Genomic DNA, 461,373 nt, shown 5'->3' with positions numbered 1-461,373 from the left:
CTTCTTCAACTTCAACTTCCGGCTCTGCTTTTGCTGCAGGCGCAGCAGGTGCCGCTGAAACTTGAATTGGTGGTGGTGGGAAAGTAACTTCACCATCTTTAACCACTGTCATATTGCGAAGTACCACGTCATCAAAATCGATATCGATGTTACCGTCTTTTTCTTTACACAATAACTTCATTAGATTGACAAGATTATTTGCATAAAGTTGTGACGATTGATTCGGTAAGCGAGAAACGAAATCGGTATAACCAATAATTTTAACTTGGTTAACTTCGTTAATTTCACCAGGTACCGTTAATTCACAGTTACCGCCGCCTGGCGCTGCTAAATCAACAACAATTGAACCTGGCTTCATGGCATTAACCATTTCTTCAGTAATAAGTTTTGGTGCAGGGCGACCCGGGATCATCGCTGTAGTAATAATAATATCAACTTCTTTGGCTTGTTCTAGGAACAGCGCCATCTCAGCATCGATAAAGGCTTTACTCATTTCTTTTGCGTAGCCATCACCGCTGCCAGTATCTTCTTCTTCCTCGTAATCAAGCTCAAGGAACTCAGCACCCATAGATTCAATTTGTTCTTTTACTTCTGGACGAGTATCGAATGCGCGTACAATCGCACCTAAGCTACCTGCGGTACCAATTGCGGCAAGACCAGCAACACCAGCACCAATAATCATTACCTTCGCCGGTGGGATCTTACCAGCAGCAGTAATTTGCCCGGTTAAAAAACGACCAAAATGATTAGTAGCTTCAATAACAGCACGGTAGCCAGCAATGTTTGCCATTGAACTAAGGGCATCCATTGATTGTGAACGAGTCATTCGAGGAACCATTTCCATCGCTAACGTATTAACGTTTTTTGCACTTAATTTAGCCAGCATCTCTTCGTTTTGAGCTGGGGCAATAAAGCTAACAAGGTTCGATCCTTCTTTAAGAAGATCAACCTCAGCATCATTTGGTTGGTTTACTTTTAACACTAGATCAGACTGCCAAGCCTGCTCAGTTGTTACGATACTCGCGCCAGCTTGCTGATATACATCATCATTAAAGCTTGCTTTGTCACCTGCACCACTCTCCACAGATACTTCAAAGCCAAGCTTAATTAGCGCTTGAATAGAAGCAGGAGAAGCAGAAACTCTATTTTCACCCGAAAGAGTTTCCTTAGGTATACCGATTTGCATAGAATCTACCTTTTCATCATATAGTTAATTGTTATTAAGATTAGTACAATTTTACAATTTTGTAGCCACATCTTATCTAATGAATCTGTTTTAATCTGTTAACTACCCGTAGTTAATAGTAATATTAGATCTACCTGATTTATAACGTATATTGGAAGTATTTTACATTCTTAAAACAAAATCAGATTAACAGAAATGTAACGATTTTTATGCATTTTATTTACAGCGAATAAAATTAATTAGCAATAAGTTATAAAAATACGTTATCTTAGGGGCTGACCATCAACAATAATATTGATTAGTCCCTTTACAGCACCAGCCATATTGTGACTTGGGAAGTAGATATTTAAATGTTTACTTTGTGCTAACGGATGCGACATAAGCAGGGTATGAATAAATTTTTTTTGTTGCTGTTGGTTTATTTTTCTGTGGCTATCAATGCCGCAGCTGTAGACGTTCTAGAAGAAGAACGAATAAATCAAATAGCACAACAGTTCGTTGACTTTCATAAAACAGAGACTCAGTCTTTGTTACAGCCGATCCTATCTGAAAATCTAACAGTAACAGTAACCCAAGGCTCAAATGGCTATGGCTTTATTCTCAATTACAATAAAAGCGAATACATAGAATATTTAAGCGAAGGACATAAAAGCCGCACTAGAGTTGGCACCGATGTGTCGTTTATTTCCTCTGAGATTCTAGGCAACAAAGAAGCTAAAGTAATTTTACGTTATCGCTCCAAAAAGTTAGGTAAGTATGTGTGGGTTGAAGCCATTATTCGCATTGAAGCAGGTATTGCACTGATTACTGAAGTAGAAGAATACACCTAATCGCAAGTAATAATTACTATCTCTCTATTTGGCATAAAATAAAAAACGGGAAAGTATCTAAAGATTACTTTCCCGTTTACGTTTCTAAGTTGGCAAGTTAAATAAACATCGTGACTTATAAACTAAAGTTAACTAATCATAATGGTATTATTTCAATTTTAAGCTTTAAGTTTCTCCCGAACTGTTTGCACCATCACATAACAAACAGGAATAATAACTGTACCGATTACTAATGCGACTAACATTCCGCCAAATACTGTTAAGCCTAATGATTTCTGGCTAAACATGCCTGCCCCGGTTGCGAGCACCAGCGGAATGATACCAGCGATAAATGATACCCCTGTCATACAAACCGCTCGAAAACGTAAATCTGCAGCGGTTTTCGCGGCTTCCAATATCGACTTGCCCTCTTCTTCTCTTAAATTACGAGCAAACTCAACAATCAATATTGCGTTCTTAGCAGCCATACCAATGAGCAGTATCAAGCCTACTTGGGCAAATAAATTAAGCGCAAAACCAACCAAGTTCAATGCTAATAATGCCCCTGCCATAGCTAACGGTACAACTAAAATAATGGCTAATGGTATTGACCAACTTTCATATTGGCCAACTAAAAATAAGTACACAAAAATCAAAGCCAATGCATAGGCGTATATCGCCATATTGCCAGCTTCAATTTCTTGATAAGTCATGCCTGTCCACTCATATTGAAAACTTGTAGGTAATACATTGGCAGCAACTTCTTCTAAAGCGGCAATTCCTTCACCACTACTATAACCTGGCGCGGGGTTTGCTCTTACACTCATCGAATTAAATAAGTTGTAGGCCTCACTAATGTCAGGGCCATGAATCGCTTTAATATCAGCAACGTTTGACAGCGGGATCATAGAGCCATGTTTATTGCGCACATATAAAGCCTGTAAATCGCTAATATTTCGTCGATATTCAGACTTAGCTTGCATGATCACACGATATGACTGACCAAACTTGGTGAAATCATTAATATATACACTACCTAATTGAGCTTGCAGCGTACTATAAACATCACTGATGTTGAGCCCTAATGTCTTAACTTTCTTGCGATCAACATCGACTAAATATTGTGGCACATTGGCACGGAACGTACTGTAAACGCCTGTTAATGCCGGGTGTTGATTGGCTTCTACAATAAACTCATTAAGAATACTTGCCATTTCTGTCGGCGAGCTAGCAAGTTTATCTTGTAATATAAACTCTAAGCCACCTACTGCGCCCATACCAGGTACCGCTGGCGGTGCGATTGCAAATACTTGTGCTTCAGGAATTTCCATAAAGGCTAAATAATTCACTTTTTGGGTGATAGCAAATACGATATCTTGTCGCTCGACACGCTCATCCCAATGTTTTAAGACGATAAACATTGAACCGGCATTACTTTGAGCACTTCCACTTAAAATACTATAACCTGCCACTTCAGTAATACTTTCAATGCGCGAATCTGAATTGAGCTGTGCAGATAGTTTAGTTATCACATCTTGAGTTCTCGCAAGTGAGCTAGCGTCTGGTAATTGAATACTGACAATAAATATACCTTTATCTTCTGGTGGTACGAAGCCACCAGGGGTATTCGAGAAACCATAACCTAGCAATGCAAACACCATAGCAAGAGCAATTGCCACAGCAACAGTTTTGCGGATCAGCGTTGCGACCAACACCCCGTACTTATTTTTAATAAAGTTAAAACCAATATTAAATTTACTAAACCAAGCAGCCTGGGTTGTTTGGCGCTTAAGCAATAAACGCGATAAGGCTGGAGATAAGGTTAAGGCATTTAACGAACTAAATAATACCGCCACACAAATGGTCACCGCGAATTGCTGATACATAATGCCAGTAAGGCCAGGTAACATAGCAACAGGTATAAATACCGCTAATAGCACTAAGGTGGTAGCAATAATTGGACCGGTAACCTCTTCCATCGTTTTAGTGACGGCTTGTTCTGTGGTTATCGATTGGTCCTCTTCTAAATGCCGCTCGGTGTTTTCCACCACGAGAATTGCATCATCAACAACGATACCTATGGCTAATATGAGGCCGAATAAGGTCACCGTATTTATTGACATTCCAGCAATTAGCAACACTGAAAATGACGCGATTAACGAGACCGGAATCGCTACTGTTGGCACTAATGCAGCACGCCAACTTCCCAAGAAAATAAAGGTAATAACAATAACTAAAGCAACCGCTTCAATTAAGGACACGACAACTTTGGAAATCGATGTGCCGACGTAACGAGTTGTATCATAACCAATTGAATAATCGATGCCTTTCGGAAAGCTAGGAGCAACATCAGCCATCAATTCTTTAACACGAGCACCTGTTTCAAGGGCATTAGCACCAGGTAACAAATACAGCGCAATAGTACTTGAGTCGTTACCATCAACTTTGGTGATAATCGAGTAGTCTGCTTGCCCTAATTCAATATCGGCAACATCGCTCAATAAGATCATTGAACCATTGTCGTTAGAGCGAACAATGATTTCTTCAAACTCTTTAACAGTGGTTAGCTTGCCCTGGGCTTGCAACGTGTATTGAGTTTGTATTTTGTCGTCATAGGGAGGCGCACCAACTTTACCAGCGGCAACTTGAATGTTCTGCTCTTGTAACGCATTCTTCACATCACTTGGAGTGACTTTTAATGCTGCCATGTGTCTTGGATCTAACCAAATTCGCATTGAATAAGCGGCTTCACCCATAATCATGGCTTCAGAAATACCATCGATTCGCTTTAATGCATTCAACAAATTTATTTTTGCATAATTGGAAATAAATACTCGATCAAATTTTTCATCGGTCGCCACTAAGTTAACGAGAAATAGCATATCTGGAGATTGCTTTTTAATTAGCATGCCCGATTGACGAATTTCAGTCGGCAATTTCGGCTCCGCCATCGCAACCAAATTCTGCACACGTACCAAAGCCAAATCTGGATCTGTACCAACAGCGAATGTAACGGTTAATTTATAACTACCATCGTTTGCACTTTTAGAAGACATGTAAATCATACCTTCTACACCGTTAACCGCTTCTTCTATAGGTAAACCAACACTCTCTTTAACTACAGATGATGACGCACCGGAGTAATTAGCTGATACCACGACTTGTGGTGGCGCAACACTTGGGTATTCAGATACCGGCAAATTTATTGCTGAAATAGTCCCTATAAGGGTTAAGACTAAAGCAATAACTAATGCAAGCTTAGGCCGAGTAATAAAAGTTTTACTGATCATTTTAAGCTACCTATTATTCGCCGAGGCTAGAATTAGTTGAGGTGTTACTTCTAGAGCTATTTGATGTACTGCTGGTGACGATACTTGCGGCAGGTTTATTTTGCTTAACTTTTACCTGCTGCCCTTCTCTAATTTTTTGCACACCACTGATGACCAAAATTTGATCAATCGTTAAACCATCTAAAACAATAACATTAGTCCCGACGCGTTCGCCTAGTTTAATATTGTTCCGAACAACAGTGGTATTATCGACGATGGTCATCGCAAAGTCGCCTTGCTGATCACTTTGCACGGCGCTTTGTGGGATCATAATTGTATCAATAGCTTTTGGTGATTTTAAAATCACCGATACATATTGTCCGGGTTTTAGGATTCCATCTGGATTAGGTACTACTGCTCGAACTTCCATAGAACCTGTTTCCGGATCGACGCGATTTGACACGAACGAGATCATACCTTGGTGTTCATATATATCATCGGGACCAAAGGCAATTTCTACATCGGGTTTATTATCTTCGCCTATACCACCTTGTTTTTGAAATTTACGGGCCATCTTCCAATAGAGCTTTTCACTCACTTGGAATGGCACTTCCATGGTATTTACCGCCACGATAGTTGTAAGTTCTCCGCTTTGCGGGCTGACCACATCGCCAACACTAAATTTACTGCGATCTATAGTTCCATCTAAAGGTGCTTGTATTGTTGTATAAGCTAAATTAACCGCTGCTGTTTCTTGCTTAGCTTGAACAGACTTTAATTGTGACTTAGCTTCGTCATATTTACCTTCTAAGGTGTCAATTTCTGACTTTGAGATGAAGTCGTCGGCAATTAATTCTTTACCGCGATTATAGTTTTTTAATGCGATATTTAACGCCGACTGTGCTTTAGATACTTCTGCTTGCGCTTGTTTGTATTGTGCTTGCAACTCGCTATCGTCTAATTCAAACAATACATCTCCAGCATTAACTTTTGCGCCTTGTTTAAAGTTAACAGCCAATATTTTTGCTTTTACACGAGCTTCAATTTCCACATCATTTGCAGCAGTCAAGTGACCCACAAAGGTATTGCGAGTTTGATATGGGAATTGTTCGATATTGGAAACAACCACTTCAACTTGTGGTTTGGCTCTTTGTGGTTTTTCACACCCTAGTAACGCCACTGCTGCAATTACCAGCAACGATGATTTAATGAATGAAGAATTTGACTGAGTTAATAAAGACATGTTCGGCTCTCGGTTGTATGTAAAAGCTAATTAAAAAGCATGGATTAACAATATTTTAACGTTAATAATAAGCTTATACTAATATCAAAAATGTACACTATGTTAATGATTCGTTATAAAGACCGGAAGATTAAGTAAAAACTGTTCACATTACTGTAAACTTTTGAGAGTACTTTGTAACTTATCGTAAACCTAGCCCATATATACTCTTTTCACTGTCTATTTTGTCTCACTTCCTACACTTCAGAAATATATAGAAACATTTGCAACATGTTAATTGATTGTTAACAAGCCTATAATGCTTTTCATGGAAAATAGCGGAGCTAAAAACAATGCTAATACAGTTCCAATCAATAAAGATGCAATCAAATAACACCACAAAAATGAAAAAATGGTTGTTTAAAGAGATATTTATCAATGAATTTAACTCGTAGCTCATTAAAAAACCCAGCGGCGATATTAGTGATCGTAGCACTAATTTTTGTTTTTGGAGCGATCAGTATTGCCAAGTTACCAATTCAATTAACACCGGATATTGAACAACCTCAAATCACTATATCAACAGGTTGGCGCAGTGCATCTCCACAAGAAATGGAGTCGGTGATCATTGAACCTCAAGAAAATGTCGTTAAGAATACTCGCGGCGTTACTGATGTGACCACAAATATTAATAGCGGCTTTGGTAATATCACTTTGACTTTTGATGTTGGCAGTAATATGCAGCAAGCAATGTTGGATGTGATCAATAACCTTAATCAAGCTCCTCCTCTACCATTAGATGCAATGGAACCGGTGGTTGCTGCTGGCGGCGGTCGCGGCGGTCCTAATGCGGCTTCACTATTAGTTAAAATTCTCGACAGCAACCCAAACAAAGATATTGCCAGCTACCAAAAACTAATCGAAGACGTAATAGAACCTCGACTGTCTAGAATTGAAGGTATCGGCCAAGTAAATTTAAACTCAAGAAGGCCAAAAGAGTTACGTATTAGCTTTGACCCATACAGTGCAGCAGCAATGGGAATTCAAGTAGGTAATATCGCTAATAAAATTCGCCGTAGTGCTGATATTTCTGGCGGTTTTGCCGAAGTAGGACGACGCCAATATACAGTGCGATTTATCGGTCAATATGACGTTGCAAGTTTTTCCGACATGATCATTGGATATCAGCATCAACGACCGATTTATTTGAAAGATATTGCTACCATTGAAGAAACCTTAGTCGATAAGTTTGGTTTAACTTTGCGCAGTGGCGCGCCAGCGTATTACATTACAGTGACTCGAAATTCCGATGCTAATACCGTTGAACTACTTGACGATATTAATCAGGTTATTCATGATTTAAATAGCGGTATTTTAGCCGACAATGGGCTTACCATAGATTTAAGTTTCGACTCTTCGGTACATATTCGAAATGCCCTTACGTTAGTAAAAAGTAACTTAGGCTTAGGTGTATTGCTTGCCTTTGGTATTCTATGGCTATTCTTACGAGGATTAAAACCCACCTTAATCATTGCAACAATAATTCCTATCTCGCTAATGGTGGCATTTTTAGGTTTAAGTTTGTTTAATCGTAGTTTAAACGTAATTTCATTAGCCGGTTTAGCCTTTGCAGTTGGTTTAGTATTAGATGCAGCAATTATCGTGCAAGAGAATATCGTGCGATTAAAAGCCAATGGCGTTGCCGATCATAAAGCGGTTATCCAGGGGGCAACACAAGTGACTGGGGCTTTGTTTGCATCGACCGCTACCAGTGTTGCCATATTCTTACCGATCTTATTTATGGAAGGTATTGAAGGGCAACTGTTCTCAGATTTAGCACTAACATTATCTATTGCAGTAATCGCTTCGTTAGTCACCGCTATTACCGTGTTACCTATTGCAAGCAGATATTGGCTTAAAACATTGCCTGATGCTGATCCATTCGATCACTATTGGGAAAAGCTCACTAATTTAGTGATGCATCTAACCAGTTCTACCAGTAAGCGCTTTACCTGGATTGCGCTACTGCTTGGTGGTTCAATTGCCATCAGCGCCATGCTTATTCCAAAAACAGACTTTATGCCTCGCGCCCCAATCGACGGATTCTTCTTTAATATTATGATGCCACCGGGTGGCAATTTAGATTTTGTCGAACAAGAAATGGCATTACTGGTAAAAAATCGTATTGCGCCTTACCTCTCAGGCGAGAAACAACCTAAAATAAAGAGCTATAACTTTTCATCATATGGCGCGAACTTTAGTGGTGGGTTTATATATTCTGACGACCCAAGCCGAGTCGAAGAACTGATGGCTGTAGTTCAAAATGAAGTGCTAGCGGGTTTGCCAGATACCAGTGTATTTTTATTTCGCGGGTCAATGATAAATGTCAGCGGTGGTGGTAATGGCCGCTCAATTAACATCGATATTCAAGGCTCTAATCTAGATGAATTAATGCAAACAGCGCAAACCGGGCTTGGCGCTATCAACAAGCATATGCCAGGTGTAGGTGCCCGTCCTATTCCAGGTTTATCTATGGCTCAGCCCGAATTACGCTTAATCCCAAATGATCGTCGCATTGTACAGGCAGGACTTAATCGTGGTGATGTTGCCAATGCGGTAAGAGCATTTACCGATGGCTTATTTGTCAGCGAATTCTTTGACGGTAACGATCGTATGAACGTTATATTACGTGGTTCTAGGTGGGCTACGCCTGACGAATTAGCTGCACTGCCAATATATACCCCCCTTGCTGGTGTGCAAACATTAGGTGAATTAACACAAATCGTTCGAACCGTAGGCCCTACACAATTGCGCCGTGTTGACGGTAAGAGAACCATTAGCCTTACGGTCTCACCGCCAGAAAATATGTCTATGGAAGAAGCACTAGCGACATTAGATGAAAAAGTGATGGCAGAAATGAATGCTGTATTAGCTAACGATGCCAGCATTAAATTAAGTGGTAATGCCAATAAAATGGCGAGTGCTATAAACGATATGTTGTTAAATTTCGTCCTAGCATTAATCATATTATTTCTATTAATGACCGCCCTATTTAGATCTGCTAAAGACAGTATTTTAGTACTGTTAGTCATGCCGATGGCGGTTGCAGGTGGAGTTACTTCATTGTGGTTACTGAATATGGTGAGTTTTCAATCACTTGATTTACTAACCATGATCGGCTTTATCATTTTGCTTGGTCTTGTGGTAAACAATGCAATTTTACTTGTTGACCAAACTCGTACCGCTGAAGCCGAAGGTAAAAGCAGAAGAGATGCAGTGAAGCAAGCAATTCGCATTAGAGCCAGACCTGTCTACATGAGTACATTAACCAGTATCTTTGGCATGCTGCCATTAATGGCGATGCCAGGTGTTGGCGCTGAAATCTATCGAGGATTGGCAACAGTTATTGTTGGCGGTATGGCAATTAGCGCTATTTTCACTCTTATTTTATTGCCAAGTTTATTGCGTATTGGCGAACAGCGAAGCGCAGTAACAGCTAACTCAAATACTATGCAAGGGCAATTAAGCCCTGCAAGCGAGTAAAACATGAATATTAAAAAATCGATCAATTCAACATTATTGGCCCGTTCACTTATTGTTGCTAGTGCATTATTTGTGACTAGTTATGCAACAGCCCAGGCAGCACGACCTGCAAGCCCAGTAAAGGTTGAAGTAGTAAAACAAACCAAATTATCACCAAGTGTTAATTTACTGGGCACAGTATACAGCCACTCTAACATCGCCATTACTGCGGGTGTAAATGGACAATTACTTAACGTTGTTGAGCCGGGCACATTTGTCGAAAGTGGCGACATCTTAGTGACAATGGACACGTTGCCATTAGAGTTGATGCAACTTGAAAAACAAGCACAAATTAAACGAGAAAAGATTAATTTAAGCTATTTAAAACGAGAACTTGCGCGTTTAGAAACGTTAAAAATGCAAAATAACACCGCAGAGTTTCAACTCGACCAAACTAAGTCTAAGTATGAATTAGCGCAAGCAGACTTAGAAATTGCGCAACTCAAATTAAAGCAAATTAATGATCAACTCGATCGAGCAACCATCAAAGCGCCATTTTCAGGGGTAATTACTGAACGTATTGAACGTGAAGGCACTGACGTAAATCGCTCACAAGTGTTGCTGCGAATGTTAGATACAGAAAACTTACGAGTGCATTTATTTGTGCCAATACGGTACATGGCGTTTATCCAAAAAAATGAAGCCTTAAGTGTGTTTAATGATCACTTTCAAACCACTGCACAAATTAGCGCAGTCATTCCTGCCGCCGATCAACGTTCACAAACATTCGAATTACGACTGGATTTAGATGCTAATACTGTTGGCAAATGGACCACAGGTGAATTAGTGAAAGTTGAAGTGCCGGTGCAAGCTGACATTGAAACGATTGCGATTCATCGCGACGCATTGATACTTAGAAGTAATGAAACCTATGTCATGATCATCGATGACAATAACACCGCCCATAAAAAAACAGTAACTGTGGGCACAGGGCAAGGCGATTGGGTTTCTGTTGAAGGTGAGCTATCCGCTGGAGACAACGTAGCAATACGCGGCGCAGAAACGTTACGTGAAGGACAAAAAGTGAGTGTTCAAAAGAAATCCTAATACCTCACACTAACGTTATTTTCTAGCGTAAGCCTAGGTAAAAATAACGAAAGCCGACATAAAAAAAACCGAACTGACGTTCGGTTTTTTATTGGTCAAATTGCTAGTCTTTATACTACTCTTCGATTTTGCTTCTATCTAAAAATAAGTATGGACCAGTAAAGTCATGTGTTTTGCCATCAATGGTGACACTATGCGCCTCGCTGTCATCAACTTTTTGTTTAGCGTTAAATACAAGTACGATATCGGTACCATTTTTAAAGCCTACATTGATAATATCTAAGTCACCTTCTTTGGTATGGATAAGCTTTGATAATTTACTGTGACTATTGGTGGTAAACTCTTTCGACGGATTGTATTCGCCATGCAGCTCTAACACGCTAACAAAATCATGATTCTGGGCATTTTCAACTCGAGTAATAAACGCTTTATCTTCGACTAAATTAAAGTTTGGATCATTAGCGCCAGTGCGGGTAAATATAATGTTCGAACCTTTAGTATTAATAAAGTTATAGCTATAGAAACGATTTTTATTTAGCCAAGTAATTTTACCTAAATCATTCTGCTCTTGACCTTTTGCAGCTAACCATAGATGTTGGTAACCATTCTTTTCACCTAATGCCGATAGTGACTTAGTCGCAGTATTAAGCTCAAAAGACGTATCCATTAAGTGACCGTTAAAATGCACTGGTAAATCATACTGATGCTTATCATCAGCAACCACCGACAATACATCGATTACAAATGGACGTGACACCGAAGGAATATCAACTAATGCTTGAGTACGGGTAAATTCTACGCCATCGTATGTTTTTTCGATATTAGCGCTTGAAACTCTGATATTGCTCGCTTCATCGAAAAATAATAATTCAGGATGATTTGCATTACCGGTATCTAATTCACCGTTAAAATGACTGGTCTCATCAACTACTAAGGTATTGTGAGAAATCGTTTGCTTAGCATAGGTGTTATTTTCTTTAAGATAGTGACCGCCATATTTTGCTTCAACATTTAAAAAACGTGCAGCACCATAATCGTTAATTATCTCTTCACCATTGTCATAAAATAGCCAGTTTAGCTTATCAAAATGACCATGGTTCATACCTTGTGAAGTCGCTTTTAATACCAGTGCTTGGTTACCACGCTCTGGGCTGGTACGCATAATTGCTAGACCGCCTTCATCGCCTTTTGTTCCATCACGAAACACAAGTGATTTGTATTGATAAGGTTGCGTAAGAGCAGCATCAAGTCCGCGAGCGACCTTAAGGCCGTCGCCAGTCAATACAATAGTATCTTGAACTCTTGCAATATCTAGCAAGGTATCGTCGTTATTCAAACCATAAGCGATAGTGACGCCGTAAACCAATTCTATGGTATCGATACCCTTGTCTTTAATGGCATCATTGATCGGGAAAAATAACTTGTTATAACTTAGCTGAATCGTAGCTTCGATTGCTTTTAATATTATGCCGTCGCGATATTCAAATATTTTTCGCTCTGGTTGGTTCACTTCAATCGCTTTGGCAAATAATACGAACGGCATTAATGCATAGCGTTGATAATAAGGACCTTCGTTATAATAACCATCCGGTGAGAATAACTCGTCGAGTTGTCTTAAAAAACCGCCTTTACCCGACTTTTCTAGATCGTATAACGCTTTTTCAACCCATTCGTTTTCACCAAGGACAAAACCGGCCATACCAACCGCAGCGGTTGCCCATGTACCATGGTTATGAACACGGTTAAACGTTTGTGGTGACTCTTCAGAAATATAACTAACGAGATTTCTAAACAGGTTATTTTCAATGTGTTGGCGTTGTTCTTTAGTTAATGTATCGGCAATTGAGTCGTAACCTTGAATTGAATATACCAACCACACAGCTTCGTTCAAGCTTTGCCAAAATAGCTTGCCTGGCGATTGTTCTTTGCGTTTAGGGTGAATCGGCAACGTTGGATACATATCCGCATATTTGCTCAATATTGCACTAACGCGCTCTGCATATTGAATTTCACCGGTAAGCTGATACATCATGCCGGCATTGTAAATTAAACGTTGGTTGCTTTTGTGTTTTTCATGGGTATAACCACCACCCGCGTCTTTTGGCATTGGGACAACAATTGGTTGTTGCATCTCTGCATCAACACTTGCTTTAACAGCCAAAAACTCATCTTGAAATGCTCCTGGACTATTAATCGCATTTTTCATTTGCACAATATCATTTGGATTATTTACCAGCGATGGATGCTCTCCAGACAATGATTTGGCATTAGCGCCAACGGTAATCACAGTGTAGAGAATAGCTGTGCTAATTATTTTTAAACAGAAATTCATTCTATTTCTCCAATGATTTAAAAATCAGTATTTTTGAAAGCAATTTTATGAAACTTTTTTAAAGAAAAAAGCTTATAGATGATTAAGATAACCAAATATAAGCCTTTCAGTTATGTTCTAAAATAGCACCTATTTAACGGTTAAATAGGTGCTTAAGTTTTAGAATTTAGCGCGTACACCAATGGTATAACGTCTATCTGCTTCCGTATATTTCCAGTTATTTCCTAACTCGTCTTTGAATATAGATGCTTCACCAGTCAAGTTAGTCGCGTTAGCTACTACCGTAAAGTGTTCATTAATATTCCAGCTAGCTGAAGCGTCCAATTGACCTCGATCATCACGATAGTTGTTACCGGCAATTGAGTCTTCTGGGACTGGGTTATTTGCACCACCATCAATCGCTATAACACGCTTCTCATTTTCTGTATCTAAGAAACCATCTCGATAGTTGTATGCTAAGCGAGCTGCTAAGCCTTCATATTCCCAGAATAATTGTAGGTTATAAGTATTCTCAGAAATATCTAATAGTGGGTTACCATTTGGTTGTTCACTGTCTGCGTATGTATAGTTTGCACTGATACCTAACCCAGAAAATGCACCTGGTAAGAAGTCAAAAATTTGTTGATAGCCGACTTCAAAACCTTCTATCGTACCGTTTTCGCCATTTGTATCTTTGGCAGTATCGACACCTGTTAGGTTATTTTGACGTAATAAATCAACCGCAGCAAAACCTTGAGCGTCGGTAAGACCGTCAGCAGTGCTTAGGAAAACCATATCTTGATTATCTTCACCTACTGCATCAAGAATACAAACACTTTGCCACTCAGTTACGTTTTGGTTGGCTGCAACACTTGCATCGGCTCGACAGGTATTTGTGTTATTCAGGAATGACTCAACATCTTTGTAGAATACTGCAAATGAAACTAGGTTACCTGCTCCGAAGTAGTGTTCAATTGACAAGTCAAACTGAGTTGCTCGATAAGGGTCTAAATCAATTGAGCCTTGGGTAGCTTTTACATAAGAGTTATCAATATCAAAAGCTGGGCTTAACTGACCAAAGTCAGCTCTGCGCATAACTTTTGCAGCGGCAAAGCGTACAAGTGTATTATCGGTTGCATTGTAGGTTACATTCAAACTTGGTAGGAAGTCATCATACTCATGTTTACCAGTTATTTTCTCATCATTAAGGAAAACACTCGACTCTAAATCGGTTTCAATATAGCGACCACCAACTACGGCAGTTACACTATCGAAGTCTAAGTATGCAGATAGATAAACTGCTCGTGTATCTTCTGTAATATCTCTATAAGACCCTAAACTTTCTTCTAGATTATCTGCTAGGCTGCCAGTAGTAGCAAGGCTAGTTCCAGCTAATAGTTGTTGAAGTTCACTATAAACATTTTGCGCATTATCTAAACCATTATACGCTTGATATTTTAATAAATCGTTTTGACCTGATTTTCCAAGCTGATCGAATGCATGTTCATGGCTCAATACTGAGAAGCTTCCAGGAAATGCTGAGTTGTAATCATCAATCCAAACTGTCGCTAATGAATCGTCTGGATTTTTTGCATTCTTATAAATATCTTTGATTTCTTCTTTATATTGACGATAGCTATATTCGCGTTCGGTAACGCGAACGCCTGACTTCAAAGATGATAACCAATCAAAGCCAAGTGGATCAGCAATATCAATATCGAATCGTATTGCTGTCTCTTCATTATCTGTCAATTTTTCTTCATACTTGAATGTACGTAGGGCTAGGTCTTGTTCGCTAGTATATGCATCTGGAACAGAGTGAATAATACTAGGAAGTTTATCGCCTGATTGAGAGAACTCACCAGTGTATACATTATTTGTTAATGAATCTGACGTCCCATCAAAAAGAGATTTTTGGATTGGACGTAAGGTAAACTCAGCATCAGGTCTATAACTTTCTGAAGACGCTACTGCTACTTCGCCTGAAATTTTAACATCATCTGTAAGAGTCCATTCACCACCTAACGCATGTGAATAAGCTTCAGTTTCACGGAAGTCACTATAAGTTTTAGGAATTGCAAAATCATTATCTAAAGAGAAGTTGTTTAATGCGCCACTACCGTTTTGAGTTATGCCTGTATCGGTAGCATCTAAACCGCCACCAACAGCAAGAACTGAACTACCAGCCTGTGAGCCTTCACGTTCAGTAGTATTTAAGTCTAGATAAACCATCCCATCACCAGACTGCGGAGCCCATTGAAGTGATAAATTGACTGCTGTACGCTCGCGTTGCTCTAGGTACTGCTCTACTGTATGTTGATCTCGTAATGTATAATTTTTACTTGAAGTATTACCACCTCCAACAGCCAAGTCACCCGCTGGTCCAGGAATCGGCGAAACACGGCTCATAAACTGATCTTGACGGATTTCACGGTCTTGATATGAAAGCATAACTAACGCACCAAAAGTACCGGCATCACCTAAGTCCCAATTATTACCAATTGAACCACTAAATATCGGCGCCCAGTTTTCTGTTTTATCGGCATACTCACCATCAAGTGAAAATGCTCCAGTTAAACCATCTAACTCCAATGGTCGAACTGTTTGCAAGCTGACTGTACCACCCAAAGCACCTTCAATCATATCTGCTGTTGGTGATTTAACAACTTCAACAGCTTTTAGGAAACTAGAAGGGAAATCTTGAAGGCTAATACCACCACGAGAATCGCCTATTGTAGAACGACCATTTAACTCCACGCGATTTTGAGGTAAGCCTCGAATCGAAACACTATCACCTACACCAAAGTCGGTGTTTATCGAAACACCTGTAATACGTTGTAGGGCTTCAGCAATGTTATTGTCTGGCAGTTTACCAATATCTTCTGCCACAATACCATCGGAAATTCGGCTATCAGTGCGCTTTCGAAGTGCCGCAGCTTTCATACTTCCTAACATACCAGTGACTTCGATTACTTCGATGTCTTCATCGACTGAAGTTGGCGCTTGTTCTTCTGCTGCTAATGCTGCCGTTGATAACATTGCTGTTAATGCAGTACCAAAAAGCATTGTATTCTTATTAGCATATTTAGTTACGCTAAATAGTGAACTTATTTTATTAAGTTTCATTTTATTTCCCCGTGAGACCTGATTGATTATTGTAATTTCAGTTTATTTTTTAAGTCGTCATTAGATTGACATGTCGATACCCTTATCAATATGTCAGATGATTTTATATTACAACCTCTTACAATTTACAATACTTATTTTAACAATGCATTCTCAATTGGTTAACCAATAGATAATTTTCAGACACCACCAAAACAAGCAATACCCAGTCACAACAAAGCCTTCAAGGCCACCTGAATTGGTTAACAAGAATGCAAATACAAATCAAAAAATAAACAACAAAGATAAAAATAAAATTACGGAATGGTAAAATAGAACATAAATTATTCGGATATAAGACTCAAAATAAGAAACAAGAAGTGTTAAGCAACAAAATTGGTTAACCAATTTATTGTTACTGTTAATCCCTATGTTTGAGGCATTAAACGTTGGGAAAATAATAAAGTTCGATAACGTTTGTTCAGTTTTGAATTTGAATATACTTGACGACATGAATTGGCCGCCATTAGCATTAGAGTCTATCGGGTTAATAACGTAAGCTGCGACACAAAATGTTAGGTTAATTATTTAAACTGAAGTGTTATGCAGTTAAGGCCATTGTTCTGGCTTATTCAGGAACCTGATACAGGTATAAAAAAGCCCTAGCAACATTTTGCTAGGGCTTTTTAGTTATCTCGGGGAAGATAAATTTTTAAATTACCACTTACGCATTTTATGGCCTTTGACCGCATAAAATAGAATAAACAGGTAACATGGGAACATCACCATATAACCACCTTGCTGACCAAGAGAAGTTAATGAACTGGTTATACCCCAAAATAATGGGCCAAATGCACCACCCGCAATACCCATAACCAATAACGCTGAACCAGTACTGGTTAACTTACCCATACCTGATAGGGCTAATGGCCATACCGCCGGCCAAACAATCGCATTGGCTAAGCCTAAAAATGCAATCATTAATAATGTATCTGGTAATGCAGTACCACCAAATGGCACTAATAACGTATTGGCAATGGCGTAAGAGTCGTTATCACCGATAACAATTAGTACCGTCAGAATTAAACCTAAGATAGCGGAGATCATTAACGCTGTAGGTTGCGAAATAAACCGTGGAATGGTGATAATACCAAGTGTATAACCTAGTACCATACATACCATGGTATAAGAGGTCATAACACCATAGCTTTCAACACCTAAGGATAAAGCAAAGGTACCTATGGTATCGCCGGCGATTACCTCAACGGCAACATAGAAGAATAATGCAACTACACCTAGCGCCAAGTTAGGATGCGATAATGCCGCTTTAATGTGACCTTTTTCTTTAGTTTCGTTGTCGTCTTCTTCGCTTTCCAACTCTGGTAACGGAGACTTTTTAACGAGCACAGCTAAAATACCAATGAAAATAGCCATACCTAAATAAGGCATAATAAGACCATTGGCCATTTCATCAATTTGTAGCTGAGTTAACTCAGTGCCAACTCGATCCTTGAAGCTATCTAAAATTAGTGCGGTGAATACAATAGGAGCTACAACACCAGCGCCTTTGTTTAGAATCCCCATAACACTAACACGTGCTGCCGCAGACTCTTCTGGACCAATGCGAACGACATAAGGGTTAACCGCAGTTTGCAGTAATGTTTGGCCCGCGCCCATCACTAGTTGTGCAAATAAGAATAATGCAAATACTTGAGTTTTAGCCGCAGGAATGAAAAGTAATCCTGCAAGCATCATTACCCCCATACCGAGTGCCATGCCGGTTTTATAACCGACCTTTCGAATAACCCAGGCAGAAGGCAGAGCAGTAAAAGTTACCGCAATATAAAACGAGAACAAAATTAATGAAGCTTGAAATGGTGTCAGTTGCAAAATTTGTTTTAAATACGGCATTAAAGAGCCGTTTAACCAGGTTGCAAACCCGAGAATAAAAAATAGACCGGCGACAATCGCCATTGGAACAAAACTGCTGGTTCCTTTCGATTGAGACTCTATTGATGTTGTCATAATTTTGCCTTTTACTTGCTGTAATAAATTTATATTTGTTTTTATTTTTTGTTTTGCTTGGTTTTGCTTTTGTTTTTTATTCTAGCTAAATAGGGAGATGAACACCTGCTCGCTATTAAATTATTTCATTTATGGTTTATATGTTAGTTTATTTACTGCTGTATTTATTGCTTTAGTAAACTTGCTTACCGCTAATCCATGTTTGCTGGACATTTAGCTCGCTATCTAATAAAACAAAATCGGCTTGCGCACCAACAGATAACTGCCCTATCGAGCGTTCAAGTTGTAAAAATTGTGCGGGATATAATGCCGCCATTCTTAGCGCTTCTTCTAAATCAACACCGACATACTCAACCGTATTTTTAACGGCTGCAGCCATATCTAAACATGAACCGGCTAATTCACCAGTTAACGCATTTAATCTATCTCCAGTTCTAATAACTTTGGAACCGAAAAATGGAAAGCTCTGATCTTCAGTGCCAACAGGTGGCATAGCATCTGTCACTAGCATTATCTTACCGGTTTGTTTCGCTCGTATAGCAATTTTACAGGCGTTGTAATCGACATGATAACCATCAACAATTAAACCACACCAACTATTATCATCAAGCAATGCAGCACCAACCATACCTAATTCCCGAGACTGCATTGCAGACATAGCATTAAATAGATGGGTAAAACCGGTTGCGCCGGCTTTAAGAGCGTTATTTACGGTCTCAAAATCGGCATTTGAATGGCCTAAGCAAACGCGAACACCAGCATCAACTAAGGTTTTAATATCGGTCACATTAACGTTTTCAGGTGCTAGTGTAACCGCTACTTTACCTAAGTCTTGACGAGTAAAAACCGCCATCTCAGCGTCGCTAATTGCACGAATAAATTCAGTACTGTGAACACCTTTTTTAGGTACCGACAAATGCGGCCCTTCAAAATGTACACCTAAGACACCTGGCTCTTGTTGCTTTATTGCAATACTTACCGCGTCAGCAGCTTTCTGCATCACTTCAACATTGTCAGTGATCAAGGTTGGCAAAAAGCCAGTTGTACCAAATTTTGCGTGGGCAAGACCGATAGTGTTAATTGCTTCAACACTTGGATCACTATTAAACAAAGCACCGCCGCCACCATTTACTTGCACATCAATAAATCCAGGAACCATGGTTCCAGCGATTAATTCTTTCTCCGCTGATGGCTCAATTGCTGTAATTTTAGATTCATTAAAGGTTACGGCAACATTGTGATGCATAGTTTCGCCATCAAACAATGCTTCTAGGTGCAGCGTTTCTTGATGCAGTGCTTTGCTCATACTATAAAGTCCTAGTTACTTTCTTTAAGCCTTGTGGTTCATCAGGATTAAATCCTTTGGCAAGTGCTACTTTCTCAACGTCTAAATAAAAACGTTGTAATACTAACAAAGGAGCAAGGCGTGGGTGAACATCTGTTACAACTTGTTGTAAATGGATAAGATCGGCACCACGAGACTTAACTTCTTCTACTTGCGCTCTATGAGCCTGATCAGATTCATCAATTACGTGGCAATCAACAATGGTCAATTTCTGTGCAACTAACGTAACTGGGCCATGTAAAAACTCGGCACTTGAAAATGCTTCCGCATGAATCGAACAAACTTCTTTAAGTTTTAACGCTATCTCTTTTGATACTGCAAAACCTAAACCTCTGCCTAATACCACTAAGTTTCGCTCATTTCCTAAGCCTTCGGCGGTTAGTTGAGCTGGCGCTTCGATAGCGCTCGATAGTGCAGCAGGTAATGTATCTAATGCACTGATAAGCTCTTGGTTTTTAGTCCAGTATGCTGTTAATTGTAACAATGCAGAAAGTGTTGCTAAGTAACTCTTAGTCGCCGCTACTGAATTTTCTGGACCAGCCTTTAATGGCAATACATCATCAACAAGCTCTGCTAGTGGTGATGTTTCATCGTTAACAAGTGCAACAACATAGGCGCCCGCATCTTTAGCCATTTGAGCTTGCGATAGAATGTCAGGGCTACGGCCTGATTGCGAAATAACAATCACGAACGCACCTGATAATTTAAGAGTTTTACCATAAACAGAAGCCACTGATGGAGCAGCTGCAAACGTTGGTACGCCTGTTTCTATTTCAAATAAATACTTTCCAAAAACACCAGCGTGATCAGATGAACCACGACCAATAATCATCACCATTTTCGGGTCATTTTCGATTAGCTTATTACCGATTTTTGATGCCACTTCAGCATTTGATTTGATTTGCTCAGCGATCACTTGTGGTGTTTGCTTAGCTTCTTGTTCCATTAATGTGGTCATAGTGTTACCTGAACGAATAAATTTAAATTAAAAAATAAGTACTTTGTGTTTTTCTATTGCGATTAATTACAAACCGCTTTGCTGCCTAGCAAATAATACCGCGCCTACTTCTGGCGGATTTTGAGGTTCTTGGATCTGCTTGGCAATATCGCTGTTTAACCACTCCATTAAGCGTGGTTTTAATCCACCGATCAGAGATAAAGGCACATCGCCTTTGGCTTTAAGCTTTTTATAAACAGCGGAAAAGTATTGGCAACCTTGATTAATAATATCGATTGCTACCGCATCACCATTGTCAGCAGCATCAAAAACACTAATAGCCAGTTTTGCGTAATAGGTTGCATTATTACCCGCAATAGTTTCTATAAGAGTGCTGGCATCATGACAATCAAGCAGAGTTAATATCTTATTGGTTAATACTGTTGGCTCAATAACACCATCAAGACTCAATAAAACATGCTCAACGGCCTTAAAACCCAACCAAGCACCACTGCAAATATCACCATGTGGAAAGCCATGACCGCCAATAATTAGCTGTTCACCGTTAACCGTCACATAACCGCACGAACCAGTACCGGTGATCATAATCGCACCATCGTTACCACCATGGGCACCTAAACAAGCAATATGAAGATCTGTCGCTAAATGCATAGATTTAAATGGATGTTGCCATGCATTCATTAAGGCAAAATATTTCGGTAAGTTAACACCAGCTAAACCAACGCCAGCAATTAAACTCTTTTTAGTGGCAATGTCTAAACCAGCATTTTCTAGAGCTAATTCTGCAGCATTTTCAACTGAACGTTGAGCTCTTTCTAAATTATGAAATGGATTAGCAGCGCCTGAGATCCCCTCTCCTAGCACTTGCATATCTGCATTCATGATAATAGCTTTACACTTGCTGCCACCACCATCAATACCTAAATAGAGCTGATTATTGTTGCTTTCCATTATTGCCTCTTGTCAAAAATCAGAAACGTGTCAGTCGAGTATGACTTGGCGTTTATATTTTTATATGTTCATTAAATACTACACACTAATGACAGCGCTGTCATTAGCTTTTGTTATATTTTTTTAAATTATATTATCACTTCATTAACAAGCCTTTAAAAATATAGTCTAGAGCTTAGAAATGATATTTTGTATTGGTTAATATTTTGTCAATATTAGCCATTTTTTTCATAAAAACTGTTACTTTTCGTTAGCTAAATCTATTTAATTGCTACAAATTTAACTTCCAGTTCACGGCCAGCCCTTGTTAAATCTTTACTTCTTGCACGGACTAACACATCTGTAGTAACAGTTACTGGTTGAGTCCATGATGTCCATTTACTTTCCGCTGTTTTGTATTCCAAGGCTAAGCCTGGCAACGTCGAGTTAATGTACAATTTACCGTCAATTATCTTCCCGCCTACTGTAGGAATTCGATAGAAAATGTTGGCACGATCTAGTTTGTTCAGCTCTTTATTGGTGATTACATTGGCAAACTCTGCCCAATTTTGATCACGTTGCTGACGTTTTTCGTCAGTAAAGTTACTCGTTTCTTGGCTATATTTCTTACCTTTATAAGGGTATGGAACCGACCAGTTCGGTAAGTGCCATGCTCTTTCTGCCAAAGCAAATAATCTAGGAAATATTTTGTATTCTGCTAAATCGTCATTGCGAGTATTTTCACTCCATAGTTGTCCTTGAATGCCCACGAACTTCTTCCCTACTTTCATCGGTGCAGAAGATATTTCGCCTTTATCGCCGATCACTAAGCTGTCATCCGTTTGATACGGTTTGTCTTCTCTATCTAGCCAAAATTCAGCGTGCACCGGCAAGTTATCAGGCATAAATTGAAATAGTTTTTCGGTATTAGAGTGACGCGATGCCCAGTAATACCCATGCTCTTTAGGGTCGGCTTCATATGGAAAATCAAAATACGTTGCATCCGGACTCGATACTACGATTTCCCAGTTTTGGTTAGCTAATTTATGTGCTGCTTGATGTCCTTGCCAATAAGTTAATCCCCAAGAGTTTGCTTGCACAACGTCTGGCATATTTTCTGGATTCGTATGCATCATGCCATCATTCCAACCAGCGGTTTCAATGCCACGTTCCGTTAAAATTTTCGCCACGCGCTCAATAAAGTAACTGCCAACCTGCTCCGGCTTAGTTACACCGGCGTCATTGTTAGCGATAAAGGCTTTACAGATTGGCGATTCAACCCAAGCGCCTGCTGTTTCATCAGCACCAATGTGATAACGGCTCAGCGGTTGACCTGCCTGCTCGTGCAGCGATTTTACTTCATCCATAACTTTGCCAATAAAATCATACGATGATTCCATACAACCATTGATGGTGTTGTCATTGTAGTACTGCACCGACGAATATACAGTCGTGTCGTTTTCGTCGTGCAAAAGGTATTGTTTAGCGCCCTGTTCGTCACCCGCTGCCATCAAGCGCTTGTATCTCGCTTTCATCGCCACAATAGATGAGCGCGAATGGCCTGGCATATCAAGTGATGGGATCACTTGAATATGTCGCTCGGATGCATATTTAAGAATGTCGATATAGTCTTGTTTTGAGTAATAACCGTTTACGCTACTGCTGCTATCAACACCTGCACCGAGTTGCGGTAATAAACAAGTCTGCTCTGATAAATCGAAACAACGTTTTGAGCTGATATCGGTTAGCTCTGGCAAGCCATCAATTTCAAGTCTCCAACCTTCATCATCACCTAAGTGTAAATGTAATTTATTCAGTTTATAGGCGGCCATTTGATCGAGTAAATCGAGGACAAATTGTTTTGAATGGAAGTTACGAGCAACATCAACCATCATGCCACGAAATTGATAATGTGGTTCATCGTCAATATGGACAAAAGGAATCGAAAGATCATCGACTGCAACTAACGCGGCAATAGATTGCAAGCCGTAGTACAAGCCACTAATATCGTTGGCGCTAATAGCGATGCCAGTATCACCAGATACTAGCTGGTAGCTGCCCAGCACGTTGTTTGATTTTTCAATCGCTAACGACACATTTACGCCATTTTTCGATTGCTTTATACCTAATGTTTCTAATCGTTGTAATGCACTGTTCAACGGCGCTTTGTCCGCATTAAATTCAATACTAATACCTTTACTTAAATCAATCGTACCAGAGCTCACTTTGATAGATTTAGGTGTTGGAATTAGTTGTTCCTTAATATTTTTAGTGGCCATTTCCTTAGCAGCATTACGTTCAAAGAGAAGTTCTGCAGTTGCCCACTTAGTTTGCTCTGTTGCTGTGCGATTAAATTGCTTTTCAACACTGGTATAGTTTTCAACGAATGGATATTTTTCTAGACCGGTTTCAGGGTTGATTACAGTTTGCGTGCTTTTAATTACCTGAGCATCAAGTTCTGGCGCATGGACAATATAGTTTGGCAGTGCATCAGTTTCACTTAGCGACCAAAAATCAACTCGATATTGCATGCTGTATTTCTGGCCCGCTTTAAAGCCAGTAAATTTATCTGTTGCGGTAATTTTGTGTAGGTCGCCGTTAACATGTTCAATGGTAAATATGTCACTATCAACACTTTGTACAGGGTTGATTTGCGAAAAATAAATCGCCCAACCTTTACCGTAAAAATCTTGTTTTGCAGTAAAGCTCATCTCTACTACAAAACAATTCCCATCACCTCGATTTTCATCGCATTGCTCGGTTGGAATATTAGTAACCAGTTGATACTTCACATCCACCGAATCGGCAAACTGGTTTAAACTCTCTTGGCTAATAATGCTTTGTTGACTATCTATACTAGTGCCCGGTTGAGGCGTTTTGTTGTCGAAACAAGCACTAATAATAAGCGATGTAGCTAAGGTTAAAGCAAATGATTTTTTCACGTTTTCAATACCTATTTACTATTTAAAATTTGTTTATTCTGTTGATATCTGTGCTTAGCTCTATTGCTTGCCAATATGGTTTAACCCGGCGTAATCCACTTAAGTTTGAACAGAGCTAATTAGAACTTGTTATACTTTACTCAGGCCATACTTTTTCACTTTTTCAATTAGAGCTCTATGCTCTGGCAATTGAGTAACAAGTGATTTACTGTGTTGATCAAGTTGATTAAAGAATGCTACTGCTTTAACAGTTTCATTTAACTTATGTTTGATACGGTCAATGATGTATTTACTTTCGATGACTGAGGTTTGGATTTGTATGCTGGCGTGGCTATATAGCTTGATTAGATATAACGCACTTACCCATCTGGATGAACTACCATCAACGATTGTGATGGATTTTACAATGTGATTTTTCATAAAGCCTCATAAAGAGCGGCAGCGCTTTAATCGCCACCGCTATTCAATTTAGCTTAATGCTGCTTTCTTCGTTACTAAACGATTGATTTGATGCATTGAGTTTAAGTGGGCATAAATTGGACCAATTAAACCACGCTTGCGAAGATCTAAATAATCTTCATCAGAAAGTTCATTAAGCTTCTTTTCATCAACAAGGTATAAACCATTAATTTGGATTTTTTCTTCTTTAACGGTAATTTCCAAATTTTGCTGAACCAATAAATCTTTTTCTACTAAAACTTCAGTGAACATTTTAGTCATATGTGTGTGCTCTAAGTACTTACCTAGCGCTTCTTTGCGTCTAGCTAAAAACTCTGTTTCATCACCGTTATCATCAAACAGTGCGGCACCGTCTTCTTCATTTACTACTTCGTTTTCAGTGGCAATTACCACCATAAACTTATCTTCTTCTTTGCCATCAGCCACTAATGCTAATGGAAAGTGAGTTACTACAGCAGGAACGTAAGTACCTTCCCAACGTTCAGTCTCGGTATATGCGTTTTCACCAGGCTTCACACCAAATAGTGCTACTGGTTGAAAACTACCTGAATCTGAGTTTTTAACAAAACATACAGGAAATTCTGATCCGGCTCTTGAAAACTCGTGTACTACTACCGGAGCTAAATGCTGACCTTTAATATGTGCAAAGTTGCTTTGTTGTTTAATTTTGATTTTGCCGTGAATATTTTTATTCAATGGCTGAATGTTTTGTTGGCTCATTTTACTACTCCCAAAATGTAGACCTTTTTTTAAATGTGAACGTAAGACTAAACCGAGGGATTAAACCAATACAAGTGATATTTACAATTTAGATAAAAAAAGGGGAGAAAAACTCCCCTTTTTACTACTTTTAGTCCAAATTAGAACGTTAAGTTTACACCAGCAACAAAACGTCGGCCGTTTTGATAAACTGACATTAATCGCGCTGGATCAGTATTATACTCAATCACTTCTTCGTCGCTAATATTTACCGCTTCAAAACTTAAACTTACGTTCTCAGTTAGTTTATATGAAGAGCTGAAATCTAACTGACCATATTCATCATTCCATACTTCATCACCCGAAAAGTGCAGACCTTTGTACCATTCAGTTCTGAAGTTATACATTAAACGAGCACCAAATGTATCGTTCTCATAGTATGCTGTTACGTTATACATATGCTCAGAAGCACCTTCAACCAAGCCAGAACCAGCAACCATTTCATCACGAGTTTGGTCTGTATCAGCATTCGTATAAGTATAGTTAGCTGATAAACCGAAATTACCGAATGCTTGTTGGTAACCTAATTCGATACCGTCAGTCGAACCACCTAAACCGTTATCCGGTCGAGTAAGTGTTACATCAACCAATTGGTCATTTTCTTGATCATAGAAAGGTTTAACTGTTGTGCCGCTGGTACGGTAACTTTGAATGTCTTTGTAGAAATAAGTTACTGACAATAATGCAGATTCATCAAAGTACCATTCCCAAGCCATATCAAATTGATCGGCAATTTGTGGATCTAAGTTAGGGTTACCTGCTGTGCCTGTAGGAAACTCAACATTAAGTGCACCCGTTGTTTCAATTGGGGCTAAGTCTGAGAAGTTAGGGCGAGCCATAACTCGTGCAGCGCCAAATCGAACGATTTGATCTTCGGTAACATCGAATGCGATATTAAAGCTTGGTAAAATTTCAGTGTAGTCGCGATCTTCTGTAACCCATTCCATATATGTTGGTGTTAACCATTCTCTATCAACGGTATGGAATCCCCAAGAGTCTTGGCTGAAATTATAACTAGACGATTCTTGTTCTGTTTGAACAACACGGATACCTAAGTTACCGCGGAATCCGTCACCAGAGAAGTTACCCTGAGCATAAAGAGCTAAAATGGATTCATTGATATCCCAAATTTCACTTAATACATTACTTACGGCATAATCTGCTGGAACGTCACCGTAGCCATCAAATGCAAGAGTCATAAATTGCGAACGAGAACCTTTTAATTGCTCTACAACGTTGCCGTTAACAACATCGTCAGCTACCTTATGACTACCAGTTGATTGCCCACAATCTGCAAGTGTAGGACATTGTTCAAAGATCCATTCCATATAATTTCCCTCAACGCCTTCAGGAAGCGTTTCAGGACCATGCCAACTATAGGCTTGACGACCTTGACTTCTATCATGATCGCGATATTTAATACCTGTTTTAATTTCATAAAAAGCACCGTAATCAACATCAAATGTTAAATCTAACTGTGCGTATGTTTCTTCGTCAGTCGTTGGTTTGTTACCACCCCAAGTCCAGTTTTGTCCCCATTGTGAACCGTCTAAAGGATCAACACCGATATCGATTGAAGGCGTGCCTGATAAATCAAATGCATAGGTTTTATTTGCATCATCAACGTTAGGAACAAAAGACCATGAGGCTTCGTTATATGTGCCACCTTCAGCTTCAGTTGTACCGACCTGTGCATGGATGCTGTATCCGTCACCACTGTAGTTCATTTCTAAGTCATATGACGATGTTTCAGTGCTAGATTCACGGTTAATGAAATCCCACTCGTAAGAGCCTGCAGCTGTTACTTCACCAGCGTAAATATTGTTACCGTTTGACTTGGTATTTACTAACGTATCTAAGTTGTTCTGTGGACGGATTAATAAATTCACATTTGCGTTATTGGCATCCATCGATGAATCAAGAATATTTAGCGTAAAATCAAGGTTGTCACTTGGCGCATATTGAATCGATGCAAAAATAGTTTCACGTTCACGGTCTTGAATAAAAATTGGGTTACCAATGTCTTTCGGTGCTTTCATGCCGTTGGCATCAGCAGGTGTCCAACCTAGCACTTCAACGCCTTCACGTTGAACTGTACGATCTTGTTTTGTAACCGAGACTAAAACACCGAAGTTTTCTGCTTCGTTTTTCCAAGAATATAAGGCGTCAATTTGCGGGTCAGTTTCTTCAGATGTTTCAGAGTATTGACCTTGTAAGCCTATGCTTATATGGTTAGCGTCTAACTCAAGTGGTTTACGAGTATTCATAACCACAGTACCACCGATTGAACCTTCATCGATACTTGCTTCAGGTGTTTTGTATACTTCTAGTCCTTTTACCAATGAAGACGGTAACAATGTAAAGTTAAAACCACGTGAAGGGTTATCAAGAATAAACCAATCCGCAGTAGCGACATTTTGGCCGTTTAGTAGAGTTCTATTTTTGGTCGGGCCTGCACCACGTATAGTGATTTTTTCACCTTCACCATACTCACGACTTACCCCCACACCAGTGATGCGAGATAACGATTCGGCAACATTTTTGTCAGGAAACTTACCAATATCTTCAGAGGTAATTACATCAACAACTGAATCTGAAAAACGTTTAGCATTGATATTTTCTTTCATGCTGCCGCGAATACCACGAACTTCTATAACTTCAACATCTGATGCAGCTTCTTCAGCCGCTAAGACAGGTGCACTAGCACCGGTAATCACCATGGCAACAGTAGTTGCTAGGATGTTTTTTTGGAATTTGAATGATGACATGTTTTCTTACCCTTAAGATTTTATTAATTATTGTCACTACTACTCAGCGTTATCGGATGTTTAATCAAATACAGTTAACTTGGTATCTCTTCAACCCGATCTGACAGCGCTGTCATTTATTTTTGACAGCGCTGTCAAATGCTTGATAAAAACCATAACACAGAAAAAAACAATTTGGCTACAATAAATTTACATTTTGTTGCATATTCATACAATTTACCTGTGTAAAAACATCACAAAGATAATTTTTATTCGTTATTTTTCAATGCCTTGAGGTATTTATAAAAAGTTCCAAAAACAACAAAAAAAAATGTAATCAAGATACGTTTTTTGGTGTTTTATACTTTTTTACATAGGAAAAAGGAAATTTTTTAGTGATATCTTTAAGTTTTTCAGGCGCTTTTCAATAAAGTCGACTAAATTTGAGGAAGATGTATTATTTTTTAAATATCGACTATTAAATTACTATCTAGAACAAATAAAAATTTAATAATCAATGTTTTACATCATGTTTAAAAATGAAACTTGGTGTTTCATTATTAAACAGCTCACTTTTATTTAATAAATAAAAATAAACATAGGAATATAAGTATGACTTTAACAAATAAATTGGCCGCTGAGTTTTTCGGTACATTTTGGCTAGTATTAGGTGGTTGTGGTAGTGCGGTATTAGCCGCCAACGTCGATTTAGGCATTGGTTACGTAGGTGTTTCTTTGGCCTTTGGTTTAACCGTTATGACCATGGCTTATGCAATTGGTCATGTTTCTGGTTGTCATTTAAACCCTGCGGTATCGTTTGGTTTATGGTCGGGTGGACGTTTTCCTGCTAATGAATTGCTGCCTTATATAGGTGCACAAGTAATTGGCGGTATAGCAGGGGCAGCTGTTTTATATAGCATAGCCTCAGGCGCCCCTGGATTTGATGTTGCTGGTGGTTTTGCCTCAAATGGTTACGGTGCGCATTCGCCAGAGAGTTATTCAATGGTAGCCGTGTTAATTGCTGAAGTTGTGATGACCTTTATGTTCTTGATGGTTATTTTAGGTGCGACAGATAAACGAGCTCCAGCAGGTTTTGCACCTATTGCGATTGGTTTATGTTTAACCTTAATCCATTTAATTACTATCCCTGTAAGTAACACATCAGTAAATCCGGCTCGTAGTACCGGTGTCGCGGTATTTGTTGGTGACTGGGCAACTGCGCAGCTTTGGTTGTTCTGGGTTGCACCGATTGTTGGCGCGCTTCTAGCGGGTAAAGTTTATAGCTGGGTTTCTGCAGAGAAATAAGCTACCGATATAGATATTCTATATTTAAAACATTAAGTTAAAAACATTAAGTTAAAAACATTAAAAAGGGTGAAGCTAAGCTCCACCCTTTTTGTTTATCTATCGAGCCAAAATAACTTATGCTTAGCTAGCTAAAGCTTTATAATGCTTAATTAGGTTGGCGGTAGAGCCATCATGATCAGCACAGCTACTGTCAGAATTTAATTCATCTTCAATATTAGCGGCAAGCCCTTTACCTAATTCAACGCCCCACTGATCAAACGAACAGATTTGCAGTAAAATCCCTTGGCTAAATATCTTATGTTCATACAAAGCAATAAGTTGACCAATGGTATGAGGCGTGATTTTACTCATTAATAAAGTGTTCGTAGGTCGATTACCTTCGTGCACTTTGTGCGGCGCAATTTTATCAATAACTTGCTGTACTCGCCCTTTCGCCTTTAAATCTTGCCTTACTTGTTGTTCATTAACGCCGGTCATTAGTGCCTGCGTTTGCGCAAAGAAGTTAGCCATCAAGGTGGTGTGATGATGTTTTAGACCTGATACCGGCTCTATCGAGCCGATAAAATCCGCCGGCACAACATTATTACTTTGATGCAAGTATTGATAAAACGCATGCTGCCCGTTTATACCTAACTCACCCCAGATAGATGCCACTGTCGCGTATGGCACTTGCTCACCATGCCAGTTTACCGATTTACCGTTACTTTCCATTTCTGCTTGCTGCAAATAAGCGCTAAGCATGTGTAAACTTTGATCGTAGGGTAAAATTGCTTGTGATTTAAAACCAAGGAAGGTGCAATTAAACAAACTGATCAATGCCAATAACACCGGCGCATTTTGATCAAAAGGCGCATGTTTAAAGTGCTCATCCATTTCATGGGCACCTTCAAGTAACTGGATGAATTTTTCAAAACCGATATCAAGGGCAATAGGCAACCCAATGGCTGACCATAGTGAAAATCTACCGCCTACCCAATCCCACATCGAAAAGATGGAATCGCCGTCAATACCAAACTTCATCGCATTTTCCTTATTCGCAGTCACGGCAACAAAGTGCTTAGCAATCGAGGCTTTATCCTGACTTTTATTTAACAACCAAGCCACAGCAGTATTGGCATTGGTGATTGTTTCTGTTGTGGTAAATGTTTTGCTGGAAATTATGAACAATACTTTTTCAGGATTTAGCGGTGCCAATACTTCGCTGATTTGTGTGCCATCAACATTTGAAACGTAATGCACATTCACACTTTGGTCACTTTCATGCTTAAGCGCTTCAGTCACCATTTGTGGTCCAAGGTTTGAACCACCTACACCAATATTAACGATGTCCGTAATTCGTTTATTCGAATAACCTAACCAACTGCCCTGTCGCACCTGTTGCACAAAGCCTTTCATTTTTTCAAGTTGAGCTTCGACTTGCTCAGTAACGTTTTCACCGTCAAGCATAATTGGAGATAGCGAGCGATTTCGTAATGCGGTATGCAGTACTGCACGGTTTTCCGTTAGGTTAATACGCTCGGCATTAAACATCTTTTCACGCCAATGGGATAATTGAACGTCATTCGCCAGCTCAATTAGGGTATCTAAGATTTCTTGGTTGATAAGGTTTTTTGAGTAATCAAATAACATGTTGTCTAACTTTAAAGAAAAGTTATCAAAACGATCTGGGTTTTGCTCAAACAATTGATTCAAGTGGGTACTTTTGATGTCTTCGGCTAAAGACTGTAGTTTTTTCCAACTGTTTAATTGTGTGCGTGAAGTCATAGAAATTGCCTATAGAACGATTAATTTGCAAAATTGAAACTATAAACTAGAGTTAAATGACAGCGCTGTCAATTCATTTTCACTTAATGTAGAATAAAAGTTAACGGCCGATTAACAACAGTAACGATCAAAATTCATAAACATTTGCAATGTTTTGGTATATAGTCCTGCTATACATTAACTGAATTGCAGATACAGAGAACAATAATAATAAGGCGAATAAATGAAAGTAACGATTAACGATGTTGCTAAATTATCAGGAGTGTCAATTAAGACTGTCTCCCGCGTTATCAATAAAGAAGCTTCAGTTAGACAAGCAACGCGGGAAAAAGTACTCGCAGCAGTATCTGAATTAAATTACCAACCCAACTTAGCTGCTAGAAGCCTTGCTGGCACTAGCTCTTATACGATCGCTTACATTTACGACAACCCAAATGCCTATTACATCATTGATATGCAAAACGGTATTTTGAATGAATGTCGTAAGCAAGATTTCGAACTTGTCATTCACCCTTGTAACTCGAAGTCAGGCGATATTGTCGACGAAATTTCCAATATGATCAGGCATTCTCGTATCGCAGGTGTTGTGCTCACCCCACCGTTTTCAGAAATGGAAGATGTGATCCAGAAGCTACATGATATGGGTGTTAAATTTGTTCGTATTTTTTCTGGTAATAAATCAAAAGATAATTTATCTAGCTGTATTATGGTGAATGACTTTGATGCGTCTTATGAATTAACCAAACATTTGATTGAACTGAAGCACAAAGACATCGGTTTTATTTGTGGTGGAAAAGAGCATAAATCAACTGACGAGCGACTTAATGGTTATAAAGCCGCCCTTACTGATCATGATATTGCCATTAATAATGACTATATCGTCGATGGTGAATACAGCTTTGAATCAGGTGTAAAAGGCAGTGAAGCGTTGCTTCAATTAAAGAATAAACCGACTGCGATTTTCGGCTGTAATGATGAAATCGCCGCTGGCGCACTATTTGGTTCACGTTTACAAAATATCAAAATACCAGATCAGCTCGCCGTAGTTGGTTTTGAGAATTCGCCGTTCTCACGTCAGACTTGGCCTCAAATCACTACCGCTGATCAGCCAAACCAAACGATTGCAGAAAATGCGACATCGATGTTAATCAGTGATATTCGTGGTACCAACAAAGAATTAGTGTGCGAACAGTTTGTCCCTAAACTGGTTGTTCGTGGTTCTTCGAATAAAGAAGAATAATAACTTATCGGCTATTGGTAGCCATAGCCCCGCAAAAATAAGCTAACAGTATTTTCCAGATACTCTGTGATCTGCTGTTGGCTCAATTGAAGTTCAGTATTATATTCATTACGCATGACCGACTCGCCTTTAACAATCGCGAGAAATTGAATGGCCGCTTGGTGACTATCAGTAATATCGAGTGTGCCGTTTTTGCGATAACCTTCTAACAATGCTGATAACTCTTTAATAACAGGCTCAGGACCTGCGGCAAAAAATAGGCGCGATATCTCTGGGTTAGATTTAGATTCTGCGATACATGTTCGATGTATCGCCATGCCCTCTTTTGACAATAACAGTGCGACGAATTCATGAGCAAATTCCAGTAAGGTTATTTTAGGATCATCAATATTAGTTCGTTCACTTATGGCTAATTTAAATGCCTCACAACGATTGGCAATAGCAGCCTGAAACAGCTCATCTTTACTACCAAAATGGCTATAAACGGTTTGTTTAGACACGTTGGCCATTTTAGCAATACCAGCCATCGACGAAGCAAGAAAACCTTTGTCGCAAAAACACTCGGTCGCTGCCGTTAAGATCAGTTGCCTTTTAGAATCACTTTTACTGCGAACTTTAATTTTATTCAATTTCTCTAACTCTGTTTTTAAATCAACATTTTACACAGAAGGTATATCACAACTGTAACCAATCTTATGACTATTTGTTATAAACTGCAACAAAATAGACTGGACAGTCTAGTTTGATCATACTAAACTAGACCGAACAGTCCAGTTTAACAACTCGATTGTACGACTAATTCTTCAAAATGATTAAGTGACCAGTTCGATGATATTTAAGTTAAACAATTTTCCGCTCAGCAATAGAAAGACTTCTTTTATTGTCACCTTTATATTTTTGGCCGTGCTATTGCTAATAGCTGGCTGCGGCGAAGATCCGACAAAGAGCAGTAGCAAGATTATCGATTCATCTCAGCCTTTCTATCATCAAGTACAAAGTGAAGCTTTGGTTAAACAATCGAGTTACTTAGTCAATCGAAAGTTTGCCGGCACTGTGGTTAGCAAGCAAACCGCAAGTTTAAATTTTGAAATCCAAGGTCGCGTTGACCAAGTACTCGTAGATGAAGGCGCTAAGGTTGAACAAGGTCAATTACTTGCGCAACTTGATAGTGAATTATTGTCAATCGAGTTAAAGCAACTCAAGGCGCAGTTAATGCAAGTCAGCGCCGATATGGATTTAGTGAAAGCAAACTTAACTCGCAACAATTCTTTATTAGAGCAAGGCTATACGTCTGCACAAAGACTCGATGAACTCAATGCCCAGCAAAATGTATTATTGGCTAATGAACAGCAATTAAATGCCAGTATAGAAGCAAAACAATATCAAATTAACCACAGTCAAATACGCGCGCCATTTGCCGGAACGGTTAACAAACGAATGATCAATAACGGTGAAGTGGTTAACCAACAAATTATTGCCTTTGAAATTCAACGCCGTGGAAACAATGAGTTAAAAGTGGGCGTACCTAAATCCTTAATTCCATACGTTAAAGACCAAAAACAGTACCACTTAAGCATTAACGAACAAGATTATATTGTTGATAATCTAGCGATAAATTCGAATATCAACTTGCAATCAAGAACCGTGCAATTACGTTTCGAACTTGTTGATAATATTGAGGTTTTTAACAACCAAATTGCCTATTTCAAGTTTCAACAAGAGCACCAAGAACAAGGGTTTTGGGTACCATTAGCGGCACTCACTGATGGTATTCGTGGTACTTGGAACATTTATATATTAAAGCCTCTAGAAAATGATCCAGAGCTGTTTGAAATTAAAAGCCACAGCATAGTGCTACTGCATAGCGAACAAGACAAAGCATTTATTCAAGTTGACCTACCTTCGGGCACCGAAATATTAAAATCAGGCATTCAGCGCTTTGTTCCAGGTCAGAAAGTTAGAAAAAGCAAAACGGTTATCAATACCGCGTTAGCACATTAATTAGGGCCTTTTATTATGATTGAATTATTCGTAAAAAATGGCCGCTTGATGGTGCTGATGATTGCCATCATTATTGTCGCCGGCTTAGCATCACTTAGTGTCTTGCCACGCGCTGAAGATCCAACGATGGTAAATCGCGCCGCCAGTGTTATCACGCCTTTTCCAGGGGCGAGTGCTGAGCGTGTTGAAGCGTTAGTTACTGAAAAAATAGAACAAAAATTAAGACGCCTTGCGGAGATAGATTACTTAGAATCAACTTCACGACCTGGTATCTCAGTTATTCAGGTAAAACTCAAAGGCGAAGTTTCCGATTCTGATCCGGTTTTCTCTCGTATTCGAGACTTACTAAATGATGTTGACCACGAACTTCCGCAATCCGCAATGTCGCCTATTTTGGAAGATGAACGAAGTTTTGCTTATACGCAATTGGTCGCGGTTAAATGGGCCGATGATAGCCCGGTTAATCAGATAATTTTAGGTCGTTACGCCACAGAATTAAAATCTCAACTTAGGCTAGTAAGTAACACTGATATTGTTGAAATTCATGGCCAAAATGATGAAGAAATACTGGTTGAGCTAAACCAGCAATTAGCAGCGCAATCTAGCATTTCATTGCAACAAGTGAGTAACGCGATTGCTCGAGCCGATGTCAAAGTGCCGGCAGGCAAACTGGTTAATGATTACAACCAAATGCAAATTGAGCTCACCGGTGCTTTAATATCACTTGATCGCATTAGAAACATCCCGATTTATTCAGACAGTAATAGCTCTTTGTTAGTTGGTGATGTTGCCAATATAAAACGCCAAATTATTAGTCCCCATGACGAAGCTGCGATTATTAATGGAAGACCTGCAATCGTTGTCGGTACGCGCATGTTAACCGGAGTACGTATTGATCAATGGTCAATTAAAGTTGCTGAAAAAATCGCGGAATTTGAACAGTCGCTGCCAGAAAATATTGAATTGGAAGTACTGTTTGATCAAAACACATACACCAGTGTGCGCCTATCTGATCTGGTTAATAACATCTTTATTGGCTTTGGCATAATAGCAGCTGTGTTATTAGTCAGTTTGGGTTTTCGCTCTGCTTTGATTGTTGTTGCCTCACTACCCCTTACTGTTTTCTTTACGTTGTCAGTAATGAACTTTTATGGCCTGCCTATTCACCAAATGTCGGTCACTGGTTTGGTCGTTGCCTTAGGCATAATGGTCGACAATGCGATTGTAATGACCGACACAATACAGCAAAAGAAGATGAAAGGTATTCGCGGTTTACAAGCGGTACTAGAGTCGGTAAAACATTTGTGGATGCCACTAATGGGCTCAACATTGACCACGGTTTTAGCGTTCATGCCAATCGTATTAATGCCTGGTGATGCTGGAGAATTTGTCGGTGGTATAGCGTTAAGTGTTATTTTTGCGCTAATTGGTTCGTATATAATTTCTCATACGATTGTCGCAGGACTATCAGGGCGATTTATTAAAATTGATAACAGTAAAACAGGTTGGCTATACCAAGGTATTACCTTGCCTAAGTTGCATGTTTTATTTGAAAAGAGTTTAGCGAAATCTTTGCATAAGCCTAAGCTAACCATTGCTATTGTGCTATTACTGCCAATAGCAGGTTTTTTCAGTGCGTCACAATTACATGAGCAATTCTTCCCGGCATCCGACAGAGACATGTTTCAAATAGAGTTGTATATGCCAGCGCAAACGAGCATTAATGCGACGACCACAATGACTCAGCAAATATCAGAATACTTAAATCAGTATAACGAAATAAAGGCATTAAACTGGTTTATCGGTAAATCTGCACCATCGTTTTATTACAATTTAATGAGCTCCAAAGATGGTATGCAAAACTATGCGCAGGCTATGGTTAGCGCCGCTGATTTTGAAGTTGCAAATAAATTGATACCGCAGTTGCAATTTGATTTAGACAATCATTTTCCAGAAGCACAAATATTGGTACGCAAGCTTGAACAAGGCCCTCCTTTTAATGCACCAATTGAGATCCGGCTATTTGGTCCGAACTTAGATATATTGCAAAGCAAAGGTAATGAGATCCGTAAAGTATTCTCTGAAACTGATCATATCATTCACTCGCGCGCCACATTAATGCCGGGAACCCCAAAGGTTTGGCTTGAAGCTGATGAAGAAACGGTGAATCGTTTAGGACTTAATTTGGCCGATATTGCTAATCAGTTGAACTTGGCATTAGATGGCAGTAAACAGGGTTCGGTCATTGAAGCAACGGAGTCTATCAACGTTCGCGTAAAAATTGCCGATAGCGAACATCAAAGTATTAATGATTTAGCCAACTTCCCGATTGTTAATAATAAGGACGGCAGTAGTTTTCCATTATCCGCGGTAAGTAAATCTGTCGTTAGTCCAAGTCGCGGTGCTATTCCACATCGAGACGGTATGCGCGTGAACGTTATTGAAGGTTATGTTAGAACTGGTGTATTACCGTCGATGGTACTGGCTGAAATACAGCAAAAACTTGAGCAACAAGATTTTAACCTACCAAACGGTTACAGCATACAAATAGGCGGTGAAAGTGGCGCTCGTGATGAGGCCGTTGGTAAATTAATGAGTAGCGTCGGCATTATTGCCATACTACTTATTACGGTTGTTGTGCTGTCGTTTAACTCTTTTAGAATTTCGAGCATTATTTTTATTTCAGGTTTTATGTCAACGGGCTTAGGGTTATTAAGTGTGTATATGTTTAACCATCCGTTTGGTTTTACCGTGATCATTGGCTTACTTGGCCTTATGGGGCTAGCCATTAACTCTGCCATTGTAATATTGGCAGAGCTCAAGGCAGACAGCAAAGCAATCAGTGGAGATAACAATGCCATCATACATGCGGTATTAAGTTGTACTCGTCATATTAGCTCGACAACCATCACCACTGTCGGCGGTTTTTTACCACTGATACTTGCCGGAGGTGGGTTTTGGCCACCGTTTGCGATTGCGATAGCTGGCGGTACGGTGTTAACTACCCTACTTTCATTCTATTTTGTGCCGGCAATATTTTGTCTGATGAGTAAATCAAAACCTTTTGAACAAACAAATACTGTCATGGCTTAAACAGCGTAAAATTGCAATTTTATGTTACCAAACCGCGGTAATCGTGATCAGAAATAACACAAATTGATGACTCTTTAAGCAATCGGGCAAAAAGTAGCATTTATTTGAAAAAAACAGTTGACGGCGGCAAGGCAGATTTGCATAATACGCCGCACTTGTTTGAGGCAACTTAAATAAGTAATGTTATGGCTACATAGCTCAGTTGGTTAGAGCACATCACTCATAATGATGGGGTCCCAGGTTCGAGTCCCGGTGTAGCCACCATAACATTAACATTGCGGACGTGGCGGAATTGGTAGACGCGCTGGATTTAGGTTCCAGTATCTTGCGATGTGAGAGTTCAAGTCTCTCCGTCCGCACCATTTACTATTAAGCGAAATAGTAAATCCATTGGATTTAGGTTCTCCTAATACCATTGGCAATGTGAGTGTCAAAACTCTCAATCGCACCATTTACTTTCATTGAAGGTAAATTGCCAGAATACATTGTAGGGGTATAGCCAAGCGGTAAGGCAGCGGGTTTTGATCCCGTCATTCAGAGGTTCAAATCCTCTTACCCCTGCCACTTCTTTTCGAAAGATTGTGGCGGAACAAACAATGTAAGAAAGCAGAAAACACTGCAGGGGTATAGCCAAGCGGTAAGGCAGCGGGTTTTGATCCCGTCATTCAGAGGTTCAAATCCTCTTACCCCTGCCACTTTTCTTATTAAGTAAAGTGGCAACAAAATAAAGCTGTTATCAGCTTTTTTTTTGCTCTAAAGAAAAGTAAAAATTTGTATGGCTACATAGCTCAGTTGGTTAGAGCACATCACTCATAATGATGGGGTCCCAGGTTCGAGTCCCGGTGTAGCCACCATACAAATTAAATTGCGAAGTAACTTAAGTATTAGCGGTAGACGCGCTTATGTTATTGAAGTGATAAAAATCAAATTGCGGACGTGGCATGGGTATTAGCGGTAGACGCGCTTGTGTTATTGAAGTAATAAAAATCAAATTGCGGACGTGGCGGAATTGGTAGACGCGCTGGATTTAGGTTCCAGTATCTTGCGATGTGAGAGTTCAAGTCTCTCCGTCCGCACCATTTGATATCTATATAGAAAAACTCCGAAGATATTTTCCTATCGAATCTTTCTCCGGAGTTTTTTTATGCCTAGAGTTAGCTGAATAGCTGAACTATAAATCCATTGGATTTAGGTTCCTCTAGCACCATTGGCGATGTGAGAGTTCAAGTATCGAAGTCCGCACCATTTGATATCTATATAGAAAAACTCCGAAGATATTTTCCTATCGAATCTTTCTCCGGAGTTTTTTTATGCCTAGAGTTAGCTGAATAGCTGAACTATAAATCCATTGGATTTAGGTTCCTCTAGCACCATTGGCGATGTGAGAGTTCAAGTATCGAAGTCCGCACCATTTGATATCTATATAGAAAAACTCCGAAGATATTTTCCTATCGAATCTTTCTCCGGAGTTTTTTTATGCCTAAAATAAAATTAATAAATAAACCATTAACTTGCTTTTAATCACAATAAAAATCGACTTTCCCTTGCGGTTTACATTGTTTTGGAAAACCATTGTTTTGCCAATATTTCAACACATTACTTTTCTTGATAAAAGAGTGGAATTGTGGCGATTGTCGATAGTTATATAACGACTTATCCCACATAGACAAAGTAAAAGGTAAAGCATCATAGTCTCCGATATACAATAAAATCATTCTTAAATAAGTCGGTTCTGATACTCTATTACTTTCACTAAAACGCTTTATGTCAGTAATTAACTCAGTATAAATCTCCCCTGGATTTCTATAAGCATCATACAATTCATCATGTCGTCGCCAGCCGAATAAAACCGTTTGTAAATTGGTCACAGATTTAAATACAAGCTCTTTATTTAATCGGGCGAGTAATGGCAGGAAATAACTCGCTTGATCAAGTTTCACAAGGCCTGAATCTAATGCATCAAGAAACGCTTTTACTGCTTCGTCGTCAGTGCCCATATAACCAAGCATCACCATTTGATTATCAACACACGGCGTATAATAAGGCTCATATTCAATACACTGTTTAAAACTTTTCAATGCCTCATCTAATTCGCCAACCGACAAATAAGACAATCCTTGCCAATTTAATGCTGAAGCACTGGTTGGCTCGATTGAAAGTGCTTTTTCATATAATTCAAAAATCTCTTCCCAATTATATTGCGTTCTAAGATCAACGTTACTGTTGTACATCATTAATCCCATGGCGGCGAAGGCAGTCGCACTATTAGGATTCAAACCAATTGCTGTTTTGGCATATTCAACTGTCAACCTATCTACGTTATCAATTGAATTGTCACTATATCCATATTCAACCATTAATGACTGTAATGCAGATCTTATTCCCCATGCCTTTGAAAAATTAGCGTCTTTATCGATAGCTTGAACCAATAGTTGATCTGCGATATCTAAATCGATTCGAGCATGAAATAGTGTCCTTGCTTTTAAATATAATTCGTATGCATCTAAATTATTAGTCGATTTATCTACTTTAACGGCGATTTGATTGGTACCAAGAACATCGCTTAATGCCTGAACAATTGAACCCGCAATTTCATCTTGGATTACGAATACATTCTCTATATTTAAAGGTCTATCGTAGGTGTCTGACCATAAGTGTTTGTCATTAGTTGAATCAATTAACTGAGCCGTTACACGGATATTGTCTCCAGCTTTTCGAACCGATCCTTCTACGACGTAACGTACTTTTAACTCTTTTGCGATAGCAGGGATCCCTATATCTCGACCTTTAAATTGAAATGATGATGTGCGTGAAGACACATCCAATCCCGGGACCTTTACCAATACATTTAATATTTCCTCTGAAATCCCATCAGAGAAAAAGCTTTGCTCTTTATCTGAAGACATATTTTCAAATGCCAAAACGGCAATAGAAATAACTTTAGAGATTGATGCTGGTGTATGCTCCGCAGCGACTTCTGGCTGCGTTAAAGTATCAGTCTCAAATCGACTTTCCCATACGAAATACAGTAAGGCGACTGATAATAATGCAATAATCGTGTAATCAAGATAACGGCCGGTTTGAGGAGCAATAGATTGACTGCGATCCACATCCGCCTCGCGCTTAATACCATCTGGTGTGATTTCAAAGGCCCAGGCGAAAAATAAAGCAAAAGGAAAGCCTATAAGACCAAAATAGAATACTAAAGAATTTACCCAATCAGGTAAATGTAACGCAGGAACTGCAATACTCGTTACTTGTATAACTATCCAAGCAAGTACCAAATAGCTGACACCTACTCTAAATACATTACGTCTTTTTAATTCTTCAAATAGCGATGCAGACAATTGGGGCCCTGTTTTAATTATTATTCCATCATCAAAATATAGTGTTGAAACAGTAATTTAGCAAAGCGCGAGGAGGATAAAGAATAAACAGCTGTTGTATTTTTTAGGCAACAATTCGATAAAACGAAATTGTTTTGAAATAAAATATTAAAAATAATTAAAAAATGCTTGCGCTTTTACTAACGATCCCTATAATTCACCTCGGATTGCGGACGTGGCGGAATTGGTAGACGCGCTGGATTTAGGTTCCAGTATCTTGCGATGTGAGAGTTCAAGTCTCTCCGTCCGCACCATTTAAACTCCTAAGTGAATTTACTCAAATTTGCTTAGGAGTTTTTTATGCATGAAAGAAAGTATGTCTACCTTCGGGGAATTTAAACCTATGTTCGGGTTAGGTATTGTCACAAATTTGACGTTAACTATGTGAAAAGGTTAAGGTCGTATAAGAGCGAAAAGCGGACAGAGAAACACATTATGAAATCTAAGATATTAACAATATTAATTACATCATTCACGTTATTTGCATGTGATGGTGATAACGGTTCAACAGGTACCGCAGGAGCTTCAGGGGAACAGGGACCTCAAGGAGTAATGGGAGAGCAAGGTGTTCAAGGGGAGTCTGGAATAAACTGTTGGGATTTAAATCTTAATCGAGTTAATGAAGCAGATGAAGATGTTAATAAAGATGGAGCTTGGAATGCTTTCGACTGTACAGCGAATGTAACTTCAAGTCAGACCTCCGAAGTAATGTATAGTCATCAGCAGTTTTGTGAAGCATTTGCTAATTTAGGCCAGTATCCTGAAGGTTGTCCTTCTGATACTCATACAATGCCTACAGGTACGATCACAGAAATGAATTCAGCTCAATTCTTTGAAGATGAAATGGGTAACTATAATAGCTGTAGCGCTTCTCCAGAAGATGGCCTACTAACCATTAAACACCGCGAATCAACAAATGCTGATGGTACGCCATCACGCCAGGCTTGGTTCGAAGTTAAAGGCGCGTATATCGCAAAAGAACAAATTGTATCAATCTTTGATGAAATTAACTCTTCTGCATGTAAAACTATTTGTGAAAATGATAGTAAGTGCGTAGCTGCGAATGCAAGTAAAAGTACAGATGAAGCATTTTCTTGTAGAATTTTTTACCATTCAGATACTGTTGATAAATATGAAAAAATTTGTGGTGTAGATACCGATTTTGCAAATGCTGCGGAGCTTTGTATTCTTTCTCTAGGTGGTTCACAACGATGGGCTTCTATGTGTCAATAGAGCTATAGTCTGAAGCACTTTTAAAGATAACACTAATATAGCTGTGCAAACGCATAGCTGTTTAGTGGCTTCCTCATAAATTATCACTTTATTCAAAACAACTTCCGTCTCTGATTGGCACAAAATTGCCGTTCATAGTCACCTTAAAACTGGAGAAGATTCCACCCAAAATCACGGTGGAATGACGTGGCTAATTGTTTCTACTTTTGCTTAAGGTAGCTGGCGGATAATGGCACAAAACCACCATACAAGATTAAGATACTTCTTATTTTAATCTAGTAATCAGTCGCCAGCATGGTGGTGGATGAAATCAATTGCGTGTTTATTAAATTCCGCCGGTTTTTCAACATTACATACATGACCGCAATCTTGAATTTTTATCAGTTTGCTATTTTCATGGTGAGTCACCATGTCGATTACCGGTGTGATAAACATATAATCATTGGCTCCCATCAAATATAAAACAGGCTTGGTCAATTCATTTTTTTTGTAATGCTGCATTAAAGGGTTGACCCCATTGGCTAGTTTAAACCAACGTTTAAACTCTTTTTGACAAAGCTTTTTGGCATCTTTAATAAATAGGCTTCGAGCTTCAACTTGGCCTTTTTGGGGCATTAAAATATAGGCAAACAATCGATACAACCACATATAGGGAATTACATCTTTAAATAGATTTCCCAGTTTTACTAGTGCTAAAGAGCGAACATCAAAGCGTGTAATTGCTCCGCCCAATATCATAACGTCTACTCTACTTGGGGCGATTTCGGCAAGTTTATGGATTAGGATAGTTCCTAAGGATATACCGACAAAATGTGCTTTAGTGATTGAAAGGTGGTCTAGTATTTGAATAATGTCTAAAGAGACGTCATTAAAAGAGTATCCTCTTCTATTACTGGCTTTCGCGGTAAAAGAGGCCGAACGGCCATGACCGCGCAAGTCGATTAGCAATAAATTAAAATGCTTCTTAAACTCTTTGATTTGTTTAAACCAAATACTTGAACTTCCACCAGCACCGTGGACCAATACAATCCATTCCTTGCTTTTAGATTGCAAATACGTCTTATGGTATAACAGCGATGTAGTCATAATATTGCCAGATAATTGTTTATAAACCGCAAGCGTATTTCAGCGCTTTTTGCTTCAACAATGGTACTCGATGAGCTGCGAACATTCCGATATTACGTAGCAGTTTTATTGGCGTAGACGGGTTATTAAAGGTCGCATAAATAGCATCCATTGCGCCTTGCATTACTAAATTATCCGGTTTACGTTTTTGTTGGTAACGTTGTAATACTTTCGCATCATCAAAGTTTTCACCATCACCAATCGCTTTGGCAATAACACTTTGCAATGCCGCAACGTCTTTAAAACCAAGATTAACGCCCTGTCCTGCTAATGGGTTTATAGTATGGGCACTATCCCCTAACAATACCACTCTGTTTTCAACGTATTGGTTGGCGTGACGACGTGTAAGAGGAAACGCTCCTTTATCCTTAACCACTATGCTGCCTAGCTTGACAGGAAAGTGCGCAGCTATTTCATCTTGAAGTTGTTCGTTAGTGAGTTTAACTAAGCGATTAATTTCATCACGAGAGTCGTACCAAACCAACGAGCCGTTATTGCCAGGCATCGGCAAAAATGCCACTGGTGCTCCATTGATAAATTGCTGCCACGTTATATCTTGTTGTGGGAGTTGCGTTTCAACATTGATTAACATGGCACTTTGCTTATAGTCCCAGCCTGTCGTGCCAATGTTTGCTAGTTGCCGTACTTTTGAGTTTGCACCATCGGCGCCGATAAGAAGTTTACTCGTGATATTTTCATTATTAAGCTCAACGGTAATTGATTCTGCAGTCTGTTCAAAACCAACGAGTGTCTGAGGGCAATATAAATGGATGTTTGCTCGAGTCTCAATTTGCTGCCAAATTGATAATTGGATCAGACGATTCTCAATGATATGGCCTAAATGACTTTGGCCAATCTCATCGCTATTAAATTCTGCATAAGCGATATCGTCTTCAAAAACCCCAAGACGTTTATAGGGACAGGTGCGCCATTCACTGATTTGTTGCCAAGCTTGTAACTGCTCAAGTAGTTGCTCTGAGGCGACTGAGATTGCAGAAACCCGTAAATCAAAGTCCTGTTCGCGATCAAATGATTTTGGCGTATGTGCTTCAACAATCGCGACACTTAATCCAAGATCAGAAAGTGCTAATGCTGTCGCACCACCAACCATTCCACCGCCAACGATCACACAATCGAAAGATTTCACTGATTCATTACTCATAATATTGCAGGTTTTTATCAATTCTAACTAAGCCACAGATGAATACCAAGCGATTATCTCGCTCGACTAAAAATAATTCTTTATTGAAAAATAAACCCACAACCAACATAAACCATTGTTTTTAATGTTTTTTAATGTCATTTTTTGACCTTGTCGACGAACTACATGAAATCAGCGATAAAGTGCAATTTGTAAAATGAATGTAACAAAAGTTCACGAAACACGGTTGTTGAAACATATTCTTACATCCATTTTGCAACGTTTTTTCCAGTTGCTGTATCTTAATAGGTAACACATTGCAGAGCAGAAAGAAGTCGCTTAGCAAAATAGATTTACAATACATATATTAGGAAATCACTATGAACATTTTAACTAAATCATTAATCGCTATATCACTTGTTTCTTCGTCTACTTTTGCTCTTGCAAATACAGCGGACCCTCAAATGCCAGTATTTGAAGTTACTTACGTTGAAAATGTTGACGTGGTAAAACAACAAACACGTCATTTATTACAACAAATGGACTATAAACTAACACTAGACATCAGCCGTCAAGCTCGCAATAGCATTGAAACTGAAATACTAAACCTAGCGCAAGAATCAAACTTATATGCGATTTCTGCAAAGGCTCAAACAACTAAGTTATACAGTGAATAAGGTTGAGCTATAACAACCGCTTCACCAAAAAAGAAAGTCACTACCTTAGCCCATTCATATAAAAAATTAAGATGATTGGGCTTTTTCTTTATTCATTCCGCTATTTCTTCGCTTATTTAGGCGAATTAACGACAAAATTACAAATTAAAACACCGCTTTTGCTAGCACCAAATGTGAAGAAAGAGTAAAATACGCCCCCTTTTGTGCATTTAGGCACAAAATCGATTTATGTTTAAGCAAGATTTGGTGGGCAATCAAACAATGAGTAAAAAACTTTATATTAAAACCTGGGGCTGTCAGATGAACGAGTATGACTCGCAGAAGATGGCTGATTTATTAGATTCCACTCACGGCTTCATAGAAGTTAAAGAGCCGGAAGAAGCAGACGTATTATTATTGAATACCTGTTCTATCCGTGAAAAAGCCCAGGAAAAAGTTTTTCATCAGCTAGGTCGCTGGAAAAACATGAAAAATGATAATCCAGAATTAATCATTGGTGTTGGTGGTTGTGTTGCATCTCAAGAAGGTGATGCAATTCGTCAACGTGCACCATTTGTAGACATTGTTTTTGGTCCGCAAACCTTGCACCGCTTACCTGAAATGATTAACCAAGTAAATGGTGAACATACCTCAGTTGTCGATGTAAGCTTCCCTGAAATTGAAAAGTTTGATCGTTTACCAGAACCAAAAGCTGAAGGCCCAACAGCGTTTGTTTCAATTATGGAAGGTTGTTCTAAGTACTGTACTTTCTGTGTTGTTCCATATACTCGTGGAGAAGAAGTTAGCCGCCCGCTAGACGACGTACTTTATGAAATTGCTCAACTTGCAGAGCAAGGTGTGCGTGAAGTTAACCTACTAGGCCAAAACGTAAATGCTTACCGTGGTGATACTCATGATGGTGATATTTGTCGTTTTTCTGATTTGTTACGCCTAGTTGCAACGATTGATGGTATTGACCGTATTCGTTACACCACATCACACCCTGTAGAGTTTACCAACGACATAATCGAAGCGTATAACGATATTCCAGAACTTGTAGATCATTTACATCTACCAGTTCAAAGTGGTTCAGATCGTATTTTGAATATGATGAAGCGTAACCACACTGCAATTGAATACAAATCTAAAATCCGCGCCCTTAAAAAGGTACGTCCAGAATTATGTATGTCTTCTGATTTCATCATCGGTTACCCAGGTGAAACAGATGCAGATTTTGAAGCGACAATGAACTTAATCAAAGCCATCGATTTTGATTTAAGTTTTAGCTTTATCTACAGTGCCCGCCCAGGTACTCCAGCGGCTGATGCGATTGATGACGTAAGTGAAGAAACCAAAAAACAACGTTTGCAAATCTTACAAGACCGAATCACTCAACAAGCATTATCAATTGCTCGTCGTATGTTAGGCACAGAGCAACGTATCCTAGTTGAAGGTCCTTCGAAAAAGAACCCGATGGAATTACGTGGCCGTACCGAAAATAACCGTATAGTTAACTTCGAAGCGCCACATACTGTAATTGGTCAATTTGTCGATGTTGAAATTACTGATGTCTATTCAAATTCATTGCGTGGTAAGTTAGTACGTACTGAAGATGAAATGGGCTTGCGTATTGCGCACTCTCCAGCGGACATCCTTGCTAACCAACATCACGGTAAGCCAAATTATGAAACTGATGATTTAGGTGTTGCGACATTTACGCCATAATCTAATTAATACCTTAATTAACAATGTAGAACGTTGATTTAACAATTAAAAATAGAGATACGATTGAGTAAAGATAATCAAAGCCACGAAGTATTACTTGAGCCATTAGATAATAATCGACTGGCCAACCTTTGCGGACCACTAGATGATAACCTGCGTAAAATTGAGCGCCGTTTAGGTGTTGAAATTGGCTATCGTGGCAACAAATTTAAGATACATGGCAAAGAGCAAGTGTGTGTTGCTGTTGTTAAACTACTTAAAGATCTCTATGTTCAAACTGCGCCAGTAAAAGGCAAAGTCGGCACAGTTTCAGCAGAAGAGCTGCACTTAGCTCTGACTGAACTAAACATGCTTGAACAAGAAACCGCAGAAACCGCTGCAGAGTTTGATCAAATGGTTACCATTCGCACCAAGCGCGGCGTGATCAAACCTCGTAACGAGAACCAAGGCGAATATGTTCAAAATGTTTTAACAAACGATATCAGCTTTGGTGTTGGTGTCGCTGGTACTGGTAAAACATACCTTGCAGTAGCCTGCGCCGTTGATGCATTAGAGCGTCAAGAAGTTCGACGCATACTATTGACTCGTCCAGCCGTTGAAGCTGGCGAAAAGCTTGGATTCTTACCAGGTGATTTATCTCAAAAAGTTGATCCTTATCTACGCCCTCTTTATGACGCATTATTTGAAATGCTTGGCTTTGAAAAAGTAGAAAAACTGATTGAGCGTAACGTAATCGAAGTTGCACCACTTGCTTATATGCGTGGCCGCACATTAAACGATGCCTTTATTATTCTTGATGAAAGCCAAAATACCACTGTAGAACAAATGAAAATGTTCTTAACTCGTATTGGTTTTAATTCAAAGGCTGTCGTCACCGGAGATATCACTCAGGTAGATTTACCTAGAGGCCAACGTTCGGGTCTGCGTCATGCAATTGAAGTGTTAACTGACATTAAGGGGGTGAGCTTTAATTACTTCCAATCTAAAGACGTCGTTCGTCATCCAGTGGTTGGTCGCATAGTAGAAGCGTACGAGCGTCACGAAAGTGTCAATACACCTAACGCTGAGTACAAACGTTAATGGCAACCATTACCCTTGATATCCAACGTCCGTATCAAACTGAAAACCTACCATCAGATGAACAATTTCAGCAATGGGCTGACATTGCGCTATTGCCGTATAATAAAGATTTTGAACTAACAATCCGCGTTGTAAACAACGATGAATCCCAGCAACTTAACAAACAATACCGTGATAAAGACAAACCGACTAATGTATTGTCTTTTCCCTTTGAAGTTCCTGATGGGATCGAACTTGATCTATTAGGCGATCTAGTAGTTGCAGCTGACGTAGTTTCAACCGAAGCTATTGATCAGAATAAACAAATTCATGCTCATTGGGCGCATATGATCATTCACGGATGCTTGCATTTGTTGGGTTATGATCATATAACACAAGATGAAGCAGAAGAAATGGAAGCAATAGAAATACGATTGATGGCCGAACTTGGTCATAATAATCCGTATATTGCCTCTTAATATTAATTAATACAGGAATTAAAAAAGCTCTATGAGCGACGACAACCCCCATTCTGGAAACGGTTCTTCGAAAACATTAATGGAAAAGATTGTACAAGTCTTTACCGGAGAGCCGAAAAACAAAGAAGAACTAGTTGAAGTGCTAAATGATGCACAAGACCGAGATTTAATAAAACCCGCTACTAAGCAAATGCTTGAAGGCGTTTTAGAAGTTAGTGATATGCGCGTTCGCGATATCATGATCCCTCGCTCACACATGGTAACTATTGATATTGAGCAGTCAGTATCAGAATTTCTGCCAACAGTTTTAGAATCTGCACACTCACGTTTTCCGGTGATAAATGATGACATTGATCATATCGAAGGTGTATTGCTGGCTAAAGATCTATTGGCCTATGGTTTTAATGCCGATGCCGCAGAGGTTTCTTTAAAGGATATTATTCGTCCAGCGATTATTATTCCAGAAAGTAAAAAGGTTGAACCTTTATTAAAAGAATTTAGACAACAGCGCTACCACATGGCTGTTGTTGTTGACGAATATGGTGGAGTTTCAGGTCTAGTTACCATCGAAGATATTCTAGAGTTGATTGTTGGTGAAATCGAAGACGAACATGATGACATGTTAGAGCGCGAAATTCGTCACTTAAGCGGTAATGTGTATCAAGTTAAAGCACTAACTGAAATTGATAACTTTAATGAATATTTCAATGCTGGCTTTAATGAAGAAGAAGCCGATACCATTGGTGGTATTGTTATTCATCAGTTTGGTCACATGCCAAATCGAGGCGAAAGCATAAATATTCTTGGCTTTGAATTTAAAGTTGTATCAGCCGATAAACGACGTATACAACAACTTCAAGTGGCAGTGCCAAAAGATCACGAAGTAAATGGCAAACTTGCTGACGATCGTTAGTAAAAAGTGTCATCGATATTAATAAAGTTTAATATTGATGACACTCAGAAAATAAGTACAAACAAAAACTAGGCCATATGAATAATAAAACCAGCCTGTTATCAATCGAACACTCCTTATGGAAACGTTACGTCCCTAATTTTTTATTAGGGGCTATTATGGTGTTTTCCTATGCGCCCTTCTCTTTGTGGTTTGTCAGTATTGCCGCACTATCAATATGGATATATTTACTCAACGAGCAAGATAAAAAACAAGCGTTCAGATCAGCGTTTGCGTTTGGTTTGGGCTTTTTTGGAGTAGGTATTAGTTGGGTTCATGTTTCTATTGAACAATTTGGTGGTTTACCACTTATTGTTTCTATCTTGTTGATGGTACTACTGTGTGCTTATTTGGCTTTGTTCACCGGCTTGGCCGCTTATTTAGCCGCCCGTTTTAACCAAAATAAAGTAAGTCTAGTATACCTGCCATTTACCTGGCTAATTGCTGAAACGCTTCGCGGGGTTGTGCTTACGGGGTTCTCATGGTTATCAATCGGTTATAGTCAAATTGATGGCCCATTTGCCGCTTTAGCACCAATAATTGGTGAAATAGGCATTAGCTTCATTGTGATTTTAATTGCTTGTTTATTAGTTTCCATAGTCAACAAACAGCGCCTGAAACTCAATTCAGCCATACTTGCTTCGGTAGTCATCGTTACCATAATTGCCTCACAACTTAGCTTTGTTGAAAAAACAGGGAAAGTGATTAATACCGCCTTAGTGCAAGGCAACATCAAACAAGAGTTGCGCTGGGATAAACAAGCAGAACAAAACATCATCGATTTATATATCGATCAAACCACAGAATTATATAAAAACAACGATTTAATCATATGGCCAGAGGCCGCAATACCAAGACTTGAGCCATTGTCGCAAGATATTCTTAGTAAACTGAACCATGAAGCGGCACAAGCCAATACAGCATTAATTACCGGCATTATTAATTATGAGCCAGATAGTAGCGCGTTTTTCAATCGTTTAATCGTACTCGGCAATAAAAACGTTGATGATAATGAGGGCGACTATTATTGGCGCAACAGCAATCACTATGACAAACATCACCTTTTACCCATTGGCGAATTTATTCCATTTCAGGAATTACTAAGGCCGATTGCCCCACTATTCAATTTACCGATGTCTTCGTTCAGTCGCGGTGATTATGTACAAAAGAATTTAATTGCAAACGGTATTCAAATTGCGCCACTGATTTGTTTTGAAGTAGTATTTTCAAAACAACTAGCGGCTAATTTTGATAATGACACTGAAATATTATTAACGGTCAGTAATGACGCTTGGTTTGGCGCTTCACATGGCCCTGATCAACATTTAGAAATTGCTCGTATGCGAGCGCTAGAATATGCTAGGCCGATGCTTAGAGCGACCAACAATGGCTTAACCGCTGTGATTGACCATAATGGTCGAATATCCGCAGATATCGAACAATTTACCTTAAGTACATTGCAAACAAAAGTTGATGTCGTGACCGGAACAACGTTTTATTCAGATTATGGAATTCATTTAGACAAGTTGCTGTTCGTGGTATTTGCTTTAATGCTGATTATTCGTCGCTATCGCAACTAGAACCACCAACTAAAACAATTAGGGCCCCCTTAACTTATCTCTATGTAGAGAAACTTGTTAATAATCAAGCTCTACTGCGCTAGTATAAATAGACTTAAATTGACCATTTAATGCTGATAGTAAAATAATAAAATAAAGTGATAATAATATGAATAAATACTTAGCGCCCATTCTCGTTTTCGCTTTACTATTGACCTCTCCTAGCAGCCTCGCTAAAACTAAAATAATCTACAACGTCAACGGTTATACGTTAACCGGTAATGCGCAAGATAATAGTGGCGAATTGACCAAGTTTCATGCTTTGCAGATTAACAATGATATTATTGAAAAGATCTATAGTCATGGTGAGAAGCTGCCAAACGATAGCAAAATTGAGCGCGTTGACGGTCATGGCAATACAATGTTGCCGGGACTAATTGATGCCCACGGCCATGTTAAAAGTTATGGTTTAAGCCTCATGCAGGTAAAGCTTGAACAAACTATTAGCGAGCAAGATGCAGTAGAAAAAGCCAAACAATATCAATTAGAAAACCCAACATTAACTTGGATAGAGGGCCGAGGCTGGAACCAAGTAAACTGGCCAGATAAGCAATTTCCAAGTAAACAATTGTTAGATAAATACTTTCCCGATACGCCAGTGCTATTGCGCCGTGTTGATGGTCATGCGATTTGGGTAAATAGTAAAGCAATGGAGATCGCTGGTGTAAACAGAAGCACAGCAGATCTGCCGGGCGGACAAATATTAAAAGATGACCAAGGTGAACCAACCGGTGTCTTTATAGATAATGCCATGTCACTAATTTATAAAGCCAAACCCAAACTAAATCAGGATGAGTTAGAACATGTGTTGTTTACCGCGATGACATCATTGGCGAGTAAAGGTTTAACCAGTGTTCATGATGCAGGTATTGATTTGGCCAATATTACTGCTTACCAAGCGCTAGTCAAACAAAATAGAATGCCGATCCGCGTCAATGCAATGGTCGATGTAAAAGATAAAAATTGGCTAAATACTTTGGCCAAAGGTCCTTATAAAAGCGCTGACAACATGTTAGCCATAAATAGCGTTAAAATTTCTGTCGATGGTGCCCTTGGCTCTCGCGGTGCGGCGCTTGTGGAGGATTACTCTGATTTACCACACCATAAAGGCTTGTTGCTATATAGTCCAGAGCAGTTAACCTCGGTGATGAAAACGGCAATGGAATTTGGTTTCCAAGTGAATACCCATGCGATAGGCGATAATGCCAACAAGCAAGCCTTAGATAACTACCAAACATTAATCGAACAAACCAATAGTAAACATTTACGTCACCGTATCGAACATGCGCAAGTATTATTACCAGCAGATATTGTGCGCTTCAAACAGATGAATATCATTGCTTCTATGCAAGCAACACACGCAACCAGTGATAAAAACATGGCAGAAGACAGAATAGGCCAGCATAGAATAAAAAGCGCTTATGCTTGGCGGACTCTTCTCGACAACAAAATTATGATTGCAGCAGGTTCCGATTTCCCTGTAGAGTATCCAAATCCATTTTTTGGCCTGCACGCCTCAGTAACTCGTCAAGATAAAGACAATCAACCTAACGGTGGCTGGTACGGCGAACAACGAATGAACCTTCAAGAAGCGTTGCAAAGCTTTACCTTAAACGCTGCATATGCGGGACATCAAGAACACATCATTGGCAGTTTAGAAGTTGGTAAGAAAGCTGACTTCATTCTCATCAAAGATGATATATTTAACATTGAGCCATCAACAATATGGCAAATACCTGTCGAGCAAACATGGGTTAATGGCGAGACAGTAAGAATCAAATAATGTAAACAGATTAATAAATACGACTGCGACAATTAACCTTTGATTTAACTGGTTTTATAACTAATTTTAAAATTAAACTTTACACTCTATTTTATAAACTACTTTAAGAAGCTAACATGAAAAAACTATTATCTTTAACTATCGCTGCAGCCATGTGTTGTTCTACTCTCGCATTCGCTGAGGAAGTCACTGAATCAACCGGTTTAGTGGTTGCAGGTGGGAAACCGATCACTTTAATAGGGAAGCAAGTATACAAAGGCAACACGGCACCAAACTTTAAGGTAGTTGATGAAAGGTTTACCAAAGTTAAGTTGTCTGATTTTGCAGGAAAGACTGTTGTTGTATCTGTGGTACCTAGCCTAGATACAGGTGTTTGTTCATTGCAAACAAAACGTTTTAATGAAGAAGTTGCTAACCTTCCCGATAATATTGTGATGCTTACTATCAGTAACGATTTACCATTTGCTCAAAAGCGCTTTTGTAAAACAGAAGGTGTTGAAAGCATTAAAGTACTTTCAGATTCAGTGTGGCGTGACTTTGGTCACAAATACGGTTTATTGATAAAAGATATGGGGCTATTATCGCGCTCAATTTTTGTCATCGATAAATCAGGAAAGATCTTTTATAAAGAATTAGTTGCTGATATTTCGACTCACCCAGATTACGATGCAGCTTTAGTTGCAGCTAAAGAAGCAAATAGCCTGTAAATATCGACGATATAACTATAACTTAATAAGCCGTTATCAGCTTGTGTGTTGCGCACTAGAGTGCACTAACTGACGAGCTGATATCGGTTTTTAACTTTTGGACTGGCCAAAATTTACGCCGGTCTTTAAGAATTCCAACTCTTCTTTAATTGACTCCCTTCCAAGAACCTCATTTCGATAGGGAAAGCGGCCAAATTGTTCAATAATTTCTAAGTGTTTCTTAGCAAATTCAAGGCCATTTCGGATAAACAATTGCTGCTTCTCGCCATTATAAACTTGCTGTAGTCGTTGAAATTCAGTTACACAAAGTTGTTGTAACTCTATGTCCTCGGCATGCTCTAATGGGTGGTAGAAAAAGCAACGTTGAACCAGCGGCAATAGCTTGTCATAACCCTTATTTAAACCCAATAAACAATAGTCTAACGCTAAATGATCGCTTGCAAATGCCTGGGCGCTGCCTCGGTACATATTGCGCGGCATTTGATCGAGTAAAATAATTAATGCCATGCAACCTTGCGCAGTATCTAGCCACGATGTTAACTGCCCAGAAAAAGCTTGCTCGTAAAGATGTTCAAACTCATTACGTATATTTTCATCCATTTCATTGGTTGATTGGTACCAAAGAATAGTTTGTTTATCATCGGAAAGCTGATCGTTAATTTCACCAAACCAAAAATCGAGTACTTTACTTATATTTCCGTTCATTGCGCTTCCTTGATTCTTCCTTCTTGCCCTTAAAGATAGAAAGTTTTTAATTAATTGCAAATAAAGATAAAAAAACCAAAAACAGTAAGTCATTGATATTATTATCTTAAAATTAACTTTCTTGGTTTTATTTTATTTTCAATTAATAATTTTTTCATTAATCCCTTGAAAAATAATTATTCGTTCCTATCTATTTATTGTAGTCGCCATAACGGGTCTACAACCGGCAAGTCCGAATGGATTGCCAAATTCACCAAGCACTTGTCTTGGTATTAATCGCCTGTTCATTATGAAAGGCACACAAACTTAATATTGCTATATATAGGATATAATTATGCGTACAATTTCAAAAGATTTTAGCCCACTTTATCGTTCATTCATCGGTGCAGAACACTTAGCATCTCTTATGGAAAAAGCTTCTCGAGCTGAGAAACAGCCTGCTTACCCACCATATAACATAGAATCAATTGCCGACGATAAATACCGAATTACTATGGCTGTTGCTGGCTTCGTCGAAGCAGAGTTAGATATTGAATCAGAAGAAAACTCTCTTACAGTAACGGGTATCAAAGCACCTCAAGATGGTGATGAAAATAGAACGTTTGTTTACCAAGGTATCGCAGAGCGCAACTTTGAGCGTAAGTTTCAAATTGCCGATCATGTAAAAGTTATTGCCGCTCACATGGAAAATGGTTTGTTACATATCGACCTTGAGCGAGAAATACCAGAAGCGTTAAAGCCTCGTAAGATTGCTATACATAGCAAATCATTACTTGAAGGCGATACCAAATAAGGATTGATATAGAACGTATTGAGTAGCATTCTCTCCCCCTGATTTGTCGAATCATGTTGCTACTCAATTATCCTTTTTACCTATGAGTTTCGAATACTCACAACAAACACTCCCTATTCGTTTTGACCCGCTTTGCGGGTCTTTTTTTGCCTTACAGGATGTAAGACCGCTCTTTCACGTCCATGTGACCTCGGCATTTGTATGTCCTATACATCGTATGCAAAAAATACATGGATGTTTAATTTTTTGACGCCTTACAGGATGTAAGACCGCTCTTTCACGTCCATGTGACCGCGGCATTCGTATGTCCTATACATGGTATGCAAAAAATACATGGATGTTTAATTTTTTGACGCCTTACAGGATGTAAGCTTTGAAAAATATATGGACGTTTTGTTTAACTTCTTTCGATAGTTATAACATATAGCAATTTTTTATATTTCAAAAATCCTCCTATAAACGGTTGTAAAATAGATACTTCTCACTCTAAACCTTTACAGAGCAGCCAAATTGGACCTCTGAACAGAATAAAAGGGATGTCTTATTTTCAGTACTAGTGGCATACTCCGCCGCCATCAACATTATTTTAACAAAACAGTCTTTAATGGGAGTTATGGCGCTAGTAATAGTTGCCATTAAGAAGTATCTAAAATGAAGGCGAAAATCCGTATACCAAGCTTTTTTAAAAAATTTTATAAAGTCATGACTTTGTGTGCCCTTTATAGCATCACGTTTGCAATTTTTTATTTAGCCATTTCGACTCAAACAGTCGCAAGCGAGCAGATGAACTTAGTTCGCATAGTGTTGTTTATGTTGTTGCTACCATTATTAATCAAATATATTACTCAACTGGTCGCGCTTTGTTTTTATCCAAGAATAAATAACAAACACAATATTGATGAACAAAATTTGCCGTCTGTATCCATTCTTGTGCCAGCATATAATGAAGAAGTTGGCATTACAAAAACGTTAAGGTCGGTAGTTAATACTCACTATAATAAATTACAAATCATCGTCATTAATGACGGCTCTACGGATAATACCGATGACATTATTAGTGAGTTTCAACGCCAGCACCAACAAAGCGATTCTTTGATAGAATTTATTTACCTATCAATTACAAATGCAGGTAAAGCGAACGCGCTTAATCATGCTTTGAAGAGTGCGACTGGCGATATTATCATGACTATTGACGGTGATTGCCTAATAGATAAAGACGCTGTCATCAATACGGTTAAACATTTCCATCAAGAAAACGTTGCTGCTGTGGCTGGCAATGTGGTGATTGGAAACAAGCGTAGGTCAATCGAAATCATGCAGCAACTTGAATACTTATTTGGTTTCTTTCTTAGAAGAGCTGACTCAGTATTTAATGCCGTATTTATCATCGGCGGTGCTGCCGCAGCATATCGACACAGTGTCCTGAAAAAGCTTGGCGGTTTTAATCACGACATTGTTACTGAAGACATTGAAATGTCATTGCGCATTTTGAACGCCGGCTATCGGACTCGTTACGCTGCCGATGCAATTACGTACACTGAAGGCCCTTCGGATTGGCGAGGTTTGTTTAACCAACGTTTACGTTGGAAATTCGGTCGCTTTCAAACATTATTAAAATTTAAAAATATGTTTTTCAGTGTTGATACAAAACACAGTGTTTATTTAACTTGGTTAGTATTACCGCTGGCTATTTATGGTGAAGTTATTTTGATGCTAGAAGCCGTCATAATAAGCTTGTTTTATGGTTATAGTGTCTACTATAACGATTACTTACCAATACTCACAATGATAGGGTTTATAAGCGTATTACTTTGCCTGCAAGTGTTTCTCGATAGCAAACCTAAATATCATCGAAATCTAATTATGCTAGCGCCTGTTGCTTGGCTTATATTTTATATAGTCGACATTGTAGAGCTACAAGCACTGTATCGCTCGCTAAAACGCCTACTACGCAAGCAAAGTTTAACCTGGCAAAAGTGGATTCGCGTTGGTCTATAGAATTGACCTTTAAGCTGCTTTGCTGAAAATTAGGCAAGCGCGCTAGAAATTATCACCGCCACGTATTGCATTATTAATGATACTTGCGACTTGCTCAGCATGGCTAATTGGTGCCATATGCCCTGCGTCAATTTCATATTCAATCACATTGCTAAAACTATTGGCTAAACGATCAATAATTTCTCGGCTAATATCGGGGCTTTGACTACCATGAATAAGAGTAACAGGACACGTTACAATTTGACACTCTTGCAAGCCATATTTTTCTGATATTAAGCCAATAAAATCAAGATTTACTTTCGCAATATCATCACTCATTAACGTTTGCATTTTCCTCGGTAAGCTATCGAAAAAACCTTTTGAGTTCCACATATCAGTAAAGTGACGCGCCGCGCTTTCAGCATCTAAACGGGCAACCGTGTTCGCAAAGTCTATAACCCTAGCCCTAACATCCGTGCCTTCTTCTAACAAATGAAATGCTACTGGCTCATATAAACTCAGAGATAAGATGCGCTTAGGATTTTCAACCGCGATTTTCAACGCATTAGCACCACCAAATGAATGACCAACTAAATGAAACGGGTGGTTACCTATAATATGCTCTAACGCATTAAATATCCTGTTCAATTCAGTTGCTAAGCTATAATTATCCGGATTGCTAACTTGTGGCGCACGACCATAACCGAGTAAATCTACATTAATGCAACGAAAACTATCACTAAGAACACTGATTAACGGTTGCCATTGTTTAGAAGAGCTTAACGAGCTATGAAGAAATAGCACAGCAGGACCGTCACCTGTTACTTTTATACCCGGTAATATTTTCTCTTTCATCATTTGGTTCCATTTAGAATATCACTTACAGTGTATAACAGGGTGGCTTAAAGAGCAGCACCGTTGTTACTAGTTTATTGGCATTGTAAGCTCAAAAAAGCAGGAGTATACTTTTATTCAAGACAGTTCACTCCCTAGAACAATTTATGGCTAAACCTAATAAGAAACTTCCGCAAAAATCGGTAGATATTCAGTGTTCAAGCTGCAAAGCTAGGCTGTTTAAATACAAAAAAGGCGGTAAAGGAGCACTGATAAAGTGTTTTAAAGAACGCATAGTCAAAGATTACACCGTGACTCCCTGTACATGTCCTAATTGCCAATCAGTATTTGCTAGAGAAACATTGGTTAGAGGTACCCCTGCATACAAAATTGTTGGTAACAAAGTAAGCTATAAATAAGTGTTATTAGTATTTTAAAGTAAATAACAATTCAGCTAAATCTGGCTGCCATTGAAATTGTCCTAGTTTAATTCGACCATTAATAACCACTACATCTTCACTTTGTAACAGTCCTTTTTGTTTTTCAAAATGCTCTGAGCCAATAGGAAATGAAATCTTGCCTTGAGAGTTAATAACTCTATGCCAAGGTACCTCCATCGTACTCGGCGCATCCCCTAGTGCCCGACCAACCATACGGGCACGACCAGGTAAGCCTGCCAAGTCTGCAACTTGTCCGTAGCAGGCAATTTTACCTACTGGGATCAGGCGGACCGTTTGCCAGATTTTTTCATAATCGGGATTAGCCATTTTGTTAAAATTACCTATTACTTAGCTTCAACAATAAGTAAGCGATTCTGTTTTGATTCTCCATCTTCACTACCGTAACGGATAATCATTTCATCACGACCGTCATAATCAAGATCATCAGTGATTAGCAGCACACCATTAGTTGGAAGTCGAATATCAAGTTGCTGATAATCGCGGCCCACTAATCCGGTTTTTCGATTGCCAGGATATATGCTTAGTTCGTCATCATCTGATGACAATATTAAATCTTTTACACCATCGCCATTTAAATCTGCTAATGCGACGACCGGTGACCCACTTTTTCCTGATGACAAACTAAATTTCAATTGTACCTGTTTACTCACTCGCTCTTTATAGGTTTGGTTTTTGTCTAACGAGAAAATCAATACATCTTGATCAACACTACCCGACAATAAAGCGCCAATGATTTGTGACACTGAAATATCAAAAGACGACAGCACAATCTCCTGTTGTTTGTCATTATTTAAGTCAACAATGTTTAGCCCAGCTAAAGTCCCTTCAGACTTAATCGTTGTATGAGCTTTATTGGTGTAAACCAGTTGCTTGTTCTGTTCTTTACCCAAATATATTTCATAATCATTTTGACGTTCAAGCACGCCACTACTTTGGGTATATCGAACCACTAAATCAACAATACCATCACCGTTAATATCCTCAATTCGCTCTACCATACGATGTTTCAAATCACTTTGATCTAAACTATTACCGTCCGCACCACGATCATCCCACCAATTAACACCGCTAATAGGTTGCTTTAGGTCGATGTATATAGGGCCTGTTTCAAAACTATTATTGTCTTGCTGATAAACAACTAGCTGGTTATTCTCAACCAATAATATATCTAACTTTTGATCAAAATTAGCATCCGCTAAAAAGTAGCGTTGTTCAGTGTAAGTTATACCATTGGAGAATATTTCGACCGTAGGAAACACCGGTAAAGAATTGCGAACAAAGCCTCCAATATCTTGATTAATAAATACATTTATCGTTCTAAAATCAGGTAATATTATATCATCTAAGCCATCTGCATTGATGTCTTCAAGAAAGCTTAAGCGTCTTAAGTACGGAGTTTGTTGATTGATATAAATAGATTCTACGTCAGCAACATCGGTGAATACTTGCTCATTATTTGGTGTAAACTGTACAACAGAATCACTACTTAAAAAGTATAAATGCTGCAATGGTAAATCCGCTTGTTTTTCACTTTCTAAGTGACTGTCATGGTAATCATAAGCAAATAACGTTTTTGGCAAATCGACGTTAACCTGCAATTGATAACTTTGCTCTGCCTCATCAAACGCAAACAACGCTAACTTCGCTTGACCATCTTTGTCACCAATAACGATAATTTCCTTGCCCTTATTAGTAAGTAAATTTACTCGAATAGGTTCTTGAGAAATATTGAATGGCGCGTTGACTTGAAAATGATTGAAGTTTATTTGTGCAGTCGCCATTGGCGCAAGCAATAGCGAGCCCAGTAATGTGCTTAGCAACAATGTAAACTTACCGAAGTAGGGCATAATTTCTATCCTGTTAACCAATCAAATTGGTATTTAAATGTATCGTTAGGGTTTTATTTTTATTTGTGAGCATTTTTTAAAAGCCACGAGTTTGGTAAATAGTGAACACATAGCTTAATATTCCATGAGTTTACCAAGGTAATGCTTGTCCATTTGAATGGAAGAACTCACCACTATTTTCAAGTGAAAGCTTATCCATCAATTTAATTAACCCAGTTGCTGATTGTTTTGTTGTGATTTCACCTCTTTGCCCAGTCATATCAGTTTGCACATAACCTGGGTGAAAAATACCGATAGCGATGTTATTCGGAGCTAAATCTTTCGCTAGCGAAACTGCCGCAATATTTAGTGCCGCTTTTGACATTCTATATCCATACCTTCCACCAGAGCCATTATCGCTGATAGAGCCCATACGAGAGGTTATAAACGCTACTTTACTGCCATCAAACAAGTTATTTAATAAAGCTTGAGTTAACTTTAGTGGTGCTAATGCATTTACTAAAAATTGCTCAGTGATAGTCTGACTATTTAAATCGCTTAAGGTTTCATTCTTTAATATACCGGCGTTATTAATTAAAAGATCAATACATCGCCCTTTTAATTTTTCACTGACCATATCCAGAGATTGTTGATTGGTTAATTCGACATTGGTGATCACTTCTATATTTAGTGCTGCTAACGCCTCAGAGCTTTCTCTACAGAGCGCGACAACATTATCGCCATTGGCAACAAATTGTGTCGCCATAGCCAAACCAATACCTCGATTAGCTCCAGTAATTACGATTGTTCTTGCTTGTTCAGACATGTTGATTCCACGATTGAATTTAATAGATTGTAAAGTGACTATAAATTTATGTGTTTATCGCCTCGATAGCAAATACCCAACTAAAGTATTTATGTAAGTAATTGTGTAGGTATTTGTTTAGGTACTTGTTTAGGTACTGATATAAGTATTGGTATAAATACTTTGGAAACAGAATGGTTGCTAATCGATGACCGCTGATCATACACAGGGTGCAACAATTAACTTATTAAAAATAACGATGAATAAGCATGATTGAGTTACCAACTTTAGAAACATCTAGTTTAATCTTAAGGCCAGTATCGAGTGAGGACTGGCCGGTTGTACTTGAAATTCAAAGCAATAAAGAATTACAGCGACATGTCAAAGAAATACTCGATTTAGAAGCGATAAAAGCAATGTATAACGAGTTGCTAGAACCTTGGCAGGCCGAAGATAATCAATGGACAATGTTTGTTGCTGTTGAGAAAGCAACAGATCAGCCAATTGGCGCTTTTTCATTGCGTATCGTCAGTAAATATCATGGCAATGCAGAAATGGGTTATATCATTTTAACAAACCATCAACGCAAAGGCTTTGCCAGTGAAGGCGCATTAGCGGTAAAGGATTATATCTTTAATCATCTCAATGTACGTCGTATTGAAGCAATTTGTAATGTCGATAACATTGCGAGTTGGAAAATAATGGAAAAGATAGGATTGCAACGAGAGGCACTACAACGCTCAAATTATCGCATTTATGACACTTGGTATGATAGTTATATTTATGCCGCTCTTAATCCTAGTTTAAAACTAACATAAAACTCTCTTATTCACTTGTTTAAGCATTTTATGAACTAATAAAAAAAGCTGTCCGAAGACAGCTTTTTAGTACAGATTATCAGCAAAGTGAATAATTTAAACTGATCTAAAATATATTCGCATTCTGCTTGTTTTCTCTAGTGTTAGAATCTTAGTTTTTCACTTTCAGCATATATTCCGCTACCGCAAGACGAGTTTCCACATCTAAGTAATCTTGTGGTGGCATTTCAGGGTAATCTTCACGTTTTTTCGTTGGCTTAGCAATGAAATCAGCGATGCCTTGTGGATTATCCATATATAGTGCCTGAATAATATTTACAGGAGGACCAATCATACGGTCTGTGTATGTATGACAACCTGCACAAATACCAAGATAAGCGATTTTACCACGTTCTGTAGGATCAATTACACGTGGTGGTACTGGCTTGTCTAATAAGTAAGTTTTAATATTATTGGTATTGGTAAAGTCACATTCTTTCCAATCACTTACACCGGCTGTAGTATAACGATGGCGATTGATAATACAGCTATCTACACCAGGGCCTACTCGAATGATATCGGCTTTATCAGTGCCTTTAAATTCAGCTAACAATAATGCTTTAACTTCATCGATAGAATCATAACCGTTATTAACCATAAAGTTATCCAGGATCATAGTACGATCTGGGTTTGGCTCTGAATCAGGGTCGTTTGAACCTGTACCAAATGAATTATGGTCGGCAATAATGATACCACCAGTTTTGTTGTTGGTGATGATGTTACCTTCAACAATAACGTCATCTGCCGCCCAAATAATGATACCTGAACCCGCTGGGATCATTGAAACCGTAGAGCCTGGGATAGCAAAGTTTTTATGGTTATTATTAACAACAAAGTTATTACGGATAATGACATCATAAGTCGTTTTAATTGGTAGACCTGGAGTAATAAAGGCTAAAATACCACCGGTATTATCATGTACGTAGTTGTTTTCAACAATTGCATGACGAGAGTTTTCTATTTCAATACCTGCAACCGAATCAAACACTTCGTTGTGAGCAACTTGAATATTATCACTCATACCAACATAAATCGCAGCATCTTCAATGCCTGAAATAATGTTATGATTAACGATACCGTTTTTGCCAAGTTGTGGGAAAATACCATAAACACCGGTATCAACAATAAGGTTATTGCGAATGATAAAGTTGTTACCGGCCTGGCCCATAATACCATTACCTTTATAACCAGTGATTTTCATATTCTCTACAACAAAGTTGTTGCCAGAATATAAAATTGCGTCATTTAATACGCCCTTACCATCAAGCGTGGCACGTTCGCCGGCTTTAATGACACCGCGAATCGTTATGTTTTCTTTATCAATGTAAACCGTCTCATGATAGCTACCTGGCATTACTTGTATGGTATCACCCGGATTTGCAGCTTTAACTGCTGCCATAATTGATTCGCCTTCATTAACGATTCGTGTTTCACCAGCAATCGGTGTTATCACTTGTGCATCAACTGATGAGTCTTGTGATTTATCGTAACCACCTTGGAAGCTTGCGCCACCAGAAGCAGTGATCACAGGATCAGAATTGATCCCTCCATAATAATTACCGACTGCAAATGCGCCAGCAACTAGTACTAATGACAATATTTTGCCTTTACTCATTTTATTCTCCACCCATTACTTGCTGTTGTTTATGGTTTTCTGGTTTATTTTTTTGTTGTTGTATTGGTTGTTTTTGCTGTTGTTTTAGCTGTGCAATTTTGGCATCAATAACCGGTAGACCTGACGGTACTCTATCAGGTGTCGCAGGCATTAATGACTCATCATTAAGTGTATGTAGAAACTCAACAATAAGGTCTATTTCTTCATCTTGCAAATTCGGTTCCCAAATATGCCAATGAATAATTAACTCTTCTCCTTCCGGAATACCGTGGCCACGCCCCTTGTTATAAAACTCTGTCGCTTCTCTTAATGTTTTATAACCGCCTGAATGCATATAAGGCGCAGTTTTCGCGATATTTCTAAGCGTAGGTACCTTAAAGCCACCACGGTTAGATTTGTTATTAAAGGTTTTTTCAGCACCGACATCAAAAGGCATACCTTCTGGATCTTCAGTACCAATCACGGCGATTTGGTTATTGGTAAACAATGGCGGTTGATGACATTCGGCGCAGCGTGCTACAAACGAACGGAATATATTCAGACCTTTAATTTCATTTTCCGTCAACGCTTGATGATAGCCATGCGCATATCTATCGTAGCGCGAATTAAGCGAAATCAATGTTGATTGAAATGCAGCAAGAGCAGCACTTATATTTTCAACACTGATCTGTTTATCTTCAAATGCAGTGGCAAACATTTGTTGGTATGTATCAATTGACGATAACGACGTTATTAAATGCTCTGGAGTATTGCCCATTTCTTTAGGGTCAAACAAAGGTCCAATTGCTTGTGCTTCTAGCGTATCAGAACGACCATCCCAGAAAAATTTATCAAGAAAGGCGACATTCCATAGTGTTGGTGCACTGCGAGCAACTTTTTCACCGGTAATACCGACACTACGATCTAAGTCATCACTAAAGCCTTTGTCAGGTTGGTGACAACTAGCACAACTAATGCTGCCATCTTTCGATAACGCTGGATCAAAAAATAAGAATCGGCCTAGATCTATCTGCTCCGGCGTAAAACCGTCACGGTGATCTGGTAAAGATGTTTGTGTGCCGCCTAAACCACGTCCTTGTACCGAATCGTAGAATTGATACATGTTTAGCAGTTTACATACGCCCTGCTCGGTTAGCTCAAAGCTTGGTGGGCAATTACTGCTTAGTTCAAATTCACCATCGTTTGCATAGCTATTAACACTCGCTAATGACATTAACAATACTGACAAATAGAATATAAAAGACTTCATACTAAGCAACTCATATTAATCGACTATTCAATGGCTAATTTAACGATTATTTTAAAGACTTAATGTAAGCAACGATGTCGTTTAAATCTTTATCGTTAGTCACAGTATTGGCCATCATTTTCATTTGACGACCGTATTTGTCATCCTGATGAAAGCCGCGTAAATCTTTTTGAAAGCTTTTCATTTGTTGAGTTAAATATTTCGCCGATAACATACTTAGATTTGGTGCATTTAAGCTAACATTACCTTTTGCATCTGGGCCGTGACATGCCCCGCATTGAGCGTTATATTTATTATCACCTTTGGCTGCGTCGCCAGCAACGGCCTCTACCTTAGTGACAACAGGCAAACTGGCTAAATAAGCGCTAACGTTTTCAATATCCGCTTCACTTAATATCGTCGACATTGCCGACATTTGTTGGCCAATTACATCATCTGGTTTACTGCCACGAACGCCTGTCTTATAAAATGTAAGTTGGCGCTTTAAATACCACTCATATTGACCGGCTAATGCAGCACCATTTAAGTCGTCAACACCTTGTCCTTGATCGCCATGACAAGCAACACAAGATTGGTATAATTTTTTACCTTCTTCGGTATCTGCTGCTTTGGCGCTTACTGAAAAAACAGACATCAAGGTTAAGGTAATAAATACAAAAACACGCTTGCAAATAGTAGACATAATTTTTAATCCTCAATGACTGGTTTTATATAATTTATGATTATAGTTTTTGATTTAGTCGCTGGTTTTAATTGCTGGTTTCATCAGCTAATCAGTAAGTGTATTCACTAAATACCATCTAAACAAAATCAAGCGTTCTACTAAAATCGATTTCTAACAGTTAGATTACCGATTTATTTTAAAAAAGGCTTACGTAATTCTAAAAACATCTGACGGAACATTAAAAAAAGCTGACTCATTCCTAAAAAGTCCCACCTAAACCAAAGTAATGCCTTAGTTTTTACGGTATTCGCTGGGGGTCATAGCAAATGTCTCTTTAAAGGCTTTATTGAACGAACTGAGACTGCGAAAACCACTTTCCAGTGCAATAGACAAAATTGGCGTACCGATATAGTCATCATGTTTTAACTTTTTACTCACTTCTTGAACCCGGTAATGGTTCAAAAAGTCATTAAAATTTCGATAACCTAGCTCGCCATTTATTAACGCTCTTAATTTGTATTCTTGTATATTAACCAGTCGTGAATAGTCATGAATGGTTAAACGTTCTTGGCGATAATATTTATCTTCAAGCATACTTGATTCAAGTAATTCTATTTGCTTTTTCGATTCTCTAATAATCTGCGTATTTTCGTTTCCTGGCGGTTCAAATAATGCCGGAATATCCGCTTTAAATAAAAACAAATTTAAACCGGTGATCAGAAAAGCTAACAGGCCCAATTCAAAACTCTCTATCCAGCCCCATTGCACTTTAATTATTTGCCCAACAAAGATCACTAAAATGATATAAACCGCGGTTAAACTTATGACAGCGCCGCGTATAATTCGACGTTTATTTACTAAGTCATCGCGCCAATATTTAGTCGCAAAATACAAGGCATACATAACTAAAGCGATATCTAGAATCAACGCACAACTGGTGATTACTGTAAATAACCATCCGCCGTCCAAACTTGCTTGCACATCAGCTAAGTTTAGCAAACGAAGAACAAATAACAGTAAAGCTGCTGACACGGCCAGTAAATATTGCCAAGGTTTAATGCGATTATGATCACTAAACACACTTAAACTGGTGAGATAAAAGATCCCCGGCAGTAGATTTTCGGCAAAGAAAATAATATAACCAAGGATAGCAATATCCTTGGCATCAATGATCACATTTGGCAGCAAATAAAAAATTGCGCTTATCATCAATAAACAGTACAAACCGACCTGTGTGCTTTGTTGCGCATTTCGGCCTAGCAATAACAGGGCAAAAAGCAGTTGAGATATAGTGAAAATTGCAAAGAATTGGCTGATTTCTATCATTGAATAAGACTTTGTCGCGTTATAAGAACTAATCAACAGATTAGCACTTGGTTCCATCTATTTCTAGCATTGAAAACGTTAGAAATTGTACAAACTAAAAGAAAAACGCCAGTCTGTGACCGGCGTTTAAATATCAATCAATTCAGTAATAATGTCTGTTCATTACTGATGATTTGGTTTGGCATATTAGAATGAGTACTTAACATCAACGCCCGCTTCTATACCGCGATTAACGCGACCAAATGCTGTACCAAAGAACTCAACAGTTCGACCACCTGCGCTTTCTACATAGCGGTTATCTAGAAGATTCTTACCCCAAATGCCGACCTCAAGATTATCACTCTCATTTACCCAAGAAGCACGAGCGTTTAAATCTTGACGATCATCTAAGTAGTTAGGAAGGTTCTTTTCCCATTCAGGTGTTCCTACCTCAAACTTACGACCATTTTCAACAAATACATAGTCCATATGCAATTTAGTATTACCTAGACCAATATCAGGTAACCAATCGAACGTCACTGTATAAGATGTTAACGACTCACCTGTAGTCGAAGTTTCCGGGATTAGTTCACCAATAGAATTATAGTAAGATGCTGTTTCTGTATCGCTTTCACGATAATCGGTTACGATTCCAGCAGTGATTGTATCTGTCGCTTCCCAAATTAAACTTAATTCAATACCATCAATCGTTACGTCTTGGTTAACAACCGTTGGCAGTGGTGCAACTTGCCCTGGTGGCATTGACTCACGAGACGTTTGCATATCATCCAAAATCGTATGGTAAAGAGCTACTGTTGTTCTTAATGAATCAAACAATATACCCTTATAGCCTAACTCTAAGTTTTGTGACTCTTCCGGGTCAAACGATACATCGCGCACTTCACCGGTTGCAGGATCAATGATTAACTCACCTGCGGTTGGGCTAAATGGATTATTATCATGCGGAGAATTTAATGAGTCAAAACCACCGGCTTTATAGCCAGTTGCAAATGAAGCGAAGACCATATGATCATCATTGATAATATAACCCGTACCAATACGACCAGTTACTTTGTCCCAAGTTTTTGAGGTCGTGTATTTTTCACGTGGCGGGAAGAATAAATTTGAAACGCCTTGTACTTGCTCTGCAAATGGTGTTTGTGTTACTTCCCAAGAAAACTCTTTTTCATCTTCCGAGTAACGTAAACCACCGAATACATTCCATTTATCAGTAATTTGATAGTCTAAATCCGCATAAACACCATATGAAGTAAATTCACCAGTGTTGTAAAAGTTTTCAGACCAGAACTCACCTGCATAGCTAGGACCGAAAACCAAAGGTTCATTAAAAACTAAGGGACTTGCAGCTAATTTATATGAGGTATCTCCCCAAGCGAATACTTCTGGTGGAAAGCCTAGAATCGTCATTGTATGTTGCCACTCATCGGCATTCCATATATGATCCATTTCCATCCCCAGCGCTTCAAACGTTTCTTCACCTACCATTGCTTTGATACCGGAATTAAGATCACCAGTCACTAAACGCGCAACAGTGTCCGTGGTAAAATTAATCTCAGTTTCTTGCCAAACTTCTTCTTTTGAATAAGTAATACCACCAACAAAATTAATTTTGTCAGAGTTGTAGTTCACTTGCAGTTCATTGTAATGAATATTTGAATCTTCATTATTCGAGGTATCTAAATAACGTGTTGGATCGGCAGTACCGTCTTCATCTTCACGGTTGATGGTATCCCAATCACGAAAAGATGACACAAACATCATTGACCATTGGTCATTAAATTCATGGTTCAACTTCAATGTCACGGCGTACATGTCACGACTTTCGACACCATGGCGTACATCATTTTCTTGTTTATCACCAAATGGGTCTTGACCCATTTTGTATGCCCATTCACTGTACCCAACAGCCATAGGTGGTGCTTGTTCTAAATCATCAACATCGTATGACAATTGAAGATTAGTGCGATCACTGATATCCCATTTAATTGCGATACGAGCTGCGTTATGATCTTGCGCACCTAAATCCCAAACTTTAGTACCTTCGTTCCATTCGGCTCTTGTAATGTTGTCAATATAACCATCGCGTGTATTAGTTAATAAATTCGCGCGTAAATAAACGTTATCCGTTAATGAAAAATTGATCATACCTTCAATACGTTGAAGGTTGTCAGTACCCACAGTACCTTTTACAAATCCTTCAAAATCTTCGTTTGGCGCGTTCGGTACCATAGATACCACACCCATTGCCGCGTTTTTACCAAATAGTGTCCCTTGCGGACCTTTTAGCACTTCAACACGTTGCATATCTGAAAATAATACATTTTGAGCGGCACGAGGCATATAAACACCATCAAAAAATGTCGCTGAAGAAGGATCACCACCTACGGTAATACCTGGACTTGATACACCACGAATAGTAACACCGGCTTGAGTCATATTACCGTCGCTAAAATCAAAGCCTGGAATAAACTTATCTATCTCACTTAATAAGATAGAGCCAGATTCTTTAATGGTTTCGGCCGAAACTGTATCTACAGTTACTGGCGTTTTCATTACATTCTGCTCGCGTTTTTGCGCCGTTACGACGATAACGTCATCTATATCGGCTTGTTCATCGGAGACTTCTTGTTCTGCAGCAATTGCAGAATATGACGAAAGAGTTATCGCTGCTGCGATCGTTTGTGCAAGTACACTGTGTTTAAAGTGCGTGCGAGATTGGTTTCTATGAAATGTCACGTTTCTTCCCCAGACAAAGATATTTATTAATTTTTATTATTGATATATCCGTATAGATTTTTTTATTTTTTATTGTTTTTTTAAAATCTTACTTATTGATAGACATCCTTGGTCTGACCTCTATAATCACCTTATGTGAAATATATGTAAAGCATTTTTTGAAATAGCACAATGATCAAATATTCAAAACAGTTCAAACACGTGTTTAAGTTACCGTTGCTACTAATGTCATTGCTTGTAGCCTTCACTAGTATTGGTTGTTCAGACATTCAGGTAAAGCCATTAAGCTATCAAGCTAAGATCCTAGCTTTTGGCGATAGTTTAACATTTGGTAAAGGCAGTACTAAAAACAATAGCTATCCTGATGTACTGTCGAGGCTTACAGGTTTAGAAGTTATTAACGCCGGAATTTCAGGCGAACTTAGCGGTCAAGGCGCAGCTCGATTACCTTCTGTTATCAACGATGACAGAATTGAATTAATGATTTTATTACACGGCGGCAACGATATATTGCGTAATAAGTCGATGACTAAAACCAAACAATCATTAGCCACTATGATTGAGTATGCACAACATCGTAATATTCAAGTGGTACTTATTGGTGTTCCAGAAAAACGATTGTTTGCTGGTACCGCAGATATTTATGATCAATTAGCACAAGAGTACCAATTAGTTTATGCCGACGATATAGTCACAGATCTGATCAAACAAAGAGAAATGAAATCGGATACCGTGCACTTTAATGATCGCGGTTATCAATTTTTAGCTGAGCACATTTTTGAAGTGCTACAGCAACATCAAATACTGTAGCTTAGATACATTACACACGATCTCTGCACGAGACGAGATTAAACGAATGAATAAACAATTTCCATTTTTAGTAAGCTATCGTCGATAAGACTGCGCAATTCTATGCACTTGTACAATTTCGAACAATTTAATTTTTCAATTTAATCTACGAAAAAACTCTTAGATGATAACGACTTAGTGTTTTAAGCCGTAAAAACCCACAACTGTTCATTTTTCATACCATTGAAAAGCTCGCAACATTTCATTAACCTGTGCGCAATTATCCCATTTCAAAAGGCCCCGCAGACGTTGGGACCGCAAAATGCTGAGAGGTAGTATGAGCTTAGTTTGTCATAATCGTCGTCAATTTTTTCGTAAAGTCGGAGGTGCTGTAGCACTTGGCGCTAGCGCACCATTACTTATTAATAATGCGCATGCATCGATGAATATGGATACATCAGTCAAACGTTTAGCATTATATAACCGCCATACAGGTGAACGAGCTGAAGGCGTATTTTGGGCAAATGGCACTTATCAAAATGATGTGATTAAATCATTTGAAAAAAACCTTCGAGATCATCGTCAAAATGAAGTTGCCGCCATGGATAGACGTTTATTTCAGTTTCTTCATAAGATCCAACAACGTTTAGTGACAGACAAGGAGATACACATTATCTCTGGTTATCGTTCGCCTAAGACGAATGCCATGCTTGCAGGTCGTTCAAACGGTGTCGCAAAGAAAAGCTTTCACATGAAAGGTCAGGCAATTGATTTTGCCATTCCAGGTATCGACCTTGCCTTGATCCGCGATACGGCAAAATCGTTAAAACTTGGCGGTGTCGGTTATTACCCTAATTCAGGATTTGTTCATATTGATACTGCATGGGTTCGTAGTTGGTAACTCAACAAGATTATTTTTGATAAATAAACTTTGGGTATTATGATTTGGAATACCAACTGACTTGAAAATGTGGGTAATTGAGAGTTGCAGCTGGGATTAGATAACAAAGTAAATTTTATATAGATAGTTATTCATATCTTTTAAAATTTACAGCCGTTATATGATTTCAGATGAACTCCCGAAGGGAAATAATTAATTTCCTTCTTAGTGCACTTCAATATTGATAATCAGTATTATTTCTCAATACTCAGATTTTTAAGTCATTTGGTATACTGTCGGATTTTCGCGAGAAAGTTCGACTTTTTTGTTTTAAGATAATGGAAACTTCACCAGTATTAGACAGAAAATGATTTTAGATCCCGCTACCTGCCAACAAGCTCGACTATCAAGAGACCCGAGATTTGATGGTAAATTTTATACAGCGGTATTAACCACGGGGATCTATTGTCGACCAACCTGTCCTGCCGGCCCGGCAAAAGAAGAAAACGTACGATATTATCAAAACGCCGTACAAGCCGAATTTTATGGTTACCAGCCTTGTAAACGTTGTAAACCAGAACTCTCACCGAATATGCCGTTACCAACTTTGTTAGAGCAAGCAGTAGAAATTTTATCAATTCAGCCAACCATAAGCGTTAATGATTTAGCCACTAAACTTGATATTAGTGAGCGCCAATTACAGCGTTATTTTGAGCAGCATTTAGGCATGTTGCCAAAAGCATTCATCAATCAAAAACGTCAAATTAATGCACGAAACCTGCTGTTAACAACAACATTATCAATGCCGCATATAGCCAGTATTAGTGGCTTTACCAGCTTACGTAGTTTTAATGACAACATTAAGGCTCAATATAAGCAAACACCAAGTCAAATTAGAACTGGCTCTAAACGTTCGAAAAGTGATTATTTGTCGGTAAAATTACGTTATAGCCAAGACTTAGACTTTGCCCTTATGTTGTCATTTTTTAGAGCTCGTTTAATACCTGGGGTCGAACATATAGAGGACACCTATCAACGTACCATTGAGTTAGATGGGTGTTCAGGCTGGATAGAAGTTAGCTGCCCTGCGAAGTTTAAGCAAGTTAAAGACAGAAATGCGAAGAACAACAGTGATAGGAACAATGCGGCGGATCAAAATTCACTGTTAAATCGCGAGCAGTTCTTACAACTGGATTTGCACTTAGATCAATATACCGCTTTACCTAAGATTATTGCCCGTGTGCGTAAAATGTTTGATTTAGATTGCGAACTCGATGTCATTACAAGCACAATTGGAACTCACGACAAAATTAAACAAGCAATAACTGCATTTCCAGGGTTAAGGCTGCCAGGCTGTTGGCATCACTTTGAATTTTCGATTCGAGCGATTTTAGGCCAACAAATTTCGGTAAAAGCCGCAACGACTTTAGCCAGTAGAATTGCCACACGTTATGGTAAACCACCTTGTAATAAAGACATCGAGTATCCTCAACAATTAACCTTAGTGTTTCCATCGGTTAGTGCCCTTTCAGACGCTGAGTTTGATAACTTAGGGATCACCAATACCCGTATGCGGACATTAAAAACATGGGTTGAGTTCTATGGAAGTAATGAGTCTCTTTTTGACAATGCGATAGACAGTGAAGTATTTGAACAACAGCTTTGTCAACTTAAGGGCATAGGTCCATGGACTGCTAATTACCTAGCGATGCGTGGACTAAGTTTACCTGATGCTTTTCCTGCTGCAGACTTAGGCATTATTAAAGCACTTTCAACCGAACAGCAAAAAGTTACGCCGAAACAAATTCTCAACATTGCTGAGCAATGGCGACCATGGCGAGCTTACGCTGCTATTTATTTATGGCATTCATTATCGCTTTCTAATGAATAGTCGTACGACAGCTCCACCAGACCTGCCAAAGTCAAACTTAAGAATAAAGCTGAGAATAAAGCTAAGTATAAAATTAGGGAAAACAAATGGATAAATATTACAACATTCTGTCATCTGATTATGGTGATATTGCAATTATCGCTAGCAATGACGGACTAATTGAAGTCGCTTTTCAACAAGGTAAAGCAGCCGCTTGCTTGGATAATTGTACCCTAGTTAGCAACACAACAAATTTTAGCTCTGGCTCAAATACTGGAGCCGAATTTGTCGCTATTGCCAAACAACAACTCGAGCAATATTTTGCCGGTGAGCGTCGAGTGTTTGATTTACCATTAGCGCAACAAGGCACGAACTTTCAAAAAACAGTTTGGCATGCATTAACAACTATTGAGATGGGGCAAACCAAAAGTTATGGTGATTTAGCCAATATCATTAACAACCCAAAAGCAGTTAGAGCCGTAGGAACGGCAAATGGCTCAAACAAAATTGCTATTATTGTTCCTTGTCATAGGGTCATCGGCAAAGACAAGAAGCTAACGGGTTATGCCGGTGGCATCGGCATCAAGGCAAAATTACTGATGCACGAAAAAGCATATTTTAAAGTGTAATTATTAGATTAAATTGTTATTCTGCCGATCCCATTTATTGTTTAATAATTTGTATTAGTTTTATTTATGACTGAAATCATCATGCTTAGTATCGCCAGCCTCATCCTTGTTTGGATGGCTTGGAAGTTATGGCAGGCAAAGCGCTTTAATCGTTTTATCGACTGGCTCAACAATAGCATCGCACCATTACTCATTGATCAATTAAAACAAGAATTTGAACAAAGTAGAAATGAGCAATACCCGAATAAACCTTGTCATGTAGAACTCTCAATAGCATTCTATAAAAAGTACCCGGTACGCATATTTGAAGCGGCGGTTGAAAGAGAAATTATTGAACCGGTTTGGTTTGATAACAACGCCAACAAACGCTTTGCCGCACACTTATTATTTATTCAGGGACAGTATCGTTTACAAAAATCACTGTGTTAAAGTGGGTTTCTTACAGCTGCCTTGAACAAATACAGTTAATTAGGGTAAGGTCTCTAAAGAGCGAACTACAGATACTTGCTATTGGTGGTAAGTATAAGCAATTCCCCAAACTGGCTATTAGATTTTAAACCCAACGAGATTATAAAATTATGTTACTTGATCCTGAACATATGACCCCTTTAAATAGAAATAGTAAAGAATATGTCGCTAATGGCATATATATGTATAAAGATAGTAAGTACATGACAATATACGCTTATCGATTGGAAAATAATTTTGGTGAAGGCACCTCTGAAATAAATTCTAGGCTAGCCAATGTAATACAAGCTTCCAATATGTGGATTCCAACTGAGCCTGATTTTGGTCCTTTTAGAATCATTAAGGGCTATCCTGAAATGCTTTTGTCACTTCAGCTACACGAAAAACTATATGCTCTGTATGAAGTTGGCAATGATAGAGAATCGATTGATAGATTGTTTTATGAGTGGGGAGAAAAAATGGAAGTTCAGGGCTAAATTCTGAAACATAAATCCCTAAATAGTTGCCAATCATTTAGCTTTCATATAGTAAAGTTACCTTTTTCAACTTAAGTACCGTTTTGGCGCATTTGCATCATAGATAAATATAACGCAATTTAAATTAAAAGCCTAGCGGCAGAAAAGAGCGATTATGAGACATACGCTATCGAATAAGTATCTGCACTTTACACAGCAAATGCAGGTGTTCTCTTCTTAATAAAGCTGTTATGTATCTAAGGAAGGATTTGGTGAAACCTGACTATCAATCTTATACACTCGAAGAGTTATATGATGTAGAAGTAAATATCGATAAGGAAGCATATCCTGAAAGGTATAAAGATTTACTACATGAATTAAAGCTAAGAGAGGAAGAAGAGTCAGAAGTTGAAGTTAAAGAAGATACTAAAAAGCCTAAACGTAAACGCACTAATAAAGAAAAAATTATCACATCTTCTTTTATTCTAATTGCCGCAGCAGCCTGTCTCTATTATGGGAATATACCTGGGAAACATGGTGGTTTATCTATGGAAGAAGATCCTTATTTCTTTTGGGGTACTTTACTTTTTTGTGTTGGAATGACTGTAAATCAATTGCTGACACTAGAATCTAATAAGAAGCAATGTGATGGCGATACATAACACATATGAGCCTTTTCCTGTCAAATAAGCACTAGAAATTCTGTGGTTGCGTAGCAGCCACCTCTTATATCAATTAGCAAAAACGTCTGCTTCGTTCTGTCGCTTTGCAATTAAATCATCGTTTACTGCAAACACATATTGAGGCTCTCTTAATGTGATCTCATCACTGCCTATCATTCCATCCTCCTTGGTGAAAATAGGGGCACTAGACATTCTTCGGTTAACCTTTGACTAGCACTATTCAAGCAAAGTGATTCAAACGTTCAGTTAGTTTCAGGCTTAGCTAAGGTGTAAACGATTTTGCTTATTGTTTGTATGCGCACCAATGGCGTGTCTAATCAAGCAATATGGGCTTGGACAACTTGGCATAATCATCATCAAATAGTGATTAAACGACGATGATAGTTCATGCTCTTAACCAGCGAGTTAGGCTTTAGGCTCACGCCATTGTGCGACTTAACCTTTTAAAAATTTATCTTCATCAAATACCGTTTTGTTTTTCAGCATGTAATACACACAACGACCTATTTTATGCGCTAACGCAGAGAGTGCTTTGCCTTTGCTCATGCGTTTTTGCAGTTTGCTTAGATGGTTTTTCGCTCTATCGTTACCGCGCAGATACAGAACCGCGGCTTCGCTAAATGCCCACTTTAGATAGCCATTTCCAATCTTATTGCCGCTAGTACCATAAATTTTACCTGCTGACTCGGCTTTACACTTTACGAGTCGACTATAAGAGGCAAAGTTTTGAACGGATTCAAATCGGCAAATCTCACCAATTTCATAAAGAATGGTTAACCCAAGAATTTGTCCGATACCAGGAAAGGTGCGTATTAATGATAAATAACAACCGTGGTGCTCTTTCGCTTGTTTTTCGATAAACCATTCTACTTTCTTTAACTCTTTTGCATAGCAATCAAGTAACACCATATCCAGCTCGATGGTTCGCTGAATAACAGGGTCCTCGTAATGGTGTTTTAAGCCTTCTCTGGCTGATATATTTTTCAGATTGAGTGCTTGAGACGGTAAATTATATTGGCTGTCGGTATTAACGACATGTGCTTTTAAATCAGCACCGTGCCTAACAACATGAGTTCGTCGTCTGAGTAAGTCGCGAGTTGCACGCATTCTTGAAGGGTAAACGTAAGCAAGAGGGAAGTTACCGCCACGCATTAAACAGGCAATTTTATAAGAATCTATTTTGTCGTTTTTGGCTTTCCCACCATGAATAGCTTTCATATAAAGTGCATGGCCTAGAATAAAATCAATACTATATTCTTCACACCAATCACTAACCCAATACCAGCAATGCATACATTCAACACCAACAACGACATGGCCAATGTAAGGTTTTAGTAAATTTAATAGTTGTTGCTTATCTGCTTTAATCTGTTGATGTAAAACAGTTTTTCCTTCATTATCAATAATGCACACGTACAAAATACGTGAATGAAGATCGATCCCACAATAAAAAGGGTGAGAATTAGTATAGAATTTCATTGAGTGTTCTCCTTTTGGTTTGGTCGCCTTGAAGTCTAGTTTATCGCTAGACTTCGGGGAGAAGGCTCAATAAGTATCAAGTCATTGCAGCAGGACAAATAACAGTTGGCTTTTGCTCCTGCGTCGCGATTTTAGCCAACAATTATTTGCCTCTGAATGAGGCGTTAGCAGTCTTTATGAACAAAGGAGCAATAATGAAAATTATCGGAATATTTATTACCTTTATCTCAAGCTTTTCATTTGCTGATACGATTAAGGGGCCGGACGAAGCTAAAGTTTTATCCGAAAAAATGATAGCGCATTTCACGAGAAAAGAGTTTCAGCAGGGCTTGGCATTAGCAAAGCCTTACTGGCCAATGCCTTCAGTTGAAATTGATGGATTGGCCAGCCAAATATCAACTCAGTGGCCAATTGTTGACCAACGGTTCGGGGGAAAGCAAAGGCAAAGAATTCGTCCGTGAAGAACGCATTGCAAATTCATTTCTTCGTTATTACTACCTCCATAAATTTCAAAATCATGCTATTTACTGGACTGTCACATTTTACAAGTCGCCAAACGGATGGGTTTTCAATGGTGTTACATTTCTTGACAACCTAGAAGTTCTCTTTGTAAGCTGCTAATAAGTTAAGCTCCGAGAAATCGGATGGATATCAAGGGCTATAGATGGGCCTACACTTCTGACGTCCAGAAACCGCAAACCTGAATCGTTAAAAAAGCTGGCCATAGGAATATATATTATGAGAATTTTAGTTTGCTTCTTATCTCTTTTGTTAATGTTCAATACCACTGTATCCGCAGAGTTAAGAGATCGTTATCCAATTCTTCCAGACTATTTTAACAAAATTAGTAATGGCAATACTGAAAACTTATGTCTTATTCTACTCGAAGGTCCAGGTTCTGTTCAATATACGATAACGATAGATAAAATAAAAAAATATCATGGCGATGTTCGAGACTTCTTCTATAAGTATGTTATGAGTTTAAGATGTAAAGACCCAGCAGTTACCTTTGCGGACTATCTATTAAAGAAGTCTTTATTAAATACTGCGTTCAGTGTTGTTTTTAAACGACATGACGGTGTTGATCCAAATACGTTTGTAATTATTAAAAGAGAGGGACTAATTTTCGAAGGCCCAATGCACGTTGTTTTTTCTCATCTTGAAAAACACTTTAAACACTCACCAGAATGGTCGTCTGTTTATCGAGGTGTCTCAAAAAGATTAACAGTTAAGAAGTTTGTTAATGGAACACCAAAGAGTTGTAAGGAGTTACAAAAAGAGAATCCTAAGATGCCTTGTGTGCTACCGATGCCAAGAGGAACTTAATTGTGCAGAAGGTATTTCTAATGGCTGTTTTCGCTCCGCTCAATTTTATAGCCAACTATATTTCCAGCCTCTTAATGAGCTTTATCGACTGACGGCAAATGGCACTTTTTAGCCGGTCACAGCAGAACCAAAACAGATCCTGAAACAAGTTCAGGAAGTCGAACTTATACTCTCATTGCGCTTGAGGAGGTTGTGGCCTTCGCCACAATGACGTTGTACTTTTTCTTATTGTGTGCGGGCTTCTTTGGTGCTCTTTTTCTGATATTGTGACTGTCTCTGAATGACACAAAGCAGAAATAGCATGCACAAAAAAGAGGATTATGACTATCATAATCCTCTTTCATTTTTCTTTTAGGCTGATGTTTAGCCAAACTGCCTATGTTTAGCGACGCTTTCTCGTACGTTGCTGCTTTTGTCCTTGGCGTTGTTGCTGTTGCGACTGGCCTTGACGTTGTTGATGTTTTTTCACTTGGTTACGGATCTTACGACTCTTAGTGTTATCAATGCGTTTTTCATCGACTTTCACTTTCGATTGAGTTTCCGCAGATAACTGTACTAACTTACGGTAATAGTTAACATCTTTAAGATTTAACTCAACCCAGCCACCAAGTGGTAGTCTGCGCTCCATGGTCATATCACCATAGCGAACACGGATAAGACGACTTACTAAGACATCTTGTGATTCCCATAAACGTCTTACTTCTCGGTTTCTACCTTCCGTTAGAACAACGTGGAACCAATGATTACGACCTTCACCACCTTTGTAGGTAATTTTGTCGAACTTGGCCATACCGTCTTCAAGCTTAACGCCATGACGAAGGCGTTGTAACATCGCTTCATCAATTTCACCGAAAACACGGACGGCATATTCACGTTCAACTTCGTGAGATGGGTGCATTAAGCGATTGGCTAATTCACCATCATTGGTGAAAATAAGCATACCTGATGTATTGATATCCAAACGACCAACGGCAACCCAACGACTACCTTCGATACGTGGAAGTCGGTCAAAAACGGTTGGTCTACCTTCAGGATCTTTACGAGTACACATTTCGCCTTCAGGTTTGTTGTAAACCAAAACGCGACAAGGTTGTTCATCAACGTTAACTATTTTAACTTGATGTCCATCAATGCGAATTTGTTCGTTACCTTCAACGCGATCACCAAGATAAGCAACCTTACCATTAACACTTACGCGTCCTTGACTGATAACGCCTTCCATTTCGCGTCGTGAGCCTTTACCTGCTCTAGCTAATACTTTCTGTAATTTTTCAGACATAATATCTCTTAATTTTGCGTTGCCTTCTCGGCAAGTGATGCTTGCTCAACATCGTTGTCGATGTCGAGCTCATTTACTGACATGAGCTCAGGGAGCTGTGCCAGAGATTTCAGAGAAAAGTAATCAAGAAATGCTTTGGTTGTGGCAAACAGCGCCGGCTTACCCGGTACTTCTTTATGGCCGACAACGCAGATCCAATCTCTTTCCTGTAATGTTTTAATTATATAGCTACTTACCGCAACGCCTCGAATATCTTCAATTTCGCCACGAGTAATAGGTTGACGATAGGCGATAAGTGACAATGTTTCCAGTAAAGCACGTGAATATCTTGGTGCTTTTTCTTTAAATAACAAGGCTATATAGTCGCTATATTGGTCTCTCGCCTGAAAACGATAGCCTGTCGCGACTTCAACTAATTCAATTCCGCGCTGATCATAATCATTTTTAAGCTGTTGTAAAATGTTTATCACCGCTTTTTTCGATATTTTAACTTCTTCCGATAATGTTTGATGTAAATATTTTACTGATAGCGGCGTTACTGACACTAATAACATCGCCTCAATTAAGTTTTGTAATTCATTTTCGGGTAATTTTTTCATCGTTAATTTTGCTTTTTATTTTTGTTATTACTAGTACTTTGGTTATGACTACTTTAGTGCTCTTTTAATTTTAGCTGAATTTGACCAAACACTTGCGCTTGCACACATTCAATTAACGACTCTTTCAGTAATTCAAGAATCGCTAAAAATGTCACGACAACACCTGAACGCCCTTCTTCTACCGAAAACAGTTCACTAAACTCAAAATATTGTTTCGATTTTAGTTTAGATAATATCTGAGTCATACGTTCACGAGTTGACAAGTTTTCTCGCTGAATATGATGGTGTTCAAACGCTTCAACTCTTTTTAATACGCCCTGTAAAGCAAAGACTAACTCTTGTAGGTCAACATCAGCTGAGACGAATTTAGGCTTGTAACTTTCTGGCAATTGCACCGTTAACTCGAAATTATCTCGTTCTAAGCGAGGTATTTCGTCGAGATTTTCAGCCGCATTTTTAATGACTTCATATTCTTGAAGACGTCTGATTAGCTCGGCTCGAGGATCACTTTCGTCATCTTCGACATCGGTTTTTGGCAACAATAATCGAGATTTAATTTCCGCTAGAATCGCAGCCATTACTAGGTACTCAGCGGCAAGTTCTAATTTTAAGTCTTTCATTACATCGACATATACCATGTATTGGCGGGTAATTTCGGCGATTGGCAATTCAACGATATCAAATTTTTGTTTGCGAATAAGGTAGAGTAATAAATCAAGCGGTCCTTCGAACGCTTCAAGAATTACTTCTAGCGCATCAGGTGGTATAAAAAGATCTTGTGGCTTTTCAACAACGGCTTCACCGTGAACCAATGCTAATGGCAGCACTTGCTGCACCATTTCACCACTATTGGCTAATGCGTTTTTAGCAACTGCTTTGTTTTCTTCCATCGCTGTATGATTAGTCTCTGCCATTATTCACGCTATTAATTAAATGGTTCAGGATCGCCCTCTCCGGTACGTATCACTTGTGGATAATCGTCGGTGAAATCCACAACGGTAGTAGGCTTTTCGCCGAGGTAGCCGCCATTGAGAATTAAATCTACTTGATGTTCCAGGTTATCTCTTATTTCTTCAGGATCAAACTCGGCACTGTCATTGCCAGGTAAAATTAATGTTGTCGACATTAACGGTTCACCGAGCGCTTCTAACAACGCCATAGCAATATTATTTTCCGGAATTCGAATACCTATGGTTTTACGTTTGCTATTTAATAACCGCTTTGGTACTTCTTTGGTGCCTTTAAAAATAAAGGTGTAAGCGCCCGGTGTATTGTTTTTTAGCAGGCGAAAATAGGCGTTATCAACACGAGCATATTCAGACAATTCACTCAAGTCTCGACAGACCAAAGTAAAGTTATGCTCTCTATCAATGTCCCTAATACGACAAATGCGCTCTAACGCTTTTTTGTCGCCAATATGACACCCTAATGCATAACCAGAATCCGTTGGATAAACGATTACACCACCTCTATGCACGATCTCTACTGCCTGCTTTATCAGCCTTGCCTGTGGATTGTCCGGATGCATATAAAAAAACTGACTCATGGTAACAACTCCTTATTGCCAATGTTGCCAAACAACGTCGACATCGTCTGGTAGCGTTAAATTCTTGCCTAAGTCACTCCACCTTGACGGAAAGTGAAAATCTGATCCAACCGAGCCTTGTAATTGATACTCGACTAACAATTGTCGCAAAAACAAACGTTGTTGCTCATTCATTTGTGGTGACGCAACCTCCATCGCATCACCGCCAGCATCGCTAAAATCAACAATTAAACGGCGCAACCATTTGTTCGATAAATCATACTTCATCGGGTGGGCAATCACTGACTTACCACCAGCTTGATGAATGACCAAAATTGCTTGTTCTATTGAACACCATTGTGGTTTTACATATGCACGTTTACCCTTGCCGATATACTTATCAAACGCTTTTTGCATGGTGCTAACCACGCCGCGGTTGTGCAATACCCGCGCAAAGTGAGCTCTGGTGATTGTGCCTTGATGAGCTAACAATTTCGCATCTTCATAGCAGTTTTCAAAACCGGCTTTAGTGAGTTTTTCGGCCATCAATTGCGCCCGCTGTTCTCGGGCATTTTGTTGCTGTTCAATTAGCGTCGTTAAGGCTGGGTGCTCAGTATCAATATTCAAACCAACAATATGTATTTCGAAATTTTCCCACATGGTTGAAATTTCAATACCTGAAATTAATCTCAGTTTAAAATTTTGCTCGTCGATATGTTGTTGGGCAATTGAAAAAGCATCAACGGTATCGTGATCGGTAATAGCAAATTGTTCGATTTGATAGTTTTCCGCACGACTCACTAACTCTTGCGGCGACAAATGACCATCCGAACATGTCGTATGACTATGCAAGTCAATTCTTAAAGAATTGTAATTATTTGTTTTATTTTCATCGCTTAACGTTGACATCAGAGTGTAATTGCGGTTTTATGTATCATATTAATAGTTTACTTAGATAGTGACTAAATAGATAGTAGCTAAATACATAGCTCTCTAACAGGTTTCGATAGCATCAACATATGCTAATCAATAAAGAAGAAAAAATAGCATGAACGCAATAAATAAATCAGTAATTTGGTGGTGGCATGACCTTACATAGTGGGTTATGAAATTGCGTGCAGCAAAAATATTTCAGAAAACCCGCTTTATGGCGGGTTTTTTCGTTTTTAGCGCCTAATATTTAGAAGCAAAACAAGCGCTAAAAAAACTTGAGAACATAATTTTATAAATTAGTAATAAAGATACCTTAGGTATTGTTGGTAAAGGAAAATATGAGCAAACATACGACACCGATTGAACAAGCGAAACATGGACAAGTTTTTACCACTGTTAGCAGTGCCGACTACGTGCAAGATCCATTAGCTCTGTTTAAGCAACTAACCGCAGAGCAAAGTAACTGTTTGTTATTAGAATCGGCTGAAATCATCGATAAAAAGGCATTAAAGAGTTTATTACTAATTGATAGCGCTTTAAAAATCATTTGTGATCAGCAGTCAGTGAGGCTCACGGCTCTTTCAAATAATGGCGAAGCGGTTATTACTTACCTACAACAAGTTTTTAGCGAGCAACAATATCAAAATCTAGTCGTCATTGAAGAGTCTAGCTCTAGCAAGCTAATCATTAAATTCATAAAAAATGATGTTCAGCAAGATGAGCTTTCACGTTTACTCAGTGTCAACCCGATGCAAGTGCTTAGAGAATTACAACATATGGAAAGCGATAGTGATCATCCCTTCTCTATTTTTGTTGGTGGTACCTTTGCCTTTGATTTAATTGAGCTGGCCGAGCAATTGCCTAGCGTAGATAACAGTGAAAATAGTTGCTCTGATTATGTCTACTACTTAGCAGAAACGTTAGTGATCATTGACCATCAGCAGCAGCAAACGCAATTAATTGCTAATACCTTTGGCGGCAACAATTCGAGTAGTAACCAACAGCGACTAAATCAACGTTTAGTTGCCTTGCAAGAGCAATGCAAAAACGTAGTGCCAATGTCTGCAGTAAATCTATCGCAACAAAGCGAGCAAGCTGTCAACGTTAACATTAGTGATGACGAGTTCTGCCAGCAAGTTGAAACACTCAAACATCATATTAGAGCAGGTGATATTTTTCAGGTTGTCCCTTCAAGAACATTTAGTCTCGATTGCAATAATGCCATCAATGCTTATCAAGTGTTAAAACAGACAAACCCAAGCCCTTATATGTTTTTCGTCAAAGATGAAAACTTCGCTTTATTTGGCGCCTCTCCAGAGTCGGCACTGAAATACACCGAAGAAAGTCGCCAAGTCGAGCTTTATCCTATCGCCGGCACACGTCCGCGAGGATTTCGCAGTGATGGCAGTTACAGCGCCGATTTGGATGGCCGAATTGAACTTGAATTGCGTAATGATGAAAAAGAAAAAGCGGAGCACTTAATGCTCGTTGATTTAGCACGTAACGATATTGCCAGAGTCAGTAAAGGCGGAACACGTTATGTCGCCGAACTTCTTAAAGTAGACCGCTATTCTCACGTAATGCATTTAGTTTCTCGAGTTGTTGGTACCCTTAGCGAAAAACTTGATGCGCTGCACGCCTATCAAGCGTGTATGAACATGGGCACCCTTTCCGGCGCTCCAAAAGTAAAAGCAACGTCACTAATCCGCTCTATCGAAGGCAAACGCCGTGGCAGCTATGGCGGCGCGGTTGGTTATATAAATGGTCACGGCGATATGGATACTTGTATTGTTATTCGCAGTGCTTTTGTTAAAAACAATAAAGCCTATATTCAAGCAGGTGCTGGTGTGGTTTATGATTCAGTGGCGCAAGCCGAAGCCGATGAGACCAGGCAAAAAGCACAAGCGGTAATAAAAGCAGTGCAAATAGCAAATGCTGCTAAGCAATCCTCTTCTTTAGCTAATAAAAATTCTAGCCATGCTAGTCAAAGTAAGGAAGCGTAACAATGACTAAATTATATATGCTCGACAACCTAGACTCGTTCACATACAACTTAGTTGATGAATTTAAAACCTTAGGGTTTGAGCCAATAATCTATCGTAATACTGTCGATGCTGAATTTATTTACAATAAGATGTGCGCACATTCAGAGCCAGTGATCTTAGTATTATCACCAGGTCCTGGCGATCCAAAAGGCGCAGGAAGCTTAATGGATTTACTTGCACTTTGTACGGGTAAATTCCCAATTCTTGGTATTTGCTTAGGACACCAAGCGATTGTTGAACACTATGGTGGAAAAGTAGAGCGCGCAGGTGAAATTGTTCATGGTAAAGCTTCTAATGTAGAACATAATGGTATTGGACCATTTGCCGGTCTACCGTCACCATTGCCAGTTGCACGATACCATTCGTTAATTGGTACTGATATGCCCGATAGTTTAGAAACCATCGCGCAGTACAATGATTTGCCAATGGCGATTTTGAATGCAAACGACAAAGTACTCGGCTTTCAATTTCACCCAGAGTCTTTGCTGACTTCTAAAGGTAGCGTGTTGATAACACAAAGTTTCGATTATTTATTAGCGACAAATTCAATGAACGATGAATCAACAATGAGTCAAGTAAGTCAAAGCGCTAGTAGTAACAGCAAAACAAGGAATGCTTAAGATGAGTGATATTTTACAACAGTTAATTGATGGCAAAGACTTAAGTCAACAGCAAGCCGAAGCGTTTTTCACTGAAGTGGTAAACGGCAATGTTGAGCCTGCACTGATGGCAAGTGTGTTGACTGCGTTAAAAATTAAAGGTGAAACAGCAACTGAAATCGCCGGTGCGGCAATTGCAATCCGAGCCGCTGCAACGCCGTTTCCAGAAAATGACCTTCGTCTTGTTGATTGCGTCGGTACGGGAGGTGATGGTCATAGCACCATTAATATATCTACCACAGCAGCAATTGTTGCCGGTGCTTGCGGCCTCAACGTTGCAAAACATGGTAACCGCAGCGTTTCAAGTCAATCTGGATCAGCGGATTTATTAGAAAGCTTTGGTGTTAACTTAACTCTTTCACCAGAAAAAGCTCTCGAATCGATAAAAACTAGTGGTTGCAGCTTTCTTTTTGCACCAAATTACCACTCCGGCTTTAGACATGCCGCCCCTGTTCGCGCAGCAATGGGCGTTAGAACTTTATTTAATATACTTGGTCCATTGGTAAATCCGGCAAGTCCAAAAGTAATGCTATTAGGTGTCTACACACCAGAATTACTTAAACCTATGGCAAAAGCATTACAACTAACTGGTGTTGAGCGTGCTTGGGTGGTTCACGGCAGTGGCCTCGATGAAGTGGCCATTCATGGTGAAACCCAAGTTATCGAAATTGATGGCGACCAACTCATCGAAAAATCGGTAATACCAAGTGACTTTGGTTTAGAAACGCACACTTTAGAATCGATTAAAGGTGGATTACCCGCTGACAACGCACGTTATTCAATGGCTGTACTCAGTGGCAATGGCGAACAAGCTCATATTGATGCTGTTATCATTAACGCTGCCGCACTAATTTACCTTGCTGGTAAATCAGACAACTTGCGCGGCGCTGCAAGTATCGTAAAAGACACATTAAAACAAGGCTCTGCCGTTAAAACATTACAAAGCATGATAGAGGTCAGCAATGTCTGAGCAAAACACACAAGCAACAAATAGCAAACAAGCTAATATTTTAGAAAAAATTGTTGCCGACAAACGTATTGAAGTTGAACAACTAAAAGCTAGCAGGCCGCTTGCTAGTTTCATTGATGATTTGCAACCAAGTACTAAAGATATGTACGCGTCATTAGCACAAGAGAATGCAGGTTTTATTCTAGAATGTAAAAAGGCCTCACCTTCAAAAGGCTTAATACGCGAGCATTTCGATGTATTAGATATTGCTCTGACCTACCAAAAATATGCGGCAGCAATCTCAGTGCTAACTGACTATAAGTATTTCCAAGGTACTCACGAGTACTTAAAAATGGTTACCGACAAAGTAAGTTGTCCAGTACTAAATAAAGACTTTTTTATAGACGAATACCAAATATGCCTTGGTCGTTATTACGGCGCAGACGCTATTTTATTAATGCTGAGCGTCCTATCAGATGATGAATACAAACATCTAGCTAGCGTTGCCCTGCGCTATAACATGGCGATCTTAACCGAGGTTTCAAATGCAGAAGAAACCACTCGAGCGATAAAACTTGGTGCGAAATTAATTGGCATCAACAATCGCAACCTTAGAGACCTATCAACGAATCTAACCACTACGTTTGAATTAGCGCCGATGATCCCTGATGGCACATTGATTATTTCTGAATCGGGTATCTATACCAATAAACAAGTACGCGAATTAGCCCCAGCTGTTAACGGCTTTTTAGTCGGTAGCTCGGTTATGGCAAAAGATGATATTGATTTGGCCTGCCGCGAATTAATTTTCGGCGACAATAAAGTCTGTGGCTTAACATCAACGGCCGATGTGAGTGCAGTGATACAAGCCGGCGCAGTGTATGCTGGTTTTATCTTTACCGAGCAATCCACTCGTCACGTTAGTTTTGAACAAGCGCGTAGAATTATCGAAGAGCTTGCTGAAGCAAGTATGGCTAGCATTAATTATGTTGGTGTGTTTAAAGATCAAAGTGTTGATGAAGTCAGCAACTTTGCCAACCACCTAAATTTAGATGCGGTGCAGTTACATGGCAATGAAGATGATCAGTTTATTGACGCGTTGCGTATACATCTAAATAGCCATTGCAAAATCGTTAAAGCTATCAGCGTAATGCAGCAACTACCAAAGTTAAACTATGGTGCAGATAGTTACTTACTCGACGCTCAACAAGGTGGAAGCGGTCAAGCGTTTAACTGGCAACTGTTAGCAAATTCACAGCAAGATTTTAGCAATTGCATGCTCGCTGGTGGCCTGAATATAGACAACATCCGCAGCGCATTAGAACTTTGCGCTGAACAAGAATTAGTAGGTTTAGATATTAACTCGGGTATTGAAGTAAGCCCAGGTGTCAAAGACCACAACAAATTAAAAAAAGCTTTTGAGCTTATAAGAAATTATTAATAGGCAGTATTAACATGACAGATCCAAAACAACAAAATGATGACGCCTTATCACCATATTTTGGTGAATTTGGCGGTATGTACGTAAGTGAATTACTGGTTCCTGCATTAGAACAGTTAGAAGCGGCATTCATAGACTCACAAAACGATGAAGAATTTCAAAACGAGTTTAACCATTTACTAAACTCTTTTGCTGGTCGCCCTACACCACTTACCCTTTGTCGCAACTTAGTGAAAAATCCGTTGGCAAAGATATACCTTAAACGTGAAGACTTACTTCACGGCGGCGCTCACAAAACCAACCAGGTACTTGGTCAGGCTTTGCTTGCTAAGAAAATGGGCAAAACAGAAATCATCGCTGAAACTGGAGCCGGACAACATGGTGTTGCAACGGCTATCGCTTGTTCATTACTTGGCTTAAAGTGCCGAGTTTATATGGGTAAAGTAGATTGTGACCGTCAGCAACCAAATGTTTTTAGAATGGAGCTTATGGGCGCAGAAGTTATCCCGGTAACTGCAGGCTCAGGCACATTAAAAGATGCGGTTAATGAAGCATTAAGAGACTGGTCAGCCAATTATGACAATGCCCATTACTTGTTAGGTACCGCGGCAGGTCCTCACCCATTTCCAACCATTGTTCGTGAATTTCAAAAAATGATTGGCATTGAAGCAAAGCAGCAAATCTTGAAAGAACAAGGTCGCTTACCTGACTATGTCGTAGCTTGTGTTGGAGGTGGCTCTAATGCCATCGGCATGTTCCATGATTTTATCGACGAAACAGAGGTTAAGTTAGTTGGCGTGGAAGCCGGTGGTAAAGGGATCGATACCCCCCAACATGGCGCAACTTTAGTGGCTGGCAGTAAAGGTATGCTACATGGCGCGTACACCTATATTATGCAAGATAAATACGGTCAAATTGAAGAATCTTATTCGGTATCAGCAGGCTTAGATTACCCAGGAGTGGGGCCGCAACATTCTTTACTAAAAGATATTGGCAGAGCTGAATATGTTCCGATTAACGATGATGAAGCACTCAATGCATTTCAAGCCTTATCTCGAAATGAAGGTATTATTCCTGCGTTAGAATCTTCCCATGCCTTGGCTCATGCGGTGAAATTAGCAGATGCTGCAACTGAAGAAACTGTGATTTTAGTTAATTTATCGGGTCGTGGTGATAAAGATTTAGCTCATGTTAGTAGTATTTTAGGTGGTGAAAATTATCGTGAAAAACGAGAACAAGCCTCAAAAGAGAAAGCTAAGGGAGGAGAATTATAATGACTAACATTAAAACAGGTCAGCGTTATCAACAGTGTTTTGCAAACTTAGCGAGCAAACAGCAAGGGGCGTTTATTCCTTTTGTTATGATTGGCGACCCACATAAACAACAATCTATTGAGATCATAAAAACGTTAATTGATAACGGTGCTGATGCGCTCGAATTAGGTATTCCGTTTTCAGATCCTAGTGCCGATGGTTTAACTATTCAGATGGCAGCAAAGCGAGCGTTAAACGCGAAAATCAATACTGATGTTTGTATCGACATATTAACTGAAATTAGAGCTTATGCGCCTGATATTCCTATCGGGTTATTGCTCTATGCTAATTTAGTGTTTGCCCGTGGTATCGATAAGTTTTATAACGACATGAAAAATGCTGGTGTGGATTCTGTGCTTATCGCTGATGTACCAATGCGTGAAAGCAAACGTTTTGAACAAGCGGCTCTTGCTCATGATATAGCGCCTATTTTTATTGCACCACCAAACGCCGATGAAGATACTTTGAAAAAGGTCGCTGCACATGGACAAGGCTATACTTATGTTTTAAGTCGCGCTGGCGTTACTGGCACTGAAGTAAAAGCGAATATGCCGGGCAAGGAGTTAATTGCAACGCTAGATGGTTACCATGCTCCAGAGCCAGTATTAGGGTTTGGTATTTCATCCCCTGAGCAAGTTAAAGAAGCGATAGATAGCGGTGCTAAAGGTGCGATAAGTGGTAGTGCTGTCGTTAACATTATTGCCAATAACATTGATGACGAACAACAAATGTTAGCGAGCTTAGCGACGTTTATTCAATCGATGAAAGCAGCAAGTTAAACATAGCGACAAATTGAAATTCAGGATGAATTAATGTCGTAATGCCATGGAAGGCAACTAATATACGACAATCGCCATATAAAATGCATCATTAAACACGTCGCTAAACTAAGCCAAACTAAGCCAAACTAAGCCAAACTAAGGGATATTAAATGAGCACAGCAACCTGGATTATTATCGCAGTAATAGGATTTATAATTAGTGGTATCTACTTCATCTATAAAAGTGCACAAAAATTTAATCTTAGTAAAGAGCAGTTAGCTAAAATCAATCAACGCAATAAAGAGCTTGAGCAACAAGAAAAAGAAAACGACTAGCGCGGTTAACTACCAGTGCATGCTTTCAAGTGATTCGACTAGATTAGATGTATTAGTGCAGACTAGGTCCGATATAACGTTTTTATGATGTGATAACCAAAACGTGTTTTAACGATAGTTGGCGTAAGTATTTCTCCACTAAATACAAACTTATCAAACTGCGGTACCATTTGGCCTTGCCTGAACTCACCTAAGTCACCACCTTTCTTACCTGATGGGCAACTCGAATATTTTTTCGCTAATGTTTGAAATTTACTACCTTTTTGTATCTGCTTTAAAATATCTTTCGCTTGCTCTTGGTGTTTAACCAATATGTGCAAAGCATGTGCAGTTCTTGCCATAACTATTTTGTCCTTTTGCTCTCTATTACTCTATGCGCTAATTCGAAAAAATATCAGTGTCTATTTTGTTTAAGCCGCATTTTATCACGTCATTGAGGTCGATACCAAGCCAAGATAATTGCTGATTGATCGTATTAAATTATTTTAATCGACAAAACGCCTTTACTTAGTCGTTGTTTTTTTTGACAATAACTAAAAGCAATCGAGGTAAACTTTACTATGGCTTCATTAACACACCTATTCCAAAATAATAAAGATTGGGCTGAAGAAATCAAAAAGCAAACGCCAGACTTTTTTGACAATTTGGCCAACCAGCAATCACCAGAATACCTATGGATAGGTTGCAGTGACTCTCGAGTACCGGCCAATCAATTATTAGGCTTAGCCCCGGGCGAAATATTTGTTCATCGTAACATTGCCAATCAAGTAGTTCATACAGACCTTAACTGCCTCTCAGTGATACAGTACGCCGTCGATGTACTAAAAGTTAAGCATATCATTGTTTGTGGTCATTATGGCTGTGGTGGGGTTGCTGCTTCGTTAACGAACGACCAATTTGGCTTAATCGACAACTGGCTAAGACATATCAGTGATGTTTATCGCTTTAATAAGGAAGAATTAGCAAAACTTGAAGGTAACGACTTAACCAATAGACTTTGTGAACTTAATGTTGTTGAACAAGTTGCTAATGTTGCAAACACGACAATTATGATAAATGCATGGGATGCTAATCAAGATGTCACTGTTCATGGTTTTATATACAATGTTGCCGATGGTGTTTTAAAGGATTTGAACGTGAGTATTGATAAAAAGCTTTAACAATTAACTGATTCATTAAACAAAAAATCCCGAAACTTGATTCAAGTATCGGGATTTTTTGTTTCCAGAGCAATCTATTGGTTGATTAGTTACCGATAAAGCCCATATTGTAATTAACCTTTAAGTAAAACTGTCGATCATTGGTAAAATCACGGGGAATCGTATTATCTTTTTCACGTTCAAATTTAAAGCCTGTTAATAACGATAAATTTTTCGTGACGTAACGTGTATGGGTTAATTCTATTTCAACCTCGCGCTCATAAGACTTTTCTGAAGGATCACGCCAGCGATTAAGATCACGCTCAGTTTCATCCCATTTTACTAGGAAACGCACGACTCTATCATCACTTGGTCTCCAATTTACCGTGAACGTTGTGAAATCTTCGCCGTAGAGTTTTTCATCTTCAAAATCATAATCTCTAAAAGTGTGCTGTAGATCGATATTAAAATCACCTATTTGGTAACGAACTCGAGGTTTAAACTCTGCCATATCACCAAGTACGATATTATCAGCATCAGCAATTTCACCATATCGTCCATCTAAATTAAATGTCCAATCTGTAACGGGGGCAGTCTCAAAATACCACTGAATATAGCTCTCATCAAATCTAGGAGCATTCCCTTTGAGCTCTAATGAGTTTTGATTTAATCGATTTACTCGTCTTTCAATAGTTCTAATACCCGGACGAAATACAGTTTGATAAGAGCCTCTAAATTCAGCCCAAATATCGTACATGGTTGCTATCTTAGCACCAGCTTGGTTTTCAATTTGCGTCGCTGACAAATATAAACGTGCTCGCGACTTTCCTTCATCACCACTAAACGTTTCAAAATACCAGTTACGACCGTAAAGGGCATTGATTAAACGATAATCAGCTTTAGTCATGTACCCTAAGTCACCACGAAAATCTTCACTGATATCGTAATAATTTAGTGTAATAAAAGACTTAGGCGCAGTATGACGATATTTAATTTGCGCCGCATATCCTTCTAGCGTTTCGTCCGCAGATGCTCTTAATACTTCACTCGTTGTGCCACAGTTTCCTAATTCACAATAGACATCTTCAGGAATATCTAAGCAATCATCTTCTTCACAGATATCATCACCAAACTCCTCAATGTATTCAGTATTGGAAAAAGCGATTTGATAACGTAATTTATCATCAATCCCTAAATTTAATAATCCGTCATGTGAAACTACGGAGTTCTTATAATCTCCTGCCGTACGTTGGGTCACCATCGCACCATAGGCACTACCGCCCGCAGCAGTCACATATCGAGCAGCTACAGACTGACTATCTAAGTCATCAAGCTCAACTTTATCACTACCTAAATTATCAGGAATAATGACAGTTGTTTCTTCATCGTTAGACCAAAAAAAACCGGTAGAATATTCTTTAGTTTCATGGGATACACTTAAGCCTAGGTCGGGATCTATAATATTGCGGGTGTAAACTAGTGACATTAATGTTGAATACAAATCCATGTCTTGTTGGAAAAATCGACGTTTCTCAGGTTGGAATACGTTGAATTGGTTGTTAATTGAATCACGAGCAATATCAGCTTCAACATCAGTAAAATTAGGATTAACTGTTGCAGCAATTGTCGTTGCACTATTAATGGTTAACTTAATGTCCATACCCGCATCGAACTCTTCTATTTCTTCACGCTGTTCGAACGGCTGTTGGTACTTACGCTTTTCGCTAGAATGATAAATACCATAAGGGTATATTTCTAAATTTTTAGTAGCATTTTCAAAGGTAATTTCGCCGCCTTCAGAAGATGCTATACGCTGACTCGAAACCGGGTTTGGTGGATATATGATGTAAATCCCGCCCATTGTTCTATCTATTTTTCTAGGATAAGAACGTTTTAATATTAGCGCCCACATATTTCGCTCTTCACCTTCCGCTTTGGGAGACTTTAGAGAATCAATCGGAATCGCCATTTCTACTAAATAACCGGTTTCAGTTATTTTTGCTGTTGCTTCCCATTCAGTGTCCCAGTCGTATATGTACCGGTCACTCACCGTATTTTGTAATACGTCTGCTTTTGAGCCACTTGGATTAACTCGAAACTCGTATTTCTTTCTTAAATTACCGGTAGGGTCAATAACGACTGATACGTAATCATCTTCTTTAACACCGTCATTTTCTCTTATTGCCGTTCTGAGCTGTGATGTATCTGGGTCGTAGGCATTAAAAGCAAAATATACGTGAGTCTTAGTCATGCCTATTAACGCATCTGTATCGACAACTGATTTATCAAAACGCGTAGGGTACATCTCCAAGTCGATGCTTAGTATGCTCGAAGAGGCCCAAAATCTATCGGTCAAGTCGCCATCAATAACTGGTGGTTCATCTAACACTTCAAGCTCAAGTTGCTGAATATCTGCCATTGAAAACTCGCTAGAGGCATCGTCAACTTCAGCGACATCTTCAGAAGGTTTTTCTTCAAGATCAACAGCGAGAACGGAGAAGGAAAAAAGGTAGAGGAAAAATAAGCCAATCGAAGAAGATCTTTTCATAGTATACCCTGAATTTATGAAATTATATTTTTGTTATTATTTATCATAGCTGTTTTAATGAAATTTTGTAGTCTTTTTTCTTCACTAACATGTCAAATCAACAGACTAACTGATTAATTTAAAAAGACTTTCAAAATTGTGGTTAATAAAACATCGGAAGTATTGCTAAAGCCAAAAGCCAATAAGCGATTAATAACTGGATTGTGCTATTTATAATGCAATTAAAAGTTGAATAATTTAGGCAAAAAAAAACCAGCCGTTAGGCTGGTTTTTGATAACTTAAAACGTCGAACTAAATGCTTTTCTTCTTACGCTCTGCAGTATCTTTAATATAAGATGCCCAAGCGCGAGCTGCTTTCTTAGTTTTCGGATCTTCCTGCGCTTTCTTTATCGCAGCATAAGCTTGTTTGAATTTTTCTTGGTAGAAATATGCTTCTGCCATTGTCATCCATACTCGACCTGGGTTTTCAATACCTAGATCAATAGCTTTTTGTAATACCGCAGCTGCGGCATCATATTTTTCCGATTGCTGTAAAAGCATACCTTGACGACGATAATGTCTTGGATCGTTAGACAGCTTAGCTGTTTCACCAAAATACTTCGCTGCTAAAGCAATTTCTTGAGCCGCATGGAATGAGTTTGCCATTGCGAACAAATTAGTATCCGTTCGAGCTACTAAACCACTGTCAATGTGCTTCTCAAGTAATTTCGCTGACTTATAAGGGTTATCATTAGTCGCAAACAAGTTTGCTAACATTTTGATTTCAGATTCCTTTTCAAGGAATCCTTGTTTATAAGCAAGATTTAAAGTGTATAACGCTCTATCGTAATCTTCTATTAACATGTAGAAGCTACCTAGTTGTGTCCACCAAATCTTGTTTTCAGGGAAAATTACCACTACTTCTTCAAGCACTTTCACTGCGTTAGTATATTGCTTACGCTCGTAATATGACGTTAATTTTAATACATAAGGGTTTTGATTAGGCTTCTTATATAAAGCGATTGCTCTATCTGAAGGTTCAATCATCTTATCTAGATTTTTTAACTCATAATTAGCTTGTGCAATTTTAACGTAAGTATCAGCGTCTTCTTTACCAGTAAACTTCATCCACTTTTCGTAGTTGGCTAATGCCTTTTCATACTGCTTCTCTTGCATCTGCAAGTCAGCTAGTAATTTAAGTGCTTCAGCGTGCTCACCTTCGTTAAGTGCGTTATCTTTCGTTGCAGCTTCTAAGCGGACTAGTGCTTTTGCAATGTTCGCGTCACCACCTTTTGTTGCATACATGCTCGCAATAAAGCGATCTAAGTAAGCACGGTCATAGGTTTTTGACGTTTCTATATCTAGCAAAATCTCTAGTGCGTCATCGATACGATCTTCAGAGTAGGCTTCAAACGCCTTCTGAACTTTCTTACCAACAGACGGACCAACAATCTTAGTCGACTTTTTCTTCTTTTTCTGGGTTTTCTTAGTATCTTCGGCAGCAAATGCTGTCGATGATACTGGCATTGTAGTTGTTGCTACAAACGCAACCAACAATGAAGAAGTGATTAGTTTTTTAAACATAGTAATGCTCCTTCCTATTGACCCATTGAAAAGTCTAACTGTACAGTTAAACCAACTTGTTTAAGCGGCTTACCATCAACGATTTTTGGTTTGTACTTCCATTTCTTAAGAGCTCGTTTCGCTTCTTTATCGAAAATACGTTTAGGTTGTGCAGCGATGACTTTTACGTCTTCAACACCACCAACTTCGTTAATAGTAAAGCTAAGTTGTACCCAACCTTCTTTGCCATCTCGTGCTGCTTGAATAGGATACTTAGGCTCGATTCGAACAATAGGAGTTGCCTCACCATCACGACCGAATCCTGCACCAGGTGCGTCCATACCAGCTGACGCTCCCGAGATCTCTACACCAGGAACATTAAATTGCAAGCCTGAGTTATCATTACTTTGTTCAGGTTCTGGCGCTTGCGGCTTAGGCGGCGTTTTAGGCGGCGGCGGCGGCGGCGGCGGAACTCGTCTACGTTGCTGTACTTTAGATTCAGGTGGTGTAGATACGATGTCGATAACTACGCTATCACCCGCATCTGCATAACGCTTTGCGCCACCTGAAATCAAGTAAGCCATAAAGACAAACAAGCCAAAGGTTACAACAACGCCCAATAGTATTGATACTAAAAAGCGAACCATAGTTAACCACCCGACGCTGCAGCAATAGAAATCTTATCGATTCCTGCATCCTTGATTGCATCCATAACTTTAACAACTACGCCATGTTTTGCGCCTTTGTCAGCTTGAATAATTACAATATCAGTAGGTTGTTCAGCTAGTAGTTTTTCGATGTTTGCAGAAACACGCTCTACATCAACTACACGCTTGTCCATCCAAATTTCACCATTCTCTCGAACTGCAATGAAAATGTTCGCTGATGGTTTTTTACTTGCATTAGCCGCTTTAGGCTTTTGCACATCGATACCAGCTTCTTTAACAAATGAAGTGGTTACGATGAAGAATATAAGCATGATAAATACGATATCAAGCATCGGCGTCATATCGATTGCCGCTTCTTCTTCTTCACGAATACGTTTACGTGCCATGTGAAAATCTCTCTAGTGATGAGGTAAGCTATCAACTAGCTTAGCCTTCGCCATTTTTACTTTCGCGTCTAATCTAGAGCTAAAGAAAACTCCAGATAATGCCGCAACCATTCCCGCCATTGTAGGGATTGTTGCCATTGATATACCTGACGCCATTAGACGAGGGTTACCAGTACCTTGAGTGGCCATGGTTTCAAAAACCATTATCATACCGGTAACCGTACCGAATAAACCAATCAAAGGACACATTGCTACTAACGTTTTAATTGTTAGCATACGCGCGTTTAATACTTCTGCTGCTTCAGAAATCCATGCATCTCTAATTTTATGTGCATACCAAGATGTAGTATCAGTTCGAGCATCCCACTTAGCGACAATGTCGCTTTTCATTTTTGGGTAAACAGCTGCTAAGAACCAATACTTCTCAATCATCAATATCCACATTAAGAAGAGTGCGAAGGCGACGAAATATAATACGAAGCCACCTGTCGCAAGAAATTCCCTGACAGTCTCCCAGAGCTCTATCAGGTATAACATTACTGTTTCTCCTTCTCGGCGATTGAAGCTACGATACCCGCACTTTGCTCGTCAAGAATGTGGAAAATAGACTTACCACGTGCCGCTACAATTGAGTGCACAAGGATAAGAGGTAATGCTGCAATTAGACCCATAGCAGTAGTTACAAGTGCCATAGAGATATCACCCGCCATAATCTTCGGATCACCAGTACCATATAGTGTGATTGATTGGAATGTACCGATCATACCAACAACTGTACCTAATAGACCAAGTAATGGAGCGATAGCTGCGAAAATCTTAATGATGTTAATACCACGTTCAATCTTCGGTGTTTCACGCAAGATAGCTTCGTCTAATTTAAGCTCAAGTGACTCTGCATCGATGTTTTTGTTTTCGTTATAAACATTTAACATACGGCCTAGAGGGTTGTTTGCGCTTGGTGATGAAGTATCTTTAAGTTGAGATTTAACTTTTGCACCGATAGAGCCTAGGAATACTAGACGTTCGATTGCAATTAAGAAACCTAGGATAAGAACAACAGTGATTACATAACCAACTGCACCACCTTGGTGGAAACGCTCTTCCATTGTAGCTTTCTGAGTTTCTAAGTTAAGGATTTGACCTTTTGATGGATCAAGATATAAAGGAGAGTAACCTGAAGTGCTCGCCAAGAATGGAGAAACTTCACTTACGATACCGCCTGCAGGTTGTTTACCTAGAGGTTGAATTAAACCTTGGTCATCATTGTAGTTTAAGTAACCTTGGTCTGACACTAAGTTAAATGAACCAACACGAACAACTTGAGCTGAACTCTTAGAACCGTCTAATTGAGTAATTTCTGCTTCAAATGCTGCAATTTTACCTGATTCAGTCATTTCAGTTTGCATTGCAAACCAAAGTTCTTCTAGTTCAGATAAAACAGGGATTTCTTTAGCGTTAGCTAAGCTTTCTAGAACAGCTTCACGACCTGGGTATTGTGCACTTACAATTGAAGTAGCAATACGACCGTATGCGTTACCAGATGCACGACGAACAACACCAAACATTTCACCTAAGTCACCTTTAGCTGCTTCTAGCTCGGCTTCTTTAGTAGTCAACATTGTTTCGTTGTCTGCAAATTGTTTAGTTAAACGTGCGTTACGCGCTTGCTCAGCTTTAAGATCAGCTTTTGCTTTGTTTAACAATGATTGCTTGTCTGCACGAGCAGATAAGAACTCTTGCTCACGCTTTTTATCAAGTTTTGCAACTGATACGCGATCCGCTTTAACTTGCTTTAATAAGTCATCTAATTGGTTAGCTGCTGCATTTGTAGAAATACCGGCAGTTAACACTAGTGTTGCAGCAATCGCTGCACTTTTCATAAACTGTTTCATTATTCACCAGCCCCCGCTGCATATACTGGTAATTTGATAAGGTCAGGTGCAGTTTGCTTACGCGCCATACGAATAGTCTTAGTAATTGGGTTTAGGTACTCATCACCTAATGCTTTCCAACTACGTGAACTTTGTTCCCAAATCCATGCATTTTTTAAATCTAAAGACTGTGCTACTAATACTGTACGTCCCATGTGTACGAAATCTACAGTGATGTTTTTACCATCAAACTCTAAATCACCTTGGTACGCAGAGAACATTGAACCGTAATCAGTTTCAATTTCGTATGCTTCTAATACTAAACGGAATTGCTCAGCTACTGAGATACCTTGACGTTGCATAACATCTTTAAGACGCTCTACACGTTCAGTACGGTCAACAAGGTTAACTGGAATATCTGAAGCAATAAATTGCTCTAATGAATCAATCATTTTGTACATTAACGGAACAACACCTTTCTTGGTATCTTCGATAGTGCCAATTTGACGAACTAAAGAATCAATACCTGCTTGTTGATCGTTAACTAAACGTTGAACGTGATCGTTGTACACTTTCAAGTTTTCAGTTTCATCAACAACATTACGGTACTCAGCTAAAAGCTCTTGAGTTTGCTCGTAGATGTTAGTGATTTTAGTTTGTGATTTAGCTGAAGCTTTAACTATTGTAGCTTCGCCCTTTTGAAGTTCATTTAGGCTTGCAGCTGAAGCGACATTACTTCCTGCGATTGCCAATGCGCCAATAATCGTCGAAGCGATTAGGCTTTTCTTGCTTATTTTGGACATAGTTCCCAACCAATTGCTATTTTAACTTTTCCAATGAAACCCGAAAAGGTTTCAAGATTTGAACCTTAGATTTAAAAAACCTTAAGTTCTATATTTTAAGTTGTATTTGTATAGTCTCTGAATAATACACTCAAGTTATTTTCATAACCCATCTGTATTTTCGGATACCTACCTGTTTCTTAAAAGACAGCCTCATATAAGACAATAGCTGTCCTCTAATGTCAAACTTTTTGATTTGTTTGAGCAGATTTTGTACAAAAAAATCACTAAATTCGTGATATTCAACACTCTAACACAAAAATACGGCTTTATGCACTTCCGTTACAAATTCTTATCATAAAAGACAGAAGCCTTATTAATAATAGCTAAATATTAATAAAAGGCAGGTAAAAAATCTAACAACGACAAATATAAAAACCAAACATCTATTACCACAATCCATTTGCAAGCTAGTGACATAGACAATTACCTACAATGCGTTTTACTTGTTAGTTCGACGTTGACTGATAATCTTTAGTATTTTCTACAGCGGTCTAAATTCACTAGTCTGGTCATTTAAATATAAGATAAGACTGTGATATTACTTGTAAGTTGAACGGTGAATGGTTATCTGTCGATTATTAAATAGAGAGGGCTAAATGTAAAAGTAACAGCCATTCTTCAGTGTTACTAATATTTCTTTGAAAGTGACGTTTTACAGGCAATTTTTCCGCGACCAAATCTTAAAGATGTTATCTGAATGGACATAACCAGATTTTTGTTATTTCTTATTCGAATTAGTACAACATAACAGACATAAAAAAGGCCGCTCGAAAGCGACCTTTTTGCCATATCTAAAAAGACTATTAGAACTTGAATGTCAAGCTTGCTTGATAGTATGGACCAGTTACATCATATGCTTCTGAAACTGTGTTTATACCTGTACCACCATTCCAACTAGATTGGTTAGCCACTGGAGGCTCTTCATCAAGGATGTTACGAGCGTTAAAGGTAACATTCGCATTTTCCATGAAGTACCAAGTTGCAGCGATATCGTGATAAACAACAGCATCAAATGTGTTGAACTTTTCTAAAGGAGCAAAGTTAGTGAAGTTATAGTTATTACCAGTAACAGAATCTTCTGATTCTGACCAGTAACGCATACGCCATGCGAAAGACCAATCGTCAAGCGCATAACCTAAGTTAAAGTTAGCACGATCGTCTGGAGTTAATACTTCTCCAACATAATCGGTAGATTCACCGCTTTCGATGCTTGTAATGACATATTCGTTAGTGTGGTTCCAAATAACGTCAGCTGTGAACGTACCAGGGCCAAACTCAACAGAGTATGAAACTTCTAGGTCGATACCAGATGTTTCATAGTCATTTTCGTTTGAAGTACCTGAATTAACATCTGTTAGGGCACCATTAGCATCACGAATTGCACCTATTTGACCAGAAGCGTCAGTACAAGACGCATCAAATTCACCAGGAGCAACATCGAAACAACGAGAAAGAACAGTTGAGCGACTAGTTGTTGCAATTGCATCTTCAACAGTAATGTCGTAGTAATCGACAGTCATTGATAAGCCATCAGTAACTTGCCATACAAAACCAGCACTAAATGTATCAGCAGTTTCTTCTTTAACTGTCGCACTACCACCTATCGTACCACCAGTACTTTGAGTCTCAACTTGGGTCAATGCAAATTCACCAGCTCCAGCAACTCGAGTAGCTATTTCAGGAATAGACAAACAATTCGCTGCGATATCAGCATTCGCTACACCTGTTCCATCGGCTTGTAAACCATTACACGGGTCGGTAACAGTTCTAAATGTTTCACCACGACCACCATAAAGATCTGCAACGTTTGGAGTACGAATCGCCGTTGCCGCTGAGGCACGAACCATGAAGCTTTCGAATGGGGTAAACTGAACACCAGCGTTCCATGTAGTTTGTCCGCCTACGACTTCATGATCTGAATAACGAGCAGCTAAGTCAACTTCTACCGTATCAAGAACCGGTAATACAACTTCTGCAAAATAATCATTAGTGTAAAATGAACCATCTGTTGCAGCAGATCTATTCGTTGAAGACGCACCAGTTTGCGCTAAATCGCCAGGATTATGAGTGCCTTTTTCAAGGCGATGTTCATAACCTACAGCGACCCCGATATTACCACCTGGAAGCTCTAGTCCAAGCTCACCAACAGCAGATAGGGAAAATACAAACTGTTCCGCTTTCCCTGTAACTTTAGCTGGTACACCTACATAATCAATAGCATCTTGAGTTATAGTACCTTCACCAAATAAGTTAAGTGGTACACAACCTTGTAATACAGCTAGATCGTCAGCACATTTAAGGCCGCCCATGCCATCGGCAACTACATCAAATGCTTTTGCGGTACGCTCAACATTTACTTGACCACCATTTTCTTGAATTTGATCTGTTTGTCCCCAAGAGACGTACGAATTTAACATCCACGAGTCGTTCAGTTCCCAATCCACCCCTGTTGCAATACGTATAGTTGAACGCTCAACATCCGTAGCACGAGGCCCAAACTCTAACATTCGGCGAACCAAACCTGGTAATGCAGCATCTGGAGCAAAACCGTCATTAATTAAATTGTCACGCAGTAACTGCGGAACCATTGGGTTGTCTATAGTTAAACCTACAGTACCACCTCGAGATGGTAAATAAACATCACCAATCGCATCAAATGGTGTAGGTTCGATTGTTGAATCGTTCGTTTTCGACGAGTTCCAATTTACTTCTGCAAAATACTCTACAGAATCAGTAACTTCTTGCTTAATATTAAGGGCAGCGTATTTACGTTCAATTGGGGTTACTAATTGTCGATAGGCAGCTCGATTAAAGCGAGTATCAAAAGCCGTACCGTCACCATTATAGTTTGCACCTGTACCCGTTGCAGGATCAAACCAACTTACTCGCCCTTGAGGAGGGTAAGATGAATACAAATCACCTACAACTTCATTGCCGTTTTCATCTAAGAAAATAGCTTGGTCTGTATCTGAAAAACTGCGGTCTGATGACTTTAAACCTTTGTCTTCATCGTAGCCAATCGCAACTGTTACACTACCAGTATCCCATGAATTACCAGCAGTAATATTTAAGGTATATTTCTCACGATCTGATTCTGAAGAAATACCAGACTGAGCATTCACTTCAATACCTTCTAAGTTATTACGAGTGATGATGTTAACAACACCAGCTACCGCATCAGAACCATAAATGGCTGATGATGCACTTTTCAGGATTTCAATGCGTTCAATCATTGATGTTGGGATTGCGTTCAAATCAACTGCGTAACCAACTGATGGTGATACACCAGATACGAAACGACGACCGTTTACAAGTACTAATGTACGTGATTGGCCTAGGTTACGAAGTGCTGTAGTGTTCAGACCTACTGAGCTTGTTGTAAATGCTGAATTTGATTGATCACTAGATGCGATAGCAACTGGAGACTGGTTTAAAACGTCTGCAACGTTTAATGCACCCATTTCAAGCATATCGGCACGACCGATAACTGTTACTGGTACCGGTGTTTCCATATCAGTACGTTTGATACGAGAACCTGTTACTTCAATACGCTCTACATCTTCTGCTGCAGTTTCTTCTTCTGCTGCAATTGCGTTGGCTGAGATGCCAGCGGTAGCTGTTGCACCAAACACTAGTGCTAAGCGAACGGCTTTAGCAAGTTTATTATTGCTATACATGTTTACTCCCTGGACCACTTTAAAGTGATTCGATTGTTTTAAAATTCAAAGCTATATTGCTTTGTTATTTTGATTTTGATTGGCCGTAAGACCTGATCTGTCGTCAATGATAATAAAACGATTATTGTAAACAGGTCAACTACATAAATTACAATCCATTAATATTTTTTAACACTTTTTGACAAAATGACACACAAACCTGCACCCCCTAGCGCATAAACAATGATTTTATGCGGATATTTATTCATTAATATTTTCTAAAGCCTGAACTAACTATAACCAAAAGAAATAGCTTATAACTAAAGAAGAACCCCGTAATATCAATCACTACAAAAGAGCACAACCAGTTTGTAAAAATGTAAAATTATCAGTAAGGTTAATTTTTCAACGTCGAAAAACAAGTTACTACAGAAGAATTTTGTGAATGTATTTGCAAAAACAAATAAAGTTCAAAAATATTAAAAAAAAATGTAACAGGCATAATAAATCCACATTTTCGCATTAAAAACAGAGAAATACGGTCATTTTTTAACCATTACGTATCATATTTTGTAACAAAATCTTCATATGTAATTGTCTAGTTACATTTAGGCGCTGTTGATATTTGGACACTAGAAAGAAAACACCACTATATATAAAGAGCATTATAAGATTTGTATGGCGGTGAACATCAAAGGTGCATATTTAAATAAACTTATTTCGACAAAGAAAGGGTAAATCTAACCTAGTAGTCAATAAACTGTGATAGATTAGCAATTAATAATGCTCAGTAAACTTTCAGAGGCAGTGCAATGAAACAATCGTTATTGCGTTTGCAGCAGCTATTAATGCAATTGGCTGATGACGCAAAGCAGGCAGATCTAGCTAACAAAAACAACAAAGCCCATTATTACTTGCATGATCAGCCGTTATTCGATGAAAAACTATTTCCAATCGCTAGTTCTTCATACAATGTCTATGTTAGCTATACACAAAAACGTCTTGCTCATTTGCAAAAATTGCTAAATTCCAATAAAGCTGAAGTCGCTAATATGATGTTTCAGGGTTTAGAAGAACAAGTAATGGCGCTGATCAACGCCATTAAATCAAATGATAACCGTCACCACGATGGAGATTATCGATTAGATAGAAGAAACCGTTTAAATAAACTAAAAGACAAACATAAGCAGCCATCGGCCGCTCATCGAAAAGCCGCAACTAAGATTATTTTACCAAGTCAGCAACTATACCAAAAGCTTTCTGAGTATCATGGATTCGAAAGAAGACTTTTAGATATGGTGCAAGAGAAGCAGGATAACTTAAACCGTTGTAAGGCGGACAGTCAAAACAGCAAAGATATTCAGCAGCAATTACTGGCGCTGCATCAAAGATTGGGTCGTTGCAGAAAAGCTATTTCGGAAGTTGAAAAACAAATTGAAGATAGTGAAACGTCACGATAACGAAGCCTAAGTGCCTATCAATCCCTTAAATCCAAGAAGCTTGCATTCTGTCTTTAGCAAAGAATTGGCGAACAAGCTTTTCATATAAGACTATAAGAAATTTAAAGTAATAAGTGTCCTATACCCAGCAGGTTATATAAAGATACAAAAAGAAAATTACGTTAAATGATTTAGGGGAGTTTGGGTGGTCCCTCTCTCAGCCACATCCCGGCACATGAGTCGTCTGCTGCGGTTGCTTCCTTCCGGACCTGGCCGAGTTCACAGAGTATCATTGCGGGAGGACCAAGAGAGGTACCATAATGGCTAGAGAATTTAGATAAATAAATACTCTAGCGACGCGCATTATGGCCAATTGTTTGCGCTTGTGCAAGAGTTAGAGAGCGAATAATTTAACAATTATTATGGACTTTAAAATTTTTGCGGAAATTTTGCCCATTTACTATCGAATAAGGCTTTAAATGCTTCAAGTTCGCCATCAATATCATCACTGATTTTTCGAGCACTAAAGAACACAACCTGTTTATTAGTAAAATCTAGTGCAACGGGAACAACATCCACATTTGCTTGATTAGCAACGGTCAAAAACCCTGTTTTCCATTCGCTTACTTTCGACCGAGTGCCTTCAGGCGCAAGAGCTAAAACTAAGGTTTCTTTGCTGTTAAAATACTCGACCAATTGACCAACAACACCTGAAGACTTACGTCGATCAATTGGAATGCCACCTATCGCTTTTAACCATAAACTAAATGGCCAGAAAAATATCGAGTGTTTTCCTAAAAAGTTAAGCTTTAGGTTCAATGCCATTTTAACAACAACGCCAATGACAAAGTCCCAATTTGAGGTGTGCGGTGCCACCGCCAATATCATCTTTTTTTTGTTGGGAAAGTTACCGGTGATTTTCCAACCAAACAATGACATCAATTTTAATCCAAACCAACGAGAAATATTACCACCGGTACGCGGAATGCTATTTGGTAGCTCAGGTACTCTCGACTCAATAATGTCTTTATCCACTAATTAACCCGCTTGTGCTTGCTTATTTAATTGATTTTCAAGTTCCAGTGCGATTGCTTTTAATTGCAATAAGTTTTCTTTACCCATTCTTAATAAAAACTTTTCTGCATCGCTCAACTGTTCAATATTTTCTTGTTGGTATTGATAATAGTGTTCAGGTTTTTGCAGCTTAGTTTCAACATCGATCATTTGAGTCTCTAAAATCTGATCAAGCAGAGTCTTTACAGCTTGGCGGAATTCTTCCTGATAACCTAATTCTTCGTATGCTTGCTGAAACAAAGGCTCATATTGTAAATAACTCGCAACTAATTGCTCCGGCTCAAAAGAGTGCATTAATTCTATATAACTTAAATAGCGTGAGTAATTACTCATATTAATGACATAAGAGTCGCTATCAACAACGTCTGTTTGAAATGATTGTTCAAGCGGTTTTAGCGGAATATGTGTGTAAGCAACTTCACCTCGAACAAAGTTATCGGTAAATACGACAATACGGCGGATCAAATCATCGGTTAGCATCAATGATAACAGCTGTTTGTTCCACGAAAGTGTCGATAAATGCTGCTTAAGTTCATCATCACTTTCATTTAATTCGGGTAACTCTATAACAATGACGTCTTCTTCGATAATTTCTGACTCTACTGGCTCAGCTATTTCGACTTCAACCTCAGGCTCGATTTGCGGCTCTACTGGTTCAGTCACCGGTTGAACTTCTTCAACTAAGTTAGATTCTAGTTTTTCGTCGTTTTTTTGTTGCCAAATTAAAGCAAACACGACGACTAAAGCAACAACAATCGTTATCAAAACGACAACATTCATCGCACCTTTTTGGCGAAAGCTTAGTTTATTGTCTCTATTAGTAAAAAGCATATTTATTACATCAATGAGAATTAAAAAGGACTAATTAAAAGATAGTGCTGCAAATAATAAAAAGCCAGAGTTTTTCTCTGGCTTTAGTCATATAAAATTAATTTGTTTAAGTGGCATCTGCTTGGTTTTCAGGCAAAGCGTCAATAAATGCCTGAAGTTTCTGGCAGTTCGCTTCGATCTTATTGATGATCGGAAATTCTGTCATATCAACATTAAAACGTTTGGCATTATAAATTTGCGGGATCAAACAAAGATCTGCAATGGTTACAGAGTCGCCAAAACAAAATACGCCAGCGGTTTTGCTTAACTGTTTTTCTAGAGCAGTAAATCCAACTGTAATCCAATGATGATACCAAGCCGTTTTTTGATCAGCACTAACACCTAGGTTTTTATCTAAGTATTGTAAGATTCTAAGATTATTTAATGGATGTACATCACACGCAATATCAAATGCTAATGCTTTAACAACTGATTTTTCTTTTATATTTTCTGGATATAAAGGTAATTGCGGATGAGTATCTTCAAGATAGTCAATGATTGCTAATGATTGATTTAAGGTAAAATCACCATCAACTAGCGTTGGCACTAAATGAGTAGGGTTCATCTCTACATAACTTGGTTGATGCTGCTGACCACCGTCTTTTACTAAATGAACCGAAATTAATTGATGTTCAATGTTTTTAAGATTAAGCGCGACTCTTACTCGGTACGCAGCAGAAGAACGCCAATAGCCGTATAGTTTGATCATTATTTTTCCAAATTTGTTTTATTAAATTTTTACGGTTTTCTTATTGATATTATACTCGCGTAGTTTATTTGCGATCGCGGTATGACTTAAACCAAGCTTTTTCGCCAACTGACGCGTACTTGGGTATGCAGGATAAAGTTTGCGTAATAAGTTAGCTTCAAAGCCTTTAACAGCATCATCCAATGTGCCACTAAATTCCTGCTCTAAATACCCTTGGTCACTGGTATATGTTGGCAATTGTAAATGCGCAACTTTCAACGTTTCGTCGTCCAACAATGACACAGCTCTTAATATCACGTTTTCCAATTGACGGACGTTTCCAGGCCATGGATAACTTTCAATAAAATCTAGGCAATCTTTATCAAAGTTGACGCTGTGTTTTTGATTTATATTTGCAGCTTTATTCATAAAGGTTTGTGCTAAAGGTGCAATATCTTGACGCCTATCCCTTAGTGCAGGGATTGTTAAGCCTAATACATTGAGTCTGTAATATAAGTCTTCACGAAATTCGCCCTGCTCCACTAAACTCAACAAATCTTTACTTGTGGCACTGATAACTCGGATATTAACCTTAACTTCTTCTTCTTCGTCGACTCGTCTAAAACTGCTATCTTCGAGAACACGAAGAAGTTTCGATTGAAGTTTCGGCGACATTTCTGCCACTTCATCAAGAAATATTGTACCTCCGTCGGCAAGTTCAAAAATTCCCTTTTTAAGTTGACCATTAACTTGTTTACCGAACAACTCTGATTCACAAGCAGAGTCTGGCATCGACGCACAATTTAGAACTAAGAAAGGATGTTCATTGCGATCAGAAGCACTGTGACATGAACGTGCTAATAGTTCCTTACCTACACCAGTTTCACCAACGATTAAAATCGATGATTCAATAACCGCCATTTTTCTTGCTTCTCGGATAACTTTACGCATCCCAGAAGAGCTTGCTTGAATACCTGAAAAATCGCCTGTTTTGGGGTGTTTAAAGGCAATAATTTGTTGCCCGAGACGCGCTTCCGATTTTAACATTAATATTGCGCCAGCAAGTATTTTCTGTTTGTTTTCACTCGGTACTGTTACCGGCAATATATCAGCAACAAAATCTTCTTCCTGAAATTTAATCTTTCTAGTTTGAGCTAATATTTCATCGCCTTCGAGAAACCTAGTGATATTAAAACCTTTGATCCAATTACTTACAGGAGCATTCACTATTTCGCTACGTTCTAGGCCAATTTTATGTTTTGCTACCTGGTTTAATCCATAAACATTACCCTTTACATCAATAAGTATTAAAGGATCGGGTAAAGTGCGAACGATAGTATCTAATACATTACGTTCACGTTCAGACGGCATATAGGAGTTAGTTTTTACATCGACAACACCGTCAATCAAACGAAGTTGCGGCATAAAGTCTTGTAATTGTGAAAAATCTAGATCGGGAGTGTGAATAAAAATTTGCCCTGACTCTGTCTGAGCATCAATGCCTCTTATGTTAATTTCTCTTTCTACAAAGACTGCCAATACTTGTTGAGCAATCCCCACTCTATCCTGACAAGTGATTTCTATACGCACATTATTTTCCAATTAAACGGTTGACAAAAGTAGCAGTAAAAGCGCCCAAAATTGCACAAGTCACACTACTGATAACAAACACATAGCTAAACAAAACATCGTAAACTTTATTTTACAACAAAAAAGGCGACTAATACCAATAGATATTAATCGCCTTTGAAAGTTTTTAACTGCAGTTACAAAAACTAGTATTATTTCAGCTAAGAGTTGTTGAAAATAACTGCAGTTTAATAAACTCTTTTATAAAATGCTGTCAGTACGAGTCTTCGACAGAAACTGACGCATCTACCTTATAACATGCTGTCAGTATGAGTCTTCGACAGAAACTGACGCATCTACCTTATAACATGCTGTCAGTTTGAGTCTTCGACAGAAACTGACATATCTACCTTATAATATGCTGTCAGTATGAGTCTTCGACAGAAACTGACACATCTACCTTATAATATGCTGTCAGTATGAGTCTTCGACAGAAACTGACACATCTACCTTATAATATGCTGTCAGTATGAGTCTTCGACAGAAACTGACACATCTACCTTATAATATGCTGTCAGTATGAGTCTTCGACAGAAACTGACGCATCTACCTTATAACATGCTGTCAGTATGAGTCTTCGACAGAAACTGACGCATCTACCTTATAACATGCTGTCAGTTTTAGCGGCGCAAATAAAGTCATTACGGTGTAAACCACCAATCGCATGAGTCCACCATGTAACGGTTACCTTGCCCCATTCAAGCAAAATAGACGGATGATGAAATTCAGCTTCTGCAAGTTCTGAGACTTTATTACTAAAAGCCCATGCTAATTTGTAATTTTTGAACTTATATTCACGCTCAAGCATCATAACGCCGTCACGTACTTGCGGTACCCAATCAGGGATCTCTTTTATTAAATCAGCTAGCTCTTGATCAGAAACCTTTGGTGCATCTGCGTGGCATGCTTCACATTGTTGTTTTGCTAATGTCATTTTTTAAATATCCCTTAACTGGCTATTTTGATGTTTTTTGGTTGAAATAATGGTGTGTGTAAACCAAGCTCTTTAGCTTGTTCAACAAGAGCCATTAAATCGGTTTTTCGAATTGTATCCAAATCATTGATGCTGTTTAGCATGTAATAAATTGGTTGCATAATATCAATACGGTATGGTGTTCTAAATACGTCAACGATATCCAGTGGCTTGCGCAGCGCTTTAGGATCATTCATTGCGTATAACGTTTCACCTGGTGATGATAAAATCCCGCCGCCATAGATACGCAAGCCATCATCAGTATCTAATAAACCAAACTCTACAGTAAACCAGTATAGTCTAGCTAAAAATACTCTATCTTCTTTGCTTGCTGCTAAACCTAGTTCACCGTACATTTGAGTAAAGTCGGCAAACGCTTTATTGGTTAATAAAGGACAATGACCAAATATTTCATGAAATATGTCGGGTTCTTGCAGATAGTCAAACTCTTCTTCACTGCGAATAAAAGTCGCAACAGGGAATTTGCGTTCACTCAACAATCGAAAAAACTCGCCGAAACCAATTAAAGCAGGCACTTGATGACACTGCCAACCAGTCTTTGCCATTAAAATTTGTGATACATCATCTAGTTGAGGAATTTTATCTTCAGGTAAACCTAACGTTTTTAAACCATCGAGAAATTCGTCACAGGCTTTACCTTCGATGCATGCCATTTGACGTTTAAATAGCTTTTGCCAAATATCGTTCTCTTCAGCCGTCCAAGTTATAAAGCCATTATCATCGCCAATTTTAGAAACATAAGACGTTTCTTTAGCCATAATTACTTTCCTTTGTGACTTAAACAGTTTTATTTTTGCTTACTCTCTGCTTCGTTATAACAACTGTTTCGTATTAACAACAATGGTTAGGCAGCGAATCGCAGATGATGTACTCATTGAAATCACTGTTATAGCTGAACCAGTGGCTGATTTAACGAATAAGAGAGTTCTTTTAAAACCATTTAATTAGTATATTTAGTTGGACTAATACTATGAGAAGACGTTGCTAATTTAAAATTTTTATCGAACTTTACTAGATCGCTCTCTGTAAAGATTGTGTTACGCCGCGATTACACTGCTTTTACGCCTATTTACCTTCTAGGCAAAAACAAAAAACCAGCATAATTGCTGGTTTCTTAATTTCTGCGCTAGCCTTTGACTTAAGCCTTTGATTTATGCTGTTTGTTTATGTACTGCTCGATGAACTAAGTAATCCTTTCACTTGGCTAATTACTTGCTTACGCACTTTGGCAATACCAGGGGCATTGTCAGTAAATGGTATCGGGCGACAAAGGTTTATGGTTTTGATGCCAAGTTTAGCGGTTAACATGCCAGCGCCAAGGCCTTGTGCTGCTCGAGTTGATAATTTACCAAGGGTTTCCATTCCTAACATTTGTACACCAACATCTGCAATTATTTCACTAGCCCCAGCATATACCATATTGGTGAACACCTGACGAATGAGTTTAATTCGGCTCCAGTAACCTAAACGAATGCCGTAAAGACCGGCAATTTTGTCAATCATCCTTAGGTTACGCCACATTAAAACCATCATATCGATAATTGCTACCGGGCTAACCGCAACGAGTACTACCGCTTCTGTCGAGAACTTAGCAATTTGACTAAGTGCTTGCTCGTCAACCTTTGACAGTACTTGGGTAGAATATAAAGTGACAATTTCTTGCTCGCTTAAATCATCGGTTAAATGTTCGAAAAAGGCATTATGTTGTTCATTAATGCTATCACTTGGCAGTTTGTCACCAATGTTTTGACAAAATTGAGCCGCATCAAAATTCAATTCTCTCGCTAACAATTTACTTGCTTTATGCTGACTGTGTTGTTGTCTGCGGTATTGTCTTAAACCTAGCAACTCTTTAACTAAGGATAACGACGCTATCGCCACAACACTGCCAAATAACAAAGCATAAACAGCAGCAATTACTGGCGACTGAGCAAAGCTAGATAGAAGAAAGTCAATCAACTCATAAATGACAATCACACTAAAGCTGACACCGGCAATGCGCCATAACCAACGTGGTTTTTCAACTTTTGCATCAACAACATCATCAATAGGTGTTTCTACAACCGGAATAAAAGCCTCTTCAGGCAAAATAACCTGCTGTTCCGGCAACTGCTTTTCGCCATTCGTTTCAACTTTTAATTCGGCACTTTCATCAAAAAGCACTTGTTGTTGTAGCGGTTCTTTTTCCTCACTCACTTTAGTTTATCTCCTAATAAAAACTGCAGTACTTGATCGATACGAATATGCGGTAATGATTGATGTTCACTGATTGCATGCATAGGTTTAAACGCCAAAAAATTAAACCCTTTTTGCTGCCAATAGTCTTGTTCAGGCAATTTTCCTGGCACACTGCCAGGAAATATGGTGATTGCTTTATCATTATCAGCACGCTTACCTTTCAATACGGTAATCGGCTTACCTTGATATTCACTCTTTCCTTGTTCAGTAGTTTTGACCGAGGCAATGGCAAGTGTTTTCATCTTAATGGCATCAAAGCTTAAAGATTTTTTCGCTTTATGTACTAATTGTTCAAGCAATGCGGTTAAATTATGATGTTGATCCGAAGTCACATGATCAGCCTTAGTCGCAGCAAATAATAGCTTGTCTATTTTTGGCGAAAACAATCGGCTAATGATGTTCGATTTACCATAGGCAAAGCTTTCCATAATTAAGCTTATCGCTTGCTGTAAGTCTTTAAATGCGTAGGCACCGCTATTAAGTGGCGTTAAACAATCTGCCAACACGATTTGACGATCAAAATTAACAAAATACTTTTTATAGAACTCGCGAACTATTCGCTCTCTATATTCAAGATATCTTGCTCTTAACATACCGATGAACGTATCTTGTTCTGCCATTTGGTAGTGTTCTTCGTCAATATTATCCAAAAACGGGTAAGGTACAAACTGCAAAATCGGCGCACCAGCGTGCTCGCCTGGCAAGATAAAACGACCTGGCTGTATCACAGATAAGCCCAAATCTTCTCTAAAGTTTTTTAATAACTGAGTATATTCGTCAGCAAGCTCAGCTAACTCGTTTTCATTTGCAGGGCTTAGCGGGTCAATTTGTTGTAACTTTTCTAGAAAATCTGCTGCTACACTAGCTCGTGGCTCTTGCAGTAACAGCTCCCCCATATATTCAGACCATTGTTCAAACGTTTGATTTAACATTGGTAAATCGAGTAACCATTCACCCGGATAATCGGTTATATCAATGTGTAACGTCGCCATGTCACGAGTATACTTAAGTAAAGACTGATCAGGGTAATACCGTAGAGCTAAGCGTATTTCACTAATGCTTTTGGTCGGCTCCGGCCATATTGGCGGTTCTTGGCTCAGTTTTTCCATCGCACCGTCATAATCAAAGCGACTAATGTGCAAATTATGTTGCGGCACTCGTTTTGCGGCAATAAAGCGTCCCTGTTGGACCACATTGAAAAAATTCAAAGGACGGGTACTGCCTTCATTGACCAATTGATTGACCAATGACGTAATAAATGCTGTTTTACCAGCCTGTGACAACCCTGTAACTGCGATATTTACGTGTTGGTCTAAGCCACGATTAATTACCTCTGACGTCGAGCTCAGTATGCGTTTTTTTAATCTTTTTAGTTTTTTACTGTTTATCAGCGCCATAAAAACACTTAACCACTTTATTTTCTACTAAATGAGAATCTTTGATCTTAATGTAAATCAATTAGTCCTCAGGAACAATTGTTTGTATCGAACAAAAATAAAAGGCTGCAAATGCAGCCTTTAAATTCAATTAGTTATTGCCTAGCTAAAGTTTATTAATCTCGCGAGAAACAGTAAACTCTGGTGATGTCACATGACGTTCCATACTGCGCAACTGTTGCTCTAATGATTTAAACTTGAAGCTAATATCTCTAAACGCTTGTCTAGGTGGCTCGCCTGCTTGCCAAATTCTCGATTTAACTTTAATCGATTCATTAACGACTTCTTCTTCATGAAGCTTTGCTTTAAAACGTTTCGCAGTTTCACTCGGTGAAAATGATTGTGGTTTTTTATCTAAAATAAACCAACCAGCGATATATAAGATAACAAACCATCCCATTCCTAACAGCACACCAGAAACAACTAATATGCGAACTAACCAAGCTTCCCAACCAAAGTATTGAGCAAGACCAGCACAAACTCCGGCAATCTTTCCTTTTACTGGGTCTCGAAACAACTCACCTTTTAACTTACTCATGATTTGTTTCTCCAATCAGGAGTTTCCGCATCTAAAATAGCTTCTAATGTTTTTATGCGATCTGACATTTTGTCAGCTAACTCAGCTAACTCACTTAACTTATGATAATCATCTTCACTTAAACCTTGGTTTATTTGACGCTTTGATTTGTAATGCAATATTAACCAAATCGGTGCAACAATAACCATGAAGACGATAATTGGTGCCATTAATAATCCTTCCACAGGAACTCTCCTTAACTGTGCAATTTAATACTTTTTTATTAGCGTAATACTATTTATTTTTTTGCTGCTTTTTTAGTAGTAGCGGCTTTCGTTGTTTTAGTTGTTTTAGCTGGCTTGTTCATTTTTGCTTTCATTGCCGCTAATTCGTCATCGATGCCATCTTCAGTTTCTAATTCAGCAATTTCATCTGCTAATGACTTTTTACCTAAGTCGTAAGATTCAACTTGCGCTTCTAAATCATCAATTTTACTTTCGTAACGATCAAAACGACTTAATGCATCATCTACTTTCGAACTATCCAGTTTGCTTTTCACTTTCAACCGTGACGTCGCAGTTTTGCCACGGATGATAATTGCTTTTTGACGAGCTTTAGCGTCCGCGAGTTTTTCTTGTAACTGGGCAATCTCATCTTGAAGCTTAGCAATATGTTCATCAAAATGAGTTAACTCATCTTCCATTGCTGTCGCTGCTTCTTCACATTTATTCTTTTCAACTAATGCAGCTCGCGCTAGATCTTCACGACCTTTGCTTAACGCTAACTCGGCTTTTTCTTGCCAAGTCTTACCATTATTTTGCATGCGGGTAAGCTGACGGTTCAAGTCTTTTTTATCTGCCAAAGTTCTTGCTGACGAAGAACGAACTTCTACTAGCGTGTCTTCCATTTCTTGAATGATTAAACGCACCATTTTTTCTGGATCTTCAGCCTTGTCTAAAATACTATTAATATTAGAATTAATAATGTCTGTAAATCTTGAAAAAATACCCATATTGACATCCTCTTTTACTTCAATTTTATGAATTTATTAATTTATCACTTTCACTAATACATTCATTTTTAATGCCAACTTTAAAAATGACAGTAAGCCGTTGTTTTAAATAGGTAAATTTATTTTGAAAAAATACTTCTCAGTTAGCCGTTAATGAAATACACTATTTGTTAGTGAAAAAAACTAATAATTAGGTCAACCTATGGCCCGCTTTAAGCAACAAGATAATCTTATCGGACAATCCAATAGCTTTTTGGAAGTATTGGAACATATATCTCAGATAGCACCGTTGTCAAAACCAGTGCTACTGATTGGCGAACGGGGTACCGGTAAAGAACTTGTCGCCGCTCGACTTCATTACCTATCTAAACGATGGGATCAAAACTATTTAAAACTCAACTGTGCCGCGCTAAACGAAAACCTTCTAGAGAGTGAACTGTTTGGTCATGAAGGCGGTGCGTTTACTGGTGCATCAAAACGCCATGAAGGTCGATTTGAACGCGCTAGTGGTGGTACTTTATTTCTTGATGAACTAGCCAATACCTCGGGATTAATTCAAGAAAAGCTATTAAGAGTGGTTGAGTATGGTGAATTTGAACGAGTTGGTGGCTCGCGAACAGTTAAAACAGATGTGCGACTTATCGCTGCCACAAACGAAGATCTGCCAACACTTGCTGATAAAGGTGAGTTTAGAGCCGATTTACTCGACCGTTTAGCTTTCGATGTTATTACATTGCCGCCATTGAGAGAGCGCGTAGAAGATATACCTATATTAGCTGAACATTTCGCTATCAATATGGCTCGAGAGCTTGAGTTTGAATTGTTTAGTGGATTTACCTCAAAAGTAAAAAAAGCCATGCTTGCTTACCATTGGCCAGGTAATATTCGTGAACTTAAAAACGTAATTGAGCGCAGTGTATATCGCCATAACAGTCCACATTTGCCGGTAAATGAATTGATAATCGATCCATTTGAATCGCCATATCGTCCAACTAAAGCCGTTAAGACTTTAGATCGCAGACCAGCAACTAAAGATTCTGTCGCTGATACAGAAGCGACTACTCAACAAACAGTAATAAATTCTAACGCGCCACTGGAGTACCCTGTTTCACTAAAAACATTATCGCAAGATTATGAAATTAACATGCTAAAAGATGCACTTGCTGCTTGCCAATTTAATCAAAAGAAAACGGCAGATGCATTAAAATTGACCTACCATCAATTGAGAGGGTATTTGAAAAAATACAACTTGTTAGATTCAAGCGATGGTGAACATGAAAAATAAGATGATTTTGGTGCCGAAAATTATACCTGGCGCATTATTATCATTTGCGGTTTTACTTTTAGCGAGCTGCTCAAAAGTCGAAGATGCGTCAATATTACAATCAGGCATAGTATACTGCTCTGAAGGCGCACCTACGTCATTTAACCCACAACTAATTACCTCTGGTACAGACGTCGATGTTACCTCAAATCAAATATATAGCCGTTTAATTGATTTTGACTCTACTACCTACGAACAAGTTCCTGCCCTAGCAAGTTCTTGGCACGTAACAAGTAACGGTAAGATGATCACCTTTTACTTACGTAAAGACGTAAAATTTCATCAAACTCCATACTTTACGCCAACTCGAAACTTAAACGCTGATGATGTAATTTTTAGCTTCGATCGTATTCTCAATAAAGAGAACCCTTTTTATCAATCAGTAAATGGTAGTTTTCCTTTTTTCCAAAGTGTTAAGTTTTCAGAAATGGTTGAGTCGATTGAAAAAATCGACGATCACACGGTTCGCTTTCGTTTATTGCGACCACAAAGTACATTTTTAGCTAATATTGCAGCTCCCTTCTCAGTGATACTTTCAAAAGAATATGCCGATCAGCTTTTAACAACAGAAGAATCATTAACTAACCTTGATTCACAACCTATTGGAACTGGTCCATTTAAGTTTCAAAGTTATCAAAATGGTGTATTGGTGCGTTTTCAACGCCATGACGATTACTGGCGTAGTGAAGTACAAATAGAGAAACTGTTATATAACATCAGTCCAAGCAACACCGGCCGATTAACCAAGTTATTCACTCACGAGTGCGATGTCATTGCCTACCCAATCGCCATGGAAGAGATTAAGTCTCGTGAGGATTTAGAATTAGAACAAGTAACCTCATTCAATGTGGCATTTCTAGCATTCAATGTTCAAAAACCACCGTTTGATAACCCATTAGTTCGTAAAGCAATTGCTCATGCAATCGATAAAAAGGCATTAATAAATGCCGTTTATTATGACCAAGCCGAGATTGCCGATTCATTGTTGCCGAAAGCTTCATGGGCTTACTCTGATCAAGTAAGTACAGTTGAACACTCGAAAGAAATCGCTAAATCATTATTAGTTGATGCTGGATTGGGTGACGGATTTAGTATCGATGTTTGGGCAATACCGGTGCAACGCTCATACAATCCTAACGCGATGAAGATGGCGAAGTTAATTCAAGCAGATTTGGCTCAAATTGATATCAACGTCAATATCATCACCTTTGAATGGTCGACGTTTTTAAAAAAACTTGCCAGTGGCGAACATCAATCGGTGCTTATTGGTTGGTCTGCTGATCACCCTGATCCTGATAACTTTTTCTCGCCGTTATTAAGCTGTGCCGCGGTAGAGTCTGGCGGTAATCGTGCAAATTGGTGTAACCCAAACTTTGACCAACTATTGCAGCAAGCATTGTCATCAAATGATGATCTGATCCGCAAAGATCTTTACTTTAAAGCACAACAGATACTGGCAAACGAAGTGCCGCTTATTCCACTTGCCAACGGCAAACGTTCACAAGCTCGTGTTGCCGGCATAGAAGGCAACATACTGTATTCATTTGGCGGCATCAGTTTTGAAAATGTCAGCAGAAAAGCAGAGGAGGATTAATGTTAATCTTTACTCTGAGAAGACTAAATTTACTATTTTTCACCTTATTAATTTTATCCATTGTAAGTTTTAGCTTAAGTTATTTCTTTCCAGGTGACGCACTAGTTAACTTAACAGGCGTTGCTAACAACGATGAAAAACAACTCGCTGATTTAGCACAAATCTATAAGATGGACCAATCTATATTCCATCAATACTTTGCTTATATCGAGCAGATATTTAGCGGTAATTTTGGTGTATCGATGGCGTCAGGTGAGCCGGTGAGCAAAGAGTTACTACGGTATTTACCGGCAACAATAGAACTTTGCTTAGTGAGTTTGTTTATCGCCATGATATTTGGCTTTCCATTAGGCTTCGTTGCAGCAATTTTTCACAAAAAAACAATTGATAAAGCCATTCTGTCATTTGCCATGCTTGGTTACTCTATTCCTGTATTTTGGTTAGCGCTGATCTTTATTCTGATATTTTCAATTACTCTTTCATGGTTTCCTTCTTCAGGACAGCTTAATTTGCTATTTGAAATTGAGTCAGTCACCGGTTTTCTTTTTATTGATATTTTACTTAGTGATACACCATATAAATATCAAGCATTCCAAGATGCTTTAATGCACATTATTTTACCCTCGATTACGGTCGCTATGGCACCGATGACAATATTTATTCGATTAGCACGCACCTCAATGCTTGAAGTGTTAGAGTCAAATTATATTAAAGCGGCGAAAGCAAAGGGGTTAAGTCAAGCGCATATTATTTTGCATCATGGTATTCGTAATTCATTAGTATCGATTGTAAGACAAATTGGCTTACATTTCGCAAACTTAGTGACTATGGCTATGATAGCTGAAGTAATTTTTGATTGGCACGGTGCAGGAAGTTGGTTGATCGAAAGTATCTTCCAACGCGACTATACTGCGATACAAGGTGGGCTCATTGCATTAGCAACTTTTACCTTTATTATTAATATTTTGGCTGATTTTATATACGTCGCAATCAACCCGTTACAGAGGCATAAAAAACATGGCTCGTGAAACAATATACGTTGAAGAGGAGTTTCCATCTCCAATGAAGCAATTATGGCTGACGTTTCGTAAAACGCCTATCGCCATGATTGGATTTAGTGGTTATATATTTTTAGTGATCATTGCTATATTTGGCCAATTTATCACACCACATGATGTGCTTGAAAATGATTTGGATAAATTATTACTCCCGCCTTCTTGGAATGATGACGGTGATATTAGTTACTTATTAGGTACCGATGATTTAGGCCGAGATATGTTATCTCGACTGATTCATGGTGCCTCTTTAACGTTTGGATTAAGCTTTATTGTGGTTATCTTTGCCATGGTAATTGGTGTGTTCTTTGGTTCTTTTTCGGCGTTAACTCGAGGGTTACGCTCGAGCTTTCTAAACCATTTTCTCGATGTAATATTGTCGATACCTTCCTTGTTATTAGCAATTATCATTGTTGCCATTCTAGGCCCTGGCCTTGAAAACGTCATATGGGCTATCGCGTTAGTTTCGATCCCACAATTTGTTCACGTAACACGAGATGCCATTAAAGAAGAGCAACAAAAGGGTTACGTCCTAATCCCAATATTAGATGGTGCAAGTGAGATACGAGTACTAATTACCTCAATATTTCCTAATATTATCGATAAAATAATCATCCAGGCGACTCTCTCTCAATCCGTTGCGATTTTAGAAATCGCCGCCCTTGGTTATCTTGGATTAGGCGCCCCACTACCAATGCCGGAATGGGGCTCGATGCTGAAGAACTCATTAGATTTATTTTATATTGCTCCTTGGACCTCATATTTACCGGGTCTAGCAATACTATTTACTGTAATTTCTACTAACTTAGTTGGTGAAGGATTACGTCACGCCCTTAAGACACAGAAAGAAAGCTAATGAATTTACTAGATATTAAAAACTTAAGTATTGAATTAGTCGGCCAAAAAGAAAACATTCTGGCTGTAGACAGGGTTTCATTGGCGCTAAAGGAAGGCGAATTTCGAGGCTTAGTTGGCGAATCTGGATCAGGAAAATCTATTCTGGCGCAAGCACTGATTGGTGTTTTAGATGATAAATGGCAAGTAAATGCTGATCGTTTTCATTGGCAAGGCATCGACTTATTAAGATTGCCGATTGAAGAGCGAAAACAAATTATCACTCAAGATGTGGCAATGATCTTTCAAGAGCCGATTAGTTGTCTAGATCCGACCAATAGTATCGGTGACCAAATCGAAGAGTCTTTAGACAGCAAACAATTCAGTGGTTTTTTTTGGCAGCGAGCGCAACAAAGAAAAGAAGCGGCTATTAAATTACTCCACAAAGTAGGTATAAAAAAACATGAAGCGTGTCGTAAAAGTTATCCTCATCAATTAACTTCGGCGTTAGGCCAACGTGTAATGATTGCTATCGCCTTAGCAAAACAGCCTAAGTTATTGATCGCCGATGAACCTACGGCATCGATGGAGTCCACTAACCAAACACAAATATTCCGCCTTTTGGCGAGTTTAAACCAGTTAAAAAACATGTCTATTCTGTTGATCAGTCACGAATTAGAAAAGATCAGTCATTGGACAGAAAATTTGACAGTAATGTATTCCGGTCAGTTTGTTGAAGCAGGCAGTACAGAGCAAATATTCAATACGCCGTTCCACCCTTATACTAAAGCTTTAATTGCCAGTACGCCGAAAACAGGCGAAACCTTTGCTAAAAAGTCAGAACTCGTTGCTTTGCCAGGTAGCATACCGTCATTACAGCATTTACCGGCGGGTTGTCGATTAGGACCACGATGTCCAAATGCACAAAGAAAGTGTGTTATCGCGCCACAAATTGAAACCTTTCATGGCCATCAATTTAGTTGTCACTTTTCCCACAAGGGAGACTATAAATAATGACGACATTAATAGAGGTTAAAAATCTCAGTAAAGACTATAAAGTTAAATCCGGCTGGTTTGGTAAGAAAGCGATAACGGTTTTACATCCATTATCGTTTAAACTTGAAGCAAATGAGACCTTGGCTGTTATTGGCGATGTTGGCTCTGGCAAGTCGACATTAGCAAAGTTATTAGTCGGAGCTGCTCGCCCTACTCATGGCGAAATACTGCTCAATGGCCAACATCTTCAAACCGGTAACTTTAAACAGCGTTGTCAGCATGTGCGAATGATTTTCCAAAACGCGGTAAATACGTTAAACCCAAGTCTAACAATTCGTCAGCAATTGGAAGAACCGCTGCTACTCAATACCAATATGGTTGAAGAGCAGCGCTATGAAATGATCCGAGCAACACTAAAAAAAGTCGGTCTATTACCAGATCATATGCATTATTACCCTCACATGTTTTCTGGTGGTCAAAAACAGCGTATATCACTTGCTAGAGCCATTATATTACAACCACAGCTAGTAATTCTCGATGAAGCTTTAGCGGCCTTAGATTTGTCATTAAGAGCTCAAATGATTAATCTTTTACTAGAATTACAAAAGAATATGGGACTTGCTTATATTTTAGTATCACACGATATCGACGTAGTAGAGCATTTCAGTGATAAGTTAATGGTATTACGAGATGGAAAAGTTGTTGAATACGGACAAACTAGCGAAGTACTTAAAAACCCAAAAGACAAGTACACGCGTAAGCTAATACTCAATCAAAGACGATTAAGAATTTAACTTACGCCAAATCAATTGAGACTAACTCAATTAAGCCTAAATTAATTAAACTTACCATATATTCAAAAAAAGTAAGGCTGCTATTAGCGGCCTTACTTTTATATGTTATACAGAGGTCTATCCTGCTGTGTTAGCGACCCATTAAAAAATCGGTGCGCTATTTGCTGGCAAATTACGAGTAATTTCAGCAGTAGACTTTAAGTTAGCAATGTAACTTGCAAACGCAGACTGTGCCAAAATGGATGCTTGTTGTTGTTCGATATTAGCATCTGCTTCACTAGCAACACCTTCGCTAACAGATAAAACTTCAACAACCGCATAATCACCATTTAACATCAACGTTGCCGCTGCTGATACTTGACCATCAACCGGATGAGCTAATAAAAATGCTTGTTGTGCGATGTTATTCTCTACAACACCACCACGACGAGTAACATTTTCTACAGTCTCGAAAGTTGTTGTAGTTTGCTCGGCAGCAATCACTTGTGCAAGTAATGCATCTGCAGCTTGCTGAGCTTGCTCACTCGCTTTCGTATTTACTAACTGAGTTTTGATTTGCTCTGATACTTCGCTAAGGTCTTTTGTTGCTGCAGGCTTGTGTTCTAAAACGCGAACAACCATAGCTAACTGATCAGTTTCAACTTCGATAACATCCGAGTTCATTGCATCAAGTAAAACAACATCAGAAAATGCTGCATCAATTACAGATGCATTATTAAATGGCGCCATGTTACCTGAACGGCCAATAAATTCACTTGTTTGAACTGTTGCGCCAATAACGCTAGCAGCTTCATCTAAAGAATCAGGTGATTCAAAAGCAGTTTCAGCCATTTGAGTTTGTAAGTCGTAAAAACGCTCTAATGCTTGGTCGTTGGCAAGCTGTTCAGTGATTTCCGCTTGTACTTCAGCGAATGGCTGTACTGTAGCCGCTTCGATATCTGTTAATTTGATGATATGGAAACCAAATTCAGATTGGACAACCTTTGAAACGTTATTTTCCATGGTTAATGCAAATACAGCTTCATCGAATGCAGGATCCATTGTGCCTTGTTCAAACCAGTCTAAATCACCGCCATTTTCACCAGAAAAAGTATCTGCTGAATCAGTCTTAGCTAATTCGGCAAAGTCTTCACCGCCGTTAATTTTAGCAAGTATTTCTTCTGCTTTCGCTTGCGCTGCAGATTCATCATCACCAGTTTCAATCAAGATATGAGATGCACGACGACGTTCGATCGTAGAGTAACTATCTGAGTTATTATCATAGTATGATTGAGCATCACTTTCGCTAACAGACACATCCTTCGCTAATGAAGCAATATCAAGAGAAATGTATTCCAATTTAACTTGTTCTTGAGTTGCAAAACGAGCTTGATTCGCTTGATAGTACTCATTTATTTCTTCATCAGTGACTACAACAGTTGCTTTAAATTGTTCAGCGCCAATAGTCGAATAACGAATATTACGAGTTTGGTTGTTTAATTTAATTGCTAATTCGTTTTGGTAAGGCAAGCTAAATTCTGTCGCCATGATACTTTGCATCAATTGACGACGAGCCATATCTGTGCGTAAGTAATCACGAAATGCTGAAGCTTGGTAAAATCCCGCTTGGCTTATAACCATTTGATAGCGGTTTTGGTCAAACTTACCATCTACCTGAAATTCAGGCATGTTTAAGATTGTATCTTTGATTTGTTGATCACTAACAACCATCGACAATGCCTTCGCATTTTGGTCAATTAACTCTTCGTTTATTAATTGCTCTAGCACACTAGTACGCATGTTTTGCATGTAAACTTCGTTACCTGCAAGTTGTGCAAACATTTCACCGTATTGCTGTTCCATACGTGCACGTTGGTTTTTGTACGCTTGCTCAAAATCAGCTTGGCTAATTTTTTGCTCATTAACCGTCGCAGCTGAGGTATCTACAGAGTTGTTATAGGTACCTACTCCAGCGAATACAAATGTCGCAATCACTAAGCCTAAAATAACCTTAGCTGTAATTCCCGTAGAGCCTTCTCTAATTCTTTCTAACATGTTTGTCTCGCTAACATCATGACATAAATTTTAATAGTGCAAGATTGTATCAAAGGTATGACTTACCTTGAAGTGTTAATTTGCATTAATCACCAAAATTCATTTCACTAAAATTTGGGCAAAAAAAAAGCTGGCATCAGCCAGCTTTTTCAGAATAAGAAATTTTTCTTAGTTCACTGCATCTTTAAGAGCTTTACCTGCTTTGAAAGCTGGGATTTTAGCTGCTGCGATTTGGATAGTTGCACCAGTTTGTGGGTTACGACCAGTACGTGCAGCACGGTCACGTACAGAGAAAGTACCGAAACCAACTAGAGCTACTTGCTCACCAGATTTTAACTCATCAGATACCGCGTCGATAAATGAATCTAATGCACGACCTGCAGCCGCTTTAGAGATATCAGCACCAGCTGCGATTTTTTCGATTAGTTGAGACTTATTCACAATGTTTCCCCTTTAATTGTTATTATTTGAAACTTCTCAAAAAGTGTTCGTTAATTTGTTGGTCAAACACTTTCATTAACAAGAAGCTTCAGATTGCAAAAATAAGATTAATAATTTTATTTTATTTAGTTCTTATGCAAACCCTTGCTAAGCCTAAGCTAGAGCGGTGATTTGCTTAACTTCGATATCTACACTACCACAGTATTTTGAATTAGAAACCCCTAAATTGAAATTTTTTTCATTTATTTCAGTTATTTCGTCTATTTTTTAACCAAAAACACTGTGAGTGCCTGATTTTAACTAGCAACAGACCACTTTTCAGGCGATTCTAACAATGCTAATTCAAGTACTTCGTCGATCCATTTTACTGGGTGAATTGATAAATCAGCCTTCACATTATCCGGAATTTCTTTCAAATCACGCTCATTATCTTTCGGAATAACGACTGTTTTAATGCCACCGCGGTGTGCCGCAAGAAGCTTTTCTTTTAAGCCACCAATGGCTAAAACTTCACCACGAAGAGTAATTTCACCTGTCATTGCCACATCGGCTTTAACAGGATTACCCGTTAAACTAGACACTAAGGCTGTACACATGCCGATACCAGCACTAGGTCCATCTTTTGGTGTTGCACCTTCAGGAACATGAACATGAATATCGCGTTTTTCATTAAAATCGCTATTGATACGCAAACCTTCAGTACGAGAACGAACAACCGTCATTGCCGCTTGAATAGATTCTTGCATCACTTCACCTAACGAGCCGGTAAAACTTAATTTACCTTTACCAGGTACTGAAGCTGCTTCAATGGTTAGTAATTCACCACCGACTTCTGTCCAAGCAAGTCCAGTGACTTGACCAATGCGATTCTCATCTTCAGCCTTACCATAGTCAAAACGCTGTACACCAAGGTACTTTTCAAGGTTTTCTTGGCTAATGGTAACTTTCTTGATGTCATCATTAAGTAAAATTTCTTTCACTGCTTTACGACATAACTTAGAAATTTCACGCTCAAGGGAGCGCACACCCGCTTCACGAGTGTAATATCGAATGATGCCAATGATTGCGCTATCTTCAATTTCAATTTCTTTTTCTTTCAAGCCATTGCGTTTAATTTGCTTATTCAACAAATGACGAGTGGCAATATTAAGTTTTTCATCTTCGGTATAACCCGATAGACGAATTACTTCCATTCTGTCTAATAATGGACCTGGAATGTTCATACTATTCGACGTTGCCACAAACATAACATCAGACAAGTCGTAATCAACTTCCAGGTAGTGGTCGTTAAACGCGCTATTTTGTTCTGGATCTAATACTTCTAATAATGCTGATGCAGGGTCGCCGCGCATATCAGATGCCATTTTATCAATTTCATCCAATAGGAATAACGGGTTTTTCACTTCCGCTTTTGCCATTTTTTGAACTAATTTACCAGGCATAGAACCAATATAGGTACGACGATGGCCACGAATTTCCGCTTCATCACGCACACCACCAAGAGCCATACGAACATATTTACGACCAGTCGCTTTAGCAATTGATTGTCCAAGAGACGTTTTACCAACACCTGGAGGACCAACTAAACAAAGAATTGGGCCTTTCAATTGAGTAACACGTTGTTGCACCGCTAGATATTCAATAATACGTTCTTTGACTTTTTCTAAGCCATAGTGATCTTGCTCAAGCACGTCTTCAGCAAGTTTTAAATTGCGTTTAAGCTTGCTACGTTTTTTCCACGGTACTGAAATCATCCAATCGATGTAGCTGCGCACTACGGTAGCTTCAGCTGACATCGGAGACATCATTTTTAATTTTTGCAGTTCTGCTTGAGTTTTTTCTTTCGCTTCAGCAGGCATTTGAGCTTCTTCAATTTTCTTAACTAATTGCTCTGCTTCATCTGGAACGTCATCCATATCACCAAGCTCTTTTTGAATTGCTTTCATTTGCTCATTCAAATAGTACTCGCGTTGGCTTTTTTCCATTTGTTTTTTGACACGGCCACGGATCTTCTTCTCAACTTGCAATACGTCTATTTCACCTTCCATCAATGCCATTAAATATTCTAAACGCTGTCCAACATTAGTGATCTCTAATACATGTTGCTTGTCTGCCAGCTTAAGTGGCATATGTGCTGCCATAGTATCGGCAAGCTGCTCTGCATTATCAATACCAGACACAGAAGTTAATACTTCCGGAGGGATTTTTTTGTTTAGTTTTACATAACCTTCAAACTGAGAAACTGCGCTGCGAACTAACACTTCGTAGTTATCATCCTCTTCTTGTTCGGCTTGCAAGTACTCGATATTTGCAATGAAGTATTCTTCAGTTTCTGTAAATTCTTTTACACTTGCTCGCTGCATACCTTCAACCAACACTTTAACTGTGCCGTCCGGTAATTTGAGCATTTGTAAAATTGTAGCCACAGTACCTACTTCAAATAAGTCTTCTGCTTGCGGCTCATCAATGCCCGCATCTTTTTGCGCAACCAAGAAAACGCGTTTATCGTTTTCCATTGCACGATCTAAACAACGAATAGATTTTTCTCTACCAACAAATAACGGAATAACCATTTGTGGATAGACCACAACATCTCGCAGTGCTAACACTGGGGTTTCAAATTGTCCTGTATGCTCTGTAGTCATAGGAAGTTCTCTTGGAAAATGGTGAGTAACAACCAAACTCTGAGTTCTAATTATTCTTAGTTATCAGCAGTTCAGTTATCAAAAAAATAAGTGCTTAATTGAGTATATGGGGATATCAGTTTGATATTCAATATCTAATTGTAAATATTCTTTAGGAAAAGTAATTTTTCAGTGCAATTAGCTTTCAACAAAAAATATTGCAGTCGACAAATAAAAAGACCAGCGTTTAAGCTGGTCTTTAGCAAGGGTTATGAATCTACTTTTCGTTAACTTTCTTATCTTCTGGTGATTCGAAGATAATAATTGGTTTAGATTCACCTTTAATCACAGCTTCATCAACAACCACTTTACAGGCATCCGTTAATGACGGTAATTCGTACATAGTATCAAGCAATACACCTTCAACGATCGAACGTAAACCACGAGCTCCTGTCTTACGAACCATGGCTTTATTGGCAATCGCTTTAAGGGCATCTTCTCTAAACTCTAACTCAACACCTTCCATATCGAATAATGCGGTAAACTGCTTAGTTAACGCATTTTTCGGTTCTTGCAATATTTGGATAAGTGCGTCTTCATCAAGTTCTGTTAATGTCGCAACAACAGGTAATCGACCAATAAACTCTGGTATTAAACCATATTTCACTAAATCTTCTGGTTCAACATTTTGGAAGTTTTCAGTCAAAGACTTCTTCGCATCGCTGTCTTTTACTTTTTGTCCAAAACCAATACCAGTGCCGGTGATCATTCGTTGTTCAACCACTTTATCAAGTCCAGCAAACGCTCCACCACAGATAAATAAAATCTTAGAAGTATCAACTTGCAAAAACTCTTGCTGTGGATGTTTACGGCCACCTTGTGGCGGCACAGATGCTATTGTACCTTCAACTAACTTCAGTAATGCTTGTTGTACGCCTTCACCAGAAACATCTCGAGTAATCGAAGGGTTGTCTGACTTGCGAGAGATCTTATCGATCTCATCGATGTAAACGATACCACGCTGCGCTTTCTCTACATCGTAATCACATTTTTGTAGAAGTTTTTGAATAATATTTTCAACATCTTCACCAACATAACCGGCTTCGGTTAATGTAGTCGCATCAGCCATTGTGTACGGCACATCCAACATACGAGCCATAGTTTCAGCTAATAATGTTTTACCTGAACCTGTTGGTCCAATTAACAAGATGTTTGACTTACCTAGTTCAACACCATTATGGCTATCACCATTGCGTAAACGCTTATAGTGATTGTAAACCGCTACCGCGAGCACTTTCTTGGCGTGGGTTTGGCCGATAACGTAATCTTCTAAATTATCGCGAATTTCTTTAGGTGTCGGTAGCTCATCTGCTTCCGCTTTCGGCGAAATATCTTTAATCTCTTCGCGAATAATATCATTGCAAAGCTCAACACACTCATCACATACATAAACAGAAGGACCCGCAATCAGTTTTCTAACTTCATGTTGGCTCTTTCCACAAAACGAGCAATACAATAACTTTTCGTTATCACCGCTACCTTTTATATCGTCGGTCATACGGTTTTTACCTCAATCTAAACAGTTTGCCTGCTGGCAAAAAATAAAACTTCTAATACTAAGTATTTCACAAATTACGCATTTCACAATAAAGATAACAAAGCCAAGGCTTCTTGGCTTAGCTGTTCAATGGTAATCGTTACTACTATCTATTAGTTAATATGGAGTCAACTAATCCATAATCAACCGCTTCTTGTGCACTTAAGAAGTTATCGCGATCGGTATCTTTAGCTACTTTCTTATAATCTTGACCAGTATGCTCTGCCATTAATCGATTTAACTTCTCTTTAATAGACAGGATTTCTTTCGCATGAATTTCAAAATCAGATGCTTGACCTTGGAATCCACCTAAAGGCTGGTGAATCATTACACGTGCATTTGGTAAACAAAAACGTTTACCCTTTTCGCCAGCAGATAACAGGAAAGCGCCCATACTTGCCGCTTGGCCCATACATACAGTACTAACGTTTGGTTTAATAAAACGCATGGTATCGTATATCGCCATGCCTGCGGTAACGCTACCACCTGGCGAGTTGATATATAGGAAAATATCTTTTTCTGGAGATTCCGACTCAAGGAACAATAATTGCGCAACAATTAAGTTGGCCATGTGCTCTTCTACTTGACCACACAAAAAGATCACTCGCTCTTTCAACAAACGAGAATAAATATCATATGAGCGTTCGCCCTTCGCTGTTTGTTCAACAACCATAGGTACTAACGCATTTTCGATCGGAGAATTGTTATTAGAATTAAACAAAGAATTTACCCTTAAAAAATAAAAATGGCTTATATGTATTCATATAAGCCATTTAAGCTATTGCTAGAGACAATGTCAATGCAAAAGACGTTTAAAGCTGTTATTTATACTAAGCAGCGCAAATATTTAAAGTTTTACGCTGAAAGGCATTAATTAACCTTGTGGGTTCATGATGTCTTTAAATTTAGTCTTTTTGTTTTTAACAGTCGCTTTTTCAAGAACTAATTCAATCGCTTGCTCTTCAAGTGCAACATTTTGCATTTGTTGAAGCATTTCTTGGTTACCCATGTAGTAATCTACAACTTCTTGAGGATCTTCATATGCAGATGCAGCTGTTTCGATTAGAGACTTAACTTTCGCGTCATCAACTTTAAGTTCGTTAGTTTTAATAACTTCACCTAATAACAAGCCAACTTTAACACGACGTTCAGCTTGTTCTTGGAACATTTCAGCTGGAAGTTGTGGCATGTTCTTCGGGTCCATTTGACCACCGAAACGTTGCATTGCTTGTTGACGTAAAACATCAATTTCTTGAGAAACTAGCGCTTGCGGAGCGTGTACTTCGTTAGCAGCAACTAATCCTTCAAGAACTTGTTCTTTAACCTTAGCTTTAACAGCTTGCTCTAATTCGCGTTCCATGTTCTTTTGAACTTCAACACGTAAAGCTTCAACACCGCCTTCTTCTACACCAAACTTAGTTGCGAATTCGTCATCAATTTCAGGAACAATTGGACCTTCAGTTTTGTGAACAACGATATCGAACTCAGCATCTTTACCTTTAAGGTTTTCTGCATGGTAATCTTCAGGGAAAGTCACAGTGATTGTTTTCTCTTCACCAACTTTCATACCTGTGATTTCTTTTTCGAAACCTGGGATCATGCGACCTGAACCAAGTTCAAGTTCGAAAGCTTCCGCTTTACCACCTTCAAATTCTTCACCGTCAACACGGCCATTGAAATCGATAGTTAGCTTGTCGCCTTTCTTAGTTTTACGCTTGTTTTCTTTCCAAGTTTTGTGTTGGTTTTGTAACGTAACAAACATCTCATCAAGATCTTTCTCAGTTACTTCAACCGCTGGCTTTTCAACTTTAATTGTTTCAAGACCGGCTAATTCAACTTCTGGGTAGATTTCAAACGTTGCGCTGAACGCTAATTCTTTACCTTCTTCATTGCTAGTAGCAACGAACGCTGGACGACCTGCAGGGTTTAATTTCTCAGCCATGATAGCTTCAACGAAATGACGTTGCATTAATTCACCAGCAACTTCTTGACGTACAGATGCGCCGTGAAGTTTTTTGATATGAGAAATTGGTGCTTTACCTGGACGGAAGCCATTGATTCTCTGTGTTTTTGCGATTTGACGCAGACGGTTTCTTACTTCTACATCTACTGTTTCGGCTGGAACAGTAATAGAAACTTTACGTTCTAAGCCTTGAGTAGTCTCAACTGAAACTTGCATTTTTATACCTCAAATTACGGCGTTTTACGCCTATTAATGCATCTCTATTTTCACTAGTAAACTGATGCTTACCGTCGTTGTAAAACAAACTAAATTTGTCTTACGTAGAAAAAGCTATAAAAACTCTTTCTTAAAAAGATGTTCTAACGTCTATAAAATATAGACTTGATTAAAATGTGACGCGGAATTATAGCGGTGCAATGCGATGCTGTAAACACCTATCTAATAAGTAATGACTTTACTTTAATATCAAACGACTCGTTTAAGCCAAAGCCCTACTATCAACAGTCTTCGTAGACTTATCTACAGTGACAATTGATATCATTTATATACAATCACTTAGCAAACTATATTCGCTTTCAGCGATAGATATATGGACGCTTATTCAAAAAACAAGCGTAAAGCTAATAAATATTAATTATTTTGTAACGCTGAACATTGGATTTAAAGAAATACCAAGATGAGAACTAACTTTACTGAAAAAAGAATTGAATCTGTTCGTGATGCAAGATGTATTCAGGAAGATTTTTAGATATAGGAAAAACAAAGAGAAAAGTGGTCGCTAATTCAATATGCCAAGATGAGAACTAATTTTGTTGAAAAATGAATTGAATCTGTTCGTGATGCAAGATGTATTCAGGAAGATTTTTAGATATAGGATAAAAAAAGAAAAGTGGTCGGTGATGCAAGATGTATTCAGTACATCCTGTACTTCACCCTTCGGGCGCACTACGTGCGTGAAAAATTGTTCCATACAATTTTTTTAAACTTGCTTCGCAAGTTCGAATAATGAAATAAGTAATTTAGGAAGATTTTTAGATATAGGAAAAACAAAGAAAAGTGGTCGGTGATGCAAGATTCGAACTTGCGACCCCTTGGACCCAAACCAAGTGCGCTACCAAGCTGCGCTAATCACCGATACATGACCAATTCTTCAGGAAGAAGAAGTGGGGTGGCTAATGGGATTTGAACCCACGACAACCGGAATCACAATCCGGGGCTCTACCAACTGAGCTATAGCCACCACTGTCTACTTAACACTTAAGAGGTACGAATTTAACTCCGCTCCTTCAAGTGGTGCGTATATTAATGATGTGCTGTTTACCTGTCAACACTAAGCAGGTAATTAATTGTAATAAACTTAAATAAATTTGCTGTTTGCCTATTTTGTGTCCAAGACTTGCTTTATTCGATGATAATTTGCGGCAATTAAGAGCAAAAAAAACCAGTAAGCTAAGCTTACTGGTTTTTCACACTATCAAAGTTTACTTATAAAGCAGAATTTGTCCTACTGATTTATCTTTGCTTTGCGATGTTACTCTTATTTTTAAGCCATAACTTGTTAAAGCTCGTCCTGCATCAGGAATATCACTACTGATAAACGAAGCGCTATCATCAAATACGGGATTACGTTTGGTGAAATTATCACGTAAAGTGAAACCGTAATCAGATAAATCTAGAAACATCTTTTCAGACTTATCTAAACCAAATGCTGCATCGTGAATTTGGTAACGTGTAGACGCTACACCTTTATCACTCCATATATTGGAATGACGATCTGCATCAACTACACCTAAGAAACCATCACCTGGGTGAACACCAACCCAGTTGTCTGTATAATTGTCGTCCACATACCATATTAATAATCCTTCATCATACTTCATGTTTTCGCCAGCGATATTGATATTACTAAGCCCTCTATCAATACCTTGATGTGTTCTCCACTCAGCTAAATAATAGTGAGAGGTGTAACTCATACCACTATCAACGTTAAAACCATCAAAAGCAAAAAAGTTCTCATCAACGTCTGCATTAGCCATTGCCAATGTACCTAGGTCTGACTCAACGACAAAATCGTCTACATAAAGGCCAGGGTTAGACACATAACCATCAGTTTCATACAAAAAAATTAACGTCACTGAAGAAGCGCCAGCATACGTTGTTAGCTCAATTTCAACGTCAACCCAACCGTTTGAATTTCCGGTAATGCCGTTACCTCTATTTTGTGCGTTAGGATTGTCATTTGTCGATACAGATGTTGGTAACATCCCAACGAAACCGCCATTAACAAATGCGTAAACATAGGCATAATCCCAATCGGTTTCGATATCATACCAAGCTTTAAATTTAGCCGTTGCAGTGTTTGTACCCGTTAAGTCTGCGGTTCCGATCATACGATTAAACAAACTATCGCCAGAACCACTAAAGTAAGCATACTCACCACTGGTTGGTACTGCGATGACTTTTTCTTTTGGCGGCAAATCAATGCGCACTGCATCGTTGTTCTTACCTTTACTAACTGCTTGGTCAATTAATGCTGTAACACCTTCGCTATCAATATCATCAATATGAATGGTTGCACCATGCATCCAGTTTCCACCTAAGCTTGCTTGTAACTCTTGTTTTGCCCATGCACTAAAACCAGTTGGCTCAGTACCACCGAGACGTCCAGCCCACGTACCTGATGCCATAAGAGACCAACTTGAAACAGGCTCTCCTCGCCCAGAATATTCAGTATCGTACTCATCCGGTAAACCTAAATCATGACCATATTCATGACTGATAACGCCTACCGCACTATCAGCTGGATTTACTGTATAGTCAAACGCACCCATAGCGCCTAATTGTAAAGGATCTGCTTCAGGTGTTGTGCCAGCAATTGCAAAAGGAGCGCCTAAATTCCAACGGTGAGCCCAAATAGCATCCTCACCTAATTGACCGCCCCCAGCTTCTTCACCAACACTAGAATGGAAAACCATAACATGATCAACCAATCCATCCGGTTCCCAATAGTTACCGTCATTATCCAAGTCATATCTATCTTCAATATCAAAATCTTCAAGAGTAACGCTAGGATCCGCAGCTGCAGCCATTAATGCCTCTTTAACCAAAGATTGAATATCTCCATCGACATTGTTGCCATAAAACGCGGCTGGTTTTGATGCCATATACCAACCCGCTACTGAACCTTCAACAGAATAACTGTCACCAGATTGCTTTTCATAATACATTTTCATTGAATTGGCTAAGTGGCCGTTTGGCGCTGTCCAGCCGTTTTCACTAAATAATATTTCAGCATAATGAGCTGGATTATAATCCTCATAGTACATACCCGTTTCGCCAGGTGTTATCGAGTTGTGCGGAAAATCAGGGAACTCCATTAAGATAGCGAGTATTTTGGCAGTACGTTTATCACCGTCGTACTCTTCTAGCACAACATTTTTTGGGGCTTTTTTCTTGGCTTGACCCAATTTATTTCCTTTGCCATTTTGCAAACTACGATTAACCGATGAGTTTTTCGATTTCATCTTACTTGCAAAAGAAAAATCTACATTGCCAGCTCTTTTACGCTCCGTTTGTTGGCGCTCTTTTAAATAGCTTTTCAATGCATTTTCAGCATCATTTATTGAAGCATCTTTTGAAATTTTGCCAGAATCACGCAGCATTTCTATTAATTTAAATTCATTCGCCACAGCTAAGTCAAAAGCGCCATGTTGTTCTTGCGGAGAGTGTTTTGCAGCAAAAGCGCTGCACGAAAGACCTACTAGCGTGAGCGCCAGTAACTTTTGTTTCAACATATTAAACCTCTTTGAATTGTTATTTATTTATTTTTATTTACCTAAATTGGGACTTAGGATTTTAAGGAACAAAAGCGAGTGTAGAGGAGGATTTTTAGTCTTTCAAATAACGCATTTTTTTACATTTCTGGCAAAAAAACTGACTTAATTATTTAATTACAATTACTTAAAACACTTAATTGTACAGCTGTAAAATTACAATTAACTGCAACATTATTGTAACGATAGCTTTACAAAAATATTACAAGACATATATAAATAGCTGATTAGTAAGTATTTAATTTTTTTAACTTAGAACTAGAATAAATTTTATTTTTTTGAAATAGAGCTAGAACAAATTTAATTTTTTAAATTAATTTCGTTCGATGTTTAATTTTGAATTGAATATGAGTTTTGCTTAACGCAATGTAAATCAAGGAAAAGGAAATGGCACGCCCTAAAGGATTCGAACCTTTGACCCACGCCTTAGAAGGGCGTTGCTCTATCCAGCTGAGCTAAGGGCGCAAAATTACCTTAATCAGGCTATCCTAACTTTAACCAAAATTAAAGTTAAAATTTAAGAAAGTAAGAATTGATTTGAGAAATCAACTTGTATTTAACTTTCTAAGTATTAAGAAGTGGTCGGTGATGCAAGATTAAAACTTGCGACCCGTTTGAATGTTAGTACCCAAACCATTGGTTTGATTGTTCAGCATTCAACACTCTTAATTTATATTTAAATATCAAGAAGTGGTCGGTGATGCAAGATTTAAATTTGCGACCCGATTGAATGTAAGTACCCAAACCATTGGTTTGATTGTTCAGCATTCAACACTCTTAATTTATATTTAAATATCAAGAAGTGGTCGGTGATGCAAGATTCGAACTTGCGACCCCTTGGACCCAAACCAAGTGCGCTACCAAGCTGCGCTAATCACCGATACATTCCTAATTATTGAAACACTATGTGCGTCAACGGAAGCGCATATTACCTATGTGCTGATGTGCCGTCAAACACTTTTTCAAAAATAATATGCGTTCGCTTATTTTTAAAGCGATTTAGTCATTCTAATTTTGAAATTAATCGTTATTTCAACTTTATAACTATAGAGACAATTTACAAAATATGACAAAATAGCGGCACTTTTTTATCGGAAGAATTTTAACTACCATGACTGCACAATTAATTGATGGCAAAGCCATCGCCCAACAAATACGAAACAATGTAAAAGAAAAGGTTGCTAAGCGCCTAAGTGAAGGCAAACGCGCACCAGGTTTAGCTGTTGTTTTAGTGGGTCAAGATGCAGCTTCTCAGGTATACGTTGGTAGTAAGCGCAAAGCATGTGAAGAAGTTGGTTTTGTTTCTAAGTCTTATGATATGCCTGCGGATACTACACAACAGCAATTATTCGACCTAATCGACCAGCTAAATAACGATAATGAAATCGATGGTATTTTAGTACAATTACCTTTACCTGAAGGTTTAGATGCTAACTTAATTATCGAACACATTAATCCACTTAAAGATGTTGATGGCTTCCACCCTTTTAATGTTGGTAAATTAACACTGCGCCAACCAGGCCTTCGCCCATGTACACCAAAAGGTATTATGACCTTAATTGAATCTACCGGTGTAAAGCCTCATGGCTTAGAAGCAGTAATTGTTGGCGCTTCAAATATTGTCGGTCGCCCAATGACGTTAGAGCTTTTATTGGCCGGTTGTACGACAACCACCACGCATCGCTTTACTAAAGATTTAGAATCTCGCATTCGCCAAGCTGACCTTGTTGTTGTTGCAGTCGGTAAACCGGCGTTTATACCTGGCGATTGGATTAAGCCTGGTGCAATTGTGATCGATGTTGGTATTAATCGATTAGACACCGGTAAACTAGTGGGTGACGTTGAATTTGATGTAGCAAAAGAAAGAGCATCATTTATTACTCCTGTACCAGGTGGTGTTGGCCCGATGACGGTCGCAAGCTTAATTGAAAATACCTTAATTGCTTGTGAAGACTTCCACGATTATTAATCGCTAATTGACCTGTGATAAGCCGTAAGTTCATTACCATAATCAATATAATTTAGAGGCGCTTTCGGGCGCCTTTTATGTTATTAAAATACACATTTATCGAGCAAATATTTTGCCTCTACTTAAAAAAATACAATTAAGTAATATTAAATAATAAAAAGCACTTTCGAGTATTAACTCTATATGTTAGTTTATTGTTAACTAAACCCTTAATTACTCGCCAATTAAAGAGACTTCGCTATGGCCCAAACATCGCTTCACAAAGATAAAATAAAAATATTGCTACTTGAAGGTGTGCATCAATCTGCCCTTGAAGTACTTAAATCAAATGGCTATAGCAATATTGAATACCTTACCGGTTCAATTTCGGATGACGAATTGAAAGTAAAAATTGCCAACGTACACTTTGTCGGTATTCGTTCAAGAACTCAATTAACTGAAGATGTATTAAAGCATGCGAATAAATTGGCAGCGATAGGTTGCTTTTGTATTGGTACTAACCAAGTTGATTTAGACCAAGCTCAAATCCGTGGTATTCCAGTATTTAACGCGCCATTTTCAAATACTCGCTCTGTTGCAGAATTAGTATTAGGTGAAATCTTATTGTTATTACGTGGCATTCCTGAGAAAAGTGCGAAAGCTCACCGAGGTGTATGGTTAAAGTCTGCCGCAGGCTCAGTTGAAGCTCGTGGTAAAACATTAGGTATTATCGGTTATGGTCATATAGGTATGCAGCTAGGTATTATGGCTGAACATATTGGCATGACAGTTAATTTCTATGACATTGAAACTAAGCTACCCCTAGGAAATGCCAACCAAGTAAACAGTCTAACTGAATTACTTGCCACTTCTGATGTGGTATCACTGCATGTACCTGAGACTGTAGAAACACAAAACATGATCGCTAAAGCTGAATTTGATGCCATTAAAAAAGGTGCCATATTTATCAATGCATCGCGCGGAACAGTGGTTGATATTGACGCTTTAGCAAACGCTCTTGAAAATAAAACCGTTGCTGGTGCAGCGATCGATGTGTTCCCGGTTGAGCCAAAAACCAACGACGATGAATTCATTTCACCGCTAAGAGGTTTTGATAATGTGATACTGACACCACACATTGGTGGCAGCACAAAAGAAGCACAAGAAAATATTGGCCGTGAAGTTGCAGGAAAAATTGCAAAATACTCTGATAATGGCTCGACATTATCTGCCGTGAACTTCCCTGAAGTGTCATTGCCAGCACATACCAATCGCAGTCGTTTATTGCATATTCATAAAAACTTACCGGGTATTTTGACGCAAATTAACCAAACCTTTGCTGAGCGACAAATAAACATCGCAGCGCAATATCTTCAAACCAAAGGCGATGTTGGTTTTGTGGTGATTGACGTCGAAGCAAATGATAGTGAAGCAGCACTTAGACATTTAAAAGAGATTGATGGTACGATTAGAGCTCGTTTAATTCACTAGTATAAATATTGTAGATGAATGGATTCCCACTACTTGTTTTAACAAGCTATAAAGCAAAAAATACGATGTTCGGGTTGTTGGTTGCATGTTTATCAATTATAAACTTTGCAACACAACCCGTTTTTGCTGAAATGGTCTCCACAGATAACTCACTTATTACCAGCCAGCAAATCGACAGTTTATTACTAAAAGCCCATAAACTGCGTAGTGTTAACGCTGTCACATATAAAAATTTAGTAGACAATCTTACCGAACTAAAACCGCAGTTTAATCAAAACCAATTAAATAGCTATCAACACTTACTGGCAATTCAAAGAGCGGTAGAGGGCAAGTATCAACAAGCGATTCAATTACTATTAGAAGCTCAACAATCAGAAGTCACCGCCATCCGATTTGAGGCCACAAGAACCCTAGTCAGCGTTCATTCATTGTTAGGTGAATTTAAAAACGCGGGGCTTAATGTTAGTAAATTAATTGCTGAAATAGACGAGATTGAATCACAGTCAGCCAAAAATGACGCCTATGACGATATAGCTAACTTCTATCAACGAATCGGTGAAGATCAAATTGCACTATCGTATTTACAGTTAACAGATACGACAGACTCGTCACTAAGATCGCGCTGTAATATAAGAGGTAAATCACTTCAAATTAAAAGTCAGCTAAGAGATTACCAGCTAAGTTTTGAAGACTTAGAACAGATAATAAAAGACTGTGATACAGATGAGAAACAAACTCATATACTTTACGATATCATTTTGTTTTCTGAAAAAATGCTAGGCGCAGATCAAAATCAGCAAATCATAGATTATGGTGAAAAATACTTACCTAGGGTAAAACAAGTTAATCACCCTAATTTATCTGTTATTTATTATTCGGTGCTTGCCGAAGCCTATTTAGCGATACGTGCAACTGACAAAGCAAAAACATATGCTGAGGCCGCTCTAGCGTTGCCGCTATCAAGTAAGTTTCACAGAAGTTTAACTAATGTATACCGAGTTTTGTCAGAAGTTGAATATAGCGAAATGAATTACCCACAATCACTAGCTTATTTAAATGAATATCAAATTCGGTTAGAACATCTATTTGAACTCGATCAGCTCAAAGAAGTTGCTCGAGAACAAATAAACCATATCAACATCAATCAGCAAAACCAAAAGCAAAAGTTAGAGAATTTGTTGCAATCTAATATAGAGCAAAGAATTCGAACAGCGAAAAGTAATTTACAAAAACAACAGGAGGTTGAACAGGGTGAACTAGTCTATGCTGCTTTGTTTGGCATAATCGTTATTGCTGTTGCCGTTATTTTCTATTTGCGTCATCGTCAAATGTTGACACATAATAAGCAATTTCATGATCCGTTAACAAAGTTAAAAAATCGCAGCAAAACCATGGAAGTACTTGCGACAACCATATATCAAGCTCAGCATCAGAATTCGGTACTCAGTTTAATGATTATAAAACTACATAATGCCGGCAGATTTCATCACAAATATGGTTTTGCAGTTGGTGATGAAGTACTGAAAAACATCGCTAATATATTAGCTGAAGAAACCAAAGAACTTGCAGAAGTTGGTCAAATTGGTGCCAATGAATTTGCTCTAATCTTTTATCAGAAAAATAGCCAACAGGTTATCCACCATGCACGCTCTATTAGCACTAAAACTGAAGACATGGTTAGAGCATTAAAAATTGACGTAACAGATTTAAAATTGGATATTGGCATCAGTGATTCAATGCTAAGTAGCTTATCACCTAAAGTATTAATGCGTGATAGCAGTAATGCTCTAATGCAAGCGAAAAACACAACTAAAGCTACGCAAGCAAGTAATATCGTTATTTATTCGAAGCACAATGAAACTCAGCCACAGCCTGAAAATGAACAGTTGAAGTACTCATATGACGAGTAATTTTTTAAGACGATTATTGATGACTTTATATTGGGTTTTAAAATTAACTTTATGGCCAACACTTGCGCTAAAACTAGCGCTACGACGAAAAGTTATAATCACTTTAGGTATGCTTTGTATCACAGCACAAAGTTCATTGGCGGCCCAAGATAATCAAATATTTAGTACTCGTGAAAATCAGCAGTTAATAGATAAAGCGATTACTCTTAAAAGTTCTGATTTAGCACAATCCTCGCAAATTATTAGTATCTTAAAATCGAGAACGAGCCGTTTATCAAAAGTACAGAATCAACAGTTAAACTATCTGATCGCCTATCAATATTCAATGAAGGGGCAATACGATAATGCAATTTTATACCATCGAAAAAACCTCAATTCAATCGACCCTAGCATCCGTATAAAAGCCAACAATAACATATTATTTATTGAGGCATTACTCGGAAATTATGACCAAAGCATTGCGTATCTCGAGCCAATTTTTCAAATATTGAATAATGAAACATTAAATACCCGTGATCTTTACGAAACATATAACACGCTGGCGTACTTCTATTTAAATATTGATGCACCGGCGGAGGCTTTAACTAAGTTAAATGATATTGAACTATTAGATCTTGCCTCTATATCAAATCGAGATCTATGTTTCACTTATACGCAAAAAGCCAACGCGCTATTGGCTCTAGAAAAACTATCAACAACAGATCCTTTAATCGCAAAAGGGTTAAAGCATTGCGGCTTAAGTAACGAAAGCAACCTTTACTTACAACTAATCGTAGCCATTGCAGAAAAGCATATCTTGGACCAACAATATAAACAGGCTGAAGTGCTTTTGTTAGACCATATTCAAATGGTAGACGAGCTAAGTTATCCTTTAGACAAATTAATTTTTTATGCAAAGCTTGCTAATGCGCAGCAGTCTTTAAACAAACTTAACAAAGCTAAATCTTCTATCACTAAAGCGTTAAGTTATAAAGATGATTCGGGTTCACCTCGTGAGCTTTTAATTGCCTATGAAATTGCTCATAAAATTGCTCAGCAGCAAAATGACACATTAGAAACAATAAATGCATTGCGTCAGAAATTAACTTTGGTAAAAATTCATAACCAGAACATTCGACTAAAAACCGTCGCTTATAATAAAATGCAATCAAAAATTTCATCACTTGAGGTTGAATTACAAGAAACGCAACAATTCATAAACCAAGAAGTAAAACGACAACAACACCAACAAATGATGACGCAAAAGTTTGAATCATTCATTATCGGGGGAGTTATTTATATTAGCTTTTTGGTGATATTTATCGTGATTCTAATTAAAGTAATTTATGACAGCATTAGAAAAATCCAAGCCATTGAGCAAGAAATAAAATTTGATAGCAATACCAAACTATTATTACGACCGTACTTCTTAAATTTATGCCAAGAAAACATTGATAAACTAACCGCTGAACAAGGTAGTTACGCTCTGTTGGTTTTCAATATTGACGATTTACGAAGATTAAATGAGACACACGGAGATGACCGCTGTAATCGATTAATCGAAACTATACTTTCCACAAGCGAACTTCACTTTCCAAAAGGTACTATCACAGGCAACTTAAATGGCGGCGAATATGCCCTGTTTGTACCTTATGTTTACACCCAGAAAGTAGAAGAAAACTTGGCAGGTTATCAGCAAGAAATTGTCGAGATTGGCAAAAAGCAAATCAACAGTTTATACACGCTTACGATCAGTTTTGGTATTGCTGACAATGTTGTTGAAAACACAATAAACATCGAACGACTAGTTAAGCAAGCGGAGTTGGCTCTTGGAAAGCAAAAACAAGAAAAAAAAGAAAATCGTATATCCTAAAATTAGTAACGCTAACCTTCGAGTAAAACTACGAAAAAAAACCAGCAAAAAAAGCTGCAATCAAAGTTGATAACAGGCAACAATTGGCTATAGTTATTTATTACAATTTAAATAGTCGCATAAAGTAGCTTTGGATAGCTTTAACTAGCAGTAGCAGATAACCTATTAGTAAATAAATTAATATGCAATGCTCTGGCTAAATGGCGGCAATAAACCAGATTACCTATGGGAAATAGTTTTAACATGGATCGTTTTCTTCAGTGAGACATCAGCATAATTTAAAACGTGTTATGCATTTAATCACATTGCTAATATCATTTGCGATGCACTGCGCTTTTGCCGAAGAAACTGTGCCATCGACTAAAGATATTGCATTAAAAACAACGAATAGTTTTACTAAAAATCTGCCTACGCGAATAATAAGCAGCAATAAACTAGACAATAAACTAGACAGTAAAACAATAGATGAACTTCTAGCAATGGCCTTTCAACCTATCTCCAATGGAGTAGAAGGCGAAAATATTCAACTTATTGAACTTGAACGTTACCTAGAGCCCCATAAAACACAATTTACTGCGCTTCAGAATGATAAATTTGAATATCTAGTTGGTATAAATTTGTTTTATAAAAACTCTTTTGAACGAGCAAAAAAAAGTTTAATCATTACCAAACAATCTAAAGATATCGAAACACGTTTTTATGCGAATTTAGCCATTGTTCGTTTATCCGCTATTTACCATGACTATGATTCACTACTTGTTTCAATTGACGATCTATTAGCGGAGTTTGATCAAGTCACATCTATAGATTTAAAAAACTCAGCACTTAATGTCATTGCCAACTTTTACCAAAACATTGGTGAAGATGAACTCGCGTTAACTTTTCTGTCGCTGCGCAATAATAGCCAGACAAATGCAATTGATCTATGCCTATATCACAGTCAAAAATTTCAAATTGATATTAACATTTTTCCAAATCAGGTAGATAGCCAAGGATTTAAAAGGGTCATCGACGAATGTAGCGATGTCAATCAACATCTCGCCATACTGTATACCGTCGGTGAGTATTCAACACATTTAATCAACAATTCAGATGCACAAGGCGCTATAGACTTATTGACTCAATATTTTAAACAAGTAGAGTCACTTAATCAGACAACATTAGACATTATATTCCATTCAAATTTAGCTAAAGCAAACTATCAAATCGGTCATTATGCAAAGGCAAAATATTTTTCAGACGAAGCAATTAACACCCCTATCAACATAGTCACTAATCGTTGGATGCTCAGTGTTTATGACATTTTGTCTAAATTATCTTATGACCAAGGCGATAAGACAGGTGCCCTATCCTATTTAAAAATGTATCATCAAAATATGCTTTCTCAAGCACAACTTTCGAGTCGAGAAAACATCGCCAGAGCACAAATAAAACATGCAAATATTGGCCAGCAAAAACAAAAACTACAAATGGCTAATTTACTCAATGAAAAAGTAAATACTCGTATACAAAACTATGGCGAAAATCACCATTATCAGCATCTAATACAGATAGATAGTTACATCTATGGCTCACTCATATTAATCATTCTTTTATTGGTTGCGCTGATATTTTATGTCCGTCACTTGCAGGTTATTTCTGGCTTAAAAAAACAGCTCGATCCAATCACAAAACTCAACAATAGAACACGAACCATGGATTTATTTTCATCCATAATCTACAAAGCACAGAAGCAGCACTCACTGGTAAGTATGGTGATTATAGATATTGATCATTTTAGAGCGATAAACAAAAAATACGGTATTAAAACTGGTGATATGCTGCTGTACAAAACAGCACAAATGATAGAAGAACTAGCTTCGTCGGGATGTTGTATTGGTAGAATTGGCGCCAATGAATTCGCTGTTATTTATAATCAAAAGACAAAACACAAAATTGAACAATTAAGTGATGACATTCGCAAGCAAAGCAAATTAATTGCAAGTAGCTTACTTATTAAGGAAACGGATTTTAACGTGAGTATTGGGTTTACTGACTCATCAACTAGCAACCTTACTCTTAAAAGCTTATTGACTGATAGTTCTCTAGCACTGCGCTGTGCTAAATCATCGAAAACTCAAAAGGTTGTTAATTTTGATAAATCGATGCAACTAAAATCAAAAGATATAATTGATAAATCGTCATTAAAGTATGTCTATGAATAATATTAAATCACTGATAATAAAATTTAAATTATGCTCTTTGACGCTAGCTTTTGGCGTTATGTTTTATACAGTATCATTAACTGCTCATGCGCAAAGTAGTTCATTATCGTCGAGCGAACTGATTGAATACGCTCATAAGATAAAAAGCAGTAACTTACATGAGTCGCAGCAAATCATTAGCATTCTGAAATCAAGATTGACACGTTTATCGACTTCGCAAAGAGAACAATTGAATTATTTAATTGGTTATAATTCTGCTCTGAACGGAGACTTTATTAAGGCAATATATCACCACAACAAAAACACTACGTCTAGAAACATAAATTACAACATTGTCGCCTTGAACAATATTTTATATCTAGAAACCAAACTGGAAAACTATCGAAAAAGTAGTAATTATATCGAGCCGATAATGTCATTACTTAACAATGAATTACTCGAACAAAAAGTTAAGTATGATACCTTGTCTACCCTTGCCTGGTATTATAATCAGCTAGGCGATTATCCGCAGGCGTTGCAAAATTTAAACGAACTCGACACTATCGATAGAAATTCATTATCTTCCAGAGATTTGTGTTTCACCATATCGCAAAAATTAAATACATTGTTCGCCCTAAACGAAATTAGTATTAAAAGCTCATTTGTCGAAGAAGCAAAAAACTATTGCCTGAAAAGTGGCGAACAGATAATACACAGCCAAATCATTATTGATGTAGCAACAGAGTTAATCGAACTAGAAAAATTTTCACAAGCAAATAAACTGTTATTGGATCATCAACAACAACTAGAGACGACCAACTTTTCTCTAAATAATTTGAAATTTTATAGTGCTCTAGCGACGACTTTTTATCACCTCGGCGATCTCTCCACTGCCACTGTATATGTTGATAAAGCTATACTTAATAAAGAGCAACACCCGAACAATGCTGCGCTATTAAACGCGTATCGTATTGCCCATAACATTGCCAATAAATTTGACAATACTGAAGCAAAGATAAGTACCCTGCGTCAGCAAATATTATTAGAGCATAAAATAACAAATATTTGGCGTGAAAAGTCTGTAGCCCTTAATAAAATCAAATTCAAATTGAACACCCTGGAAAATGAATTAAGAGAATATCAACAATCAATCGTTCAAGAAAATAAGCATTCGAAGTTTCAACAAAACATTTCGCAAAAATTAGAAAACTTTGTTGTCGGCGGCCGTATATACCAAGGATTACTGACGCTATGTATATTATTTTTATTAAAAATGCTCTATAACAATTGGCGCCTAAAACGCTCTATTGAAGAACAATTATGCTTTGACGATGCCACTAAAGTGATGCAACGAAATCATTTCTTAGAATGCTGTCAAAAAGAGATTGCAAGAGGTCAAATAATAGCGACGAACTACGCATTAGTCATATTGAATATTGATAATTTAAGAAATGTCAATGAGCTGCAAGGAAACGACCGCTGTGACCGGTTAATCAGGCTTATTATTGATTTAAGTAATGAACATTTGCCAATCGATGTAATTAAAGGACGTTTAGGTGGCGATGAATTTGGCTTTCTAATCCCCAATAAAGATATTAAAAGAACGATGAATCTTGTCGAAAACTACCGTTATGCAATTAACGTATTAGACACTAAAAATATTAGCTACCAATTTGATGTTTCAGCCAGTTTTGGGGTTAGTGATACTACAACCAGTGGCTATGATATTAAACAGTTGTTCAATGACTCTGAACAAGCACTAGTGACAGCCAAACAGCAGAATAAAAATTGCGTCATTCGATACCAGACAAAGCTTCAATTAGTATAAAGTGTAGGAGATTATTTGCGCTTTAGCGCTATTCAGCCATATAACTTTGCAGGATGATAACAGCCGATTGGCAATCAATATTATCCTTTTGTAGGTTTCGATAACCGCCTCGCTCAAACAATTCAGCTTTAGCGTCGGCGGTGGTTAACCGCTCATCTTGCATATCTACATGAATAGAAAATTTAGCAGACATTCGATTGCCAAATTTACGAGCACGCTTAGTTAGCAACTGCTCACTACCATCCATATTAAGCGGTAAACCTACCACTAATAAGTCGGGTTCCCACTCTCTAATTATGGTTTCAATATTATCCCAATTTGGGACTCCATCTTTTGCTTTTACTGACCTCACCGGGGACGCACTTCCGGTTATTTCTTGACCAACAGCTACGCCAATGTATTTGGTGCCAAAATCAAACCCTAATATAGTACGCATCCCTTTGTCTTTTGACGATTTGGCCATGTTTATATCTGTATCCCTATACCGTAATCAAGTAGATTTTTTATATTAATTAAGTAAAGTTAAGCGTGGCCAACATCACTAGACAAATGACCTAAATCAATACCTAGTTTTTCTGCCGCTTTTTGCCAACGCAGTTCAATCGGTGTATTGAATAATATATCTGCGTCAGCCTCAGTGTGTAACCATGAATTTTGACCAATCTCGTGTTCAAGTTGGCCAGCACCCCAGCCTGCATACCCTAATGTTACCAAAAACTGGTTTGGCGCTTTTTCGGTGCCCATTGATTCAAGAATATCTCGGCTTGTAGTGATCATTATGTCACTGCTCAATGCTAATGAGCTATCCCAGCCCTTTTGAGTGTTATGTAATACAAACCCCCTATCAGCAGACACAGGTCCACCTGCAAGCACTCGTTGATTGAGAGTATCTGTATTATTCTTATCTGCATCTATTTGGGCCAGCAATTCGTTTAATGTAATGCGCACTGGGACGTTGATGATCAACCCCATCGCACCTTCATTATTATGCTCACAAATGTAGGTAACCGTTTTTTGAAAATACGGGTCATTCAAATTCGGCATTGCGATCAATAACTGGTTTTCTAAACTATCCATAAACAACCCCCATATAAAGCCCTAATAAGTAATTCCAAATATGCATTGTAGTAAGTACTAATAAGACTTATTTCTTTGTCTTATATTATCAGACCGGTAAACAGCCCATATAATAACAATGGGATCAATTTCGCTATTTATCAAATCTAGTATTTACTATTTATTTAGCAATATTACTTTCAATAGCATCCATCAATTTGCCGCTGATATTAATTGAATATGCTGCTTCAATTTCTCTGATACAGGTTGGGCTGGTAACGTTGATTTCAGTTACTTTATCACCGATAACATCAAGACCGACGAAGTAAAGGCCACGTTTGACTAGCTCCGGAGCAATAGTCTCGGCAATTAATCGATCGCTTGCCGATAAAGGTCGAGCTTCGCCACGGCCTCCGGCAGCTAAGTTACCACGAGTTTCGCCTTGTGCAGGTATTCTCGCTAAGCAATATGGCATTGGTTCACCATTAACTATCAGGATACGTTTGTCACCATCTAGAATTTCAGGCATATACTCTTGAACCATGGCATACATTTGCCCATGATTGGTCAAGGTTTCAATAATAACGCCAACATTTACTTCATCAGGTCCCATTCTAAAAATAGAAGATCCCCCCATACCATCAAGAGGTTTGATGATGATATCTTTATTTTCGCTGTGAAAGTCCCGGATCCGTTTAGCACTTCGAGTGACCAGTGTTTTTGGGGTTAAATCTGGAAACCAGGCAGTGAATAATTTTTCATTACAATCGCGTAAACTCTGAGGTTTATTTACAATAAGAGTGCCTAATTGTTCTGCTCGCTCGAGCATATAAGTTGCGTAGATATACTCAGTATCAAATGGAGGATCTTTGCGCATAAGAACGGCATCTAAATCAGCAACAGCAATATTTTCACCGTCTGCTAATTCATACCATTTATTTTTATCATCAAACACTTTTACTTTTGCAGCATCAGCTCGACATTCACCTTGATCAAGGTAAAGGTCTTGCATTTCCATATAATAAATTTCCCAACCTCGGTTTTGTGCTTCGAGCATCATTGCCATACTCGAATCTTTAACCACGTTTACGGTTGAAATAGGATCCATCACGATACCTAGCTTTATAGTCATTTGTATTCCTAAAGTATTGTTGTTTAACCAGCGCTTAGCGCCAGGGAAATATAATTTAAGCTAAATCACCAAACTTACATTGTAAGATAGTAATTGCTGTTAATGCTGCTGTTTCGGTGCGTAATACACGCGGACCAAGTAAGACTTCAGTATAGTCGGCGTTTGAGGCAATTTCGATTTCATCATCTGATAGCCCACCTTCTGGGCCTATCAATAAACGAACTCTATCTGCGCTTACTGGCAAGCTCATAATTGAGTGCTTTGCTCTTGGATGCAAGTTAATTTTAACCGCGCTAGTTTCTTGTTCTAACCAATCATTGAGATATTGCGGGGTTAACACCGTTGGTACGGACGCGCGGCCAGATTGCTCACAGGCACTAATGACAATTTTCTGCCATTGTTGTACTTTTTTATCTAAGCGCTCGCCAGACAGTTTAACGCCACAACGTTCAGTAAACAGCGGTGTTATTGTATTTACGCCCAGCTCAACTGATTTTTGTAGGGTGAAATCCATTCGATCGCCACGAGAAATTCCTTGGCCTAAATGAATATTAACTGGTGACTCATTGGCGACAAATTGTTTGTCGACTATTTCTGCGAAAGCTTTTTTCTTACTTACGTCGACAAGTCGAGCGGAATAATCATGACCGTCACCATTAAAAAAGGTGACTGTAGCGTCATTACCTAGACGTAATACTCTGATCAAGTGACCAAAGGCATCATCAGATAACTGACAAGTTTCGCCTACGGTAAAGTTATCTTGTTGATAAATTCTTGGATTCGACACACTAACTCAATAGTTAATTTAGTAATGATTACAAGATAGGGTCATGAGGGGTAAAAAACAAGGGCAATTGTATATAAAGCAGATATTTAGATACAAAAAAGGCCAGAAAATATCTGGCCTTTAGTAAAATAATTATTGTCGCTTATAAACCGGCAGCAGCTCTTAGTGCATCTGCTTTGTCGGTTTTTTCCCAACTAAATGCAGTAAAGGTATCTTCACCCACTGTCATTTCATATGGGTCACGACCAAAGTGACCATAAGCCGCTGTTTGTTGATACATAGGGTGCAACAAATCAAGCATTTTAGTAATGCCGTATGGGCGAAGGTCAAAATGTTGACGAACTAAATCGATTAACGTTGCTTCGTCAACTTTACCTGTACCGAACGTTTCAATTGATATTGACGTTGGCTCGGCAACACCGATAGCGTAAGACACTTGGATCTCACAACGGTCTGCAAGTCCAGCAGCAACAATATTTTTTGCCACGTAACGACCTGCATAAGCGGCACTGCGGTCAACCTTCGAAGGATCTTTACCACTAAATGCACCACCACCATGACGTGCCATACCACCATAAGTATCAACGATAATCTTACGACCAGTAAGACCACAATCGCCTACAGGACCACCAATAACAAAACGACCTGTTGGATTGATGAAGTATTTAGTATCTTCGTTTAACAACTCAGCTGGTAAAACATGCTTGATAATGTTTTCCATTACCGCATCTTTTAAATCTTCCTGACTGATTTCAGGATTATGTTGTGTTGATAAAACAACAGCATCAATAGCTACTGGTTTATTATCTTCGTAGATAAAAGTGACTTGCGATTTTGCATCAGGACGCAACCAAGGCAAAACACCTGATTTACGCATTTCAGCTTGACGCTCAACTAAGCGATGAGAAAAATACAACGGCGCAGGCATCAATGAAGGTGTTTCGTTTGTTGCATAACCAAACATTAACCCCTGGTCACCAGCACCTTGGTCTTCAGGCTTGCTGCGGTCAACACCTTGGGCAATCTCAGGCGATTGTTGACCAATTAAGTTCATAATGCCACATGTGTCACCATCAAAACCCACATCAGAAGAGGTGTAGCCGATATCGCTAATCACTTGACGAGTGATTTTCTCTAAATCAACCCAAGCTTCCGTGGTTACTTCACCAGAAATTATTGCAACACCGGTTTTCACCATAGTTTCACAGGCCACACGTGCATGTTTATCTTTTGCAATAATTGCATCTAATACCGCATCAGAAATTTGATCGGCAATTTTATCCGGATGACCTTCAGATACAGACTCTGAAGTAAAGTAATGTTTAGCCATGACGCCTCTTACACTTAATTGTTATCTATTTAATTGAAAACCTTTATACGAATTAAATGGTTAAAAAGATTAGAAATCTTTAATTTAAATAGAAGTGATTCAAAAATATGGGCGAATTCTAACGCGGAATCAGATTTAAATCCACTTTTTTACGTCTAGACGTCTAAACTTTTACTTTTTGATTTGTTTGGATACGCAAATTAACACTAAAACAACAGTCAAATAACAATTCAAAGCAAGCAAATAGGTTTTACATTAAAATACTCTAGTTTTTATTTGCTATTATAGAAAAACCCCAACTAGATTCGCTTCTAATTGGGGTTTAAAATTTTTATCGGGCTAGGTATCAGAAGATATTAATCACCGTCTAACGTTGCACCTTTTAAGCCACCAATACCGCCTTGATCGCCACCACGTAATTTAATCATTAAGCGTAAATCATTTGGTGAGTCAGCATGATGCAGTGCATCGGTATAACTAATATCACCGGCTTCATATAAATCAAATAACGCCTGATCAAATGTTTGCATGCCCAGCTCTCTCGATTTCGACATGACTTCTTTAATGTCACCTACTTCGCCTTTTTTAATTAGCTCAGATATATATGGTGAGTTCAATAAAACCTCAATAGCAGCTCTGCGACCATGACCATCACGAGTAGGTACAAGTTGCTGAGCCACAATACCACGCAAATTCAAGGCTAAATCGAACTGTAGCTTCTCATGTTGCTCTGGCGGTACAAGGTGCATAATACGGTCAATGGCTTGGTTAGCATTGTTTGCATGCAGTGTCGCAATACATAAATGACCTGTTTCGGCAAAACTTAAGGCGTGTTCCATAATCTCTTGCGAGCGGATCTCACCAATAAGAATAACGTCAGGCGCTTGTCGTAAAGAACTCTTAAGCGCCGCATCAAACGATTCGGTATCCATGCCAACTTCACGTTGGGTGATCATCGACTTACTATGTTCATGAACAAATTCAACTGGATCTTCAATGGTAAGAATATGCCCTCGAGCATTACGGTTACGATAACCAATCAATGATGCCATCGATGTTGATTTACCGGTACCAGTACCACCAACGAATAATACTAACCCACGTTTAGACATAACAATGTCTTTTAATACCGCAGGTAAACCTAGCGCATCAACATCAGGAATATCAGTCACGATTCGACGAATTACCATACCTGGCATTTCACGCTGCCAAAACGCAGAGATACGAAAACGACCAATACCATCAACTGCAATCGCATAGTTACACTCTTTGGTTTCGTCATATTCTTGACGCTGCTTTTCTTTCATCGAGCTATGTACTAACTCTAATGCCGTATCATAATCTAATACCGAATCATCAATTGGTTGCAGCTCGCCGTTAATTTTGGCGCTTGCAGGAAGGTTTACGGTGATAAATAAATCCGATGCATCTTCCTTGGTCATTTTTTCAAGTAGTTGATTTAAGTCCATAACTAAACCCTATTAATAAACCTGGAATTGGTTTTTATCAGCAGCTTTAGATAGTGCGTCTTCACGTGTGATCATGCCGCGGCTTAATAAGTTTTGTAAACATTGATCCATAGTTTGCATACCGTGTGACATACCTGTTTGAATGGCTGAATACATTTGTGCAATCTTATCTTCACGAATAAGGTTACGTATCGCCGGAACACCAATCATGATTTCATGAGCAGCAACTCGACCGCCACCAACTTTCTTGATGAGGGTTTGTGAGATAACAGCTCGTAATGATTCTGACAACATAGAACGAACCATGTCTTTTTCTTCACCAGGGAATACATCAACAATACGGTCTATAGTTTTTGGCGCTGAAGTTGTATGCAATGTACCAAATACTAAGTGACCTGTTTCTGCAGCAGTCATCGCTAAGCGTATTGTTTCTAAGTCACGCATCTCACCAACAAGTATCACATCTGGATCTTCACGTAGTGCTGAACGTAATGCCGCACTAAAACTTAGCGTATCGCGGTGAACCTCACGCTGGTTAATTAAACACTGTTTATTATCGTGAACAAATTCAATTGGATCTTCGATGGTAAGGATGTGGTCACGCTTTGACTCATTAATGTAATCAACCATAGCGGCAAGAGTTGTTGATTTACCAGAACCTGTAGGACCGGTTACTAAAACTAATCCTCGAGGGTTTTCAGAAATTGTTCTGAAAATGTCAGGGCAACCTAAATCATCAAGCGATAATATTTTACTTGGGATAGTACGGAAAACCGCTGCAGGCCCCCTGTTTTGGTTAAATGCATTTACCCTGAAGCGGGCTAAATTCGGAACTTCAAAAGAAAAATCCACTTCTAGGTTTTCTTCGTATTCTTTACGTTGACGATCGGTCATAATATCGTAAACTAATGCGTTAACGTCTTTGTCTTCTAATGGTGGGATGTTAACCTTACGTATATCACCATCAACTCGAATTGCTGGTGGCATACCAGTAGATAAATGTAAATCGGATGCATCGTGCTCGACACTAAATGCCAAAAGTTCAGTAATATCCATAGAATTCCTGTTTTATTATTGTTTTATTAATGCTTTTTTTATTCAAAATTCAGACGCTAAATTATGACAACTATCGCTGACAATTTAACTCAAGTTCAACAACAAATGTTGGCTGCTTGCAACAGTGCAAAGAGACCGATTTCTGACATTGAGTTATTAGCTGTAAGTAAAACCAAACCTATTGATTCTTTACAGTTAGCCTATGATGCCGGACAACGCCATTTTGGCGAGAATTATGTTCAAGAAATGGTCGACAAAGTCGAACAACTTAAACATCTAACCGACATTACGTGGCACTTTATCGGTCCATTACAAAGTAATAAGACTCGACAAATCGCTAACAATGTTGATTGGGTCCACTCGGTAGACCGAATAAAAGTAGCAAAACGTCTTAATGAACAACGTAGCAATAACATTACCCCGCTAAACGTTTGTTTACAAGTGAATATTAGTGCAGAAGCGAGTAAATCTGGGGTCAGCGTAGAAGAAATTGATGAGTTAGCTGAATTTATCAGCAATTGTGAAAACTTATCATTGCGAGGGCTTATGGCCATCCCTGCGAAAGGCAGCGCAGAACAGGTAAAAAAAAGCTTTGAAAATATGCAAAGTTTGTATCAAGCGTTGCAACAAAAATACAGTACAGTAGATACCCTTTCAATGGGAATGAGCGGTGATATGAATATTGCTATAGAATGCGGTTCGACTATGATTCGCGTCGGAACGGCGATATTTGGCAAACGAGAATAGCAGCCAAATAACAGAGCTAATGACAAACTCAAAATTAAACAAAAGTTGATAACTCTGATTTATCAATACACATAGACGAATAAATACATACAAAAACACCACATTAAGTTGTTTTTGTATCGAGGAAATAAAATGAAGAAAGTAGCATTTATCGGCGCCGGCAACATGAATCGCGCAATTTTGATCGGCCTGGTCAACAATGGTTATGACGCCAAAGCTGTTATTGTTAGTAACCCTAGCCCAGAAAAACGAGAAGCATTAGCGAGCGACTTCGGCGTTTGTCAAACACCAAGCAATATTGAGGCTGCCAATCAGGCGGATGTCATTGTTCTTGGCGTTAAACCACACTTTATAAAAGCGGTTTGTAAAGAAATTGCCGACAATATGGACATTACTAATAAGTGCTTTATCTCAGTTGCCGCTGGTGTTTCAATTGCTCAAATGCAATCAGTCCTTGGTAACAACGCCAATATTATTCGTTGCATGCCAAATACTCCATCGCAATTAGGCCTTGGCATGAGTGGTATGTTGGCGGCGAAAAACGTAGCGCAAAGTGATATTGATTTTGCTGATAGTTTATTGAAAAGCGTTGGCAAGGTGCAATGGCTAGCGAATGAAGATGAAATGGATAACCTTATTACTGTTTCAGGTTCAGGACCGGCGTACTTCTTTGCTTTTATGGAAGCAATGCAAAAACAAGCCTTAGCATTTGGCTTTAGTGAGCAAACAGCCCGTGACTTAGTACAACAAACGGCGCTAGGTGCGGCGCAGATGGTGGTGCAAAATAATGAAAGCATCGCAACATTAAGAGAAAACGTAACCTCAAAAGGTGGTACAACCTATGCTGCTCTTTCGGTATTAGCCGAAAACAACCTCGACCAGATTGTAAGTGACGCAATGCAAGCGTGCAAAGCAAGAGCAATTGAGATGACTGAAGCTAACGACAGCTAGTAACGACTCTTAGCAACGACTTAGAGCAACGACTTAGAGCAACGACTAGCTCGTTCACTATTTGCAAATAGTAACAATAAGTTAATAGCACTTTCTTAATCGCAGAATAGTTCTTACAATATAGAAAGAACAATAAATTAAACCAATTTAAAAACGGAAAAATAATGGAAGCATTAATATACTTGCTCAATTTTGTCTTCGATGCCTTTATCATGCTGCTTATATTGCGAGTTTGGATGCAATTAGTTAGAGCGGATTTTTATAATCCTTTCAGTCAATTTGTGGTGAAAGCGACAAGTCCTCTCGTGGTACCATTTAGACGTGTCATTCCAGGTTTTGCAGGGATAGACCTTGCGACATTGTTAATCGCCTACGCTGTTGCATGTCTAAAAATATACGTTTTTTTCCTACTCGGTATTTATGCAATGGATCCTGTAGCAAGCTTTCTGATCGGCCTGATTTTACTTGCTAAGACCATGGGCGCGGTTCTTATGTACGTGATGATCGCTATGGCGTTAATGAGTTGGGTTGTACAAGGCGGCAGTCCTATTCAATTAGTATTCCATCAACTCACTGAACCTGTATTGCGCCCGATCCGTAGAATAATGCCTGATTTAGGCGGAATCGATTTATCGGTTGCCATCGCAATATTTGTCTTAATATTTTTAAGTAAATTAATTAGCGGGGCTATCCCATATTGGGCTATTTTATAAGTAGAAATTACGTTGATAAACTACGCTGATATAGCGCAATCTCCTATACTTAGATAAATGACAGCTTTGCGCAAGCGAAGAACAAAAGGCCATAAAATGATGAATTACTTTCAAAAAACAATATTTTTGATGCTGATTTCATTGGTATTCAATGCAAATGCTAGCAATGAAAACATGCAAATGTTTGATGAACTCGAAGTCCACTACATCGGCTTACCAACAATGATGCTACAACCGCAAATTGCCAAGACCTACGGCATTGAACGAAGTAGATACAAGGGTTTCATAAATATTGCGATATTGGATGCTAGCGTTGAATCGAAACCAGCTATAAGCGTTGGTTTATCTGGCGTTTCGACAAACTTAGCAGGCCAACGCATCAATTTAGATTTTGATAAAGTGACTGAAGGTAAAGCAATCTATTACATTGCTCAGGTGTCATATAGCGATGAAGAGATTATCAAATTTGATATTTTAATTAATAACAATGGCAAACAGCACTCGCTTAAATTCCAACAAAAGTTTTACGTAGAACAATAGGCGCCTAATTGCGCAGGTTTTATTTAGTTAATGAAAACCCCCCTACAAGTGCGCTAAAATAGCGCACTTTCTATTTATCAGTCTTTCAACAAAGGTTTAGCAATGAACAAAATCGTGTTAGCAACAGGCAACAAAGGTAAAGTAAAAGAGCTTAGTGAATTACTTTCAGAACAAAACATTGAGATCGTTCCGCAAAGCGATTTTAACGTGCCTGATGTGCCAGAAACTGGAACGACATTTGTTGAGAATGCAATTATTAAGGCGCGTCACGCCGCAAAAATCACGGGCTTACCAGCAATTGCCGACGATTCAGGGTTAGAAGTAGATTATTTAAACGGAGCCCCAGGGATCTACTCTGCGCGATATGCCGGAGAGCAAGGCAATGATGACGCTAATAATAGCAAATTACTGACTGAGCTTAACGGTGTTGACCTACAAAAGCGAAGTGCACGCTTTCAGTGTGTTTTAGTGTATATGCGTCACGCCGATGATCCAACTCCAATCATTTGCCAAGGTACTTGGGACGGCAGCATAACAACAGAAAAACACGGTGTTCAAGGCTTCGGTTACGACCCTTTGTTTTGGGTAGCTGAGCATAATATGACTTCAGCGCAATTGCCTCGAGATATTAAAAATGCAATGAGTCACCGCGGTAAAGCATTAATGCATTTAGTTAAGCATTTTAAATAACCAATTTAAGCTCTCAATATAAAGGCCTGCACTGTGCTAGTTCAACCACCACTATCTTTGTATATCCATATTCCATGGTGTGTTCAAAAATGTCCTTATTGTGATTTTAATTCTCACGCGTTAAAAGCAGATATAGACGAAGCGAATTATATTCGCCATCTGTTGCTCGATCTCGACAAAGATATAAAACGATTCAACATCGACAGACCTTTATATTCGATATTCATTGGCGGTGGTACGCCGAGTTTATTCTCAGCAAATGCTATCAATACATTATTAGCTGAAGTATTTAAACGTTTTCCCAAACACCCAGATGAAAACTTTAAGGTGGAAGTAACTATGGAAGCCAACCCAGGGACGGTGGAAGCGGACAAGTTTAAAGGATTTAAAGAAGCTGGGGTAAATAGGCTGTCTATTGGCGTGCAAAGTTTCGAATCAGATAAGCTGATAAAATTGGGTCGTATCCATGATAATAAACAAGCCATAAGAGCGGCTGAAATCGCAAAAGAATGTGGCATAGATAGCTTTAACCTTGATTTAATGCATGGCCTTGAGCAACAAAGCATTGAAGGTGCTTTAGATGATTTACGCCAAGCAATAGCACTAAAGCCTAATCATTTATCTTGGTACCAATTAACGATTGAGCCAAATACTTCATTCTATTCGAAACCACCTACTCTTCCAGAAGATGAGGTGTTGTGGGATATTCAAGAGCAAGGGTTTGAACTACTGAAAAGCTCGGGCTATCAGCAATATGAGATTTCGGCTTACAGCAATGGCGAGAAATACCAATGCCGTCACAATTTAAACTATTGGCAGAATGGCGATTATCTCGGCATTGGCTGTGGTGCCCATGGCAAAATAACCGATCAAGGCACGATTTATCGAACCGTAAAAGTGAAACACCCTAAGGGCTATATGGATGACGAACGTGAGCATTTAGATCACGCTCATGAAGTTGCTACGACTGAGCGCCCTTTCGAATATATGATGAATCGTTTGCGCTTATTTAAACCTTTTACACTGAACGATTATCAACAAGCGACAGGCTTACCAGCGGAGACCGTAGAGCCGGCATTGAACACAGCAAAAAACAAGCAACTGGTTAGTCAAACCGGTGAACAATGGCAAGTGACAGCTACGGGCCATCGTTATTTAAACGATCTATTAAGCCTGTTTTTATAATCGCTTGTATAAGCGCTTAGAGATCGTCTATTTCTGACTTCAAATCATAACCTTTATCGGTGACGATTTTTTCCAATATTTCGATGCGCTTCTTAAGTTGTTCGATTTCTTGTTCGGTTTCACTGTGTTGTTTTTCTGTCGTAGCCGACGATGCCTTTATTGATTTTCGTTGTTTAAGTAATTCAAAAATACTGTAACAGATGAAAAATAATAAAATAAACTGAAATACATTCATAAACTTTCCTTTAACTTTACTGTTGTAATTATTTAAATTTCGCTAAACTAAGCATTGATGTTTTATTCACTAGTCTAGCGATTTGCTAATTTAGTGGTAACTAACATAAAGAAAAGCAAGAACTAGACCAAACTTAAAACTCTTTATAAACAGATAGATAAGACAAGCTAATAAAATGTAATCTTGTGAAAACATTACATTTTGGGCAATTTAACCAAAGCTTAGGGCGAAATATTTTTGAATAGTAGCACCACTCCAATTGAATCACCGATGCTAGAACTTGATCAACAATTTATGCAGCAAGCGATTGCCCAAGCAGAATTAGCTGAACAACATGGAGAGATTCCTGTTGGCGCAGTTTTAGTTAGTAATGGCGAAGTGATTGCCAGTGGATTTAATCAATCAATCATGAACCACGACCCTTCAGCTCATGCCGAAATGATTGCCATTAGAAATGCTGGTGCAAAATTAGAAAATTACCGAATGCTCGATTGTACTTTGTATGTGACGTTAGAGCCTTGCCCTATGTGTGCAGGTTTATTAGTACATAGTAGAATAAAAAGAGTGGTTTATGGGGCGAAAGATTTAAAAACGGGGGCCTGTAGAAGTGTCTTCAACTTAACGCAGTCAGATAAATTAAATCACCAATTAGAGGTGACAGAAGGCGTACTTGCAGAACAATGCGGTACCATGCTCTCGGCATTTTTTAAGCGTAGACGTGACGAAAAAAAAGCACTGAAAAAACAACTAAAACCACACTTAAAAGAACAACTATAACAAGCAAATCTCATGCTAGCAGTTGTTTAGATATTAACGCCTAGTTTTTCTCAGCGTTTTGCAAAACGGTTCTAAAATATGCACGATGGCGACTATTCATCTTGCGAACATTTGATTTTAATGTTCTACGGCGTTGGTTATTTCTACTACGATTTTTCATCATGTTCCTCTTTAATTCATTACCACAAGCTTAACCTGCGTAAATGACATTTTGATGACAGTTATTTTTATTCTTGTTGCTCATCGAGAAATACCAAGGTGTCGTAATACGCTCTTATGTTTTCAACATAACGAACTGGTTCATCACCACGGGCATAACCGTATTTAGTATTTTTATAATATTTACGCTGTTTTAGCAACGGCAGAGATTCTTTCACATCAACCCAACGGTCAGGATCGCCACCCAAACGCTCTGTTAATCTGCGAGCATCTTCCATATGCCCCCACCCTACGTTATAGGCAGCAAGGGCAAACCATTTACGGTCAGGATTTTTTATTCTGTCGGGAATTCGATTGATTAATTGTTGAAGATATTTAGCGCCACCACGTATTGCTTGTTCGGCATCGAGGCGAGACTTCACCCCCATCTGTTTTGCCGTTGGTAAGGTCAACATCATCATTCCACGAACGCCAGTATATGAGCGTGCATGAGGATCCCAATGTGACTCTTGATAGCTTATTGCAGCAAGAAAACGCCAATCCATTTCACTACCATAGCGTTCGAATAATTTTTGATATTTCGGTAGTTTGGTTTCAACAGATTCAATGAATGTCACGGTATTGACGTAGTTAAATTCTTGAATATGGCCGTAGTATTTATCTTCAAGTGTCAATAGAGTGCCATCATGGTGCACTTCACCAAAGAATTCTACTAATGAAGATAATAGCCCCTGGTCGACATCTTTACTCAGCATCCAAGCCAGTGGACGTTCATCTTGGACAGTTACTGCGATGCTAATCTGCGGGTAATAACGGCGATTAATCGCTAAAGTATTACTGTCTGCGACAGTAAAATCGATGCGCTCTTCAAGCACTTCTTGCAACAGTTCATCGGCGTCGAACTCATCGGTAACGGTCCACGATAAATTAGGATATTTTTCTTTTAATCGGGTTAATGTTTCTGCATGACTAGAGTTATCTACAACGACTAAATTGCCTTGCACGTCTTCAAGGTTTCTTGGCCACTCTTTACCTTGCTTAAACACTAATTTTTGACTTATCTCAGTGTAACTAGGGGCAAATCGATATTTTTCAAGGCGGTCATCGGTCACTTCTAGGCCAGCGGCGAGCACATCAACTTCACCGTTTTCTATCTTTGGAAATAACTCGTTCAAACTATAGCTAGGGTTGATCTCAAGCTCTACGCCGAGGTGGTCAGCAAACTTTTTGGCAAGTTCATATTCGAAGCCTTTTTTACCTTCCGAATCAATGTAGTAGCTGTTCGGTCCGTATAAAGTGCCCACTTTTAGAGTGCCACGCTTTACAATTTTCTGTAATTCGCTTGGTTTATTATCACCAGTACAGGCCGAAAGTAACAACATCAGAGCTACAAAAAAAACTGTCGAGTTCGACGTTATAGTTTTAAATTTATTGAAGATTTTTATCATATAAAATTCATTGTGAAGTCATTAATAGGTTTTTAACAGTTTTTTTTTCAATTTGTTTGTAAACAAACTGTTTTGCTCTTACTTAATGGACAGTTTTCTTTTATAATGCGCGCGCATAGTAAATGCAAAAAACTAAACAAAAAACTGTGCGCAAAAATATGCAAAAGTTATCGATGAAATCTAACTAATAAGTTATCTGATTTTAAACGTTAATAAAACAACTATTTAGTAATAATTCCATTGCATTTAATTATTTTATTTTACTTCGTAAATTTAATGGAATTGATATTAATCTAACTATGGTGACTATAATTATGGAAATCCTACGCGGCGCTCCAGCGCTATCCGATTTCAGAATTAACAAGCTTCTAAAGCAATGTGCGCAATTAAATCTTCCGGTAACAGAGATTTACGCTGAATTTACGCATTTTTCTCATAACTCTGCAGAATTAACTGCGGATGAGTTAGCTAAACTTGCGAAACTTTTAACTTATGGTCCAACAATAGAAGAACATGAGCCTGAAGGTACATTTCTTTTAGTAACGCCTCGTCCTGGTACTATTTCACCTTGGTCTTCAAAAGCAACTGACATCGCTCACAACTGTGGTTTAGATAAAATCATTCGTTTAGAACGTGGTCTTGCGTACTACATTCATACTTCAGCTGAATTGACTAACGAACAATCATTGCAACTAGCGGGCTTATTACATGACCGCATGATGGAAGTTATCTTCACTGATTTTAACGACGCAAATAGCTTATTTGCTACCGCAGAACCTGGTGTTATGTCATCGGTTGATATTCTATCTGGCGGTCGCGAAGCATTAGCAAAAGCTAACATCGAAATGGGCTTTGCCTTAGCCGATGATGAAATTGATTACTTAGTAGAAAACTTTACTAAATTGGGTCGTAACCCAAATGACATTGAATTATTCATGTTTGCGCAAGCAAATTCTGAACATTGTCGTCACAAAATATTCAACGCTGATTGGACTATCGATGGTCAAAAGCAACCAAAATCATTATTCAAAATGATCCGTAATACCCACGAATTAAATTCTGATTTTGTGTTAAGTGCGTACAGTGATAATGCGGCAGTTATGGTTGGCTCTGAAGCGGGTCGTTTCTTCCCAGATCCAAAAACGAAAGAATACGCTTACAATCAGGAAGACATTCAAATCCTGATGAAAGTTGAAACACATAACCACCCTACTGCTATCTCTCCTTACCCAGGTGCCGCAACAGGTTCTGGTGGTGAGATCCGTGATGAAGGTGCAACGGGTGTTGGTTCTAAGCCAAAAGCAGGTTTAGTTGGTTTCACCGTATCAAACTTAAACATTCCAGGTTTTGAACAACCTTGGGAAGGTAATTACGGTAAGCCTGGTCGTATCGTTTCAGCATTAGATATTATGGTTGAAGGTCCTTTAGGTGGCGCTGCATTTAACAATGAGTTTGGTCGTCCAAACATTTTAGGTTACTTCCGTACATATGAAGAGCAAGTTAACTCGTTTAATGGCTCAGAGGTTCGTGGTTACCACAAGCCAATTATGATCGCTGGTGGTTTAGGTAACATTCGTGACGAGCATGTACAAAAAGGTGAAATCGTTGTTGGCGCGGCACTTATCGCTTTAGGTGGACCAGCAATGAACATCGGCCTTGGTGGCGGTGCAGCTTCGAGTATGGCGTCTGGCCAATCTTCAGAAGATTTAGATTTCGCATCGGTTCAACGTGAAAATCCAGAAATGGAACGTCGTTGTCAGGAAGTGATCGACCGTTGTTGGCAGCTTGGCGAAGATAACCCAATTTTATTCATCCACGATGTAGGTGCTGGTGGTTTATCAAATGCTTTCCCTGAGCTAGTGTCAGATGGTGGCCGTGGTGGTAACTTTGAACTGCGTAACGTACCAAATGATGAGCGTAGCATGGCACCACACGAAATCTGGTGTAATGAATCTCAAGAACGTTATGTTATGGCAGTAGCGCCAGAGCGTTTAGAAGAATTTAAAGCATTATGTGAACGCGAACGCGCACCATTTGCTGTTGTTGGTTATGCTACTGAAGAAGAGCATTTAACACTAACAGATAGCCATCACGATAATACGCCAATTGATTTACCACTTGATGTTTTATTAGGTAAAGCACCTAAAATGCACCGTGAAGTTGAATCAAGAACAGAGACTGGTAAAGAATTAGATTTATCATCTGTTGAATTAGCAGATGCTGCGGATCGTATTTTACGTCTTCCAACAATTGCAGAGAAAACATTCTTAATCACCATCGGTGACCGCTCGGTTACAGGTATGGTTGCACGAGACCAAATGGTTGGTCCTTGGCAAGTGCCAGTTGCCGATTGTGCGGTAACTGCAGCAGCACTTGATACTTACCACGGTGAAGCAATGTCTATGGGTGAAAGAACACCTGTTGCCCTACTTAACTACGGTGCATCAGCTCGATTAGCAGTAGCTGAATCATTAACAAACATTGCTTGTTCTGATATTGGCGATTTAAACCGTATTAAACTTTCAGCGAACTGGATGTGTGCCGCAGGCCACCCTGGTGAAGACGCAGGTTTATACGAAGCAGTTAAAGCAGTTGGTGAAGAACTGTGTCCAGCGCTTGGTTTAACTATCCCTGTTGGTAAAGACTCAATGAGTATGAAAACTAAATGGGAAGATAACGGCGAAGACAAAGCAGTAACTGCACCAATGTCTCTTATTATTACAGCCTTTGGTGTTGTACAAGATATCCGCAAAACAGTAACGCCACAGCTTCGCACTGACAAAGGTGATACTCGTATCGTAGCTATCGATTTATCGAAAGGCAAAAACCGTTTAGGTGGTTCTTGTTTAGCTCAGGTTTACAAGCAACTTGGTACAACGACACCAGATGTTGATAGCGCTGAAGACTTAAAAGAATTCTTCAACTTTATCCAACGCTTAGTGCGTGAAGAAAAGCTTCTTGCTTACCATGACCGCAGTGACGGTGGTTTATTTACCACAATTACTGAAATGGCATTTGCTGGTCACACTGGTGTTGATATCGATTTATCAAACCTTAAAGGCGACAACTTAAGTGCATTATTTAACGAAGAGTTAGGTGCAGTTATCCAAATTCGTGAATCTGATGTTGACGCTATCCATGCAATGCTTGACGAAAGCAACCTTGGTGAATGTTTTACTGACATTGGTCGCATTAACAATGAAGACGTTATCCGCTTTAGCCGTGACGGTGAAGAAGTACTAGCAAACTCTCGTACTTACTACCGTACAGTTTGGGCAGAAACAACATTCAAGATGCAGTCAATGCGTGATAACCCAGAGTGTGCAGAACAAGAGCATGCACTGAAATTTGATACTGAAGATCCAGGTTTAAACGTGAACCTAACATTCGATATCAATGAAGATATTGTTGCAAGTCACATTGCTGCCGATGCCGTTGAAGAAACAAATCCAAAAGTTGCTATTTTACGTGAGCAAGGTGTTAACTCGCACGTTGAAATGGCAGCAGCATTTGACCGTGCTGGCTTTATCACTACCGACGTTCACATGTCAGACGTATTAGCTGGTCGTATTGACTTAAACGACTTTAAAGGCTTAGTCGCTTGTGGTGGTTTCTCTTACGGTGACGTATTAGGCGCTGGTGAAGGTTGGGCAAAATCAATCTTATTCAACGACAATGCACGTGAAATGTTCCGTGAATTCTTCCACCGCGAAGACACCTTCTCATTAGGTGTTTGTAACGGTTGTCAGATGTTATCTAACCTGAAAGAAATCATTCCAGGTACTGATACATGGCCACACTTTGTACAGAATAAATCAGAGCGTTTTGAAGCACGTTTCTCAACCGTAGAAATTCAAGAATCTCCATCTATCTTCTTTAAAGGTATGGAAGGCTCTCGTATGCCAATCGCTGTATCTCACGGTGAAGGTCGCGCTGAGTTTAAGTCTGAAGAAGCAATCGGCGCAGCAAATGATTCAGGTACTGTATCTATGCGTTACGTTGATAACTACGGTCAAGTAACAGAAACTTACCCACTTAACCCGAATGGCTCGCCAGACGGTATCACAGCGTTAACGACTAACGATGGTCGTGTAACAATTATGATGCCTCATCCTGAGCGTGTTTTCAGAACAGTTGCTAACTCATGGCATCCTGAAGAATGGCTAGAAGATTCTCCTTGGGTGAGAATGTTCCGTAACGCGCGTAAGTTTGTTGGTTAAAAATAACTAAACAGACTTATACTAAAAATACTTTAAAGGCACCTACTAGGTGCCTTTTTGTTATTCAAAGCAAGCAAACTCATGGCGCTATCCCAAGAGCAGAGTGGCTAGAAGATTCTCCTTGGGTGAGAATGTTCCGTAACGCGCGTAAGTTTGTTGGTTAAAAATAACTAAACAGACTTATACTAAAAATACTTTAAAGGCACCTACTAGGTGCCTTTTTGTTATTCAAAGCAAGCAAACTCATGGCGCTATCCCAAGAGCAGAGTGGCTAGAAGATTCTCCATGGGTGAGAATGTTCCGTAACGCGCGTAAGTTTGTTGGTTAAAAATAACTAAACAGACTTATACTAAAAATACTTTAAAGGCACCTACTAGGTGCCTTTTTGTTATTCAAAGCAAGCAAACTCATGGCGCTTTCCCAAGAGTAGAGTGGTTTGAATGTTCTCCGTGGGTGAGAATGATCCGTAACGCTCGTAAGTTTGTTGGTTAAAGATAACTAAACATAAATGGAACCGAGGTACCAACTTATTAATGACATGATTTACCGTGTTTTTCCAAACGCCAATAATTATAAGGCCAAGGAGTTATGAATCCCATAAACAATGCAATTGGTATCACCCACCATGTCAGAATCGCGCCACCAGTAAGTGCATAATCAGTTAAATTCATCGCAGCTTCCATTGCCAGCATAGAAATAAAACTCATGCCTAAGGCAGTTTTAAAAGCTTCTCTAACACTAAATTTATTTTTAATTAAAATGAACATTTCTAATAATACACTAGTAATTAGTCCATTCATCATTGCCAGCATCATTACTGTTGCTGTTGATAGGCTGTGTTCGGTATATTGAAAATAGCCAATGGTACCAAAGTCCCCTATTGCACAACCTATTAAACACCATTTGGTGTTATGCGCACTTTTAATCCAATTTTTTCTGTTAGTCCACGTAATACTCATTGATATAACCCTAGTAATTAATCATTGAGCGTATTCTAGGGGAATAAGCAGTTAACCGTGTTATATCGTAATATTTATTTTTTATATAATTTACAGTTTATCCAGAGATGTTCTCATTTTTTGACTTCTCAGAGCTCTAAAGTAACTTGGTGTTAAACCTGTAATTTTTTTAAACTGACCACTTAAATGTGCAACACTGCTAAAACCTAATTGAAAAGCCACTTCTCCAAGACTCATTTCGCCATAAATTAATAACTCTTTAACCTTCTCTATTCGCAATTGAATAAAGTGCTGTTCAATGGTTATGCCTTCAGTAGCAGAAAATAAATTGCTGAGATAGTTATATTCGCGGCTTACTGAGTGGCTTAGATATTCTGATAAAACGTTACTATTTAAAGGATCATATTGCTGAATATAATCAAGACAGGATCTTTTGATACTTTCTATTAACTTGCTTTTTGTATCATTAAGTATGGAGAAACCAACAGTATTCAAATCGTCTGCAAGAGAGGATATTATATCGATATCTAACTTGTTGCCGTGATAATCGCCAAAGTCTATCTCACCAAGCATTATTGACGCATATTTTAAGTTTCTATCATCTAGAATCTTTTTCACCACTAAGCAGCACCTATCGCAGACCATATTCTTAATATATATTTTCATACTATATTGCCGCCCACTTAACCATTAAATTAATAACATCAACACTTTTCGCTTACCGAAAATTAATCTTAGGCAGTCCCAGAAGGTTTATTTTTCTGCTTCAAACTCAACGATTTAGTGCAGTAGATTATTTTAGTATAGTGTAAGTTATACTTTTTTAGTCGCCGTTTTTGTATTCACTATCAAATACAAACTTGGTAAAACAAGCAAACAGATTAGCGTCGTAAATAAAATACCAAAACCTAAAGACACCGCCATAGGAACCACAAATTGAGCTTGTCTTGATGTTTCAAAAACCATAGGCGCTAGACCACAAAACGTTGTGATTGTGGTGAGCAATATTGGTCGTATTCGTCTTCTACAGGCTTCAATAATTGCTTCTAAAACAGCTTCACCTTGTTGCACTTTTTTATTGGCATATTCTACTAAAATCAAGCTATCGTTAACTACCACACCGGCAAGCGCTAGCATGCCCATTAAGCTCACCACACTTAAACCAAACCCTAATGCCATATGCCCAAGTATTGCACCGACCGCACCAAACGGAATAATCGCCATAATAATTAGCGGCTGGGCGTAACTTCTAAACGCAATTGCTAGCAAAATGTATATTCCCGCTAACGCAAACCAAGTGCCTAATTCTAGTCTTGAAACACTATTGGCGATTTCCTCTTGATTGCCGCCAAATACAACTTTCAAGCCTGGGTAGCGACCTTCAAGTTCTGGGACCAAATAGTTTTCCACCATTCGAGTAACCGCCGGTATATTTTCTTCAGGTAATATTTCAGCGCCAACCTTTTCAACTCGTTGACCTTTGCGCCTTATGATATAGGCAGGTGCAAGAACTTTATTTATTGTTGCTACACTGCCTAATGGCGCATAGCCTCCACCTTTAGTTCTTACCAACATAGACTCTATTTTGTTAACATCTGCTCGCTCATCCTTAGGTAAACGCACAAGAGTCGTTACTTCATTGCGCAATCTATGCTGTCTTTGTGCTCTTGCTCCATATAATGAAGCTCGTAATTGGTCAGAAAGATCTACAGCACTTAACCCTAACGAACGACCATTTTCATTCAGTACAAGTTTCCATTGTGGTTTACCTTCTTCCATCGAATTGACCGTCGCCACGACGTCTTCACTGGACTCTAAGAAATCAACGGTATCTTGTGCGGCTAACGCAAGGATGCTGCTATCACTGTGTCTTAATTCAACTGTCAACGAAGCCGTTGCTAACGCGCTAGAACCGCGCCTTGCGCCACTAAATCTTAATTTCCCATACTGATAAAGATGTCTCGCGTGTTCACGCCAAAAATGCCTTACCTGTTCAGTTGAATATTCTCGCTCTTCACTTTCAACGAGTAACAGCGCAACTTCAACACTATTATCTCTGATAATACTGCGAACACTGACAACGCTGCTTTGTAAGTCAAATTCTTCAATTAATGAATCTGCGCTTTCTTCTAATCTCTTGCGCATTACTATGGCTTGGTCTTCCGTAGTGGTTTCGGATATTTCATAGTTTGCTTTTACCCATCGTCCATCGAGTTTTGGATACAAACTAAAGCCCATTTTGCCACTCATCGCATAAGCAATAACCACGCAAAATATTAAAACGGCTATACCTAAAACCAAACTTGGCCAATTCAAACATTTATGTAAAAACGGCAGATACTTTTCTTCAATAAAGTAATTAAGTTTTGAGTTACAAGTACCTTGTAACTTTTTAAACCGTCTTTCTAATTTCCCTGGCTGTTTATCATTAATACCAGCCAAATGTGACGGCAAAATAAATAGTGCTTCGACCCAAGACACAGCAAAACAAATGACAACCACAATCGGAATTGCGCCAAATAATAACTTCATACTGCCAGGCAATAATAACAAAGGAAGGAACGCAACTATGTTAGTTAAAATTGCATAAGTAAGCGGTTTAGCGACTTCGTTAGCACCTTTTATCGCGGCCTGTTCAAATGACATTCCTTCTTGCATGTGAGCATAAATATTTTCTCCTGCAATAATGGCGTCATCCACAACAATCCCAAGGGCAACAATAAAACCGAACATCGATACCATATTGATCGACACATCAAAGGCAGGCAAAAACAGTATCGCACCTAAAAATGCACTCGGTATACCGGCAACTACCCAAAACGCAAGCCTAAACTGCAAGAATAAGCTCATAATAATTAAGATAAGCAACAATCCAATAAAGGCGTTACTTAATAATAAACTAAGGCGTTTTTGATAATTTTTTGCATCATCATCAACAACCGCAATACCGGAATTAGCTGGCAGCATAGCAATTAATTCAGGCCACATTTTTTCGATAGCAGCGGCAATTTCAGATGGCGTTTGCTCGCCCATGCGATAAATATTTAACTGCGATGATAATTGCCCATTAAAGGTTACAATATTGCGCTCATCGGCAAAGCCTTCAGTAACTTTAGCAATTTCCCCTAACCTTAGTTGATCACCTGACGAATCAGAGATTAGTGGTACATTGGCTAAGTCTTCAGCCCAAAATTCTCTTTGGTCAACCGATACCAGTATGTCGCCATTATCGGCTTTTATCTTGCCTGCAGATTTTTCGACGACATTTTTTTTCAACATTGATGCGACTTGAGTTAAGGTCAAATCATAGGCTTGTAAATCGGCTTGAGTTATTTCAACGTGAATTTCTTCTTTGGGAAAACCATCTAAAGATACTTGTGAAATATACGGCGACTGTATAATCCGATCTCTAATTTGTTCAGTTAATCGCTTTAACGCAAAACGATCTAAATCGGCATAGACGATTAACTCCATTACATCGGCGATTCGAGTGTCTAATTTAACGTAAGGCTTTTCCATACCAGCGGGAAATGATGATATTCGATTGACCGCTTGCTGAGCATCTTGATAGATTTTTTGCGGTATTGCACCTGCTTCTATCTCTGCTTTTACTCTAAGCCAACCGGTACCAATAAAGGTATCAATCTTGCCAACACCATCGATACTGTGAATTGCAGCTTCAACTGGCGCGGCAATACCCGATTCAATTTCACTTGGCGTGGCCCCAGGGTATGACACTCGAACCGAAACAGTATCTCTAGATGTTTCTGGCATGTATTCTTTGCGAATGAAAAAGGACATCACTAAGCCGCCGAAAATCAATGCAAGCATTAGTAAATGAGGAGCTACTTTATGCTGAATCATCCATGAAATAGGATTCAATAAACTGGTCTGTTTATCCTGCATGTTTTAATCCCTTTAACCCTTTGCCTTTTTTAGCCTCTCTATTTGCTTCAGAGTTTTGGCTTTCTAGTTTATCTTTACTATTGGCTTTCGCTCTATCTTTACGAGTCAATACCGGCATACCAACACTTACAATGCCAGGTTTCTCTGCTAACGCTCTGTCATCTTCTAATATATCGGCATTCACATAGACAACGTCTCGGCCCTTAAACAGGACCTCTACCGCTCTTTTTTGTAGTGTTCTATTTTTATCTACCACCCAAATTGTATTATCCGCTTGTAAGGTAGAATGTTTAATAGTCCAAGCGTCATTAATAGGTTTACCTTTTAAGTTAACGGTCAAAAAGTCATTAATAAATACCTGTGGTGTATTCGAGTCATTAGTGAGCGGCTCGTCAATTGCAAGTAACAGTTTCACTTGTCTGTCTTTACTGTCTAAATCGGGCAACACCGAAACAAAGCGAGCTTGTCGAATCTTACCTTCGCCCCACAATCGAGCATTAGAAATATCGACAGGTTGAGTTTTATCCAACAAACTTAAAAACTTATGAGGAATTTTGACTTCTAGCCAATAGGTATTGGTATTGACGACAGAAAACAATACCGTACTTACCGATACTTTGCTTCCCTGACCTACCGTTTTAGTGACCACTTTGCCATCAAAGGGCATAAGCACTTCAGTGCGTTCTAAGTTTAACTTAGCCTTGTCTAAGTTATTTTGAGCGACTGATATTTTAGCCTTGGCGACGGTTAATTGTGGCTTTCTTAGTACTAAGGATTCATCGATATTCAAATCAGCACTGCTGTTAATCAATTCGAGCTCTTCTTGCGCTAATACTTGGTTCGCTTTTTCAAGTTCATAACTTGCTTGCGCTTGCTCAAGTTGAGCTTGCATAGATTTATATGCCAGTTTTAAGTCTACGGTTTCAAGTGTCGCTAACACTTGTCCTTTGGTTAAAATACCACCTGGAAGTGCCAAAGGGTTTATCGATGAAATATTCCCCGCGACTCGTGCATACACTTTAACCGACTCAGCGGGACTGACAAACCCAGACGTAGTCCACGACGGTATGACCGAACCTTTCGTCAACGGCTCTGTTTGAACCGTTCGTACACGCTTTGATTTTTTACTTATATAGTGTTCAGGTTTTTGATTGCCTGATTGCAAAATATAATAGCCAAGCAAACCACCGATAATAACCAAAAAAATAGGCAATAATTTCTTTTTATTTTGCATGCCACCCATTATGACTGTGTCCCTTTTATTCTTTTTGCTCTGCTGATATTTACATTTGTAACATCATTCTTCTCTGCATCATCGACTACGATAAAATAACCGTGGCTCAATTCTCGATACAATAAAACACGATTAGTCGCTAACCGCTTATTCGCATCAATCACCTGTTGTTCAATTGATAAAATGCTTTCTTGTGCTTTAAGTAGTTCGATATAATCGGCTTTACCATTAAGGTATTTGATCATCGTCAGTTTTTCAGTACGCTTAGCCAAATCCAACTGAGAAATCAGATTTTTAGATACTTTCACTAATTGCGCTTCATTAATAAGTACTTGATCAACGCTTGCTATCGCTTCTAACCATACTCGTTGATAGTCAAAAATAAGCGCTTGTAACTCCAGTTTTCGTTGCTTAACCACATTTTTAGTGGTGCCAGAATCAAATAGAGGCATCGCCAATGAAGCAATTAAATTGCCTTTCCAATCGTCAAATAAGTCTTGAGCATTGTTCTTCGAGGTTGAATAATTTGCACCTAAAGTAATACGAGGGTATTGAGCGGATATCGCAACTGACAAGTTTTCATTAGCCGCTTTAATTTTTGCTAATGCTTGTTCAATATCAGGTCTGTATTTAAGGGCTTCTGCTGGAACGCCCATCTCAGGCGTTTCCGGTAAAGTGGGTAATAAGTGAAAATCAATGGACTCTAATTTTGAGGTTGGTATGCCCAACCAAAGAGCTAACGTTTGTTGATTTAAGCTTAGTTCGGTAAGGTTTTTCGCTTGCTGAACCTCAATCGATTTTAATAATTTCTGCTGTTGCCAGATATTTGTTACTGAGCTTTTGCCTAAGGCAAACCGTCTAGAAATCGCAATTAATGCATCTTGAGTTCGTTGATACTGAGTTGCTAATACTTGTTTCTTTTCTTGCGCTGAAACAATACCAAACCATGCGTTAGTGATATTTCCTGCAACTAGATTTGCTCGTGCTCTATGCAGAGCTTGTTGACCTTGGTATTGCCAATATGCTTTCTCTTCATTTGCCGCAAGTCGTCCCCAAAGGTCGATTTCCCAACTTGAGCTGATCCCTACAGAAGCACTTTTAATTGTGCCAAGATCATCGGTCGGAGCGCTAGCATTAGCAAATAGTCTGAGGTCGGGGTTTAGATCTGCACCAGCAATTTGAGCATCAATACTGCTGCTTTTTAAACGTAAGTCACTGGCTTTTAAAGATAGGTTATCTCTTAAACCTTGTTCTACCAATAGCGTTAATTGGTCATTATTGAAACTGTGCCACCAGTTACTATCAATTGCGGCGTTTCCTTGCTCAACAAAAGAGTTTGCTAGCTGCAGTTCTTCGACTTCTACTTCTTGTCGTTGAGAACAAGCAGTTAACATTAAAAGAAAGCAAATTGTTAAAAGTTTCATATCCAGGTAGTAATCACGCATTTGTCGTGTATCGAACCAAGCATAACTGGGTACCATCTATTAGAGAGATATTAAAGCGCAGCACTTGGGTCAATTTTATTATTTTAGTCCATTAAAGTAAGTTAAATAACACCATACATCAACAATACTTACAATCCTTTACACTGAATAATTTGCAGTTAACTTACACTTTAACGTGCTTATCAATATTGACCCACTGGCAGGCAATTAAAGAGCATAATGCAAATCCCGCGCCAGCAAAAAATACTAAAGTAGAACTATATAACCATAATATGCCGAATATTGCAGGAATGACTACTGCGGCTATATGATTAATAGTAAAACTAACACCGGCATTACCAGCAATATCTTTAGGGTCTGCGATTTTCTGAAAATATGTTTTAATGGCGATTGCCATAGCAAAAAACAGGTGGTCAATAATGTATAATGCGGCGGCAATATTTTCATTTTCGACCAAGGCATAGCCACTAAAGACTAATATCAGACCGATATATTCAACGGTTAATGCCTTGCGCTCTCCTACTCGGCCAATCCAACTGCCAATTTTAGGGGCAATATAAATATTAAGTAGGTGGTTTATCATATACAGCACACTAATCTGCGCCACAGAATAACCAAATTTTTCAACCATTAAGAAGCCAGCAAAAACGACAAATATTTGGCGGCGAGCTCCACTTAAAAACGTCAATAAGTAATACAATGAATAACGTTTTTTAAGGATTATCTTTTTGTGTTGCACAACCTTTTCTGGAAAATGCGGCATTGCTAGAGCTAAATAAACCGTGATCACTAAACCTAGGCCGCCGAGAACTAAATACGCAGTTTTGTATTCGATAGCGTAGAAGCTAAACGCTACATAAACAAAGCCATAAACTAACAATGCAGCTATCGATTTTATCGAAAGTAACTTACCAAGTTTTTCTGGCGCTTCGTCTTTATTAAACCATTGCAAACTAAGTGATTGATTAACCGTTTCATAGTAATGAAAGCCTATCGACATAATGACGGTTGTTGCATACAAGCCATATTCAAATGGAAAGTACCCCGTTACTGCAACACCGATAGTGAGCAGTGCCAATGAAACGATGGCAAACGTTTGCTCTTTCATCGCAAGCAAAACAAAGATTGCAGTAAATGCTAAAAAGCCAGGCACTTCCCTTAATGATTGTAAAATACCAATTTCTCTGCCGCTAAATTGAGCCACTTCAATGGTGAAGTTGTTTAACATTGCCATCCACCCAGAAAACGCTAACGTCATCACTAATGATGATAAAGCTAAGAATACAAACGGCGTTTTCCATGAAGCGTGATTTACTTTAACGTCTGACATAATGTTTTGAGGGAATAGAATTAGATAGCCTTAGATTAACAAATTTTTTACTTGAATAATATCAATTAGGCTAGTTATGCTAGGGCAACAAAAAACTAACGAGAAGTAAACCTAATGAAAGATCATGATAACTCACCTCTAAGCGATTACATTGAATATCCAAAAGATGAAATGCTTGCTCGTTCAGAAGATTTCTTAAACAACATCAAACGTCGTCACTCAGTTCGAAGCTTTAGTGATAGAGAAGTTGATAGAGCAATTATCGAGAATTGTATAAAAGCAGCTGGTACAGCACCAAGTGGCGCTAATCATCAGCCTTGGCATTTTGTTGCAATTCACTCTACCGACATGAAAAAGCAAATACGTGAACAAGCAGAAATGCATGAACGTGGTTTTTATGAAGGACGCGCCGGTGAAGAGTGGCTAGATGCTCTAAAAGATTTAGGTACCGATGCCGACAAACCCTATTTAGAAACCGCGCCTTGGTTAATTGCGATATTTAGCCAAAAGAAAGGTGGTTTAGATATTAATGATAGAAACACTAACTACTATGTTCATGAATCTGTTGGCATTGCCACCGGTATATTGATCACTGCTTTGCATAATGCGGGTTTGGTAACGTTAACCCACACACCTAAGCCAATGTCATTTTTGAGTAAGATTTGTCAGCGTGGCGATAACGAGCGCGCTTATATGTTACTTATTGCAGGTTACCCTGCCGAAGATGCCACAGTGCCTAAACATGCGCAAATTAAAAAACCTTTGGATGACATCGCAACATTTGTTTGATGCTCTATTGTATATAACCGCATTAGCAAAAACAAAGCTAAAAAAACGGGATAAAGTTAAACTTTATCCCGTTTTTTTATATAGCTTGGATGTCTTTAGCTTTATTAATCTTTGTATTGCTTTAGGTACTGAGACAAACCGTAACGCCAATTGCGCATCGCCAACACTACTGTCACACCATTACGCTGTTCAAAATCTAACGCAGAGTCCTCTTGGTTAATTACCTCAAACTCTCGTGCGACTCGTTGCAATCGACGTTGAAACTCGCCGTTACTTTGAACTGATAACATGCCATTAAGCACCAACAAGCATTCATCGTCATGATTGAAATGGCTATTAAAATACTCTTGGCCAATAGTGCGTTGGAAAAACTGTAAAATTGGTCCGTTTTCTAACCAGCCAAAATTGGCATCCACTAGTAATTTAATGCGATTACCCGGCAGCAACTCGATGATCTTAAGTCTATCTAGCTTTGCGAGTTTGCTGATACATTCGGTTTCTGCGATATTGTAATTGTCTAATATTTCTTCCATTGTCCACTTGTTGAGAACGCTTACAGCAATTAACAGCAACAATACATCGTCAGTTAACTCTTTCTCTTGTTCAACACTAAGATTTTGCAACTGCCCCTTTTGTTCAGTCATCTTATTAACTAAGTCAGATATTTCCATATTCATCATTTGGCAAATTTGATCTAACCGACTTAACGAAATATTTTCTTCAGAAAACAGTCGTTTAATGCTAGCTTGGGATAACTCTAGCTCTTTGGCAACATCCTCATAAGTTAGCCCTTCAGCTTTTAATGATTTTTTTAAGGCATAAAGCAGTGTACTGGTTTGTGACATGGAACAACCTTTTTTTAATTTAACATCCTAGTAAAAGTAATTTAGTATCGTTAAGTAATACCATTAAAATAATATAACTGAAGATATACATTATTGGTACTAATTGTACAGAATCACAAAATCATACATAAAACGAAGCAATTTAACAGTAGGGAAACAATGAAAACGTTATTTGGATTTAAAGGATTTTTCGCTTACATAGCAATGGTATTTATCAATGCATTTGTTGATTTAGGTCATAAGATCATCGTTCAAAATACTGTGTTCAAAATCTATGACGGTGATATTCAAGTTGTCTTAACCGCTGTCCTTAATGCATTGATCTTACTTCCTTTTATTTTTCTATTTTCCCCATCAGGTTTTATCGCTGATAAACACCCAAAACCCAAGATAATGCGCATCAGTGCCATCGTAGCGATATGTGCGACAGTGCTTATCACCTTGTGTTATTACCAAGGTTGGTTTTTGGCAGCTTTCGCGCTAACTCTGGTCATGGGGATCCAATCAGCAATCTATTCACCAGCTAAATATGGCTATTTAAAAGAGCTCATCGGCGTTGAGAACTTAGCTCAAGGTAATGCTATGGTACAAGCGGTCACAATTGTTGCGATTTTGTCGGGTACTTTTGTGTTTTCAGCCCTATTTGAATTGTTATTAGTTGATGTTTCATTAGATAGTCCATCAGTGATCATGCAGTCGATTGTCGTCATCGGTTGGATATTTGTTTGCCTTTCGCTTATTGAATGGTATTTTGCCTGTCAGCTTAAAAACACCAAACAGCGTGATGACAGCATGGTCTTTACTGTAAAAGAGTTCATCAAAGGCGATTATTTAAGAACTAATCTAAAAATTATTTTTTCCAATAAAGTTATATGGTTATCGATTATCGGTTTATCGATGTTTTGGTCGGTATCACAAGTGATGTTAGCAACCTTTCCTGCATTTGCTAAAGAGGTTTTATTAGAAAATAACACCATCATTATTCAAGGGATTTTAGGCTGTACAGGTATTGGTATTGTCATCGGTTCATTATTAGCAGCGAAAATTTCTCGTAATCATATTGAGTTAGGGTTAATTCCTATTTCAGCGCTAGTTTTCGCCTGTTTAATTGGTGGAGTGGCTGAACTAGAGTCTCTAATTTCAATGGCACTAGCCTTTTTATCACTCGGTATTAGCGGTGGTCTTTTTATCGTTCCACTAAATTCGTTAATTCAATACCATGCCAAAGAGCGAGAACTAGGCACCGTACTAGCGGGTAATAACTGGGTGCAAAATGTGGCAATGTTAACTGCCTTGATTGCCACTATTGTCTTGGTATCAATAGGCTTTTCAAGTATCAATATTTTCTATTTGTTAATGTTTATTGCCTTTGTTGGTGCTCTTTACACTATCGTAAAACTGCCACATTCACTGATCAGAATGTGTGCGACGTTTATCATGCGACGTCGTTATAAACTCGATATCCTTGGTTTCGAAAACGTACCGGCTGAAGGCGGCTTATTGTTACTTGGTAATCACATCAGTTGGATTGATGGCATATTAGTTCAAATGGCGTGTCCAAGAAGAGTTCGCTTTGTCATGCTAAGACGTATATATGAATTGTGGTATTTAAAACCAATTATGCAGTTCTTTGGTTGTATTCCCATTAGTGCCGGAAATTCAAAAGAATCCTTAGCCCTTGTAAATCAAGCACTAAAAAATGGTGACGTCGTCTGTTTATTCCCGGAAGGTGCCATAAGCAGAACAGGCTCTCTCGGGGTGTTTAGAACGGGTTATGAGCGAGTTGTCGATGGCGTCGATGGCATTATATTACCTTTTTACTTACATGGATTATGGGGTAGTCGCTTATCACGAGCTAAGAGTGAAAAGCTGCGTCAAAATACTCGTAAAAGTTTTCGTCGTGACGTATCCATTACCTTTGGTAAAGCCTTAGCAATGCAAACCCCTGCTCGCGAATTAAAACAAAAAGTATTCGAACTGTCTCAAGACGCCTGGGAGCACCATGTAAATAAGGCCAGCCCTTTACCATTGGCATGGATTGACAGTGCATTTCAAAACAATAAAAAAATTGCGGTAAAAGATAGTCGCGGCAAAGGCTATAGTAATCGACAACTTGTTGCAGTAACTTCAGCAGTTGCACATAAACTTCGCTCAATCGATAATCAACAAAACATTGGCTTGTTGCTGCCAGCAAGCAGCGGCGCTGTTATAGCGAATCTTGCCGTGTTATTAAATGGGCAGACAACGGTTAATATCAATCATTCATTGGAATTATCTGCTGTTCAAACAAGCATTAAAAACGCCGCCGTTAAAACCATTATTAGCTCAGAGACATTTTTACAACAACTTAGCGCAAGTGGGATAGATACCGAAGCGATGCTTAATGGCGTTACTGTTGTGGATATTGAAAACTTGCTAAGTCAGCGCTCTAAATTATTCAGTTTCTTTGCCGATCTTAGCACTTACCTTTTAAGCGCTAAATTGTATTATCGAGCGTTTGCTAAGAAAACTGAGCTTAACGCACCGGCGGCAATTTTATTTTCAAATGGCAACGACTGTGCGCTTAAAGGTGTAGTACTTAGTCATAAAAACTTTATTGCCAATATTCGCCAAATTAGCGACCTGCTGATCACTCGCGAAAATGATGTTGTGATAGGTTGTTTACCGCCATATCAATCGCTCGGTCTAACTGTTACAACCTTATTACCTTTAATCGAGGGGATAAAGCTTGTTTGTCATCCCGATCCGTCAGATGTATTAAACATCAGTAAGACTATCGTTAAAAGTCAGGCTACGGTTTTATGTACCGCTGCGGAATTTATGCCGCTCTACAATCAAAATAAAAAAGTACAACCGCTAATGCTAGAAAGTCTGCGTGGCGTAGTTTCTGGAGCTGGGATGTTATCTCAAGAAGTACGCCAAGAATTTAAAGATAAGTTTAATAAAGACATTTATGAAGGCTACGGCTCTAATGAAACAACGCCAGTGGCCAGCGTTAATATTCCAGACCAATTAGACCCTAATGATTTTTCGCTGCAGACAGGTGCTAAGCATGGCAGTGTTGGAATGCCAGTACCGGGTTGCAGTTTCAGAATTGTCGACCCCGATACATTAAAACAAGTTGATGCCGAACATAACGGTCTAATTCTGATTTCGGGTAGTCAAGTGATGCTTGGTTACCTTAATGATGAAGCAAAAACCAATGAGGCTATTATCGAACTAGACAATCGACGTTGGTTTAAAACCGGTGATATAGGCTTTGTCGATAAAGATGGTTTTTTAACTTTAGTTCAAAGTTATTTTTAGCTTGCGCAAGAAAGTATAATTAAAAAAATACATACCCGTGTTTTATGGGGGAAATAGAAAAGCTACTTCATTTCTGAAGTAGCTTTTTATTAGATTCGATAAAAACTCAGTAACTCATTATACCCATTAGGTATTTCTGATTGCTATTACTGGCCTTTAATTTCGCTGCGACCGTTAAATACCGCTTTATCACCTAAGAATTCTTCAATACGAAGAAGTTGGTTGTACTTAGAAACACGGTCTGAACGACATAATGAACCAGTCTTAATTTGACCTGCAGCAGTACCAACAGCTAAATCAGCAATTGTTGCATCTTCTGTTTCACCACTACGGTGTGAGATAACAGCAGTAAAACCAGCGTCTTTCGCCATTTTAATTGCATTTAACGTTTCAGTTAGTGAACCGATTTGGTTAAATTTGATAAGAATTGAGTTACCAATACCGTTTTCAATACCACGTTTTAAGATCTTAGTATTAGTCACGAATAAGTCATCACCAACGATTTGAACGCTATCGCCAATTAAATCAGTTTGGTATTTGAAACCATCCCAGTCAGATTCGTCTAAACCATCTTCAATTGAAACAATAGGGTATTGCTTACAAAGTTCAGCTAAGAAATCTGAGAATTGGTTAGATGTAAATTGCTTACCTTCACCTTTAAGATCGTAGATACCTTTGTCAGCATCATAAAATTCTGATGCCGCACAATCTAGCGCTAAAGTAATATCTTTATCTAATTCGTAACCTGCAGCGGCAACTGCAACTTTAATTACAGCTAGAGCTTCTTCGTTTGACTCTAAGTTAGGAGCAAAACCACCTTCATCACCAACAGCAGTGCTTAGGCCACGTTCTGAAAGAACTTTCTTAAGTGCGTGGAATACTTCTGCGCCCATGCGTAACGCTTCTTTAAAGTTTTTAGCGCCAACAGGTTGGATCATAAATTCTTGAATATCAACGTTGTTATCTGCATGCTCACCACCATTGATGATATTCATCATTGGTACAGGCAAGCTGTAAACGCCTGGAGTGCCATTGATTTCTGCGATGTGTTCGTATAATTCAACACCTTTATCAGCAGCAGCAGCCTTAGCTACAGCAAGTGATACCGCTAAAATAGCATTAGCACCAAACTTTTCTTTGTTTTCAGTTCCATCTAAATCAATCATGATTTGATCAACAACAGACTGTTCAGCAGCTACTTGACCAATGATTGCAGGCGCTATGTCATTGTTTACAGCAGCTACAGCTTTTAAAACACCTTTACCTAAGTAACGTGCTTTGTCGCCATCACGTAATTCTAATGCTTCGCGAGAACCTGTAGAAGCACCTGATGGTGCACAAGCACGACCAAACGCGCCAGACTCTAAACGAACATCAGCTTCAACTGTAGGGTTACCACGTGAGTCCATTATTTCACGAGCGATAACTTTTACTATTTTAGACATATTTACCTCAATGAATATTAAATTTTAAGATTGTTTTTAAACTGTTTTTTAAACTATTTTTAAACTGGGCTTTTAATAAAGCTCTTACGTTTGAATTCTTTAAATATTTGCACTCATGCTAACATTATCGTTAGCAAAAAATAAGCCGCTACTTATAACAGTGCGGCTTATCAAATATTATTTAGCAATTAATTTTTGGTGCTCGAAAGATGCAGCAATGAAACTTTCAAACAATGGGTGACCGTCTCGAGGAGTCGAATTAAACTCCGGATGGAACTGACCAGCAACAAACCAAATGTGATTTGGTAATTCGATCATTTCTACTAATTTCTTATCTGCAGATAAACCAGAGAAAATTAAACCAGCCTTTTCAATTTGTTCACGATAGTTGTTGTTTACTTCATAACGATGACGGTGACGTTCAAACACGCTTTCACCACCGTATATTTCAGCAGCTTTCGTACCAGCAACTAAATGACACTCTTGTGAACCAAGGCGCATAGTACCACCTAGATCAGAGTTTTCATCACGAAGTTCGACTTGCCCTGCTTCGTCTAACCACTCTTCAATTAGACCGACAACTGGGTATTCAGTATCAGCTTTAAACTCTGTTGAGTGAGCATTTTTCATGCCGGCAACATTACGAGCGTATTCAATTAATGCAACTTGCATACCTAGACAGATACCAAAGTATGGAACGTTATTTTCACGTGCATACTTGGCGGTAAATATTTTACCTTCAACACCACGCTCACCAAAACCGCCAGGTACTAACAATGCGTCAACACCTTGCAGTGCTTCTTCGCCTTTGGCTTCAACGCTTTGTGAGTCAATGTATTTGATGTTTACCGTTAATTGGTTTTTCAAACCAGCGTGCTTCAATGCTTCGTTTACTGACTTGTATGCATCCGGTAATTCAATGTACTTACCAACCATACCAATTGTAACTTCACCCTTAGGGTTTGCTTCTTGGAATAATACTTGTTCCCACTCGTGGAGATCAGCTTCTGGAGCTTCAATACCAAAACGCTTACATACTAATTCATCAATGCCTTGCGCTTTCAACATCGCTGGGATTTTGTAAATACTGTCAACATCGCGCATTGATACAACTGCACGTTCTTCAACGTTTGTGAACAATGCTATTTTCGCACGCTCGTTCGCAGGGATTGGGCCTTCACTACGACATACTAAAATATCTGCAAAAATACCAATTGAACGTAATTCTTTAACCGAGTGTTGAGTCGGTTTTGTTTTTATCTCACCAGAAGCAGCTAGGTATGGCACAAGCGTTAAATGCATGTACATTGCACGTTCACGGCCAACTTCTACGCCAAGTTGGCGAATTGCTTCTAAAAATGGTTGTGATTCGATATCACCAACAGTACCGCCAATTTCAACCATAGCAACATCGTAACCTTCCGCACCTTCAATTACACGACGTTTAATATCGTTAGTAATATGTGGGATAACTTGAATAGTTGCGCCAAGGTATTCGCCTCTACGTTCACGTTCTAAAACGCCACGATAGATTCGACCGGTAGTAAAGTTGTTTTTCTTAGTCATCTTGGTACGAATAAAACGTTCGTAATGACCGAGATCTAAATCAGTTTCAGCACCATCATTAGTAACGAATACTTCACCATGTTGAATTGGGCTCATAGTACCAGGATCGACATTGATATAAGGATCAAGTTTAAGCATGGTTACTTTTAAGCCACGGGCTTCTAAAATAGCAGCCATAGATGCTGCAGCAATGCCTTTACCAAGGGATGAAACAACCCCGCCAGTTACAAAAATATATCTAGTTGTCATGTGGTACTCAAAACTAAGGAATAAGATGGTTTTTTATGTTGCTACTAGTGTAGCAGGACGGGGCGATATTGTAGCAAAACCTCTGACCAACAACAATAGCGAGAAGCGATCTTTGTGTAACAGTTTTGATCATTTATTGTGCAATTAGAGTGAAATCGATTAGCAAGACCAAATAGATTGTATTTGAGATAGTTAAATAGTGGAAATTTTTAGTTTATTTGATCTAAGCTAAGACAAAGTCCTTAGCAAAAAGAAAGTACCAATGTGGCTGCAAACTCAGTTTAATATACCCGCAAAATCTCGTGGATTTCATTTAATAACAGACCAAGTTATTAATAATATTCCGCAACTTAAAAACATTGAGGTTGGTATCTTACATTTATTTTTACAGCATACCAGTGCTTCGTTGACGATTAACGAAAATGCAGATCCAACCGTCCGTGCAGATTTAGAGCAGCATTTTAATCACTTTGTCCCTGAAAACCAGTCATACTACCAACACGATTATGAAGGAAGCGATGACATGCCCGCCCATATAAAATCTTCTATCAATGGTTGCCAATTAACCATTCCTATCACCAATGGGCAACTTGCCCTTGGTACCTGGCAAGGAATTTACTTAGGCGAGCATAGAAACCATGGTGGTAGCAGAAGAGTTATTGCTACTCTTAATGGTCAGAATAATTAATTGTCGATCGACTTCTTTTTTGACTCTTGCCACTGCATAATCAAAGTAACAATAGTACCACCACCAAGAATAAAAACCGCGGCATAAAGTTGATCCAACACAATCAATGTGATGCCGACAATCCACACGAAAAAACCTAATATTTGAAATGCTTTCATAAAAACCTCAAAACCTTTTATCTCTAAGTTTTATATAAAATAAATATATTGCAAGAATCCTTATAAATGAAAGCGATCGCTATTAATCAGAATAACCCCACGGCGCTGATGGTGGTGTGATTGCTTTGGTCAAATCAAAATCTACGCGAAACTCGCGCCCTTCCCTTACCATTCTGTAGGTAAATTTCTTTGGGTAGATATACATTTGCCAAGTATTGCCCATTGATTGCGGAATGCCTAATTCAACAAACAAGTCCTTTGAAAATTGATCAGCAGGAAATGATTGCACTTGCGGATAGCCCCCGTCAGCAGTATGACCACCGTACATGGTAGATTTATCTGAGCTGCCGTCTTTATGTCGATGATCATGCTTTAGCGATAAACCACTGCCGGTTTTGGTAATTAACCAAGTTCTTGAAGCATCATCGCCTACATGAAAAGGCACCTGCAATTGCTGTTCAGAACACTTTCTCACGTGCATAATCATTGTTTTATTACTAAATGCATCTGATGGTGCATTATCAACGGTTACTTTACCTTGAAAAGCTTTTCCACAGAGCTTTTTGATATTATCGAAAAATTGCTGCTGACTTTGTAATACAGGGACAGTATTGGTTGCTGGAACCGCTTTGGCGAACGAATTTGGAGTTGCTAATAATACTGCCGATATAATGATAAAATTCAATTTTTGCATTGTGTATCCTTGTTGAGGCGTTGTTTTATTATGTACTTTATTGAGCCTTAGCCTGTTGCCAAAGCTGCTCTAAATAGTCGAGTGTAGAAGCTTTTATATCGAGATCATTGTCAGTGTGATGCTGTTCGATAAACTGGAAACGTTTGGTAAATTTACGATTGGCTTGTCTGAGCGTTTGTTCGGGGTCAATTTTTACATGTCGGGCTAAGTTTACTACGGCAAATAGCAAGTCGCCAATTTCTTCACTCAGGTTATCCTGTGGCACCGGCGTTTGCGCCAGCTCATGCTCGACTTCATCAAGCTCTTCTTTAATTTTGTCGACTACATCACTGATATTGTCCCAATCAAATCCAACATGAGCACAACGCTTTTGAATCTTATTTGCCTGTGATAACGCCGGCAAAGATTTAGGAATATCGGTTAAAATCGACGTTTGTTGGTTTTTAACATGACGTTCTTTCGCTTTTTCATCTTCCCAGTTTCGCTTTATTTCTTCATCATTAGCAAATTCTTGATCAGCAAACACATGAGGGTGACGACGGATCAACTTTTCGCAAATAGCACTAACAACCTTGCTAAAATCAAACCGTTGCTCTTCTTCACCTAAGCGTGCATAAAACACCACCTGAAATAATAAATCTCCAAGCTCTTTTTCCAACTCATCAAAATCTTCATTCTCGATAGCTTCTGCCACTTCAAACGCTTCTTCCAATGTATAAGGTACGATTGAAGAATAGTCTTGTTTTAAATCCCATGGGCACCCCTTATTAGGGTCGCGCAATTGGCTCATAATCCAAACAAGCTTTTCAATTGATGCTGGTGCTTGCAACATTTTTGCTTCGTCCTTTCGTTAACTTCTAATACGTTTTATCGAACCGATATCATCAAGTTGATCTATTTTATTAAACAACCTATCGAGTACTTCAGCATTGGCTAACTCAATTTTAAAATTGATAATACTGCTACTATTTTTGTAGTCATTGCGTGAAGACATATCAAGCACATTGACTTTTTCATTGGCGATTATGGTGGTAATATCGCGCAATAATCCTTGACGGTCACCAGCAACAATTTGTATTGAAACCTGATATTTACTGCGTTGGTCTTCGCCCCATTGCACATCGACATAGCGCTCCGGAGTTTGCTTTAAAGCGTTTTGTAATTGTTCACAATCACTACGATGAACCGATATACCTCGCCCCTGAGTAATAAAGCCTTTAATTTGATCACCTGGCACTGGTTGGCAACATTTAGCCATATGAGTCATTAAATTTCCGACACCGGAAACGGTAATGCCGTTTTGATCAGACTTTTGATTTTCCGTTTGTTGGCGAATCACCATCTTAGGATCAACGTCACTTGCTGGCTTATTCTTATCCAATAAAAACTGGATTTGATTTACAATCTGCATCACTCGAGCATGACCGCTGCCAATCGCTGCATATAAATCATCAACGGTTTTTACGTTAAAGCGTTTAAATATTGGTTGTAGATCGACATCCTGCATTTCTTGGCGGGCAAGTTCTGCATCAAGCAACTCTTTACCGGCAATAGTGTTTTTCTCTCTATCTAACAGCCTAAAAAATGCCTGCACTTTAGAGCGAGCTCTAGCGGTATGAATATAACCTAACGACGGATTTAACCAATCTCGGCTCGGGCTCGGTTGTTTGGTCGTTAAAATCTCTAGCTGCTCACCAGTTTTCAATTTATAGGTAAATGGAACGATCCTGCCTGATACTTTTGCACCGATACAACGGTGACCGACATTGGAATGAATGTAGTAAGCAAAATCTAATGGTGTTGAACCATTTGGTAAGTCGATAACATCACCGTTTGGGGTAAACACGTAGATACGATCTTCAAACACTTCATTGCGCAACTCATCCACCAACTCGTCAGAGTTAGATACGTCCTCTTGCCATTGCAGTAACTTTCTTAACCAATTAATCTTTTCATCAAAACCACCTGATTTGCCAGACGCACTGCCTTCTTTATAGCGCCAGTGTGCAGCGACGCCCAACTCAGCATCATCGTGCATTTGCTGGGTACGTATTTGAATTTCGACTGCTTTGCCATCAGGGCCGAGAACTACGGTGTGAATCGATTGATAACCATTAGGTTTAGGTGTAGCTACATAATCATCAAATTCGCTTGGTAAATGTTTCCAATTGGTATGCACAATACCTAAAGCGCTGTAACAATCTTGGAGTTTATCAACCACAATGCGCATCGCTCTGACGTCGAAAAGTTGATCAAACTCTAATGATTTTTTCTGCATCTTTTTCCAGATGCTATAGATATGCTTTGGTCTACCGTAGACCTGTCCTTTAATATTTAAAGCATCAAGTTCACGTTGAATACTGCCGACAAAATCAACCATGTATTGCTCTCGATCGAGGCGTTTTTCATCAAGTAACTTGGCAATTTTTTTATAAGTATCAGGGTGTAAATAGCGGAATGAAATATCTTCGAGTTCCCACTTTAACTGACCTATTCCTAGACGGTTTGCAAGTGGTGCATAGATGGTTGCAGTTTCCTTCGCCGCAAGTACTCTGGTTTCTTCGTCACTATCTTTTACATACCTTAGATTACACACCCGCTCGGCAAGTTTGATAACGACGGCGCGCACATCGGCAACCATGGATAACAACATACGACGTAAATTATCTATTTGACCAGAGGCAAATTTAGTACCTGTCGGTTGTTGTAAAGTGCGAATCGCGTCCATTTGGCTGACGCCATGAACTAATGTATGGATGGCTTTACCATAGTGTTCTTCAATCGCGTCTAACTCGAGTTGTTGATGTTCCACTAATGGCACTAGCATGGCTGCAAGCAATGAATCTTTGTCCATATTTAATCCGGCCAAAATTTCCACCATTTCAAGTGCTTTTTGTTGGCAGGTTAAATGCTGATTAAATAATGCCTGCTGCTCTGACCATAATGATTCTAATGCTAATTTTTTAGTTTCATCTAGGCTTAATTGTGTTAACCAAGATTCAAAATTCTCGGTTGTCATCTGGTGAGACTTTCTCACGGATACCATAACTGTTCCTACAAAACGGTAATTTTATTCAACTGCGAATATCGCAGTGTTATCTAACGGCTTAATACAAGCTTTTTCGTTTAGTAATGCCGACATTTTATTGCGGCTAATCTAATTTTGGCTAACTTACTTTCGAATAACTTAATTTCGAATAAATAGTGCCATAGTTTCTACATGACGGGTCTGACTAAACATATCCATCAAAGATAATTTTTCGAGTTTATAGCCATGCTCAAATAAGATTTTTGCATCTCGAGTCATTGTCGCTGGATCACATGAAATATAGAGTATTAAATTCACATTTAGTTCGACAATATTTTTCACCGCATTAAACGCACCTGCGCGCGCGGGGTCAAGTAATACTTTGTCAATATCGCTATTTAACCAATCAAATCGGTCTTTCTCAACATTTAGATCAGCTTGCAAAAATTCACAATTACTCAATTGATTTAGTTGTGCATTGCTTTGTGCTCTATCAACCATGGCTTGCACACCTTCAACACCAATAACCTTGTTGACCATTTTTGCCATCGGTATAGAAAAATTTCCAAGGCCACAAAATAGATCTAATACCGTATCACTTGCTTCAAGTTGCAAATAATCAATCGCTTGTTCAACCATGGCAATATTTAAATGGCTGTTAACTTGGACAAAATCTGATTCGCTAAACTGCAATTGACTACCACAGATGTCATAGCTAAATAACCCTGGCTTTTGTTTGTTCAAGTCAACTATCGCGTTATCGGTTTGCAATAACAATTGATAGTCTTTACTCGTTGAAAATTTCTCTAACAACGCTAAGTCATGGGCAGTTAATTTAGCAACTTGCCTAAAAATAACGGCAGGTCTTTCAGCATCGATTATTTCAATATGAGATATTGCTCTATGACTGGTAAAATTATCTAAAAGTTCGTGAAAAGCCGAAAATTCGTCGGCAAATATCGACGGTAATAAATGGCATGATTTAACCGGCGTAAGAACGTTTGAGCCCTTTTGACGAAACCCAATGGTTGTCTGGTTAAGTTTATTATACTGCACACCAATTCGAGCTTTTCGACGATAATTCCATTGCTCGCTAATTAGCGGAGCCTGCCATGGCAAATCATTTAAGTCGGCGTTGCGACTAAACAATGTCGCTACTTTTTTTTGTTTATAGGCGATTTGTGCGTCTGAACTCATATGCTGTAAATCACAGCCACCGCACTGATAGAAGTGACGACATTTTGGTTCGACTCTTTGCTCAGATTGTTGGTATATTTTAATGGCTCGGGCACGCAGGTATTTTGACTTTTCTTCGGAGACTTTCGCTTCAACTTTTTCACCAGGCAAAGCACCGCTAATAAACACCGGCTTTTTACCAATACGTGAAACACCATCGCCGTTGATATCCAGCGAGTTTATCTCGACTGTTATCAGACGATTTTGTTGCTTTTTAACCGCTTTCGGTTTATAAAAATTTACCATTATAATTCAAATACTTTTATTAAAAATAAGGCCATATTTGCATAGCGCTACTAAATTGCATATAGATGTGCCATCATTAGATAACATCAATCAAGAATTTTAACACGAATTAGACCTATTATATGATCAAAATAACTATCAAGGACTGGGTTATTTTACTTGCTGTACTACCTACTTTGGTGATCGGCTCGGTATTGGGTGCCTATTTTGCTAATACGCGTATAAATGAACTTGACCAAACTTTGCATTTACAAGCAAAAGCCATTGCCGATCCACTTGCTATTGCTAGTGCTCACCGAATGGAAAACCACGAGTATTTTACCCTAAAAAAACTCATCCAATACGTTCATGTCAGTAACTCTGATTTTATTAAAACGATTTTGCTATTCGATAAAGATAATCGAAACTTACTTAATTCTAGTCCTAAAATTAATCCTCAGGATTACATCTTAAATAATGATGTGCTTCCGGCGAAGGACATTATTATTGACGATAGGCTCAACTACTACGTCATGTACTACCCGATTGAGCTGGAAGTATTAAAAGATAATGGTCTACCAACTGAAAAACTCTACTTTGGTTATTTCGCTCTCGAAGTCGATAAAAGCTTAAACTTATTTAACAAACAGATTGTCATTGTAATCGCTCTAACCACCATATTTTTGGGTGTATTGATCTCCGCATTTTTTGCCAACAAACTTGTGTATATCATTTCGCAACCAGTGAAAGAGATGAACGATATTGTTCTGCAAATTCGTCAAGGGGTTTTGGATTCTCGTATCGACAAGCCATTTGAAGGTGAGCTGGATAATTTGCGTATTGGTATTAACAATATGGCGCAAGCAATCGAAGATTATCAAAAAGACTTAGAAGCAAACATCGATCAAGCGACGTTAGATTTGCGTGAAGCATTAGAACAATTTGAAATTCAAAACGTGCAGCTAAATCTAGCTAAGCGCAAAGCACAAGATGCCAACAGAGTTAAATCTGAGTTTTTAGCTAACATGTCACACGAATTGAGAACCCCACTTAATGGCGTTATTGGTTTTACCCGTCAAGTGCTAAAAACGCCTCTTTCTGAGACTCAACGTGAATATCTCTCTACCATTGATAATTCAGCCAATAATTTATTGGCGATCATCAACGATATTCTCGATTTCTCTAAGCTTGAATCTGGTCATATGACAATCGAACATATCCCTTTTGGTTTCCGTGGTTGTATTGATGAAACCATTACGTTGCTGGCACCTACTGCACACAATAAAAACTTAGAGTTATCTATCAATATTGCACCAAACTTACCGAATTCATTGATTGGTGATTCATTAAGAATTAAGCAAGTGCTACTAAATTTAGTTGGCAACGCAATTAAGTTTACTGACCAAGGTAACATTACTATCGACGTCGATTACGAAGACAAAGGCGATAGTAAAATAGAGGTGATGTTTAATATTACAGATACTGGTATCGGTATTAGTAATGAGCAAAAAGAAAACTTGTTCGAAGCATTCTCTCAAGCAGATAAGTCAATTACGCGATTATACGGCGGTACTGGTTTAGGCCTAGTTATCTGTAAACGTTTAGCACAAGAAATGGATGGTGACATCACTTACACCAGTAAGGTACATCAAGGCACCAGCTTTAACTTTAGTTTTAACGTCGAAATTAATCAGCTGCCCGTAGACAACGTGTCTGAGCCATTTGAACTGGAACACAAACGCATTCTTTATTTAGAGCCAAATGTTCACGCCCGTGATTCTATAGTTGCTCTGTTAGAGCATTGGAACATGAAGGTTACCGTTGCAGGTAACATTGAACAGTTAGTCAAAAGCAAGGATCTGCACAAGTTTGATTTTGCTTTAATTGGTCAAAAAGTAACGACAACCAACATCAATGATATCAAAAATTTAATTAGCTCGTTAAGCGAAAGTGCGAAACGTATCATCGTTGCGATAAACTCGAATTCGTTATCATTACAACAAACGTTTGTTGCTTCTGGTGCAAGAAATTGCATTAGCAAGCCGCTTACTCAAAGCAATTTAACGGAAGCGTTATTAAGTAAAAACCTACAACTAGATGCGCCGAAAGAAAGAGCGACAATCGAGTCACATCGATTACCAATATCGGTTTTAATTGTCGATGACAATGAAGCGAATTTAAAACTGCTTTTCACTTTGATTAGTCAAAAAGTTGAAACCGTAGTACAAGCTACAAATGGTCGTGATGCCCTTAACCTGTGTCATGAACAAAAGTTTGATTTAATTCTTATGGATATCCAGATGCCAGTGATGGATGGTATCACTGCGATGAAACAAATTAATAGCAATAGCCTCAATATCGACACTAAGATTATTGCCGTCACTGCACATGCATTAGCGGGTGAGAAAGAGAAATTGATCAAATCCGGCTTTAACGGTTATATGGCAAAGCCAATTGATGAGTCTATTCTTGAACATATTATTTATGAACATGCCGGCGTTGAACATATTGCCAGCAAAAACGAATTAGTTACGCCTCAAAAAGAACATTCATTTAATGGTATTTTTGATTGGCAATTAGCGATGCAACGTAGTGGAAATAACCAAGGTTTAGCGTTTGAAATGTTAGGAATGCTAATTCGCACGCTGCCAGAAACAGCGGAATCTTTGGCCCATGACATTAAACAAAGTGATGCAGCGACAGTTGCAAGTATTTTACATAAACTCAATGGCGCATGCTGCTATGTTGGAGTACCTCGACTCGAAAAAATCGCATTTTCACTAGAAACACAATTAAAACAAGGCGAGTTATTAGACGCCTTAGAGCCTGAGTTTTTTGAACTATTTGATGAAATAGACACGGTATTAAATAGCGTTGAAGATTTTATGAGTGAAGTAAGAACTGTGTCAGTTTAGGTTTAGCTTCAAATAGATAAAGCTGGTTTATTTCAATATCGATTATGCCGACAGCACCACAAAAGCTAACGCATAATGCTTTTCGTCAGACAAACTTAAATGAAAATATTTCGCGCCAAGCTGCTTGGCAATTTCCAAAGCCCTACCCGTCAACAATAATTCAGGTTTACCTGACGCTAAATTTTTAATCTCAAAATGTTGAAACGATACGCCATCAGCGATGCCAGTACCTAATGCTTTTGACGCTGCTTCTTTTGCAGCCCATCGTTTCGCTAGAAAACTATGCTGTTGTTTAATCGATTGATAGCGTTTCATTTCACTTTCACATAGCACTCGTTTTGCTAGGCGAGCAAGCGCGCCATCACTCATATTGGCAATGCGGCTTATTTCAACAATATCGTTTCCAATTCCAACAACAGACATAGTTCAATACTTCCTTAATAACTAGCCTTGACGAGCTTCGATCATCAGACGTTTCATATCGCGTACCGCCTTGTCTAAACCGTCAATCGCCGCACGAGCGATAATAGAATGACCAATATTTAATTCGATGATCTCCTTTATCGCAGCGATAGGCTTAACGTTAAAATAATTTAGCCCATGACCAGCATTTACTTTTAAACCGATTGAGTGCGCGTATTTAATACCTTGGGTTAATCGTTCGAGCTCAGCAAGCTGTTCGGATTCATTTTCTGCATCCGCGTAACATCCTGTGTGAATTTCGATATAAGGCGCGCCCGTTTTTTTCGCAGCATCAATCTGAGTGATATCAGCATCAATAAACAAGCTAACTTGAATATTATTTTCTGCTAATTGACTAACAGCTGCGCTAATTTTGTCTACTTGACCAGCAACATCAAGGCCACCTTCAGTAGTTAACTCTTCGCGTTTTTCAGGTACTAAACAACAAAATACAGGTTTAATACGACAAGCGATTGCCAGCATTTCATCGGTTACCGCCATCTCAAGATTCATTCTCGATTGAATGGTATGGGCCATCACTTCAACGTCTCTATCATTGATGTGACGGCGGTCTTCGCGTAAGTGTATGGTAATACCGTCAGCACCGGCATGCTCAGCAACACTAGCAGCATGGGCAGGATCAGGAAATGTCGTGCCACGGGCTTGGCGAATAGTGGCAATGTGGTCAACATTAACACCTAGTAAAATATCACTCATAATTGTTCCAGTTCTCGATAAAAGATAAACATGTTAGTTATTTTTAAATTTATTACTAAAAAGCTTACGACTATTTAGCGGCTTATTCCCTAAGTAACCTTGTAAGACTTGGCGCATTAATCGCTTAAACGTTAATAATACGTCTGCCTGATAAAAATTACCATCTCCAATCATGCGCAAATGCTCGGTATTATAAGCTGGCGTTTTACCAGCAAAATTAGCTAATACAAAGCCTTGTTCCGGTAGATAGTAATGACAATCAAAATGCGGCTCGCGTATATCATAGGTATTGGGATTTTGATTTTGTTGTAGATCTAAAATGGAAAAGTCTAACGATAATCCAAGTTCGGTTAACAAGGTTAATTCGAATTGTCTTAAGATGGGTTCTATTTGTTCTTTGTTAGCGAGCTGATTGATTGAGGTTTGATAGAACTCAAATAAGGATTCCAACTCGATGTTTTCAGGTAACAACCGAACCATCAGCTCATTAAGGTAAAATCCACTAAACAAATAGTCACTTTCTAAAGGCAGAGATTTTTCAGCATTTTCAACTTTTGATAAATTTTTGAGAGCACCATTACCTTTAAGTTCAACATCAAGTTTTGCAAACGGTTGTAATAGGCCTTTTTTATTTGCCGACTTACCTTTACTGCCGCCTTTACCAACATACACCACGGCGCTTACATGGCCATTTTCTTCAGTGAGTAAATTAACCAATAAGCGATTATCTCGATAAGGCCTTGAATGGAGTAAATAGGCCTTTTGCAGGTTAAGTTCAGATGTTATTGCCATAAATTGAATAAGCTATATTGAATGAGCGATTAAACAGCTTAGCCGGAATAATCATCTCCATAGCCTAACGACCGCAATGCACGTTCATCATCAGCCCAGCCCGACTTAACTTTAACCCAAGTTTCTAAAAAAACTTGGCGTTCAAATAACTCTTCTAAATCTCGTCGCGCTTCGCGTCCTATGACTTTTAGCTTTTCACCTTTATTGCCAATAATCATGCGTTTTTGCGAATTACGTTCGACTAAAATCAAAGCATTGATATGAATAATGCCCTTTTGGTCAGATTTAAACTGTTCAATTTCAACTGTTGTTGAATAAGGTAATTCATCGCCAGTAAAGCGAATTAATTTCTCACGAACAATCTCAGCCGCCATAAAGCGTGATGAACGATCAGTAATATGATCCTCAGGAAACCAAAAATCACTTTCAGGGAGGTTTTGCAAACATATCTCGCGTATCTTATCGACTTTATCGCCTTTAGTTGCACTAATAGGCACAATCTCTTTGAAGTCGTGCATAGCAGCAATTTTTTGCAAATGCGGTAGTAACTGTTCTTTATCTTGAACATTATCAATTTTGTTAACACACAAAATTGCCGGTCGACCTGAGTTCTTAATTTTATTCAACACCATCTCATCATCACTAGTCCAATTTGTTCCTTCGACGATAAAGATAATTAGCTCAACTTCAGCAATAGAACTACTAGCAGCACGATTCATCAATCGGTTGATTGCGCGCTTTTCTTCCTGATGTAGACCAGGAGTATCAACCAAAACCGCTTGGCGATTTTCTTCAGTTAAAATACCTAAAATACGATGGCGTGTTGTTTGTGGCTTACGGGAGGTGATTGATATTTTCTGACCAAGCAAAGCGTTCAACAATGTTGATTTACCAACATTAGGACGACCAACTAAAGCCACCAAACCACAGTAATTATTTGACATTAAGTAACTCCAATGCTTTTTCAGCAGCCGCTTGCTCAGCTTTACGGCGAGAGGTTCCATTAGTAATAATAGGTTCTTTAAGCGAGTCTACTACACAACTAACGGTGAATTCTTGATTATGAGCTTGCCCTGTTGTGTTGACCACGTCGTACATCGGCAATGGCTTTTTTCTACCTTGCAGGTATTCTTGTAAACGAGTTTTAGGATCTTTTTGAGAGTGACCGGGCTGAATCTTTTTGATACGACTTTCAAACCAAGAGAGTACTTTCTTACGGGTACAAATCATATCTGAATCAAGGAAAATAGCGCCAATAATAGCTTCTACTGCATCTTCTAAGATTGAATCACGATGATAGCCACCGCTTTTTAACTCCCCAGGACCAAGAATTAAATAATCACTTAAATTAAATTCACGACCAATTTCTGCAAGTGTCACGCCACGAACTAAAGTCGAACGCATACGTGTTAATTCGCCTTCACTCGATTTCGGAAATTTTTCGAACAATGCACGAGCGATCACATAACCAAGAATGGAATCTCCTAGAAATTCCAAGCGTTCATAATTATCGCCCTTTGCACTTCGGTGTGTTAACGCTTGCGTTAATAATTTTTGATTAACGAATTGATAACCAAGCTGTTTCTGTAATCTCGTCAAGTTACTATTAGGCAATTAATGGATCCCACCAATTCGATTAAAACGTATACCCGTTGGCACCCATTTAGGTAGAAAAGATTGTTCATCTCTCTCGAATTCAAAACTCATCCAAATTGCAACCGCTTCACCAACTAAATGATCTTCAGGAACAAATCCCCAAAAACGACTATCAAGACTACTATCGCGATTATCGCCCATCATCATGTATTGACCTTCAGGTACCAACCATTCACCGTTTGTCATGCCAGGCTGTTTAAAGAAACGATTCGACTGTGAATATTGTTGTTGGTTAATTAATATCGGATGCTTTTTACCTAACATATCGGCGGTATATTTTGTTAATGGCATACCGCGAGAAGTATCCTCACCCAAGACTTCAAACTTGGTCAAAATCTGTTGTCTCTTCGGACAAGTTTCCTTGGTGTCGATACATGCAGGCTGAATATATAGCGTTTTGTTGTGATAAGTAATTCGGTCACCAGGTAATCCGACAACTCGCTTAATATAATCTTGTTGAGGATTTTCTGGGTACTTAAAGACCACGACATCACCACGTTCCGGAGAACCATTTTCCCAAAACTTGTTACGTGCTACAGGCTCACGCAAACCATAATTAAACTTATTCACCAAAATAAAATCGCCATCATACAATGTCGGCATCATCGAACCTGATGGGATTTGAAACGGTTCCCATAAAAATGAACGCAGAATTAAAACAAAGGCAATTACCGGAAATATTTGTACCGCAGTATCAACCGCAGCACTCGGCGTCATAATTTTTTCGATGGCATTTTGCTCAAGAGGCTGTGAACATTGAGCTTGTGTCGCTTCCAAGTTTGCTCGGCGCACCGGCGCCCATTTAAACTTATCAATGAAGTACACGATGCCAGTGACAAAGGTAACAACAACTAAAATTATCGAGAAATAAGTAGCCATAGATTAATATTATTTTCCTAGTTTTAAAACTGCTAAAAACGCTTCTTGAGGTACTTCAACATTACCTACTTGTTTCATGCGTTTTTTACCTTCTTTTTGTTTTTGTAATAGTTTCTTCTTACGAGAAATATCACCACCATAACATTTTGCGATAACGTTCTTGCGAAGCTGCTTAACCGTTGTACGAGCAATAACGTTGTTACCAATCGCTGCTTGAATCGCCACGTCAAACATTTGACGGTGGATAAGCTCTTTCAATTTGTCAACCAGTTGACGGCCACGAGAAACTGAATTTGCGCGGTGAGTGATCATCGCTAACGCGTCGACTCTATCACCATTAATTAGTACATCAACTCGAACCATGTCAGATTGCTCGAAACGGACAAAGTTATAATCTAATGACGCGTAACCACGACTTGTCGATTTAAGTTTGTCAAAAAAGTCCATTACCACTTCGGCCATCGGTAGTTCATATTTAACCGCTACTTGCTTGCCGTGATAGGTCAAACTCTTTTGTACTCCACGCTTTTCAATACATAAAGTAATAACATTACCTAAATGTTCCTGTGGTACTAAGATGTTTGCTTCGACAATTGGTTCCCTAATTTCTTCAATTTCATTAACAGCAGGCAACTCACCAGGGTTATCAATGCTTAATAAAGTTCCGTTTGTACATAAAATCTCATAGTTAACAGTTGGCGCTGTCGCAATTAAATCGAGGTCATATTCTCGAGCTAAACGCTCTTGAATAATTTCCATGTGCAACATACCTAGGAAACCACAACGGAAACCAAAACCTAATGCACCAGAGCTTTCTGGCTCGAAAAATAATGAGGCATCATTTAAAGATAATTTGTTCAACGCATCTCGGAAGTTTTCAAAATCATCAGAACTGATTGGAAAAATACCAGCATAAACCTGTGGTTTAACGGTTTGAAATCCTGGCAATTGTTCAGTAGCAGGGTCTTTAGTAAGCGTCAATGTATCACCAACTGGCGCACCATGAATTTCTTTAATGCCGGCAATAATGAAACCAACTTCGCCAGTTTTTAACACACCAGTGTCTGTTTGTTTCGGAGTGAAAATACCAACTTTATCGATGATGTGAGTTTGTCCTGTAGACATAACTGTCATCTTGTCGCCTTTTCGAATTTCACCGTGCATAACTCGCACTAATGAAACAACGCCTTGATAATTATCAAACCATGAATCGATAATTAGCGCTTGTAACTTGTCGTCTTTATTACCAACTGGCGGTGGAACATTAGCAACGATGCTTTCTAAAACATCTTCAATGCCAATACCGGTTTTCGCTGAACATTGCACAGCATCAGTAGCATCGATTCCGATAATGTCTTCAATCTCTTCTGCAACACGATCAGGATCAGCCTGCGGTAAATCAATTTTGTTTAAAATTGGTACCACTTCTAGATCCATTTCGATGGCGGTATAACAGTTTGCTAATGTTTGTGCTTCAACACCTTGACCTGCATCTACCACCAATAAAGCCCCTTCACAGGCAGCAAGAGAACGTGATACTTCATAAGAAAAGTCAACATGACCAGGAGTGTCGATAAAATTTAACTGATAAGTTTCGCCATCTTTTGCGGTGTAATCAAGCGTCACACTTTGAGCTTTGATGGTAATACCACGTTCACGTTCGATATCCATTGAATCGAGAACTTGGGCTTCCATTTCGCGGGCTTGAAGACCGCCACAATGTTGAATTAATCGATCTGACAGCGTTGATTTACCATGGTCGATGTGGGCGATAATTGAGAAATTTCGAATGTGCTTCATATAAGGAGCTTTCACTGATAAAAAATTAAATAAAATATTGCGCTGATTTTAGCTAATTTAGCGCCGTTTTCCTATCTATTTAGTAAGTTTATCAATGATAAAAGAGGAATTAATGTAACAATGAATGTTTTCGTTGCTTTAAATAGCTTATAAAACTTCGGTAATTGAGATCTGATTGTCACATTTACGAATTAAGGCTGGCTGTAATTGACGTTGGCGTCCGCTGCTATTTTGGCGCTTTTTAGCAACTAAAAAGCCAATCACTGCAGCAAACATAGCAAAGATAATGGCATATACCTCACTCCAGCCTAATTGTTCCACCAAATACAGCTGAGCAAAACTTGCCGCGATTAACATCGCAATAAGCGGTAACATATAGACTTCAAAGGCTGCTGTGAGTAGATCTTTATCTTGCACACCAATCACCACTTCATCGCCAATCGCTAGTTTAATATCGGTGGTAATCTCTGTGGTTAATCTTTTTTGTGGAAAGGCTTTTGCCACTTGACCACTGCCACAATCGTCCTGTTGAGAACAACTATGGCAAGTAGATTTCAATTGGCTTTGCAAGGTAACTTGTGAACCATTAATGGCGACTACCCTGGCGGTTTCTTCTATCATGTGCGTGTAACAGGCCTTAACTTAAGGATTCGTAAATACGACTGACTCAGCTATTGTCATCGCTGTATTTGCGGGGATTTTACCAACAACGGTAATTTCAAATCCACCTTTTAGCATCGATAATAACACAGTAGCGCCTGTTTGATTTAAATGTGGCTGCCTTGGTGCTTCATTACTTGCATTTACATAAATTGAAACATCAACTAATCCATCGTTAAACAATAAAGATTCTGTTGGTATTGCCGTGCCACCAATGATTTGTCTATTGGCAGTAATTTGTTCAAAGCCCTGAGGCAACCAATTTACTTTCCAATTTAACGCCGGTTGCTGCTCAACGTCTGTTAATGGCATAGGCACATTTGCACCAACCAATTGAGTTAAGACTTCATTTGGTTGCTCACTGATTTGAAGATCAGTAAATTGAATTTGTTCTAAAATTTCACCTTTTCGCGAAATAATAGCAATTTTTAAAAGCAAACCACTTTCAATATCGAGCCATAACCAATAACCATGGCGTTGTTTATCTTTAGACTGTAAACGAATCAGTGTAGCAGGACGACCTAGAATTCTGTTTTTTCCCACTTGTACAAAATCATAGCTCAAGCTCAATTTTTCGATATCGCCAAATAATGCAGGAGGAATTGGTCCACTAATGTGCTCACTTGTGACCGAAAAAGGAGGTTTATTCGGTTCCAAGTAACTGACTTTATTATTTACTCGTATTGCTTCGTTGCGAGGACCGTTCAATAGCGTGATTAATTCAAGCTCTTGTTCTTCAATATTGCCATGCACCCAACGATAAGGTTCGGCTCGATTATTACGGACAACAACGAAAGAAGTATTAAAGTTTAATGTTCTCATTGCATGAGAAAGTCTCATTAACCATTGCTTCTCGGTTGCTTTAACTGCAGGAGTATCTAATTGCGGTTGAGTATTTTCTTCCGCAGAAGATAAAAAAGATACTGACAATAACGAAATTATCAGTATCACAGAGAGGATTTTATTGTTCATTCGGTTGCTTAATTTGCTCAGCTTTGCCTTTTGCTTTTAGTTTAATTTGCATTTCATGGTCAGCTAATAGACTTTGCATGCGTTGCTGGCGCTCAATCATCACTTTACGTGAATCAGATTCACTTTGTTGAGGGAAGTTATAACTAACAGGGTCAGCAAAACCGGCCACTGGTAGAGGTTGCCATACTTGTGATGGTACCATTTGTTCACCATCATCTGTATTAGCTTGCTGTACACCTAAAACCATTAATCCAGCAGCAGAAGCAGCAATTGCCATTTGCCCTACAGGCTTAACAAAATTTACGACCTTAGCCTTAACTCGATTAACAACTGAATTACTCATTTTAGGAGCAAATACGGTTGGTTCTTGCGCAATAGCTTCGGCTATATTTACGCTTAAATCTATATTAGCGAAATCACTGCGTTCATCACGCATTATATCGCCAATTAGATGATATCGACCATAAGCATCACTAAGTTCATCGTTTTGCTTTACATCTTTCAACAAAGCGACATTATGATCTTGATCATCAACTAATGACGATAGTTGTTCGAACTTCTTTTCATTCATATTTGTTACTCACACAACGAGATTATTCTGCTGTTATTATTAAAATTATACATTTACCAATTTATACCCGGCCTTTTACTACTTCTGTAAAAGAGGCCTTATTTTCTTATCTACGGCATCTCGCGCTCTAAAAATACGCGATCTTACCGTACCTACAGGGCAGTCCATTACCGTAGCAATTTCTTCATAACTCAAGCCTTCTAGTTCCCTCAGGTTAATTGCCGTACGCAATTCTTGGGGTAACTGTTCGATTGTATCGAAGACCATTTGACGAATTTCGTCGGTTAATAATAATCGTTCTGGTGATGCGTTTTCACGCAACGCCTCTCCGCTATCATAAAACTCTGCATCTTCAACTTCAATATCACTACCGGGTGGCTTCCTTGAGCTCGCCATTAAATGATTTTTTGCGGTATTTACCGCGATTCGATACAGCCAGGTATAGAACGCACTGTCACCTCTAAAATTAGCAAGAGCCCGATACGCTTTAATAAACGCTTCTTGAGTGACATCTGCAACATCTGCTTGGTTTTTGACATAGCGCGATACTAAATTCATTACTTTTTGCTGATACTTTTTTACTAACAGGTTAAAGGCTTCTTTATCACCCTTTTGCACCTGTTCCACCAACATCTGATCAACATTTTGCTTGCTCATTCGAGCCGATACTCCTAGACAAAAACTTTATTTTTTTCAAACAACTCAGGGCAAACACATAAGATAGGACTAGGCATTATCTAAAAAGTTCGCGAAAAGCTAAAAAAAATAAAAATAACTTAAAAAATAGCAATATTTATCAACAAACCACTTACTCAAAGTAGTAAAACTATAGTCTATATAATAGTTTAGTGACTCTACATTGGTATTCACCTAAAAGTAAGTTAAAATTCTCATATTATCGAACTATGTGATTTACAGATGTTCACTAACTATTCAAAGATTAACTGAGTTTCTACCTCTTATGAAGAAGCAACATAATTGTGATGTAATGATTGTTGGTAGTGGTGCGGCGGGTTTAACGTTAGCATTAAAGCTAGCAAATTATGCCGATGTTATCATCCTTAGCAAGGCATCAATCAATGAAGGCTCTACCTATTATGCGCAAGGCGGTATTGCCGCAGTATTTGATGAAAATGATTCAATCGATGCTCATGTTGAGGACACTTTAGTTGCTGGCAATGGCCTTTGCGATGAAGATGTTGTGCGTTTCACCGCCGAAAATGCCAAAGAGTCGATGCAATGGTTGATTTCTCAAGGCGTTAACTTTGATCAAGAGACAGATAATCAAGGTGAAACAAAGTTTCACTTAACCCGCGAAGGCGGGCACAGTCATCGTCGCATATTGCACGCCGCCGATGCTACCGGACGAGCTGTGCAAACAACACTTGCACAACGGGTAAAACAGCACAGTCGTATACGAGTATTTGAACGCTTTAATGTTATCGACTTAATTAAGTCAACTGATCAAAGCAACGAGCGCTGTATCGGCGCTTATGTTTGGAATCGAAACAGCGAAAAAGTTGAAGCCGTCCATGCCAAGAAAACAATACTTGCCACAGGCGGAGCCAGTAAAGTTTATCAATATACTTCTAATCCAGATATTGCTAGTGGCGACGGCATTGCAATGGCGTGGCGTGCCGGTTGTCGCGTGGCGAACATGGAGTTCAACCAATTTCATCCTACTTGCCTTTTCCATCCTCAAGCTGGTACGTTTTTATTAACCGAAGCGTTACGTGGTGAAGGTGCGATATTACGCCGTCCTGATGGCAGTCGATTTATGCCCGAATTTGATGAACGAGCTGAACTAGCACCTCGCGACGTTGTCGCTCGCGCTATCGATTTTGAGATGAAACGATTGGGTGCCGACTGTATGTTTCTTGATATTAGCCACAAAGATGCAGACTTTATCAAACAACATTTCCCGACCATTTATGAAAAAACGAGTAAGCTTGGCATTGATATGACCAAGGAGCCTTTACCGGTTGTGCCTGCCGCACATTATACTTGTGGCGGTGTTATGGTTAGTGAAAATGGAGAAACCGACCTTGCTAATTTATATGCCATAGGTGAAGTAAGTTACACTGGTCTACATGGTGCGAACCGTATGGCAAGTAACTCATTGCTGGAATGTTTTGTTTATGCTCGCTCGGCAGCGAAACACATCATTGACACGATAGACAGCAAACAAAAAATTATCCGCATTCCAAATTGGGATGAATCACGAGTAACCGATTCAGATGAAGAAGTTGTCATTCAACATAACTGGCACGAATTAAGATTATTTATGTGGGATTATGTTGGCATTGTTAGAACCACTAAACGTTTGCAAAGAGCACTTAATCGAGTTCATTTATTGCAGTCCGAAATACAAGAATATTACAGACACTTTAAAGTCAGTAATAACTTATTAGAGCTACGTAATTTAGTGCAAGTCGCTGAGCTTATCATTCTTAGTGCCCTTGAGCGAAAAGAAAGTCGAGGTTTACATTACACCCTTGATTACCCTGAACAGCTTGAAAAAACCAAGCCAACCATACTCATTAAGCCTGAGCATAATGAGAAGTCATAAGTAAATAATAACGATTAGAAATAATAGTGGTTAAAAAGAATAGCTAATTGATTCCTACCTCTTAGCTGTTACGCCCCTCTTTGAGTCGAACTAATTATACGACAAAGCCGCCGAAAATTTTGTTCAGATAGCGAATCTTTAAAGATAAATTTAATCACTCTTTCACTCTTCACCGGTTCTGCAGAAACACAGTTTGCAGCAATAGCGATATCATTGACCGCGGTTAAATCAAGTCGACATACAAACGGCATCACTTGCGAACTAGGCAATAACTTATAGTGTCGAACGCTCGCCAAACTTAACACTCCTGCCGATGAGAGCAGTATCGCCTTGTCACTGAACTGCCTCCCTGTTAAATCAAATTGTAAACACAACAAATAAATCGCCGAAGCGCTAATAATGGCAATTGCCAATAGTTTAAAATAGGATAGGTCTAAACTGAGATTAAAAAAGATTAGGATAAAAGCAAAGAAACTGAGCCCCGAAAGTATTAACGGAACTCTGTTGGCATCTAACGATTTGGTTAAACGAAGGTTATACTTTAACTCGGTTGAGTATAAGCTGCACCATAGTGTTGAGTTCTTCATCCTTGCATTCCTCATGCCCCATAAACCAAGCAAAAAGTTCAGGATCGTCACCTTCTAGTAATCTCTCGAAAATTGCTTTTTGTTTGTCAGTTAAACTATCCCATACTTCATCAACAAATGGCATAAATAACACATCGAGTTCGAGCATACCGCGACGACAAGCCCAACGTATTCTTGCTTTATAATTAGAAACCGACATTAATCTTCCAATAGAGTTATTAAAAAACGTTATTGTAACCGTTCAAATCCTTGCTGACTAGCAAGTTTATTAGCAACTTTGCACTGTAGTTTTATTACTGTTCAAGAAATTTAGGGCGACAAATACAATAACTAATACTTCATTTTTAAGGCTGCTATTAACTTCCATACGAATCACGATTTAATAGTGAAATATATTTAAGCTTGGCACTTGATCTTTTAGCAGTTCGCCCCTACTTATTGTTTATAGCTAAAATCATATGCCTAACACCGTATATTCAAACACGCATACTAAAACATAGTAGAATAATATGAATCTTAAAAGTGCCTTACCAAATGCTGTCAATCTGCCACAAAGCTACGCTATTAAAGTAGATAATATTTCTGCTATTAGTGTGGTAGGTGAAGAACAAGACTCTTACCTGCAAGGTCAATTAACCTGTGACCTTGAGCAGTTAAAAGTTAAACCATTACTTAACGGTAGTCATTGTGATGCTAAGGGAAAGCTGTTTTCATCATTTCGTTTAATACGTCACAATAATGCTAATTTATTAATTTCGGCAACGGATGCGATGCAAGCTTCAATGAAAGAACTGCAAAAATTTGGAGTCTTCGCCAAAGTTGAAATCACAGCGGCTGAAGTGAGCTTTTTAGCATTAACGGGCAGTGAATCAGAAGATACTTTAAAACAACGATACCAGGCTTTACCTGACTCGTTTACACCTGTAGTAAGTCAAGGAGGTGTTTCAATTGCCTATATCTCTGGTGTTAAAGATTTTTATCTTGTTATCGCCAGCGATGAGGAAATTGAAGAACTGTCATCGTCTCTTACGTTAGATATATACACAAGCGAGGTTTGGGTCCTTAATGAAATACAATCAGGTTTTCCACACTTAGGCGAAAATAGCATTCGCGAATACGTACCGCAAATGTTAAATATGCAACACTTGAATGGCATCAGCTTTACTAAAGGCTGTTACCTCGGGCAAGAAACAGTTGCTCGAATGAAATACTTAGGTAAAAACAAGAAAGCGCTGTTTGCGTTAAAATCGAACACCAACGAAACCCCTAACAGTTTGTCTACACTAGAAAAGCAAGTCGGAGAAAATTGGCGCCGCGGCGGTGAAATAATTTGTCATTACGTAAGCGATGACGGTGAAGTTTATCTTCAAGCAGTACTTGCAAATGACACCGAAGAAGACGCAGTGCTGCGTCTAAAAGATAATCCAGATATTGAATTTAATTTGCTATCATTACCTTATTCTCTTGAAGCAGAGTAAAACATTTTAACTACCTCTTGGAAAATATATGAATATTGAAAATAACAAAGTTGTCGTAATGCACTACGCCGTAATGGACAGCGAAGAAAACCTAATCGACAGCTCTTACGATCACAAGCCACTTGCGTTTATCCATGGCAATGGTTTCTTGATCCCTGGATTAGAAAGCGAATTAAATGGTAAAAAAGTGGGCGATAAATTTGTCGCTGACGTTGCTGCAGCAGACGGTTACGGCGAACGACACGACGGCTTTGTACAAACTGTTCCAAAAGAAATGTTTCAAGGTATTGAAGACTTAGATGTTGGCATGCAATTGCGTGCTCAAACAGATGAAGGTGAACAAACAGTGATCGTTATAGGTGTTGATGAAGATGAAATTACTGTTGATGGTAATCATCCTTTAGCGGGTATCGATTTAAAATTTGAAGTTGAAATCTTAGAAGTGCGTGATGCGACCGAAGAAGAGATTCAACACGGCCATGTGCACGGTGAAGGCGGATGTGGTCATAACCACTAATATCTAAATATCTTTCTATTATAATAAGCACATAACATTTTTGTTATGTGCTTTTTTTCGCTGATTATTGCCTCAATAAATCCAGTTTAATTATTCTCAGCCGCTATGTTAGACGGTGGCGACTATGTCATATTGGCGAAGCTTCATCGCAATTTTATTATGAGATACCTGCAAACGTTGAGCTAACTTTCTCGTCGATGGGTACAAAGGATACAAACTGCGTAATAGCGTTTGCTCAAATTGTTGCTGCGCTTGTTGCCAGTTTAAGCCATCAATCGAGTTCAGCTCATTATTCTGAAAGTCAATAATGGCTTTATCATCAAATTCCACTTCTTCCGCTGAAATTTCGTCAGTTTGTGCCAATGCTACGACGCGAAAAAGAATGTTTTGTAACTGCCTAACATTACCGGGCCATGCATAATCAATAATTTTCTGTAACGCCTCTGGTGACAAGTTTACATGCTGCAAATTTACCTGTTTCGCTGCATTGGAAATAAAGTGGGCCGTCAGCAACGGGATGTCTTCTTTGCGGTGTTTTAATGATGGCAACTGCAAATTTAATACGTTTAACCGATAATATAGATCTTCTCGAAAAAGCTTTGCCTGTACTTTTTCAACGAGCGGTTGATGGGTTGCACTAATAATTCTTATATCGACTTTTCTATCGGTAAGTCCGCCTAAACGGCGCAATTTATAATCTTCGAGAAAGCGAAGTAATTTTGCCTGCAAATACACTGGCATTTCAGCAATCTCATCTAAGAATATTGTACCGCCATCAGCAAGCTCAAATAAGCCTGGCTTACCGGCACTGCGAGCACCGGTAAATGCACCAGATTCATAACCAAATAATTCAGACTCGAGTAAATGCTCTGGTAACGATGCACAATTAATTGCTAAGAAAGGTTTGCCCGAACGATTACCATTATCATGCAAGGCTTGTGCTAAAAGCTCCTTCCCGGTCCCTGTCTCACCAGTAATAAGTACGGGTAGCTCTAAACTAGCGAAACGTTTCGTTTGTTGCTTAAGCTGTTCAATGGCTGGTGATGTTCCAATGATAGAATCGAACCCGTGAGAATGCCCAGTTTGATAATGTGACAAATGTCGCCCAACATTTTCTAAGCTACGTAGTACGATAATCGCGCCGTTTATAGCCCCGTCATTAGCGCCTACAGATTTTATCGGGGTAATGTCAGCGTAATATTGCTTGCTAGCGAAAGTGACTTCTTGCGTTGCGGCTTGACCACTTAAGTAAATACGCAATCGTTGCTTAATAAAATGATTTAACGGTTTCCCTATAACCTCGTTTGCATCCATATTTAATGCATCACAGGCGGTTAGGTTAGCAGTAAGAATAAAGCCATTTTTATCTATATCTATGATCGGCTCTGGTATCTTAGCCAAAAGAACTTCGAGCTGTTGAGATTTGCGCTCACCTGGAAGCAACTCAATAACCTTTATCGCTTCAACACCACTCACTGAGTTTAGCTTAGTGGCGATTTCAGATACTTCGATTTGTTTATTTGGTAGCTGCAGGTATACATGATATTGACTCACCTCCATCGCTGAAATATCCCAGCGATGATGAGCAAAGACCGCAAGAATTTCTTGTGTCATTCCAACCCTATCTTGTGTCGAAATTTCGAGTCTCATTACTTTTCCTATTAAAGGCTATTAGTAAATAGCACATCATACACCGTAATATATTTTGTACATCGTAATATATTTATTACACCAAGTAAAATAACACGACTTTAATGGCAACTAGTATTTTTTATTCGCATTTTTAATCATTCGACACTCAATACGTAATAAAAATATTACACAACAATTAGAGGAAAAAGATTAAGTTATTGATAAATAACAACTTAATAGATGGCAAGAGACTTGCTTATTATTCAGTAATTACTCACCGAATAAAATTAATTAATAAAGAGTCTACTATGAAAGATAACAGCCACATCGACACTCAGGCAATTCATGCAGGTCGTATTAACGACGAGCAATTTGGTTCGCTAGCAACGCCGCTATATCAAACATCGACGTTTATATTCGATAATGCGAAACAAGGAGCAGATAGGTTTTCTGGTGATCAAGAAGGATATATATATACCCGTTTAGGTAACCCAACGACCCGCCAACTTGAACAACGAATGGCAGCTTTAGAAGGTATGGAAGATGCAGCAGCCACTGCGACAGGTATGGCAGCAGTGTCGGCCGCCTTAATGGCAAACTTGTCAGCGGGTGATCATTTAATCGCATCGAAAGCCGTTTATGGTTGTTCATATGCCTTAATGGCCCATCAATTAACACGGTTTGGTGTTGAAGTAAGTTTTGTCGACATGAGTGATATTAAAAATATTGAAGCAGCGCTGCAAGCAAATACAAAAGTGATTTTTCTCGAAACGCCAATAAACCCTAATTTAGTCGTCATTGATTTGGAAATGATAGGTAAAATAAGTAAAGAACATAACCTTATTTCAATTGTCGATAATACCTTTTTAACACCAATTCTGCAGCGACCAGTAGAGTTTGATATCGATATTGTCATTCATAGTGCGACTAAATATTTAAATGGCCATGGTGACGTTGTTGCAGGCATTGTTTGTGGTAGCGCAGAGATGATCAATCACATAAAACTCACGGTATTAAAAGACATCGGTGCAACCATAAGCCCACATGACGCTTGGTTAATATTACGAGGTATGAAAACATTGCCAATTCGCATGGAACGACACTGTCAAAGCGCACAAGTTGTTGCAGAGTATTTGCAAAGCCATGCACTTGTAAGCCAGGTATTCTACCCTGGTTTAAAAACTCATAGCGGCTACAAGTATATCGGCAAACAAATGCGCGACGCTGGTGGCGTCATTGCATTTGAAATTAAGGGAGATATTAATGATGGCGCTAAACTGATTAACCAAATGAAATTATTTAGTATCGCCGTGAGCTTAGGCGACGCTGAGTCACTTATTCAGCACCCTGCTTCAATGACGCATTCACCTTATAGCCAAGAAGAACGATTAGACGCAGGCATTAGCGATGGCCTTATTCGAATTTCCGTTGGATTAGAAAATGTAAATGACATTATTAGTGATTTAGAGCAGGCGCTTAATTCAATCAGGTCTGTCAATCGCCCTGCCTCGCAATCCAATAAGGTGGTGAATTTTAGTTAATGTTAGCGTCATCAAGTTGTAAGCAAAATTGCTCTGGTAAGCGATAAGATATCGGTTCAGAGCTATTTTCACTCGGTACGGTTAAGTTGATTGCACATAACTGTAGATCTTTTTCTTCATCGTTATCGGCGATGCCATGCAAACGGTCACCAACAATGGGAAAGTCGATTGCAGCAAGGTGTTTTCGGATTTGGTGTTTTCTGCCAGTGTCTATTTTCACTTCAACTAAAGAACAATTGGCGTTCATATCAAAACTAATCAGGCGCACATGGCTAACGGCTTTCTTGCTATCAATATCCAAGTCAATCGTTAACGGGTTTTCGCTGTGCTCAAATTTACCATGAACAATAGCTTGATAGTATTTTTCAGTCTGACGCTGCTCGAACGCTTGCGCTAAAAAACGCGCTTTGTGTTTACTATGGGCAATTACCATAACACCGGTAGTTGCTCTATCTAATCTGTGCACTAAAAACGCCGGACGCTGCGGTTTTAAGTTGGTTCCAACGAATCGATTAATGGTTGTATGATCGCTCCATTTTGAACCTTGGCACAACATACCATAAGGCTTATACCAGACGCTGTAATCGCCCTCGTCTTTCAATAATTGCGCCGCTTGAACAGACTGATTTAAAATATCGGGGTTATGATACATATGGATTTCATCACCGATATTTAGCGCCTTTTTACTTCGACGCAAACGTTGTGTGTGTTTGTTGCGTGTATGCCAAACACAGCCTTTTTGCATCGCTTGCTTGATCTCTTGATGAGATAATTTAGCAGCGTCACTCAACAAAGCCACGACATTTTTATCGCCATCAGTAATGTTTAGGTGAATTTCTCGCACTGTCTGGGGTTCGTCCATATTCTCGTTTGAGGGAACATTGAGTTAATGATAGAACTTTAGCAAGGATTAAGGTTTTAACCAACGCTTGATTTTATCTCGGCGTAAATACAGTAAAAATGCGCTTACAATAATGTAAATTGATGGCTCGATAATCTCAGACTTAACCGACCAATAGAAGTGAATGCATACCAAAACCACAAGTATGTAATTGAAGTTATGTAACTTCTGCCAGTTACGTTTCATTTTACGTTGCACTATTTTCGGAGAAGTAAGGGCGAGCAATAAAATGATCACAAACGCAGCCATGCCCACAGTGATATAAGGCCGCTCTATGATTTCAGCAACCAACAAGGAAAAATCAAACTGTAATTCAAAGAAAATAAAGTTAGCTAAATGACACAGTGCATAAACAAACGCGTATAACCCTAATAAACGTCGACACTGCATTAACCAAGATTGTTTCAACCGTTTCGCAACAGGCGATACAAGCAAGGTAATTAACAGTAAATTCAAGGCACCAATACCGGTAAAGTGAATTATCGCTTCTACTGGGTCTCCACCAAGTTGATCGATTATCGCCAAATAGTAATAAACACTTAAAAAACCAAGTGCTAAACAATGAATCAATGTTTTACACAGAATTACTATATCAGATTGGGTAAGTTTCATATATGTAGCTTTGTTAAATTCTTAGTAATTTTTAACTAAATTCATCCCCTGATACATATCAGCAACTTGTTCGCCATAACCATTGAATAGCTTAGTATCAATACGATTACGTGAAAATAAGCCACCACCAGTAAGTCGGCGCTCACTTGCTTGGGACCAACGAGGATGATCAACTTCAGGATTCACATTAGCATAGAAACCATATTCATTCGGTGCCAATATATTCCAAGTAGTATCTGGCATGCGTTCGACCAATTTAATTTCAACAATAGACTTTATGCTTTTGAAGCCATATTTCCATGGTACAACAAGACGAACCGGTGCACCGTTTTGTCCTGCTAATGTTTTACCATAAAGACCTACAGACATCAGTGTTAATGGATTCATTGCTTCATCAATACGCAAACCTTCGACGTAAGGGTATTTAATACCTCCGCCTAGATAGCGACTCTTTTGTCCTGGCATGCGTTTTGGATCGTATAGGGTTTTAAATGCTACATACTTAGCTTTAGAAGTTGGCATTGCTTTCTTAATTAAATTGGCTAATTCAAAGCCTTGCCACGGTATAACCATTGACCACGCTTCTACACAGCGCAATCGGTAAATTCGTTCTTCAATGTCAAAACTGGTGAATAAATCCTGATAATCTAAGGTATACGGTTTTTCACACTCTCCACTTATCTTTAATTGCCAAGGATCAGGGTTAAAGTCCTTTGCAAGTTTGGCAGGTTGATCTTTTTGAGATCCAAATTCATAAAAATTATTATGAGTAATAACCTTATTCTCAGGGGTGAGCTTATCTAAACTTTTATTCGCTGAGGCTGAATAGGTAATTGGTTTTCGATTATATTCGTCAGCGGATCTAGCATGAGCGATTTTAGCGGCTAAAAGATCAGAGCTTAATAAAGCACCTGCGCCAACAAAGCCCATTTGTTTAATAAACTGACGTCGATTATTGTATACCGACTCATCGGTAACTTGGTTTTCGCTTAAATCATAACTGCGCTTTATCTTAATCATAACTTTCCTTTAGCACTAATAGCCAATAGTGACTTTTCTATGTTGCTGCTATAAATAATAGACAGAAGATCCAGCAAATAAATTTCTATTTTATTTTTTGATAGATATACAACGTCAAACTTACCTAAATTAACTCACAAAAAAAACCGAATAATGACATTATTCGGTTTTTGTAAATCTTCAAAAGTTGTTGATTCTAGGCAGGATTAGCAACTTGATTTAAGTAGGCAACAATCTCTTTAGATTCGTACATCCACTTGCTAGAGCCATCTTCTTGTTCAATGCGAAGGCATGGTACAGTGCGTTTTCCACCATGCTCAACTAACTCATCTAAGTTAGTTTGTTGTTTAATATTGCGTAGTTCAATATTTAAGTTTTCCCGTTTAATGGTTCTGCGAACTTTGACGCAAAACGGGCATGCTGGTAATTGATACAAGCTAAACTTAGCCGTTGTTAAGTCAATACTTTGTTGAGCTTCAACATTGCGTTTTACTGATCTTGGCATCGTTAAAAAGTTAATCAATAAGATGATTTGACCAAGGATAAATCTAATTATGAACATTTGTGCTTCCGAATATAAATAAATTAAAATAGGACGATAATTACACGCTATTACGGCGTAATTATGACCTCCATAAACATTTTTTGTAAATACCAATCAAAATGAGCAGATATTTATGCTGGTTAGTGGTTGGTATTACCACATTAAGTCATCAGGGATCTGATAATCTGCATAAGGATCATCTTCATCAATTTGCTCATCAACCACTTTGTCGTTACTTAATAAAACAGCGCTAGCATCTAATGTTTCGATTTTTTCAGCTGTTTCGTTAGTTACTAGATAACTCGTACCATCGATGGCACAAATAGCAAGAATACCATTAATCAATGCACGTTGAGTTTTCGCATCGATAAAAAGCTTTTTCACAGTGCCATTATCGGTGTACTTATATTCAATATCACCATCGGTGTTTTTAATATGATGATGAGTAAGGATTTGTACGATACGATTATGTAATTCTTTTGCCGCAAGTTGCTGTTTCTTTTCTTCGTTTAAAGCTTTATCTTTTGCCGCTTTTTCAGCTTGTTGCGCTGCTAAATCTTGTTTTACTACTTCTTGCAATGATGCTTCAACTTTTACACCGCTGCGCTTTTGTTTGTTCTTTCGACGTTTATCACTATTGGCTTGACGTGCCTTTTGTTTTGTCGATAAACCAGCTTTTAATAACTGATCTTGTAATGAAGACATGAAACTTGGTCCTAATTGTGAGTAATTGACGGTATTTTAACAGAAAAGATTGACAGTTTTTAGCCTGCCCCATACATTTAGTCATAGAATTTTATAAAGCCAACAATTTAGCCCTAGTCATTGTCTCAAAGACGACATAGTCGAGTTAATAATCCCGGAGAAAAATGTGAAAGATAGTCTTGATTTAAATGTTATTCGTCAGCAAATTACCGATCTCGATCAAGAATTACTAAGCCTTTTTGCACAGCGTCGTTCTTTGACTCTAAATGTTGCTAAAAGTAAGGCACATCAGGTGCGACCGGTTCGTGACCAACAAAGAGAACAAGAGCTACTAGTTCGTCTCATCAGTATTGGCAAAGAAAAAGGCCTAGATGCGCATTACGTTACTAATATTTTTCAAACCATTATTGAAGACTCGGTTTTAAATCAACAGGCTTATTTGCAGCAACTTAAAAACCCAAACATTAAAACACCAACGGTCAGCGTAGCGTTTTTAGGAGATAAAGGTTCATATAGTTACTTAGCAAGTTATCGCTATTTCTCTCGACGTGCCGAAGAAATCATTGAATTTGGCTGTGATAGTTTTGCTGAAATTTTACAGCAGGTAGAATCAGGCACCGTAGATTACGGCATGCTACCGATAGAAAATACAAGTTCAGGTAGTATCAATGAAGTCTATGACCTCTTGCAAAATACCAACTTATCAATCGTGGGCGAGTTATCGCAACCAATTGATCATTGTTTACTTACAGCAGTGAATACCAAACTTGAAGATATTGATACCATTTTTGCCCATGCACAGCCGGTTCAACAATGCAGTAACTTCTTAAATAAACAAGATGGCATTCGCATTGAATACTGTGATTCTAGCGCACAAGCAATGCATAAAGCACTTGAACTTCAATCAGCCAATGTTGCGGTAATAGGTTCCGAAGAAGGCGGTAAACTCTACGATCTACTACCTTTAACGAAAAGTATTGCTAATCAAGCAGAGAATCACAGCCGCTTTATTTTGGTTGCGCGAAAGCCTGTCGATGTCGCAGTGCAAATTCCAGCTAAAACCACTTTAATTTTGGCAACAGGACAAACACCAGGCGCATTAGTGGAATGTTTAGTGATTTTAAAAGATTACGGCATAAACATGACTAAATTGGAATCTCGACCGATCCAAGGACGCCCTTGGGAAGAAATGTTTTATATTGATTTAGAAGCCAACCTCAAATCAGCGGAAATGCAAGAATGTCTTAGCAAATTAACCGAGCTGACGCGCTTTATAAAAGTGCTTGGTTGTTATGCAACAGAACAAATCAAGCCAACGAATGTACCCGTGAAATAGTAGTTATTAAGTATACACAACGCTTTGTTATGAGGCGGGACTAAGCTTGGCTATACTTGTGTGCAAAGTGAGATGAGCCAAACCCGAAGAGTCAAGCTTTAAACGTATCACTTAAAGTGTTGTTAGTAGCATATTTCAATATTAATCACTGAGCGCTTCCATATGCTGTACACCTTGCTCACCTATTTCGTCCCAGTTAGCTTTTGAGCCGACCCAAATGTGATGAGCAACTTTTAAGTTTTCATTCTCATCTGGCAGACTACCAGCGGGGATATACATTCTAGAATCATCATTTTTACCTGGTAAATTAGACCCACAATTAGTACAAAAACTTGTTTCCCAGTCATGATTGGGTTTTATCCACGTTTTAATATATTTTTCACCTTTAATCCAGCGAAAACTTTCATTGTCAGTGACTACCACCGCAATACCATTCGCTCCTGTATTTCTCCGGCAAATTGAACAGTGACAATAATAAACATTTTTAATTGGGTTTGTGATTTCAAATGCTACTTCCCCACAATTACACATTCCTACAGTCATCAATACCTCTAAAATAGTCGATATAAGCTTGGCAGCTAATGCCTCATGAAGAGGCTAAAAATAGTTAGCTCAAATAATGAGGCACGAACAAAAGCTAACTGTTTTCGTCCTGCTTAAATGGCTTCTTATAAGACTATATTAAGCCAAACAAAATAAGCAAAGCAACTGTAACACCAACAGATATTAAACCAGTTACTATACACAAAGTTTCATTGTCGCGATTAGGTTGCGGGTACTTACCAAGGGTGATTATTTTAAGTGTGACATAACCATAGCCATGTAAAAAAGTCTCGACAAATGCATCAACCAAAATCCATTTTACAACCCGAAAAAAAGCCTTTCCGAACCCTTCAACTATTTCTTCCATTTAATATATTATTCCTAGTATTATAACGCCCGCATAAGGGACTGATAAAAGCTTGCTAAAATGTGAAACGAAACGGAACTGAGCCAACCGTTACGAGTCCAACTTAAGCAACTTGATACTTATTGAGCCTTCTCCCCGAAGTCTAGCGATAAACTAGACTTCAAGGCGACCAAACCAAAAGGAGAACACTCAATGAAATTCTATACTAATTCTCACCCTTTTTATTGTGGGATCGATCTTCATTCACGTATTTTGTACGTGTGCATTATTGATAATGAAGGAAAAACTGTTTTACATCAACAGATTAAAGCAGATAAGCAACAACTATTAAATTTACTAAAACCTTACATTGGCCATGTCGTTGTTGGTGTTGAATGTATGCATTGCTGGTATTGGGTTAGTGATTGGTGTGAAGAATATAGTATTGATTTTATTCTAGGCCATGCACTTTATATGAAAGCTATTCATGGTGGGAAAGCCAAAAACGACAAAATAGATTCTTATAAAATTGCCTGTTTAATGCGTGGCGGTAACTTCCCTCTTGCTTACGTTTACCCTTCAAGAATGCGTGCAACTCGCGACTTACTCAGACGACGAACTCATGTTGTTAGGCACGGTGCTGATTTAAAAGCACATGTCGTTAATACCGACAGCCAATATAATTTACCGTCTCAAGCACTCAATCTGAAAAATATATCAGCCAGAGAAGGCTTAAAACACCATTACGAGGACCCTGTTATTCAGCGAACCATCGAGCTGGATATGGTGTTACTTGATTGCTATGCAAAAGAGTTAAAGAAAGTAGAATGGTTTATCGAAAAACAAGCGAAAGAGCACCACGGTTGTTATTTATCATTAATACGCACCTTTCCTGGTATCGGACAAATTCTTGGGTTAACCATTCTTTATGAAATTGGTGAGATTTGCCGATTTGAATCCGTTCAAAACTTTGCCTCTTATAGTCGACTCGTAAAGTGTAAAGCCGAGTCAGCAGGTAAAATTTATGGTACTAGCGGCAATAAGATTGGAAATGGCTATCTAAAGTGGGCATTTAGCGAAGCCGCGGTTCTGTATCTGCGCGGTAACGATAGAGCGAAAAACCATCTAAGCAAACTGCAAAAACGCATGAGCAAAGGCAAAGCACTCTCTGCGTTAGCGCATAAAATAGGTCGTTGTGTGTATTACATGCTGAAAAACAAAACGGTATTTGATGAAGATAAATTTTTAAAAGGTTAAGTCGCACAATGGCGTGAGCCTAAAGCCTAACTCGCTGGTTAAGAGCATGAACTATCATCGTCGTTTAATCACTATTTGATGATGATTATGCCAAGTTGTCCAAGCCCATATTGCTTGATTAGACACGCCATTGGTGCGCATACAAACAATAAGCAAAATCGTTTACACCTTAGCTAAGCCTGAAACTAACTGAACGTTTGAATCACTTTGCTTGAATAGTGCTAGTCAAAGGTTAACCGAAGAATGTCTAGTGCCCCTATTTTCACCAAGGAGGATGGAATGATAGGCAGTGATGAGATCACATTAAGAGAGCCTCAATATGTGTTTGCAGTAAACGATGATTTAATTGCAAAGCGACAGAACGAAGCAGACGTTTTTGCTAATTGATATAAGAGGTGGCTGCTACGCAACCACAGAATTTCTAGTGCTTATTTGACAGGAAAAGGCTCATATGTGTTATGTTTATTTTACATGAATAGTCCAAGTTCTAGATACTTCTTCTAATCCATCTATAAACTTAAACGACAACTCCCAATCTATGTTAATTTTTGGCGTATCATCATTAGAGCTAGGCATATCCTTAGGGATTTCAAATTCAAAACTTAATGTTGTAGTACCACAAACAAACTCTGAATCAATGGGGATATTTTTCTCAAAAAGAACATGCGGCAGCACTGTACCACCAGACGTAGAATATTTAGTGTACAAACATTTTAATTGAACATTTTTGATACGGTTAAAGTTGCTTTGATTTACAAATATTGAAGCGTGTTGTTTTACGCCTTTTGGAATTAGAGAGGCGCTAACAGTTAAAGGTGTTTTTCCTAAGCGATTAAACTTTTTGTTGAGAAAGTATCCTATTAAATAAATAACCAGACAGAAAAGCAAAAAGGGTATAAATATAAAGGCAGGTTTTACCTCACCGTTAAGTAAAGAGTTGCATATTGAAATTAGAATTAATATTGATAAAACATAGGAAATATAGCAAAAAATATTTCCAGTCCCTTTTTCGTTGCTTGTTAATGAAGTCAAATCAACCCTTTAAAAAATATATGCATAGTTTGAATTAAACATAACGCCTAGCTAAGAGGCGAAAAATACTTGGCTAAAATTAGTGAGGCACGAACGCAAGCCAAGTGTTTTGCGTCCTGCTTGAGCGCCTTGTTATGTGTTTTTACACTATTCTCATTTACGCTTAATTGGTAGTCTGCCATTTAATGTAACGTAGCCAGATAGATAAACCCAAACAATAAAAGCCATTAAACTTAAAGCACCAGAAAAAAGAAAAATAAGCTCAAAGCCTGAACTAATTATTAATTTATAATGAACAGATGCAACTAAATATAAGCCGTATAAACCAAATAAGAATAAGGCTCCTGTAATAATACGAAATAAAGGTCTTATCTGATTTTGATTACTATTTTCTGACATTTGATTCCATTCTAAAGAAATACATAACAGCTTATTAAAACGCTTTTTCCGTCATCTCTATTTGCAGTTAAACGTTTAGTTTTTAAATTTATTTCAATAAGTTAACATTAATTCGATGCAAAACAAAATGCTATGTGTGTAGATACATTTGTCCGATTTTTTGTTGCTACGTTTGTTTGCGCAAATACGGGATTTTATCTTAGTAAACAAATAAAAAAACACTAGATAATCTAGTGTTTTTTATTAGCTTTGCGTTAAGCAATTAAATTGCCGCAAATACAGCAATTTAAATTTCGATGCTTGATATCTATTTAATGTCAGCTTCAACTTGTTTGGCAATAAAATCTGGTGACTTTGTTCCGCGACATAACCAGTAATATGCGCCAGGTACAACAAACAAGGTAAACAATGTTGCCAAGGCTACTCCAGAAACAATAACTACACCAATAACCATTCGGCTCTCAGCACCTGGTCCAATAGCAATAACTAACGGCACAGCACTAAATATGGTAGTGAATGAAGTCATTACAATTGGACGTAAACGTTGTTGTGCGCCCTTAATAATTGCATCGCTAAAGCTTTCACCTGCATCTCGTAACTGGTTAGCAAACTCAACGATTAAGATACCGTTTTTAGCCGCTAAACCAATCAACATTACAATACCAATTTGACTATAAATATTAAGACTCATATTCATAATATAGAGGCCTGCCAATGCACCAACTAATGCCAGCGGTACAGTAAGCATGATCACAAATGGGTGAATAAAACTTTCAAACTGCGCAGCTAGTACCAAATATGTGATTAATAACGCTAAGCCAAATACCAACAGCATCGAGCTTCCGCTTTCCTGCAGTTTCTCCGATTGGCCTTTATAATCGACATTGGCCTCTACTGGTAGCTCTTCTTTTACCACATTATTCAAAAACTCAAGTGCTTCACCTAAAGTGTAATTTTCACTGACGTTACCATTTAGAGTAATACTGCGCAGTCGATTATAGCGACTCAATTGAGTTGCACGAGCCCCCTCTTCAAAATTTATTAAATTTGATAAAGGTATTAATTCGTTAGTGGCTTTTGAACGCACATAAATATTATCAATACTACTTGGACTTCGATAATCTTCTTCATTACCTTCTAGAATTACGTCGTATTCTTCACCGTTATCGATGTAAGTGGTAACTCTGCGATTACCTAGCATTGTTTCTAAGGTTAACCCAATATCACCAACCGATACACCCAGGTCTGATGCTCGGGCACGATCAATATTAACCATCAATTGCGGAGAGGTTTCCAAGTAATCCGCCTCTAAACCAATGATGTCTGGATTTTCTGCAGCTTTTGCTAAAACGATATCACGCCATTGTGCTAGTTCTTCATAAGTATTTCCTTGTAATACGAATGAAATTGGTCGCCCACCACCACTGCGACCACCTAAACCACCACGGCTCATCACAAATGCCCGAGCGTCTGTTACTGAACCAAGTTCACGATTAAAGCCGTTGATAAAGTCTTGGGTTGAAGTTTCTCGTTGGTCCCAAGGCGGTAAGCCTATGATTGCAATACCACCTGTACCTCTAAACCCTGGTACACGCACAAGTACTCGTTCTAACGTTCCGTCTTCATAATGATTAAGTAATTTTTCTTCGATCTGTAGCATCGACTTTGCATTACTTTCATAACTTGCACCTTCAGCACCACTCATAATTAAGAAAGCACCGCCTCGATCTTCTTTAGGGGCAAATTCATTCGGCAATTTATCAAATATGGTTACGATACAAGCGATTGATAGAAGCATAACAACGACTAACATGAGTGGCTGTTTTATTACCGACGATAAGGTATTTTTATAGGACTCTTCTAAGCGAGCAAAATTACGATCTAAAAGCTGGCCAAACGATGAACTACGTTTACGATGTTTCAGTAACTTTGAACACATCATTGGCGTCAAACTTAACGCCGTTACACTTGAAAATATAACCGCAGCAGCAATGGCAAGTGCAAATTCAGTAAACAGTCGGCCAACATCACCTTCCATAAAGATAAGTGGCACAAACACTGATACCAACACAACAGTCGTTGCAATAACGGCAAACGCTACTTCTCTACCGCCGTTATAAGCGGCAGCAAGTGGTTTTTCACCATTTTCTATTCGACGATAAATATTTTCCAATACAACTATTGAGTCATCTACCACCAAGCCGATGGCTAAAACCAAGGCTAATAACGTTAATAAGTTAATTGAAAAGCCTAACGCACTTAACGCAATCATCGAGCCGATCAGTGCAACCGGTACCGTAACCGCTGGAATAATGGTCGCTTTGATATTTCCTAAAAATAGGTATATCACTAGGACTACCATCAACATAGCAACACCTAAGGTTCGGTATACTTCATCAATAGAGTCTTTGATAAATACAGAAGAATCATAACTTGGAATAATAGTGGTACCGGCAGGTAATGCACTTTTGATTTCTTCCATTTCTTGTTGCGCGGCTTTTACCACATCAATAGTATTGGCTGTTGATTGCTTGATGATACCTAAGCCAACCATATTTCGACCGTAACCACGAAACATGCTTTCATCATCTTTTGCAGTTACTGACACATCGGCAATATCGGATAGTCGCACTAATGAGTTATTTTCTCCTCGAGCTATTACCATTGCGCCAAAATCATGCTCTGTCTTATAACTGCGTGCCACCCGAACACTAAAGTCACGAGTCACTGACTCGATTTCACCTGCAGGCAATTCCACATTTTCCGCACGTAAGGTATTTTCAATATCGGTAACAGTGATGCCACGAGCAGCCATCGCTTGACGATTCAATACGATTTTCATTGCATATTCTCGCCCACCGCCGACCATAACTTCGGCAACACCGTTTACAACAGCGAAGCGGTCTGTAATATAACGATTTGCATAATCGGTAAGTTCAAGTGTATTAAAAACTTCGCTTTGTAAGGTAAACCAAACAATAACATCACCATCATCGTTAGCTTTTTGGATTTCTGGTGGTGTTGCTTGTTCTGGCAATCGACGCATTTCAGAAGATATTTTTTCTCTTACATCATTCGCTGCAGCATCAATATCACGGCCCATTTCGAATTCGATAGAAATTCTAGAACGACCATCTCGTGAGGTTGAATCAATACTCTTAACACCTTCAATACCACTGATTTTATCTTCGAGAAGCTTAGTTATTTTCGACTCTACAATCGCAGATGATGCACCGGGGTATGAAGTCGAAACAGTGATAACAGGTTTATCTGTATCTGGGTATTCACGTAAAGGCAACAATAAGAACGCAACAATACCGAAGGTTACTATGAGTAAATTTAATACCGTCGCAAAAACCGGTCTTTTTACTGATAAGTCCGATAAAATCATTATGATTTACCTTTCGTTTGGTCATCTTGGCTAGCAGTATTTGAACCAATTATAGATACCGCAGAACCTTCTCTAAGCTTCAGAGCGCCTTCAATAACAACCGGAGTACCTTCTAAAACGCCTGATTTAACTTCAACCAAACCTGGCTTTCTGCGACCAATCACAACATCCACTCGCTTGGCTACACCATCCTCAACAACAAACACAAAATGTCGGTCTTCAAAAGGAATAATGCCACTTTCTGGTAACTGCAATGTTTCTTCAACATTACGCTGCAATAAAATGCTCATTAACATACCAGGGCGAAGGTATTTGTCAGCATTATTAATCTTAGCTCTTACTTGAATGGTACGAGTATTAGCGTCTATTCGAGTAGCAATACTGGTAATTTCACCAATAAACTGTTTTCCAGGATAGGCAACATTCGTGGCACTAACTTTCTGCCCTTTTGTCACGGTCGTAATAAAACGTTCAGGAATAGCAAAATCAACTTTCACTACAGATATATCATCTAAGATAGTAATTTCCTCACCGTTATTGACAAACTCGCCAACACTCACTTGGCGAAAACCAAGTTGACCATCAAAAGGGGCTCTAATGGTTAAATTATCGAGAACAGCTTGTGCACTCATTAATTGAGCGCGAATTGAGCGAACCTTGGCTTGTTGCTCTTCAGTTTGTGCTATAGAACCAACTTTTTGGTTTGACAGCTCTTTCAAACGTTTAAGTTGAGTAACCGAAACTTCCAAATTTGCTTCAAGTTCATTCACTTTTGCCTGTTCTTGCGCCTTTGCAAATTCAACTAATATATCGCCTTTTTTAACCGTATCACCATCATCAAAAGATAACGTTTCAACTATATCGCTATATTGAGCGGTAATGGTTACTTGTTCATTTGCAGTCGTGGTACCTAAAGCTTCAAATTCATCACTAAACTCGGCAAATTTAACCGCTGCTACTTTGACTGAAACGACACGAGCCTGTCGTTGATAATTTGATTGTTCTTGAGGCCAATTTAAATAGGCTAATAATGCTATTAGAACTGCTGAAAGCAAAATTAAAGGTAAGCGAGAGCTTTTACTGTTTTCCATGAAATCACAACTTGAGAATATAATGGCGCATAATATAGCGTATTTCGCCTTTTAAAACGAATAACTTTTCGTTGAACAACCATTTTTACGAGATAAAACTTTTGAAAAAATACTGTATACTAAACAAGGCTATATATTGACCCAAGAAAAGGAATAAAAATGAATAAACTTGCCATTTTCGCTGCTGGATTGCTGTTATTTTTCGGAGCCATGTTATGGTTCTTAGCATCAGCTGACTGGAACGGATTCATTCGTACACAGATAGAAATCCAAGGCTCGAAAGTAACCTCTAGAACAGTAAAAGTTGAAAAGGTTGATATGAAATTGAGCGAAGGATTTGGCGGTATTTACGGTCTTAGCATTAGTAACCCAGTTAAGTATGAACATATCAATGCAATGTATCTAGGAGAAGTTTCATTAGGCATTGATATTCAATCACTATCGAGTTCGCCTATTGTGATTAAGTCAATAAAATCGATTAAACCACAAGTCTTTGTTGAGTTTGATAAAGATGGAAACAACAATATCAGTGACATCTTAGCGGCTATAAAGGCAAATACTCAAAGTGACAATGTACAGCCTATAGAGCCGCCAAAAAAGAAGAAAAAGGAATCTAAGCCTGAAACAAAAATTGCCATTCATGAGTTTGTATTATCGGGGGTTGCCTTAACGTTGGATTTGACCAAAGTGAATGGAAAAACTTTAGACCTTGAATTGCCGACTGTGGCGTTAGATAGCCTGGGTGGTGCTGAAGGAATTGAAGCTAGCAAGTTAGGAGCGACCATTGCTAAAGAAATACTATCGGAAATTTCAAAGCAAGCAAAAGAGCAATATCAAGCAGCTTTAAAAGACAAAGCAAAACAAAAACTGGACGAAAAAAAGAAAAAATTATTAGACAAGCTTAAAGGTTAAAAATAAACACCTATGACAGCAATGAAAAATTACAGTATAAAGCATCAAATAAAAAATAATCTGATCGCCATTATCAGTATTTTCATTGCTGTTATTTCATTGAGTTACAATACTTGGCGTAATGAGCAAACGGAATTTAATCGCAACGTTCGAACCGCATCATTTGAAGTCTTAATGTCTTTAGCTGAGCTTCAACAAGTAGTCGATAACAGCTATTACGGTGATTCTGCAGAAAAAGGCGATCCAATAAAAGGTTGGAGCTATGTTATATATATTCAAGATTTATCTGTGAGCGTTTCGCCCAACGCACAAAGCAACGCAAAACATTTGCATAGCACTTGGCAGGATAACTGGCATTTAATGAAGTCTGATGAGCAAGCGGTTGATAACATAACATCGGCTATTAAAAACCAGCGTCAAATTGTATTAAAAGCGCTGCAAAATCTGAACTAATAGTGCCATTCAATAGCTTATTAAATTGTACATATTGCGACAATACAAAAAGCTATATTGGCGTTATTATTCACCACGTGCGGCAGAGTTAGCATTACCTACAAAAACGCTGATATCTTCGGCTATTGTCGCTTCCGGATGTTCAACGATACGACCAACTTCTTGGCCATCGACAAGAACTACAATTGTTGGCGTGTACTTTACTTTATACGTTTTTTCTAATCCTGACTCATGGCTTTTTTGATGATCAAGTGAGTACAGTTTAATGATATCTGACTTGCTTTGAAATGACTTTAACAAACGCGGTACTTCACGTTTACTGTCGTGACACCAAGTGCCAAAAAACACTTTTATTTCAACATTATCAGGTAAACTAGCAACAAACTCTAACTCTTCTTCACTTACCTTATAATCGTCGAAGCCTTCTTTAAACACGTCATATTCAGCAAATAATGACTGCTGATTATAATCTGGCTTAACCTGTTCCGAAAAAGCATTCGCTTCCCTGATGAATAATAAAACTGCCGTTGCCAACCAAAAAACCAAAGCTAAAAACATAAATGTCTTTTTGTGTTTCTTTAAAAATGTTTTCTTTTCGCTGTTATCGTTCACGGGTTTTTTCCAATAATGATTTAGATTCTTGTAAGAAGGTATTGGCATCATCACCAAACCAATTGGCAACTTGATTAAATTGTTCAATAAAGCTTACTTTATCACCTCGCTCCACATTTTCTAATAAATTTGAAAAACGTTCGATAAAACGTCTCATCATTACGACATTATCAGGATTAGAAAAAATTATATCTGCATAAAGTTCCGGAGCTTGTGCAAATAAGCGACCCACCATAATCAACTCTAAGCGATAAATAGGAGAGCTCATCGCTAGCAACTGATCAAGATCGACATCTTCTTGCATCAAATGATAGCCATAACTGACTGTCGAAAAGTGACGCATTACTTGAACCATTGCCATTGCATCATCATGTTGTGTTGCTTCAACATGATAATTCAATGCTCCCCAAATCTTAAACTGCTCGAGTAACCATTGATATTGCTCTGCTTTGCGGCCTTCACAAACAATAATAGTTTGTTTGATCATGCCAGTAACATCAGGGCCGAACATTGGGTGTAGTCCAACAACAGGGCCTCGATGAACATCAAGCATTTGAGTTAATGGTTTATCTTTAATACTGGTTATATCAGCTAAAATACAATCTTCAGGTAAATTTTTGAGCGTCGATATTACCATTTCAGTCAGATTAATTGGCACTGCAACAATGACCAATGCCGCTTTTGCAAGCATTGCATCTGTGTGCTCTGGAGTGTCCCAATCATGCTTTTCGATAATATCAACGATGTATCCGGTACGCTCGAACAAGTCGACAAACACTTGACCAAGTTGTCCTTTACCACCAATAACAACGATATTACCAGCATCAGGGTTTACACATAGGTAGCCTTGTTCATCTTGTGAGCTGTATGAGTCGCGCATTATGCGGCGAAATACATCTTCAATCAAAGAAGGTGATAAGTCATCACTAGCGCCTTGAGCCTTTAATCTATTAAGTAATGCTTGTTCGCGACTGGGATCGAATATGGGCATACCTTTATTTGATTTTAGTTCGCCCACTTTCGCCGTCACTAAACGTCGTTTAGCGATTAGAGTAAGCAGTTGCTCATCAATGCTATCGATTTCGTTTCGACATTGATTCAGTTGCTGTTCAAAATAACTCATCGTTATGCCACGCTATTGGTTGCAAGTCTTGCGGGTAGCGCCGTTTTTAATTTAGTAGCTGCTTTAGCCATCAACTCTTCGGTTGATTGCCAATCAATACAAGCATCCGTTACAGAAACGCCATAAGCGAGTTCTTCTTTTGGTAAATTTGAGCTTTGGTTACCAGCATTTAAGTTACTTTCTAACATTATGCCAATAATCGACTTATTGCCTTCACAAATTTGGTTCATAACATTCTCAGCTACTAATGGTTGACGGTTATGATCTTTGCTCGAATTGGCATGAGAGCAATCAATTACTAACGCTTGTGCCAGATTAGCAGCACTAAGTTGTTGATCACACACAGCTACATTGACCGAATCATAGTTTGGTTGTTTACCGCCTCGCAAAATAACGTGGCCATCAGGGTTACCGGAAGTTTTAAGTAAAGCCACTTGCCCTTCTTTGTTTATGCCCATGAACCGATGTGATGAAGCAGCAGATTGCATCGCATTGATTGCCACATCCAACGAACCATTTGTGCCATTTTTAAAGCCAATAGGCATAGATAAACCGCTCGCCATTTCCCTGTGTGTTTGTGACTCTGTCGTTCGAGCACCAATTGCTGACCAACTAAACAGCTCTGCCAAATACTGAGGTGAAATAGGATCTAATGCCTCTGTCGCTAGCGGTAATCCGAGCTCAGTAAGGTACAACAATAACTCACGAGCAGTTTCTAAACCTTTTTCAACATCGAAACTACCATCCATGTGAGGGTCGTTAATTAGCCCTTTCCAGCCCACTGTTGTTCTTGGCTTTTCAAAGTAGACTCGCATAACAATGTAAAGCGTATCTTTATATTGCTCATGAAGTTGCTTTAATCTTCGGCCATACTCTTTTGCCGCTTCCACATCGTGAACAGAACATGGTCCAGAAATAACCAATAAGCGGCTATCTTTTTTATGAATAATATTGGCTATCGTTTCTCTTGCCTGTAGTACATACTGACGACCAGATTCCGATAACGGAAGCTTTTGTTTTAGTAGGTTCGGAGTTATAAGAATTTCTTCCGAATTTACATGAATATCATTAAGTCTTGTTGTTGACATAAGCACACCAAATTTTTAAATTAGAACGATTAAAAGGCTACTGACTAAGCGCAGTAAAACAGGATATTAGTATTTGTTGCAGTACTATTTTTAGTTGTAATATCGAAAATGGACTAGTTGGTAATGCATGGCGCAAGGACACCTATCAAATTTAATTAAATGGATGATAAGTTGTATCAGCTTTTACTTCTGTAACGCAAGCCCTTATTGATATTAGCGTTATTTTTTTACTAAATTATTTAAAACTCACTGACAATCGCAAACTTCATCATAAAAACAGGCATAAAAAAACAGAGGCTAGCCTCTGTTTGTAAGTCTTTAGGTGAAACGGAAAATGCTTATTCGCCTAGACGATTTTTCACCAAGTCATCAACGACACTTGGATCTGCTAAAGTTGAGGTATCACCTAAACTATCCACTTCATTCTCAGCAATTTTACGTAATATTCGACGCATAATTTTACCAGAACGAGTTTTCGGTAATGCTGGTGCATATTGAATTAAGTCAGGTTTAGCAAAACTTCCCATTTCGCTAGTGACCATTTTTTTCAAGTCAACTAACAGCTCGTCATCACCTTCAACACCACTCATTAGTGTCACATAAGCGTATACGCCTTGACCTTTAATATCGTGAGGATAACCAACAACAGCGGCTTCCGATACTTTAGGGTGAAGCACTAAAGCACTTTCAATTTCTGCAGTACCTAATCTATGGCCTGACACATTTAATACATCATCAATACGGCCTGTGATCCAATAGTAACCGTCACTGTCGCGCTTCGCGCCATCACCGGCAAAATAATTACCCTTGTGTTGGCTAAAGTAAGTTAGATAGAAACGTTCTTGGTTTCCGTAAACTGTGCGCATTTGTCCTGGCCAGCTTCCTTGAATAATTAATTGACCACTACATTCGCCAGTCAGTTCATTTGATTCACCATCGACAATGGCAGGCTTAACACCGAAAAATGGCAAGCCTGCAGCTCCTGGCTTCATACCAGCAGAGCCAGGTAAAGAGGTAATTAAAATACCACCTGTTTCTGTTTGCCACCATGTATCAACAACAGGACAACGACTTTCACCAACAATTTCATAGTACCAGTGCCATGCTTCAGGATTAATTGGCTCACCTACTGAGCCTAATATACGCAGCGAAGAGCGGTCACTAGCATGAACTAAGTCATCTCCTAATGCCATTAACGCTCTGATAGCTGTTGGCGCGGTATAAAACACATTAACTTTATGCTTTTCCACTATCTGCCAGCAACGACCAGCATCAGGGTATGTTGGTACGCCTTCAAACATTAATGTGGTTGCACCGTTTGCTAACGGACCGTAGAAAATATAGCTGTGGCCAGTGACCCAACCAGCATCAGCAGTACACCAGTAAATTTCACCATCGCGGTAATCAAACACATATTTATGGGTCATCGCCGCATACAATAGATAACCACCACAAGTGTGTAACACCCCTTTTGGCGTTCCTGTTGAACCTGAGGTATAAAGAATAAATAGCGGATCTTCAGCGTCCATGATTTCTGGTTCACATTCGCTACTTACTTGGCTTTTAGCTTTTTGATAATGAACATCAACAGCGTCGTTCCACTGCACTTGTGCACCAGTATGTTCAACAACAATAACCGTGCTTACATTCGGACAATCAGCAACTGCGGCATCAACATTAGCTTTTAGTGGAATGGTTTTCCCACCACGAACACCTTGGTCTGCAGTGACAACCACTTTACAATCGGCATCAATGATTCGACTTCGAATTGATTCTGAAGAGAAGCCACCAAAAACAACAGAATGCACTGCGCCTATGCGAGCACAAGCAAGCATCGCATAACCGACTTCCGGTATCATCGGCATATAAATACAAACGCGGTCGCCTTTCTTAACGCCTCTAGATTTTAGAACATTAGCAAATTTACACACTTCGCTATGCAATTCGTTATAGCTGATATGACGCGAATCAGTTGGTTCATCACCTTCGAAAATAATGGCTGTTTGCTCACCGCGCTCGGCTAAATGGCGATCGATACAATTGTAACTAACATTTAACTGCCCGCCTTTAAACCATTCTATTTCGGCTTTATTAAAATCAACATCACTCACTTGCTCAAAAGGTTTGTGCCAATCGAGAAATTCGTTGGCTTGCGTCGCCCAAAATTCATCAGGCTGTTCAATCGATTGACGGTACATTTGCTGATACTGCTGCTCAGTTAAATGAGTATGTTGTTTTGCTTTTTCAGAAACTGGATAGAATTTTTTTAATGGTTGCATAATCTGCCTAAACCTATTTTCTTAACTTATTTTTGTGATTTATCGTCAGTGATAATTGCTTTCTGCTATTACTAAAACACAAAATGACAGCGCTGTCACTCTTCTTTTAATGTTAATGTAATGTTTATTTTATGTTAGCCGCATTTGATCACTTGGAATAAATATAGAACGAGCGATCATAAATGCAATGTACGCAATTAGAATATTTTTTCTGTTTTGCATCGCAAATTACGATAACATGTTATAAGTTTAATTAAAGACATACATTTTTGAACAGAGAAAAATATGAGAATAATTATTAGCTTAAGCTTAGCTGCTATCGTTTTAAGCGGATGCCAATCGCAAGCGAACTTTAAAAGTGCAAATGTAATAAAGCCGCATCTTGATGCTGCAATTATTGATGAAGCGCCAGCAGAAGAAACGGTAGAAGTAACTTTACAACCGTTTGTATACTTTGACTTTAATTCAGATGTACTTAGTGAGGAAAGCAAACAAGTTTTAGATACTCATATAAATGCGATGAAAGCAGTGGACTCAGGTCAAATTGTACTGCAAGGACATACCGATCAAGTAGGTGGTGAAGAGTTTAACCATAACTTAGCAAAACGCCGTGCTAACGCTGTTTATGTATATTTAGCAAATGCAGGAATCAATCAAGAGCGCTTAACCGCGACTAGCATGGGTAAAGGCGATCCAAATCGCAAAGGTATAAACCCTTCAACCGATCGTCATGTAAAATTAATTTACTAATAAGATCGAATGAAAGTCGGTAACCAAGGTCAGTATTAATACTGGCCTTTTTTATGATAACTGAAGTTTTAGTGATGAATTATACCAATTGAGATAAATAGGTATTAAATGTATGAAAGAATTTAAGGCGAAACCTTACCAATTCCCTCAAGGTGTTTACCTTTATCTATCACTGATTATGATAGTTGTTGTGGTTGGTTGCTTTGTTGCTGGTATTTTAATGTTTATCAATATCGTTCAGTTACTCTGTTTGATATTGTTTTTTATGGTTTGGTCTACTCGAAATTGGCCTTCCTTAGTTGTTACAGATAGCGAGCTTGTGAGCAGAAATAATCATAAAGTTTATTGGCACTTTCCAATACAAAACTTTGCTGCGATTAAACACCTGCAAGACACATCACTTTTAATCGATATTGACGGCAATCAATACCCTTTGCAAACAAGTACTTTCTCTGCAACGCGCTGGCACGAAATCGAAGATGAACTTGTCAAAATTAAGTAAACTAATCGCAGGTTCTATTTCGATTAAATATGCAGGCGAAACTGTTTAACATATTCAGAAACAACTAGAACATTCCCATCACGTCCATCTCTATTTTATAAACTTTAGTTTGAGCTGTAATAAATAAGATGTTATTTGAAATGTTAACAGGATTGTTCATCTAAAAAAACATCTTAAACCGATTTTGACAACGTTATCAAAGTGTAAGTAATATATAGCATATTAGCTACATAAAAATAACTACCTTCGGACCCATTACTATGAAATTTACTCCTTACCTATTGCCATTATGCCTAATAGGTGCACTAGTTAATAGCGCTCAAGCGTTAAGCAAAGATTTAAAAAATGAAACTCACGACCGACCTAATATTATTTTTATTGCCGCTGACGACTTAACTGCTAAATATGTTGGAGCTTTTGGCGCAAAACACATACAAACACCGAATATAGATGCCTTGGCGAAAAAAGGGGTTAAGTTTAATAACTCAGTGGTCCAAGGAACAATGTGCGGCCCGTCACGAAACTCAATGCTCACTGGTCAGTATCCCCATAACCTAGGGTTTTACATCAATGGCACGTTAAAAAATGTACCTGTCGATGGTTGGAATTTACCGAACACATTGCAACAAAATGGTTACGCGACATCTTGGATAGGAAAATCCCATATTCGTACACCGAATGTTGGCTTAGAAAAAGACACTCCTTATAGAGGCAATGTTAGCCTAATACAAGATATAGGCTTTGATGAGGCAACGTCATCACATGGTCGTGCAGTTTTATCGAGCAGCGCCAAAAAAATGGCTAAAGATCCAGGTATGAAATGGCAATATGGCCATGATATGTATGCCGACTACATATACAAAAAAGGTCTATTTCCAACATTCGTTAAAGACTTAGGTAAAATAAGTACTTTACCTGTAAACGATTACCTTGATGGTAATATTGCCAACCGAGCGGTTAATTGGATTGAAGGTTATAAAAGAGAGCAACCTTTTTTCCTTTGGGTTAACTTTTCAGGCCCACACGGCCCGTATGATGCGCCAGGCATGGTTAAGTACACACCAGAACAAATGCCACCTGTAATTATCGATAAAGACCACAGCGATATTCCAGGATTAATGCGTACCCAACTTTTTAAAGGTAATGAATCTGTTGCATTAGAGAAGCGTACAGCTTATGCGGGCATGATCACGTTTTTAGATCAGCAAGTGGGTCGTATATTACAAGCGATTGATGACAAAGGTGTGCGAGATAATACACTCATTGTGTTTTACTCTGATCACGGCATCATGGAAGGTGACCATGGCTTAAATCATAAGTATACGTTTTATAAAGAAGTACTCAATGCTAGCTTAATAATAGATTTACCTGGCGGCCAAGAAGGTAAAGCAATTAATCGTCCAGTAGAGTTACTTGACGTTGTACAAACAGCATTAGATGTTGCAGAAGTACCAGTTAAACAGCGTACCGCAGCCAAAGGATACAGCTTAAAACCAATACTTGATGGCAGTGGTGATATCGCAAGAACTGCAGCATATGCGGAAATTTATAATGGCATAGCTATGGTAACCGAAAATTATAAGTATATTGAAACAGCACAAGGCAATGTATTATTTGACGTTAGGAATGACCCTAATGAGCGTGTTAATGCAATTAAGTCATTACCCGAAGTAGCTAAGAATATGGCTGCAGGCATGGAAAAGTGGCGCAACACTGAAGCTGGTGAATTTAAATGGTTAGAGCAAAAAACGATTGATAAAATCGAAGGAATTGTCGCGGTTAAATCAGGGAAAGTTAAAAAGGTCAAAAACAAAGATAAAAAGAAAAATAAGAACAAAAAAAACAAAGATAAAAAGAACAAAGACAAAGCGATATAGTCTGAACTAATACATATTAGTTGTTTAACTACATCCTTGTGCGGCTAATCAGTAAATTACCTTATTGCTGATTAGTTAAAAATATTTGTTGCTGATGCTGTTCAAGCATAAAGCATTGGCAACAAATCCCACGACTATCTCCTATTATACTAATAGCCATCATAAGCGTATCTAAAATTAATCATTGCAATATTTTATTGCAAATTATGGCCAACTTTTCTCATTAAACTCTGCTTACAAGCTAATTTTTTAATAGTTTATTGTTTTGACTTTAGCATCACCTTATTTGTATCCGCACTATAGGGTAAATTATGCTTTGTTTTTATTGAGGCATAGTAAGACTTATCAGCTAAGAGATATTCTTATGGACTTAATGATTGCTTTAAAAATAGCTTAGCGTTTGACATTCAATTAATGGATAGATTTTTGAGCAAGGACTAGTTCAATATGCCCGAAATTGAATAATTTCCATGCGCCATTAACTAAGATTTAATAACGAAACTAGCAGGGTTAATACAGAGTCGATATAAAAAGCGGCTCATAAGAGCCGCTTAATTGGTTGTTCAAAGTAATGTAGAAAGAGCATTAACTTTTATTCTTTTTATCTTTCTTTTTCTTATTTTTATTTTTGTTTTTATCTTTATTTTTGCCAATTGACTTACCATTTATAACCTGAAGTTCTTTTTGATAAGAGTTCTTTGCGGCAGAAGAGAATAATTCAGTCTTATCTTCCCATTTCACGTTACGATTAAAAATAGTGCCATATTGTGGGTAGTTATTATAATTTAATGATTCAGCTTGCCACTTTTCAACCTCTGCATCGTATACTTTACGCATCAACTCTAACTGCTTTTTATACTCAGGGTTTTGCGCCAAATTATTCATTTCTAAACTATCATTAGAGACATGGTAAAGCTCCTCTTGAGCTTTCATTTTACCTTCTTCATAGGGCCAGAAAATGTACTTAAAATCACCTGAAACAACCGCTAATGTGTGTGTTGGGGCACTACCATATAGTTGCATTAACGTTACAGACTCTCTTACTTGTTCTGGCGAATTTTCTGCAAGTAATGGTAAAAGACTTACACCGTCAATATCCTTTGGGGCTTCTACACTTGCTAAAGCAAGTATGGTAGCCGTTAAGTCTACCCCCGCAGTTAACGCTGAGTGACGCTTACCATTGGCTTTGTTTCTAGGATCAAAAATAATTAAAGGAGCTCGTGATGCTTCTTCGTACGGTAATGTCTTGCCAGATAAACCATGAGCCCCCTGCGAGTAGCCATTATCTGAGGTAAAAATAATCACAGTATTATCAGCTACACCTTGTTCTTCAAGAGATGCTCTAATTTTGCCTAAGGCAACGTCGACGCCGTAAATTAATTGGTAATATTTGCGGGTTACTTCATTGTAATTATCAAAATAACCATATTTTTTATAGTATGAAATATACTGACGACCTAACTTAGCTTGGTCTGCGAGATGCTCTCCATGCTCTTTACCGAAATTTTCAGCAGGCGTAAAAGTGATACCTTTAAAAACATCATCAAAGGCAGGATCTGGCTTACTAGGTAAGTGTGGTGCCTTAAAATACACTGACATATTAAAGGGCTTTTTGCTGGCTTTGGCTTTTATAATGAAATCTTCAGCCCAAGCCGCATACGCTTGTGTAGAATGCGGATGTTCTTCTGCATATTGAGCTAAATATTTATTCTTTTTAGTCTCATATTCAGTTTGTGATAGCCCGCCAGCCCAGTCGTCAAACTCATTAACAGGTAATTTATCGTAGCTATTATGGTTTGTACTTGTTGTTACTATTTCGGTAACTGGAAAGCCGAATTTCCCTGCAAAGCCGGTGTAGTAACCTGATGACTTTAATAAAACGGGGTAAGCCCCTGAAAATGTTTCTTTGGTCATAGAGCCATGTTGAAAATTGGCTCCGTGCTTATATTCATACTTCCCCGTCATTAAGGACGCACGGCTTGCCATACAAATAGGTGTATTGTTGTAATGACGATCGAAAATAACGCCGTCATTAGCTAACTGATCCATATTAGGTGTTTTTATTTCTGTATTACCCATTGCCCCCATGGCTGTATATGACTGGTCATCGGTAAAAATAACAACAATATTGGGTTTTTCTGCAGCAAAAGCGCTCGGTAATATAACAGCTAAGCTAAGTGCTAGAGCTTTGAAATTAAGTGATTTCATATTTTTCCTGATAAATGTTTTATTAGCTAATGTTAATTTGATACAACAATTAAAAACAAAAGACAGGCTTCCTTTTATAGGAAAGCCTGAAAATTATTTGTTATCTTGCTTAGACTTTTTGTTCTTATTTTTGTCTTTTTTAGATTTTTTATCTTTTTTGGACTTTTTATCTTTATTCTTACTTTTTTTGCTTTTCTTAGACAACTTGTTCAGAGCAACTTTGAAAACATCGACTTCGGTGTCGTTCAATAACTTTTCACCTTCAGTCGTTCTGCCACGATTCACATAGGCTACCAATAGTTCTGTTAATTGCTTTACTTTCTCAGGGTACTTTGCCTGTAAATTATTATCTTCGCCAAGATCTTCTTTCATATTATATAACTGAACTTTTGGCAAAGCTTGAGCCTCCGCATCGTCATCATGAGGGCGTGACCACCCGCCTGAAGAAGGTGCTAAAATCAATTTCCAATCGCCACTTCGAATAGCAAAACGACCATGAATAGAATGATGAATAATACCCTGTCTAGCGTTTTCAATTGGCTGTTTGGCAAACGCAGGCAAAAAGCTAAAACTATCTTCTGCTTGGTTTTTAGGTATATCTACGTCAATAATATCGGCTACAGTGCGAATAAAGTCAGCAAGCGTAATAGTTTGAGCGGAGATACTTCCAGGTGAAATACCACCTTTGGGCCAACTTACAATGAAAGGTACGCGATGCCCACCTTCCCAGATATCTGCCTTTGCCCCTCTTAAGTCTGCACTTGGAAAATGCCCCTGCTTAATCAAGCCTTTAATATCTGCTTTAGGCGAGGTACCGTTGTCAGTACTAAAAATAACTAAAGTGTTATCTAGAATACCGTTATCTTTCAAGCTCGCCATCACCGCGCCAATACTTGCATCCGTTTGCATAACAAAATCACCATAATCTCCCATACCACTTTTACCAATCCATTCTTTACTTGGCACAATTGGTGTATGCGGTGAGTTTAAAGCAAAATACAAAAAAAACGGCTTGTCCGATTTAGCTTGTTCTTTGATAAACGAGGTCGCTCTATCGGTTATTCTTGGTAACATCTCGCTGGTTTGAATTTCTTCCACAATTTTGTTGTCAATGACCAACGAACTCATTTCCCTTGCATGATGGAAGCCATAAAAACTATCAAAACCGCGAGTTATAGGGCCATCAGGTATTATCGTCCCAACCGGAGCTATCGATGGCAAAAAAAGCTCATTCTTCTTGTTTGTCTTTTGCGGAGTAAAGTCACCTTCATAGTTGTAGTTTAAATGCCATTTACCAATGATACTTGTAGTATAACCATTGGTTTGAAGCATTGATGCGACAGTCATTCTGTCTTCACTGATCAAAGGTTCATCATTACCTTTAACCACACCGTTTTGTAACTTTGTTCGCCAGTTATAACGACCTGTTAAAAGTGAATACCTTGAAGGTGTACAAACCGATGACGTTGTATGGGCGTCAGTAAACACCATTCCTTGTTGTGCCATTTGATTCAAGTTTGGTGTAGGAATTTTACCGCGTGTCGGGTTTAAAGCTTGTACTTCACCGTAGCCCATATCGTCGGCAAGAATGAAAATAATATTAGGCTTTTTACTTGTTTGAGAAGCTAACGCGTTAGTAAAGACAGTAGTTGCTAATAAAGAAGCAAGTAAAGCGCTAGTTTTAATAATTGAAGATTTCATTTTTATCTCTTGTTGTTACACTAATATATATAATTCGGATTAATAATTGGCGTTGGTGCATCCACACTAATTTTCCATTGAGCTAATTTCTTTTTAAGCTGCTCCGCTTTTTCAGGCATTTCTTTAATCAAGTCTGTCGTTTCATTTTCATCATCAACTAAGTTGTAAAGCTCATACTCGTTGCTATCTATATATTCAATCAATTTATAACCTTGAGAAATGATCATATTGCGCCATTCATCTTTCCATTTTTTTTGTTTCTTATTAAATCGAGCCCATTTAGGGTAAAACCAAAACATATCTCTGGCAGCCATTTTCTCTTTTTGACCGGTTAAAACTGGCGAAATACTAATGCCGTCTAGAACATGTTCTTTTGCTACATCAATACCTGTAAGCCCCATCAATGTCGGAAAAATATCAATTCCCATAACTGCTTGCTTGGTGTTCTCTAGAGCGGGGATTTTTCCTGGCCAATTAAAGATGTAAGGTACCCGTATTCCTCCTTCATATAACTGCCCTTTCGACTCTCTTAATTCACCATTTAGTAAATTATTATTCATTTTGTATCCGCCATTATCAGAGGTAAAAACAATTAGCGTGTTTTCATCGATTCCTCTGGCTTTAAGCGCTTGTATTAGCCTACCTACGTTGTCATCAAGACTTTTAGCCATTGCAGCAACGGTTTTATCTGTTTGGTTATAGCTATCGCCACCCTTTTTTTCAAAATAAGCTAAATCATCTGGTTTAGCCTCCCAAGGTTTGTGGATTAAGTAATAAGGAAGAAATAAGAAAAAAGGTTTGTTATTTTTTACTGAGTCATCAATAAAATTTATGGCATGCTTGGTAAAGACATCACCAATATAGTCATCGTCTTTTAATTCAATACTAGGTACAGTTTTAGCATTAAAGTGCGTATTATTACTTTCAATGACAACGTCAAAACCATGGTTTTCAGGGCTGGTATCATTAGCCCCTAAATGCCACTTGCCAAACATCGCCGTTTGATAGCCCGCTTCTTTAAATTTATCAGCAATACTAATCGTTGATACCGCTAAGTTCCGAGTATCAAATGGCACGTGATACTTAATTTTTTCTTCATTACCAATATGCTTTTCTGAAACACGATAAATATGATTTCTTGGCCCATATTGACCAGATAATATTGCCGCTCTTGAGGGTTTGCACGTAGGGTAATTCGAGTACCCCTTTTTGAAGTACATCCCCGAACTCGCTAACGCGTCAATATGTGGAGTTTCAAAGAAAGGATTACCATCTCGCGATAAAGTTTGACTACCGACATCATCGGCTAAAATAAAAAGTACGTTGGCTTGCTGCGATACTTTTTCAGCATGTGCATTAAAGCTGCCTATAGATAGTAATAAAACTACTTGTACAGCATGTCGAATTGAAGTTAAGCGATTCATGGCAATTCTTCTAATTTTTTAAGTCGTATTTACTCGAGTGATTGTTTATTTATTTTTGTTAGGCTTTTTCTTTCTCTTTTTCTTTGCTTTTTTAACTAAAGGAAACTCTTCACTAGCCAATGCTTTTGGCAAACCTAGACCTTCACGGCTTTGCCAATCAGTTAACGGTGATTCATAGATATCTTTATTTAATACGTAAACGTAATTAGCCGATGACTCTTTGCCTTTTTCGACAATAAAACCGGCATCTAATTGATAAACACCAGGGTTAAGAGTTGCATTGAACGTTACTTCTTTAGCATTATCTTCGAATGACTGTGTTAATTTATGATCACCCATTTGAAAATATGCTTGCTTACTTTTATAGACCGCACCATTTAAGTGGCTATCAGTAATTGCTTTGTCAAATTCAGCAGGCCAACGTCTTATCGAAAACTGATATTCACCTTTCGCAACTACTTCAATTTGCCATGAGCCTTTTCTATTCATTTTCCAAACAATACCTTGTTGGGCATAGTTAGGAGACCTTAATAGGTCATGCGATGTTAATGTCACTGGATTTTGTTGCTTAGAGCCAATCTTAATTGCCGACGTAATATGGTGCTCTTTTTTCAGATCTTGCCAGATCGCATCGTATTGTTGATTAAGATTATTAACCACTTCAGGATATTGCTTACTTAGATCTTTTTTCTGGGCACGATCTTTCTTGATATCGTAAAGCGCTTCGCCATTGAGTAATCGCCATTGTTCTGTCATCAACACACTATTACGCCATTTTTCAGGAGTAAAAACACGCTGGCTTTCAACTAATAAAGTTCGATCTCTTAATGATTCTTTATCACCATATAATAATCCCTTAATTGTTGTACCATCGGCCTTAAGCATGTTTTTAGGGGCCGATAATGAAAGTAAATCAATAAAGGTTGGCAAGATGTCTAGGTGCGCGGTTAACTGGTCAACCTCACCTTTAGCAATTTTGCCATTAGGCCAATTGATCAAAAATGGAACACGGTGACCACCGTCAGAATTAGAGTTTTTACCGCCTCTTAGGCCGGCATTATAATATCTCGAACCGCCTGCAGAACCATTATCTGTAGTAAAAATTAAGATAGTGTTTTTATCTAACCCTTCTTTTTCTAAAAAGGTGCGCAAACGCTTAAAATTATCATCTATATTGGTGATCATGCCGTAAAAGTTAGCTAGATCTTTATTATTTAAGCTTTCATAAAGTGCACTGTACTCTTTCGGCGCACGTTTAGGCGAGTGCGGAGCATTAGTTGAAATATAGGTAAAGAACGGTTTATTTTGCTGTTTACTTTCACGCATAAAAGTCAATGCTTCGTCAAAGAAAACATCGGTTACATAACCTTTATATTGTTGGTAGGCACCATTTTCAAAACCTTTCACATTTGGTTTTACGGTTAAATAGGTATCATCAAAGTAGTCGTTACCCCAGAAATCAGGAGTTTGTGGTATACCACCACCACCGTGCATCACAACAGTAGAGAATCCTCTATCTTGTGGGCGATACGGATACGCATCACCTAAATGCCATTTCCCGAATAGTCCGGTATTATATCCACTATTTTGAAAGACATCAGCCATTGTTACTTCACGTTCACGTAACATGTTGCGACCCATAATAGTATGCCAAACACCTACACGCCCTGAGTATCGCCCCGTCATTAAAGCTGCACGGGTAGGTGCACAAGTAGGATCTACATGGTAGTTAGTTAGTAATGTACTTTGCTCGGCAAACTCGTCAAGATTGGGAGTGAAAATATTTTCATTACCAGTAAAGCCTAAATCTCCGTATCCTTGATCATCGGTAATAACGATGACTACATTCGGTTTCAAATTACCTGCATAACTAAACATAGATACACTTGTCAAAACAATAAAAAATATAAATTTCATAAATAATTCCAGAGATAAAGATAGTAATGCCATTTAGTTTTTATATATAAATAAACATCTTTGTTGTAATTTATTATTAATAGCACTTTTTGTACAGGTTGATAGATGTAAATTAATGTAAATTATCTACTTTACCGGTGATGATAAACAAACCAGCTAGGCTGGTAATTAGTTTGTAAACTATTCGGTTACTCAAGTAGATAACTTAATTCAGACTAAATATTCTCTTTTTCATTGTGCTAAAAAAAGGAAAGTCATACATAGACTTTCCTTTCGAATAGGTTATTTAGATAAATTACTTTTTACTAAACAATCTGCGGCTAATCGACCCGCACAACAGCATAAACAAACCGAAATACAAGCTACCACCGCGACTATCAGGTTCAGATTCACCATCGACAGTAACTAGTAATGTTTGCGTAAACTTACTTGAGTTTCCTGCGCTATCTTCTGCACTCCACTCGATAGAATAAGTTCCAGCCACTAGATTTGAGCCGTCAAAGTCAGTTGTTGCAGTAATGTTACCATCAACAAGATCGCTAGCAACTAGAGCTGCTGGTGTGTACGTAGAATTGCCATCGACAATCTCAAAGTTTAATTGCGTGTCCGCCATAAACTTAGGTGCAGTTGTATCTTTCACTGTTACAGATTGCGTTACTTCTTCTACGTTGCCTTCTGAGTCTTCTATTGTCCAGGTAACAATAGTAGTTCCAACCGGAAATCCAGCCGGAGCATCATTAGCAATTGAGACCGTTGTTGCGCTCACTTCTGAATGCTCTACAGTTGGCACAAGTTCAACAGTGGTTAGATTGCTAGTAGCCTCTACTTTAATGTCATTTAGACCTGTAATGGTCATTTCATTAGGTGGCGTAGCGATAATCGTCACTGTACGTGTTGCTGTACCTGTATGGTTATCAGAATCTGTTGCACTGTAGGTAATTGTGAAAACATCCCCTATCGTTGAAGAATCTATACCCGGCACTGATTCTTCATTTAGTGTATAAGTAATGGTAGCCGTAAGACCTGTATCGATATCATCTGTAACTACTGCACCAAGTTCTTCATATGTTGCATTTTGAAACAAAACAATATTCTTAGCGCCGTTTAGGATAACAAGTGGAATTTCAGTTTGCTCTGGCACTTCAAAGAAATCCAAAATACCGTTGTCATTTAAATCGTCAGTATCTGCGTAGCCATCTTGATCAATATCCGGTGCGCTAAAATCACCAAAATCATTCGTTACGTTTACATCTTCACCGTCAAGTAAGCCGTCGTTATCATCATCTTTATCTGAATAGTCTTCAATACCATCATCATCGCTATCAGTTACAAATGAAGCGATAACATCAGCCAACTCATCCTTTGTATTATTATAAATAACAAAACCATCAACATCGATATCTATATGACCACCAGATGCTTGGTTTACTATTTGAAACTTTAATTTCGTTTGGTCTAATAAAGCAATATTTTCTGGAGTAAGTGTTTTTTCAACTTCAAAATATGTCCATTCATTTACAATATTTGTTGAAGTTAACGCATCGGCAGGAATTCCAATAGACGAAATAGGGGCATTTTCATCACCTGCTTTAAGTTTTAATTCGAGCATGTTTGACTTACCGTCTTTCACTGTAAAAGCACTTGTATCTGTACCTGAAGGTATTTTAGCCCAAAAGCCCATATAAATATTTTCAGTTATGGTGCCAACAAAAGCATTTGAATAACTTGAACCATCACCGGTATTAATCGTCGTCGAACTATCACCAATTTTGGCAACGTCATTATTAACTGAAAAATCACCAAATTGACCTATCTCAATCCTATCAACCAAAATATGAGAAAGAGTCTCTTGTCCATCGCCCCAACCGTTATTATTACTATCTATATGTTCATCTGGATTGTAAGGCAAGGCATCATGATTAATTAGAATACCTTTATCATTAACTTCAAAATTAGCAACACCATCACCATCAAAATCTTTTGCTAAGTTATCTTCTAACTCAGCAAAATAAGCTTGTGTTGGATGTGGATCAGAGATATCAATTAAGCCGTCTTCGTCCCCATTCGGCGGTACTAACATTGATTGTTTGTCTATATCTGTATACGCAACCACATCATCGATGCTGACATCATCACCTATGGCTTGACCTTGAATAACTACTTTAAATGCCAATGTTTCAGGGTTGTACAGTACTTCTTCTAATACTTTGTTTCTATGTGGGTAATCAGGATCTGGCGCTGTACCATTAACGCTTTTTTCATTCCACTCTGCGGTTACCTCTGCGTTAACATCATTTATGTCATACGTAACGGAATGCGTTGTCCACTCGGTATCGGTGATATAATAAATAGGGAAGGTTCCATTTGAACCATCGGCTCGTAATGCAACAATTTTCGCTCTGATACCTGCAGGCTCACCTGCTAATAATGCAGCAGCAGGCTGCTCATTTAATACATTTACTTTTGCTCGAAAACCTAAAGTGAATTTAGTGAAAGAGCCGGTAGCATATAAACCACCTTCCTCTGTTGACGATTTAGTTTGGATATTTTTACCTTCTTTTACTAAAACCATATTTACATATGTTGAGCTGTTATAGCTATCAGTTGTAGTTAAAGTTGTTATAATATTTTTTGTATTTGAAAAGTTCCATTCATTTGAATCGCTTTCAAAATCACCGTTAACCACGCGGTTGATTGTAATTTCCGACAATTCAATGTCATTGGGAGCAGCATCAAACAAATCATCAACATCGTCACCGTCAGTATCGACAGCAAACGCTGCAGAACTCATTGATAGAGTTCCCGCTACTAATAGAGTTCTCAACGATTTTCCAGTAAGTGCTTGTTGTACTGCAGTTGTAAGTATTACTTTTTTGCTAATGCCCATCCTAAACCTCGTGTCTTTTATATATTATGATACTCTATACTATTATCACTGTATGATATCGATGTCAAACCCATAAGTGTGAAAAAATGTCAATTCTCGAACCTATAGCTATTAAATACAACTTCACAAATTTCATATCTACACCACAAATTCCAACAGCAGGTAAAACAGAGAAACAAACAACCTATGAATCCTTTATATTTACTGTTTATTCCAGTAAAATTGCACCCCCCCACTGGAGTTTAGCTAGCCAACATTAACGGTATATCAATCAAGCGAACACAAACAGTTAAAACCAGATTAAAACCTCAATAAAAATATGCTTAAATAATCGTCATTTTATTTACATTCATTATTGACACCGATATCATCCAGGTGTACGTTATGTTATATATAAAAACACCATAACAATTGGGGAAAACATAATGAAAGTAAATAATCTATTTAGCCTTACTTTGACCGCACTATCTATTAGCTGCGCTCTCAATACTGCAAATGCAGCAGAGGCTGAATCAAATATTGCTAACGATAAAGCTATAGACTCCGAAAACATTGAAGTAATCCAGATTGAGGGGATTAGAGGTAGTCTTGAAGATGCGCTTAATAAAAAGCGTGCAGCAGATCAAGTTATGGATTCTATTTCTGCCGAAGATGTAGGTAAATTCCCCGATGAAAATATCGCAGAGGCATTACAACGCATTGCCGGTGTCAGTATTTCTCGAGATGCTGCTGGTGAAGGTGAAGCAGTAAGTATCCGTGGTATGGGTCCAGAGATGAACTTAGTTACATTGAACGGTCAAGGACTAGCTGGTACTGGCGAAGTTTCTGAAACAGGACAAGGTTTCTCATTTGGCATGCTGTCATCTGACATGATTTCGTCTCTTGAAGTTTGGAAAAGCCCTTTAGCTAGTCAAGATGCTGGTGGTGTCGGCGGTACAGTAAACATTCGTACTCGTCAACCACTTGAATACGGTAAAACACGTATTCAGTTAGGTGGTGGAGTTGGTCATCAAGAAATTGGTGATAATGAATCTTACAAAGCTAACTTCCGTATGCTGACGCAATATTTTGACAATACTTTAGGCCTAAGTGTAGGTATAGACGCATCAGACTCTCCGTCTGAAAACCATAGTGCAGGTGCAACAAAATGGGCTACCCCAAGATCAAATAATGCAACTTTTACTCCAGCTGAGGGCGTTGAACCGATTGATGATCGATTATGGTCAGTACAAAACTATAATATCGGTACACGAGCAGCGAACCGTGAAAAATTAAGTGCTGATGTTACAGTACAGTGGCGACCAAATGATGAGATAAACTTCACTTTAGGTGGATTAGTGGCACAGCAGAACGATGATGATATCTCTAAATCTTTGCGCTTAGGTTGGACTCATAAAAATCACACATCAACTGGATTATATGATGATAAAGGCTTTATTTTCGCAAAATCCATTTTGGATTATGGCGGACAATCTGACATCGATTCTCAAACTTGGATGCGTGATACAGAAAGAGAGATAGAAAGTTTCAACTCTACTTTAGAATGGTTAATCACTGAAGACTTAACGCTTAGTTTAGCCGCAGGAACAAGTAAAGGCCATAAAGATATAGTCGTTACCTTTGATACCTTTGAAGGTAGCGTAGACAACGCAAGTTACTTATACAATGGTGGTATGCCATACATTAGATTAGGTGACGATAATACTTTGCCTATGGATTCAGAAATTCAGTTAACGGGTATGACCCATCGAGTTGAATATTCAGAAGACGAAAGTAACTTCTATCAATTTGATGTCGACTACATCACTGACTTTAGTTTATTACCTAAAGTTAGCCTTGGAGCAAAGAAGAAAGAAGAGTCGACTTTACAAACTTATGCTTTAGGTAAGTTAAAAGGTGATTTAGGTACAATGGAAGATCATTATGGCTCAAGCATGTCAGGTCACTCTTACCATAGAGGTTCGGGATTAGAACATTGGTCTATAGCAGATCAAAATTCGATTCAAAGTAGAAATATCCCATATACTGAAATCCCTTTAGAATTAGAAACAACTATTGCTTTCGATGAAAACGGTGAAATCATCGTTACTAAGCAGAAAGACAAAAGAAACGACAACCGAAACTGGGATGTTCAAACTGATATAACTGCCGCTTATATACAGTCGGAAATCGAAGCGGACATTGTACTTCCAATGCGCGGTAACATTGGTGTTCGTTACGAAAAAACTGAATTAACAGGACATTCGATAACAGAGTTAAGTGATGGTAGTTATGAGCCAGCTACCGACCACCATGACTACGATGACTTATTACCGTCACTTAATTTAGTAGCCGAGCTTTCAGAAGAAGTTCTATTGCGCTTTAGTTCTGCGGAAGTAATCTCGCGACCTAAATCTCGATTCACATCGCCAGCTAGGAAAATCAAACGAAATGCTATGGAAGGAACCCCAGGTGATGCTTCTAGTGGTAATATTGAGTTAAAGCCTTTTAGAGCATTACAATTTGATGTTGGCGTTGAATGGTATTTTGAAGAAGGAGCTCTATTAAGTGCAACTTGGTTTAAGAAAGATGTAGACAATTACATAAGCAAAGAAGTTGTATTCGAAGGTGAAGACACGGTCGAAGAAGATGATGATTATTATGTAGAAAAATACGTTGATGGCGGTGAAGGTAATATTGAAGGTATTGAGATCACATATCAACAAGCATTTACTTTCTTACCAGGATTTTTAGCAAACACTGGTGGTTCATTTAACTATACTTATACTGATTCAGAAACAGAGTCATTAGATTTACAGTTTGACACTCCTTTACCTATGGAAGGTTTATCAGAAAACACTGTAAACGCTACCTTATATTATGAAGTGAAAAACTTTTCGGCACGTATTGCCTACACCTATCGTGATGAATTCTTATTCTCAGGAACTAACAGCTCAGGTAATTCGATTTGGCTAGACGCATCAACCTATGTTGATGTACAGTTTAATTATAAGCTAAATAAGAGTGTTAGTTTTGGTTTGACACTTAACAACTTAACTTCCCAAGAAACCGAGAAATATGTTTACAGCACTGCCCGTCCTGTCGCTACAGTCGATAACGGTCGTAGAGCAATGTTCAAGGTAAATGCTAAATTTTAATTAGCATCAAGGAAACTATTGCCAATCTAACAGTTGTATATTGAAATAAGTAGACAACCATAAAAAGACTTGTAGCGTAAGCTCCAAGTCTTTTTTATGGCCTGCAACGGGAAGAAATCGAATAACAGATGAAACAACAACGGGTGGTCGACTAGGCAGTTATCTACTTAACGATAAAGAATACTCTATACCGCAACATGGTTTTGTTTAAAAACAGCAATGACAATTAGAAGATATCGCCACTGATGTCAGCCATGCCACTATTCGTTTATCGCTAAAGGAAACTAAAGAAACTAAAAAGTACTATCCTTTGGGTTTTAAACTGCTTGTTGATTATTTACTAACAAATAACGAAGTCATTATTGATTATAAGGTTATCGCAGATCCTAAGAATCAAAGCGATATGCCATTTTCTATTGGTAACCACATCACATTCAATGCACCATTTAATAAAGCGAATACATTGAACGACTTTGATTTTACTATTGACAGCAAATATAAGTTAGAGCGGAATGAACGAAGATTGATTAACGGTAATTTGGTGCCATCAAACTTAAATGGTATCCATAGCATTACCGAGTTACCAGAAAGAAAATCTATTTCTTATACTAGTTTGAGTGAAAGCTCTATGGTTACTATGTATGATACGGACGGCATTCAAGTATCAATGAGTCACCATGCCATCAGTTATCCTGCAAAGGCATTTGCTGACTTTAATTTATGGGCAAGTGCTGAGCATGGATATTTTAGCCCAGAACCTTGGGTTGGCGCACAAAACAGTTTAAATTCCGGCTATGGATTACTTAGGTTAACACAAGGTAACGCCTGGAATTGCCAAGTTAAAATACAAATCAAAAAACTAAAATAAAAAAGGCTGCCCTTAGGCAGCCTCTTCTTGAGTAAGTAATCGTTAGATTACTTAGCCAACTTTTCCTTGATACGTGCTTTCTTACCAGAAAGTTCACGAAGGTAGTAAAGTTTAGCTTGACGTACATCACCACGACGTTTAACTATAATATCAGCAACGATTGGGCTATGTGTCTGGAATACACGCTCAACACCTTCACCGTTCGAAATTTTACGAACAGTAAAAGCAGAATGCAAACCGCGGTTTTTCTTAGCGATAACAACACCTTCAAATGCTTGAAGACGCTCTTTTTCACCTTCTTTAACTTTAACTTTAACGATTAAAGTATCACCAGGTGCGAACGCTGGTACGTCTTTTTTCATTTGCTCTTGTTCAAGAGCTTTAATGATATTACTCATTTTAATTCACCTTTTGTCCTAGGTTTCACCGAACCGATCAGGATTGATGTTTAGCCTTAATAGCGTTTAACATCTTTTCCTGCTCCTCGGTCAGAGCTAGGTTAGTTAGTAATTCGGGCCTTCGAGTCCAAGTTCTTTCTAACGACTGCTGCATGCGCCATTTACGAATATTTTCATGATTACCGCTTAGCAAAACTTTAGGTACCGATTTATCTTCCAGAACTTCTGGTCTAGTGTAATGTGGGCAATCTAATAAACCGTCAGAAAATGAATCCTGCTCAGCCGATTGATTGTGTCCTAATACACCAGGAACAAATCTAGCAACCGCATCGATAAGTGTCATTGCCGGTAATTCACCGCCAGTTAACACAAAATCGCCGATAGACCACTCTTCGTCGATATCCGACTCAATAAGTCTCTCGTCAATGCCCTCATATCGACCGGCAATTAATACCAGTTTTTTATGAGTCGATAATTCACGTACACCCGCTTGGTCAAGCTTTCGTCCCTGTGGTGATAAGTAGATCACATGCGCATCATCACCTGCCGATTGTTTGGCAGCTTTGATTGCATCTCGTAATGGTTGAACCATCATCAACATCCCTGGACCACCGCCATAAGGGCGATCATCAACGGTGCGATGTTTATCAACCGTAAACTCTCTAGGATTCCAAATATTGAAATCTATTAAGCCATTACGAATTGCTCTTCCTGTCACCCCAGACTCAGTGATTGCAGTAAACATTTCAGGAAAAAGGCTTATCACCTCGATCCGCATTTTACTATTCGTCATTGAGCTAGAAACCTGGGTCCCAGTCCACGTCAATTTGTTTTGACTCAAGTGATACATTTTTGATCACTTGGTCTTCTAAGTAAGGTATTAACCTTTCTTTTTTGCCAAACGCATCTGTGCGATTAGCTTTAACAACCAGTACGTCATTTGAGCCGGTTTCCATGATGTCGCTAACTTCACCTAAGTTATACCCAGATTCATTAACTACACTCATACCAATTAAGTCGCGCCAATAGAAATCACCTTCAGGTAACTCTGGTAGCGCATCACTCGAAACTAAAATTTCAGCACTAACACGAAGTTGTGCATCATTTCGGTCACTGATGTCAGCAAACTTTGCGATTAAGCCATTATTATGACGACGCCATTCACTCACTTCGACTGTTTGTTTTTTGCCGCCTAGGTTTATCACCCAAGGGCTATAATCGAATATCGCTTGCGGATCATCAGTATAAGAATGGATCTTTAACCAACCTTTAATGCCGTAAACAGCACCGATTTTTCCAAGGATGACTTCATTTTCCATTATTAACTAATTCTCTTTAAACAAATTCTATTGTTAATTAAGCCGCTGCTGCGTCTTTAACTAACTTTGCAACACGGTCAGAAACCGTTGCACCTTGACCAACCCAATGGTTGATACGGTCAAGATCTAAACGAAGCTTTTCCGCTTGACCTTGTGCAGTAGGGTTGAAGAAACCAACTTTCTCGATGAAACGACCATCGCGAGAGTTACGGCTGTCAGCAACAACCACTGTGTAAAATGGACGCTTTTTCGCGCCGCCACGAGCTAAACGAATGGTAACCATACCGTCCTCTATATTTAAGTTATAAAACGAATTTTCCAGACACTTTCAAACCACTAGGGTTAGAAAAGCTCGCAGATTTTACGCTTTTAAGGATAAAAAGCAACCTAAAACAGCAATTAGAAGGAAAATAATAGTAAAATTTTACTTATTATAAGAGAAATTCCTGCAAAACCACAATTTAGCTATATTTATTTACAGCTATTTCCAATGTTTTAAACTAAAATCACATTTTTTTAGCGCATCGCATTCATTAACAAGAGTGACAGAATGACAACTCAGGTGAACAACAATATTAAAGGCCTAACTTTAGCCCTAACCACAGCGATTATGTGGGGCTTATTGCCTTTAGCTTTAGTTAGCGTTTTACAGTTAATGGATTCTTATACCATTACTTGGTATCGCTTTATCTTCTCCGCTATTTTTGCCGGGTACTTTCTATTCAATAAGAAACAAATACCGTGGAGCATATTTAAAAATAAAGGCACCTTTAAACGGTTATTTATTGCCGCAGTATTTTTAGCGCTCAATTATGTGTTGTATTTAAGTTCGCTGTATTTTGTTCCGCCAGAAACTGCCGGTATGCTTATACAAATGGCACCGTTTATGATGCTATTAGGTTCTGTAATTTTTTTGAAAGAATCGTTCAGCCGCGGTCAAATGGTTGGTTCTGTGGTGTTAATTAGTGGTCTACTACTGTTTTTTAACCAACAGTTTAGCAATGCCGGCGATATTGCCCCTCAGGATTTCTTATACGGGTTTATTATTATGCTCGGCGCAGCATCGACTTGGGCGGCCTATGCAATCATTCAAAAGAAAATGCTAAGCCATTACAGCTCTAGTCAGATCATGTGGTTTATTTATGTATTTGCGAGCTTATTTTTCTTACCGGTTTCAAGTCCTGCAGAAGTAATGAAGTTTGACACTTTGGCAATTCTATTATTGCTATTTTGTTGTGCTAATACGTTAATTGCTTATAGTACCTTTGCCGAATCACTAGATTATTGGCCCGCAAGTAAAGTGAGTGCAGTATTAGCCATTACGCCGCTTTTAACGGTATTATTTGCTTCTATTGGTGAGCATTATTGGCCTTCACTTTTTAATGCACAACAGCTTAACGACTTAGCTTATATCGGTGCGTTTCTAGTAGTTGGAGGCTCGATACTAACGGCCTTGGGCAATAAAATATTGAGTCGCAAAAACATGACGGCATTAAAACGTTTCGTAAGATTATAAAAACTAACTAACCAACATATAAAATAAAAGGTTCATTTCCGCTAAGAAATGAACCTTTTTTATTAGCTTGTTTCGTTAAAATAGTGAGTAAACTAAAGCAAATAACTCAACCAGTTAGCTCAATCAGTTAACTAAATCCGCATAAATAGAATTACTATTAAGTGCTTTAGTAGAACCTTTTAACGAGAAGTTATATCCACAAACACCAAAGTTTCCGCGCTTTGCAATTAACGTTACCAATTCTTCGGTGTCTAATGGTGAAAAGTTGACGTAGTAACTTCCGTCAGCCTCAACTTCAACATTAATCGTTCTGATTTTATCACCTCGATTAAACTCTATGACTTCACAAGTGTCATCACCTTGTGCAGTCGCCTGCGACCAAATCACGCCGTTATTGATTAAGTCAGCTTTAAAATGAATGATTAAAGCTTGGTGTTGATCGAGCAATAAATAAAAATCATCAGGCATAGCAAGCATGTTACCGCGCTCTTTTACCTCTACAACTTGTTTTTCTTCCACTTGATTAAGCTCTTCGTCTTCAGCAGTTTCATCTAAGTTGTTACTAAAGAAAGGCAGCCCAATAACGACAACCGAAATAATTACCAATATGGCGCCGCTCGCCATCGCTAGTGTTTTATTACCCGTTAAAAATTTATTAAGTAAATTAGCAAAATCGTTTTGTACCAAACGAGGAGCAATCTCAACAGTCTGAACGGTTTCTGCTTGTAGACTTTGTTGATAAGTCGCTTGTTGCTCATCAGCAGCATCGCTTTGACCAAACAAGCTCGGTTCAATACGGTTAGACATAGGTTTACGAGGTGCAACTTCTGGTTGGCTAAAACCACTTAAGTCTACTGGTCCAGAATATCCCATCACATAGACTCTTGCTGTTGTAGATGGCAAAGAAAAAACAACTAAGCTCATCAGTAACGCTGGCAATAGAGTAATATAACTACTCGAACTTTCTACAGCAATGATTGCCGTTAGTGCCAAAGCAAAAAGAATGGTTGCGATAAAAGCGATGCTCGAACGATTGCCGCTATCTCGACAACGACGTAATGCAGAGCAAAAATATAGGCTAACAAAAATAACCGCCCATAGACTGCGAGCAATCACAGAAGACAAGATTGCTTCGTTAAAAAAAGAAAATGCCATTAAAGAACCAATCGCAATCGCTAAAAAGCGCTCCGCAATATCATGTCCTTTGATACAAAATAGTGATTTAATTAATTGCACTTTATATGCCTGTTGTTAATTTTATGAAATCGACAATGCTCTATTAAAACAAAGTTTGCCTAAAAACTAAACTAGCAAAATCATATTGATTACTGAGCTTAGTTAAAACTAAGAAAATAAAGCCTAGAAAATAAAACCAGAGCTTATAGCTCTGGCTTTTAGTATTGCTTGTGAGTTTAGGTATTAATTAACGGCATCAAGATGCCGAAAGGTGGACTATAAACTTACCGATTAACGGCGGAACATGCCGCCTGGGCCACCCATACCGCCCATACCGCCACCGCTTTGGGAATTAACGGCATCAAGATGCCGAAAGGTGGACTATAAACTTACCGATTAACGGCGGAACATGCCGCCTGGGCCACCCATACCACCCATACCGCCACCGCTTTGGGAATTAACGGCATCAAGATGCCGAAAGGTGGACTATAAACTTACCGATTAACGGCGGAACATGCCGCCTGGGCCACCCATACCGCCCATACCGCCACCGCTTTGGGAATTAACGGCATCAAGATGCCGAAAGGTGGACTATAAACTTACCGATTAACGGCGGAACATGCCGCCTGGGCCACCCATACCACCACCACCTGGAGGCATCATACCTTTCATCGAGCGCATCATTTTTTGCATGCCGCCCTTACCTGACATTTTCTTCATCATTTTTTGCATTTGGGTAAATTGCTTCAATAACTTATTCACGTCTTGAATTTGTGTTCCAGAACCAGCTGCAATACGACGTTTACGTGAACCTTTAATGATGTCTGGACGTAGGCGTTCACCTGGCGTCATTGAGTTGATGATAGCTTCCATTCGAACGGTAACTTTGTCATCCATTTGACCTTTAACTTGCTCAGACATATTACCCATACCTGGTAACTTGTCCATTAAGCCCATCATGCCGCCCATGTTTTTCATTTGCACTAGCTGATCACGGAAATCTTCTAAATCGAAACCTTTACCGCTCTTAACTTTCTTAGCAAGTTTTTCAGCTTGTTTTTTATCTACTTTCTGTTCAACTTCTTCGATAAGAGACAATACATCGCCCATGCCAAGAATACGTGACGCAACACGATCTGGGTGGAAAGCTTCTAAGGCATCAGTTTTCTCACCAACACCTAAAAACTTAATCGGCTTACCAGTGATATGACGAATAGAAAGTGCCGCACCACCGCGAGCATCACCATCAGTCTTGGTTAGGATCACCCCGGTTAATGGTAATGCTTCATCAAACGCTTTTGCCGTATTAGCAGCATCTTGACCCGTCATAGCATCAACAACGAATAATGTCTCTACTGGGTTAATGTTGGCATGAAGTTGTTTAATTTCATCCATCATTTCGCCATCAACATGCAAACGACCTGCAGTATCGACAATGACTACATCAATAAATTTCTTTTTCGCATGGTCAATTGCTGCGTTGGCAATATCCGTTGGCTTTTGAGATATGTCACTTGGGAAAAACTCAACATTAACTTCAGTCGCTAGCGTTTCAAGCTGCTTGATCGCAGCCGGACGATATACATCGGCACTTACCACTAGAACTTTTTTCTTTTCTCTTGTCGTTAGGAATTTACCTAACTTAGCTACTGAGGTTGTTTTACCCGCACCTTGCAAACCAGCCATTAAAATTACTGCTGGTGGCGTCGCTTTAAGGTCAAGCGCTTCGTTGCTTGCCCCCATTGCTGTTTCAAGTTCTGACTGGACGATTTTTACAAACACTTGTCCAGGCGATAAACTTTTACTAACTTCAACACCTACCGCACGTTCTTTAACGTTGGCGATAAATTCGCGGATAACCGGTAAGGCAACATCAGCCTCAAGCAACGCCATACGAACTTCACGTAACGTATCTTTAATATTGTCTTCTGTTAGACGGCCACGACCACTGATATTTTTCAGTGTTTTAGCTAAGCGATCGGATAAATTCTCAAACATGGTAACCCTTAAGTAACCTTATCTACCGTTTTAATTCTTCGTTAATAGTGTTGTGCTGATTAATGTTATTTATGCTTACATACATTAATGCCGATAAACACTCGAATCCGGTATTGATTAAATTGTAAAATTATTGGCTATTATACCCTGCCCGCCAATAAGCGAAAGGGGAATATCTTTTATTTGAATAAGATTTTCAAAACTAATACAAAAGCTATTACAAAACTTATACAAAAACTATAGTTAACTTTGTGGCAACATGAGGTAAAATCAAGACTTAGAAACAAGAATTTTTGGACATTAGATGGAAACGATTAGTTTACTAATTAATAATTTTATTTTATTGGCTAACGAGGCTAGCCCTTGGTTATTGCTAGGTTTAATTATTGCCGGCTTGATGAAGTCTTTTGTACCAACAAAGATATTAGCCAAACATCTAGGTGAAGGTAAAACCGCGGTGGTCAAAGCAGCACTAATAGGTGCACCATTGCCATTATGCTCATGTGGTGTTATTCCAGTTGCAACTCAACTTAAGCGCTCGGGCGCCTCCTCTTCAGCAACGTCCGCATTTTTAGTCGCGACTCCCGAAACCGGTGTTGATTCTGTTTCCGTTTCTTATGGATTATTAGGCCCTATCATGGCGATTTATCGTCCAATAGCCGCAATCAGTTCAGCGATCATTACCGGTTTGCTTGTAACGACAGCTAAGCCACATCAAGGCGAGCAACAAGCGCCAGAATCAAGCTGTTGTGCAAGTAAAAAAGCACAGCAAGAGCAAGAAAAAGCAAGTTCATCATGTTGCAGTAAATCTCAACCTGCAAGTGACTCTGTAATAAACAAGCTTGGCTCTGGAGTTAAATATGCATTTACGCAATTGGTTGATGACTTAATCCTATGGCTGCTGGTTGGTTTAATCTTTGCCACTATAGTACGTACTTTTTTACCGACCGAATTCTTAACAAGCTATGGCAGTGGATTACCAGCAATGTTAATCATGATTGCCATTTCAATCCCAATGTATATTTGTGCGACGGCATCAACGCCGATTGCAGCTGGTTTTATTTTAGCGGGAATTTCACCAGGAACAGCTTTGGTGTTTATGATGGCAGGCCCTGCAACAAACATTTCAACACTAGGTGTGATCAAAAATGAAATGGGGACTCAAGTGTTAACTCGATACCTGTTTGGTATTGCCTCAACAGCGATAGGTTTTGGCTATTTGCTCGATTACCTTCTTAACCTTTACCAAATCGATATCGCTAAACAAATGACCCATAGCCATGAGATTTTGCCATTATGGTTTGCGATGAGTTGCACGATATTAATTGCATTAAGCTCTATCAAGCCACTAAGACGACTTGTTGTTAAATAGAATAGTTAAATAAAGTTAGCTAAGTCATTCAGTATTTTGCTAATATTGGCAATATTGCGTATTGCTAAACCATATTGGAGCTAAGTGGTGGATCTTATTAGTATTCTCACTATTGTCGTTGTCGCCTTATACCTAGGTTCAACTTATAGTGTTTCTGCCAAATTATTTGATTTAAACGGACCTAAACCTAAAGTCTATTTAACCTTAGGTTGTTTGGCTGTATTGGGCCATAGTTTGCTATTAGGGCAAACGATATTTACTCGCGCCGACGTTGACTTTAGTCTTATCAATGTCATATCGTTAGTGGCCTTTATCATCTCGTTTTCAGTCACTTTTATATCGATTCGTTTTAAAGCGAATTTGATTCTACCGGTTGTTTATACGTTTTCAGCCCTGTTGCTTTTAGCCTTGATTGTTATGCCTGCGAATAGCCACATGGCAATAGATGCATCGAATCTGAGCTTAGTACTGCACATTACGTTAGCTTTAATGGCTTATGGTATTTTAGTTATTGCTACCCTTTATGCGTTTCAAGTGAACTTTATTAATTTTAAATTGAAATCAAAAAACCTCACTGCGGTTAATCATTTACCACCGTTGATGCAAGTAGAGGGACAACTGTTTGCCATCATGGCGGCAGGAACTTCTTGTTTAATTGTATCTCAATTAGTTGGCTTTATTTTTATTGATGGCTTTATTGCTACAGAGAACCTTCATAAAACTTTATTATCGATTATAGCGATGATTATGTATGTAGTTATTTTATGGGGACACTTTCGACTTGGCTGGCGCGGCCACCGAGTATTAATCCTGTCGGTAGTAGCTACTTTAGTCTTAACATTGGCCTATTTTGGCAGTCGATTTGTAAAAGAGTTTTTATTAACGTAAAAGTTAATGTATAACTAGGCTTGTAGCAAAGAACATTATTTAAACTACAAATTATTATATAGGCAACATAGGACCCCTTCATTGGACGACATATCAACGAGTGCGCTGTTTAGCATACTTGGCGTTTTAATTTTAATTTCCGCGTATTTCTCTGGCTCTGAAACCGGCATGATGTCGCTTAACCGATATCGCTTACGTCATCTTGAACAAAAAGGTCATAAAGGCGCAAAGCGTGTCAGTAACCTACTCGATCGTACAGACCAATTAATTGGTCTAATTCTAATCGGTAATAACTTAGTGAATGTATTCGCATCGCTAGTGGCCGGTGTTATATTTGAACGATATTATGGTGATAATGGCATTTTTTATGCGGGACTCGCGCTCACATTAGTGATTCTTATTTTTGCTGAGGTTACGCCGAAAACACTTGCGGCATTGCATCCTGAAAAAGTTGCTTTTCCTAGTTCATTTCTATTACGAATTCTTCTTAAAATATTCTACCCTTTTGTTGTAGCTCTAAATTGGATTACAAACGGTATTTTGATTTTATTCAGAATTAGCCCTGAGCAAAGACAGGAACATAGTTTAAGTTCTGAAGAGCTAAGAACAGTGGTAAATGAATCTGCGGCTCTTTTACCGGCACGCGATCAGGATATGCTAGTGAGTATTCTCGATTTAGAAAAAGTAACTGTTGAAGATATTATGATCCCTCGAAATGAAATTCAGGGTATCGATATCAATGATGATTGGAAGCTTATTCAAAAGCAGTTAACTCACGCAAATCACACCCGAGTAATTTTGTATCGTGACAGTATTGATGACGTCGTTGGATACGTGCATATGCGTGATGCCGTTAAAATGTTATCGAAAAAACAATTTACCAAAGCAACCTTGCTTAGAGCGGTAAGGGAAATGTATTTTATTCCCGAAGGCACTCAACTTAACGTCCAACTATTAAAGTTTCAGCACAAAAAAGAACGCCTTGGTTTAGTGGTTGATGAATATGGTGATATCCAAGGCTTAGTAACCCTTGAAGATATACTGGAAGAAATTGTTGGCGACTTTACTACTACCATGGAGCCTGCGCCTAGCGATGAAGTCCACAAGCAACCAGATGGCAGCTATCTCGTCGACGCCAGTGTCAACGTACGAGACATCAACAAAGAAATGTCTTGGGATTTACCAATCGATGGACCAAAAACACTAAATGGTTTGGTACTTGAGTACTTAGAAGAATTTCCACAGCCAAATATCAGTATGCGTATTGCAGGTTACCCTATGGAAATTATTGATGTTAATGACAACATGATCAAAACCATTCGTATTATGCCTGAACACTATTTAAAAAATGACTAGTTGAACTCACGGTTCAAAAAGCTTTCCAAAGCCGGTTTTAAACCGGCTTTTTACTGCCCTAGCGTCACACTTAAGTACGAATACTTACTTCGCAACACATTGCCTCATCTGACCAGTTGCTAACGTGCTGCACATGTATTAGAGTCGTTGTATAAGAATTAACCTTGGTGAACTATGGGATCTAACTACGACTTTATCATTGTTGGCGCCGGCTCTAGTGGATGCGTTTTGGCAAACAAGCTTTCAAAGTGCGGCAAATATAGCGTGTGCTTAATCGAGCCAGGCTCAAAAAACAACAACCCATTAGTTAATACACCAATTGGCATTGCACTATTAATGCAACTTAAAACATTCAATTATAGTTTTAACTCTATCAATCAACCTCACCAAGATAATCGACAAATATTTCAACCAAGAGGCAAAGGACTCGGCGGCAGCAGTGCTATTAACGCCATGCTTTACACTCGTGGGCAAAAACAAGACTATGATGACTGGGCCGCACTAGGAAACGAAGGATGGGATTACGATTCTATGCTTCCTTACTTTAAGGCAATGGAAAATCAGCAAAGTATTTTAAATGACTTTCACGGCAAAGATGGCGAGTTATGGGTAAGTGATTCACGCAGTGCTCACCCTGTGGCCAGTGAGTTTGTACAATCTTCGATGAATGCTGGCTACCCGTTTAATGCCGACTTTAATGGCGCTACACAAGCCGGTGTTGGCTATTATCAAGTCACTCAAAAACTTGGTAAACGACACAGCGCAGCAGCGGCATTTTTAGCAGACATTACCAAGCGCAAAAACTTAACGATCTTAACAGGGTGCCAAGTTGAAAAAATATTAATCACAGACAACAAAGCAACGGGCGTTCGTTATCGTGCTCAAAACACCTTAATTACAATCCAAGCAGCAAAAGAAGTGATCTTAAGTGCAGGCGCATTTCACTCCCCGCAGCTGTTAATGTTAAGTGGCATTGGCGCTGAAAATGAATTACAGCAACACAATATCAAATTAGTAAAACATCTACCTGGCGTTGGTAAAAACCTGCAAGATCACGTCGATGCAATTATCGTTAATGAGATTGAGCGCGATGATGTTATTTCATTGGCACCAAAATCATTGCTCTACTTAGGTAAACAGTTATGGCGTTACTGGCGCCATAATACCGGCCTAATGACTACAAGCATTGTTGAATCCGGTGGTTTCATTAATACCAAAGACATAAATGAACGACCGGATATTCAGTGGCAATTTATCCCTGGTGCGATGGACGACCATGGCAGAAACGTCAAAATGTTCATTAAACGTGGCATATCTACCCACGTCTGTCTACTTAGACCAAATAGTCGCGGCAGTATCACCTTAAAAGATTCTAACATTGCTTCACCACCAGTCATCGATGGTAATCTGTTAAGCGATCAAGAAGACTTAAACACCATGATAAAAGCCGTAAAGATGACGAGAAAATTACTAAGTCACCCGCCGCTAGGCAAAGCGATTAAGTCTGAGATAATCCCTGGTAAAGAAGTACAAACAGATAAACAGATTGAAGACTTTCTTCGCGCAAAATCAAATAACATTTACCACCCGGTAGGTACCTGTAAAATGGGCAGTGATGATATGTCTGTTGTGAACGAAAAGCTACAAGTTCACGGCATAGGCAATTTACGCGTTGTTGATGCGTCAATTATGCCAATCATCATCAGCGCCAACACCAATGCACCGTGCATGGCAATTGCCGCAAAAGCTGCAGACTTAATTTTGGAAAAGGCTAATAGTCAACAGTCGACTTCCTGAACCTGCTTCAAAATTACACTTTCAGCCAGATACATTGGAAATAATAGAATAAATTAAATTTTTCACATAGATAAAGTCAGTTTTATGTCTATAACTGAAGCTATTGTTTATAAAGCTTCGCTTTCCCAGCACATTTCAAATTGCTCTCGACCCGTGTGTTCACACATGCACTTGCCAACATCAACGAAACCTTGGCGAATATAAAACTGATGACTTTTAAGGTTCTCTGAGTAAACAGTTAAGGTTAACTTGTTATATTTGCCCTTTAACTTTTCTAATAACTGAGTTCCAACGCCCTTAGATTGAGACTTTGTATCAACAAAAACTGCAGGAACGGTCCCCTCGTAATAGGAAATAAAACCAAGGATTTGGCCATCATCTTCATAAACCCAAGATTCACTATTAGGGAGATACAAATCACGCATATTCTGTTTTTGTGACAGCCAAAAATCTGGAGAAATGAAATTATGTGCTTGAATTGAAGCTTCCAGCCAGATATCAACAGCGACATCTAGGTCTTCTGTTCTTAATATTCGAATCATATTCATCTCGTTTTATTTCAGTAGTAATCAGTTAAAAAGCGGGAATATTGCCGATTTTATTCTAACGACTTTTCACTTCTAGTTGTTTCTAATAAAACAATAAACGCCATAACCAGCTGCTATCGAGTTCGTCCTGACAACTTTTTAATTGCCCGCCATAGGTTTTTGCGCGGCTATCTACTTTGCGAGCAACTTTGATTAACCAAGGCTTTTTATTATAGGTTTTGCGTTTAAAACCGCCCCAGCCTTCATGATAATTCAGGTATTGATTATAAGGATCCCACTTGGAAACGCCGTTTATTTTTTGCGTTTTAGAAATAAACCAGCCCATAAAATCAATCGCGTCATCGAAATCATCGCGGTCGGCACCGCTATTGTCTGTCTCACGAATATAATCATCCCAAGTTAAAGTTTTAGCTTGCGCAAAACCATAGGCACTACTTACCCTACCCCACGGGATAAAACCAAATAAGTAATCTCTAGGAGGCAATGCATCTGATCTAAAAGAACTTTCTTGATACATCATGCTCATTGGCACATTAATTGGAACTCCCCACCTATCATTCATATCTTTCGCGCCCTCATACCAACTATGATGCTCTCGAAAAATCTCACAAATATTTTCAGGGTTTTCTGGTGGCGGTGTTGAACACCCAGATAATTGAATGAATGTCACAGCGATAACAAGCGATTTTATTATTTTCATTACAGCTCTTATTAATGCGTAAGGCCTATATTGATTACAGTGTGCCAGAAAAAACAATTTATTTTAATCTTTTTGGAACTTTTTTTGAGAATAATGTTCTTATGTTATGAATGTTTTATTTCTCCCTAGAGTTTTTAAGCACATAATGAAAATTATGTGCTTTTTTTTGCTTGTCAGAAATAATTAGGTCGAAATAATGACTATATAAAACATAAAAACCAGAATCGTAAGACTCTGGCTCAAATGGACCAATATATTTTTTACTTAATCCTTAAAGAGACGCATGAGGTCCGAACACTTCATAGTGAACTCTACTTTCAGCTACCCCTAAATCAAGCAACTGTTGTTTCGCAAACTGCATAAATGCGATAGGACCACATAAATAGAAATCACCATCAGCAAGAGGTAGTTCAAGAGGTGCTAAATTCATCATACCGTGACCAATATTTTCATTTTCGCTTGTTTCATTGCGATACCAAGTAAACCTCTGCCAAGGTCTGTTAGTTGTCAATTCTTCCACTCGCGTTGCAAATGAATGCTGTTGTGAATTCTCGCATGCATGTAAAAAATACACCGGTTTTATATAATCACGAGCAGCTAACGTTTCTATAATGGATTGCATTGGTGTAATGCCTACACCTGCAGATAGTAAAACAACAGGAGCATCACGATCGACAAAGTAGAAATCACCTGCAGGAGCATATAAATTTACTTCATCTCCAACATTTAAATGATTGTGAATAAAGTTAGAAACAATACCCGGCACTTCATTTACTTCACGCTTCACTGATATGCGATAGGTTTTACCGTTTGCCGCTGCTGATAATGAGTATTGACGAATTTCCTTATATTTAGAGCCTTTAGGCGTTACTTCAACACCTAGATATTGGCCAGGAGCATAATCAATAACAGCTTGGCCATCTACCGGAGCAAATACCACACTTTTAACTAACTCCGATTCTTGTTTAGTTTCAACAACAGTAAATTTTCGAGCGCCAGCCCAGCCACCAAAACTAGTTTCACGAAGTTTATATAATTCACTTTCTCTTGAGATAAAGATTTTTGCTAAAAATAAATAGGCTTGAGTCCATGCATCCTCGACATCAGTTGTAAATGCATCAGGCGCTAACTCTCTTAATGTTTCAATTAAGTGCATGCCTACTATTTCATAATGTTTAGCTTGAATATTAAAGCTACTATGTTTTTGCGCTATTCGCTCAACAGCAGACGTTAACGCAGACAAATTATCAATGTTTTTAGCATAAGCTGCGATTGCTTCAAATAATGCAACTTGTTGACGACCAGTGTGCTGATTAGACATATTGAAAATATCTTGCAGCTCTGGATTATGAGAAAACATTCTCTTATAAAAATGCTCTGTCAGTGCAGGACCTGCATTTTCTAATAAAGGGATTGTACTCTTTACAATGTCTATATGTGAATCGGTTAACATGAATGCTCCTGAGGATATGTTAATAAGTAGAATGAATAAATTAGTTTTTAGCTTTGGATAAAATCGGGCTATAAACTTTTAGAAATATTGCTCCAACTGCAATCCATAATACGGCACTCAAGTGCCATGCAAGTTGAAACTCGTGAATCAAGGGAAAGAAAACTCGTATAATAGCTGCTAAAAACATTAAAACAAAACTTATCGCTACCGCTTTCTTGGTTTGTAATGCTCGCCCAGTATGACCTAGAGAAACTCTGCTCATCATTGAAAATATCATTAACGCCATTGCCCCTATAGTAATGAAATGCAGTGCATCAGCAAATAGGATGTAAGGTTGCATATAACTCATACCAAGTAATATCAGCCCTAACCCTAAACAGGCATAAGATAAGTGTAGAGACCATAATAATGGCACTCGAAGCGTCTCAGTCGTTCGCCAAAAAGACAAGCGAATCAAGTGTAATACGCCAGCAATTATCATCAGCGCCGCAGGCGTAAAAGGTAAGTCGATGAATTTACCGGTGAAGTAAACAGCAATACCTGAAATCGACATTACTAAGAGTAAGGGTAAAATAAACTTAGGCGTATCAATTTTTCCAACTCGAGCGCCAGATGAAGTGAAAAAAGGAATGACTCGTCCGCCCATTACCCCCATCATTAGCCCAAACATAAGCACAGTAGTTCTTGCAAAGTGCAATGCTAAGTCACTATTACCAATCAAATCCAAAGTAATGATGCCAATGTTCAATAGCATCAAAATAGTTAGCATTGGAATAAATAGATAGTTTCTGTAGTTTCTACTTTTTAGCACCAAACGACTAAAAATGACGATCACCGATAACCACCAAACAGCTTGAAATAGCATCGCTAAATAAACTGATTCACTTGTATTTATTAATAAACAAAAACGTACTGCACACCATAAAGCTAATAAACCAATAACAGGTAAGCCTTTGATACTTTTTAATCCGGTCCATGTTTGAACTGCTGTTAATATAAATCCCACGGCAACAGTAGCAGCAAAAGCAAACAGCATTTCATGAACATGCCAAACGGTCGCTGAAAGCCCTTGCGTAGAAAGGATAAAGTGACCACTTAAGTATGCAGACCATAAAGCCATTGAACTAATTGAAGCAAATACTGCACATAAAAAGAACGAGCGAAAAGGCAAGTCAAATAAAGGATGTTGAGTTAATCGAGTGAAAGTTGAATGCTGACTATTACCATCGATTTGTAGCAGTTCAATTTCAGGATCATTAATTGAAATCATTTAAAATACCTTCGCGCCAAACGCATGAAGAGCAACACAACGTAATACATAGCCAATTTTCAATAAACCTGCAAAAACTATCGTTGCTATATGAGCAGATACTTGAGCACCAATACTAAAGCTTTCTTCAAAGCCAAATGTTATTGCGATACAAAATGCGACAATCATTAGCGAAGAAATCATCATCAAATTACCAACGATTAAACACTTTTGAAAATTAACAGCATTGTCGATTTCTGGTAGTTGATCAGCGATTGAAAATTGAGCGTACATATTGAGTTCCAATGTTTAAGTATTAATTTGCTTATGTATTTTTTAATACGGCTTCTAATACTTCTGTATATTGCAATCACGATGCCAACTTTTTAAAAAGCCATAACCCACTGTTATATATCAACTTTTAAAAATCTTATTGTTTAAAATAAAAATACAGAGTCATTATGACTACACCCTATTGATGTCAAAATGACTACAAGGTATCATTTACACTCACCAAGGAGCTTGCAATGAATGAAATAACCTCAAATGCTTTATTACAGTTAGCCATTGATCTAACCAATAGCCTAAGCTCCGATGATCGCTTTGATCGCTTACTCGATACGGTAAGAAAAACGATTAATTGTGATGCAGTTGCCCTTTTATCCTTTCATAAGGACATGCTTAAACCGCTCGCTCAACAAGGATTAAGTAAAGACACATTAGGTAGACGCTTTATTATTAATGAACACCCGCGTTTTGAAGTGCTGTGTCAGTCTAAAGAACCTGTCAGATTCTCTGCCGATAGTAAATTACCCGATCCATACGATGGTCTACTTTCCGATCGTGAAGGTGACTTGCCCGTACACGCTTGTATGGGATTTCCACTATATTTTAATGACAAGCTTTTAGGACTGCTCACTATCGACAGTTTGATACCTCATGTCTTTGACGATATTCCAACAAGAACTTTGGAAGTGATTACATCCATCGCGGCCACAACATTAAACACCGCTTTAATGCTTGAGCAACTTGAAAGTAAGGCTAGGCATAATCAAAGCATCGTTAATGAACTTACCCAAGAAGCATTGAAGCGTGATGGTGGTGAAATCATCGGTCAAAGCAACAGTATGGTCAAACTGCAAAATGAATTAAAAATCGTTGCGCCATCAGATTTCAATATTTTAATTTACGGTGAAACCGGTGTTGGTAAAGAGCTTGTTGCCCGTACCTTACACCAATATTCAAACCGCTCTAATGAGCCTTTGGTGTATGTGAACTGTGCTGCGTTACCAGAAAACTTGATTGAAAGTGAATTATTTGGTCACGTCAAAGGTGCGTTTACTGGAGCTGACAAAAACCGTGCCGGTAAATTTTTAATTGCCAATGGCGGTACTTTATTTTTAGATGAAATTGGTGAACTTCCTTTAGCCGCGCAAAGTAAAATATTGCGAGCGATTCAAGAAAATGAAATTCAGCCTGTTGGTCAAGATCAAGTTGAAAGTGTTGATGTGAGGATCTTTGCAGCGACCAACAGAAATTTAAAGTTAGAAGTAGAGCAAGGACGTTTTCGTGCTGACTTATACCATCGCTTAAGTGTATATCCAGTTACCGTTGAACCTTTGCGCGCCAGAGATGGCGATATTGAGTTATTGAGCGGTTATTTTATTGAAAACAATCGACGAAAACTTGGCATAGCGCAATTGAAACTAGCAGCCACTGCTGCAAACTATCTAACCGAGTATCAGTGGCCAGGTAATGTTCGAGAGCTAGAACACGTAATAAGTAGAGCGGCATTAAAAGCTAGTGCCAGACAACGTGACAAAGACATAGTAAATATAGAAATTCAAGATTGTGGGGTTCTTGATAACGAGCAAGTAACTAATTCAGCAACTATATCAGTAACCGGCGAAAACGAAAGCGTTACCACAGAAGCACTAACGGGATCAGAGCAAACACTAGTTAGTCTTCGCGGCGCTACAGAAGACTTTCAACGTCAATTGATAACTAAGGTATTAAAGCAGGAAGATGGAAATTGGGCGGCAGCAGCTCGAAAATTATCTACCGATAGAGCAAATTTAAATAGAATAGCGAAACGCTTAAACATACAAATAATTAAGCTAGTTCGTTAGAGTGTCTGTCATCAAATTTTAGACAAAAAAAAGCGCGTTACTTCAGGTACGCGCTATTAATAAAATAAAAGCAGTCCAGGGAAAAATTGCTTTCAATATATAAGACGCGGGGAAATCCAAAAGGTTCAAAAAAATTTAAAATTATTTATTATTTTTATCGAACCGGCAATTTCCCCCTATAAAACTGGAGCGGAGAGCAAAAAATTATTTTTTAGTCATTCAACATCATGACCTCAATAGCGACATATTTATATCCCTAAATATAAAAAAAACGCGCTCAATGAGCGCGCTATAAATAAGGAAATAAAATATCTTGCATAATGTAAGAACAAAGAAAGTCGATTTAGTTCATTTTTTTATAATTTATTTTGCAAAATAATTTTCAAGGAATTGATCAAACGACAAAGCATCTCCTTGCTCAATCACTTTTTGTTTTTCTAAAGATTCGGTGGCCATCAATACCAGCTGTTGTTCATCAAATTCCTGATACTGATGAGCGTCTAACTCTTCATTAAATTGCTTAGCATACTCTAATGCCCAGGTGACAATTCCCTTTTTTCCTACAAGTAATTCATCTAGAATACGAGCAGACGGCGTTAAGGTAACGTCATTAATTTTTGCTCTCTCTATGCTTAACGCTTGGCTGTATTCATTACTATCGTTTGCTAAATCGAGTAATTCAGCAACGTGAGTAAATTTGTCAAAGATATCATTACCTAACTGTCGAAGCGTTATTGCAGCACCTTTCTGGTGCAGCTCTAAACCAGGCTTTCGTCCTTCTAGAATAACTTTATTGGTATTGTCATTACATTCTGAGTGCTCTTCTTTAGTGAATTCCGGGCTTTGTTCTAACGCACAATAAGTTAATAAAATATCTAAAAACAGCATTTGCTGTTTGCTAATACCTGTACTGACAAACGGGTTAACGTCCATCGCTCGAACTTCAATATACTCTACGCCACCTTCACTTAGCGCTTCAGATGGTTTTTGACCAGATTTTGCCACTCGTTTAGGTCTAATAGGTGAATATAATTCATTTTCGATTTGTAAAATATTGCTGTTAAGTTGTTGGTATTCACCATCAACTTTAACACCGATACGAGCAAACTCAGCAGAAGGAAGTGTGATCGCTTCTTGCACTGCTTCAACATAACTTTCAACACTGTTGTAACAAATATTAAGACTTGATTGTTCTGAGTTGGTATAACCAAGATCGCTCATTCGCAGTGATGTTGCATGCTCTAAGTATAAGCAGCCTGTCGGTGCTTTCTTAAACGGTAAATTGTGTTTTTGGCCCTGTAAAAATGTCGGACACAAGGCTGGCGAACTGCCATATAAATAAGGAATTAACCAAGAAAGTCGCTTGTAATTACGGATCAACGAAAAATATTTTTCAGAGGTGAAGTGTTGTAGGGATTTATCACTACCTGAGACTTCCTTTAATGCTTGAAAAAATTCAGCCGGAAAAGAAAAATTAAAATGAATACCTGCGATTATTTGCATCAAGCTGCCGTAACGATTCTTCAATCCTTGGCGATAAACAGTTTTCATCTTACCAATGTTTGAGCTGCCATATTGTGCTAACTGAACCTCGTCTTGGTCGCTAACCACACATGGCATACTCATTGGCCAATAATTATCACCATTAATTCTATCTAAAGCAAACTTCTGCACATCCTTTAGTTGCGATAACGATTGGTCAATTGAAATTGTTGCTGGCGTAATGAACTCAAGAAGCGACTCCGAATAGTCAGTTGTAATATATTCGTGCGTTAACGCTGAGCCGAGCTCTTTATTATGAGGTTGTGTAGACAATCGACCATTGTCTTTAATTCGAAGCGTTTCTCTTTCTATACCACGACGAATGCCTTTTAATGTAGAAAGGTGCTGCTGTTTAAATGTTTCACTTAGTTCAAGGATAGAAAAAGCCAAAATTGCTCCATAGTTGCTACCTTGATTATTCAAAGTGCATTCAAAAGTGTTTATTTTATTATGTGGTAAGTTATTCGATTTTCAATGCTTACCTGTAAGTTTTTTCAAAAAAGATCAATAAATTAGCAATATTAAAAAAAAACAATCGTTGCTTTCTACTTTATTCACTTAATCTTTATCAGATCTAAATTTTTTACATTTAATTTGTAGAATTTCACAAATTTTACTTTGTACATGTTTTCATAGACTAGTACAGTATAGTAAATACCCTTGATGAAACTATTATGTTAGATAATTCACTTACGTTATTGCCTCCAATCATTGCGATTATAATCGCAATTTGGCGAAAAAACGCGCTACTTGCACTGTTTAGTGGTGTATTTATATCATACCTTTTAGTACACCAGTTTGCGCCTGTTGACTCTGTTGTCGGCACTGCATCAGGAATTGCCGAAGTATTTATGTCGACCGGTAATATCCAAATTATTGTATTTAGTTTATTAATTGGCGCTCTAGTCGAATTAATGAATCGCTCTGGTGCTGTCCAAGGCTTTATCGATAACCTAGCAAGTTTGTCATTGGTTAAGACCCGACGACAAGCAAGTTTATTACCAACAATTGTTGGCACTAGCATTTTTACCGACACCAATTTGAGTATGTTTACCGGTGGTATGGCCTCGCAAAAGTTGTTTGACCAACACGGCATAAGCCGAGCAAAGCTCGCTTACTTACTTGACTCAACCTGTTCTCCTATTAGTGTTCTATTTTTAATTAATGGCTGGGGTGCCTATTTATTAGGTTTATTAGGTGGTTATAATCTTGAAGATCCATTGTCAGTATTGTTAGGCACTTTAGCTTATAACTTCTACGCAATCATTGCCGTATTACTTGCTTATTACACCGCTTATTCTGGTAAAGTTTATGGCCCTATGGCTCGTAGCGAAACATATTCTGGTACTCATAAAGATGCAGTGACAATCAAGCCAGCAAAAGCTCGCGTTATGTGGTTACCTATGCTTAGTTTAATGGTGATTACTTTTCTCATGCTTTGGATAACAGGCGATGGTGATATTCGCCGTGGCTCTGGCTCACTATCGGTGCTTGTGGCAGTAATAAGCTCATTAACCCTACTTCTCATATTTATTGGGGGTTATAAATTATTATCGTTTAACGATCTCAAATCAGGCTTTGTTAAAGGCATTATGAACATGGTGCCTGCGGTAAGTATTTTAATCCTATCATTCGCTTTTGGAGATGCAGTTAAGGCGTTAGGTACGGGTGTGTATGTTAGCCAGTTAATAAGTCCAGAGTTTCCATTGCTATTATTAGCTCCACTGATCTTTATTGTGGCCGGTATTATGGCGTTTTCAACTGGTACGTCTTGGGGAACGTTTGCTTTATTGATCCCTATCGCTGTCCCGATTGCCTTGACCACTGGTTTGCCAGTGTCGTTTTTAGTTGCAGCAGTATTAAGCGGTGGTATCTTTGGTGATCATGCATCGCCTATATCAGACTCGACGGTTGTCGCTTCTATCGCTAGTGGCTGTGACCATATAGAACACGTTAAAACGCAACTACCGTATACATTATTCGGCGGTGCCTTAACTATCATAGGATTCATTATTGTCGGCGCATTGCACTAGTAAAGCGCTTTAATAATAAAAGCCATGCAAACAATGCAACATACTGAACAAAGCCTGCAGCCTTTCAATATTATTTACCACAACGATGATTTTGTTGTGGTAAATAAACCCGCAAATATTAATTTTCACGATGAAGACAATCCCGGTAAGGGATTGTTTAATCAAGTTAAGAATCAGTTTAGCGAGCTATACCCTGTTCATCGCCTAGATAAAATGACCTCAGGTTTGATATTATTTGCGAAAAACAAAGAAACAGCTGCAAAATTTGGTCAAATGTTTGAACAGCATGAAATACAAAAGTATTACATAGCGATTAGTCGGTTTAAGCCCAAGAAAAAACAAGGTTGGATCAAGGGCGATATGGAAAAAAGCCGTCGTAGTAGTTTTAAACTATTGCGAACAATGAACAACCCTGCTGTCACTCAGTTTTTCTCCTATTCAATTGAAACTGGATTGCGCTTATTTTTATTAAGGCCACTTACCGGCAAGACTCATCAGTTAAGAGTTGCACTAAACTCAATAGGCAGCGCAATTGCAGGCGATGATATCTACAATACAGCTCAACAAAAATTAGATGATAGAGGTTATTTGCACGCCTATGCGTTGTATTTTAATTTAAACAACCAAGCATTCGAGTTTATTCAAACACCAGATAGCGGCGAACTATTTTTACAAGAGAACTGTCAAAATATTATTGCCACCATAAAAAAGCCAGGGACGTTACCCTGGCCTAAAGTTTGATAGCTAAAGTTATATACCTAAAGTTTTATACCTAACTATTGAGATAAAACCACATTCGAAAAACGCTAATTCTGCAGTATATTATTCACTATTGATAACGGCCAACAAACCTATCTGTTAACTACTGATTGCGTTTAGACATAAAGAAATTAAAGGCTGCTCTGTTTTGTGCTTTTTGCGCAAGAGATAACCCAAGCTCAACCAATTGCTGATTTTGAGCATAACTGTCGACATACCCTTGCAATAGTGACAATGCTTTATTCGTCTCGCCTTTACCATCATAGGCTAACGCATGAATATACGGGTATTGCGGATCGGTAGGAGCTAATTCAACTGCCTTTTCAAACTGTTCAATTGCTTTATCTATTTGCTTTTGACGAATTAAATGTAAACCATATCCATAACGCAACGTTGCTGACGTCGGCACCATTTTTAAACCTTTGTTATAAACACTTACAACTGAACTATCTTTACCAACAGAGCGGTAATATTCAGCTAAGTTTGAATAGGCTACATCAAAATAAGGGTCAACTTTAATTGCGCCTTTAAAGGCTTTTTCAGTACCTACTTGATCGCCCGTGGCCATTGCAGTCATCGCATGATTAAGACGCCCTTCTCCTCGCCATAATGTCTGAGTGCTTGCCACCATCATCTCTGCTTTAGCAGCATCAAAACTTTTTTTGTTAACTTCAGGTATATATACGTCAAGCATTGAGCGAGCTGCTGCAACACGAATTGCTTTACGCTCATCGACCAGCAATTTAGCAAGGGCTTGCACTCGCTCAAACGGAACAATTAATTGCGCCACAGTAGCCGCAGACAATCTAAGCAGTTCATTTTCATGCTCAAGGTAAACCTTTATATCTGCAGCGTTAATTTGTTGAGTTGATTGGGCTAACATCTGCAAAGCTGTCGCTCGAGAGGCAATATCTAAACTTTCATCGGCAACGATATTTAAATGTTGTTGTAATGATAATTGCTGTCCAGACTTTAATGCCCAAAAATTCTGTTGATTAAACGAATCTTTTCGCGGTGTTACATACCACTTTTTAACTAACTCTAGAGCCCATTGGTTATTTTTATCTTCATGACAAGTGGTACAAGCATTTGGCGAATCAAATTTTTCGGATAAATCTGGACGAGGTATTTTGAAACTATGATCACGTCTATCATCAACTCCCATATAACGATTCTCAGTCATATGACAGTTCACACATTGACTGCCTTCGCTGTTCTTTTTATGGTTGTGATGTTTAGGTTGATCAAAAACTTCACTGGCATGACATTGTAAACAAAGACCATTACCTTGCACTTTTATTTTCATCGTATGGCTGTCATGACAGTCGATACAATTCACGCCTGCAGCATACATTTTAGATTGTAAAAAAGAACCGTAAACATACACTTCCTCTTTGATCTGACCATCAACATGGTATAACGGTGACATTAATAACTGCGGCGTAAACTGATCTAAAAACGCAGTGTCTGGTTTAATGCCATCAGTTAATGGTGCACGTAAAGAATGACAAGAAAAACAACCTTCCATAAAGCTATTATCGCGTTTTTCACCATGCCATGATGCAGTGTCTTGACCAACTAAACGTTGCCAGCCACCTTTTGCATTATATTGAGTAGAGCCTTCAGACTTACCTGATTTTGCGTGTTCACTTTTGTCTCCATGACAAGAAACACAGCCAACGTTTATGTTGTCGTAACTAGAATCAAATTGGTTTTTCTCTGCGTCATAGTTGCGAACTAAACCATCCGAATGGCAATCGGCACACATACCGTTCCAGTTTTGCAACGGTTGTCGCCAGTGCAATCGATCTGCTTGTTTAATTTCTTCATGCTGGTAATTGTGATACCAACGTTGACCGCCTTCGGCTTTACTTCTACTATCCCACGCAAATGGTAATACTTGTATGCGTCCAGGCTCTGTCTCTACTAAATACTGCTGTAATGGATAATGTCCAAATGTGTACTTAATTTGCAAGCTTTCTACTTTGTTATCGTATGCGATATCTACCCAAAACTGTTCTTGCTTTTTATAATATTTCGCAGTTTGCCCATAATGTTTCGCTGTAGTGTTATTAAAGTCCGCTAATACAGTACCTTTAGTTGCAATAGCCATCGCTTTAGCATGATCAGATTTTTCCCAACTAGACACTTGATGTGTATGACAGCTAACGCATTGTTGTGGGTTAGAATCCGATTGATTCGCAACATTGGTATTCGCGTTAGCGCTTGTGATAACGAGGAAAAAGCTAGTTAATAGCAAAGAAGATTTTGATAAAAATGAAAGCAAAACGTTGAATTCTTATAGTAATTAAAATGGCGAAATTGGTTAGGTATAAATCGGAATGCACCGATCATATTTAGAATTAGTTTAATCTAACTAAAGACAATGTAAAGCACATTACCAAAGTAATGTGCTTTATAATGAATCCAATTAGCTGTTAATCATAGTGTGTTTATAGGGTGCATTACCAGGAAATATCGCTTCTACTTGTTGATTCGATAGCTGCCAATGCTGTTGTAAAACTGCACCAATCCATGAAAAGGTGCTAGTCGTTGGTTGCAAGTCTCTTCCTTTGAATAACTGCTCTTCTGCCAAACCTGGCCATTCCCCAAGTACTTCACCACCCGAAACTGCTCCTCCTAGAACAAACATTGCACCACCAGTACCATGATCGGTGCCACCCGTACCATTTTCCTTAGCCGTTCGGCCAAATTCAGAAGCAATAACAACGGCGGTATTGTCCCAGTCATCACCTAATTCTTTTTGCAATGCCTGAATACCTTGGTCTAGCTGCTGCAATTGCCTTTTTAATCTATAGAGTTGATTGTTATGAGTGTCCCAACCACCAACCTCCAGCATGGCACAATCAGTGCCTGTATTACCTTTTAGAAAACGTCCACAAGATTGCGCAAGTTCAATAAACGAACCTTTTTTAACTGATGATTTTTTACCAACCATATCTTGAGTTGAGATCCCCTCTTCTAAACGAGATAGCAATAACTCATCATCTTGATATAAATTCAATAATGCGTCATAGATACTCTCGTCTGCATCTTTCAGCTTAGTTGGAAACCAAGTACTCACTTTATCTGTTTCTCTTAAACTAATCGGTACTGAATTCGCTATCGCAATAGCATTCGAGTCGGGCTGCGCTTTAAAATTATTCAACGCACGACCTAACCAGCCGGTATCGTGATCCATTGTAGTTAAACCACTTTCTAAAAAGTCCTGACCGTCAAAATGTGAGCGTTTTGGGTAACCTGTGCCAACACTGATGATTGGTGATAATTGCTTAGACTTATATAGTTGATAGAAGTGTTTTAATTCTGGATGAAAGGCAAAATCGTCGTTTAAATGCAGCGCATCAGTTAATATATTTTTCGATAATTTTGGACGTAAGGTTTTATAGTCACTATCTGTTTTAGGGATAATGGTATGCAATGAATCCATCGCGCCACGCAGAACCACCCAAATCAGCTTTTTACGTTTACCTGTTTTGGTGTTTAAAGCAGCGATAGCTGGAGTATTCATTACCACCAGTGAGGCAGCCATCATTTTAACAAAATCACGTCTTTGCATAATTACTTCCTCTACCTTAGCGGCGCAAAAATTCTGGGCTCATAAAAAACAACATCAATGCTTGTGTTCGGCTTTCTGCCCGAATCACGCTTTTATATGTATGTGCACCAGTATTTAAAGCTAGGGTTCTATTCATAATATTTTCAGCATTTGCATTGCGCACTTGTTGCGCTAACATTGATGTCCAATCTATTCTAGAAATTAGAGCGTTACTACCATCCCAATCTTGTTGTTCATCGCTATAACCTTTGGGAGAGCCTGCTTTAAAAGGTTGTTGCCCTAAACTAGTTAACGTGAAAATTAGTTTTTTACTATCCACTTTCTTAAAATTTAATGCTCTAAGCGAAGACATTAAATATTCACGAGGTGTTTTATATTTTGCCATCTCTGGCTGCCACGCTAGATCGTTATTTATCATAGTAATGGCAACTTGTTTTAAATTACCACCTGTTTTCTTCCAGGTTTCAACCATAGCAGCAACAAGCTTTTCATTTGGTTTATCACTAATAAAATGTTTAACTAATTTGCTACATACATGATTGGCGGTATTTGGGTGATTAGCCAAATCTTGCAACATAGCGATGCCTTGCTTAATGCCTTTTTGCTTATATACCTTGCCAAGTAACACTCGAGTACCTGGCTCTTTACCAAAATGTCTGAACTTAAATCCATTGGCACCATCTTTTTTCTCAGTGCCAATGCTCCAACCGGTAATCCCTTTCGCAAGTTCAATAACGTCTTGCTGCTGATATCCCCCATCCACTCCAAGTGTATGAAGCTCGAGTATTTCTCGCGCCAAGTTTTCATTTAAACCGGCGCCTTTTTTCTTACCAAATCTAGAATTTGCACCAAACGAACGTTCATTATTTAAATACATCAGCATTGCTGGGTGCGATGTAACTGCAAGCAATAAGTTTTCAAAAGAGCCATGTATATGAGGAGCAATGGCCTCGCGTTCTAGTGTTGCCGCAAGTATTCCCATTGCAGCACCTTGAGTGGTTACACTAAAGTGATTTGAATAAAAATCTAATAAACGCCATGATAAACTATTAGAAGAGTTAAGCGCCTGAACAAAGGTATCGGTTACTGCAGTCGAGTACGCATTTTTAATATGCTTTCCGCGCATCTTATTTATGGCTTTAATTTCGTCAGACTTCTCTTCATTTTCATTGCTCTTTTTCAACATTCTTTCTTGCTGTTTAATATCGTAAAAGCCAGACATCAATTCGCCACTAGAAGGTAAATCAGCTGAAAATTTGATTGGTTGTAACTGATTAATAAGCCATGTTTTTGGGTCACTCTGAGCTTGAGACAATTCATTCCCTCTTGCCCCTAAACCAAAGCGATTCGCCGCGATAGCAGCTTTTTCTATTGACGTAGTTGTACTCATATATATATGCCTGTAACCAATGTTCAATGATTTTTATACATAATAAAATTTAACAGCTATTAAGCATTTAACCATAATTTTTACATAACTTTACATTGCTTTAAATTTGAGGTTTTTCTAATTTAAGTCCTGTTTTTATTAGAGAAAACTAATTTTATTTGGGGTATAAGAAAGGGTGAAAAGAATCACCCTTAGATTGGAATTATCACTGTTCACAAGATAAAGCCGTTAAGTACTCTCTTTTTTAGGTTTTAAACTAACCCAAAGTTTTATTGTTCCTTTCACCACAACAACATCATTTTCATCATAAGCCGTCACTGGTACGAGAAAGTCACCTTCTAACCACTCTTTACCATCTATGTCAGCCACACAACGAATATCTGAGCCGGCTTTTGCAGTATATTCAAGCTCCATTCCTTTTGGTATCCAGCGTAAATGCTTAGGAATCGTTGCTTCTGATACAGCCCCCATTGCCATCTCTAAGCCATTACAAATGGCAATAACATGAACGGTACCAATGTGGTTTTGTACAATTTTTCTCTTTTTAATTAATACTTCACAGTACCCAGGTCTCAGCTCAAGTATCAATGGTTTGATTGTCTGAAAATAAGGTGCCCATTTAGAAAAAAACCAAGAAAACAATCGTTTACCGAAAGAAAATTTATTCCATTTATTATAAACATCTAAAATATTTGGCGTCGCCATACTTATCCTCTGAACTCTTTCTTAACCAAGTGGTCTAATCAGTTATGGTATTCACTATAACCCCTTGTTGAGCATTTGCAACTTGTAAAACAAAATGAGCAACAATAATACCGTAACTGTACACAAAACAATCGCGTTGTTTATTTAGATAATACGCGATACAATAACCTGTCTTAAGCGATTTCGTTAACCTTAAGACACTTGGGGCGGATCTAGGATTCGACGGGATTCACGAAACCCAAGGTGCATGCCCAGGGGCGGTTGGCCTGGTAAAAAGCCGCAAAACTATAATTGCTAACGACGAAACGTTCGCACTAGCCGCTTAAGGCTAGCCATCCCCTCGTAAATTTACCTGTTGTTTAGAGGATCGATGGTCACCCCAAATAGGTTAGCGAGGGAACTGTGTCTGACGGTGAACCGCGAAACAGTATCAGACTCACCAGAACGAAGCCTGTCGCTTGGCGTCTGACTGGTTAAATAAATAAGCGACTAAGCATGTAGTACCGAGGATGTAGGTTTTTCGGACGGGAGTTCAAATCTCCCCCGCTCCACCAACTCCATAAAAAAAGACGCTCTAAAGCGTCTTTTTTTATGTCTGAAATTTGAGGTTACAGTGGGTGGCTATTTAAACGCAATAAAAATGAGACGCCAAGGCTACTCTGTCAAAGATATTTGCCAAGCTGTTGGCAAAGGAAGAACTTCAGTATCTAAAGCATTAAATTCTGATGAAGCTAAAGAAGAGAAAAGCAACGACAAGTAGATCTGATTGCCCTTAGTTAAGCTTACCGTTAACTATTAATACTAGCGATTAACGGCTCTAATAACTACGGGTAGTTTAGGTTATTGACTACTAGTCCTATAACTACGCTTTAGTTAGAGGATATTATCTTTTAATTCTAAAGGAATCTACTACCTAGTACCCAGTACCCAAACCTAGCGAACCGTCACACAAAAGTGTCTTGTTTAATTACAGCAATTTAGTAGCCATAATTAAATTTTATTCACACAAGAGATTATCGAAATAAGTAATAGTCAAATAAGACTTTAAATATGTGATAGGAAACTTTGGCCCTTTATCTAAGTAATTGCCATCATCACTTACAGTGTAATAAATATTAGAGTCATTACCACTTATACCATAGGCAACAAATCTATTACCTTCAACATGTCTTGTAAAAGGGTAAATTCCCTCAGATTTCGTATAGCACCCACCACCATAAATATCGTAAGCCAAAAATGTTTTATTACCGACATCATCTATATACAGATAATGTTCTGTCAGAGAGTCACCTGACATCTTTTGCCAACTACCACTTAGCATTTCAAATGGATCTGATTCAGAATCACTGCCACCGCACCCTGTCAAAGTTAGAATAAATGGAATAAGAGCGGCAGCTATGAGATTTTTATTCATTAGCAATATTTCCTTGTAAAATTGTAAGATAACAACTTGTTAACATACTTTAATCACTAAGATTTACAACGTTTTATTTCGAATAGTTTGACTTAAAACAAGCATACTAAAGTAGCTTATTTCTAAGGTACTATTTTTAGAGATAGCTGTACTTATGTGTAGGTATAAAGACTAGTAAAAATAATTGCTAGTTGTACTTAATGCCTATTTGCAACTATGAGGGGGTAGTGAAACTACATGACTGGCAGTTCTGATGCTATTAAGTGGTACAACTAATGTAATTGTCCACTTCACCAGCAAACCTTAATAAAATTATGGGGTTCTGATCTTTGAACAGGTTCGATTCAGCCCCTCAATTGGACGGCGGCTCAGTTCCTCCTCCCGCATTTAAACCAATAAGAGGATTTAACAACAATGAACGGGTAAAAAAGCGGGTAAAAACACCAATAAAAAGCAACACAACAAAATAAATAACTGATTTTAAAGTATATAAAAAATCAATCCCACTCTCCCCCGCTCCACCAATTTCCAATAAAAAAAGACGCCTTCCTAGCGTCTTTTTTTATGCCTGAAATATGGGCTTCTACCTGCTCAACTTTCATTCAAATTGTACAAATAACCATAAACATTCATAAAAACTGAAATAAAATGTCGTTTTTTTCTGTCTAAATTTGCTCAATAGCTATTTTTTTGTCATTGTAGAGGAATAAGAAAGTAAACATAAATTACTTAAAAATAATAATAATGAGATTGTTTTGATTGCGCGTTTTCTTGTGCTAATGACACTTTTTCCAAGTATTGCATTGGCATCAACAATAAATGTCCTGGCACCAGATGGTTCGCCAGTTGAAGGCATTGTTATATACCTTACTCCTGAAGACCCCAATTTACTCACTGCAGTAGAACCTAAAGTTGTGACTATTAGCCAAAAAGATAAGAAATATACACCTTATTTAACAGTGGCTTATAAAAATGATTCAATTGTTTTTGATAATCAGGATGACATAACCCACCATGTCTATTCATTAAATGCAAAAACACCATTTGACTTCAAATTAAGAAAACAACAGGTTAACAAATCAGTAAACATAGAAAGCGAAAATGTTGTTGCCATGGGCTGTAATATCCATGATTGGATGGCAGGTCATTTACTTGTACTGAAAACACCATTTTTTAATCTTGGTAATGAAAACGGCGCCATCAATACTAGTGATTACCCTGCGGGTAAATACACAGTAAATATTTATCACCCGCAACTTGATGACGAAGATAATGCCCTTTCACAAACGGTCACATTGCCATTAACTAGTAAGTTGGCAATTACACTAAACAAAAACATGTCTGAATTACCGTCTCAACAAAGTTTCGATGACTTTGATTTTGTCGAAGGATACTAATAATGACTCTTAAAGATTACAGTTTAAAAAGTAAGATTTTCTTTTTCTTTATATTGCTGTTGATTGCCGTCCAAACAGTATCGTTCTTTACTACCCGCTTCTCTAATGAACGTTTAGAGGAACAACAATTAACCTCTCAACTATCACAAGCTGAAACGCTACTTAAAAATGAGTTAGACAGTCGCAGCTACTATCTAACAGCATTCGTTGAAACAGCGGCAAAAGATTACGGATTAAAACAAGTTCTTGTTGAAGATACCCGAAGTTTACTAGTGGCATTGAATAATCATCGCAAACGAATTGATGCCGATATCGCCATCGCATTTAATAATGAAGGCACTATAATTGGTGAATTAGTTGTTAAAGACTCCAACCAAGAAATCAAACGAGTTAGTGCAGGTAATCAGATAAAGGAAAAATTTGCTTATCAAAATTTTTTAAACGACGAGTCAGAACAGTTATTTTTTCCTATAGACAAAGAAATTTATCAATTAGTTATTACGCCATTAAAAAATGGTGACATGATTATCGGCCATATTGGTTTTGGTTATGCCATCAATAGCCGTTTAGCGAACCGACTTGCAAATTTGACAGGGTTTAGCGTTGGTTTTGGATTGGAAAATTCTGGCAATTGGCAATGGCTAGTTTCAGAGCAAGTTGGATTATTTGATTACTCGGCGCTTGACGAACCTGACAGTAGTTTTTCACCATTATCTGATAATAGTAGAAGCACTTATATATACGCTAATTACGTTTTAGGTGATGTTGATAAACAAAGCCTTACAGCGACCACCTTTCAATTACGTTCAAATTTGATCGCGGCTATAAAACAAGACAGTGTACAGCTATTGTTAATGATTGCCGTTACCTTAATAATGTCGTTAATCGGCGCTTACATCATTGCAAGCGGCGTAACTATGCCACTGAGAAAGTTAGTCAGTTTATCCAAAGATATTGCTCAAGGTAATTATGAGCAAGATATAAATATCGGTAAAACTCGTGAATTCTCTCAATTGGCCGATCAATTTGAGCACATGCAAGAAGCCATTCAATCACGTGAACAAGAGATCACCGAGCAAGCCTATTTAGATAGTTTAACGGCACTACCAAATCGAAATCAGTTTTATCGTGATTTACCGAAAGTAGACAACCCTTTCTTGCTTTGCCAAATCAATATTCGTCGTTTATCTGATATCAACGATACCTTAGGACATGAGGTGGGAGATGAAGTAATTATCGAAGTTGCAAACCGCCTGCGATCATTAAGTCAGCCACTTTATCATACCTCAGGTAATGGCTTTTTATTACGTTGTGATAATGAAACAGAAGACGACATAAAAGAATGTAGCCAAAAAATTAATTCAGTTATCGAACAAAGTTTTAATTACCAAAACATAGATTTACATCTACAAGTAAATATCGGTGTTTCAACCAGTGATGGTTGGACCCAAGCAAATCAACTATTGAAAGAAGTAGACGCTGCAATGCAAATTGCTAAGCGCAGTAATTTATTGTACCAACTTTATGATCGTCAAATTGACCAAAACACTCTAGACCGATTGCAACTAGTAAATAGACTGCGATTAGCGATTGAAAAAGATGAGTTCGTGCTTTTTTATCAACCTAAATTAAATTTACAAAACAATCGTATTGAAGAAGTAGAAGCCCTCGTTCGCTGGAATCATCCGGTAAACGGTTTAATTACGCCCGATGCGTTTATTCAAATAGCTGACCAAACCGGGCAAATGGCAGCGCTAAGCAATTGGGTATTAAACAAATCAATAGAGCAATTTTATATATGGCGCGAAATGGGGTTAGAATTAAAAATTGCAATTAACATTTCTCCTGAAAATCTACTTGATGATGATTTTTGTCAACAATTGGTTTCGATATTTAAGTCCCACGACAAGTTAAATGACTCGATCCGTATCGAGATCACCGAAGATGCCTTTATGGATCACGACTCAAAAGCTGTAGAAAATATCAATCTATTGCGAAAAGAAGGTATTTACCTGTCTATTGATGATTATGGAACTGGTTATTCTTCTCTTGCTCAGCTTAAAAATTTACCGGTACAAGAGCTCAAGATTGACCGCTGTTTCGTTCAACAATTAATAAGCTCTGATGCCGACAAACTTATTGTGCGTTCAACCATACAATTATCTCATCAACTCGGTTTAAAAGTAGTAGCCGAAGGCGTAGAAGATAAGAAGACTTTAGATTGGCTAATTTCTCAAGGATGTGAAAAAGCACAGGGGTTTTATATTAGTAGACCATTAGCCGCGGACAATTTTTATACTTGGCTAAAACAGTCGGATTACTCAAAAAATGAAGAAAAACAACAAGTGGACGGCATCACTAGCAACGTTAGCACTTTTAACCCTAGCTAAAAATACTATAGCTGTTGAGCACACAGTTCACGGCTTAGTTGATGCAAGAGTAAGTTATGTCGATGGTATAACGACTCATCTTGATGGCGGATATGGTAAGTTTCGTTTTGAACCAGATAGCAATGTTTCGTTAAGTCATGGTGCGTTAACTTATAGATTGGAAACCGACACCCCAGTTAGTGCGCATGTTGTCGCATTAAGTTATGTTGATGGCGTGCAAAATGAGTTAGGTATAAGTGAGGCTTATCTAAAATACCAAGGCTTAGTGAGTCAGTCAGGACATCGCTTTTCCGCAAGAGCTGGATTTTTCTATCCAAGAATTTCTCTTGAGAATAATGCTACTGCTTGGACCTCACCTTATACCCTTACCTATTCAACTTTAAATAGTTGGATAGGTGAAGAAGTTAGAAACACTGGAATCGAAATGAGCTGGGATTGGCTTGGAAAGTTTCGCAATTCAGAGCATGATTTTGGGTTAACCGCATCGCTTTATCAAAATAATGACACTATCGGTACGTTGTTGTCTTGGCGTGGCTGGACTCAAAGTAGCCGTCAAAACCTTTATCACGAGCGTATCAAATTACCGCCTACAAGAGCACGGCTAGGCGGATGGTTAAGTCAGCAGTCTGAAGAAACCGATCCTTTTATAGAACTTGATAATCGCATTGGTTATGAAGTCAATGGTCGTTGGCACTGGAAGCAAAAGTTGCATTTAAATTTCGGCTATTACGATAATAATGCTGACACTAAAGTATTCAAAAAAGGCCAATATACTTGGCACACAAAATTTCTACATGTAGGTATTAAGTCTCGATTAAGTCCAAGTATTACTTTAATTAGTCAGTTTATTGATGGCGATACATTAATGACATCCCCTACAGGGATGCGTGTCGTAGTAAATGATTATCGAAATGGTTTTGTTATGTTGAGTAAAAAAGTAAATCAACATCGCTATAGTATGCGTTTAGAGGAATTTTCTGTCACTGATAACGATGAAATGCCAGATGATGATAATGATGAATACGGTAAAGCAGCGACGATAAGCTACCAATATCGATTTTCTAAAAACTGGTTTATTCAGGCGGAAGGTAGCATTGTAAAATCAGAGAGAACAAGTCGAGAGTACAGTGCTGATGACACTGAATTAACAGAGACGCTAACTCAAATAGCAGCTAAATATTATTGGTAGCTGCTACTTGAATTAATATTATCTGTGTAAGCCTGATAAAATGGAATTTAAATTAGCTAAACAACTGAAACACTTGCTCTCTACCCGAAAGTACAAAGAGTAATGCTAAGTCACCGTCGCTTACATTATCTTTTACGTACGTTGCGCCCTGCTCTGCGTTTTCGGTAATGATAATATTATCAGCTAATATCCCTTTTTCTAAGGCTCTTTGTTTAATGATGTCAGGCACTTCACCTAATTCTCGCCCTCTTAAGTAATGCTCAAGTTCATGAATAACCAAGACATCAGGAGCCATCGTTAATGCAGCGTCGGTTAATGCCATTATTTCTTCATTACTTCTGTCACCAGCCGATGACATTAACAAAAACTTTCGATTACCACCGATATTCTTTAAGGTATCAGCCATTGCTAGCATTGAATGCTCATTGTGAGCAAAATCCACGATAATTTTAGCGCCATTGGTACTAAATACATTCCCCCTGCCGGGGTTATCATTTGCATCCGAACGAAAACTAGTTAGTCCTGCAGTAATCGCTCCAACTCCAATACTTAAGCCTTTGCAAAGGGCGATAACAGCAAGAACGTTTTGAACATTATGTTTGGCAGCTCCGCCAAAACACATTGGAATATCATTAACATTTGCGATAACTTGCGCCGAAGGATTTTTATCGCTCGCGCGGTGATGATAAATCAATTCATCATTCAATAAATAACATACTGGCTTATCTTCACTAATATGACGTTCAATCTGAGGATTATCAGGCGATAATGAAAACCAACATATGTTTGTAGTTAACTGCTTTGAAAATTCAACAAGCTCGGCATCATCTGCATTTAATACGATATAACCACCTTGTTTAACGCCCTTTGCCACTATGCCTTTAGCTTGCGCTAAATCGGCTAAGGTATTAATGCCATATTGACCCAAATGATCATTGGCAATATTGGTCATCAAAGCCACATCAACTTGCGGAATTGGCAAACCACGGCGCAATAAACCACCTCGCGCTACTTCTAATAAGCCAAGCTCGGTTTTATTGTTTCTCAACAGCATTCTAGCGCCACCAGGACCGGAGTAATCACCTGTATCGATAATGTCTTCGCCGACCCGTATAAAGTCAGTAGACGTTACCCCTGCACATAAATTCGCATGTTTGATAATATTTGAAGCTAAACGTACGCAAGTAGACTTGCCGTTGGTGCCCGTTATATAGGCCACAGGAATGGTTTTATAACCTGACCAGTTTATGCTTTTTGCATCAGGTAAATTATCAATAGGCCAAACCTGAACCGTTTGACCGTAGCCTAATGAAAACTCATCATCATCAGCAAGCCAGGCTACATTATGTTTTTCAGCCAGCCGGATCAATGTCAAAAGTTCGGGTTGAATCTCTTCACTAATTAATTGCTTTAGTTCGATGATAACGTCTTTAGCGCTTTTCTCAGGTCGCTGACCAGAAACGTCTGCCACAGCGAAGTTCCAGGCATGCTCAATTAATTCACAAGCAGCATAAAGCGCGTCCATTGGCGCGCTGATTGCCAAAGTTAAACCACCAGAAAACTGTCTGACAAAAGTCTTTTCATTATGCCAGTTAACACTGTCTAGCAAACTTTGCACATGACACTGCCACGCTTGTTTAACAGCAGATTGGGAATAACCGTCGATAAACACATCGATTACCGCTCCAGGTTTGTCCGATAGCAAGTTTTTTCCGGTTAAGCGCCGGCAATCATCTAAGATCAAACTTTGAGTCATGTTAAATCCTTAAAGCCTAATCGCTATCTTCTTCAATTTCTTCATTTACCACACGCACACCACGGCTATCTTGAACAATTTTAAGTCCTTGCTCTAGCACAAATGGATCGGGCTCGTTGGTATCTAACATTGAAACCACAGTTTGCACTGGTGTTTGTTCATTTTCACTTACTGGTTTATCACTATTAAAGTTGATGATTTGCTTCCAACTACGCGTAATGTTGTCACCAAACACCATAACTAAATCATCACGATCAGCCAATTGTAGCGACTTTTCGATGGCTTCAACTTCATCAGGGATTATAAATATCTGTTCTTCTCTAATACCTGCGCTCTTTAATGAACTAGATAGGATATCAGGCACTTCTGTCACGCCTCGACCACGACGATTGTCATCAGCTTTACACAGGTATAAATCAAACTTACCAGCGGCAGCTAAGGCAATATTTTCGATATCTTGATCACGTCTATCACCAGGTCCTGCAAGAACAACAATACGTTTACCTTTGATTTCTAACTTGCTCGCTAAGTCGCTCATCAAGCGCACACCATCGGGGTTGTGTGCATAATCTAAGATCACTCTAAAGTCATGTTCATCATAAACATTCATACGCCCAGGAGCTTGGAAGAAGGTGGTATTAAAGGTTCGTAAGCCGTGGCGAATATCTTCTAACGATTTATTTAAACCAAAAGCCAGTGCTGCCGCGAACATGGCATTTTGCACATTATGGATAGCCTTACCTTCTAATGTCGCAGGGATCAAATGAGTCCACAATAATGGAATATGAGAGCCGTTATCAAAGATAGTGATCATGTCACCATTGATGCCCTTTTCTAAAACAACCGCTTTACCACCAGCTCGAATATGCTCACGTACTAGGCCATGGCCAGAGTTAATGGTGACATAACAAATATGCTCTGCCTTAGTATGATCAGCCATTTTTAAACATTCAGGATCATCGGCGTTTAAAACGGCAGTGCCCTTTGTGACTTCCACAACGATTCGTTTTATTTCTGCAAGCTGGGCAACTGTATCGATTCCCTTAAGGCCTAAGTGGTCTTCTTGCACATTGAGTACTGCGGCTACATCGTTGTGACGATAACCTAAGCCTGCACGTAAAATACCACCACGAGCAGTTTCTAATACCGCAATATCTACCAGTGGATCTCGCAGTACAATATTTGATGATACTGGCCCTGTCATGTCGCCTTTAACGGATAAGTTACCATCAATATAAACGCCATCGGTTGATGTCATACCCACCACATTGCCGGCAGTTTTTAATATATGAGATAACATTCGCGAGGTTGTCGTTTTACCATTAGTACCAGTAATGCCTGCTATTGGAATGGTTGTTGGCTCACCAGGCTTGAATAACATGTCCATCACCTTACCTGCCACATCCCTTGGCTTACCTTCTGAAGGGGCAACATGCATTCTAAAACCAGGCGCAGCATTAACTTCAACAATACCACCACCGATATCTTTATAGGATTGGGTAATATCATCAGTTAAGAAATCGACGCCACCTACATCAAGTCCTACCGCCATAACCGCTCGTTCAGCCATTGCTTTGTTATCTGGATGAACAACATCGGTCATATCAATTGCTGTACCACCTGTTGATAAGTTTGCCGTTGAGCGTAAGTAAAATATTCTGTCTTTTTCTAATACTGAATTTTCATCTAATTCCGCTTCTTCCATTAGCGTTTGTGCTTGGCGATCTAATTCTAATTTAGTCAGTACCTTCTCATGACCGACGCCACGTTTTGGATCCAAGTTAACAATATCTACTAACTCACTTATGGTATGTTTACCATCACCAACGACATGTCCTGGTACGCGCTTGGCAACAGCGACAAGCTTATTGTCTACCACTAACATGCGATGATCTAAGCCGGTAAGGAAAGATTCGACTAATACAGAGCGACCTGTACCATATTCGCGAGCATGCTCAAACGCTGCACTAACTTCTTCGTCACTATTTAGATTAATCGAAACACCACGACCATGGTTTGCATTAAGTGGTTTTAATACAACTGGAAAACCGATACGACGAGCTGCTCGAATAGCGGAATGCTCTGAGTAAGTTAAAATTTGTTTTGGAACCGGCAAGCCTAAATCGCCTAATAAGGTATGGGTATCCTCTTTGTCACAAGAGATCTCAACCGCAATATGTTTAGTTTCAGAAGTAATTGTCGCCTGAATTCGCTGCTGGTATTTACCGTGACCAAATTGAACTAACGAATAGTTATTTAAACGAATCCAAGGAATGTTTCGTTGTTCAGCGGCATGTACTAACGAGCCTGTACTTGGCCCAAACTCTTTACGTTGAGTAAATTTTATAAAATCTTCTAATTCAACTGCAAAGTCAAAATCTTCAGGCAATTTGTGTTCAACCTGATTTTGCACGTCTTGCGGTAATAATGAGATCAATAAATTACGACCAAGTTGCGCAGCTTCCAATCCAACGTCGCGTTGATGGTATTCAAAAATCATGTTGTATTCCGCTTCAACACCAGTAGAACGGGTTTTACCAAAACTTACATCACTACCAGCCATACATTGTAATTCAAGGATCACGTGCTCCCAGATATGTCCCATCCAGGTGCCTTCATCTTCTGACAATCGACGAATAAAACCACCAGCTTCTCGATAAGAGCAACCGTGTTCAGTTAAACCTGGTAAAGCATCCGTTAAACCATTAATAAAATCTTGTCCTAATGACACTGAAGGATACTGTTCTAATACACCTAAATTAATAACATGTCTTATTACGGGGAAATGAGCATATAAATTAGGACCAACATAGACATTGGTAGAAACGATTTTCATATAGATTCCTTGGCGAAAAAATTAGCAGACGAATACAAACCGTGACGTGCAATTCGAAATTGAAACACCTCTAAATTCGCAATTAAAATTAGTACCATGATGTAATTAGAGTTACTAAATATGCAGGACAATAGGCAGCATCATTAACAGCTCAAATCGAATAGATTTATACATAATGGTTTTATTCATTTGAGTATAATTCACTTTCAGATTTTATCTCGTTTTAAACTGTAATTTGTTGGGAAATTTTGTTATCCAAAAAATCGGCTTAAATCGCTTAGCTAAATCCGTTATTTTGCCAAGGTTAAAAAACAAAAAAGGTAGCCTAAGCTACCTTTTGATTTATCGAAATTTTTAGCGTTGCTAATATGAAATTAATTACCGTCAACTTCACGGGTAATGATGTTGTATACAGAGCCTTCACTCAGCATATGTAATTTCAAGCCAACTAACGTTACTGCTTCTCCATGACCGGCTTCAGCCATTGAACTATGAATAAGATCAGATGGGTCAATAACCGTAATCGAACCACTACCGACAACTTCTAAATCATTGTCTGGACCGATAAATGCTGCAGTGTCTTCATCAATACCGATTGCCGAAGCAAATGGGTTATATGATACCGCTGATAACAAACGACCTAATCGATTACGCTGACTAAAGTGTTGATCCAATATTAACTTATTAAATAAACCTAAGCCTGGTGCAAAAGTTACGCCTTGCTCATTAGGAAGTGAACCTGTTCTACCGCCAGCAATCATATGCTCGGGCATTATCGCCGCGCCAGCAGAAGTGCCAGCTATATGAACACCATCAGCGTTCAATCGACGGATTGCTTTGGCAACCGGTGTGCCGCCAATAATCGTCGACAGACGCAATTGGTTACCACCAGTAATAAAGATACCAGACGCATTCTCCATGGCATCTAAATAATCTTCACGAAAGCTATCTTCACGATCATTAATAGGCAATGAAACAACATCTTCCACACCAATCTCATTAAATACTTTAATGTAATTTGGTCCTGTTTCTTCTAGCATTGAAGCCGTAGGAATGACGACAATTTTCGCTTTCTTGCCACCACAAAGGCGCGCAAATTTACGCAAAATGACTGGACGGTCTACTCGCTCTTCAGCTCCACCAATTGGAATAATATAACCACGTTCCTGACCTTCAGATACTTGTGATGCACACATACAAAACCTCTACTCAAATGTTCCTTTTATTACTGACTGGCCGTCTTTTAAATGCCAATGGCCCATCGCCATTACATCAGTAATATTTAAATCTTTATCTAATACAACAAAGTCTGCATCGTTGCCTTCAACGATTCGGCCTTTATTATTTAGGCGTAAATATTCTGCTACGTTTGATGTCAACATAGGTAAAACTTGTTCAAAGTCTATGCCTAATTCAACACTCTCTTGTAGCGCTTCGAGCAAGGTTATTGCTCGGCCAAAATCCATTTTGGTTAAATTACCCTGACAATCAAAAAATGGCATACACCCACCGCCGTCAGAGCTTACCGTAATTTGTTCTAGTGAAACCTTGCGATCAACAGCTATTTTGATTGCTTCTGCCGCGCTATAGCCCGGCTCACTGCAATCTTTTGGGAATGCTGTGATGTCGATGTTGCAACCAAGTTTTAGCAGTTGCAAGCTATCTTCATAAAGCGGTTTATTGCGATTAACATGCGTTGGATTAAACACCCGCGCAGGGATTTCAGTTTCACTGATAGCACGCTCGATTAATTGCAACTTACGATCACCATCACCTAAATGAAAGTGTATAACACCGGCTTTACCGGTTATTAAACCTGCAACATGAGCCTCGCTAGCTAGCTTGATCACTTCATCAAATGTTGGCTGGCTTGAACGATGATCACTAATCGCAAACTCGCCAATGCCGATAACTGAATCGAGATAAACAATATCTGTTTTTGCACTACCTGTTAATGTCGTCAGAGGGTAATGATAACCACCTGTCCAACAATACGCAGACATACCTTCTTCGCGTAAACCATTCACTTTAGCAAGAACATTTCCCGTTGTTCTCGTGGTGTCATCAGTACCGAGTAGGCCGATAACCGTAGTTACGCCAGCATGAGTGAATTCACTTATATTTACTGGCGGTACTTGTGTGCTAAAACCAGCCTCACCGCCACCACCAGTAATATGTGCATGACTGTCCACAAATCCTGGCACTAAACGTTTACCAGCCAAATCAACAAGGCTAACATTTAACGATTCCGGCAACTCTATTGCCTGTTCGCTTATCGCGACAATTTTGCCACCAGCGACAAGGACATTGCGATTGCCAACAAACTTAGGCGTATATAAGTTCGCATTAGTAATTAACGTTAATTGTGACGAATTGGTCATCTTGATTCAGTTCTCTTTTGATTGGCGGCTATATTAACAAATTTCTAAAGATAATCATAAATACATTGGTGTAATCATTTGTAACTATTGCCTTAATTAATGACGAAAATTATTTAAAATAATAATAGAACATTATAATCATTTCGATAAAAGCGATTGTTTTGCTACAATCCTGACTTCACTCTCACTCTATTTGATCATTGAACTATGACTTTATTCGAAAAATTACGCTGCTTGTTTACCTTCGGCCAAGGTGTAGTATTACCATTACCTGAAATTCCAGATGATAAATCACCGTTTAAAATATTCGAATCGTGGTTTGATGATGCCAATAAATCAGGTATTTTATTGCCGGAATCAATGTCGGTAAGTAGCTGCAGTGCTGATGGGCAACCATCTTGTCGCATGGTGTTGCTTAAGGCGTTCGATGACAAAGGGTTTGTATTTTATACCAATTACGGCTCACGAAAATCTCAAGAATTAGAAGCTAATCAAAAAGTCGCTTTATTATTTCATTGGGGCGTATTACAACGTCAAGTTAGAATCGAAGGCACAATCGAGCGCACGACAACGGAAGAATCTGAGCAATATTTCCATAGCCGCTATCGTGGCAGTCAAATTGGCGCATGGGCGTCGAAGCAAAGTGAAAAGTATCAATATCCAGATGAACTAAAGGATAGAGAGAAGCAGTTTGAAAAAGAGTTCTCTGGTAAGGAAGTACCGCTACCAGAATTTTGGGGAGGATATAGAGTGGTGCCACATTATATAGAGTTTTGGCAAGGTCGAGCGAGTCGTTTACACGATAGAGTTTGCTTTGAAAGGCAAGACGACAACTGGCAAACCTTTAACTTACACCCTTAAACCAGTATTTAATCTTAACTCTTAAAGTGCAATAGGCGCTGGTGATATTTGATCACTAGCGTTATTTATTCTCATCAAACGTCAAAACCTAATGTAAATACTTTAATTCTTTTGATGATTTATAAGCTGGGATCTGACTAAATTGTTGATACAGTTTATTAAATTCTTTCTCTTCAATTTGATTAGATTTACCAAAAATAATTTTTTCTGCTAATTCTTCTAACCTCTGTTGCTTGCTGTTCATACGATTAACTCCTACGTTAGCTAAAACAATCACAAATTTTTATTCAGCATCTTCTTCACGAATCAATGCATAGAGCTCTTTAAACTCATGCTCTTCACGCGGATTTATGGTGCCTTCAATTATTTTGTTTGCTAATTGCTCTAAACGCTTATGTTGTTGTTCAGCCATATCATTTCCCGCTTCGTTATTTATCAATAACTAGATATTAACAAACCATTTACAAGCATACTGTTGTTATACCCGATCAAAATGTAGCAATTTGTTATCAATACCAAACGAAGCGAAAAAGCCTAATGACGGAAAGTTTCGTATGCATTAGTTAGTTTGTTTAAAGCAGTTAAAAAAAAGTTTTAGAATGAAGTTGTAAAAAAAAATTTAAGTAGAGATATTAAACAGAGCTTTTAGGCAAAAACTCTAGAATGAATTCTGAAAAAACAAATAAGTTGATTTTCTAGAAGGTAGAAAAACAGCTAATTAGTTTGACGCTTTGGCTGAACTATCTTGCTCACATTCACGTAACTGATGATACAAGTAGGTAAATTCTTCTTCTTCAAACGAATTGATAGTACCGGCGATAATCTTATCCGCAAGTTCGCTGATTCGAGCACTATTTGAGTTTTTCATAATTATTAGTTTTGAATTATTAATGTTATGTATTTTTTATATCAAACAAATAACAGTTATGAAAGTAAAATATCAAAAACAATTAAAATGATATCGATATCTTAACAATTTAGTAACAAAATTACATGATTATCATATTTATGTAATTTAAAAACACAAAAAAAAGGAGTGCAATGCACTCCTTTCAATATAATTATCAAATTGATATTTAGTTGCTAAGGTTTAACCACCAAAATCATCAAGTAAGATATTTTCATCTTCCACGCCTAAATCTTTAAGCATACCGATAACTGCCGCGTTCATCATTGGTGGACCACACATGTAGTACTCACAATCTTCTGGCGCTTCGTGGTCTTTCAAGTAGTTTTCATAAAGTACATTATGAATGAAACCTGTCATACCATCCCAGTTATCTTCTGGTTGAGGATCCGATAGAGCCACATGCCAATCGAAATTATCATTCTCAGCCGCTAGACCGTTGTAATCATCTTCATAGAACATTTCACGAAGTGAGCGTGCACCATACCAGAAACTCATCTTACGCTTAGTCTTAAGACGCTTAAGTTGGTCAAAGATATGAGAACGCATTGGCGCCATACCTGCACCACCACCGATAAATACCATTTCGTTTTCAGTTTCTTTAGCGAAGAACTCACCAAATGGACCAGAAATAGTAACCTTATCGCCAGGCTTAAGGTTAAAGATAAATGATGACATTTTACCAGCTGGTAAATGTAAGCGTCCAGGAGGCGGCGTAGCGATACGCACGTTAAGCATGATAATGCCTTCTTCTTCTGGGTAGTTCGCCATTGAATAAGCACGTAAAGTCGGCTCATCAACTTTTGATTCTACATCGAAGAAACCAAAGTGTTCCCAGTCACCACGATATTGTTCTTCAATATCGAAATCTGAATATTTAACGTGATGCGCAGGTGCTTCAATTTGAATGTAACCACCGGCACGAAACGGTACAGATTCGCCATCAGGAATACCAAGCTTAAGTTCTTTGATGAACGTCGCTTTGTTATCGTTAGAGATAACTTCACATTCCCATTGTTGAACACCGAAGATCTCGTCTTCAAGTTCAATTTCCATGTCTTGTTTAACCGCAACTTGACATGCTAAACGACAACCTTCTTTCGCTTCACGCTTAGTGATGTGACCTAATTCAGTTGGAAGAATATCACCACCACCTGAATGTACGTCTACTCGACACTGTCCACATGTACCACCGCCACCACAGGCTGATGGAATGAAAATACCTTGGTCAGCTAATGCGCCAAGTAGTTTACCGCCAGCAGCAGTAGTAACAGCTTTCTCTGGATCGCCGTTAATTGAAATTTGCACGTCACCGTCACTTACCAACTTAGATTTAGCGAATAGAATCACTAATACTAAGGCAACAACAATAGCGGTGAACATGCCTACGCCTAGAATAATCTCTTGCATAGTATTTTCCTTTAAACCTTGAGGTTAAGGGCAAATGCCCTTGACCGCATTAACCTTATAACGAGATACCGCCGAAAGAAAGAAAGCCAAATGCCATCAATCCTGAGGTGATAAACGTAATACCTAAACCTTTCAAACCATCAGGTACATCTGAATACTTCATTTTCTCACGTAAACCCGCAAGTAAAACGATAGCTAGTGCCCAACCGATGCCTGAACCAATACCATAAACTACAGACTCACCAAGAGTTAAGTTTTTAGCAACCATGAATGATACCGCACCAAAGATTGCACAGTTAACTGTGATCAATGGTAAGAAGATACCTAGTGCTTGATATAATGCAGGGAAAAACTTATCAAGCACCATTTCTAGAATTTGTACCAACGCCGCAATGACACCGATAAAAGTAATGAATGATAAGAATGATAAATCTACAGACTCTGCCGGATCAGTAATACCTAACATCGAATCTAGTGCACCTGGCGCTAGAATTGATTGGTAAATGATTTGGTTAGTCGGTACGGCGATACCTAGTACTACAACAACTGCAACACCAAGGCCGATAGCTGTGTCTACTTTTTTAGATACAGCTAAGAATGTACACATACCTAAGAAAAACATTAATGCGATGTTTTCAATAAAAATAGCTTTTACTAGTAATGCTAAATAATGTTCCATTGAATTAATCCTTCTCTACTTGTTCAGGTTTAAACTGGCGAATTGCCCAGATAATTAAACCGATGATGAAGAATGAACTAAACGGTAGTACAAGAAGACCGTTTGCTTGATACCAACCACCATTTTGAACAAGTGGTAAGATTTCAATTCCAAATAAGGTACCAAAACCAAATAACTCACGGAAAAACGCAACAGTCATTAAGATGAAACCGTAACCTAAACCGTTACCGATACCATCCATAAAGCTAACAACTGGCTTTTCTTTCATTGCAAATGCTTCAGCACGCCCCATTACAATACAGTTAGTAATAATCAAGCCAACAAAAACGGCTAGTTCTTTAGATAACTGGTAAGAGAATGCTTTTAGCACTTGGTCTACTACGATTACTAGTGACGCAATGATTGCCATCTGTACGATGATACGTACTGAAGATGGTATGTGATTACGGATAATCGAAATAAATAAGTTCGAGAATGCTGTTACAAAAACAACCGCTAACGTCATTACCAATGCATTAGCCATTGAGCTAGTAACCGCTAGTGCAGAACAAATACCAAGTACTTGTAGAGCAATAGGGTTATTATCAACGATAGGTTGCGTTAATACTTTTTTAGTACTTACATCACTCATTAGTTAATCCCCTTTTCGCGAATGTTAGCAATATAAGGACCATAGCCCTCTTCGCCTAACCAGAAGTGGATAGTTTTCTCAACACCAACACTTGTTAATGTCGCACCAGAAAGACCGTCAACATCGTGGATATCACCAGCTTTAGCGTTGCCTTTAACGATGCGAATAGCAATTTCACCTTCGTCATTGAACATCTTTTTGCCTGGCCATAATGCTTTCCACTTAGGGTTTAACACTTCAGCACCTAAGCCTGGAGTTTCTTTATGATCAGAATAAATAACTGACTTAACTGTGTTAGCGTCAGTTTCTAAACCGATAAAGCCGTACATTAGATCCCAAAGACCTGAACCAACGATTGGTAAAATAATCGTATCAATTGTGCCTGCACCATTTCTTACTAGGTACACAACAGCGCTATTGGCACGACGGTTAATACCGGCAATATCATTTTCTGGTTTAATTGATTTTGATACATCGCGAGCTTCACGACGTTCTTCAAACATATCCGGGTTACCTTCAATGTATTCACCAGTGTTTAAGTCGATCATTTTAGCAGTAACAAACTGGTTGTAAGTTGCAACGATGCCATCTTTTTCACCAAGTTCTAGTAGGCCTGCGGCTTCTAAAATCTTAGTTTGTTGATCTAGTAACTTGTTGGCAACTTGTCTGTCTTTTAGGCCTACTGCAGAAACAGAAACTAATGCAGCACAAACTAAACAAACAGCAACAACGAAACCTACAGTTCCTAAGAAACTTTCTTTTTTACTAGCCACGAGCAAGTCTCCTTTTCACATTCGATTTAACAACGAAGTAGTCAAATAGTGGTGCAAACAAGTTGGCAAAAAGGATTGCTAACATCATACCTTCAGGGAAAGCAGGGTTAACAACACGTACAAGTACTACCATGATACCTACTAAGGCACCGAAGAAGTATTTACCGGTGTTTGTAAATGATGCTGAAACAGGGTCTGTTGCCATAAACATCATACCAAAAGCAAAACCACCAACGACTAAGTGCCAGTACCAAGGCATAGCAAACATAGCGTTTGTGTCACTACCGATTTGGTTGAATAAGAAAGACATTGCAACCATACCACCGAACACACCTAAAACGATGCGCCATGATGCGATACCTTTATAAAGGATATATGCACCACCAAGTAATATAGCGAACGTAGATACTTCACCAACAGAACCAGGAATGAAGCCCCAGAATGCATCCCACCAAGCAGCGTTGATTGTGTAATCAACGGTACCAGCTAATGCTGCGCTCAATGGTGTAGCGCCAGAGAAGCCGTCAACTGCAACCCACACTGCATCACCTGAAATTTCTGCAGGGTATGCGAAGAATAAGAATGCACGACCCGCTAATGCCGGGTTCAAGAAGTTCTTACCAGTACCACCAAAGATTTCTTTAGCGATTACAATACCAAACGTGATACCAAGCGCTGCTTGCCATAACGGGATAGTTGCAGGAAGGATAAGAGCAAATAGAATAGATGATACGAAGAAACCTTCGTTAACTTCATGCTTACGTACTGCAGCAAATAGTACTTCCCAGAAACCACCAACAATAAATACTGTTGCATAGATAGGTAGGAAGAAACATGCGCCGTATAGCATCATACTAAACCAGCCGGAATCAACTGTTAATGTGCCGCCAAGCATGCTAAATAGAGCAGTTTGCCATGTATCAGGTGTAGCAAAACCAGCAGCCAAAGCGTCAACCGCTTGGAAACCGATGTTGTACATACCAAAGAACATTGCAGGGAATACTGCTAACCAAACAGTGATCATAATACGTTTAAGATCAATGCTGTCACGGATATGAGTTTTACCCTTAGTTACATAACCAGGAGTAAATAAGCCTGTAGCAACGGCTTCGTATAATGCGAACCATTTCTCGTGCTTACCGCCTTTTTCAAAATGCGGCTCGATATCTTCAATAAACTTTTTCAAGCCCATGTCTAACCTTCCTTTTCAATAGTGGTTAGGCAATCACGAAGGATAACGCCATAATCAGTTTTACCTGGACATACGAAAGTACTTAGCGCTAAATCTTCTTCGTCTAGCTCTAATGCACCTAGTTGCTGAGCACCGTCAGTATCGCCGGCACACAAGTCACGTAATAACAAGGTAGGTAAAATATCTAGCGGCATAACGCGCTCAAAGTTTCCAATTGGAACCATCGCACGAGAAGAACCGTTAGTTGTCGTAGTCATGTTGAATAACTTGTTACGGAAAAAGTGCGACATATATGCACGTGTAACAGAGAACATGTTAGGACCTGGGTACATGTAACCGATAAATTCTTTTTCACGACCTTCAAGTAATGCACTTACTTGAACGTTGTAACGACCTAAGTAGTCGTGCACACCGCGAGCAGAATGGCCAGTTAACAATGAACCAGAAACTGTACGCACTTCGCCATCAGCTAGTTCGTTAGCGGTAATTTCGCTAACTTTCGCACCTAATACAGTACGTACTAAACGTGGCTCTTTCACTGCAGGACCTGCAACAGAAACAACACGGCTAGAATCTATTTTACCTGTGGTAAATAATTTACCAAATGCGATAACGTCTTGATAACCAAGATGCCATACCATTTTCTCAGCCGATACCGGCGATAAGAAATGGATATGTGTACCAACAAGACCTGCAGGATGCTTACCAGCGAATTCAGTAACGGTTGCGTTACCTGCTGGAATATCAGCACCTGGCGCTTTTGATACGAATACCTTGCCTGAAGTTAACGTTTCAAGAACGGCTAAACCATTCGTAAACGCTTCACTATCTTCGGCAATGATAACTTGTGGATCTGCGGCTAATGGATTGGTATCCATCGCAGAAACAAAGATATCAGCGGCAACGCTACCTAAAGCAGGTATCTTGCTGAATGGGCGAGTTCTTAACGCTGTCCATAATCCAGATTTAACTAGATTGGCTTCAACATCTTCGCGAGGTAAAGACGCTAATTGGTCAGCGGCATAAGCGTTGAATGTTTCTTCTTCGTCACCGTTTACTTCGATAACAACAGATTGTAAAACACGCTTTTCACCACGGTTAATTTCTTTTACTACACCGGCTGCTGAGGCTGTGAATAAAACGCCAGGGTTCTTTTTGTCTTCAAAAAGTGCCTGACCTTTTTTAACGCTGTCACCTGCTTTTACAAACATGGTTGGGCGCATACCCACATACTCTTCACCTAGTGTCGCAACGGTATTGATGGTCGCACCATCATGGATTACTTGCTGGGGAACACCTGTTACAGGAATATCCAGACCTTTTTTTATTGTAATCATAAACACATGCACTACTTTAACGAGAGTTTAAGCCAAGATTATTCGCCATTAGCGTCACTTGACCTGTGTTAGCTGGCAAACTCATATCGAACATAAAAACGTTCAATAATTGTACCAACATAATTTCCAAAATTTTCAGGCGCGAATATTACCACAAAAACAGGGGGTATTTCTATGGAAAGGATCACATTTAATAACAAATTAGCTGTATTTAGAATTTTAATTCATAAGAAAATTTTTAAATACTTATAAATCAATAACTAAGAAGAGAAGAAAAGAGCTGATACTTTGGTCTAACAGAGGGCATAAAAAAGTGCCAAATAGACTTTTAAATTGTCTATTTGGCACTTTTGTAAATAAATTTAAACTAAGTTGTTAATGTTCGCTAAAGGACTCACATCAGCATCATAATCAACACCGTCAACCTCAAAGCCAAACAACTTCAGGAACTCGTGGTTATAACCTTCATAGTCAGTTAATTCATCAATAGTTTCTGTTTGAGTTTGATCCCAAATTTGTTGAACTCTATCTTGAACACTATCTTCAAGTTCTTTCAAGTTTTGCATAATACGATTATGTTCATCTAGATCACGATCGGCACTGTACAAGTTGTCACGGAACAGACCTTGGATCTGGTGAATTGGATTTTCATGAGTACCGTCGTCTTTCATCACTTTGAACATTGAAGAGATGTATAACGGCATAATTGGAATCGCAGAACTTGCTTGAGTTACAACAGCGTTTAATGAAGTAACAAATGCTTCACCATTGATATCGCTAGTAACTTTGCGGATCTCAGTTGCAGCACGATCTAAGTCTTCTTTAGCGCGGCCAATTGTAGCTTTGCCGTATAATGGCCAAGTTAACTTCTTACCAATGTAGGTGTATGCAACCGTTTTAACGCCTTCGGCAAGAACACCAGCTTCACTTAGTGCATTCATCCAAAGTTCCCAGTCTTCGCCGCCCATTACTTTAATGGTGCCAGCAATTTCTTCTTCCGTTGCAGGTTCAACCGCTACTTCTTCAATAACACGCTTAGACGTGTTTAAGCTTTTAGTTGTAAAACCGTTACCAATTGGCTTAAGTGCCGATGCGTAAACTTCACCAGTGTTTGGATCAGTACGACGAGGAGAAGCCAAAGAGTAAACAACTAAATCAACTTGACCTAAGTCTTCTTTAATTGTCTCAATAACTTGTGCCTTGATTTCATTTGAAAAGGCATCGCCATTGATGTTCTTAGAATAGATACCAGCTTCATCTGCAGCAGTTTGAAATGCAGCAGTATTGTACCAACCAGCAGAGCCTGTACGTTTTTCAGTAGGTTCTTTTTCGAAAAATACACCTAATGTACTTGCACCGTTACCAAATGTAGCAGTAATTCGAGACGCTAAACCGTAACCAGTTGAAGCACCAATCACTAACACTTTCTTTGGTTTGTTATCAGATTGAGGTTGCGATTTAACGTAATCAATCTGTTCTTTAACGTGTTGAGCACAACCAGTTGGGTGAGCGTTTGTACAAATAAAACCACGAACTTTTGGCTTGATAACCATAATAAAACCTTAATTTTCAATTATATAGTTGCATCTGAATGAATCATTCAAATACTTTTAAAATAAATCTGCCGCTATTGTACCTAATAATTAGCTTGATGAGGTCAGAGCAGCCGTTTTTTTTCAAAAAAAACACAGATAATTGATTAGTTATCAGTTATCTGTGTCAGTTAGCTGTTTAAATATTAGAATCGCTAAATTGGCGAGACTAGTTATTTTCGATTTTCGAAATAGGTATGATCCGTTACTTGATGATATACCTTAACTTGATCATAAAACGCTTTGTATGAATCCCAAATTTCTTTCACTACTGGATCATTTGCCGCTTTCTCATTGATAACTTCAGCAGTCGTTGCCTTTAATTTTTCGATTACATCTCTAGGGAATTGCTTAACTTGTACGTCATGCTTTTCCACTAATGTGATTAACGCACTTGGACTACGAGCTGTGTATTTGTTGATCATATCGTCATTGACCGCACGCATTGCAATAACAACCATTTCTCGTAAATCGTCAGGCAATTCATTTAATGCTTGCTCGTTGACGATGAACTCAAGGGTTGCACTTGGTTCTTGCCAAACCGTTGAGTAATAATATTTGGTGGTCTTATAAAAGCCAAAGGCTAAATCATTGTGAGGTCCTACCCACTCAGTTGCATCGATAACGCCGCTTTGCAAAGAAGAAAATATTTCTCCGCCAGGAAGTTGCACTGGTAATCCGCCGGCTCTCTTAAACGCTTCACCGCCTATACCACCGATACGCATCTTCAATCCTTGTAGATCGTCGACAGAGTTAATTTCTTTATTAAACCAACCGGCAAACTGCGCACCTGAATTACCGCCTGGAAATGGTACTAAGCCAAATGGCTTGTATAGCTTTTGCCATAATTCTAGACCGCCACCATAATATAGCCAACCGTTGGTTTCAGTCATATTCATACCAAATGGTACTGCTGTAAAAAACGGTGCTGCATTCATCTTTCCAGTCCAATAATATGCTGCACCATGGCCCATTTGTGCGGTTCCAGATTTAACCGTATCAAACACTTCAAAGCCTGGTACTAATTGACCCGCACCAAAGACTTGCACCGTTAAACGGCCGTTACTCATTTTATTAATATGTTTGGCAAACTCTTCTGGCGCTTCACCTAAACCCGGAAAGTTTTTTGGCCAAGTAGTTACCAGCTTCCACTTAAAGGTTTTTTGTGATTTAGCAGCGCCACTTTGTTCTACCTTTTTTTCACCACAAGCGGTCAACAACAATGCTGATGATGCCAGTACTAATGCTAATTTTTTGAACATGTTCATTTTGTTATATTGTTCCAATCATTTGATACGTAAGTTTTTGTATTTGTTTTTGTATTTGTTTTTGTATTAGTTCTTATATTAGTTTTGTCATTTTAATATTCAGTAATTTACCGAATACATTTAACCATAAATTTTATTTGGTAACCAAGTGACCAGCTCTGGCCATATCGCTAGAGCGACAAGTAAAATTAGCTGTATGATAATAAATGGTATAACGCCTTTATATATTTGCGACGTTTTAATCGCTTTATCAGCAACGCCGCGTAAATAAAATAATGCGAAACCAAATGGCGGTGTTAAGAACGACGTTTGCAGATTCACCGCAATCATTATACCGAGCCAAATTGGGTTTATATCCATCATTAACAATATCGGTGCGACAATCGGCACAACAACAAAGGTGATCTCAATAAAGTCTAGTATAAAGCCGAGCAAAAATATCACTAACATAACGATAATGGTCGCGGTTATTGCGCCGCCAGGCAATTGTTCAAAGAAATTTAAGATTATTTCTTCACCGCCTAAGCCTCTAAATACCAGTGAAAATAAACTAGCACCGAGCAATATTAAAAATACCATAGAAGTAATTTTCAAGGTATTTTGCATGATCGACTTGAGATTTGTCAGCGATAATTGGCCACTAAACTGCGCTAATACTAACGCGCCAAATGCACCAACACCCGCTGCTTCAGTTGGTGTTGCAAAACCGCCAAGAATAGAGCCTAAAACAACAGTCATGAGTATCAACGGTGGTAGCAATGATTTTATTAGTGTTGACCAGTGCATAGGCTCGACTTCGTCAACGTTGGCAGGTGGTACTTTTTCAGGGTTCATAACTGCCATATACATTGAATAAGCAATGTATAACACTACTAAAATTAACCCTGGTACTACAGCGCCCGCAAACAAATCACCAACGCTTACCGTATCAGGATTGAAGTTACCCAATTTAAGCTGCGCTAATTGATAAGAATTAGACAGCACGTCACCAAGTAAAACCAGAGCGATAGATGGCGGAATGATTTGTCCTAATGTACCCGTTGCACAGATAATTCCAGTCGAAAATGATGCATCATAGCCACGTTTGATCATTGTTGGTAATGACAATAACCCCATAGTCACTACGGTCGCACCAACGATACCGGTGCTTGCCGCTAATAACATTCCAACAAGGGTTACCGAAATCGCTAAACCGCCGCGTACACGACCAAACAATTGTGCCATTGAAGTCAGTAGATTCTCAGCGATTTTTGCTTTTTCAAGAACGCCGCCCATAAAAATAAACAGCGGTACTGCTAGCAAGGTTTGATTATTCAAAATACCGTAATAACGTGACGGCAGCGCTGATAAATAAGAACTATCAAAATAGCCAAGCATAGTCGCAACGCCGGCGAAAATAAGTGCCGTTCCAGCTAAAGAAAAGGCAACAGAATAACCAAGTAATAACACAAAACAAATGCAGACAAACATTAACAACGCGAGGTATTCCATTATCCTTCCCCTTGCGAATTAGTGTTAATTATCAATATGTTTCGAGCGATTTCTGCTACACCTTGCAAAATTAATGTGATCACCAATAATAAAATAAGTGACTTATTCAAATATACTGCAGGCAGGCCGCCCGGCTCTTTTGATTTTTCTAATATTTCCCAACTCAATAACACGTAATCGATGCTCACGTAGAAAATAAAAAGACAAACCGGCATCAATAAAAATAAGGTACCAAATAAATTCACTAATGCTTTTTGTTTTGCGGAGAACTTTTGATAGAAAATATCAACACGCACATGGCCATCATGTTTGAGTGTGTAGGCTGCGCCTAACATAAATATTGCACCGTGAGCATAGATCACAGATTCTTGCATGGCGATCCACCCCAAGCTAAATCCATAGCGCAGCAGAACAATCGCAAATGTTGTGATTACAATTAGCAATGTTAACCAAGCAATCGCTTTGCCGGTAAATTCTGTAATTGAGTCAATAACCTTAACCAGGTTATTCAAATAGGTGTTTAGCATGAAGTGTAATTATTATAATAAGTTTCAATGACCACTATAAATAGCAGAAAATCAACATCGATGGAATATTATTTCCCGCCGCCCATGCAGTTGGGTGATTGCGGGGCATTTTGAATTTCTAACCATTGTTTCTCAGTATAAGTGTGCATCGCAAGTGCATGAATGCTGTTTGCTAATTCGTCCGCCAGCACCTCGTTAATCATGCGATGGCGCGGCAATAAACGTAAACCATCAAATTTTTCGCTTACTACAACCACTTTGAAATGGGATTCACTACCTTCCGGCACGTTATGCATAAAGCTTTCATTGATTACTTCAAGGTGTATAGGTGAAAATTCATCTTTTAATTTTTGTTCAATTATATCTGCAACTGACATTTCTTTATCTCGTTTAAGTATTGGTAGCGTTCGCATTATTTGCGTTAGTTTCATCTGCGTTGATTTGGCGATAGGTTAAATTTATTCGACCCGCTACTATTTTTTTGGTCTTCGGTAAACAGTGTTGCCAGTTACTTTGTAACTGACCACTCATCAATAGTAAGCTCCCTGATTGTAAATTTAATTGCAGTTTTTCACCACTAGTTTTATGTTTTAACACAAATTTTCGGGTTTGCCCTAGGGTTAAAGAGGCTATTAGCGGCTGAACACCAAGCTCTGTCTCATCGTCACTATGCCAGCCCATTGAATCATTTCCGTCTCGATAGTAGTTCGCCAAGACCGAGTTAAAACTGCCGCCGCTGTATTGTTGAATATCATTTTTAATATTCAACAACTCAATATGCCAAGGTAATGGCGTCATGGTTAACCCTGAATATGTATACTCAGCTTGTTTATCACCGTACCAAGCTTGTAGTCTAGGACTTAATACTTTCTTTCCATACAACACAATACTTTCTTGTCGCCAAGCAAGTTGATGGTTAAATTTCTGGTATAAACCGGCCGCTTTCACTTCACTATAAAAGTCAGCTAAATATACTACATCGCCGTTGCATAGCACGACTTCTTCGTTACTAAAAAGATCTGTCATTAATCAATGGAATTGGTATTCGGTTTTTGCGACAATAAAAGTAAGTATCCTAGTTAAAGATAAAACATGCAAAGTCCTTTTTTACATCACGATGAGCCATTAATTCTCGATCGCTATCCGTTGGCGCAAGTAAACCGTTCTTTACAAGCATGGGATGCTGCCGATGAATTAATCATTAAACATTTAAGAGAAAACGATGTTTTGAATGATGGCAGCAAAATTGCAGTATTTAACGACAGTTTCGGCGCTTTAGCGCTGAACTTATATGAATACAATGTTCAGCTTTGCAATGACTCTTATATTTCGCATATGGGTATAAAGCACAATATGCAAAACAATTTTATTCCAATGGAGAATGTCGTTCTTACTGAATCGACTGCACAATTGGAAAGCCCAGTCGACATTGTGCTGCTCAAATTGCCAAAGAGTAATGCTTTTCTAGAGTATCAATTACAACAAATTCGAAAAATAGCGACCGAAGCAACACTGATTATTGCCAGTGCTCGGGCTAAAGATATTCACACTTCAACATTAAAATTATTTGAAAAACACTTAGGCGAAACAAAAACCTCATTAGCAGTAAAAAAAGCGAGATTAATTTTCAGTAAACTTGATCCATCAAAAGCCACCTCGCCTAATGAATACAAAACTTGGACACTCGATGGAAAACGTTTCGGCGTACCAGACTTTTTAATTCGTAATATGGCCAATGTATTTTCGCGGGATAGCTTAGATATTGGCGGCGGCTTTTTGATGGAGCATTTACCCAAAGTAAATCGAGACTCTGTCGTTGCCGACCTGGGCTGTGGTAATGGGGTAGTAGGTTTAACTATGCTTGCTAAAAACCCTAGCATTGAAATGCAGTTTTATGATGAGTCCTACATGGCGATAAAAAGCTGTCAAAAAAATATTGAAACTAATTTACCTGAACAGTTGTCTGATTGTCAGTTTCGAGTCAATGATTGTTTAACCGATGTTGACGATGAAAGTTTCGATTTGGTGCTTTGTAATCCTCCATTTCATCAACAACAAGCAGTTACCGACCATATTGCGTGGCAAATGTTCAAGCAGAGTTATAAAACTTTGAAAAATGGTGGAGAATTAAGGATAATAGGCAACAGGCAGCTTGCATATCATGTAAAGTTACAGCGCCTATTTGGTAATTGTAAAACAATTGCTAGTAATAAGAAGTTTGTCATTTTATCAGCGAAGAAATAATGAATAATAAGATTTTTGCGACAATGATTGCGTTATCAGTAATATCGGGTTGTGCAAGCAAGCCAGAGACTATTGTATTGCAACCTAATGTAACCAATATGCAAGGTAAAGTGTATAAAGATCATTCCGCTAAATTAGTGGTTAGCGATTTGCGCAGCACGAATCATGTTGTCGAAGTACTTGGTATCGAGAAACCTAGTACCATGATAGACGCAGACTCTTCATTGCAAAGTGTACTAAACACAGAGTTTTCGGAAGAATTAGCGTCCCAAGGACTAAAAGTTAGTAATGATTCAAACATTAAACTGCAACTTTTAGTGGAACGAGCGCGCACTTATGTCAACCAAGACGTACTTGATTACCGAGCTAATACCATTATTAAACTCAAGGTAAAAGTTGATACTATCTCTCAAACTATGAGTAAAACGTTTACTCAACGAGCAACAAGCCGCGGTGCATTTGACGCCGATATAGAAGATTTACAAATTGACTTTAATCGACAATTATCAAAATTGATTTCAAAAGTATTAACCGATCAACAACTGCAAGAATTTATTAAGGGCTAAATCAATGAGAACTTTCATTGCAATTATATTTACGGTTCTGAACTTGATCAGTATTAGTAGTTTTGCAGCGAAACAGAAAGTTATTGATCCCAATAATCTATACCCACAAATTAAGATGGAAACCTCAATGGGGGTGATCATTGTTGAGCTTGATCGAGTAAAAGCGCCAATCGCGGTTAATAATTTTCTTCATTATGTGATCTCTGGCCAATACAACAACACCATTTTTCATCGCGTCGTTGAAGACTTTGTTGTTCAAGGTGGGGGCTATGATGCCAACTTTATTCCACGAAAAGTTGGCGAACCTATTATTAATGAATCAGGTAATGGTCTAAAAAATAGTTTTGGCACTATCGCCATGGCTCGAGAAAATGACCCTCATAGTTCAACCAGACAGTTTTATTTTAATGCCGGTGAAAATACTAATTTAGATCCCGGACGAAACTGGGGGTACACCGTATTTGGCAGCATTACCTTCGGCGAAGAGGTTCTAGAAAAGATGGCTGTGGCTAAAACGGATTTTCATGAAGGCCAAGGTTGGGAAGACGTGCCTGTAGAGCCAATTGTTCTTGTCAAAGCCACATTAATGCCTAGCGACTACATTCACCAATAACACAATCTTTAATCCGCTCTTGGATTAACGATAACTTCCACAAAAATAGACCATTTATACTCTGCCTTTAGCGATTATTTTGTTTTCTTGAATAATTGTACATTTGAGCTATTAATTACAATTAAACTTTTAGTTAATAATAATAATTAGACCTATTCAAAGTACTAACCTAGTCTTAGTAAAGTAGGGTTTATTTTGATCGTCACTAAATCAGAGGTCGTTTTGCATATAGATAATTTTATCAACGATAAAATTTCGCAGTTAGTGTATTACTTAAATGCGTTATTAAAACATTCGGTACACCATACCGAAGTTGATAAGTTTATATGGGATTGTTTTGAGGAATGGGCACAACTTAACATCACCGAAGAAACCCCAAACAGCGCAAAAGAACGTGTGTTTTGGCACTTAATGCACGAATTAAAACTTGGCTCTCTAAACGAGGTAGAAAAAAACTTATACTTGGCCAGTGAGATAGAAACATGCATGGACTTCTTGCAAGGAAAAGGCAGTTACCCCATTAATTGTATTGGCTGGAGACCAGTGTAATTTTCCAAACACTTTCGCTCCAATATCGAACAATACTTCAACAATCATTTTGTTTCGTTTTATAAATTCTAATCATCGACTATGACATCCGCTCCCCCCTGCGAATACTCGAGTTATATTGAGAAATTGATTCATTTGTAAGCAACTCAAATTTTAATTTATTTGAATTGAAAATAAGGAATGATTTTTCTTCTTAAATCGTTAGAATGAAATAATAAAGCAACGCCTTATAAAAGATTAACGGCGTTTATAAGAGACCTGATGCTAAATAAAATAAACATTCAACACAGTTGGAAAGAAAGCCTAGAAGCAATCCTTAACAAACAGGTGCTTTATATGCTGTTGCTAGGATTTTCGGCCGGCCTGCCCTTGTTATTAATATTCTCATCTTTGTCATTGTGGTTAGGCGAAGCTGGCATAGAAAAATCGGCAGTGACCTATTTTAGTTGGGCTGCTCTTGGTTATTCGTTTAAGTTTGTTTGGGCTCCATTGGTCGACTGTTTGCCAATTCCACTACTGACCAAAAAGTTGGGTCTACGACGCTCGTGGTTATTGGTATCGCAATTATCCATTGTACTGGCAATTTCTATTATGGCATTTACCAATCCGGCAGTAGAAGATCAGTTAATATTTATGGCGTTGGGCGCAGTTTTACTTGGTTTTAGCTCAGCAACTCAAGATATTTCTATCGATGCCTATCGAGTTGAGTCTGTATCGGTTAATATGCAAGCCTTGGTAAGTTCAAGTTATATCGCCGGTTATCGCTTAGGTATGATCGTTTCAGGTGCGGGGGCATTATATTTAGCAAGTTTTTTTGGCACCACGCCAGATAATTATCAATATTTAGCGTGGAAAAATACCTATCACTTCATGTCTCTATTTATGCTTATCGGCATTATCGCAACATTTTTAATCAAAGAGCCTGATATTCGAGATAAAAAACTTACATACAAAGCCAATGAATACCTAGGTTTAGTATTTACATTTGCGATCTCTGTGTTCGTCTTCATTACTTGGTTTGTCTTTACGTCGGACATCAGTATTCATGTTAAAGACTTCCTAACGGACATTGTGTACAGTAAAAATTTATCCGCATTTTTAGTTGAATTAGTTCGTCTGTTTGTTGGTATTTTTATCGCAATTGTCGCCGCTAAATTAACCAGTAAAACTCGCTTTGTCAGTAACGAACTAATTGATCAAAGTTACCTTGCACCAATCAAACAGTTTTTTAACGATTACAGTAAATCTACCGCATTATTGCTGTTAGCCTTAATCGGTCTATATCGTATTAGTGATATTGTATTAGGTGTAATTTCGAATGTTTTCTATCAGGATATGGGCTATAGCAAAACTGAAATCGCTGACGCGGTTAAATTATTCGGTTTGATAATGACATTGTTCGGTGGTTTTGTTGGTGGAATTTTATCAATGAAACTCGGCGTTATGCGAGTTTTGTTTATCGGAGCTTTTCTTGTTGTTGTAACTAATTTATTGTTTATTACCCTAGTCTATTCAGGCCACAACTTACCAGTATTATATGCTGTCGTTTCCATGGATAATTTAGTTGCTGGCATCTCAAGTGCAGCATTTGTGGCTTTCCTTTCTAGTTTAGTAAACGTCAAATTTACCGCAATGCAGTATGCGATATTTTCATCATTAATGACGCTGATCCCAAAAGCATTAGCGGGTTATTCTGGAAGTATTGTCGACAGTTTAGGTTATGTACCGTTTTTCATAATCGCTTCGGCGATTGGCTTGCCAATTTTGATATTAGTTTATCTGGCCAACAAACAACTAAAACTGCGTCAAACCTAACGATATAAACACATACCAACTTAGCAATTTGTAAACAGAGAAATTGATAGAGCAAAGTATTGAATTTACAGATAAACTTAGATTATCTTTGCTATAGTTACAATTATAAAAATTAATAAAACCAATATAATTAGGGACCTAGAAAACTATGTTATTACGTCTGTTGTTTATTCTACCTGTTGTTATGTGTCTGATATGGTGGTGGTATTTAAAGCAGCATAACTATACCGCGAAACAGGGCATCAAAGGCTTTGCTTACATTATTGCTTTTAATGTTTTTGTCATTGGCTTCTTCACATTAATGATCCATATCACCGATTAGATTTATTTTTCCACCTGCAAAAACTATTTTCAGATAAATCATTCGTTTGCATCACCACGGACTATACTGTACTCTGCGCACGCCTCAGCATTCACTGGGGTTTTGATTATTTGCAAATGAGACTTATCTATGAGCTTTGACGCTTTGGGGTTATCCCCCGCCATTCTATCAGCAGTTGCTGAACAAGGTTATGACACCCCTTCTCCTATTCAAGAACAAGCGATCCCTGCGGTATTAGCCGGCAAAGACGTGATGGCTGCTGCACAAACCGGTACCGGAAAAACCGCTGGTTTTACATTGCCAATTCTTGAACGATTAAGCGGTGGCGATAAAGTTAAAAGTAACCATATTCGAACTCTCGTATTAACACCGACTCGTGAACTTGCCGCGCAGGTAGGCGAAAGTGTCTCTACTTATGGTAAGAATCTAGGTTTGAGCTCATACATTATTTACGGTGGCGTTAAAATTAACCCACAAATGATGGCACTTAGAAAAGGTATCGATATTTTAGTAGCAACACCTGGCCGACTATTAGATTTGTATCAGCAAAACGCCGTTAAGTTTTCACAGGTTGAAGTCTTAGTGCTTGATGAAGCAGATCGTATGTTAGACATGGGCTTTATTAGAGACATAAAAAAAATCCTTGCGCTGTTACCTAGAAAACGTCAGAACTTACTATTTTCAGCCACTTTTTCAGATGAAATCCGTGATCTGGCCAAAGGCCTAGTAAATAATCCTGTCGAGATTTCGGTGACGCCAAGAAACGCAACAGCAGCGACTGTTGAGCAATTAGTTTACACCACTGATAAAAACAAGAAAGCACGGCTATTGTCTTATTTGATTGGCCATAATAATTGGCAGCAAGTATTGGTGTTTACTAAAACCAAACACGGCGCAAATAAGCTTACTAAACACCTTGAAGCTGATGGTATTAAAGCATTGGCGATCCACGGTAACAAAAGCCAAGGTGCGAGAACAAAAGCACTCGCTCAGTTTAAAGACGGTAGTATTCGTGTGCTAGTAGCAACCGACATCGCGGCCCGTGGTATCGATATCGACCAATTACCACAAGTAGTTAACTTTGAGTTGCCACACGTTGCCGAAGACTACGTGCACCGTATTGGTAGAACAGGTCGAGCAGGAAGCACAGGTCATGCCATATCTTTAGTATGTGCCGACGAATTTAAACTGATGGTTGCTATTGAGCGCTTAACTCAAAAGAAATTAGAACGTGCTGAAGTCGAAGGTTTTGAAGCGGCTAATGCTGTACCGAAATCTCATGATATTCGTCCGTTAAAACCGAAGAAACCGAAAAAGCCAAAAGCAAATAAGATTGAGCACCAAGATGGTCAACGTAGCTCGGATGTTGCACGCGGTCACAAACCGGCAGGCAAAAACAAAAAGCACGTAACTAAGGACAACCCTTGGGCGAAAAACACTTCGAGACGAAGAAAGCCAAGTGGCGGCACCGGTAAAAGTGGCGGCTCAGGTAAACCTAGCGGCAGCGGTAATAAAGGTCGTCATACTCGATAAGTAAACGTTTTAGCTACAGTTTCCGACCACAATAAATCAAAGGCTCAAAATAGGTTTCTATTTTGGGCCTTGTACCAATTGAGATAAATATGTGATCTACTTTTGGCTGAGGAAAAATGAGCAGATAATTATTTCACTTTGTACTATTTATCCGACCAAACCGCCAGCTCATTTTGACTTGGATCGGTAAAATGAAAACGACGCCCACCAGGAAAACTAAATATGGGCTGGACAATTTTGCCGCCGTGCTCAGTCACTTTATCGACACTGTCTTCAAGATTATCTGAATAGAATACAATTAAAGGTGCCCCTTGCTGATAATTGGCATGAGCATCACTCTGATAGAAACCGCCATTGATGTTTCCATCATTAAAAGCACTATACTCATCACCATAATCAACAAACTTAAAATCAAATACACGTTGGTAAAACGACTTGATCGCACCGATATCTTTAGCAGGTAATTCGAGATAACTTATTTTGTGATGTTGTTCCACGTTTTGTCCTTATTTATATCGTATCCATATGCCGAAAACTTTAATCTAAATCTTTGGTTTAAAACTTTAAGTTTTAAACCAAAATTGCTCAGGCATAAAAAAACCGAAGTAAATTAAATTTACTTCGGTTTATCAATATTAGCAATGTAAGTGTTTGCTGCTAGATCTTAGCCAGAACTTAGCCAACTAGCGCAAGTAATACACCAGCGGCTACTGCCGAACCTAGTACACCAGCAACATTAGGTCCCATTGCATGCATTAACAAGAAGTTATGAGCATTTGACTCTAAACCTACTTTGTTAACAACACGTGCTGCCATTGGTACCGCAGAAACACCTGCTGCGCCAACCAGCGGGTTAATTGGATCTGATGAGAACTTACGCATCAACTTCGCCATTAATACCCCAGCTGCTGTACCAATTGAGAATGCTACCGCACCAAGAGCAAGAATACCTAAAGTTTCAACATTTAAGAATGCTTCAGCGCTTAGCTTTGAGCCAACACCTAATCCTAGGAAGATAGTCACAATGTTAATTAACTCATTTTGTGCTGTTGAGCTTAAACGATCAACGACACCACATTCTCTCATTAAATTACCTAAACAGAACATACCTACAAGTGGTGTCGCTGCCGGCAAGAAGAATATTGTTAAAATAAGTACCGCTAACGGGAAGATTACTTTCTCAAGCTTAGTCACATGACGTAATTGCTTCATCACAACTTTACGTTCTTCTTCATTGGTCAATGCTTTCATAATAGGCGGCTGAATAATTGGTACTAGCGCCATATATGAATAAGCAGCAACTGCAATTGCACCAAGTAGTTCAGGAGCAAGTTTAGAAGCAAGGAAGATTGCTGTTGGACCATCAGCACCACCAATAATGGCAATTGCAGAGGCGTCTTTTAGGGTAAAGTCAAAACCTGGAATTGCATTTAATGCAATCGCCCCAAACAGCGTCGCAAAAATACCAAACTGTGCAGCGGCACCAAGTAATAACATTCTAGGGTTCGCGATAAGCGCCCCGAAATCAGTCATTGCCCCTACGCCCATAAAAATAAGCAAAGGGAAAATACCGGTATCGATGCCTGCATAATAAATATAATGCAATACGCCACCGACCTCTGAGAAGCCCGCTACTGGAATATTAGTTAAAATAGCACCAAAGCCAATTGGTAATAATAATAACGGCTCAAAACCTTTAGCGATTGCCAAATAGAGTAAACCTAAACCGACCAGCATCATGATAACTTGGCCTAGCTCGAAATTCGCTAAACCAGTTGATAACCAAAGAGTATATAACGACTCCATTATGACACCCTTATAGTGTTAGCAATGCATCACCGACCGCGACCGCATCACCTTCTTTAACATTAACTGCAGAAATAGTACCAGACGCAGTTGCTCTGATTTCAGTTTCCATTTTCATCGCTTCCATAATGATAACAACATCGCCTTCGCTAACTGTGTCACCAGCTTTAGCAACAATCTTAAAGATGTTACCTGCTAGTGGTGCATTAATTGCTACACCAGATGATGCAACCGGCGCACTTGCTGCAGGAGCAGAAGCAGCAGAAACTGGTGTCGGAGCGCTGCCCGACACAGCGATATGTTCAATCGAACCACTTGGCGCGACGATCACGTCGTAAACTTTACCATCAACTTGAACCGCATAGCTTTCTGGTTCGCCAGAATCACTTGCTGCGACTTTTAAGTCATCTTTGCTTGGCATTGGTTCAAACGCATCAGGATTGTCACGATTTTCTAAGAATTTCAAACCAATTTGTGGGAATAATGCGTACGTTAATACGTCATCGATCACTTCATCAGCTAAGGTAATATTTTTCTCTTTCGCCAGCTCACTTAGTTCTGCGGCTAACTTATCCATTTCTGGCTCAAGTAAATCGGCAGGACGACAAGTAATTGCTTCTGCACCATCAAGCACTTTAGCTTGTAACTCAGCATCAACTTCTGCTGCTGTTGCACCATACTCACCTTTAAGAACACCTGCAGTTTCTTTAGTGATTGATTTATAACGCTCACCAGTTAAAACATTGAGTACTGATTGCGTACCAACAATTTGAGATGTTGGTGTAACAAGAGGGATATAACCAAGGTCTTTGCGAACTCGTGGAATTTCTTTAAGTACTTCATCTAACTTATCTGCTGCGCCCTGTTCTTTTAATTGGCTTTCCATGTTCGTTAACATGCCACCAGGAACTTGTGCTAACAAGATACGTGCATCAACACCTTTTAAGCTACCTTCAAACTTACAATATTTTTCACGAACATCTCTAAAGTAAGCCGCAACCTCAGCAAGTTTTGTCATATCTAAACCAGTATCTCGGTCACGACCTTGAACTGCTGAGACAATTGATTCTGTTGGCGAATGACCGTAAGTCATACTCATTGACGAAATAGAGGTATCAATTACATCAACACCAGCATCAATTGCTTTAATGTGAGTTGCCATGCTTAAACCTGTGGTTGCATGACAATGCAATGACAATGGCAATTCAACAGTGTCTTTTAGTTTAGCGATTAGCTCTTCACCATCGTATGGATTAAGTAAGCCGGCCATATCTTTAATACATAAAGAATGTGCGCCCATATCTTCAAGTTTCTTGGCCATATCTAACCAACCTTGAGTAGTATGAACCGGAGACTCTGTAAACGATAAGGTACCTTGTGCGTGAGCACCAACTTTTACTGCTGCTTTAATCGCTGTTTCAAGGTTGCGAGTATCGTTCATCGCGTCAAAAATACGGAAAACATCAATACCATTTACGTGAGCACGTTCAACAAACTTCTCAACAACATCATCAGCATAATGACGGTAGCCTAAAATGTTCTGACCACGAAACAGCATCTGTTGTTTGGTGTTAGGCATTGCTGCTTTAAGTTTACGAATGCGTTCCCAAGGATCTTCACCTAAATAACGAATACACGAATCAAACGTAGCTCCACCCCAAGATTCGATAGACCAGAAACCAATTTCATCCATTTTACTGGCAATTGGAAGCATATCTTCTAAACGAAAACGTGTTGCTAAAAGTGACTGGTGGCCATCCCTTAATACGACTTCAGTGATACCTAAAGGTTTTGACATAGTTTACTCCTAATTTTTTCCGTTGTTCTTGCGGTAGTGAGCGACTGCTGAGGTAATGGCTGCTACCACGCCTTCTGGAATTTCATTTGGGTTCGCTCGAGCAGTGTTTGTTGATGCAGGCACTGGCTCTTCAAAATTACTGGCAATCTTAGCTAATAGTTTAATCGCAAAGATTAGCATGCCTAAAAACGCGAATACGAACGCCATGCCAACTAGCATGAGCATACCCGCTTCAATAAATGTTTCTGTTAGATTTTCCATAACTATTCTCAACAGTTAAAAGAATTAGAATAATCACTCCAATTTATAAAATCAACTGAGAATGTTAATTCTTTGTGTATAAATCTCACTAAAAAGACACTCAATTGTCCAATATACTGGCGTTTGCAACCAATAAAAGTACAATTAAAAAAAGTTAAATTTATTTTCATTAAGCACCCAAAGTACTACATGGCTATAAAAACGGAAAGAATAACTGGTTAAAAATCACGCTATTGTCATCATAATTAGTCAAAGTGATAAGTTTTTTATGCAGAATGAATGGGGTTCATACAAAAAAGCCCATCACGTTAGATAGGCTTTTGTAAAATCCGTCGAATTGTCCAAAAAGTCAATTATGCACGCTAAATTCGAAGCAAAAGTTTCTTGAAATCAGAAACGAAGAAGTGGCACTCAATGAGCCACCTGTTTATTGTTATTTTAACGCTTCAATGGCCATTTTATTACCATTTTTGGCAGCTAAAGTTAGCCACCTTCTGGCTTCTTCGGCATTTTTTTCAACCCCTATTCCAGAAGAGTAGAGGTAACCTAGTCCATATTGAGCCTCGGGGTGATTCCTTTCGGCTGCAAATTTAACCAAATGAAAGCCTAGTTCCTCGTTCTTTTCGATGTCTTCGCCGCTCAAGTATATGCGACCAAGAGCCCATGCTGAGGTGACATCGCCTTTATTGGCTGCAGCTTCAAATAGCACGATAGCATGGTCTACTTTTTTTTCTACCCCCTGCCCATAATAAGCCATTAAAGCTACGTACCTCATCGTTTTGGGTCTCTGCATACTGACAATTGCGCTAAAGTTTGAAAATGCAGTTTCATAATTTTTTTCAACACCGTTACCTGTGTAATATAATTCACCTATGTCTTCATAAGCCGCGAATTCCTTGTACTCTATTGCTTGACGTAAATAACTTAAACCAAGCCTAACATCTTTCTCCTGTCCAAGACCATTGATTGCCATCAACCCTCTCACTCGATAAGCAGGACCGAAGCGATCAAGTTCAATTCCAGAAAGTATGTCATTGGCTGATTTGTAATCGACTGCGCCCCCTTTGCCGTAAAAATGTAACATGGCCATTTGATATTTTGCCTTACGGTGGAGAGTAGTTTTTTGGTAATGACTTCTAGCAGCGGTATAATCTCCATTAGCCTCGGCGATCACGCCTAAAACGAAATGGCAATCAGTTTCACCTTTGTCAACACATTTGGATGCCCAACGTTTTGCCTTTTCAAAGTCCCTTGTATTATTGGTCGCTTCAACCGAATAGAGCTTAGATAAACTATTCATGGCATTTACATTTTCGTTCTGTGCTGCCATGTTCAGCCAAAACAAAGCTTTCTTATTGTCGACTTCTTTAACCTTGAAATAATAGATGTTTTCAGCATCAGGTCCAACTCTATAGGCATTGCCTGTAATATATTGTGCTTTAACATCACCATCTTGGGCTTTTGATAAACATTGACTTAAAGACTTACAGTGAGCCCTAGACTTCATTACCTTTCTAGCATTCTCCCAAATTTCGTCATCAGTTTCTGCCTTAGCAACAAAAGGTAAAAGCAATGGAAGCAGCAGCCCTATTCGTAATGACAAGCCGACGTATTTTTTTGCTAGAATTTTGTATCTATTCATTTTATTCTCTGCGTGGTGTTAGTTTATGCGTCTATAGGACACAATTTGTTGAATTAGCTCTCAATCTTTCTCGTTATGCTAGCAGAACAAATTGAGAGAGTTTTACTCAACAACTTAGAATTTTAACAATAATCATTTGAATTTGAATAATCAACAATCTATTTCCTCTTAGATACTAATTGCCCATCCTAATGGATGGGCTTTTCGTTTAATGTGGCGGACGCGGCAGGAGTCGAACCTGCGACCGCCTGGGATCTTGTATTAGCGCCTGGTACTCAGAAAAATTTAGGCAATAAAAAACCCGAGCCTTTCGGTTCGGGTTTTCTATTTAATGTGGTGGACGCGGCAGGAGTCGAACCTGCGACCGCCTGGGCTCTTGTATTAGCGCCAGCTACTCCTGGCAGAACCATCAATAAATTTTCTTCCAGATACGAAAAAGCCCATCCTAATGGATGGGCTTTTCGTTTAATGTTGAGGTTGCTACAAGGGTCAAACTGCGAATGCCTGGGATCTTGTATTAGCGCCTGGTACTCAGAAAAATTTAGGCAATAAAAAACCCGAGCCTTTCGGTTCGGGTTTTCTATTTAATGTGGCGGACGCGGCAGGAGTCGAACCTGCGACCGCCTGGTTCGTAGCCAGGTACTCTATCCAGCTGAGCTACGCGTCCGCGGTCGGTAGTTTTAAGTGATACCTCACTTCGATTGACAACCACTTCACTATTAAGAAAAGTGGCGGACGCGGCAGGAGTCGAACCTGCGACCGCCTGGTTCGTAGCCAGGTACTCTATCCAGCTGAGCTACGCGTCCGCAATCATTTTTTCCCATTTAATTTTAATTAAAAACTAAAATTAAATGGCGGTGAGGGAGGGATTCGAACCCTCGATAGGGTATAAAGCCTATACTCCCTTAGCAGGGGAGCGCCTTCAGCCTCTCGGCCACCTCACCAATGGCGTGCATATTAATGGATTCGAGAAATAAGTCAACGGATTTTTTCGTCTTTTTTTCTGTTTGGCGATATTTCAAACAAGAAGACTATTTTTCACACCATTTGAGACAAAAGGTTAACAGTAAAATTACGATATTTAACTTTACTGCTATTTTCCAATTCTACAGAAATAAATTATTTATTCCCTGAATTTTCATCATCGCCTTTTTCAGCTTGTATACGCATATAAATTTCTTCACGATGAACAGAAACTTCTTTCGGTGCGTTAACGCCGATACGTACTTGGTTCCCTTTAACCCCTAAAACAGTGACTGTAACGTCGTCACCCACCATAAGAGTTTCACCAACTCGTCTAGTTAATATAAGCATCCAAATGCTCCCTTTTTTAAATTTAAGAAATCGAAATAAAAGCTAACTATTCTGCAGTCATTGAGAAATCATTAACTCTTGAACCATGGTAACAAATTGAACAGATAGATAAACACTGAAATCCAATTATTTTCCATAACACATTAAAAAATTTAGCAAACTTTTCAGAAAAAGCTCTAATTAATTGAATTTAAGTTAAATATTTTATGCAATTTAGTAACAGATTGCTCCATTAGTTTATTAGACACGAGAACTGCTATTTTAATTTCAGCTGCATAAATCAGCTCAATTTTAATATTCTCGTTATTGAGAGTTTGTACAAGAGTTGCTGCAACACCGCTGTGTGACTTCATACCATTACCGATGGCCGAAACCTTTACTAAGTCTTGCTGACCTATCACCGAATCATGTCCGTAGTTATTCGCTACTGCCATACTAAGGGCTAAACTCTGCTGATAATCAACTTCATTAACACTAAAGTATATTGATAAAGCACCATCACTGCCTGCTAACTGACTAAGCATGTCAATTTCAATATCGGCTTTTGCTAGCTCATTTAGTATTGCTACTGAAAAGTGATTATTTGGCTTAATTTTTTCAATCTTGATCAGTGCTTGATTGTTATCTGCGGTAATCGCCGATACAGGATGTTTCTTATCTTTTTGCTGCTCAAAGTCAATGCGAGTACCTGTGCCTTTTGAAAAGCTGGAAAGTACTCTAAGTGGCATATTATGATTTCTGGCAAACTCAACCGAACGAGATTGCAGAACTTTCGCACCAGAGCTTGCCATCTCAAGCATCTCGTCAAATCCGATATGAGAGTGTTTTTTGGCAGATTCGTCAATTCGCGGATCCGTGGTATACACACCATCTACGTCTGTATAAATTTGACACTCTTTCGCATTTACTGAGGTAGCTATCGCCACCGCAGAGGTATCTGAGCCGCCTCTACCTAAGGTAGTGATATTCCCTTCCTCATCGACGCCTTGAAAGCCGGCAACAATGACGATATGGCCTTGTTGCAATTCTTTAATGATGCGGTAGTTATCAATATCTTGAATACGAGCTTTATTAAAGCGATTATTGGTTTTTAAACCTATTTGATGAGCCAATAAAGACACCGCAGAGTGGCCACGTTTGATCAGTGCCATCGCGAGTAAAGAGATAGAGACTTGTTCGCCGCTCGAAAGCAGCATATCGAGTTCACGTGGAGAAGGTTGTTCGTCAATGGCATTGGCCAACGACATTAGGCGATTAGTTTCGCCAGACATGGCGGAGAGCACAACGATAATGTCATGCCCTTGCCCTTTGGTTGCTATGATTTGCTCTGCAACTGCTTCAATACGCTCAAGAGAACCTACCGAGGTTCCCCCAAACTTTTGAACAATAGTAGCCATTAACTAATAATGACCTACGCTAGCTTTTCACTTAACCAAGATTCGACGCTTGCTAATGCTGTGCCTATATTTTCCGGTTGAGTACCACCAGCTTGAGCCATATCAGGACGGCCGCCGCCTTTACCGCCTACTTGCTCAGCAACCATTTTCACTAAATCGCCAGCCTTAACTTTACCGGTCAAATCTTTGGTAACACCAGCAATAAGGTTCACCTTAGCACCATTAGCTAAAGCAAGCATCACAATACCAGAGCCAAGCTTATTTTTAAGATCATCAAGCATATCTCTTAAGGCTTTTGGATCGCTTCCTTCAACATCGGCAATCAAGGCTTTCACACCATTAATTTCAATTGCTTGATTAATCAGGTCAGAACCTGCTTGAGCAGCTAACTTTTGCTTTAATGCGCTAATTTCTTTCTCTAGTTCTTTTGAACGAGAAATCATTTGTTCAACTTTCGTTAAGGTATTAGCAGCGTCAGATTTAACAAGATGAGAAATCTTAGATAACTTGTCAGCTTGACTATCAATGTAATCAAGTGCTGCATCAGCAGTGACAGCTTCAATACGACGAACGCCGGCTGCAATACCACCTTCAGAAGTGATTTTTAACAAGCCAATATCTCCGGTGCGTTCAACGTGAACACCACCACAAAGTTCAGTTGAAAACTCACCTAAGGTAACAACACGAACTTCATCATCGTATTTCTCACCAAATAGCGCCATCGCGCCTTTTGCTTTCGCTTCATCAATATTCATCAAAGCGGTTTCGCGTTGATAATTATTACGGATCTTATCGTTTACTAATTTTTCTACTGTGCGTAATTCAGCCGCCGTAACACCTTCAAAGTGAGAGAAGTCAAAACGAAGTTTATCAGCATCACAAAGAGAGCCTTTTTGTGTTACGTGCTCACCTAATACTTGACGCAATGCAGCATGTAACAAGTGAGTTGCTGTATGGTTTTTAACAATCGCTTGGCGACGCTCGCTATCAATTTCAGAATTAGCACGGGCGTTAAGCTGTATTGCTGACTTAGCGATGCCGTGATGTGCAAATGCATTACCAAGTTTAACTGTATCGGTTACTTCAAATTCACCAGAGTTGGTCGTTATAGTACCGGTATCACCAACTTGACCACCAGATTCTGCATAGAAAGGTGTTTTATCCAGTACAATTACGCCTTTCTCGCCAGCATTAAGTGTCGAGACACTGCCTTCGCCATTGAATAATTCAACTATGGTCGAGCTAAAGCTGTGGTTGTCATAACCTTTAAATGCCGTTGTTGCTTCAGATTTCAATTGTTCGTTGTAATCTGAACCAAAGTTACTGGCCTTTTGAGCGCGTTCTCGCTGCGCCTTCATTTCAGCGTCAAAACCGTCGGTGTCGATGCTTAGTTCTTTTTCGCGGGCAATATCTGCGGTTAAATCGGCAGGGAAACCATAGGTATCGTATAGTTTAAATACATCTTTACCTGGGATTACTTTACCTTCTAGATTAGCAATCACATCCGATAGTAAATTCATGCCACGATCTAATGTACGACCAAATTGCTCTTCTTCGATACGAATGATTTTTTCAATCACTGCTTGTTGTTTAACTAGCTCAGGGTAAGCTTCACCCATCTGTTCAACAAGTGCGGCGACTAATTGATGGAAGAAATGCGAAGATGCTTCAAGCTTATGACCATGACGAACTGCACGACGAATAATACGGCGCAATACATAACCGCGCCCTTCATTTGATGGCATAACGCCGTCGGCTACTAAGAACGAACATGAACGAACGTGATCCGCAATAACGCGCAGTGATTTATGCTCAATATCGTCACATGACAATAATTTTGCAGCGGCTTTGATTAAGCCTTGGAAAATATCTATTTCGTAGTTGGAGTGTACGCCCTGCATGATTGCTGCGATACGCTCTAAGCCCATACCTGTATCTACAGACGGCTTAGGTAAAGGTAACATTTCACCGCTCGCTTGGCGGTTAAATTGCATAAATACTAAATTCCAAATCTCGATGAAACGGTCGCCATCTTCTTCAGGAGAACCTGGAGGACCACCCCAAATATGCTCACCGTGATCGTAGAAAATTTCAGTACATGGACCACATGGACCTGTATCACCCATTGACCAAAAGTTATCTGACTCATATTTTTTGTCTGCTGACTTGTCACCAATGCGAATAATCTTTTCAGCTGGTACGCCTATTTTTTTATTCCAAAGTTCAAAAGCTTCATCGTCGCTTTCATAAACAGTAACCAATAGTTTTTCTTTAGGTAGATTTAATATTTCAGTTAAGAACGTCCAACCAAAGGTAATTGCTTCTTCTTTAAAGTAATCGCCAAAACTAAAGTTACCTAGCATTTCAAAAAATGTATGGTGACGAGCGGTATAACCAACGTTTTCTAAATCGTTGTGTTTACCACCAGCACGAACACAACGTTGTGATGATGTAGCTCGAGTATAACTGCGCTTTTCTGCCCCTAAGAAAACATCCTTAAATGGCACCATACCAGCATTGGTAAAAAGTAACGTCGCGTCATTACCTGGTACAAGTGAACTACTAGCAACTATTTGATGTTGTTGCTCAGCGAAGTAATTTAAAAATGCCTGTCTAATTTCGGCACTCGATTTAATCATGGTCATCATCCAACAATTTGTATTTAAATATAATTTATTCGGTTATTTGAATTAATGGGTGCTCAAAGGCGTTAATTCAAGTCCAATGCCGCGCTGATTTGTTCAAAATCAAAGCCGCGATATTGTAAAAATCTTATGCGTTTTGCTTTATCTTTTTGATCAACAATTTCGGTTTGGGCAAAACGTTTTACATAGGCAATCTCTGCCATTTCAAACCAATCAATGGCTTGACTATCATAAACGGCGTTTATGATATCACTAGTTAATCCTTTTTGCTTTAGTTGTGCGCAAATATACGTCCATCCATAGCCTTTTTGTACACGTTGGCGCAGCACTGCTTCGCCATACCTTAAATCGCTTTGTAAATCTTGCTCTGCTAAAGCATCCAATACCACTTCAATATCTTCTTTAACAAAGTCACGCTGTGATAATTTTTGCATCAATTCCTGTCGCGCGTGCTCGCGACGAGCAAGCAATGAGTAAGCCGCTTTTTTCACGTCTTTGTTAATCACAGGATTATTCTCATTATTAGCGATGTTATTTTCAGTCATTAGAATAATTCTTAATTTGCGTTAAGCATCATATTCTAACCAATGCTAACTAAAAATACAGTTTTCTAGTGCACTGTTTACCAATAAATGTGTTGACTCTAAATATAAATTGAAAGTTTTCACATCTTTTCTCACAAATCAGTTCTAAGATCTGTTATAAAATCTGCAAATAAATTTCGTTCCAGTAAAAATCTCCGATTAATGTGCCAAAATTAAAAGCAAATTAATGCCTAAGGCACTGCTATAGAACGAATAGATAATGATACTAAGAAACGGTATCTAATAATCAAATAATACAATTTATCCCCAAATTAAGGGCAGTTATGAATTTAAAAAAATCAATCTCTTTAGCATTTTTTGCGCTATCGGCTTTTAACGCTAACGCAGAGCAAAAACTGGGTTACTTTAGTTCGCCAACATTGCATGAAAACTCTTTAGTATTTACCGCAGAAGGCGATCTTTGGCATACCTACACAACCATAGGTAATGCCAAACGACTAACCACTCATGCGAGTGAAGAACTAATGGCAAGTATTTCGCCAGACGGAAAATTTATCGCATACAGTGCCAATTACGAAGGTAATTTTGAAGCTTATCTTATGCCAATTGGCGGCGGCGAACCTGTTCGACTAACTTACGAAAATGCCCGTGTAAGAGTGCAAGGTTGGAGTAATGATAATACCGTTATTTATGCCACTGATGCCAACCTTGGTCCGGCAAATTACTGGACTTTAAAAACCGTTAATACCGACAACTTAAATGTTAATCAAATTCCTTTAAGTGACGCTATTGAAGGTAGTGTTGATAGCAGTGGTAAGTATTTGTATTTCGTTCGTTTTGGTTTACAAACAACCGGTGATAATTCAAAAGTATATCGTGGTGGTGCCAAAGGACAATTATGGCGCTATGAATTAGGTAGCGATCAAGAAGCGACACCGCTAAGCAAAAACCATATTGGTTCAGTGCGTGAACCTATGGCCCACAAAGACGCTTTATACTTTATTTCTGACGCGAGTGGCAGTGACAACATTTGGTCAATGAACTTTGATGGCAGCAATATTAAACAAGTGACAAAGCATGCCGATTGGGAAATTCGTTTGGCTTCGATTCACAACGACAAAATTGTCTATCAGCTTGGCGCCGATATCCATCAATTGGACGTTAAAACCAATCAAGATGAAGTCATTGAAATTGCCTTAACGTCTGACTTCCCTGAGCGACAAGAACGATGGGAAAACAATCCTTTAAAATATTTTAAAGGCGCTGATATTGCAGGTAATACTGAAAAAGCAGTCATTACGGCTCGCGGAAAACTTGCTGTAGCGGGATTACACAATACGCGTTTGGTGGAAATCGACACACCAGCAAAGAGCCGCACACGTAGCGCAATTTTAAGTAACGATGGTAAGTGGGTATATGCCATTAATGATGTGACCGGTGAAAATGAAATTTGGCGCTATGCCACCGATGGCAGCAAAAATAGCAAGCAACTCACTAAAGATGGTGTATCGTTCAGATGGAATTTATATCTATCTCCTGATGGAAAATATATCGCCCATGACGATCGTGACGGTTATTTGTGGTTATTAAACCTAAGTACTGGCGACAATAAAATTATAGGTTATTCTGACTCTGGATCCTCTGCTTTTGATCATGTAGTTTGGTCTGCAGACAGTAAGCTTATTGCGTTTGCTGGCTCGCAAACAGGCTATGATCGTACCAGTATTCGTTTGTATTCACTGGCAACCGAGAAAAAATTACAGTTAACCAGCGATAAATACGAATCTACTAGCCCTGCCTTCTCAACTGATGGTAATTGGTTATATTTCTTATCTGCAAGGCATTTTAAATCGAACCCAACATCACCATGGGGTGATAGAAATATGGGGCCTGCATTTGATAAACGTACGCAAATATTCGCATACCCATTAACCGAAAACGCTAAATTTGCATTTGCAAAACCGACTGAACTCGATCAAGACTCAGCTAACAGTAAAACCGATAAATCGGCTGCAAATAGCGACACAAAAGATAACTCAAAAAGTGCCTCTATAAACAAGCCGTTGTGGGAGACAATTACCGACGAGTTATACCAAGTGCCAGTAACTAACGGCAATTATTCTAACTTAAGTGCCAACAAATCAGGGCTGTATTTCATCGATAGCAATGGTCGCAATAAAAACCTTAAGTTTCTTAAATTTGATAATATTGAACCAAAAGCAAAAGATTTCGCCAGCGGTGTACTTGGTTATGAGTTAGCAAGCAATGGTAAGAATCTTTTATTAGCTAAAAAAGGCGCAACAGCAACCAACCTTTATATTGTTAAAGCAGGAGAATCTGCTCCTAAAGATCTGAAAAAATCTCAAATCAATGCCAATCATTGGCAAATGGCGTTTAACCCAGTTGATGAGTGGCAACAGATGTTTCAAGATGCTTGGTTAATGCACCGTGAATTTTTATATGATCAAAATATGCGTGGCTTAGATTGGGCAGCAACCAAAGAAAAGTACCAACCACTGGTTGATCGCATTACCGCTCGAAGCGAACTAAACGATATCTTTGCGCAAATGATGGGCGAGCTTAACTCATTACACTCACAAGTTAGAGGCGGCGATGTTCCAATTGATGCGACTACGCCTCGAGCAAGTAGTTTAGGCGCACAATACCAACAAGTTAAAAATGGTGTTCAAATTGTCAATATATATCAGGCTGATAGCGACTTACCGAGCCTGGCTAGCCCTTTAGCGAAAGCTGGCATAAATGTTAACGAAGGTGATGTAATTACTCACATTAATGGCAAAAAAGTAAACTCGATTGTCGATATACAAAAGTCATTACGAAATCAAGCTGGCAAACAAATTCTACTGACACTTGAGCGTGGTAAAACGTCATTCAAACAAGTGGTTGTACCTGCAACTAGTCGACAAGATTCAACCTTTAGATATCATGATTGGATTAATCAAAATCAAACCAAAGTTGCTGCAACTGATAAAAACTTAGGTTATCTGCACATGTACGCAATGACTGCTAACGATGTAAACAGTTTTGCCAGAGAGTTTTACGCCAACATTAATAAAGACGGTTTAATTATTGATGTTCGTCGAAATCGTGGAGGTAACATAGATAGCTGGCTAATAGAAAAATTATTACGCCAAGTATGGATGTACTGGCAAGAGCGAGACTCAACGCCAGCAGGAAATATGCAGCAAACATTTAAAGGGCATTTAGTGGTATTAACCGACCAACTAACCTATTCAGATGGCGAGACATTTTCGGCGGCGATTAAGTCATTAGGACTAGCACCACTTATTGGTAAGCAAACTACCGGTGCAGGTGTTTGGTTAAGCGGCCGTAATGGTTTGACCGATAGAGGTATGGCACGCGTTGCTGAATTCCCTGTCTATGATGTCAATGGTAACTGGGTTGTAGAAGGCCATGGTGTATCACCGGATATTGAAGTAGATAACCTACCTTTTGCAACATTTAGTGGCACTGATGCTCAGCTTGAAGCTGGAATTAAATACTTAACCGATAAGTTAGCAGAACAACCGATTAAAAAGTTTGAAGCCAAGCCTATGGTTAAGTCTGGACCTGCTGCTGACGTAAAAAAGATCAAATAAACACACACTTTAAAAACAAAAAAGGACGATGAAATATCGTCCTTTTTTATTGCCTCTTTTTTTATATTTAGGCTAAGTTAGATTAAGTTACACTTAGCTAACACAAACACTAGTACTTACACAGGCACTTACATTAGTACTTAAACTAGTTGTCCTAGTCTAAATTCGGTGACAACCATCTTTCCGCATCAGTTATGCCCATGCCTTTGCGCTCTGCGTAGTTTTCGACTTGTTCTTTGTCGATTTTAGCAACCGCAAAATACTTACTATCAGGATGAGCGAAATACCAGCCACTTACCGCAGCTCCCGGCCACATCGCAAAGCTTGAAGTTAAGTCCATATCAATGTTGTTTTTAACATCGAGCAATCGCCAAAGTGTCCCTTTTTCGGTGTGTTCAGGACAGGCAGGGTAACCAGGGGCAGGACGAATACCTTGATAGCTTTCTCGTATTAACGCTTCATTATCAAACTGCTCATCAGCAGCATAGCCCCAATAATCTTTGCGGATACATTCATGCAGATATTCGGCACTAGCTTCCGCTAATCGATCTGCAACGGCCTTCAATAAAATCGAGTTATAGGTATCGTGTTGCTCGTCAAACTGACGAACTAATTCATCGGCACCAAAGCCAGCAGATACTGCAAAGGCACCAACATAATCTTCTATATTGTCATCTTTGCTAGCAACATAATCACTTAAACAACGATTATATTGGCCAGCTTTTTTCTTAGTTTGTTGACGCAAACCGCACAAGGTTTGTAGCTTTTGAGTTTTACCTTCATCGGCAAACACTTCAATATCTTCATCGATACTGTGCGCAGGAAACAGTCCAAACACTGCTCTTGCTTGCAAACTGTTTTCATCGATCACTTTATCTAACATTGCATTGGCGTCATTAAACAACTTGGTTGCTTCACCGCCAATTAATTCATGTTCTAGTATTTTCGGATACTTGCCTGAAAGCTGCCAGGTCAAGAAAAATGGCGTCCAATCGATATAGTTGCGAACCACGTTTAAATCGAGATTTTCTAATACCGTAACGCCGAGTTTATTTGGTTTTTTCGGTGTGTAGTCTTCAAAACTTAACGGGAATTTGTTTGCTTTAGCTTCTGCAAATGTAGAAAGCTGGGTGCGTGGCCCTTTGTTTTGATGACGTTGACGAACGGTTTCATATTCTTTTTCAGCTCTAGCTACTAATTCACCTTTTAACTTTGGATTTAATAACGCGCTTACTACTGACACAGAGCGAGATGCATTAGGTACGTAGATCACCGGATGGTCGTAGTTTTGTTCAATCTTAACCGCAGTATGGGCTTTCGATGTTGTCGCACCGCCAATAAGTAATGGCAAGTCAAAATCTTGACGCTGCATTTCTTTGGCAACATGCACCATTTCATCTAACGATGGCGTGATCAGTCCTGATAAGCCGATAATATCTGCTTTCTCTTCTCTAGCGACTTGTAAAATCTTTTCACAAGGAACCATGACGCCTAAATCAACAACGTCATAGTTATTACATTGGAGAACTACGCCAACAATGTTTTTACCGATATCGTGAACATCACCTTTTACCGTCGCTAAAACTACCTTACCGTTGCTACTTGCTTCGGTTTTCTCAGCTTCAATAAACGGTTGTAAGTGGGCAACCGCTTGCTTCATTACGCGGGCAGATTTAACCACTTGCGGTAAAAACATTTTACCTTCACCAAACAAATCACCAACGACATTCATGCCGTCCATCAACGGCCCTTCAATAACATCTAACGGACGGTCTGCTTCTAATCTTGCCTGTTCGGTATCTTCAACAATAAACTCATTAATGCCTTTAACTAAAGCATGCTCTAATCGTTTAATTACCGGCAATTCACGCCACGATAAATCAACGGTGCTGGCTTTAGCAGCACCAGTACCATGATATCGACTAGCAAGATCTAATAATCGCTCTGTCGCTTCTTCATCGGTATTTTGAATAACATCTTCAACTGCTTTCAATAAGTCCTTTGGAATGTCAGCGTAAATTGCCAACTGGCCCGCATTAACAATCCCCATATCCATGCCATTGTTAATCGCATGATATAAAAACACCGCATGAATGGCTTCACGAACAACGTTGTTTCCTCGAAATGAAAACGATACATTTGATACTCCACCAGAGACCATTGCATGGGGTAAGGTGTCTTTAATTGCCTTCGTTGCTCGAATGAAGTCAACCGCATAATTGTTATGCTCTTCAATACCAGTTGCCACGGCGAAAATATTTGGGTCAAAAATAATATCTTGTGGAGGAAAGCCTATTTCATCGACTAACATGTGATACGCACGGCTACAAATTTCAACTTTTCGAGCTTCGGTATCTGCCTGTCCTACTTCGTCAAACGCCATAACGATTACTGCGGCGCCATAACGCCTAATCAGTTCAGCTTGCTTTCTAAAGCTTTCTTCGCCTTCTTTTAAACTAATCGAGTTGACGATGCCCTTACCTTGAATACATTTCAGGCCTGCTTCTAAGATCTCCCACTTAGAAGAGTCGATCATAATTGGTACCCGAGCAATATCAGGCTCACCGGCAATCAGGTTTAGCAACTTGACCATGGCAGCTTCAGAATCAAGCATACCTTCATCCATGTTGATATCGATGATCTGCGCACCATTTTCCACTTGCTGTAATGCTACTGCGATCGCTTCATCATATTTTTCTTCAGTGATCAGACGCTTAAATATTGCTGAGCCGGTAACGTTGGTTCGCTCACCAACGTTAACAAATAAGCTGTTTTCATCAAGGTTTAATGCTTCTAAGCCAGATAAACGACAAGCGATCTTTTTAGCTTCAACAATGCGGGGTTTCACGTTAGCAATGGCATCACTGATTGTTTTAATGTGCTCAGGCGTTGTACCACAACATCCGCCAACCACATTTAAAAATCCTGACTGTGCCCACTCAACGATGTGCTCGGTCATTTCAGCCGCATCTAAATCATATTCACCAAAAGCATTCGGTAAACCCGCATTTGGATGAGCTGATACTGGGAAGTCTGAAATTTGGCTGAGCTCTTCAACATATTGGCGCAACTCTTTTGGACCAAGTGCACAGTTTAAGCCAATACTAATAGGTTCGGCATGGCGCATTGAGTTGTAAAATGCTTCACAGGTTTGCCCTGATAGTGTACGACCTGACGCATCGGTAATGGTGCCAGAAATCATAATAGGTAAACGATAACCAATGTCTGCAAACACAGTTTCAATAGCAAATACCGCAGCCTTGGCATTTAGCGTATCAAAAATGGTTTCGATCATAATGATGTCAGAACCGCCTTCAATTAACGCCTGTATCGATTCGATATAAGCATCTTTTAATTCATCAAAACTAACATTACGAAATGCAGGGTTATTGACATCAGGAGATATTGAACAAGTACGGTTTGTTGGGCCTAAAACACCTGCGACAAATCTTGGTTTATCCGGCGTTTTCGCCGTTATTTCATCGGCAACTTGACGCGCAATTTGAGCGGCAACTAAGTTGATTTCCCGACTTAATGATTCCATGTCATAGTCAGCCATGGCAATCGTTGTCGCATTAAAGGTATTAGTTTCGATGATATCCGAGCCAGCAACTAGGTATTGGCGATGAATATCCTTGATAATCTCAGGTTGAGACAAAACTAGAAGGTCATTATTTCCTTTGACGTCACAATGCCAATCGACAAAGCGCTGCCCTCGATAATCTTCTTCTTCAAACTTATGTTCTTGGATCATGGTGCCCATTGCGCCATCTAATACTAAGATGCGTTGGCTTAATTGCTGCTCCAATAAACGAGTTTTTTCTAATTGTTCTACTGATGATTTCACTTTCTTTTTCCTAACAGTGTACGGTTATCGTCACTGCCTTCAAGATGATAAGGGGTAATTTGATAGACGTAATAATTTAACCAATTGCTAAATAATAAACAGCCATGGCTGCGCCAGCTGTTTAGTGCTTTTGCCGATGGGTCGTCCTTGGGAAAATAATTTATCGGTAAGCTAACGTCATCACTAGTTGTTAGGTCCCGTTGATATTCATCACTTAAGGTAAATGAATCATATTCAGGATGGCCAGTAACAAACACCTGCTTTTTGTCTTTACTTGCCGTTAAATAAACACCAGCAATGTCAGCTACACCAAGTACATTCAACTCGTCAATGGTGCGATATTCTGCTTCACTTATATCACCAAAGCGTGAATGAGGCACTAAAAACTCTTCATCGAAGCCTCGAGTTAATGACTCCATAGGATCAAGTGTTTGATGTCGATAGACACCTGATAACTTCTCTGTTCTCAATTTGCGGTGTAAACCATAAAAATGAAATAGCGCTGCATGAGCTGCCCAGCATGAATACATGGTAGATGTAACGTTATTTTGAGCCCAATCAAATACTTGTTGAATCTTAGGCCAATAAGTAACTTCTTCAAAATCCATTTTTCCTAACGGCGCACCGGTTACAATCAATCCATCGTAGTGCTTATCCTTTATATCATCAAAATGACGATAGAAATTATCAAGATGAGCTTTAGGAGTATTTTTCGACTCATTTAGATGTAATCGCACAAATTCTATATTAATTTGTAATGGCGAATTGCTTAACATTCTAAGAATTTGAATTTCCGTTTCAATCTTGTTTGGCATCAAGTTCAATATCGCTACTTGCATAGGGCGAATATCCTGATTAATCGCTCTATTTTCGGACATTACAAAGATATTCTCATTAGCGAGAACTGCAAGTGCAGGTAATTGATCAGGTATTTTAATCGGCATAATAAATAGTAAACAATAAGTAATTTAGCGTTCGAACATTGGCTTATAGTACTAATTCGCCCGGCATTGTCAACATCTAAACGTATAGACGTCTAAATAAAAGAATCCTAGAAAGCTAAAATCAAGATAATAAAACGAACATGTGCATCAAAAGTCTATTAAGAAAAAGTTGCACTAACTAGTTCAATTATAATATTTAATAAAATAGTTCGGGTTTGAAATAGTGAAAAAGCTTAATTGTTACAACAAGGTAAGAACTGTGACAAAAAAATGGCGCTCAATGAGCGCCATTTAAAATGCAAAAAGATTAATAAAAACTGATGTTAAGATTTTTATCTAGTTTTTGATTAAGTTTTACTTCTCGATATTAATTACTCTTCGATTTCCTCTTCGGAAGTAAGTTCGATAGGTGCTAATAATAGGCTACGTAACTTACCTTCTAAATCTTTCGCCATTGCAGGGTTTTCAGCAAGGTATTTAGTAGCATTTGCTTTACCTTGACCAATTCTTTCGCCCATACAGCTATACCAAGCACCTGCTTTTTCAACCATCTTGTGCTTAACACCAAGATCGATTAATTCGCCTAAACTGTTTATACCTAAACCATATAAGATTTGGAACTCTGCTTGTTTGAACGGAGGAGCGATCTTGTTTTTAACCACTTTCACGCGAGTTTCGTTACCAGTGATCTCATCACCTTCTTTAACTGCACCAATACGACGAATATCAAGACGAACCGACGCATAGAACTTAAGCGCATTACCACCTGTTGTAGTTTCTGGATTACCAAACATTACACCAATTTTCATACGAATTTGGTTGATGAAAATAAGCATGGTATTTGACTGCTTAAGGTTACCAGTAAGTTTACGCATTGCTTGCGATAACATACGTGCTTGTAAACCCATGTGCGAATCTCCCATGTCACCTTCAATTTCTGCTTTTGGTGTAAGAGCTGCAACTGAATCGACTACGATTACATCAACGGCGCCAGAGCGGCTTAACATATCAACGATTTCCAATGCTTGCTCACCAGTGTCAGGTTGCGACACTAATAATTCATTAATATCTACACCAAGCTTCTCAGCATAAATAGGATCAAGTGCATGCTCAGCATCAACAAAGGCACAAACTTTACCGTTACGCTGTGCTTCAGCGATAACTTCAAGCGTTAACGTGGTTTTACCACTTGATTCAGGACCGTAAATCTCAACAACACGTCCCATCGGTAAACCACCAGCACCTAGCGCCACATCCAAGGCTAAAGAACCTGTTGAAATAGTTTCAACTTCCATACTGCGGTTATCACCAAGTTTCATGATAGAACCTTTACCAAATTGTCTTTCAATTTGACCTAGCGCTGCTGATAACGCCTTTTCTTTATTTGCGTCCATTGTAGTCTCCGATTTGTAATCTTTTTATCCAGTAGTTACGAAACAGTATACTGTATAATCGTACAGTATCAACTGGATTTTTTATTTATTTTAAAATAAAACACAACAAAAACGATAAAACATTGATATTTAAAACATTTATCTTATTACTATTTTCCCACCAAGGAGAATAATGTTTAATTAAACAGTGAATAATTTAAAAACACTGTAAATAGATAGTCATTTTATACAGTAGTTTTACAGTAAATCTTTTGCATTTTATTTGATAATTAATTGCAACTTACTTTGCGCTTAGTTAGATATTATTTTAACATCGTAACTCTAACGCGTATTGGGTAAACACATCACTCGAAAGTTCTGGATATACCGGGTTAATAACGGCTATTTTCAACTTTCCTGACTGATATCACAATAATAATTTTCATGTTTTTAAAAACGTTAATAAATACAAAAGCTAATCAATGACAGACGACCTTTTTACCAATAGCAATCACACACCGATGATGCGCCAATATTTAAAAATCAAAGCAGAATTTCCAACAATTTTGATGTTTTATCGCATGGGTGATTTTTACGAACTATTTTTCGATGATGCAAAAAAAGCATCAGAGCTTCTTGATATATCTTTAACTGCCCGCGGAAAAACCGGTGGTAACGCAATTCCAATGGCCGGTGTACCCTATCATGCAGTAGAAAATTATTTAGCTAAGCTAGTGAAGCTTGGCGAATCGGTTGCTATTTGCGAGCAAATTGGCGACCCGGCAACCAGCAAGGGTCCAGTCGAGCGAAAAGTAGTCCGTGTTGTTACCCCTGGTACTATTTCAGATGAGGCTTTGTTAGAAGATAAACAAGATAACTTATTAGTTTCGGTATTTGCATCTATAGCTAAACTTGAGCAGCAAAAATTTGGCATTAGCTATTTAGATATGAGTAGTGGTCGCTTTGTAATTTGCCAGCCTGAAACATTAGAACAGTTACAGGCCGAGTTACAGCGACTTTCACCAGCAGAGTTATTATATCCAGAGTCTTTTGAACACTTGGATATAGTGCAAGTATACAAAGGCAGTCGCCGTCGCCCAGATTGGGAATTTGACTTAGACACCAGTTTTAAAGTTCTAAATCAGCAATTCAATACCAAGGAATTATCAGGCTTTGGCGTTGATGATTACCCGTATGCTCTGCAAGCTGCAGGTTGTCTTTTACAATATGTAAAAGATACTCAACGAACCGCCCTACCACACATTCGAGACATAAAAGCGCAAGCTTATGCTCAAGGTGTAATTTTAGATTCTGCAACGCGAAAGAATTTAGAATTAACTCAAAACCTTTCCGGTGGCATAGAAAATACCTTAGCTGCGGTATTAGATAAATCCGCATCGGCGATGGGCTCTCGACTGTTAAAGCGTTGGCTGCATTTTCCACTTAGAGACATTGAAACCTTAGAGAATCGACAACAAGCTATCAGCGGTATTATTGACGAAGACTTATACACCGATTTGTTCGACAGTATCAAGAACATTGGTGATATCGAACGAATTATTGCCCGTATTGCACTTGGTAGTGCTCGTCCAAGAGACTTCGCAAGATTGAGAAATGCGCTCGGTATTTTGCCAGAAGTAAAACAATTACTTGGTGTAAGTAAACAAAGTTATTTGCAGCAATTGGCCAAATTGGCGGCACCAATTGATTCGTTAGAAAAATTACTATTTGATGCGGTAATCGAAAATCCACCGGTATTGATACGCGATGGTGGTGTTATAAAAGAAGGCTATAACAGTGAGTTAGATGAACTTCGAAACCTTAGCCAAGGCGCAACAAACTTTTTAAGTGAATTAGAAGTTCGTGAGCGCGAGCGCACTGGTATTCCAACATTAAAGGTGGGATACAATAAGGTGCATGGCTTCTTCATTGAGATCAGTCGTGCTCAATCTTCACAGGCGCCTGATGAATACATTCGTCGTCAGACATTGAAAAACAACGAACGTTTTATTACTGATGAACTTAAACAACATGAAGAAAAAGTGCTATCGGCTCAGTCTAAGTTTTTAGCTTTAGAAAAACGCTTATATGAAGAGCTATTTCAATTGACCGCGCCGTATATAGAACAACTGCAAAACTTAAGTGATGCGATATCAACGCTCGATGTATTAAATACCTTTGCTGAGAGAGCAATAAGTTTAAACTATCAAAAACCAACTCTTACTGACAACCCAGGTATTCATATAGATGCCGGTCGACATCCGGTTGTTGAATTCGTTAGTAAAGAAGCATTTATTGCAAATCCGGTAGAATTGTCAGACCATCGTCGTATGTTGATCATAACAGGGCCTAATATGGGCGGTAAATCAACTTACATGCGTCAAACGGCATTGATCACGCTATTAGCCCATGTTGGTAGTTTTGTACCGGCAGAGCGCGCCGAGATAGGCATCGTTGATCGTATATTTACCCGAATCGGCGCTTCCGATGATTTGGCAAGTGGTCGCTCAACGTTTATGGTGGAAATGACCGAAACAGCCAATATTTTGCATAATGCCACAGATAAGTCTTTGGTATTACTTGATGAAATCGGTCGAGGTACCAGTACCTATGATGGTCTATCATTAGCCTGGGCTTGTGCTGAGTACTTAGCGGTGAACTCAAATGCCTTTACTTTATTTGCCAGTCATTACTTTGAATTAACTGAGCTCGCCACGCAAATGGAAGGCCTTGCCAACATTCATTTAGATGCGATTGAACATAACGATTCAATTGTCTTTATGCACGCTGTACAAGAAGGCGCCGCAAGTAAAAGTTTTGGTTTACAGGTTGCGCAACTTGCAGGGGTACCAAAAGCGGTTATTAATCGCGCCAAACAACGCTTAGCGGAATTAGAATCTCAACAAACTGCAACCATTGTTTCTACGCCACAGCAATTACAGCCTGATTTAATCGCTCAAGAGCACCCAGTGGTAAATGATTTAAAAGCGATAAATATAGATGATATAACGCCAAGAGAAGCGATGGATTTGTTATTTGAATTAAAGGCGAAACTATAGTTTCAAGGTAGTTTTCAAAATAACGTTTTCACAACACAAAAAAAACCAGCTTTAAAAAGCTGGTTTTTTATTGCTATTAGGATTTATGCTTGGAATAGCGCTTCAATCGATAAGTCTTGTGCAGACAAAATATCACGCAAACGTTTTAACGCTTCAACTTGAATCTGTCTTACACGCTCTCGAGTTAAACCAATTTCATGACCAACATCTTCTAATGTCGCAGGTTCATAACCAAGAAGACCAAAACGTCTCGCTAACACTTCACGTTGTTTCGAGTTAAGTTCATTTAACCAGTGAACAATGCTTTGTTTGATATCATCATCCTGCAGATCTGATTCTGGACCTTGACTTTTCTCGTCAGCAATCACATCTAACAGTGCTTTATCTGATTCACCACCAAATGGTGTATCAACCGATGTTATGCGCTCGTTTAGCTTAAGCATTTTACTTACGTCAGCAACAGGCACATCTAATTTTTCAGCAATTTCTTCAGCTGTTGGTTCATGATCAAGCTTTTGAATAAGTTCACGAGCAGCACGTAAATAGACGTTAAGCTCTTTTACGACATGAATAGGTAAACGAATAGTGCGGGTTTGATTCATTATCGCACGTTCAATGGTTTGGCGTATCCACCAAGTAGCATAAGTAGAGAAGCGGAAGCCTCTTTCAGGGTCAAATTTTTCGACGGCGCGGATCAGGCCTAAGTTGCCTTCTTCGATTAAGTCTAATAATGGTAAACCGCGATTATTGTATCTTCGTGCAATCTTAACTACGAGTCGGAGGTTACTTTCAATCATTCGGGCTCGTGACTTTTCACAACCTTTTAATGATTTGCGAGAAAAATATACTTCTTCTTCTGCGCTTAATAATGGTGAGAACCCAATCTCACTTAAATACATTTGAGTTGCATCTAAGTTAGATGATGTTTCTTCTGTTGCAAGTTTTTCATCTTTTTTTGTTGCTTTTGCTTTAGGTGCCGCTTTTGCTTTTGGCGCTGCCTTTGCTTTTGTTGCAACTTCCTTCACTTTTACCATTGTAATCTCCCAATAACTTCATGGTTTATTATTCACTTAAACTGTCACTTTCTAGCCTCTTATTTTTTCGGAAGATACCTTGTTGGATCGACCGATTTGCCCCTAAAACGGATTTCAAAATGCAACATGGTTTTATCCGTGCCCGTGTTGCCCATTTTCGCGATTACCTGACCGGTTTTCACCGATTCTTGCTCTTTAACAAGCAAGGTTTCATTATGCGCATATGCACTTAGATAGTCATCATTGTGCTTTATTATTATTAGATTGCCATAACCGCGTAATGCGTTACCTGCATAGACTACAAGGCCTTCAGCAGCAGCTTTCACTGGCTGATTCAGCTCACCGGCGATATCCACGCCCTTGTTACCCTGTGCAGAATTGGAAAAACTCGATATAATTCGACCATTTACAGGCCACACCCAATTTTTCACTTTTTGTGTCAGAGAAGGCACCTTTACCTTGGTGAATTTTCCGCCACTGTCTCCACCATACTCCCCAGATTTATCATTTGCAACATTTTTGTAGTCACTTTTTAGCTCTTTATTAACATTTTTAGTTTTATTTTTGCCCTTATCACTGGTCGGGCCTTTTGTACTGCTTGTTTTAGCAGTTAATGATATTATTTGCCCAGGATAGATATTGTAAGGGGCAGAGATATTATTAATATTGGCTAGTGTCCTAACATCTTTACCTGCACGCCAGGCGATAGAATATAAAGTTTCACCTTTTTTTACGGTGTAACTATCGGCTGTAAGGGTATTTTTAGTTTCAACTTTTGTAGGAACAGAACCACTTAAACTAACCACTGGCGCAGGCCTTGTTCGTTGCGAACAGGCAGAAATTACCAGCAATAACAATATAAGAATTATTACTGGCAAAAAATGGGACCTAATGTTGGTTATGTAACTCATTGATAATATAGTTTTAAATAGGTTTTAAATAATTATAGAATTAACTAAATACAAGATAAGCAATAACCGCAAGGATCACGACTGACCAACCGATAACGTCAATACTATTACGCAATTTAGCTTCCATTTTCGGGCCGCCAAACTTAATCAGTCCTGCGACTAAAAAGAAGCGCATACCACGACCAACTGCAGAGGCTATCAAAAATGGCAAAAATAGCATCTGCATAAAGCCGGCACTCAACGTAAATACTTTATATGGAATAGGTGAAAATCCCGCTAAAAACACCACCCAAACACCGTATTCTTCAAACCAAGCCATGGCATTTTCAAATTTATCCATGTAGTTAAATTCAATTAAAACAGGCTCAATCAGCGGTTCAAACATTAGATAACCTAATAAATAACCAACTACACCACCAAAAACAGATGAAATCGTCGTAAGTGTGGCATATCTCCAAGCTTTCTCAGGCTTTGATAGCACCATAGGTGCTAATAATACGTCTGGCGGGATTGGAAAGAACACCGATTCGGCAAACGTTAACACCGCTAAGACCGCTGGCGCTAAACGATGCTCAGCCCAACGTAATGTCCAGTCGTAGAGTTTAGTAAAAATCTTCACAGTAGGTCACCTGGTACAAGTGGCACAAACCGAACCGCTTCGATTTGTTGACTAATAAACTGCTCACCATCTCGGGTGATTAGCTTTAACACTTGTGATTCATTACCGACCGGTATGATTAAACGCCCACCATCAGTTAATTGCTCTAACAACTGCTGTGGTACTTCACTGGCAGCAGCAGTAACAATAATTGCCTTATATGGTCCTTTATTTGCCCAACCTTTCCAACCATCACCATGTTTCATTGAGACATTATGAAAGTCTATCTTTTGTAGCTTACGTTTCGCTTGCCACTGTAACGATTTAATTCGTTCTACCGAATAAACCTTAGTAAACAGCTGTGCCAAAATCGACGTTTGATAGCCTGAACCTGTGCCTATTTCTAGAACATTGTCATTCACGCCTTGTTGCAGAATCAATTCCGTCATTTTGGCAACGATATAAGGTTGTGAAATAGTTTGCCCTTGACCAATCGGCAACGCGGTATTGTCGTATGCTTTGTGTGCCAGTATTTCCGGAATGAAAATGTGTCTAGGACTATTGGCAATCGCTTGCAATACTCGTGTATCTTTGATCCCAGCCACTTGCAATTGTTGCGCTAGCAAAGTACCACTTCGCTGTGATTTGCCTGCCATACGTTGTACCATCATATTTCTACTTCACTCATCCATTCTGTCATTTGCTGCATACTTTTATAGGCAGTCATGTCTATTGTAATTGGTGTAACCGACGCATAACCTTCACTGATTGCATGAAAATCTGTACCTGGCCCACAATCTAATTCGCTACCTAAAGTACCGTACCAATATATATCTCTGTTCCAAGGGTCTCGCATCTTTTTCATTGTTTCTGCTTTATGGCGATGCCCTAAACGCGTCACTTTGATTCCTTTTAATTGCGCCAAAGGAACATCCGGTACATTGATATTAAGAATTTGATCGCTCGGTAACGGGTGCGCTTTTAATCGCTTAATAATACGAGCGGTAACAATTGCAGCAGTCTGATAATTGGCTTCACTTTTACCACAAATAGACACCGCTATTGCCGGCATTCCCATATGTCGTCCTTCAGTGGCTGCTGCAACGGTACCAGAGTACAACACATCATCCCCCAAGTTCGCACCATTATTAACACCAGCGACCACTAAATCTGGTTGGCCATCAAATAATTGACTAATACCTAAATGAACCGAATCTGTTGGCGTACCATTAACCGAGACAAAACCGTTATCTAAGGTATCCGCTCTTAACGGGTTTAATAACGTTAAAGAGTTACTTGCACCACTGCAATTTCGGTCTGGAGCAACCACTAATGTATCGGCAAAAATACTGAGTTCATCATTAAGTATTTTTATGCCTAAAGCATTTACGCCGTCATCGTTACTGACCAATATCTTCATCATAATTTAGATCACTTATGTTCAACGTTTACGCGCTGTGAAACATCTTGATATTGCAACAATTCGCGTAAAACTGTGGTTGCAAAGCATCCTGCAGGTAAAAAGAATGACAATACTAAGGTATTGTCATCGCTATCGTCTGCACCATGAGAAAGGCTGCCATTTGAAAGGTTTAAACGCATGCTGCGACGCTCTTGTTTTAAGCCAAACTTAATGAGTCCGCGGCATTGTTCCGCATACTGCTCAGCAAACTTTGTTTCGAATTCGTTTGCTTGCAGCTCTGACTTTAACTCCCCTGCTCCCCATAAAGGCGCACTGATATTAATTTCTTGGTCTTTTAATCGCGTTAAAATCAGATCATCAATTTTGGTTTCACAAAAAATTGAACGACTACTACCTAAAGTAAACACATCACCGTTGAACGGCGTATCAAATGTATTATTAGCAATTCGAGTTGATACAAACTGATTAAAGATAAAAGAGCGAGTGGCTGATAAATAAAACCCACGCTTTTTCTTATCGTTAACACGTTTTCCTGCAAACATTTGTTTGGCAAGCGTTAAGTTATTACCGTTAATACCAAAGCGCTGTTCGCCGAAATAATTCGGTACGCCGTGCTGTTGTACTTTTTGCCAACGCTGCTCTACTTCAGAAGCGTCAGATACATTTCTAATAGTCAGTTCAAAACGATTACCAATTAACGCGCCTGTTTTAAGTTTTTTATTGTGGCGCTGGTACGATAATACTGTTACCCCGTCGATGTTTAGATCGGACAAATCATATTCAGCTTTACCTGGCAGGTGTACACCAAAATATTGCTGGGTTACAGCATTTCTATCTTTTAAACCGGCATAGGAAACCAGTCGTTCTTTTACCTTGAAATATTTCGCCAGCTCGCGAGCAACAAATACGGTATTGGCGCCAGTTTTTTCAATATGAATAATTAAATGCTCGCCTTCACCACACGGCTCAAACGGTAATAATTCAAAAACTTTAAAATCATCAGCGGATGTTCTTATGTCACCAGTGGAGCTTGGTTGTCCAAAAAGATACGATAACGGAGCAATGGCGTTTTCTTTAGCACTATCACTGTCCATATCATTTTTGGCGTTATCAACTTGCTCAGACATTAACAACAATCCTGCGAGCTTTCTTTGAGCAAAGCAACAGCGTGGACTGAAACGCCTTCTTTTCGACCAACATAACCAAGCTTTTCGGTCGTCGTTGCTTTTACATTAACATTATCGATATCTGTATTTAGGTCTTCGGCTAATACGTTACGCATCGCCAATAAGTGTGGCGCAATCTTTGGCGCTTGCGCAGCAATCGTAATGTCTACATTGCCAACTTTATAGTTTCTTTCATGCATTAACGAAACCACATGACGGAGCAATATACGGCTCGAAATGTTTTCATAATCGCTATCGGTATCCGGGAAATGATTGCCAATATCCCCTAATGCTAGTGCGCCCAAAATTGAGTCACATAATGCATGAATCGCGACATCGCCGTCAGAATGAGCAACAAACCCTTGCTCGTAATCAATCTCTACGCCACATAAAACTACCGGACCGTCGCCGCCAAATTTATGCACATCAAAACCATGACCTATACGCATGTGCCCTCCTGCTCGGATAATATAAATGCCGCTAAATTTAAATCGCCAGGTCGAGTGATCTTTATATTGTCTTCTCTACCACTAACAATATGACTTTCGATACCAGCGCTTTCAATTGCTGAAGATTCGTCGGTAATTGCGACACCTTGTTCGCTCGCTTGTTGCATTGCCGATTTTAACTGACCACATAAATACATTTGTGGCGTTTGTGCATGCCATAAGTTATTGCGTTCAGTTGTATGCAAAATTTCCAAATTATCATTACTGCGCTTCATCGTATCTTTAACCGGAGTTGCCAAAATAGCGCCGACTCCAGTTGATGTGCAGTGGCCAATTAAATTACTGATATCAGCATGACTTACGCAAGGTCTTGCAGCGTCGTGTACCAATACCCAATCGTTATCAGCAACCTGATTTATGCCTGCAAAAACCGAGTCGCTGCGCTCGGCACCACCAATAACAGTAAAAACTCGCTGATCTGCAGCAATGTCTAATGAATGAAAGATGTCATCATCGGCACTTAATACGACAATGACTTTTTCTATTTGAGGATGGGAAAGTAGTCGCGTTAATGTGTGCTCAATAATGCGCTTATTGTTAATGGTTAAATACTGCTTGGCGATATCGCTTTGCATGCGTTTGCCACTACCTGCACAGGGAACTACAAGAGTAAATGCTGTTTGATTCACGTTAATTTAAATCCATTCTCAAATCATTATTGGTCGGTGTTAATAACCCGGAAAAAGGTTTCACCATCTTTGATCATCCCTAGTTCATTGCGAGCTCGCTCTTCAATTGCTTCTAAACCATTTTTTAAATCATCTATGTCAGCATAGATAAGTTTGTTTCGTTGATTTAGTTTTTCATTTTGGGCAATTTGATGGGCAACACTTTCTTGTAATTCTAAATAATCAGACACACTGTTTTTGCCGAACCAAAGTCGGTATTGCAAGAGCAATAGAAAGATAAACAGCGCTGCGGTGATTATTCGCATAATGGATTTTTATTATTAAAATAGTATTAACATTATAAATACCACGATCTGCAAGTCCATCATTAATTATAAAATTGCGCACGAATTAACAGAAAAATAACCGCTAAATAGGGTTTAAAGTAAAAATAAAGGACTTAAGTCAGTTCAGAGAAGATATTCTAGCGTTTTAACGAGATTGGCATTTTCATATTTCGCCAATTGATTTGGCATGACAATAACAGCTCTCTAAGAGATAGCGTTGAAGGTGATGTTCTACGCTCACCATTGCCCTGCCATTGATGACCACTGCATGCGGCGGCGAGAACTTTTTTGGTAGGTTTCAATAACGCAAAGCTTTCATCTTTATGCAGGTTTTCGTGACTAAGTTCAAACCAGCCACAATAATTGCTGCGAAAACGTTTGTTCTCATTATCTACTCTATCGATACAGTCGATAATTATACGCTGAGTTTGGTTTTCGTGAACCACAACTGGAACGACCAATCCCAATGCCAAATCGTTGTTCAAATACCATTGACGCACGGATTCAACATCTTGTTCTTTAACCGGCAATTGTTTGGCTTGCTTTTGCGACCAACTGGCATTTTGCAAATCTAACAATAGTGGCGAGTCGACCGCTAACATTGAACCAGCAGTGCGCTTGATGTAGTGAGCGAGACTTTTAAGGCGCGCTTGCACTTGCGCTGCAGAATTGAATTCCGCATTGGCCAATATATTTAATTCTCGCTCATACAAAGCATTACACAGTTCAGAGAACTGCGGCGAATGTAATGTATGTTGAGATAATAAATCTTGTTCCATAAGGCTCAATACGACCAATCTAGCTTATTGATTAATAACTAATATTGCTAAGTTTATATAATTTTTAACCAGCTTGGTAGTTTTGTGAGCAAATGAAGGTTAATTACAATGCAATTGTTGTCATGAGCTTGAGTTTCAATTTTTAAATTGCCGACTTTATTGCAATAGTGCCTTATTTAATATGAGGTAGCAGCTTGGCTAATAGCATTGTTTTGATACTTAAAAATACGATTATAGATTTTCTTACTTATAGTGAAGGTTCATGCGGCCTATCTGAAAGATTCAATCTGAGACAGGATCGTAAATTCGACTATTCATATAACTTAATATTATTTAAATCATGTAAATTAATGAATTTTAAAGAACTTTATATTCACCATTAAAGTCTTAATAAATATTAATGTCAAATTTAAGATATTAATTGAGAATATTATTAATGCGTTTCAGTTCACAAATTGCAAACATTGAATATGAATGTTATAGTTCACACATTGTGAACTATAAAGAAATACTAATGCACATAATATCTAGAAAGCCTTTTAACGATGCAATAAAAAAGTATCCGAATGACGCTAAAGCACTACTTGATACTTATAATGCGTTAAAGAAAAATGAATTTAAAACACCAGAACAGTTAAAGCAGATATTCTCTTCATTAGATAATTTCAAATATGTCGACAAATGGTATGTGATAGATATTGGTGGAAACAATTTAAGATTAATTGCTTTTATTGAGTTTAGAGATCAACGCATGTACATAAAGCACATTTTTACACATGCAGATTACGACAAATTTTGTAAGAAATATTCATAGGAGTATAGATATGTTAAATACAGCGCAATTAAAGCATCAAGCTAAGATTTTATTTGATAGTGTTAGTTTTCTTACTCACATTGAAAATGAATCTGAATATAATGCTGCCTTAGAACTTATGGATGAATTAATTGATGATTATGATGACCAAAAACCTTTAATTGATTTACTTTCTTTAGCCATTAATGAATGGGAAGAAAATTCAAATGAATTTAAATTATTCAACCATGAAATAGAAAAGCTTGATAATGGGCTTTCTGTTTTAAGAGTATTAATAGAGCAGCATGGCTTAAATACCACAGATTTTAAAGAAGAAATTGGTGGGAAAAGTATGGTTTCTATGATTTTAAATGGTAAAAGGAAACTATCCTTAGAGCACATTAGGGCCTTATCAAAACGATTTAATGTTGCTCCACAAGTCTTTATTTAAGTTCTGTTCCTCCCTTTTAAATAGATTGTGATTTGATCAAACCACAATCTATGTTATTTTATAATCTATTAAAGTTCTTTAAAAACCAAGTAGTTAGCTTGATTAAAGAGTGTTAATTCATATGAACGGCAGAATCTACGATCCAAACCTTGGCCGTTTCATGAGTGTTGATCCGTTTATTCAATCACCAACGAATACGCAATCGATTAATGGTTATTCTTACATTATGAATAATCCCATTATGGGAATTGATCCTACAGGATATGAATCAGAACCTGTTTTAGGGAAAGACGGAGATGGAAATGTCTACAAGCAAGTTGATGGTGAATGGGTTCGTATAGAAGGGGCAAGTAACTGGAATGATCTGCCAAATGTTTCAAACGGTAGCGGCATTAGTTCACTTGGGGCATCAGGCTTATCTTTTAACGAACAAATAACAAAACAGAACGCAGCTACAGTAAAGGCTTTGAATGATTCTGAGGCAGCTAAATATTTAGAGAGTGAGGATGATGGGGCAAGAGCTGAATACCATGCCCTGAAATTTGATGATGGAGTTTTAACAAGCGCCAGCATAGTATGCAGCTACGCTTGTCGTCTTGATGCCGGAACTAAATGGTATGAGTTAATGGAAGGGCAAAGGCAACTTCGAGACTCCATTCAAAGTGGGCAAATGGAAGGGTTTTCATTAACTGGAGCTGTTGCGGCTACTCCTTTTCTTGCTACTCCTCTTGTTGCGAAAGGAGCAGCAGCAGCTAGTGCGTACGCTAGTGCTTCACCTATGGTAAAGTTTTTAATATTGGAATTAGGTATGATCGGTATTGAACTTGCCAATCAATCAGCATTAAAAAAATTAGATAACCACAATATTGAACAAAGAAATCTAAAATCAAATGGATTAAGAGTTATTTACATGCTTAACAAAAGAGGAAAGATTGTAGCGCTCATAAAGAAAGCTATAGACTAATTTTAAATGAAAATCACTTTTAATAACTATTTAGGGATAACAGGATTAATTGCATTAAGCTTTAGCCTTGCAATTGTACTGACAAAAAATTTGGATCAAGCCTTAGTTGTAACAACTCTAATAAGCTTGGGAGTAATGACTGTGTTTTATTATTTAAGCACTTCCATTAAAGGTAATGATTTCTCATCAGAAACAGATTTTTCAATGCTTTGGGTTTGCGCATTAGTTATTATTTTAGAAGTTAATATTAGCGGTAATATTTACACTAAACTTTCCGGGATATGTTTATTCCTAGGTCCACACTTACTCCTTACACTAATAATGGATGATAAATGGCCTATTACGAAAATTTCGGATAGAAATGAACTAACTATTGTTAACTATATCACAATATTAGTCGCTTTAATAATTGCAGTAATTGGGGTGTACTTTATTTGGATTGGCAAATGGGGAGTTATAGAAAGTGCGATCACTTTTATAACTAGTTAAGTTGTGAAATGATTTATGGAAAGTAAAAATTAAATTGGAATTATAACTAAGTGGGCGAATTGAAATCCGCCTACTTAGATTCATATGAACGGCAGAATCTACGATCCATAGTTAAGAAAACTTCTAAATTCAAGATACCTAAAAAGCCCCGTTAATTGGTCACTCATAGAGCTTTTTAAGTATCGGTTAACGAGCATGTTACTTGGCTAACTGTATGCTATCTACGTCTATTTCAACTGGCTCATTAAAGCTGGTATCCACTTCACCAGAAATAATGACTAAATCATTTTCTGAGACTTCAACACCGCGCCAATCTTTGTCATCTATTTCAATAACAGCCGTTCCTGTTTTATCTTTAAATAGATACTTTTCATTACCAATCGCTTTGCTAATATACCCTTTCATTGTAACGAATGTATCGTCATCGGCTACTATTGCTTCCGCAACAGGCGTGATAACCATATCGCTAGGTCCTGTGAAACCACCTCTCTTTGCAGTGTCAGTTGCGGCACATGCTGATGTGCTAAGTGCCAATAAAGCTATTGTAAAAATTGATTTGTTCATGATGTAATCCTTAAAGGTTTTGAGTTCAGGCTATTTAATGCCAATAAAATTAAAGTATGTGTTGATTAAAAGTAATACGATGCGCTGATGTTAAATTGTGTATTGCTAGCTATCGAATCTTGTTGATATTTAACGTTTGCACCAAGATTTAAGTTGTCCCATACGTTATATTCCAGACCGACACTAACGATTCCGCCAAATGCATCATCGTCATTGCTGCTTTTAGCTACAGGGATATCAATATCCATAACGTCAAGTACTGAGTCGTACTCTATTTCGTATGAACTAGAAAATTCATACTGGGTATAAGTAATTCCTAAACTTGCTTTTAAGGTAAGATTTTCGCTTAGGGGGTAAAAATAAACTGGTTTTAGCGCAAATTGATTGGCATCAAATTCTGCGTCGAGTTCTTGTTCAACAACGATGCCTTGGTTAAGTTCTTTGTTTGTAATAGAGTCCTCGCTTGAAAATTGACTGTAAGAAAACTCTACAGCCCAATTGTTTTCAAACTTATAACCGATAAAACCACCAATTACGGTATCTGAACCTTCTGGAGTAATGTCAATAGCACCATCTTTAGAGGTGATTGATTCTTCACTTTTTACGTCTGCAGTGCCAGCTTCAATACCAATGTATGTATTTGCCAATGCAGCAGGCGAGAGTAGTGCGATAAATGGAATAATTTTTTTCATGTTATGTCCTCATTAGTTTCAATGAGGAGCATCTTATACAATCAAATGTGAAGTGTTCGTGAAAGCTTTTATTTAATTTTAATTTCTTTAAAGTTTATCTTGGCAATGTAATCATTTTGATTATTTTCGCTATAAAAACTCCAGTTCATAACGTCACATATACGAGCTACAATCACTAAGCCAACTCCATAGCCAGCGTTATCTATATCATGGCCAGCATGATTATTACGTATAGTCAGTTCAGGAAAACCTAATGTTATTTCAATATCGCCATTGGCATAACTAAATGCATTTTTTAATAAATTATTGATTACAATCACAACAAAACTTAATGGTGAATAAATTGTTCCTGAGTTCACTATATTTAAATTTACACCGACGTTTTGAGACAAAAATACAGGCTTTAGATTTTCAATTTGTAGCTCTATGATGTCTGTCAGTTCACACTCCTGATAATGTATTTTCTCTATTTCTTCTTTACCGAGTAATAAAAAAGTGTCCGTAAGTAGGCGCATTTCATTACTAGCCTGTTGTAGTCTAGTAACAGCTTTTTTTGCCAAAGGGTTTTCGTTATGTAGCTTTGCCAATATATCTGAAGATCCTTGCACAACCATAATTGGAGTTCGCAATTCATGCGAAGCAAAACGACTAAAATCTTTCTCTCTAATAAAGTAATCATTAATATGATGCTTTGTGTTTAGTAGTGTTTGTTCTATATCTTGAGTTTCAGAATAGCGACTATTAACAGCAAAGTCTGGATGCTCCATTGATGTTAGCTTTACTTTCTCCTGAATATTATTTAATACACTACTGATACTTCGAGAAAAATAGAGGCTATATAAAATAGTCAAACCGATAAATAAAGCACCAGCAGTTATGGTAAATATATGTAAAGCGTCTTCATATGGGTCTAAATAGTCGTCGGCGTCGTCTTTAAACACCACATATAACAATCCGTCTCCAGACGGATGGAATTCAACAATAAAGTGTTTATCTTCAGTCCCTCTCAACTCTTCAAAAAAACCTTGCTCTTTATATTTATTTAGCCATGAAGGAACTGTGCGTTCACTCCAATAAGTGGAGTATTTTAATGGGTTAGGTAGTGGCGTTTTTTCCCCTAGCATAGCGTATTGTTGATTATACAATTTGGCCGCAGAATCTAAACTATGATGTAAGCTTATAACCTCTAACTGATCTTCAACTATGTACATGGTCCCGATAAAAAACACAGTTACCATAAGCACTAAGAAGCTAAAGCCGCGTTTAATTTTTGTAACTAAACTAGGTGCGCTAATAATATTATTGGATTCGATAACCTTTACCATGAACTGTCTCTACTCTATTTTCAGTAAATTTCTTATCAATTGCATTACGAATCACATACATATGACTACGTAATGCGTCAGTATCCGGCGAGTCATCTCCCCAAACAGCCGATGATAGTTTAGACTTAGAAACAATATTCGGTGCTGATCGCATTAATTCCGATACTATTTTTAGCTGTAAATTTGAGAGTTTTATCGGGTTTCCGTCTCTGGTTAACTCTCCGGTTTGAACATCGAACTCTAAATCTTTATAGGTAAGCTTACCAATATCAGTTCGCCCTCCTCGACTAGATAGTGCCAACAATCGAACATACAATTCGTCCAATGAAAAGGGTTTTACTAAATAATCGTCACCGCCACTTTTAAATGCGGTTAACTTGTCTTCAATTGTATCTTTCGCAGTAAGAAATATTATCGGAGTATTGCATTGCAATACTTGCCTGATGTGTGAAACGGTACGTATACCATCAAGTTTTGGCATCATAATATCCATAACGATTACGTCATAACTATTGTCAGCGACAAGCTCCAATGCAGATTCGCCATTATAGGCAAAATCAACCATAACATCATACAATAGCAGGTAGTCGCCAATGGACTCTGCAATATTAAAGTTATCTTCAACTATCAAAACATCCAAAATATATTATCTTTTTCGTTTAGCAATATTATTTATATTAGCAAAAAATTAGCACTTTAGCGTTTTCAATTGTAAAAAACACAGCCCTATAACTTATTGATTTAAAAATCGTTATTTTAACTTTTCAAAAACGTAATTAGACAGCGTTTTCTATACCCTAGCTGCTTAACGCAGTAACCTAAGAATTGCCCAAGGCCTATATTTATACTTATAAAAAAGCCTGCAAAAATTAATTTGCAGGCTTTTTAAGTTTTATCTAGAACTAGCTTTTATTTCTTCGACTCTTTATTTTTAACGACAATCGAAGCTGTGAGTATTTTTAACTCTTCTTTAGTTCTGCCTGATTGACTACCTTGTGCTTCAATCGCAGAAAGTGTTTCAAAACCATTAGTAACTTTACCAAATACGGTGTGCTTATTGTCTAACCAGCGGGTTTCTTTAAAGGTGATAAAAAATTGCGACCCGTCAGTTCCTGGGCCGCGATTGGCCATTGAAAGAATGCCAGGTTGGTTGTGACGAGCTGCTTTATGAAACTCACCATCGTATTGATAACCTGGGCCCGATTGACCAGTCCCCATTGGATCACCACCTTGCATCATAAAACCAGGCATAACGCGGTGGAATTTAAGATCATTATAAAATCCAATTTCAGTTAGAAACATCGTACTTGAAACATGCATTGGTGCATATTGTGGTAACAACTCAATCTCGATTGGACCTTTGTTGGTCACCATTTCCCAATAATAACTTTTGTTTTCTGCAAAGCTAAGTTTTGGTGGTAAGCTTAAATTTCTTTTCCAATTAGGCTCAGATTTATCAATTTTTAATGTCGCGATGTGCTGTTGCAAAGCACTCGATGCAGGGTCATTGTCAAACGCAACGCCGATAAGCAACGCTAGTACACAAATAACATAGACATAAGTAATTTTTAAAATAAATGGTTTCATTAATAAACTCTTTTAATGATGGAGATAACTGATTTAATTAGTATAAAGCAAAAGAATGCAGATACATATACAGGGATAAAAATCATTCAATTATATTTTGCGATACATGGTCTTTTAGGTCTGGAAACATTTGCATAAATGCGTCGTGATAATGTTGGTAATGTTGCTCTACTTCTTCGATTGCGCCATGCAAATTATTCTCAAACCGAATACGTTTTGACAGATTATCTATTGCCCTTCCTGTCATCTCAAGGTGTTGATAACTGCTGAGCCAATCTTGCTCTGCCATTTTAGTTACCACAAATTGCATCCGCGGTGGCATATGGTCGATAACTGACAACAGTTGTTGATAGCAATGTTGATTAAAATCGCTAAACTTTTGATCGCTAAATAAATGCCAATGTTTCGCTAAAAAATGATCAAAGACAACATCTGAAATAATGCCAGAAAATCGCTTTCGTTTATCAGTTAATAGTGGTTTTAATTGTCGAACCGCATGATGGTTGTCGGTAAATTTATCAACAGAGCGATGGTTTTTAATACCCTTTTGTATCTCTATAGGTAGCGACTGTATGTCAAGACCGCGGGTAAAGTCGCCCATTAAATTGCCCGCCAATGAATAGCTGTTTGGTTTTGCTAAATATAAATGTGCGAGATAATTCATGGTAAGGGTCTTAATCAAATGTGACGTGTTGAATGCTATCTAAGCTTTAGAATCATCGTTTTATGATCGCACAGGTTAGCAATTTTTGAATGTCGCAGTTTTAAATCTTCAAATCCCAAAGAATGATATAACTTATCTGCACCATCATTGGCTTTTGCCACATCGAGTGTCAACGATTGATAACCTTGTCGCTGTGCTTTTTCTTTTGCCCAAGCGATGAGTTGAGTTCCTATACCTGTGCCTCTTTGCTCAGGCGTTACGCCAACATGAGCGATATATAGACTGTGTTGAATTGGTTTTGGTATCAATCGTTCAATAGACAACCCACGCAGTAATACCGGTATTGAACGCCAGCCATAATATTGAAATATTTCTTTTATACACGGCAGCTCCATAGCGTTTAATTGGTTGCGATCAAAACAAGCAATGGATGCGACTACAGTTTCATTCTGCTCGGCTACATAATGATTTTGAAAGCCAAATTGGCATTGCCCTTTTTTAAAGCTCTGCTTGAGGAAATCCATGCCATCACTAAACACATAGTCAAAGGCAATCGGTCCAGAGCTATAAATGCAAGGTACAACAACATCAATGTCGTTGACATTAGCGGGGCGAATCTCGACTGATGACATTACTATTCCTTTGCTGTTTGGGCTTCTGAGCTATTACCGAGTTTTTGTTTTATTTTGATACTTTATATTTTGTGAAGCAATTATTTAACTCATATCGAGTTCAATATCGGTACAACCTTTAAGGCAATAAATACACGACTTCTTGCCTTGTTCAGGGGTTTGCAGTTTCAAAATTTGGCCACAAGTTTTGCACTTTACATCACGTCCCTGAGTAATTTTTTTGATTATGGCTTTTTGGTCGTTAAATGATTTAGCGGTGAGTTTATTAAGTTTTGAAAAATCTACTGACATGATTTAGGCTCGAAAATTACGGCGCGCAAACATACCCACCGCATAAATAAAAATACCAATATTATTGAGGAGGACAATACCAGCCATCGTAAACACCATCGAATTTGCGAGCATGTGTTTCCAATAACATTTGATAGCCAATAATATTATCGTAACTTGCTGGCATTTCAGGGTAGGCGGTAATTTCCCATGGGTTTTCCGGGTTTTCTAAATAAGGACAAAATGAAAGTTTTTGATTGTTCGCCAATAAAACACCGCCAAATTCCAGTGCTTTTTCCTGACTAGGAAATATTACTGAAAATTGTATTTCTCTTGGCTGAAGCAGATCATCACCTTCTAACGCCATATGCCACAACATATTGCCATTAGGGTCGGTCGGAAATTTCGCTAGATCTCTTGTCACAATTCACCTCTTTTTCGTTTGAAATCTATATAAGCCTATAACTTCTAACGCTTTTCTAACATTCTTATTGCACTTAGAATAAGCTTAGCAGTTTTTTTTAATTTTGGTTAGCTTGGTCCAATACTCTACTTAAGGTAAATCGTTCACCACTAAGTAAATGTTCATAAGTAAAGGTTTGCTCATTTAATTCGAGTACTTTATAAGCTTGATAATTGTCTTTATTTAGCGGGTCCGCGTCATATTCTTGGCCATTTTCCACTTCCGCTTTAGTGATAGTAAAGTGAATATCCTTTACCAATCCCCAATCACCTACTTCCGATATTTCATCCACAATTGTGCCTTCCATATCGTAGGTAAAAAATGTAAAAACAAAACGACCATCCGCTAATATCTGAGCATATTCGCTAAAGTGTTCAGTGCCATTTTGTTCACTGCGGTGCCAATTGCCAATTAATTGCTGTCGTTCAAACATATTTTTGGTCCAGAGCTAAAATTTTGCCATAGAGTAGCAAATATTTTAGCTCTTTATCGACTAATTCCAGCTATTGAACTTAGTAAGGTTGATTTACATGCAGTTTCAACGCGATAATCAGCCTATAAATAACGCGCGTCATTATTAACGTTAATTATTTAAATTAACGATCAAAATAAACCACAAAAGTTAAATAACACTATGAAAAATTATAAATTGTTATCACTCACTAATATCGCTATCGCAGCGTCATTAAGTGTTTCTATGGTACTACCAAGCATCGCTGCAGAGTCGAACTCTTCTCAGCAACGACCGCTTGAAGTAACTGACATAATGAAGTTTAAAGAAATCAAAAAGCCAGCGTTAACCGACAATGGATTATGGTTATCTTACACTGCAACACCGGATAGAGGTGACAGCAGTTTTCATATTAAAGCTATCGATGGTAGCAAAGCTTATGATATTGAACTTGCTAGCAAAGGCATCATTTCAGCTGACGGCCGTTTTGCCGCGATAACAATCAAACCATCTTTATTGTCTGTTGAAATGGCGAGTAAAGACGAAAAGAAAAAACTTAAAGATGGACTAAAAGTAATTGAGCTTGCCAGCGGTAAAGAAACTGATTTTGACAAAGTTGAAGACTTTCAACTAAGTGACAACTTTGGTTATGTCGCGGTGTTAACTAAAGCCGCAAAAGATGAGAAATCAGCAGATGAAAAGCCTACTGAAGAAAAAGCAGCAGCCGAAGATGAGCAAGAACCAGTCAAGCTGTTTAATAAAAAGCGCATTAACAAAGTACTTACCCTGGTAAATTTAAGCAATGGTGAACAACTGCAAATTGATGATGTAGACAGCTTTAGTTTCTCTCCGAAAAAATCTGTTCTGGTTTACAGTACGTCGACCGAAGACGGCAAAGCCAATGGCCTATTTGCACGTAACTTAAAATCTCAAAAAACGCTTACATTAAATGCTGCTGAAAATGCTAGTTTCGAGCACTTTAGCTGGAAAAAAGACGGTGAAAGCATTGCCTATATCCAAGGCGATTTTAGTGAAGAGTTAGAGCAACGCGCGCACAGCGTAGCTATTTGGGAAATTGATGAGTCAAAACCCGAGAAACTTCCAAAAGCAAATAAAGGCTGGTTTGTAAGTTCGGTAAACAAGCTTACTTGGTCTAAAGATGGTGAACGATTGTTCTTCGGACTAAAACCAATGCCAATTGAAGTTGAAGAAGTTGACCCTAAAATTGAAAACGAAGCAGATCTATACGATGTTGCCAAGTTAACAGACAAGCGTGGTTTACAAATATGGCACGGCGACGACGCGCTTATTAAAACCAATGAAAAATATCAAAATGGTAAAGACAAAAAAGCCTTCTTTACTGCGGTTTACCATGTTGATGATGAAGAGTTAGTACAACTTGCAAACAGCGAGATCATTTATGTGAAAGCAACAAATAATGAAAACGCAGTTATCGCTAGCTCAGATTTAAAATACCGTAAGTTAAGAACATGGGAAGGCTTTTTTAGTGACTTCTATATTGTCGATTTAGAAACCGGTAAACCATCACTGATCGCTAATAAGTTAAGTAGTTACACTGACGTTAAACTTAGTGAGTCTGGTCGCTACGCAGCCTATTACCAAGACACGCATTACTGGGTATATGACCGAGACAAGAACAAACGATATAACCTAACTAAAACTCTACCGGTAAGTTTTGCCAATGAAGATCACGATTACCCATCGAAAGTACCAGGTTACGGTATTGCGGGTTGGTTAGAAGACGATGAAGCGGTGTTGATATATGACAAGTTTGATATTTGGAAATTGTCATTAAATGCGAAAAACAGTGAATGTTTAACCTGTGAAGTGGGTCGCCCTAACAGCAAACAATTTCGTGTAAATACATTGGATCGTGAGCAAAGCTACTTTAGCGATGAGCAAACGTTATTGTTAACAAGCTACAACGATGATTTAAAAAACTTTGGATTTTACCAATTAAACTTAGCTAATGGTGAGCTGGTAAAACAAGTAGAAGAAAACAAAAAATATAAGTTCATAGCGAAAGCTAAGAATGCAGACGCACTGCTATATTCCCGCGAAGATTTTAATGAATTCCCTGATTTGTGGGTTTCAGATTTAAACACAGCAAGCGGTAAAAAACTTACCGATGTAAACCCTCAAAAAGATGACTTTTTATGGGGTACTCCTGAATTAGTTGATTGGCGTTCAAATAATGGTGTTAAGCATCAAGGTATTTTGATCAAACCAGCAAATTATGTTGAAGGAATGCAATACCCTGTTGTTGTTTATTACTACCGTCGTTTCTCACAACGTATGTATGAATTTAACCAAATGAAAGTTAATCATCGCCCTAACTTCCCATTTTATACGTCAAATGGCTACGCGATATTTCTACCTGATGTACATTTTGAAGTAGGAACGCCGGGTCACTCGACCAATAAATCGATTCTACCTGGCCTACAAAAAATCATTGATATGGGTGTTGCAGACAAAGACGCTATCGGTCTTCATGGCCACAGCTGGAGTGGTTACCAAACATTGCACGCTATCACTGAAACCAATCTATTTGCCGCGGCAGTATCAGGTGCTCCGGTTTCAAATATGACCAGTGCCTATTCAGGCATTCGTTTAGGTACAGGTCTTGCTCGTCAATTCCAATACGAACAAGGCCAAAGTCGTATCGGTGCAAGCCTATTTGAACGTCGCGATTTATACATTGAAAACTCGCCAGTATTTTTTGCCGACCGCATTACTACTCCTCTGTTAATGCAGTTTGGTGATATCGATGACGCTGTGCCATGGCAACAAGGTGTTGAAATGTATATGGCGATGCGTCGCTTAGAGAAAGAAGTGATCTTGTTGCAATATGAAGGTGAGCCGCATCACTTGAAGAAATATCCTAACAAGGTCGACTACACCATCAAAATGAAAGAATATTTTGATCATTACTTAAAAGGCGCTCCGGCAACTAAGTGGATGACTGATGGTGAAGCATATCGTCAGAAAAAAGATTAATTTTTCTATTTTTAATCTATGATTACAAAAGCAGTGACCAAGTCACTGCTTTTTTGTTACTGACTTAGCCCTTATTAGAAAGAGTTCCTGATGATTAAAATTTCCAAATCTACTCGTTTAACCTATCGTCTAATGGATGAAAATGATGCTGAGCTGTTATGGCAATTGGATCAAGATCCGCTAGTAATGAAGTACATCAAAGATGGCGAGTTACCTTCAATGAAAGAAACTCTGACCATCAACATTCCAAGAATGAATCATTATCGAAACCCTGAAGCTGGCTGGGGGATCTGGCAAGTTAATATTGCGGCTACAAATGAATATATTGGTTGGATCATCGTCAGACCGATGAATATTATGCTTGGCACACCTGAATTAGATAATATGGAAATTGGTTGGCGTTTTAAAAGCCATACCTGGGGCAATGGCTATGCTACAGAAGCCGCTAATCACATTTGCGCCGCATTTGCTGAGCAAAGCGATGTTGAACGTTTTTGTGCGATTGCGATCAAAGAAAACGTGGCATCGGTAAAAATTATGAAAAAGATGGGCATGAGCTTTGTTAAAGAATATGTACACCACGATCCGTTAGGTGATTGGCCGGTGGTGTACTATCAAATGGCGATTAAGCGGTAGTTTATTTGAGTTTATTTGTGTTTATTTGAATTTAAAGGCGTTTGAACTATTGCTCTTCTTCATCACGTACAAAGGCTAAGTCAGTAAAGCCCATACGAGCGAACTCTTTTTGGCGAAAGTTTTTCATTATGCCCTGACCACGACTTGTCATTTCGACTTGTTGTTCCATCGCTAAGAAAGACTTTATATCAACCCCTTCTGCGGCCGCTGCGGCTTCAAAGATATCTCTAAATTTTGAAAACGAAAAAGGGATAACTTTGCGTTTTCCTTTGTATTTGTAGGTGACTTGACGGGCCATAAATTATTCCTAAATGAATGCTAAGCTAAACGCTGTTGTAACCAAGCTGAGATGTCTGCAATTTGTTCCTGACAGACGGCATGTGGCATTGGGTAAGATTTAAATGCTGGAGTAAAACCTTTCTGTTTTAACGCATTAACTAACTGTTCACCTAAACTCGGCGGCACAACCGGATCTTGACTTCCATGCATTACCAAAGTGTCTAAGGATGCATTCGCAGCACTTACTTCAACGCTATCTTTGGTCGCAAAATAGGTCGACATTGCCATTAAACCAGCAAGCGCTTTAGGGTAAGATAAAGCCGCTTCTAATGCTACAGCACCGCCCTGTGAAAAGCCTGCAATAATAATTTTATCCGCCGGCACGCCACGCTCTATTTCACGGTCAATTAACTGATGAATTGACTTCGCGTTAGCAACTAACTGCGTTGCATCTACTTTGCGTTCAATGCTCATATCTAAAATGTCATACCAAGCGGGCATAACCATACCACCATTAATCGTTACTGGGATTTTCGGTGAATGTGGAAATACAAAACGAACAGGTAAGTTGGCAGGTAAATTCAAAACCGGCACAATCGGCTCAAAATCGTGGCCATCGGCGCCAAGGCCATGCAACCAAATAACACTCGCAACTGGATTGGAATGAGTTTCTACTTCAACACAAGATAATAAAGACATGATTAATTAATACTATAAAAATTGGATAGCGCATTATACCTGACATTGCTATTACATTTAAATGAATGGAGGTAAAAATAAAACGCCGGAATACTTTAGTGAGTATTCCGGCGTTTATTGTTTTTCAAATTAGTTTGTAGAATTAGTTTATCGAATTAGCTTGTTGAAATGCTAATTTGAATTTTTCGAAGCTACTTTTCCAGCTATTTCTTCAAGATTTTAATCGAGCCATTGACGCTTTCAAGTTCAATGTCAGAGCTACCGTCACCAAAGCTACCTTCAAGCTCTGTGCCCCAATATTGACCCTTAGTACCTTTCAGACCAAAGTCTGTTTTGATTGAGCCATTACCAGTGCTTGCTTCAACTTTTGCGCCAAAGTTTTCAGGCACATATAGACGAACGCCGCCGTTAACCGTTTCAATATCAATAGAAACATCTTTTACGCTATCATCAAACGTTAACTCAATACCGCCATTCACAGAATCAACTTCAACATCAGACGCAAGACCGGTTGCGTCAATAGAGCCGTTAACTAGTTCGGCTTGCAATTCGCCGGATACATTTTTTACTGTCAATGCGCCATTTACCAATTCAATATCTTTTAAATCAATGTTTTGCGGCACCATAATAATGTAGTCAACACTACCACCATTGCTGTTATTTCCCCAGCTATTGTCATTTTTGTATTCAGTATCTACTGATACGCGATCGCCAGATTGCTTCATGTTTACCTTAATACGGTCACGGCCTTCTTGATTATCGGCGGTAATATTAGCCGTTACTTTTACCGTATTTTGTGACCATGATTCGATATCAACATCACCGTTTACGTTTTCAACGAGCAACTGACCTTTGCCAGAAAGAGTGAACTCTTTTTCAATCGTCTCTTCAATATCAGCAAAGGCGTTAAAGCTAAATACCATTGCGATGCTAGTTGTTAGCGCTGTAAATTTATTCATTATTATTTCCTTAAAAAATACTCATTTGTTCAATAGGATGCAGCTATTCACAAAAAGGTTTAAAAATACTTTTAAAATAATTTATTGAATGTGACTATAGTGGCTATCATAGTAATTTATACAAATGCTTATATAAAAACTTACTCTAACAGAATAATAAGTGAAACGAGATGCTAAATATCCAACTACTTTTGACCGGTAATGAATTAATGAGCGGTGACATTACTGATACCAATTCAGTTTTTATCGCCCGTGAACTTAAAAACTTAGGCGTTGAAGCAACCCGCAAAGTTACCGTCGGAGATAGCATTGAATTGCTTATTGCAGAAATGAATACTCTGAGTCAAAGCGCCGATGTCTTAATTGTAAATGGTGGCTTAGGGCCAACGGTTGATGATTTAACCGCGCAAGCCCTAAGTGAAGTCTGTGGTAAAGAGCTTACTTTACACCCTCTTGCTCTCGAAGACATTAAACAATGGTGCTTTAGACGTAATTTCCGTTTAAGTGGTCCAAATTTAAAACAAGCTATGTTGCCTGCACGCTGCGATATTATTCATAACCCTATCGGTAGTGCGCCTGGCTTTAGTGTGGTGGTTAACGACTGTCTCGTTATTTGTACTCCAGGTGTTCCAGGCGAATTGAAGCCAATGATGCGAGAATCAATAATACCAATCATTAAAAATAAACTACCTGCGGAATACCATACCGTTACCAAGAAGCTAAAAGTATTCGGTGTCGGTGAATCAACGTTGCAAAAACTGATTGATGAAACCTACCCTGATTGGCCAGAAGAAATCGAATTGGGTTTTCGCGCAGCAATGCCATTATTGGAGGTAAAACTTACATCTCGTCAAACCATTTCACATGACTTACGAGAGCTGTGGTATGAAAAGCTCAAAGGCCTACTTGGACAACATATTGTCAGTGAAGACGGCAAATCTTTGGCGGCGACTGTTGTTTCATTACTCAACGAGCGCAAGCAAACAATCAGCATGGCAGAATCTTGCACTGGCGGTATGATTGCATCTGAAATTACCGCAATCGCCGGCTCATCAAATGTATTTGAAGCTGGCTATGTCACCTATTCAAACCGTATCAAATCCAAATTGGTAAATGTCAGTGAAGAGTCACTGGAGAAGTATGGGGCAGTAAGTGAACAAGTGGTTAGAGAAATGACCGAAGGCGCATTAGCGCAAAGCGGAGCTGATTATGCAATAGCTGTTTCAGGAGTTGCAGGTCCCGATGGTGGAACTGATGAAAAGCCTGTCGGCACAGTATGGTTGGGTTGGGGCAACGAGCAGAAAGTTCACACTCAAAAACTTTATTTCCCAGCAACTCGTAAATATTTTCAAACATTTATGGCTAACGCAGGGCTCGATTTAATTCGCCGCATGATCTTAGAGTTTAAAGATGAACCTAGATACGTTGTTGAGCGTCAACAACAATCTAAAGCCGATTAAATTGTGGTTAAATCCACTAAAATAATTGGTCGAAATGACCAATCATTTTATTTACACTTTTGCAACATTACATATACCACTGTTATTTAAAGAGTTTTTATTTTTGGCAAACTAATTGCTCTATATTGGAATAAAAAACTATATAAAAAAATTAATATTTAAATACCGATATATTGAAGGATAGAAAATGAAAACATTAATTGCAGCAGCATTAACGACTCTTGTTGTATCAACCTCAGTACTTCCAATGGCGGCAAATGCCCATGATGGCGATAACAATTATTCATTTAGTAGCGAAGAATGTTCTGTTGATGTCAATTACGGCGTAGCTGTAGAGCAGGATCACATCCGCTTTATCGATAAAGACGAGACAGTCGTTCAAATTAATAATATGGATCAGTTGTTTATTCGAGGTAAGCAAATCGACTTAGATACGCGCCAACAAGCTTTATTGGAAGAATATGCAAAAGGCATTAATGAACAAGTTCCTGCAACAGTTAACTTAGCACTAGACGCTGTAGAAGTTGCGTTTACCGCAGTGAGTCATGTAATGGCAGGTCTTAGTGGCGATGATAAAGATTCTGACGAAAACATTGAAGCGGTATTCGATAAGATTCAAGATAAGCTGGCAAAACGATTTAATCGTGCCAACGGCAGCTACTACTTAGGTGAGCAAAGTTTTGATGAAATTGACCAAGTAATTGAAGACGACTTAGAAGAAGAAATTGAGTCTATTGTTGCACAATCTGTCGGTAACTTTTTGATCAATTTAGGCTCTGCTCTAAATGACGAAGAAGGTGACTTTGATCAACGTATGGAAGCATTTGGTGAGCGCATGGAAAACATGGGTGAAGAAGTTGAACTTGCCGTTGAAGGTAAAGCAGAAAAACTTGAAGAACAAGCGATTGAGCTTTGTGATAATTTAAAAAGCTTAGACCAGCTTGAAGCAGAGTTAACAACCAGCATTACTGAACTTGCCGACTTTGACTTAATTAAAATTGAAAGTTAATCAATAGCGATATAAGTAACAATAGATAAAAGAAAACGGGGCTAACGCCCCGTTTTCTTTTATTTAGATGACTCTTGTTTCGTGTGTTTTCGTTAATTACACGCTAGAAGCAGTTACTTATGCTCTAGGATCTGTGGCAATCACATCTTCTCGTTGACGATGCTTTTGCAAGAATGCGACTAATGCTGGAAACTTTTCAATATCTGCTTGCTCACGAAATTGCGCCCAATCAAGTAAACAATACAGACTAATACTTGGGTAATGCCAAGTATCAAAATCGCCATTACGACATTGTTCATCAAGTTCGCTAAAGACCATATCTGCGCGCTCTCTTTGCAATTTAAAATACAACGCATCATCACCAGTATTGATACCGCTATTACTGAGAATGAACATTTGCACCAGTGAATCATTAACTGCATCGATTAAAGTGAGTTGATTCTCTTCATTCCAAGTGATGGCACTCAACTCGAATTTATCCGTTAAATAACGGTAGATGACTCTTGAATCAAAAACATACTGCTCATCATCCACTAAAAATGGCACTTTTAAGGTTGGATTTTTCGCAACCAGTTCTTTACGCCCTGCTGGCGAGAATATATCCATGGTATGAAAGTCGAGTTCGATGGAATGCGTAAAAATGCGAATACGTCGAACGTAAGGTGAAGTAGTGGAACCGTATAATTTCATTTAATATCTTCCAATTGAACTAAGTTAATTGTGCTAGTTTAGCTTGGTTGAATTACAAAAGGCAGATTTTAAACTGCCTTCATTAAAAAATGATCAAATAATTGTTAGTAAACTACCAATGACTAATCGTTTTCAATTAAGCCTTTAAGCCCCTTTTGAGCAAAGCTCGGTAACGCAAAAGAAGCGCTGTGCAATGCCGCATTATAATAATCGAACTCCAGTTTGCTATTGCTTACACGTTGCCTGTCAAAATCATTAATTGGGTGATATTTTTTCGAGGCAAAAGTAAAGCTCCATAACCCACCTGGATAGGTTAGATTGGAAAAACTATAAAGATAACATTTAGGAAATACTGCATTAAGAACCTTTAACAGAGATTGCTGTATTTCTAATGCATACCAGGACGATTCTCCTTGTGAAACGACAATGCCATCATCGGTTAAACAATTAAATACGTCCTGATAGAACTCTTCACCAAACAAAGGCGCTGCAGGTCCAATAGGATCAGTTGAATCAACAATAATAACGTCAAATTTTTCTTTTGTTTGTTTTACAAATTTTACGCCATCACCTATTACCAAATTCATCTTTTCATGATCAAGTGCCGATGAGGTCTGTGGAATATGTTCTCGACAAGCGTTTACAACCATGGCATCAATTTCAACCATAGTACATTTTTCGACGTTAACGTGTCTTAATACTTCTCGAGCAGTACCGCCATCACCTCCACCGATCACCAAAACATTTTTTGGTTCAGGATGCACAAACAATGGCACATGTGTAATCATATCGTGATAGGCAAATTCATCACGTTCAGTAACCATTATTAAGCCATCATTAAGCAACATTTTTCCATGACCTTTAGTTTCAACAACATCAACTGTCTGAAATTCACTCTTCCCTGAAAAAAGTACTTTTTCAACTTTAAACTTTAATCCAAGAAAATCTTCGAAAGTTTCTTCAACCCATAAATTAGAGTGCATTGTTCTCTCCTGAAATATCCAACAATGTTGGTTTACTGTATTGCTGTGCAGGTAATATATAATTGGCAAAACAGACAAAGTAACCATTATCAAGTGTATGTTTTATCTTCGCTGAATTAACATATTCTGCTGAAATATATTCGCTAGTTAGCTCTGCAAAATTTTGTTCATTGAAGCTTAGCAAATCAAAAGAAGCCGGTTTAAGTATTGATAATAATTTAGGCGCCATAACGATTAAGTTGATGCTTGATTCAAAACTTACGTAACTACTGCCCTGTTGTGGCGTAATATGAATAGTTAGGTAATCTTTGCCGCATATTGCGTTGACTGAATAACCATACGGGTCAAATACGAAATCATCGAATACAAAGTTAGGTAATAAGTCTTGCAGCGTTAAAAATTGACGAATATCAAGGGTACTTAACCCTGGTGAAGTAAGCTTTTTAGAGGCTTGTTCGCAAATTTGATACGCCAATAACTCATAGGTCTTATCATTATCATCGGCTTTATAATCATTCTGCTGACAAAACACATAGTTGTGATGACCGTCTAACTCACCAAAACGGCAAGCATTTCCAGACATATGTTCACTCAACAAACGAATATCGTCGCCAAATGAACTTAGTTGCGCTTGCGCAAAATATTCATTTTTACGCTGGTAAATAACGTGCTCTATTTTATCCATCCCCACTTGCTCTATAAAAAACTCGACTGATTTCACAGTTACGGTTTCGCCACAAGTCAGGATTAGAAAGCGGTCGTCCCAGACAAAAAGGCTGGACTCAGATAATAGAAATGCTTTACATACATCATTTCGAATAGACGATAAGATTTGCGCGTTACAACAATTTACTAATTGTGCCCAAAATTCGTCACTAATATCGTTTAGCAGTGAAAGCTTACTGTTATCAATAAGCACTTCCGCTTTTTTTTCAGAACCTTCAAAAAACAATAGCTGCTCTCCAAACATAAAACGCAGCCATATTGGTTATTTGTTGCCAATATGACCCGAGTAAAAAGTTGCAGTATTTTACTTATAAATGAGTAAGATACAACAAATTATTTAATGACTAAAAACGTAATTTTAGTTTATACAATTTTCAAATTCATAAGCTAGTATAGATGAAAAAAAACACTATACTTTATAAAAATTTTACGCATAATTGCGCTGATTTAATTTCTATTATCAAAGTGCGGGTATTGGATAGATGGCAGCATTACTAAAAACAAAGATTAAAGATATAAATGTTGATTTGCAAAACGTAGATTGTATGTATGAATTAGCAGATGAAGCTGATGCAATTTATAGCAACAGCATTAACCTTATTGGGTTTGGATTCGACGGTACCGCTTGCTTTCGAAAAGGAGCAAAGTCTGGTCCTGATGCATTAAGAGCCGTTTCCGATGGTATTGAGTCCTACTCCCCATACTTAAATGAAGATATCGCTGATATTACCTTTTATGATTTAGGCAACCTGAGTTTATCGACACAAGCTAAATACGATGACCACGTATATACGCAGCAACAATGGCAAAAAGCCAGTGATGATTTCATCGAACTATTTGATGATATCGACTTAGCAAAACACAATGTAAAAATATTAACTATAGGTGGTGAGCACTCGATTTCGTGGGCACCAATTAAAACCTACCTTAAACAATATCCGGACTTAGTTCTACTGCACCTTGATGCTCACGCCGATTTACGCGATGGTTATGAAGGTTATCATTATTCACACGCTTCAATCATTCGTCGCTGTCTAGATCATTTTGGTAGCCAACATAAATTAATCCAGTACGGCATTCGCTCTGGCACGAAAGACGAATACCAATGGATGCGAGAAAATCTGACAATGAAAAACTCTCGTGCCGAATTACTAAAGGCTATTGCCGATATTGATGATAAAACCCCCATTTATCTGACCTTTGATTTAGATTATTTCGATCCAAGTTACTTCCCTGGCACTGGAACTCCTGAGCCGGGCGGAGAAGATTTTCATTCTTTTGTTAGCATCTGTAAGTTGCTAAAGCAAAAAAACTTTGTTGGCTGCGACGTGGTAGAGCTCGCGCCAAGTATTGATCCGACAGGTAACAGTGATGTGTTTGCAGCGAAAGTCGTGCGCGAACTAATACTGTGTTTACATTAGTTCGAAATTAAGCAATTAATTTTAACCTAGTACAAAGAGAAAAATCGTGAATTTAGAAACTAAAAATTGGTCCATTGAAGATGCCGAAAAAACCTATCGAGTTAAACGTTGGGGCAATGGCTATTTTGATATAGCTGACAATGGTGATTTACAGGTTACTCCTCGCTTCGACGAACCAAATATAAAAATCAATATGAAACATGTGATTGATGAGATGATTGAGCAAGGGATTGAATTTCCTGCGGTCATTCGTTTCCATGATATTTTGCGATCGCAGGTTTCATTATTAAACCAAACCTTTCGTACAAAAATAGAAGAAGCGAATTATCAAGGTCAATATCAAGGCGTTTTTCCCGTTAAAGTGAATCAGATGCGAGAAGTAATCGAAGAAATAGTGCAAGCTGGAAAGCGCTTTAACTATGGATTAGAGGCTGGCTCAAAACCTGAGTTAATCGCAGCACTTGCCTATAACACCAACAAAAAAGCCTTAACCATTTTAAATGGCTACAAAGATGAAGAATATTTACGACTAGCGTTGTTAGGAACCAAGATTGGTCGCAAGATTGTTATTGTTATCGAAAAATATTCTGAGCTCGTTATGTTAGCCAAATTAGCTCAACAATTAAACGTTCAGCCGATGATAGGCATACGCACAAAAATGATGGTTAAGGGCCGAGGAAAGTGGGAAAGCTCAAGTGGTGAGCGAGCCAAATTTGGCTTAAGTATTAGTGAAATGTTAAATGCGGTTAATTTACTCAAGCAAGAAAATATGCTGCCTTGTTTACAGCTGTTACATTTCCATATTGGCAGCCAACTTACTGATATACGTGCCATTAAAGAGGCGGTGCAAGAGGCCTCGCTTATCTATACTAAACTCTATCACATGGATGTACCGTTAAAGTATGTTGATGTTGGCGGCGGTTTAGCAGTTGATTATGACGGTACACAATCTACAAGTGACTCATCATGTAATTATGGCCTAGAAGAGTATGTCGCCGATATCGTTAATGGCTTTAAACAAACTTGTGATTTAGAAGGCGTACCTCACCCAAATTTAGTCAGCGAAAGTGGTCGCTCAATCACTGCTCATCATTCCTGTGTTGTTACTAAAGTAATAGGTGAAATTCACCCCGGCGGCGCCCAATATGCCACTGATAAAGTCGATGAAGAACATTTTATTGTAAGTAATATGCGTTTCTATCAAAGTGATATTACTGCAGATAATTATCAAGAAAGTTACAACGATATTAGCCAACTAAAAGAGCAAGCTGTACAAGCATTCAAGCTTGGAATCTTATCTTTGGAAGAAATGGCAAAAACTGAAACCTTATACTGGCAAGCTCTCGAGCAAATAAATGAAGAGTTATCAAAATTAGAATTTATTTCAGAAGAATTAAAAGAAATTCCAGAAAAGTTGTCCTCTCAATATTTGGCTAACTTTTCAATTTTTCAATCCGCTGCAGATTCATGGGCAATCGATCAAGTATTGCCGATCGTACCTATCAGCCGTTTAAATGAGAAACCAACAAAGCGCTGTACTTTTGTCGATATCACCTGTGATAGTGACGGTAAAATAGACAACTTCATAGGCGAAGAAAGTACGGCAAACTATATTCCAATGCATAAACTTGATAGCGGCGAGGATTATTATATTGGCATGTTTTTGACCGGAGCATATCAAGATGTAATGGGAGATATGCACAATTTATTTGGTCGTTTAAATGAAGCACATATTGTTAGCTACGACGACGACCCAAATGATTTTTACATTGAAGAGATTGTAAAAGGTACGTCCGTTGACGGCGTACTCTCAACGATGCAATATACGCCAGCAATATTGGCGCAAGCGATAAAGAAAGAAATTGATAAGGAAATCGTACGCGGTAAAATAAAGCCACGCGAAGGTGTGCAATTGATCGATTTCTATGAAGAATGCCTGCAAGGTTACACCTATTTAAAAATATAGAGAGTGTTATGACTACTGAAGAAAATGAATTTGAAAACCCTGAGTTAACGAAACAAGAACAACTTGCTCGTGAACGTGTTGGTGATGAGAAAGTTGATGAACGCTTAGAGCAATTAGCAAATCTAAGTATTGAAGATACCATGGCAATGAAAGAAAAAGCCGATGCTGTGATGGCCCAAATAGCTAACTGTAAAACTCTCAACAATGAGTCTGCTGAAATGCAGAGTATTGTTCAGCAATACCTAATGTACAGCAATTTTGCACTAAGCAAGTTGCAAGGTAAAGCCGTGGTTATCGACCATGACAGATTCTTAAAAATGGCTGACTCAATCAAAAACGATAGTGATCAAAAAGCTGCATTCGAACAATTTGGCGAAGGTACCGCCGCGCACTTTAGTGCAGCAATGGCGTACTACGCAGAAGCTAACTTAAAATAGTTGTTAGCGAAAACAAAAGGCCTGCGCCTATGTTGATAGGAGCAGGCCTTTTTTTATATTCTGAAAGTACTAAGTTAGAAATTTAACTCAGCGCCTTAACGACTAATTGCTTTTCATTGTCCTGTAAAGGTAATTCCAGCGCCGCTTGATGACCATTTTCAGACATTTTTGCCCAGGTCTTTTGTACAATAGAGATCACTTTGTCGTGTTCATGCTTTGCTGCAAAGGCGGCAAAATAAAACTGCAAAAACACTAAACAAACCACATCTTGTAGTAATTGGCTTTGTTCATTACGCTTTAATTGCTTTTTCAGCAATAACGATTGAACCTGTTCAATATCTTCTTGGCTATAGCCAACATCACTGAGTATTTCAGCACAAGTATCGGCATGAAATTTATATAGATTTTTACGCCATGTTAAATAACCTTGGCGATTCATTTCATATTCATTGCGTGGCTTTTGCCAACGACAAATATGCTGACTCCTTGCGGCAATTCGCACTACTTCATTCGCATCTGGCGCAAAACGATTCAACATGTCAGTCATGCGTTGCGAATACAGCAACTCTTTTGGATAACTTACACCTAAGTATTCTTCTTGATTAGGATCTTGGCTATTCATCGCATCAATTCGCTCGAGCGCTTTTGATAATAAAGAACTACTCATTTTAACCTTTCATTTAATAATTATTGGAATACATAAAGACTAACCAAGCAACTGTTCTTATGCAACACGTCTTACGCAATAAATGAATGTCAAAATGGCCTAAACATAGCCTATATGGTCAATTGATTCGCCAACACATAGATAAAAAAAGGGCGATGAATACACTATTCGTCGCCCTTATTATTGTCTTTGCGTTTATTAACGACTAGGAATTATTCCCACTCGATAGTCGCAGGTGGTTTACCTGAAATATCGTAAACAACACGTGAAATGCCATCGATTTCGTTAATAATTCGATTCGATACATGTCCTAGGAAGTCGTATGGCAGATGTGCCCAGTGTGCCGTCATGAAATCAATCGTTTCAACTGCGCGCAGTGATACAACCCAATCGTATTTACGACCATCGCCCATAACACCTACAGAGCGCACAGGAAGGAATACAGTAAACGCTTGGCTCACTTTATTGTATAAATCGTAGTTGTGTAATTCTTCGATGAAGATATGGTCTGCACGACGTAATAAGTCACAGTATTCTTTCTTCACTTCACCAAGAACACGAACACCTAAACCTGGTCCTGGGAACGGATGACGATATAACATGTTGTAAGGTAAACCTAACTCAAGGCCAATTTTACGAACTTCATCTTTGAATAATTCGCGTAGTGGCTCAACTAAACCAAGTTCCATATCTTCTGGCAAACCGCCAACATTATGGTGAGACTTAATTACGTGTGCTTTACCTGTAGCTGAAGCTGCTGATTCAATAACGTCAGGGTAAATTGTACCTTGCGCTAACCATTTAGCATTGGTTAACTTGCTTGCTTCTTCGTCGAAGATTTCAACAAACACGTTACCAATGATCTTACGTTTCGCTTCTGGATCACTTTCGCCGGCCATACGATCTAAGAAACGGTTTTCAGCGTCAACGTGAATGATGTTTAAACCAAAGTGGTCGCCAAACATATCCATCACTTGTTGCCCTTCGTTTAAACGCAGTAAGCCGTTATCAACGAATACACAAGTTAACTTGTCGCCAATTGCGCGATGTAAAAGCATCGCTACTACTGATGAATCAACACCGCCTGATAAACCAAGTACCACTTCGTCATCACCAACTTGTGCTTTCATCTTGGCAATTGCATCTTCAATGATTGATGCCGAAGTCCAAAGCTTCTCACACTGACAAATATCAATAACGAAGTGCTCAAGAATACGCATGCCTTGTTTAGTATGCGTTACTTCTGGGTGGAACTGTACGCCGTAGAATTTCTTCTCTTCATTCGCCATAGCAGCATAAGCACAGCTAGGAGTTTGCGCGATAGTACTGAAACCTTCTGGAATAGCTGATACTTTATCACCGTGACTCATCCAAACGTCTAATGTAGCGTTACCATTGTCACCAACAGCATCTTCAATGTTCTTGAATAACTCAGATTGAGCAATCACTTCAACTGCAGCATAACCAAACTCTTTGTGCTCTGAACTTTGCACACCGCCGCCTAGTTGCTCAGCCATTGTTTGCATGCCGTAACAAATACCAAATACTGGAACGCCAGCATTGAATACATATTCTGGAGCACGCGGTGAATTATCTTCAGTTACTGACTCAGGGCCACCAGCTAAAATAATACCTGATGGATTAAAACCTTTAATTTGCTCTTCAGTAACGTCCCAAGCCCATAGCTCACAGTAAACGCCAATTTCACGTACGCGACGAGCAATAAGTTGAGTGTATTGTGAACCGAAATCTAAAATTAGAATTCGATGATCATGAATGTCTTGACTCATAGTCTTTTCTCTTTTTTGATTTAAAAGCAACGATTGCTGCTCTCAAATATTAAATGTAGTTTCGCTTTTATTTCGTAAGTTTTTTGGGTTGTGGAATTTGGTTCTAATTCAGCTTTTATTGCACGGAGTTTGCTTTAGCAAATGAGTACATTAAAAGCTGAAGTAGGGACAAATAACCAACCCCATTAACTAACCTAGGCGATAATTAGGCGCTTCTTTGGTAATGGTTACGTCGTGCACATGCGACTCGCCCATACCTGCAGATGTGATTTTCACAAACTGTGGTTTAGTGCGCATTTCTTCGATAGTGGCAGAACCAGTTAACCCCATTGCACTGCGGATACCACCAATTTGTTGGTGAATAATTGCTGCCATCGGACCTTTATAAGCAACACGACCTTCAATACCTTCTGGTACTAATTTGTCTGCTTCGTCTGATTTTTGGAAGTAACGATCCGATGAACCTTCTTTTTGGTTCATTGCGCCTAATGAGCCCATACCGCGGTATGATTTGTAATAACGGCCTTGGTATAATTCAACTTCACCTGGCGCTTCTTCAGTACCCGCTAGCATTGAACCAACCATTACACAGTGTGCACCAGCAACAAGTGCTTTAGCGATATCACCAGAGAAACGAATACCGCCATCGGCGATTACTGGAATATCAGTACCGGCTAAACCTTTAACGGCTTCTGAGATAGCAGTAATTTGTGGAACACCACAACCTGTTACGATTCGAGTAGTACAAATAGAACCTGGGCCAATACCAACTTTAACGGCATTGGCACCAGCATCAGCTAGCGCTTTAGCGCCTTCTGCAGTTGCAATGTTACCTGCAACGATTTGTAAATCTGGGTATTGTGCACGAGTGTTTTTAACGCGATCGATAACACCTTGCGAATGACCGTGCGACGTATCGATAAGAAGAATATCAACACCAGCAGCAACTAGTGCTTCGATACGCTCATCAGTTCCAGCGCCTACACCAACGGCAGCACCAACACGTAAACGACCAAACTCATCTTTACAGGCGTTCGGTTTGTTTTCCGCTTTTTGATAATCTTTTGCCGTGATCATACCGCTGATCTCAAAGTTATCAGTAACAACTAAGATTTTTTCAATGCGGTGTTCGTGCATTAGGTTTAAAATTTCTTCACGAGACGCATCAGCTTTTACTGTGACTAGCTCATCTTTCTTGGTCATTAGCTGTGAAACTTTTTTGTTTAAGTCAGTTTCAAAACGTAAATCACGAGAAGTGATAATACCAACTAAGTTGCTTGCTTCATCGACAACAGGGAAACCTGAGAACTTAAGTTCATCAGCTAATTTCAATACGTCTAAAATGGTAATATCTGGACTAACCGTAACTGGATCTGTCACAATGCCACTTTCAAACTTCTTAACTTGACGGACATTGCTTGCTTGTTCAGCAATGGTCATGTTTTTGTGGATAAAGCCTAAGCCACCTTCTTGCGCAAGCGCAATCGCAAGGCGCGCATCGGTAACAGTATCCATAGAGGCAGATAAAATTGGAACATTAAGTTCAATTTTGCTGGTTAGTTTAGTTTGTAGGTTTGCAGTGTGCGGTAAAACCGTTGAGTGGGCTGGTACTAGTAGTACATCATCAAAGGTTAGAGCTTCTTGAGCTATTCTTAACATGGCAACATTCTCGCTTATGTGGGAGTAGGTAATATTGCGAACGGATTTTAACCACTTTAAGGCATTTCGTAAACCTAAATTTTGTAAAAAAACGCATTTAATCTTAAAAACAATATAAAAGTAACAAATGAACCACTTTGAACAAAGCAAACAGCATATATTACAGGTAAGTGAGCTTACTAAAAAAGTACGTTTTATTCTCGAATCAGAGCTTAGAACACTATGGTTATGTGGTGAAATATCAAATTTCATCGCGGCTAGCTCTGGGCATTGGTATTTGTCACTAAAAGACAGTAAAGCCCAAGTGCGCTGTGCAATGTTTAAGGGCAATAATCGCTACACAAGAATCAAACCGCAAAATGGCCAGCAAGTACTGGTCAAAGCAAAAGTATCTTTATACGAACCTCGCGGCGATTTTCAATTAATCATCGAACAAATGGAAGATGCTGGTGAAGGCTTACTAAGGCAGCAATTTGAATTATTAAAAGGACAATTGCAGGCAGAAGGTCTCTTTGACCAGCGATACAAACAACCTATCCCTGATACAGTAACTAAGGTTGGCATCGTAACGTCCAGCACAGGTGCTGCGGTAAAAGATATATTAACCGTACTAAATCGTCGTAATCCGAGTATTGAAGTCATTATTTACCCTACCCTAGTGCAAGGTGAAACCGCGGCAAATAGCATTAGCGATGCCATTTATACCGCCAATGAACGAGACGAATGTGATGTCTTGATTGTTGGCCGTGGCGGCGGCTCATTAGAAGACTTATGGGCGTTTAATGAAGAGCCTGTAGTTCGAGCAATATTTGACTGTGAGATTCCAGTAATTAGTGCTGTTGGCCATGAAGTTGATACGTCACTGTCTGACTATGTTGCCGATTTGCGAGCCCCCACTCCTTCTGCCGCAGCCGAATTAGTATCAAAAGATAATCAAGCAAGAATTAATCAACTTGTTCATTTAAAACAACGACTGACTCAGCAAATTCGCCAGCTAATTAGCGATCATAAAGCGAATTTTCAGTACTTTAATCATCAGTTAGCAATGCTAAGTCCAGTGCAACAACTGCAAAGCCAGCAGCAACTGAGTGACGACTTGCAAATGCGATTGATACAGGCGATGCAAAGGCAACAAGTGAGCCTGAACAATTCTATTGCACTACTTCAAACAAGACTTAATGGTCAAAGCCCTGAAACATTGCTTATTAGAGCCAAGCAGCAGCATGCTCAGTTACAACCCCGTTTAATTAAGGCGATGTTGCAGTTAAAAGATAAAAAGCAGCAGCAACTTGCTAAGAACGCGCACAACCTTAATATTGTCAGCCCACTGGCAACTATAGCGCGTGGTTACTCAATCAGTAGAGATGAACAAGGTAATATAATTAAGCGTGTGGCTGATGTGAGTAGATCAGAGCAACTCAGTACGCAATTAAACGATGGTATGGTGTTCAGCAAAATCATCAGCATCGAGAAAAGCGAATAACGTTTAGTTTGTTTTAGCTTATTTTACAGCCAGCGACGAACCCTTTTGCAATACTCTGTGTAATCTTGGCCGAATACTTTAGTCAACATTCGTTCTTCAGGTAATATTTGAAAATAGTGAAGATAACGGACAAAGACTATCACTAATAAATAGGCAAATAATGTCTGCTTATATACCGCGCCAGCAAATATCATTAACACAAACCCTAAGTACATCGGATTACGGCTAATGCGAAAAATGCCGCTATCAACCAACTTACTCGCTTTATCAGGACTCATTGGATCGACTGTTGTTTTAGCGATGCGAAAGCTAATGATTGCAAAAACGACAATCGCTATTGCTGAGAAAATTATGCTTTTGATGATGATTGGAAGGAATTCAGAGCCTACAGGTACAGCGAAAATTGTTAATGGAATAAACTTAATCGCGGCAACAAACATCAAAAATAATAATGCTGGTGGTATTTTAAGTTCTAAGAATTTCAATTTCGTCCCTAACAAACAGTGAGTAATACCAATTGAGATAAACAGTTGTTATTAATATAGTTTATCTATTTGAAAAACGTTATAAAAATAGTACTTTTAGCTCATAAAAAAGGCCGCATTTATATAATGCAGCCTTAATATTTTAAGCGAGTTTATCGCTTAGCTATTTGTTTTAAGCTATTTCTTTTTAGCTTTTGCCTCTTCACTCCACCCTTGAGTTTCACGAGCCTTTTTCTTCTTCTCGGTATAAGTCAATTTACGCTTACCGGCAAATGGGTTAACTGTGCCTCTAAATTCTACTTTGATTGGCGTACCCATAATTTTCAGCGATTTTCTGAAATAGTTAATCAAGTAACGCTTATAAGATGCCGGTAATGCATCCACTAAATTACCGTGAATAACAATCAATGGCGGGTTATAACCACCAGCATGAGCATATTTCAACTTAACACGATTACCGCGAATAAGCGGCGGTTGGTGATCAAACGCAGCCATTTCCATGATCTTGGTTAGCATTGCTGTCGAGGTACGTTTAGTCGCACTATCGAATGCTTCTTCGACCGACTCAAACAAGTGACCAACACCTGTACCATGTAGCGCTGAGATAAAGTGAATACGGGCAAAATCGATAAACCCTAAACGTCTATCGAGTTCAGACTTTATACGTTCTTTTACGTCGTTATCTAGACCATCCCATTTATTGATTGCGATAACCAGTGAGCGACCTGAGTTTAAGATAAAACCTAACAAGCTTAAATCTTGGTCAGTAATACCTTCACGAGCATCCATTACTAATAAACATACGTTTGAATCTTCAATGGCTTGAAGAGTTTTTACTACCGAAAATTTTTCGATAGCTTCAGTCATATTTTTACGACGACGAATACCGGCTGTGTCGATTAACGTATACTCTCTTTCACCACGTTCCATTGGAATATACACACTGTCACGTGTCGTACCAGGCATGTCGTAAACCACAACACGTTCTTCACCCAAAATACGATTAATTAGAGTTGATTTACCAACATTCGGTTTACCAACAATAGAAAGTTTAATCTTATCGTCTTGCTGTGTTTCATTGCTATCGTCGAATTCTTCACCTTCAGCAAGGTCTAAAAACTCATCTTCTTCATCTGTTTCTTCTTCGTCACTAATATCTTCGATATGCGGAGCTAACGCAAGATTAATCAACTGAGTAACACCACGGTTATGCGCCGCAGCAATCGGGTGAACTTCGCCTAGACCAAGGTTATAAAATTCGGCAATTGCAGAATCAGCATCAACACCATCAATTTTATTGGCAACTAAAAATACTTTTTTACTTTGCTTACGTAAGTGCTCACTAATCGCTTGGTCTGCAGCAGTTAAACCTGCTCTTGCATCAACCATAAATAAAACAGCATCCGCTTCATCGATAGCCATCAATGATTGCTCTGCCATTTTTGCATCAATACCTTGCTCGTCACCTTCAATACCACCGGTATCAATGACGATAAAAGGCAATCCTTCGACATCGGCTTGGCCGTACTGGCGGTCGCGGGTTAATCCCGGAAAGTCAGCAACTAACGCGTCACGTGTTCGAGTTAAACGATTAAATAATGTTGATTTACCCACATTTGGGCGACCCACTAGGGCGACAACAGGAAGCATGGCTACCTCAAAAATTAAAAAACATAAAATAAATAACGGCCCCGTAATTATTACGGAGCCGTTTTAACTTTAGCAAAGAGTTGTTTATTCTAACAATCTAATAGTTAAATAACTGTTAGAAGATGTACTCTATATTAATCCAATGATTAATCTTTGCTTTCGTCTACTGCAATAACATCTGGCGTTGCGATAACTTCTAATTCGCCATCACGTGTTTGTGCGTAGATTAAATTTTCATGAACGATAGGTGTCACATAAATGCCACTATCATCAATCTGATGACGTGCAACGATTTCACCTGACGTCTTATCTATCCAGTGTAAATAACCTTCAAAGTCACCTACTACAGCATAATTATCAATTGCGGCAACACCGGTAGTTCCACGATTAGTTAGCAATAAGTTACTCCATAATTCCATGCCAGAATTACGATTAATTGCATATACATGGCCTTGAATATCTGTTGCGAAAATTCTGTTGCCGCTAATTGTTAATTGGCGGTATGAAGAATAACTACGTTTCCAAAGTACACGTCCACTGCGTAATTCAATTGCAGCTAAGTTACCATTTGATGAAATCGCATAAATTTTATCGCCGAAGATTACTGGTGTTACGTCAACATCAACAATACGTTCTAATTCAGTCGCGCCACTAGCTTCACCAATATCAGCAGCCCAGCCTTGTTGACCGTTCTCGATAACAACAACGACAACTTCTCCAGCTGCACTACCTATAAAGGCACCACCAGAAGATGTGGCTACGCCACTGACACCACGCAATGACAATGGTGGCACAGCTTGCTCTACTTTCCAGCGCTCTTCACCTGTGTCTCTGTCAAGTGCTACTAAAGCCCCAGCGGCGGTATTTACAATAACTAAATTGCTATCAAAGGCAGGTTTTGAAATTACTTCACCTGCCACCTTCGCTTGCCAAACCAGTTCACCGGTTTCCAGCTCCAATGCAAATACATCACCGTTTTCACTACCCCAAATCACCATGCCGTAGCCAACGGAAGCACCGCCAGAAATACGAGCAGGAATTGGATCATCAAAAAAGCCTAATTCGTTATGAATATCACTTAGGTCAGCCGACCATATTTCATCACCAGTGGCGATATCTAATGCGTAAGCATCACCAGAGCGACCTGAAACGTAAACTTTATCTTTTGAAATTGCTGGTTGTAACCTTGAAAAGTAATGTTCTACACCGTCGGTGCTCATACTCCACTTTACTTCAGGCTCAAACAATTCATCGATTTCGGTTAATTCTGCAACCGGATTTATTTCTTCTTCATCGTCTGATGAACAAGCAAATAATGTTGTTGCTAGCAATAAAGAAGCAACGAGACGTTTATTCAATATATTCAAAATAGTCTCCTAACCGGCGACAACTACAGCTAAATCATCTATTTTAGTTTGTAATGTAGGGTTAGTTTCTAAACCGCCTGCATTGGCAGCTGCTTGGTATGCAGTGCGTGCTAATTCTTTATTGCCTTGAAGTAGATATGTATCACCTTTAATTTCTTCAACATCTGCTAGGTATGATTCTGGTAGAGGGTTTGCCAGTGTTGCTAATGCTTTTTCGTAAGCTTGTTGTTGTACTTGAACACGAGCTAAACGCAATGTTGCAATCGCTTTAAGGTCAGCGCTTTCTGCATTAGTGATTGCCGTAGTTAAGTGTTTTTCAGCACCGACCCAATCTTGATGGCTAACTGCATCTTTTGCTAATGCCATTGCTGCTAATGATGAATATGCTGTACCTTGGTTAGCGGCGATAAATTGCTCAGTATTCTCTCGGAAACCTTCGGTTTCGTTGGCGTAGTTTTCAATCGTTTGTTGATATTCTGCCGCTGCAACGTATTGCGCTTCAACTTGGCTCTCTTGATACAAGTTCCAACCAACAAATCCACCTAGGCCAATTACTAAACCAGCGATTATAGAATTACCGTTGTCTTTCCAGTATTTTTTAATCGCTTCAACTTGCTGTTCTTCAGTTTGATATGCTTCCACTTTACTACCCTTAAATTAATTCTGTTAAAACAGCAGCCATTTGTGCAAATGGTACTGATTGTTGCTCTTTATTTTCACGTAAATATTTAATCGTTGCTTGCTGATTTTCAATTTCAGAATCACCTAAAATCACAGCTATTTTTGCACCTGATTTATCTGCGCGTTTCATTTGTTTATTAAACTTACCGCCACCGCAGTGAGTTTGAATTCTTATTTCAGCGACGTCATCGCGCCATTGTTCAGCTAAAGCAACACCGGTAATTTCTGCTTGTTCACCAGACATTACCACATAGACATCTGTTGTTGCTCTAATATTTTCAAGCTTTTCAAGTTCAGTCAACATTAAGACTAATCGTTCAATGCCTAAAGCAAAACCGACTGCCGGTGTACCTTTACCACCAAGCTGTTCAACAAGGCCATCGTAACGACCGCCAGCACACACTGTACCTTGTGCACCTAAGCTGTCTGTAACCCATTCAAACACGGTACGATTGTAATAATCCAAGCCTCGTACCAAACGCTCATTAATGGTGTACTTAATACCCGCAGCATCTAAACGTTTTGTTAAACCAGCAAAGTGTTCTACTGATTCTTCATCTAAGTATTCAGATAATTTAGGCGCATCAATCAATAATGCTTGCACGTCTTTATTCTTACTGTCTAACACACGCAACGGATTTGAATGCATACGACGCTTTGAGTCGTCATCAAGTTTGCTTTCATGTTCCGTTAAAAATACCACTAACGCATCACGGTAATCTGCACGTGCCTGGTTTGAACCAAGAGAGTTCAACTCTAGTGTGACAAATTCATTGATGCCAAGTTCCTTCCAAAGACGAGCACTTAACATAATTACTTCTGCATCGATGTCTGAACTCGCAATTCCATAGCTTTCTATACCGAATTGATGGAACTGACGGTAACGACCTTTTTGTGGACGTTCATGTCTAAACATTGGGCCCATATACCAAAGACGTTGTTCTTGGTTATATAGTAAACCATGCTGATTACCAGCTCGCACACAACTTGCTGTGCCTTCAGGGCGCAGTGTTAAACTATCACCGTTGCGATCTTCAAAGGTGTACATTTCTTTTTCAACAATATCGGTAACTTCACCAATACCGCGTTTAAAAAGGTTTGTAGACTCAACGACTGGCATACGAATTTCCGCATAACCATAATTGCCTGCAACGCGACGCATTACTTGCTCAACCATTTGCCATTTGTTGGTTTCACCCGGCAAACAGTCATTCATGCCACGGATTGCTTGAATAGCTTTACTCACTTATGTACGTCTCTTGAAAATTATACCAAGCATAAACTTGGTATTTTAAAAATTAAAGGTGGGCATTATAGGGCATTATTGCTTATTCTTACAACAATAACGCCACATTTAGCATAGATATTAAGTGATATTTACACTTCTTTAATATCTATTTTTTTATCGGGGTTAATTAAATCGGCTTTTGCTCGAATTTTTCGCTCTAGCTGATCGATAACATCTGAGTTATCAATGCGCTCTCTTTGACGCTCACCATCTAAGTAAAATCCTGATTTTTTAGCGCCACCGGTTAGGCCTAAATCCGAAACTAACGCTTCACCAGGACCATTAACTACACAACCAATAATGGAAACATCCATAGGAGTGAGAATATCTTCAAGTCGCTCTTCAAGGGCATTGACAGTAGAAATAACATCGAACTCTTGGCGAGAACAACTTGGACAAGCAATGAAATTGATACCACGAGAACGCAAGCGCAGTGATTTTAATATATCAAAACCAACTTTGATTTCTTGTACCGGATCTGCGGCAAGTGATACTCGTAAAGTGTCACCAATACCTTCGGCTAATAACATGCCTAATCCAACAGAAGACTTCACAGTTCCAGATCGAAAACCACCGGCTTCTGTAATCCCCAAATGCAATGGATTATCAATTTGATTCGATAATAAACGGTATGCACCAACGGCTAAAAATACGTCTGATGCCTTAACACTTACTTTAAATTGATCGAAGTTTAAACGGTCTAATATATCGACATGACGCATCGCAGATTCTAGTAATGCTTCAGGTGTAGGTTCTCTATATTTCTCTTGAATATCACGTTCTAACGAACCGCCATTAACACCGATTCGAATAGGGATATTTTTGTCGCGCGCAGCATCGACAACGGCACGAACTCGGTCTTCACGGCCGATGTTGCCAGGATTAATTCGCAGACAATCAACACCATACTCAGCCACTTTTAAGGCAATTCGATAATCAAAATGAATGTCGGCGACTAACGGCACTTTCACTTGTTGCTTAATTTGTTTAAACGCTTCGGCAGCATCCATCGTCGGAACACTAACACGAACAATATCAGCACCAACATTTTCAAGGGCTTTGATTTGATTGACGGTAGCCTGAACATCAGTCGTTAAAGTATTCGTCATCGACTGAACACTAATTGGTGCTCCGCCACCTACAGGTACATTGCCAACCATGATTTGTTTGGTTTTACGACGTTTTATTGGGTTTTCACTAAACATAATAACTCTAAGTTTTGTCTTAAATGACTTGGTTGCAACTGACTATTGAAAAACAGGCAACTAAAATATTGTCTTACTATTGTTTAGGCCAAACAAACTTTGCAATTTGGCCTTGTTGAAATTGACTCATATCAATGGCTTGTTGATTGTAATCAATTTCTACTAATTCAGGTTTTCCAAGTGTAATTGAAAACGGCGTAGCACCAGTTAATGTCATTACATAGCCAGATTTTTTTATTCCCCAAGCTAAACGTTTACCGTCTGCATCGAAAATATTTACCCAGCAATCACCGGAGAAAGTAAAACTAAAGGTGTCTAAAACTGCAGGTTGCTCAACCGCTATTTCTGCTTGCTCTGTTTCGTCAACTAGAACAGCGTCATTTTCTGCGCTTTCAAGCTCGGTATTGGTTTCAACGTTTTCATCGGCAGTTGATTCAGTTGAGTTATTAAATATCAGCTGATCATCCTGGGCAACTTCGTCAATATCATTAGTCGTTAGTTCTACTTCATCATCAGTTGATGACGCTAATTGAATTGAGTCATTGGCAGATACATCGCCTTGTTCACTCGACGCTAATGGATCGGAAATGGTATCAATGACTTCACTCGGTTCATTGTTTGCCGCATTATCTTGCCAATACCAAACAAAAGTCATCACAATTAATGCAAATACGATTAAGTATATAACAAGCATCAATCGATTATTTTCAGCCTTTTTGCGGGTAATTTGTGAGAAACTTTTCATTTCATCACCCTGCTGTTTAGCCACTCCAAGCATTTCGTAGCTGGCTAAAATCTCTTCCTGATCAACGCCCACAAGTCGAGCGTAATTGCGCAGATAACCACGAACGAATGTTTCAGGTGTATTGCCATCATACTCCTCTGCTTCAATTTCTTGCACGAGTGTCACTCGTAAATTCAAGCGTTGTGCGACATCCGCAATACTTAATCCTGCTTTTTTTCTGGCTTCACGAAGTATGTGACCTGGCCCTACAACTTCAATATCTTCACTGATATCAATAGGTTCTTTGTCATTACTCATTAATCTTTAATCCGGTTTCTTAATCTTCAATACTTGGCCTACTTGAATATCTTCTGACTTCAAATTATTCCAGCGACGAAGGGTATTAATCATAACATTATACTTTATCGAAATTTGATAAAGGTTTTCACCTTTTTGCACAACATGTTCAACATCGCTATTTTTGACCGTTGTTGACGTCGGTTGCGTATTTGTGTGTGTATTTTGCTGCACTACTGGTGTTTGCACAACCGCCGACTTCACATTTTGTTGTGGCGGAGGTGTTACGACAGTCGTTGTTTGTTTTTGTTGCTTAACCAAATGCCCATGTTTAACAGCATTTTGACTATTTTGCTGGCCATTAGTTGCATTTACAGCAGGTTTTTCTTGCTGAACTACGCTTTGTGGTTTTGGTTGTGGCTGCGGTACAACGGTTTCAGCCGTTGGCGGCTTCTTACGAGCAACCACAACAGGTTTGGCATCTACTTTTACGCCAGATTGCAACAATTTATATTTTTGATAGCGAATGGCAACGTCATCGGCATCAATTTTCGCTAATTCATTATCAAGATAGGCTTTCGATTGCACTGATTCAGGGAACATTTTAAGTAACATGGTCGCATAGTTATTGGCAATCTCTGTATTACCCATTTTTTGGTTCACTTTAAATGCTAAAGCGATCGCTTGCGGTGTAAAACGTCTAGTGGCTAATTCATAGCGACCTAAATACATGCTACTTGCATCATAATCACCCATTGCATATTGCAATTGCGCCATCTGCATTAAGCTAGACGCTCTATTTGGGCTATGCATAATACTGCGGGTTATCGCTTCTTCGGCTTTTTCAAAGTTATCGACTTTTAAATAACATAAACCGATATTTTCATAACTTTCTGATACGCGTACATAGGTTGGCACTCTGATTGCCTGCATGAAGTAACCTTCAGCTTCTTCAACGCGTTCATTACGACATAAAAATACGCCGAAATTATTTAACGTATTGGCGTCTTGATCGTCAAGGGAAAGCGCATGTAAGTAGGCTTCTTCAGTTTGCTCTAATTCACCTACAGCTTCGTAGTAATGAGCAAATGCGGTGTAAACATCGACTAAGTTTGGTGAATACTCTTTAGCTTTTTCAAGGTTGAATTTAGCTTGTTGCATATTACCGCGTTTAAGGTAACTGAAAGCTAAGGAAATACGAGTGCGGGCAACTTGATCGTCGCTATAATCTCGGTCAACTACCGGTTTATCTTCCGCGAAATTTTGAGTTACACAAGCGCTAGTAACACCTAATGCCAACATTACTATGGCAAGTTTACTGCCGCTCCGTATAAAGTTTTGCATAAACAGCTCTCTACTATAATTGTTTTTGTAAGCTAGGAATTTACCTAGCTTACCTTGCAATGCAAACAATTACACCATTTTTACCGAAATTTCATCGCTGTTTTTTTGTTTGTGAGCAGTACGTTTTGTTCTATCAATAACATCACCTGCAAGTTGACCACAAGCGGCGTCAATATCTTCACCGCGAGGACGACGAGTGATTACCGTTAAGCCATAACTTTGCAGCACTTTATCGAAACGATCGATACGTGAATTACTTGGGCGTTGATAAGGTGAACCAGGGTAAGGATTAAATGGTATTAAGTTAATTTTACTTGGCGTACCTTCTAATACTTTAGCCAATTCATGGGCTTGATCTGTAGAATCGTTGACACGATCTAACATTACGTACTCTACGGTGACTTGTTTATTTGCTTTTGAGCCATCAATGTAGCGACGACTCGCTTCAAGAAAGTCTTCTAGCGGATACTTTTTGTTAATTGGCACAAGCACATCACGCAATGCATTATCTGGCGCGTGAACGGAAATTGCTAAGGCACAATCAATTTTTTCTTTTAACATATCTAACGCAGGAACAACGCCTGACGTACTTACCGTTACTCGACGTTTTGATAAGCCATAGCCTAAATCATTTAAGAAGGTATCAAGTGATGGAATAAGATTCTTCATGTTAAGTAATGGCTCACCCATCCCCATCATTACGATATTGGTTATTGGACGAGTACCGGCAATACGGGTCGCACCAATGTCATTAGCAACACGCCAAACCTGACCAATGATTTCTGATACCGATAAGTTTCGGTTAAAGCCCTGATCACCTGTAGCGCAGAAGGTACATTCTAATGCACAGCCAACTTGCGACGAAACACACAAAGTGGCACGTTCTTTTTCAGGGATCCAAACAGTCTCAACTTCTTGGCCACCTTCTAGCAACAATGCGTATTTAATAGTGCCATCTTCAGAGACTTGTTTGTTTGAAATCGTTGGTGCTTTGATTTCACATAAACGTTGTAGTTTTTGACGCAATACTTTATTTAAATTGGTCATCATTTCAAAGTCATCGTAACCAAAGTGGTAAATCCACTTCATTACTTGATCTGCACGGAAAGGCTTTTCACCTATTTCAGCAAAAAACTCGCGCATCATCTGATGATCAAAATTTAATAAGTTAACCTTTTTAACAGCAGTATCGGTCATGTAAAAACTCGCTCGTATTTAATAGGGGGTGAATTGTACACATTTTGTACAACCGAAACAATTTAACATTGTTATAACTTTGTTAACTGAAGTAACTAAAAGCAAGTTAACAAAGTGATAAAACGTCATCGCTAAAAACAAGAAAAGGATTTCACCAAAATAGTAAAATCCTTTCTCATAAGCGCTAACTCAATTAGCGCTTATTCCCTGACTCGTTTAAATTAACGAGTACGTGGGCAGATTTCTTCGTCAGAGAAGAAGTAAGCAATTTCACGTGCTGCTGATTCTAAAGCATCAGAACCGTGACATGCGTTTTCGTCGATTGACTCAGCGAAATCGTGACGTAAAGTACCAGCTAAAGCTTCAGCTGGGTTAGTAGCACCCATGATTTCACGGTTTTTAAGAACAGCGTTTTCGCCTTCTAAAACTTGAACCATAACTGGACCAGAAGTCATGAAGTCAACTAAAGCGCCAAAGAAAGGACGTTCAGCGTGTTCAGCGTAGAAACCTTCAGCTTTTTCACGGCTAAGGTGGATCATTTTAGAAGCAACGATCTTAAGACCTGCTGATTCAAAACGGTTGTAGATAGAACCAATTACGTTTTTAGCAACTGCATCTGGTTTTACGATAGAAAAAGTACGTTCGATAGCCATGATAAGCCCTCTGTTAATTATGTGTATTCAAAATTGGCGCGATTATAGACTAAACGATAAGAAATTACATTAGTAAAAATGATTAAGTTTGTTAAAAAGTTGCGATTTATTGCTTCTAACAAGCAAAATATAATGATTTTTTATAGATAAAATAAAAGTCCAGCTCGAATTAATTCAACAAAGTTCCTTATAAAGAACTTATATGATTAGCTTGTATAATTAAAAAACTTATATTTTTCTGACATTTAAAAGCATTAACATTGTATTTACAAACCGGTTGTGAAAATATAGTGTGGCTAAATTTAAAACAACAATAACTAATTGTAAGGAATACAAATGAAAAGTTCTATTTTAAAAACAGCAGGGATCATATCACTATTAACTCTTCCATTTTTTGCTAGTGCCGCTGATAAACAAGGTGCTGTCGGTATCAGTAGTTATGCGCTAGCAATCGATGAAGATACGTATGGCGAAGATGAATTTACCGGAATTGCATTTTCTGGTGATTATTATTTTTCAGATAACGTATCAGCTCGCTTTCAATATTACTCACTAGAGCATGATGATCTATCAGAAATGGAAATGACCGGTTTTGACGCCGTCATATGGTATGGCCAAGGGTTTAAGTCAGAAGGTTTTAAATGGTTTGTCGGTGGCGGTTTCTATTCAGAAACTTTAGAGTTTTCAATTATTGAAGAAGATTTTTCTGGTGCCCAACTCAATGGTGGCATCGGCTTTAATTGGGAGCACGTGAGTCTTGATTTATCAATTGGATTTCGCTCTACAGGTGATTATGAAGACTTTAATGACGAAAACCTTGGTGATACAGGCGACGTTACTGCAGTAACTTCAGCATTAACCTTAGGATATCGTTTCTAATTTTCTGCTATCAATCAAAAAAGCTCCACAGTTACCTGTGGAGCTTTTTTATTTCATCGTGTTTTTACAATAATCGCTAGCTATTAAGCACGTGCTGTTGCTAACTCTTCCTCATTTGGTGCTGAAATTTCACCTTCAGTCTTAGCAACAATAGTATTAATTGCAGTATCACCAACAACGTTAGCGGTTGTACAGAACATGTCACAAATACGGTCAACCGCAGCAACAATTGCTAATGCTTCAATTGGCAGGCCAAATGTATGTAAACAAATACCGATTGATACGATACCACCGCCTGGAACACCACCAGCACCGATAGAAAGCAATAGTACAGTAAATGCTAACGGTAACATTTGATCAGCAGTCATTGGCATGCCGTAAGCGTTAGCAACAAAGATAACTGCAATCGTTGTATAAATTGCCGCACCTGACATGTTCATCGTTGCACCAAGTGGTACACCAAAACCAGCCACACCTTTTGAAACTCCTAATTTTTCAGTAACGGTACGCATAGTTACTGGAATAGTCGCGTTTGAAGATGCACTTGATAAAGAGAACATGATTTGTTCGCGAATGTGCTTAATGAACGTTAAAGGTTTAATGCCTGTAACCAAGTAAACAACAACAGGATAAACCACCATAAACATAAAGATAAACATTGAAACAACAAGAGCAATATAACCTGCTACTGCGAACATCTTAGTTGTATCTAGTGTTGCGCCTAATGAAATCATTAGGAAGAATACACCGTATGGCGCAAGTGACATAACTAAGGTAATTAGCTTCATCATTACTTCGTTCGCCATTTTGAAAGTGCGGATAGCTGGGCCACCGCGCTTATCCAGCGCCTGGATAGCGATACCAGTCATAATCGCCATAAAGATAATTTGCAACATATCTCCTTCAGCAAATGCTTGGAAAGGGTTTGAAGGGATAATATTGATTACCATTTGCCACATATTAGGAGTTTCTGTTGCAGCAAGTGTTACACTTTCAGCATGAGCACCAAGGTTAACACCTACGCCTGGCTCTAACCAGGTAACGATTGCAAGTGTACCAGCAATAGCAACAATCGTATTAATAATGTAGAAAGAGAAAGTCTTAGTACCTAAACGGCCAAAACTAGACAAATCTTTAAGTTCACAAATACCACAAGTGATGGAAATAAATACAAGCGGTACAACGATCAATTTGATCATTGAGACGAACATACCGCCTAAACCACTAGCGGCTTCTGTAGTGAATGTGGCAACCGCCCAAGTTGGCGGAATTACGTATTGGATCATAGAGCCAAGAATCAAACCAAAAACTAAGCCAAGAAAAACCTTAGCTGACAACGAATTCTTTATTGCATTCATATTAAATCTTTACCGCTTTATATAATATTTAGGATGCTCAACATAATAATGAATTTATGTCCTAACACTAGTAAAAACGGGGGGTATTAACAAATCAACACAGCCGACACACACTCTGGTTACACAATCTAATAACTCCTAACACCTCTCTTCTTAAAAATTACAATAAAGTCGCAAATAAATTAAAAATAATCGAAGTCGTCGTAATATTTTGTTCTATAGTTATTAGAGTAATTAACATTAACTCTTGCTGACCTATTTCTAATTTTCTTATTAAAATATGAGTTAGAAACAATGAAAATAAAGAATCGTTCAGCATTCCCTTATAAGAAGGTTATCCCCCTTTATGGAAAACATTATTGAAGTAGGTGCAATCGAGTCACTGATCATCGCAATTTTAGTATTATTTATTGGCCGATTTATTAATTTCAGCATTAAACCTTTGCAAAAATTTAATTTTCCAGAGCCAATTTTAGGCGGTTTGGTCATCGCGATTATTATTACTATATTGCATAGTTCTGGGACCACAGTTTCCTTTAACCTGCCACTACAAGATACATTCATGTTGTTATTCTTTAGTACGGTCGGGCTATCTGCAAGTTTCAAATTATTGGCGCAAGGTGGCGCTAAAGTATTTATATTCTTAGGCGTAGCCTCGCTTTATATCGTTGTCCAAAATGCAGTTGGTGTTTCATTAGCATCACTTTTAGGTTTAGAACCATTGATGGGGCTGATCGCTGGTTCAATCACATTGTCAGGTGGGCATGGTACTGGTGTAGCTTGGTCTCAAACATTCTATGAAATGTATGGTATACAAACACTTGAACTAGCGATGGCCGCAGCCACTTTTGGTCTAGTGATGGGTGGTATTATTGGTGGTCCAGTGGCGCAGCGCATAATGGATAAAAATGGATTGGAGTCTGAATTTGGTAAAGGTGGTCATCATCATGATACGCACCCTGAGCTGGTAACCTATAACCAACTAGAAGAAGACAAAGTTACTGCTAAGAAAGTGTCCGAAACATTATTTATCTTATTACTTTGTGTTGGCGGAGCCGATTATTTAAAGGCCTTTGTTGATACTTTTGAAATCAAATTCCTAATGATCCCAAATTTTGTTTATGCGCTATTTATTGGTGTTGTCATTACTAATGTTACCGAAACCACTAAAACCTACAAAATTAATAACGAGACCGTCGATATTCTCGGCACCGTGTCGTTGGCATTGTTCTTATCAATGGCGTTAATGAGTTTAAAACTTTGGGAAATATTTGATTTAGCAATCCCACTTTTGATCATCTTAGTATGTCAAACCATTATGTTGGCTTTATTTGCTTACTTTATAACCTTCAAACTGATGGGTAAGAATTATGATGCCGCAGTTATGGCTGGTGGTCACTGTGGTTTTGGTATGGGGGCAACACCGACAGCGGTGATGAATATGGGGACTCTCGTTTCAAGAAACGGCCCTTCCCCACAAGCATTTATGGTTGTGCCTATCGTTGGCGCGTTCTTTATCGATATTGCTAACCTAATTATTTTACAAGGGTATCTCGCCTTTATCGGTTAAGTTTATTGGTTAAATTTATCGCGTTCGTAAAAATTAAAAACCCGTGCTTAATTATAAGTACGGGTTTTATTTTGCCAACAATATCAGTTTATACCAAGATGATTAAACTGATATCTAATGACTAAATGGACGAACGACGATATTGACGATATTCAGGTTTCCAAAAGTTCTTTTCAATATTCTTTTGCAACTGCTGATCTGATATTTCAAGTGCAAGTCCTTGCTCTTGCGCCAATTTACCAATAGCAAAAGCTATTTTTTTGCTTAAATCAGCAATCTCTGTGATCGGCGGCAGCAAATCTCCTTTACCTGTATTGGCTAGTGGAGACGCTTGAGCTAGCGTTTCACTCGCTACCATCAACATCTCATCAGAGATATATTTAATGTTTGCAGCAATTACTGCAAGACCAATACCAGGGAAGATATAAGAGTTATTACATTGTGAAATATTATAGGTTTTGTCTTTGTAGGTAACTGGCTCAAACGGACTGCCAGTAGCAATAACCACATCACCATCGGTCCATTCAATAACTTGCTCTGGAGTTGCCTCTACTTGACGAGAAGGATTAGACAACGGGAATATGATTGGCGTTTTAGTGCCATCTTTCATTGCACGAATCACGGGCTCTGTAAATAAACCTGGTTGACCTGAAACACCAATTAGAATACCAGGTTTTGCACAATTCATGACATCGCGAAGCGATGCATAATCGCCAGAGAAACGCCATTCACTCAAATCGTCTTGGTTTTGTACTAGTTTCTGCTGAAAGTCTCTTAAGCCGTCCATACCTTGGGTAAGCAAACCGAAACGATCGACCATGAAAACTTGCTTTCTAGCTTGGCTATCAGAGAGCCCTTCACTCACCATTTGCGAAATGATCTGTTCTGCAATACCGCAACCAGCAGAGCCTGCACCTACAAAAACAACTTTTTGTTCTGAAAGTTTGCTGCCTTTAATTCGACACGCAGCTAAAAGTGTTCCGACTGTTACCGAAGCTGTACCTTGAATATCATCATTGAAACAACAAATTTCATTACGGTATTTTTGCAATAATGGCATAGCATTAGGCTGTGCAAAATCTTCAAACTGCAAAAGAACACTCGGCCAACGACGCTTTACAGCATCGATAAACATCTGCACAAATTCATCATATTGTTCTTGGTCGATACGTTTATGACGAGCCCCCATGTACATCGGGTCATTTAACAGGTTTTCGTTATTGGTACCTACATCAAGCATCACAGGTAATGTATAAGCAGGACTTATACCACCACAACTTGTGTATAACGATAACTTACCAATTGGAATACCCATACCACCAATACCTTGATCACCTAAACCAAGAATTCGCTCACCGTCGGTAACAACAATAATTCTTACTTTCTGTTTGGTCGCATTATTTAAAATATCATCCATATGATGTCGCTCTTCATAAGAGATAAATAAACCACGATTTGAACGGTAAATATCAGAAAAACGTTCACAGGCGTCGCCTACTGTTGGGGTATAGATAATCGGCATCATCTCTTCAAGATGTGCTTGTACCAATGCATGAAATAATGTTTCATTCTTATCTTGAATATTGCGCAAATAAATATGCTTATTTAATGCCGTTCTAAAACTTGAATATTGCATATACGCTCGTTCAACCTGCTCTTCAATTGTTTCAAATCGCGGCGGGATTAAACCAGTTAGATTAAAGTTAGTACGTTCTCTCTCAGTAAATGCACTGCCTTTGTTGAGCAGTGGGGTTTCTAATAAAGAAGGGCCGGAATAAGGAATATACAAAGGACGTTTAGTTACAGTTTTAGGCATAATATTACTCAAAGTTGTTTAAAGTTTTTATCATTCGAGTACTAATATAAAGACTAGTGAAATGCATCGAATATAAAAAGCGGCGCCATTGTACGCATTATTAATTTAATAAGCGAATTCTTATATATTTGGATGTTATAACAGTAGGTTATAAGTAGCTATATTGCACTAATCTGCAACTATTATTTAACCTGAAATTTTCATTAAATAGCAACAATAGAAGATAAAAGCTGAATTTAATCAATCTACTTCATCCATCCAGGCAAGTTGAATTGCTTCTAATACACGTTCTCCACAATGTGCAGGATCGTCATCAAAGCGATCTAATTCCAAAACCCATTTTCTTAAATCGGTAAAATTTATGGTTTTAGGATCAACATCCGGGTATTCTTCGATTAAATCGAGAGCGATTTCTAATGAATCTATCCACTTAATACTCATCATATTCCTCAATTAGGTATTTTAGTTATTTGCTTAGCGTTAAATTATTATCAGTGCTTGCTGTTAGTACTTAATATTGTGTAGATATTTAGTATAGATGAGTAAATTTAGGAAGGTAGAAATAAAAACACCCGCAATGACTAGCATTGCGGGTGTTGATAAAAAAACGAAATAGCTAAACAGCTTAACTCACTAGCGCAAAGCCGCCAGGGACATGATAAACGTTTTCAAAGCCCATGCGTTTTAATGTTTTCGCTGCGGCATCACTGCGTGCACCACTACGACAAATACAAACATAACTTGCGTCTGTTTTGTCATTACTGTGATCATGAACGAACTCTGTAATTTGCGATAACGGAATATTCACTAGCTTTTGATCGGCCAAGTACTCTTGACGGTTGGCTTCGTATTCATGGGATTCACGAACATCTAAAACAACAACATCGTCGTGCTCAACTAAGAACGATACTAGTTTATCTGGTGTTACATCAATTGAAGGATCGATCGATTCTTTGATATTACCGCACAGTTGAGTATCCGCAGAATGTTCAATCTGTTTATCCATATCAGCTTTCTCGGCTGAGAACTCGGCCTTACTAATGTCGCCCTTAATCACCGCTGCAAGTAATGAATTATTTAACGATTCAATGCTTAATGTTGTGGTAAACAACTGCTTATAATCATGAGCTGGACAGATCAACGATTGACTATTGGTAATAGCCGCTAGTTTTTGAATTGAGTCGTATAGCGCATCTGAATCGCTAACGGCAAAATCGCTACGGCCTATACCACCTATTTGAATTGCATCGCCTGAAAACACGTAATCAATTGCTTCACTTGCTAGCTTTCCATTTTCAACCGTTCCTAAAATATAAGTAACAGAATTGTCGGTATGACCAGGAGTCGCCACTTTAACTAACATTTTTTCGCCAATACTGAGTGCAGAAGCCTTATCACCATTAGCTAGTTCTACCTCAGTTTTAGCACTATTACTCCAACCTAACTGGTCAAATTCGTCTGCAGACATCTTATCACCCAACAATTCGCGAATAATTGCTGGTGCATCAACTTGTTCAGCATGTTTATGAGTCGATAATACCGCTTTAACTTTGTAGTTCTGACAAGATACTAAAGTATCAAATTTTGAAACTAATTCCGGAACTGGATCGATTAAGATAACTTCCTTGGCTGCTTTATCAATATAGCACCATGTACACTGCGCATCATATATCCACTGTTGTAAACCATTGGCGGTAGAGTCGAAAGAGTCATTAGCATCAGATAAGATTAAACAACTATTTTGCATTGCTGATACCGCGTTGCGAATCGCTTCACAGGCATTATCGATTTCTTGCTGTGTAGAAGCCGGACCAAAAGACATTCTAATTGCGCCTTCCGATTGCCACTTGCTTTTACCCATAGCATCAAGAACAAATGAGCCAGCAACTTTTGAGCTACAAGCTGAGCCGCCACTCACTCGAATTTTCGCGGCATCAAACAAGTTCATAATGTCTTTGCCTGAAAGACCTTTTACTGAAAAGTTTAATGTCGTCGGTAAAGAGCAATCAAAGTCATGGTTATAAACAATACCAGGAAACACCTCATTAAGTACGTCCGCTAATTGAGTACGATAAGCCAGTAATGTTTCATGAGACTTAAAGGTATCGTCGTTTTCATCAGCTAGTAATCTGAATATTGCGTTAAGTGACGCAATTCCAGGCAAGTTTTCAGTACCTGAACGTAAGCCACTTTCTTGACCGCCACCAGCAATAAAAGGCGTATACGGCGCAGATTCTCGCACATATAAAACACCAATGCCTTTCGGTCCATAAAGTTTATGACCGCTAAATGGGGCGTAATCAATGGTTGTTTTAGACAGCTCTAAGTCAATTTTCCCTAGACCTTGAACACAATCAACCATCCATAAAACATCAGGATTGTTACTGCGAATAACATCTTCAAGTGCTTTAATATCTTGAAATACGCCGGTTTCATTGTTTGCAATCATTGTACAAACCATTAGTGCATTGGCTGCGTGTTCGGCAATAAATTGTTGGTCTAAAATACCGTTGCTATCAACAGGAATGGCCACTACTTCAGCGCCAATGTTCAACATTTGATTCCAATGTTTTAACGTTTCAGGTACAGCTTTATGCTCTGTTGCACCGTATAGCAATACTGGCTTAGCAATATTGTGATTATTGTCACGAGAGGCATTAAGAGCCGAAATGATTGATGTTTGTATACCTTCTGTCGCACCAGAGGTAAAAATGATTTCACCATTTGTTGCGCCAGTTACCTGACGAGCTAACGAGCGCGTCGTATCTAGAATATATTTCGCACGTATGCCAGTCATATGACTTGAGCTCGGGTTACCGTAACAAAGATTCATCGTATGAATTGCTGCTTCGGCAGCTTGCGGTAATACTGGCGTTGTCGCATTATTATCCAAATACACTTCGTTTTGTTGCGGCTGGATATCAGTTAACTTTAACATTTCTAAATATACTCTTAATTATAATGGTTCGCATTTTACATGTTTATCAATTTCAAAGCATGTCAAATTGGACAAATTTATTATCTTTATACGATTTGATTGCAAACTAAATTTTACAAAATTAAATCCATTCTAAATGTAAAAGAGTGCTAAAGCGTTTCAATCAAACACTTTTTTTATCGTTTTTTAATCTTTTTTCTAACTGCTTATTTTATAGAATAAATTGAATATAAAAATTTGTCGTAACAACCATTTTATTTAGAACATTTACAACATTGATATTTAAGAAAAAAATGAAAAATTTAGATCCTCGTTTATACTTCAAGAGTAAAGCGATAAAAATTACTCAGGGAAATATAATAATGAGAAGTAAATTAGTTAAAGGTGCTATTGCATCTGCACTTATAATGGCAGGTCTATCACAGGCAAACGCTATTGAAGTAATGAATAACGGCACAACTTCTATCGATACCAGAGGCTGGCTCAGACTTTCTCTGCACAGCACTGATGATACCGATGAATTTACCGACTCAGGTTCACGCTGGGGCTTAAATTTTAACCATAAAATTGAAAATGATTGGACCGTAGGTGTTACCTATGAGTGGGCTACTAATTTCGAGAAGAATACCAACTTAAAACTCACTGGTGATGCTAGCTTGCAAAACGGTAGTTCTGGCGAATCTTTATCATCGCGACTTGGCTTTGTACATGCCAGTCACGAAAAATGGGGTTCGATTGCCGTAGGTAAGCAGTGGGGCGTATATTATGACATAGTCAATGTTACCGATGTATTAAATTATTTTGGCGGTAATGCCACCGGCGTATATAACTTTAATGGTGATGGTGGTTTATCCGGCACCGGTCGTGCAGAACAAGCCATCTCTTGGCGCAAAAGTTATAACAATTTGAATGTAGCGTTACAATTACAAATGCAAGATGAACCTGTTGATAACGAGGATGGTACTTTTGAAATAGCCACTATGGGTAATGGTTATGGACTTGCTGTGTCGTATAATTTTGACAATTTCACACTTGGTGCAGCGTACAATTTAAATGAAATTGAATTTGCTTCAGGTATTCCTATCTCTAATGCCGATGACGTAGCCACTGCAATCAGTGCAACCTATGGCAGTTCAGCGCAAGGGTTTCATGTTGCCTTTTCAGGTGTCGTTTCAGAAAACCACGAAATAATTGAAAATAACATTTTTATGGATGCAACGGGTTCAGAGCTTTATCTCCGATACTCATTTGAATCTGACATTGGTGTTTATGGTGGTTATAACCTATTGGAATCGGACGAATCGGATAATCAATATGAGCTATATTTCAGTTTTGTGGGCGCCGATTATAAATTTGAAAACGGCTTTGGTTTACTTTTTGCTGAAGCCAAAGTAAATGACAATAAAACAAGCTTAGGTGCCGACGGAGACGATAGCACTGAAGTCGCTGTTGGTATTCGAATCAACTTATAGTAAAATTTTATTTGTATCTCGTCACAAAAAAGGGCTTCATTATGAAGCCCTTTTCAATTATGAAAATTGTCGCAAGTTGACTCTAGAAAGTGAATCTAGCACCTACACCAACAACATCGTCATTCGGTGTAAAGGTCGACATATCTTGATTCACATAAGTAGAGTCATCAATTTTCACTTCTGAGTAAATTCGGAAACTTGGTGACCAATAGTAAGCCCCGCCAACGATCACATAACTTTTCTCGTAATCATTACCCGATTCATCAGATGTTGCCGAGATAACACCAACCAATGCTTCTATATCGTTTTCAAAACGATAGGCGACAAGCCCTTCAAAACCAGTTGCTTCTTCCAATAAGTTACCGTTGTTATCCATTTGGTGATACTCAGTTTGAACTGCTGCAACCGCAATATGCAATCCATCACCTGCTTTGGCACCGTAAGTAAAGCTTGCAGCAACTAAAGTATCATCAAATTCTCCCGTATTTATGTCGGTGTTAATTTCAATCGTTGCTAGGTTATATCCTAGACCCACCACCATTTTTTCACCAAGCGCATACGTCGCAGCTACGGCATATGAATTATCAATTAGCAGCTCACCATCGCCAGCATCAGAACCTGTCAAATCAACATTTTGATTACCCGCTTGCAGCTGCACACTGACTGATAAATTATTAAAGCTATTGTTGTATTGCAGTGCTTTTTCGGCACGGCCAACACCAGTATAACCACCATCACCTAAATCATAGATACCTAGTGCATCACCACCATAGATCATAAAACTATCAGTAACACCGGTAACCATGTAGGTAGAACCCCACTGTTTACCCATCGTGATGCTACCCCATTTATCATGTGTAACACCTAAAAACCCATGTCTATTGGCAATAGTTTCACCAGAATCACCAACGCCGACTTTATCGTTACCGCTAAGCACTAAATCTGAATCATTCTCAGTAAAAAGAACTTTCCATTCGAGCTTGGCAATCGCAGACCAACCATCTGACAATTTACTGGTATAGTTAAAATTAATTCTTGAGAATCCATCTTTTATCTCGCTATAACTTTCCCCAGAGGCATCTTCGCCACTGACATAGTGAGTACTTAAATCACCACCAAACGTTACTTCATGTATATCGTCTTTATATAATTCTACTGCCGAAAATGCCGGCGCTGACATTGCAGCAATAATAACTGTTGAGAGTAGTTTTAATTTCATAGGAACCCTTTATTTTAGTTTTTTATAGTTTTGTTTATAAAAACCATAACCTTACCTATAAAAATAGCCTAGATTTTGAAAAAGCATAGCTCAAACAAAATAAAAAAAGGGGCTTCTAGTAGAAGCCCCTTTGGGATGTTCAATAAACAGTTGTAATTAGAAGGTAAACCTTGCACCAACACCAACGACATCATCTTTTGGCTTGAACGTAGACATATCTTGATTTACATAGGTAGAATCATCGATTTTAATTTCAGAATACACAGTGAAATTATCAGACCAGTAGTATGCACCGCCGATGATTGCGTATTTCTTCTCATAGTCATTTCCTGATTCATCGGAAGTAGTCGATATTAAACCACCAATCACTTCAAAATCATTATCAAAGCGATAAGCAACCATAGTTTCAATACCGGTTGCTTCTTCTAACAGTCCGCCTTGATTATCCATTTGATGATTTTCAGTTTTTACCCCAGCAACGGCAACATATAATCCATCTCCACCACGAGTTCCGTAGGTAACACTTGCTGCTGTCGTAGTATCATCATATTCTCCAGAATTTAGGTCTGTATCGATTTCGATACTCGCAACATTGTAACCAAGACCGACGGTAAGAATGTCGTTAAAGGTATAAGCGGCGGCAACAGCGTATGAATTATCTAACGTTAACTCTCCATCACCAGCAGTAGAACCAGTTAAATCAACATTTTGGTTACCCGCTTGTATTTGCGTACTAAACGCCAAATTACCAAAAGTATTATTATATTGTAGTGCTTTCTCAGCACGACCAACGCCGGTATATCCACCGTCACCTAAGTCATATATACCAAGACCATCTGCACCAAATATCATAAAGCTATCGGTAACGCCGGTAACCATGTAGGTTGATCCCCACTGCTTACCCATTGTAATGCTACCCCATTTATCATGAGTTACACCAATATAGCCAAGTCTATTTGCCAAGGTTTCTTCAGAGTCTCCTGGAGCAACCTTATCATTGCCGCTTAATACCAAATCTGAGTCATTTTCAGTTAACCTGACTTTCCATTCAGTTTTAGCAATTGCCGACCAACCATCGCTTAATTGACTAGTGAAGTTCAAGTTAATACGAGAAAAACCATCTTTAATTTCACTGTAACTCTCTCCTGAAGCGTCTTCACCACTTACAAAGTGAGTACTTAAATCACCACCGAAAGTGAGTAGGTTTTTATCATCTTTGTAGATCTCCACCGCTGAAGATGTGAAAGAAGTAAGACCTAAAGCAACTGTTGATACACTTGCGATATGTTTGATTTTCATATGTTGACCCTAACAATAATGCGTTGTTTATTTACCAAGATTGTAATGCTATAACTCGAATAAAAAGTGTTAAGCAAAAATGTAATTGAATTCAATGCGTAGCTGCCGATTCACAATTGTTCGAATTTATAACAGTCTAATTTTTATAAGAAAATAGGTAATAACAAATGACTACAACTCTATACACCTTGATACAAGCTTTATCAAAATTTGGTTAAAAGTGTGTATCAACAGTAAAAATAATGTAGTTGTTATTGTGAATAAGAATGAAGGCGCCCATAATAGCCTTAATCAAAAACCGAGAGTCATATTATGCAAATCACCGACTTATCTGCTGAAAACAAAATCACTCCGTTCTTGCGATTAGGCTTTCGCCCTTTCTTTTTATTAGGGGCTATATTCAGTATTTTATCGTTAATGATTTGGGGGCTTTATTTGTCCGGATATTTAACCATTGATTTATATGGTGGTGGGCACTGGTGGCATATTCATGAAATGTTTTACGGGTTTGCTTGCGCAATTATTGTTGGCTTTCTACTCACTGCTGTTGGCAATTGGACAGGTCAAAGAGGACTGAATGGCAATAAATTACTATTTTTAGTGTTGCTCTGGTTACTGGGAAGACTCGTATTACTCTTCCCACAAATATTTGGTAGCTTGGCTTCGGCAATTATAGATATTAGCTTTATGCCACTTGCCGCCTATTTCTTAGCGCTGCCAATCATTAAAGTAAAAAACACTCGAAATCTATTCTTCATCCCGATCTTTATTGTTTTTACTGTATTTAATATTCAATTTCATCTTGTCGCTCACGGTAGCAACAGTTTAAACATGCTTGCTACTAGCTACGGTATGATGATGATGGTCACTTTAGTCATGTCAGTTATGGCAGGTCGAGTAACCCCAATGTTTACTGCAAATGGCACACAAACGAGTAAAGTAGAACCCATTATTGCGCTCGAGTATGCAACCAATACAAGTATTGCGTTAATTGCTCTTAGCTTTTTTATTCACCCATGGTTTTCAATGCCTGAAATAGTGCTGGCGATATTATTCTTCACCGCAGGGCTCACTCAAATGCTCCGCTGGTTAAGATACAAACCTTGGATCACATTTGGTGTGCCATTACTTTGGTCGCTGCATAGTGCTTTAATGTTTATTTGGATTGGGTTAATTGCGTTAGGTATCGCCTATTTTAGTGCTGATATAGCTAAAAATCATCTATGGCATATTTTAACAATTGGTGGCATGGCAGGTTTAATTTTAGCGATGATCGCCAGAGTAAGTCTTGGTCACACAGGTCGCCCGTTGAAGCCGGCGAAACTAATGTCTGTTGCTTTTGCTTTTATTTCATTAGCAGCCTTAGTACGAACGTTAGGTCCTGTGCTTGATGCTAGTCGCTCAGTAACTTATTTTAATGTTTCTATTTTATGTTGGACTATTGCTTTTGGTTGCTTTGTTATTATATATGCACCAATGCTCACCAGCGCGCGCAAAGATGGCCGACCAGGTTAGGTCGACATTCAAATAGTTAAATATAAGGTTTAGTTAAAAGGACTGACAAAGCAATGAGAGCTGTATTTTTAGATCGAAGTACATTAGATGATAGTGTTTCATTAGAACTAGTAGAAAAGCAATTGAGCGCAATTAGTTATTATGAATCAACACCAGCGTCTAAAGTAATCAGTCGTTCACGTTTTGCTGATGTGATCTTAACCAATAAAGTGGAGATCAGCGCAGAACATATCGCTCAATTACCAAAGCTCAGGTTGATTCTAATCTGTGCTACAGGTGCGAATAATGTTGACTTAGCCGCGGCTAAGAAAGCAGGTATCGGTGTGTGTAATGTGAAAGGCTATTCAACCTCCTCTGTGAGTCAGTATGTTTTTGCCATGTTGCTCGAGTATTTTCAGAAAACGTCCGAATATCTACAAAATGTGAAACACGGTCATTGGCAAGAAAGCCCAATATTTTGCCATTTTTCAAATCCAATAAATCAATTAGCAGGCAAAACTATCGCGATTATTGGCTATGGCACCATTGGCAGAAACGTTGCTAAAATTGCCAATGCGTTTGATATGAAAGTACTCATCGCTGAGCGCAAAGGTTCATCTACTATTCGTGAGCAAAGAGTGAGCTTTGAACAAGCATTATCAGAAGCGGATATTGTCAGTCTACATAGTCCGCTCACACCAGAAACCGAACAACTCATAAATGCAGATACATTACGTTTAATGAAGTCAGGTTCAGTACTGGTAAATACCGCTCGAGGTGGGTTGATTAACAGTGAGCATCTGCTGCAAGCACTCAAATCTAAAAAGTTAGGTGCCGCTATATTAGATGTATTAGAGCATGAACCTCCGACCGCGGATCATGTTTTAATCAAATCAAAACTTAATAACTTAATGGTAACTGCTCATATTGCATGGGGTAGCTTACAAGCTCAACAAGCGTTAGTGCAGATTTTGGCGGATAATCTATTAAGTTTTAAGAGTAATGAAACGTTAAATCGTTTGGTTTAACCTGATTAAAGTCGGTTTACTGATAACAGATTCGAATAACTTGAGAACTGATAGCAGTTGTACAGTTAATAAATCAGGCCACTTTCTCAACTGGAAAAGCTCTATCGCCAGCTTTATTCAGGATATTAAGTCTACCTTGATACACTGCAATGATTGAATTTTTCTGTTTGAAATCATCTGGGATGCAGACACGTCCATTGTCATCGACTGAGTAACTATTAGTACACAATTGCAGTTCTAACGAACTGGATTGGTAATAAAAAAGCGTTGCGGTTACTTTTGCTCTATCTACAGCAGAAATATTTAAGTTGCTGACGTTCGAAGCAAGATGCTCACCTTCGCATACCGCTACAATGGACTTATCGTCTTTAAAAGAATCTGGGATTAATACTCGACCTTGAGCTTTTACTGGAAAATTACCGATATAATATTTAAGTTCTATTGTCTCAATATCATAATAAATAATAGTTACGCGCTTGCTTTGATTGTCTTTCATATTAAATACTCTTCTTGTTGACGATATTTACTACGAGATAAAGTAAAAGTCGGATCAATCTATGCTGAAAAAATTAAAAGCATCTCTAAAAGTTTTATATATAAAAAGGTATTTATTATCGAGGTGGTTTAGCAGAAATTTGCCTAACTGAAACCCAAATGAAGCGAAAATGGAGAAAGTGTTGAACTATAGGAATTAAAAAACCTTAATCCGAATCTAATAAAGATATCGAGTTAAGGTTTAAATAATGAGTGTTTTACTGTGTTAATTAGGCAACGTTTTCAATCGGTAATACTCTATCACCAACTTTATTTAACACGTTAACTTCACCTTCACATACGGCAATAATTGATCTGTTCTCTTTAAATTCTTCGGGGATGATCACACGGCCCGATTCATTGTAAGAGTAATCATCAGTACTGACGTTTAATTCCAGTGATATATTTTCGTAATAAAATACAGTAACTTTTTTAGTATTCATCATTACTATAACCTAAACAGCAAACTCGGTTTTAAGTATGGTGTTTTCACCTTCACATACTGCGACAATTGATTTTCCTTGTTTAAAAGAGTTAGGGATGATTACTCTTCCTTCATGCTCTACAGGGAACTCGTCGACGTGATGATTTAATTCTAATGTATCCACATCGTAAAATATAACGGTAACGCGCTTGTTGTTATTCATTGTTTGAACTCTTTTGTTAACCTAAGCATGATATTCTTATTATTTTTATCATTACTGGTCTGGCAAATTAATTGAGTTCCTTTCTTGTTAGAAATTCTTCGAAATTAACAGTTTATCTCTGTTTTTATCCAAAAATTCATTGGGAGAATCCGTCCAATCAGCAACCAAGTTATTTTAGTTGAGCTAATAGGTCAAGTATTAATTTAATTACATCGCTTTGAAAACATAAAAAAATTTATTTTCTTTAGTGAAATAGCCAATAAAGCTACTACAAATAATTGTCCTTAAACTTGCCATAATGAAAGTAACCCCATTGTCCCAAACGCCTTAATGCTGGCATAGGAAACGGTTTAAGTTGGGTTTGATATAAAGGTAGGTTTGGTAATGTTTCTCCAGCAACCATTTGTGCTAAACGTTTCCCTGCTTGCACTGAAAAAGACACGCCATTACCGCAATAACCGGCCGCATAAAATACATTACTTCGATCTTCGGCACTATTGATATGAGGAATATCATCCAAAGCCATACATATCCATCCAGCCCATGCATAATCGTATGTTAAGTCTGAAAGATCAGGGAAATTTTGTTTTAATACGCTAAGTAACCGATCGGCATAATAAGGATTTTCGGCGCCCTTGCCGGTAATAGCGCCTCTACCTCCAAATAAAATACGATTATCTGGTAGTTTACGGTAATAGTACTTTAATGCTCTGGTATCCATCACAACATTCGACGTTAAAAAATTACACTGTTCTAATTCAGCTTCAGTAAGCGCTCGAGTGACGATTATTTGTGATAGTACAGGCAGTGTTTTATTATTTATCGCTTGATGAAATCCTTTGGGTGTATAACCATTAGTCGCCAAGACCACTTTGTCCGCCGTTATCCTGGCTTTAGGAGTGATAAGTAATTCTTTACTTTGCTGTTGCTGCCACTCAATCACCGGTGAATGAGTGTGTATTTTGGCTCCCGCCTTCATCGCTAATTGTTGGTAACCCCACGCTAATTTAAGGGGGTTAATTCCATAGCCATCATGAAAGCGAATCGCACCATGAGCATTTTCATCACCAACATAATCTTGTTGCAACTGCTGTCTGGTTATCACATCAACATCATAGCCAAACATTCTCTGCAGTAAATCAGCTTGTTTTTGCAGTGCATTAAACATCGACGGTTTATGGGCAATCCTAATATAACCAGGAGTTTGACTTTCACAGTCTATCCCTTGTTCAATTAGTGCATTTACCGTATCCACGCCAGCACATGCTTCAGCATAAATACCACGCATGACCTCTTCTCCCCAATCTTTGACCATGGTGCCCCAAGGTTTACGACCAGTTGATTTGAGAATAAATCCGGCATTGCGACCACTGCAACCCCATGCAGTTTGGTTAGCTTCAAGTAACAATGGCTTTACCCCATGCTCTTTAGCCAAATGTAACGCACAACTTAATCCGGTATAACCGCCACCTATTATGACAACATCTGATTCTATATCACCTTCTAACTCCCCATCAGAAGCAGGTGCAGCGCCACTATTATTTGCCCAATAGCTGTTTGGGTAATCTTGATTTGTATCTATTTGGTTTTTGAGCAATGGATCGTACATAAATTGCATCTATGAAATAAAGTTATCCTAATGATGACAAAAACTCGGTATAATTCAAGAACTCAAATATATAGCTTCGAAAAATCTAGCTTCCTTTTTACAAAATTTAGATCATTAAGAATCATATGAACTCAATCAAGATTAACGCTACTGATATTGAATATAGAGCAATGACAGAAGGTGACTTTGCCAAAATTATTGCTCTGGGAAACTCTGTTCACGGTGATGGTTATTTAGATAATGAAAATATTGCTCAGTGGCATAAACGTGGACTTAAAGATGAATTAAATGCAAGTTTTGTTGCCTATTACAATGAGCAACTGATCGGCTTTCGAATTAGTTTTGCACCAGGTAAATTTAACTTAGATAAATGGTATTCACCGCAATTGTGGAAAACGACCGTAGATCATACCGCCTATTTTAAATGCAATACTGTTGATGCTGACTATAGAGGGCTTGGCATAGGTTCAAAGCTGCTAACACTTGCTAAAGAGGTGTTAATTAAGCAAGGGGGGCAAGCTGGTGTCAGTCATTTGTGGCGTCAAAGCCCAGGTAATAGTGCAGTAGGCTACTTTACTAAGTGTGGTGGTGAATTAATTAAAGACCACCCTGATAAGTGGTATGCTGATAGTGTTGCAGGGTATGAATGTACTCTTTGCGCCAGAGATTGTCATTGCGTGGCTGCTGAGATGATTATTTACTTTAACTAAACATCAAAAAGCATTAAAGCAATAACATTTGGCTGTCTGTTATTTGCCAGTCAATTTCAGTTTTATTTATTGAGTGCAAATATTCATTCGCTTTTGAGAAATGTTTACAACCGAAAAACCCACGATAGGCCGACAAAGGTGAAGGGTGAGCACTGGTTAAAACGCAATGTTTATCGGTATCGATAAATGCCCCTTTTTTCTGAGCATGAGACCCCCATAATAGAAAAACAACGCCTTGTTGGTGTCTGTTTATCAATTCAATAATCTTATCGGTATAAATTTCCCAGCCAAGCTTAGCATGTGAATGGGCATTGCCACGCTGCACCGTAAGCACAGTATTAAGCAGCAATACGCCTTGTTCTGCCCATGACTTTAAATATCCGTGCTTAGGGATTGTGAAACCATTGATATCTGTTGCAAGTTCTTTATATATGTTGACTAAAGAAGGTGGGGTCTTTATTCCTGGTTGTACTGAAAAAGCTAATCCATGAGCTTGTTCAGGACCGTGATAAGGATCCTGACCAAGAATAACAACTTTTATATTATCAAACTCAGTCAATTCCATTGCTTGATAGATATCTTTGTCCTGAGGAAAGACTTCAATTCCAGAAGCTCGCTCAGCAGCTATTTTATCGACCATGTCGATAAAATAGGGTTGCTGCTGTTCGTTGTTTAATAACGATTGCCAAGTTGCCATATTTTCCACTAAAGTACCGACTAAAGCGCCTACCAATTTAAGAAAGATTAGTAGGCTATTCTACAGGCTTTTATCGCTACTGTGCTAATAAAAAACGTCGCATTTGTTGGAAATCATTGTCGATATTTACCGATAATATTTTCTCTCCTGCGCAATCTGCAAGCTCTTTAGGTAAGCCTAATGGCTGACCTAGGACACTTTCTACCGTGTCTTTAAATTTAGCCGGATGAGCAGTACCAAGTACAACACCATATTCACTGTCATCTAGATTATACTTCAGTGCTTTATAAGCAACACTTGCATGCGGCTCACAAATATAACCTAAAGAATTTAAGTTGATCATTGCCATTTGCGTTTGCTCTTCATCAATTGCAACTGATGACAACGCATTTTCATCAACGATACCAGACCTAAGCATGTGCTCGACACGAGGCCAATTGTTCGGTTTAGATACGTCCATTGCATTACTCATCGTCGCAACAGTATCATGTGGTTCCCACTCTCCCGTTTGCAAATAACGTGGCACAGTATCGTTTACGTTTGTCGCTGCGATAAATCGTTTGATCGGTAAACCAATCGCTTTAGCTAGCAAGCCTGCGGTTAAGTTACCAAAATTGCCACTTGGAATAGAGAAAACTAAATCGTCGATTTTACCTCGTTGACGGAATAATTGCGCCGCAGCTTCAAAGTAGTAACTAATTTGAGCAAGTAATCGAGAAATATTGATGGAATTGGCGGAGTTTAATCCAATAGCCTTGGCTAATTCGTGATCATCAAACGCTTTCTTAACTAATGCCTGACAATCATCAAAGCTGCCTTCAACAGCAAGCGTTGAGATATTATCACCAAGCGTAGTGAACATCTTTTCTTGCAATAAACTAATTTTGCCTTTTGGATATAGAATCACTACATTAATGTTTTCAAGACCATAAAACGCGTGAGCTACTGCCGCACCAGTATCACCAGATGTCGCCGTTAAAATAGTAATTTTGTCGTCATTATTTTTACTAAACTGTTGCAGACATTGCGCCATAAAACGAGCACCAAAATCTTTGAATGCTAATGTTGGGCCATGGAATAATTCTAACACCGACTTATTCTCATCAATTGCCTGGGTCAATGCCGGAAAGTTAAATGCATTAGTGATAATTTGACGAAATTCAGCTTCGCTCAAGTCATCTTCAACGAATGGATACAGTACATGCATACTACGCTCAACTAATGGCATTGCTAACAATTGCTCAATATTTTTATGCTGCGGCAATTCTTTTGGAAAAAACAAACCTTGATCTTTTCCTAACCCCTGACGCACAGCTTGGCTAAAGCTTACTTCTTGTTCAGGGTGTTTTAAATTATAAAATTTCATCTGTAGCCCCTTTGGCTTGTTCTTTTGTTCTAGATTAAATTACTCTGGCACCAGCGGTGTCAGTTTTACAAATATGGATAAACCCAGTATTTGATTGCAAATAATTTTGTTGTAAATACTGTGAAAGTTGTTGTGCCTTTTGCAAATCATCACAGGCAACAAATAATGTTGGGCCAGAACCCGATATGCCTGCCGCTTTCGCGCCATTTGCTAACACATAATTTTTATTTTCTTTAAATTTCGGTAATAAATTACAGCGATAAGGCTCAGCGACGATATCGACAATAGACTGCATCGCACTATCACAATCTTGGCGGTGACAAGCATCAATAAAACTTGCCAAATTTTGGCCAAATTCGATTAACTGACCGCGACTATAGTTTTCAGGCAAAGCTTCTCGAGCCGCCTTAGTCGACATTTCAATGCCTGGATACGCCATAACCCAATACAACTCATCGAAGCTAGGCAAAGTGCGTGATATTACCTTTGCATCGCTGCTCATTAACTGTAAGCCACCAATAAAACATGGGGCAACATTATCATAATGCAAGCTACCGCTGATTTTGGCTTCCATTGCTCCCATCATAAACAACAACTCTTGCTGATTGAATGGCTGTTGATAAAACTCGTTAAGTGCCACAAGCGCAGCAACGATTGAACATGCTGATGAACCTAAGCCACTTCCTACAGGCATATTCTTGTTCAGGGTCATCGACACAGCGCTAACGGCGATAGATTTATCAGCAAGTTGCTGCTCAAATAACTGTAGCGCATGCCAAACAATATTATCTTCTTTGTTTGGTGGTAAAACATCTTTAAAAGAACCGATGCAGTTTAAATCTGATATGCCATTTTCTGCCACATCAATCTCAACCGTATCACCAAGTAATTCACCACTAATCGGCGTAACCGCCATACCTAAAACATCAAAACCAACACTAACGTTGCCGATTGATGCAGGCGCAAATACTTTTACCATTAGATATCCTGTTTCCATGCTTGTGTACGTAATACATCTGAAAATACACCTGCCGCTGTTACTTCAGCGCCAGCACCATAACCTCTTAACACTAATGGGATCGGTTGATAATAATGACTCAATATCGAAAGCGCATTCTCACCATCTTTAATCGCAAATAATGGGTGGCTACTATCAACTGCTTCAATTGATACTTGGCATTCACCTTGATTAATAGACCCAACGTAGCGTAATACTTTCCCTTGTTCTTTCGCACTTGCTACTTTGTCAGCAAATTCTTGGTCAAGTGACTTAAGATTAGCCATAAAGTCTTCGATACTGCCACTATCATCGAAGCTTTCTGGCAGCACTGATTGAACTTTAATGTTGTGTAATTCCAGCGCTAACCCGGCTTCACGTGCCATAATTAAAAGTTTACGAGCAACGTCCATACCACTTAAATCATCACGAGGATCAGGTTCAGTAAAACCGTTTGTCTTTGCAATTGCTGTGGCTTCAGACAATGACATACCTTCATCAAGCTTACCAAAAATATACGATAAAGAGCCAGATAAAACGCCTTCAAATTGCTGCAGTTCATCACCCGCTTTAAATAGATTTTGCAAAGTATCAATAACCGGTAAACCAGCCCCAACATTGGTTTCATATAAAAATAGACGATTGGTTTTCTTCGCATTTTCGCGAAGCTTTAAATAGTACGCCCATGAATCAGTATTGGCCTTTTTATTTGGCGTAACGACATGAATACCTTCTTCTAGATAATCTGCGTATTGCATCGCTAAATCTTCATCAGACGTACAGTCGACAAGCACAGGATTGATCAGGTGGTTTGCTCGAACAAAGCCTTTAACTGAATCAACTGAAAGTGCGCTAGCATCAGTACCGATTTGCTCACGCCAATCAGCCAAATTAATACCTTGGTCATTAAAACTGATACCTTTACTATTTGCGATACCATAAACACGTAAATCTAAACCTTGGCTTTGTAACTTACTTTGTACTCGTGCAATTTGTTCAAGTAAAGCGCTACCAACAACACCACAACCGACAACAAAAGCGTCTATGGTTTGGCGTTTAGAGAAGAAGTTCTGATGACAAACTTTCAATGCGTCTGTACATTTTCTTTGCTCAATTACTACTGAGATACTGCGCTCTGACGAATCCTGCGCAATTGCTATCACATTCACTCTTGCTTGCGCTAATGAGCTAAACAGCTTGCCAGCCATACCGCGCTGATGATGCATTCCATCACCGACTAAGGACACGATAGAAAGGTGCGATTGCAGTTCAATTGGCTCTAACAATTGATTTAATAATTCTAATTCAAACTCTAATTGCAGTGCCTGCTGGGCACGATATGCATCTTGTGAATGAATACAAAAGCTGATGCTATACTCTGATGAAGATTGACTAATCAAAACTAGCGATATATTTTCTTTACTCATGCACGCAAAAACACGCGCTGCCATGCCAACCATCCCTTTCATACCTGGACCAGATACATTGATCATGGTTAATTCATCAAGGTTAGATATAGCTTTAACTTTCTTTTCACCTTTGTTTTCACTTGAAATCAAGGTGCCCTTCGCGCTTGGGTTAGTGGTATTTTTGATTAAGCATGGGATATGATATTGAGCGATTGGACCAATCGTTTTAGGGTGTAATACTTTGGCACCAAAATACGATAACTCCATTGCTTCTTGGTAAGATAAATGATCGAGTAATTTAGCATCGCTTATTAAACGCGGATCGGCATTAAATACACCATCGACGTCAGTCCAAATTTCACAACATTCCGCATTCATGCAAACAGACAATACGGCAGCAGAATAATCGGAACCGTTACGACCTAATGTTGTCACTTGTCCAGAAGGCGCTGAACCGATAAAGCCAGGCATCACCGCAATACGTTTTAAGTCACTGTATTTGTCGACAAACAATTGTCGAGATAGCACAAGATCTGCAACTGCATCTAACGGTGACTCGTTAGTTTTTAGAAATTGTTCTGGATCGATTACTGATACGCCGTGCTGCTGTTGTGACAACAACCCTTCTAATATAGCAACGCTGATACGCTCGCCTACACTAATAACACAGGCTCGGATATGCTTTGGACAGTATTTAAGCATTGCAGCGCCAAGTAACCAACGTTGCAATTGATTGCTCCAACGCATTAATGCCTGATCTGCATGTTGGCGGTCAAAGGCTGGATATAATGACTCAACGCCATCAAAGATATTGCTCACTGCTTTTTTTAAGTGTTCAATGCCCTGCTCTAGTTCCGCTTCTTCAGGCAAGGTTTCTGTAAGAGTAACCAAATGGTTGGTAATACCTTGTGGTGCTGACACTACAACTGCAACTGCCGACTCTTTGCTCTTGTCAGTAATGATTTTGCTCACCGCTAAGAACCTTTCTGCATTCGCTAACGACGAACCACCAAATTTTAGTACTCTCATATTACTTCCTTTAAGTTTTCTTACAATTCCAAGAGATATCTCTTGGCGATATAAAATTATTGCTACTGTAATTGTAGGATTTAGAGCTTAAATATTTATTAAATTGCAATATATCACTTACACCGTTAACAAATTTAAAGCTCTAAAAAGCAAAAAACCCGTGAGGATTAAGTCACGGGTTTCTAATGTTCATTTTAATTAATAATGCACTAGATCGTGACCTCCACTCGCGTACGAATGGTGGTGGTAATTAAGGTGATAATAGTGCTCTTAAATAATTTCATGCCTTATATATGCCTAACTTCAGCTCGCGAGTCAACAAAAAAATAACAAAACAGTGAAAAAAAACCAAAGAATAGTTATTCACTATAAATAAATAGTTAGTTATTCAAAAATTAACCTACCAAGTTAAGAAATCTTGATGAGATTTGAGCCACGCTTTGTATAGCTTATAGTCGGGACAATTTTGTTCGACTAACTGCCAAAATAAACTTGAATGATTCATATGGATGGTGTGGCATAATTCGTGCACAATGACATAATCGATTACGTCTTCTTTTGCCATGACTAGTAGTGAATTTAAGTTTATCTGTTTTTTACTATTACAGCTTCCCCAACGTGTTTTATAGTGCCGCACTTTTAATTTAGTACTGGTTAAACCGGTCTTGGCTTCCATCAGTGTTAAACGAGTTTTGAGGATTTTCTCTGCCTGTTGCTGATACCAAATTTTCAACGCCTGTTGAATATAATCGCTGTTATGGTCTCCAGCAATATCTACTATGATATTTTCTGCATCGATAGACACTGAATAAAGACCATCATCAGCAATATTAGTTGTTCTAACCAGCAACTGATAAGGTTTACCCAAATAGTAAAAAGCATCACCGCTTTGGTATTGTTTCTCGAGTTTATTTTCAAGGTAATTTAATTGTTCATTTACCTTCGATAATAACCAAGATGCTTTTTTCGAAATTAATTGATCAATATATTCGATAGTGACGTGCATAGGCGCTAAAACCCGAACTTTACCTGCCTTAACTTGCAAACTAATCGTTTTACGTTTTCGGCTTCTTGTTAATTGGTATTCGGGTAATGACATTAACTGCAACTTCTGAAATGTTTACGTCTTATTCTAAGCGTTTCTCGATTTTCTCAAAAAGAGATTTGTTTATGCTTTTTTCGTTGCCGCTTTGGCGACTGGCTCTTCTTTAGAAGACTCTGGTTTATCGGCTTTTTCTACTTTGGCTACTTTTGGTTTTTTCGCACCAAGCGCTATCAACACATCTTCTCTATTTTTCGCAATATATACACTTAACTCTTCAACTAGCGACTCAGTTAATTCGATTGAAGATTGTTCAAATAATACGGACAGATTATCTGCCATATCGAGCATTTTGTCATACTCATCCGCAGCTTTCTTATCCATAAATGTTTCAACCTCCACCCCATTGCGAATTACTACAAAACGACTTTCAACTGCCATTGTTATCCCTTATTTATTTCTCTGTTACCCACACTAATTAACGTTATTGGAGCAGCTATATTCGCTCCATTTCTGCTACCATCAGTGGCTAAATGACTTACTTAGCTCATAAGTATTTAAGTTTAAGCTCTTAAGTTTAGCTATTAACTTTTAACCTTTTACTTTTAACCTTTGTTGAAGGCGTTTAAAAACTCTCGACTAAGTATTCCTAGTTAATCTAACAAACACAAATCTAAAAAGCAAAGTTATCTGTATAAATATACAGTAAACCATTTCATTTTGAATTATGTAAACTTTCGCAACAATGAAACCGGCATAATTTTCAGCAAATAGCGAACTAATGCCCAAGGCCAAAACGGCACAAATGCCGTCGCTTTTTTCTTTTCAATGGCTTTGATTATTGCTCGACAACCAGTTTCAGCATCAACGATAAAAGGAGGTACGTTTACCTTATCGGTAATTTCAGTATCAATATAACCAGGATGTATGCAGGTAACATCTATAGGCTTATTCAATACATCGATTCGGATCCCTTCCGTTAATGAAGCGATCGCCGCTTTAGTTGCAGCATATACATTCATTGAACCTTTAAATCCACGTTGCGAGCTAACCGATGAAATGGTGATGAGGTGACCATGATTTTGTGCTCTAAATATTTCTAACGCCGCTTCACACTGCGCCAATGCTGCAACGAAATTGGTTTGTGCTGTTTCCCTGTTCGCTTCAAAGAAGCCTTTACCTAACGATGCTCCTTTGCCAATACCAGCATTCACAATCACTTTATCTAAGGTAGAAAATTTTGTCTTGGCGTCTGCAAATACGGCAAAAACCTGATCGTGGTCATTTACATCCAAAGCATAAATTTCGACTTTGAGTTGAGAATGCACAGTCAGTATTTCTTGTTTTAATTGTTCAAGTTGTGAAACTCGTCTTGCACACAAGATCAAATCATAACCTTTATCTGCAAATTGTTTCGCCATGGTTAAGCCCAACCCTGAGCTTGCCCCAGTTATTAGAATATTTTGTCTTGGCACGTTTAAACCTAGCATATGAGTTGTCAGCATAATCTATAACATGCTGAACTATTTAGCTAAGCATTTGTTTAAGTATTTGTTTAAGTATTTGTTTAAGTATTTATTTAGGCATTTTTATAAATTTTGAATCCTTCTGTTATCTAAGCCTCTGAAAATTAAGTAACATTTAATTCACTAAATTGTAAAAATATAGCCATTTCCATCTTCGCTACAGCCCTTACAGTTATTAGCTATGAGTAAATTTTGCTCATTCAGAAAAAAATTCTCATTTTTTGTTTGACGTCAGCGAAAAATTTTCCTATTTTTCAATTATTGAGGTATGCGCAACCCTGAAAGAATGATGAGTTGTATAAATTGAGGAAGTACTTATGTCTCCAGACCAGTTAATTGACGATGGTTTCGGTGAAAGTTTCGATGAAGACGAAACCCTTAATACTGAAACTAAAGAAACAAGTAATGCTAAAACACGCAAACGCATTGATGAATTACTTGAAAAAAAACGATTAAAGGAATTGCTTGATGAAGATGAATGGGAATTATAATCTCACGTTTCTTTTTTCAGTTTTGCAATCGTTATAAACAGCACAAGGAAAAGTTAGCTTTTCCTTGTCAAACATATAGTATCTCCTACTAAGTTATACCCTATTTGAGCTAACTCTTTTGCTTAATTACGAGTACAATATCAACTTTAATATCACTAAAGAACTCCACTATGGCTGATTTCTTAGAACAAGCACAATTACTAATTAACAATAAAGTATTCGTCTCTATATTTATTGTGATATTTTTGCATCAACTTAGTCATCTCATAGTGCGTTTAATCAAACGTAATCACGATTTTTTAAATGAGACTCACCGCACTTGGATTTCTCGCACTAAAAATATATCGGTGATGATAATTCTTGTCTCTCTATTTAGTATTTGGTGGACTGAACTCGAGAATTTTGCTTTATCTATAGCAGCGGTCGCGGTAGCGATCGTTATCGCGTCAAAAGAACTAATCTTATGTATCAGCGGTTCAATACTCAGAGCAACGTCGAATGCATTCATTATTGGTGATTGGGTGCGCGTTGGTGACAATTACGGAGAAGTCATCGAACACAACGCATTATCGACTAGCTTACAAGAAGTCGACTTTGCTAATAATACTTACAATTACACAGGAAAAACCGTCACCATTCCAAATAGTCAATTCTTAACACTTACCGTTAAGAATATGAATTTTATGAAACGCTACGTTTATCATACGTTTAGTATAACCACAGACAATCAAGTCAACGTGTTTGATGCTCGAGATTTTATTTTCAGCAAAATGAATGAGTACACCAAAGAGTTTGTTGAGGTTGGTCGTCGCTATAACAATGTGATTGAAAAGCGCCTTGGTGTTGATTTGCCAGGTGAAGAACCATACATTCGCATTACTACCACAGATCTTGGCCATTTGAACTTTACCATTATTCTATTCTGCCCTACTGAACAGGCTGTTTCGTTAGAGCAACGGATCACCCAAAACTTTATGGATTTCTATTTTAAGCAAATTCAACAAATGACTTCCTAATGTGTTTAAAGTCAGATTAAAAATCAGATCAAAGAATTAGCTAGTCAATATTTTTATCGTTTGTCGCTGTACAATAATCGTACAAAACACAGGTGATAATTAATTTGAAATCTACTATTTTTTAATTTTTAGTTTTAGTTTTAGGAAAATTTAATAATTATTTATCTATTTTAGTCAATTCAAACAACCAATCGACATTCATAAAAATAGACTCATTTAGAATAGTTATTTATAAATGATTCAACTATTTTTTTGTACATTTTTTCAACAAAAATAAAAACCTTATATATAACAAGGTGTTTGCATATTAGTTGTCTAAAAGTACTATTTCAACTCCATGAATAAAAAGTAAAAGCCAATATATTCAATAGTTTACAAAAAGTTATATATTAGAACTTTTAGTTCTAGAATAGGCACTAAACATTTTTATTTTTATCCCTACACTGAAATGGTTACAAATTTCCGTTAACAAAATTTTAACAAAAAAAATAAACGGAACTAAAAATAAAAATTATAATTATTTGGGAGTAAATCCAGTGAAGAGAAATTATTATACTAAGTCACTGATAGCTTTATCAGTAGTAACAACATTTGCAGCCACAGCTGCCGACGACCGTTACATCATTCAAGTTGATAATTCGAAAAAAGGTGTGGTTAAGGCACTAACTAAACAACTTGGCGGTAATGTACAGCTAGATAGCGATGGTTTCATCGCAGCAACATTTAGCGGTAAAGATTTAGCAACAGTAAAAGGCTTGCTAAACAATCCACACATAAAATTAGTTGAAGCCGATCAACGTCGTAAATTAATGTCAGAATTTTCGGACGATGCCGGCAACCCAATGACCCAGCAATTAACGCCTTATGCTGTTTACCAATCAAAAGCAAACCAAGTGCCTTTCGATAGTAATGCAGGTATGAAAGTGTGTGTGATAGATTCTGGTTTAGATCGTTCTAATAACGATTTCAATTGGGGCGCAATAACCGGTGACAATGATTCAGGTACTGGCAATTGGGACGTAAACGGTGGACCACATGGTACGCATGTTGCCGGAACCGTGGGTGCTGCAGATAACAATGTTGGTGTTGTCGGTATGGCACCGGGTGTTGATATGCACATTATCAAAGTATTCAACAGTGACGGTTGGGGCTATTCTTCCGATCTTGCCCACGCAGCAAACTTATGTAGTGCGGCAGGTGCAAACATTATTTCAATGAGTCTTGGTGGCGGTGGCGCTAATAGCACTGAATCGAATGCTTTTGAAAGTTTCACAGCCAATGGCGGTCTAGTTGTCGCTGCGGCAGGTAACGATGGTAACAGTGTTCGTTCTTACCCGGCAGGTTACGAGTCAGTAATGATGATTGGTGCTAACGATGCCGATAACAACATTGCCGATTTCTCTCAATTTCCAGGGTGTACAACAGGCCGTGGTAAGAAAGCAACGACCAATGAAAATATATGTGTCGAAGTAACAGCTGGTGGTGTAGATACTTTATCAACATACCCTGCAGGAACGGCGACTAGCGCCTCAATGAGCGCAGATAGCACTGCATTTGCAGCGTCTGCTATGGAAAACGCAGGTCAAGCAAACGGTAGTACGTATTATATGGGTACTGCAGAAGCAATCGATGGCGGCGCTAACGGCACGGTTTGTGTAATAGATCGCGGTAATATCTCATTCCACGATAAAGTGAAAAACTGTGAAGATTCAGGTGGTATTGGTGCAATTATCATTAATAACGAACCTGGCATGTTATATGCGACGTTAGGTGATACAAATACGACCTCTATTCCAGCAGTTGGTGCTGCACAAGAAGATGGCGCTGCGATAAAAGCTGCATCGATGGCTAATATTTCTATTGGTCTTAGCGATTATGGTTACATGAGTGGTACATCTATGGCGACACCAGGTGTATCTGGTATGGCTGCATTAGTCTGGTCTAATCATACCGAATGTTCTGGTACAGAAATTCGCCAAGCGTTAAAAGCAACAGCAATGGACAGTGGTGTAAATGGCAAAGATGTATACTTTGGTTACGGTATCGTTGATGCTAAAGCTGCTCATGATTACCTAACTGCAAATGGCTGTGACGGTGGAACTACTCCTCCAGATCCAGATCCAGAGCCAGAGCCGGAACCATGTAAAGGCAACGGTCCTCGTTGTCGTTAATTTGGGATTGTAATTACCTATAACTGCAAAAGCCGACATTTTGAAGTGACCCCCAATAGTTGGACTATCCAATTACTGGGGGTCTTTTTATGTCCAAGCATAAAAGAATATTTAAAATAGAAACGGCCATCAAGGCTGAAGAAACAAGCTCAATTGAACTAAGCCGAAAGATTGGTGTTAGCTGTCGACAAATTAGGTACTGGGGAGCAGTTTATCGTATCCATGGAAGCAACGCCTTTCAACATCCTGGCCTCCCATATTCCAAACAATTTAAACTTCATGTCATTAAAACAATGGCAGAAGAAAACTGGTCATTAAGCTATACAAGCGCCTATTTCGATTTATCTTCATCAGGAATATTATCAGCGTGGTTAAAACGTTATAATCAGTCAGGCTCTGATAATTTAACACCAAAAAAGATAGGTAGACCAAAGATGGCTAAAACTCCAAACTCTCACAGAGGTAAATCTCCTGAAAGCATGTCTGAAGAAGAAATGAAGGAAGAGTTAGAGTACCTCAGAGCTGAGAATGCTGTATTAAAAAAGTTAGAAGCCTTAGCTCAAGAAAAAAGAAAGCGAACCAAGAAAAAACGATAGTGGTTCAAGAGCTTAAGGCAAAGTATAAACTCGTACATTTATTGGAAGCTACTGGTCTAGCCCGCAGTGTCTATTACTATCAATGTAAAGCCCTGCGTAAGCCAGATAACTACGCGGACGTGAAGGTATTAATTAAGAGCCTGTTCCATGAACACAAGGGACGGTATGGTTATCGAAGAGTTGCCAGTGCGCTACGTAGCGCTGGAACCTTGATTAACCATAAGGCAGTGCAGCGCTTGATGGTTGAATTAAACCTTAAATCAAAAGTCAGACCAAAGCGCTACAAGTCATATCGAGGTGAAGTCGGTACAACAGCACCTAACTTATTGGAGCGAAACTTCAAGGTAAGCAAACCTAACCATAAGTGGGTAACTGATGTGACGGAATTCAAAGTCAAAGGACAAAAAGTGTACTTGTCGCCAATTCTTGATTTGTTTAATCAAGAGGTTATCAGCTATGAAGTAAGGAAATCGGCACACCTTCCACTGGTGACAGACATGATAAACAATGCATTAAAAACGTTAAAGGATCATGAAAAGCCAGTGATTCATTCAGACCAAGGCTGGCAATATCGAATGAAAACGACGCAAAACATAATAAGAAAAGCAGGGTTAAAACAAAGTATGTCGAGAAAAGGTAACTGCTTAGATAATGCTGTAGCAGAAAATTTCTTTGGAATTCTGAAAACAGAAATGTATCATCGTGAGGAGTTCAAAGATGCGGACGAGTTAATCGACTGCATCAAAGAATATATTCATTACTACAACAACAAACGCATTAAGTTGAAATTAAAAGGCTTGAGTCCGATAGAGTATCGAAATCAAGCCTTATTAGCCGCTTAATAAAGTGTCCAACTTTCTGGGGTCACTTCAATTTGTCGGCTTTTTATTATCTTTGCTTTTAAATATCACTTTTATTATTTACTAATATAAGGTCCAATTTAACCAACTACTCTCTAGCTTATGGCATAAGAAGGTGTTTTTGTTTTTTCACCAATTGTTTCAAATAACCCCATAAAAGCTCTACTCGTTTAACACGTTTATTATCTGGGTAAGCCATCAAATAAAACTCCCTTACGACATTGATATCACCTTCAAATAAAGCTTGAAGTTGATCGTCTTGGTCGGCCATGAAACATGGCAAAATAGCTAAGCCTAAATTGTTCTTTACCGCCAAATACTGGGCAATAACACTGCTTGATTTTATCTGAGGATTAACCTGTGGCAGAAAATCAGACAAGTAAGAAAGCTGCGGTGCAAAGTCGATTGAATCGACATAACCTATCCATTTATGCAGTTCAAGTTGCTCGATATCGCGGACAGGGTTGTTGGCCAAATAATCACGACTTGCATAAAGCTTCAAGCGATAATCACATAGTTTGGTAACCACCAAGGATGTTTGCCGTGGCTTACCGACCGTTATCGCTATATCAGCTTCATGACGAGATAACTTTACAACTCTTGGTAACGGTAGCACGTCAATATTGATATCAGGATGTTGCTGTTGAAAACTGCCAAGATTAGGTACCACGAAATAATTACCAAATGCCTCAGTGGTACCGAGACGTACCAAACCACTTTCATCAAGATCTAAACCTTGCAATGATGCAACACAACCTTGCAATGATTGTTCCATTTGCTGTGCAGATAGTAACAACCGCTGACCTTCATCGGTTAAAGAGTGACCATCAACACTGCGTTCAAACAAACGCACAGCCAAACTTTTTTCCAATTGATGGATACGTCTAGATACAGTCGAAGCATCTATATTTAGTGTTCTAGAAGCAGTTGAAAGCCTTTGCGTTTTTGCTACTTCGAGAAATATTTTTAAGTCATCCCAGTTCATAAAGTCTAGTGTAGCAAACTTAACTTTACAGGTCTTGCATATTTGCAAGACTACGTTGCACCCTTGGTTATAGCGCCTATAACGATAAACCACTATACTGACCGCAATAAATTACCCGCCCAACTATATGGGTGCAATTCAGTGAGAGATTATTCTTATGGCTATTCGTGAAATTCCATTATTAATCAATGGTGAAAAAGTTCGTTCTAAATCAGAAAATTGGTTAGATGTATTAAACCCGGCAACACAAGAAGTTGTTGCTCGTGTGCCAATGGCAACGGAAGAAGAAGTTGAGTATGCAATAAGCAATGCTGCAGAAGCATTTAAAAGCTGGAGATTAGTTTCAGTTACTAAGCGTATGCGCATCATGCTTAAGTTCCAACAGCTATTGCAAGACAACACTGAAGAATTAGCGCGCTTAATCACACTTGAACATGGTAAGACATTGCCAGACGCTGAAGGTGAAGTTGGTCGTGCATTGGAAGCGGTAGAAAATGCCTGTGGCGTTGCTCGTTTGCAAATGGGTGAAATGTCAAACAATGCAGCAACAGGCGTTGACGTATACACAATGAATCAACCACTAGGTGTTGGTGCTGGTATTACAGCGTTTAATTTCCCTGTGATGCTGCCATCATTTATGTTCCCAGCGGCAATCGTATGTGGTAATTCATTTGTTTTAAAACCATCTGAACAAGATCCTTCATCGTCTATGTTAATGGCTGAACTTGCTTTAGAGGCGGGTGTTCCAGCAGGTGTTCTTAACGTTGTTCACGGTGGCCCAGACGTTGTTAATCGTTTATGTTCTCACGATGACATCAAAGCTGTTTCTTTCATTGGTTCAACTAACGTTGGTACTCATGTATACAACTTAGCAAGTCAACATGGCAAACGTGCGCAATCAATGATGGGCGCTAAAAACCACATGGTTATCATGCCTGATGCAAACAAAGATCGCGCAATTAACGATTTATTAGGTTCTGCTTTCGGTGCTGCTGGTCAACGTTGTATGGCTAACCCAGTGACTATCTTAGTTGGCGAAGCTCGTAATTGGATACCTGAAATTGCAGAACGTGCAAAAGGTATGGTTGTTGATACGGGTACTAACCGTGCAGCAGATCTTGGACCAGTAGTTTCTCCACAAGCAAAAGCTCGTATTTTAAAACTGCTTGATTCAGGTGTTGAGCAAGGCGCAAATTTACTTGTTGATGGCCGAGATTGTGTGGTTCCTGGTTATGAAAAAGGTAACTTTGTTGGTCCAACAATGTTCTCTGGCGTAACTACAGATATGGATATTTACACACAAGAAATCTTTGGGCCTGCATTATGTGTGCTTGAAGCTGAAACTCTTGACGAAGCAATCGCAATTATCAATGCTAACGAAAACGGTAACGGTACTTCAATCTTTACTTCTTCAGGCTATGTTGCCCGCAAGTTTGAAAACGAAATCGATGTAGGTCAAATTGGTATCAATGTTCCAATTCCAGTACCAGTAGCGTACTTCTCTTTCACTGGTTCTCGTGCTTCTAAACTGGGTGATTTAGGTCCTAACGGAAAGCAAGTAGCGCAATTTTGGACACAAACAAAATCGGTTACTGCACGTTGGTTTGAACCTGATCATATTGAAGGTACAAAAGTACACACGACGATTAGCCTATAGTTTAAATTACTATATTAGTTAAAAATACAAAGGCCAATGTAGAATTACATTGGCCTTTTTCGTAAGTGAGCCGCACCTTAAGTAAGAAAACTTAAAATGAGGACACTTTAGATAGGAGATTACTTTTTAATAATAAATGTTACCAGTTAATAGGTTGTTTGTTGTGCCACCTCCTCTGTAGGTTTCGTTAATTTCATTACCACTTTACGGGCAAAGTAGTTCACTTCTGACTCTTCAGTATCATCTTCTGCCACTAATTCACCAACAGCATTAGTAACAATTCTATGTTCTTCTACACCAGCGGTTAATAGGTGCTGTTTGACTGATTCGACACGTTGCTCGGCAAGTTTTTTATTCAACTCTTCATCGCCTTGTTTATCGGTATAACCCGATAAATCAATGGTTAACTCGGATGAACGATTGAGCACCTTAGCAATCGCTGTGATTTGTTGCTTATAATGTGGTTCTAAGGTGCTTGAACCCGTTCTAAACATTAAGCTGATAAGCAGATTTTCAAGCTCTGCACGTTCACTATTTTCATAACTGGCGGCAATATTCACTAATTCTTTTTGATGCTGAATTTCTAAATTTTTAATTTTGTGCTTGAAGCTACGTTCATCATTTTCAAGGTGAGTTTGTTGTTGCGCTATTTGTTGTTCAAGCGCATTGATTTCTTTCTCTGCGACAAAATGTTTACCGACAAAATCGCCAGCAACACCAACAATGATTGCTCCTGGAGGACCGCCAAAAATACCGCCTAAAATAGCGCCAATGCTTACACCCCATTTTTCTTCTTCTGGCATATCATTTATTTGAGAAATGATATCTTGATCTTGGGCAGTATTCTCTTTCTCTGCAGCTTGAACCGTGACGCTATTAACCATTAATACTGATGCGATTGTTAGTGCTGTTATAGTCTTTTTCATAGTGTTACCTTTTACGTTGATTAAATCTTATTGTTAAAATGGGTTGCCCCGTTTGCTTGATTTAAATTAAAACGTAAAACTTTGCCCTTTTACGGGTTCGAAAATGAACTATCAACCTGCAATTATGACCAATTATGATAATTGCTCTGGTTTTCACCACAATCGAAATAAATCAGGTATATTGATCATCAATAGTTGACCTAGTTAAGAAGAAAAAATTCAATGATGAAACGAATCGCAATAGTTGAAGATGACCAGGCTATCCGTGAAAATTACGCAGAAGCACTGCGTAAACAAGGGTTTGTAGTCGAAACCTATGACACTAAAGAAAGTGCGTTAAAGGCATTTGAAATCACGCTACCGCATTTGGCAATATTAGATATCGGCTTGAATGAAGATTATGACGGTGGCTTCGAAATTTGCAAAATGTTAAGAGATAAATCACCTTTACTGCCGATAATATTTTTAACGGCACGCGATTCCGATGCCGATATTATTAGTGGCTTGCGACTCGGTGCTAATGACTATGTGAGCAAGACCATGAGCTTTGCCAACTTAAGTGCTCGAATTCACGCGATATTAAATTACTTGAAGGTGCTTGATAAACCCATTGAAGAAGATCAAATAGAACGTTCAGGGTTAGTGATTAACAAAGACCGATTATCCGTTTATTGGAATGATGAACTGGTAAATACCACAATCACAGAGTTTTGGATGATTCACTCGTTGGCAATTAATCCAGGTCATGTAAAAAGCAAAGAACAATTGATGAGTGACGCTAATATATATGTTGATGATAATACTGTCACTGCCCATATAAAACGCATTCGTAAGAAGTTTATCGCCATTGATGCAGAGTTTAATTGTATTGATACCGTATATGGTATGGGTTATCGCTGGCTTAGCGAATAATAGGAAGTTAGTTTGCGCTCTAGAATTACCACTAAATTTATCTTATTCGCCAGTTTATTGGTCGCTATTCCGTTCATCGGCCGTCTCTATATTGATGATATGGCGACACAGCTTAACCAAGGTCAACAGACTAATTTAATGAATAATGCCAAAGCAGTGGCAACCGCGCTGAATGGTCGTGAAAATTTATTTAATAAGTACGCAAGCTTTCAAAGTTACTTGGTTAAAGGAAAAGATTTTTTTCCTAAAGAGATTGATAACACCATACAAATGGATGGTTTAGACACTGAATGGCAAAAAATTCGAACTAATAAAAACACTTACTATTATGATTTTGAAGATCAAATAACCAATAGACCAAAACTTTTGGTCGACGAAGTCAGTGTGAGTTATAAAACCTATATTGCCCGCAACCAAGATTATCTTTATTTATTTTTTACCGTTGTAGACGACGAGGTAGTTTTTAGGGGTAAAAATAAAAGATCATTTGTCGAAAATGATCACATCAATTTTTCGACCTTAAGTGATGACAACAAATTACAACGTTACGTTTTTTCGACTTATGGTGATGGTTGGGATAATCCGTATAAATTTCCTACCGACAAAGATGCGAGGCAAACAGCAGAGCCAGAGAAACGAATCGGCAGTCGTTGGCGCCTAACAGAACAGGGCTACAATGTAGAAATACGAATTCCAAACGAGCTGGTAAATGACAAAATTGGCTTTAGTATTGTCGATATTGATTCTCGCTCAAATCAACGAATTCCTGTTGTTATTGGCAGTGCAAATACCCGCAATGTCGATACCTTAGGTACCCTTACCGTTCCTTCTCCTGAAATTGAAATCATTATTAATGCAATGGCACGCACCAATACAGATATCAGAATTGTCGATCGATTTGATCGAGTGTTAAATAAACGAGAGCAAATCCAAGAAATCGATAACGTTCAGCCGATTAACCTTAATGACAACAGCACTGGATGGCGGGAAAATTTGCGCTTAGCGTTAAGTAATATTATTTATCATTATTTCCTCAGCACGCCATCAAAAGATTTCCAACTGAAAAAGTTTGAAGATCGAATCGAAGAGAAACAACATATAAAAAATGTTCTATCAACAGGCAATGAACAGCTCCACAGTTGGACTACGGCGGATGGCAAAGCCAAAATGATCTCTGCAGCTTATCCAATAATGTCAGATGGAAAGGTGCAAGGTGTTGTCGTTATCGAAGAAAATGACCATGCCATTCGTACTCAAATCAATCAGTTATTAGAAGGGATGATTATCGCCGGCTTGCTGTTAACACTATCAATTATTGGCTTAGTATTTTATGCCTTTAGAGTATCCGCACGTATTCGCAAGCTGAGCGGACAAGTGGATAAACTAACAGATGGTAAAGGCCGAATTAAAGGCCGTTTAGCAAGCAGTAAAGTTAACGATGAAATTGGCGCATTAAGCCGCAGTTTCACCGATATATTCACCCAATTAGGACAATACAATGACTACTTACAAAATATGTCGTCTCGATTGTCACATGAGCTAAAAACCCCTGTGGCAGTAGTAAAGTCTTCGTTAGAGCATTTAGCACAAAGCCCGAATGATAAACAAAATACTGTGTATATCGAGCGTGCCCAAATAGGCATAAACCGATTAAACTCAATGCTGATGGCAATGAGCGAAGCGACCAACCTTGAACAATCTTTACAGTCAACTGATCACGAAATATTTGATCTCGCCAAAGTAGTTGAAGGATGCAGTAATAGTTATAAACAAATATTTGCAGAGCAATCATTTGAGGTAAATATTGTACGTCAGCCGATAATGATCGATGGCAGCGATGAGCATATCGCTCAGCTGTTCGATAAAGTCATTAATAACGCGGTTGAATTTAGTGGTAATGAGCAACCTATTTCAATCACCTTAGATAGTGATAAAAATAACGCGGTATTGGCGATTAGCAATAGCGGCCCGCTATTGCCGGATGACATGAGCGACAACATATTTGAAGCGATGATATCAGTAAGACCTGAGGCGCAAAAACAGCAACCGCATTTAGGCATTGGTTTGTATATCAGTAGGCTGATTGCCAAGCATCATAATGGCACCATTAAAGCGTCAAATTTAACTGATAAAAACGGCGTTATGATCACATTGACATTACCACTAGCGAGCTAATATTTAGCTCGCTGTTTTATTCATATTCTTGATTTGCGTAATAATAAAGTGAACTAGGTGATAAACAATAGCCGAAACAGTGCCAATAAGAGTGGCGAAAATTAACGGCAAGATGGCGCCAAAAACAACGCTCATACTAAGTACGAATCCTAGAATAAACTGCTCTTGGTAAACCTTAATAAATAATGCAATCAAAGGGATACCAAAAAACAATGTGCTAGATAGTTGTGTGTAGCCAAAAGAGAAACCTGCCGATAGTAAAACTCCCCAAGTAATCGCTGCAACAAATCCAATCAATATACGTTTGGCGAAAGCTTGTTGCTGTTCAGTCGGCTGCAATAAAATATTCTGGTTTATGCGCGCAATTAAAAACCAAGTAATTGCCGGTAGAATTATACCTCCCCACCAGTTGGAAAACGCAGCAAGATCCTTATTGTGAAGCAAATAATGTACTGGTACGCCAGATCCATAATATTGCATTAACAGTGTAACCCAAGTAATGAGTGAAACGGCAATCGTTGCTAGATTTTTAACTTTCGTTAACGAAGTAATATTCATCATTTTATCTTTCACTTTGCGTAATCTTTGGTTTATTACACTAATGTTAACTTGTTTAAATCTACAATGGCTAAAGCAAATTTGTAAGCAAATAAAACACAAACAAAAAAGGCATCCTAAAATTGGGCTGATAACGAATTCGGGATCTCAAATTGAGATCCCTTTTTTATTTTTAGTATATATATCAATGAGTTAAAATTGCGAGTGCTGTACAAATGCATAGAATAACTTGTTTTTTGCTATTCAAATCAATAGCTTGCAGATAAATCGAATTTATAAAAATGAGTGATAATTATAAAATCAATAGTGCAGCTAGCTCGCGCCCAGTCAGGTAACTAAATTCCACCTGATTAAAAAGCTATTTGCTGCGCGAACAAAACCACCCTTTAAATATTTGTAAATATGCAATGTAAGGTGTTATTGTTGGAACACAAGATTTTTAGGCGGTCGCTAACGACTGCATAGAGCGATTAGCGGACAGGGAAACATTTTATGAAATTTAAGATATTATCAATATTAATTACATCATTAACGTTATTTGCATGTGATGGTGATGACGGCTCTACAGGTACTGCTGGTACGCAGGGTCCTCAAGGACCAACTGGTGCTCAGGGCCCTCAAGGTGCAACTGGGAGCTCTGGGGTTAATTGTTGGGATCTAAATGGAAATGGGGTCAATGAAGTTAGTGAAGATACTAATCTTGATGGTTTATGGACCGCACAAGATTGCCAAACAGTAAAAAGTCTGGCGCAAACCCAGGAAGCGACTCTTAATCATCAACATTTTTGCGAGGCCTTTGCTGAATTAGGAAAATACCCCGAAGGCTGCCCTTCAGATACTCATACGGTACCTACAGGAACACTTACTAAAATGACTTCGGATACTTTTTTTGCGGACGGTGCTGACGGCTTTGAAAGTTGTGCTATCACCCCTAATCAGGGTTTATTGAGCATCAAATATAATGCTTCACAAAACCTTTCATATTGGGTGTTAGAAGGGGCTTATATAGCGAATCAAACTACCATGTCTCTTACAGAGGTCATTGATAATAACGCTTGTTTTAATGAATGTGATAATGACCCTGATTGTATTGCCTCTGTTGCGAGTAAAAGTACAAATGAGTCATTTGAATGTCTAACATTTTATCATTCTGACACCATTTCTCAATGGGAGCAACTATGCGGCGTAAGCTTCCCTGGTACTACACCGTCAGGACTCTGTATTGCAGCCCTTGACGATCAAAGATGGTCAAGTAAATGTCCTTAGCAGCTTTAATCTACTTATTTTAAGTTACAGGTAATATATACAAATTGAATAGGATAATTTTTAAATGAAAAAACATATTGCACTATTATTAATCTTTGGTGCTTTAACAGCCTGTGGTGGCGGCGGAGGCGGTGGTTCGACGCCTACTCCTCCAGCGGATACTGGTGTTGATATTGATGTGCGCACCTTTAACTTTGTTTATCAAGGTGGCACCACATCTGATATTATAGTGAACGCAATTTACGATAAATTTCAGAGCGGACAAAGTACAACCACATTACATAGCAATGCCGTATACGGTGGTATTGTTGAGAATATAATTGTTAGCGCTATAAAGGATACATCAGGTAAATTAAATGTAAGCTTTGAGTTAAGGAATGCGAATACAGATGCTCTATTAGCTGCTGAGCAAGAAAGTATTAGCAGCGATGAACTTGAACAGCTTGTGTTTGCAGTAGGTGACAGTACTTTGACTTCTCCTGAATATGAAGTGGAAGTTTTTGATAGACCTCTAGACCAACCAAGTGCAACATCTGCACCTCTGTATGTAATTAACCTTTTTGGAAAAGAGGATGTAAACATATTTATCGACGATGCATTGTTTCAAGGCGCTTTAGAAGCAATAGAATTATCTAATAAGTATGATGTGGACTTAAAGTCCCCCTTGTCAAAGGTTTCATTAGAAGCATTAAACGGTACTGAGATTGCAACTTGTAATGTTAGCAACGAAAATTTTGATGACAGACAATCACTAATTATATTTGCTAAAAACACATCGAATTCACCTGCTTGCTTTATAACAACATATTAAATTCACTCATTGAAAATGTACTGCTAGGAGTCTTTTATATCCTAGCAGTGCTTGTTCTATGTATTACCACTAGTATACAAAGGTTAGGTTATAGCAAACGGCAGTAAATGGCACAAAGCGGTCGTCGACTACGTCCTCCAAAATAGGACTTATGAATACTTTATCCTAATGCCTATTTAGCGGAGTAAAATCTAATATATCGCTTATAGTGTATTGCTTATTAGCAATACCTAACTTCTCTGCCGGTGTAAGTGGTGTTTTAACTGATTTTTTATTTTTAAGAGTTTTTTCGTCTGTTAACACATAGTTGTTATATACACGCAGAATCTCTAAAAGCATTACTACCCATTTGGGGTTATAAGACGCATATCCGTTCCACCGGTGTGTATTTGTCGCTGATGTTATAGGCCTTTCTAACATGTTTATACGACGCCTGGTCATTTGAAAGTAATTATCTACCCCATGAGTCGATACTTGTAGCAAGGCCTCTGAAACTGCTACTGAGACTTTATTCAGGTTACCCATTAAAGGTTTGATTTCAATAGTTGCTTTAGCTTTGGGAAAAGGGTGCGTTATCCATTCTGATTTACCGTTACCCTGATAATCAAATAAGCGATGTAACTCTGCGGTCCAATACTTAAGGTTAAGGTCTCGCAAATTAGCATAGTCCTGTTTGCCGGCATTGATATCTGTTTGTGAAATACCTGCATCATGTAAAGTCTGCTCTGACCAGGTTCTCTTGTCTTGCATTTGACTAGCATTATTTCTGTCAGCTTTAATTAGTATAGGGGTTAACTTCCCGGATTTGATCAAACCACTCAACACTAAACAGATCCCCATTTCGAACCCTTCGTCATCATCAGCAAATAAGTTAATGCTTTGAGACTTCTCGTAAATTGGTTTTAGCAATTCTAAGTGAGCCATTAGAGAGTATGTTTGCTGAACCAATAAGTGCTTTGTTGGCGCACGCGTATTAAGCAAATCACCGACATCATCAGATTCCATATCTTTATCCTCGATGATGTATTGTGCATATTGCTTTAAATGACGTGGTTTTTCATGTTCCTTTAATTTTTTGTATTGAGATTTTATGTGCTCGTAATCGGATAAGAAGTCAAAATTTAGTGTGCTCGCTAAGACAAACCTGCTTTTATTCTCTACCGAACTTGTATTAACCAGCTTCGTTGGTCTGTTATCATTTTTGTCATTCCAGTTCGCTAAATAATGCTGTCTATCCATACTTATCTCAAGATGTTTGTTTTTAAGAACGTTCAAGTTCTTCTGCATATGAAAAGAGTCAAACAAAACACACTGGTCGTAGAAAAACTGGATTCTTTTATAAATCAACATTGCCGGTATATCGATTTGTTCTTGGAGGCGATTAATTACGCCTTTGTTCATTAACCCTCTAAATAGAATTTCATTTATGTTTGCATTAGTTTGGCCCATTTCCGGGAACATTTTGACAGTAAAAGGAGATTTGCAGTGCTTACACTCATAACGCCGACTATACATGTGTGATTGATTTTTTACTTGTGAGTGCACCTTACCTTTTTTAGCATAAAGGTTAGGGTAGCTATAAATATCTCTTCCGAAATTTATACAAGGCTTACCACGGCCTTTTCCTCTAGCTATTTTCTCATTCGGACAAGATGGTAGGTTCATTTGAGATAACGATTGAACTCGCATCGACTCAAATACAAACGCTCTATTATTTACTAAGTTTGTACTTGTTTTACAAAGCTGGCATGTTAGCCGCTCACCTGAATTTGTTATCCTATAGTCGTTACCCAAGCCTCTTTTAGGTTTGCCATCCTTATCCTTTTTCGGGTTGGTTGCCGGGATTCGGTAATTATCACAATTAGGGTTCTTACAAAAATTCAGTTGCACCATTTCGCCGGTATTCGGGTGCTTGAATGCTCTAGGTAAAGGACGGGCTGTTTTTTCTCTATGAGGGGTTATCTGCGGTGTTTTGGGTAGCGGTATTATTTCAGATTCGTTAAATACAATATAGAGTTCAGCAGCAAGCATCGCATCAACAAGCGCACCGTGTATCTTGCGCTGGGAAATATCGATGCCGTATCTACGGCAAGCATTATCAAGCTTCAACCATTTTCCATTGTTTATTTCATTGGCAACAGCCTTCATTAAGCATGATACTTTGAAGTCTCGCAGCATAACTACTGGGCTATTAAATCGAGCTATTTCCCATTGAATGAATGATATGTCAAATTCACTATTATACGTAACAATTTCATAACCCGAAATAAAGGCAAGAAGCTCTTCCCATATGTCCTTGAATAACGGTTTATCTTCGAGGAATTGGTTTGATAAGCCGTGTACATCAAAAGCTCGTTTAGGGATTTTCTTGTTGTCAGGATTTATATATTTGTCGAAGTAATTTTTCACATCAACTTTTCCGTTGTGAATTCTCACAACGGCTATTTGCACAATCCTATCTCCTTTTGCGGCGGACAACCCGGTTGTTTCTACATCTATTACTGCAATTTTTGACATCGCCACCTCCTTTGCTAAAAATAATGATTCTCAGTAGGATGTCAATAAAAGTTAGTAACTTATTGAAAATAATATTAAATAATGAGTTATTGTAATTGCTAGGTGCCTGGGAGGCCTTGAATTATGGCAGCTCTACGTTTTGAGTAACAACATAATTCGTTAGTGTAAGTTTGAGGCGATAACTAAATAAGAAGATTTTTTCGAGTTTTGCCTGATATTTTGAAAATACCGGGTAATACACATAAGCAATTCCGACATCTAATCATATAAATATCTATAACTAACTGTAATATAAAGATAAAATTCAGGAATCCTAACGTAACCGGTAACATTGCATACTTTAAGTTATTGATTATATAGAATTTATTTTTTAAAAAGTAAAAAAAAGGGATCATTTAGATCCCTAATTCGTTATCAGCCCATCCTAAAATGCCTTTATTTCTTAATAATATAACTAGTCTAAAACAACTCGTCTTCTATATTATACAAATGCTCTGCGCCGCTCAGCGCTTGTGCAGCAAGTGAAATTCGACGAGGAAGTAGACGTGCATAATAATAACGTGCGGTTAATAATTTAGATTTATAAAAATCATCACAGTCTGCTTTATCAAGAGATGCTTCTGCCATTTTAGCCCACATATAAGCTAAGGCGACGTAACCAAATACATGCAGATAATCGCAGGCAGCAGAACCAAGTTCATTCACGTCTCCCGACGCAGCGGCTAAAACATCTGTTGTTAATGATTCCAAGTCATTGATGGCAGCGGTTAATGGCTCAATAAATTCATTCATTTCACTCGACGATGTAGCAGCAATATAGTCGCGAACTTCATTGACAAACACATTCATAAATTGACCGTTATTAGCCGCAACTTTACGACCAATAAGATCCATTGCTTGAATACCATTGGTTCCTTCATAAATTTGTGAAATTCGGGTATCGCGAACTAACTGTTCTTGCCCCCATTCACGAACAAAACCATGACCACCAAATACTTGCATACCGGCAACGGTACTTTCTAAACCAGTATCAGTAAGAAATGCTTTCGCTAAAGGTGTCATCAATGCAGCAAGTACTTCACCATTTTTCTGTTGTTCACCGCTTGCATACTTTGCCAAATCCAACTGCATTGAAATATAGGTATAAAGTGCTCTATTGCCTTCATTCAAAGCTTTCATGCTCATCAACATTCGACGTACATCAGCATGAACCATAATAGAGTCAGCTTCTTGGTTTGGATTTTGAGTACCTGTGGCTGCTCGCCCTTGGATGCGCTCTTTGGCATACTCTAGGGCATTTTGATAAGAACGTTCACTGGCACCTAAGCCTTGAATACCAACGCCAATGCGTTCGTAATTCATCATTGTGAACATGCATGCTAAACCTTGATTTAGCTCACCAACTAAATAGCCTTCGGAGCCGTCAAAATTCATCACACAAGTAGACGATGCATGAATTCCCATTTTATGCTCAATTGAGCCACAGGTAACATTATTAGCTTCGCCTAATGACTCATCTTCATTCACTTTAATCTTCGGCACTAAAAATAAAGAGATACCACGTGGCCCGGCTGGTGCATCAGGTAATTTGGCTAACACTAAATGAATAATGTTTTCAGTTAAGTCTTGCTCTCCACCAGTAATAAAAATCTTACTGCCGGTAATATTGTATGAACCACTATCGTTTGGCACCGCTTTGGTACGAATAATACCAAGATCACTGCCCGCATGTGATTCAGTTAAACACATTGTTGCAGACCATTGGCCAGCATACATACGCGTAAGATAGCGGCTTTTAAGTTCATCACTACCATGCTTTGATAGAGACAAAGCTGCACCAGCGGTTAGTCCTGGATATAATGAAAAAGAGATATCGCCAGAACACAGCATTTCTTCGTGCATTGCGGTCAGCATTTTCGGCATTCCCATACCACCAAACTCTGGTTCACCACCCAGTGCAGTCCAACCACCTTCGGCATAAGTATTGTATGCCTCTTTAAAGCCTGGTGCGGTTGTCACCTTACCATCTTCAAATTTAACGCCAATTTCGTCACCGTCGCGAGAGATAGGTGCAATAACTTGTTCTGCAATTTTTGCACATTCGGTTAATATCGCATCGGCAGTATCTTTATCTACATTTTCAGCCAATGCAGGAATGCCTTGCCACAATTTTTCAGCGTTAAAAACGTCGAATAATACAAAATTCATATCTCTTAAAGGTACTTGAAATTCAGCCACAATGGCCTCCGTTAAATCCGTTGGGTTTGATTAATGTTCTGTCGCTTACAAAAAACATTTAAACAAACAATTAAAACACTTGTTTGAATATACCTAAAAAATCGATTATTTGTAAAGGTAAAAGTATTAAATTCTCGGTTAATTATTGCAGTATTAACGAAAAAGGCAGATGAAATTGAGCAAATTTGTTGAGTTAAAAAAACCGAAACATCAACAATGCTTCGGTTTCGGTCAGTTTGTAATGCAACTTAAAATCAATATCGATAATGTTTCAAATTAAAGATTCTCTTCTGCAAATCTTGCTAACGAACTTCGCACCACACCGTTCAGGTTTACGGTAGCGCTGCCTTCGTAATTTTTAAATCGCTCAACAATATAGGTTAAACCTGATGTAAGAGCGGTTAAGTAATTACTATCTATTTGCGCAAGGTTACCGGAACAAATGAGTTTAGTCCCTTCACCACAACGAGTGATAATGGTCTTTAATTGTGCTGCGGTAAGGTTTTGACACTCATCCAGTATTACCACTGCATTTTGCAATGAGCGACCACGCATAAAGTTAACCGACTTAAACTGAATATTCGCTTTTTCCATTATATAGTTCATGCTGCCACTCATACTTTCATCTTGCTTGTGCAACACTTCCAATGAATCGGTAATTGCAGCAAGCCATGGCGCCATTTTCTCTTCTTCTGTACCCGGCAAGAAACCGATAGATTCGGCAATTTCTGGGGTTGAGCGGGTAACGATTATTTTATCGTAAATGCCTCTTTCAACAACGAGCTCAAGTGCCGAAGCCAAGGCGAGTAATGTTTTACCACAACCAGCTGGGCCGGTTAAAATACAAAGATCGATTTCAGGATCAAGTAATGCGTCCATAGCCATCCCTTGATAGATGTTTTTTGGGTGAATGCCCCAGGCATTTCGCCCCATAAGACGCTCGTGTCCAAGATCAAGAACTTCGGCTTTATCATCCGTCATACCAACAATTTTGCCAGCAAAGGAGCCTTCTTCATCTATTAAGTATTCATTCATAAAAGCACTTGGGATCAATGATTTATCAATTAAGTGCTTAGTATATCTGCCGGTTGTTTCACTTTCACAATCGCTAACTTGCTGCCAAAAGTCACCGTCAAATTTGTGATAACCTTTAGTTAAAAACTTAATATCATCAACCAATTGGTCGGTGCGATAATCTTCAACAAACTTTAATCCTGCACCTTTGCCTTTAAGGCGCATATTGATGTCTTTGGTAACTAAAACCACTTTTTTATCACGATGATTTTGTTGTAAATGTAACGCCGTACCTATGATGCGATTATCATTTTCATTTTTCGATAAACCACCAACAACCTGGTCTAATGCAAAATCATTGAAAATTGAAATATGGCCTGGTTCAACCTGTGATTCATTAGTATTGGGTAATTTGACGCCGGCTAATACTTGTTCAGGTGAAGCATCCGTTAATAGATCTTCTAATGCTCTAATAGCGACGCGGGCATCACGACTTACATCTTTATTCCTGTCTTTAATGCTGTCGAGCTCTTCGAGAACGGTCATTGGTATTACAACATCATGTTCTTGGAAAGATAAAAAGGCGAACGGTTCGTGGAGAAGGATATTAGTATCTAATACGTAAATGGTATGTATTTCGGTCATAGTATGTCCTACAGCTCTTATACCAAGCTCATTTATTATTGGACATTTTGACTGCTAAAAATGAATAGCTACAGTGTTATAAAATCAGTAAAAATAGCGACTTACAATAAAATTATATCCCTGTTAATTATCCTTTTATCGAAGTAAAAAAAGTGCACATAAATAATGGCGTTGGTTTTATTGAATAACTGAACAATGTTACTAATAATCAAATAGTTAGCAGAGCATCATTCGCTAAAATTTATTATTTTTGCGTCTGTACAGGTCCCTTTATTAACTCATCCATAATTCTACCTTGCCACTTAATTTGAATAGATACAACCGAATTTTAACTTAATTTAGGTGAATAATTTTCATTTAAAACTAAGCTTATAAACAATGCCTTTATTTGTATCACTAAATGTTCGATCACGTTAAAAATATTTAGCGAATAAAAGCAAAGATTTAGTAAGCCAATTATTAACAAACTGTTCATTAGAATAAATTATTGAACAATAAAGAAAATAACTGGACTTACCATATAAATAATTTACCATAGCGCCCTTTTTGCAAGCCCACATTAATTGGAGAATGTTAATGTCTTTTTTTCTTGGCCAGCGTTGGATAAGTGACAGCGAATCAGATCAAGGTTTAGGAACGGTAGTAGAAGCTGCTGGTCGATTTGTCACCATACTTTATACCGCTACTGGCGAATCTCGACAATATGCCACCAAGGAAGCACCATTAACTCGAGTGATCTTTAATGTTGGCGATGTTGTGCCTTCACATGAAGGTTTTAGCATCACAGTAACGAAAGTCATCGAAGACAAAAATTTGTATACCTATGTAGGTACCCATGTTGATACAGGTGAAGAAGTCGCGTTAAAAGAAATGATGCTAGATCATTTCATCAAGTTTAATAAACCACACGACCGATTATTGAACGGCCAATTTGATCGATTAGATTGGTATCAACTTCGTAAAAAATCGTTAAAACTACAACATCAACAACAACAATCTGAACTTACCGGATTAGTTGGCGCACGAGTGAGTTTAATTCCTCATCAACTCTACATTGCCGAAGAAGTCGGTAAGCGATTTGCACCAAGAGTGTTATTAGCCGATGAAGTAGGATTAGGTAAAACCATTGAAGCGGGTTTAATAATCCATCAACAGCTTGTGTCAGGTCGCGCCAAAAGAGTATTAATTGCAGTTCCTGAATCATTGATGCATCAATGGTTAGTCGAAATGTTACGTCGCTTTAACCTTAAATTTAGTATTTTCGATGAAGAACGTTGCCTGCAATATGCTGAAGGCGAAAATCCATTTAGCGCCGAACAACTGGTTTTAGTAAACCTTGATTTCCTCGCTAATAGCCCAGATCAGTTTGAAAACATAGCCAATGAAGATTGGGACTTGCTGATTGTTGATGAAGCTCATCACCTTTCATGGTCACAAGACGATCCGTCGGTTGAATACCAATGCATCGAAATACTGGCTCAATATATACCTGGCGTTTTATTATTAACAGCTACCCCTGATCAATTAGGTCATGAATCACACTTTGCTCGTCTGCGTCTACTTGATGCTAACCGTTTTTACAGTTACGAAGAGTTTATTAAAGAAGAAGAGCAATACGGCGCTGTTGCCGATGCAGCTAACGGTATTCTTGGCGATGCTAGGCTCGATGTTAATCAACAAAACACTCTTAAAGAAATGCTCAGTGAAGTCGACGTAAGTTCGTTAATCGATGATTTAAACAATGGCGATGACCAGACAGTTCAAAACGCCCGCAGCGAATTGTTGTCACAATTGCTCGATCGCCACGGCACTGGACGAATTCTATTTAGAAATTCACGTAATACCATCAAAGGCTTTCCTGAGCGAAAATTGTTAGCAACTGAATTAGAGTTGCCTGAAGCGTATTTAGAATCAATTAGTAATTACATTGCTAGCGGCGATGAAGAAAAGCTAGTAGCTTCCAGTGTCAGCAAAATGATTTTCACCCCAGAAGCTTTATATCACTTAGAGCCTCAACCAAATGAATGGACAGACTTTGATCCACGTGTCGATTTCCTCATTGATTTATTAAATGAGAATCGTCAAAACAAAGTATTAGTGATTTGTGCTCATGCCCAAACCGCCAAAGACTTAGAGCAAGCGTTAAGAGTGAAAGAAGGCATTCGAGCAGCCGTTTTCCATGAAGGTATGAGTATTTTTGAACGCGACAAAGCGGCAGCCTACTTTGCTCAAGAAGAAGATAGCGCGCAGGTATTATTATGTTCTGAGATCGGCTCTGAAGGCCGAAATTTCCAGTTCGCTCATCACTTGGTTTTATTTGATTTACCGCGTAACCCTGACTTATTAGAACAGCGAATTGGCCGCTTAGATCGTATTGGACAAACCGATACCATATCGATTCATGTGCCTTACTTTGCTAATTCACCACAATCGTTATTGTTACATTGGTATCACCAAGGCCTTAATGCTTTTGAACATACCTGTATAACAGCTCGCGCGGTATTCGAAGAATTTGGTACGGCAATGATGCAAACCGCATTGCAGGGTTTATGGCAAAATGACGCCATCGCCAATATCATTAATGCTAGCCATGAATTGCATTTAACCATCAAAGCCGATCTAGAAAATGGTCGCGATAAGTTACTTGAAATAAACTCATCGGGACAAGGCAAAGCCGAGTCACTGGTCGCGGATATCGAGCAACTCGATAGTAATTACGACTTGCCGCAATATATGTTTTCGGTTTTTGATGTTTTTGGACTAGAGCAAGATGATAAAGCGGATAATGCCATAGCTTTGCATCCAAGCGACCATATGCTTAGCAGTAACTTCCCTAACCTACCTGATGATGGCACCACAGTGACTTTTGACAGACAAACTGCATTAAGTTGTGAAGACTACCAGTTGTTAACTTGGGATCACCCAATGGTTGTTGGTTCTATGGACTTAATCTTAAGTGATGAAATCGGTAATGCTAGCATAGGCATTTTAAAGAACCCTTCGATTCCCGTCGGCACCTTCTTTGTAGAGTGCATTTTCACCTTTGAAGGAATGGCCCCATCAGAGTTACAGCTTGGGCGTTATTTGCCAACAACACCAATTCGTATTTTACTCGACAAAAACGGTAATAATTTATCGGATAAGGTTGCTGAAGATGTGCTTGACGGTCAGCTATCTCCGGTTAAAAAGCAAGTGGGTTTACAGCTTGCCAAAGCGTTAAAGTCTCAAATTCCTGCGCTTGTTGAAAAAGCTGAAAGCTATAGTGAATTGCAAATAAATGCATTGCAACAACAAGCAATGACATCAATGAATGAAGCATTAGAAGAAGAGCATCAACGATTAACGGCATTAGCTAAAATTAACCCGAATGTTCGTCAATCTGAATTGGAGTTTATTCGCCATCAACAAACAGAATTGACTCACTTTATCGAGCATGCGCAACTTAAATTTGAGGCGATTCGATTAATTGTGGTTAGCCAGTAACGTTAATAACGATAACGAACAACTTAACTAGCCAATGGCAGCGAATCCTAAGTTTATTTACCAACCTCCAATGGATCCTTATTTAGATATTATTTATCGTGATGAGGATCTTGTTGTGCTCAATAAACCTAGTGGCATGCTGACCGTTGAAGGCCGCTTAGTTGAACATCAAGACTGCTTAGAAAATCGAGTTAAAAGAGTCCTTCCTACTGCAACCATTGTGCACCGCCTTGATATGGCTACGTCGGGGATCATTATTATGGCTCTCAATAAAGCAAGCCATGTCGCCATAAGCAAGCAGTTTGAACAAAGACTGACAAAAAAGGTATATATTGCTCGTGTCTATGGTCATTTGCAGCAATCAACGGGCACAATCGATTTTCCGTTGATTAATGATTACCCGAATAGACCAAAGCAAAAGGTGTGTTTCGAGGCGGGTAAGAAAGCGTTGACGCATTATAAAGTTCTATCAAAAGATCAGCACAGCTCATTAGTTGAACTTAAACCCATTACAGGCCGTTCTCATCAATTAAGAGTGCACATGCTTGCTATCGGGCATCCCATATTGGGTGATAGACTTTACTCGTCAGGTAAGGCGCTAGAGCTTAGTAAACGCTTACAACTGCATTCCAAATATTATGCACTACATCATCCGCGAAGTGGTGAAAAAATACAGTTTGAAGCCCAATGTCCGTTTAGCTAGCCTTGATAAATATCAATCACAACTGATAGCTATTTTTGCGCAGTTACCAATTCATATGCCGCCTGAATGTCTTGCGCTTTTTGCTTAGCATCTTCCATTAACTCTGGTGGTAAGCCTTTCGCGACAAGTTTATCAGGATGATGTTGTGCCATTAATTTACGATACGCTCGCTTTACATCTCGTGCTTCAGTATTCGCAGTAACGCCAAGTACTTTATAGGCGTTGGCCAATTGCGCTTTCGCTTGTTGCGGTGATTGAGCTTGTCCGCCTTGATGAAACTTCTCACCGGCAACAATACGATCAAGCAACATATCCAACTCTTTACCTGATATACCTAATGACCTAGCAATTTTATGTAAAATAGTTCGCTCATTCGGGTGCAATTCACCATCGGCAAAGGCTGCTTGGATTTGAATTTCTATAAACATTTGTAATAGATCGTGGCGACCAAAACATGCTGTTTTTAGCTGTCGTAATTGTTGGCCTAAATCGAATGACTCTTGCTTGCCTTGGCTAAATGCCAATTGCGCTTCTTGCATTGCTTGTTGATTTAAACCCCAGCGCTTCATCGCACCTTTGGCAAAGGCGATTTCATCTTCACTGACTCGGCCACTGGCTTTACTAATGTTTCCCATAATCGAAAACGTCGACTGTAGGTAAATTTTTTGCCTATCGTTTTCATTCTCATTATTAAATGAATTAAAATCAAACCCTAGACCTTTATCGAATTTGTGACCAAGCCATAAGCCAAATATCGCGCCCAAAATACGGCCTGCCATAAAGCCTAAAAGGAAACCAAAAACCTTACCCCAAATTCGCATCTACTTTTCTCTTTTCTCATTTCTCATTTAATAATTGATTGGCAAATTGGTTTATAATTTGCAATCGTTCCGGCGTACCTACGTCACTCCAGATCCCATAATGAATGCTGCCGGATATACTATTTGTCGCCATTGCTCTAATTAAAATTGGGGCAAGCGGCAATTTTTCAACACTCAGACCTGCAAATAACTTGGGATCATACAATCCAATACCTGAATAGGTATATTTGATTACATCTTCATCGCTAACATTTAACAGACCATCAGCGACAACAAAGTCACCTTTTAAGTTGTGCTCAGGGTTCTCAACCATTACTAGGTGCGCTAATCCAGGGGGTTCAATTTGTTGTAACTGGCTAAAGTCGTAATCACAGTAAATATCGCCATTTACAATGATAAAAGGTTGCTCCCCTAACAATGGCAAGGCATTAACGATGCCGCCAGCGGTTTCCAAAGCGTTATCGCGTTCATTAGAATATTGAATTTGTACACCAAATTCAGCGCCATCTCTAAAATAGCTTTCTATTTGTTCACCGAGCCAAGCAATATTAATGACGATGTCGGTTATGCCAGCTGCTTTTAAATTATTTAAATGGTGCTCAATCAGTGCGACACCGGCAACTTTTAGCAAAGGTTTAGGGCAATTGTCAGTTAATGGCTTCATTCTCTCGCCACGTCCTGCCGCTAATATCATAGCTTTCATTAGCTACTTCCTAGTTGTTCTTGTTGGTTTTCTTGTTCTTTTTCTTGTTCTAAGCTTTTTAAAGCTGGCAATACGGTGTTGGCAACAAAGTCTGATAAGAAATGCAGCTCAGAGTAGTTTGCTGCAACATCGACAATATAGGATAAAGTTAACGGAATATCTTTCAAATAACCCGGTTTTCCATCACGATGGTACAAGCGTGCGAAAATCCCGCTGGCTTTAATATGTCGCTGCAACCCCATTAAATCAAACCAGCGTTGAAAGTCTTTTAGCGAAGATTGGGGTGCAATTTTTTGAGCGTGTGAGTAAAAGTAATCACTGACCAATGGATTAATAATACGGTCATCCCATTTCACGTAACAATCTCGAAGTAAAGACACTAAGTCATAAGTAAATGGACCTTTTACCGCATCTTGGTAATCAATCACGGCAAGGTTTTGTTGTTTATCCAACATAATGTTACGACTATGATAGTCGCGATGAACAGTAACGACAGGTTGTTCTAAAGCACTGCTTACTAAAATCGAAAAGCATTGTTGCAAGCTCTGCTTCTGTTGCTCAGAAGTAGCTAAACCTATATGCTCAGCAAGCAACCAATCGGTAAATATTTCCATTTCCATTTGCAAAAACGGACCATCATAAATTGGTAGAACATGCTTTTCGCTGCCTTGCACTCGAGCAATACGGGGTAATAAATCAATCGCTTTTTGATAATAATTTGCCACCGACTGTTCAGTTAACTTTGAGCTTAAAAGCATATCACCCAAATCAGAAATCACCATGAAACCTTGCTCTTCCTGATAATGAATAATGTCGGGCACAACAATTTCTTGCTCTTCAAACTGCTTAGTTAAGCTCACAAAAGCATTATTATTGAGCTTGTCTGGAGACGCATCGACAACGATGTAAGTTCTGTTATCACAACTCAGTCGGTAATAGACTCGAAAGCCGGCATCGCCAGTCAATGGCGTAATGGAAATTGATTGATTAATAAAAACTGACTTTAACCAGTTCTGCAGCTGTTGATATCTAACGTTTGACGACAAGATTAAACCCGAAATTTAAAGGCAAAAAACAACTATAACGAAATAGCAGAAGAAATAGAAATACTATATTATATGTCGATTGTAATTTAATTTTCTTGTAAATAGTTGCTCGTATTATCGACAGTATAACGCACTGAATTATTTACTTTAAATATTGTCTATAACAATGACTTACTGTAACCCTGTGTTACACTATTAAGAACAATAATTATTAACATAATAGTCAAATAGCAATTTGACTGTGCAGCATTTTAGATATCGGAATATGCATGCCATTTTCACGTAGCATCATTTTAATTAGTATACTTGGATCGTCATCTATGGTCCAAGCTGAAACACAGACGATGGAAACGCCATTTAGTAGTGAATGTGCGATCGTTCCGCCTGTTCAAATTCAGCTCATTGATCCGCAAGTTTTGCCGGATCAAAGCATCATGATCCAGTCGAAAAAGTCTTTTGTCGATAAAAACGAAATTACTCATTTTACCGGTGGTGTAGTGCTGGCAGCGGAAGATAAAAAAATCCAAGCTGAACAAATTGAAGTAAACCGCATTAAGGGTGAGATCACATCTTCAGGAAAAACCACCTTTCAAGATAGCACTATGACCGTTACTGCAGATAGTTTGCAGGCCAGTTCAAATGAAAAATTTGTGGTAATGGAAAATTCAAAGTACCGCTTAAATGAAGCACCGGGCAGAGGCGCAGCAGACAAGTTACAACTTAATGAACAAGGTGTGCAATTGAAAGGTTCAAGTTTCACATCTTGTACACAAGAAGTGCCTGACTGGCAAATTTCGGCGAGTGAAATAAACCTTTCAACTGAAGATGAAGAAGGCGAAGCGTGGAATACGGTATTTCGCGTCAAAGATGTTCCAATATTTTATTTACCCTATTTTAATTTCCCATTATCCGATAAACGTAAAACCGGTTTTCTTTATCCACAAATAGCAACATCAAATAATTCTGGCTTTGAGTTAGGTTTGCCATTTTACTGGAATATAGCCGAAAATATGGATGCCACCATTACGCCATATCATATGTCTAAGCGAGGTACCCAGTTAAAAACTGAGTTTCGTTATTTAAGTGGCCAACAAAATGGTCAGATAGATATTGAATATCTTGAAAAAGATAATGAGCTCATTAACAACGATGATGCCCGTTACCTCACTCGCTTTCAACATGGTGGTACGTTTTCAGACAACTACCGAATCTATATGGACTACAGCGATCTGAGTGATGACAATTACTTAGTTGATATTGGTAGCGACCAGTTTAGTAAATCAGATGCGTATTTGTGGCGAATTGGTGAGCTAGGTTATTACAGTGATTATTGGCACAGTGTTGTTAAACTGCAAGATTTCAAAGTACTCGGTGATAATCAAGAGAGTTACAAAACGATTCCACAGCTGGAATTTGAAAGTTACTACCCACTTGGTTTCTTACAATCAACCTTAGTCAGTTATGGTGAGTACTCACACTTTGAAAGTAAAAATGAAGACTTGCCAACTGCCGATAGATTTCATGGCGAACTTGGTATCAACATTCCATACTCTCACCCTGGTTGGTTTATTAACTCAGACTTTAGAGTAATGCACACCGTATATCAGCAGGATAATATTGAACTTGCATCAACTTTTTTACCACTAGAGGAAGATGTAACGAGAACTTTACCTAAGGTTCGCATTCATACCGGGCTTAACTTTGATCGAGATACATCGTTGTTTGTTGAGGATATGACTCAAACCTTCGAACCACAAATTCAATATCTTTATGTCCCTGAAAAAGATCAAGATGATATTTTCATTTACGATACGTCAACTTTACAAGACGATTTTGATGGTCTGTTTAGAGATCGACGCTTTTCTGGTGTTGACCGTATAGCTGAAGCAAATCAAGTATCCATTGGTGCAACAACTCGGATCTTAAATAAGGCAAATGAGGAACTTTTCCGCTTTAGCGTGGGTCGTATCTTTTATCTTAATCATAGTAATATCACCTTTGATGAAGACGGTAATCGAGAAGATGAATCATCACTTGCAGGAGATTTATTTATTCAATTAGCCAAGCGTTGGCAGTTACAAACCGATGTGCAATATAATACCGATACGAATACAACGGAGAAGTCGCAAATAAGTCTCGATTATAGACATGATGAACGAAATATATTTCAAATTAGTCATCGTTATATTAGTAATTTATCTGGCGTTTCAATTGAACAAGTATCTGCTCTTGGTAGCATGCCAATCAATAAAGATTGGCAGTTTGTTGGGCATGTAACACAAGATTTAGTCAATAAACGATCATTAGAAAGTTATGCAGGTGTGCAGTATGAAAGTTGTTGTTGGGCGGTTCGTGTAGCTTACCATCGTAATATAAATACCAACCTAGATGATCAAGATTTTATTAATCAAGATAGAGACGAATTTGATAGTGGATTTATGATACAGTTTGTTCTTAAAGGATTAGGCGGAAATCAAAGACCACTTGGCGTTGATGATATGTTAGAATCAGGCATATTCGGATATAAACGTCCATATTTTCTAAGTAATTAACCAAACTCAAAGTAGTAACCAAAGATTTTTATCAATGAAAACAATAATTAAACTAGCCATTCTTATTTCAGGGCTAAGCATATATACCGCAGCAACAGCAAAAGAAGTTGAACTTGACCGCGTTGCAGCAATCGTTAATGAAGGCGTGGTTTTAGAGTCAGAAATCAATGATCTTGTTCAATCTGTAAAGCAACAAGCTATTAGAGAGAAACAAAGCTTACCTTCAGATAAAGCATTAAGAACACAAGCCGTAGACAAGCTAATAAGCGACAGTATCCTTATCCAACTTGGCGAGCGTATGGGGGTACAAATTGGTGATCCTCAATTAGATCAAGCAATTACCTCTCTTGCTAGAGACAATGGAGGCATGACTTACGACGCTTTTAGACAAAAAGTAATTAATGAAGGAATTAATTGGGAAACCTATCGCGAAGGTATACGCAAAGAAATGATTGCTAATGAAGTAACTCAAGCTAACGTACGTCGTCGAGTCAATATTACCCCTCAAGAAGTTGATAACTTAGTTAAATTAATGGTTCAACAAACCAATACCGATGTTGAATACAATATTGGTCATATCTTAATTGCTTTCCCAGACGAACCTACTCAAGATGATTTAAACGATGCTAAAACGCGTGCTGATAAAGTTATCGATTTATTAAACAACGGTAGTGACTTTAAAAAGATCGCGATTGCATCATCAGGTGCACCATCTGCACTTGAAGGGGGTGATATCGGTTGGAGAGGCATCAATGAAATGCCGACATTATTTGCAGAATTGGTTGAAGGTAAAGATGAAGGAGAAGTTTTTGGACCTATCCGTACAGGTTTGGGCTTTAACATTATCAAGATAATGAAAATTCGCGGTAAGAAAAAAGTAGAAGTAACTGAGCTTAAATCTCGTCATATTTTAATTGAACCTTCAATTATATTATCGGAAGAGAAAGCTGAGAGCATTCTTAAAGATTTCTTAGTACAAATCAAAGCTGGTGAGGCTGATTTTGATACTTTAGCTCGAGAACACTCAGAAGGTCCTACAGCATCACGAGGTGGTGATCTTGGTTGGGCTGACCCTAGCGGTTATGATCCGAAATTTAAAGCTGTAATCGAAAGTTTAGAGGTGGATGAATATGCTGCACCGTTTCGTTCATCGTTTGGTTGGCATTTAGTTCAATTAACGGGTCGCCGAGTAATGGATGCTACCAAACAAAATGATTCAAACCGTGCATATAATATTTTATTTCAACGTAAGTATGGCGTTGAAGTAATTCGTTGGTTGAAAGAAAAACGTGATGAAGCTCATATTGAAATTTTCGACGGTGAAGACGAATGATCAATAAGATCGCGGTTACTCCTGGAGAGCCGGCGAGTGTAGGTCCTGATATATTAATTCAGCTTGCTCAACAAGATTGGCCAGTGCAAATTATTGCTGTGGCCGATCCTCAATTGCTAACAGAAAGAGCATCAATGCTAAATCTTCCTTTGGATATTAAAACTTATGATCCTAGCACTAAAGCTGAAGCTCATAAGGCTGGCACTTTATTTGTAAAACCGGTACAAATGGCTGATGAGTGTGAGGCGGGAGTATTAAATGCTAACAATGGTGCTTATGTGGTTGAAACTTTGCGTGTTGCTTGTGAAGGCAATATGAATGGCGAATTTAAGGCTGTAGTTACAGGTCCAGTGCATAAAGGTTTAATCAATCAAGCGGGCATTCCATTTAGTGGTCACACGGAATACTTTGCTCAACAAGCAAACTGTGCTGATGTGGTAATGATGTTAGCAACGGAAGGTTTACGAGTGTCTTTAATGACCACTCATATCCCCCTTGCCTATGTTTCAAAAGCGATAACCTTTGATCGTATTCAAAAAATCACTCGTATACTTGATAAAGATCTGAAAGAAAAATTTGGCATTAAAGAGCCTAAAATTTACGTTTGTGGCTTAAATCCACATGCAGGTGAAGATGGCCACTTGGGGCGCGAAGAGATTGAAACAATCTCTCCAGCGTTAGAATCTTTGCGTGCCGAGGGCATGAATTTAGTTGGGCCACTACCAGCAGATACGATCTTTCAGAAAAAATATTTAGACGAAGCTGATGCAGTTTTAGCCATGTATCACGATCAAGGTTTACCGGTATTAAAATACAAAGGTTTTGGTAACTCTGTGAATATCACTCTTGGCTTACCGTTTATCAGAACATCCGTCGATCATGGTACTGCGGTTGATTTGGCAGGTACTACAAAAGCAGACACAGGTAGTTTTAAATCTGCATTAACAGCAGCAATTGAAATGGTGAATAGTCAACAATGAGCAACAAAAGTCATTTAGGCCATCAAGCGAAAAAGCGCTTTGGTCAAAACTTCCTACATGACGATGCTGTTATTAGCAGAATTGTCGATGCTATAGATCCAAGTTCAGGTGAAAACTTAGTTGAGATTGGTCCTGGTTTAGGTGCCTTAACTGAGCCAGTAATTGAAAGAGCTGGTGATATATCTGTTGTCGAACTTGATAGAGATTTAGCGCACCGTTTACGTCATCATCCATTTATCGCGAAAAACCTTACTATTTATGAAACTGACGCGCTGAAATTTGATTTTGCCAGTATCGCAAACGATAAGCCTTTGCGCATATTTGGCAACTTGCCGTACAACATTTCAACACCGCTAATATTTCATTTACTGTCATTTAAAGACAAAGTGAAAGATATGCACTTTATGTTGCAAAAAGAGGTGGTAAACCGAATGGCAGCGGGTCCTGATAGCAAAACCTATGGCCGTTTATCAATTATGAGCCAATATTTTTGCCAAGTTATTCCGGTTATGGAAATTGGTCCTGAAGCGTTTCAACCGCCACCGAAAGTCGATAGCGCTATTGTTCGCTTAATTCCACACGCTGAAATTAAACATCCTGCAAAAGATGTTACATGGCTTAACCGTGTGACGACTACTGCTTTTAACCAACGCCGTAAAACTGTGCGCAACAGCTTCAAAAAGCTAATAAGCGCAGAGCAATTGCAACAGCTTGGTATCGATCCTACCTTAAGGCCGGAAAATTTGAGTTTGGTCGATTACGTTAATGTGGCAAATTATCTAACTGATAACCCGCCTGAACAAGACTCAAAAAAGTAGTTGGAACAGTAAAGATAGGAATGGAAAATTGAGCGAAACAGGACAGTTAATTAAAGTCAGTACCAAAGTTGATTTTATTGAAGAGCAATCTGATCAATACCAAGATCGCTTCGTGTTTAGTTACACAATCACCATTGAAAACAATTCAAATAAAACCATGCAATTGATGTCTCGTAGCTGGTTAATTACCGATGCCAATGGTGCAAAGGTTAGTGTTGAAGGCGATGGTGTTGTTGGACAACAACCGGTACTACAATCTGGTCAAAGATTTCGTTATAGCTCTGGTTCAATCATCAAAACGCCAATCGGTACAATGGAAGGTTTTTACACAATGAAAGACCTTCAAGGGAATTTGCATAAAGTTGAAATTCCTGTATTTAGTCTTGCCGTGCCAAACATCCTTAATTAATAAGCTAGGCAACGGACTATAACAATGGCGATATATCTTATTGGTGATATTCAAGGTTGTTTTAAAGAGCTCACTTCGTTGTTAAGCAAAGTTAATTTCGATCCTAAAACCGATCAAATCTGGCCCTGTGGCGATCTAGTCGCTAGAGGGCCTGACTCATTAGAAACACTGCGCTTTATCAAACAACTTGGCGATAGTGCCAAAGTGGTGTTAGGTAACCATGATCTGCACTTGTTAGCGACGTATGCCGGTTTAAAAAAACCTAAGGCCAATGATAAACTCGAGCAACTGCTCAATGCACCTGATGCCAAAGAGTTACTAGATTGGTTAGCGCAACAGCCATTAGTACGGCAACTACCCGACGAAAACGCTTACTTATCTCATGCTGGAATCGCACCAGAGTGGTCGCTAACAGAAGCGCTTGAGCAAGCCGAAAAAGCTCAACAAAAAATAGCAAATTCTGATCGAAATACCTGGTTAGCTTGTATGTATGGCAATACACCTAATTCATGGTGCTTGGCAACGACTGAAGAAGAGCAATTTCGTTATACTATAAATGCTTTTACTCGCATGCGTATGTGTTTTAGTGATGGTTCTTTAGAGCTCAGCTACAAGGGCACCCCAGCTGATACAAGCGAATTGCTACCTTGGTATATGATATCTCCAACGCTTGATACAACACCTTGGGTATTTGGCCATTGGGCAAGTATCATTGGACAATGTTCACATCCTAATGGTTATGCACTTGATACGGGCTGTGTTTGGGGCGGCGAATTAACTATGCTTCGTTGGCATGACAAACAATATTTTAGCGTGCCAGCACAGAAATAAATACCGATAAATCCGCCTCGTATAATTCTTATAAATAAACCTTTTAAAATCTTCACAAACTCATATACTTATACTATTCGTAATGAGAAATGAGATTTATAATGCCCCGAGAACAATTTGGTATTTGCGCCGAACCAAACCTGCATAGTTATTATTTAATGTTCAACGTAATGGACAATAAAAATGCATTCATTCGCCAGGCTCTTGCTGCCCTTCCTGAAATGTTTGATCAATATGCCGATCAGTTTTCTGAAGCTAATATGGCGACTGTTATTGCCATTGGCGCCAACTACTGGGACGATTTTTATCCTGCATCTAGACCTAAAAATCTAAGACCATTCGAACAAATTCAAGCCGACGATAGGGTTGCACCTGCCACTAGCTACGATTTATTTATCGAAATCAGAAGTGATCGTGCAGACGTAAACCACGTAGTAAGTTCCAAAGTATGCGAATTACTTGGTGATGCCGTTGAATTAATCGAACAAGTGAAAGGCTTTCGCTATCTTGATGGCAGAGACTTAACTGGCTTTGTTGATGGCACCGAAAATCCTAAAGGGATGCGCAAACGTGAAATAGCGTTAGTAGCAGAAGAAGATGAATTTGCTAAAGGCAGCTACCTTCATATTCAACGCTATCGCCATAACATGCAACTGTGGGAAACATTAAAGGAAAAACAACAAGAAGATGTTTTTGCCCGTACCAAGCGAGACAACATTGAGTACGACAGTGCGGACAAACCAAATACGTCACATATCAAACGTGCTAGCGTTAAAGACAGTAATGGAAAATCATTAGAAATAGTCAGAAACTCAATGCCTTATGGTCACATGAAAGTACAAGGCTTGTTCTTTATTTCCTACTGTTACAGCCCAGAAAACTTTGAATTGATGCTAAAGAGCATGATTGAAGGTGACGGTTATGGAAACTTCGATCATATGTTGAAGTACACCCAAGCGGAAACTGGTGCAGCATTCTTTGCCCCTTCGGTAACCTTTATTGAATCCTTAGCTAAAGAAAAATAGGACGGTTTCAAAGAGCGATGAACGAACCTATACATATTAAGAAAAAGCACCATCGACGTGGTGCTTTTTGGGTGTTCAATAGAATTAAATTTATTGTTTTTTAAACCTACGTGATGCTAACCCCATAACCCCTATAGCGAAAATGACAAGTGTAGAAGGCTCGGGAACGTCCGCTGAACAATTTTCGCTACATACATCCTCTTCAAAACCACTATATTGAACACCTGCTTGAGACAAATTATAGAAACCAAATTTACCAGCGCTATTATTAAGATCCGAAAAGTGGAATATTTGCTCGTTATTGAATGTGCCACCATTAATTGAAATATTAATTTCTGAGGTAGAGTAGCCCAAAGTAAATTCATAGTTGGTATTGTTAGCCCAACCACGATTACTGCCATAATCAGTCCCTAAAACATCTATCCCAGCCCCAGCATGGCTCCACATGGCATTAAAATTATTAACATCAAAGCCTGTTGATATTTTAGACAATCGAAACCCTTCATAACCTATGACACTCCCACCAAGTGATTGCGTACCTTGCTTCCAATCAAAAAGGTAAAAATCGTCTAGACCATTAAAGCCAAAAACAAACCCAATAAAGTCGTTATCACCATTAGCATTTACGCTAAATGACCCTGTAAACTCAGAATTAATAAATGAATTTGTACTGGTAAAAAATGTTGCTGAGCCGTTAATTGTTTGCAAAACAGATGAACCATCAGCCGCAACTTCCCAATTACCGTTGGAAGACGTGCCTTGCTGAGTCCAAGTATTTAAATCGATTAAGCCAGCATTAGCAAAGCCACTGAAATACACAGCGAAACAAACAAGAGACGCCCTTATCATTTTTATATTCATTACATTTTCCTTAATAGTAGATTCCTAATAATGGGAATTTATTCTTAGTTATTGTTAATTTAATTTTAAGCAAAAATCAAACCAAGAAAGATAAGTAATTATTTATCAATAACTTAAAGAAAAGAACTCATTAATGGCGATTCATTATGTAAAAAAATCTGACATCTGTTTATCATTGCCGATTGTTGGCTATGAGCACTTTGTTCTTACCCATTAATTTAGCCGCAGCACTTCAATGAGGCCTTTCGTTTCGCCCTAGCACTTGAAAGATGACAGCGCTTTTTATTTATGTCACTTTGTGACATAAAAGGTATAGAGAAAAATGCCGATTAACATTTCTATGTTAACCGGCATTCATTTGTTATCTTTATCTAGAGATGAAAGTTTTTTAGATTAGTCTTTCAAACGTATGGTGTTGATAATTTCTGTGGTAGAAATACCTTCTTCGAAATTCAATATTTGAACTTCTCCGCCGTTAGCAATTACCTCTTCTCCGCCAGCAATCTCTTCTACTTTGTAATCACCGCCTTTAACTAATACGTCAGGGAGCAAATTACCAATTAAGCGTTGCGGTGTATCTTCGCTAAAGCTTACTACCCAATCAACGGCGCCAAGTCCGGCAAGTACAGCCATGCGTCGCTCGACTGGATTCACAGGGCGTCCTGAGCCTTTTAGGCGGCGAACTGAATCATCATCATTAACCGCGACAATTAGACGGTCTCCAATGTCACCAGCATGGCTTAAATACGAAACGTGGCCAGCATGTAAAATATCAAAACAACCATTCGTCATTACAACATTTTCGCCACGCTGTTTAGCTTGCTCAATAATGATTTTAAGCTGCTCTTCAGAAACCACACCGGAACCACTTTCTTGACCAAATGTAAGTGCTTGAGCAATTTCAATTTCACTAATGGTCGATGTACCAATTTTGCCAACAACAATACCCGCAGCAACGTTAGCCAAAGCACTCGCTTCTGCAAAACTTGAACCAGCGGCAATCGCTAAAGATAGTGTTGCAATGACAGTATCGCCAGCACCAGTTACATCATAAACTTCTTGTGCTTGCGTTGGAATATGCAGTTCTTCGTCCTGGCGAATTAATGTCATACCATGTTCAGAGCGCGTCACTAACAACGCTTCTAACTCCAGTTCAATAAGCAATGCTTTACCCTTGGCAACAAGGTCCGCTTCGTCTTTACATTCACCAACAACCGCTTCAAATTCAGATAAGTTAGGGGTAATCAATGTTGCGCCGCGATATTTAGAAAAGTCATGGCCTTTTGGGTCTACAACAACAGGGATATTATGGTTTCGAGCTAAACTTACCAGATCAGGAACATTTGATAACGTGCCTTTGTCATAATCAGATAATACTAAAACGTCGTGTTGCAATAGGTTATTTTCAACAATGCTGTTGAGTTCTGATTTATCGATTTCTGAAAATGACTCTTCAAAATCTAATCGTAACAATTGCTGATTACGGCTCATCACACGTAACTTGGTTATTGTTGGCACATCTTCACTGCGTGAAAATCGACAAATTACATCCATCGCCGATAAATGCGTATCTAATGAATCGGCAACTTCATCATCACCGGTAATTCCCGTTAATGTCACCTGACCACCTAAACTGGCAATGTTTAACGCTACGTTGGCAGCACCACCGGGTCTATCTTCGTCGTTATTAATTCTAACCACTGGGACAGGCGCTTCTGGAGAAATTCGAGCAGTTGGTCCAGTCCAATAGCGATCAAGCATTACATCGCCAACAACCATAACTCGAGTTTTATCAAATTTGGGAATATCTACTTTCATTGAGCTTTCCATTACGGATTATATTAAAGTATTATAATACTAATTAGATTAACTATGTGCGCAGTATTTGTATAAGAACGTTCTTAAAAATAATGCACTTATATTTATTCCACCTAGTATAAGCTATATTTAAAACTGTTAATGCAAGTGTAACATTAATTAGACTTATTTCCCTATTTTGTCGAAATTAGAATTGGTTAAACTATTGAGTTGATTGAACTTTGAGCAAAAATAAATCTATACAAACATCGATAAAGGCGAGCTTCTTTTTACCACAATACTGGTTAACTTGGCTAAGCGTTCTTTTTTTATACCTTCTCTCTTGGTTACCATATAAATTACAGCTTCTTATGGGCCGTGGTTTAGGTCGCTTAATGTTAAAAGTTGGCGGTAAACGTAAACGCGTCGCAGAGAAAAATATTAGCGTTTGTTTTCCCGAATTATCGGCTGAAGAACAACAAAAAATGCTGCGTCAAAACTTTGAAAACGCAGGTATTGGCTTGTTTGAAACCGGCATGGGCTGGTGGTGGCCAGATTGGCGAGTAAAACGGAAAATAAAGGTTAAAGGATTAGAGCACCTCGAACAAGCAAAGGCCGACGGTAGTGGCGTATTACTTTTAACCGTACATTTCTTATGTCTAGAGTTTGTTGGCCGTGCAACCGGTATTGTTCATCCTACCGTGTGTTTTTATCGACCAAATCATAACGCGCTATTTGAATATTTTCAGCATCGAGGTCGCGCTCGCTCAAATAAATATATGATCGAAAAAACCAACGTTAAAGGCATGCTCAAAGCTATACGTAAAGGTGAAACTAGCGTGTATCTACCGGATCAAGACTATGGTCGCAAGCGTTCGATATTTGTGCCATTTTTTAACGAGCCACAAACCGCAACAACCTTTGGTACGATGATGTTTGCCAAAATGAAAAACGTTAAAACACTCATGATCGTGCCTCGCAGATTAGAAGATAACAGCGGTTACTTACTAGAGTTTACTCCGGCATTTGATAACTTCCCAGTCGGTGATGATGAGCAAGATTTGACTCGAGTAAATAGAGAAGTTGAAGCCGCTATTCGCAAAGCTCCTGAGCAATATATGTGGTTACACCGCCGCTTTAAGACGCGCCCGAATAAAGAAGATCCACCTTTTTACAACTAATCTAGGTTAGATGAAGATGAGGTACTTACAGGCATAATTTTATGTCTGTAAGTATTTTTGATAAATCTTTTGAACCTGTTGACGAAAATCTAAAGACTGATCAGCAGCGATTTTAGTTGGTAAATCTTGCAACACTTGTTCGTGACCTTTGTTTCTAAGCTCGCAATAACTATCAACCAACAACTTTTCTTCATCTTCGCTAATTAACTTGGCCTTCGCTAACGCTTCAAAAACTCTGACATTATCACTATATTCCGTTAAATCTGGATATTGATGACTATAATTCAGCACCAAATATTGGGCCAAGAACTCTATATCTGCAAGCCCGCCAAGTGATTGTTTTACGTCGATAATATCTTCACTGCTTTGGTCTAAATGACCACGCATTTTTTCACGCATCTTGATAACATCAGCGGCCAATAGTGACTGTTCACGTTCATTCGCCAAAATATTTTTGCGGATTTCAGTAAACCTGTCGGCCAACGATTGATCGCCGTATACAAATCTAGCTCGCACCAACGCTTGATGTTCCCAGGTCCATGCATCTGTTTGTTGGTAGTGATTGAACGTATCAATGTGCACAACCATTAAGCCAGAATTACCCGACGGTCGTAGTCGCATATCAGCTTCATACAATATGCCATTAGGTGTTCGAGTATTAAATAAATGCAGGATCCGTTGCGCCATTTTTAAATAGAATTGAGTCGACGGTATTTGTTTTTCGCCATTTGTATAGTTGTCCGATGGGCAGCGGTGTACAAAGACTAAATCTAAATCGGAGCCATAACCAAGCTCAATACCACCTAATTTTCCGTAACCGATAACACCAAAGCCTTTATCGTCACTACCAGCAGTATACTCTGGCTGTCCATACCGCTGCACCATTTGATGCCACGCCATATTAACAACTTCTTCTATGGTGGCTTCGGCTAGTGCGGTTAAGTGATCGCTTACTTCCATCACCGGTAACACACCGCTGATATCAGCTGCAGCTATCTTAAGTTGTCGTGCTTTTTTAAATAATCTTAAACCTTCCATTTGAGCTTCAAGGTCATCTTCAGGAATACGCATCAATGCATCTTGAATATGAAGTTTATAGTCGCCTAAATCAGCGATAGCGAACAGTACATTAGGGTCGATCAACTCATCGAGCAAGATTGGAAATTTAGCTAAATGTTCACTGATCCAAACACTGCGGCCACACAGTTTTAATAACTGTTTAAATGCACCTAGATTCTCATATAACAATTCTAAATAGGCAGTTCGAGTGGCGATTTTCAATAAAATATCAAGTACACGGGGCAGCAAAATATGGACATTTTCTTCACTCGTTAGCAACTCCAGCAATAGTGGAATTAGCTTGTCTAGAATTAAACGGCCACGGTTGCCAATACTGCGTTTGAGCAAATCATGTTTAAAGCTACTTATTTGAGAATGAATTTGTTGACTTTGCCAATCACTTTGACGTTGTTCGATCCAATGAGTCGCTTCATCTTCATCCCAATTTGCATGCCAATAAGTGATCCAATGTTGATCAACACTGGTGCTTTGCTCGTTATCCTCACCAATCAAACTCTTAAACTCTTGATTGACCGCTTGCATATGTTGCTGACATAATTCTAAATACTCGCTCCAATCAGACAAACTGAATAATTGTACTAATCGAGCCTGGTCAATTTTTTCATCGGGAAGCTGCTGTGTTTGTTGGTCTTTAAACGCTTGAATGGCATTTTCACTGCGACGCAAAAACAAATAAGCTGAGCGTAACTTCGCCGCCGACTCAGCACTGACACATTCATACTCGACCAAAAGTTGCAGCGCCTTTAACAAATTTCTTTGTTGTAATTCTCTCTCTCGTCCACCGCGGATAAGCTGAAATACTTGCACAATAAATTCAATTTCGCGGATACCGCCGACGCCAAGCTTAATATTGTATTGTAGTTTTCGACGCCTCGCCTCTTGCGCGATCATTTGTTTCATATGACGGAAACTTTCGATCACACTAAAGTCAATATAGCGTCGGTAAACAAAAGGCCTAAGTAGATTATTTAATTGTTCATGATATTCGCTATTACCGATAAGCCTTGCTTTAAGCATGGCGTAACGTTCCCAATCTCTGCCCTGCTCTTGGTAATAATTTTCCATCGCGGTAAAGTTAAGTACTAAAGGTCCACTTTCGCCAAACGGCCTTAACCTCATATCAACCCGATAGACAAAACCATCGGTTGTTACTTGATTCAGCGCGGTGATCAGCTTTTGTCCAAGGCGAGTAAAAAATTGCTGGTTATCTAGCGCGCGTCTGCCACCAACGGTTTCGCCGTTTTCAGGAAAGGCAAATATCAAGTCAATGTCAGACGAATAATTTAATTCTTGTCCGCCAAGTTTACCCATGCCATATACCAACAATGGTTGTTCATTGCCATTGCCATCTTGTGGTTGACCCCATAAGTTCTGGCAAAACTTTGTTAACCAATCTAGTGCTCCACAAATTAATGTGTCAGCTAAAGCAGAGATATTTGCCAACGAAATTTCAGCATCAACATTTTTACATAAGTCAGCAATTGCAATGGCTATCATTGCTTGGTTTCGACAATCACGTAACACCTTATGGAGCTGAGTCTCGTCAGTACAATCAGCTAGTTGTTTAGCTAAGTAATCTTCAATGTTATTCAATTTAGTGAAATCAAAGGTATTACTATTAAAGATTACCTCGACCCATTGCGGCTTGGCGATCAATTGATCAGCAATAAAATCACTATAACCAAACGCCGAGCGCAATATTTCTAACTGCGGCTCATTTAAACCATGACCAAGCTCAGCAGCGCGCTCTGAAAAACGTGCAAAATATAATTTCTTTTGATTATCAATAACATTTGAGATGTCGTGAGTTGCAGGGTTATTCACTTTCAAGCTACCTAATTAATATCCGTGTTTTGATGCTGTTGTTATTAATGCAAATGACAATTTAATCATTAGACATAATATGTCTTTGATGCTTTAATAGCGATTCAACTTTATGTGCTTTGCTAAAGTTTATGAAACGATTTGATTTTATTCTATTAAAATCATTTTTTAACTTTAGCATTTTTGAGGGAAGTGCACAGAAATGCAAATAATTAAATCAATATTGCTGATTTTAATCGTAAGTTTAAGTGGTTGTACCGACCCTTTAATCGCCAAGATTGAACAGCAAACACCGATAACTCAGCAACGGCTTGCTCAGTTAGCTACCGCTTTAAATGATGGTCAAATTCGTAATGCGACCTTGATTAAGCAATATGGTGACAGTCTTCTTGAAACTAAGCCAGAATTAAAGCCGCTGATCAACGAATTCAAAAAAGACGCGACCACTGACGGCCCTATGTTTAAAGGCTTGCAAGATCGTTTGCAGACGGTGCAAACACAGCCACAAATGTTCGCTGACAATAAAGCGATATTTGACGAGTTAATCAGTATCTATCAGGCAGCAGATCCACAACTGTATTCAGACGCGCTATCTGATCCATTAAACGTTTTAGCTGATATGTCAGATGGCGCTTTACCAAGAGTAAACTCATTATCTAAACAGCAAAGCATGCAAGCTAATAATGCCCAAGATTTTGGTTATGGTGAACAACTCATCGGAAACCCAAGCTACGGCCAATGGCAAACCGGCAGCAATGGCATGTCTTTTTGGGCGTGGTATGGCATGTATTCTATGATGGGTGATTTATTCGGAAACCGCCGTGTTTATTACAGTAACTGGGGCAGTAATCGTGGCTTTAGTTATTATAATGATTACGGCCGCAGCCGCTATACCTCACCGAGTCAATTTCGTAAACAAGCCTCGGTAGAAACTCGTACTCGTAAATCATTTGCAAGTAGCGGTAAGAAGTACCAAAGCCCTTATAGTAAATCACGTACCGGTTCGTCAGGGTTATCTCGCCAAAGCCAAAGCGCGAAAGCAAGCTCTGATAAATTTAGACAACGCAGCAATTCTAGTTATGCGAGTAAATCAAAATACTCAAACAAAGCTAGCTTTAGAAACAGCAGAAGTAAAACGTCTCGTGGCTTTAGTCGCGGCAAATAAATAGGAATAATAATGAATAACTTATTTAATATCACCAATATCAGCCAAGACATTATGGTCATTTTGGCTATCGATGTGGTAATCGCCATTTTGCTGTTAAGTGCTATGCGAGTTATCAATGGATTGACTGCCAAAGTTAATACCACTGAAGAGTTAGCAAAAGAAGATAACTTTGCTTTTGGTATTAGTGTCGCTGGCTCTATTTCAGCACTTGGTATTGTTATGACCGGCGCGATTACAGGAGAGGCCGCTAATAGTTACGAGCTAGAAGCTATTGGCATGTTTTCTTATGGTTTATTCGGTTTAATACTGATCAAAATTGGACGTTTGGTTCATGACAAATTGGCGTTGAATCAACTTGATAAAATTAAACAAATTAGAGAACGTAACGTCGCCGTAGCCCTGGTCGACGCGGCAAGTGTTATTGCAACTGCAATCGTTATCCGCGCAGTGTTAATTTGGGTAGAAGGGTTAAACTTATACACCTTTATCGCCATCACTTCTGGCTTTATCGTGTCACAGGTTATCTTAATTTTAATTACCCGTATTCGTGAGACCCACTATGCACGAAACAACCAAAAAGATTCGATGCAAGAAGCATTTTGTCACGGAAATGTTGCACTAGCACTTCGCTACAGTGGACAAATCGTTTCAACAGCGTTGGCAGTAACCGCAGCGAGTTATTTCTTAATTTATACGCCGGAAACGATTGTTGAAAATCTGGTCGGCTGGTTAGTATTTGGTTTAGTGATGACTGTGGTTGTTTCATTGTTAACGGCTATTGCTAAGCGCATTATTCTTTGGGGCATTAACTTATCAGAAGAAGTCGATAGACAACACAACGTTGGTGTTGCGAGTATCGAAATGGCAATTAGCATAGCTATTGCAATGATCCTTACCGCTTTAATGGCTTAGATATCGTTATTAATCACATAAGTAAGAAGTTCTAATGTTGAATTGGATAACATGCTAAGCCGATTAAAATCTCGTCTTTTTTGGGATGATACTTTATTAATCTTAACCATGGCCGTACTAGCCGGTTGTGGTTTGATTTACGAATATCTGTTGTCTCAATATGCAGGCCGTGTGCTTGGTATTATGGAAAGCACTATCTATGCAATGATCGGACTCATGATCGTTGCCATGGGACTTGGTTCGTTCGCTGCACGAAAAATTAAGTGCAGCTATAACGGCTTTGTAATCTTAGAGCTGATTATCGCCCTACTCGGTAGTGCCTCTATTTTAATCATTGCAGGTTTTATCGGCTTTTCACAGGTTCTACCAAGTACCATTGCTAACCTATTTGCCTTACCCGCTGACGCCATACCTAACGGTGGAATATTCAAACAAATTTCGGCGCTAGCATTCACCACACCTTATATATTTGGCTTTGTTCTTGGGTTTTTCATTGGTATGGAAATACCGCTAGTTGCACGCATACGTGAGCAATGTCATCAACAACATCTTGAGCATAACTTTGGCACTATGTATGGCGCTGATTACATCGGTGCTGGCGTCGGGGCTGCGATTTGGGTGTTGTTTTTATTAAGTATGGATATCAGCAAGGCTGCTGCGATCACAGCGTCTTTAAATTTAGTCGCTGGTATCGTCTTTATGGCCCGATTTTGGTCATTATTAAAATGGCGAAAAATTCTAGTTGCTGGTCATGTCTTGTTGATGGTGATCATCTGCTTAGTGTATATGGTTGGTAATCAGTGGCTCAATAATATGAGTAACTTACTGTTTCTCGATAAAGTGGTTTACAGTGAACAAACTCGTTATCAACAAATGACTTTTACCAAACGCAAGATGGGTCATGGTCAAAATAATATCGTAAGTTTCTATCTGAACTCAAAATTGCAATTTTCTTCAAGCGATGAGCATATTTATCACAGCTATTTGGTAACCCCTGCTCTCTCCGGTTCGGCGCGTCATAAAAACATATTGATTGTTGGTGGCGGTGACGGTTTAGGCTTACGTGATGTATTAAAGTGGGATGTAGAATCAGTTACCTTAATCGATTTAGATAAACAATTAGTCGACTTTTTCAAGCACCCTGAACGTTCAAATAATACTAGTTTAGCAAGAGAGATTACTCGATTAACTGAAAATAGTTTATTAGACCCAAGAGTATCAGTGATCAACCAAGATGCATTTATTGCAATCGATAAAATGTTAAGTGAAAAACAAGTTTTTGACAGTATTATTGTTGATTTACCCGATCCAAGTCACCCGGACTTAAACAAGCTTTATACCGTCAATTTCTACGCCCGTCTAAAGCACTTACTTGCCGGTGATGGTTTGATATCTATTCAATCTACCAGTCCGTATCATGCTAAGAACGCATTTATTTCAATCGGTAAAACAGTTGATGCCGCAGGGTTTAGTGATGTTGAGCAATACCATGACAATATTCCAAGTTTTGGCGAATGGGGTTGGACAATTGCCAGCAAAACCGGAGCAAAGCCTAGTGCACGCCTACAAAGCCTACAACAGTTACCCGTTGCTAATAGTTGGTTAAACATAGAAACAATGCATGCTGCGTTCGCATTTCCGAATAATTTTTACCAAAATAAAGACAATATAAAAATCAATTATTTAGGGTCGCATCAAATTTACCAGTACCACCAACAAGCCTGGCAAAATCAACAAGGGCTGGAAAATGTACATTTGCAAAATTAACCTTTGACATATTATGTCAGTATGCTAAATTAACTTTATCGACATAATATGTCACTAACATACTATGACGATTTATTATGAGGATTATTATGAATATTCACAAAATTGCCGATCATTTAAACGTATTGGCAGATAATTCAACAACAGGTATGTTGTTTGATTGCCAACCAATTAGTGGCGAAGTAGATGTATTACAAATTACCGTAAGCGGTAGAGAAGAATTACCAATTTTTGTATCTGTAGCAGATGACCAAATTATTTGCATCACTTACCTTTGGGGTGAAGAAGAAGTAAAAGTTGAAAAGCGTACAGCAATGTTAGAAGCGATGTTAGAGATGAGCATTCCAATGCCACTATCATCTTTTTCTAAAATTGGTGACAAGTTTGTAATCTTTGGTGCGTTATCAACGCGCTCATCATTTGACGATATAGAACATGAGCTTGCGGTGTTAAGTAACAACGCGATAGAAGTAATTGATGATATGGATGAATTCCTGGTTTAACAGGTTGTAGGAGTATATATGAGTATTTTTAAGAAAATTATGACCGCTATTCGCGGTGGTGCAACCGAGATTGGTGAAGGCATCGTTGATGCTAATGCAACACGTATTTTTGAACAAGAAATTCGCGACGCAGAGACTCATTTAACCAAAGCTAAACGCGACTTAACTGCTGTTATGGCTCAACAAATGGCAGCTAACCGTGAAGTCGATCGTATTAAGCGCGATGTTAGTGAACATGAAGGTTACGCAGGACAAGCACTAGAGCAAGGCAATGAAACTTTAGCGTTGCAAGTTGCTGAAAAAATTGCCGGTCTTGAAAACGAATTAGCAACACAGCAACAAGCTTTAGATAGCTTCTCTTCAAACGCTGACCGTTTAAAAGAGCTAGTTAAGAAAAGTGAGCGCCAAGTGGCTGAATATAAGCGTCAACTTTCAATGGTTAAAACAACCGAAAGTGTACAAAAAGCGACATCAGCAATTACTGACAACTTTGCATCATCTAATTCTAAATTGTTAAATGCTAAAGATTCACTAGAGCGAATCAAAGCTAAACAACAAAAATTTGATGACCAAATGAAAGCTGCAGAAACTTTAGAAGCGGAAGATTCAGACGTTTCTTTAGAAGCACAGTTAAAAGCAGCAGGTATTGGTAAACAAGATAATAGTGCGAATTCAGTACTTGATCGCATTAAAGCTCAAAAGAAATAAGTGCATTAATTAAAGCAGGCGCAAGTTAGCGCCTGCTTTTTATTTGGATTTGATATGAGTTTTTTCAAAAAACTGTTCTCTAAAGAAGAACAAAAACCTATTCGCCAGCTAAACCAAGTACAAGATTTACTGGTAAACGATATTATTGTCTTCGACGATAGTTTTGCTTTACCTGAAGAGCTTAGAGCTGAGCAGTTTCAAGTCACTGCAATCAATACCTATGAATATGAATTTAATCGCATTTGTGAATGGGTATTAGCCACCAATACTAATATTCAATTGTATTTGTGTTTAGATATTGATGATGAAATTTCACTAAAATTATCTCGAAAAATATCTGAACAAGACGTTGAAGCTATTTTTGATTTAGATGAATTCAGTGATGTATTTGAAGAAGGTAGCCAAACAATACTCACCACCAAAGATACAGGTCATCCCTTATCAAGTTGGTTCAACGAACAATATCGACAAGATACATTCGCTAAAGTCGGCTATTTTCACCGCACAGATCACCGTCAAAATAAACCTTCACAGTATGAAGGTGAAGGTGCCGGTGAACCATTTGAATTATACAGTTTAACTGGACAAGACGACCAATACTCAATCGATGTTGAAGTATGGGAAGATGGTCATACCGATGTCTTTTTAAACCTTTATCGTCCAACAACTGACATTAAAGATTACTACCCGGGAAGCTAATATGACGAAATATAAAGTGCCAGATAAGTGGTCTGCAAGTGTTAAGGCAGTTAAAGCAGTGCAAGTGGCCTTCGATATGGACGAAAAAGTTCAAAAGGAAATTCGTAAAGCTGCTGTCGAAGCCAATTTAAGCCCTTCCGATCAAATTCGAATGATCTTAGGGTTGCCCGTCAATAAAAAACCTAAACGCCCTCGCCTTACGGTATCTTTAAGCCAAGATGACTACCAAATATTGGCAGACAAATACGGCATCGATGTTGAGAGTCAATTGGAGATCAAGCGTAAACTAATGGATGAGCTAGTCGACTTTGTCGATAAAAATTAGAGATGCTGATAGCTTCCCTATTAATGTAACTCGTTATTGAGCCTTATAAATTTGCGAAGTTATTTACATTACATTAATACAATTTGTTACGAGTTTGTCTTACTGATTGAGATAGAATAGCCGAGTCTCCACAAGATTTGAGTGCTATTAATGTTTGTGTATATCCGAAAAACCCGCTTCTATAATGTCGATGAATTCGGCGTCAAAAATTACAATAATGCTTTTGTTGTTTTCGTTGCTATGTGTGTACTTTTTGCCGTCATGTCTATGGCATCATGGGCGATGTTGCAATATGAGCTTCAAGATAAAACTGCCAATATCACTAATTTTGGTGATGCTTTGTGGACCCTGCAAATGACAGTAAGTACGGTTGGTTACGGTGATTATCACCCAGTTACTTTAGGTGGTAGAGTTATTGCAACTATGATGTTCTATATTGGTTTTGGTTTGATCGGTTTTATTGCCACAAAAGTGGTTCGCTCGATCATGAGTTTCTCTAATACTGATGTGCGTAATCGCGAATTAAGAAAGCAAAATGCTGAAATTCTTGAACGAAATAAATTGCTTGAAAGAAAAGTAGATTCGTTAGTTGAGACTATTGCTCGAACCAAACAAGGTTAAGCAATAGTTATCTTGGCTAATAATCTATTATATTTTTATTAGATTAGGCTAGCCAATATGGTTGCAGTGACAAGCCGGCAGTACGCGAGTGTTCAATTGCACCGAGTAAATTTTCTACTTTGTCCTCTAACCAATTAATCAACTTTTGGCATTCTGAGTCTTCGCTATCCGCCAAGTAAGACTTTAATACAAACAAGGTTTCTAGCTCATCAATACCATGATGAATATCGAGCCAAGGACCGCGAAACTCCATTCTGTCATTATTTACAAACAAGCTACCAAACCAACTTCCAGTTAATAAGCTGCGAATGACTATATTATGATTATCTAGATAAGTATCGGCACCGATTAATTTATCGCTAGTAAACTTATTGTATAAATCATCTAGGCTCAATGACAACCAACTTGGAGCCAAGTCCATTAACGCCGGCAACTCATCATGCTCGTCAAATTCAGTTAACACTAACTCCAACATTTCAAGCTGCAATAGATTAAATTTTTCACTATGTAGCAACTCACTGACTTGAGCAAAATCCGGCATTTTGACCAACACATGCTTTAATTGAGACAACAAGGATTGGCTGTTTTCTATTTTTTTCCGGTAGTTGCCCGTTTTCTTGGTTAGCTCTTTAATTTGCTTAGCGGTTTCTACCCATACAATCTCTTTCAGTATGGTTTTAATTTTCTTACGTAACGATTTAGCAACACCCGATGGTAAATACTCTTCGTATAACCATAAACCATGTCGAGTTAATGCTAAACAATCAGATATTTCTTTCAACCGGCTTAAACTTGGCGATTGTTCAAATTGGCTCATTAACTGTTGAAGTTGCGCTAAACATTCAGCAAAACCAACATTAAAAGACTGCATTACGCTCATTTGGCTGGTTAAACCTAATTCAGTGCTAGCAGAGCTAATATGAGGCTCAACTCGGCCAAATACTAAGCCATAACCTCGTGCAGCCTTACTTAGCGTTCCAGGTCGCATTGTCAAACAACTAAATAATAACTTAGCTAATGAAAACAATGCCGAACGCTGGCCTTGAACTAACTCAAGCTCAATTTCATTGATAATCTCAGACTGACTGTTAGAAACAATCTCGCCTTGATCAAATGCTAATTCAATAAGCGTGTCTTTGCCGTATTCAATTAACCAGGTATTACGACTGAAATTAGTTTCAAATAACGGTGCGAGTTGTTCTTGTACATCTTGCACATCAAATTTTTCAGGCCAAATGTCATTAGCAAACAATGATAAGTCAGGCTCTTTGCTAGTGATATCAACATTATATTCTGGACGTTGATGAAGGCCACCAACCACAGTGCCAGCGGTCTTAATTGTTTGTTCCAATTGACCTTCAGCATTACCACGTATGCGCAAACCAATATCGGCTTTTCGTAATTCCAAAGCAGGTGTATCGAAATATATATTAGTGAGGCTTTTTTGGGCGAGCTTATATGAAATTTTATGCTCCGCAAGTGCGGAGTTAATTTTAGTGGCTATATCATTATCTAAAACTAAATATTTCAGTTCTATTTCTGTGTCCATTTATTTTAAATTGGCGCATTTTAATTAAATTGAATATTAACAATACAAAAGCTTGTTTACCCTTTCAATAAAAAAAGTCTCTTTTCAGCAGATGACATCAGTTTTTCACAAAAAAATGGCAATTTTTAACGATTATAAAGGACGTAAATCTTGCTATCAGTGATACAAACACCTAATATCTTTATTATATTAACTTGATAAAAGATCCTTGATTTCCAATGAAAACTTTAGCAACTCTTCTCGGTATTTTCATACTCATATTCTCCTTCGGTACTAGTTTCGGTGTTAGTGCAGAACAAAGCGAAAACAAAACAGGTTTTATCAGTGATGACTTATTTATTTACTTTCATTCCGGCCCAGGTACTGAATATCGAATTTTAGGCTCGATTAACGCTGGTGAAGAAGTGCAAGTATTGTCTGCTGTTGAACGCGGTTATGTGCAGGTTAAAGATAATAAAGGTCGCGAAGGCTGGATTGATAATAATTATCTAAACGACAGTGCAGGTATGCGAGTGGCGTTAGTGGAACTGAATGCCGAACTCGCTGATAAAAACAATCAAATTTCTCAACTGAGAGAAGAGCTTGCTAGTGCTACAACGAGCTTGAATGAAACTAAACAGCAATATAGTGAGCTAAGCAAAGCGAAAGATGAATTAAGTGTTGAACATTTAAAAGTGAGCGAACAATTAGACGACCAAGATTTCCAAACTCAGAAAACATACTTTATTTATGGTGCCTCTGTATTGGTGATTGGGTTAATTTTGGGCTTGATCTTGCCGGCAATGACTCGTCGTCGTAATAGTAATTCTTCTTGGAGTTAAACGTATAACAATCTAATCACTACCTAGAGAGTAATGTTTTTATTATGTAATTTGGCATAATTCAAACCACACAAACAAAAAAACTTAATACTATGATTTACTGTTAGGTTTAATGATGTCTAATTAGCGAATGAGAAAAAGTATTTTCACCATCTTAGGAATATAATCAAATTATGGTACTTTCATATTATCTACTAAAAGTCCCGTACACGATCACTTGGAATGTCCTCAATTTTTTTAATAAAACTGAAGGGATCATGCTGTATTGTGCTAACACCTTGGACTATCAGATTTTTTCTGAAGTGCAAAAGCATTTACCGCCTTTAAAAATTTTAGCCAAAGATAAAAAAGCACAACAAGAACTATTAGCCATAGGCGTAAAATCAAAGGTGTATCCTGCTTTTCCAAAAGCGGTAATAATGTGTAGACAAGCAGGTTATAAATTCCCAGTCAGCAGCATGATAAAAATAGGAATGCGTCATGGCGCATATACCTTTAAACCTTTTGCTAACAGCAAAGGCTATAATTTACTCGATTATTTCTACATGACCAGTTCTACAGAAGTTAAAAGAGCCGAAAAAGTAGGGATAAAATGCGGACTTGCAATTGGCTTTCCAAAATTAGATCCCGCTTTTAATGGTGAGCAATCCACTGAATACACCGAAAAGTTAAAAACAACTATCGGAATAAATAAAAATAAAAAGACACTTTTGTTCACAGCAACCTGGAACGATTCAGGCGTAGCTGCCGTAGATGTGTGGTTTGATAAACTCGACGCTTATACAGATGAATTTAACGTACTTGTTACAGTCCACCCTTGGACTGATCCGAAGATAAAACAAACCATCCAAAACACACCAAATGTATACTTTATTGATAGTGCAGACGTTGTTCCTTTCATTCAAATCTCTGATGTATGTATTGGTGATACTAGTTCTATACTGGCCGAATGTTGTGCACTTGATAAAGCAATTATCACGTTCAAAGTCGATGATGGTAAACGCACAGTAAAAGAAGTGAAACAGATGATAGCTGATTTTAGTATTCAGATTGACACTGCAGAAGAACTGATGGCGGCAATTCGTGTATCATTAGAAACTCCAAAACAAAAAGAAAAACAACGTGCTAGAGCAAATAAAATCATGTTTGATGAGCTTGACGGCAAAGCCGGATTTAGAGCCGCAGAGCATATCAAAAGTATATTTCCTGAACTACAATAACACTTATAACTAGTAAGTTTGGTCATTAAATGAACATAAAAAACATAATTTTCCAATTTTTAGTACTCTCTACACTTTCCTCTGCTGCGGCGAAAGCGGAACCCTGGGTTGATACTTCCAATATATTTCTCCGGTCCGATATTCAATTATTGGCAGACAAAGGTCATTTTAATATTCCTCTCACAACTTACCCTATTATGTGGGCTGATGTGTCTAGAGGCCTTAAAAAAATTGACGAAACAAATTTGGATGATGAAAGTAAAAATGCTTATTGGCACATAAAACAACACTTAAGAAGAGCGACTAACAGTCGCTCTTCTTTGCGCTTTAACGTCGCATCATCGGAAAAAAGATTTACTAGCTTCGGTGATGAATATCGAGATGGAAATGTTGCAAGTGGAAGTTTTACTTTTATGGGGGAGAGAGTTTCAGCCAAGCTATCTGCAAGCGTTGTAGAAGATCCATTAGATGACGATTATGCGCGACTTGATGGTAGTTATATAGCGGGCTATCTAGGAAACTGGGTTTTTTCAGCGGGTATGTACGATAGGTGGTGGGGAGGTAGCTGGGACAGCAATCTTGCGATGACAAATAATGCTCGACCAGTTCCAACCTTGGCAATCTCACGTAAAACCTCTGATCCATTTGTGATGCCTTTTTTTAATCAAATTCAATTTCCGTGGACTGCCACAACTTTTATGGGCCAATTAGAAGAGGAACGACACGTTCCAAATGCTTGGCTATGGGGCTTTAGAGGTACAGTCAAACTGACACCAAAGATAGAGTTTGGCATCACGCGTTTGGCACAGTGGAATGGTGACGGTAGACCAGGAGGATTTGATACATTTTTGGATGTATTTATGGGAAATGATAATTGTGCTGAAGAAGAATTCGGTTGTGAAGAAGATAGGTTAGCAAATGAACCAGGTAATCAATTAGCCGGTTGGGACGTAAGGTATTCAAACCCATTCGATTTACCCTTTAGCGTTTATCTGCAGAAAATGGCGGAAGATGGTAATGCAGATGGTGGTGGACTAAACCCTATAGCTAAATCAGTTGACTTATACGGTGTTGAAACCCGTTTCACCTTGGCGGATATGAATTGGTTAGCATATTTGGAATATAGTGATACGTTACTTGACTGCAGTGTTGAAGAAGATGGCAGTGATGATTTTAAATCGAGCAATTGTTTTTATGAGCACTTTATCTATCAAACAGGTATGCGTTATAAAAAACGTACAATTGGTCATTTATACGACAATGATTCAGAAAGCATAGTTTTAGGTTTTGTTTCACAGATGGATAATTTGGAATCGTGGGAATTCAAAGTAAGACTATTGAAACTAAATTACGATAACAAAGATAAAGAACCAGATAATCCAGATATAGGCCATCCATTAACAAGTAGAGCCGAAGACTCCTTAATGTTTTCAGGTAAATATCAACTTAGAAAAGGCAAGTTTAAATATACCGTTGGTAGCGACATAAGCAGCTCTAGTTTCGAAGACGATATTGATGATACCGATGAAGTCCTACTGTATTTTGATGTGGAATTTACGCTTTAATGACTATGACAAAAAAATACATTCTTTATATCACTAAAAATTATGGTTTTTCGATACTTCGACCTTTGCAAAATGCAATTTTAGCAAGAGGTGGAACAGTCTGCTGGTTTGCACCGGGAGGCAAAGTAGACCACAGCTATTTCGAAAAAGAAGATAAAGTTTTAACTGAAGTAGAAGAACTGATTAAATTTCAACCTGACGCAAAGTTTTTCCCGTCGAATAACGCACCGACATTTTTGCCGGGGATAAATGTTGCAATTTTTCACGGCTTTGACGCTGGCAAGCTAGATAAAAAAGGGAATAACGACCATTTCAAAGATAGAAATTGTTTCGATCTGTTTTGTACCCAAGGCCCTTACTTAACTAAAAACTTTGAAGCCTTACATAAAAGTCCGCCACAATTTCAAGTGACCGAAACTGGCTGGTGTGCTCTAGACGATTTATTTCCAGCAACCTTACCTAAAAATGAAAAACCAACGATATTGTTGTGTTCGACATTTTCTAAATACTTAACCTGTGCGCCGCATTTATTTTCGACTATTAAACAGTTGAGTCAAAAAGGCGACTGGCATTGGTTAATACAGTTTCACCCTAAAATGAATAAAGAAACCATTGAAAAGTACAAATCAATCCAATCTGAAAATTTAGAATTTTGTGACACTTCGGACACCAATCCGTTGTTAAAACGAGCTGATGTGATGGTTTGCGATACGTCTTCAATTCTGATTAGTTTTTTATTATTAAGAAAACCGGTAGTTACCTTTAAAAATATAAATCCTGGCCCGCATTTAATCGATATTGACGACCCAGAATTACTTGAACAGTCAATTCAAACAGCATTAACAAGACCACAATCTCTGCTAACACATATCGATAAGTTTATCAGTGATAATCACCCATATGATGATGGTAAGTCTTCTTATCGAGTTCTAGATGCCGTTGATCTTTATTATCAAAACAAAGATAAATTCGCACCTAAGAAACTGGATATAATCCGTCAGTTCAAGATGCGAAAATCGTTAAATTACTGGAAGTTTTAAAATTTAATCAAAGATAATTGAAAAATCTCTATAAACACTGCTGCAGAAAGAAAAATATATAACTTATTGCTTTTCATCTATTGACAGCCTTTGATAAAAATCTTACTGTTAGGTTGATTGCTCTAGGAAATAAAAATTCAACTAAACAGAATAATTATTTATGACTAACATTTTTAAACAACATATTTTACTTAACCTCCTGCTAGTTTCATGTAGCGGGCGTTTTTCAATTGTTTAAAATAAAATAATAGAATTACCGAAACCCGCATGATATATGCGGGTTTTTTTATTGCTAAAAATCGAAAGATAAGTGCCACAGATAGGATTACGCTATGGACAATACAGTTAAAATTTTTGATACCACATTACGTGATGGTGAACAGGCGCTAATGGCTAGTCTTTCGGTACATGAAAAACTGCAAATTGCATTAGCGATTGAGCGTTTAGGTGTCGATATAATGGAAGTTGGCTTTCCGGTTTCTTCGCCTGGTGACTTTGAGTCGGTGCAAACGATCGCAAAAACTCTTAAGACGAGTCGAGTGTGTGGATTATCAAGAGCTGTAAAAGCTGATATTCAATCGTGTGCAGATGCAATGAGCGTTGCCGAAGCATTCAGAATTCATACTTTTATATCAACCTCAGATGTGCACGTAGAGCAAAAGTTAAAACGTGGATTTGATGACGTTCTTAATATGGCAGTTGATGCGGTTAAATTTGCTCGAAAATTTACTGACGATGTTGAATTTTCCTGTGAAGATGCTGGGCGTACCCCGAAAGATAATTTATGTCGCATGGTTGAGTCTGCAATTAAGGCCGGTGCAACGACTATCAATATCCCAGATACGGTAGGCTATACCATTCCAACCGAATTTAACGGCATCATTACCGATCTATTTAATCGTGTCCCTAATATTGACCAAGCAGTTATTTCTGTCCATTGTCACAATGACTTAGGCCTAAGTGTTGCTAACTCTATTGCCGCGGTTCAAGCCGGCGCTCGTCAGATTGAGTGTACTATTAATGGTATAGGAGAGCGCGCAGGTAATTGTTCGTTAGAAGAAGTTGCCATGATCATGCAAACTCGTGCAGATTATTTAGGCCTTCGCACTAACATCAATCACAAGGAAATTGCTCGAACGTCAAAGCTTGTTAGTCAAATTTGCAACATGCCAGTACAAGCAAACAAGGCAATAGTCGGCTCAAATGCGTTTAGTCATTCATCAGGTATACACCAAGATGGTATGTTAAAAAGTGCTAATACCTATGAAATTATGACGCCAGAAAGTGTCGGTATCAGTAAAACAAAATTAAACTTAACCTCTCGTAGTGGCCGTCATGTCATTAAACATCGCATGGGCGAGTTAGGTTACAAAGAATCAGACTTTGACTTGGAAGAGTTGTATCAAGACTTTTTACAACTTGCTGATAAAAAAGGCCAAGTTTTTGACGATGATTTAGAGGCGCTTTTATATAACAAACAACAGCAAGGCGAAAGCGATACATATAGAATTGAATATTTAAGTGTTCATTCTGGTGGTGGTGAGTTCTCTACTGCCAGTATTAAATTAGCCTGCAATGACGAAGTTAAAATTCAATCGGCTACCGGTAACGGTCCAGTTGATGCCTTGTATCAAGCCATTAAACAAGCGGTTGATATTGATTTTGAAGTTTCAGACTACAAAATTTCCAATAAAGGTGAAGGCGAAGATGGCTTAGGTCAAGCCGACCTAGTTGTGAACTATCAAGGTCGTAAATTTCATGGTTACGGCATTGAAACTGATGTCATTGAAGCATCAGGGAAAGCATTAATTAGTGCATTAAATGCAATTGCAAGAGCACAAAAAGTTGCACAGCTAAAACAACAAGCCGAACAACAAGCAGATCAACAAAAAATTCACGGAGTTTAGAACAAATGGCAAACATAGCAGTACTAGCCGGCGATGGCATTGGCCCTGAAGTAATGGTAGAAGCTAAGAAAGTATTAGCAGCCGTCGCAAGTAAATTTGATATTGAAATCAATACTAAAGATTATGATGTCGGTGGTTTAGCCATTGATAATCATGGTAATGCACTACCACAAGAAACACTCGAAGGTTGTATTGCCAGCGACGCTATTTTATTCGGTAGCGTTGGTGGACCAAAGTGGGCTAATTTGCCACCGACAGAGCAACCTGAACGCTGTGCATTGTTAGGGTTACGTGGCCATTTTGATTTATTTTGTAATATGCGCCCTGCTACTTTGCAGCCAGCATTATCATCGTTATCTACGTTAAGGGCTGATATTTCCGAACAAGGTTTTGATGTATTAGTAATACGAGAGCTAACCGGTGATATTTACTTTGGCCAGCCAAAAGGTCGCAAAGGCGAAGGTGAAGAAGAAACAGGTTTTGATACTATGTTGTATTCACGAGCAGAAGTAAAACGAATCGCCCATTTAGCTTTTCAGGCGGCTCAAAAACGTGACAATAAAGTGACCTCTGTTGATAAGGCAAACGTATTAGCAACCAGTATACTTTGGCGTCAAGTGGTGGAAGAAGTGGCTGTAGAATATCCCGATGTAAGCTACGAACACTTATACGTGGATAATGCTGCGATGCAGCTAGTTCGTGACCCAAATCAATTTGATGTAATGCTTTGTCCTAACCTATTTGGCGATATCTTATCTGATATTTGTGCGATGATCACCGGCTCAATGGGTATGTTACCTTCAGCAAGCTTAAACTCTTCAGGATTTGGTATGTATGAACCTGCAGGCGGTTCGGCACCTGATATTGCTGGCCAAGGTATCGCAAATCCAATCGCACAAATATTATCGGCGGCACTAATGCTGCGTTATAGCCTTAATGAAGATGCTGCAGCAACAGCAATTGAGGCCGCG

General features: G+C 38.6%; 387 protein-coding genes, 14 tRNA genes and 2 other RNA genes (2 of these 403 running past the window's edge). 157 read left to right on the top strand and 246 right to left on the bottom strand.

The annotated features are described in order from the left end of the window. Positions 1–1,186 carry the 5' portion of a Re/Si-specific NAD(P)(+) transhydrogenase subunit alpha gene (locus LT090_RS05325; RefSeq protein ID WP_068546879.1) on the bottom strand. Its footprint begins 350 nt before the window's first position, so the window shows 1,186 of its 1,536 coding nt (coding positions 1–1,186); the start codon lies at positions 1,184–1,186; the stop codon falls past the left edge of the window. Between the two features lie 389 nt (positions 1,187–1,575). On the opposite strand from LT090_RS05325, the gene LT090_RS05320 reads away from it, so the two are divergent. Continuing rightward, entirely contained in the window at positions 1,576–2,016 is a 441-nt protein-coding gene (locus LT090_RS05320) for a hypothetical protein (RefSeq protein WP_068546880.1), read from the top strand. Positions 2,017–2,174: 158 nt separating this feature from the next. Here LT090_RS05320 and LT090_RS05315 read toward each other — a convergent pair whose 3' ends face one another. Beyond that, on the bottom strand, positions 2,175–5,285 hold the full coding sequence (locus LT090_RS05315; protein ID WP_068546881.1) for an efflux RND transporter permease subunit: 3,111 nt from the start codon (positions 5,283–5,285) through the stop codon (positions 2,175–2,177). Between the two features lie 13 nt (positions 5,286–5,298). After that, the gene (locus LT090_RS05310; RefSeq protein WP_068546882.1) at positions 5,299–6,507 is read right to left on the bottom strand and encodes an efflux RND transporter periplasmic adaptor subunit; all 1,209 of its coding nucleotides are present in this window, start codon (positions 6,505–6,507) and stop codon (positions 5,299–5,301) included. A 417-nt stretch (positions 6,508–6,924) separates the two neighbouring features. Here LT090_RS05310 and LT090_RS05305 point away from each other — a divergent pair, with 417 nt between their 5' ends. Further along, positions 6,925–10,029, top strand: coding sequence for an efflux RND transporter permease subunit (locus tag LT090_RS05305; protein WP_068546883.1), 3,105 nt, complete (start codon positions 6,925–6,927; stop codon positions 10,027–10,029). Between the two features lie 3 nt (positions 10,030–10,032). After that, a complete protein-coding gene (locus LT090_RS05300) occupies positions 10,033–11,115 on the top strand; it encodes an efflux RND transporter periplasmic adaptor subunit (protein WP_068546884.1) in 1,083 nt (360 codons plus the stop codon). A gap of 115 nt (positions 11,116–11,230) precedes the next feature. On the opposite strand, the gene LT090_RS05295 is transcribed toward LT090_RS05300, so the two are convergent. The 10 genes from LT090_RS05295 to LT090_RS05250 form a co-directional block, all read right to left on the bottom strand. Next, positions 11,231–13,447, bottom strand: coding sequence for an alginate lyase family protein (locus tag LT090_RS05295; RefSeq protein WP_068546885.1), 2,217 nt, complete (start codon positions 13,445–13,447; stop codon positions 11,231–11,233). A 159-nt stretch (positions 13,448–13,606) separates the two neighbouring features. Continuing rightward, positions 13,607–16,552 (bottom strand): TonB-dependent receptor, encoded by a 2,946-nt coding sequence (locus LT090_RS05290; protein ID WP_068546886.1) that lies wholly within the window; start codon positions 16,550–16,552, stop codon positions 13,607–13,609. A gap of 696 nt (positions 16,553–17,248) precedes the next feature. After that, on the bottom strand, positions 17,249–18,556 hold the full coding sequence (nagP, locus tag LT090_RS05285; protein ID WP_068546887.1) for an N-acetylglucosamine MFS transporter NagP: 1,308 nt from the start codon (positions 18,554–18,556) through the stop codon (positions 17,249–17,251). Positions 18,557–18,728: 172 nt separating this feature from the next. Beyond that, positions 18,729–19,862: an N-acetylglucosamine-6-phosphate deacetylase gene (nagA, locus tag LT090_RS05280; RefSeq protein WP_068546888.1), complete on the bottom strand. Its 1,134-nt coding sequence runs from the start codon at positions 19,860–19,862 to the stop codon at positions 18,729–18,731. Position 19,863: 1 nt separating this feature from the next. Next, the gene (gene nagB-II / locus LT090_RS05275; RefSeq protein WP_068546889.1) at positions 19,864–20,859 is read right to left on the bottom strand and encodes a glucosamine-6-phosphate deaminase NagB-II; all 996 of its coding nucleotides are present in this window, start codon (positions 20,857–20,859) and stop codon (positions 19,864–19,866) included. A gap of 66 nt (positions 20,860–20,925) precedes the next feature. Next, positions 20,926–21,810, bottom strand: coding sequence for an N-acetylglucosamine kinase (gene nagK, locus LT090_RS05270; protein ID WP_089153026.1), 885 nt, complete (start codon positions 21,808–21,810; stop codon positions 20,926–20,928). Positions 21,811–22,070: 260 nt separating this feature from the next. Continuing rightward, positions 22,071–24,731: a family 20 glycosylhydrolase gene (locus LT090_RS05265; protein ID WP_068546891.1), complete on the bottom strand. Its 2,661-nt coding sequence runs from the start codon at positions 24,729–24,731 to the stop codon at positions 22,071–22,073. 129 nt (positions 24,732–24,860) lie between these two features. Then, entirely contained in the window at positions 24,861–25,151 is a 291-nt protein-coding gene (locus LT090_RS05260; protein ID WP_068546892.1) for a hypothetical protein, read from the bottom strand. 48 nt (positions 25,152–25,199) lie between these two features. Continuing rightward, positions 25,200–25,910, bottom strand: coding sequence for a SapC family protein (locus tag LT090_RS05255; protein ID WP_068546893.1), 711 nt, complete (start codon positions 25,908–25,910; stop codon positions 25,200–25,202). Between the two features lie 140 nt (positions 25,911–26,050). Then, entirely contained in the window at positions 26,051–28,717 is a 2,667-nt protein-coding gene (locus tag LT090_RS05250; RefSeq protein ID WP_068546894.1) for a TonB-dependent receptor, read from the bottom strand. A gap of 591 nt (positions 28,718–29,308) precedes the next feature. On the opposite strand from LT090_RS05250, the gene aqpZ reads away from it, so the two are divergent. Continuing rightward, complete coding sequence (aqpZ, locus tag LT090_RS05245) at positions 29,309–30,001, top strand: aquaporin Z (RefSeq protein ID WP_068546895.1); 693 nt, start codon at positions 29,309–29,311, stop codon at positions 29,999–30,001. A gap of 123 nt (positions 30,002–30,124) precedes the next feature. On the opposite strand, the gene pgi is transcribed toward aqpZ, so the two are convergent. Further along, entirely contained in the window at positions 30,125–31,768 is a 1,644-nt protein-coding gene (pgi, locus tag LT090_RS05240; protein ID WP_068546896.1) for a glucose-6-phosphate isomerase, read from the bottom strand. A gap of 223 nt (positions 31,769–31,991) precedes the next feature. On the opposite strand from pgi, the gene LT090_RS05235 reads away from it, so the two are divergent. Further along, the gene (locus LT090_RS05235) at positions 31,992–33,008 is read left to right on the top strand and encodes a LacI family DNA-binding transcriptional regulator (protein WP_068546897.1); all 1,017 of its coding nucleotides are present in this window, start codon (positions 31,992–31,994) and stop codon (positions 33,006–33,008) included. A gap of 11 nt (positions 33,009–33,019) precedes the next feature. On the opposite strand, the gene LT090_RS05230 is transcribed toward LT090_RS05235, so the two are convergent. After that, positions 33,020–33,637, bottom strand: coding sequence for a TetR/AcrR family transcriptional regulator (locus tag LT090_RS05230; protein ID WP_068546898.1), 618 nt, complete (start codon positions 33,635–33,637; stop codon positions 33,020–33,022). A 199-nt stretch (positions 33,638–33,836) separates the two neighbouring features. Here LT090_RS05230 and LT090_RS05225 point away from each other — a divergent pair, with 199 nt between their 5' ends. The 8 genes from LT090_RS05225 (at position 33,837) to LT090_RS05190 (ending at position 39,181) form a co-directional block, all read left to right on the top strand. Beyond that, a complete protein-coding gene (locus LT090_RS05225) occupies positions 33,837–35,009 on the top strand; it encodes an efflux RND transporter periplasmic adaptor subunit (RefSeq protein ID WP_068546899.1) in 1,173 nt (390 codons plus the stop codon). 15 nt (positions 35,010–35,024) lie between these two features. Next, positions 35,025–38,102 carry an efflux RND transporter permease subunit gene (locus LT090_RS05220; protein WP_068546900.1) on the top strand — a complete coding sequence of 1,026 codons (3,078 nt, stop codon included), beginning with the start codon at positions 35,025–35,027 and terminating at the stop codon, positions 38,100–38,102. A 187-nt stretch (positions 38,103–38,289) separates the two neighbouring features. Then, positions 38,290–38,366, top strand: a tRNA-Met gene (locus LT090_RS05215). Between the two features lie 13 nt (positions 38,367–38,379). After that, positions 38,380–38,464, top strand: a tRNA-Leu gene (locus tag LT090_RS05210). 127 nt (positions 38,465–38,591) lie between these two features. Beyond that, positions 38,592–38,666 (top strand) — tRNA-Gln (locus LT090_RS05205). A 56-nt stretch (positions 38,667–38,722) separates the two neighbouring features. Next, positions 38,723–38,797 (top strand) — tRNA-Gln (locus tag LT090_RS05200). An 82-nt stretch (positions 38,798–38,879) separates the two neighbouring features. After that, positions 38,880–38,956 (top strand) — tRNA-Met (locus LT090_RS05195). A gap of 140 nt (positions 38,957–39,096) precedes the next feature. Next, positions 39,097–39,181: transfer RNA gene (locus LT090_RS05190), tRNA-Leu, on the top strand. A gap of 438 nt (positions 39,182–39,619) precedes the next feature. Here LT090_RS05190 and LT090_RS05185 read toward each other — a convergent pair. Continuing rightward, positions 39,620–41,449 carry a tetratricopeptide repeat protein gene (locus LT090_RS05185; protein ID WP_068546901.1) on the bottom strand — a complete coding sequence of 610 codons (1,830 nt, stop codon included), beginning with the start codon at positions 41,447–41,449 and terminating at the stop codon, positions 39,620–39,622. 208 nt (positions 41,450–41,657) lie between these two features. On the opposite strand from LT090_RS05185, the gene LT090_RS05180 reads away from it, so the two are divergent. Further along, positions 41,658–41,742, top strand: a tRNA-Leu gene (locus LT090_RS05180). Between the two features lie 181 nt (positions 41,743–41,923). Beyond that, positions 41,924–42,721: a collagen-like protein gene (locus LT090_RS05175; RefSeq protein WP_068546902.1), complete on the top strand. Its 798-nt coding sequence runs from the start codon at positions 41,924–41,926 to the stop codon at positions 42,719–42,721. Positions 42,722–43,003: 282 nt separating this feature from the next. Here the strand turns inward: LT090_RS05175 and LT090_RS05170 are convergent, their stop codons facing one another. Next, complete coding sequence (locus LT090_RS05170) at positions 43,004–43,807, bottom strand: alpha/beta fold hydrolase (protein WP_068546903.1); 804 nt, start codon at positions 43,805–43,807, stop codon at positions 43,004–43,006. 19 nt (positions 43,808–43,826) lie between these two features. Next, a complete protein-coding gene (locus LT090_RS05165) occupies positions 43,827–45,008 on the bottom strand; it encodes an FAD-dependent monooxygenase (protein ID WP_198360695.1) in 1,182 nt (393 codons plus the stop codon). Between the two features lie 359 nt (positions 45,009–45,367). On the opposite strand from LT090_RS05165, the gene LT090_RS05160 reads away from it, so the two are divergent. The 8 genes from LT090_RS05160 (at position 45,368) to tpx (ending at position 53,967) form a co-directional block, all read left to right on the top strand. Then, on the top strand, positions 45,368–45,664 hold the full coding sequence (locus tag LT090_RS05160) for a hypothetical protein (protein WP_068546904.1): 297 nt from the start codon (positions 45,368–45,370) through the stop codon (positions 45,662–45,664). 261 nt (positions 45,665–45,925) lie between these two features. Continuing rightward, on the top strand, positions 45,926–47,368 hold the full coding sequence (miaB, locus tag LT090_RS05155) for a tRNA (N6-isopentenyl adenosine(37)-C2)-methylthiotransferase MiaB (RefSeq protein WP_068546936.1): 1,443 nt from the start codon (positions 45,926–45,928) through the stop codon (positions 47,366–47,368). A gap of 63 nt (positions 47,369–47,431) precedes the next feature. Further along, complete coding sequence (locus LT090_RS05150) at positions 47,432–48,448, top strand: PhoH family protein (RefSeq protein WP_068546905.1); 1,017 nt, start codon at positions 47,432–47,434, stop codon at positions 48,446–48,448. Beyond that, positions 48,448–48,906, top strand: coding sequence for an rRNA maturation RNase YbeY (gene ybeY, locus LT090_RS05145; RefSeq protein ID WP_068546906.1), 459 nt, complete (start codon positions 48,448–48,450; stop codon positions 48,904–48,906). Before LT090_RS05150 ends, ybeY begins: the two co-directional genes overlap by 1 nt. A 31-nt stretch (positions 48,907–48,937) precedes the next feature. After that, positions 48,938–49,819: an HlyC/CorC family transporter gene (locus LT090_RS05140; protein WP_068546907.1), complete on the top strand. Its 882-nt coding sequence runs from the start codon at positions 48,938–48,940 to the stop codon at positions 49,817–49,819. 77 nt (positions 49,820–49,896) lie between these two features. Continuing rightward, positions 49,897–51,438: an apolipoprotein N-acyltransferase gene (gene lnt / locus LT090_RS05135; RefSeq protein ID WP_068546908.1), complete on the top strand. Its 1,542-nt coding sequence runs from the start codon at positions 49,897–49,899 to the stop codon at positions 51,436–51,438. A 148-nt stretch (positions 51,439–51,586) separates the two neighbouring features. Then, entirely contained in the window at positions 51,587–53,260 is a 1,674-nt protein-coding gene (locus tag LT090_RS05130; protein WP_068546909.1) for an amidohydrolase, read from the top strand. Between the two features lie 116 nt (positions 53,261–53,376). After that, a complete protein-coding gene (gene tpx, locus LT090_RS05125; RefSeq protein ID WP_068546910.1) occupies positions 53,377–53,967 on the top strand; it encodes a thiol peroxidase in 591 nt (196 codons plus the stop codon). Between the two features lie 90 nt (positions 53,968–54,057). Here the strand turns inward: tpx and LT090_RS05120 are convergent, their stop codons facing one another. After that, entirely contained in the window at positions 54,058–54,672 is a 615-nt protein-coding gene (locus LT090_RS05120) for a DUF924 family protein (RefSeq protein WP_068546911.1), read from the bottom strand. Positions 54,673–55,006: 334 nt separating this feature from the next. On the opposite strand from LT090_RS05120, the gene LT090_RS05115 reads away from it, so the two are divergent. Next, a complete protein-coding gene (locus LT090_RS05115; RefSeq protein ID WP_068546912.1) occupies positions 55,007–55,465 on the top strand; it encodes an Hsp20 family protein in 459 nt (152 codons plus the stop codon). A 783-nt stretch (positions 55,466–56,248) separates the two neighbouring features. After that, complete coding sequence (locus LT090_RS05110) at positions 56,249–57,463, top strand: glycosyltransferase family 2 protein (protein WP_157726642.1); 1,215 nt, start codon at positions 56,249–56,251, stop codon at positions 57,461–57,463. Positions 57,464–57,505: 42 nt separating this feature from the next. Here LT090_RS05110 and LT090_RS05105 read toward each other — a convergent pair whose 3' ends face one another. Further along, entirely contained in the window at positions 57,506–58,300 is a 795-nt protein-coding gene (locus LT090_RS05105; protein WP_082897206.1) for an alpha/beta fold hydrolase, read from the bottom strand. Between the two features lie 143 nt (positions 58,301–58,443). Between LT090_RS05105 and LT090_RS05100 the strand changes: the two genes are divergently transcribed. Beyond that, complete coding sequence (locus tag LT090_RS05100; protein WP_068546915.1) at positions 58,444–58,695, top strand: hypothetical protein; 252 nt, start codon at positions 58,444–58,446, stop codon at positions 58,693–58,695. Between the two features lie 6 nt (positions 58,696–58,701). Here LT090_RS05100 and LT090_RS05095 read toward each other — a convergent pair whose 3' ends face one another. The 3 genes from LT090_RS05095 to LT090_RS05085 form a co-directional block, all read right to left on the bottom strand. Next, positions 58,702–59,043 carry an MGMT family protein gene (locus tag LT090_RS05095; protein WP_068546916.1) on the bottom strand — a complete coding sequence of 114 codons (342 nt, stop codon included), beginning with the start codon at positions 59,041–59,043 and terminating at the stop codon, positions 58,702–58,704. Positions 59,044–59,060: 17 nt separating this feature from the next. Beyond that, a complete protein-coding gene (locus LT090_RS05090; protein ID WP_068546917.1) occupies positions 59,061–60,584 on the bottom strand; it encodes a VCBS repeat-containing protein in 1,524 nt (507 codons plus the stop codon). Positions 60,585–60,714: 130 nt separating this feature from the next. Next, the gene (locus LT090_RS05085; RefSeq protein ID WP_068546918.1) at positions 60,715–61,389 is read right to left on the bottom strand and encodes an SDR family oxidoreductase; all 675 of its coding nucleotides are present in this window, start codon (positions 61,387–61,389) and stop codon (positions 60,715–60,717) included. 248 nt (positions 61,390–61,637) lie between these two features. Here LT090_RS05085 and LT090_RS05080 point away from each other — a divergent pair, with 248 nt between their 5' ends. Next, entirely contained in the window at positions 61,638–62,186 is a 549-nt protein-coding gene (locus LT090_RS05080) for a GNAT family N-acetyltransferase (protein ID WP_068546919.1), read from the top strand. Between the two features lie 151 nt (positions 62,187–62,337). Here the strand turns inward: LT090_RS05080 and LT090_RS05075 are convergent, their stop codons facing one another. The 5 genes from LT090_RS05075 to LT090_RS05055 all read right to left on the bottom strand — a co-directional run bounded on the left by LT090_RS05075 (position 62,338) and on the right by LT090_RS05055 (position 69,815). Further along, positions 62,338–63,840, bottom strand: a complete 1,503-nt coding sequence (locus LT090_RS05075; RefSeq protein ID WP_068546920.1) for a parallel beta-helix domain-containing protein — start codon at positions 63,838–63,840, stop codon at positions 62,338–62,340. Between the two features lies 1 nt (position 63,841). Next, positions 63,842–65,089 (bottom strand): cytochrome-c peroxidase, encoded by a 1,248-nt coding sequence (locus LT090_RS05070; RefSeq protein WP_068546921.1) that lies wholly within the window; start codon positions 65,087–65,089, stop codon positions 63,842–63,844. Between the two features lie 46 nt (positions 65,090–65,135). After that, positions 65,136–65,771 carry a c-type cytochrome gene (locus LT090_RS05065; protein WP_068546922.1) on the bottom strand — a complete coding sequence of 212 codons (636 nt, stop codon included), beginning with the start codon at positions 65,769–65,771 and terminating at the stop codon, positions 65,136–65,138. 273 nt (positions 65,772–66,044) lie between these two features. Further along, positions 66,045–67,079, bottom strand: coding sequence for a helix-turn-helix domain-containing protein (locus LT090_RS05060; protein ID WP_158009931.1), 1,035 nt, complete (start codon positions 67,077–67,079; stop codon positions 66,045–66,047). A gap of 186 nt (positions 67,080–67,265) precedes the next feature. Continuing rightward, the gene (locus LT090_RS05055; RefSeq protein WP_068546924.1) at positions 67,266–69,815 is read right to left on the bottom strand and encodes a TonB-dependent receptor; all 2,550 of its coding nucleotides are present in this window, start codon (positions 69,813–69,815) and stop codon (positions 67,266–67,268) included. Between the two features lie 171 nt (positions 69,816–69,986). On the opposite strand from LT090_RS05055, the gene LT090_RS05050 reads away from it, so the two are divergent. From LT090_RS05050 to LT090_RS05020, 7 genes are all read left to right on the top strand, one after another. Further along, complete coding sequence (locus LT090_RS05050; RefSeq protein ID WP_082897207.1) at positions 69,987–70,625, top strand: GDSL-type esterase/lipase family protein; 639 nt, start codon at positions 69,987–69,989, stop codon at positions 70,623–70,625. Positions 70,626–70,941: 316 nt separating this feature from the next. Continuing rightward, complete coding sequence (mepK, locus tag LT090_RS05045) at positions 70,942–71,505, top strand: peptidoglycan L,D-endopeptidase MepK (RefSeq protein ID WP_068546925.1); 564 nt, start codon at positions 70,942–70,944, stop codon at positions 71,503–71,505. Positions 71,506–71,851: 346 nt separating this feature from the next. Next, entirely contained in the window at positions 71,852–73,375 is a 1,524-nt protein-coding gene (locus tag LT090_RS05040) for a DNA-3-methyladenine glycosylase 2 family protein (RefSeq protein WP_068546926.1), read from the top strand. Between the two features lie 86 nt (positions 73,376–73,461). After that, on the top strand, positions 73,462–73,983 hold the full coding sequence (locus LT090_RS17195; RefSeq protein ID WP_068546927.1) for a methylated-DNA--[protein]-cysteine S-methyltransferase: 522 nt from the start codon (positions 73,462–73,464) through the stop codon (positions 73,981–73,983). Positions 73,984–74,049: 66 nt separating this feature from the next. After that, on the top strand, positions 74,050–74,412 hold the full coding sequence (locus LT090_RS05030) for a hypothetical protein (RefSeq protein ID WP_068546928.1): 363 nt from the start codon (positions 74,050–74,052) through the stop codon (positions 74,410–74,412). Between the two features lie 149 nt (positions 74,413–74,561). Beyond that, complete coding sequence (locus LT090_RS05025; RefSeq protein WP_068546929.1) at positions 74,562–74,927, top strand: hypothetical protein; 366 nt, start codon at positions 74,562–74,564, stop codon at positions 74,925–74,927. Between the two features lie 251 nt (positions 74,928–75,178). Next, positions 75,179–75,568, top strand: a complete 390-nt coding sequence (locus LT090_RS05020) for a hypothetical protein (RefSeq protein WP_068546930.1) — start codon at positions 75,179–75,181, stop codon at positions 75,566–75,568. A gap of 69 nt (positions 75,569–75,637) precedes the next feature. Here the strand turns inward: LT090_RS05020 and LT090_RS17010 are convergent, their stop codons facing one another. Continuing rightward, a complete protein-coding gene (locus LT090_RS17010; protein ID WP_157726661.1) occupies positions 75,638–75,781 on the bottom strand; it encodes a hypothetical protein in 144 nt (47 codons plus the stop codon). 243 nt (positions 75,782–76,024) lie between these two features. Next, the gene (locus tag LT090_RS05015) at positions 76,025–77,068 is read right to left on the bottom strand and encodes an IS110 family RNA-guided transposase (protein ID WP_068547699.1); all 1,044 of its coding nucleotides are present in this window, start codon (positions 77,066–77,068) and stop codon (positions 76,025–76,027) included. A 194-nt stretch (positions 77,069–77,262) separates the two neighbouring features. On the opposite strand from LT090_RS05015, the gene LT090_RS05010 reads away from it, so the two are divergent. Both LT090_RS05010 and LT090_RS05005 read left to right on the top strand, forming a co-directional pair. Further along, complete coding sequence (locus LT090_RS05010; protein ID WP_158009930.1) at positions 77,263–77,529, top strand: hypothetical protein; 267 nt, start codon at positions 77,263–77,265, stop codon at positions 77,527–77,529. A 277-nt stretch (positions 77,530–77,806) separates the two neighbouring features. Then, positions 77,807–78,394 (top strand): hypothetical protein, encoded by a 588-nt coding sequence (locus LT090_RS05005; RefSeq protein ID WP_068547839.1) that lies wholly within the window; start codon positions 77,807–77,809, stop codon positions 78,392–78,394. A gap of 382 nt (positions 78,395–78,776) precedes the next feature. Here the strand turns inward: LT090_RS05005 and rluB are convergent, their stop codons facing one another. The 5 genes from rluB to rnm are packed head-to-tail and all read right to left on the bottom strand — an operon-like array spanning position 78,777 to position 82,706. Continuing rightward, entirely contained in the window at positions 78,777–79,673 is an 897-nt protein-coding gene (rluB, locus tag LT090_RS05000; protein ID WP_068547840.1) for a 23S rRNA pseudouridine(2605) synthase RluB, read from the bottom strand. Positions 79,674–79,681: 8 nt separating this feature from the next. After that, entirely contained in the window at positions 79,682–80,272 is a 591-nt protein-coding gene (gene scpB, locus LT090_RS04995; RefSeq protein ID WP_068547841.1) for an SMC-Scp complex subunit ScpB, read from the bottom strand. 53 nt (positions 80,273–80,325) lie between these two features. Next, entirely contained in the window at positions 80,326–81,162 is an 837-nt protein-coding gene (locus LT090_RS04990; protein ID WP_068547864.1) for a segregation and condensation protein A, read from the bottom strand. Positions 81,163–81,197: 35 nt separating this feature from the next. Continuing rightward, entirely contained in the window at positions 81,198–81,818 is a 621-nt protein-coding gene (locus LT090_RS04985; protein ID WP_068547842.1) for an L-threonylcarbamoyladenylate synthase, read from the bottom strand. Positions 81,819–81,830: 12 nt separating this feature from the next. Continuing rightward, entirely contained in the window at positions 81,831–82,706 is an 876-nt protein-coding gene (gene rnm, locus LT090_RS04980) for an RNase RNM (RefSeq protein ID WP_068547843.1), read from the bottom strand. Positions 82,707–83,068: 362 nt separating this feature from the next. On the opposite strand from rnm, the gene LT090_RS04975 reads away from it, so the two are divergent. From LT090_RS04975 to LT090_RS16820, 7 genes are all read left to right on the top strand, one after another. Next, positions 83,069–84,733: an anthranilate synthase component 1 gene (locus LT090_RS04975; protein WP_068547844.1), complete on the top strand. Its 1,665-nt coding sequence runs from the start codon at positions 83,069–83,071 to the stop codon at positions 84,731–84,733. A 2-nt stretch (positions 84,734–84,735) separates the two neighbouring features. Beyond that, the gene (locus LT090_RS04970; RefSeq protein WP_068547845.1) at positions 84,736–85,395 is read left to right on the top strand and encodes an aminodeoxychorismate/anthranilate synthase component II; all 660 of its coding nucleotides are present in this window, start codon (positions 84,736–84,738) and stop codon (positions 85,393–85,395) included. 1 nt (position 85,396) lies between these two features. After that, on the top strand, positions 85,397–86,404 hold the full coding sequence (gene trpD, locus LT090_RS04965) for an anthranilate phosphoribosyltransferase (RefSeq protein WP_068547846.1): 1,008 nt from the start codon (positions 85,397–85,399) through the stop codon (positions 86,402–86,404). After that, entirely contained in the window at positions 86,397–87,824 is a 1,428-nt protein-coding gene (gene trpCF / locus LT090_RS04960) for a bifunctional indole-3-glycerol-phosphate synthase TrpC/phosphoribosylanthranilate isomerase TrpF (protein ID WP_068547847.1), read from the top strand. Before trpD ends, trpCF begins: the two co-directional genes overlap by 8 nt. Positions 87,825–87,838: 14 nt before the next feature. Then, positions 87,839–89,098: a tryptophan synthase subunit beta gene (trpB, locus tag LT090_RS04955; RefSeq protein ID WP_068547848.1), complete on the top strand. Its 1,260-nt coding sequence runs from the start codon at positions 87,839–87,841 to the stop codon at positions 89,096–89,098. After that, positions 89,098–89,916, top strand: a complete 819-nt coding sequence (gene trpA / locus LT090_RS04950; RefSeq protein ID WP_068547849.1) for a tryptophan synthase subunit alpha — start codon at positions 89,098–89,100, stop codon at positions 89,914–89,916. Before trpB ends, trpA begins: the two co-directional genes overlap by 1 nt. 152 nt (positions 89,917–90,068) lie before the next feature. Further along, the gene (locus LT090_RS16820) at positions 90,069–90,233 is read left to right on the top strand and encodes a DUF2897 family protein (RefSeq protein ID WP_082897280.1); all 165 of its coding nucleotides are present in this window, start codon (positions 90,069–90,071) and stop codon (positions 90,231–90,233) included. 62 nt (positions 90,234–90,295) lie between these two features. Here LT090_RS16820 and ppiC read toward each other — a convergent pair whose 3' ends face one another. After that, the gene (gene ppiC / locus LT090_RS04945) at positions 90,296–90,574 is read right to left on the bottom strand and encodes a peptidylprolyl isomerase PpiC (protein ID WP_068547850.1); all 279 of its coding nucleotides are present in this window, start codon (positions 90,572–90,574) and stop codon (positions 90,296–90,298) included. A gap of 219 nt (positions 90,575–90,793) precedes the next feature. Between ppiC and can the strand changes: the two genes are divergently transcribed. Beyond that, positions 90,794–91,393, top strand: a complete 600-nt coding sequence (gene can, locus LT090_RS04940; protein ID WP_068547851.1) for a carbonate dehydratase — start codon at positions 90,794–90,796, stop codon at positions 91,391–91,393. 85 nt (positions 91,394–91,478) lie between these two features. Here the strand turns inward: can and LT090_RS04935 are convergent, their stop codons facing one another. The 8 genes from LT090_RS04935 to LT090_RS04900 all read right to left on the bottom strand — a co-directional run bounded on the left by LT090_RS04935 (position 91,479) and on the right by LT090_RS04900 (position 102,910). Further along, positions 91,479–93,920 (bottom strand): DUF5916 domain-containing protein, encoded by a 2,442-nt coding sequence (locus tag LT090_RS04935; RefSeq protein WP_068547852.1) that lies wholly within the window; start codon positions 93,918–93,920, stop codon positions 91,479–91,481. Between the two features lie 292 nt (positions 93,921–94,212). After that, the gene (locus LT090_RS04930) at positions 94,213–95,484 is read right to left on the bottom strand and encodes a tetratricopeptide repeat protein (RefSeq protein WP_068547853.1); all 1,272 of its coding nucleotides are present in this window, start codon (positions 95,482–95,484) and stop codon (positions 94,213–94,215) included. A gap of 14 nt (positions 95,485–95,498) precedes the next feature. After that, complete coding sequence (locus LT090_RS04925; protein WP_068547854.1) at positions 95,499–96,110, bottom strand: energy transducer TonB; 612 nt, start codon at positions 96,108–96,110, stop codon at positions 95,499–95,501. Between the two features lie 2 nt (positions 96,111–96,112). Continuing rightward, positions 96,113–96,517, bottom strand: coding sequence for an ExbD/TolR family protein (locus tag LT090_RS04920; RefSeq protein WP_068547855.1), 405 nt, complete (start codon positions 96,515–96,517; stop codon positions 96,113–96,115). A 12-nt stretch (positions 96,518–96,529) separates the two neighbouring features. Next, complete coding sequence (locus LT090_RS04915; protein WP_068547856.1) at positions 96,530–97,054, bottom strand: MotA/TolQ/ExbB proton channel family protein; 525 nt, start codon at positions 97,052–97,054, stop codon at positions 96,530–96,532. Beyond that, positions 97,054–98,409 (bottom strand): MotA/TolQ/ExbB proton channel family protein, encoded by a 1,356-nt coding sequence (locus LT090_RS04910; protein ID WP_068547857.1) that lies wholly within the window; start codon positions 98,407–98,409, stop codon positions 97,054–97,056. Before LT090_RS04910 ends, LT090_RS04915 begins: the two co-directional genes overlap by 1 nt. Then, a complete protein-coding gene (locus tag LT090_RS04905) occupies positions 98,409–99,191 on the bottom strand; it encodes a DUF3450 domain-containing protein (protein WP_068547858.1) in 783 nt (260 codons plus the stop codon). The genes LT090_RS04910 and LT090_RS04905 overlap by 1 nt, the downstream gene beginning before the upstream one ends. Positions 99,192–100,036: 845 nt before the next feature. After that, a complete protein-coding gene (locus LT090_RS04900; protein ID WP_068547859.1) occupies positions 100,037–102,910 on the bottom strand; it encodes a TonB-dependent receptor plug domain-containing protein in 2,874 nt (957 codons plus the stop codon). A gap of 791 nt (positions 102,911–103,701) precedes the next feature. Between LT090_RS04900 and priC the strand changes: the two genes are divergently transcribed. Beyond that, positions 103,702–104,349 (top strand): primosomal replication protein PriC, encoded by a 648-nt coding sequence (gene priC, locus LT090_RS04895; RefSeq protein ID WP_068547860.1) that lies wholly within the window; start codon positions 103,702–103,704, stop codon positions 104,347–104,349. A 191-nt stretch (positions 104,350–104,540) separates the two neighbouring features. Here priC and ffs read toward each other — a convergent pair. From ffs to pspA, 12 genes are all read right to left on the bottom strand, one after another. Beyond that, an RNA gene (ffs, locus tag LT090_RS04890) (signal recognition particle sRNA small type) lies at positions 104,541–104,637 on the bottom strand. Positions 104,638–104,757: 120 nt separating this feature from the next. Continuing rightward, positions 104,758–105,363 carry a 1-acyl-sn-glycerol-3-phosphate acyltransferase gene (locus LT090_RS04885; RefSeq protein WP_226996525.1) on the bottom strand — a complete coding sequence of 202 codons (606 nt, stop codon included), beginning with the start codon at positions 105,361–105,363 and terminating at the stop codon, positions 104,758–104,760. 3 nt (positions 105,364–105,366) lie between these two features. Beyond that, positions 105,367–106,233 (bottom strand): DUF3014 domain-containing protein, encoded by an 867-nt coding sequence (locus tag LT090_RS04880; RefSeq protein ID WP_068547861.1) that lies wholly within the window; start codon positions 106,231–106,233, stop codon positions 105,367–105,369. 106 nt (positions 106,234–106,339) lie between these two features. Then, the gene (gene maiA / locus LT090_RS04875; RefSeq protein ID WP_068547862.1) at positions 106,340–106,981 is read right to left on the bottom strand and encodes a maleylacetoacetate isomerase; all 642 of its coding nucleotides are present in this window, start codon (positions 106,979–106,981) and stop codon (positions 106,340–106,342) included. A gap of 21 nt (positions 106,982–107,002) precedes the next feature. After that, entirely contained in the window at positions 107,003–108,550 is a 1,548-nt protein-coding gene (gene tyrR, locus LT090_RS04870; protein WP_068547863.1) for a transcriptional regulator TyrR, read from the bottom strand. 640 nt (positions 108,551–109,190) lie between these two features. Beyond that, positions 109,191–109,523 carry a 4a-hydroxytetrahydrobiopterin dehydratase gene (locus LT090_RS04865; RefSeq protein ID WP_068546796.1) on the bottom strand — a complete coding sequence of 111 codons (333 nt, stop codon included), beginning with the start codon at positions 109,521–109,523 and terminating at the stop codon, positions 109,191–109,193. A 14-nt stretch (positions 109,524–109,537) separates the two neighbouring features. Further along, a complete protein-coding gene (gene phhA / locus LT090_RS04860; RefSeq protein WP_226996562.1) occupies positions 109,538–110,368 on the bottom strand; it encodes a phenylalanine 4-monooxygenase in 831 nt (276 codons plus the stop codon). 379 nt (positions 110,369–110,747) lie between these two features. Continuing rightward, a complete protein-coding gene (locus LT090_RS04855; RefSeq protein WP_068546794.1) occupies positions 110,748–111,779 on the bottom strand; it encodes a YcjF family protein in 1,032 nt (343 codons plus the stop codon). Next, on the bottom strand, positions 111,776–113,218 hold the full coding sequence (locus LT090_RS04850; RefSeq protein ID WP_068546793.1) for a YcjX family GTP-binding protein: 1,443 nt from the start codon (positions 113,216–113,218) through the stop codon (positions 111,776–111,778). The genes LT090_RS04855 and LT090_RS04850 overlap by 4 nt, the downstream gene beginning before the upstream one ends. A gap of 145 nt (positions 113,219–113,363) precedes the next feature. Beyond that, positions 113,364–113,795, bottom strand: coding sequence for an envelope stress response membrane protein PspC (gene pspC / locus LT090_RS04845; RefSeq protein ID WP_068546792.1), 432 nt, complete (start codon positions 113,793–113,795; stop codon positions 113,364–113,366). Beyond that, the gene (gene pspB, locus LT090_RS04840) at positions 113,792–114,004 is read right to left on the bottom strand and encodes an envelope stress response membrane protein PspB (protein WP_068546801.1); all 213 of its coding nucleotides are present in this window, start codon (positions 114,002–114,004) and stop codon (positions 113,792–113,794) included. Before pspB ends, pspC begins: the two co-directional genes overlap by 4 nt. 68 nt (positions 114,005–114,072) lie before the next feature. After that, positions 114,073–114,786, bottom strand: a complete 714-nt coding sequence (gene pspA, locus LT090_RS04835) for a phage shock protein PspA (protein WP_068546791.1) — start codon at positions 114,784–114,786, stop codon at positions 114,073–114,075. Between the two features lie 202 nt (positions 114,787–114,988). On the opposite strand from pspA, the gene pspF reads away from it, so the two are divergent. From pspF to LT090_RS04805, 6 genes are read left to right on the top strand one after another with little or no spacing between them, the layout of a single operon-like run. Beyond that, entirely contained in the window at positions 114,989–116,071 is a 1,083-nt protein-coding gene (pspF, locus tag LT090_RS04830) for a phage shock protein operon transcriptional activator (RefSeq protein WP_068546790.1), read from the top strand. After that, the gene (locus tag LT090_RS04825) at positions 116,061–117,704 is read left to right on the top strand and encodes an ABC transporter substrate-binding protein (RefSeq protein ID WP_082897186.1); all 1,644 of its coding nucleotides are present in this window, start codon (positions 116,061–116,063) and stop codon (positions 117,702–117,704) included. Before pspF ends, LT090_RS04825 begins: the two co-directional genes overlap by 11 nt. Further along, positions 117,704–118,732 (top strand): ABC transporter permease, encoded by a 1,029-nt coding sequence (locus LT090_RS04820; RefSeq protein WP_068546789.1) that lies wholly within the window; start codon positions 117,704–117,706, stop codon positions 118,730–118,732. The genes LT090_RS04825 and LT090_RS04820 overlap by 1 nt, the downstream gene beginning before the upstream one ends. Further along, positions 118,722–119,615, top strand: a complete 894-nt coding sequence (locus tag LT090_RS04815; protein WP_068546788.1) for an ABC transporter permease subunit — start codon at positions 118,722–118,724, stop codon at positions 119,613–119,615. The genes LT090_RS04820 and LT090_RS04815 overlap by 11 nt, the downstream gene beginning before the upstream one ends. After that, a complete protein-coding gene (locus tag LT090_RS04810) occupies positions 119,615–120,607 on the top strand; it encodes a peptide ABC transporter ATP-binding protein (protein ID WP_068546787.1) in 993 nt (330 codons plus the stop codon). The genes LT090_RS04815 and LT090_RS04810 overlap by 1 nt, the downstream gene beginning before the upstream one ends. Next, the gene (locus LT090_RS04805) at positions 120,607–121,383 is read left to right on the top strand and encodes a peptide ABC transporter ATP-binding protein (RefSeq protein WP_068546786.1); all 777 of its coding nucleotides are present in this window, start codon (positions 120,607–120,609) and stop codon (positions 121,381–121,383) included. The genes LT090_RS04810 and LT090_RS04805 overlap by 1 nt, the downstream gene beginning before the upstream one ends. 141 nt (positions 121,384–121,524) lie before the next feature. On the opposite strand, the gene LT090_RS04800 is transcribed toward LT090_RS04805, so the two are convergent. From LT090_RS04800 to LT090_RS04750, 12 genes are all read right to left on the bottom strand, one after another. Then, entirely contained in the window at positions 121,525–123,417 is a 1,893-nt protein-coding gene (locus LT090_RS04800) for a SurA N-terminal domain-containing protein (RefSeq protein ID WP_068546785.1), read from the bottom strand. Positions 123,418–123,585: 168 nt separating this feature from the next. Further along, the gene (gene hupB / locus LT090_RS04795) at positions 123,586–123,858 is read right to left on the bottom strand and encodes a nucleoid-associated protein HU-beta (RefSeq protein WP_068546784.1); all 273 of its coding nucleotides are present in this window, start codon (positions 123,856–123,858) and stop codon (positions 123,586–123,588) included. A 296-nt stretch (positions 123,859–124,154) separates the two neighbouring features. Then, a complete protein-coding gene (gene lon / locus LT090_RS04790; protein WP_068546783.1) occupies positions 124,155–126,503 on the bottom strand; it encodes an endopeptidase La in 2,349 nt (782 codons plus the stop codon). Between the two features lie 256 nt (positions 126,504–126,759). Further along, a complete protein-coding gene (gene clpX, locus LT090_RS04785; protein WP_068546782.1) occupies positions 126,760–128,040 on the bottom strand; it encodes an ATP-dependent protease ATP-binding subunit ClpX in 1,281 nt (426 codons plus the stop codon). A 145-nt stretch (positions 128,041–128,185) separates the two neighbouring features. Further along, on the bottom strand, positions 128,186–128,773 hold the full coding sequence (gene clpP / locus LT090_RS04780) for an ATP-dependent Clp endopeptidase proteolytic subunit ClpP (RefSeq protein WP_226996555.1): 588 nt from the start codon (positions 128,771–128,773) through the stop codon (positions 128,186–128,188). Positions 128,774–128,953: 180 nt separating this feature from the next. Next, positions 128,954–130,258: a trigger factor gene (gene tig / locus LT090_RS04775; RefSeq protein WP_068546781.1), complete on the bottom strand. Its 1,305-nt coding sequence runs from the start codon at positions 130,256–130,258 to the stop codon at positions 128,954–128,956. 841 nt (positions 130,259–131,099) lie between these two features. Next, positions 131,100–131,176: transfer RNA gene (locus tag LT090_RS04770), tRNA-Pro, on the bottom strand. A 30-nt stretch (positions 131,177–131,206) separates the two neighbouring features. Next, positions 131,207–131,282 (bottom strand) — tRNA-His (locus LT090_RS04765). A gap of 241 nt (positions 131,283–131,523) precedes the next feature. After that, entirely contained in the window at positions 131,524–133,836 is a 2,313-nt protein-coding gene (locus LT090_RS04760) for an immune inhibitor A domain-containing protein (RefSeq protein ID WP_068546780.1), read from the bottom strand. 427 nt (positions 133,837–134,263) lie between these two features. Then, positions 134,264–134,340 (bottom strand) — tRNA-Arg (locus tag LT090_RS04755). A gap of 156 nt (positions 134,341–134,496) precedes the next feature. Further along, a complete protein-coding gene (locus LT090_RS17135) occupies positions 134,497–134,643 on the bottom strand; it encodes a hypothetical protein (protein WP_157726637.1) in 147 nt (48 codons plus the stop codon). 35 nt (positions 134,644–134,678) lie between these two features. After that, a tRNA-Pro gene (locus LT090_RS04750) sits at positions 134,679–134,755 on the bottom strand. A 231-nt stretch (positions 134,756–134,986) separates the two neighbouring features. Here LT090_RS04750 and folD point away from each other — a divergent pair. From folD to LT090_RS04720, 6 genes are all read left to right on the top strand, one after another. Beyond that, positions 134,987–135,844, top strand: coding sequence for a bifunctional methylenetetrahydrofolate dehydrogenase/methenyltetrahydrofolate cyclohydrolase FolD (gene folD / locus LT090_RS04745; RefSeq protein ID WP_068546779.1), 858 nt, complete (start codon positions 134,987–134,989; stop codon positions 135,842–135,844). 240 nt (positions 135,845–136,084) lie between these two features. Next, entirely contained in the window at positions 136,085–137,314 is a 1,230-nt protein-coding gene (serA, locus tag LT090_RS04740) for a phosphoglycerate dehydrogenase (RefSeq protein ID WP_068546778.1), read from the top strand. 14 nt (positions 137,315–137,328) lie between these two features. Further along, positions 137,329–139,224: a GGDEF domain-containing protein gene (locus LT090_RS04735; protein WP_068546777.1), complete on the top strand. Its 1,896-nt coding sequence runs from the start codon at positions 137,329–137,331 to the stop codon at positions 139,222–139,224. Beyond that, positions 139,214–141,076, top strand: a complete 1,863-nt coding sequence (locus LT090_RS04730) for a GGDEF domain-containing protein (RefSeq protein ID WP_070795891.1) — start codon at positions 139,214–139,216, stop codon at positions 141,074–141,076. The genes LT090_RS04735 and LT090_RS04730 overlap by 11 nt, the downstream gene beginning before the upstream one ends. Positions 141,077–141,336: 260 nt before the next feature. Further along, a complete protein-coding gene (locus LT090_RS04725) occupies positions 141,337–143,280 on the top strand; it encodes a GGDEF domain-containing protein (protein WP_070795888.1) in 1,944 nt (647 codons plus the stop codon). Then, positions 143,273–145,087, top strand: a complete 1,815-nt coding sequence (locus tag LT090_RS04720) for a GGDEF domain-containing protein (protein WP_068546774.1) — start codon at positions 143,273–143,275, stop codon at positions 145,085–145,087. The genes LT090_RS04725 and LT090_RS04720 overlap by 8 nt, the downstream gene beginning before the upstream one ends. Positions 145,088–145,115: 28 nt before the next feature. Here LT090_RS04720 and ruvX read toward each other — a convergent pair whose 3' ends face one another. The 7 genes from ruvX to LT090_RS04685 form a co-directional block, all read right to left on the bottom strand. Beyond that, positions 145,116–145,550, bottom strand: coding sequence for a Holliday junction resolvase RuvX (gene ruvX, locus LT090_RS04715; protein ID WP_068546773.1), 435 nt, complete (start codon positions 145,548–145,550; stop codon positions 145,116–145,118). Positions 145,551–145,609: 59 nt separating this feature from the next. Further along, positions 145,610–146,164: a YqgE/AlgH family protein gene (locus LT090_RS04710; protein WP_068546772.1), complete on the bottom strand. Its 555-nt coding sequence runs from the start codon at positions 146,162–146,164 to the stop codon at positions 145,610–145,612. A 160-nt stretch (positions 146,165–146,324) separates the two neighbouring features. After that, positions 146,325–147,275, bottom strand: coding sequence for a glutathione synthase (gene gshB, locus LT090_RS04705; RefSeq protein WP_068546771.1), 951 nt, complete (start codon positions 147,273–147,275; stop codon positions 146,325–146,327). 55 nt (positions 147,276–147,330) lie between these two features. Then, positions 147,331–148,062, bottom strand: coding sequence for a 16S rRNA (uracil(1498)-N(3))-methyltransferase (gene rsmE, locus LT090_RS04700; RefSeq protein ID WP_068546770.1), 732 nt, complete (start codon positions 148,060–148,062; stop codon positions 147,331–147,333). A 142-nt stretch (positions 148,063–148,204) separates the two neighbouring features. After that, entirely contained in the window at positions 148,205–149,392 is a 1,188-nt protein-coding gene (gene metK, locus LT090_RS04695; RefSeq protein WP_068546769.1) for a methionine adenosyltransferase, read from the bottom strand. Positions 149,393–149,748: 356 nt separating this feature from the next. Beyond that, positions 149,749–150,861 carry a PilT/PilU family type 4a pilus ATPase gene (locus LT090_RS04690; RefSeq protein ID WP_068546768.1) on the bottom strand — a complete coding sequence of 371 codons (1,113 nt, stop codon included), beginning with the start codon at positions 150,859–150,861 and terminating at the stop codon, positions 149,749–149,751. 12 nt (positions 150,862–150,873) lie between these two features. After that, a complete protein-coding gene (locus LT090_RS04685; protein ID WP_068546767.1) occupies positions 150,874–151,917 on the bottom strand; it encodes a type IV pilus twitching motility protein PilT in 1,044 nt (347 codons plus the stop codon). Between the two features lie 63 nt (positions 151,918–151,980). Here LT090_RS04685 and LT090_RS04680 point away from each other — a divergent pair, with 63 nt between their 5' ends. The 6 genes from LT090_RS04680 to hemW all read left to right on the top strand — a co-directional run bounded on the left by LT090_RS04680 (position 151,981) and on the right by hemW (position 156,743). Beyond that, the gene (locus LT090_RS04680; RefSeq protein WP_068546766.1) at positions 151,981–152,664 is read left to right on the top strand and encodes a YggS family pyridoxal phosphate-dependent enzyme; all 684 of its coding nucleotides are present in this window, start codon (positions 151,981–151,983) and stop codon (positions 152,662–152,664) included. 132 nt (positions 152,665–152,796) lie between these two features. Then, positions 152,797–153,615: a pyrroline-5-carboxylate reductase gene (gene proC / locus LT090_RS04675; RefSeq protein ID WP_068546765.1), complete on the top strand. Its 819-nt coding sequence runs from the start codon at positions 152,797–152,799 to the stop codon at positions 153,613–153,615. A gap of 164 nt (positions 153,616–153,779) precedes the next feature. Beyond that, positions 153,780–154,328, top strand: coding sequence for a YggT family protein (locus tag LT090_RS04670; RefSeq protein WP_068546764.1), 549 nt, complete (start codon positions 153,780–153,782; stop codon positions 154,326–154,328). 96 nt (positions 154,329–154,424) lie between these two features. Further along, positions 154,425–154,868 (top strand): DUF4426 domain-containing protein, encoded by a 444-nt coding sequence (locus LT090_RS04665; protein WP_226996524.1) that lies wholly within the window; start codon positions 154,425–154,427, stop codon positions 154,866–154,868. A gap of 102 nt (positions 154,869–154,970) precedes the next feature. Further along, a complete protein-coding gene (locus LT090_RS04660) occupies positions 154,971–155,558 on the top strand; it encodes an XTP/dITP diphosphatase (RefSeq protein ID WP_068546763.1) in 588 nt (195 codons plus the stop codon). A 33-nt stretch (positions 155,559–155,591) separates the two neighbouring features. Further along, positions 155,592–156,743 (top strand): radical SAM family heme chaperone HemW, encoded by a 1,152-nt coding sequence (hemW, locus tag LT090_RS04655; protein WP_068546762.1) that lies wholly within the window; start codon positions 155,592–155,594, stop codon positions 156,741–156,743. 16 nt (positions 156,744–156,759) lie between these two features. Here hemW and LT090_RS04650 read toward each other — a convergent pair whose 3' ends face one another. Beyond that, entirely contained in the window at positions 156,760–156,978 is a 219-nt protein-coding gene (locus tag LT090_RS04650; protein WP_068546761.1) for a hypothetical protein, read from the bottom strand. 270 nt (positions 156,979–157,248) lie between these two features. Here LT090_RS04650 and tadA point away from each other — a divergent pair, with 270 nt between their 5' ends. Beyond that, the gene (gene tadA, locus LT090_RS04645) at positions 157,249–157,755 is read left to right on the top strand and encodes a tRNA adenosine(34) deaminase TadA (RefSeq protein ID WP_068546797.1); all 507 of its coding nucleotides are present in this window, start codon (positions 157,249–157,251) and stop codon (positions 157,753–157,755) included. A 40-nt stretch (positions 157,756–157,795) separates the two neighbouring features. Here the strand turns inward: tadA and LT090_RS17190 are convergent, their stop codons facing one another. Both LT090_RS17190 and mltF read right to left on the bottom strand, forming a co-directional pair. Next, positions 157,796–157,918, bottom strand: coding sequence for a hypothetical protein (locus tag LT090_RS17190; RefSeq protein WP_257785276.1), 123 nt, complete (start codon positions 157,916–157,918; stop codon positions 157,796–157,798). A gap of 64 nt (positions 157,919–157,982) precedes the next feature. Beyond that, positions 157,983–159,362, bottom strand: coding sequence for a membrane-bound lytic murein transglycosylase MltF (gene mltF, locus LT090_RS04640; RefSeq protein ID WP_068546760.1), 1,380 nt, complete (start codon positions 159,360–159,362; stop codon positions 157,983–157,985). Between the two features lie 314 nt (positions 159,363–159,676). Between mltF and purL the strand changes: the two genes are divergently transcribed. Beyond that, positions 159,677–163,582 (top strand): phosphoribosylformylglycinamidine synthase, encoded by a 3,906-nt coding sequence (gene purL, locus LT090_RS04635; RefSeq protein ID WP_068546759.1) that lies wholly within the window; start codon positions 159,677–159,679, stop codon positions 163,580–163,582. A 530-nt stretch (positions 163,583–164,112) separates the two neighbouring features. Here the strand turns inward: purL and LT090_RS04630 are convergent. From LT090_RS04630 to LT090_RS04605, 6 genes are all read right to left on the bottom strand, one after another. Beyond that, positions 164,113–164,541 (bottom strand): DUF4396 domain-containing protein, encoded by a 429-nt coding sequence (locus tag LT090_RS04630; protein WP_193408719.1) that lies wholly within the window; start codon positions 164,539–164,541, stop codon positions 164,113–164,115. A 90-nt stretch (positions 164,542–164,631) separates the two neighbouring features. Then, positions 164,632–165,162, bottom strand: coding sequence for a helix-turn-helix domain-containing protein (locus LT090_RS04625; protein WP_198360694.1), 531 nt, complete (start codon positions 165,160–165,162; stop codon positions 164,632–164,634). Between the two features lie 192 nt (positions 165,163–165,354). Further along, positions 165,355–168,447, bottom strand: a complete 3,093-nt coding sequence (locus LT090_RS04620; RefSeq protein WP_068546756.1) for an efflux RND transporter permease subunit — start codon at positions 168,445–168,447, stop codon at positions 165,355–165,357. After that, positions 168,437–169,690, bottom strand: coding sequence for an efflux RND transporter periplasmic adaptor subunit (locus tag LT090_RS04615; RefSeq protein WP_068546755.1), 1,254 nt, complete (start codon positions 169,688–169,690; stop codon positions 168,437–168,439). The genes LT090_RS04620 and LT090_RS04615 overlap by 11 nt, the downstream gene beginning before the upstream one ends. Next, positions 169,690–171,105, bottom strand: a complete 1,416-nt coding sequence (locus LT090_RS04610; RefSeq protein WP_162272305.1) for a TolC family protein — start codon at positions 171,103–171,105, stop codon at positions 169,690–169,692. The genes LT090_RS04615 and LT090_RS04610 overlap by 1 nt, the downstream gene beginning before the upstream one ends. Before the next feature lie 184 nt (positions 171,106–171,289). Then, positions 171,290–172,456 carry an MFS transporter gene (locus tag LT090_RS04605; protein ID WP_068546753.1) on the bottom strand — a complete coding sequence of 389 codons (1,167 nt, stop codon included), beginning with the start codon at positions 172,454–172,456 and terminating at the stop codon, positions 171,290–171,292. 114 nt (positions 172,457–172,570) lie between these two features. Between LT090_RS04605 and LT090_RS04600 the strand changes: the two genes are divergently transcribed. Then, the gene (locus LT090_RS04600; RefSeq protein WP_068546752.1) at positions 172,571–173,245 is read left to right on the top strand and encodes a nitroreductase family protein; all 675 of its coding nucleotides are present in this window, start codon (positions 172,571–172,573) and stop codon (positions 173,243–173,245) included. A 104-nt stretch (positions 173,246–173,349) separates the two neighbouring features. Here the strand turns inward: LT090_RS04600 and LT090_RS04595 are convergent, their stop codons facing one another. Then, positions 173,350–174,090 (bottom strand): helix-turn-helix domain-containing protein, encoded by a 741-nt coding sequence (locus LT090_RS04595; RefSeq protein WP_068546751.1) that lies wholly within the window; start codon positions 174,088–174,090, stop codon positions 173,350–173,352. Between the two features lie 159 nt (positions 174,091–174,249). Between LT090_RS04595 and LT090_RS04590 the strand changes: the two genes are divergently transcribed. Beyond that, the gene (locus LT090_RS04590; RefSeq protein WP_068546750.1) at positions 174,250–177,396 is read left to right on the top strand and encodes an acyl-[ACP]--phospholipid O-acyltransferase; all 3,147 of its coding nucleotides are present in this window, start codon (positions 174,250–174,252) and stop codon (positions 177,394–177,396) included. Between the two features lie 146 nt (positions 177,397–177,542). Here LT090_RS04590 and eno read toward each other — a convergent pair whose 3' ends face one another. Both eno and LT090_RS04580 read right to left on the bottom strand, forming a co-directional pair. Beyond that, a complete protein-coding gene (eno, locus tag LT090_RS04585) occupies positions 177,543–178,841 on the bottom strand; it encodes a phosphopyruvate hydratase (protein WP_068546749.1) in 1,299 nt (432 codons plus the stop codon). Between the two features lie 177 nt (positions 178,842–179,018). Beyond that, positions 179,019–180,656, bottom strand: coding sequence for a CTP synthase (locus LT090_RS04580; protein WP_068546748.1), 1,638 nt, complete (start codon positions 180,654–180,656; stop codon positions 179,019–179,021). Positions 180,657–180,918: 262 nt separating this feature from the next. On the opposite strand from LT090_RS04580, the gene LT090_RS04575 reads away from it, so the two are divergent. Next, positions 180,919–181,344 (top strand): secondary thiamine-phosphate synthase enzyme YjbQ, encoded by a 426-nt coding sequence (locus LT090_RS04575; protein ID WP_068546747.1) that lies wholly within the window; start codon positions 180,919–180,921, stop codon positions 181,342–181,344. Here the strand turns inward: LT090_RS04575 and LT090_RS17005 are convergent. The 5 genes from LT090_RS17005 to rlmD form a co-directional block, all read right to left on the bottom strand. Next, positions 181,341–181,502: a hypothetical protein gene (locus LT090_RS17005; protein ID WP_157726636.1), complete on the bottom strand. Its 162-nt coding sequence runs from the start codon at positions 181,500–181,502 to the stop codon at positions 181,341–181,343. The genes LT090_RS04575 and LT090_RS17005 overlap by 4 nt on opposite strands. A gap of 82 nt (positions 181,503–181,584) precedes the next feature. Further along, positions 181,585–182,196, bottom strand: coding sequence for a hypothetical protein (locus LT090_RS04570; protein WP_068546746.1), 612 nt, complete (start codon positions 182,194–182,196; stop codon positions 181,585–181,587). 37 nt (positions 182,197–182,233) lie between these two features. Next, complete coding sequence (mazG, locus tag LT090_RS04565) at positions 182,234–183,028, bottom strand: nucleoside triphosphate pyrophosphohydrolase (RefSeq protein ID WP_068546745.1); 795 nt, start codon at positions 183,026–183,028, stop codon at positions 182,234–182,236. Positions 183,029–183,046: 18 nt separating this feature from the next. After that, positions 183,047–185,242: a GTP diphosphokinase gene (gene relA / locus LT090_RS04560; RefSeq protein WP_068546744.1), complete on the bottom strand. Its 2,196-nt coding sequence runs from the start codon at positions 185,240–185,242 to the stop codon at positions 183,047–183,049. A gap of 141 nt (positions 185,243–185,383) precedes the next feature. Then, the gene (rlmD, locus tag LT090_RS04555; RefSeq protein WP_068546743.1) at positions 185,384–186,706 is read right to left on the bottom strand and encodes a 23S rRNA (uracil(1939)-C(5))-methyltransferase RlmD; all 1,323 of its coding nucleotides are present in this window, start codon (positions 186,704–186,706) and stop codon (positions 185,384–185,386) included. A 122-nt stretch (positions 186,707–186,828) separates the two neighbouring features. On the opposite strand from rlmD, the gene barA reads away from it, so the two are divergent. After that, a complete protein-coding gene (gene barA / locus LT090_RS04550) occupies positions 186,829–189,600 on the top strand; it encodes a two-component sensor histidine kinase BarA (RefSeq protein WP_068546742.1) in 2,772 nt (923 codons plus the stop codon). Between the two features lie 42 nt (positions 189,601–189,642). Here the strand turns inward: barA and acpS are convergent, their stop codons facing one another. The 11 genes from acpS to rpoE form a co-directional block, all read right to left on the bottom strand. After that, on the bottom strand, positions 189,643–190,023 hold the full coding sequence (acpS, locus tag LT090_RS04545; protein WP_068546741.1) for a holo-ACP synthase: 381 nt from the start codon (positions 190,021–190,023) through the stop codon (positions 189,643–189,645). 21 nt (positions 190,024–190,044) lie between these two features. Beyond that, positions 190,045–190,779, bottom strand: coding sequence for a pyridoxine 5'-phosphate synthase (gene pdxJ, locus LT090_RS04540; RefSeq protein WP_068546740.1), 735 nt, complete (start codon positions 190,777–190,779; stop codon positions 190,045–190,047). 33 nt (positions 190,780–190,812) lie between these two features. Next, positions 190,813–191,571: a DNA repair protein RecO gene (gene recO, locus LT090_RS04535; RefSeq protein ID WP_068546739.1), complete on the bottom strand. Its 759-nt coding sequence runs from the start codon at positions 191,569–191,571 to the stop codon at positions 190,813–190,815. A gap of 38 nt (positions 191,572–191,609) precedes the next feature. Next, positions 191,610–192,515 (bottom strand): GTPase Era, encoded by a 906-nt coding sequence (era, locus tag LT090_RS04530; RefSeq protein ID WP_068546738.1) that lies wholly within the window; start codon positions 192,513–192,515, stop codon positions 191,610–191,612. Next, the gene (gene rnc / locus LT090_RS04525; RefSeq protein WP_068546737.1) at positions 192,505–193,185 is read right to left on the bottom strand and encodes a ribonuclease III; all 681 of its coding nucleotides are present in this window, start codon (positions 193,183–193,185) and stop codon (positions 192,505–192,507) included. The genes era and rnc overlap by 11 nt, the downstream gene beginning before the upstream one ends. Then, on the bottom strand, positions 193,186–194,106 hold the full coding sequence (gene lepB, locus LT090_RS04520) for a signal peptidase I (protein ID WP_068546736.1): 921 nt from the start codon (positions 194,104–194,106) through the stop codon (positions 193,186–193,188). Between the two features lie 9 nt (positions 194,107–194,115). Beyond that, complete coding sequence (lepA, locus tag LT090_RS04515; RefSeq protein WP_068546735.1) at positions 194,116–195,906, bottom strand: translation elongation factor 4; 1,791 nt, start codon at positions 195,904–195,906, stop codon at positions 194,116–194,118. A 147-nt stretch (positions 195,907–196,053) separates the two neighbouring features. Continuing rightward, positions 196,054–196,527 carry a SoxR reducing system RseC family protein gene (locus LT090_RS04510; RefSeq protein ID WP_068546734.1) on the bottom strand — a complete coding sequence of 158 codons (474 nt, stop codon included), beginning with the start codon at positions 196,525–196,527 and terminating at the stop codon, positions 196,054–196,056. Between the two features lie 21 nt (positions 196,528–196,548). Further along, on the bottom strand, positions 196,549–197,538 hold the full coding sequence (locus tag LT090_RS04505) for a MucB/RseB C-terminal domain-containing protein (protein ID WP_068546733.1): 990 nt from the start codon (positions 197,536–197,538) through the stop codon (positions 196,549–196,551). Next, the gene (locus LT090_RS04500; protein ID WP_068546732.1) at positions 197,528–198,109 is read right to left on the bottom strand and encodes a sigma-E factor negative regulatory protein; all 582 of its coding nucleotides are present in this window, start codon (positions 198,107–198,109) and stop codon (positions 197,528–197,530) included. The genes LT090_RS04505 and LT090_RS04500 overlap by 11 nt, the downstream gene beginning before the upstream one ends. Before the next feature lie 78 nt (positions 198,110–198,187). Further along, positions 198,188–198,766, bottom strand: coding sequence for an RNA polymerase sigma factor RpoE (gene rpoE / locus LT090_RS04495; RefSeq protein WP_068546731.1), 579 nt, complete (start codon positions 198,764–198,766; stop codon positions 198,188–198,190). Between the two features lie 304 nt (positions 198,767–199,070). Here rpoE and nadB point away from each other — a divergent pair, with 304 nt between their 5' ends. Beyond that, on the top strand, positions 199,071–200,678 hold the full coding sequence (nadB, locus tag LT090_RS04490) for an L-aspartate oxidase (RefSeq protein ID WP_068546730.1): 1,608 nt from the start codon (positions 199,071–199,073) through the stop codon (positions 200,676–200,678). 534 nt (positions 200,679–201,212) lie between these two features. On the opposite strand, the gene LT090_RS04480 is transcribed toward nadB, so the two are convergent. Beyond that, positions 201,213–201,464, bottom strand: a complete 252-nt coding sequence (locus LT090_RS04480; RefSeq protein WP_068546729.1) for an FAD assembly factor SdhE — start codon at positions 201,462–201,464, stop codon at positions 201,213–201,215. Positions 201,465–201,774: 310 nt separating this feature from the next. On the opposite strand from LT090_RS04480, the gene ygfZ reads away from it, so the two are divergent. Both ygfZ and LT090_RS04470 read left to right on the top strand, forming a co-directional pair. After that, positions 201,775–202,743: a tRNA-modifying protein YgfZ gene (ygfZ, locus tag LT090_RS04475; RefSeq protein WP_068546728.1), complete on the top strand. Its 969-nt coding sequence runs from the start codon at positions 201,775–201,777 to the stop codon at positions 202,741–202,743. Positions 202,744–202,771: 28 nt separating this feature from the next. Beyond that, on the top strand, positions 202,772–203,260 hold the full coding sequence (locus LT090_RS04470) for an FKBP-type peptidyl-prolyl cis-trans isomerase (RefSeq protein ID WP_068546727.1): 489 nt from the start codon (positions 202,772–202,774) through the stop codon (positions 203,258–203,260). A gap of 108 nt (positions 203,261–203,368) precedes the next feature. Here the strand turns inward: LT090_RS04470 and LT090_RS04465 are convergent, their stop codons facing one another. Then, positions 203,369–204,910, bottom strand: a complete 1,542-nt coding sequence (locus LT090_RS04465) for a sigma 54-interacting transcriptional regulator (RefSeq protein ID WP_068546726.1) — start codon at positions 204,908–204,910, stop codon at positions 203,369–203,371. A gap of 290 nt (positions 204,911–205,200) precedes the next feature. On the opposite strand from LT090_RS04465, the gene megL reads away from it, so the two are divergent. After that, complete coding sequence (megL, locus tag LT090_RS04460) at positions 205,201–206,433, top strand: methionine gamma-lyase (RefSeq protein WP_068546725.1); 1,233 nt, start codon at positions 205,201–205,203, stop codon at positions 206,431–206,433. Here megL and LT090_RS04455 read toward each other — a convergent pair. The 5 genes from LT090_RS04455 to LT090_RS04435 all read right to left on the bottom strand — a co-directional run bounded on the left by LT090_RS04455 (position 206,426) and on the right by LT090_RS04435 (position 210,215). Continuing rightward, positions 206,426–207,295, bottom strand: coding sequence for an RluA family pseudouridine synthase (locus tag LT090_RS04455; protein WP_068546724.1), 870 nt, complete (start codon positions 207,293–207,295; stop codon positions 206,426–206,428). The two genes, megL and LT090_RS04455, sit on opposite strands and share 8 nt — an antisense overlap. 48 nt (positions 207,296–207,343) lie before the next feature. Continuing rightward, positions 207,344–207,946 (bottom strand): protein-methionine-sulfoxide reductase heme-binding subunit MsrQ, encoded by a 603-nt coding sequence (msrQ, locus tag LT090_RS04450; RefSeq protein WP_068546723.1) that lies wholly within the window; start codon positions 207,944–207,946, stop codon positions 207,344–207,346. A gap of 21 nt (positions 207,947–207,967) precedes the next feature. Beyond that, a complete protein-coding gene (gene msrP / locus LT090_RS04445) occupies positions 207,968–208,966 on the bottom strand; it encodes a protein-methionine-sulfoxide reductase catalytic subunit MsrP (RefSeq protein WP_068546722.1) in 999 nt (332 codons plus the stop codon). A 196-nt stretch (positions 208,967–209,162) separates the two neighbouring features. After that, positions 209,163–209,528: a glutaredoxin family protein gene (locus LT090_RS04440; protein WP_068546721.1), complete on the bottom strand. Its 366-nt coding sequence runs from the start codon at positions 209,526–209,528 to the stop codon at positions 209,163–209,165. A gap of 135 nt (positions 209,529–209,663) precedes the next feature. Continuing rightward, a complete protein-coding gene (locus tag LT090_RS04435; RefSeq protein ID WP_068546720.1) occupies positions 209,664–210,215 on the bottom strand; it encodes a DUF2058 domain-containing protein in 552 nt (183 codons plus the stop codon). 166 nt (positions 210,216–210,381) lie between these two features. Between LT090_RS04435 and LT090_RS04430 the strand changes: the two genes are divergently transcribed. Continuing rightward, a complete protein-coding gene (locus tag LT090_RS04430; RefSeq protein WP_068546719.1) occupies positions 210,382–211,551 on the top strand; it encodes a chorismate mutase in 1,170 nt (389 codons plus the stop codon). Between the two features lie 141 nt (positions 211,552–211,692). On the opposite strand, the gene LT090_RS04425 is transcribed toward LT090_RS04430, so the two are convergent. Then, positions 211,693–212,094, bottom strand: coding sequence for a GFA family protein (locus LT090_RS04425; protein ID WP_068546718.1), 402 nt, complete (start codon positions 212,092–212,094; stop codon positions 211,693–211,695). 133 nt (positions 212,095–212,227) lie between these two features. Then, on the bottom strand, positions 212,228–212,461 hold the full coding sequence (locus tag LT090_RS04420; RefSeq protein ID WP_068546717.1) for a hypothetical protein: 234 nt from the start codon (positions 212,459–212,461) through the stop codon (positions 212,228–212,230). A gap of 192 nt (positions 212,462–212,653) precedes the next feature. Here LT090_RS04420 and LT090_RS04415 point away from each other — a divergent pair, with 192 nt between their 5' ends. After that, positions 212,654–213,697 carry an IS110 family RNA-guided transposase gene (locus tag LT090_RS04415; RefSeq protein WP_068547699.1) on the top strand — a complete coding sequence of 348 codons (1,044 nt, stop codon included), beginning with the start codon at positions 212,654–212,656 and terminating at the stop codon, positions 213,695–213,697. Positions 213,698–213,940: 243 nt separating this feature from the next. After that, the gene (locus LT090_RS17000; RefSeq protein ID WP_157726661.1) at positions 213,941–214,084 is read left to right on the top strand and encodes a hypothetical protein; all 144 of its coding nucleotides are present in this window, start codon (positions 213,941–213,943) and stop codon (positions 214,082–214,084) included. Between the two features lie 75 nt (positions 214,085–214,159). On the opposite strand, the gene LT090_RS04410 is transcribed toward LT090_RS17000, so the two are convergent. From LT090_RS04410 to LT090_RS04395, 4 genes are all read right to left on the bottom strand, one after another. Then, entirely contained in the window at positions 214,160–214,729 is a 570-nt protein-coding gene (locus LT090_RS04410; protein ID WP_068546011.1) for a hypothetical protein, read from the bottom strand. A gap of 153 nt (positions 214,730–214,882) precedes the next feature. Then, on the bottom strand, positions 214,883–215,128 hold the full coding sequence (locus LT090_RS04405) for a hypothetical protein (protein ID WP_068546012.1): 246 nt from the start codon (positions 215,126–215,128) through the stop codon (positions 214,883–214,885). Between the two features lie 307 nt (positions 215,129–215,435). Further along, a complete protein-coding gene (locus LT090_RS04400) occupies positions 215,436–218,519 on the bottom strand; it encodes an efflux RND transporter permease subunit (protein WP_068546013.1) in 3,084 nt (1,027 codons plus the stop codon). Continuing rightward, positions 218,519–219,610 (bottom strand): efflux RND transporter periplasmic adaptor subunit, encoded by a 1,092-nt coding sequence (locus tag LT090_RS04395; protein ID WP_068546014.1) that lies wholly within the window; start codon positions 219,608–219,610, stop codon positions 218,519–218,521. The genes LT090_RS04400 and LT090_RS04395 overlap by 1 nt, the downstream gene beginning before the upstream one ends. Positions 219,611–219,769: 159 nt before the next feature. On the opposite strand from LT090_RS04395, the gene LT090_RS04390 reads away from it, so the two are divergent. Together LT090_RS04390 and LT090_RS17070 are read left to right on the top strand one after the other, a co-directional pair. Beyond that, positions 219,770–220,522 (top strand): AsmA family protein, encoded by a 753-nt coding sequence (locus LT090_RS04390; RefSeq protein ID WP_068546015.1) that lies wholly within the window; start codon positions 219,770–219,772, stop codon positions 220,520–220,522. Positions 220,523–220,534: 12 nt separating this feature from the next. Further along, the gene (locus LT090_RS17070; RefSeq protein WP_068546016.1) at positions 220,535–220,975 is read left to right on the top strand and encodes a hypothetical protein; all 441 of its coding nucleotides are present in this window, start codon (positions 220,535–220,537) and stop codon (positions 220,973–220,975) included. Positions 220,976–221,041: 66 nt separating this feature from the next. Here the strand turns inward: LT090_RS17070 and LT090_RS04380 are convergent, their stop codons facing one another. From LT090_RS04380 to acs, 4 genes are all read right to left on the bottom strand, one after another. Further along, positions 221,042–221,587 carry a thioredoxin family protein gene (locus tag LT090_RS04380; protein WP_068546017.1) on the bottom strand — a complete coding sequence of 182 codons (546 nt, stop codon included), beginning with the start codon at positions 221,585–221,587 and terminating at the stop codon, positions 221,042–221,044. Next, positions 221,577–222,710 (bottom strand): bifunctional chorismate mutase/prephenate dehydrogenase, encoded by a 1,134-nt coding sequence (gene tyrA / locus LT090_RS04375; protein ID WP_068546018.1) that lies wholly within the window; start codon positions 222,708–222,710, stop codon positions 221,577–221,579. The genes LT090_RS04380 and tyrA overlap by 11 nt, the downstream gene beginning before the upstream one ends. 2 nt (positions 222,711–222,712) lie before the next feature. Next, positions 222,713–223,798, bottom strand: coding sequence for a 3-deoxy-7-phosphoheptulonate synthase (locus LT090_RS04370; protein ID WP_068546019.1), 1,086 nt, complete (start codon positions 223,796–223,798; stop codon positions 222,713–222,715). Between the two features lie 338 nt (positions 223,799–224,136). Next, positions 224,137–226,077, bottom strand: a complete 1,941-nt coding sequence (gene acs / locus LT090_RS04365) for an acetate--CoA ligase (protein WP_068546020.1) — start codon at positions 226,075–226,077, stop codon at positions 224,137–224,139. A 285-nt stretch (positions 226,078–226,362) separates the two neighbouring features. Between acs and LT090_RS04360 the strand changes: the two genes are divergently transcribed. From LT090_RS04360 to LT090_RS04350, 3 genes are all read left to right on the top strand, one after another. Beyond that, the gene (locus LT090_RS04360) at positions 226,363–226,827 is read left to right on the top strand and encodes an OmpA family protein (protein WP_068546021.1); all 465 of its coding nucleotides are present in this window, start codon (positions 226,363–226,365) and stop codon (positions 226,825–226,827) included. Positions 226,828–226,939: 112 nt separating this feature from the next. After that, complete coding sequence (locus LT090_RS04355) at positions 226,940–227,329, top strand: hypothetical protein (protein WP_068546022.1); 390 nt, start codon at positions 226,940–226,942, stop codon at positions 227,327–227,329. A 260-nt stretch (positions 227,330–227,589) separates the two neighbouring features. Further along, a complete protein-coding gene (locus LT090_RS04350) occupies positions 227,590–229,206 on the top strand; it encodes a sulfatase family protein (RefSeq protein ID WP_068546023.1) in 1,617 nt (538 codons plus the stop codon). A gap of 585 nt (positions 229,207–229,791) precedes the next feature. Here LT090_RS04350 and LT090_RS04345 read toward each other — a convergent pair. From LT090_RS04345 to LT090_RS04325, 5 genes are all read right to left on the bottom strand, one after another. Next, positions 229,792–231,414 carry a sulfatase family protein gene (locus tag LT090_RS04345; RefSeq protein WP_068546024.1) on the bottom strand — a complete coding sequence of 541 codons (1,623 nt, stop codon included), beginning with the start codon at positions 231,412–231,414 and terminating at the stop codon, positions 229,792–229,794. 93 nt (positions 231,415–231,507) lie between these two features. Beyond that, positions 231,508–233,115 (bottom strand): sulfatase family protein, encoded by a 1,608-nt coding sequence (locus LT090_RS04340; RefSeq protein WP_068546025.1) that lies wholly within the window; start codon positions 233,113–233,115, stop codon positions 231,508–231,510. 20 nt (positions 233,116–233,135) lie between these two features. After that, positions 233,136–234,539 (bottom strand): sulfatase, encoded by a 1,404-nt coding sequence (locus tag LT090_RS04335; protein ID WP_068546026.1) that lies wholly within the window; start codon positions 234,537–234,539, stop codon positions 233,136–233,138. 45 nt (positions 234,540–234,584) lie between these two features. After that, the gene (locus tag LT090_RS04330; protein WP_068546027.1) at positions 234,585–236,456 is read right to left on the bottom strand and encodes an arylsulfatase; all 1,872 of its coding nucleotides are present in this window, start codon (positions 236,454–236,456) and stop codon (positions 234,585–234,587) included. Positions 236,457–236,751: 295 nt separating this feature from the next. Beyond that, positions 236,752–239,343, bottom strand: coding sequence for an immunoglobulin-like domain-containing protein (locus LT090_RS04325; protein WP_068546028.1), 2,592 nt, complete (start codon positions 239,341–239,343; stop codon positions 236,752–236,754). A 425-nt stretch (positions 239,344–239,768) separates the two neighbouring features. On the opposite strand from LT090_RS04325, the gene LT090_RS04320 reads away from it, so the two are divergent. Beyond that, the gene (locus LT090_RS04320) at positions 239,769–242,480 is read left to right on the top strand and encodes a TonB-dependent receptor (protein ID WP_068546029.1); all 2,712 of its coding nucleotides are present in this window, start codon (positions 239,769–239,771) and stop codon (positions 242,478–242,480) included. Positions 242,481–242,715: 235 nt separating this feature from the next. Beyond that, entirely contained in the window at positions 242,716–243,348 is a 633-nt protein-coding gene (locus tag LT090_RS04315) for an aldose epimerase family protein (protein WP_082897128.1), read from the top strand. A 47-nt stretch (positions 243,349–243,395) separates the two neighbouring features. Here LT090_RS04315 and rplS read toward each other — a convergent pair whose 3' ends face one another. The 4 genes from rplS to rpsP are packed head-to-tail and all read right to left on the bottom strand — an operon-like array spanning position 243,396 to position 245,348. Then, on the bottom strand, positions 243,396–243,746 hold the full coding sequence (gene rplS / locus LT090_RS04310) for a 50S ribosomal protein L19 (protein WP_068546031.1): 351 nt from the start codon (positions 243,744–243,746) through the stop codon (positions 243,396–243,398). Between the two features lie 37 nt (positions 243,747–243,783). Continuing rightward, a complete protein-coding gene (gene trmD / locus LT090_RS04305) occupies positions 243,784–244,539 on the bottom strand; it encodes a tRNA (guanosine(37)-N1)-methyltransferase TrmD (RefSeq protein WP_068546032.1) in 756 nt (251 codons plus the stop codon). 4 nt (positions 244,540–244,543) lie between these two features. Then, positions 244,544–245,065 carry a ribosome maturation factor RimM gene (gene rimM, locus LT090_RS04300; protein WP_068546033.1) on the bottom strand — a complete coding sequence of 174 codons (522 nt, stop codon included), beginning with the start codon at positions 245,063–245,065 and terminating at the stop codon, positions 244,544–244,546. A gap of 37 nt (positions 245,066–245,102) precedes the next feature. Then, a complete protein-coding gene (gene rpsP, locus LT090_RS04295; RefSeq protein ID WP_068546034.1) occupies positions 245,103–245,348 on the bottom strand; it encodes a 30S ribosomal protein S16 in 246 nt (81 codons plus the stop codon). Between the two features lie 267 nt (positions 245,349–245,615). On the opposite strand from rpsP, the gene LT090_RS04290 reads away from it, so the two are divergent. Next, positions 245,616–246,581, top strand: a complete 966-nt coding sequence (locus LT090_RS04290) for a DMT family transporter (RefSeq protein WP_068546035.1) — start codon at positions 245,616–245,618, stop codon at positions 246,579–246,581. A gap of 123 nt (positions 246,582–246,704) precedes the next feature. Here LT090_RS04290 and LT090_RS04285 read toward each other — a convergent pair whose 3' ends face one another. Then, positions 246,705–247,817, bottom strand: coding sequence for a hypothetical protein (locus LT090_RS04285; RefSeq protein WP_068546036.1), 1,113 nt, complete (start codon positions 247,815–247,817; stop codon positions 246,705–246,707). Between the two features lie 546 nt (positions 247,818–248,363). Next, positions 248,364–249,755 (bottom strand): signal recognition particle protein, encoded by a 1,392-nt coding sequence (gene ffh / locus LT090_RS04280; RefSeq protein ID WP_068546037.1) that lies wholly within the window; start codon positions 249,753–249,755, stop codon positions 248,364–248,366. Between the two features lie 304 nt (positions 249,756–250,059). Here ffh and LT090_RS04275 point away from each other — a divergent pair, with 304 nt between their 5' ends. The 4 genes from LT090_RS04275 to LT090_RS04260 all read left to right on the top strand — a co-directional run bounded on the left by LT090_RS04275 (position 250,060) and on the right by LT090_RS04260 (position 255,168). After that, on the top strand, positions 250,060–251,127 hold the full coding sequence (locus tag LT090_RS04275) for an SO_0444 family Cu/Zn efflux transporter (protein ID WP_068546038.1): 1,068 nt from the start codon (positions 250,060–250,062) through the stop codon (positions 251,125–251,127). Positions 251,128–251,214: 87 nt separating this feature from the next. Further along, entirely contained in the window at positions 251,215–252,015 is an 801-nt protein-coding gene (locus LT090_RS04270; RefSeq protein WP_068546039.1) for a cytochrome C assembly family protein, read from the top strand. 81 nt (positions 252,016–252,096) lie between these two features. Next, positions 252,097–253,371, top strand: coding sequence for an HlyC/CorC family transporter (locus tag LT090_RS04265; RefSeq protein ID WP_068546040.1), 1,275 nt, complete (start codon positions 252,097–252,099; stop codon positions 253,369–253,371). Positions 253,372–253,545: 174 nt separating this feature from the next. Continuing rightward, entirely contained in the window at positions 253,546–255,168 is a 1,623-nt protein-coding gene (locus LT090_RS04260; RefSeq protein ID WP_068546041.1) for a GMC family oxidoreductase, read from the top strand. Positions 255,169–255,275: 107 nt separating this feature from the next. On the opposite strand, the gene LT090_RS04255 is transcribed toward LT090_RS04260, so the two are convergent. The 5 genes from LT090_RS04255 to LT090_RS04235 all read right to left on the bottom strand — a co-directional run bounded on the left by LT090_RS04255 (position 255,276) and on the right by LT090_RS04235 (position 259,412). Continuing rightward, entirely contained in the window at positions 255,276–255,710 is a 435-nt protein-coding gene (locus LT090_RS04255; protein ID WP_068546042.1) for an N-acetyltransferase, read from the bottom strand. Between the two features lie 88 nt (positions 255,711–255,798). Continuing rightward, complete coding sequence (locus LT090_RS04250) at positions 255,799–256,416, bottom strand: transglycosylase SLT domain-containing protein (RefSeq protein WP_068546043.1); 618 nt, start codon at positions 256,414–256,416, stop codon at positions 255,799–255,801. Positions 256,417–256,687: 271 nt separating this feature from the next. Beyond that, the gene (gene hmpA, locus LT090_RS04245) at positions 256,688–257,869 is read right to left on the bottom strand and encodes an NO-inducible flavohemoprotein (protein ID WP_068546044.1); all 1,182 of its coding nucleotides are present in this window, start codon (positions 257,867–257,869) and stop codon (positions 256,688–256,690) included. Positions 257,870–257,909: 40 nt separating this feature from the next. Beyond that, positions 257,910–259,139, bottom strand: a complete 1,230-nt coding sequence (locus LT090_RS04240) for an NnrS family protein (RefSeq protein ID WP_082897129.1) — start codon at positions 259,137–259,139, stop codon at positions 257,910–257,912. Continuing rightward, a complete protein-coding gene (locus tag LT090_RS04235) occupies positions 259,140–259,412 on the bottom strand; it encodes a hypothetical protein (protein ID WP_068546045.1) in 273 nt (90 codons plus the stop codon). It abuts the gene before it with no gap. A 233-nt stretch (positions 259,413–259,645) separates the two neighbouring features. On the opposite strand from LT090_RS04235, the gene norR reads away from it, so the two are divergent. Then, entirely contained in the window at positions 259,646–261,247 is a 1,602-nt protein-coding gene (gene norR / locus LT090_RS04230) for a nitric oxide reductase transcriptional regulator NorR (RefSeq protein ID WP_068546046.1), read from the top strand. A 363-nt stretch (positions 261,248–261,610) separates the two neighbouring features. Here norR and gshA read toward each other — a convergent pair whose 3' ends face one another. Next, the gene (gshA, locus tag LT090_RS04225; protein ID WP_068546047.1) at positions 261,611–263,179 is read right to left on the bottom strand and encodes a glutamate--cysteine ligase; all 1,569 of its coding nucleotides are present in this window, start codon (positions 263,177–263,179) and stop codon (positions 261,611–261,613) included. Between the two features lie 284 nt (positions 263,180–263,463). On the opposite strand from gshA, the gene LT090_RS04220 reads away from it, so the two are divergent. Together LT090_RS04220 and LT090_RS04215 are read left to right on the top strand one after the other, a co-directional pair. Beyond that, positions 263,464–264,822, top strand: coding sequence for a Na+/H+ antiporter NhaC family protein (locus LT090_RS04220; protein ID WP_068546048.1), 1,359 nt, complete (start codon positions 263,464–263,466; stop codon positions 264,820–264,822). 24 nt (positions 264,823–264,846) lie between these two features. After that, positions 264,847–265,563 carry a TIGR01621 family pseudouridine synthase gene (locus LT090_RS04215; protein WP_082897130.1) on the top strand — a complete coding sequence of 239 codons (717 nt, stop codon included), beginning with the start codon at positions 264,847–264,849 and terminating at the stop codon, positions 265,561–265,563. Positions 265,564–265,684: 121 nt separating this feature from the next. Here LT090_RS04215 and LT090_RS04210 read toward each other — a convergent pair whose 3' ends face one another. From LT090_RS04210 to LT090_RS04195, 4 genes are all read right to left on the bottom strand, one after another. Continuing rightward, positions 265,685–267,868, bottom strand: a complete 2,184-nt coding sequence (locus LT090_RS04210; protein WP_226996523.1) for a multiheme c-type cytochrome — start codon at positions 267,866–267,868, stop codon at positions 265,685–265,687. Between the two features lie 144 nt (positions 267,869–268,012). Next, positions 268,013–269,161, bottom strand: coding sequence for a DUF1501 domain-containing protein (locus tag LT090_RS04205; protein WP_068546049.1), 1,149 nt, complete (start codon positions 269,159–269,161; stop codon positions 268,013–268,015). A gap of 16 nt (positions 269,162–269,177) precedes the next feature. Further along, entirely contained in the window at positions 269,178–270,551 is a 1,374-nt protein-coding gene (locus LT090_RS04200; RefSeq protein WP_082897131.1) for a DUF1800 domain-containing protein, read from the bottom strand. A 228-nt stretch (positions 270,552–270,779) separates the two neighbouring features. Continuing rightward, positions 270,780–271,256 carry a hotdog fold domain-containing protein gene (locus LT090_RS04195; protein WP_068546050.1) on the bottom strand — a complete coding sequence of 159 codons (477 nt, stop codon included), beginning with the start codon at positions 271,254–271,256 and terminating at the stop codon, positions 270,780–270,782. 203 nt (positions 271,257–271,459) lie between these two features. On the opposite strand from LT090_RS04195, the gene ssrA reads away from it, so the two are divergent. Then, positions 271,460–271,810, top strand: a transfer-messenger RNA (tmRNA) gene (gene ssrA, locus LT090_RS04190). Between the two features lie 443 nt (positions 271,811–272,253). Here ssrA and LT090_RS04185 read toward each other — a convergent pair. Then, on the bottom strand, positions 272,254–272,670 hold the full coding sequence (locus LT090_RS04185) for a hypothetical protein (RefSeq protein ID WP_068546051.1): 417 nt from the start codon (positions 272,668–272,670) through the stop codon (positions 272,254–272,256). 352 nt (positions 272,671–273,022) lie between these two features. Continuing rightward, complete coding sequence (locus LT090_RS16995) at positions 273,023–273,202, bottom strand: hypothetical protein (protein ID WP_157726612.1); 180 nt, start codon at positions 273,200–273,202, stop codon at positions 273,023–273,025. A 271-nt stretch (positions 273,203–273,473) separates the two neighbouring features. Between LT090_RS16995 and LT090_RS04180 the strand changes: the two genes are divergently transcribed. From LT090_RS04180 to LT090_RS04170, 3 genes are read left to right on the top strand one after another with little or no spacing between them, the layout of a single operon-like run. Next, positions 273,474–274,067, top strand: a complete 594-nt coding sequence (locus LT090_RS04180; RefSeq protein ID WP_083318482.1) for a cupredoxin domain-containing protein — start codon at positions 273,474–273,476, stop codon at positions 274,065–274,067. A 2-nt stretch (positions 274,068–274,069) separates the two neighbouring features. Beyond that, positions 274,070–276,457, top strand: coding sequence for a bifunctional diguanylate cyclase/phosphodiesterase (locus LT090_RS04175; RefSeq protein ID WP_068546053.1), 2,388 nt, complete (start codon positions 274,070–274,072; stop codon positions 276,455–276,457). Then, on the top strand, positions 276,396–277,646 hold the full coding sequence (locus tag LT090_RS04170) for a hypothetical protein (protein WP_068546054.1): 1,251 nt from the start codon (positions 276,396–276,398) through the stop codon (positions 277,644–277,646). The genes LT090_RS04175 and LT090_RS04170 overlap by 62 nt, the downstream gene beginning before the upstream one ends. 52 nt (positions 277,647–277,698) lie before the next feature. Here the strand turns inward: LT090_RS04170 and LT090_RS04165 are convergent, their stop codons facing one another. The 4 genes from LT090_RS04165 to iadA form a co-directional block, all read right to left on the bottom strand. Then, a complete protein-coding gene (locus LT090_RS04165) occupies positions 277,699–279,402 on the bottom strand; it encodes a Mur ligase family protein (RefSeq protein ID WP_068546055.1) in 1,704 nt (567 codons plus the stop codon). Between the two features lie 16 nt (positions 279,403–279,418). Then, a complete protein-coding gene (gene cphA, locus LT090_RS04160) occupies positions 279,419–282,238 on the bottom strand; it encodes a cyanophycin synthetase (protein WP_068546056.1) in 2,820 nt (939 codons plus the stop codon). Between the two features lie 374 nt (positions 282,239–282,612). After that, a complete protein-coding gene (locus LT090_RS04155) occupies positions 282,613–283,434 on the bottom strand; it encodes a cyanophycinase (RefSeq protein WP_068546057.1) in 822 nt (273 codons plus the stop codon). 9 nt (positions 283,435–283,443) lie between these two features. Further along, the gene (gene iadA / locus LT090_RS04150; protein WP_068546058.1) at positions 283,444–284,619 is read right to left on the bottom strand and encodes a beta-aspartyl-peptidase; all 1,176 of its coding nucleotides are present in this window, start codon (positions 284,617–284,619) and stop codon (positions 283,444–283,446) included. A gap of 207 nt (positions 284,620–284,826) precedes the next feature. Here iadA and pdxH point away from each other — a divergent pair, with 207 nt between their 5' ends. After that, a complete protein-coding gene (pdxH, locus tag LT090_RS04145) occupies positions 284,827–285,480 on the top strand; it encodes a pyridoxamine 5'-phosphate oxidase (protein WP_068546059.1) in 654 nt (217 codons plus the stop codon). 88 nt (positions 285,481–285,568) lie between these two features. Here the strand turns inward: pdxH and LT090_RS16990 are convergent, their stop codons facing one another. The 15 genes from LT090_RS16990 to LT090_RS04085 form a co-directional block, all read right to left on the bottom strand. Then, entirely contained in the window at positions 285,569–285,724 is a 156-nt protein-coding gene (locus tag LT090_RS16990; RefSeq protein WP_157726613.1) for a hypothetical protein, read from the bottom strand. Between the two features lie 39 nt (positions 285,725–285,763). Beyond that, positions 285,764–285,892 (bottom strand): hypothetical protein, encoded by a 129-nt coding sequence (locus tag LT090_RS17185; RefSeq protein WP_257785275.1) that lies wholly within the window; start codon positions 285,890–285,892, stop codon positions 285,764–285,766. Positions 285,893–286,198: 306 nt separating this feature from the next. Then, on the bottom strand, positions 286,199–286,348 hold the full coding sequence (locus tag LT090_RS16985; RefSeq protein WP_157726614.1) for a hypothetical protein: 150 nt from the start codon (positions 286,346–286,348) through the stop codon (positions 286,199–286,201). Between the two features lie 222 nt (positions 286,349–286,570). Then, complete coding sequence (gene nqrF, locus LT090_RS04140) at positions 286,571–287,797, bottom strand: NADH:ubiquinone reductase (Na(+)-transporting) subunit F (RefSeq protein ID WP_068546060.1); 1,227 nt, start codon at positions 287,795–287,797, stop codon at positions 286,571–286,573. A gap of 55 nt (positions 287,798–287,852) precedes the next feature. Then, positions 287,853–288,476 carry an NADH:ubiquinone reductase (Na(+)-transporting) subunit E gene (nqrE, locus tag LT090_RS04135; RefSeq protein ID WP_068546061.1) on the bottom strand — a complete coding sequence of 208 codons (624 nt, stop codon included), beginning with the start codon at positions 288,474–288,476 and terminating at the stop codon, positions 287,853–287,855. Positions 288,477–288,480: 4 nt separating this feature from the next. Beyond that, a complete protein-coding gene (locus LT090_RS04130) occupies positions 288,481–289,107 on the bottom strand; it encodes an NADH:ubiquinone reductase (Na(+)-transporting) subunit D (RefSeq protein WP_068546062.1) in 627 nt (208 codons plus the stop codon). Then, complete coding sequence (locus LT090_RS04125) at positions 289,107–289,880, bottom strand: Na(+)-translocating NADH-quinone reductase subunit C (protein ID WP_068546063.1); 774 nt, start codon at positions 289,878–289,880, stop codon at positions 289,107–289,109. Before LT090_RS04125 ends, LT090_RS04130 begins: the two co-directional genes overlap by 1 nt. Next, positions 289,873–291,072: an NADH:ubiquinone reductase (Na(+)-transporting) subunit B gene (locus tag LT090_RS04120; RefSeq protein ID WP_068546064.1), complete on the bottom strand. Its 1,200-nt coding sequence runs from the start codon at positions 291,070–291,072 to the stop codon at positions 289,873–289,875. Before LT090_RS04120 ends, LT090_RS04125 begins: the two co-directional genes overlap by 8 nt. Before the next feature lie 2 nt (positions 291,073–291,074). Next, the gene (locus LT090_RS04115; protein WP_068546065.1) at positions 291,075–292,409 is read right to left on the bottom strand and encodes a Na(+)-translocating NADH-quinone reductase subunit A; all 1,335 of its coding nucleotides are present in this window, start codon (positions 292,407–292,409) and stop codon (positions 291,075–291,077) included. A gap of 362 nt (positions 292,410–292,771) precedes the next feature. Next, complete coding sequence (gene fabV / locus LT090_RS04110) at positions 292,772–293,962, bottom strand: enoyl-ACP reductase FabV (protein ID WP_068546066.1); 1,191 nt, start codon at positions 293,960–293,962, stop codon at positions 292,772–292,774. A gap of 212 nt (positions 293,963–294,174) precedes the next feature. Continuing rightward, complete coding sequence (locus LT090_RS04105; protein ID WP_332452286.1) at positions 294,175–295,269, bottom strand: TRAP transporter substrate-binding protein; 1,095 nt, start codon at positions 295,267–295,269, stop codon at positions 294,175–294,177. A gap of 120 nt (positions 295,270–295,389) precedes the next feature. Then, the gene (locus LT090_RS04100; RefSeq protein WP_068546067.1) at positions 295,390–296,760 is read right to left on the bottom strand and encodes a TRAP transporter large permease; all 1,371 of its coding nucleotides are present in this window, start codon (positions 296,758–296,760) and stop codon (positions 295,390–295,392) included. Continuing rightward, the gene (locus tag LT090_RS04095) at positions 296,760–297,287 is read right to left on the bottom strand and encodes a TRAP transporter small permease subunit (RefSeq protein ID WP_068546068.1); all 528 of its coding nucleotides are present in this window, start codon (positions 297,285–297,287) and stop codon (positions 296,760–296,762) included. The genes LT090_RS04100 and LT090_RS04095 overlap by 1 nt, the downstream gene beginning before the upstream one ends. Positions 297,288–297,355: 68 nt before the next feature. Continuing rightward, entirely contained in the window at positions 297,356–297,664 is a 309-nt protein-coding gene (gene bolA, locus LT090_RS04090; RefSeq protein WP_068546159.1) for a transcriptional regulator BolA, read from the bottom strand. Positions 297,665–297,677: 13 nt separating this feature from the next. Continuing rightward, positions 297,678–298,313 carry an alpha-ketoglutarate-dependent dioxygenase AlkB family protein gene (locus tag LT090_RS04085; RefSeq protein ID WP_068546069.1) on the bottom strand — a complete coding sequence of 212 codons (636 nt, stop codon included), beginning with the start codon at positions 298,311–298,313 and terminating at the stop codon, positions 297,678–297,680. A gap of 66 nt (positions 298,314–298,379) precedes the next feature. Between LT090_RS04085 and LT090_RS04080 the strand changes: the two genes are divergently transcribed. The 7 genes from LT090_RS04080 (at position 298,380) to LT090_RS04055 (ending at position 304,929) form a co-directional block, all read left to right on the top strand. Next, positions 298,380–299,531 carry a methyltransferase gene (locus LT090_RS04080; RefSeq protein WP_068546070.1) on the top strand — a complete coding sequence of 384 codons (1,152 nt, stop codon included), beginning with the start codon at positions 298,380–298,382 and terminating at the stop codon, positions 299,529–299,531. Further along, positions 299,531–300,097 (top strand): YajG family lipoprotein, encoded by a 567-nt coding sequence (locus LT090_RS04075; protein ID WP_068546071.1) that lies wholly within the window; start codon positions 299,531–299,533, stop codon positions 300,095–300,097. Before LT090_RS04080 ends, LT090_RS04075 begins: the two co-directional genes overlap by 1 nt. A 4-nt stretch (positions 300,098–300,101) precedes the next feature. Further along, positions 300,102–300,710, top strand: a complete 609-nt coding sequence (locus LT090_RS04070; protein WP_068546072.1) for a peptidylprolyl isomerase — start codon at positions 300,102–300,104, stop codon at positions 300,708–300,710. Between the two features lie 222 nt (positions 300,711–300,932). Next, entirely contained in the window at positions 300,933–301,259 is a 327-nt protein-coding gene (locus LT090_RS04065) for a hypothetical protein (protein WP_068546073.1), read from the top strand. 261 nt (positions 301,260–301,520) lie between these two features. Further along, positions 301,521–303,074: an AmpG family muropeptide MFS transporter gene (locus LT090_RS04060; RefSeq protein ID WP_068546074.1), complete on the top strand. Its 1,554-nt coding sequence runs from the start codon at positions 301,521–301,523 to the stop codon at positions 303,072–303,074. A gap of 148 nt (positions 303,075–303,222) precedes the next feature. Then, positions 303,223–303,396, top strand: coding sequence for a hypothetical protein (locus LT090_RS17060; protein ID WP_193408718.1), 174 nt, complete (start codon positions 303,223–303,225; stop codon positions 303,394–303,396). Between the two features lie 129 nt (positions 303,397–303,525). Then, positions 303,526–304,929 (top strand): DEAD/DEAH box helicase, encoded by a 1,404-nt coding sequence (locus LT090_RS04055; RefSeq protein WP_068546075.1) that lies wholly within the window; start codon positions 303,526–303,528, stop codon positions 304,927–304,929. Positions 304,930–305,072: 143 nt separating this feature from the next. Here LT090_RS04055 and LT090_RS04050 read toward each other — a convergent pair whose 3' ends face one another. From LT090_RS04050 to LT090_RS03990, 12 genes are all read right to left on the bottom strand, one after another. Then, positions 305,073–305,426, bottom strand: a complete 354-nt coding sequence (locus tag LT090_RS04050) for a VOC family protein (RefSeq protein WP_068546076.1) — start codon at positions 305,424–305,426, stop codon at positions 305,073–305,075. A 178-nt stretch (positions 305,427–305,604) separates the two neighbouring features. Continuing rightward, entirely contained in the window at positions 305,605–306,735 is a 1,131-nt protein-coding gene (locus tag LT090_RS04045) for a sodium ion-translocating decarboxylase subunit beta (protein ID WP_068546077.1), read from the bottom strand. A gap of 10 nt (positions 306,736–306,745) precedes the next feature. Then, a complete protein-coding gene (gene oadA / locus LT090_RS04040) occupies positions 306,746–308,533 on the bottom strand; it encodes a sodium-extruding oxaloacetate decarboxylase subunit alpha (RefSeq protein WP_068546078.1) in 1,788 nt (595 codons plus the stop codon). Positions 308,534–308,542: 9 nt separating this feature from the next. After that, entirely contained in the window at positions 308,543–308,794 is a 252-nt protein-coding gene (locus tag LT090_RS04035; protein WP_068546079.1) for an OadG family protein, read from the bottom strand. A gap of 433 nt (positions 308,795–309,227) precedes the next feature. After that, positions 309,228–310,436, bottom strand: a complete 1,209-nt coding sequence (locus tag LT090_RS04030; RefSeq protein ID WP_068546080.1) for a tetratricopeptide repeat protein — start codon at positions 310,434–310,436, stop codon at positions 309,228–309,230. Positions 310,437–311,026: 590 nt separating this feature from the next. Beyond that, positions 311,027–311,103: transfer RNA gene (locus LT090_RS04020), tRNA-Arg, on the bottom strand. 62 nt (positions 311,104–311,165) lie between these two features. Continuing rightward, positions 311,166–311,242 (bottom strand) — tRNA-Arg (locus LT090_RS04015). A gap of 46 nt (positions 311,243–311,288) precedes the next feature. Then, positions 311,289–311,380 (bottom strand) — tRNA-Ser (locus tag LT090_RS04010). Between the two features lie 175 nt (positions 311,381–311,555). Continuing rightward, positions 311,556–311,750: a carbon storage regulator CsrA gene (csrA, locus tag LT090_RS04005; RefSeq protein ID WP_068546082.1), complete on the bottom strand. Its 195-nt coding sequence runs from the start codon at positions 311,748–311,750 to the stop codon at positions 311,556–311,558. Positions 311,751–311,926: 176 nt separating this feature from the next. Continuing rightward, positions 311,927–313,147, bottom strand: a complete 1,221-nt coding sequence (locus tag LT090_RS04000) for an aspartate kinase (RefSeq protein ID WP_068546083.1) — start codon at positions 313,145–313,147, stop codon at positions 311,927–311,929. Positions 313,148–313,161: 14 nt separating this feature from the next. Next, positions 313,162–315,786, bottom strand: coding sequence for an alanine--tRNA ligase (gene alaS, locus LT090_RS03995; RefSeq protein WP_089153012.1), 2,625 nt, complete (start codon positions 315,784–315,786; stop codon positions 313,162–313,164). Between the two features lie 71 nt (positions 315,787–315,857). Continuing rightward, positions 315,858–316,337 (bottom strand): regulatory protein RecX, encoded by a 480-nt coding sequence (locus tag LT090_RS03990; protein ID WP_068546085.1) that lies wholly within the window; start codon positions 316,335–316,337, stop codon positions 315,858–315,860. Positions 316,338–316,660: 323 nt separating this feature from the next. On the opposite strand from LT090_RS03990, the gene LT090_RS03985 reads away from it, so the two are divergent. Beyond that, entirely contained in the window at positions 316,661–319,957 is a 3,297-nt protein-coding gene (locus LT090_RS03985) for a S41 family peptidase (protein WP_068546086.1), read from the top strand. 154 nt (positions 319,958–320,111) lie between these two features. Here LT090_RS03985 and metH read toward each other — a convergent pair whose 3' ends face one another. From metH to recA, 3 genes are all read right to left on the bottom strand, one after another. Then, the gene (metH, locus tag LT090_RS03980; protein WP_082897132.1) at positions 320,112–323,804 is read right to left on the bottom strand and encodes a methionine synthase; all 3,693 of its coding nucleotides are present in this window, start codon (positions 323,802–323,804) and stop codon (positions 320,112–320,114) included. Beyond that, positions 323,801–324,748: a homoserine O-acetyltransferase MetA gene (gene metA, locus LT090_RS03975; protein ID WP_068546087.1), complete on the bottom strand. Its 948-nt coding sequence runs from the start codon at positions 324,746–324,748 to the stop codon at positions 323,801–323,803. The genes metH and metA overlap by 4 nt, the downstream gene beginning before the upstream one ends. A gap of 371 nt (positions 324,749–325,119) precedes the next feature. Next, entirely contained in the window at positions 325,120–326,142 is a 1,023-nt protein-coding gene (gene recA / locus LT090_RS03970; protein WP_068546088.1) for a recombinase RecA, read from the bottom strand. Positions 326,143–326,603: 461 nt separating this feature from the next. Here recA and mutS point away from each other — a divergent pair, with 461 nt between their 5' ends. After that, the gene (gene mutS, locus LT090_RS03965) at positions 326,604–329,180 is read left to right on the top strand and encodes a DNA mismatch repair protein MutS (protein WP_068546089.1); all 2,577 of its coding nucleotides are present in this window, start codon (positions 326,604–326,606) and stop codon (positions 329,178–329,180) included. An 83-nt stretch (positions 329,181–329,263) separates the two neighbouring features. Here mutS and rpoS read toward each other — a convergent pair whose 3' ends face one another. The 10 genes from rpoS to LT090_RS03915 form a co-directional block, all read right to left on the bottom strand. Next, positions 329,264–330,214: an RNA polymerase sigma factor RpoS gene (gene rpoS, locus LT090_RS03960; RefSeq protein WP_082897133.1), complete on the bottom strand. Its 951-nt coding sequence runs from the start codon at positions 330,212–330,214 to the stop codon at positions 329,264–329,266. Positions 330,215–330,273: 59 nt separating this feature from the next. Beyond that, positions 330,274–331,020 (bottom strand): peptidoglycan DD-metalloendopeptidase family protein, encoded by a 747-nt coding sequence (locus tag LT090_RS03955; protein WP_226996522.1) that lies wholly within the window; start codon positions 331,018–331,020, stop codon positions 330,274–330,276. 145 nt (positions 331,021–331,165) lie between these two features. Continuing rightward, on the bottom strand, positions 331,166–331,744 hold the full coding sequence (locus tag LT090_RS03950) for a YqaA family protein (protein ID WP_068546091.1): 579 nt from the start codon (positions 331,742–331,744) through the stop codon (positions 331,166–331,168). Continuing rightward, positions 331,741–332,391 carry a protein-L-isoaspartate(D-aspartate) O-methyltransferase gene (locus LT090_RS03945; RefSeq protein WP_198360676.1) on the bottom strand — a complete coding sequence of 217 codons (651 nt, stop codon included), beginning with the start codon at positions 332,389–332,391 and terminating at the stop codon, positions 331,741–331,743. The genes LT090_RS03950 and LT090_RS03945 overlap by 4 nt, the downstream gene beginning before the upstream one ends. After that, positions 332,391–333,143: a 5'/3'-nucleotidase SurE gene (gene surE, locus LT090_RS03940; protein ID WP_068546163.1), complete on the bottom strand. Its 753-nt coding sequence runs from the start codon at positions 333,141–333,143 to the stop codon at positions 332,391–332,393. Before surE ends, LT090_RS03945 begins: the two co-directional genes overlap by 1 nt. A gap of 11 nt (positions 333,144–333,154) precedes the next feature. Further along, a complete protein-coding gene (gene truD, locus LT090_RS03935; RefSeq protein WP_226996521.1) occupies positions 333,155–334,273 on the bottom strand; it encodes a tRNA pseudouridine(13) synthase TruD in 1,119 nt (372 codons plus the stop codon). Further along, positions 334,273–334,761 carry a 2-C-methyl-D-erythritol 2,4-cyclodiphosphate synthase gene (gene ispF / locus LT090_RS03930; RefSeq protein WP_068546092.1) on the bottom strand — a complete coding sequence of 163 codons (489 nt, stop codon included), beginning with the start codon at positions 334,759–334,761 and terminating at the stop codon, positions 334,273–334,275. The genes truD and ispF overlap by 1 nt, the downstream gene beginning before the upstream one ends. Continuing rightward, complete coding sequence (ispD, locus tag LT090_RS03925; protein WP_198360674.1) at positions 334,752–335,450, bottom strand: 2-C-methyl-D-erythritol 4-phosphate cytidylyltransferase; 699 nt, start codon at positions 335,448–335,450, stop codon at positions 334,752–334,754. Before ispD ends, ispF begins: the two co-directional genes overlap by 10 nt. Before the next feature lie 26 nt (positions 335,451–335,476). Continuing rightward, entirely contained in the window at positions 335,477–335,755 is a 279-nt protein-coding gene (gene ftsB, locus LT090_RS03920) for a cell division protein FtsB (RefSeq protein WP_068546094.1), read from the bottom strand. A 158-nt stretch (positions 335,756–335,913) separates the two neighbouring features. Further along, the gene (locus LT090_RS03915; protein WP_082897134.1) at positions 335,914–336,555 is read right to left on the bottom strand and encodes a hypothetical protein; all 642 of its coding nucleotides are present in this window, start codon (positions 336,553–336,555) and stop codon (positions 335,914–335,916) included. A 514-nt stretch (positions 336,556–337,069) separates the two neighbouring features. Here LT090_RS03915 and LT090_RS03910 point away from each other — a divergent pair. From LT090_RS03910 to LT090_RS03895, 4 genes are all read left to right on the top strand, one after another. Beyond that, on the top strand, positions 337,070–337,369 hold the full coding sequence (locus LT090_RS03910; protein ID WP_068546096.1) for a type II toxin-antitoxin system HigB family toxin: 300 nt from the start codon (positions 337,070–337,072) through the stop codon (positions 337,367–337,369). Between the two features lie 10 nt (positions 337,370–337,379). Next, on the top strand, positions 337,380–337,799 hold the full coding sequence (locus LT090_RS03905) for a helix-turn-helix domain-containing protein (protein WP_068546097.1): 420 nt from the start codon (positions 337,380–337,382) through the stop codon (positions 337,797–337,799). Between the two features lie 121 nt (positions 337,800–337,920). Then, on the top strand, positions 337,921–338,763 hold the full coding sequence (locus tag LT090_RS03900) for an RHS repeat domain-containing protein (RefSeq protein WP_068546098.1): 843 nt from the start codon (positions 337,921–337,923) through the stop codon (positions 338,761–338,763). Positions 338,764–338,769: 6 nt separating this feature from the next. Next, positions 338,770–339,252, top strand: coding sequence for a hypothetical protein (locus LT090_RS03895; protein WP_068546099.1), 483 nt, complete (start codon positions 338,770–338,772; stop codon positions 339,250–339,252). 198 nt (positions 339,253–339,450) lie between these two features. On the opposite strand, the gene LT090_RS03890 is transcribed toward LT090_RS03895, so the two are convergent. From LT090_RS03890 to LT090_RS03845, 10 genes are all read right to left on the bottom strand, one after another. Then, positions 339,451–339,816, bottom strand: coding sequence for a YgiW/YdeI family stress tolerance OB fold protein (locus LT090_RS03890; RefSeq protein ID WP_068546100.1), 366 nt, complete (start codon positions 339,814–339,816; stop codon positions 339,451–339,453). A 65-nt stretch (positions 339,817–339,881) separates the two neighbouring features. Next, complete coding sequence (locus LT090_RS03885) at positions 339,882–340,508, bottom strand: AcfA family outer membrane beta-barrel protein (RefSeq protein WP_068546101.1); 627 nt, start codon at positions 340,506–340,508, stop codon at positions 339,882–339,884. A 68-nt stretch (positions 340,509–340,576) separates the two neighbouring features. Continuing rightward, positions 340,577–341,833, bottom strand: coding sequence for an ATP-binding protein (locus LT090_RS03880; protein WP_068546102.1), 1,257 nt, complete (start codon positions 341,831–341,833; stop codon positions 340,577–340,579). Beyond that, positions 341,808–342,473 carry a response regulator transcription factor gene (locus tag LT090_RS03875; RefSeq protein ID WP_068546103.1) on the bottom strand — a complete coding sequence of 222 codons (666 nt, stop codon included), beginning with the start codon at positions 342,471–342,473 and terminating at the stop codon, positions 341,808–341,810. Before LT090_RS03875 ends, LT090_RS03880 begins: the two co-directional genes overlap by 26 nt. A 269-nt stretch (positions 342,474–342,742) precedes the next feature. Beyond that, on the bottom strand, positions 342,743–343,420 hold the full coding sequence (locus tag LT090_RS03870; protein ID WP_068546104.1) for a peptidylprolyl isomerase: 678 nt from the start codon (positions 343,418–343,420) through the stop codon (positions 342,743–342,745). A gap of 82 nt (positions 343,421–343,502) precedes the next feature. Next, on the bottom strand, positions 343,503–344,084 hold the full coding sequence (locus LT090_RS03865; protein ID WP_068546105.1) for an acyl carrier protein phosphodiesterase: 582 nt from the start codon (positions 344,082–344,084) through the stop codon (positions 343,503–343,505). Between the two features lie 35 nt (positions 344,085–344,119). Beyond that, on the bottom strand, positions 344,120–344,716 hold the full coding sequence (locus LT090_RS03860) for a GNAT family N-acetyltransferase (protein ID WP_082897135.1): 597 nt from the start codon (positions 344,714–344,716) through the stop codon (positions 344,120–344,122). A gap of 84 nt (positions 344,717–344,800) precedes the next feature. Then, the gene (locus LT090_RS03855; RefSeq protein ID WP_068546106.1) at positions 344,801–345,007 is read right to left on the bottom strand and encodes a hypothetical protein; all 207 of its coding nucleotides are present in this window, start codon (positions 345,005–345,007) and stop codon (positions 344,801–344,803) included. 61 nt (positions 345,008–345,068) lie between these two features. Next, positions 345,069–345,410, bottom strand: coding sequence for a ribonuclease E inhibitor RraB (locus LT090_RS03850; protein ID WP_068546107.1), 342 nt, complete (start codon positions 345,408–345,410; stop codon positions 345,069–345,071). 97 nt (positions 345,411–345,507) lie between these two features. Beyond that, on the bottom strand, positions 345,508–345,882 hold the full coding sequence (locus LT090_RS03845) for a hypothetical protein (protein WP_068546108.1): 375 nt from the start codon (positions 345,880–345,882) through the stop codon (positions 345,508–345,510). 201 nt (positions 345,883–346,083) lie between these two features. On the opposite strand from LT090_RS03845, the gene LT090_RS03840 reads away from it, so the two are divergent. Together LT090_RS03840 and LT090_RS03835 are read left to right on the top strand one after the other, a co-directional pair. Next, positions 346,084–348,918, top strand: a complete 2,835-nt coding sequence (locus tag LT090_RS03840; protein ID WP_068546109.1) for an alpha/beta hydrolase family protein — start codon at positions 346,084–346,086, stop codon at positions 348,916–348,918. 90 nt (positions 348,919–349,008) lie between these two features. After that, positions 349,009–349,554, top strand: coding sequence for a GNAT family N-acetyltransferase (locus LT090_RS03835; RefSeq protein WP_068546110.1), 546 nt, complete (start codon positions 349,009–349,011; stop codon positions 349,552–349,554). A 46-nt stretch (positions 349,555–349,600) separates the two neighbouring features. Here the strand turns inward: LT090_RS03835 and LT090_RS03830 are convergent, their stop codons facing one another. The 3 genes from LT090_RS03830 to LT090_RS03820 form a co-directional block, all read right to left on the bottom strand. Further along, positions 349,601–349,852: a DUF2960 domain-containing protein gene (locus LT090_RS03830; protein WP_068546111.1), complete on the bottom strand. Its 252-nt coding sequence runs from the start codon at positions 349,850–349,852 to the stop codon at positions 349,601–349,603. Between the two features lie 20 nt (positions 349,853–349,872). Next, positions 349,873–350,532 carry an alpha/beta hydrolase gene (locus LT090_RS03825; RefSeq protein ID WP_068546112.1) on the bottom strand — a complete coding sequence of 220 codons (660 nt, stop codon included), beginning with the start codon at positions 350,530–350,532 and terminating at the stop codon, positions 349,873–349,875. Between the two features lie 203 nt (positions 350,533–350,735). Further along, positions 350,736–351,491 (bottom strand): DUF4097 family beta strand repeat-containing protein, encoded by a 756-nt coding sequence (locus tag LT090_RS03820; RefSeq protein WP_068546113.1) that lies wholly within the window; start codon positions 351,489–351,491, stop codon positions 350,736–350,738. 170 nt (positions 351,492–351,661) lie between these two features. Here LT090_RS03820 and LT090_RS03815 point away from each other — a divergent pair, with 170 nt between their 5' ends. Both LT090_RS03815 and LT090_RS03810 read left to right on the top strand, forming a co-directional pair. Then, on the top strand, positions 351,662–352,951 hold the full coding sequence (locus tag LT090_RS03815; protein ID WP_068546114.1) for a CinA family nicotinamide mononucleotide deamidase-related protein: 1,290 nt from the start codon (positions 351,662–351,664) through the stop codon (positions 352,949–352,951). A 187-nt stretch (positions 352,952–353,138) separates the two neighbouring features. After that, positions 353,139–353,960, top strand: coding sequence for a DUF2884 family protein (locus LT090_RS03810; protein WP_068546115.1), 822 nt, complete (start codon positions 353,139–353,141; stop codon positions 353,958–353,960). 117 nt (positions 353,961–354,077) lie between these two features. Here the strand turns inward: LT090_RS03810 and LT090_RS03805 are convergent, their stop codons facing one another. The 3 genes from LT090_RS03805 to LT090_RS03795 form a co-directional block, all read right to left on the bottom strand. Further along, the gene (locus tag LT090_RS03805; RefSeq protein ID WP_068546116.1) at positions 354,078–354,650 is read right to left on the bottom strand and encodes a glutathione S-transferase family protein; all 573 of its coding nucleotides are present in this window, start codon (positions 354,648–354,650) and stop codon (positions 354,078–354,080) included. Between the two features lie 122 nt (positions 354,651–354,772). Continuing rightward, positions 354,773–355,633, bottom strand: a complete 861-nt coding sequence (speE, locus tag LT090_RS03800; protein WP_068546117.1) for a polyamine aminopropyltransferase — start codon at positions 355,631–355,633, stop codon at positions 354,773–354,775. After that, positions 355,623–356,603 carry a hypothetical protein gene (locus tag LT090_RS03795; RefSeq protein WP_068546118.1) on the bottom strand — a complete coding sequence of 327 codons (981 nt, stop codon included), beginning with the start codon at positions 356,601–356,603 and terminating at the stop codon, positions 355,623–355,625. Before LT090_RS03795 ends, speE begins: the two co-directional genes overlap by 11 nt. Before the next feature lie 238 nt (positions 356,604–356,841). Between LT090_RS03795 and speB the strand changes: the two genes are divergently transcribed. From speB to LT090_RS03780, 3 genes are read left to right on the top strand one after another with little or no spacing between them, the layout of a single operon-like run. Beyond that, positions 356,842–357,780 (top strand): agmatinase, encoded by a 939-nt coding sequence (gene speB / locus LT090_RS03790; RefSeq protein WP_226996520.1) that lies wholly within the window; start codon positions 356,842–356,844, stop codon positions 357,778–357,780. 46 nt (positions 357,781–357,826) lie between these two features. Beyond that, positions 357,827–359,746, top strand: coding sequence for a biosynthetic arginine decarboxylase (speA, locus tag LT090_RS03785; protein WP_068546119.1), 1,920 nt, complete (start codon positions 357,827–357,829; stop codon positions 359,744–359,746). Positions 359,747–359,754: 8 nt separating this feature from the next. Then, positions 359,755–360,183 carry a TipAS antibiotic-recognition domain-containing protein gene (locus LT090_RS03780; protein ID WP_068546120.1) on the top strand — a complete coding sequence of 143 codons (429 nt, stop codon included), beginning with the start codon at positions 359,755–359,757 and terminating at the stop codon, positions 360,181–360,183. 82 nt (positions 360,184–360,265) lie between these two features. Here the strand turns inward: LT090_RS03780 and LT090_RS03775 are convergent, their stop codons facing one another. The 3 genes from LT090_RS03775 to guaB all read right to left on the bottom strand — a co-directional run bounded on the left by LT090_RS03775 (position 360,266) and on the right by guaB (position 364,299). Next, the gene (locus LT090_RS03775; RefSeq protein ID WP_068546121.1) at positions 360,266–360,850 is read right to left on the bottom strand and encodes a DUF4202 domain-containing protein; all 585 of its coding nucleotides are present in this window, start codon (positions 360,848–360,850) and stop codon (positions 360,266–360,268) included. A 212-nt stretch (positions 360,851–361,062) separates the two neighbouring features. Beyond that, the gene (guaA, locus tag LT090_RS03770) at positions 361,063–362,640 is read right to left on the bottom strand and encodes a glutamine-hydrolyzing GMP synthase (protein WP_068546122.1); all 1,578 of its coding nucleotides are present in this window, start codon (positions 362,638–362,640) and stop codon (positions 361,063–361,065) included. A gap of 189 nt (positions 362,641–362,829) precedes the next feature. Further along, a complete protein-coding gene (gene guaB / locus LT090_RS03765; protein ID WP_068546123.1) occupies positions 362,830–364,299 on the bottom strand; it encodes an IMP dehydrogenase in 1,470 nt (489 codons plus the stop codon). Positions 364,300–364,426: 127 nt separating this feature from the next. Between guaB and xseA the strand changes: the two genes are divergently transcribed. Continuing rightward, positions 364,427–365,782 carry an exodeoxyribonuclease VII large subunit gene (xseA, locus tag LT090_RS03760; RefSeq protein ID WP_068546124.1) on the top strand — a complete coding sequence of 452 codons (1,356 nt, stop codon included), beginning with the start codon at positions 364,427–364,429 and terminating at the stop codon, positions 365,780–365,782. A 23-nt stretch (positions 365,783–365,805) separates the two neighbouring features. On the opposite strand, the gene LT090_RS03755 is transcribed toward xseA, so the two are convergent. From LT090_RS03755 to ndk, 10 genes are all read right to left on the bottom strand, one after another. Further along, positions 365,806–366,267 (bottom strand): methyltransferase family protein, encoded by a 462-nt coding sequence (locus LT090_RS03755; RefSeq protein WP_068546125.1) that lies wholly within the window; start codon positions 366,265–366,267, stop codon positions 365,806–365,808. Positions 366,268–366,444: 177 nt separating this feature from the next. Next, the gene (der, locus tag LT090_RS03750; protein ID WP_068546126.1) at positions 366,445–367,917 is read right to left on the bottom strand and encodes a ribosome biogenesis GTPase Der; all 1,473 of its coding nucleotides are present in this window, start codon (positions 367,915–367,917) and stop codon (positions 366,445–366,447) included. A 146-nt stretch (positions 367,918–368,063) separates the two neighbouring features. Beyond that, positions 368,064–369,284, bottom strand: a complete 1,221-nt coding sequence (gene bamB / locus LT090_RS03745) for an outer membrane protein assembly factor BamB (RefSeq protein WP_226996519.1) — start codon at positions 369,282–369,284, stop codon at positions 368,064–368,066. Positions 369,285–369,293: 9 nt separating this feature from the next. Beyond that, positions 369,294–369,926: a YfgM family protein gene (locus LT090_RS03740; protein ID WP_068546127.1), complete on the bottom strand. Its 633-nt coding sequence runs from the start codon at positions 369,924–369,926 to the stop codon at positions 369,294–369,296. 10 nt (positions 369,927–369,936) lie between these two features. Beyond that, complete coding sequence (gene hisS, locus LT090_RS03735) at positions 369,937–371,211, bottom strand: histidine--tRNA ligase (protein ID WP_068546128.1); 1,275 nt, start codon at positions 371,209–371,211, stop codon at positions 369,937–369,939. Positions 371,212–371,342: 131 nt separating this feature from the next. Next, positions 371,343–372,458 (bottom strand): flavodoxin-dependent (E)-4-hydroxy-3-methylbut-2-enyl-diphosphate synthase, encoded by a 1,116-nt coding sequence (ispG, locus tag LT090_RS03730; RefSeq protein WP_068546129.1) that lies wholly within the window; start codon positions 372,456–372,458, stop codon positions 371,343–371,345. A 76-nt stretch (positions 372,459–372,534) separates the two neighbouring features. Further along, positions 372,535–373,500, bottom strand: coding sequence for a RodZ domain-containing protein (locus tag LT090_RS03725; protein WP_068546130.1), 966 nt, complete (start codon positions 373,498–373,500; stop codon positions 372,535–372,537). Positions 373,501–373,506: 6 nt separating this feature from the next. Further along, entirely contained in the window at positions 373,507–374,823 is a 1,317-nt protein-coding gene (gene pilW, locus LT090_RS03720) for a type IV pilus biogenesis/stability protein PilW (protein WP_157726615.1), read from the bottom strand. Between the two features lie 69 nt (positions 374,824–374,892). Beyond that, positions 374,893–376,020, bottom strand: coding sequence for a dual-specificity RNA methyltransferase RlmN (rlmN, locus tag LT090_RS03715; protein ID WP_068546132.1), 1,128 nt, complete (start codon positions 376,018–376,020; stop codon positions 374,893–374,895). A gap of 221 nt (positions 376,021–376,241) precedes the next feature. Continuing rightward, positions 376,242–376,673 carry a nucleoside-diphosphate kinase gene (gene ndk / locus LT090_RS03710; protein ID WP_068546133.1) on the bottom strand — a complete coding sequence of 144 codons (432 nt, stop codon included), beginning with the start codon at positions 376,671–376,673 and terminating at the stop codon, positions 376,242–376,244. Positions 376,674–377,009: 336 nt separating this feature from the next. Between ndk and LT090_RS03705 the strand changes: the two genes are divergently transcribed. Continuing rightward, complete coding sequence (locus tag LT090_RS03705) at positions 377,010–377,552, top strand: porin family protein (RefSeq protein ID WP_068546134.1); 543 nt, start codon at positions 377,010–377,012, stop codon at positions 377,550–377,552. A gap of 83 nt (positions 377,553–377,635) precedes the next feature. Here the strand turns inward: LT090_RS03705 and LT090_RS03700 are convergent, their stop codons facing one another. Beyond that, positions 377,636–378,901 (bottom strand): dicarboxylate/amino acid:cation symporter, encoded by a 1,266-nt coding sequence (locus LT090_RS03700; RefSeq protein WP_089153014.1) that lies wholly within the window; start codon positions 378,899–378,901, stop codon positions 377,636–377,638. A gap of 355 nt (positions 378,902–379,256) precedes the next feature. Between LT090_RS03700 and gltS the strand changes: the two genes are divergently transcribed. Next, positions 379,257–380,480 (top strand): sodium/glutamate symporter, encoded by a 1,224-nt coding sequence (gltS, locus tag LT090_RS03695; RefSeq protein WP_068546136.1) that lies wholly within the window; start codon positions 379,257–379,259, stop codon positions 380,478–380,480. 121 nt (positions 380,481–380,601) lie between these two features. Here the strand turns inward: gltS and LT090_RS03690 are convergent, their stop codons facing one another. The 3 genes from LT090_RS03690 to LT090_RS03680 all read right to left on the bottom strand — a co-directional run bounded on the left by LT090_RS03690 (position 380,602) and on the right by LT090_RS03680 (position 385,234). Further along, on the bottom strand, positions 380,602–382,296 hold the full coding sequence (locus LT090_RS03690; protein ID WP_068546137.1) for an NAD-dependent malic enzyme: 1,695 nt from the start codon (positions 382,294–382,296) through the stop codon (positions 380,602–380,604). Between the two features lie 240 nt (positions 382,297–382,536). Further along, positions 382,537–382,737 carry a Fe-S cluster assembly protein IscX gene (gene iscX, locus LT090_RS03685; RefSeq protein WP_068546138.1) on the bottom strand — a complete coding sequence of 67 codons (201 nt, stop codon included), beginning with the start codon at positions 382,735–382,737 and terminating at the stop codon, positions 382,537–382,539. Between the two features lie 184 nt (positions 382,738–382,921). Next, the gene (locus LT090_RS03680) at positions 382,922–385,234 is read right to left on the bottom strand and encodes an aminotransferase class V-fold PLP-dependent enzyme (RefSeq protein ID WP_068546139.1); all 2,313 of its coding nucleotides are present in this window, start codon (positions 385,232–385,234) and stop codon (positions 382,922–382,924) included. A gap of 362 nt (positions 385,235–385,596) precedes the next feature. On the opposite strand from LT090_RS03680, the gene LT090_RS03675 reads away from it, so the two are divergent. Further along, positions 385,597–386,706 carry a porin gene (locus LT090_RS03675; RefSeq protein ID WP_070795881.1) on the top strand — a complete coding sequence of 370 codons (1,110 nt, stop codon included), beginning with the start codon at positions 385,597–385,599 and terminating at the stop codon, positions 386,704–386,706. Positions 386,707–386,788: 82 nt separating this feature from the next. On the opposite strand, the gene LT090_RS03670 is transcribed toward LT090_RS03675, so the two are convergent. Together LT090_RS03670 and LT090_RS03665 are read right to left on the bottom strand one after the other, a co-directional pair. After that, complete coding sequence (locus LT090_RS03670) at positions 386,789–387,925, bottom strand: porin (protein ID WP_068546141.1); 1,137 nt, start codon at positions 387,923–387,925, stop codon at positions 386,789–386,791. Between the two features lie 156 nt (positions 387,926–388,081). Next, positions 388,082–389,224, bottom strand: a complete 1,143-nt coding sequence (locus LT090_RS03665; protein WP_068546142.1) for a porin — start codon at positions 389,222–389,224, stop codon at positions 388,082–388,084. Positions 389,225–389,536: 312 nt separating this feature from the next. Between LT090_RS03665 and LT090_RS03660 the strand changes: the two genes are divergently transcribed. Both LT090_RS03660 and LT090_RS03655 read left to right on the top strand, forming a co-directional pair. After that, positions 389,537–390,739, top strand: coding sequence for an NnrS family protein (locus tag LT090_RS03660; RefSeq protein WP_068546143.1), 1,203 nt, complete (start codon positions 389,537–389,539; stop codon positions 390,737–390,739). A 53-nt stretch (positions 390,740–390,792) separates the two neighbouring features. After that, positions 390,793–391,746, top strand: coding sequence for a D-2-hydroxyacid dehydrogenase (locus tag LT090_RS03655; RefSeq protein ID WP_068546144.1), 954 nt, complete (start codon positions 390,793–390,795; stop codon positions 391,744–391,746). 73 nt (positions 391,747–391,819) lie between these two features. Here the strand turns inward: LT090_RS03655 and LT090_RS16980 are convergent, their stop codons facing one another. The 4 genes from LT090_RS16980 to LT090_RS03635 all read right to left on the bottom strand — a co-directional run bounded on the left by LT090_RS16980 (position 391,820) and on the right by LT090_RS03635 (position 394,536). Continuing rightward, positions 391,820–392,242, bottom strand: a complete 423-nt coding sequence (locus LT090_RS16980) for a DUF2375 family protein (RefSeq protein ID WP_157726616.1) — start codon at positions 392,240–392,242, stop codon at positions 391,820–391,822. A 268-nt stretch (positions 392,243–392,510) separates the two neighbouring features. Next, positions 392,511–392,726, bottom strand: a complete 216-nt coding sequence (locus LT090_RS03645; RefSeq protein ID WP_068546145.1) for a TIGR02922 family protein — start codon at positions 392,724–392,726, stop codon at positions 392,511–392,513. Positions 392,727–392,735: 9 nt separating this feature from the next. Beyond that, positions 392,736–392,927: a TIGR02922 family protein gene (locus LT090_RS03640; protein ID WP_068546146.1), complete on the bottom strand. Its 192-nt coding sequence runs from the start codon at positions 392,925–392,927 to the stop codon at positions 392,736–392,738. A gap of 268 nt (positions 392,928–393,195) precedes the next feature. Then, positions 393,196–394,536 (bottom strand): NAD(P)/FAD-dependent oxidoreductase, encoded by a 1,341-nt coding sequence (locus LT090_RS03635; RefSeq protein ID WP_068546169.1) that lies wholly within the window; start codon positions 394,534–394,536, stop codon positions 393,196–393,198. Between the two features lie 125 nt (positions 394,537–394,661). On the opposite strand from LT090_RS03635, the gene LT090_RS03630 reads away from it, so the two are divergent. Beyond that, positions 394,662–395,246 carry a GNAT family N-acetyltransferase gene (locus tag LT090_RS03630; RefSeq protein WP_193408717.1) on the top strand — a complete coding sequence of 195 codons (585 nt, stop codon included), beginning with the start codon at positions 394,662–394,664 and terminating at the stop codon, positions 395,244–395,246. A gap of 13 nt (positions 395,247–395,259) precedes the next feature. Here the strand turns inward: LT090_RS03630 and ung are convergent, their stop codons facing one another. The 7 genes from ung to LT090_RS03595 form a co-directional block, all read right to left on the bottom strand. After that, positions 395,260–395,943 carry a uracil-DNA glycosylase gene (gene ung / locus LT090_RS03625; protein ID WP_068546147.1) on the bottom strand — a complete coding sequence of 228 codons (684 nt, stop codon included), beginning with the start codon at positions 395,941–395,943 and terminating at the stop codon, positions 395,260–395,262. Between the two features lie 76 nt (positions 395,944–396,019). Next, a complete protein-coding gene (gene thrC / locus LT090_RS03620; protein WP_068546148.1) occupies positions 396,020–397,309 on the bottom strand; it encodes a threonine synthase in 1,290 nt (429 codons plus the stop codon). Between the two features lie 34 nt (positions 397,310–397,343). Continuing rightward, a complete protein-coding gene (thrB, locus tag LT090_RS03615; RefSeq protein WP_162272304.1) occupies positions 397,344–398,288 on the bottom strand; it encodes a homoserine kinase in 945 nt (314 codons plus the stop codon). Then, positions 398,288–400,744, bottom strand: coding sequence for a bifunctional aspartate kinase/homoserine dehydrogenase I (gene thrA, locus LT090_RS03610; protein ID WP_068546150.1), 2,457 nt, complete (start codon positions 400,742–400,744; stop codon positions 398,288–398,290). The genes thrB and thrA overlap by 1 nt, the downstream gene beginning before the upstream one ends. Positions 400,745–401,144: 400 nt before the next feature. Continuing rightward, positions 401,145–401,843, bottom strand: a complete 699-nt coding sequence (locus LT090_RS03605) for a M48 family metallopeptidase (RefSeq protein WP_068546151.1) — start codon at positions 401,841–401,843, stop codon at positions 401,145–401,147. Positions 401,844–401,912: 69 nt separating this feature from the next. After that, entirely contained in the window at positions 401,913–402,227 is a 315-nt protein-coding gene (locus tag LT090_RS03600) for a YebG family protein (protein ID WP_068546152.1), read from the bottom strand. Positions 402,228–402,511: 284 nt separating this feature from the next. Further along, positions 402,512–403,291 (bottom strand): SDR family oxidoreductase, encoded by a 780-nt coding sequence (locus LT090_RS03595; protein WP_226996518.1) that lies wholly within the window; start codon positions 403,289–403,291, stop codon positions 402,512–402,514. A gap of 338 nt (positions 403,292–403,629) precedes the next feature. On the opposite strand from LT090_RS03595, the gene LT090_RS16975 reads away from it, so the two are divergent. From LT090_RS16975 to LT090_RS03575, 5 genes are all read left to right on the top strand, one after another. Beyond that, positions 403,630–403,803: a PA3496 family putative envelope integrity protein gene (locus LT090_RS16975; RefSeq protein WP_157726617.1), complete on the top strand. Its 174-nt coding sequence runs from the start codon at positions 403,630–403,632 to the stop codon at positions 403,801–403,803. 170 nt (positions 403,804–403,973) lie between these two features. Next, positions 403,974–404,819: a mechanosensitive ion channel family protein gene (locus LT090_RS03590; RefSeq protein WP_068546153.1), complete on the top strand. Its 846-nt coding sequence runs from the start codon at positions 403,974–403,976 to the stop codon at positions 404,817–404,819. A gap of 536 nt (positions 404,820–405,355) precedes the next feature. After that, the gene (locus tag LT090_RS03585; protein ID WP_082897139.1) at positions 405,356–406,990 is read left to right on the top strand and encodes a S8 family serine peptidase; all 1,635 of its coding nucleotides are present in this window, start codon (positions 405,356–405,358) and stop codon (positions 406,988–406,990) included. Positions 406,991–407,079: 89 nt separating this feature from the next. Then, positions 407,080–407,586, top strand: coding sequence for a helix-turn-helix domain-containing protein (locus LT090_RS03580; RefSeq protein ID WP_068547899.1), 507 nt, complete (start codon positions 407,080–407,082; stop codon positions 407,584–407,586). After that, positions 407,586–408,428 carry an IS3 family transposase gene (locus LT090_RS03575; protein ID WP_082897286.1) on the top strand — a complete coding sequence of 281 codons (843 nt, stop codon included), beginning with the start codon at positions 407,586–407,588 and terminating at the stop codon, positions 408,426–408,428. Before LT090_RS03580 ends, LT090_RS03575 begins: the two co-directional genes overlap by 1 nt. Before the next feature lie 118 nt (positions 408,429–408,546). Here the strand turns inward: LT090_RS03575 and LT090_RS03570 are convergent, their stop codons facing one another. Beyond that, a complete protein-coding gene (locus LT090_RS03570; RefSeq protein ID WP_157726581.1) occupies positions 408,547–409,479 on the bottom strand; it encodes a LysR family transcriptional regulator in 933 nt (310 codons plus the stop codon). A 115-nt stretch (positions 409,480–409,594) separates the two neighbouring features. Here LT090_RS03570 and LT090_RS03565 point away from each other — a divergent pair, with 115 nt between their 5' ends. Further along, complete coding sequence (locus LT090_RS03565) at positions 409,595–411,088, top strand: CoA-acylating methylmalonate-semialdehyde dehydrogenase (protein WP_232461467.1); 1,494 nt, start codon at positions 409,595–409,597, stop codon at positions 411,086–411,088. A 146-nt stretch (positions 411,089–411,234) separates the two neighbouring features. Here the strand turns inward: LT090_RS03565 and pdsO are convergent, their stop codons facing one another. Continuing rightward, positions 411,235–412,014 carry a sortase-associated OmpA-like protein PdsO gene (gene pdsO, locus LT090_RS03560; protein WP_068544593.1) on the bottom strand — a complete coding sequence of 260 codons (780 nt, stop codon included), beginning with the start codon at positions 412,012–412,014 and terminating at the stop codon, positions 411,235–411,237. Between the two features lie 225 nt (positions 412,015–412,239). Between pdsO and pdsR the strand changes: the two genes are divergently transcribed. Together pdsR and pdsS are read left to right on the top strand one after the other, a co-directional pair. After that, positions 412,240–412,926: a proteobacterial dedicated sortase system response regulator gene (gene pdsR, locus LT090_RS03555; RefSeq protein ID WP_068545026.1), complete on the top strand. Its 687-nt coding sequence runs from the start codon at positions 412,240–412,242 to the stop codon at positions 412,924–412,926. Positions 412,927–412,938: 12 nt separating this feature from the next. Next, the gene (gene pdsS, locus LT090_RS03550) at positions 412,939–415,101 is read left to right on the top strand and encodes a proteobacterial dedicated sortase system histidine kinase (RefSeq protein ID WP_068544595.1); all 2,163 of its coding nucleotides are present in this window, start codon (positions 412,939–412,941) and stop codon (positions 415,099–415,101) included. A gap of 3 nt (positions 415,102–415,104) precedes the next feature. Here the strand turns inward: pdsS and LT090_RS03545 are convergent, their stop codons facing one another. Continuing rightward, positions 415,105–415,662 carry a hypothetical protein gene (locus LT090_RS03545; protein WP_157726582.1) on the bottom strand — a complete coding sequence of 186 codons (558 nt, stop codon included), beginning with the start codon at positions 415,660–415,662 and terminating at the stop codon, positions 415,105–415,107. Between the two features lie 489 nt (positions 415,663–416,151). Here LT090_RS03545 and LT090_RS17130 point away from each other — a divergent pair, with 489 nt between their 5' ends. Both LT090_RS17130 and LT090_RS03535 read left to right on the top strand, forming a co-directional pair. Next, positions 416,152–416,925 (top strand): collagen-like triple helix repeat-containing protein, encoded by a 774-nt coding sequence (locus LT090_RS17130; RefSeq protein ID WP_068544600.1) that lies wholly within the window; start codon positions 416,152–416,154, stop codon positions 416,923–416,925. A 64-nt stretch (positions 416,926–416,989) separates the two neighbouring features. After that, positions 416,990–417,736 carry a hypothetical protein gene (locus LT090_RS03535; protein WP_068544602.1) on the top strand — a complete coding sequence of 249 codons (747 nt, stop codon included), beginning with the start codon at positions 416,990–416,992 and terminating at the stop codon, positions 417,734–417,736. A gap of 165 nt (positions 417,737–417,901) precedes the next feature. Here LT090_RS03535 and LT090_RS03530 read toward each other — a convergent pair whose 3' ends face one another. From LT090_RS03530 to LT090_RS03520, 3 genes are all read right to left on the bottom strand, one after another. Further along, positions 417,902–420,253, bottom strand: a complete 2,352-nt coding sequence (locus LT090_RS03530; RefSeq protein WP_068544604.1) for a 3'-5' exonuclease — start codon at positions 420,251–420,253, stop codon at positions 417,902–417,904. A 459-nt stretch (positions 420,254–420,712) separates the two neighbouring features. Continuing rightward, on the bottom strand, positions 420,713–422,491 hold the full coding sequence (locus LT090_RS03525; protein ID WP_068544606.1) for an acyl-CoA dehydrogenase C-terminal domain-containing protein: 1,779 nt from the start codon (positions 422,489–422,491) through the stop codon (positions 420,713–420,715). A gap of 276 nt (positions 422,492–422,767) precedes the next feature. Then, positions 422,768–424,150, bottom strand: a complete 1,383-nt coding sequence (locus tag LT090_RS03520) for a PhoH family protein (RefSeq protein WP_068544608.1) — start codon at positions 424,148–424,150, stop codon at positions 422,768–422,770. Between the two features lie 576 nt (positions 424,151–424,726). Here LT090_RS03520 and rapA point away from each other — a divergent pair. Further along, positions 424,727–427,633: an RNA polymerase-associated protein RapA gene (gene rapA, locus LT090_RS03515; protein ID WP_068544610.1), complete on the top strand. Its 2,907-nt coding sequence runs from the start codon at positions 424,727–424,729 to the stop codon at positions 427,631–427,633. Positions 427,634–427,667: 34 nt separating this feature from the next. After that, positions 427,668–428,336 (top strand): RluA family pseudouridine synthase, encoded by a 669-nt coding sequence (locus tag LT090_RS03510; protein ID WP_068544612.1) that lies wholly within the window; start codon positions 427,668–427,670, stop codon positions 428,334–428,336. 29 nt (positions 428,337–428,365) lie between these two features. Here the strand turns inward: LT090_RS03510 and djlA are convergent, their stop codons facing one another. From djlA to LT090_RS03495, 3 genes are read right to left on the bottom strand one after another with little or no spacing between them, the layout of a single operon-like run. Further along, positions 428,366–429,157 (bottom strand): co-chaperone DjlA, encoded by a 792-nt coding sequence (gene djlA, locus LT090_RS03505; protein ID WP_068544614.1) that lies wholly within the window; start codon positions 429,155–429,157, stop codon positions 428,366–428,368. Between the two features lie 16 nt (positions 429,158–429,173). Then, a complete protein-coding gene (gene murU / locus LT090_RS03500; RefSeq protein ID WP_068544616.1) occupies positions 429,174–429,860 on the bottom strand; it encodes an N-acetylmuramate alpha-1-phosphate uridylyltransferase MurU in 687 nt (228 codons plus the stop codon). Further along, on the bottom strand, positions 429,860–430,906 hold the full coding sequence (locus LT090_RS03495) for an aminoglycoside phosphotransferase family protein (RefSeq protein WP_157726583.1): 1,047 nt from the start codon (positions 430,904–430,906) through the stop codon (positions 429,860–429,862). The genes murU and LT090_RS03495 overlap by 1 nt, the downstream gene beginning before the upstream one ends. Positions 430,907–431,175: 269 nt before the next feature. On the opposite strand from LT090_RS03495, the gene lptD reads away from it, so the two are divergent. The 7 genes from lptD (at position 431,176) to LT090_RS03460 (ending at position 438,854) form a co-directional block, all read left to right on the top strand. Beyond that, a complete protein-coding gene (lptD, locus tag LT090_RS03490) occupies positions 431,176–433,458 on the top strand; it encodes an LPS assembly protein LptD (RefSeq protein WP_068544620.1) in 2,283 nt (760 codons plus the stop codon). Positions 433,459–433,492: 34 nt separating this feature from the next. Beyond that, complete coding sequence (gene surA, locus LT090_RS03485; protein ID WP_068544622.1) at positions 433,493–434,791, top strand: peptidylprolyl isomerase SurA; 1,299 nt, start codon at positions 433,493–433,495, stop codon at positions 434,789–434,791. Further along, positions 434,788–435,771, top strand: coding sequence for a 4-hydroxythreonine-4-phosphate dehydrogenase PdxA (gene pdxA / locus LT090_RS03480; RefSeq protein WP_068544624.1), 984 nt, complete (start codon positions 434,788–434,790; stop codon positions 435,769–435,771). The genes surA and pdxA overlap by 4 nt, the downstream gene beginning before the upstream one ends. Beyond that, positions 435,768–436,589, top strand: coding sequence for a 16S rRNA (adenine(1518)-N(6)/adenine(1519)-N(6))-dimethyltransferase RsmA (gene rsmA, locus LT090_RS03475; protein WP_068544626.1), 822 nt, complete (start codon positions 435,768–435,770; stop codon positions 436,587–436,589). The genes pdxA and rsmA overlap by 4 nt, the downstream gene beginning before the upstream one ends. Before the next feature lie 28 nt (positions 436,590–436,617). Next, the gene (apaG, locus tag LT090_RS03470; protein ID WP_068544628.1) at positions 436,618–436,998 is read left to right on the top strand and encodes a Co2+/Mg2+ efflux protein ApaG; all 381 of its coding nucleotides are present in this window, start codon (positions 436,618–436,620) and stop codon (positions 436,996–436,998) included. 24 nt (positions 436,999–437,022) lie between these two features. Then, entirely contained in the window at positions 437,023–437,829 is an 807-nt protein-coding gene (locus LT090_RS03465) for a symmetrical bis(5'-nucleosyl)-tetraphosphatase (RefSeq protein ID WP_068544631.1), read from the top strand. A 101-nt stretch (positions 437,830–437,930) separates the two neighbouring features. After that, positions 437,931–438,854, top strand: coding sequence for a Dyp-type peroxidase (locus tag LT090_RS03460; RefSeq protein WP_089152980.1), 924 nt, complete (start codon positions 437,931–437,933; stop codon positions 438,852–438,854). 90 nt (positions 438,855–438,944) lie between these two features. Here the strand turns inward: LT090_RS03460 and LT090_RS17125 are convergent, their stop codons facing one another. Both LT090_RS17125 and hldE read right to left on the bottom strand, forming a co-directional pair. Then, positions 438,945–439,715, bottom strand: coding sequence for a PEP-CTERM sorting domain-containing protein (locus LT090_RS17125; protein WP_068544634.1), 771 nt, complete (start codon positions 439,713–439,715; stop codon positions 438,945–438,947). A 393-nt stretch (positions 439,716–440,108) separates the two neighbouring features. Further along, positions 440,109–441,533 carry a bifunctional D-glycero-beta-D-manno-heptose-7-phosphate kinase/D-glycero-beta-D-manno-heptose 1-phosphate adenylyltransferase HldE gene (gene hldE / locus LT090_RS03450; protein WP_068544636.1) on the bottom strand — a complete coding sequence of 475 codons (1,425 nt, stop codon included), beginning with the start codon at positions 441,531–441,533 and terminating at the stop codon, positions 440,109–440,111. Positions 441,534–441,754: 221 nt separating this feature from the next. Here hldE and lpxL point away from each other — a divergent pair, with 221 nt between their 5' ends. Continuing rightward, positions 441,755–442,693 (top strand): LpxL/LpxP family Kdo(2)-lipid IV(A) lauroyl/palmitoleoyl acyltransferase, encoded by a 939-nt coding sequence (lpxL, locus tag LT090_RS03445; protein ID WP_068544638.1) that lies wholly within the window; start codon positions 441,755–441,757, stop codon positions 442,691–442,693. Positions 442,694–442,732: 39 nt separating this feature from the next. On the opposite strand, the gene glnE is transcribed toward lpxL, so the two are convergent. After that, entirely contained in the window at positions 442,733–445,597 is a 2,865-nt protein-coding gene (gene glnE / locus LT090_RS03440) for a bifunctional [glutamate--ammonia ligase]-adenylyl-L-tyrosine phosphorylase/[glutamate--ammonia-ligase] adenylyltransferase (RefSeq protein WP_157726584.1), read from the bottom strand. Between the two features lie 202 nt (positions 445,598–445,799). On the opposite strand from glnE, the gene LT090_RS03435 reads away from it, so the two are divergent. The 8 genes from LT090_RS03435 (at position 445,800) to LT090_RS03400 (ending at position 452,300) form a co-directional block, all read left to right on the top strand. Then, the gene (locus tag LT090_RS03435; protein ID WP_068544640.1) at positions 445,800–446,762 is read left to right on the top strand and encodes a hypothetical protein; all 963 of its coding nucleotides are present in this window, start codon (positions 445,800–445,802) and stop codon (positions 446,760–446,762) included. A gap of 12 nt (positions 446,763–446,774) precedes the next feature. Continuing rightward, positions 446,775–447,677, top strand: a complete 903-nt coding sequence (locus LT090_RS03430; RefSeq protein ID WP_068544643.1) for a DUF350 domain-containing protein — start codon at positions 446,775–446,777, stop codon at positions 447,675–447,677. 51 nt (positions 447,678–447,728) lie between these two features. Then, positions 447,729–449,444 (top strand): polyamine aminopropyltransferase, encoded by a 1,716-nt coding sequence (locus tag LT090_RS03425; RefSeq protein ID WP_068544645.1) that lies wholly within the window; start codon positions 447,729–447,731, stop codon positions 449,442–449,444. An 89-nt stretch (positions 449,445–449,533) separates the two neighbouring features. Continuing rightward, positions 449,534–449,947, top strand: a complete 414-nt coding sequence (locus LT090_RS03420) for a YjfI family protein (protein ID WP_068544646.1) — start codon at positions 449,534–449,536, stop codon at positions 449,945–449,947. An 18-nt stretch (positions 449,948–449,965) separates the two neighbouring features. After that, the gene (locus LT090_RS03415; protein ID WP_068544648.1) at positions 449,966–450,655 is read left to right on the top strand and encodes a PspA/IM30 family protein; all 690 of its coding nucleotides are present in this window, start codon (positions 449,966–449,968) and stop codon (positions 450,653–450,655) included. A 54-nt stretch (positions 450,656–450,709) separates the two neighbouring features. After that, positions 450,710–451,354 (top strand): hypothetical protein, encoded by a 645-nt coding sequence (locus LT090_RS03410; protein ID WP_068544650.1) that lies wholly within the window; start codon positions 450,710–450,712, stop codon positions 451,352–451,354. A 1-nt stretch (position 451,355) separates the two neighbouring features. Next, entirely contained in the window at positions 451,356–451,679 is a 324-nt protein-coding gene (locus tag LT090_RS03405; protein ID WP_068544652.1) for a hypothetical protein, read from the top strand. A 150-nt stretch (positions 451,680–451,829) separates the two neighbouring features. Beyond that, on the top strand, positions 451,830–452,300 hold the full coding sequence (locus tag LT090_RS03400) for a potassium channel family protein (protein ID WP_068544654.1): 471 nt from the start codon (positions 451,830–451,832) through the stop codon (positions 452,298–452,300). A 43-nt stretch (positions 452,301–452,343) separates the two neighbouring features. Here the strand turns inward: LT090_RS03400 and LT090_RS03395 are convergent, their stop codons facing one another. Beyond that, on the bottom strand, positions 452,344–453,849 hold the full coding sequence (locus tag LT090_RS03395) for a CYTH domain-containing protein (protein ID WP_068544656.1): 1,506 nt from the start codon (positions 453,847–453,849) through the stop codon (positions 452,344–452,346). A gap of 218 nt (positions 453,850–454,067) precedes the next feature. On the opposite strand from LT090_RS03395, the gene LT090_RS03390 reads away from it, so the two are divergent. From LT090_RS03390 to leuB, 6 genes are all read left to right on the top strand, one after another. After that, positions 454,068–454,670: a TIGR04211 family SH3 domain-containing protein gene (locus tag LT090_RS03390; protein ID WP_068544658.1), complete on the top strand. Its 603-nt coding sequence runs from the start codon at positions 454,068–454,070 to the stop codon at positions 454,668–454,670. A 173-nt stretch (positions 454,671–454,843) separates the two neighbouring features. Further along, positions 454,844–455,890, top strand: coding sequence for a CDP-glycerol glycerophosphotransferase family protein (locus tag LT090_RS03385; RefSeq protein WP_082897027.1), 1,047 nt, complete (start codon positions 454,844–454,846; stop codon positions 455,888–455,890). Between the two features lie 29 nt (positions 455,891–455,919). Continuing rightward, positions 455,920–457,455 carry a capsule assembly Wzi family protein gene (locus LT090_RS03380; protein WP_082897028.1) on the top strand — a complete coding sequence of 512 codons (1,536 nt, stop codon included), beginning with the start codon at positions 455,920–455,922 and terminating at the stop codon, positions 457,453–457,455. After that, a complete protein-coding gene (locus LT090_RS03375; RefSeq protein WP_226996517.1) occupies positions 457,455–458,495 on the top strand; it encodes a CDP-glycerol glycerophosphotransferase family protein in 1,041 nt (346 codons plus the stop codon). The genes LT090_RS03380 and LT090_RS03375 overlap by 1 nt, the downstream gene beginning before the upstream one ends. A gap of 332 nt (positions 458,496–458,827) precedes the next feature. Next, complete coding sequence (leuA, locus tag LT090_RS03370; protein ID WP_068544664.1) at positions 458,828–460,402, top strand: 2-isopropylmalate synthase; 1,575 nt, start codon at positions 458,828–458,830, stop codon at positions 460,400–460,402. A gap of 5 nt (positions 460,403–460,407) precedes the next feature. Beyond that, positions 460,408–461,373, top strand: the 5' portion of a protein-coding gene (leuB, locus tag LT090_RS03365; protein ID WP_068544666.1) for a 3-isopropylmalate dehydrogenase. It continues 120 nt past the right edge of the window; the window shows 966 of its 1,086 coding nt (coding positions 1–966); it begins with the start codon at positions 460,408–460,410; its stop codon lies beyond the right edge, outside the window.

The sequence above is a fragment of the Thalassotalea crassostreae genome (genome assembly GCF_001831495.1).
Classification (GTDB): domain Bacteria; phylum Pseudomonadota; class Gammaproteobacteria; order Enterobacterales; family Alteromonadaceae; genus Thalassotalea_A; species Thalassotalea_A crassostreae.
This window is presented reverse-complemented; position numbering and strand designations above follow the sequence as displayed.

Excerpts from the sequence above, each read along its gene's own strand:
- bolA (WP_068546159.1), bottom strand. The coding sequence starts at position 297,664 with ATGTCAGTTGCAGATATAATTGAACAAAAATTAAAAGATGAATTTTCA.
- LT090_RS03810 (WP_068546115.1), top strand. The coding sequence starts at position 353,139 with ATGAAAACATTAATTGCAGCAGCATTAACGACTCTTGTTGTATCAACC.
- LT090_RS03410 (WP_068544650.1), top strand. The coding sequence starts at position 450,710 with ATGAGTTTTTTCAAAAAACTGTTCTCTAAAGAAGAACAAAAACCTATT.
- ftsB (WP_068546094.1), bottom strand. The coding sequence starts at position 335,755 with ATGCGAATAATCACCGCAGCGCTGTTTATCTTTCTATTGCTCTTGCAA.
- gltS (WP_068546136.1), top strand. The coding sequence starts at position 379,257 with ATGGAAAACATTATTGAAGTAGGTGCAATCGAGTCACTGATCATCGCA.
- tpx (WP_068546910.1), top strand. The coding sequence starts at position 53,377 with ATGAAAAAACTATTATCTTTAACTATCGCTGCAGCCATGTGTTGTTCT.
- LT090_RS03660 (WP_068546143.1), top strand. The coding sequence starts at position 389,537 with ATGCAAATCACCGACTTATCTGCTGAAAACAAAATCACTCCGTTCTTG.
- LT090_RS04580 (WP_068546748.1), bottom strand. The coding sequence starts at position 180,656 with ATGACAACTAGATATATTTTTGTAACTGGCGGGGTTGTTTCATCCCTT.
- LT090_RS04455 (WP_068546724.1), bottom strand. The coding sequence starts at position 207,295 with ATGGACGAACCCCAGACAGTGCGAGAAATTCACCTAAACATTACTGAT.
- fabV (WP_068546066.1), bottom strand. The coding sequence starts at position 293,962 with ATGGTTATCAAGCCAAAAGTTCGTGGTTTTATTTGTACAAACGCTCAC.
- LT090_RS04155 (WP_068546057.1), bottom strand. The coding sequence starts at position 283,434 with ATGTGTGCATCACAAGTATCTGAAGGTCAGGAACGTGGTTATATTATT.
- folD (WP_068546779.1), top strand. The coding sequence starts at position 134,987 with ATGACTGCACAATTAATTGATGGCAAAGCCATCGCCCAACAAATACGA.
- LT090_RS03775 (WP_068546121.1), bottom strand. The coding sequence starts at position 360,850 with ATGAGTAGTTCTTTATTATCAAAAGCGCTCGAGCGAATTGATGCGATG.
- LT090_RS03425 (WP_068544645.1), top strand. The coding sequence starts at position 447,729 with ATGCTAAGCCGATTAAAATCTCGTCTTTTTTGGGATGATACTTTATTA.
- LT090_RS04075 (WP_068546071.1), top strand. The coding sequence starts at position 299,531 with ATGAATAATAAGATTTTTGCGACAATGATTGCGTTATCAGTAATATCG.
- LT090_RS04080 (WP_068546070.1), top strand. The coding sequence starts at position 298,380 with ATGCAAAGTCCTTTTTTACATCACGATGAGCCATTAATTCTCGATCGC.
- LT090_RS04470 (WP_068546727.1), top strand. The coding sequence starts at position 202,772 with ATGAATATTGAAAATAACAAAGTTGTCGTAATGCACTACGCCGTAATG.
- LT090_RS05110 (WP_157726642.1), top strand. The coding sequence starts at position 56,249 with ATGAACTTAGTTCGCATAGTGTTGTTTATGTTGTTGCTACCATTATTA.
- pspB (WP_068546801.1), bottom strand. The coding sequence starts at position 114,004 with ATGGCACCAATTATCGTCTTCATGGTTATTGTTGCACCGATTTGGTTA.
- LT090_RS04650 (WP_068546761.1), bottom strand. The coding sequence starts at position 156,978 with ATGAATGTATTTCAGTTTATTTTATTATTTTTCATCTGTTACAGTATT.
- trpB (WP_068547848.1), top strand. The coding sequence starts at position 87,839 with ATGACAGATCCAAAACAACAAAATGATGACGCCTTATCACCATATTTT.
- LT090_RS05165 (WP_198360695.1), bottom strand. The coding sequence starts at position 45,008 with ATGAGTAATGAATCAGTGAAATCTTTCGATTGTGTGATCGTTGGCGGT.
- LT090_RS03400 (WP_068544654.1), top strand. The coding sequence starts at position 451,830 with ATGTTTGTGTATATCCGAAAAACCCGCTTCTATAATGTCGATGAATTC.
- LT090_RS03805 (WP_068546116.1), bottom strand. The coding sequence starts at position 354,650 with ATGAAATTATACGGTTCCACTACTTCACCTTACGTTCGACGTATTCGC.
- pdsO (WP_068544593.1), bottom strand. The coding sequence starts at position 412,014 with ATGAAAAAGACTATAACAGCACTAACAATCGCATCAGTATTAATGGTT.
- LT090_RS03905 (WP_068546097.1), top strand. The coding sequence starts at position 337,380 with ATGTTAAATACAGCGCAATTAAAGCATCAAGCTAAGATTTTATTTGAT.
- priC (WP_068547860.1), top strand. The coding sequence starts at position 103,702 with ATGAAACAATCGTTATTGCGTTTGCAGCAGCTATTAATGCAATTGGCT.
- LT090_RS04290 (WP_068546035.1), top strand. The coding sequence starts at position 245,616 with ATGACAACTCAGGTGAACAACAATATTAAAGGCCTAACTTTAGCCCTA.
- cphA (WP_068546056.1), bottom strand. The coding sequence starts at position 282,238 with ATGAAAATCGTTTCTACCAATGTCTATGTTGGTCCTAATTTATATGCT.
- ybeY (WP_068546906.1), top strand. The coding sequence starts at position 48,448 with ATGGCAACCATTACCCTTGATATCCAACGTCCGTATCAAACTGAAAAC.
- relA (WP_068546744.1), bottom strand. The coding sequence starts at position 185,242 with ATGGTATCCGTGAGAAAGTCTCACCAGATGACAACCGAGAATTTTGAA.
- LT090_RS04720 (WP_068546774.1), top strand. The coding sequence starts at position 143,273 with ATGAATAATATTAAATCACTGATAATAAAATTTAAATTATGCTCTTTG.
- tig (WP_068546781.1), bottom strand. The coding sequence starts at position 130,258 with ATGCAAGTTTCAGTTGAGACTACTCAAGGCTTAGAACGTAAAGTTTCT.
- LT090_RS04575 (WP_068546747.1), top strand. The coding sequence starts at position 180,919 with ATGTGGCTGCAAACTCAGTTTAATATACCCGCAAAATCTCGTGGATTT.
- serA (WP_068546778.1), top strand. The coding sequence starts at position 136,085 with ATGGCCCAAACATCGCTTCACAAAGATAAAATAAAAATATTGCTACTT.
- LT090_RS03985 (WP_068546086.1), top strand. The coding sequence starts at position 316,661 with ATGAATTTAAAAAAATCAATCTCTTTAGCATTTTTTGCGCTATCGGCT.
- nagA (WP_068546888.1), bottom strand. The coding sequence starts at position 19,862 with ATGAGCAAAGCACTGCATCAAGAAACGCTGCACCTAGAAGCATTGTTT.
- rimM (WP_068546033.1), bottom strand. The coding sequence starts at position 245,065 with ATGGAAAATGAAGTCATCCTTGGAAAAATCGGTGCTGTTTACGGCATT.
- LT090_RS05115 (WP_068546912.1), top strand. The coding sequence starts at position 55,007 with ATGCGTACAATTTCAAAAGATTTTAGCCCACTTTATCGTTCATTCATC.
- LT090_RS05010 (WP_158009930.1), top strand. The coding sequence starts at position 77,263 with ATGAAAATTATCGGAATATTTATTACCTTTATCTCAAGCTTTTCATTT.
- trmD (WP_068546032.1), bottom strand. The coding sequence starts at position 244,539 with ATGACGAATAGTAAAATGCGGATCGAGGTGATAAGCCTTTTTCCTGAA.
- LT090_RS04915 (WP_068547856.1), bottom strand. The coding sequence starts at position 97,054 with ATGTTATACCTGATAGAGCTCTGGGAGACTGTCAGGGAATTTCTTGCG.
- LT090_RS03815 (WP_068546114.1), top strand. The coding sequence starts at position 351,662 with ATGCTAAATATCCAACTACTTTTGACCGGTAATGAATTAATGAGCGGT.
- LT090_RS04910 (WP_068547857.1), bottom strand. The coding sequence starts at position 98,409 with ATGAAACAGTTTATGAAAAGTGCAGCGATTGCTGCAACACTAGTGTTA.
- LT090_RS03865 (WP_068546105.1), bottom strand. The coding sequence starts at position 344,084 with ATGAATTATCTCGCACATTTATATTTAGCAAAACCAAACAGCTATTCA.
- LT090_RS05315 (WP_068546881.1), bottom strand. The coding sequence starts at position 5,285 with ATGATCAGTAAAACTTTTATTACTCGGCCTAAGCTTGCATTAGTTATT.
- ispF (WP_068546092.1), bottom strand. The coding sequence starts at position 334,761 with ATGCGTATAGGTCATGGTTTTGATGTGCATAAATTTGGCGGCGACGGT.
- LT090_RS03675 (WP_070795881.1), top strand. The coding sequence starts at position 385,597 with ATGAGAAGTAAATTAGTTAAAGGTGCTATTGCATCTGCACTTATAATG.
- LT090_RS03635 (WP_068546169.1), bottom strand. The coding sequence starts at position 394,536 with ATGTACGATCCATTGCTCAAAAACCAAATAGATACAAATCAAGATTAC.
- alaS (WP_089153012.1), bottom strand. The coding sequence starts at position 315,786 with ATGATTAAATCGAGTGCCGAAATTAGACAGGCATTTTTAAATTACTTC.
- LT090_RS04435 (WP_068546720.1), bottom strand. The coding sequence starts at position 210,215 with ATGTCTTCATTACAAGATCAGTTATTAAAAGCTGGTTTATCGACAAAA.
- tadA (WP_068546797.1), top strand. The coding sequence starts at position 157,249 with ATGCTAGAACTTGATCAACAATTTATGCAGCAAGCGATTGCCCAAGCA.
- LT090_RS05050 (WP_082897207.1), top strand. The coding sequence starts at position 69,987 with ATGATCAAATATTCAAAACAGTTCAAACACGTGTTTAAGTTACCGTTG.
- LT090_RS04030 (WP_068546080.1), bottom strand. The coding sequence starts at position 310,436 with ATGAATAGATACAAAATTCTAGCAAAAAAATACGTCGGCTTGTCATTA.
- LT090_RS05005 (WP_068547839.1), top strand. The coding sequence starts at position 77,807 with ATGAGAATTTTAGTTTGCTTCTTATCTCTTTTGTTAATGTTCAATACC.
- pdxJ (WP_068546740.1), bottom strand. The coding sequence starts at position 190,779 with ATGAGTGATATTTTACTAGGTGTTAATGTTGACCACATTGCCACTATT.
- LT090_RS17070 (WP_068546016.1), top strand. The coding sequence starts at position 220,535 with ATGACAGCAATGAAAAATTACAGTATAAAGCATCAAATAAAAAATAAT.
- LT090_RS04060 (WP_068546074.1), top strand. The coding sequence starts at position 301,521 with ATGCTAAATAAAATAAACATTCAACACAGTTGGAAAGAAAGCCTAGAA.
- thrA (WP_068546150.1), bottom strand. The coding sequence starts at position 400,744 with ATGAGAGTACTAAAATTTGGTGGTTCGTCGTTAGCGAATGCAGAAAGG.
- LT090_RS03860 (WP_082897135.1), bottom strand. The coding sequence starts at position 344,716 with ATGTCATCAGTCGAGATTCGCCCCGCTAATGTCAACGACATTGATGTT.
- nagP (WP_068546887.1), bottom strand. The coding sequence starts at position 18,556 with ATGACAACATCAATAGAGTCTCAATCGAAAGGAACCAGCAGTTTTGTT.
- LT090_RS05170 (WP_068546903.1), bottom strand. The coding sequence starts at position 43,807 with ATGACTACATCGCTGTTATACCATAAGACGTATTTGCAATCTAAAAGC.
- LT090_RS04815 (WP_068546788.1), top strand. The coding sequence starts at position 118,722 with ATGGCTCGTGAAACAATATACGTTGAAGAGGAGTTTCCATCTCCAATG.
- LT090_RS04405 (WP_068546012.1), bottom strand. The coding sequence starts at position 215,128 with ATGTCAGAAAATAGTAATCAAAATCAGATAAGACCTTTATTTCGTATT.
- LT090_RS05320 (WP_068546880.1), top strand. The coding sequence starts at position 1,576 with ATGAATAAATTTTTTTTGTTGCTGTTGGTTTATTTTTCTGTGGCTATC.
- trpCF (WP_068547847.1), top strand. The coding sequence starts at position 86,397 with ATGTCTGAGCAAAACACACAAGCAACAAATAGCAAACAAGCTAATATT.
- can (WP_068547851.1), top strand. The coding sequence starts at position 90,794 with ATGGCTTCATTAACACACCTATTCCAAAATAATAAAGATTGGGCTGAA.
- rluB (WP_068547840.1), bottom strand. The coding sequence starts at position 79,673 with ATGTCTGAAAAATTACAGAAAGTATTAGCTAGAGCAGGTAAAGGCTCA.
- LT090_RS05075 (WP_068546920.1), bottom strand. The coding sequence starts at position 63,840 with ATGAGTAAAGGCAAAATATTGTCATTAGTACTAGTTGCTGGCGCATTT.
- LT090_RS03385 (WP_082897027.1), top strand. The coding sequence starts at position 454,844 with ATGGTACTTTCATATTATCTACTAAAAGTCCCGTACACGATCACTTGG.
- ppiC (WP_068547850.1), bottom strand. The coding sequence starts at position 90,574 with ATGGCAAGAACTGCACATGCTTTGCACATATTGGTTAAACACCAAGAG.
- LT090_RS03665 (WP_068546142.1), bottom strand. The coding sequence starts at position 389,224 with ATGAAAATCAAACATATCGCAAGTGTATCAACAGTTGCTTTAGGTCTT.
- LT090_RS04690 (WP_068546768.1), bottom strand. The coding sequence starts at position 150,861 with ATGGACTTAAATCAACTACTTGAAAAAATGACCAAGGAAGATGCATCG.
- guaB (WP_068546123.1), bottom strand. The coding sequence starts at position 364,299 with ATGTTAAGAATAGCTCAAGAAGCTCTAACCTTTGATGATGTACTACTA.
- surA (WP_068544622.1), top strand. The coding sequence starts at position 433,493 with ATGAAAACAATAATTAAACTAGCCATTCTTATTTCAGGGCTAAGCATA.
- lepB (WP_068546736.1), bottom strand. The coding sequence starts at position 194,106 with ATGGCTACTTATTTCTCGATAATTTTAGTTGTTGTTACCTTTGTCACT.
- LT090_RS05255 (WP_068546893.1), bottom strand. The coding sequence starts at position 25,910 with ATGAGCCAACAAAACATTCAGCCATTGAATAAAAATATTCACGGCAAA.
- LT090_RS05140 (WP_068546907.1), top strand. The coding sequence starts at position 48,938 with ATGAGCGACGACAACCCCCATTCTGGAAACGGTTCTTCGAAAACATTA.
- LT090_RS03595 (WP_226996518.1), bottom strand. The coding sequence starts at position 403,291 with ATGCTGACAACTCATATGCTAGGTTTAAACGTGCCAAGACAAAATATT.
- LT090_RS04420 (WP_068546717.1), bottom strand. The coding sequence starts at position 212,461 with ATGGAAGAAATAGTTGAAGGGTTCGGAAAGGCTTTTTTTCGGGTTGTA.
- LT090_RS04335 (WP_068546026.1), bottom strand. The coding sequence starts at position 234,539 with ATGAATCGCTTAACTTCAATTCGACATGCTGTACAAGTAGTTTTATTA.
- LT090_RS04165 (WP_068546055.1), bottom strand. The coding sequence starts at position 279,402 with ATGACTCAAAGTTTGATCTTAGATGATTGCCGGCGCTTAACCGGAAAA.
- ung (WP_068546147.1), bottom strand. The coding sequence starts at position 395,943 with ATGGCAACTTGGCAATCGTTATTAAACAACGAACAGCAGCAACCCTAT.
- LT090_RS03870 (WP_068546104.1), bottom strand. The coding sequence starts at position 343,420 with ATGAAACCATTTATTTTAAAAATTACTTATGTCTATGTTATTTGTGTA.
- LT090_RS04805 (WP_068546786.1), top strand. The coding sequence starts at position 120,607 with ATGACGACATTAATAGAGGTTAAAAATCTCAGTAAAGACTATAAAGTT.
- xseA (WP_068546124.1), top strand. The coding sequence starts at position 364,427 with ATGAACCACTTTGAACAAAGCAAACAGCATATATTACAGGTAAGTGAG.
- LT090_RS04130 (WP_068546062.1), bottom strand. The coding sequence starts at position 289,107 with ATGAGTGATGTAAGTACTAAAAAAGTATTAACGCAACCTATCGTTGAT.
- LT090_RS03510 (WP_068544612.1), top strand. The coding sequence starts at position 427,668 with ATGGCAGCGAATCCTAAGTTTATTTACCAACCTCCAATGGATCCTTAT.
- LT090_RS05300 (WP_068546884.1), top strand. The coding sequence starts at position 10,033 with ATGAATATTAAAAAATCGATCAATTCAACATTATTGGCCCGTTCACTT.
- LT090_RS03915 (WP_082897134.1), bottom strand. The coding sequence starts at position 336,555 with ATGGAACAAGATTTATTATCTCAACATACATTACATTCGCCGCAGTTC.
- recA (WP_068546088.1), bottom strand. The coding sequence starts at position 326,142 with ATGGACGCAAATAAAGAAAAGGCGTTATCAGCAGCGCTAGGTCAAATT.
- LT090_RS03420 (WP_068544646.1), top strand. The coding sequence starts at position 449,534 with ATGAATATTCACAAAATTGCCGATCATTTAAACGTATTGGCAGATAAT.
- miaB (WP_068546936.1), top strand. The coding sequence starts at position 45,926 with ATGAGTAAAAAACTTTATATTAAAACCTGGGGCTGTCAGATGAACGAG.
- LT090_RS03465 (WP_068544631.1), top strand. The coding sequence starts at position 437,023 with ATGGCGATATATCTTATTGGTGATATTCAAGGTTGTTTTAAAGAGCTC.
- LT090_RS03430 (WP_068544643.1), top strand. The coding sequence starts at position 446,775 with ATGAATAACTTATTTAATATCACCAATATCAGCCAAGACATTATGGTC.
- LT090_RS03725 (WP_068546130.1), bottom strand. The coding sequence starts at position 373,500 with ATGAGTAATGACAAAGAACCTATTGATATCAGTGAAGATATTGAAGTT.
- LT090_RS05095 (WP_068546916.1), bottom strand. The coding sequence starts at position 59,043 with ATGGCTAATCCCGATTATGAAAAAATCTGGCAAACGGTCCGCCTGATC.
- LT090_RS03900 (WP_068546098.1), top strand. The coding sequence starts at position 337,921 with ATGAACGGCAGAATCTACGATCCAAACCTTGGCCGTTTCATGAGTGTT.
- iadA (WP_068546058.1), bottom strand. The coding sequence starts at position 284,619 with ATGACCAATTCGTCACAATTAACGTTAATTACTAATGCGAACTTATAT.
- LT090_RS04425 (WP_068546718.1), bottom strand. The coding sequence starts at position 212,094 with ATGACTGTAGGAATGTGTAATTGTGGGGAAGTAGCATTTGAAATCACA.
- LT090_RS04570 (WP_068546746.1), bottom strand. The coding sequence starts at position 182,196 with ATGCAAAAATTGAATTTTATCATTATATCGGCAGTATTATTAGCAACT.
- LT090_RS04465 (WP_068546726.1), bottom strand. The coding sequence starts at position 204,910 with ATGAGACTCGAAATTTCGACACAAGATAGGGTTGGAATGACACAAGAA.
- LT090_RS05160 (WP_068546904.1), top strand. The coding sequence starts at position 45,368 with ATGAACATTTTAACTAAATCATTAATCGCTATATCACTTGTTTCTTCG.
- LT090_RS04500 (WP_068546732.1), bottom strand. The coding sequence starts at position 198,109 with ATGAATGAAAAGAAGTTCGAACAACTATCGTCATTAGTTGATGATCAA.
- LT090_RS03545 (WP_157726582.1), bottom strand. The coding sequence starts at position 415,662 with ATGATGAATATTACTTCGTTAACGAAAGTTAAAAATCTAGCAACGATT.
- LT090_RS04275 (WP_068546038.1), top strand. The coding sequence starts at position 250,060 with ATGGAAACGATTAGTTTACTAATTAATAATTTTATTTTATTGGCTAAC.
- LT090_RS05065 (WP_068546922.1), bottom strand. The coding sequence starts at position 65,771 with ATGTCTACTATTTGCAAGCGTGTTTTTGTATTTATTACCTTAACCTTG.
- barA (WP_068546742.1), top strand. The coding sequence starts at position 186,829 with ATGATCAAAATAACTATCAAGGACTGGGTTATTTTACTTGCTGTACTA.
- LT090_RS04935 (WP_068547852.1), bottom strand. The coding sequence starts at position 93,920 with ATGAAAAGATCTTCTTCGATTGGCTTATTTTTCCTCTACCTTTTTTCC.
- LT090_RS04800 (WP_068546785.1), bottom strand. The coding sequence starts at position 123,417 with ATGTTAGAAAGAATTAGAGAAGGCTCTACGGGAATTACAGCTAAGGTT.
- LT090_RS05100 (WP_068546915.1), top strand. The coding sequence starts at position 58,444 with ATGGCTAAACCTAATAAGAAACTTCCGCAAAAATCGGTAGATATTCAG.
- LT090_RS04685 (WP_068546767.1), bottom strand. The coding sequence starts at position 151,917 with ATGGATATTACTGAACTTTTGGCATTTAGTGTCGAGCACGATGCATCC.
- LT090_RS03910 (WP_068546096.1), top strand. The coding sequence starts at position 337,070 with ATGCACATAATATCTAGAAAGCCTTTTAACGATGCAATAAAAAAGTAT.
- lepA (WP_068546735.1), bottom strand. The coding sequence starts at position 195,906 with ATGAAGCACATTCGAAATTTCTCAATTATCGCCCACATCGACCATGGT.
- thrC (WP_068546148.1), bottom strand. The coding sequence starts at position 397,309 with ATGAAATTTTATAATTTAAAACACCCTGAACAAGAAGTAAGCTTTAGC.
- LT090_RS04760 (WP_068546780.1), bottom strand. The coding sequence starts at position 133,836 with ATGTTGAAACAAAAGTTACTGGCGCTCACGCTAGTAGGTCTTTCGTGC.
- LT090_RS05250 (WP_068546894.1), bottom strand. The coding sequence starts at position 28,717 with ATGTCATCATTCAAATTCCAAAAAAACATCCTAGCAACTACTGTTGCC.
- rpoS (WP_082897133.1), bottom strand. The coding sequence starts at position 330,214 with ATGGTAAAAGTGAAGGAAGTTGCAACAAAAGCAAAGGCAGCGCCAAAA.
- rsmA (WP_068544626.1), top strand. The coding sequence starts at position 435,768 with ATGAGCAACAAAAGTCATTTAGGCCATCAAGCGAAAAAGCGCTTTGGT.
- mazG (WP_068546745.1), bottom strand. The coding sequence starts at position 183,028 with ATGTTGCAAGCACCAGCATCAATTGAAAAGCTTGTTTGGATTATGAGC.
- LT090_RS05310 (WP_068546882.1), bottom strand. The coding sequence starts at position 6,507 with ATGTCTTTATTAACTCAGTCAAATTCTTCATTCATTAAATCATCGTTG.
- LT090_RS04865 (WP_068546796.1), bottom strand. The coding sequence starts at position 109,523 with ATGACATTAGCAAAACAACAATGTGAAGCATGCCACGCAGATGCACCA.
- LT090_RS04810 (WP_068546787.1), top strand. The coding sequence starts at position 119,615 with ATGAATTTACTAGATATTAAAAACTTAAGTATTGAATTAGTCGGCCAA.
- LT090_RS05120 (WP_068546911.1), bottom strand. The coding sequence starts at position 54,672 with ATGAACGGAAATATAAGTAAAGTACTCGATTTTTGGTTTGGTGAAATT.
- LT090_RS04085 (WP_068546069.1), bottom strand. The coding sequence starts at position 298,313 with ATGACAGATCTTTTTAGTAACGAAGAAGTCGTGCTATGCAACGGCGAT.
- nqrE (WP_068546061.1), bottom strand. The coding sequence starts at position 288,476 with ATGGAACATTATTTAGCATTACTAGTAAAAGCTATTTTTATTGAAAAC.
- LT090_RS03520 (WP_068544608.1), bottom strand. The coding sequence starts at position 424,150 with ATGACCGAAATACATACCATTTACGTATTAGATACTAATATCCTTCTC.
- LT090_RS04880 (WP_068547861.1), bottom strand. The coding sequence starts at position 106,233 with ATGCTTTTTACTAATAGAGACAATAAACTAAGCTTTCGCCAAAAAGGT.
- LT090_RS03840 (WP_068546109.1), top strand. The coding sequence starts at position 346,084 with ATGAAAAATTATAAATTGTTATCACTCACTAATATCGCTATCGCAGCG.
- LT090_RS04195 (WP_068546050.1), bottom strand. The coding sequence starts at position 271,256 with ATGGCGACGCCAAATATTTTAGATGTTTATAATAAATGGAATAAATTT.
- LT090_RS05060 (WP_158009931.1), bottom strand. The coding sequence starts at position 67,079 with ATGATAGAAATCAGCCAATTCTTTGCAATTTTCACTATATCTCAACTG.
- LT090_RS04620 (WP_068546756.1), bottom strand. The coding sequence starts at position 168,447 with ATGCAGGATAAACAGACCAGTTTATTGAATCCTATTTCATGGATGATT.
- LT090_RS04115 (WP_068546065.1), bottom strand. The coding sequence starts at position 292,409 with ATGATTACAATAAAAAAAGGTCTGGATATTCCTGTAACAGGTGTTCCC.
- rpoE (WP_068546731.1), bottom strand. The coding sequence starts at position 198,766 with ATGAGCAAGCAAAATGTTGATCAGATGTTGGTGGAACAGGTGCAAAAG.
- LT090_RS17125 (WP_068544634.1), bottom strand. The coding sequence starts at position 439,715 with ATGAATATAAAAATGATAAGGGCGTCTCTTGTTTGTTTCGCTGTGTAT.
- LT090_RS04920 (WP_068547855.1), bottom strand. The coding sequence starts at position 96,517 with ATGGCACGTAAACGTATTCGTGAAGAAGAAGAAGCGGCAATCGATATG.
- nagB-II (WP_068546889.1), bottom strand. The coding sequence starts at position 20,859 with ATGACCACATTAATGGAACAAGAAGCTAAGCAAACACCACAAGTGATC.
- murU (WP_068544616.1), bottom strand. The coding sequence starts at position 429,860 with ATGAAAGCTATGATATTAGCGGCAGGACGTGGCGAGAGAATGAAGCCA.
- acpS (WP_068546741.1), bottom strand. The coding sequence starts at position 190,023 with ATGTCTGTTGTTGGAATTGGAAACGATATTGTTGAAATAAGCCGCATT.
- trpD (WP_068547846.1), top strand. The coding sequence starts at position 85,397 with ATGAGTGATATTTTACAACAGTTAATTGATGGCAAAGACTTAAGTCAA.
- LT090_RS04370 (WP_068546019.1), bottom strand. The coding sequence starts at position 223,798 with ATGTCAACAACAAGACTTAATGATATTCATGTAAATTCGGAAGAAATT.
- LT090_RS03395 (WP_068544656.1), bottom strand. The coding sequence starts at position 453,849 with ATGGACACAGAAATAGAACTGAAATATTTAGTTTTAGATAATGATATA.
- scpB (WP_068547841.1), bottom strand. The coding sequence starts at position 80,272 with ATGAAAAAATTACCCGAAAATGAATTACAAAACTTAATTGAGGCGATG.
- LT090_RS04330 (WP_068546027.1), bottom strand. The coding sequence starts at position 236,456 with ATGAAATTTATATTTTTTATTGTTTTGACAAGTGTATCTATGTTTAGT.
- LT090_RS04260 (WP_068546041.1), top strand. The coding sequence starts at position 253,546 with ATGGGATCTAACTACGACTTTATCATTGTTGGCGCCGGCTCTAGTGGA.
- purL (WP_068546759.1), top strand. The coding sequence starts at position 159,677 with ATGGAAATCCTACGCGGCGCTCCAGCGCTATCCGATTTCAGAATTAAC.
- pdxH (WP_068546059.1), top strand. The coding sequence starts at position 284,827 with ATGACTTTATTCGAAAAATTACGCTGCTTGTTTACCTTCGGCCAAGGT.
- mutS (WP_068546089.1), top strand. The coding sequence starts at position 326,604 with ATGACAGACGACCTTTTTACCAATAGCAATCACACACCGATGATGCGC.
- LT090_RS04255 (WP_068546042.1), bottom strand. The coding sequence starts at position 255,710 with ATGATTCGAATATTAAGAACAGAAGACCTAGATGTCGCTGTTGATATC.
- LT090_RS16820 (WP_082897280.1), top strand. The coding sequence starts at position 90,069 with ATGAGCACAGCAACCTGGATTATTATCGCAGTAATAGGATTTATAATT.
- LT090_RS04990 (WP_068547864.1), bottom strand. The coding sequence starts at position 81,162 with ATGGAAGAAAACAAAGCAGTTGCTAAAAACGCATTAGCCAATAGTGGT.
- hldE (WP_068544636.1), bottom strand. The coding sequence starts at position 441,533 with ATGAAAGTAGATATTCCCAAATTTGATAAAACTCGAGTTATGGTTGTT.
- LT090_RS17190 (WP_257785276.1), bottom strand. The coding sequence starts at position 157,918 with ATGATGAAAAATCGTAGTAGAAATAACCAACGCCGTAGAACATTAAAA.
- LT090_RS03795 (WP_068546118.1), bottom strand. The coding sequence starts at position 356,603 with ATGTTTGGAGAGCAGCTATTGTTTTTTGAAGGTTCTGAAAAAAAAGCG.
- LT090_RS05225 (WP_068546899.1), top strand. The coding sequence starts at position 33,837 with ATGATATTTAAGTTAAACAATTTTCCGCTCAGCAATAGAAAGACTTCT.
- LT090_RS03535 (WP_068544602.1), top strand. The coding sequence starts at position 416,990 with ATGAAAAAACATATTGCACTATTATTAATCTTTGGTGCTTTAACAGCC.
- metK (WP_068546769.1), bottom strand. The coding sequence starts at position 149,392 with ATGGCTAAACATTACTTTACTTCAGAGTCTGTATCTGAAGGTCATCCG.
- LT090_RS05105 (WP_082897206.1), bottom strand. The coding sequence starts at position 58,300 with ATGATGAAAGAGAAAATATTACCGGGTATAAAAGTAACAGGTGACGGT.
- LT090_RS03690 (WP_068546137.1), bottom strand. The coding sequence starts at position 382,296 with ATGCCTAAAACTGTAACTAAACGTCCTTTGTATATTCCTTATTCCGGC.
- pspA (WP_068546791.1), bottom strand. The coding sequence starts at position 114,786 with ATGGGTATTTTTTCAAGATTTACAGACATTATTAATTCTAATATTAAT.
- LT090_RS04985 (WP_068547842.1), bottom strand. The coding sequence starts at position 81,818 with ATGAGTCAGTTTTTTTATATGCATCCGGACAATCCACAGGCAAGGCTG.
- LT090_RS05235 (WP_068546897.1), top strand. The coding sequence starts at position 31,992 with ATGAAAGTAACGATTAACGATGTTGCTAAATTATCAGGAGTGTCAATT.
- LT090_RS04000 (WP_068546083.1), bottom strand. The coding sequence starts at position 313,147 with ATGGCTACTATTGTTCAAAAGTTTGGGGGAACCTCGGTAGGTTCTCTT.
- LT090_RS03945 (WP_198360676.1), bottom strand. The coding sequence starts at position 332,391 with ATGGTACAACGTATGGCAGGCAAATCACAGCGAAGTGGTACTTTGCTA.
- LT090_RS04240 (WP_082897129.1), bottom strand. The coding sequence starts at position 259,139 with ATGATTTCAATTAATGATCCTGAAATTGAACTGCTACAAATCGATGGT.
- LT090_RS04710 (WP_068546772.1), bottom strand. The coding sequence starts at position 146,164 with ATGGATAGTTTAGAAAACCAGTTATTGATCGCAATGCCGAATTTGAAT.
- LT090_RS04415 (WP_068547699.1), top strand. The coding sequence starts at position 212,654 with ATGAAATTCTATACTAATTCTCACCCTTTTTATTGTGGGATCGATCTT.
- msrP (WP_068546722.1), bottom strand. The coding sequence starts at position 208,966 with ATGATTAAGATAAAGCGCAGTTATGATTTAAGCGAAAACCAAGTTACC.
- der (WP_068546126.1), bottom strand. The coding sequence starts at position 367,917 with ATGCTTCCTGTTGTCGCCCTAGTGGGTCGCCCAAATGTGGGTAAATCA.
- LT090_RS04925 (WP_068547854.1), bottom strand. The coding sequence starts at position 96,110 with ATGGTTCGCTTTTTAGTATCAATACTATTGGGCGTTGTTGTAACCTTT.
- LT090_RS05070 (WP_068546921.1), bottom strand. The coding sequence starts at position 65,089 with ATGAAGTCTTTTATATTCTATTTGTCAGTATTGTTAATGTCATTAGCG.
- LT090_RS03885 (WP_068546101.1), bottom strand. The coding sequence starts at position 340,508 with ATGAAAAAAATTATTCCATTTATCGCACTACTCTCGCCTGCTGCATTG.
- recO (WP_068546739.1), bottom strand. The coding sequence starts at position 191,571 with ATGGCAATAACATCTGAACTTAACCTGCAAAAGGCCTATTTACTCCAT.
- proC (WP_068546765.1), top strand. The coding sequence starts at position 152,797 with ATGAAGAAAGTAGCATTTATCGGCGCCGGCAACATGAATCGCGCAATT.
- LT090_RS04250 (WP_068546043.1), bottom strand. The coding sequence starts at position 256,416 with ATGAAAATAATAAAATCGCTTGTTATCGCTGTGACATTCATTCAATTA.
- LT090_RS05090 (WP_068546917.1), bottom strand. The coding sequence starts at position 60,584 with ATGCCCTACTTCGGTAAGTTTACATTGTTGCTAAGCACATTACTGGGC.
- LT090_RS04670 (WP_068546764.1), top strand. The coding sequence starts at position 153,780 with ATGGAAGCATTAATATACTTGCTCAATTTTGTCTTCGATGCCTTTATC.
- ispG (WP_068546129.1), bottom strand. The coding sequence starts at position 372,458 with ATGTTTAGTGAAAACCCAATAAAACGTCGTAAAACCAAACAAATCATG.
- aqpZ (WP_068546895.1), top strand. The coding sequence starts at position 29,309 with ATGACTTTAACAAATAAATTGGCCGCTGAGTTTTTCGGTACATTTTGG.
- thrB (WP_162272304.1), bottom strand. The coding sequence starts at position 398,288 with ATGGTAAAAGTATTTGCGCCTGCATCAATCGGCAACGTTAGTGTTGGT.
- LT090_RS05015 (WP_068547699.1), bottom strand. The coding sequence starts at position 77,068 with ATGAAATTCTATACTAATTCTCACCCTTTTTATTGTGGGATCGATCTT.
- LT090_RS04610 (WP_162272305.1), bottom strand. The coding sequence starts at position 171,105 with ATGAAACTTTTAACAATTTGCTTTCTTTTAATGTTAACTGCTTGTTCT.
- LT090_RS03390 (WP_068544658.1), top strand. The coding sequence starts at position 454,068 with ATGAAAACTTTAGCAACTCTTCTCGGTATTTTCATACTCATATTCTCC.
- LT090_RS03835 (WP_068546110.1), top strand. The coding sequence starts at position 349,009 with ATGATTAAAATTTCCAAATCTACTCGTTTAACCTATCGTCTAATGGAT.
- LT090_RS04630 (WP_193408719.1), bottom strand. The coding sequence starts at position 164,541 with ATGAGTATTACGTGGACTAACAGAAAAAATTGGATTAAAAGTGCGCAT.
- LT090_RS03605 (WP_068546151.1), bottom strand. The coding sequence starts at position 401,843 with ATGTCATTACCCGAATACCAATTAACAAGAAGCCGAAAACGTAAAACG.
- LT090_RS04350 (WP_068546023.1), top strand. The coding sequence starts at position 227,590 with ATGAAATTTACTCCTTACCTATTGCCATTATGCCTAATAGGTGCACTA.
- ffh (WP_068546037.1), bottom strand. The coding sequence starts at position 249,755 with ATGTTTGAGAATTTATCCGATCGCTTAGCTAAAACACTGAAAAATATC.
- LT090_RS05030 (WP_068546928.1), top strand. The coding sequence starts at position 74,050 with ATGACTGAAATCATCATGCTTAGTATCGCCAGCCTCATCCTTGTTTGG.
- LT090_RS03645 (WP_068546145.1), bottom strand. The coding sequence starts at position 392,726 with ATGATGAATACTAAAAAAGTTACTGTATTTTATTACGAAAATATATCA.
- LT090_RS04200 (WP_082897131.1), bottom strand. The coding sequence starts at position 270,551 with ATGAGTACAACTACGTCAATAGAAAAAGCTGCTATCGCGGCGAATCGC.
- nadB (WP_068546730.1), top strand. The coding sequence starts at position 199,071 with ATGAAGAAGCAACATAATTGTGATGTAATGATTGTTGGTAGTGGTGCG.
- LT090_RS04360 (WP_068546021.1), top strand. The coding sequence starts at position 226,363 with ATGAGAATAATTATTAGCTTAAGCTTAGCTGCTATCGTTTTAAGCGGA.
- LT090_RS04045 (WP_068546077.1), bottom strand. The coding sequence starts at position 306,735 with ATGGAGTCGTTATATACTCTTTGGTTATCAACTGGTTTAGCGAATTTC.
- LT090_RS04590 (WP_068546750.1), top strand. The coding sequence starts at position 174,250 with ATGAAAACGTTATTTGGATTTAAAGGATTTTTCGCTTACATAGCAATG.
- LT090_RS04320 (WP_068546029.1), top strand. The coding sequence starts at position 239,769 with ATGAAAGTAAATAATCTATTTAGCCTTACTTTGACCGCACTATCTATT.
- LT090_RS03705 (WP_068546134.1), top strand. The coding sequence starts at position 377,010 with ATGAAAAGTTCTATTTTAAAAACAGCAGGGATCATATCACTATTAACT.
- LT090_RS03680 (WP_068546139.1), bottom strand. The coding sequence starts at position 385,234 with ATGTTAAAGTTAACTGATATCCAGCCGCAACAAAACGAAGTGTATTTG.
- rplS (WP_068546031.1), bottom strand. The coding sequence starts at position 243,746 with ATGAGTAATATCATTAAAGCTCTTGAACAAGAGCAAATGAAAAAAGAC.
- LT090_RS04850 (WP_068546793.1), bottom strand. The coding sequence starts at position 113,218 with ATGGCGCTGATAAACAGTAAAAAACTAAAAAGATTAAAAAAACGCATA.
- LT090_RS03880 (WP_068546102.1), bottom strand. The coding sequence starts at position 341,833 with ATGGTAAAGGTTATCGAATCCAATAATATTATTAGCGCACCTAGTTTA.
- LT090_RS03670 (WP_068546141.1), bottom strand. The coding sequence starts at position 387,925 with ATGAAATTAAAACTACTCTCAACAGTTATTATTGCTGCAATGTCAGCG.
- LT090_RS04600 (WP_068546752.1), top strand. The coding sequence starts at position 172,571 with ATGAAAGATCATGATAACTCACCTCTAAGCGATTACATTGAATATCCA.
- LT090_RS04220 (WP_068546048.1), top strand. The coding sequence starts at position 263,464 with ATGTTAGATAATTCACTTACGTTATTGCCTCCAATCATTGCGATTATA.
- eno (WP_068546749.1), bottom strand. The coding sequence starts at position 178,841 with ATGTCTAAAATAGTAAAAGTTATCGCTCGTGAAATAATGGACTCACGT.
- mltF (WP_068546760.1), bottom strand. The coding sequence starts at position 159,362 with ATGATAAAAATCTTCAATAAATTTAAAACTATAACGTCGAACTCGACA.
- LT090_RS04665 (WP_226996524.1), top strand. The coding sequence starts at position 154,425 with ATGATGAATTACTTTCAAAAAACAATATTTTTGATGCTGATTTCATTG.
- LT090_RS03830 (WP_068546111.1), bottom strand. The coding sequence starts at position 349,852 with ATGGCCCGTCAAGTCACCTACAAATACAAAGGAAAACGCAAAGTTATC.
- leuA (WP_068544664.1), top strand. The coding sequence starts at position 458,828 with ATGGACAATACAGTTAAAATTTTTGATACCACATTACGTGATGGTGAA.
- LT090_RS04035 (WP_068546079.1), bottom strand. The coding sequence starts at position 308,794 with ATGGAAAATCTAACAGAAACATTTATTGAAGCGGGTATGCTCATGCTA.
- LT090_RS04325 (WP_068546028.1), bottom strand. The coding sequence starts at position 239,343 with ATGGGCATTAGCAAAAAAGTAATACTTACAACTGCAGTACAACAAGCA.
- speE (WP_068546117.1), bottom strand. The coding sequence starts at position 355,633 with ATGCACTCTAATTTATGGGTTGAAGAAACTTTCGAAGATTTTCTTGGA.
- LT090_RS03380 (WP_082897028.1), top strand. The coding sequence starts at position 455,920 with ATGAACATAAAAAACATAATTTTCCAATTTTTAGTACTCTCTACACTT.
- LT090_RS03405 (WP_068544652.1), top strand. The coding sequence starts at position 451,356 with ATGACGAAATATAAAGTGCCAGATAAGTGGTCTGCAAGTGTTAAGGCA.
- LT090_RS17060 (WP_193408718.1), top strand. The coding sequence starts at position 303,223 with ATGTTATTACGTCTGTTGTTTATTCTACCTGTTGTTATGTGTCTGATA.
- speB (WP_226996520.1), top strand. The coding sequence starts at position 356,842 with ATGGCAGCATTACTAAAAACAAAGATTAAAGATATAAATGTTGATTTG.
- LT090_RS04615 (WP_068546755.1), bottom strand. The coding sequence starts at position 169,690 with ATGGGTGGCATGCAAAATAAAAAGAAATTATTGCCTATTTTTTTGGTT.
- LT090_RS04185 (WP_068546051.1), bottom strand. The coding sequence starts at position 272,670 with ATGAATAAAAATCTCATAGCTGCCGCTCTTATTCCATTTATTCTAACT.
- LT090_RS03460 (WP_089152980.1), top strand. The coding sequence starts at position 437,931 with ATGCCCCGAGAACAATTTGGTATTTGCGCCGAACCAAACCTGCATAGT.
- LT090_RS04820 (WP_068546789.1), top strand. The coding sequence starts at position 117,704 with ATGTTAATCTTTACTCTGAGAAGACTAAATTTACTATTTTTCACCTTA.
- LT090_RS17185 (WP_257785275.1), bottom strand. The coding sequence starts at position 285,892 with ATGGCTGAACAACAACATAAGCGTTTAGAGCAATTAGCAAACAAAATA.
- ndk (WP_068546133.1), bottom strand. The coding sequence starts at position 376,673 with ATGGCTATCGAACGTACTTTTTCTATCGTAAAACCAGATGCAGTTGCT.
- LT090_RS16985 (WP_157726614.1), bottom strand. The coding sequence starts at position 286,348 with ATGAAAAACTCAAATAGTGCTCGAATCAGCGAACTTGCGGATAAGATT.
- LT090_RS04975 (WP_068547844.1), top strand. The coding sequence starts at position 83,069 with ATGAGCAAACATACGACACCGATTGAACAAGCGAAACATGGACAAGTT.
- LT090_RS04205 (WP_068546049.1), bottom strand. The coding sequence starts at position 269,161 with ATGCAAAGACGTGATTTTGTTAAAATGATGGCTGCCTCACTGGTGGTA.
- megL (WP_068546725.1), top strand. The coding sequence starts at position 205,201 with ATGAAAGATAACAGCCACATCGACACTCAGGCAATTCATGCAGGTCGT.
- lnt (WP_068546908.1), top strand. The coding sequence starts at position 49,897 with ATGAATAATAAAACCAGCCTGTTATCAATCGAACACTCCTTATGGAAA.
- LT090_RS16990 (WP_157726613.1), bottom strand. The coding sequence starts at position 285,724 with ATGAACAGCAAGCAACAGAGGTTAGAAGAATTAGCAGAAAAAATTATT.
- LT090_RS04480 (WP_068546729.1), bottom strand. The coding sequence starts at position 201,464 with ATGTCGGTTTCTAATTATAAAGCAAGAATACGTTGGGCTTGTCGTCGC.
- LT090_RS03530 (WP_068544604.1), bottom strand. The coding sequence starts at position 420,253 with ATGTCAAAAATTGCAGTAATAGATGTAGAAACAACCGGGTTGTCCGCC.
- LT090_RS05085 (WP_068546918.1), bottom strand. The coding sequence starts at position 61,389 with ATGTCTGAACAAGCAAGAACAATCGTAATTACTGGAGCTAATCGAGGT.
- lptD (WP_068544620.1), top strand. The coding sequence starts at position 431,176 with ATGCCATTTTCACGTAGCATCATTTTAATTAGTATACTTGGATCGTCA.
- LT090_RS03375 (WP_226996517.1), top strand. The coding sequence starts at position 457,455 with ATGACTATGACAAAAAAATACATTCTTTATATCACTAAAAATTATGGT.
- rlmN (WP_068546132.1), bottom strand. The coding sequence starts at position 376,020 with ATGACCGATACTGCTGTTAAAAAGGTTAACTTATTAAATTTTGATCAT.
- LT090_RS04105 (WP_332452286.1), bottom strand. The coding sequence starts at position 295,269 with ATGAACATGTTCAAAAAATTAGCATTAGTACTGGCATCATCAGCATTG.
- LT090_RS03820 (WP_068546113.1), bottom strand. The coding sequence starts at position 351,491 with ATGAATAAATTTACAGCGCTAACAACTAGCATCGCAATGGTATTTAGC.
- guaA (WP_068546122.1), bottom strand. The coding sequence starts at position 362,640 with ATGAGTCAAGACATTCATGATCATCGAATTCTAATTTTAGATTTCGGT.
- LT090_RS04235 (WP_068546045.1), bottom strand. The coding sequence starts at position 259,412 with ATGTACGCTCAATTTTCAATCGCTGATCAACTACCAGAAATCGACAAT.
- pspC (WP_068546792.1), bottom strand. The coding sequence starts at position 113,795 with ATGAGTAAGTTAAAAGGTGAGTTGTTTCGAGACCCAGTAAAAGGAAAG.
- LT090_RS05220 (WP_068546900.1), top strand. The coding sequence starts at position 35,025 with ATGATTGAATTATTCGTAAAAAATGGCCGCTTGATGGTGCTGATGATT.
- mepK (WP_068546925.1), top strand. The coding sequence starts at position 70,942 with ATGAGCTTAGTTTGTCATAATCGTCGTCAATTTTTTCGTAAAGTCGGA.
- LT090_RS04595 (WP_068546751.1), bottom strand. The coding sequence starts at position 174,090 with ATGTCACAAACCAGTACACTGCTTTATGCCTTAAAAAAATCATTAAAA.
- LT090_RS03600 (WP_068546152.1), bottom strand. The coding sequence starts at position 402,227 with ATGGCAGTTGAAAGTCGTTTTGTAGTAATTCGCAATGGGGTGGAGGTT.
- LT090_RS17000 (WP_157726661.1), top strand. The coding sequence starts at position 213,941 with ATGTCTAGTGCCCCTATTTTCACCAAGGAGGATGGAATGATAGGCAGT.
- LT090_RS04605 (WP_068546753.1), bottom strand. The coding sequence starts at position 172,456 with ATGTCAGACGTTAAAGTAAATCACGCTTCATGGAAAACGCCGTTTGTA.
- pdsR (WP_068545026.1), top strand. The coding sequence starts at position 412,240 with ATGAAACGAATCGCAATAGTTGAAGATGACCAGGCTATCCGTGAAAAT.
- LT090_RS03580 (WP_068547899.1), top strand. The coding sequence starts at position 407,080 with ATGTCCAAGCATAAAAGAATATTTAAAATAGAAACGGCCATCAAGGCT.
- LT090_RS04100 (WP_068546067.1), bottom strand. The coding sequence starts at position 296,760 with ATGGAATACCTCGCGTTGTTAATGTTTGTCTGCATTTGTTTTGTGTTA.
- LT090_RS04170 (WP_068546054.1), top strand. The coding sequence starts at position 276,396 with ATGAAGAAAAACAACAAGTGGACGGCATCACTAGCAACGTTAGCACTT.
- maiA (WP_068547862.1), bottom strand. The coding sequence starts at position 106,981 with ATGATCAAACTATACGGCTATTGGCGTTCTTCTGCTGCGTACCGAGTA.
- lon (WP_068546783.1), bottom strand. The coding sequence starts at position 126,503 with ATGACTACAGAGCATACAGGACAATTTGAAACCCCAGTGTTAGCACTG.
- LT090_RS03845 (WP_068546108.1), bottom strand. The coding sequence starts at position 345,882 with ATGTTTGAACGACAGCAATTAATTGGCAATTGGCACCGCAGTGAACAA.
- LT090_RS05260 (WP_068546892.1), bottom strand. The coding sequence starts at position 25,151 with ATGAAAAATCACATTGTAAAATCCATCACAATCGTTGATGGTAGTTCA.
- LT090_RS03435 (WP_068544640.1), top strand. The coding sequence starts at position 445,800 with ATGCAAATAATTAAATCAATATTGCTGATTTTAATCGTAAGTTTAAGT.
- LT090_RS03780 (WP_068546120.1), top strand. The coding sequence starts at position 359,755 with ATGACTACTGAAGAAAATGAATTTGAAAACCCTGAGTTAACGAAACAA.
- rapA (WP_068544610.1), top strand. The coding sequence starts at position 424,727 with ATGTCTTTTTTTCTTGGCCAGCGTTGGATAAGTGACAGCGAATCAGAT.
- LT090_RS04660 (WP_068546763.1), top strand. The coding sequence starts at position 154,971 with ATGAACAAAATCGTGTTAGCAACAGGCAACAAAGGTAAAGTAAAAGAG.
- LT090_RS16975 (WP_157726617.1), top strand. The coding sequence starts at position 403,630 with ATGTCTCCAGACCAGTTAATTGACGATGGTTTCGGTGAAAGTTTCGAT.
- LT090_RS04930 (WP_068547853.1), bottom strand. The coding sequence starts at position 95,484 with ATGTTTAAAAAACTAATCACTTCTTCATTGTTGGTTGCGTTTGTAGCA.
- nqrF (WP_068546060.1), bottom strand. The coding sequence starts at position 287,797 with ATGCAAGAGATTATTCTAGGCGTAGGCATGTTCACCGCTATTGTTGTT.
- LT090_RS04680 (WP_068546766.1), top strand. The coding sequence starts at position 151,981 with ATGACAACTATCGCTGACAATTTAACTCAAGTTCAACAACAAATGTTG.
- LT090_RS04735 (WP_068546777.1), top strand. The coding sequence starts at position 137,329 with ATGAATGGATTCCCACTACTTGTTTTAACAAGCTATAAAGCAAAAAAT.
- pgi (WP_068546896.1), bottom strand. The coding sequence starts at position 31,768 with ATGACTTCACGCACACAATTAAACAGTTGGAAAAAACTACAGTCTTTA.
- LT090_RS03895 (WP_068546099.1), top strand. The coding sequence starts at position 338,770 with ATGAAAATCACTTTTAATAACTATTTAGGGATAACAGGATTAATTGCA.
- LT090_RS03890 (WP_068546100.1), bottom strand. The coding sequence starts at position 339,816 with ATGAACAAATCAATTTTTACAATAGCTTTATTGGCACTTAGCACATCA.
- trpA (WP_068547849.1), top strand. The coding sequence starts at position 89,098 with ATGACTAACATTAAAACAGGTCAGCGTTATCAACAGTGTTTTGCAAAC.
- LT090_RS03855 (WP_068546106.1), bottom strand. The coding sequence starts at position 345,007 with ATGTCAGTAGATTTTTCAAAACTTAATAAACTCACCGCTAAATCATTT.
- gshB (WP_068546771.1), bottom strand. The coding sequence starts at position 147,275 with ATGACTATAAAGCTAGGTATCGTGATGGATCCTATTTCAACCGTAAAC.
- LT090_RS05025 (WP_068546929.1), top strand. The coding sequence starts at position 74,562 with ATGTTACTTGATCCTGAACATATGACCCCTTTAAATAGAAATAGTAAA.
- LT090_RS17010 (WP_157726661.1), bottom strand. The coding sequence starts at position 75,781 with ATGTCTAGTGCCCCTATTTTCACCAAGGAGGATGGAATGATAGGCAGT.
- LT090_RS04900 (WP_068547859.1), bottom strand. The coding sequence starts at position 102,910 with ATGTATAGCAATAATAAACTTGCTAAAGCCGTTCGCTTAGCACTAGTG.
- LT090_RS04505 (WP_068546733.1), bottom strand. The coding sequence starts at position 197,538 with ATGAACAATAAAATCCTCTCTGTGATACTGATAATTTCGTTATTGTCA.
- LT090_RS16980 (WP_157726616.1), bottom strand. The coding sequence starts at position 392,242 with ATGAAAGACAATCAAAGCAAGCGCGTAACTATTATTTATTATGATATT.
- hmpA (WP_068546044.1), bottom strand. The coding sequence starts at position 257,869 with ATGTTAACCGATTCACATATAGACATTGTAAAGAGTACAATCCCTTTA.
- LT090_RS04095 (WP_068546068.1), bottom strand. The coding sequence starts at position 297,287 with ATGCTAAACACCTATTTGAATAACCTGGTTAAGGTTATTGACTCAATT.
- LT090_RS03640 (WP_068546146.1), bottom strand. The coding sequence starts at position 392,927 with ATGAATAACAACAAGCGCGTTACCGTTATATTTTACGATGTGGATACA.
- LT090_RS04825 (WP_082897186.1), top strand. The coding sequence starts at position 116,061 with ATGAAAAATAAGATGATTTTGGTGCCGAAAATTATACCTGGCGCATTA.
- LT090_RS04175 (WP_068546053.1), top strand. The coding sequence starts at position 274,070 with ATGACTCTTAAAGATTACAGTTTAAAAAGTAAGATTTTCTTTTTCTTT.
- LT090_RS03415 (WP_068544648.1), top strand. The coding sequence starts at position 449,966 with ATGAGTATTTTTAAGAAAATTATGACCGCTATTCGCGGTGGTGCAACC.
- pilW (WP_157726615.1), bottom strand. The coding sequence starts at position 374,823 with ATGCAAAACTTTATACGGAGCGGCAGTAAACTTGCCATAGTAATGTTG.
- norR (WP_068546046.1), top strand. The coding sequence starts at position 259,646 with ATGAATGAAATAACCTCAAATGCTTTATTACAGTTAGCCATTGATCTA.
- surE (WP_068546163.1), bottom strand. The coding sequence starts at position 333,143 with ATGAAGATATTGGTCAGTAACGATGACGGCGTAAATGCTTTAGGCATA.
- LT090_RS04400 (WP_068546013.1), bottom strand. The coding sequence starts at position 218,519 with ATGATTTTATCGGACTTATCAGTAAAAAGACCGGTTTTTGCGACGGTA.
- LT090_RS04120 (WP_068546064.1), bottom strand. The coding sequence starts at position 291,072 with ATGGGCTTGAAAAAGTTTATTGAAGATATCGAGCCGCATTTTGAAAAA.
- LT090_RS04730 (WP_070795891.1), top strand. The coding sequence starts at position 139,214 with ATGACGAGTAATTTTTTAAGACGATTATTGATGACTTTATATTGGGTT.
- LT090_RS03590 (WP_068546153.1), top strand. The coding sequence starts at position 403,974 with ATGGCTGATTTCTTAGAACAAGCACAATTACTAATTAACAATAAAGTA.
- clpX (WP_068546782.1), bottom strand. The coding sequence starts at position 128,040 with ATGACCGACGATATAAAAGGTAGCGGTGATAACGAAAAGTTATTGTAT.
- LT090_RS03655 (WP_068546144.1), top strand. The coding sequence starts at position 390,793 with ATGAGAGCTGTATTTTTAGATCGAAGTACATTAGATGATAGTGTTTCA.
- rnm (WP_068547843.1), bottom strand. The coding sequence starts at position 82,706 with ATGTCAACGTTAAGCGATGAAAATAAAACAAATAATTACAATTCTTTA.
- LT090_RS04070 (WP_068546072.1), top strand. The coding sequence starts at position 300,102 with ATGAGAACTTTCATTGCAATTATATTTACGGTTCTGAACTTGATCAGT.
- LT090_RS05175 (WP_068546902.1), top strand. The coding sequence starts at position 41,924 with ATGAAATCTAAGATATTAACAATATTAATTACATCATTCACGTTATTT.
- LT090_RS17005 (WP_157726636.1), bottom strand. The coding sequence starts at position 181,502 with ATGAAAGCATTTCAAATATTAGGTTTTTTCGTGTGGATTGTCGGCATC.
- msrQ (WP_068546723.1), bottom strand. The coding sequence starts at position 207,946 with ATGAAACTTACCCAATCTGATATAGTAATTCTGTGTAAAACATTGATT.
- pspF (WP_068546790.1), top strand. The coding sequence starts at position 114,989 with ATGGCCCGCTTTAAGCAACAAGATAATCTTATCGGACAATCCAATAGC.
- LT090_RS04215 (WP_082897130.1), top strand. The coding sequence starts at position 264,847 with ATGCAAACAATGCAACATACTGAACAAAGCCTGCAGCCTTTCAATATT.
- oadA (WP_068546078.1), bottom strand. The coding sequence starts at position 308,533 with ATGTCAAAACCTTTAGGTATCACTGAAGTCGTATTAAGGGATGGCCAC.
- era (WP_068546738.1), bottom strand. The coding sequence starts at position 192,515 with ATGTCAAATAATTACTGTGGTTTGGTGGCTTTAGTTGGTCGTCCTAAT.
- LT090_RS04395 (WP_068546014.1), bottom strand. The coding sequence starts at position 219,610 with ATGGAAAACAGTAAAAGCTCTCGCTTACCTTTAATTTTGCTTTCAGCA.
- LT090_RS05305 (WP_068546883.1), top strand. The coding sequence starts at position 6,925 with ATGAATTTAACTCGTAGCTCATTAAAAAACCCAGCGGCGATATTAGTG.
- LT090_RS04345 (WP_068546024.1), bottom strand. The coding sequence starts at position 231,414 with ATGAAATCACTTAATTTCAAAGCTCTAGCACTTAGCTTAGCTGTTATA.
- iscX (WP_068546138.1), bottom strand. The coding sequence starts at position 382,737 with ATGAGTATTAAGTGGATAGATTCATTAGAAATCGCTCTCGATTTAATC.
- LT090_RS05290 (WP_068546886.1), bottom strand. The coding sequence starts at position 16,552 with ATGAAACTTAATAAAATAAGTTCACTATTTAGCGTAACTAAATATGCT.
- LT090_RS03990 (WP_068546085.1), bottom strand. The coding sequence starts at position 316,337 with ATGACTGAAAATAACATCGCTAATAATGAGAATAATCCTGTGATTAAC.
- tyrA (WP_068546018.1), bottom strand. The coding sequence starts at position 222,710 with ATGAGTTATTTTGAACAGCAACTGAATCAATGTCGAAACGAAATCGAT.
- LT090_RS04355 (WP_068546022.1), top strand. The coding sequence starts at position 226,940 with ATGAAAGAATTTAAGGCGAAACCTTACCAATTCCCTCAAGGTGTTTAC.
- LT090_RS04340 (WP_068546025.1), bottom strand. The coding sequence starts at position 233,115 with ATGAAATCTTCAATTATTAAAACTAGCGCTTTACTTGCTTCTTTATTA.
- truD (WP_226996521.1), bottom strand. The coding sequence starts at position 334,273 with ATGTCTGAGCAAGTTGATAACGCCAAAAATGATATGGACAGTGATAGT.
- LT090_RS03630 (WP_193408717.1), top strand. The coding sequence starts at position 394,662 with ATGAACTCAATCAAGATTAACGCTACTGATATTGAATATAGAGCAATG.
- nagK (WP_089153026.1), bottom strand. The coding sequence starts at position 21,810 with ATGGAAAGCAACAATAATCAGCTCTATTTAGGTATTGATGGTGGTGGC.
- rlmD (WP_068546743.1), bottom strand. The coding sequence starts at position 186,706 with ATGGTAAATTTTTATAAACCGAAAGCGGTTAAAAAGCAACAAAATCGT.
- LT090_RS04055 (WP_068546075.1), top strand. The coding sequence starts at position 303,526 with ATGAGCTTTGACGCTTTGGGGTTATCCCCCGCCATTCTATCAGCAGTT.
- acs (WP_068546020.1), bottom strand. The coding sequence starts at position 226,077 with ATGCAACCATTAAAAAAATTCTATCCAGTTTCTGAAAAAGCAAAACAA.
- LT090_RS04905 (WP_068547858.1), bottom strand. The coding sequence starts at position 99,191 with ATGTCCAAAATAAGCAAGAAAAGCCTAATCGCTTCGACGATTATTGGC.
- djlA (WP_068544614.1), bottom strand. The coding sequence starts at position 429,157 with ATGCGAATTTGGGGTAAGGTTTTTGGTTTCCTTTTAGGCTTTATGGCA.
- ygfZ (WP_068546728.1), top strand. The coding sequence starts at position 201,775 with ATGAATCTTAAAAGTGCCTTACCAAATGCTGTCAATCTGCCACAAAGC.
- LT090_RS04440 (WP_068546721.1), bottom strand. The coding sequence starts at position 209,528 with ATGTTCATAATTAGATTTATCCTTGGTCAAATCATCTTATTGATTAAC.
- LT090_RS04970 (WP_068547845.1), top strand. The coding sequence starts at position 84,736 with ATGACTAAATTATATATGCTCGACAACCTAGACTCGTTCACATACAAC.
- metA (WP_068546087.1), bottom strand. The coding sequence starts at position 324,748 with ATGCCGATTAAAATACCTGATCAATTACCTGCACTTGCAGTTCTCGCT.
- csrA (WP_068546082.1), bottom strand. The coding sequence starts at position 311,750 with ATGCTTATATTAACTAGACGAGTTGGTGAAACTCTTATGGTGGGTGAC.
- LT090_RS17130 (WP_068544600.1), top strand. The coding sequence starts at position 416,152 with ATGAAATTTAAGATATTATCAATATTAATTACATCATTAACGTTATTT.
- LT090_RS05040 (WP_068546926.1), top strand. The coding sequence starts at position 71,852 with ATGATTTTAGATCCCGCTACCTGCCAACAAGCTCGACTATCAAGAGAC.
- LT090_RS05080 (WP_068546919.1), top strand. The coding sequence starts at position 61,638 with ATGATTGAGTTACCAACTTTAGAAACATCTAGTTTAATCTTAAGGCCA.
- pdxA (WP_068544624.1), top strand. The coding sequence starts at position 434,788 with ATGATCAATAAGATCGCGGTTACTCCTGGAGAGCCGGCGAGTGTAGGT.
- LT090_RS03825 (WP_068546112.1), bottom strand. The coding sequence starts at position 350,532 with ATGTCTTTATTATCTTGTGTTGAAGTAGAAACTCATTCCAATCCAGTT.
- LT090_RS05130 (WP_068546909.1), top strand. The coding sequence starts at position 51,587 with ATGAATAAATACTTAGCGCCCATTCTCGTTTTCGCTTTACTATTGACC.
- LT090_RS17135 (WP_157726637.1), bottom strand. The coding sequence starts at position 134,643 with ATGCTGAACAATCAAACCAATGGTTTGGGTACTTACATTCAATCGGGT.
- rpsP (WP_068546034.1), bottom strand. The coding sequence starts at position 245,348 with ATGGTTACCATTCGTTTAGCTCGTGGCGGCGCGAAAAAGCGTCCATTT.
- LT090_RS05295 (WP_068546885.1), bottom strand. The coding sequence starts at position 13,447 with ATGAATTTCTGTTTAAAAATAATTAGCACAGCTATTCTCTACACTGTG.
- ruvX (WP_068546773.1), bottom strand. The coding sequence starts at position 145,550 with ATGGCCAAATCGTCAAAAGACAAAGGGATGCGTACTATATTAGGGTTT.
- LT090_RS17195 (WP_068546927.1), top strand. The coding sequence starts at position 73,462 with ATGGATAAATATTACAACATTCTGTCATCTGATTATGGTGATATTGCA.
- LT090_RS04510 (WP_068546734.1), bottom strand. The coding sequence starts at position 196,527 with ATGATAGAAGAAACCGCCAGGGTAGTCGCCATTAATGGTTCACAAGTT.
- LT090_RS04390 (WP_068546015.1), top strand. The coding sequence starts at position 219,770 with ATGAATAAACTTGCCATTTTCGCTGCTGGATTGCTGTTATTTTTCGGA.